The following is a 388316-nucleotide window of genomic DNA, read 5'->3' on the forward strand; positions in this document are numbered from 1 at the left end:
TGGCGTACAGCTGCGAGCCATTGACTGCGTCGGTGCACGTCCCGCTCAGGCGACCCGCGGCCACGTTCTTGATCGTCCGCTCGTTACCCACGCTGCCCACGCTCACCGTGCCAATCGGATTCGAACCCGCAAAGAAGTAGGTCGTGCCGCCGATGGACGTGCCGCTCGGACTCACCGCAGCCGACGTCGTCGAGCCTGCGCCCAGCGCCACGTCGTTCGCGTTGTTCGACACCGCACCCATACCGATTGCCACCGAGTCCTTGCCCCGCGCCGACGAATCCGCGCCCGTCGAGTTCGCGTGGAAGTACTTCGTGCCCTTCTCGTACACGTTCGTTACCTGGTCGCCCAGGTTGGTGATCGACTTGGTGTTCTGGTCCACCTGCAGGTTCGTCGCGTACAGCTGCGAGCCATTCACCGCGTCCTTGCTCGTCGACGACAGGTCACCTGCGGCCACGTTCTTGATCGTCGTGCCATTGCTGTCACCACCCAGCGTGACCGTGCCCTTCGCGGCATTGTCGTAATGCACTGCCAGCGCATCCGTCCCGCCGCCGGCGCCATTCTTTATGTCCTGGCTCAACTGGTCCACCTGCTGGTTCGTGGCGTACAGCTGCGAGCCATTGACTGCGTCGGTGCTCGTCCCGCTCAGGCGACCCGCGGCCACGTTCGTGATCGTGCGCTCGTTACCCACGCTGCCCACGCTCACCGTGCCAATCGGATTCGAACCGGCAAAGAAGTAGGTCGTGCCGCCGATGGACGTGCCGCTCGGACTCACCGCAGCCGACGTCGTCGAGCCTGCGCCCAGCGCCACGTCGTTCGCGTAGTTCGACACCGCACCCATACCGATTGCCACCGAGTCCTTGCCCCGCGCCGACGAATCCGCGCCCGTCGAGTTCGCGTGGAAGTACTTCGTGCCCTTCTCGTACACGTTCGTTACCTGGTCGCCCAGGTTGGTGATCGACTTGGTGTTCTGGTCCACCTGCAGGTTCGTCGCGTACAGCTGCGAACCATTCACCGCGTCCTTGCTCGTCGACGACAGGTCACCTGCGGCCACGTTCTTGATCTTCGTGCCATTGCTGTCACCGCCCAGCGTGATCGTGCCCTTCGCGGCATCGTCGTAATGCACCGCCAGCGCATCCGTCCCGCCGCCGGCGCCATCCTGGCTGATCTTCTCAATTGCCTGGTTGGTCGCATACAGTTGAGAACCATTGACCGCATCGGTGCTCGTCGCGCTCAGGCGACCCGCGGCCACGTTCGTGATCGTGCGCTCCTTGCCCACGCTGCCCACGCTCACCGTGCCAGTCGGATTCGAACCGGCAAAGAAGTAGTTCGTACCGCGGATGGACGTGCCGCTCGGACTCACCGCAGCCGACGTCATCGAGCCAGCGCCCAGCGCCACGTCGTTCGCGTTGTTCGACACCGCACCCATACCGATTGCCACCGAGTCCTTGCCCAGCGCCGACGAATCCGTACCCGTCGAGTTCGCGTGGAAGTACTTCGTGCCCTTCTCGTACACGTTCGTCACCCGGTCATCCAGGTCGGCGATCGACTGGTTCGTCGCGTACAGCTGCGAGCCATTTATCGCGTCCTTACTGGTCGCCGACACTGCGCCTTGGCGGACATTCGTTATTTTGTAATTGTCCATATCCATTTCGCTACGCACGTGGACGCCGTTGGTCCCCCCCAGCACCAGGGTGCCATCGGAGAATCCTGCGACATAGGCGGTCTGCGCTTCACCGTTGGCGGCGCCGCTGTCGTTGCCGGCATTGCCGAGCTGGAAAGACTGGGTGCCATCACCGAAGGGATTAGAGCCAGGACCACAACCGACTTGCTTGCTTGTGCCGCCCGGCCCCCAACTATAGCCCCCCCCTGAGTTTGCAGACTGGTTACACAGGACCAAACTCGAGCCATGGGTCAACGCCAGCGCCATCTGCGGCGCCATGAATGCGGCCACGCCCACAGCAGACGCGATCGCGGTGGCGACGACGCCCGACGACGGCTTCTTGCCTTTTGCCCGACTGGTCTCGGCCGCGGCAACGAAAGTGCCGGTCTTCTCGCACCAAATACTCCTGTACGACTTGTTCATCAATATTCTCCAGTTCAAAAAAATAGATTCATGTATGCGGCTATGTGGCGACCGCGTCACCCAAGTTGTCGACCGTCGTGCCGCTCGCGTTTTAGTTCGGCGCCAAGACGGCGCCGTCCGCGTTCACCGTCCGCACCTTTGACCACCACGATAAAAAAGTTAATTTCCTTCAGCACTGCAATTTGTCACGAATTTACGAATCGACTTTCCGATAAGCGCAGAGCGCTATTCAGACCTGCATCACGGGATCGATGCGCGCAAATGTGAAATTGACATACCGAAATCATCAAAAAAAAATTATCAATGACGCAGGAAAGAAACCGATTTGCTCCCCGCCGAAATTACCGATGATCTTATTTTTCTTGTGCAGCAAATATAATCAGCATCGTCCTAAAGTCGCCAAATTGAACATAGGACAAAGCCGCAACGAGATCTCTGTCGATAAATTGCTCACCCGCTGATCTCGATACTTTCCCGCAATGGAAAATTAATTAAAAAGGCACAAAAATTTCCACCAACAATTCGGGGAGCTCGATAGATGGAATTCCCCAGCTGTGAACCCCCGAGACAACGTCGGCATCAAGACCTGGAAGATGACAAAGAAGACCCGACGAACGCGCTTGCGGCATTCGAATCGAAACGGTCAAAGGGGAGCAGACACTGGTCGAACGGGCGTAGCAGCTTGATGTGCGTCAGAACCAGATCGCGAAATGGAGGCGGCAACTTTCAGGGCGTGCGGCGGACATCTTCGTCGCTGTCGGCGTTCTATTGTGTTAGCTACCGGTTGATCTGAACCTGCCGCGCACCGAGATCCGCGGTAGACGGTTGCGAACGATTGCCTTGAAGGACCCGCGCACCGGGTCAGGATTGCTGTGCGCAACGCGACGCGTAGGAGGAAAAGCTCTGGGAGCGTGTTCGACAGTACATATGCTTTGCCGGTTTCGCAGCGGGCCCAGCCCCTAGCGTCGCGAGACCCGGCGTGCGCTACCCATCGCTGCTCGTGAGCGAGACGAATTGACGATGGCCAACTATGCTGACTTCGCGCCAGTTACCTAAGACTCAGGCTCTTCGATCGGCGGCGTCTGTCCAGACGAGGCAGCAAGAATATCCAAGTGCGCCTGCTCCTGTGCGCCTTCGCGGTCTTGCGAGATCTGTTCTATCGAACGTGTTACGGCAGCAAGATCGCTCCGGCCCAGCGCCAAAGCGACGCCCCCCACGCGCCGGCACTGCAAGGCTGCAACGTCCTGTTCGCCGTGCTGCGCGCTGGTTCTATTCGGCCCCGGGGTCAGCGCATTTCGCTTGACGAACCACATCGGCGCACCTGCCTTTGGCCCGACTGTATCGAGAACAACCGCGAACAGCGTTTGCTAATCCCCGTTTTTTCCAACCAATCGCGAGTCCCCGCAGATGGACTGTCTTTCCCATTCAAGAAGCATCTGCTTTTTTGATTTTGGCGACTCGAACATGAAATCGGTTACGGTAGACAGAAAATCACTCTGCTGACGCCGGGAAAGTTTCGCGAACCTGATTAGCAATTCTCTTATGCTTGCGAATCTGTCTTGTTTCATCACTTTTTCTCACTCGTGGTTTTCCCCGGTTGCAAAAATCGTAACTTCATCGAGCCCAACGGAGGTTTATAACATTCGATTATCTATAAAACTTGAATCACGCCCACGTAAAAATAAATTTTCCTTTAATTTTCACTAAAAATCGGGAAATTCATGCATCGTCCCGATTAGACGCGCCGCAGCAAGACACAGGTTCCGGACGGAATGTTTTTTTATTCCGTAGCGCACCAAGTCGCCATCACATAGGTACCAAATTTGTAGGTCTACGCATTTTTCCGCGATTCGATTGTCTCTGTGCTCAGATGTAGACAATCGGCGATTTCGCTGACTCAATTTCGCCAGTTCGCGATGTTGCCATTCGCATGCCAGAGAAGGCGTTAGATTGCATCCCAAACATCCGTTCGCTGCGCCGCTGGCCCATCCGAGCGTGAAGCGATGACATCAACCAGAATTTTACGGATCCAATCCAACTGTAAAAACAGGGCACGTCTTAAAATATACAGAAACGAAATGGGCCGATTCCTATTAGCCGTCTTTCAATAGGGCGGTGTCTTAACCGAGGCCTCGGACAAGAGCGCGTCGTTACACCATGGATAAGTGAGCCTCGCTGGTCCGATCGGTTTTCGGACATTATTTGATTGGAACGTCAATGCGAGAGGGGCTACGCACCACGTTGTATCCCGGCTCCATCTGACAACGCGCTCGCCTCCAGTCAGTGGCGGATGACGCCGGCGGGCTCGTCGCTAGTCACAGACAGAACTTCTTCATTGCCGATCGAATTCAATGCTTCTGCGAGTGAAGGCGCCACCTGATTGCGAAAAGTTGCCGACTACTTCCCCGGCGACATGACAGCACTTGTATTCGCCTCAACAATGAGCTTGTCGTGGACCGAACCGTACATCTCATGATCTTCTTCTCGTTTCCATTGCCGACGCGCAGCGCACGAGGAGTGGGTTGTCTACATCATCAACTCAATGACCTATGCTTACCCGGCGAATCGTCGAGGCACATCCGTGATACGACGATGTTGCATTTTATCCATCCAGCCAGAGTCGTCCGTTCGCACCGCCCGTGACGAAATCGGCATGCCGTCGCTTGGGAGCAGGCGTACCCCGGTTGCGGCGGATGCATAGTGGTCGACCGCGGCCCATTTCGTCGAGGACGGTGAATGATGCCCTGCTGCTGATGTCGCAACGGGGCGAACTGCCGGGCGAGCCGCACCGCCGTTACCCCGACGAACGGTAACTGCACCAATACGCTGAGATACCGATTCTCTAGCGGAACTAATATTCCTGCTCGCGGCTTCGTTTCCGTAGTTGCGCGAAAGGGCGGCTGAGCTTCCTTTCACCGGCATCCACGCCTCCGTTTGCGCCGAACTGCGAGCCGACGGTACAGTCACCAAAGGGGTGACATCAGCCCTTGCAACGGTCTGCGCGGGAGGAACCGACATGGCCCTCAGCGCAATCCATGCCACGAGCACTATTCCGCCCGTTGCAACTACGCTCTCTGCGATTACACGTCGGCGTATTAAACGGGGCTGTCCGTGCGGCACCTCGATGCATCCGGACGCTGGTTTCGGTGCACTTGCCGCGGGAGTGACCAAGCCCGCTGGTAAGTCAACATCGGCATGGATGCGCGCGCTCGATTCAGGGCACAGCTGCTCCCACCGGCACATCGATCTGATTGCTACGGCACTTAGACAGAACGTTCGTGACAACGCGCCATAGAATCCGATGACCTCAGGACGCAAACTAAAGCGAGAAGGCAGTGGCATCCATTCGTGTCCAAAAGAAGCAGGCAGGCTTGCAAACGGTCGTGAACTTGGCAACGCCATTGTGCCCTCGACTGCAGTAAGGGGAATCGTCAACATCGGTTTTCTCGCAACGCCTCACGGCAAAATTTCATGAGCGCATGGGGGTGTGTCGAAACGGTGTTTCGCGAGACCCATCCACCAATGTGGTCTCAAATGCCTAGCAATGCGCGCTATATTTGATGATTCAAAGTGCGTTTTTGGAACGAATGTGTTAGTGGTAAGCCGTAGCTGGAGTTTTTACGCATCCATCGATTCCGGGTATCACCTCACGACGCCCCTGCCTGTGCGGATATCCTCTATGGATTCACCCTGCCCAGAATCTCGTGCACGCGGGACAACGAACTGCATAAGACCACTCGGCAAGAAGAGCCCACACCTCGGTTTGATTGGACAGACCTGACACTGGTCGGTTGCAAGTACTAGCGCATGCTCTATCGCCACTCGCATCCTTAATCTGCACCGTAGATAGATCCTAGACCTATTAACGCTGACGAAGGATCAGGCATCTTCTCAAAACACTCAGCAAAATAATAAGAAACGTCCTAAATACCTCGTGTTCGTGGTATCGGGTCCAGAGAATCACACCGCCCAATGATTTGGTCAGGTTGAGAACTTCATCCGGGCAACCGTACCGGGACAACGAAAGGTGATGGGGAGATCCGCACGCAGATGGCAAACCCGCGTTGACGAGCATTGGGTTAGGCGAAACGACTGTGAGCACGCGGCTACATATGAAGTCGCTGCAAATCAACGGTATCGTCGCTACGGTTGTACGACACCACTCTCAACGAGCTCTATCACATCGCCCTCCGCAAAATGATCTCCTAATCGATCGTCGCTTTGCGGATTGACCTTGTGCATGGCTCGACCACTATTCGCAATGAGCAAGAGCATCAAGGATCCGGAAGTCATAGAAAGACAGTTCTTCGAACCCGCCTATGTATTCGAAATTGCAAGGAAAAAAACCATCTCTCATTGACGGCTCGTTTCTATCGGCATGACTATGTTTCATATCGAGACCGAGACAATAGACGTTAAGCCGCTACACAACTTTCGACCGTTCCCACTTCGAGTGCGCTGACTAACACTCGCTCGATACAGTACACGAATCACCCAGACACCCGGAAGCAAGCATGAGGAGGAAGCCATCGAGCGCGGGCTCGCAAGATTGCTGCGGATCTATTTTGCGCCCGGCAAACCGGCTTCATTCTGCCTTTGCAGTGTATCGACCTGACGTTGCAGTTCGCGCAATTGCGCCTGCGCTTGCACCTTTTCCGCGCGCAGTACAGTTGCCTCGGCCTGCATTCGACGCTGACGATCGTCGACCTGCGCCTGCTGCGTGCGGGCAACATCCAGATCGGCCTGCAGACGCCGCGCGCGGTCCGCTGACTGTGCGAGCCCTCGATTGAGAAACGCGTTTTGCGCTTCCAATTGCGTGCGACGAATCTCGACTTCTGCTAATTGCGCAGTCTGCTGCACGAAGCCTGCATAGATTGCTTCGGCACGTGCCTCGTCCTGCGACTTGATAACACGCCAGAAGTGGCGATCCTGAAACAACGCAACGTAGTATGTCATTTCCTGGGGATAGAAGAAGAGCGTTGCGCCGTAACTACCGTTGTACGTCGTCCGCAACTCCGTCAGCTTCGCGTCGTGAATCATCTGGATCAGTTCGGCGACATAGCCTTGCACGTCGCTGTCGGCCGCTGCGCCAGATGATGCTCCAGATGCGGGTGTGGCCGGTTGCGCTGTCAGCGCGCTGATCGCGGGTCGCGTGCCGACGACTGGAGCCTCGCGCTCCTGCGCCAAGGCCAGCCCCACATGCAGGGACGACGACGCAAGGGCAAGCAAAGCAGTCAGCCGCAGAAAAAAAGAGTACCACATCGCAACTTCTCCTATGTGAGTTAATTCTCACCAGTGAAATGTCATGTTGGAAACAACGTCACGGGCTTCGGTCGGAACGTGTTACGAAATCTGCCAATTTGTGCGGCTTTTTGATGGTCTTATCGCGACACCAAACGCTCCATCAGCTCCGAATATTTCTTAGGGATTCGATATGTCATCAACGAATTGTTAGGCGAAGCGGTGGTGGACAAAGTCGACTTTCAATTGTCCTTCCCGAATTATATGTATCACTTCGTTGCCGAACAGCCTTACGCTAGTTTCGCCCTATTTCAATGCGAAGCGAAACGAGCGCGTTCGCCGCAATCGGGCCCTCGCGAAGTTTCAACTTTTTGTCTTGTCAAAACCTATCGCCCCATTCAGAGTAGTGCTTTCACCCATATCGCGAAGATCCGATATATGATTCGTTCCGTAGCGATGCATGTCGTGCACGTGATACCGCGTGCCGCTTATCGAACCACCTGAAACCATTCACATGACGCCCGATTTCGACGCGATCCACAAAGCGCTGGCCAACCCGGTCCGCCGGGAGATTCTCGGCTGGCTGCGTGAGCCGCAAGTGCATTTCGCGGATCAGGAACTGCCGCTCGACCACGGTGTGTGCGCGGGCAAGATCGACGCGCGCTGCGGCCTGTCGCAGTCCACCGTGTCGGCGCACCTCGCCGCGTTGCAGCGTGCGGGGCTCGTCACGTCGAAACGGGTCGGTCAATGGGTGTTTTTCAAACGCAACGAGCCCGTCATCCAGGCGTTCCTCGAATACATGAACACCACGCTCTGAGCACCGCACTCGCATCGCCGCGTTTCCTTTTTCACGCAGTTTTATGAGGCTCGGGCCCTGCCCGCCGCCAAAGGTGAACTCTCATGCCGACTCTTTTCGATCCGCTGCAAATTGGCGATATCACATTGCCGAACCGCATCATCATGGCGCCGCTCACGCGTCAGCGCGCCGAGGAAATTCGCGTGCCGAACGCGCTGATGGCGCGCTACTACGCCGAACGCGCGAGCGCCGGCCTTATCCTCAGCGAAGCGACGTCGGTCACGCCGCAGGGCGTCGGCTACGCGGACACGCCGGGCATCTGGTCGCAGGAGCAGGTCGAAGGCTGGAAACTCGTCACGCAGGCCGTGCACGACGCGGGCGGCAAGATCTTCCTGCAGTTGTGGCACGTGGGCCGTATTTCGGACCCGGTGTTCCTGAACGGTGAGCTGCCGGTCGCGCCAAGCGCGATTGCCGCCGGCGGTCACGTGAGCCTCGTGCGTCCCGAGCGTCCGTTCGTGACGCCGCGCGCGCTCGAGCTCGATGAAATCGCCGGTGTCGTCGAAGCATTCCGCAAGGGCGCGGAAAATGCCAAGGCCGCGGGCTTCGACGGCGTCGAAGTGCACGGCGCGAACGGCTATCTGCTCGACCAGTTCCTGCAGGACAGCACCAACAAGCGCACCGATGCCTACGGCGGCCCGATCGAGAACCGCGCGCGTCTGCTGCTCGAAGTCACCGACGCCTGCATCAGCGTGTGGGGCGCACACCGCGTCGGCGTGCATCTCGCGCCGCGCCGCGACGCGCATACGATGGGCGACTCCGATCCGGCAGCAACGTTCGGCTATGTCGCGCGCGAACTCGGCAAGCGCAAGATCGCGTTTATCGCGGCGCGTGAAGCGCTCGGCGACGACCGCCTCGGCCCGCAGCTGAAGGAAGCGTTCGGCGGCCCGTACATCGTGAACGAAAAGTTCACGAAGGAAACCGCGCAGCAGGTGCTCGACGCCGGTGAAGCGGATGCGGTGGCCTGGGGTCAGCTGTACATCGCGAATCCGGATCTGGTGCGCCGCTTCGCTGAAGATGCGCCGCTGAACAAGCCGGTTCCGGCGACGTTCTATGCGCGTGGTGAAATCGGCTACACCGATTATCCGGCGCTGGAAGCGGTGCAATCGGCAGTGATAGCGGGCTGATGTCCGCTGTATGAAATGGCAAAGCGGCGGGCGTGACTGAATTTCAGCCACGCCCGCCGCTTTTTTGCGCGCTAGACCAGATCGCGCTGCATGAAAACCCGTTTCGACTCATCGAGCCCGCGTGCGATATGCGCGTCGCGCCGCGCGAGCAACGACGCGTCGAGTTCAGCTGTGGTGAGGTCGCGAAAACCGAGCCGCCGGTAGTACGGCGCGTTCCACGGCACGTCGCGATACGTCGACAGCATGAGTTGCGTCAATTTTCGCGCGCGCGCGATTCGCGCGACCTCTTCGATCAATGCCGCGCCGATGCGTCTGCCCGCGTGCGAGGTCAGTACATCGAGCTCCTGAACGTAGATGCGCGTCGGCTGCGGCTCGAACATCAAGAAGCCTACGCAAATTTCCTGCTGATCTAGCGCGACGATGATCTCGCGCGCTTCGATCTTGCGCTCGACGACCTCGCGCGCCATCGGCTGTGCGTCGGCGATTCCGGTCATGCCGACGCCGACGAAACGCAGGCCCGCTTCGAATTCGATGGCGCGAATCGTTTCCGCTTCGTGCGGCGCGGCATAACGGAAGGTGATGGCGGGGTCGTGCGACATGGCGTTGCATCTGATAAAGATCACCCGAGTTTGACATCGGTGCGGCAACACCGACAAGCGGCAAACGACATAAACTCGCGTAAGCGCCCTGCACCTACGCTCGCGGGACTACACTCATCAGATCCGAACGCCACCTGAGGCTCATGCAACATGAACCTGATGAATGTGCTGCAGATCGCGCTCCACCTCGACCAGCACCTGAGTGCACTGATCGTGCAATTCGGCACGGCAATCTACGCACTGCTGTTCGTTGTCGTGTTCGTCGAATACGGCTTTCTGCCGCTGTTCTTTCTGCCCGGCGATCCACTGATATTCATCTGCGGCGCGCTCGCGGCCACCGGTGCATTGAACGTGTGGATCATCGCGCCCGTGCTGTTCGTCGCGACGGTGGCCGGCAGCATCGTCGGGTATGCGATCGGCCACGCGGTCGGCGACAAGGTCTACACCCGCAACTACTACTGGCTGAACCGCAATGCGCTGAGCCGCGCCCACGCGTTCAGCGAGGCGCGCGGCCGCCTGACCTTTCTGCTTTCACCCTATATCGCCGTGGTGCGCACGTTCGCGCCGTTCGCCGCGGGCGTGTCGCAAATGATGTTCTCGCGCTTCGTCACGTTCGTCACCGCCGGGGCGGCGCTGTGGATCGTGTCGCTGATCGCGGCCGGCTATCTGTTCGGCAACGTGCCGGTGGTGCGCGAGCATCTGAGTTCGCTGGTGTTGCTGGGCCTCGCGCTCGGCGGTGCGATGCTGGCCGGCGCCGCGGCATGGCGCTTTTTCAACCGGAGGATGCGGGCGCGTTGAGCGGTTCGTCGCGCCGCCCTCGCGTACGGCGTCCCGTCACATCAAATCTTGACCCGAGCGAAATAAGAAGGTAGCCTTAGCAGGATACCTTCACATCATGTCATCGCGCGAGCTAATCGCATGAGCAAGTCCCCTCTCCCCGTTACGCCGGAAGAACTCCATACGCTGGCCGAAGACCTGCGCGTGCTGGTGGGCAAGCTACGCCGGCGTCTGCGCGAGGAGTCGCATGTCGGCGACTTCACGCCGTCGCAGGTGCAGGTGCTGAATTTGCTGGAACGCGAAGGCCCGGCCACAGTCACCGCGCTCGCGCGTGCGCACGGCATGCGTCCGCAGTCGATGGGAGAAACGCTCGCGGCATTGAAAGCCGCGGGGCTCGTCAACGGCGCGCCCGATCCCAACGATGGACGGCAGACAGTCCTATCGCTGACTCCGTCCTTTCGCAAGAAGGTCAAGGCGAGCCGCGCGGCACGCGAAGACTGGCTGTATCGCACGATTCAAACGCGCTTCACGCAAGCCGAACAGCAACAGCTCGCGACGGGCGTCGATCTGCTGAAACGCCTCGTCGATCTGTAACTCGTCAATCGCAGGAGCACCTCATGGCACTCACTACTCTCGATGCCAAAACCGCACTGATCGTCGTCGATCTGCAGCGCGGCGTCGTCGCATTGCCCACCGCGCCCCATTCGGCCGGCGAGATCGTCGAACGCACGGTTACGCTGCTCGACGCGTTCCGCCGCCACGGCCTGCCGGTGGTGCTCGTGAACGTCACCGCCGGCGCACCGGGCCGCACCGAGCAGGGTCGCCACTCCGCCGACTTCCCGGCCGGTTTCGCCGATCTGCTGCCCGAACTGAAGCAGCAGCCGTCGGACCATCTGGTCACCAAGCGCACGTGGGGCGCCTTCACGAACACCGATCTGGCCTCGTATCTGCAACAGCAAGGCGTCACGCAAGTGGTGCTGGTCGGTATCGCGACCAGCATCGGCGTCGAATCGACCGCGCGTTTCGCGAGCGAGGCCGGCCTGAACGTCACCCTCGTCGTCGACGCGATGACCGATCTGAACGCCGACGCGCACCACAACAGCATCACGCGCATCTTCCCGCGCTTGGGCGAAACCGGCACGACGCAGGAAGTGCTCGAGCTGCTCGAACGCTCGCGTGCTTAAAGCCCGAACTAAAGCGAGTCACTACCCCCATGCAGCGCACCCCGCGTTGAGGACACCCCTGCCGTGAGCACCACGTTCCGTTCGCTGCGCATATTCAACTATCGTGTCTGGGCGAGCGGCGCGCTCGTCTCGAACATCGGCACGTGGATGCAGCGCACGGCGCAGGACTGGCTCGTGCTCACCGAGCTTACGCATCACAACGCGACGGCGGTGGGCATCGTGATGTCGCTGCAATTCGGCCCGCAGATGCTGTTGCTGCCGCTCACCGGCTACGCGGCCGATCACTTCGATCGCCGCAAGCTGCTGTTCGCGACGCAGACGGCGATGGGCACGCTGGCGCTTGCGCTCGGTCTGCTCACGGTCACAGGGCTCGTGCAGCTTTGGCAGGTCTACGTGTTCGCTGGGCTGCTCGGCTGCGTGACCGCGTTCGATTCCCCCGCGCGCCAGACCTTCGTATCCGACCTCGTCGGCGAGCGCGATCTCGCCAACGCGGTCGGGCTGAACTCCACGTCGTTCAACGCCGCCCGTATGCTCGGCCCAGCGGTCGCGGGTCTGCTGATCGCGTCGGTGGGCAGCGGCTGGGTGTTTCTGATCAATGCGCTGTCGTTCGTCGCGGTGCTCGGCGCGCTGCGCATGCTGCGGCTCGACCAGTTGCATATCAAGCCGCGCAATGTGCGCTCGCGCGGCAGCTTCGTCGAAGGCTTCAAATATGTGTGGACGCGTCCCGATCTGAAGGCGGCGCTCCTGATGCTATTCCTGATCGGCACCTTCGGCCTGAACTTCCCGATCTTCATCTCGACGATGTCCGTCACCGCGTTCCGTGCCGGCGCCAGCGAGTACGGCCTGCTCAGTTCGACGATGGCGATCGGCTCGGTCACCGGCGCACTGCTCGCCGCGCGCCGCGCGCGGCCCACGATCGGGCTGCTGCTCGGCGCGGGCGCGATATTCGGCATCGGCTGCACGACAGCCGCGCTGATGCCGAACTATGTGCTGTTCGGCATCGTGCTTGTCGTGATCGGCGTGTCGACGCAGACCTTCACCACCTCGACCAATAGCCTCGTGCAACTGACCACCGAGCCCGCGATGCGCGGCCGCGTCATCGCGATCCTGCTGGCAATCGCGCTCGGCACCACACCGCTCGGCGCGCCGGTGGTCGGCTGGGTCGCCGACCGTTTCGGCCCGCGCTGGGCGCTCGGCGTCGGCGCGGCATCGGGCTTCGGCGCGGCGCTCGTCGGTCTTGTCTATCTGATGCGATACCGGCAGTTGCGCTTCTATCGTGAAGGCTGGCGCCTGCGTTACAGCATCGAAGACCCGCGGCCCGGCACGGCCGCGACGGTGTTTCCCGACTCCGTCACGACGCTTCAGCGCAGCGAGCTCGACGCGGCGGAAGAGGATACGGCTTCGAGCGTGTAAACACCCAAGCGGTGAGCGCCGGACCCACGCAGGCGCTGTTCAGAATCCGCCCACGCCGCGCGTCACCAGTGCATACGGTCCGCGTGTCAACTGCTCCCTGAGAAACTCGATGCACACCTGAATGCGCGCCGACGACGACAAGCGCTCGGCCGTCACCGCCCACACATCGGCGGCTTGCTGATAGTCGGGCAGCACGCGCACCAGTTCGCCCGCGCGCAGGCTCTCGGCCACGTCCCAGACCGACACCATCACGATCCCGTAGCCCTGCTTCGCCCACTGCACGACGATGTCGCTCAGGTTCGACGCGACGGTGCCCGTCACCTTCACGCTCTTTTCGCCGTGCGGCCCACTGAGACGCCAGACCCCGAAGCGGTCGTCGCGGCCGCGAAACAGCAGGCAATCGTGGCCGGTCAGATCGTTGAGTTCGACCGGCGCACCATGCTGCTCGAGATAAGCCGGTGACGCGCACAGAATGCGCGCGCTCTCCACCATCTTGTGCGCGATCAGATGCGGCTCCTGCACTTCGCCCACGCGCACGTCGATATCGAAGTTCTCGCCGACCACATCCGCGCGCCGATCCAGCAGTTCGAGCCAGACTTCGAGGTTCGGGTGACGCTCGCGCAGCATCGCGAGAATCGGCGACACGTGCTTGCGGCCGAGCCGCAAACTCGTGCTGATGCGCAACAGGCCGCTCAGCTCGGTGCGGCGATCGGCGAACGCGTCGGCCATGCCCTGCACGTCATCGAGAATTTTTTGCGCCCATTGCAGCGCGGCTTCGCCGTCGCTCGTTACGCTGACGCGGCGCGTGGTGCGCTGAAACAGCTTCACGCCCAGACCGGCTTCGAGCATTGCGATGCGCTTGCTCACATGCGACGGCGACAGCCCCATCTCGGTCGAGGCCGCGACAAAACTGCCGCGCCGCGCGATATGACAGAACAGCTGCAGATCGCGCAGGAAGGATTCATTCGTGGCTGTGAGCGCATTCTGATTTTGCATCTGGACGCATTGTGTCGGCGCATAACGCTATTACCCTAGCTCCAACGGATTGGTTGGGCAAGGGCCGGTCGTTTGAATGCCGGTCTCAATCCAATGCCCCGCGCACTGAGACATGGTTAACCCGCAGTGCGCTGCGGCGGCGTATGACATGCGTCGACCATGCCGCGTTGTGCTGCACCGCGGCAACGAGATCAGGAAAATCCTGGCTTGCGCGGTGCCCGTTTAAAAGCGCCAATGATTCAGCCGTAGAAGCTGACAAAAACATTTCCCATTCAGGAGACGACATGCAAACGAACGCATCGGCAAGTAGCGGGCATAGCTCGCAGGCGCGCAAGGCAACCGCCAGCGGCTGGATCGGCTCGGCACTCGAGTACTACGACTTCTTCATCTATGCGCAGGCCGCCGCGCTCATCTTTCCTCAACTGTTCTTCCCTTCCGGCAACCCCAAGATCGCGATCGTCGCATCGCTCGCAACCTACGGGGTCGGCTACGTCGCGCGGCCGATCGGCGCAATCGTGCTCGGGCACTGGGGCGATACACACGGCCGCAAGAACGTACTGCTGCTCTGCATGTTCCTGATGGGCCTATCGACGATGGCGGTCGGTTTGCTGCCGACATATCACCAGATCGGCTTTCTTGCTCCGGTGCTGCTCGTCGTGCTGCGGCTGATCCAGGGCTTCGCGGTCGCTGGTGAAATCTCGGGCGCCAGCTCGATGATCCTCGAGCACGCGCCATTCGGACGACGCGGCTATTACGCGAGCTTCACGCTGCAAGGCGTGCAGGCCGGGCAGATTCTCGCCGCCGCGGTATTCCTGCCGCTCGCGTATTACATGGACGACGCCTCGTTCAACTCGTGGGGCTGGCGCGTTCCGTTCCTGCTCAGCGCGATCGTGCTGATCGCCGGCTACATCATCCGCCGCGAAGTCCACGAAACGCCCGCGTTCGAGAAGGAAGGCGCGAGCGGCGGCGTGCCGCGCTCGCCGATCGTCGAAGCGTTCAAGTACAACTGGCGCGACATGCTGCGCGTCGTGCTGTGCTCGCTGATGAACGTGATCCCGGTCGTCGCGACGATTTTCGGCGCGGCCTACGCGGTGCAGCCGTCGTACGGGATCGGCTTTTCGAAGAGCCTGTATCTGTGGATTCCGGTGATCGGCAACATCGTCGCGGTGCTGGTGATTCCGTACGTGGGCAATCTGTCCGACCGGATCGGGCGGCGTCTGCCGATCATCGTCGGCTCGCTCGGCGCCGGGCTGCTTTCCTTCGCGTATCTGTACGCGATCAGCATTCACAACGTGCCGCTCGCGATGGTGATGTCGATCCTGATGTGGGGCGTCATCTATCAAGGCTACAACGCGATCTTCCCGAGCTTCTACCCGGAACTGTTCCCGACGCGTTCGCGCGTCTCCGCGATGGCGATCGGCCAGAACATCGGCACGACGATCACCGCGCTGCTGCCGGCTCTGTTCGCGTACGTCGCGCCGCCGGGATCGCACAACGTGCCGCTGACGATCGGCGCGATCACGTTCGGCATTACGATCGTCTGCGCGATCGCCGCATGGAGCGCGCGCGAGAACTTCCGTGTGCGGCTCAGCGACCTCGGCGAAAAGAACGTCGTGCCGATGGACAAGCTCAGCTACGAAACGATGCGCGCGCAAAGCATGGCCGCGGGAAAAAAGGCCGTTGCTTGAGCCCGCTTGCCGGTTAGCGCGTCTAATCAGTACTTTCAGGGAACCCGCTCATGACCAGCACCCGGATCGCCGTCGCCGGCGCGGGCTACATCGGCCGCGCTCATATGGCGGTCGCGCAGCAAAGCGACGCGTGCACGCTGTCGGCGATCGTCGATCCGTCGCCCGCGGCCGCCGCGCTCGCGGCCGAGGCGGGCGTGCCGCTGTTCCGCACGCTCGACGAGCTGCTCGAACGCGATCGCCCCGACGGCGTGATTCTCGCAACGCCGAACCAGCTGCACGTCGAACACGCGTCGCGTTGCCTCGCGGCGCGCGTGCCGACGCTGCTCGAAAAGCCGATCGCGCCGAGCGTCGACGAAGCGGAAACGCTAGCCGCCGACGCCGAGCGCAGCGGCGTGCCGCTGCTGATCGGCCACCATCGCGCGCACAGTCCGATCATGGCGCGCGCGCGGCAGCTGATCGACGAGGGACGGCTCGGCAAGCTCGTCGCGGTGATGGGCAGCGCGGTGTTCTTCAAACCCGACGAGTACTTCGCCGACGCCGACTGGCGGCGCCAGCCCGGCGGCGGTCCGATTCTGCTGAACATGATTCACGAGGTGCACAACCTGCGCATGCTCTGCGGCGACATCGTCGCCGTGCAGGCCTTCTCGTCGCATGCCACGCGCGGCTTTCCGGTCGAGGATACGGTCGCGATCAACCTGCGCTTCGCGAACGGCGCGCTCGGCAGCTTCATGCTGTCCGATACCGCCGCGAGCGCGCGCAGCTGGGAGCAAACGTCGCAAGAGAACAAGGCCTATCCGTCGTATCCGGACGAAGACTGCTACGTGATCGCGGGCACCTTTGGCTCCCTCGCGGTACCGACGATGCGTCTGAAGACCTACGCCAAAGCCGCGGACCGCTCGTGGTGGAAGCCGTTCGACATCAGCGTCGCCGACATGACGCGCGACGATCCGCTAAAGCTGCAGCTCGAGCATTTCGTGCGGGTGATGCACGGCAAGGAGCCGCCGCTCGTCAGCGCGCAGGACGGTTTGCAGAATCTGCGTATCACCGAGGCGATCGTCGAAGCGGCGAGGACCGGCGCGGTCGTCGATACGACCCGCGCTGTCGCGGCGGCGGTCCACTAAAACGAGCTGAAGTCGCGTCGATATTATTCAGTTGTTCACTCAGGATGGCTCTATGAAAACATTCGTGATGCTGCACGGCATCAACCACAACATGTTCGGCAAGCGCGATCCCGCGCAATACGGCACCATCACGCTCGAAGAAATCGACGCACGGCTGCGCGCGCTCGGCGACGAGCTCGGCGTGCGAGTCGACAGCTTTCAGACCAATAGCGAAGCGGCGATGTGCGAGCGCATTCACCAGGCGTTCACCGACAACGCCGACGGCGTGCTGATCAATGCCGGCGCATGGACGCACTACAGCTATGGCATTCGCGATGCACTCGCGATCCTGACCGTTCCGGTGGTCGAGATCCACATGTCGAACATTCACGCGCGCGAGGCGTTCCGGCATCAGTCGGTGTTCGCGGAGATCGTCAAAGGGCAGATTTGCGGCTTCGGCGTGGACAGCTATCTGCTCGGACTGCGCGCGGCGGTGTCGGCGGCGGGCTAGCGCCACGTTTCGGTCAGCTCGTTGGCCAGCACCATTTTGTGGCGGACCACCTCGACGAAGGCCGGGTCGATACCCGGCTGCGTCTTCAGAAATTTCAGCGCGGCGGAGTGCACGGCGCGCAACGCGCCGCCGTCGATGCCCGTCATGCGCGCCGCGCTGCGCCGCGTTTCAACGACCAGATCGCGCGCGCTCGTGAAGTCGGGTGCCAAGCCGCATTGCGCGCCGAACGCGGCGCTCAGACCGGTCGCGTAGTCGCGCGACTCGCCGAGCCGCTCCATATCGATCAGCAGATCGACGCCCTCACCCATGCGCAGCGCGCAGAGAATCCACAACGCAATGAACGCGCGATACGCGCTGTCGCTGTCCACCGTGCGCGCGAACTGCTCGCACGCGAGCGCATACGCGTCATCGGGCATCGGCGGCAGTGGCGGCAGGCGCACGCCGCACGCGCCGATCGCCTCGCTCACCAGCGGATCGATCTGATTCAGACCGAGCACGCGAAACGGCGCGGCGACAAAAAACGCATTGCTCCATTGCTGCCGCAGCAGCCAACCCGACGCGAACTGAGACGCGGGATTGCGCAGCACACCCACGTGCAGCGCCTCGGCAAACGCGCGCTTCAGCCACGGCAGACGACCGCCCGTGCGGCAAAACTTGAACACGGGCACGCGGCCCTGCTCGATCGTGTGTGCGCCCAGCACGCGCAAATAGGCCTGCAGTGACGGGAATGTCGCATCGGGCTCGCGCGTAAAGCGATCGATGCTGAAGCGCCGGTCGTAACCCGCGACGCCGCGCGCGTCTTCGCGCAAAAACGGCCGGTATTCGTCGAAGTATGGCGCGGCGAGCGGCGGGTGCCCCGAGGTCAAGGTCGGCCGCGAGGCGGGCACGTCGGCGAGCTTGAGATCGGCGAGCACGTTGCTGAGCGGCTCGTAGAAACCGGCCGCGCCTTGGAGCTCGCGCAGCCGCGACCACACCCACGTGCCCGCGCTGCGCCAGCCGGTATGCAGAAAAACCGCCTGTTTCAGCGAAATATTGGGCGCTGCGTCGTTCGCGGACGACTCATGAGGCAACGACATGGGACTTCTCTTCCAATGATTGAATCGATAGACCGGAAGCGCCACTTTACCCTGTGATCGATCGGGACGCATTATGCTGCGAGATTCCACGCTCCGCCATTGCACCCACCTCCCCTGATGAACGATTCGGCCGATATCCGCTTCCTGCTCACACTGCGCGCGAGCGGCAGCCTGATCGCCGCCGCGCGGCGGCTCGCGCTGTCGCCGTCGGCGGTCACGCAGCGTCTGCAGCAACTCGAAAAGAAGCTCGGCGCGCAGCTCGTGAACCGCAGCGCGCGCCGCCTGCAATTCACCGACGAAGGCCTGCTGCTGTGCGAGCGCGGCGCCGAGCTGATCGCGCAGTTCGACGCGTTGTTCGACGATCTGCAAACTCGCCGCGGCGGCCTCGTCGGCACGCTGAAGATCAATGCGCCGCTCGGTTTCGGACGACGCCACCTGGCGCCGCTGATCGGCGAGTTCCAGCACCAGAACCCCGATATCGACGTCGCGCTGACGCTGTCCGACCGGCCGTTGACCGAAACGCTCGATCGCTTCGACATCGTCGTGCATATCGGCGAGCTGCCGCTGTCGAACCTGATCGGCTATACGATCGCGCCGAACGCGCGTTTCGTCTGCGCGGCGCCCGCGCTCGTCAAGCGAATCGGCCAAGCCGAATCGCCGGAAGCGTTGAGCCGGCTGCCCTGCATCGTGCTGCGCGAAAACAACGAGGACGTGTCGCTGTGGCAGTTCAGCAAGGGCCGCACGCGCCGCAGCGTGCGCGTGTCCGCGCATCTGAGCTGCAACGACGGTGACGTGATCCGCCAATGGGCCTGCGAGGGACGCGGCGTGATTCTGCGCTCCGAATGGGACGTCGCAGACGACCTTGCGAAGGGCAGACTCGTGCGTCTGCTGCCGGGCTGGAAAGCGCCGGATGCGAACGTGATCGCCCTCACGCATCAGCGCACGGGGCTGCCGGCGCGCACGCGCCATTTCATGCAGTATCTGCAAAGCCGCTTCAGGCCGCTGCCACCGTGGCGACGATGATTCAGTTGGTCTGAATCTAAGACTCATACCGTCTGAACGCTGACGACTTGTCGAAAACCTATAATCGACTCATCCTCAACAGCCGGCCCACATGCAATCATGACTGCTGCCGCCCACGCCACCGACACCCCCGCCTACCCCGACGCGGTCCTGTTCGACCTGCTCACCGCCCTGCTCGACTCGTGGACCTCGTGGAACCGCGCGGCACGCTCCGACGAAGCGGGCCGCGTATGGCGTGCCGCCTATCTGCGGCTGACGTACGGCTGCGGCCGCTACGTTCCCTACGAACAACTGGTGCGGGAGGCCGCCTCGCAAGTCGGTTTGTCCCAGGCGGCCGCGAACGCGCTCGAAACGGACTGGCTGAACCTGAAGCCGTGGCCTGGCGCGCTCGATGCATTGCGCGCGCTCGCGCCGCACTGCAAGCTCGCGGTCGTCACCAACTGCTCGACGCGGCTCGGCTTGCAGGCGGCCGCGCTGTTGCCTGTGCGGTGGGACGCGATCGTGACCGCCGAGGAAGCCGGCGTCTACAAGCCGGACCCGCTCCCGTACCGCCTCGCGCTCGACAAGCTCGGCGTCGAACCGCGGCGCGCCGCCTTCGTCGCCGGGTCGAGCTACGACATGTTCGGCACCGCGGCCGTGGGTCTGCGGACCTACTGGCACAACCAGGTCGGCCTGCCGCTCGTTGCGGGTGCGCAAGCGCCCGAGGTCGAAGCGGCATCGCTCGACGGGCTCGTGCCGTGGCTCGCAAGCTTTGGCCGCGATCGTCGTCATTGACCCTGGAACCTCACCTCGTTCCTCAGGTGCAAACATGAAACTCGAACAGATCGAAACCCCGGCCGCGTTGATCGACGTCGCGCGGATGCAGAAGAACATCGCGCGGATGCAAGGGCGGATGAATGCGCTCGGCGTCGCGTTCCGGCCGCATGTGAAGACCACCAAGTGCATCGACGTCGTGCGCGCGCAGATCGCCGCCGGCGCGCGCGGCATCACGGTATCGACGCTGAAGGAAGCGGAAGCGTTCTTCGCGGCCGGCGTCGACGACATCCTGTACGCCGTCAGCATGGTTCCGTCGAAGTTGCCGCGCGCGCTCGCGCTGCGTCGTCAGGGCTGCGATCTGAAGCTGGTGGTCGACAACCCGACCGCCGCCGCGGCGATTGCCGGATTCGGCGACCAGCACGGCGAAACGTTCGAGGTCTGGATCGAGGTCGATACGGACGGCCATCGCTCCGGAATCCAGCCTCAACAGCAGACGCTGCTCGACGTCGGGCGGATTCTGCACGAGAACGGTGTGAAAGTCGGCGGAGTGATGACCCACGCGGGTTCGAGCTATGAGTTGAATACGCCTGAAGCGCTCGCCGCGCTCGCGGAGCAGGAACGCGCCGGCTGCGTGCGCGCCGCCGAGCGGCTGCGCGAAGCGGGCATCGCGTGTCCGGCGGTCAGCGTCGGTTCGACGCCGACCGCGCTCGCCGCACGCAATCTCGAAGGCGTCACAGAGGTGCGGGCCGGCGTCTACGTGCTGTTCGATCTGGTCATGCACAACGTGGGCGTTTGCACGCTCGACGACATCGCGCTCAGCGTACTCACGACCGTGATCGGTCATCAGGAAGACAAAGGCTGGGCGATTCTCGACGCGGGCTGGATGGCGCTAAGCCGCGATCGCGGCACCTCGCGGCAGTCGCACGATTTCGGCTATGGGCAGCCGTGTTTGCTCAATGGCACGTTGCTGCCGGGCTATGTCGTGAGCGGCGCCAACCAGGAGCACGGGATTCTTGCGGCGGCTCAGGCCGATCCGCACGCCGATGCACAGAGCGACGACATCGCGCAGCGCTTTCCGATCGGTATGAAACTGCGCATCCTGCCGAACCACGCATGCGCGACCGGCGCACAGTTTCCCGAATATCACGCGGTCGCACCGGACGGCAGCAGCGTCGCGTGGCAGAGGTTTTACGGCTGGTAAGCCGCCGCGTCACCCATCCTCTTCCGACAACCCCGCCAGCAAATCGTCGACCGCGCGATACACGCGCTCGACGATCTCCGGTCCCACCTTGCGCTCGAGTTCGCGATAGTGCGCCTCGAGATCCTTCGAAATCACCCGCACCAGTTCGACGCTCGTATCGGTCAGCGACACGAGTACGCGTCGCTGATCCTCCGCGAAACGTTCCTTCGTCACGAGCTCCATGCTCTCCATGCGCGCGAGCACGCCGGCCATGCTCGGGCTCGAAATCGTGCAGATGTCGGAGATCTGGCGCGGCTCCATCGGGCCGTGCTCGTTGAGCGCGCGAATCACTCGCCATTGCTGTTCGGTGAGTCCGTGCGCGGTGATCAGCGGACGAAAACGCTCCATCATTTTTTCGCGAGCGCGTAATAACAGCATCGGCAGATTGCGGTGCAAAACCCGGGTGGACGCAGCGGACATGTTGGCAAGGAATCGGAAAGAAAAGCCGTCGAAGCTTACGGGAAAACCCGCGATCAACTGACAGCCTATTGACCGTCAATCATATCAAGCAGGATACTACTAACATCTTAGTGTTTTCGCCGAACTCTCGCCGAATTTTCGACACGAGGCCGCGCACTTATGTTTGCCCTTGCCGATCATCTATTGCATCCCGAAGGCGACGCGCTGCCTCGCGACGTGGACGCGCACACCGCGGCCGCGTTGCTCGCGCGGGGCGTCGCGTGTCGCGCGCCGGTCAGCGGCGCGGTGTATGGAGTCCTGCTTAACGATCGCGCCGCCTTGAACGCGCTGGGCGACGCAGTGCATGCGGCACCGTACAAGGCCCCGCCGAAAGCGCCGATTCTGTATCTGAAGCCGCGCAATACGCTGGCCGGGCATCGGGCGCGCGTGGTCGTGTCGGATGACGCGCTCGGCGTCGAGGTCGGCGCGTCGCTCGGCATCGTGATCGGCCGCACTGCGACGCGTGTCGGCGTCGAGTGCGCAGCGGACTATATCGCTGGCTACACGCTGGTCGGCGATCTGAGCGTGCCGCATACCAACGTGTATCGCCCGAACGTACGGCTGCGCGCACGCGACGGCTTCTGCGTGATCGGACCCGCGCTCGTCGCCGCGCGCCATGTCGCCGCGCCGGATCGGCTCGACATCGCCGTCTCGCTGAACGGTGGCGAACCGTTTATGGCGAGCACCGCATCGTCGGTGCGCAACGTCGCGCAATTACTCGCCGACGTCACCGACTTCATGACGCTGAACGCGGGCGACGTGCTCACGCTCGGCGTGCGGCACGGCTCGCCGGTCGCGCATGTCGGCGATACCGCCACGCTGTCGATCGGTACGCTGCCGCCCTTGACCGTCTCGTTCGTAGGCGCCGCTCAACACCACGGAGAACAATCATGATGCGCGGCCGCGTTGCCTATGCGGGAGCGATTCACGAAGCGTATCCGCACGCGCAGGGTGTCCGTCTCGCTGACGGCCGCGCGTGTCGCGAGGACGAAGTGGTCTGGCTCGCGCCGATCCAAGTCGGCACCATCTTCGCGCTCGGCCTGAACTACGCGGAGCACGCGAAGGAGTTGCAGTTCAGCAAGCAGGAAGAGCCGCTGGTATTTCTGAAGGGGCCGGGCACGGTACTCGGCCATCGCGGCGTTACGCGCCGCCCCGCCGACGTCACGTTCATGCACTACGAGTGCGAGCTCGCGGTCGTGATCGGGCGAACCGCGCAAAACGTCGCGCGTAAAGACGCGATGCAGCACGTGGCCGGCTACATGATCGCGAACGACTACGCGATTCGCGACTACCTCGAAAACTACTATCGCCCGAATCTGCGCGTGAAGAATCGCGACGGCGGCACGGTGCTCGGCCCCTGGTTCGTCGACGCCGCCGACATCGCCGACGTCACGCAGCTCGAGTTGCGCACGTTCGTCAACGGCACGCGTCAGCAGTGCGGCAATACGCGCGATCTCGTCACCGACATTCCCGCGCTAATCGAATACCTGAGCGGTTTCATGACGCTTGCGCCCGGCGACGTTATCCTCACCGGCACGCCCGAAGGCATCGTCAACGTCAACGCGGGCGATGAAGTCGTCTGCGAGATCGACGGCCTCGGCCGCCTGGTCAACACGATCGCATCGGACGCGGACTTCGGCCGCGCCTGATGGACAGCAAAAACCCAGCGAACAGCAAAAGGACAACGCAATGCCGATCGACCATCTGATCAACGGCGAGATGTGCACCTCGAGTGACTACTTCGAAACCGTCAATCCAGCCACGCAGGAAGTGCTCGCCGAAGTCGCGCGCGGCGGTGCGAAAGAAGTCGATGCGGCCGTGCAAGCGGCCAAAGGCGCGTTCCCCGCCTGGGCCGCGAAACCCGCTGCGGAACGCGCGAAGCTGATCCGCAGACTCGGCGAGCTGATCACGAAGCACGTACCGGAAATCTCGGAGACCGAAACGAAGGACACCGGTCAGACGATCTCGCAGACGCGCAAGCAACTGGTGCCGCGCGCGGCCGACAACTTCAGCTATTTCGCCGAGATGTGCACGCGCGTCGACGGCCACACGTACCCGACCGACTCGCATCTGAACTACACGCTGTTTCATCCGGTCGGGGTGTGCGCGCTGATCTCGCCGTGGAACGTGCCGTTCATGACGGCAACCTGGAAGGTCGCGCCCTGCCTCGCGTTCGGCAACACCGCCGTGCTGAAGATGAGCGAGCTGTCGCCGCTGACCGCGTCGATGCTCGGCAAGCTCGCGCTCGAAGCGGGCATTCCGGCGGGCGTGCTGAACCTCGTGCACGGCTACGGCAAGGAAGCGGGCGAACCGCTCGTCGCGCATCGCGACGTGCACGCGGTGTCGTTCACCGGGTCGACCGCGACCGGCAATCGCATCGTGCAAACCGCGGGCCTGAAGAAGTTCTCGATGGAGCTTGGCGGCAAGTCGCCGTTCGTGATTTTCGACGATGCCGACTTCGAACGCGCGCTCGATGCCGCGGTGTTCATGATCTTCTCGAACAACGGCGAGCGCTGCACCGCGGGCTCGCGCATTCTCGTGCAGCGCTCCATCTACGCGCACTTCGCGGAGCGCTTCATCGAGCGCGCCAAGCGTCTGACGGTCGGCGACCCGCTCGCGGACGGCACGATCGTCGGCCCGATGATCAGCCAAGGGCATCTCGCGAAAGTACGCAGCTATATCGAACTCGGCCCGAAGGAAGGCGCGACGCTCGCGTGCGGCGGCCTCGATACGCCCGAGTTGCCCGACGCCTTGCGTCACGGCAACTTCGTCACGCCGACCGTGTTCGTCGACGTCGACAACCGCATGCGCATCGCTCAGGAAGAGATCTTCGGACCGGTCGCATGCCTGATTCCGTTCGACGATGAAGCCGAGGCGATCCGTCTCGCCAACGATATTTCATATGGTCTGTCGAGCTATATCTGGACCGAGAACACGGGCCGCGCGTTGCGCGTGGCGGCAGCCGTCGAAGCGGGCGTGTGCTTCGTGAACAGCCAGAACGTGCGCGATCTGCGTCAGCCGTTCGGCGGCACGAAAGCGTCGGGCGTGGGTCGCGAAGGCGGCACGTGGAGCTATGAAGTATTCCTCGAACCGAAGAACGTCTGCGTGTCGCTCGGCTCGCATCATATTCCGCGCTGGGGCGTCTAACCGCGACCTCGAAAAAACTGGGAGACCGCGATGGGCAAACTCGCGCTGGCAGCAAAAGTCACACACGTGCCGTCGCTGTACTTATCCGAGCTGGACGGTCCACACAAGGGTTGCCGTCAGGCCGCGATCGACGGACACCACGAAATCGGCCGACGCTGTCGCGAACTCGGCGTCGATACGATCGTCGTGTTCGACGTGCACTGGCTCGTGAATAGCGAATACCACATCAATTGCGCGCCGAAATTCGAAGGCGTGTACACGAGCAACGAGCTGCCGCATTTCATCAGGAACATGCCGTACGCGTACCCGGGCAATGTCGGGCTCGGTGAGCTGATCGCGGAAGTCGCCAACGAAATGGGCGTGAAAAGCCGCGCGCACAGCGAGACCACGCTCGAACTCGAATACGGCACGCTGGTGCCGATGCGCTATATGAACGGCGATCAGCACTTCAAGACGGTGTCGGTTGCGGGCTGGTGCATGTGGCACGACCTCGCAACCAGCGCGCGCTTTGGCCTCGCGGTGCGCAAGGCCATCGAAGAACGCTACGACGGTACCGTGGCCATTCTCGCGAGCGGCTCGCTGTCGCATCACTTCGCGAACAACGGCACCGCCGATCAGTTCTTGCACAAAGTCTGGAGCCCGTTCCTCGAACAGATGGATCGCAGCGTGGTGCGCATGTGGGAAGCCGGCGACTGGAAGACCTTCTGCGACATGCTGCCGCTCTACAACGAGAAATGCTGGGGCGAAGGCGGCATGCACGATACCGCGATGCTGCTCGGTGCGCTCGGCTGGGATCGTTACGACGGCAAGGTCGAAGTCATCACGCCTTATTTCGGCAGTTCGGGCACCGGTCAGATGAACGCGATTTTCCCGGTCACACCGCTACCCGTCTGACTCTCGCGAGGAAATCGCCATGCCTCACTTGACACTCGAATACAGCGCCAACCTCGCGGATGCTCAACGGCTCAGCGAACTCTGCAAAGACCTCGCGCAGTGCCTCGACGCGCAGCGCGACAACGGCGAGCGCGTCTATCCGCTCGGCGGCATACGCGTGCGCGCGCTGCGCTGCGAACAGTACTGCATCGCCGATGGGCGTCCCGGCGCCGCGTTCCTGCACGCAAACCTGAAGATCGGCGCGGGTCGCTCGGAGGCCGTCAAGAAGGCGACCGGCGACGCGCTGTTCGCGCTGATCAAGCAGTGCTTCGCCGCTGAGTTCGAAAGGCAGGGGCTCGCGTTGTCGCTCGAAATCAACGAGTTCAGCGAAGCTGGCACCTGGAAGCACAACAATCTGCATGCGCGGCTCAAGGGCTGACACATCATGCTAGACGAACAAACCATCCGCGACCTCGCCGCACAACTCGATCACGCGGAAAAGACCCGCACGCAGCTGCGCCATTTTTCCGCGCAGTATCCGCAGATGACCGTACAGGACGGCTACGCGATTCAACGCGAGTGGGTCAAGCTGAAACTCGCCGAAGGCCATGTCATCAAGGGCAGGAAGATCGGCCTGACGTCGCGCGCGATGCAGCGCTCGTCGCAGATCGACGAACCCGACTACGCGCCGCTGCTCGACAGCATGTTCATCGACAGCGGCCAGGACATTCGCGCGGATCGTTTCATCGCGCCGCGCGTCGAAGTGGAAATCGCGTTCGTGCTGAACAAACCGTTGAAGGGGCCAGCCGTCACGCTGTTCGATGTGCTCGACGCGACCGCCTATGTAACGCCGGCCATCGAAATCATCGACGCCCGCATCGAGCAGTTCGATCGCGAAACGCGCGCGCCGCGCAAGGTGTACGACACGATCTCCGACTTCGCCGCGAACGCGGGCGTCGTGCTCGGCGGCAGGCCCGTGCGTCCGCTCGACGTCGACCTGCGCTGGGTCGGCGCGCTGCTGTACAAGAACGGCGCGGTCGAGGAAAGCGGGCTCGCGGCGGCGGTGCTCAACCATCCGGCCACCGGCGTCGCGTGGCTCGCCAACAAGATTGCTCCGTACGACGAATCATTGAACGCGGGCGACGTCATCCTGAGCGGCTCATTCACGAGCCCGATTCCGGCCCGCGCGGGCGACACGTTCCACGTCGACTATGGCCCGCTGGGCGGCATCGGTTTGAATTTCATCTGAGAGCAACGACATGTCCTTGCCGACCAACCCCTTCAAACGCGCACTCGCTGACGGCAGGCCGCAGTTCGGCTTGTGGGCCGCGCTCGCCGACGCCTATGTGACCGAACTGCTCGCCACCGCCGGTTTCGACTGGCTGCTGATCGACAACGAGCACGCGCCGAACGACGTACGCAGCACGCTGTCGCAGTTGCAGGCGGTCGCCGCGTATCCGTCGCATCCGGTCGTGCGGCCGGTGAAGAGCGACGCCGCGCTGATCAAGCAGTTGCTCGACATCGGCGCGCAAACGCTGCTGCTGCCGATGATCGACACGGCGGCGCAGGCGCTCGATGCGGTCGCGGCCACGCGCTATCCGCCGCTGGGCATTCGCGGCGTCGGCAGCGCGCTCGCGCGCGCGTCGCGCTGGAATCGTGTGCCCGACTATCTGAACACCGCCGCCGACGAACTGTGCGTGATCGTGCAGGCGGAAACCGTGCAGAGCCTCGACAGTCTCGCGGAGATCGCGCGTGTGGATGGCGTCGATGGCGTGTTTTTCGGGCCGTCGGATCTGAGCGCGTCGATGGGATTGCTCGGCAAACCGGGCGATGCGCGCGTGCGCGACGCGATTCGCCGCGGCATCGATACCGTGCGCGGCGCTGGCAAGGCCGCGGGCGTGCTCGCACCCGATCCCGCGCTGGCGGCCGAATATCTGGCAGCGGGCGCGAGCTTCGTCGCAGTCGGCACGGACACCGGCTTGCTGAGTCGCGCAGCCGCGGACCTCGCCGCGTCGTACAAAAACACGGCGGCGATGGCACCGCAGGTCAAAGGCGGGTATTAGCGCGAAACCGGACGCAAAAGCCGCGGGCCGCCCCCATCCGCGGACGCGGCCTTCCCCTACTCCCCCGCCGGCCAAGGCAAGCCTCGCGCCGACCAATCCAGCTCGACCCCCATCACACAGCGCCCGCGCGCTGATTGCACGGCGAGTGTCACCGCGATGCACGGCCGCCCGCTCGCGAGCGACAGATACGGATTACTGGTGATCGCCTCGCCGGGCAGCAGCACCGCATTGCGGAAGTACGGCCGATGATCCCAGCGCGCATCGCGCGGATTCGCGACCGGCTGCAGCGACGCGGCGTCCTTGCACCATGCCGGCCCGCGCACCTCGTGACCGATCTGGCGGCCGGTATCGTCGAGAAGGAAGCAGCTGATGCAACGCTTGAAGGTCGCGAGCAGCGCGAACGCGTCGTCCATCGTGACGCCGGCGCGCAAGCCGTCGGCCGCGCGCCGCAGTTCGACCCGGTACGGCTCCAGCTCGGATTCGAACAATGCATACTGATGCGCGCGGCCCTGCGCGATCACGTCGAATGCATCGTCGATCTGGCGATGCACCGACTCGGGCGGCGCGATCTCGACAGCGGGCCGCCCGAGCAGATAGCCCTGCGCGAAATCGACATTCGACTCGACCGCGAGAATCAGCTCGTCGGTCGTCTCGACCCCTTCGACGACCACCAGCATCCCCGCCTGATGCAGCAGCGACACGAGCTTCGGCAGGATCGGCTGCTGCGTGCCGTGCGTGGTCGCGCGAATCAGCTCGCCGTCGAGCTTCACGATGTCCGGCCGAATCCGCAGCAGCCGGTCGAGGTTCGACTGGCCCGCGCCGAAGTCGTCGACGGCGATCAGGAAGCCGTGCTGGCGATAGCGCGCCGCCGCGCGCGACATCTCGTCGACGCTGCCGCCATGCGATTCGAGGATCTCCAGAATCACGCGCTCGGGTTCGAGCCCCGCGGCGCGCACGATCTTCGTCAACTGGTCGGCATAGCCGTCGGCGACGAAGGTGGACGGCAGGATGTTCAGGAACAGCCACGCATCGCCGGGCAGCGCGCGGCGCGCGTTGCCGAGATGCACCGCGTGGCTCGCGCGGTCGAGCGCGCCTTCGTCGCTCGACGGCTTCGGCGCGAACATCACGACCGGCGGCACCAGCGTGCCGTCGTCGTGCTCGCCGCGCAGCAGCGCCTCGAAACCGACCTGCTTCTGATGCGACAGGCTGTAGAGCGGCTGGAAGTGCGAGATCAGATAGAAGTCTTCCCAGCGGTAACGCGGCGCAAGCACGTCGTCGAACGGCGGCTGCAGCGCGTCGAACGGTAGCGCGCGCTCCGCGCAGACACGGTTGCGGCCCGTCTGCTTCGCCCGCAGCAACGCTTCGTCCGCGCGATCGAGCAGCACCATGAAGCTTTCGCCGCGCCGGTGCTCGGCCACGCCGAAGCTCGCGGTGAGATTGCCGTCCGGCCGTTCGATCGCGGCGATGTCGAGGCGCAGCCGCTCGGCGAATTGCAGCGCGCCGGTGAGGTCGTCGTCGATCAGCAGCGCGAACTCTTCACCGCCGATGCGGCTCACGCTGTGGTAAAGCGCGACCGCGTCCTTCAGCACCTGCGCGACCTGAAACAGCGCATGGTCGCCGACCGCATGGCCGAAGCGGTCGTTGAGCGACTTGAAGCTGTCGATGTCGAGGAAGATCGCGCTGATCTGCGCGCCCGGTGCCAGCGTCTCGAGTCGTCCCTCCGCGTGCTTGACGAACGAGCGGCGGTTTTGCAGGCCTGTCAGCGAATCGGTTGCGGCGAGCTGGGCGAGCTGGCTTTCGAGCAGAAAGTGATTGCGCCGGAAATGGTAGAAGGCGAAATGGAACACCGCCGTCGTCGGCGCGCCGATCGCGATGACCCACGTCCACACGGCCACGTCGACCTCGGGCGCATGAGTTTTGCCGCGCAGCAGCGCGATGGCCACCGCGTAGAACAGCGCGCTGCCGGTCGCGAAATGCACGGGCGTGAGCCATATCGGCGCCGCGCAGATCGGTATCACGACGAACGCCGGCAAGAGCCACGGCAACGGCTGTGCCAGGCCTTGCGCGTTCAGCACGAGCCCGCCCATCAGCACCAGCTCATACGCGACACAGATTGCGCCGAACAGCGCCGTCGTTTTCGTGGATGGGATCGCCAGTACCAGCAGCGCAAGCACGAACGCGCACAGTAGCCGGTACCCGAGCGGCGCGGCCGGTGCGCCGACCAGTTCGCGCGCCGCCACCATCGACAGGAACGCAAGCACCGTGAAGCCCAGCTTCACGAGGGCAAGCGGCCGCTGATGCTCGAGCGAGCGCTGGTGAAAGCGCTCACGCATACTCGGCTGGGACAGGTGCTGCGTTGGGATGGCAGACATAGAGGCTGATCAGGCTGGGTTTCCGGTCACTCCGCCAATGGTTATCGGCAAACGTTCGATAAACATTTATGGCTAACGTTCGCCGCGTACCCATTACGAATCGTTTTGAATCGGAGATCGTTCTCGGCCATTGCCGGCAAGCGACGATAACTTTCATTACGGTTTCACGCAATTCCGCAATTCGATTCGCGCGAATTACCACTCGCCGAATGCATGATTTCTATGTTGCGCGAGCCTTTTTGCATGAAGCGAAGGCAAACGTTTCAATTTAGTTTGAATCAGCAAAAATTACGTAATTCATGTGTCTCGAATGCGCATCAATGGAAATTGGCTAAAAGTCACTGTCTTAAGTAGACTTCTGACGAGTGTGCCGGACACGCTAGACATTCCGGTAGAAATGACGTAAATGGCGCGCCGTGCGATTGCCGAACGACTCCGCTGCTCAATTGGGCAAACGTTTGCGAATGCGCAACGGGCAGCGACCACTTCCGAAAAACATGGTCCCAATCCTCGAATATCTGCTCGAACGCCAGATCTCACCGCAGTGGCGCGGCATGCTGAGCGCGCTGGCGAGCGAGTTCGAAGCGCAAATCGGCCGCGACGAATTGCGTCAGCTGATGCATCGCGTCGGCAATCGTTTCGCGCTCGCGCATCCACTGCCCGCCTGCTCATCGACGGCCGAGCTCGAGCAGGTGTTGAACGCTCACTGGGATCAGATGGATTGGGGTTATGTCGCACTCGCCGATGAGGCGGAGTCGCTGCGCATCATTCACTATTGCGCGCCGCTGCCGGCCTTCGGCGATTCGGCGCTCGCCTGGACGCCGGCGTTTCTCGAAGGCGCCTATCAGACGTGGTTGAGCGCGTTGGGCGCGCAGGGTTTGTCGGTCGTGCAGACGAGCGCATTCGGCGAGGACAGCTCGCTCGAATTCCGCCTCGGCCGTCATCCCGCCTGAGCATCAGCGGCTCTGCGGAACGACATACCAGGTTCAAGACAGTGCGGTAGTAATGCAAAAAATGTGCGACGTCGATACAGCCGACGCGTGGAAGCAGGAAAGGCAGTTCAAATAAAACAGCGCTCCGAGACATTGGCTCGGGGCAATGCACGGTATGTACCAGACGACGGCATCATGAGTTCATCGAGCGACATCGAAAAACTGTTCGAGCAATTCGGCGGCGACGCCAACGCGTACCAGGAGATCGGTCGCGAAAACGACGCGCGCGCCGCGCGCACTCGTTGGCCGCTGCTCGTCACGCTCGAACTGACGCAGCCGGCCATTCCGGCGATCGGCCAGCTTCGCGACCCGAAACAGCAGCCGCCGGCGAGCGTGGCGCCACGGCCCGTCGCCGTCCATGAAGACACGACGCCGAAAGACATGGCATCGGTGACGCGCGCGAAGGCGCCGCTGTTCACGCGCCCTCACCGGCGTGACATTCCACCGGTGCCGGCGACTTCCGCGCAGCCTGCGGCGCCGAGTGGCGCGTCGCGCTTCAGTACCCCTGATGAACCCGACGAGGCCGCCGCGCGCGCGGCGGCGGGCGTCGCGTCATCGGGCATCGCTGCCGCGCCGGGCGCGCCGGCTGCTGCCCCACCCGCGCCTATCGCGCCTATCGCGCCGATCCCGCCGATCTCGGCACCGGCTCTGGCAGCGTCGCAAGCTTCGGTTCCACCGACCGCGCCCGCATGGGTCGCACCCAGCGTCAGCGTCAGCGCCGCACCGGCAGCGCCGATGCAACCGTTACAGGCCACGCAACCTACCTACGCTGTCCCGCCCGCGCAACCGGCCCAGCCACCGTCGATCCTCGGCAAGATGTTTGCCGCGCAGAACCCATCCGCGCCGCCGCAAGCTGCGGTGCCCGCGCCCCAAACCACGTCGCTGAACTCGCTCTTCGACCGTCTGCGCGGCACGCCCGGGCAAGGCGCGCAGCCATCCGGCGGTCCCGCGCGCGGCGGCTTCCCGTCCTGGCTCACCAACGGTTCGCGTCGGCCATGAAAGTCATTGCCGTGGTATCGGCCAAAGGCGGGGTCGGCAAGACCACCCTCGCCGCCAATCTCGCCTCCGTGCTCGCCAACAGCGGCCGGCGCGTGATCGCGCTCGATCTCGATCCGCAGAACGCCTTGCGTCTGCACTTCGGCGTGCCGCTCGACAGCATCGACGGCGTGTCGCGCGCAACGCTCTCCGGCAACCCGTGGCAAACCGTGATGTTCGATGGCATCGACGGCGTGACGGTGCTGCCCTATGGCGCGCTGCTGGAAGATGATCGCCGCCGCCTCGAGGCGCATATCGACCAGCATCCGCAATGGCTCGCGCAGTCGCTGCAGAACCTGCGGCTCGATGCGTCCGACATCGTCATCATCGACACGCCGCCCGGCTCGTCGGTCTACGTGCGAACCGCGTTGAGCGCGGCCACCTTCGCGCTGAACATCGTGCTCGCCGACGCCGCGTCGTACGCGGCGATCCCGCACATGGAGCGGCTCATCGAAACCTACGCGGCGCCGCGCGCGGACTTCGGCGGCGTCGGCTACGTGGTCAACCAGATCGACCAGTCGCGCCAGCTGACCAAGGACGTGCTGAAGGTGTTGCGCCAGATGCTCGCCGGCAAGGTGTTCCCCGGCGTGATTCATCTCGATGAAGGCGTCAGCGAAGCGCTCGCCTGCGACACGACGCTGATCCACTACGATCCACTGAGCCAGGCCGCCGCCGATTTGCGCGCGTGCGGCGCGTGGCTCATGGCGGCGCTCGACGCGATCGCCGCCCAGCCGAGGAACGTCGCATGAGCAGACCAGCCTCCTCCCGCGAACCCGAGGGCGGCGAGCCTTCGCGGTTCGAACGCTTCATCGAAGCGAACTTCTGGAACAGCCGCATCGTCACCGGGCTCGTCACGCTGCTCGCGCTGTACATGCTGTACTTCGTGTTCACGGTGCCGCTCGAGTTCTATCAGCAGCTGACCTTCGCGACGCTGTGCTTCGTGCTCGCGCTGATGTTTCGGCGTCTGCCCGGCCGCTACGCGACGATGGTGATGATCATGCTGTCGATCGTCGCGTCGGGCCGCTACATGTACTGGCGTCTGACCGAAACGACCGGCTGGGAGCAGCCGCTCGACGCCGCCTGGGGTTTGCTGCTCGTCTCCGCCGAGGTTTACGCGACGCTCGTGCTGATGCTCGGCTACTTCCAGACCGCGTGGCCGCTCAAGCGCAAGCCGATGCCGCTGCCCGCCAATCGCGACGAATGGCCGACCGTCGACGTGTTCATCCCGACCTACAACGAGCCGCTCGCTGTCGTGAAGCCGACCGTCTACGCGGCGCTCGCGCTCGACTACCCGGCCGACAAGATGTCGATCCACGTGCTCGACGACGGCCGCCGCCCCGAGTTCAAGGCGTTCTGCGAGGAAGTCGGCGTGAACTGGACGATCCGCACGCACAACCGTCACGCGAAGGCCGGCAACATCAACGAGGCGATGAAGATCACGAGCGGCGAGTACCTCGCGATCTTCGACTGCGATCACATCCCGACCCGCTCGTTCCTGCAGATCGGCCTCGGCTGGTTCCTGCGCGACAAGCTGCTGTCGATGCTGCAAACGCCGCACCACTTCTTCTCCCCCGACCCGTTCGAGCGCAACCTCGGCACCTTCCGCAAGGTGCCGAACGAAGGCGAGCTGTTCTACGGCCTCGTGCAGGACGGCAACGATCTGTGGAACGCGACGTTCTTCTGCGGCTCGTGCGCGCTGTTGCGCCGGAGCATGGTCGAAGAGATCGGCGGCATCGCGGTGGAAACCGTGACCGAAGACGCGCACACCGCACTGAAGCTGCACCGCCTCGGCTACACCACCGCGTATCTGGCGATTCCGCAGGCCGCCGGCCTCGCGACCGAAAGCCTGTCGGGTCACATCGGCCAGCGCATCCGCTGGGCGCGCGGCATGACGCAGATCTTCCGGATCGACAATCCGCTCACCGGCAAGGGGCTGAAGATCGGCCAGCGGCTCTGTTATCTGAACGCGATGATGCACTTCTTCTACGGCGTGCCGCGTCTCGTGTTCCTGACCGCGCCGCTGTCGTACCTGTTCTTCGGCGCGCATGTGATCGAAGCGGCGGCCAGCACGATCGCGATCTACGCGCTGCCGCACATGATGCACGCGAGCATCACGAACTCGCGGATGCAGCGGATGTTCCGCCATTCGTTCTGGGCCGAGGTGTACGAGTCGGTGCTCGCGTCGTACATCACCGCGCCGACGCTGCTCGCGCTGATCAATCCGAAGCTCGGCAAGTTCAACGTGACGGCCAAGGGCGGCGTGATCGAGAAGAGCTACTTCGACTGGTCGATCTCGCGGCCGTATCTGTTCCTGCTGCTGCTGAACCTGCTCGGGTTCCTCGCGGGTCTCGTGCACATCTATCTGAACTGGCACGTGCGCAGCATCGTCGAGACCACGCTGCTCAATCTCGCGTGGACCAGCTACAACATGCTGATCCTCGGCGCGAGCGTGGCCGCCGCGAGCGAGCGTCGCCAGATCCGCGCGGTGCCCCGCGTCGCGATGAAGATGCCGGTGATGCTGAAGTTCTCGACCGGCCGCACGCTCGCATGCGAAACGATCGACTACTCGGAAGGCGGTGTCGGTGTCGCGCTGCCCAGCATGATCGAAGTGCCGATGCAGGAGCCCGTGACCGTGTCGCTATTCCGCGGCGACGAAGAGTACGCGTTTCCCGCCACCGTCAGTTTTACCGGGCCGGGCCGCGTGGGCCTGCGCTTTTCGTCGTTGTCGCCCGAACAGGAGTACGAGTTCGTGAAGACCACCTTCGCCCGCGCGGACGCGTGGACCGGCTGGGCCGAGGGACGCGAGACGGACACGCCGCTGCGCGGCCTGTCGCATGTGCTGAGGGTCGGCGTGCGCGGCATCGCGGGTCTGTTCGAGCATCTGTACGACGACTTGCGCAGTTCGATCAAAAGCCGTCCCGCGGACGTCAAGAAGCTAAAAACGAAAGACTGATCTATAGGCTACCGGATGCCGAACGACAAGATCGAACACCCGGCTCACGGGCGCAACAGCACGGAACCCCAAGCGCGTCTGTTCGCCCTCCACGGCTCGCGACACTCGCGGCGAATCATGCGCGGCGTCGCCTGCTGGCTTGCGCTGCAGACCGCGCTGACGTCGTTCGTACCGCTCGCTGAAGCGGCTGCTCCGGCTGCTGCGCCGGCAGCCGCCGCCGCGGCGCAAACCCCGCAAGTCGCGACCGGTGTCGGCAACGTGCCCGCGCCGAGCGCGGCGGTACCGTTCGATCCGAACGCCATCGCTCAGGACCAGCTCGCCGCGCCGACGCCCGCGCTCGCGGCGTCGTCGGTGAAGGCGCTCGGCATGCGCACGCCGACTACCGCCGAGCCCGGCACGCTGGTGCCCGGAGGCCGTCGGCAAACGCTAACGTTTGCCGACTTCGGCGCGCTCGACCCGCTTCAACTGCGCGGCGTCGACGGCCAGAACGGCATCGCGTTCTCGGTGCGCGGCGACGAGGTCGTGACCGGCGCGACGCTGCATCTGATCTACAGCTACTCGCCCGCGCTGCTGGCGAACCTGTCGCAACTGAAGGTGCTGATCAACGGTGAAGTCGCCGCGACACTGCCGCTGCCGCACGAGCAGGCCGGCATGCTGGTCGCGCGCGACATCACGATCGATCCGCGCTTCATCACCGAGTTCAACCACCTGAACCTGCAACTGATCGGCCATTACACGACCGCCTGCGAAGACCCCGCGAACTCGTCGCTGTGGGCGACGATCAGCAACGCGAGCTCGCTCGACCTGACCTACTCGTCGCTCGCGACGAAGGCGGAACTGGCCGCGCTGCCGCAGCCGTTCTTCGACCGCCGCGACGTGCGCCGCCTCGAACTGCCGTTCGTGTTCGCGCAGAAACCCGGCAACGGCACGCTCGAAGCGGCCGGCATCGTCGCGTCATGGTTCGGCTCGCTCGCCGGCTATCGCGGCGCGCTGTTTCCGACCCAGCTCGACAACCCGCCGCTGTCAGGCAACGCGGTCGTGTTCGCGACCAGCGACCAGCATCCGGCCGGCGTGACGATTCCCGAGATCACCGGGCCGACCATCGCGGTGGTCGAGCGCGATGCGAACGCACGCGGCAAGCTGCTGCTCGTGCTCGGCCGCGACGAGGCCGAGCTGAAGACCGCCGCGAAGTCGCTCGGCATCGGCCATAGCACGCTGTCCGGCGCGAGCGCGACGATCACGTCGCTGAACGCGATCACGCCGCGCGTGCCGTACGACGCGCCGAACTGGCTGGCGACCGACCGCGCGGTGCGCTTCGGCGAACTCGCCGATCCGAAGGACCTGACCGTGTTCGGCTACGACGCCGACGCGGTGCGCATCAACATGCGTGTGGCGCCCGATCTGTTCATGTGGCACACGCGCGGCGCGCCGATCGCTCTGCGCTATCGCTACACGGTGCGACCCAAGCGCGACCGCTCGTCGCTGAACATCAGCGTGAACAACGGCTTCGTGCAGGCGCTGCCGATTCCGGCACGCTCTACGTCGGTGTTCGAGCTGAGCCGCTACTTCAACCTGATCATGCCCGACGGCACCGCCGACGCGCGCCGCAACATCCGCATCCCGCCGCTCCTGATGACGCCGCGCACACAGCTGCGCCTGCACTTCTACTACGACATCCCGAACACCGGCGAATGCACGGGCCGCCTACTGCAGAACGTGGTCGGCGCGATCGATCCTAACTCGACGATCGATCTGTCGTCGTTCCCGCACTACATGGCGCTGCCCGACCTGGCCGCGTTCGCCAACAGCGGCTTCCCGTTCACGCGGATGGCGGATCTCTCCGAAACCGCCGTCGTGCTGCCGGACGACCCGGACGCGAGCGACTACAGCCTGTATCTGCTGACGATGGGCCGGATGGGCGAATCGACCGGCTTTCCGGTCGCCGGTGTGACCGTCACCCATGCGGCCGACGTCGACCACTTCGCCGACAAGGACCTGCTGGTATTCGGCGCGCCCGGCAAGCAGCCGCTGCTGCAGCGCTGGTCGAAGTCGATGCCGTTCTCCAGTAACGGCGACGCGCACACGTTCCAGCTCACCGACCTCGTGTTCAAGCTGCGCGACTGGTGGCACGGCGAGCGCGGCGTCGAGCGCACACCCGCGCGCGCCGATCTGACGATGGTCAGCTCGAACGGCGCGGCGCTCTTGACCGGCTTCGAGTCGCCGCTGCAGAGCGGCCGCAGCGCGGTTGCGCTGATCAGCGCGGCCGGTCCGTCGGACGCCGACCTGTCCGCCGCGCTGCTCGACGCCGACGTGCTGCCGAAGATTCAAGGCGCGATGGCCGTGATCCATGGCACCGACGTCACCATCACGTCGAACGGCTCCGCATACTATGTCGGCCATTTGTCGCCGCAGGAGTATCTGCGCTGGGCGCTGTCGTCGCATCCGCTGCTGCTGTTGTTCGGCGGCGTGCTCGCCGCGCTGATCATCGCGGGCCTGTGCTACCGGACGCTGCGCGCGCTTGCCGCGCGTCGACTGAAGGACTGATGGAAACGGATATGACTCGTATGCGGTTTTGGATCGACAGAAGAAGCTCTTTTGCGCTCGCGCTCGGGATCGGCATCGCGGCGTCGGCGAGTCTTGCGGCTTCGAGCGGCACCGCGCAGGCCGCGCAGAACGGCGCCGCCTGCGGCGACTGGAGCGCCTGGCGAACCTTCGTGCAACGTTTCGTGCAGGCCGACGGCCGCGTGATCGACTACTCGACGCCGACCCAGCAGACCACCTCGGAAGGCCAGTCCTACGCGCTCTTTTTCGCGCTGGTCGCCAACGACCGGGCGACCTTCGACAAGCTGCTCGGCTGGACCCGCGCGAATCTCGCGGGCGACCAGTTCGACCCGCAGAATCTGCGGCTGCCCGCGTGGCAATGGGGCAAAAAGCCAGACGGCTCGTACGGCGTGCTCGATCCGAATTCGGCATCGGATTCCGATCTCTGGATCGCCTACGATCTGTTGCAGGCGGGCCGTCTGTGGCACAACCCCGCCTACACGCAGCTCGGTCAGGCGCTGGCCGAGCGCATCGCGCACGACGAAGTCGCGAATCTGTCCGGCCTCGGGCCGATGCTGCTGCCGGGCGCGCAGGGTTTCAGGAACGGCAGCGTCACGCGTCTGAACCCGAGCTATCTGCCGCTGCCGGTACTGCGCGCGCTCGCGCACGAGGTGCCGGACGGCCCGTGGACCAAGCTTGCCGACAACGCCTACCAGTTCGTCAAAACCGTGTCGCCGCAAGGCTTCGCGCCCGACTGGGCGGCGTGGCAAAACGGCCGGTTCGTCGTCGATCCGAAGAATGGCGACGTCGGCAGTTACGACGCGATCCGCGTCTATCTGTGGGCCGGCCTCGCGTCGCCCGCCGATCCGCTCGCGAAGCCGTGGCTCGGCGCGCTCGGCGGCATGCGCGCGAAGGTCGCGCAGAACGGCTTCCCGCCGGAGAAGGTGTCGTCAACCACTGGCGCGTCGAGCGGCGAAGGCCCGCTCAGCTACTGGGGCGCGCTCGCGCCGTACTTCAAGACGCTGGGCGACGAGCACGGCCTCGGCCTCGCGCGCACGCGGCTCGCCGCGCTCGACGCGAGCGTGCCGGGCCGCGAACCGGTGTACTACGATCGTGTGCTGGGTCTGTTCGGCACGGGGTTCATCGATGGCCGCTTCCGCTTCGATGAAGCCGGCAGCCTCGTGCCCGCGTGGAGGGCCGCATGCGATTGAACGCTCTGGCCGCGTCGCTGCGCATCGCGCTGTCCGTCGGCGCGGTGCTCTGCGCGGCCGCGGCCGCGCCCGATGCGCTCGCGCAGGCGACCCAGGATCCGCTCACCGTGCTGATCGATCAGGGCAAGTACTGGCAGTCGCATCAGCGCGGCGATCTCGCCGAGCAGGCCTGGCAGAAGGTGCTCAGCATCGATCCGAAGCAGCCCGACGCGCTGTTCGGCATGGGCATGGTGCTGGCCGACCGCAAGGACGGCGCCGGCGCGCAGCAGTACCTCGCGCGGCTGAAGGCGGCCGCGCCGAACTATCCGAATCTCGATGAGCTCGGCCGCCGGCTGGGCCAGACCAGCCCGCGCGATCAGACGATCAACGAAGCGCGCCGGCTCGCGCAAGCCGGTCAGAGCGCGAGCGCGGTGCAGGAGTATCAGCGCGCGCTGACCGGCAAGCCCGCCACGCCGCAGTTGCAACTGGAGTACTACCAGGCGCTGTCGGCGACGCCGCAGGGCTGTGACGAAGCGCGCCGGGGCCTCGAACAGCTCGCGCACGACAACCCGAACGACCCGCGCTTCGCACTCGCGTACGCACAGCATCTGACCTATCGCGACGTCACGCGGCGCGACGGTATCGCGCGGCTGCAGAAGCTCGCAGGCGACACCTCGGTCGGCGCGGCGGCGAAAAAAAGCTGGCGCCAGGCGCTGCTGTGGCTCGATGCGCGGCCCTCCGACGCCGCGCTGTACGAGTCGTTTTTCCAGACCGCCGGGGAAGACGCCGCGGTGAAGGCGCGCTTCGACTCGATGGTGCAGCAGGACAGCGCGGCGCGCGCCCGCGCGCAGCAAAACGCCGCCGCCGCCGCCGACGCGCGCGGACGCGTGATCGCCGAGGGCTTCGCCGCGCTCGACCGCGACGATATCGTGACCGCGCGCGCCAGGTTCTCGTCGGTGCTCGCAAACAGTCCTAACGATACCGACGCGCTAGGCGGCATGGGCATCGCAGCGCTGAAGCAGGAGCATTTCGCCGACGCGCGCAACTACCTGGAGCGCGCCTCGCGCGGCCCCAATCCGGCGCGCTGGAAAACCGCACTCGACAGCGCGACCTACTGGACCTACACGAGCGAAGCGATCGGCGCGCGCAGCAACGGCGAGTTCGCGAAGGCGAAGGCGCTGTTCGAGCGCGCGATCGCGCTGAATCCTTCGGACGTGACCGCGCAGGTGCAACTGGGCGAAATGCTGCTTCAGACCGGCGACCCGGCCGGCGCCGAGCAGGCGTACCGGATGGCGCTGCGCCGGCAGGCCGACAACCCGGACGCGATTCGCGGCCTCGTCGGCGCGCTCGCCGCGCAGGGCCGCGCCGACGAGGCGCTGCAGTTCGCCAATGCGTTGAACGCGGAGCAACAGGCGAAGGTCGGCGGCATCGACCGTTTGCGCGGCGACGCGCAGGCGGCGCAGGCGCGCGCGGCCGAAGCGCGCGGCGATCTCGGCACCGCGCGCAGCCTGTTCGAGGACGCGCTGCTAAACAAGCCCGACGATCCGTGGCTGCGGCTCGACCTCGCGCGCATCTACGTGCGCCAGGGCGCGGTCGCGAATGCGCGCAGCATGATGGACGGCCTGCTCGCCACCCATCCGGACATGACCGATGCGCTGTACGCGAGCGCGCTGCTGTCGGCGGAAACCCAGGACTGGTCGACCGGTCTCGCGCAGCTCGACCGCATTGCGCCCGCGCAGCGCACCGACGCGATGACGACGCTGCAGCATCGGCTGTGGGTGCATCAGCAGGCCGACCTCGCGACGCGCATGGCGAAGAACGGCCAGACGCAGCAGGCCATCGCGACCTTGCGCGCCGCCGAGCCGGTGGCCGGCAGCAACCCCGAGCTGATCGGCGTGATCGCCGGCGCGTACCAGCAGGCCGGCGATCCGAGCCGTGCGCTGAGTCTGGTGCGCGCCGCGATGAGTGCGGCGCCGGGCAACACCGATCTGCTGCTGCAATACGCGGGCATTCTGTCCGCGGCCAACCAGCAGGCCGAGCTCGGCAACGTGATGCGCCAGTTGCAGAGCATGCAGCTGACGCCGCAGCAGCGCACCGACTTCGACAACCTGAATCTCGGCATCGTCGTCCGGCAGGCTGACGCGGTACGTCTGCGCGGCGATCTCGCGAGCGCCTACGAGGTGATCGCGCCGTGGCTCGCCGCGATGCCCGACAACCCCGACCTGCAGGCCGCGCTCGGCCGCATGTACGCGAGCGCGGGCGACGACCGCAACGCGCTCACGAGCTTCCGCGTCGCGCTGCAACGCCGCCCCGACGACCTAAGCCTGCTGCAGGCGGCGATCTCCGCCGCGGCCGGCTCGAAGCAGTTCAGCTACGCCGAAACGCTCGCGAACCAGGCGCTTGCCCTCGCACCGAACGATCCGGGCGTGCTCGCGACCGTGGGCCGCATGTATCGCGCCCAGGGCAAGCTGTCGCTCGCGTCGACCTATCTGCAACGCTCGCTGGTCGCGGCCAATACGCCGCTGGTCGCGAACGCGCCCCGTACCGCAGGCGGCAACGTGCCGCGCGGCTGGGAAGCGGCGATGAGCCAGATCGGCGCGACGCCGCTGCCGGGCACCAATCCCTTCGAAGGCAAGACGGCGATCGCGACTTCGAGCGACGCCGACCATGCCGCGCGTCCCGCGCTTCCGCTCCTGAATACGCAGTCTTCCTCGCCGACGCAGACCGTGCCGAACTATCCGCCGCCCCCTCCGCCCGCGCCGTATGTCGCGCCTTATACGGCGCCCGCCGCGGCGCCTTATAACGCGCCTGCCGCGCCGCCCGCACCCGTTGCTGCCCCGTATGGAGCGCCCCGCTCCGCCGCCGAAGTCGGCGGCTACGGCCAGGAAGCCTACGGCTCGAGCCAGTCGGGCGCGCCGTTGCAGCCTTATCCGGGCCAAGGCCCTGCGCCCATGCAGCCGATGCCGCAGCAGCAATACAACGCGGGTTATCCGCAGCCGCAGCCTTATGCGCAGCAGCCGGCGTATCCGCAGCAGCCCTACGGCGCGCAGGACGGCTATGCAGCCACACCTTGGCCGATGTCGCCGGCCGCGCGCGAAGCGCAGGCCAACGCCGCATCGACGACGCCGCTGCCGTACGGATCGACACGCACCAGCGCAAAGAACAACACGAAGAAGAGCACCGCGAAAACGAGCCAACCCGCGCCGGTCTACGCGCAGCAACCGCCGCCGTATCCGCAGCAGCAGGGCTACGCGCAGCCGTATCAGCCGTACCAGCCGTACCCGCAGCAGCAGCCCTATCAACCGCAGCCGCCATACCCGAATCAGGGCTACTACGCGCAGCAGCCGTACATTCCGCAACCGCCGGCCGGCTACGCGCAGCCGTACTACCCGCCCAGCGGCAACACACAGAACAACCCGCAGACGAACGCCGCGAACGCGCAGACGCTCGGCGTCGCGGAAGAGCTCGCGCAGATCAATCGCGAGCAGTCGAGCACCGTGTCGGGCGGCCTGATCTTCCGCAATCGCGTCGGGGAGGACGGCCTGTCGTCGCTCACCGACATCGAGGCGCCGATCCAGGGGCGCATCAAGGCGGGCAACGGCCACGTGATCGTGAGCGCGACCCCGGTCACGCTCGACGCCGGCACCGCGTCGAACAGCACCTCGACGCTCGCGCGCTTCGGCGCGGGGCTTTCGACCGACTCGTCAAAGAACGCCGCGCAAAACGGCACCAACAACTACGGCAGCCAGACCGCGAGCGGTGTGGGCCTGTCGGTCGGCTACGACAGCCGCAGCATCAGCGGCGATATCGGCGTGACGCCGATCGGCTTCCGCGAGACCAACATCGTCGGCGGCGCGCAATACAACGGCGGCATCACCGACAAGGTGTCGTACTCGATCGCGGTCGCGCGGCGCGCGGTGACGGACAGCCTGCTGTCGTACGCGGGCGCGCGCGATGCGGCCGCCGGCCTCGAATGGGGCGGCGTCACATCGACCGGCGCGCGCGCCAGCCTCACGTGGGACGACGACACGAGCGGCCTGTACGTGAACGCGTCGTATCAGCATTACATGGGCACCAATGTGCCGAGCAACAACGCGGTCAAGGGCGGCGGCGGCGTCTACACGCGTCTGCTGAAAGACGCCGACCAGACGCTGACGGTCGGCGTGAACACGACGATCATGGGCTACAACCGCAATCTGTCGTTCTTCACGTACGGCCAGGGCGGCTACTTCAGTCCGCAGCAGTACGTGATCCTGAATCTGCCGGTCGAATGGTCGGGCCGCACAGGCCTGTTTACGTACGACGTGAAAGGCTCGATCGGCGTGCAGCATTACCGCGAGGACGCGTCGAACTACTTCCCGCTAAACGACGGCTCGTCGCGCCAGGGCGACGCGGCCGCCGCCGCGCAATCCCTCGGCAACGGTCTGACCGCCGTCTACCCGGGGCAGAGCAAGACCGGTGTGTCGTATTCGATCAGCGGCGTCGGCGAATATCAGCTCGCGCCGCAGCTCGCGGTCGGCGCAACCGCGTCGTTCGGCAACGCTTATGAGTATCGCGAGTGGCTTGCGGCCGTGTACGTGCGCTATAGCTTCAACAAGCAGACCGGTTTGCAGCCGTTCCCGCCAGTGCCGTTGACTTCGCAGTATCTGTCGTTGTCCAACTGACGCCTCAGTTTCATTCGCATCCCCTCGCGTAGCGCGTACCGCGCGTATCGATCCACGCCGGAAATGCGGGCGCTTCTTCCGCTTTCGCTGTGCAGCAAACGCACTTCGCGGTAAATGTTGCCCGTGCATCGAACGACGTGCCGAATCGGTACGTTTTCGGACATGGCTGCTTACCCGGCAAAACCCCGAATAGCGTCCGCGAAGCATCAACGGTATGGCGATGTGCCATACAATAATTGCAGCTCGCGAGGCTGCGCGAAGCCTGCGAAGCTTCGGTCCCGAGCCGATCATTTTCGACGTGAATTCAGGTGGAGCGCTGCATGCCTTTTCCGGCAGAAGACTACGGCTGCGCCGGCTGGCGCGGCGAGATGGCGCGACGCATCAGCGAATTCGACTGGCGCGCGACCAGCCTCGGCGCGATCGAAAACTGGCAGCGCAGTCTGACCTCGACGGTCCTGACGATGCTCGCGTCGCCGATGCCGCTCGTGCTGTTGTGGGACGAGCCCGGCTACATGATCTACAACGACGCCTATGCGGTCTTCGCGGGCGGCCGGCATCCGTATCTGCTCGGCCGTCCGATCGAAGACGGCTGGCCCGAAGTCGCCGACTTCAATCGTCACGTAATGGCCACCTGTCTCGCCGGCGGCACGCTGTCGTATCGCGACAAGGCGCTCGTGCTGCTGCGCGACGGCAAGCCGGAAGACGTGTGGATGGACCTGTACTACAGCCCGGTCGCGGGCGATAGCGGCGCGCCGGCCGGTGTGCTCTCGATGGTCGTCGAAACCACCGGGCGCGTGCTCACCGAGCGCCTGCGCCAGCAAGCCGAAACCGAACTGCACGAGACCAACGAGCGCCTGCAACTTGCACTGAACACCGGCGCGGTGCTCGGCACCTGGGTGCTCGACGTGCGCACGGGCGAGGTCACCGGCGACGAACGCTTCGCGCGCACCTTTTCATTTGGGCGCGATACAGCGTCGAAAGGCGTCGCGCGCGATGCGGCCACGCAGATCATCCATCCCGACGACCAGGAGCTCAACGACCGCCTGACCGCCGAAGCGATCCGCAGCGGCGAGCCGTTTCGCGCCGAGTACCGGATCCGGCGTCCCGGCGGCGGCTATATGTGGGTGCAGGCGAACGGCCGCTGCCAGTTCGACGAACACGGCGAACCAACGCGCTTTCCGGGCGTGCTGATCGACATTCACGAGCGCAAGATCGCCGAACAGCAGCTTCTTCAGCTGACCGAAACACTCGAACAGCGCGTCGCCGATTCGATCGCGGCGCGCGCGCTCGCCGAGGAGCAGCTGCGCCAGGCGCAGAAGATGGAAGCGATCGGCGGCCTGACGGGCGGCGTCGCGCACGACTTCAACAACGTGCTGCAGGTGATCAACGGCAATCTGCAGATGCTCGCCGCTGACGCCGACGACAACCCGGTCACCCAGCGGCGTCTATCCGCCGCAACCGATGCCGTCAGACGCGGCGCGAAGCTCGCCGCGCATCTGCTCGCGTTCGCGCGGCGTCAGCCGCTGTCGCCGACCGTGCTGAATCCACGCCGCCTGCTGACCGGCATGAGCGAGATGCTGCACCGCGCGCTCGGCGAAACGGTGCGGATCGACACGGTGCTCAGCGACGATCTGTGGAACGTGCAGGTCGATCGCAATCAGCTCGAAAACGCGCTGCTCAATCTCGCGATCAATGCACGCGACGCGATGCGCACCGACGGCGTGCTCACCGTGCGCGCGACCAACCGCACGCTCGACGCCGCGTTCTGCCGCGGCAAACCCGACCTGTCGCCCGGCGAATACGTGGAGTTCTCGGTTGCCGACACCGGTTCGGGGATGCCGCCCGAAGTGCTGCAACACGTGTTCGAACCGTTCTTCACGACCAAGCCCGACGGCCACGGCACCGGCCTTGGCCTGTCCATGGTGTTCGGCTTCGCGCGACAAAGCGGCGGACAGGTGTCGATCGAAAGCGAAGTGGGACGCGGCACGACCGTGTCGCTGTTCTTTCCGCGCTGCTGCGAGGCGGAGACGCCGGAGACCGTCGACGGCACCGCGGCATCGGTCGGCGGCGGCGAAACGATACTCGTCGTCGAGGATGATGCCGACGTGCGGCTAACCGCGGTCGAAATGCTCGCGCAGCTCGGCTACAAGGTGCTGACCGCGTCGAATGGCGACGCGGCGCTCGAGTTCATCGACAGCGACGTGCCGATCGATCTGTTGTTCACCGACGTCGTGATGCCGGGCAAGCTGAAGAGCGTCGAGCTCGCGCAACGCGCGGCCGCGCGCACGCCGCCGCTGCCCACGCTGTTCACATCGGGCTATACGCGCGACGAAATCGTCCACCACGGCAAGCTCGACGCGGGCATCACGCTGCTGTCGAAGCCATACCGGCGCGACGACCTCGCCCGTATGGTGCGTCACGTTCTACGTGCGGGCGCCACCCGCGCGGACCGCGCGGCCGAGATGCGAGAAGCGCGTATCGCCGCATGTGTTCCGCCCGCGGCGTACGAAACCGTCGACACGTATGGCGCGACGAAGGCGCCGCAGAAAACGTCGAAAAAAGAGCCGAAGAAAAGGCCGCAAAAGGCGGCCCAGCCGCGCGCGGCCCAGGAAGCCGCACGGGTGCTGTTCGTCGAGGACGACACCGAATCGCGCGAGGCGCTTGGCGAACTGCTCGGCGCGCTAGGTCTCGCGTGCACCGCTGTCGCGAGCGCGGAAGCAGCGCTGCCGCTCGCGAACACGCAACACTACGACGTGCTGTTGACCGACCTCACGCTGCCCGGTATGTCCGGCGATGAACTCGCGCGCGCCGTGCGGCAAGTGCAGCCCGCGATCCGCGTGCTGCTGGTGTCGGGCTACGGTCGCAGCGCGGAGATCGGGGCGGCGATTCCGGGTGCGCGGCTCCTCGGCAAGCCGCTCGATATCGCGCAGTTGCGGCACGAGTTCGCGCAATGGCTCGATCACACTGAAGCGGCGTCCTAGTCCAAACACCGAACCTCCGCCGCCGTGGCGTAGGTGTCTTCATGATGCTTCAGACGTGCTACATCAGGTGGCTGCAATGGCGCTTCCCGCGAAGTCGCAAGCCGACGCCTGAAATCGCAGACTGGAATGGCATATATTGTCGGTAAGGATGAGTACCCGCAACGGCGCGGACAACCGCATCAGCCGTGCGCGCGCGGGTATGATGCCGGGCGCGATATCCACCGCGGCCGCTTCCGATGCCGCGTCTTTTGCCACGAGAACCATCATGCCTGCCCAACACGACGAAGCACCCGGCGCTCACGACACGAACGACAAGCCGAAGCGCAAGACGCTGTCCCTGTCCGTGCGCAATCTCCTGATGGTCGCCATTGGCGTGGTGATGTTCGCGATCGTGTCGGGCGTCGTGCTGTACAACCCGATCATGTACGGCGACGAGATCCCGAACTTCGGCATCATCCTGATGCTGACCGTGCCGGTGATCGCGGGCGTCGCGTTTCGAGTCGGGCTCGACGCGTGGCTCGATCGCGAGTGAGCGGCAACAACACCGCGCGCTGCTCCCGTTTCGCGGCTATGCCGCCTCGACCGGCAATACGACCCACACTTCAAGGCCGCCCCCTTCGCGCGGATGAAACTGCAGGCCGCCGCCGTGCAGCCGTGCGATCCGCTCGACGATCGACAGACCCAGCCCCGTGCCGCCGCTGTGCGCACGCGCATTGCGGCCACGCTGGAACGGCGCCTTCAGCTTTTCCAGCTCCTGCGCCGTCAAACCTTTGCCGCGATCGCAGACCGCGACCGTCACCGCTTCCCGCGTCGCCCACGTGCGCACCGCAAGCCCGCTGCCGCCGTAGACGATCGCGTTCTGCATCAGGTTCATCAGCAGCCGCATCATGCTGATCGGCCGATATGAAACGGCCGGCAAATTGCCCAACGAAAGTTCGAACTCATGCCCGAGCCCGGCGAAGTCGCCCGCGAGCCGTTCGATCAGCGCGTTCAGATCGCCGGGCTGCGCTTCCTCGCGCTCGCCGCTGCCCGCGTAGTCCATGAACTGCTGCAGGATCGTCTCGATCTGGTCCAGATACGATTCGGCGGCGATCACGAAGCTGCTGTCGGCCCCCTGCGGTATCGCCATCGCCATCGACAGGCGCAGCTTCGTCAACGGCGTGCGGATGTCGTGCGAGATGCCCGCGAGCATCAACGCACGCGTCGCTTCGGCGTCCTGTAACGCGCGCGTCATCTGATTAAATGCGCTGCCCACGGCGGCGATTTCGGCGGGGCCGTCGGTCGGCAGCGGCGCGGGCAGATCGCCGGCGCTTACGCGGCGCGCCGCTTGCGTGAGCTCGTGCAAGGGTTCGTTCAGATGCAGCTGGATCGCGTAGCCGGCGAGCGCGGCAAGCACGCCGAGACCCAACGACAGGAAGATCGCCACTTCGAGGCCGCTGCCCTGCGCGTCCTCGGGAACCGGCAGCGCAATCCAGTATGGCGCGCTCGCCAGGCCCGCCGCGTTGCCGGCGCCGGCAAGCGACCCATGCATGCGAATCCACAGCCGCTGTGCGCCCTCGGTCTGCCAGCGCGCGGGCATATCGGCGGGCAAATGCTTTTGCAGGCTGTCGATGAACACGCCGCGCTGATAGGTGCGATACGCGTGCAACAGATCGTGCGGCGGCGTGTCGGTCGCTTCGGGGGGCAATTGCTCGCGCGCGTCGAGTAGTGCGGTCAGCGCCGCGCGCGAGGCGGGCGGAGTGGCGGCGAGCAGGTTGTCGAGCGTCGTCACGTAGGTCGCGAACACGGCCGCCGCGCGCTCGACCCGTGGCCGCTGCACGTAATGCAGCAGCACGACGATCGAGCAGATCTGGCTCAGCATCACGAGCGCGATCAATAGCGCGATGTTGCGCGCGAGCAGCGTGCGCGGCAGCAGCCTGCGTGACAGCGAGCGCATCATGATTCGACATCGGCGACGAGCATGTAGCCGACGCCCCAGACGGTACGAATGAAACGCGGCTTCGACGGGTCGTCCTCGACGATCTGCCGCAGCCGCAGCACCTGCACGTCGATGCTGCGATCGAGCGCATCGTGGTCGCGCCCTCGCGCACGCGCGAGCAGGTTGTCGCGGCTCACCGCGCGATTCGGCGACGACGCGAGCGCGACCAGCAGCAGCATCTGCGCGGAATGAATCTCGAGCGGCTCGCCCGCGCGCGACAGTTCCTGCTTGCCGACGTCGAGCGTGAAGTTGCCGAAACGCACGCGCTGCGACGTCACCGTGACGTCGCCGGCGGCCATCTTCTGGCGGCGCAGCAGCGCATTGATTCGCGCCACCAGCTCGCGCGGCAGGAACGGCTTCGCGAGGTAGTCGTCGGCGCCGGTTTCGAGGCCGGTCACCCGATCGAGCGGATCGCCCTTCGCGGTCAGCATCAGGATCGGCAAGGTCTGCCCTTGCGCGCGCAGCTTCGCGCAAATCTCGAGGCCGTCCTCTTCGCCGATCATCAGATCGAGTATCAGCAGATCGAACGGCTCTCGCTCCAGGTAGCGGTTCAGACGCTTGCCGTCTTCGGCCGCGCGCACGTCGAAACCGTGGCCGCGCAGGAAGCGCAGCAGCATGTTGCGCAACTCGGCTTCGTCGTCGAGCACGATGATCCTGGCGGGGCGTTCCATCCGAAAGCTCCTCGATGTCCGAGCCGCTCAGTGTGCGGCGCCGCGTTCCTGCATGAACGCCTCGATCTGCGGCAGCGTGATGTAGCCGGCCTTCTGCGTGTCGATCTCATCGAAATGACGCGCGAGCATCGGCATGCCGGCCGCCGCCTGGTCACGGGTCAGCTTGCCGTCGTGCGTGGTGTTCGCGGTTGAAAAGCGCGTCTGCAACTGCTGCTCCATGCGCTCCATGCGCTGCTGGCTGATACCTTGCGGCGCGGCGGCCTGAGCGAACGTGACGGTGGACGCGCAGCATAGCAGCACGGTGGCGAGCAACTTCTTCATGACTGACTCCTTCGGTTGAACATCGACCGTCGCCTGGCTGGGTGCCGCGATCCGTTTCGATGACAGGCCGAATTCTTGGTCAGACGCCGCGCGACCGCAATTCAAGAATCATGTCGAATCATGTCACGGCGCCCAGTCCCGGTGCTGCGTGACATCGAATGAAATGAGTTTGCGGTTTCGCTTCGCGGACCTGCTGCGTATCGTTCCGTCTGCCCTCTGTCGGCTTTCACGCATCAGGAGTCCCAAATGAGTATCCGTCTCGCCTGTGCTTCGACTTTCACCGCCATCGGTCTCGCCTGTTCTTCCGCTGCCTACGCGAGAGTCGTCGTGTATCTGCCCGCCGCCGTGGTCTACGCGCCGCCGCCACGGCCGGTCTACTACCCGGTGCCGGTCGATCCCGTGTACGTGTCGGCGCCGCCTGTCGCCGTTCCAGTGGCGGCCGCGACCATCGTCGCGGCGCCGCCCGTACAGCCGGCGAACTCTTCCGCCACCGCCGCCGCGGTCGCGCCGCCCGCGCCCAACTATGCGGTGGTGCCCGCGCCGACCGTCAGCTATGCGCAACCGCTGGTGACCGTGCCGCATTGAAAGCGCGTTCCGGACCCTCGAGCGGGCGGCTTTCGATCGCACACGGCCGGGCCACGCCGTTGACTCAGCATAGGACACGCGCCTGGCGCGCACGCCTGGTGAATTCCCGTTGTCTGGTTGAAAGGTGGAGCGCCGCCGCGGCGCGCGGGGGCGCCGCCAGTAAAGCTTGCATGGACTTTGCCGCTTCTTGCCATCGCGCAGCGCGCCAGGCGCGCTCCCATGTGGCGCTTTGCGCCGTCACGGCTGATTTTGACTACATAAAGGCGGGATGGAACGGAGCTTGCTGTCCCTTTCAGGTTCGCGCGCCCCTATCCCCACATCTTTCCTGGACTTTTGTGATGAGTTACCAAGATATCGACAGGGAAATTGCCCACCTCGAAGTCGTTTTCAATGCACTTTCAGCGCGCGACCGTTTTCCGCTGTCGTACTGGCATCGCCGGCTGCATGCGTTGAACCGGTCGTCGATGGTGCCCGCGCAACGTCAGCGCGTCGCTCACCTTGAAGCGAGGCTGCGCTCGGTCGGCGCGCAACTGGACCAGCTCGCCGGCGCCGCACGTCGCGGGTCCCGCGCAAGCCCGCGGAGGAAGGACCGGTCAGCTGTCCGTTCAGCCCGTTAGAATCCGTGCCCCAAGCGCCAGCACGAGCGCGGGCACCATCACCAGCACACCGACCTTCAGGAATTTCATGAAGCCGACGTCTTCACCCTCGCGGCGAATCGCGTTGAGCCAAAGGATGGTCGCGAGGGAGCCGCTGATCGACAGGTTCGGCCCCAGGTCGACGCCGATCAGGAACGCGTCGATCACGCGCTCGGGGCTCTGCGCCTGCATCACGGTCGAACTCGCGATCAGTCCGGACGGCAGGTTGTTGATCAGATTGCTGAGCGCCGCGATGCTCGTGCCGGCCCACGCGGCCGCTTCCATTTCGTTGTGCTCGGTCGCGCGCCGCAGCGCACCCGCGAACGTGCTGATCACGCCGGTGTGATCGAGCATCTCGACCAGCACGAACAGCCCGGCGACGAGCGGCAATACATTCCACGAAATTTCGCGGATCATCGGCAGCGGTGATTTGCGTTCCTTGATCAGCACGACGAGCGCGGTCAGCGCGCCGAGGATCGCGGTCGGCATGCCGAGCTGGATGTCGTAAGCGGAGACCGTCAGCAGCGCGCCGGCCGTCACCGCGATGCCCGCGAGTGCGACCTTGCCGCTCGCCGACAGCTCGACCGCGTCGAGATTCGCCTCGCAGACGCCAGCGAGCGCGTCGCGTTGCGTCCAGCGCAGCATCACGAAGGTCGCGCCGATCGACAGCACCGACGGTAGCGCGAAGCGCAGCATCCACGGTCCCAGCGGCGGCGTGTGATTGCCGTACAGCACGATGTTGGCCGGATTCGAGATCGGCAGCACGAAGCTCGCCGCATTGGCGACGAACGCGCAGACGAACAGCAGCGGCAGCGGCGGCGTCTTCGCTTTCTTCGCCGCCGCGAACACGGCGGGCGTCAGCACGACCGCGGTGGCGTCGTTGGAAAGAAACGCGGTGATCACCACGCCGAACAGATACACGAGCACGAACAGCTTGCGCGGCGAACTGCGCGCGTGATTGACCGCGAGCACCGCGACCCAGTCGAACAGCCCTTCGCGGCGGCCGACTTCGGATAGCAGCATCATGCCGATCAGGAACAGATAGACGTCGGTGCCCTTGCCGATCGCTTCGATCGCCAGATGCAAGGGCAACAGACCGAGCACGACGAGCAGCACCGCGCCGGCGACGGCCCACACGGCTTCGGGCCATTTGAACGGCCGGGTGATCACACCGGCGGTCGCGAGCGCGGCGATGCCCCAGGAAAGAAAAACAGGATTCACAGCTTGAGCCCGGACAATGGGTTAGGTCGATGGCCGCGCAAAGCGCGCGCAACCTCGTTATTTCGGCGCAACAAGTTACCACAGCGGTTGTCGCAGCAACCGTTCCACGGCACCCGGCATGCGTTGCCACGCGCATGTCTTTCAACACAATTAACATCAACGAGGAAACAATCTGTTCCCGCGCACCCCCTATTCAGTTTCTATTGACCTCCCTACCATCCGCATTCCCACACGGCTACTCGCGAGCAACAGATAAAACCCGATGCGAACCCACGCTCACGCTCCCACGCGCTACCACGGCGCCGCAATCGCGCTGCACTGGCTGATCGCCGCGCTGATGATCGGCGGCTTCTACATCGGCTGGATCATGACCGATATCCCCGGCTTCACGCCGACCAAGCTCAAATACTTCTCGTGGCACAAATGGATCGGCGTGACCGTGTTCGCGCTCGCGCTGCTGCGCGTGCTGTGGCGCGCGACGCACCGCGCGCCCGCGCTCGATGCGGCGACGCCCGCATGGCAGAAGGCCGCCGCGCATCTGGTGCACGGCCTGCTGTATCTGCTGATGCTCGCGGTTCCGCTGTCCGGTTACTTCTACAGTTCGGCGGCCGGCATTCAGGTCGTGTATCTGGGCGTCGTGCCACTGCCGACCATCATCGGTCCCGATCAGGCGCTGAAGGCCACGCTGCGCACTGTGCACGTGCTGCTCAATTACACGCTGCTCGCACTGGTGCTGATGCACGTGCTCGCGGCGCTCAAGCATCAGTTCGTCGATCGTGACGGCCTGCTCGCGCGCATGGTGCCGTTTCTGAAGACCCATGCATAACGACATGACAGCTTGAAGAAAGGCACAACGCCTGTCGATTGGTTACGACTGGTTGGCAATCAAATTCCTCGCGGTGTGCAATCACGCCGCGAAGCTCGGATAGGATGCGTACCATCATGAAGACACCCTTTTATCTCTCCGCTCCTCGCGCGGCGCTCGCTTCTTTCGCGGCGTTTGCGCTCATCGGCGCGAACCTTGCGCACGCCGACGTCGACCTCGCGAAAAGCAGCGTAATCGCGACGACCAAACAGATGAACGTGCCCGTCGACGGCAAGTTCAGGAAGTTCTCCGCGCAGCTGAACTTCGATCCGGCGAAGCCTGCCGCGGGCAGCGCGAACGTGTCGATCGACACCGCGAGCTACGACCTCGGCGCCGACGACTACAACAAGCAGGCGCAAGGCAAGGAATGGTTCGACAGCGGCGCCTTCCCGAGCGCGACCTTCGTGTCGAGCTCGATCGCGCCGGCGGGCGGCAACCAGTACAAGGTGACCGGCAAGCTGACGATCAAGGGCAAATCGCAAACGGTCGTCGTGCCGGTCGTGATCGCGAGCCAGGGCGCCACGCAAACCTTCGACGGCTCGCTGCCGATCAAGCGCACGCAGTTCGACGTCGGCACCGGCGAATGGAAAGACACGTCGGTGGTCGCCGACGAAGTCGTCATCAAATTTCATCTGGTCGCGGCAAACAAATAACGTTCAACACAGCAGCACTGCATTACCTTTAGACCCCTGGAGTCCAACTTGAAGAAATCCTTCCTGCTCGCCGCCGGCGCGCTCGCCGCCGCATGCTCGTTCAACGCGATGGCTGCCGCCGAGACCTATCTGCTCGATCCGACGCACACATCGCCGAGCTTCGAGACCGACCACTTCGGCGGCCTGTCGATCTGGCGCGGCAAGTTCCAGAAAGCCAACGGCACCGTCGTGCTCGATCGCGCGGCGAAGACCGGCACGGTCGAGGCGACGATCGATCTGAGCTCGGTCGGCATCGGCAACGACAAGCTCAACGAGGAGCTCGTCGGCGAGAAGTTCTTCGACACCGCGAAGTTCCCGACCGCGACCTACAAGGGCACGCAGATCCGCTTCGACGGCGACAAGCCGGTCGAAGTGATCGGCACGCTGACGCTGCACGGCGTGACCAAGCCGGTCAACCTGAAGATCGAATCGTTCAAGTGCATCCAGCACCCGATGCTGAAGCGCGAAGTGTGCGGCACGGAATCGGTCGCGACGTTCAATCGCGACGATTTCGGCATCGACTTCGGCAAGGCGTACGGCTTCAACATGAAGACCACGCTGCATATCCAGGCCGAAGGCATCAAGCAGTAAGCGCATCGCGCCCGGCCAGGCCGGGCGCTGAACTACTGGATCGCGGGCTGCGCCGGCGCATGCGACGCTCGGCGCGCCTCGAGCCACGCGAGCAGTTCCTCGCGCCGCATCGCCTTCGCGAACAGCCAGCCCTGGCCATACTGAACGCCCCGGCGCACCAGATACTCGACCTGCTCGCTGCGCTCGATCCCCTCCGCGACGATTTCCACCCCCAATTCGTGCGCCATCTCGATGATATGCGGCGCGACGATGCTCGACGCCGCGTCCTGGGCGATCGTGTCCACGAACGATTTGTCGATCTTCAGCACGTCGATCATGAAGGTTTGCAAATAGGCGAGGCTCGAATAGCCGGTGCCGAAATCGTCGATATAGACCGGGTGGCCGGCGCTTCTGAAGGCCGCGATCGTCTGCCGGGTCACATCGGCGTTCAGGAAACTGCGCTCCGTCGCTTCGATTCTGATCTGCGCGGGACGCAGGCCGGTTCCGGCGAGCCTCGCGTTGATCAGGTTCAGAAAGCGCGGCGTGCGCAGATCCTCGCCGCTGACGTTGACCGACACGTAGAACGACGGCCGCGAACGCAATAGCTCTGCCAGATCTTGCAGCGCTTGATCGAACACAAGGTCGGTCAACGATTGGATCAGGCCATGCTGCTCGGCCAATGCGATGAAGATATTCGGCGAGATATCGCGTCCGTTCAGATTCCATCTGGCCAGCGCTTCGACGCCGACGCATTCGCTGGTCGCGAGATTCACGATCGGTTGATAGACGACGTCGATGGTTTTGTGGGAGATCGCCCATTCGAGCGAGGCCTGGAACGACACCTGCCGCGAGATCCGTTTGACCGCGAACCAGCCGAACGCGGCGCCCATCGCGACGCCGAACGATAGCCACGTCGCCAGCAGCCCGGGCCAGTCCCTGAGCAGGCTAGTGCGCCGGCCTTTGACGACGACACCGAGGGCGCGCGTCTCCGAGCGTGCCACCGCGTAGTTCCATTCATCGCTATCGACGCGCCCCGCCTGCTTCCATGCATGGAGCATCTCGTCGGGGTCCGCGCCGGACGACAGTGCAACGATCGAATTTATCTCCGTGTTGATCGTAGCGATCGCCCTTCCCGCTGGATCCATCACATCGACATATGACTGGGGATCGATCGACACGTATTCGCCGTTGCGCCCGATCTGGATATCCTCGCGCAAGTCGCTGAGCGGATTCTTTTGCTGAAACCAGACCAGGTAGCCGTCGTTGCTGCGCCAGCGCGGCGGCGGCAGTTCGACATCCTGGGTCCGAACGTCGCCCAGAAGCGGCGAGCAAAGATAGCGCCCGTCGCCGTACGCGCCCGCGTCCCGCACGTAGCGGTAGTTGAAGATCACGTGGGCAGCCCGTTTCAGGTATTCCGGCGAGCACGGCTCGGCGTGCTCGGCCTGCAGGTCCGCGATCGCGGCAAAGCCCTGATACGTGACCAGTTCCGTGCGCATCATGGCCTTCTCCGCGTAAAGGCTCAGATCTCGCTGCTCGCGGCGGGCGACGTCTTCGTTCGCGATATAGATGCTGATCAGGACCGGCAGCACCGTTGCGGCGCAGCCGAGTGCGATATACGCCGAAATCAGCGACATGCGCTTGATCATCTGTCGAGCCCGGTGGTGGACGGTCGCGGCGAATTCGGCTGCAGCGGTTGCGGCCCCGCCTGGACCCGCCACGCAACCTGCGGATTTCAGTGTGAAGAATAGTTACTGGAGCCGCTTTTTCAACATTGCGTTGAATGCCACACATGCGGCCAGCCGCGGCGACCCTGACCGGTGGCGCGCCCGGCAAGGTACCATTACGGCCTACCGGCGTCGCGACGCGCGCCGTCACCGCTTTCATTCATTCCCATCGCCCGCTTCAATTTCCATGAATTCGCCATCCCGCCGCATCGCGCACCTCGATATGGACGCGTTTTACGCGTCCGTCGAACTGCTGCGCTATCCGGAACTGCGCGGCCGCGCGGTGGTGATCGGCGGCGGCCGCAACAGCGCGCCGCAACTGCTCGAAGACGGCAGCAGGCGCTTCGCGAAGCTGCGCGATTACGCGGGCCGCGGCGTCGTCACCACCTCGACGTACGAGGCGCGCGCGCTCGGCGTGTTTTCGGCGATGGGCATGATGAAGGCCGCCGCGCTCGCGCCCGACGCGATCCTGCTGCCGACCGACTTCGATTCGTATCGCCACTACTCGCACCTCTTCAAGGCGGCCGTCAGGACGTTCACGGACCGCATCGAGGATCGCGGCATCGACGAGATCTATATCGACCTGACCGAGCTGCCGGGCGAACCGGCCGATATCGGGCGGCGCATCAAGTATGCCGTTCTTCAGGCCACCGGTCTCACATGTTCGATCTGCGTCGCGCCGAACAAGCTGCTCGCGAAGATCGGCTCCGAACTCGACAAGCCCGACGGCCTGACGATCCTCACGCCAGCCGACATACCGCTGCGCGTGTGGCCGCTGCCGGTGCGCAAGGTCAACGGCATCGGCCCGAAGGCGGCTGAGAAGCTGAGCGCGCTCGGCCTCGCGACGGTCGGCGATCTGGCCGCCGCCGACGCCGGGCTGTTGCAGGACAATTTCGGGCGCAGCTATTCCGCGTGGCTGATGGAAGTTGCGCAGGGTCACGACGAGCGGCCGGTGGTGGTCGAATCGGAGCCGAAATCGATCAGCCGCGAGACCACGTTCGAACGCGATCTGCATCCGCGTCACGATCGGCCTGCGTTATCTAGCGCGTTTACGGGGCTGTGCGTTCGGGTCGCCGACGATCTCTTGCGCAAAGGCTACGTGGGCCGCACGATCGGCATCAAGCTGCGTTACGACGATTTCCGCACCGTCACGCGCGATCTGACGCTCGACGAACCGACCGCCGACGCGACCGAAATCCGCCGCGCGGCGACCGAATGTTTGCGACGCGTGCAGTTGAACCGCAAGCTGCGGCTATTGGGCGTGCGCATCAGCACGCTGAGCTCGGCCAGCGAACAAGCGCTGAAGCCGCGCCTGCCGGTTCAGGCCGACTTGCCTTTCGCGAGCGACGAATAGGATGTATCGGCGGCGACGCCGGCCGCATTCGCATTGGCATTCGCGCTCGCACGCGCGGCCGGTATATCGCCCGAAGTGGACATCACTGACGCCGCCATCGAAAACGAAAACGTGTTGATGCCGTTCGCACTGTGCGCGGATACGGTGCCACGATGCATCTCGGCGATCGCCTTCACGATCGCGAGTCCGAGCCCGTGGTTTTCGCGGCTATTGGTACGCGAGACTTCCGCGCGATAGAAACGGTCGAACAGATGTTCGAGGACGTCCGGCGCGATCGGCTCGCCCGGATTCGCCACCGCGACGCGCACCTGGTCGCGCATCGCACCTTCCCCGCGCGCGATCGTCACGCTGATCGTCGCGCCCGGCTCGCAGTGCTGGATCGCGTTCATCAGCAGGTTCGTGCACGCGCGGCCGAACAGCGAGCGGTTCACGCGCGCGAACGCATCGCCCTGCAATTTCGCATGCACGCGCGCCTCTTCGAGCGGAATCTCCAGAAATTCCAGCGTATGCGCGACTTCGGCCGCGAGCGACACCGCGATCAACCCCGTCGCGCGTTCGCCCTGGTCGGCACGCGCGAGGAACAGCATGTCGTTGATGATCGCGCGCATCCGCTCGAATTCTTCGAGGTTCGATTGCAGCGTGTGACGCAGATCGTCGACCGAGCGGTTGCGCGTCAGTGCGACCTCCGTCTGGCCGATCAGGATCGTGACCGGCGTGCGCAGTTCATGCGCGACGTCCGCATTGAACGATTCGAGGCGGCCGTAGGCGCCGTCGAGCCGTTCGAGCGCACCATTGAACGAGTTGGCGAGATCGTTCAGTTCGAGCGGCAAGGACGCGGTATTGAGCCGCTGCGAGCGGTTGTTCGGGCTGACCGCGGAGGCGTCGCGCGTCAGACGCGTGAGCGGTGCGAGGCCGATGCGCGTGACCGAGTAGCTGAGCAGCAGCACCGCGAGACTGCCGAGCGCGGACAGCGCCGCGAGTGCCGAGCCGAACACGCGCATCGTGCGCAGGTTCGGCGAATAGCTCGCCGCGACCTGCAACTGCACCGCAGGCCGCGCGCCATTGGCCGGCAAGATGACCGTCGAGGTCAGCATGTCGGGGCCGCCGCCCTCCGGCGCGATGCGCGCGTAGCCGCCGGGCCAGCTCTTCGTGACGGTTCCCTGCACCGGCGTGCCGAAGTGGAAGTTCGGCTCCGCGCTCGTCACCGAGTACATGGTGCTGCGGTCGTGCGGCGTCATGTCGGTGAGTTTTTCGCGGGCCATCCGCCATTTTTCTGGCGTCACCGCGTGAGAGACGATGATGCGCGCGATTTGCGTGCGATCGTCGAGCGACTCGCGCAGATGATGTTCGAGCTGCGAGCGCAGCACCAGAAAGAGCCCGCTGCCGACGAGCGTAAACACGAACAGCGCCACCAGCGCGAACATCAACGCAAGGCGGCGGGCGATCGAGCGGTTCATGATGACTCGGCCTCTTCGCGCACTTCGAGCACGTAGCCCATGCCACGCACCGTGTGCAGCAGCTTCGACGGGAATGGGCCGTCGAGTTTCGCGCGCAGCCGCTTGATCGCGGTTTCGACGACGTTCGTGTGGCTGTCGAAATTGACGTCCCATACCAGCTCGGTGATCGCGGTCTTCGACAGAATATCGCCCTGGCGGCGCGCGAGCACGCTGAGCAGTTGAAACTCTTTCGCGGTCAGGTCGAGGCGCACGCCGTCGCGGGTCGCGCGGCGGCCGATCAGATCGACGAACAGATCGCCGACCGAAATCAGCGTGGACTCCTGCGAACGCGTGCGGCGCGCGAGCGCATGCAGACGCTCGACGAGTTCGAGGAACGAGAACGGTTTGGTCAGGTAGTCGTCGGCACCTTCGCGCAGGCCGCGCACGCGGTCGTTCACGTGATCGCGCGCGGTCAGCATGATGACCGGTGTCGACTTGCGCATGCGCAGCGCCTTCAGCACGCTGAAGCCGTCGCGCTTGGGCAGCATCACGTCGAGGACGATCACGTCGTAATCGAATTCGGTGGCCAGATGCGTGCCCTCTTCGCCGTCGAGCGCGACGTCGACGACCCAGCCCTGCTCTGTCAAACCGGAGCGCAGGTAGTCCACTACCTTGTGCTCGTCTTCAACAATCAGCAATTTCATCCGTGTCCCCGCCACTAGTGGCTGTCAACCTTGCATTATACGAACGCCCTCGATTCTTCGCGCCGATCCCACTGCGTCGGCATGGAAGCTCGGCCGCGGCGATCAGCGTGCAGGAGCCGGCATGTCTTTCTGCTGCGCGTCGCCGGCGGGCGCTTGCTGCGGCATCGTCGCAGCGTCGGTTGCATGTGCCTCGTTCGCGGCCATCGCACTGCCTTGCGCGCCGCCATCCCAACCGCCGCCCAGCGCCTTCACCAGCGCCACCGACAGCGTCAACTGCTGCCCATGAATCTGCACATCCGTGCGCTCGCTCGTCAGCAGCGATTCCTGCGCGTCGATCACGTTCAGATACGCGACGAGGCCGCCCGAATAGCGATCGTTCGCGAGCGACAGCAGCCGCTGCGCATCCTCGACCGCCTCGCGCGACTGCTTCGCCGCGCCATCGAGCACCGACAGTCCGGTGATGCCGTCCTGCACCTGCTGGAACGCGCTCAGCACCGTCTGCCGATAATTCGCCTCGGTCGCCTTGTAGCCCTCGCTCGCGAACTTGACGTTGGCCGCGCGCCGCCCGCCGTCGAAGATCACCTGGCCGACCGCCGCGCCGAGCGTCCACATCAGCGTCGGCGCGCTCAGCAGATTGGCGAACTCGGTGCTCTCCCAGCCGATGCCCGGCGTCAGCGTCAGGCTCGGGAAGAACGCGGCCTTGGCCACGCCGATCTGCGCGTTGGCGGCCGCCATCGCGCGTTCCGCCGATGCGACGTCGGGCCGCCGCTGCAGCACGTCGCTCGGCACGCCGAGCGGCACCGTCGGCGGCTTGATGTCGAGCACCTTCGGCTCGATCGCGAACTGCGGCGCCGGCACCCCGACCAGCGCGGCGATCGCATGCTCGAATTGCGCGCGCTGATTCAGCAGCAGTTGCGCCTGCACGCGCGTCGCATCGAGCTGCGATTTCTGCTGCAGCACGTCGAGGCCCGATACCGAACCGAGGTCGTGCTCGGTGTTCACATAATCGAGCGCCTTCTGCTGCAGCTTCACCGACTGGTTCAGCACGTCGATCTCGTTGTCGAGCTCACGCAGCGAGAAGTAGTCGGTGGCGAGATCGGTCGTCAGCACGAGGCGTGCATTCGCGAGATCGTCCGCCGACTGTTCGGCCGACGCCTGCGCGCCCTCCACCTCACGACGGATGCGGCCGAACAGATCGGTGTCGTAGCTGAGCGTCGGTCCGAGCTGGATGTTGTTCTGTACCGTGGATTGGGTCGGCGTCGCGTAGTTGGTCAGCGGCCGGTCGTGCGAAATGCGAAAGCGCGAGGCCTGGGCCGAGAAATTGACTTCCGGCACGCGCTGCGCGCTGGTGTTCGCGAGTGTCGCCTTGGCCTGCTCGTAGTGCGCGCTCGCCGCGGCGAGCGTCTGGTTCTGCGCGAGCGCCTGGGTTTCGAGCGTCGCGAGCGTCGGGTCGGCGAAGCCCGTCCACCAGTCCGGCGCAATCGGCGCATGCGACGGCGCGGCGACGCGCCAGAACGAATCGGTGTGCCATTCGGGCGGCACCTCGGCCTGCGGACGCTGATAGTCGGGACCCACCGTGCAGGCGGCGAGCAAGGCCGCGCCGGCGCAAGCGCTCAGCACGGTGAACGCGGTGCAGCGGAGGCGCGCCCGGCGGGAAGCCGCGAACCTCACGACGCCTCCTTGCCGTTCTTCGGCAGCGGCTGCACCTGAACGTGATCGCCGTCGGCAATCGAGTCGCTCGGATTGATGATGATGCGATCGGTCGGCGAGATACCGCTTTCGATTTCGAGCTGCTGTCCGAGGTCCACCGCGATCACGACCTTGTGCAGGCTCACGTTGCCCTTCGCATCGACGACCGCGAGGCGCGGACCCTCCGCGCGAAACAGCAATGCGTTGCCCGGTACCGTCAGGCGCTCGTGCGCGGCGGCCGGCACCTCGACCTGCACGTAGGCGCCGGGGCGCAGCCTGGCGTCGGGATTCGGCAGCGTCACTTCGATCTGCAACGAACGCGTGGGCACGTCGATCGCGCCGGACATATGTGTGATCGTGCCGTTGAACTGCTTGCCCGGCAGCTCAGCCTGCGTGACCACGACCTTCTGCCCGACCGCGACGTTCTGCGCATAGGCCTGCGGCAACTGCACATAGACGCGCAACGGGTCCGACTGCGCGAGCGCAAACAGGGCCCGGCTCGTGCCGCTGCCCGCGTCGATCAGATCGCCGACGTCGACGTTGCGCTGCGTGACCACGCCGGCAAACGGCGTGACGATCCGCTTGAACGATTCGAGCTGCTGCAGACGCTTGACGTTCGCATCGGCAGCGGCGAGATTCGCGAGGTCCTGCGTGTAGGTGCTTTGCCGTTCGTCGAGTTCCTGTTGCGACACCGCATCGCGCTGACGAAGCTGCTGCCAGCGCTCCAGCGAGCTCTTCGCGAGCGCGAGGCTCGAATTGATCTGCTGACGCTGCGCCAGCGCCTGCGCGAGTTCCTGGTCAATTTCCGGCGTATCGAGCTCGGCGAGCAATTGACCCTGCTTCACGCGGGCGCCGATATCGACGTACCAGTGCAGCAGATAGCCGGTCGCGCGCGCATAGATCGGCGATTCGACATAGCCGCGCAACGTGCCCGGCAGCAGCGTGTTGCCGCCGCCGTCGGTCTGCTGTGGCGTGACGACGTTCACGTACTGCGTGGCGTTCTGCTGCGCGGTCGCCGTGACTTCGCGGTTTTGCATCACGTTCGCGATCACCGTGCGCAGCGTGCCGATCGCGAGCAGCACGAACACGATCAGGATCGCGATCTTCGCGCGCTTCCATTCGCGTTGGCGCGGCGGCAGCAGGTGTTCCCCCTGTTCGGTTTCCCGCGTGGGGATCGCTAGCGATGCATGAGTTTTTTCGGTCATCTCAGTCAACCATCGTTTAACTTTTACGCGGGCGTCGCCGCACTGCTGTGTTCCGGCGCGGGGCTGTCGCTATGGCCGCTGCTTCGACCGCCATCACCGCCTGTTCCACCGCCATTGCCGCCTGTTCCACCGCCATCGCCGCCGTTGTCGCCGCCGCCGTTGCGATGACGGCGCGCAAGCCACGAGTGAATGCCAGCGAACACGAGCGGCACGAAAAACAGCGTCGATACCGTCGCGAACAGCAAGCCGCCGATCACCGCGCGGCCGAGCGGCGCATTCTGCTCGGCGCCCTCGCCGAGACCGAGCGCCATCGGAATCATGCCGATGATCATCGCGAACGCGGTCATCAGCACCGGACGGATCCGGCTCGCGCCGGCTTCGAGCGCGGCCGTGAGCGGCGGCGCGCCGGCCGACAGCCGCTGGCGCGCGAACGCGACCATCAGAATACTGTTCGCGGTCGCGACGCCCATCGTCATGATCGCGCCGGTCAGCGCCGGCACGCTCAAGTGGGTGCCGGTCAGGAACAGCATCCACATGATGCCCGCGAGCGCCGCCGGCAACGCGCTGACGATGATCAGCGGATCGACCCACGACTGGAAGTTCACGACGATCAGCAGATACACGAGCACGATCGCCATCGCGACGCCGATGCCTAGCCCAAAGAACGAACTGCGCATGGTCTGTACCTGGCCGCGCACGGTGATCGTGCTGCCGCGCGGCAGCGTACCGCGCACCTCGTTGACGATCCTGTCGACCTGATTCGCCACGCTGCCCAGATCGCGCTTTTCAACGCTCACAAAAAGATCGATCACCGGCCGGATGTTGTAATGCGTGACTTCCGCGAACTGGCTCTTCGGCGACACCTGCACGAGGTTGCCGAGCAGTTGCGTCGGCCCGTTCATCGTGGCCGACACCGGGGTGCGCAGCAGTTCGTCGATCGATGACACCTGGTACTGCGGCGTTTGCACCTGGACCCTGTATTCGACGCCGTTCCTGTTGTTGACCCAGAAGCCCGGCGACGTCTGCGAGCTGCCCGATAGCGAAACGAGCACGTTCTGCGCGACGTCGTTCGCGGTCAGGTTCAGTTGTTGCAGGCGGGTACGGTCCATGTTCAGACCGAGCACCGGTTCGTCGAGCTTCTGCTGGATATGCGTGTCGACGGTGCCGGGAATCAGGCGCACCTGCTTCAACAACTTGCGCGCGACATCGAGGTTGCCCTGCTGATTCGCGCCGGCAATCTGCACGTCCACCGCGGCGGGCAGGCCGAAGTTCAGGATCTGCGTGACGATATCGGCGGGCTGAAAGAAAAACTCGACGCCCGGGAAACGCTGCGGCAGGATCGTGCGCAGCTTGTCCATGTAGATCTGCGACGGCTCGTGGCCTTCGTTCAGCGCGATCTGGATCTCGCCGTCGAGCGTGCCCATCGTGCCGGCATTGCTATACGACAGGTTGATGCCGCTATACGGCACGCCGAGGTTGTCGAGAATCGTGCCCAACTCCTTCTGCGGCACGACTTCGCGGATCACCTTCTCGACCTCGTCGGCGAGCCGCGCGGTTTCCTCGATCCGCGTGCCGGTAGGCGCGCGCATGTGCAGACGGATGTCGCCCGCGTCGACGCTCGGGAAGAAGTCTTCGCCGAGCGCAAAGAACAGGCCCATCGACAGCACGCAGAAACCGAGGAACAGCGTGCCGAACATCCTGCGGCGCACGAGCAGGCTGCTCAGGATCATGATGTAGGCCGCGCGCATGCGCTCGAAGCCGGCGTCGAAGCGGTGATACAGACGCATGAACAGACCCGGCTTCGCGCCCGCCTTCGGCTTGTGCGCGTGGCCCATCAGCAGCATCGCGAGCGTCGGCACCAGCGTACGCGACAGGACGTACGACGCGAGCATCGCGAACACCACCGCTTCCGCGAGCGGCACGAACAGATAGCGTGCGACGCCGGTCAGGAAGAACATCGGCACGAACACGATACAGATACACAGCGTCGACACCAGCGCCGGCACCGCGATTTCGCCGGCGCCGTCGAGAATCGCGTCGTGCAGATTGGTGCCCATGTGCAGGTGCCGCTCGATGTTCTCGATCGTCACGGTCGCGTCGTCCACCAGGATACCGACCGCGAGCGCGAGGCCGCCCAGCGTCATGATGTTGATGGTCTGCCCGAGCGCGTGCAGCACGATCAGCGACGACAGGATGGACAGCGGAATCGAGATCGCGATGATGCAGGTGCTGCGCCAATTGCCGAGGAACAGCAGGATCATCGCGGCGGTCAGCGCGGCCGCGACCAGCGCCTCGCGCACCACGCCCTGCACCGCCGCCTTCACGAACACCGACTGGTCGAACAGCGCGGTGATCTGCAGATCCGGCGGCAGCGCGGCCCGCGCGGCCGGTAACAGGCCTTTCAACGTATCGACGATCGACAGCGTCGACGCGTTGCCGTTCTTCAGCACCGACATCAGCACGCCGCGATGGCCGTTCTGCCGCACGATGTTGGTCTGCGGCGAGTAGCCGTCGCGCACATGCGCGACTTCACGCAGATAGGTCGTCGCGCCGTTGACGGTACGCACCGGAATATCGTTGAGGCCTTCCAGCGTCGGCGGCGAACCGTTCATGTCGATCGTGTATTCCTTCGGCCCGATCTTGGCCGTGCCGGTGGGCAGAATCAGGTTTTGCGCGTTGAACGCGTTGACCACATCGGCCGGCGTCAGGCCCTTGGCCAGCATCGCGCGCGTATCGAGGTCGACCGAGATCAGCCGCGATTTGCCGCCATACGGGTACGGCACGGCCGCGCCCGGAATCGTCACGAGTTGCGGACGCAGGAAGTTCAGCGCGGTGTCGTTCAGGTCCTGCTCCGAGAGCTTCGGACTCGACAGACCGAGTTGGATCACCGGAATACTGGAAGCCGAGTAGCTGATGACGAGCGGCGCGGTGGCGCCCGGCGGCATCTGCTTCAACTGCGCCTGCTCGACGGCGACCGTCTGCGCGATGGCCGTCTGGATGTTCGCGTTCGGCTGCAAAAACACCTTCAGGATCGCGATGCCGGGCAGCGACTGCGATTCGATATGTTCGATGTCGTTGACCGTCGTGGTCAGACTGCGCTCGTTGACCGACGTGATGCGGGTGGCCATGTCCTCGGCCGACAGCCCGGTGTACGTCCAGATGATGCTGACGACCGGAATGTTGATTTCCGGCAGCACGTCGACGGGCGTGGTGAACAGCACGAAGGGCGTCGCCAGCACGATCAGAATCGCCATCACGATGAACGTGTATGGCCGCTTAAGCGCTACGTTGACGATCCACATTGAAACGGGCCAGAGAAAATGCGGGTGGAGGGAGGGATTGCATCTCCGCTTATGCTAGATCGGTAGCACCAACGCCTGCATGGCGCGAGAATGGCGAAATTGTCAGGAAGCTTGTTGAAAGCAAATGCGCCATTTTTGGAGGCGAAAAGCAATTGCCGGATTTGCAGCGAATTAGGCGCCAGGCAAACGTTTGTTGAGTAAATTTACGCGCAGTTAATGGAACGTTTGCTGATTCACAGCAGGGCCGTCGTTCGAAATATTGTGAAACATGCTTTCAGTTTTATTCGCGACACGAGTCGATTTTCGCGCGGTCATTCCCCTTCAACGAAAAAGGCCGGTCAACCTGAATGGTCGACCGGCCTTCTCATTTGCAGCTATCCGTGTGCCGGCGTCAACGCCAGCGACGCTTATTTGGCGAACAGTGACGACATATCGGCGAACGCCTTGAACTCGAGCGCATTACCCGACGGATCGAGGAAGAACATCGTCGCCTGCTCGCCGACCTCGCCCTTGAAGCGCACATGCGGTTCGATGATGAATTCGACGCCGGCCTTCTGCAGTTTATCCGCGGCGGCCTGCCATTGCTCCATCGACAGCACCGCGCCGAAGTGGCGCACCGGCACCGCGTCGCCATCCACGGCACTGGTATGACGGTGACCGACTTCATCCGGCGCCAGATGCGCGACGATCTGATGGCCGTAGAAATTGAAATCGACCCACGCGTCCGAGCTGCGCCCTTCCGGGCAGCCGAGCAATTCGCCGTAAAACTCGCGCGCGGCGGCGAGGCTATGAACAGGAAACGCCAGATGGAACGGCGGCAAAGCGGTTTCGGCAACGCTCATGATAGGAAGACTCGCTGGGTGGGTGTGAGGATTGGGTTACGACTGGCACGACTCGCACGGCAGGGAATCGGCTCAGATAAAGCCAAGTCTAACCATGAATAAAAATGTTGAGAAACGATATATATTTGACCTGACCATCACCAAAATCGATTAATCGATCATGCTCAGCGAGTTGAAAACCTTCATCGCCGTCAGTCAGTACGGCACGTTTTCCGGTGCGGGCGCGCGCATCGGTCTCACGCAATCGGCGGTCAGCGCGCAGATGCAGCGGCTCGAGCAGGAACTCGGCTTCCCGCTGTTCGACCGCACCGGCCGCTCGGCGACGCTCAACGAGGCGGGCCGCGAAACGCTCGCGCTCGCCGAGGAAATGATGACGCTCTACGCGCGGCTCTCCGAGCGCAGCGGCGCCGCCGCCGAAAGCGGCATGCTGCGGGTCGGCGCGATCGCGTCCGCGCAGGTGGCGCTGCTGGCCGACGCGCTCGCGCGCTTTCGCGTCGACCGTCCCGGCTGGCGGATTCGCGTGGTGCCGGGCGTGTCGCTGGGGCTGCTCGGCCAGGTCGACGCGGGCGAGCTCGATCTTGCCGTCATCATCAAGCCGCCGTTCGCGCTGCCGTCGGAGCTCGAATGGCGCACGCTGGTCGCCGAACCGTTCGTGCTGCTCGCGCCGAAAAAGCTCGCGCGCGGCGGCCGCTCGTGGCGCGAACTGCTGCGCAGCGAGCCGTTCATCCGCTACGACCGCGCGTCGTTCGGCGGCCGGCTCGTCGATCGTTTTCTGCGGCGCGTGCGTCTTGGCGTGCGCGATGCGGTCGAGCTCGACGAATTGCAGGCGATCGTGCAACTGGTCGCGCGCGGCATGGGCGTCGCGCTGATTCCCAACACGGCCAGTCTCGGCAAATGGCCGGCGAGCGTCGTGGCACTCGAACTCGGCGATGCGACTTTCGAGCGTGAGATCGGACTCGTGCTGCGGCCGCGGCATAGCCGGCCGGTGGTCGCCGATGCGTTGGCGGAGTGTATTGCGAGCGCGGCGCACGGTTGAGCGCTTGGCGCACCGCGTTCAACGCAGGTTCGATTCGGCTTCGAATCGAGTGTGCTGCCATACGTACGCGCAACTGTATCTGTGAGCGGCGCGCGACGGCGCGCAGAATCGTTGCTTCATTCAACCGGCCGGGTGGTGCGTTGCATCGCATTGCCGAACACGCACCCCGCCCTTACATTTGCCCGCCATGATCGCCAGCCCTGTGCTCACCGCCGATGTCCTGATCGCCTACAGCGCGTATTTCGTCGGCACCGCGAGTCCTGGTCCGAGCAATCTCGCGATCATGTCGCTCGCGATGAGCGCGGGCCGGCGCGCGGCGCTGGTGTTCGCGCTCGGGGTGGTATCGGGCTCGTTCTCATGGGCGCTGCTCGCGTCGCTCGGGCTGTCGGCGGTGCTCGCCAGCTACTCGGAATGCCTCGTGGCGATCCGGATCGCGGGCGGGCTGTATCTGCTGTGGCTCGGCTTCAAGTCCGCGCGCTCGGCGTTGAGCGCCGGCAAGCCGGCCGCGAGCGCGGCGCGCGTCGACGAACCCCTCGGGCGGCTCTATCTGCGTGGCCTTTTGCTGCATCTGACGAACCCGAAAGCGGTGCTCGTGTGGCTGTCGATCGTGTCGCTCGCGATGTCGCCGGTACACGGCGCCGCGCACGTGATGCCGGTCGTGCTGGGCTGCATGGTGATCGGCGCGACGGTGTTCAGCAGCTACGCGATGCTGTTTTCGACGGCATCCGCGCGGCGCGTTTATACGGCGATCCGGCGCTGGCTCGATGGCTCGCTCGCGGTGATGTTCGGGATTGCCGGGATCAAGTTACTGACGTCGAAGAGCTAGCGTTGGCCCGGCGCTCGCCGCTGCAAAAGCGGCTCTATCTCCGATTCAAAAACGGGTATTGATGAGCGTAATATCCGCCGCCCTGCCTCTACGCCATCAACAGCGCTTCATATTCCGCGCGGAACTGATCCATGGAACTCTCCACCACCGTCACCGCGCCATCGATCAAACCGCAACGCCCGCTGCCGGGAAGAACGCGGCACAGATTCTCCAGTGCATCCAGATCGGCACGCACGCCGCGGCCCGTGTCGAGCCGGTTCAGAAGCCGCATCATCTGAAACGTTCCGCCCTTGCAAGGCGGGCACTGCCCGCACGAACCCTGGGCGAAGAAGCTCACGTAGTCCGCGACCTTGCGCACGATGCTGGTGCCTTCCGACACTACGATCATCGCGCCCGTCCCCAGACGCGAACGGCGTTGACGCACCGAGTCGAAGTCCAGTGCTACGTCGAGATCGCGCTTCGCCAGCAGCGTGTTCGATGGGCCGCCCGTGAAGACCGCCTTGAACTCCTTGCCCTGCAGCATGCCGCCGCCGTGCTGGAACACCAGCGTCTCGAGGCTCGTGCCCATCGGCAGTTCGTACAGGCCGGGACGCAGCACGTCGCCGGAAAGAGAATAGAGCTTGGTTCCGGCCGCGCTCCCCGCTCCGAGGTCGCGATACCACTGCGCGCCGTGACCCAGAATCCCGGGCACGTGGGCCAGCGTCTCGACGTTGTTGACGATGGTCGGCGCGCCGTGCACGCCCTGCTCGGCCGGGAAAGGCGGTTTGCGCCGCGGAAACGGAAAGCCGCCTTCGACGCTGGCGATCACCGCAGTCTCCTCTCCGCCGATGTACAAGCCCGAGCTGGGCACGACTGCAAGCGACAGCGGCGCACCAATCCAACGCTCGGTAGCGGCGAATTGCGCGTGCCCCGACCACTGCTTGACCGCCTCGCGAGTCGCGGCGAGCGAGCCCGTCTGATGCGGATTCACGTACAAGACGACATGGTTGGCCCGCGTCGCCACCGCGGCGATCAGCGCGCCCTCGATCACCTGATGCGGCGTGTGTTCGAGCAGAAAGCGATCCTTGAAGGTGCCCGGTTCGTCTTCGTTGCCATTGCAAACGACGTACTTGTCGCCGTCAGGGGCGGCCGCAACCGGCGCCCATTTTCGATGCGTGGGGAAACCAGCGCCGCCCATACCACGCAACTCGGCCCGGGCGAGCTCGGCGATGATCGCCTCTGGGTCGTCCAGCGCTTTGGCGAGTCCCTCGCCGCCGCCGCGCGCGAACCATGCATCGAGGTCGGCGCCGACACGGAAATCCTCCCTCATCAAGCACTGATTCAGCGTTTGCATCGCGTGCTCCGTGGTTGCCGTCACCGGATGCCGCCGATCACGCGACTCCGCGCGCTCGCGCGCAATCCCGCATCCACTCGCAGATCGAAATGGGCATAGGCGGGAAAGAGCTGCGGCGCCTTCACGTGAAGCGGCAGTCCCGCCAGCGTGAGCTCTCTCTGCCACGCGTGCACATGACCGATTCCGGCGCGGTTCGTCATCACCCAATCCCTCGATTGCGCGGCCTTCGCGCCGGCACGGCGGCCGATGCTCAGAATGTCGAGCAGCGCGTTGCCCATCAGACGGTTGCGGCCGTGGATGCCGCCCGTCATCTCGCCGACGCAGAAAAGGCCGGGGACGTTGGTGGCGCCATTTTTGTCGATCGCGACGCCGCCGTTCTGGTAGTGGAGCGTGGGATAAACGAGGAAGGGCTCCTGCGCCGCATCGATGCCGCACTTGTCTGCAAGATGGCGAAGCGTGATGAGGCGTTTGGCCAGAATGCCCGGGTGCTCGATTTCGAGTGTCGGCGTATCGAGGAACACCCCGAGCTGGCCATCGCGCTCGATCCCGCGGCCTAATGCGCACTCACGCAGGATCGCCGACGCGACCACGTCGCGCGGCTTGAGTTCGTCGACGAAACGTTCGCCTGCGCCGTTCAGAAGTCTCGCTCCCGCGGAGCGCGCCGCCTCGGAAATCAGGCCGCCCGCCAGATGGTGCGGGTAGGCGATGCCGGTCGGATGGTACTGGAACGAGTCGAGCTCGCGCAGGCGCGCGCCGATCCGATAGGCGAGCACGAGGCCGTCGGCGGTGGCGCCGTAGTGGTTCGAGGTCGGAAACGAATTCAGGTGCAGTCGCCCCGCGCCGCCGGTGGCGAGGATCACCGCGCGCGCACGCACCAGCACGAAGCTACGCCATTCCAGGTTGTAGATCACCGCGCCGGCGCAGCCGCCGTGCTCGTCGGACAGCAGCTCTACCAGCGGACAGCGGTTCCACAACTCGATGCCCGGGTCGAGGTCCACCGCCTCGCGCAGCACGCGCATCATTTCGAGGCCCGTATAGTCCCGATACGACAGAATGCGCGCCGCCGACGCGCCCCCGGGTTTCTTGCGCAGCAGATTGCCGCCGATCGGCTGGTCCTCTTCCAGATCGAACATCATGCCGAGCTGGATCAGCCAGCGAATCACGTCGGGGCCGTCCATCACCATCTGGGCCACGAGTTCGGGCTCGCCGCAGAAGTGTCCAGCGCGAAGCGTGTCCTCGAAGTGCAGTTGGGGACTGTCGTCCTCGCCGATGGCCGCCTGGATTCCGCCTTCGGCCATCACGGTGTTGCTGTCGCCAAGACGCAGCTTGGTGGCGAGGATCACGCGCGCGCCCTGCTTCGCCGCAGTGAGCGCCGCGGCGCAGCCGCCACCACCGCCGCCGATTACCAGCACGTCGGTCGTCATCAGCTGCGCGCCGGCGATATCGACATCGTCGATCAGCGCGTTGGCCTGCAGATGCCGCGCGAGATCGGGCTGACACGGCTCGCCGCGATTGACCCCGACACTCAGCGCGACCCGCGCATGCGGCCCATGATCGGGGTGATAAGCCTTCAGCAGTTCATCGACCGGAACGTCGTCGCCGCGGAGCGTGGCCGCCATCCCGGGGCGGTAGCGCTGCCGCGCGGTTTCGTAGGGGATGCCGGCGGACATGACGATTCGCCCCGCTCAGCGCGGCGGTTGAGCGCCAGGCGCATCGAAGTCGATCTTCATCTCGCCGCTCTCGATCTGCTGCAGCCGTCGCATCAGATTGGCCGGACGCAGGGAAAGCGACGCGATCATCCGGCGCACGAACACACCCAGATGGTTGGGCCGGATATGCTCGGGGCATGCGAGCGTGCACAGGTTGCACATCACGCATTCGTCGAACACCTGGCTCGATGCGGGCAGATTGCCCTCGACCGCCAGGTTCACGCCGCGCTGCACGTCCAGCCCCTTCGGACAGGCGCGATCGCAGCCGCTGCAATGACGGCAATGCGCCGCTTCGGGGAAGATCTCGGCGATCTTGCCGAGCGCCTGCCAGCTGTCGCTGATCTCTTCCATTCGATACAGGTGACGTTCCGACTCGGTGAAGTAATCGAGGAAGGCGACCTGCATACCCTCTTCGACGAGGGTCTCGCAGGCGAGCGCGGTTTTGACTTCCTGCTCGCCGCTACGCCGCACCATCACACGGCACGAGCCGCACACGCCCTGGGACATGCAGCCGACACCCTCGACGAGAGTCTGCCCCGCATGCCCCATGGCCTGCAGAATCGAGCAATTGTCCGGCGCCTGAATCTCGCGCCCTTCGATACTCACGCGAACCATGGCCTCGTACTCTCCTTGCATGCCGCGAGTACTCCGCGGTATTTCTGCTGATTTGCGCGCCGATCCTGCTTTGAGGTTTGAGGCCTGTCTTCTAGATATCGAAGTACAGATAAAACTCCCACGGATGTGGGCGCAATTTGATCGTGTCGATCTCGCGGCTGCGCTTGTAGTCGATCCATGTCTGAATCACGTCGTCGGTAAAGACATCGCCTTTGCGCAGGAACGTGTTGTCGGTTTCGAGCGCCGCCAGCGCCGCTTCGAGGGAACCCGGCACCTGCCGTATGTTGCGCGCTTCTTCGGGCGGCAGATCATAGATGTTGCGATCGAGCGGCTCGCCAGGATCGGTCTTGTTTTCGATGCCGTCGAGGCCGGCCATCAGCATCGCCGCGAAAGCCAGGTACGCATTGGCCGACGGGTCCGGACAGCGGAACTCGACGCGCCGCGCGTTCGGCGAATCCGAATACATCGGAATGCGCGCCGCGGCCGAGCGGTTACGCTGCGACATCGCCAGATTGACGGGCGCCTCGTATCCCGGCACGAGGCGCTTGTACGAATTGGTCGTCGGCGCGCAAAAGGCCATCAGCGCGGGCGCGTGCTGGAGCAATCCGCCGATGTACCAGCGGCACATGTCGGAAGTCAGCGCCCAGCCGCCCGCGTCGTAGAAGAGGTTCTGCTCGTCTTTCCACAGGCTCTGGTGACAATGCATGCCGCTCGCGTTGTCGGCGAACAGCGGCTTCGGCATGAAGGTTGCAACCTTGCCGTGCCGACGCGCGACGTTCTTGCAGATGTACTTGTAGATCATCACGTTGTCGGCCATGCGGGTCAGCGTTGCAAAGCGCATGTCGATCTCGTTCTGTCCGGCGGTCGCGACTTCATGGTGATGCACCTCGATCTGCACGCCGGCCTGCTGCAGCGTCAGCGCGATTTCCGAGCGGATCTCCTGCAGCGTGTCATGAGGAGGCACCGGGAAATACCCCTCCTTATAGTGCTGCTTGTAGCCGAGGTTGCCGCCGCCGTAGGCGCCCTCGTCGCGGCCGGTGGTCCAGTCGCCCTCGGCCGACTCGACGTAGTAATAGCCGCAGTGCTGATCCTGGCCGAAGCGGATCGAGTCGAAGATGAAGAATTCGAGCTCCGGCCCGAAATAACACGTCGTCGCGATGCCCGTCTGGCGCAGATAGTTCTCGGCCTTTTTCGCCACGTAGCGCGGATCGCGCGAATACGGTAGTCGCAGCACTGGATCGACTACGTCGCAAATGATCGATAGCGTCGGCGTGCCGCAAGCCGGGTCCACGAAGGCCGTTGCCGGGTCGGGCCGCAGCAGCATGTCCGATTCGTGGATCTCCTGAAAGCCGCGGATCGATGAACCGTCGAAACCGATGCCGGCGCTGAACAGGTCGTCGTGAACTTCGGGGAGCGTGATCGAGAAATGCTGCCAGAGGCCGGGCAGATCGGTGAATTTCAGATCGACGATCTGAATATCGCGCTTTTGCAGCAGGTCGATCACATCGCTTGCGTTCTGCGGTCGCGTGACGCGATAGCTGCCCGCTTCGACGGACGCCGCAAACGGCGATCCGGTGCTTCCTTGGGTACTGGCCATGAGCTTTGCCCTCTTGCGCCCCCGTTACCGCCGGTTTACTTATAGACCAACGTTAGTACTTCCGTGGCCGAAAACAAGGCGGCGGTGAGTGGGCCTAGCGGTCTTGCTCCAAGCCCTTCAAATGGGCCTGCCCCGCATCTCTGGCAGCGGCGGCGGTCGCATATGTCTCGTCCGAAACGAGCGAGCGTCTGACCTCACGGGCCGCGAAGTCGACCAGCGTGATTACCCAGACATGCTCGCCACCCTGCTCCGCCGTTTGCACGAAAGCGCGCACGTCGCCCTTGTCGTCTGATTTCATCGTGACCTCCTTGTGGAAAAGTCGCGCGCGGGAAACGGCTACGCGACGATTAAGACGCTCGCGAGCCGCGGTGCATTCCTCGCGGAGCGCGTAACTTGATCTTAGGCAATCGAATCGGTCCTTTGACGGTTTTCTCGCTTCCGATGACGGGCACAGCCGCTGGGTCCGGCCGCAAAAGCGCGGTGCCAGCAGCCAGTTAAAGCCGATCGATCAGGAAATCTTGCAGGGAGTTCAACACCTCGTTCGGCGCGTCCTCGGGCAGCAGATGGCCACCGGGCAGACCCCTGCCGGTCACGTTTTCTGCCCACCTGAACCAGGTGTCTGTGGGTGAAGCCTTCCTCGCCCTCTGCTCTTTCTCGCTCCACAGCACCAGCACCGGACAGGCAAGCTTTCGGCCCGCCGCTGCGTCGCTCGCGTCGTGTTCCAGATCCTCTGAAGCAGCGGCACGATAGTCTTCGCAAATCGCGTGCCGCACGCCGGGATTCCGGAATGCGGCTCGATAGGCATCGAGCGCCCGAGGATCGATTCGCTCGAGTCCTCCGGCCATCTTCGCAAGCGCGGCGTCGATGAAAGCATCAGGATCGGCCGCCAGCATTCGCTCTGGAAGGTCCGCGGGCTGCGCCAGAAAAAACCAGTGCCAGGCGTCGAGCGCAAAGGTCTTATCAACAGTCGCGAAAGCATCGAGCGTGGGCACGACGCACAGCGATGCATAAGCAGTGACGCGCCGAGGGTGGTCGAGCGCAAGCCGGTATCCGGCGCGAGCGCCTCGATCGTGCCCGACTACGGCGAATCGTTCGTGCCCGAGCCGCGCCATCAACGCGACGAGCGCACTGGCCATACGGCGTTTGGTCCAGCGCCGCTGATCGTTGCGGCTCCGGCTGGCACCGTATCCCGGCAGGTCGGGCACGACGAGGGTGTGAGATTTCGCGAGCGTCGGAGCAATCAATCGCCATGCAACGTGGGTCTGCGGATAGCCGTGCAGCAGCAGCACCGGCGATCCGGTTCCGCCGATGACGCCTCGAAACGCGACGTCGTCAGTTTCGATGTCGAGCCTCGCAAAGCCAGCAAAGAAGTCCTCCACAGCAACTCTTTCGATTTCGGGTGCCATGACTCGTCCTCATGAAAGCGCGCGTCATTTCCCGGACACGGAACTGACGAACTCGGCCAGATAGCGATTGAAACGATCGGGCTCCTCGATGAACGACGCGTGACCCGCGTCGGCGTACACGTTGCTCTGGATGCGTGGATTCAGCGCGCTCGCGCGCGTCAGCGTCGCGGGCGTGTCGACGAGAGCGTCGCGGCCGCCATAGATAAACAGCAGCGGCCGCTCGAGTAACGCGGACCAGCGTTCGAATGGGCGAGCCCTATCCACTTTGCGGCGTGAAACGGCGTCCGCCAGTCCGTCTTGCGAACGACATAAGCGACGCTCGAGGTAATTCCTCGACCGAAAGCGCCCACAGCGAATACGCGACACTGCGCCGGAACAACAAGCTGACAGCAGCGCGAAGCTGACCCCGGCCCAGCGCGTACACCGAATCGGTCACGGCGATCGCGCCGTGCATCAGAATGCTGGCATGCCGGTAGCATCCCATCATGCAGGCATTGCAGGGCTCCCGTTGATCGGGCAGACGGTCGAGGTCGAACACGGAGCCCATCGGCTCAGGCCACGCCTCGCAACGCCAGACATCGAGGTTCCAGTCGATATAAAAGTACTTGCTGCCACCAATACATGGAACCAGTTGCGGTTCACCGCGCACGAAGCGCGCGACCTCGTCCAGCGCGGCGCTCGGGTCCATCACACGGAAGTGCTTCTTCAGGCGCGCGATCGCGCTCAACGCTTCGAGTAGTTCGTCGGTATTCAGGTCGACGAGTTTCGAGTCTTCGTCGTACACGAGCGATGTCGATCCGAACGCCTCGCGCCGCGGATAGGAAAAAACGGCCGCATCGAAGCCAAGCCGCTCGAGCGTCTCGGGAAGCAATTCGTAATTGACCAGACGGCTCACCGTAATCGATGCGCACACCTCGATGCCGAAGCGATGGGCCTGAGTGATGCCCTCGCGGATGCGGGCCTCGAGACCGCGCAGGCCGCGATTGCGCTCATGCTCGCGCATGTCTGCGCTATCGATGGAAATCAGCAGACGCTTGAGGCCGGCCTCCGCTAGTTGCTTGATGTGGCGCGGCAGAAACCAGCCGTTGGTGATCACACCGCACTGAATGCCGGCCCTGGTGGCCGAAGCCACCAGCGATGCGATCTGGGGATGAACCAGCGGTTCGCCGCCTTGCAGCGTCATGTAACGAATCCGGCGTCTGCGCATGATCGGCAGTGCGCGCTCGAATTCCTCAGGATCGAGATAGCGACGTGGCCCCGCCAGATTCTTCTCGCGAGAGAACCCGCAGAAGTCGCATGCGGCGTTGCAAACGTTCGTCACCGATACGTCGCACACCGCGGGCAGCGGGTTGCGCGGTTCGCTGACGGCGCCGTCTACATGCCGCAGATCGCGCCACTTGATGATTCGCTCTGTCGTATCCATGAGACCCTCACGACCTGCCGACGAATTCGTCACAAGGCTTCATAGAATACGCTCAACCTGCTGAGCGTGATGCATTGTTACGCCTGCCGTCGGGTTTCGGTGCGTGCCGTCAATGCGAGTCCGATCACGGCAATACCAGCGAACCGCGCTGGCAGCAGGAACACATTCGGCAGGCCCAGCATTTTTACCCCGAGACCGCCGGCGACCCCGCCTAGCGCCGACGCGAGAGCCGTCGAGCTCATGAAAATCGCCGATGCGGTCGCCACCGCGCTGGGAAGCAGGCGTTGAGCAACGAGGATGCCCAGCACCATAAAGATCCCCATACACCCCCCATCAGAACCTGTCCGGCGAACATGCCCGTTGCGGACGGCCACAGCGCAAAGCAAAGGTTGGCAAACACACTCCCAAGGCGGCCGCGATGCACATCAACCACACGTTGCCGAGTCGGCGGCCCAGTCCGATGCTGAAGGGCATGATGAGTAGCTCGATGAAGGGCTGCACACCGATGACCGCTCCCCGTACGGCCGGACTCAGCTTCAGGTGCTCTTCCATATAGATCAGCAGGAATCCGTACTTCACCGGCTCCCCAGCGTAGACCAGCACAAAGAGTCCAGTGAACGCAAGCAGAGGAAGCATGGCTCGCAGGCTGGCATGGTGATGCACGGGCTCGCTCGCCGACTCAGTCTTCAGCTTTGCGACGGCGAGCGCTTCTCGATTGCCATGGTCAAGTCGAAGTGGTCACTTCGTCGCTGCCGAAATCGCGAAGCCGATGCCTAAAACTGGACCCGCCGATCGCAGCGGACCGCACGAAACGCCTGACTGAATCCGTGCTTGCCAAGCGCGCTATGAATCATGCCGACCATAGGCCAATATCGGGGGGGGGGGGCGCAAGAACAGCGCTGTCGTCGAGCCGGGAGGAATCAATCAGTTGGCAGAAACACTCGAGCATCTGCATTGGCGATGCGCCACGGTCGATGACCGCATCGACACCCGGCCACTCTGCGAAAGGAGACAGCGTACTGGACAGAACCGCGACGCGGCATTGCGGGCAGTGCCTGTTGATCAACTCGATCGCTTTTAACTTCGATGCAAGATGGCAGTCGCCGTCAAGCACCGTCAGTTGCGCGTCGCTCACGATTTGCCCCCGTACCGCATCAGCGCACGTCTCAAGCGTGGAAACGAAGCCTCGCACCCGGGCGATCACGAAGATGGATTCGGCAATCGGCTCATGTCCTCTGCGGAGGACGAGCAGGCGCCGTCCCTTACCAACGTTTGGCATCATGGTTCGCGCTCCATTGGCAGCCAGCAACGCGTAAATTGACTTCCACCTGAGAATCGTAATGCGATACCGCTCGCACGCCTCGGTGTAAGCGAGTGAATCCTCCCCCGAGGTGGCACGGGCTAGTTCCAAGGCCTCGAACGCCGAATCGACTTCGCTGAGCGATATATCGAACGCATCTCGCGTATCCATGGCGAGTATTAGAGTCGAGTCATCTGGATTTCCAGCATACGTCGGCCCAGCCCCCTGCAGAAGGTCGGGAGTGGGAAAGTGATTTCTTTTCGTCCGTTGGGCTTTCGTGCAGGACTATTTTCTGCCCTCGGCGATTCGAGGGTTATTTCAACGGTTCGTCGGATTTGAAGCATTGCTCCCGTTTTGCGGCTCTGGGGCAGCCATCACGGTCGTGCGGCTTGAGCGGTAAGCAGATACTGGTGGCTGCACAGTCTGGGATCAATTCATAGCAAGTTCTGCCGGGCGGCCGCTACGGGCTTCCATGCGATCGGCGGCACGATACTTGCGCACGCTTACATCGCAGCCTGTTGCCAGATTTGCACGCTCCCAGCCAGGTCCCCCAATCTCCACGAGGCGACGGCGAGAACCGACGTTCGAACGTCCCTGAGAACCGCGAAGACAGATTTCAGCTTTTTCGGGACGTTTTCGGCACAAATGGCGTGGGTATGTGCTGGACCTTCTCGCTTCCGCACTTCGGGCAAGCGGGATGAGCGTTTTCATGTTCAGCAAGATGCTCGGCATGTTCGAACATCTCACCGCACTTCTCGCACCTGTACCGGTAAGTCGGCATGGCATTCCTCCAACGAGAATCCTGCACGTCGTGCCGACCAGATGCGTTTACGACGTCGGCAATAACCCATTCTAGTGCAGGAAAGTGCGGGCGCTGATTGCGGCACTGACCGTGATGATCAGTTTGGCCCGTCACCTACCAGCCGAAAAACCTGCACGGCATCCTCCAACGTGGACGCCTGTTCCTGCATGCTGGCCGCCGCGGCTGCCACCTGCTCCACCAGAGCAACGTTTTGCTGGGTCATCTCGTCCATGTGTCCGATCGCGCGATTGATTTCGCCGATGCCGGTACTTTGCTCGTTGCTCGCGTGGGTGATCTCACCCATCAAGGTGACCACACTATCGACCGCCGTAACGATTTCGGTCATGTCCCGGCCAGCCTGGTCGACCAGTTCTCCGCCTGCGTTGACGTTGCCGACCGAGTCGGTGATCAGCGCCTTGATTTCCTTGGCGGCCGTCGCGCTGCGTTGGGCCAGGCTGCGCACTTCGGCGGCGACGACCGCAAAGCCGCGCCCCTGGTCGCCGGCGCGCGCCGCCTCGACGGCCGCGTTCAAAGCCAGGATATTGGTTTGAAAGGCGATCGAATCGATCATGCTGATGATGTCGACGATCTTGTGTGAACTGCCGCGGATCAGCGACATGGTGGTAACCACATGGCCCACCACGGTGCCGCCTTTGACCGCGAGATCGGAGGCCGCCGCGATGTGCTGGTTGGCGTGCGAAGCGCGTTCGGCATTGGCGCGGACCATCGCAGTCAATTGCTCCATCGTCGAAGCGGTTTGCTCGAGCGAGCCGGCCTGCGCTTCGGTGCGGGACGACAGCTCCGCGTTGCCGGCGGCAATCACGCGCGCGCCCAGCGCGATCATATCGGACGCGCGTCGCACGTTGCCGACTACCGAGGCGAGGCCAACACTGATGCCGTTCATCGCCTGCATCAACTGGCCCAGTTCGTCGCGCCGGCTGACATGCACTTGCGCGGTCAGGTCGCCGGCCGCCAATTTTTCCGCGGCGGCCTTCGCTTCGAGCAGTTGCATGCCGAGACCGCGCCGGGTCGTCACGAAGACCAGCGCGCTGACCAGCAGCGCGCCGAGCAGCCCAAAGCCGATCACCGCGGTTGGCAGGAAAGGCGGCGACGCCCCGACGGGGCTCGCCTGGTCCGGGAGGATCACTGCCTGCAGCAGCCGACCATAGCCCAGCAGGAGTACGGTATTCGCGGCGAGGGTCAGCAGCGCGAGCCTGGCTCCGATCGACAGGTTCCACACCTCGCTGACATCGAGGCCGACGTATAGCGCGCCGATTACGTCGCCGGAACTGTCCCGGATCGGCTCGTACCGTGTCATGTATTGCTTGCCGAATAGCGTCGCGTAACCGGTGTAGGGCTGCCCGCTGCGCAGCATCCGATAGCCGGGGTGCGAGCGGTCGAGTACCGTGCCCACGGCCCGCTCGCCGGTTTGCCTTTTGACCGAAGTGGCGACGCGCACGAAGTCGTCGCCTATCGCGACGAACAAGGTGCCCGTCGCGCGGGTTTTGTCGGTGAAGCGGTCAACTTCGCCATAGTTGAGGTTCAGCAGCGTGGTCCCGTTCAGCAGCCTCGGCGTCATCACACCGAGGATCTCGACACCGCTTGATTCGTCGCGTGTAAATGGAGCTGGGAAATACCCGGCGAGCGTTCGCGCGTGACGACACACCTGGGCCTTGAGCGGCAGCAGAGAGTACATGAAGTGAACCCCCGTCGACTGTGTCAGCGATTCGAATGAATCGGACGTTTTATTCTGATTTCATTAGACAGAATATTGCATGAGATGGCAATAGAGGGTGCTCGCTAATCTCAGCTCACTGAAAGTGAGGCGCCGGGCGGGTCATAGATGCCTGAACACGCCGCTCGCCAGAGCACGCAACTCTTCGAACTGCGTGACGAGTTGAAGGCACAGAAGGAAGGCGAGTATTGCCGAAGGTCCCCGATAGCGTTCGATCCATCGCAGCACCGGGGTCGCGTAGCGCTTGCGAATCGCATCGCGCGTCAGGATCAACGTGATCCCGATCCCCAGCGCGGCGCCCACCAGCAAATCGGTCGGATAGTGAAAGCCGAGATAGGCGCGCGGAAGGCAAATGAACAGCGCGGTATAGAGAAGCGCCAGCACGCCGATGCCCCGCCACACGAGGAAGATGCCGGTGGCGATAGCCATCCATAGCATCGCGTGATCGCTCGGGAACGAACTCCAATCCGACAACTGCGCAGCCTTGGTCGAGCCGCTTGCGAACTGCAGATGAAGTTCGGGGTTATAGATGGGACGCACTCTAAATGGCAACCAGTGCGCCAGCAGCCTTCCAACGAAGAGCGCCACGACACCGCTGAGAAGCGTCGCGAGCACGATTTCGCGCCGCCATTCGGCGCGTTCGTCTCGTTGAAACCAGATCCACCAAAGCACGGGAATCAATACCAAGCCTTTAAAGGAGTACAGGTCGGCGATGGCTTGTATCGATTGGGTCGTGAAATGACCGAAGCGTATGCTGGACAGATATGTTTCGATGGTCGAGTCGAAGCTGTTCATGTTTTTGTAATTAATATCTGCTAATCGCAGCGAAAGATCAGCCTAATCCAGCCAGGCGACAAGAAATGAGGCGCAGACAACGTTTGCCACCAACTTTTTGCTCGTTCCGATACCGCACGCGCCCTCCCCGTTATGGCGCCCCCTTCACCTGCTCATGCGGCTTCTCCACCCCCGCCATGCTCAGCGCCTCATGCAGCGTGCCGAAAATGCAGCGCTCCTCGACGATCGGCGTGATGCCATGCCGATCCATATCCGAGCGCAAATAACGATTCACGCGCGCAAAGATCACTTCGATCCGATCGCGCTTGAGCGCAGAGCACAACTCGCCCACCGAGCGCGCCGCCGAATAATCGACATCCGTAATCGCGCTCGCATCGACGACGAACCAGCGCACGGCGTTCGGTGCGTGCTCGATCAGGCGGCGCGCATCGTCGACGAAAAAATGATCGTTCGCGTAGAACAGGTCGGCGCCGAAGCGATAGACGATCAGCCCCGGCGCGGTCTCGATGCCGGGCACCGCCGGCACCGGCACCCACAAGCCGTCGCCGTTGGGCGCGAGCATCATCGTGTGCGGGCGGTAGCTGTGTCGCACGTGACGCAGCAACGACAACGCGACCGCGACCAGAATGCCGTGCTCGACGCCGATCAGCACGACCGCAGCCGCCGTGAACAACGCTAGCGCGAATTCGCCGGGACTTTCGCGGCGAATCGAATAGAGCGACTGCACGTTGATCAGGCCGACCGCGATCGTAAACACGATGCTCGCGAGAATGCAGTGGGGCAAATACTGCAGATAGCGGCTGAAAAACAGCAGCACGATCACCACGACCGCAGCGAACACGAGCTGCGCGAACTGGCTGCGTGTGCCGGCTCGATCGGCCATCGCCGTCTGCGTCGGGCTGCCGTTGACGACGAACGCGCCGGAAAACGCCGCCGCCGCGTTGGCGGCCGCGATGCCGAGCAGGTCCGCGTTGGTATCGACCACCTCGTGATACCGCTCGGCGAACACCCGGCTCGCGGCGGCGCTTTGCGCGACGATCATCACGAAGCACGACGCCGCGACCGGCACGAGATCGAGCGTCTGCTGCCACGTCACCGACGGAACCCGCAGCGGCGGCAAGCCGCCCTCCACCGGACCGAGAATCGAAATGCCGTGCGCGGCGAATCCGAACAGGTCGCTCGCGGCAATGCCTCCGACGACCGCGATCAACGGCACCGGCAGGCGCGGCCAGAAACGCTTGCAGACGAGAATCGCAGCCACCACGAAGAGCGAGATCGCCAGCGTCGGCCGATTGATCTGCGTGGCCTTGCTCACGACGAGCAGCAGTTGGTCCACACTGCGCGTCGCATGTCCAGGCACGCCGAGCATGTCTCCGAGCATCGCGATGCCGACCTGCACGCCGACGCCGGCGAGAAAGCCGACCAGCACGGTGCGCGACAGGAAGTCGGCGAGAAAACCGAGCTTGAAGATGCGCGCGACGAGCAGCAACCCGGCCGTCAGCAGCGCGACCATCGCCGCGAGCGCCGCGTATTCGGCGCTCGACGCGGCTGCCATCGTCTCCAGACGGCTCGCGAAGATCGTCGCCGTGGCCGAATCGGCAGCGACGACCAGATGCCGCGACGCGCCGAAAAACGCGAACGCGACCAGCGGCAGGAATACCGTATAAAGCCCGGTGACGGCTGGCATGCCGGCAATGCGCGCATAGCCGAGCACCTGCGGTATATCCATCGACGCAAGCTGCACACCGGCCAGCGCATCACGCGCCGCCGCGATCCGGCTCAAAGGAAGAACGCCCTTCAGCACGCTCGCACGTGCCGCCATTTTCTGCAGAGAATCTCGCATATGCGATGCCGACCCAAAACGAAGGTAATCGCGCATCGTGCCGCGAACCCGCACGCCAAGGCAAGACTTGCTGAAAGGTAAAACGGGCTATTGACGAAAACGAAAACGAGAAAGCAAATCGAAAGGATGCAAACGGTTGCCCCTTTCAAATTGACGACGCACCAACGAATGCTAATCGCAATGCGAAAATTTCCACCGCACGGCCGCGGAAAAAACGCGCGAAAAAAATCTACCGTTTGAAACGTCCGATCTGCGGATCCACATGGCGCGCAAAGCTAAACAGCGCAGCGATGCCGATCGGACAGGCGATCAGAAAGATAGCCAGCATCACACTCACCCCGTAACAACTTGTTACAGCCGAGTTTAAAGAAATTTGACGCAAGTTTAATGAGGGAAAACCGCAAAGCAGTCTTGCGAAGAATTACGACGACCTTTAAAAAACCGTCACATCCGTAAGTGAAAACGCGAATAAGCGCGCGACGGCTCGCGTTAAAAAACTCGAAGAAAAATCCGTTGGACTATGAGAAAAGCCGCGCTGCGTATAGCTGGTAGCCGCGTACCCGTTTAGTTCGCAAGTTTGAACGGCGCCGGCATAAGACAGCCGGGGCGGCGCGCGTCCGCGCGCCACACATCACACCGCCACGATTAGGCAAATCCTTCTACCGGGTTGCGCCACGCGTGTGTTTCTTCTGTATCGGCGCTGGCCCGACCGATTCGCGCATCGTCACGCTGACCGGAAACTCGCGGAAGATCTCCCACGTGGTGCCGTAACACTGGTTGATCAGCCAGCGCACCGCATTTTGCGTCAGTTCTCCGGTCGGAATATGCACCGACGTGAGCCCGGGCGCCGCGTACGCGGCCGAGTAGTCGTCGTCGTAGCTGATCACGGAAATGTCGTTCGGCACCGAAATGCCCGCCTGGTGAAAACGCGCGAGCACGGCGACAGCCATCGTGTCGTTCGCGCAGAACAGGCCGGTCACGCTCCGCTGCGTCTCGAGCAGCTTCTGCGCGGCCGCGTAGCCGCCTTCGGGCGAGAAGTCGGATTCGATCAGCAGGACGTCGTCGCGCGCAATGCCTGCTCGCGCGAGTTCGGCGAAAAAGCCGTCGACCCGCATCACGTTGTCCGACGCGGTAGCGGGCCCAGAAATCACCGCGATGTCGCGATGCCCGTGATCGAGCAGCGTGCGCGCCGCGAGTTCGCCGCCGCGCCGATGATCCGCGCTGAACGACGCTTCCGGCAACTGCTCGAACGCGCGATTCAGGAACACCATCTTCGGATGCATGCCATGCAGCATGATCAGGTCTTCGTCGTGCAGATCGTGGCTGATCACGACCACGCCATCGCAATCGCGGCCGATTAGAAAGCGCACTGCCTCGATTGCCTGCTCGCGCGGCGACACCTCGCCGCAACCGGTCGCGACCACGACATGCCGGCCGACCGCGCGCAACTCGGTGTCGGTCTGCTTCAGGATCGTGCCGTAGTACGGACCAAAGAAGGTCGGCACGAAGATGCCGATGATGCCTAGCTGCTGCGTCGCCATTGCCCGGCCGATCGACGACGGGCGGAAGTTCAGCGCCTCGATCGCCGCCTTCACGCGCGCCGCGGCATCGGCGGAAATCGGTCCCTTGCCGGAAATCGCTCGTGAAGCGGTCGACATGCCCACGCCGGCCAGTTGCGCGACGTCCTTGAGTGTTGCCACGCGGTTCTCCATCAAACCTGTCTCGACGAGCCGCTTCGCGCGTGACGCGGCGCGGCGTTATAAGCGCGCGCCGCTCGCTTCGTCGAATAGCGAGACATGCGCGGCGTCGAACGAGAACGCCACGGTGTCATCCTCCGCAATCGGCGCTTTTGTCTGATCGATCGACGCGATCTGTTCGCCATGATAGTCGAGCCAGATCACGCGGTGGTTGCCCATCGGCTCCATCAGCGAAACTTTTCCGCGCTCGCTTCCGCCTGCCGTGATATGCACGTCTTCGGCGCGCACACCGAGTACGCACGGCAGACCGTGCGCGGGTGCCTGCGTGAATTCGTATGTCGACACGTCGATCTGCGCATTCGCGGAGCAGAAGTGGAGCACGCCGTCGCGCGTTTCGAGCATGCCCTTCAGCAGATTCATCGCCGGCGAGCCGAGGAAGGTCGCGACGAACAGGTTGTTCGGCCGCGCATAGACCTCGGCCGGCGTGCCGAACTGCTGGATCACGCCGCCGCGCATCACGGCCATCCGTGTCGCGAGCGTCATCGCCTCGACCTGGTCGTGCGTCACGTAGATCATCGTCGCGCCGAGGCTGTGGTGCAGTTGCTTCAGCTCACGGCGCAGCTCGGTGCGCAGCTTCGCGTCGAGGTTCGACAGCGGTTCGTCGAACAGGAACACATCGGCTTCGCGCACGATCGCGCGGCCGATCGCGACGCGCTGCCGCTGTCCGCCCGACAGCTGCGACGGCTTGCGCTTGAGCAGCGGCCCCAGTTGCAGCATCTCCGACGCGCGTGCGACACGCCTTGCGATTTCCGCCTTCGGCGTGCCGTTGATGCGCAGCGCGAACGACAGGTTGCGCTCGACGCTCATGGTCGGATAGAGCGCGTACGACTGGAACACCAGCGCGATGCGGCGATCTTTCGGATCGGCCCACGTCATGTCCTCGCCGGCGATCTCGATGCTGCCGTCGCTGACGTCGATCAATCCGGCGATGCTGTGCAGCAGCGTGGACTTGCCGCAGCCCGACGGCCCCAGCAGCACGACGAACTCGCCGGCGAGCACGTCGAGATCGAGGTTCTCGATCACCGTGTTCGCGCCGAGCCGAATCGTCAGATTGCGGACCGCCACATTGGCGGGGTGCGTGAGCGCCGCGGCGTCGGCGGCAGCGCCCGCGCTTGCACCCGGCACGGCGGCCGCATCGATCGTATTAGCCATGTCTGTCATGCCTTACCCCTTGACGGCGCCCGACGCAATGCCGCGCACGAACCAACGGCCCGAGATGAAATAAACCGCGAGCGGCACCATCGACGTCAGAATGGTCGCCGCCATATTGACGTTGTAGAGCCGCTCGCCGGTCGTCGTGTTGATGATGTTGTTCAGCTGCACCGTCATCGGCAGGTTCTTCGTGCCGGCGAACACGAGACCCAGAATGTAGTCGTTCCAGATGTTCGTGACCTGCATGATCAGCGCGACGACGATGATCGGCGTCGACATCGGCAGCATCAGCTGAAAGAAGATGCGCCAGAAACTGCCGCCGTCGATGCGCGCGGCCTTGAACAGCTCCAGCGGAATCGACGCGTAGTAGTTGCGGAACAGCAGCGTCATCACCGGCATGCCGAACATCGTGTGAATCAGCACGATGCCGGGCAGCGAGCTGAACAGATGCACGCTCGCGAGCACCCGCACGAGCGGATAGATCATCACCTGCACCGGAATGAACGCGCCGACCAGCAGCACGCCGAACAGCAGGCCCGCGCCGCGCGGCCGCCAGAACGACAGCGCGTAGCCGTTCACCGCGCCGACCATGATCGACAGCACTGTGCTCGGCGCGACGATGCGCACCGAGTTCCAGAAGCCGACGCGAATGCCGTTGCAATCGAGCCCGGTACAGGCCGACTGCCATGCGGCAACCCACGCGTCGAGCGTGAAATGCATCGGAAACCCAAGCAGATTGCCGAGGCGGATCTCGCTCATCGGTTTGACCGACGTGACCAGCATCACGTAGAGCGGCAACAGAAAGAACACCGCCGCGGTGAGCAGGAACGCGTAGATGCCTAGGCGCGCCGGCGAGAACACCGAACGGCGAGGCCGCGTGCGCGCGCGCTGCGGCAGGCCGCCTTTGAGCGTGGAATCGAGCGTGTTCATCCTCTCTCCCCGCGCAGCGCCGCACGGCTGCGTGCATAGAAGAATGGCGCGAGAACCGCGAGCACCGTCGCGAGCAGCACGATCGATGCTGCCGACGCAAGACCGATATTCGCGCGTCCGAACAGATAGTCCATGATGAATTTGGCCGGCACTTCGCTCGCGGTGCCGGGGCCGCCCTGGGTCATCGCGACGACAGCGTCGTACAGCTTCACGACCATCACGAACAGCAGAACGAACGCGGTCGAGATCGACGGTCCGAGCATCGGCACCACGATGCTCGCATACACGCGCCAGCGTGGAATGCCGTCGATGCGCGCGGCTTTCCACAACTCTTCGTCGATGCCGCGCAGGCCCGCGAGCAGCAGCGCCATCACGAGGCCCGAAGCCTGCCAGACGGTCGCGATCACGATCGTGTAGATGACCCAGTCCTGATCGACGATCCAGTCGAAGCGCGCATGCGGGAAGCCGAGGTTGCGCAGCACCTGCTGCGCACCGAGCGAGGGATTCAGAATCCACTGCCACACGAGCCCGGTCGCGACGAACGACATCGCGTACGGATACAGAAACACCGTGCGCAACGCGCCTTCCGCGACCACCCGTTGATCGATGAAGATCGCCAGCAGCAAACCGATCACCATGCACGCGACGATGAAGCACGCGCCATAGATCACGATGTTCTGCAGCGACATCAGCCAGCGGTCGTTGTGGAACAGCCGTACGTACTGCGTGAGACCCGCGAAGTCGTTCGACGGAAACGTGTGCGAATTGCTGAGCGACACGCGCGCGGTCCAGACCATCGTGCCCAGATACGTGAACACGACGGTCAGGAGCATCGGCAGCAAGGCCAGCCAGACCGCGATCGAAAACCGCCGGTTCAGCGGCTTGTTTCGCGGCCTGGGTTGCGACTTGCCCGGTGGGTTCGAACCCTCGGCTGGCAGCTTGAGCGCGTGCATGGCGAGGCCTAGCCCTTCAGCGCGCTGGCGAACGCTTTCTGCGCGTCGTCGACGGACTCGTTCTTGTTCCAGAAGTTCGTCACGACGTCAGTCAGCGCACCTTGCGTATCGGGCGACAGCAGCATTTCCGGGTTCGGCAACTGGCGCGACTTGTCCTTCATGATCGCGATGCCCTCCTTCGCGCAGATATCGAGGCTGCTTTCATCCACGTCACCCCGAATCGGAATCGAGCCCTTCTTCGCACTGAACGCAACCTGCGCGGACGGCGAGGTCATTACCGTGGCGAGCAGATTCTGCGCCTTGATCGCCGACGCGCTGTCGGTCTTCGGGAACACGAACACGTCGCCCGCAACCAGGTACGGCGAACGCGGACCGAAGCCCGGGAAGCAGCCGAAGTCCTTGCCCGCAGTCTGATTCGCAGCGAGGAACTCGCCCTTCGCCCAGTCGCCCATGATCTGAACGCCGGCCTTGCCCGAAGTCACGAGCGCGGTCGCGTCGTTCCAATTGCGGCCAGGCGAGCCCGGGTCGACGTAATCGTGCAGCTTCTTGAACGACACGAGCACCTTCTTGAACGCCTCGGAGTTCACCGCGTTCTGATCGTGATCGCGATAGACCTTCATATACAGGTCCGGGCCGCCCACATCGGCGAGCACCGCGTCGAACGTGATCTTCTCCTGCCACGGCTGACCGCCGAACGCGAGCGGAATCACGCCCGCGCTCTTCAGCTTGCCGAGATCGGCGATGAATTCGTCGTAGCTTTTGGGCTCGCTCGTGATGCCCGCTTTCTGGAACACCGGCTTCGAGTAGAAGAACCACGCCGGCATATGGATGTCGACCGGCGCCGCGTAGAAATGGCCCTTCACGCGGATGCTGTCGAGAATCGATTGCGGAAAAATGCCGTTCCAGTTTTCTTTCGCGGCGACGTCGTCGACGTTATTCAGGAGTCCCTGATCGATCAGATCGTGGAACTGCTTCGACGTATTGAACTGTGCTGCTGTGGGCGGATCGCCGCCGACGATGCGGTTGATCGCGGTGGCGCGCGCCTGGTCCCCGCCGGCGACCGCGTTGTCGACCCATTGGCCGCCGGCCTTGTCGTACGCGACGGCAAACTGACGAATCGCCGCCGATTCGCCACCCGAGGTCCACCAGTGAATCACGTTAGCCTTGAGCGGCTCCGCATGCGCGACGACGCCATACAGCGCCAGTGCCGCAACTACGCCTCGCAAGACCATTCTGTTGCTGTTCATTCCGTCTCCTCCAGGCTCCGCGCCCGTGTGTCAAGTCGAAATACCAACCAGCTCCACCCGGTTTTACATCGTTGCTGCGTCGTTTTGATTGTGTTTATTGCGCCTGCGCCTTGCGATCTTCGAGGAATTTCGACACCAGCTCCGCGCTGCGTTTAATCGTGCGCTTCTGCGTCTGGTAGTCGACGTGCACGATGCCGAAGCGCCGCTCATAGCCGAAAGCCCACTCGAAGTTGTCCATCAGCGACCACAGGAAATAGCCGCGCACGTCGACGCCCGCCTTGATCGCCTGATCGACCGCGGCGAGATGGCGCTTCAGGAACGAGATGCGCTGCGTGTCCTCGACGCGGCCGTCGATGACCTTGTCGTCCGATGCCATGCCGTTCTCGGTGATGTAGATCGGCGGCAGATTGGCATAGGTGTCCTTGAAGCCGGTCAGCAGATCGCGAAGACCGTCAGGGTAAACCTCCCATCCCATCTGCGTACGCTCGACATCTGCAAGCGGCACGTCCTTGAATCCATGCCCGTCGTCGCTCGCCACGTTGGTGCGGAAATAATAGTTGATGCCGAGGAAATCGAGCGGGGTATTGATCGTCTGCATATCACCTTCGAGCACCAGCGGCTCGCTGCCCGGCCGCAGCTCGAACAGGTCTTGCGGATACTCGCCCTTGAACAGCGGATCGAGAATCCACGCGTTGTGCTGAACTTCGAACAGTTCGGCCGCGCGACGGTCGGCGGCGCTGTCGCTATTCGGCGTGCCGCGCCCGACGTTCGCGACGATGCCCTTGTGCGAACGCGGATCGTTCGCGCGCAGCACCGGAATCGCGAGACCGTGCGCGAGCAGCAGATGATGCATGGCCTGCGCGGCGAAACGCAGGTTCGAGAGTCCCGGTGCGTGATGACCGTTGCCGTAGCCGAGATACGCCGAACACCACGGTTCGTTGAGCGTCGCCCACGCATCGACGAAGCCGTGCAGTTCGCGGCTCATCAGATCCGCGTAATCGACGAAACGGTACGCGGTTTCGCGATTGAGCCAGCCGCCGCGATCTTCCAGATGCTGAGGCAGATCCCAGTGATACAGCGTGACGAAAGTCGTGATGTTCTTCTCTTTGAGCCGTCCGAGCAGGCGCTTGTAAAAGTCGAGCCCCTTGTGGTTCGGCGCGCCGTTTTCGTCCATCACGCGCGGCCATGCGGTCGACAGCCGGTACGCTTCGAGGCCGAGGCCCGCGAGCAGCTCGACGTCCTGTTCCCAGCGATGATAGTGATCGCATGCGACGGCGCCGGTATCGCCCGCCAGCACCTTGCCCGGTGTGGCCGAGAACGTGTCCCAGATCGACGGCAGGCGGCCGTCTTCATTGACCGCGCCTTCGATCTGATACGACGCGGTGGCCGCGCCGAGCAGGAAATCCTGGCGCCATAGCGACGAATCGGCGGGCGGTGTGAATGGATCGGAATGTGGGTCGCCGTGAGCGCTTGGTTGTCCGGCGTCGACGACTGCGGATGCGTTGTTTACCACGGATTCTCTCCTGCGATGAGGTCGTTGAACCGGGTGTCGCGGAACTCGATGCGCTTTCGTTCGACCTTACTGTGAACGCTTAAGTGGAAGCGCTTCCACACTGTCGAGTGAACGATAACAGTGGCGAAATCGGAGCAGCAATCCGGGTTTGTCTGGAGAGGGTTTCTCGCATCCGTGCGAGGGTGATGCGGGGTGCATCGAGGGAGCCGCATTCAACGCTAAATCCCAGATCGCCGACAATCGGCTTATCTACTTAGGCATGGAAGACGATTGCGATGAGCGAATTCAATCTGTCGAAACTCTATCGCGGCTATATCGCCTGTCTGAACACGCAGGGCTGGTCAAAGCTGCGGGACTTCGTTGGCGAAGACGTGAAGTACAACGGACAACGAATCGGTTTGCCGGGCTATCGCGAGATGCTGGAAAGAGATTTCCGCAAAATTCCGGACCTGCACTTCGAGATTCAGATGCTGGTTTGCGAGCCGCCGCATATCGCAAGCCGATTGCATTTCGACTGCACGCCCATCGGCATGTTTCTCGGGCTTCCGGTGCAAGGCAAACGCGTCGAGTTCTGCGAGAACGTCTTCTACGAGTTCGGTGACGGCAAAATCCAGCAAGTCTGGTCGGTCATCGACAAAGCCGCGATCGAGAGTCAGTTGTAGCGGCGCAGGGACACGCCGCGCTCACGCGCTGCGCTGTGGCATCAGCCCGTCGCCACGATTGACGCTGCACCGAACCGCCCAGCGGCACATCTATTTTGTTTATCGAGCGAATGCGCTCGTCTACGGCTTGTCGTCTTCGCGATCGGGGTCGATGTCGGGATCGAGCGGCGGCGCGTCCGGGTCCTGCGATGGACCGATGTCGGGCAGATCCGTCTGCACGACGTCGGACTGATCCGGCCGGAGCGGGTTTTCGTCCTTGTTCGGTGTGGTGGCCATGGCCGGTCCTCCTTGGGTCGTTGCCATGCTGAAATGGCAGCAAGTTCCGCTCCCGATCAAGAGGCGGCCATGCCCTTTGCGCTCACAGATCGAAGCCCATTTGCGCATGGCCAAGCTCGGTGAGATCGTCCGCCGTCGCTCGGCCGACGAAATCGACTTCGAAGTTATCGGCCGGAAAATCCGGCGGGCTGCTGCCTTGGAGAAAGCTCGGCAGTTGCCGCTTCAGGTACGCATCGTTTTTCGCGCAGGCCGGCAGCGAAGCGATATACATCACGTTGCTATAACCGTTGCCGCGATGCGCGTCCTCGACCGCGTGAATGACGTCGCTATGCCAGAACACGGTGTCGCCCGCCTGCATCAACGGAATCGACGACAGCGCATGAAACAGCGGCGCGTGACACTCGGACTTGATCGACAGCGCGCGACCCGGCATCGCTCCGCACAGATCGTCTTCGGCGACATCATCCTGAAGCGCGCGCAACAGGATGTAGACCATCGAGTTCGCCATCGGCACCAATTGCAGAGTGCCGTCGCCGGGACCTTGCGGCGTCAGCGCGGTCCAGCCCTGGAACGTGCGGAACATCGAACAGACGGCCGGCGAAGCGATCTCCTCGACTTCGGTGCGCCACGCGGCATCGAACGGATCGTAGTCGCGCCAGTGGCCAGAGAACACATGGCGATAGACGTTGCGGAAATTCGGCTCGATCCAGCGCTCGACCGAACCGCCGTCGCAATGGGCCGACAATCCGAGCGATTCCGATCCGGGCGGCCGGCGACGCAGGCGGTCCGCATACACCGGCACATGGTTCGGATCGAAATGCACGCGCCCTTCGCTCTCGGTGCGCCACAGCCGGTTCAGGAACACGCGGGCCTGGGTGAGCGCGCTCGACTGGCGCGCGAGCACCTGCGGCTTCGACCAGTACACGCCGTAGATTTGCGGCTTGCTCGAAGCGAGTTGGCCGAAGTACTTGTCTTCCGCGCGATTCAGCAGCTTGGCGTCGAGGTCGTTACGCTCGACGTATTCCGCGATGTCCTGATCCCATTGCTCGACGAGCGACCGGTCGAACACCCTGCGGATCACGCAGGCGCCGCGAGCTTTGACGAGCGCGATCTGCTCGTCGGTGACGCGGTTCGCGACGATGTCGGCGAACTGGATTTCCGGAATCACCGGCTCGCCGCGCTCACGCAGCGTTGCGATTCGCTCGGCCTCCTTCGTCATCGCCGCTGCGACGTCGGCGAACACTTCACGGTAGTTCGGCCGCATTGCGCGCAGTTCGCGCTTCGCTTGACGGATGGCTGCCGGCAGGTCGTCGATTTGCAAGGCCATTGCATCGTCTCCATGGGGTTTCTGATGCTTGAAGCGTACGCGAACGAGCAGTGCGCGCGTGATACTATCCGGTCAATTATTTGACGATTTCGGACATGAAAGCCGCTTTCGAACATGTAGATTTTGGCCGGGACTGTTCGGTCAGGGTTTATCACCGCCGGCTGCCCCGCATCCCTTTCGAATGGCACCACCATCCCGAGTACGAACTGACGCTGACGATGAACAGTCAGGGCAAGCGGTACATCGGCGACTCGGTCGCGACCTACGGCGCGGACGATCTGGTGCTGGTGCCGCCGAATCTGCCGCACACCTGGGCCTCGAACCGCTCGATCGACGCGGCGCACCCGCAGGTCGCGATCGTCGTCTGGTTCGACGGCGCGTGGCTGCGGCGACTCGCCGATGTCTGCCCCGAGTACAACGGCCTCTGCGACCTGTTGCGCAGAGCGGCCTGCGGCCTCGCATTCGAAGAGGGTGCCGGCGCGCGCATGCGCGAGCACCTGGACCGCCTGCTGTCCGACAAACCGCGCGAACGCTTGCAGGCGGCGCTCGACGTGCTGGATCTGCTGTCGGCGCTTCCCGCCACGCCGCTCGCATCCCCAAGCGCATTCGATGCGCGGACCGGCGCCGCCACTGGCCACGAATCCGATCAGCTCAATCGCGCGCTCGCATTGATCGAGACACAGTTCGCGCATCCGCTGCGGCTTTCCGCGCTTGCCAAGGCGTCGGGGCTGTCCGAGCGCTCTTTGACGCGGCATTTCACGCAGCATCTTGGCGAGAGCGTCGGGCGCTACGTGACGCGCGTGCGAATCGGCCACGCGTGCCGGATGTTGACGGACACGCAAGCGCCGATTTCCGTCATTGCGACGCGCTCCGGGTTTGCAAACGTGGCGAATTTCAACCGGCAATTCAAAGCCGCCAAGGCCATGACACCGGTTGAATTCAGGCACCAGTTCGCAGGCGCGCGGTGGGCCGAGCAACAGATGTCGCCGCAGCTCACCGAGCGTTCGCCTTCTCTCCAAAGGCGGAAAAGCGCGCCGCCGCCGTGTAGGACTAAGGTCTGATTGATGACAAACGCGCGCGTGCGACTATGCTTCGGGGTGAAACCCGAACTTAGCGAGGTTCGCGATGCGGCAGGCCAAGATCGTTATCGTCGGCGCGGGGCTGGTTGGGGGATCGGCAGCCCTGTTCGTGGCGTTGGCCATTCCGAGCGCGAAAGTCGTCATCATCGACGTCGCGCGGGTGCGCGCTGAAGGGCAGGCTCTGGATCTCGCCCATGCCGCGGCATTCTGGGGGCACAGCCGGTTCCGCGCAGGGGACTACGAAGACGCGCGCGACGCCGACATCGTCGTGATCACGGCCGGCGCCGGCGTCAAACCCGGCGAGACGCGCCTGCACCTTGCCAGAACCAATGCGGAGATCGCGACCGAAATCGTCGGGCGCATTGCACCGCTCGCGCCCGAGGCCATCTACCTGATCGCGACCAACCCCTGCGACGTGCTGGCCGGCGCCGTTTACGACCAGTTGCGTGGCGAGCGCGAGCGCGTCATCAGCACCGGCACGTCGCTCGACACCGGGCGGCTGCGCTCCCTGTTGTCCGAACGGCTCGGCGTGGTGGCCTCCGCGATTCACGCCTATGTGCTCGGCGAGCATGGCGAATCGGCGGTGATCCAGTGGTCCGCCGCGACCGTCTGCGGCATGCCCCTCGAAACTTTCCTGACGAGGAACGGCAAGGAGCTGGGCCCCGCCAGCCGGGATCTGATCCTGCGCTCCGTCCACGAGGCGGCGAAGCTCATCAAGGAAGGCAAAGGCGCCACGCATTACGGCATCGCCAGCGCGATAGGCAGGATCTGCGAGGCCATCGTGCACGACATGGATCTGATCCTGACGGTCGGCATCGTCCAGCCCGAAGTGGAAGGCGTACCGGACGTGTGCGTGTCGCTGCCGATGGTCGTCAATGGCGCGGGCGCGCGCCTGATCGCCTATCCTGAACTTGACCCTATCGAGCGCGAGGCCTTGCTGGGCAGCGCGCGCATTGTCAAGGAGGCGACGCAAAGCGTGCTTCACGAGCGGTGACGCTTTCTCGCGCACTCCGAAAAGACCCAGCAACGCCGGCACGAGGTCCATCATGGCTCCCACACCTGCCAAGGTTTCACAGCCCACCAGCTCCCCGCCCGCCACGCCGAAGCCCTCGGTCGGACTGCCGGCGGGCATCTGGAAATATCTGGTACCGGTCGCGGTCGGCCTCGTGCTCTGGTTTTTGCCCGCGCCCGCCGGCCTGCAGCCGAAGGCCTGGCATATGTTCGCCGTGTTCGTCGCGACCATTGCGGGGATCATGACCGCCCCGCTGCCGATGTCGGTGGTGGCCATCATCGGCTCGACCATCGGTGTGCTGGTCGGCGTTCTGACGTTCGCCGACGTCACCCGATCCACCGGCACCGACCTAGTCTGGCTCGTGATGCTCGCGTTTTTCATTTCACGCGGCGTGATCAAGACCGGCCTTGGCCGCCGGATCGCGCTCCTGTTCATGCGATTGCTGGGAAAGCGCACGACGGGGCTCGGCTACGGGCTCGTGCTGACCGAACTCGTGATCTCCCCCGCGATGCCGAGCATCACCGCGCGCGCGGGCGGCGTGATGTTACCTATCACGCGAGCGATTTCCGAAGTGCTGGGCAGCCACGCCGACGATCCGGAATCACGCGCGAAGGTGGGACGCTATCTGATCCTCTGCGCCTTTCACGCGAACATCATCACGGCGGGTATGTTCATCACGGCGATGGCGGGCAACCCGCTGGCGGTCAAGCTGGCCGCGGACCAGGGCGTGTCGATCAGCTGGCTCGACTGGGCGCTGGCGGCGTCCATCCCCGGTCTGCTGTGCCTCGCCGTGATTCCGATTGCGATGCTGTGGATCGCCCCGCCGCACGTCAGACGCACCCCCGATGCGACCGACCTCGCGCAACGGGAGCTCGCGACGATGGGCTCCATCTCGGTCAAAGAAATCATCATGGCGTGCATCTTCGTCGGCTTGCTGGTGCTGTGGGTGTTTGGCGACGATCTCGGCATCGGCGCGACGCTCGCGGCGGCGATCGGCGTGTCGTTGCTGTTCATCAGCGGCGTGCTGACCTGGCAGGACGCGCTGAACGAGAAGTCCGCCTGGGACACGATGATCTGGATCGGCCTGCTCATCATGCTGGCCTCCAAGCTCAACGAATATGGGATGGTGGCCTGGTTCGGCAAGGAATTCGGCCAGCACCTCGCGGGCTTTCCGATGCTGGCCGTCTATATGCTGGTGGCGGCGATCTATGTTTACATTCACTACTTTTTCGCCAGCGCGACCGCGCATATCAGCGCGCTGTTTCCACTTTCGATGGCGCTGATGGTCGCCGCCGGCGTCCCGCCCTTCGTCGCCGCGGTCTCGCTCGGCATTCTCAGCAACGTGAACGGTTGCCTGACGCAATATGGCATCGGCTCCGGTCCGGTGATGTTCGGCGCGGGCTACGTGACCCAGGGTGAATGGTGGAAGGCGGGCTTTTTAATGAGCCTGTTTTACATGGTGGCCTGGCTGGTGGTTGGGCCGCTTTGGTGGAAGGTGCTGGGGCACGTATGAGACAACGCGACTTTCGACGCGCGGACCGGACGGCCCGCGCGCACGTGATCCTGCTGCGTTTCCCGCTTCGTCAATCGCGAGCGGGCCTGACTCGCGCAACTTCCCAGCTCGTCATCGAGCGGCGCCGATCACCGCGACGCCGTCAGCGGCGCTAACGCTCTCGCAGGCTGGCGAGACGAAGATCGTCTACTGGCCCGCGCCGCTCGCCTCGAAACTCCCCCGATCAAAAGCCTCGCAATAAGCCTTCCAATCCGCCGCGACCTGTGCCTCGCACTGCGTGGCCAGATCGATCAACGGCAGTTGCCAATCGCGCCGACTGCCAAACGCGATCAGATCGTCCGCGATCGCCGACTTCTGCCGTCCTCCGCTGCGCAGATGCGCCCACGCGCTCAACTCGGCCATGCTGTTGATCACCGCTTCGAGCCGTGGCAGCTTGCCGTCCCAGTCGGCAAGGGCGACGCGATCTTCCGATGGCTGCAAACCGCGCAGCACATAGGAGCGCTGATTGAATTCGACCGCGTGCAAAAAGGCCTGCGAGACCGCCTGATTGCGCCGCTGCACCTCGACGACGCGCTGCGCCTCGGTTTGCCAGTTCGGCTGCGTTGCCTTCACGTGCGCACTGACCGACGATGACAGCGCCTCTTTCAGATCGATCAGGTAGTTGCCATCGGGCGAGCCCTTGCCCTCGACCAGAATCACGTAGCGATCGACACCGAGGCTGCCCGTGCCCGCGATGCGTCGCGCGACATCGAGCGTGCGGTAGAAGTCGGGATTCGGCTCGGTCGCCGCGAACCGCTGCATGAACTGCACGACCGCCGCGCGCCGCTCATCGCTGACCGGCAGCGCTTTCTTGCCGTCGACCTTCAGCATGCGCGTCTTGCCCTTGAGCACCGTGCGCCGGTCCAGATGCGCGGCGCGAGCGCGACGAACAGATCGCGCACCATGCCGACCGCGGTCTCCGCTTCGATCCAGCGCGACTTGCCGTAGGCGAGCGCGGCGCCGTAGGCATCGAGCGCGGTGTGGCATAGCGCGAGCGCTTCGGCGCGGCTCAGCTTCAGGTCGGCCGCGCCGACCAGCACGCTCGTCAACAGACGCACCAGTTCGTACGGAGCCGGTGCGAGACAGGCTTCATCGAAGTCGTTGTTATCGAAGTAGACGAGGCGATTGTCGCCCTTGTAGCTGCCGAAATTTTCGAGGTGCATGTCGCCGCAGATCCACACGTGCGGCGCGTCGTCGAGCACGCTCGCGCGCGGCAGTCGCTGATAGAACAGATGACAGGTGCCGCGCAGAAACACGAACGGCGAACCGCGCATGGCTTTGTATTTCATCGCGAGCCGTTCGGGGTCGCGCCCGGCGTTGAAACTGGCGATGATCTTTGCGATGTCGGACATAGCGGGTTCCGTTGAATGAGCAAGCTCGACGTGAGCTGCGTGCCTGCTGCTGTGACCTCGGCGCGTGCCGCGAATTCAATGCCGGGTTCGGTGCGCATGCAGCGAACCCGGCGCGTTGAGCATCGTTGATCGCGGTCACGACGAGCTCCGCGCGGCGCTCACCCCTCTCCACCAAACCTGCGCCGATACGCCCCGGGACTCGTCAACGCGATCCGCCGAAAATGCCGCCGCAACGACTCCTCCGAGCCGAACCCCGCCAGCTCGGCGACACGCGCCATCGGCAGCGGCCTCGCCGCTTCGAGCAACTCACGGGCAAGCGCGACGCGCTCCCTGACGAGCCATTCATAAGGCGCCATGCCGGTCGCGTCGCGGAACTGCCGTTGCAGCGTGCGCGGGCTCATTGCCGCCCGCGTGGCCAGCGAGCTCAGCGTATGCGGCTCGGCCGCATGGCCGCGCATCCAGTCCATCAGCTTCGCGATCCGTCCGCTTTCGTCGTGCGGCATCGGACGCGGCACGAACTGCGCCTGGCCACCCTCGCGGTGCGGCGGCACCACGAGCCGTTGCGCGACCCGATTCGCGACCGCGCTGCCATGATCGCGCCGCACCAGATGCAGCAGCATGTCGAGCCCGGCCGCCGATCCCGCCGACGTGATCACCTGCCCTTCATCGACATACAGCGCGTCGGCCCGCACGCGCAGTTGCGGATAGCGCTGCTGCAACTTGTCCGCGTAGCGCCAGTGGGTCGTCACGGTCTTGCCGTCGAGCACGCCGGCCGCCGCGAGCACGAACACGCCCGAGCAGATCGAGCACAGCCGCGCGCCGCGCTCATAGGCCGCGCGGAGCCTGCGCAGCAGCGCGGCCGGCGGCACTTCGTCGGCATCGCGCCAACCCGGAATCACGATCGTGTCGGCGCTCGCGAGCAGCTTCAGCGTGTACGGCGCGGCCAGCGTGATGCCGCCCGCCGCACGGATCGGACCGGGCTCGCCTGCGCAGACTGCGAAGCGATACCACGGCACGCCGAGCTCGGGACGCTCGAGCGCGAACAGTTCGGTCACGCAGCCGAATTCGAAGGTGCAAAGCCGGTCGTAGGCCAGCGCGACGACGAGATGATTGTGCATGGCGAAATGTTACCGAAGATTGACGATCACGCCACTTACCAGCTGACCCGCCGCTCGTCACAATCGACTCGGCCACCAGACCGCCCGATCAACTCCTCGTTCCTTGCCATGACTCACGACAACCTCACCACCGCCCCGAACGCCGTCACCGCGATTCCCGCCGCCGACAGCGCCGCCGCGATCGCGCACTTCCACGCGTCGCTGCGCTTCGAAACCGATTGCGCCGACGTCCACGCCGCGCTCGCGAGCGGCGCGCCCGGCTTCGTGCTGCTCGACGTGCGCAGTCTCGCGCTGTTCGCGCAGGGCCACGTGCCAGGCGCGCTGAATCTGCCGCACGGCAAGATCGTCGCGTCGAAGCTCGCGGCCTATGCGCCGGACACGCTGTTCGTCACCTACTGCGCGGGCCCGCACTGCAACGGCGCGGCGCGCGGCGCACTACGGCTCGCCCGGCTTGGGCGGCCCGTCAAGCTGATGGCGGGCGGCGTCACCGGCTGGCTCGACGAGGGCTTCGCGCTCAGCCGTCAGGACGCCAATCCGTCGTCCGACCCGCGCTCCGCCGCATAGCGCGGCCCGCCCTCGGACAAGCCTTCCAGTGCGGCTCCGCCTTCGTCTGCGAGCCCGTTTTGGCCCCTGTTGGAAAGGCGCAAATAAGTTAAACAAAATGCTAAGAGTGCCGATAAGATGTCAAGCCGCATTCCTCGCGCGGCGGACCCAACATGCAGAGTTCTTACAATTTATGGCTCGTGGCGATTTCGTTCGCGGTCGCGACGCTCGCGTCGTACACCGCGCTCGATCTGACGGGCCGCATCTTCCTGCTCGCCTCGGCGCGCCGGCGGCATGCCTGGCGGCTCGGCGGCGCGTTCGCGCTCGGCGTCGGCATCTGGTCGATGCACTTCGTCGCAATGCTCGCGTTCTCGCTGCCGATCCCGCTCGGCTACGACATCGCGGTGACCGCCTGTTCGCTGGCGCTCGCGATCGGCGCTTCGTATCTGGCGCTCTTCCTGACGACCCAGCAACGCCTGACGCCGGCCCGGCTGCTGGCGGGCGGCGTGGTGATGGGAATCGGTATCGCCGGCATGCACTACACCGGAATGGCGGCGCTGCGCATGGCGCCCGCCATCCACTATCAGCCTGTATGGTTCGCGGCCTCGATCGGGATCGCGATCGGCGCATCGAGCGCCGCGCTGTGGATGGCGCGCGCGCTCAGCAATGAACACGAGCGTCATATCGCGCGCAAACGTCTGGCCGCGGCGCTGGTGATGGGCGTCGCGATCAGCGGCATGCACTATACGGCGATGGGCGCCGCGGATTTCGCGCCCGGTGCGATCTGCGGCGCGGCCAACGACATGGACGCGCAATGGCTCGCCACCGCGGTGATCCTGCTCACGTTCGCGGTGCTGATCGTCACGCTGATGCTGTCGCGCTTCGACGTGCGCACCACCTTCCTACTCGGCGCGGTGTCGAAGCTGAACGGCCAGATCGTGCGGCTCGCGACGCTCGACGTGCTGACGGGCCTGCCGAACCGCGCGACGCTGACCGAGCGGATCGAGCGCGCGATTAGCGTCGCGCGCCGCCAGCGCTCGTCGTTCGCGGTGCTGTTCATGGATCTCGACGGCTTCAAGACGATCAACGATTCGCTCGGTCACTCGGCCGGCGACGCGGTGCTGTCCGCCTTCGCGCAACGTCTGCAGCAATGCGTGCGTTCGAGCGACACCGTCGCGCGGCTCGGCGGCGACGAGTTCGTCGTGCTCGCGGAACATCTTACCTGCGGCGAGGACGCGGCCGCGCTCGCCGACGGCGTGCTCGAGCGGATGCGCCAGGGCACGTGGAGCGACGAACAACCGCTGCAGGTGATGCCGAGCATCGGCATTGCGCTCTATCCGCGCGATGGCGAAAGCGTCGAGACGCTGCTCCAGCACGCGGACGCCGCGATGTACGAAGCGAAGCGCGCCGGCCGCGGCACCTACCGCTTCTTCGAGCGCAGCATGAACGAGGCCGCCACGCGCACGCTGCAGATCCAGCAAGTGCTGCACGACGCCTTCGCGAACGAGCGTTTTTCGCTGCTGTTCCAGCCGAAGTTTCAGCACGGCGGCGACGCGCTCGCGGGCGCCGAGGCGCTGATCCGCCTGCACGATCCGGAGCTGGGGGCGCTTACGCCGGCCGAATTCATCCCGGTCGCCGAGCGCTCCGGGCAGATTGTGCAGATCGGCTACTGGGTCGTGCGCGAGACCTGCCGGCGCATTCGCGGCTGGATCGAACAGGGCCTGCCGGCGATGAAGGTGGCGATCAATCTGTCGCCGCGCCAGTTGCTGCAGCCGGACCTCGTCGAGACGATCCAGGAGATCGTCAGGAACGAGGGTGTCGCGTGCGAGCAGATCATGTTCGAGATCACCGAGAGCGTCGCGATGCAGGACGCCGCGCGCACCGTCGAAGTGATCCGAGCGTTTCAGGCGAGCGGCTTCGACATTTCGATCGACGACTTCGGCACCGGTTACTCGAGCCTCGCCTATCTGCAGCGCTTTCAGGTGAAGCAGCTGAAGATCGACCGCTTCTTCACCCACGGTCTCGACGCGAACGGCGCGGCGGGCAGCGCGATCGTGTCGGCGATCATCGCGCTCGCGCACTCACTCGAAATGGACGTAGTCGCCGAGGGCGTCGAGACTCAATCGCAGCTCGACAAGCTGCGCTCGATGATGTGCGACGAAATGCAGGGCTACCTGCTCGGCAAGCCAGTCAGCGCCGACGACTTCGGCGCCATGCTACGCAGCAGAACGATGGGCGCGAGCGGAGTGGCTATCTAGGCAGCGTCTCCCCCAACGCCGCGAGCCGTTCAGTCAACGCCGCGCTCGCGCGCGTCATCGGCAAGCGCAATTCATTGCGCACCCACCCCGTCGCCGCGAGCAGCGCCTTCATCGGCGCGGGATTTGGTTCCGCGAACGCGAGCTGGATCTGCGGCACGAGCGCGTGAAAAATGCGCCGTCCTTCGTCGAGCTTGCCCTCCGTCAACGCGCGGTACAGCGCGACGAAACGCTCGGGCCGCCAATGCGCGGACGCCGCGATCGCTCCACTGCCACCCGCGCACACCGTCGAGAAGACCTCGAGGTCGTTGCCCGCGAGCACCTGCAGACGGCCGTCGCGAATCAGCGCGAGCGTCGTGTCTAGCGAACCGGCGCAATCCTTGATCGCCTCAATTCGCGGATGCGCGGCGAGCGTCAGCAGCGTGTCGAGTTCGAGCCGCACGCCGGTGCGCTGCGGAATGTCGTAGAGCACGACCGGATGCGCGCTCGTGTCGGCTAGCGCGCTGAAGTGCGCGACGATGCCGGCCTGCGCGGGCCGCGTGTAATACGGCGCGGCGATCAGCACGCCGGCAATCGGCAACGAATTCAACTGCTCGATCCGTGCGAGCATGCTCGCCGTGTGATTGCCCGAGACGCCGACCAGCATAGGCAACGGACGCCGCTGCGCGTCGGTGGCCTCGGCGGCGTTGGCGTCGGCCTGCGCGGCGTCGAGAATCGTCGCGAGCACGGCGTCCTGTTCGGCGGCGTCGAGCGTGGCGGGCTCGCCGGTCGTGCCGAGCGCGACGAGCCCAGCCACGCCGGCGTCCGCATAGCGGCGCACCAGCGCGCGCAACGCGGCGTGATCGACGGCGCCGTCGGCGAACGGCGTAATCAGCGGAATCCAGATACCCGAGAAATCAGACATGTTTTCTACCTCGAAGACGACCGTATCGAATCCGGGTCAGCGGTGCGAGGCAGAACACAGGAGAAAGCCGCAGGCGGGCGGTCGACCGGTCGTTCCGTCGCACATCTGACGACGGAACTGCGCGCTCCGGTCAGATGAGCGGCTGTTTTTTGGCTTTGGCGCCGACGTTACGCGAAACGCCGTTCGCGCGTGCAACCGCCGCGCTCGCCAGAGCGGCGCGGGCGAAGGTCGACGAACGGAGCGGGAACATAGGGCCGGAGTGCATGAGCCGCAGTGTAACCGCGAAACCCGCGCGGCGGGGCCTTCGGCGCCTCACGAAGCAGCTCGCGGACGAAAACGCTTGACATCTACGCGCCGGAAACTAATATACGCACCGCGTACATCAACGCATTTTGCTGTCTGACTCCCGCCGATCCCTACACTTGCGACAGGTGCCCTCATGAGCGTTCCGCAACAAGCCTTCCTACGCGATGCGATGCGTCGCCTGAACATGACGCGCGATACGTTCGCTAACCGCATCGGCGTGTCGCGCCGGGCGCTGGATACGTGGCTGCTGCCGGACGACTCGCAGGAATCGCGGGCGATGCCGGAAATCGTCGAGCGCTTCGTGTCGGAGATCGTCGCCAATACGGAGCCGGGCGAAGGATATACGCAAAGCGTAGACTCGCAATCGCTTGCAAGCCAGATGCTGTTCGAGGGCAAGCCGCAGTTGCTGTCGGTCGATCAGTTTTCGCGCGACTCGGTCGAGGCGCTCTTTCGCGTCGCCGACATCATGCAGCCGATCGCGCGGCGCCGCAAAATCTCGCGTGTGCTCGAAGGCGCGGTACTCGGCAATCTGTTCTTCGAGGCGAGCACCCGTACCCGCGTGAGCTTCGGCGCGGCGTTCTGCCGGCTCGGCGGCTCGGTGTGCGACACCACCGGCTTCACGTTTTCCTCGATGGCGAAGGGCGAATCGATCTACGACACGAGCCGCGTGATGAGCGGCTATGTCGACGCGCTGGTGATCCGCCACCCGGAGCAAGGGTCCGTGGCCGAATTCGCGCGCGCGACCAACGTGCCGGTGATCAACGGCGGCGACGGTCCCGGCGAGCATCCGAGCCAGGCGCTGCTCGATCTGTACACGATCCAGCGTGAGTTCTCGCGCCTGGGCAAGATCGTCGACGGCGCGCACATCGCGCTGGTCGGCGACCTCAAGTACGGACGCACCGTGCATTCGCTCGTGAAGCTGCTGGCGCTGTATCGCGGCATCAAGTTCACGCTGATTTCGCCGCCGATGCTCGAAATGCCGGGCTATATCGTCGAGCAGATTTCGCGCAATGGTCACGTGATCGAACAGACGCATGACCTGCGCACCGGTCTGCGCGGCGCCGACGTCGTGTATGCGACGCGCATCCAGAAGGAGCGCTTCGCCGACGAATCGTTCGAAGGCTACACGCCCGACTTCCAGATCAACCAGGCGCTCGTCGATAGCATGTGCGGCGCCGACACGCTGATCATGCACCCGCTGCCGCGCGACAGCCGGCCCGGCGCGAACGATCTGAGCACCGACCTCAATCACGATTCACGGCTCGCGATTTTCCGGCAGACCGACAACGGCATTCCGGTGCGGATGGCGATTTTCGCGGTACTGCTCGGCGTTGACAAACAGGTCCAGCATTCGATGCGCGATGCCACGTGGCGCCCGCCTGTCTACCTGGGACCGGACGACGCGGTATTTCACGGAATCGATTGACGCGGACAGCCGCGTGCGCCGCTCAAGCCGCGGCCGCGGCCGCGGCGCGTGCGTCACGCATTTCGCGCGCCGCCTGTCTGAACGTGCCGGCAAAGAACAGCACCTGGTATTTGACCGCGTTCGACCAGTACTTCCATGTATGGCCGCCGGGCCGCTCGGCGTAATCGTGCGGCACGCCGAGTTCGACGAGCCGCTCGTGCAGCAGACGGTTCGACTGCACGAGCGAGTCGTTCACGCCGCAATCGATCGTCAGTGCGATATGGTCGCGGCCGAAATCCTCCGCGCTGGCGACGATCGCTTCGCTATCCCAGAAGTCCGCATGTTGGGACGGGTCGCCGAACACCCGTGCGATGCCGGGCTCGTCCTCGCTGCTGCGCGGGTCCACCGCACCGCTGATGCTGCCCGCCGCGCCGAACGCATCGGGCATGTCGAGCGCGATGCGTAGCGCGCCGAATCCACCCATGCTCAAGCCCGTGATCGCGCGCGCCTGCCTCGTCGCGATCGTGCGGAAATGGCTGTCGATATAGCGCACCACTTCGGTGCCCACGTAGGTTTCGTAACGACTGCGCGGATCGACGGGACTATCGATGTACCAGCTATCGCGGCCGCCGTCGGGCATCACGAGGATCACGTGATAGCGATCGGCGAGCTTGCCGATATGCGAATTCGCGGTCCAGTCCGTGTAGTCGCCGCCTGAGCCGTGCAGCACATAGACGACCGGAAAGCGCGCGGCCTGGTTGCCGCGCGCGTACTGATCGGGCAGCACGACGGTGGCGTCGAACGTACGATGCATCGCCGCGCTCGGGATCGTGACGACGCGCGACTGGAACGCCCACGCCGGCGATGCGATCAGCATCAAAATGAGCCAGAACCTACGAACTGGATTCATGGTGGGTCGCCCTTCCGCTCGATTCAGCTACGCTCCGGCTGCTTACCTTCGTCAGGCATCCAGAATAAAGCCGTCCTGGCATGCTTCGGCCTGTGTACGCCGACGACTCTAGCAATGGCGACTTACAACCAAATTTCAGCGAAACATACGATCCAGTCAGGCTTCCGCCGCTTCGTTCGCTTGCGTTGCGCTCGCCGCGCCGACATCTTCGACGTGCACGGCAAACCCGACCTGCCCCGGCGCCAGATCGTCCCGCAATGTGAGCGCCGGAATCTCATACGCACCGCCGTTCTGCGGCCGGAACGCGATCGGCGCGGTCGTCCATAGCGTGTCGAGCCGTCGCCCGAGCGCCGCGCTGACCTCGGCGTACTTCGCGTCGTCGACACGGCTCGTGCGATAGACGACGAACGGCGGCAATACGTCGAAGCCGGGGTAATACAGCACGCCGTGCTGGATCGGGAACAGCACGTCGTCGATCGGACCGTTGATGCCACGCGCGCTGTAGTGCGACTCCCAGCCGCCCGTCGTGACGACCAGCATCGCGCGCTTGCCCGCGAAACGGCCCTCGCCGTAACGCTCGCCCCAGCGCGCATCGGAATGTTCGCCGACGCCATACGCGAGACCGTACGCATAGACGCGCTCCACCCAGCCCTTCATGATCGCCGGCATCGAGAACCACCACAGCGGAAACTGCAGGATCACCGCATCGGCCCACTTCAGCTTGTCCTGCTCCCGCGCGATGTCCTCGCTCTGCAAACCGTTCTCGAACGCATGCTTCGATTCGAGCGACGCGAAAAAGCGCTCGGCGCTATGACGCTCGCGGGTGTCGTGCGCATCGAGCGACGCTTTCCACTTCATTGCGTAGAGATCGGACACCTGCACCGTATGGCCGGCGCGCTCAAGATGGCGGACCGCGAAATCTTTCAGCGAACCGTTCAACGATTTCGGTTCGGGATGCGCATAGATGATAAGAACGTTCATGACGAGACCTTCGTGGCTGAAAACAGTCACGATAGTCATCGCCGAGGTATATTGGAAATGAATTCCGAATATGTCAGGTATTGCCGTGGTTAATCTCAGAAGACTCGACCTGAACCTGCTGGTCACGCTCGATGTGCTGCTCGAAGAGCACAACGTGACTCGCGCCGCCGAACGGCTGAACTTCTCGCAGCCGTCAGTCAGCGTGCATCTGGCGAAACTGCGCGACGTATTCGGCGATCCGCTGCTATTGCCCGGACCGCGCGGCATGCGGCCCACCGCGAAAGCGCAGGCACTGCGCGAGCCGCTACGCGAAGCGCTCGAAACACTGCAGCGCGCGGTCGCGCCAACCAGCCCGTTCGATCCGGCCGCAGCGACGCAAACCTGGCGCATCGCCGCAACGGACTATGCGGAGTCGACGATCATCCTGCCGATGCTGGCGGGCTTGCGCGCGGCGGCACCCGGCACGCGTCTCGCGATCGTCGAGGCGGTGCCGCCGCGGCTCGCTCGCCAGGCCGAACAGGGCGACATCGATATCGGCTTTCATACCAGCGAAGGCGCGCCCGAAGGTTTGCGCCGTCGCGTGCTGTTTGCCGAGCGCTACGTGCTGGTCGGCCGCGCGGGTCATCCGAAGCTGAAGCGCCGGCCCACTCTGGCGCAGTTCTGCAAGCTCGAACACGTGATCGTATCGCCCGATGGCGGCGGCTTTTTCGGCGTCACCGACGAGACGCTCGCAAAGGTGGGGCTCGCGCGCAAGGTCGTGCTGTCGGTGCCGCACTTCCTGTTCATGCAGTCGGTGCTCGCGAGCACCGATCTCGTGGGGATGCTGCCCGCACGTCTCGTGCGCGGCTCGGACACGTTGCGGATGGTCGAGCCGCCGGTCGAGGTGCCGGGCTACGAGATGGCGATGCTTTGGCATGAGCGTGTGCACCGCGATCCTGCGCATCAATGGTTGCGGGAGTTTATTGCGGCGTCGGTTTGAACGGCGTGCAATCGCTCCGTGCGTCCGGCGCGCGCTTCACGATACGCGCCGCCCTTTGACCGGATAGCCCGGGTCCGTATAACCATGCGTGGATGCATGCCCCGGCGCAACCAGACTGTCGACGAGTTGTTCGTCGTCGGGACCGAGTTGCAATTGCAACGCTTCCATGTAGCTGTCCCAGTGCGCCTCGGTACGCGGCCCGGCAATCGTGCTGCTGACGAGGCGGTTATGCAGCACCCATGCCAGCGCAAACGCTATCGACGTCGTGCCGCGCCGTGCCGCATGTTCGGCGATGGTCCGCGCGATCTTCAGCGACTCGGGGCGCCACTCCGTTTGCTGGATGCGCTTGTCGCCGCGGCCGGCGCGCGAATCGGCGGGCGGCGGCACATCGAGCGAGTATTTGCCGCTCAGCACGCCGCGCGCGAGCGGGCTATACGACACGACGCCGAGCCCGTAGTGTTGCGCGGCCGGTAATTGCTCCACCTCGGCGCTGCGGTCGACCAGGTTGTACAGCGGCTCGCTCGCGACGGGCCTGTCGATCCCGCATTGATCGGCCAGATGCGCGATCTCGGCGATGCGCCAGCCGCGAAAATTCGACACGCCGAAATAACGGACCTTGCCCTCGCGGATCAAATCCGCGATCGCGCGCACGCCCTCTTCGAGCGGTGCATCATCGAGCGCGCGGTGAAAGTACAGGATGTCGAGATAGTCGGTGCCGAGCCGCTTCAGGCTCGCCTCGACCGACTGCATGATCCACTTGCGCGACTGCCCCTGCCGGTTCGGCCCAGACGCGGCCGGAAAGCCGAACTTGGTCGCGACGACCCAGTCGTCGCGACGTCCCGCGATCGCCCGGCCCACGATTTCCTCGGAGCGGCCCGCGTGATAGACGTCGGCCGTGTCGATGAAATTGACGCCCTGATCGTAGGCCTTGTCGATGATGCGCGCCGATGTCGCCTCGTCCGTCTCGCCGCCGAACATCATCGCGCCCAGACATAGCGGCGACACTTTGAGGGCGCTGCGGCCCAGATAGTGGTAATCCATCCGTCAGTCTCCTTTACGCACTCCGGCGTCGCGGCTTGCGAAAACCTGCCGTGCCACCGCAAGCGCGGTGCTCGCGGTCGGCCAGCCCGAATAAAATGCGAGGTGCGTGATCAGCTCGATCAGCTGGTCGCGCGTAACGCCGTTATCGAGCGCCTTGCCGATATGAAACGGCAGCTCGTTGCTGCGATAGAGCGCAACGAGGCTCGCCACCGTAATCAGGCTGCGCTCGCGTGGCGACAGCCCCGGACGCTGCCACACCTCGCCGAAGAGAATCCGGTCGGTGTAGTCCGCCAGTGCCGGTGCGACATCGCCGAATGCATTGCGAGCCGTGGTGGGCTGCGCTTTCGATTTCGTCTCTGAGTGATTCGTCATTGCCTGAGCTCCTGCTCGATCTACCTGCGTAGCTTCCAAATCTAATCGCTGCGCGCAGATGCGACTAGCCGGTAGAATCGGCAAACACCCATGAATGGGATTCATGAATGCCGCGCGAAAACCTCAACGACCTGCTCGCGTTCATCGCGGTCGCCCGCGAACGCAGCTTCACAAAAGCGGCCGCCAAACTCGGCGTGTCGCAATCGGCGCTGAGCCATACGATGCGCGGCCTCGAAGCGCGGCTCGGCATCCGTCTGCTCACGCGCACCACGCGCAGCGTCTCGCCGACTCCCGCCGGCGAGCGACTGTTGAACAGCGTCGCTCCGCGCTTCATTGAGATCGAGGAAGAACTCGCCGCGCTGGGCGAGCTGCGCGACAAACCCGCGGGCACGATCCGCATCACGACCGACGAGCATGCGGCGAACACGATCCTGCAGCCGAAGCTCGCGCAACTGCTGCCGGAGTACCCAGACATCAAGGTGGAAGTCGTCATCGATTTCGGGCTGACCGATATCGTCGCGCAACGCTACGACGTCGGCATCCGTCTCGGCGATCAGGTCGCGAAAGACATGATCGCGGTGCGCATCGCGCCGGACCTGCGCATGGCGGTGGTCGGCGCGCCCGGCTACTTCGCGAAGCACAAGCGCCCGCGAAAACCACAGGACCTGACCGAACACAACTGCATCAATCTGCGCCTGCCGACTTACGGCGGTCTGTTCGCGTGGGAGTTCGAGAAGGATGGACACGAACTGAAGGTGCGCGTCGAAGGTCAGCTCGTGTTCAATGGCACCGGACAGATGCTGAGCGCAGCGCTCGCCGGAGGCGGCCTCGCTTATGTGCCGGAAGATCTGGCGCGGCCGTATGTCGCCGCTGGGCAACTAAAGCAGGTCCTCAAGGATTGGTGCCCGACGTTTCAGGGCTATCACCTGTATTACCCGAGCCGCCGGCAATCGTCGAGAGCGCTCGTGGTGTTGATCGACGCGCTGCGGTATCGGCCGTAGGGCGCCGCCGTACCGTCAACGCAATTCGGGCGGGCGACGGCAGATCCCGACCGCCGTCGCCCGTTGCAAACAGCACATCGTGCAAAGCCGACCTTCAGCCCTTTTCAGCGCCGATCGCATCCAGTTGATCGAGCACCTCGTCGCTGAGCTTCAATTGCGCCGACTGCAGGTTTTCGCGCAGATGTGCCACCGAAGACGTGCCCGGAATCAGCAGAATGTTAGGCGCCCGATGCAATAGCCAGGCAAGCGCGACCTGCATCGGTGTCGCCTCGAGCTTGCGCGCAAGCTCCGACAGCTCCGACGATTGAATCGGCGTAAAGCCACCCAGCGGAAAAAACGGCACGTAGGCAATGCCCTGCTCCGCGAGCGCATCGATCAATGCATCGTCGTCGCGATGCACGAGGTTGTAATGGTTCTGCACGCACACGACCTTCGTGATGCGCTGCGCTTCGGCAATCTGCGCGGCCGTCACGTTGCTCAGGCCGATATGACGCACGAGCCCGCGCTGCTGCAGTTCGGCGAGCGCCGTGACCTGCTTTTCGATCGAGCCCTCGCTCGGCTCGTGCACGTTGCCCATCACGCGCATGTTGACCACGTCGAGCGCATCGAGCCCGAGGTTGCGAAGATTGTCGTGCACCGCGCGCTCGAGATCGGCGGGCTCCTGCGCCGGCAGCCAGGCACCGGCGCTATCGCGCACCGCACCGACCTTCGTGACGATCGTCAGATCGCGCGGGTATGGGTGCAGCGCCTCGCGGATCACCTGGTTGGTCACGTGCGGCCCGTAAAAATCGCTGGTATCGATGTGGTCGACGCCCGACGCGACCGCCTCGCGCAGCACCACGAGCGCTGCGTCGCGGTCTTTCGGCGGCCCGAACACGCCGGGGCCGGCCAGCTGCATCGCGCCATAGCCCATGCGCCGCACCGCACGGCCGGCTAGCACGAAAGTGTCGACGGAGCTGAAGTTCGGCATCACGATCTCCTTGTGAAGTGATGAGCGGCAGTATCGCCGGAATTGCGTTGTTGAACAAACGGGTCTAACTTGTACGGGTTGTTCAAAATTCTGCACAATCAATCGCCATGGAACTGAATGATCTGGCCGCCTTCGTGTCGGTTTCCCGCGCGGGCGGCTTTCGCGACGCGGCGCGTGTGAGCGGCGTGTCGGCGTCGAGTCTGAGCGTCGCGGTGCGGCGTCTGGAAACGAAACTCGGGCTGCGCCTGTTGAACCGCACCACGCGCAGCGTCGCGCCGACCGAAGCCGGGCTGCGTCTGATCGAGAAGCTGACGCCGCTGTTCGGCGAAATGGAAGCGGCGCTCGATGTGCTGAACGGCTTTCGCGACAAGCCGACCGGCACGCTGAAGCTCAACGTGCCGTCGAGCGTCGCGCGCATCGTGCTGCCCGACGTGCTCGCGCGCTTTTTGAAGCAGTACCCGGACATTCGCGTCGAGGTCGTCGTGGAGGATGGTTTCGTCGATGTGCTGTCGATCGGTTGCGATGCGGGCATTCGCTACGACGAGCGCCTCGAACAGGACATGATCGCGGTGCCGATCGGCGCACGCGTGCAGCGCTTCGCGACCGCCGCGTCGCCTGCGTATCTCGACGCGCACGGCCGTCCGGAGCATCCCAGCGAACTGCTCGCGCATGCCTGTCTGCGCGGCCAGTTCGCGAGCGGCGCGATGCCGACCTGGTACTTCGAGCGCGATGGCGAGCTGCTGCAATTGAATCCGACCGGACCGCTGCTGGTGCGGCCTGGCGCCGCGATCGACCTCGCGGTCAGCGGCGCGGTCGCGGGTCTCGGCATCATTCACCTGTTCGAAGACATGCTGCGCTTGCATCTGGACAGCGGCGCGCTCGAAGCGATTCTCGAACCGTGGTGGCAGCGGTTTTCAGGGCCCTTCCTGTACTATCCGGGCCATCGTCATGTGCCCGCGCCGCTGCGCGCGTTCGTCGATTTCCTGAAGGCCGACTCAACAGATGTGCTGAACGACGACGTGGCACGCGCTTGACTTGCTCACATTACGGTAATCGGGGCGAATCGTGCCGTATCAACACCGTGGCGCGCAGAGTTGCGCGATCGTGGTCAGAAAGAGATCCGCGCCGATCGGCTTCAGCAAACATGCGCTGCAGTACTGCGCTTCGCTGTCCGACGGCGGCACCGCGGTATGGACCAGAATCGGTACGTTGACGGATAGCGGCATCGATTTCAAACGACGGCACAACTCCGCGCCGTCCATGATCGGCATGATCCAGTCCGTAACGATCAGGTCGGGAACGTGAGCGACGACACAAGCGAGCGCTTCGGCGCCGTTGCTCGCGCAACTCACCTCATACCCTTCGCTTTCCAGAATCAGCCGCCATGCGGCTAGAATTTCCGGTTCGTCGTCCACCAGCAATATCGAATACATCATGGTTTGCTGACGAAACTTGCTTCTTGTCTGATGAGAGTCTCGCAAGAGGTGTTCCACACGCGGCAATTGCGCGGATAATGACCCGGGTTGCCGGCCCGCATCGGATACCTGGCCGATTGCCGGCGCAAACAGGCCTGCGGTGCCCGCGCCAAATCGAGGCGTTCGGAACTGTTCGCGAGTTTGTATGTTGTAGAAACTCCATTCCGGTATCCATCATGACCGACAGACGCGTGAGCCCGCTGCGCAACTTCGCCAACTTCATCCGTGCGGAACGGGGCCGTCTGACTCGGCAATGGATGGATGCCGTCGCCATCGACGCCGATCTCATCGAAGCGGACAAGCTCACGTATCAACAGCTGGCCGACCATTTGCCGGAAATCCTCGACCAACTGTGCATGGCGCTCGATGCGGAAGATCTCGAACGCGCCGAAACATCGATCGAGCGCGACGCGAAGAAGCACGGCTATGTCCGTTGGCAGCAAGGCTACCGGATCGAAGAGCTGGTGCGCGAACTGGACCTCTTTCAGCAGGTGCTCGTCGAAGCGCTCGAAGACTTCGTCGAACGCGACCGGACGTGCACGCGCCGTCACGAGAGCCGCGCGCGGCATCTGCTCGCCGAAGCGTTCAGCGTGGTCAGGTATGCGTCGATCAAGGAAGTGGTCGGCGAGCGCGATCGCAAGATCGACGAATACACAAGCCGGCTCGAACGCGCGAATGACGAATTGACGCTCAAGCAACGGCTGGTCGGCGATCTGTATGATTCACGCATGCAGATCACGCGCAGCGTTGCGCACGATCTGCGCAATTTCCTCAACGCGTTTTCGGTCGCGCTGCAACTGATCGAGCGAGCGCCGTCGCAAGCCGATGCCGCGCTGACACTCGCGAACCGCCAGGCCGCCGACATGAAGCAACTGGTCGACCAGATGGTCGAGTACTCGGTCGTACTCGGCGACACGGCGACGCTCGTGTTCGAAGACGTCGATTTGCGTGAACTATTCGACGAACTCATCGCTTCCACGCAGCCGTCGATCGACGCGAAAGGACTCGCGCTGCGCAGCGAGTTCGACGCGGCGCTGCCGGTCGTCACGTCGAATCGGCTGAAGCTCAAGCAGATCGCGGTCAATCTGTTGTCCAACGCGATCAAGTACACGAAGTCGGGACAAGTCGAATTCCGCTTCGCGATGCATGGCGCCGAACACTGGACGATTCGCGTGTCCGACACCGGCGTCGGCATTGCGCCCGCCGATGCCGAGCGCGTGTTCGACGAGTTTGAGCGCGCGGCCGGCGAGGAAATCCCGGGCGCGGGTCTTGGGCTCGCGATCGTCAAGGAGCTATGCCGCATGCTCGATGGACAGATCGAGTTTGCGTCGCGCGAGGGCGTGGGGACCACGTTCGAGATCCGATTTCCGCTCCATGTTCAATGACCCGACCCATCGCATGATCCATCTGCATACTGCCCGCTTCCCCGAGCAGATCGAGGCCGTACGCACGGTCTTCCGCGAGTACGCGGAGAGTCTCGGCTTCGATCTCTGCTTCCAGCAATTCGACGACGAACTCGCCAGCCTGCCGGGCAAATTCGTGGCGCCACGCGGCCGCGTGCTGCTCGCGAGCAACGGCACGGGCCACGATCCTGGCGATATCGTCGGCTGTGTCGCGATGCGTCCAATCGACGACACGATCTGCGAAATGAAGCGCCTGTATGTGCGTCCGGCGGGACGCGGTCTGCATGTGGGGCGGCAACTCGCCACGCGTATCCTGGCGGCCGCGAAAGAAGCGGGCTATAGCCGCATGCGTCTCGACACGCTGCCCACTATGCAAGCGGCACTCGGGCTCTATGCATCGCTGGGTTTCGAGCCGATCGACGCTTACGTGTTCAATCCGATCCCCGGCGCGATTTTTCTGGAATGCGATCTGACGCGGCCGCGTTCAATGTAATCGCGGTGCAGGCCTGACCCAGCCTGCGGGCAGGCACTCGCTCATCGCGCCGTTCTGCTGTCTCAATCCACGCACGACCACCTCGGACGATTTGCCGTCACGCCGCGCGAGTTCGGCCAGATCGAGCAACGCGGCGTAGCGCGCGGAACAGTCTCTCGTCACGCTGGCGGCGGGATTCGCGCGACGGTCGTCGTTGGCCTCGCTGGTGTCGATGACTGCGTGGATTGCCAACAACGTCGCCACGACGGTCGTCGCAAGGGCAGCCGTTTTGCGGAGCGCGCCCATCGTCAAGCCCAATGCGCCGGCACCCACACGCGCCCGACCCAATGGCCCGGCACCCACACCGCCGCCCGTGGCGCGACGTACACGGGACGCGGCGCGACATAGACGGCCGGCGGCGGCACGTACACCACCGGCGGCGGCACATAGGCCGGCGGCGGCGTCACCACGACTGGCTTCGGCGGCACGTACACGACCGGCGCGGGCACGACGACCGGCGGCGGGGGCGGCGGCGCGACCACCACCGGCTTCGGCGCGACGACCACGGTGGTACCGGTCGTCGTCGTGGTGCCGCCCGCGACCACCACGCCGCCTGTGACCACCGTACCGCTCGACGTCACCGTGTGACCCTGCGTGCCGGTCACGCTCGTCGATGTCGTCACGACGCCGGGCGCGACCCGCGTCGCGGTGCCGGAGTGGTAGACGCTGTTGTTGTCCGGCCCCGTCACCGTGCCCGAGCGCGCGCAAGTCGAACCCGCGCAATTGGCCGACGCCGAATGATTGACCGTATTGCCGTTCGACCCGGTGATCGAGCCCGACGACGAATACTGGCCCGGCGCGGTGCGCGTCACGTCGCCGGACGTCGTCGCCGTTTTGCCGTCGGGGCCCGTCATCGTGCCGGTATGCGAGCAGGTACCGCCTGCGCAGTTGGTGTCGCCCGAGTGCTGCACCGTGTTGCCGTAGCGGCCCGTTGCGGTACCCGAGTTCGAGAACTGGCCGGGCGCCGTGCGCGTGACCGTGCCGGTGTTGCTCGCAAAGCCGCCATAGGGGCCAGCCACCCTACCCGCATGCGAACAGCTACCGCCGCCGCACGAGCCGTAGTGCGCGCCGTTATAGACGCCGCGCGACGTGTATGCGGTGCCATGACCCGACCACGCGAACGCCGATGCGCTGCCAAGCGCGAACACAGTGGCGGCGGCGCCGAACACCGCCGCCTTGCGCAGCGCGCGTCGCGCCATGCTGCCGCAGAGCTTCTCGGAACCTGCGAATGAACGATTCTTCACGATATGTCCTTGCTGGATTCGGGCCACTTGCGTGATTGCCGCGTGGCGACGAACGGACTATAGAAGGACACACCGTGGAAATCATCAGGGAAGATATGTCGCGCTGTTTCACCGCGACTCAGGCCCGCCAGGCAAGGCTTTGCGGGCGTTCGTCGGACGGCGCGACATATTTCGACATAGTTTGCGAAACATTCCCGGCCGCTGGAATTGGCCGCGATCCCGGCCGCTCACTGGCCCACTGGCGTCACCTGCACGGCGGCGGCCGACACGAACACCGCATGCAAGGTATCGCCGACCTTCACGTCGCTCAGGTCGACGTTGGGCGCGGCCTGGAACGTCTGTGTCTGATAGGCGCCGCGCAGCGTCACGAGGCCCTGTTTATGATCGATCTTCAGTACGGTCGCGAGCACCTCGGTTTGTCGAGCCGATTCGTAACCGCCTGAGGCCGGCGCATAGCTCTGCTTGTCGGCTCGCTCGCGAATCCCCTTGCCCGCGCCGCTGACCTTTTCCGCCTTTGTGAGCAGCGCATTCTTGTAGAGCACGTCGACGCGATCGCCGATCTTCAGTTGATCGAAACCAGCGACCTGCTGACTGACGAGCACGATCGCGACGTTGCCGCCCGAGCCCTTCAGCGTCAGCGCGCGGTTGCCGGCATCGATGCCGACGATCTCGGCCGTCATATGAACCGGCTGCGCCGCGCTGAGCACCGCCTGGGCGGTGCTCGCCATGTCGTTCTGCGCGCGCGTCGGCTGGGTTGTGGCCGCGGCCGCCAGCATCAACGCTGCGCCTATCGTCGTTGTCTTCATTCGCGTTCTCCTCGACAGGGGTTTCGATCCGGCGTGACGGTCGTGATGAGCGCCGCGTATGACTTCGCGCTACGCAGTGTTCGTGCCCGCCGCCATGAACTCCACATCCTCAAGACAACTAGTGCAAACGATACGACGCGAACGATTGTACGCGCGAGGCCGCGCGGAAAAGCAAACAGCCCCATCGCAGGAACGATGGGGCTGTTACATGAACGGTCGCAAACCGCTTGCGATGTTCGTCGCGCTACACGTGCATCACACGCGCTCGATCGCGATCGCAATACCCTGGCCGACGCCGATACACATCGTGCACAGCGCGAAGCGGCCCTGCGTGCGTTGCAGCTGATACGTCGCGGTCGTGACCAGACGCGCGCCGCTCATGCCGAGCGGGTGGCCGAGCGCGATCGCGCCGCCGTTCGGGTTCACGCGGGGATCGTCGTCGGCGACGCCCAGCGCGCGCAGCACGGCGATGCCTTGCGAGGCGAACGCTTCGTTCAGCTCGATCACGTCGAACTGGTCGATCTTCATGCCCAGACGCGCGAGCAGCTTCTGCGTGGCCGGCGCCGGGCCGATGCCCATTACGCGCGGCTCCACGCCCGCCGTCGCCACGCCGAGCACGCGGGCGCGCGGCGTGAGGCCGAAGCGCTTCGCGGTTTCTTCGTTGGCGAGCAGCAACGCGGCCGCGCCGTCGTTCACGCCCGATGCGTTACCGGCCGTGACCGTGCCATCAGGACGCACGACGCCCTTCAGCTTCGCGAGCGTTTCGAGGCTCGTTTCGCGCGGATGCTCGTCCTGCGTGACGGTGATCGGATCGCCCTTCTTCTGCGCGATCGTCACGCCGACGATTTCCTGCGCGAGCGTGCCATCGCGTTGCGCGCGCGCGGCCTTCTGCTGGCTGCGCAGCGCGAACGCGTCCTGGTCGGCACGGCTGATGTTGTAGTCGGTCGCGACGTTTTCGCCGGTTTCCGGCATCGAGTCGACGCCGTACAGCTTCTTCATCAGCGGGTTCACGAAACGCCAGCCGATCGTCGTGTCGTAGACCTCGTTCTGACGCGAGAACGCGCTAGTTGCCTTGGGCATCACGAACGGCGCGCGGCTCATGCTTTCGACGCCGCCGGCGATCATCAGCGCGGCTTCGCCCGACTTGATCGCGCGCGCGGCGATGCCGATCGCATCCATGCCCGAGCCGCACAGACGGTTGACCGTCGAGCCCGGCACGTCCTTCGGCAGACCCGCGAGCAGCAGCGACATGCGCGCGACGTTGCGGTTGTCGTCACCGGCCTGGTTCGCGCAGCCGTAGATCACGTCGTCGATCACGGTCCAGTCGACGTTCTTGTTGCGCTCCATCAGCGCCTTGAGCGGCACCGCGCCCAAGTCGTCGGCGCGCACCGATGACAGCGAACCCGCATAGCGGCCAATGGGGGTGCGAATCGCGTCGCACAGGAATGCTTCGGTCATGGGATGTCTCCAGTTGAGATGCTGCGTGCGCTGCGCCGCGCCGCGGCCGGCCTTGCACCGATGACGCCGGTTCGATGCCCCGAGGCATCGGCCCGGGGACCGACGGCCGCGCGCGGGAAGCTGCAAAACGGCAGCGGTGTGGCGGCCGATACGTCAAGGCAGCTTAGCGCAGGATCGTAAAAGGTGGGCTTGGGAGTGACGACCGATGCGGCTGTTGCGCCTTCCTTGCCCGCCCTCATGTTCTATATACGAACACAAGGTCATATATCGAACAAAACAGGCTCGATAATAGGCGCCGGCGCGAAAGCGTGTCAAGCACGGCCGCAGCCGTGCCAAACGACACCAGGGAATACGCGGAGGGGTGATCTTCAGCGAACTTCGATTCCTTCATCGGCGATGTAGCCGCGAATCACATCCGCGAAGTTGTGCTCGGCGACAAGCCCGAGCCGTTCTGCGCGCGATGTATCCCACGCGCCGGGCCAGCTGCCGACGATCTTCTCGATGCGCTCGTCCGGCTGCCGCACGATGCGGCTCGCGACCGCGTCGCCCGCGACCTCGCGCAGTGCCGCGATCATTTCGTCGACGCTGACCGACAGGCCCGGCAGATTCAGCACGCGCTGCTTGCCAAGCGCGGCGCCATCGAGTTCGAGGCCGGCAATCAGGCTGTCGATCGCCTTGCGCGGCGACAGCAGCCACAGCCGCGTCGAACCGGCGACCGGGCACACGGCCTCCTCGCCATTCAACGGCTCGCGAATGATGCCGCTCGCGAACGACGACGCCGCCGCATTCGGCCGCCCCGGCCGCACGCTGATGGTCGGCAGCCGCAGCACGCGGCCGTCGACGAAGCCGCGCCGCGAATAATCGTTGAGCAGCAGCTCGGCGATTGCCTTCTGCGCGCCATACGACGACTGGGGATTCAGCGCGGTGTCGTCCTGTACGACCGCGGGCAGATCGCCACCGTAGACCGCGACCGAACTGGTGAACACGACGCGCGGCTGGTGCCCGCGCTGGCGGCAGACTTCGAGCAGCAGCCGCGACGCATCGAGATTGATGCGCATGCCGAGATCGAAGTCTGCCTCGGCCTGGCCGCTGACGATCGCAGCGAGATGAAAGATCGCCGAGGTCTGATCGTCGATCACGCGTTCGAGCACGCTGCGCTCCGCGATATCGCCGACATCGGCACGCACGCGCGCATCGCCGAAATCATGAGCGCGCACGACGTCGAGCAGCACCAGCCCGGTAATCGCTCGCGGTGTGCCGTGCGCATCTTTCAACTCGCCGCGTGCGAGCAGTTCGCGCGCGAGACGCTGGCCGAGAAAACCGGCGCCGCCGGTGATCAGTACTTTCATGGTTACGGGTCCGTCAGTGGTTGTCGGAGAGAGTCAGCGCCGGGCGTCGAGATAAGGCTTCAGCCAGCCAAGCCCCGCCGAGGTTCCCGCGCGCGGCCGGTATTCGCAGCCGATGTAGCCGTCGTAGCCGAGCGCATCGATCAGATCGAACAGGTACGGGTAGTTCAGCTCGCCGATGTCGGGCTCGTGCCGCTCGGGCACACCCGCAACCTGGATGTGACCGATGCCGGCCATATCGCGCTTGAGCTTCATCGCGAGATCGCCCTCGACGATCTGGCAGTGATAGCAATCGAACTGCACCTTCAGATTCGGCGCGCCGACTTCGGCGCAGATCGCTTGCGCGTCGTCCTGTCGATTGAGGAAATAGCCGGGCATGTCGCGCGTATTGATCGGCTCGATGACGACGGTGATCTGTTCCGCTTGCGCGGCCCGCGCCGCATAGGCGAGGTTGTTCAGATACACGTCGCGTTGTGTTTTGCGCTGCGTTTCGCCCGCCTGATCGCCGGCGATCAGCCCCGCCATCACATGCAGCTTGCGATTGCCGAGCACGCGCGCGTACTCGAGTGCCGTATCGATGCTGCGGCGGAACTCGTCCTCGCGCCCCGGCAGCGACGCAAGACCGCGCTCGCCGCCGCTCCAGTCGCCCGGAGGCGCATTGAACAGCGCCTGCGTAAGGCCGTGCGCGTCGAGCCGCGACTTCAGCTCGCCCGCGCGGAATTCGTAGGGAAACAGGTATTCGACCGCGTTGAAACCGTCGCGCGCGGCGGCGGCGAAGCGATCGAGGAACGCGTGCTCGTTGTACATCATCGACAGATTGGCGGCGAAGCGAGGCATGGCGACAGCTCCTTCAAGACAGTGCGATACGGTGCGTGGCGTACATCGGCAATGCGCGCTGCTACCAGCGCGCGCCGAACGCGGCACGGAGTTCTTCGATCGCGGCGGCGTCGAGCGGCGCGGGCCGCGGATTCGTCATCAGCCACAAGCGCGCGGTTTCCTCGAGTTCTTCGAGCGCATACGACGCGTGCGCGACCGAGCGCTCCCACACCACCGGCCCCAGACGTTCGAGCAGCACCGCCCGCACGCGGTCGGCCAGCGCGGCGATCCGCGCGGCCACTTGCGGATCGCCCGGGCGTTGATAGCGAATCAGCGGTACGTGGCCCACTTTCATCACGTAGTACGGCGTGATCGGCGGCAACACGTCCGCTTCGCTCCATACGCCCGCGAGCGTCAATGCGACCAGATGCGTCGAATGGGTATGGACGATGCCGCGCGCCTCGCCGTTGCGCGCATAGATACCGCGATGCAGCGCGAGCGTCTTCGACGGCTTGCCGCCCGACATCGCGTGGCCGTTTGCGTCGACCTTCGCGATATCGGCGGGATCGAGGCGGCCGAGACAGGCGTCGGTCGGTGTGATCAGCCAGCCATCGTCGAGCCGCGCGCTGATGTTGCCGGCGCTGCCGACCGTATAGCCGCGCTGATACAGACTCGCGCCGACCGCGCAGATTTCCTCGCGCACGCGCGCTTCGGCGGAGACCTGAAGTGCCGGTGCGCCGCTCATTGCGCGGCTCCGTCGAGATGACGCAGCGCCTTGTCGAAGAAGTCCGTAGCGCCGAAATTGCCGGACTTCAGCGCGAGTGCGAGCGGTTCCACTTCGGTCGTCGCGGTGGCCGGCACGCCCGGATCGATCTGCGCGCCGATGCGCAGCATGCGCACGTCGAGCGCTTGGACGACCGCGCCCGAGGTCTCCCCGCCCGCGACGACGAACTTGCGCACGCCGCGCTCGCGCAGGCCGCGCGCGATCGCTGCCAACGTCTTCTCGACCAGATGCCCGGCTTCGTTGACGCCGAGTTCGCGCTGCACCGCCTGCACTTCGTCGGGCGACGCGGTCGCATAGATCAGCACCGGCTGGGCGTGCACGAAGCGCTGTTGCGCGAACTCGAGCGCTTCGGCGACGACGTCCTCGCCGCGCGCCGCCGCGAGCGGATCGATGCGGAACGCGGGCCGCGTGGCGCACCAGGCAGCGACCTGCGCGTTGGTCGCTTTCGACGCACTGCCCGCGAGCACCGCCGACAAACCTTCCACGCGCGGCAATTGCGCGGCATGGATTTGCTCGCCGAGCAGACCCGCGCGCCGGAAGTTGGCCGGCAAGCCGAGCGCGACGCCGGAGCCGCCGGTGATCAGCGCGAGGTCCGCGCAGGCCGCGCCGAGCGTGTGCAGATCGGCGTCGGACACCGCATCGGCAATCGCGATGCTCACGCCGTCGGCGCGCAGCGCTTCGAATGCGGCGCGCACGGCCGTGTCGCCTTGCGCGACCCGGTCGTAACGCACGAGCCCGACCTTCGACTGCGTTTGCCGCTGCAGCACGCGCACGAGATTCGCGTCGCGCATCGGCGTCAGCGGATGGTTCTCCATGCCCGACTCATCGAGCAGCGCATCGCCGACGAACAGATGGCCGCGGAAAATCGTGCGGCCGTTCTCGGGAAACGCGGGACACGCGATCGTGAACGATGCTCGCTCGGCGAACTCGGCGGACAGCGCGTTCAGCAACGCATCGGTCACCGGGCCGATGTTGCCCGCATCGGTCGAATCGAAGGTCGAGCAGTACTTGAAGAAGAATTGCCGGCAGCCTTGCGCGCGCAGCCAGGCGAGCGCGGCCAGCGATTGCGCGACCGCGTCGGCGGCGGGGATCGTGCGCGACTTCAGCGCGACGACGAGCGCATCGGCGTCCAGCGCAGCGGCGCCCGGCGCATCGGCGCCCGGCGCTTCGTTGGAGGTGGGCACGCCGATCGTCTGCACCGTGCGCATGCCGCCGCGCACGAGCATGTTGGCGAGATCGGTGGCGCCGGTGAAGTCGTCGGCGATGCAGCCGAGCAGCGCGGGTTTCGTTCGAGCCGTCATGAGCACTGTCCTCGCTTATCGCTTTGCCGGCAATTCGATGCCGGGAAAAATCTTCACGACCGCCGAGTCGTCCTCTCCGCCGTGGCCCGCCGTCGACGCCATCATGAACATCTGATGCGCGGCCGCCGACAGCGGCAACGGAAACTTCGTGCGACGCGCGGTATCGAGCACGAGGCCCAGATCCTTCACGAAGATATCGACCGCCGACAGCGGGGTGTAGTCGCCCGCGAGAATATGCGGCACGCGGTTCTCGAACATCCACGAATTGCCCGCGCTGTGCGTTATCACGTCGTACAGCGCGTCCGGATCGACGCCTTCGCGCAGGCCGAGCGCCATTGCCTCGGCGGCCACCGCGATATGCACGCCGGCCAGCAGCTGGTTGATGATCTTCACCTTCGAGCCCGCGCCATGCGCGGCGCCGAGCCGATACACGTTGCCGGCGATCGCGGCGAGCACGTCCTCGCATGCGGCGTAAGCGGCTGCGGGACCGGACGTCATCATCGTCATCTGGCCCGACGCGGCGCGCGCCGCGCCGCCCGACACCGGCGCGTCGAGCATCTGCAGACCAGCCGCCTCGACGCGCTTGCCGAGATCGCTGGCGAATTCCGGCGCGACCGTGGCACTCGCGATCACGACGCCGCCTGGTTTCATCGCCGTGAGCGCGCCGTGCTCACCGAACAGCACGGCCTCGGTTTGCGCGGCATTGACGACCAGCGTAATCACGACCTCGCACTGCGCGCCGAGCTCCACGGGCGCCGCACAGCCGACGCCGCCTTCAGCGACGAACGCCTGCAACACGTCGCGCCGCAAGTCGCACGCGTGGACCTTGAAGCCCGCGCGCAATAGCGAACGCGCGACGCCAAGCCCCATCGCTCCCAGACCGATGACACCGACATTTCTCGACATGCGTGACCTCTATGGATTGGTGCTGCATTGGTGCGTTCGCGCGCAGCGGGATCGCCGCGCGCCTTCCGCGCGTCAGGCGATGCCCGCCTCGGCAAGCCGCCGCGCCGCGTTGTACAGATGCGTCTGCGCGGCATTGCGCGCCGCCATCGGATCGCCGGCGCGAATCGCGGCAGCGATCGCCGCGTGCTCCTCGCGCACCTGCCGCGAGAAGTCCTCGCGCAGCGCCTCGTTGCGGCGCGTGACGACCGTGCCCGCTTCGAGATACTGATTGAGGAACGTCAGCGTCTTCAGGAAATACGGATTGCCCGTCGCAGCCGCGATCGCGCGATGAAACGCGACGTCTTCGGCGACGCCGTCTTCGCCATTGGCGACCGCGCGCTCGATCTGAGCGAGCGCGGCGTCGATCGCGGCCATGTCGGCATCGCTGCGACGCATCGCGGCTTCGGACGCGACCTCCGCCTCGATCGCGCGGCGCAGCGCGAGGATCTGCACGACCGAGCCCGGCTCGACGGCTTCCGCGTAGTCGATCCGCAGCGGGCGGATCGTGCCGTGCCCGGCGACGAACACGCCACTGCCCTGGCGCGGTTCGACCACCCCCTCGTTCTTTAGCCGCGACAACGCCTCGCGAATCACCGTGCGGCTCACGCCGAACTGTTCCGCGAGCACGGCTTCGGTCGGCAGCTTGGCGCCGCGCGCAAAAGTGCCCTTGTCGATCTGCTTCAGCAGTTGCTGCGCGACGGTGTCGCTCAAAGCGCGCGAGGGAATCTTGTCGAACATGGCGGATGGGTGGGGTTGGGTCGGGTCGGGTGCCGCGAACTGGACAGGTTATCGGGTCATAATACAAATTTTGAGACGCGAATCGCATCCACGCAAACCCTGGATTTTTTGCGCAAAATCGGCGCTATTTGGCGAAATAGAAGGCTTAAGCTATCGTCTCGCCTTTGCGCCGCAACGCAAAACGCGGGCGCCGCATCGAAACGAAGGCGCGTCGCTTGCCTTGCGCGCGCACTCTTTTGCAACCACGATCAAGGTCCATGAGCAAAGCCCTGCCGCCGTCTTCCGTCGCGCCCGCCAACGTCGAACCGGCCCGGGAGAAACCGGGCGACTCGTACGTGCAGTCGTTCGCGCGCGGCCTCGCGGTCATCCGCGCATTCGACGCGACGCGCCCCGAACAGACGCTCACCGACGTCGCCGCGGCGACCGGCCTCACGCGCGCCGGCGCGCGCCGGATTCTGCTGACGCTGCAAACGCTGGGCTACGTGGAAGCCGAGGGACGCCTGTTTCGTCTGACGCCGAAGATTCTCGACCTCGGCTTCGCGTACCTGACCTCGATGCCGTTCTGGAACCTCGCCGAACCGGTGATGGAAAGCCTGTCGGCGCAGGTGCACGAAAGCTGCTCGGCAGCGGTGCTCGATCGCACCGAGATCGTCTACGTGCTGCGCGTGCCGACTCACAAGATCATGACGATCAATCTGTCGATCGGCAGCCGCCTGCCCGCGTACTGCACGTCGATGGGCCGCGTGCTGCTCGCCTCGCTCGACGAGGAAACGCTCGACGCGACGCTGAACTCGTCGCCGCTCTACGCGCACACGCCGCGCACCGTCACCGACAAGGAAGAACTGAAGAAGGTGATCGAGCAGGTGCGTCGCCAGGGGTGGGCGATCGTCGATCAGGAACTCGAAGGCGGTTTGATTTCGCTGTCCGCGCCGATTCGCAATCGCCAGGGCCGTGTGATCGCCGCGATGAACATCAGCGGCAACGCGCAGCGCAATTCGGCGAAACAGATGGTGAAGGCGTTTCTGGAACCGCTGCAGCAAGCCGCGCAGACGGTCTCCGAGATGGTCGCGCGGCGCGGCTGACGCACGCGGCTATCGGGTAGCGAGTTTGCTGCGCGCTACCGCATTGACTCTTATCGCTCACTGCGCGAGATAGCGCTCCACCAGCCGCGCCCAGAACGCCGCGCCGATCGGCAGACTGCGGTCGTTGAAGTCGTAATGCGGGTTGTGCACCATGCAACCATCCTCGCCGACGCCGTTGCCGATGCGCAGAAACGTGCCCGGCCGCTTCTGCAGCATGAACGCGAAGTCCTCGCTGCCCATCAGGATGTCGGTCTGCTCGACTACCTTGTCGTCGCCGACCAGCTCGCGCGCGACCTGCGCCGCGAACTCCGTTTCGGCGTCCGTATTGATGACGACCGGATAACCTTCGATGTACTCGACGTGCGCCTTGCCGCCATAGCTCGCCGCCTGCGACTCGGCCAGCTCGGTGATGCGCTTCTTCAGCAACTCACGCACCTCAGGGCTGAATGAGCGCACGCTCAGTTCGAGCCGCGCGCTGCTCGAAATCACGTTGTTCGCGGTGCCCGCGTGCATCGAGCCCACCGTCACCACGGCCGGCTGCGACGGATCGACGTTGCGCGCGACGATCGTCTGCAGCGCCATCACGATGCTCGCGGCGACCACGACCGGATCGACGGTCAGATGCGGACGCGCCGCATGGCCGCCGACGCCTTCGATCGTGATGGTCGCCTTGTCCCCCGCCGACATGAACGGCCCCTTGCGGAACAGCAGCGTGCCCGGCTCCGCGCCAGGATGATTGTGCAGGCCGAACACGGCGTCGCACGGGAAGCGCTCGAACAGGCCGTCGTTGATCATCTTCAAGGCGCCGCTGTCGATGCCGCTTTCCTCGGCCGGCTGGAAGTACAGATGCACGGTGCCCGAGAAATTACGCGTGGCCGCGAGACGTTGCGCAGCGCCGAGCAGGATCGTCGTGTGACCATCGTGGCCGCACGCGTGCATCTTGCCGTGGGTCCCGCTCGCGTACGGCAGGCCGGTCTGTTCGATGATCGGCAGCGCGTCCATGTCCGCGCGAATGCCGATGCTGCGCTTGCCGTCGCCTACCTTCATTGTGCCGACCACGCCGGTCTTGCCGACCCCGCGTGTGACCTGCCAGCCCCACTGTTCGAGTTTTTCCGCGACGAGCGCGGCGGTCCGCACTTCCTCGTACGCGAGTTCAGGATGGTGATGAATGTGATGGCGAATCTCGCGCAGGCTCGCGGCGGCGGGTTCCAGATCGGATACTTCGGTCAAACGCGGGGTCTGGTTCATCGTTTGCATGGCTCCAGTGAGTAGCCTCGCACTATATCCATGCCGTTTCGTTCGAATAAGATGCTATTTTTTTCACTCTGATTAACAGCTCTTATATACGGGGTTACCCTGATGAAACTGCAGCAGTTGCAGGCCTTCGTCGCCGCTGCGCATCACCGCAGCCTGCGCGCCGCCGCGCGTGAGCTCGGCGTCACGCAGCCGGCCGTCACGCATACGATTCGCGAGCTGGAAAGCGCGCTCAATGCGGAGCTGATGGTGCGCAGCGTGCGCGGCATCGAGCTGACCGCGTGCGGGCTCGCGCTGTTGCCGCGCGCCGAGCAGTTGCTGGGCGACATGCGCCGCACCGTCGAGGCCGTCGAGCAGGTGAAAGGAGAACTCGCCGGCAAGGTCGGCGTCGGCACGATGCCATCGCTCGCGTTGACGGTGCTGCCGCATGCGGTGTCGAGCTTTCGCGAGAAGATGCCGCTCGTGAGTCTGCATCTGGAGGAAGTGACGGTGCCCGATGCGCTCGCGCGTCTGCGCAACGGCACACTCGATCTCGCGGCGATCCATCACGTTCAGGCATTAGATAACGATCTGGTGCAGGTGCCGCTGTACTCGACGCAGTTCGTCGTCACGATGCGCGCCGGGCATCCGCTCGCGAACGTCACGCGTCTGTCCGAGCTGCTCGACGCCGAGTGGATCGTCACGGTCGGCGCCGATCACTTCCCGCACAGCGTGATGATGGCGATGTTCAGCGCGCATGGCCTGCCGCTGCCGAAGCGGCTGCTGCGCGCGCCGTCGTCGTTTGCGGTGACGCTCGGGCTCGTATCGCAGACCGACGTGATCAGCTGCTTCACGCGGCCGCTCGCGCAGCGGGTCGCGCCGCTCGGCATTCGCGTCGCGCAGATCGAAGACGCGCTGCCGAACTACGATCTGAGCATCATCTCGCGACGCGATCTGCTGCCGACGCCGGCCGTACAGCAATTCGTCGCGTGTTTGCGGCAGGTCACGCGGGAGCGGATGGGGGCCGTGCAATAAGGCCGCGTGACTGCGTTACGCGCTCACCTGCTCCTTGAGCACCGTGATCAACGCGTGCCCCGCTTCTTCGAGCGTGCCGGAGTTGTCGATCGTCGTGCAGCGCACGCCGGCCGGCAACGCAAACGGCGCACGCCGCGCGAGCCGCGCCGCGACCTGCTCCGACGATTCGCGCGCCCGCGCGCCGAGCCGCGCTTCCAAAATATGCGGCGCGGCGCTCACGTGCACCACTTCCGCGCGTGGATAGCGCGCGAGCGCATGCTGCAGGTACTGCCGCGAGCCATTGACGACCACCGTGCAGCCACGCGCGAGCCACGCATCGAGTTCGATGCCGATGCCATAGCGCAGCGAATGGCTCGACCATTCGAGCGCGAACAGGCCCAGCACCGAGCGCGCGGCGAACTCCTCGACGCTCAGTGCGACATGCACTTCCCCATTGCCACTCGGCCGCGTGATGTAACGATGCGCGAACACGACCGGCTCGCCGGCGAGCCGCGTGCGCGCGAATTGCAGCAGCGAATCCTTGCCCGCGCCAGACGGCCCCATCACATAGACCAAACGCCCGTTCATTGGCTGCTCAGCTCGTCTTGCTGCTCGTCCTTGCGATCGCCGTGTCTCGCGCCGTCGCTGAACGGCAGTGGCTGCCACAGCACGAACGGCTCGCCCGGCGCCGGCTCGACGAACAACGCGGCCTGATCGACCGCGAGCGGCCCCAGCGCGGGCGTGCGCTCACGCCACCATGCGAGCAGCGTCGCGCGCTCGTCGGTATCGGCGAGCGAACTGGACAGCGTCATATGAAAACGGAACTCGTCGAACACGTACGGATAGCCCCATTGCAGCAGCAACGCACGTTGGCGTTCGGTGAGCGGTGCGGCGAGCCGGCGCTCGAGATCGGCCGCAGACGGCCGCGCGCGCAGCCCGTCTAGCGACTCCAGCGCGTTCGACGCAAGCTCGCGAATGCGCGTCTCGCCATTTGCATCGGCCGGTCGCAATGCGACGAAGTCGCCCAACGTGGCCGCTTCCACCGGCAACGCGAACGGCTGCCGCCCTAGCGCCCACGCCCGCGCAGCCGCAAGCACGTCGTGCTGCGTGACACCGGCGCCGAGCCGGAACGGGGCGACCAGCGTGCCATGCCAGCCATAGCGGCGCGGCGAGTCGGTCAACGCGGCGAGCGGCCGCGTCAGGCCAGGCGGCTGCGGTTGCGCGCAGCGCTCGCCGCTTTGCGCATCGCGGCCGAGCCACGTCGAGCCGGCCTGCCACCACGCCGATTCACACGACGGCGCGTAGTACAGCGCAAAGCGCGCTTCGGCACTCCATGCGGGGCCGCTCACAGGTCATGCTCCACGAGCAGTTGCACACGGTCGGCCGCGAAATGCGTGAAGCCGTATTTGACCGGCGTGCCGTGCAAATCGACGTCGACGTTCTCGACCCACAGCACCGGCTGCTGACGGTTGATGTTGAGCCGCCGCGCGACCTCCGGCTCGGGCAGCACGCTGCCGATGCGGCTCCACTTGCGCAGATAATCGTCCACGCCGAATTCGGCCAGCGCCTTCGTCGTGCCGCCGAGGCGTTGCACGACCTCCGGCAGCTCCGGAAAACGCGCGGCCGGATACCAGCTGCGCGCGAACGTAAGCGGCACGCCGTCGGACTCGTTCAGCGATTCGATCCGATAGACCGCCGCGCCCGCGCGCAGACCCAACGCCTTCGCGACGCTCGGCTCGGCTTTCACGCGCGCGCCCGACAGCATCGTGCCGCCGGGCGAGTGATGTTGTTGACGCAGGTTCTCGGTGAAACGCGTACGGCGGCCGATCGAATAGTCGATCGCGCCGGGCTGCACGAACGTGCCGCGCCCCTGCTCGACGCTGACGAGGCCGAGCGCTGCGAGGCCGAGCATCGCGCGACGCACCGTGTGACGGTTGACGTCGAAGCGCTTCGCCAGCTCACCCTCGCTCGGCAACCGCCCTTCTTCCCCAAACCCGCTTGCCGCGATCTCGGCGGCGAGAATCTGTTCGATCTGTCTCCAGACGGCCACGCCCGCGCCGCGTTCGAGCATCGTGGCCGGCGCCGCGCTGTCGTTCGATGTCATGGTGCTGTCATTCCCTTCGGTTCAAATGATCGCCATGACGTGCATTGTAGTGCGCAAGCCGTGATGGAAATATGAAACGTCCGCCGCGCATCACAGTCCAGACAACTACGCCTGTAAACGTCTAGACGTTTAGATGAATAGATGCTCCAATGTCCACTCGCTGGATCAACAGGAAATCCGATGAGCCCGAGTTCCGTTCCGCCCTCTGCGCCGTTGCCCGCCGTGTCTTCGGCGGCGCGGCGCGCCTGGATGGCCGTGCTGGCCCGCACGCCGCGCGCCGACCTCGAAGCCTCGCTGCAGCGCGCGTTGCAAGATCAACCTATCCCCGCCTATGACTGGCTGCGCCCCCCTGAAATCGGCCTCGCGATGGTGCGCGGGCGCATCGGCGGCAGCGGCGATCCTTTCAATCTCGGCGAAGCAACGGTCACGCGCGCCACGCTGCGTCTGCATGCCAGCGGCGACGCCGAGGCCACCGTCGGCGTCGCCTGTCATCTGGGACGTGACCGCCGTCGCGCCGAACTTGCGGCGCTCGCCGACGCTTTGCTACAGATGCCCGAGCATCACGACAGCCTGCATCGTCAATTGATCGAGCCGTTCGCCGCCCAACAGACGGCACGGCGCGCACAACAGCAGCAGGACGCCGCGGCGACGCGCGTCGAATTCTTCACGATGGTGCGAGGCGACTGATGGAACATTCACCGATTGCGTTGTCCACGCTGACGCCGGGTTTCGCGGACCCGGTCCACGCTACCCAGGCCGTGTTTCGCACGCTGCTCGACGCGTTGTCGCGCCCCGGCACGATCGGCGTGATTCGTGACGTGCTGCCCGAGTTGCGCAACACGCCGGTCGAACCCGCCGCCTTCGCTGCGCTGCTGACGCTCTGCGACTACGCGACACCGGTCTGGCTCGCGCAGCCTGATACCGCGCTCGCGTCGGCGCTGCGTTTTCACACCGGCGCGCCGCTCGTCGATGCGCCCGGCGACGCCGCATTCGTCTATCTGCACGACGCCGACGCGTTGCCGTCGCTCGAAAGCTTCGCACCCGGCAGCGCCGAGTCGCCCGAGCAATCGGCCACGCTGCTGATCCGCGTCGACGCGCTGATTGGCGGCGCACCGGTCACGCTTAGCGGCCCCGGCATTCTGGAGACCCAAACGATTTCGCCGGTTGGTCTTCCCCCACGGTTCTGGCAAGAGCGCGCGATGCTCGCGCCGCTGTTTCCGTGCGGCATCGACTGTTATCTGCTTTGCGGCCCGCGCGTGATCGGCCTGCCGCGCACAACTGAAGCGAAGGTGAACTGATGTACGTTGCCGTCAAAGGTGGAGAACGCGCGATCGAAGCGTCGTGGCGCCTGCTCGACAAAGCGCGCCGCGGCGATACGCAGATCGCCGAACTGAGCGTCGCGCAGATTCGCGAGCAGTTGCGGCTCGCGGTCGCGCGCGTGATGACCGAAGGCTCGGTCTACGACGAGGAGCTTGCCGCGCTCGCAATCAAGCAGGCGGCCGGCGATCTGGTCGAAGCGATCTTCCTGCTGCGCGCATATCGCACCACGTTGCCGCGCTTCGGCTATACGCGCGCCATCGATACCGAATCGATGCGGGTCGAGCGGCGTATCTCGGCGACCTTCAAGGACTTGCCCGGTGGCCAGTTGCTCGGCGCGACCTACGACTACACGCAGCGCCTGCTCGATTTCGCGTTGCTCGCCGATGGCGACGACGCGCGGCAGCACGTGACGCAAGGCGATGCGCCGGTTTCGCAAGAACCGCCCGCGCCGGAAGCGATGCCGCGTGTCGTGTCGCTACTCGACAAGGAAGGCCTGATCGAACAGGAGCGCCCGACACCGGATGGCGCGGAACCCGGCGATCTGTCGCGCGAACCGCTCGCGTTTCCAGCGAGCCGCGCGACGCGTCTGCAGAACCTCGCGCGCGGCGACGAAGGCTTTCTGCTCGCAATGGGCTATGCGACACAACGCGGCTACGCGCACTCGCATCCGTTCGCGGGCGAGATCCGTTTCGGCACGATCGCGGTCGAAATGGACCTCGACGAACTCGGCGAAGCGGTCGACATCGGCGATATCGACATCACCGAATGCCAGATGATCAACCAGTTCGCGGGCAGCAGCGCGGTGCCGCCCACCTTCACGCAGGGCTACGGTCTCGCGTTCGGCCACTCGGAGCGCAAGGCGATGGCGATGGCGCTGGTCGATCGCGCGCTGCGCGCCGAAGAACTCGGCGAGACGCTCTCGTCGCCGACGCAGGACATCGAATTCATGCTGTCGCATAGCGATAACGTCGAGGCGTCGGGCTTCGTGCAGCACCTGAAGCTGCCGCATTACGTCGACTTCCAGGCGGAGCTGGAACTGGTGCGGCGCTTGCGCGCGCAGCATCACGGCAACGATGAATCAGGCCACGCCACCGACAAGGAGCAAGCAGCATGAACGCGCCCGACACCGCTGTTGCAAGCACCTCGTACGACAGCGCCGCGCACGGCTACAACTTCGCGTATCTCGACGAGCAGACCAAACGCATGCTGCGCCGCGCGTTGCTGAAGGCAGTCGCCGTGCCGGGCTACCAGGTGCCGTTTGCATCACGAGAAATGCCTCTGCCGTATGGCTGGGGCACCGGCGGCATCCAGGTTACCGCCGCGATCATCGGCAAGACGGACACGCTGAAGGTCATCGATCAGGGTTCCGACGAAACCACCAACGCCGTCAACATTCGCCGCTTCTTCGCGCGGACCACGGGTGTGGCGACCACCCGGCACACGAGCGAGGCGACGATCATCCAGACGCGGCACCGGATTCCCGAAACGCCGCTAACCGAGCAGCAGATCCTCGTCTATCAGGTGCCGATGCCCGAGCCGCTGTTCCGGCTCGAACCGCGCGTCGCCGAATGCAAGAAGCTGCATGCACTCGCCGATTACGGGCTGATCAGCGTGAAGCTGTACGAGGACATCGTGCATCACGGCAGCATCGCGACCACGTACGACTACCCGGTGATCGTCAATCATCGCTATCTGACGTCGCCTTCGCCGATCCCGAAGTTCGACAATCCGAAGATGCATATGAACGCCGCGCTGCAACTGTTCGGCGCGGGCCGCGAGCGCCGCATTCACGCGATCCCGCCTTATACGCCGGTGCGCAGCCTCGACTTCGACGATCATCCGTTCGAGGTGCAGAAGTGGCAGCACGCGTGCGCGTTGTGCGGATCGAAGGAAAGCTTTCTCGACGAGATGATCGTCGACGACGCCGGCACGCGCATGTTCGTGTGCTCGGATAGCGACTACTGTCACGAGCGGCGCGGCGACGGAGAGATCACGCGCGAAGGAGAATCCGCATGACGCCGCTTCTGAGCGCCCGCGCGCTGACCAAACAATACGGCGGCCGCAACGGTTGCCGCAACGTGAGCTTCGATCTGTATCCGGGCGAGGTACTGTGCATCGTCGGTGAATCGGGTTCGGGCAAGACCACGCTGCTCAATACGCTGGCGCTGAAGGCCGAGGCCGATAGCGGCTCGCTGCACTACGCCGCGTCGCACGGCGACCTGCTCGATCTGCGCGCGCTGTCGGAGCCGCGCCGCCGTCTGCTGATGCGCACCGAATGGGGCTTCGTGCAGCAGAATCCGCGCGACGGCCTGCGCAGCGGCGTCTCGGCCGGCGCCAACATCGGCGAGCCATTGATGGCTGTCGGCGCGCGACACTACGGCGAGATTCGCCGCACGGCCACGCAATGGATGGAGCGCGTCGAACTCGACCCAGCGCGCATCGACGAATTCCCCGCCGCCTTTTCGGGCGGTATGCAGCAACGTCTGCAGATTGCGCGCAATCTCGTCACCGGTCCGCGTCTGGTGTTCATGGACGAACCGACCGCCGGTCTCGACGTGTCCGTGCAGGCGCGCCTGCTCGATTTGCTGCGCACGCTGACCTCGACGCTGCATCTGTCGGTGCTGATCGTCACGCACGATATCGGCGTCGCGCGTCTGCTCGCACATAGGCTGATGGTGATGCAGGCAGGCGAAGTCGTCGAAGCGGGTCTAACCGATCAGGTGCTCGACGATCCGCAGCACCCTTATACGCAAACGCTGGTTTCCTCGGTTCTGCCTGTTTGAGGCTCACAATGCGATCCACTGAGGTAGTAATTGACGCAGGCAGCGCGGCACGTCACGGCGAGCGCGCTTTCGCCGACAACGCGGCGCTGATGCTGCGCGCCACCGGCATCGGCAAGACTTTCACGCTGCACGGCCAGGGCGGTGTGCGAATCGACGCGCTCGCGAACGTATCGCTCGAAGTCGAGTGCGGTGAATGCGTGGTGCTGGTCGGGCCGTCGGGCGCGGGCAAAAGCACATTGCTGCGCTGTCTGTACGGCAACTATCTGGCGAGCACCGGCTCGATCGCGATTCGCGACACCAGCGATCAGGGCAGGCCCGTCACGATCACCGGTGCCGAACCGCGTGACGTGCTGCGTCTGCGCCGTAGCGTGGTCGGCTATGTGAGCCAGTTTTTGCGCGTGATTCCGCGCGTGCCGACGCTCGCGCTCGTCGCCGAGCCGCTCATGCTGCACGGCGTCGCAGAACCCGAAGCAAACGCGCGCGCCGCTGAATTGCTCGCGCGGCTCAACGTGCCGGAACGTCTGTGGTCGCTCGCGCCCGCGACGTTTTCGGGTGGCGAGCAGCAGCGCGTGAACATCGCGCGAGGTTTGATTGCCGAACATCCGCTGTTGCTGCTCGACGAACCGACCGCTTCGCTCGATGCCGAAAACCGCGACGTTGTGGCCGATCTGATCGTCGAGGCGCGCGAGCGCGGCGCGGCGATCGTTGGTATCTTTCACGACGAAGAGACTCGCAACAAGGTCGCGACGCGCCGCCTGGAACTGCGGCCGCCGCTGCGGCATTAAATTGACACCAGTCCCGACTGACTACGGAGCAAGTCGATGTTGATCAGCAACGCTCGCATCGTGACGCGAGACGAAGAATTCATTGGCACCGTGCGCGTGGAAGACGGCGTGATTCGCGACGTCGAACGCGGCGCGAGTTCGGCGCGCAACGCCGAAGACTGGGACGGCGATTATCTGCTGCCCGGTCTGATCGAACTGCATACGGACAATCTCGAGAAGCACCTCGTGCCGCGTCCCGGCGTCGAATGGAATACCGACGCGGCTTTCGTGATCCACGACGCGCAGGTCGCCGCGGCCGGCATCACGACGGTGTTCGACGCGCTCGCGATCGGCTCGCGCTCGAGCGTTGGGCTGCGTAACCGCCACGTGCAAACGCAATGCGCCGAATCGCTGCTGCGGCTGTCCACGCGTCGGCTGCTGCGCGCCGAGCACTTTCTGCATCTGCGCTGCGAGATTGCGACCGCCGACGTGCTCGAAGTATTCGATTCGCTGTGCGCGCATCCGCTGTTGCGGCTCGCGTCGGTGATGGACCATACGCCGGGACAGCGCCAATGGCACGATCGCGAGCAATGGCGCCGCTTCCAGGAGCGCAACGGCAAGATGAGCGACGAGCGTGTCGCGAGCACGCTCGCCGAACTCGCGGTCGAACAGGAGCGTTACGCGGATGAGCATCGCCGCGAGATCGTCGCGCGGTGCCGGCGGCTCGGCATTCCGGTCGCGAGCCACGACGACACGCTGATCGAGCACGTCGAACAGGCGAAGGCCGAGGGCATCGTGCTGGCCGAATTCCCGACCACGCGCATCGCCGCGCAAGCCGCGCGCGAGCACGGCATCGCAACGATCATGGGCGCGCCGAACATCGTGCGCGGCGGCTCGCATTCGGGCAACGTGTCGGCGCTCGAACTCGCGCGCGCGGATCTGCTCGATATTCTGTCGTCGGATTACGTGCCGTCGAGCTTGCTGACCGCGGTGTTCGATCTGGTCGAAAAAGCGGGCTGGTCGCTGCCGCGCGCGATGGCAACGGTCTCGGCCGAACCGGCGCGCACCGCCGGTCTCACGGACCGCGGCGCGATCGAGCCGGGCTTGCGCGCGGATCTCGTGCGCGTGACGATGCTCGACAAGCTGCCAGTGCCGCGCGCGACTTATCGCGGCGGGGTGCGGATCGTTTGAGTGGCGAACTGAAGGCGCGTCTGCGTCTCAGGTCGACAGCTCAACGGCGCGGACAACACCGCGTCACGCGGTAGGCTCCTCCTCGCACCCCTCGGTCGCATCGCGCGCGGCGTGCGCCTGGGCGAGCTGCGCGTGGGCAAGCCGCGCCTGCTCGGCCTGTTCGTGGAGCCGCATGGCGAGCAGATCCTGATAGCGCAGATACGCGCAGCGGCCACCCGATTTCGCCGCATACATCGCCGCATCGGCGTTCAGCAGCAGTTCCTCGGCATTGCCGCTGTCGTGCGGAAACTCGCTGATGCCGATGCTCGCGCCGACCGTCATGCTGTTGCCGTCGACGCTCAGCGTTTCGTTCAGCGCATCCATGATGCGCTCGGCGATTTCGGGCGTGACCTCGGCCGCGCGCTGCCCTTCGATCAGCACGATGAATTCGTCGCCGCCGAGCCGCGCGACCACGTCCCCGGCGCACAGCACCTCCTTCAGACGGCGCGCGACCGCGACCAGCACCTTGTCGCCAACGGAGTGACCGAACTGATCGTTGATCTGCTTGAAGCGGTCGAGATCGACGAACAGCACCGCGAGGCCTTCGCGGCGGAAGCTTGCCTCCTCGATCGCGTTCTCGAGCTTCTGCATGAACAGCATGCGGTTCGGCAAGCCGGTCAGCACGTCGTGCGAGGCCAGATGCACGAGCTCGCTCTGCTTGCTGTGCAGCGCATCCATCTGCGCGCGGATTTCGCGGCGCAAACGCTCGAAGCAGCGCGCGAGCACGCCGATTTCGTCGGTGCGTTTGAGCGGCAAGGTGTGCATCGCGTGCTCGGCGAACAGATGCGTCGCCGCATGCGCGAGCTGATGAAGCGGCTTGGTCAGCGCTCGCGCGAACAGAATTGCCAGCAGTACCGACAAAGCGCTGAACACCAGCACCATGCGAATGATCCGCGTGCCGAGCTGATTTGCGCCGCTCAACACGTCCTCGAGCGGCTTCGCGAGACCGAGCACGATGAAGCGATTGCCTTCCGAATCGCCGAACGGCCGCCGCACGAACGCGAGCACCCGCCCGTGCGCCTCATAGGGCCGCGCGAGACCGTTGACGAGCACTTCGCTGCGCCGCTGCTCGAACAGCTGCTTCGTGACCGGGAAGCTGTCCTGCATCAGCACGCGCCGGCCGCGGTCGAAACCGAAGGTCTTCGACGCGTCGGGATGAACCAGGAAATCGCCCCACTCGTTCGCCAGATAGACCTGGTAGTCGCTCGGCAGATCGCTCTGCAAACGCCGCAGCATGCCGGCCAGATCGACGTCGATCACGACGACGCCGACCACCGTGCCGCGCGCATCCGCGATCGGCGTGCCGAGACGCAGCGTCGGCCTGCCTTGCGCCGCATGCGTGCCGTATTCGTGATTGATCGAAATCGGCGAGGTGTAGATGCGTCCGGGTGAAAACGCGAGCGTTTCGAATACGTAGGGAAACTGAGCTTTTTCCTGCAGATCGTCACCCTGTACACGCACGAGGCCGTCGCTGTCGCGATCGAAACGGATCAGCTCGAGCCCGTGATGCTGCCGCGTGATCAGCCGCACCTGCAGATACTCCGGGTGGTGCAGCATGAAGCTCGAATACACCTGCGCGAGCCGCTCGCGGCCGAGGTTCGGGCCGATGCCGTCGTCGGTCTGCGTGACGCTCACCGATGACGGCATCGTCGCCAGCACCAGCGCGTCTGCGGCGACGTCGTCGATCGATACGGCGATGCGCTGGCCGAGCAGCTCCGTCGAAGTCTGCAGGCTGCGCTCCGCTTCGTTGACCAGCATCGTGCGATTCGCGCGATACGCGTAATAGCCGGTCGCGCCCGACGCCAGCACGCCGATGCACGCGAGCAGCACGGATAGCTTGAAGGTCAGGCCGCGATGCAGCATCAGAAGCGCTCCGAACGGTCGCCCGACACGATGCGCGTCCACAATTGCTCGCGGCGGTCGATATCCTCGACCGGACCGATCCAGACGATGTGCGCGTTGGGGTTGCCTTCGGCCGGCTCGGTCAGCGTATTCGCGAGCCCCTGGCGCTGCGTCAGCAGCGCGCTCACGCTCGGCTCGAGCATGTAGTTGATCCACGCGAGCGCGAGCGGCTGGTCGCTCGCCGCGCGCGTCATCGACCAGCAGTCGAGCCACGCGAGCGCGCCTTCGTCCGGAATCACATAGCCGACGTCGGCGCCCGCGCGCCGCAGCAACTGCACCTGCTGCGTGCCGTAATTGCCGAACATCAGTGCGACCTTGTGCTGGATGAAGAACGCGGTCGCCTCCTCGGGCAGAGCGTGTAGTAGGTCAGCAGATTGCGGCGCAGCTCGACGAGCTTGTGCGCGATCGTGCGCATCTGCGCGGGGTCGAGTTGAAACGGATGCGGATAGCCGAGCGCGAGCGCGGTGAACGAGAAGTTGTGCTGCGCGCTATTGAAGTCGAGCACCTTGCCACGATAGCGCGGGTTCCACAGTTCGAGCATCGAATGCGGCGCCACCGGAATCTGCTTGCGATCGTAGATGAGGCCCATCGACGAATAGGTGAACGGAATCGCGTAGACCTTGCCCGCCGACGTCAGGCCGCCGATCGAGCCGAGCGCCTGGAAACGCGGCAACTGCTTCTTCGTATTGGGCAGACTCGCGAGATCGAGCGGCGCAAGCAGATTAGCCTGCGCATAACGGCGAATTTCGGCGGTGTTGGCGGCGAATACGTCGAAAGGCGGCTCGCCCTTGCTATGCATCTGCGCCCACAGCGCCTCGTCGGAATCGACCAGCGTAACCTCGACCTTCGCGCCATAGCGCGCTTCGAACGCCTTGACGACGTCCGGGTCCGCGTAGCCGGGCCATGCGAGTACGTGCAGCACCTTGTCGGCAGCCGCGGCTGGCGTTGCCACGGCGAAACTCGCGCACAGCAGTGCGCCGGTCAGAACGCGCAACGCGCGGGGCAAAACGTCGCACCGAAATCCCGATACGCCAATCGCTATAAATCCCGATGTAATTCTCGACAAAAAGCCGATAAAAAAATGGCGCTGCAATAATGCCGCGCGAACCCGCGCGCCGACGCTCGCGATTTGTCGCTTGAAAGTCTGTTTACAACAGCCTGTTTGATCCGCCATGAACGACATCGTGCGCATGAATAAACACCGTTGAGCAGAAAGGTCTTTTGATCTAGCGCAAATGCGCGGCATTTGAATCTTGACGGCTGTCCGACGATTTGCTTCGGTGCGATCCGCGCCTGCGCGGGCGGTCGGCGTCCTACGCATGGAGCATCGATGATAGCGCCAAAAGCCGTGGTTTTCGCACAGGTTCGAAACGGCTGCGCAAAAATATCGGCGCTGGTAATACCGTGTAAGCCAATGGTCTCGAGGCCGCTGTTAAATAACGGCAAATTCGGCCACGAGCTTTAACGATATCCACGTTTCAAACCCGCGTTTCGAACCGCTTTTCGGCGAATTCGCAAAGAATGCCGCCGTATATTCCGGTCGATCACGCTCGCCGGCTCACCGTATTACCCCTCGTGCATTACACCCGTGTTACGCAAACACCACCGACAGTGTACGATCCGGTCACATCGGCTTGGGCGCACGCGTCGCTCTAGAGGGCCTCCTCCTGCGCCATCCGGTGTTTTACTAGCTTCCCAATATTTTTGAACTGATAAGCTTGGCGCGCGTTGCAGGCCACCCCGGCTTGCATCCTGACCAGAAGCCCGTTTGCGAGTCGCGCCGGGCGTCCCGAGGCGGCACAACCGTCGAGGGCGAAATTGAACTACACCGAGGAGTAAAAATAGTGAAAAAACTGCTAGCGGCTTTGACGGTTGCCTTGATTGCCACCGTCTCCATTGGCGCACACGCTAAAGATTGGTCGACGATCCGTTTTGGCGTTGATGCCAGCTATCCCCCGTTCGAGTCGAAAGGCGCAGACGGCAAGCTCGTTGGCTTCGATATCGACCTCGGCAACGAAATCTGCAAGCGCGTCGGCGCGAAGTGCGTGTGGGTGGAAAACGACTTCGACGGCATGATCCCGGCACTGAAGGCGAAGAAGTTCGACGGCGTGCTGTCGTCGATGTCGATGACGCCGCAACGCGCCGAACAGATCGCCTTCTCGTCGAAGCTGTTCAACACACCGACGCGCCTCGTCGCGAAGCAGGGCTCGGGCATCCTGCCGACCGCTGAATCGCTGAAGGGCAAGACGGTGGGCGTCGAACAGGGCACGATCCAGGAAACCTACGCGAAGACGTACTGGGAACCGGCGGGCGCGAAAGTCGTGCCGTATCAGAACCAGGACCAGGTCTACGCCGACCTGATCTCGGGCCGTCTGGACGCAGCGCTGCAGGACGCGGTGCAGGCTGACCAGGGCTTCCTGAAGACGCCGCGCGGCAAGGGCTTCGCGTTCGTCGGCCAGGACCTCAACGATCCGAAGATCCTCGGTAGCGGCGCCGGCATCGGCATGCGCAAGGAAGACACCGATCTGAAGGCGAAGGTCGACAAGGCGATCGCCGACATGATCAAGGACGGCACCTACAAGAAGATCGAGAAGAAGTACTTCGACTTCGACGTGTACGGCAGCTAAATCGCCGACGCGCGCCGCACGGCGCGCCGGCAGCTTGTCCGAAACGGGCTCCGCGATGCGGAGCCCGTTTTGTTTTGCGGCTCCACATCCAGCCACATGAAGCCACACCGTGGGGCATATCGGCTAAGATCGTGCAACGCGCGGTCGCCGGGAGACAGGTGGCCGCAGTCCGCGCACGCGGACCTCGCGCGCAGCCGGCGCGCACCTTTCCCCTTGCAATCTACAACCTAGCGCGGCCGCTACGAACGGGCCGCGAAGTGAATACCATGCAAACCCAGACCCATCCGCTGATTGCCCCGTCGCTTGGCACCGCCCGTGAACTGACGAGTTTCCACTACGGTCCCGGTGGCGGACAGAAAATCTATATCCAGTCGTCGCTGCACGCGGACGAACTGCCCGGCATGCTGGTGTCGTGGTCGCTGCGCCGCAAGCTGGCCGCGCTCGAGGCCGCGGACAAGCTGCGCGGCGAAGTCGTGGTGGTGCCGGTGCCGAATCCGATCGGCCTGAACCAGCATCTGCTCGGCCAAATGCTCGGGCGCTTCGAAACCGGCAGCGCGCAGAACTTCAACCGCAACTTCTACGACCTCGCGGAACTCGTGCTGCCGACCATCGAGTCGCGTCTGACCGGCGACATAGATGAGAACCGCGCCGCCATTCGCGCGGCGATGCGCGAAGCGCTCAACGCGCAGAAGCCGACCACCGAACTCGGCTCGCAACGCCTCGCGCTGCAAAAACTCTCGTACGACGCCGACGTCGTGCTCGACCTGCATTGCGACTGGGAAGCCGCGATGCACCTGTATACCAATCCGGACTTGTGGCCCGAAGTCGAACCGCTAGCGCGCTACATCGATGCGAAGGCGTCGCTGCTCGCGCTGAACTCGGTCGGCAATCCGTTCGACGAGATCCACAGCTTCTGCTGGTCGGATCTGCGCGGCCGTTTCGGCGAGCGCTTCCCGATCCCGAACGGCGGCATCTCGGTCACGATCGAACTGCGCGGCCAGCGCGACGTGTCATACGAGTACGCGGAAAAAGACGCGCAGGCGATCATCGAGTATCTGACCCTGCGCGGCGTGGTGGACGGCGAACCGGCGCCGCTGCCGCCGCTCGAATTCGCGGCGACGCCGCTCGCGGGCGCCGAGCCGCTCGTCGCGCCGATCAGCGGCGTGCTCGTGTATCGCTGCGAGGTCGGCACGTGGGTGGACGTGGGCCAGGAAATCGCCGACATCGTCGATCCGTTGACGGACCACGTCGTCACGATCAAGAACACCGTGGCCGGCCTGCTGTACGCGCGGCATCTGGCGCGTTTCGCGACGGCCGGCCTCGAGTTCGCGCGCATCGCCGGCGCGACGCCGTTCCGCAGCGGCTCGTTGCTGAGCAACTGACGCCAACGCCGCTGCGACTGGCGATGCCGTCGCAACCGGCCATGTAACTGAATTTTCATGCTGCAGCCGAAGTAACCGATCGCCCGCCGCCTGGCGGGCGATCCGCTGCCACACGCCCCGCTTCGCTCCAGGGTCGATCGACCCCGCCCCGCCACCGACACACCCGCCCCTGTGCCCACGCAAAGTGTCGCGCCGACACGACACCGTGGAAAAAATTTTTTCCTGTCACATACCTTACTCAGCGTTCCCTTAAATTGCCGGCCATCGCGCGACGTTGCCGCAGAGCAGCGCGTCGCGATCGCCAAAATTCGCTAACTCGGAGAAGTATGTTGAACAAGAAATCCTGACCGCCGCTACGTTTGCCGTCTTCGCCTCCGCCGCTCACGCACAAAGCAGCGTCACGCTGTACGGCCTGATCGATGCGGGTATCAGCTACGTGAACAACTCGAAAACGTCCACCGGCCATAGCAGCCTGACCAAGTACGACGACGGCGTCGCGCAAGGCAGCCGTTGGGGTCTGCGTGGCACGGAAGACCTCGGCAACGGCCTGAAGGCGCTGTTCGTATTGGAAAACGGCTTCAACAGCGGTAACGGCACCGCCGGCCAGGGCGGCGCGATGTTCGGTCGCCAGGCCTATGTCGGTGTGTCGCAGAACGACATCGGCTCGCTGACGTTCGGCCGCCAGTACTCGTTCTCGACCGACTACCTCGGCTCGAACTACTCGACCGGCGGCCTGACCGTCGCGGGCAACTACGCTTACCACATCAACGACGTCGACCAGCTCACCTCGAGCCGTATCAACAACTCGGTCAAGTTCAGCAGCGCGAACTTCTCGGGCCTGACCTTCGGCGCGATGTACGGCTTCTCGAACACGGCAGGCGGCTTTGCCGGCACGCCGGGTACGGGCACGTCGGCTGCACCGGTTGCGGGTTCGTCGCGCGCTTACAGCTTCGGCGCGAACTATGCGAACGGCCCGTTCGGTATCGGCGCAGCGTACACGGATATCCGTTACCCGGGCCAGGCATCGCCGGCCTTCTCGACTTCACTGGCTAACGTGAGCTTCCCGACGCTCGGCACCGGTCAGATCCAGGATCTGCGCTCGTTCGGCGTTGGCGGCCGCTACGCATTCGGTCCGGCGACGCTGTGGGCCCTGTACACGAACACCCGCCTCGCCCCGATCTCGGGCGGCTCGACCACGTTCGCAGCCTACGAAGCGGGCGCGAAGTACGCGGTCACGCCGGCTATCACGGCAGGCGCGGGCTACACGTACATGCACCTGAGCGGCGCGAACGTCGGTCACTGGAACCAGGTTAACCTGAGCGGCGACTACGCGCTGTCGAAGCGCACGGACGTCTACGTGCTGGGCATCTATCAGATCGCATCGGGCCACAACGCCGCAACTGGCGACCTGCAGGCACAGATCGGTTCGAGCACGAGCTACTTCAACACGTCGGGCGTCGGCGCCGACAACCAGCTCGCGTTCCGCGTCGGTATGCGTCACAAGTTCTAAGCAGACGGTTCGCGGTGGGGAACACTCGTGTTCCCTGCTGGCTGGATCGATGGAAAGCGCCCTACGGGGCGCTTTTTCTTTTTTGCGGCGCGAAATCGCTCAAGGCAACGCCGGATTCCGATCACGCCCGTCAGCAATTCGACGCAGGCTGCGCTTTGCCGTTTCGGCAACGATATCTGCCAAATATTGTAATTGTCTATAAATATCGGCCACCCCAACATCGAGTCACACGCTTCAATCCCGCGCCCGCGCCGCTCACGCGACCCTGCCGGCGCACCTCCCAATGCCGCCCGAGGACTTCGACATGAGCATGGACTCCGCAACCACCGCCGACGCGCTCGCGCGGCACACCTCGCGCTCGAGCGTATCGCGGCTGATTCTCGCGACCTCGATCGGCAACGCGCTGGAGTTCTACGATCTGGTCGTCTACGGCTACTTCGCGGCCGTGCTGTCGCGTACGTTTTTTCCGGTGCACGACCGCACCGTGTCGCTGCTGCTCACGCTCGGCACCTTCGCGCTGTCGTATCTCGCGCGACCGATCGGCGCGCTCGCACTCGGCTCGTTCAGCGACCGCAAAGGCCGCAAGGCATCGCTGACGCTATCGATTGCAATGATGACGCTCGGCACCGGCATGATCGCGCTGATGCCGTCGTATGCGGCGATCGGCGTGCTCGCGCCGATCGGCGTATTCGCGTCGCGGCTGTTGCAGGGCTTCTCGGCGGGCGGCGAGTTCGGCAGCTCGACCGCGTTTCTGATCGAACATGCGCCCGAGCGCAAGGGCTTCATGGCGAGCTGGCAGTTCTCGAGCCAAGGCGCGAGCACGCTGCTCGCGTCGCTGTTCGGCGCGGTGTTGACGAGCACGCTGAGCACCGCGCAACTCGAAGGCTGGGGCTGGCGCATTCCATTCCTGTTCGGCCTGCTGATCGGTCCGGTCGGGCTGTACATTCGCCGCCGCATCGACGAAACGCCGGAATTCGAGCGCGCGGAGAAATCCGCCGCGCCGGTGCGAGAACTGCTCGCGACGCAAAAGGAACAGGTGCTCGTGTCGATCGGCGCGCTCGTGCTGACCACCACGGCCAACTACATGCTGCTCTACATGCCGACCTACGCGGCGCGGCAACTCGGGCTCGCGCCGTCGTCGGGCTTCATCGCGACGCTCGCGGCCGGTCTGATCATGATGGTGCTCACGCCGATCGTCGGTCATCTGTCCGACAAGGTGGGCCGCGTGCGCATCATGCTCTGCGCCGGTGCGCTGTTCTTCGCGACCGTCTATCCGGCCTTCATGCTGATGAACGCGCATCCTTCGCTCGGCTCGTTGCTGGCCGCGGTCACGTGGGTCGCGATGCTGAAGGCGACCTACTTCGCGCCGATTCCGGCCATGATGTCCGAGCTGTTTCCGACCCGCACGCGAACGACCGGCATGGCGTTCGGCTACAACATCGGCACCACCGTGTTCGGCGGCTTCACGCCGCTCGCGGTCGCCGCGCTGATCGCGGCAACCGGCAATAACCTCGCACCCGGCCTCTATCTGATGCTCGCGGCCGTGCTCAGCCTTTTCACCGTGATGTGGGCACGCGTGCGACTGCACGCACGCTGAGTCCCTGCCTAGCGAGCTTCGTCGAACCGACAGGAACTTTTCCATGCAAGACCGTTTGCAACAAGCCGTGCAGTTCGCGGTGGATCATGAATCGCTTTGGGACCGCCACGTGGGTGGCGCGTGGGGTGTGCACGTGAACGACCCGCCGCCGTGGAACAAGCTGCTCGGTCCCGTGCATGATCGCGGGCCGGTATCGGGTGCGATCGCCGTCGACGGCCGCGTGCTGACGAGCTGGGGCGAGCCGGATCGCGCGGATCTGACCTTCAGCGTCGCAAAGATGTACCTCGCGCTGCTCGCCGGCGTCGCGCACGATCGCGGCCTGTTGCCCGACGTCGATGAGCCGGTGCGCGTGCGCGTGCCCAACATCGGCTTCGACGACGAACACAACGCGCCGATCAGCTGGGCGCATCTGCTACAGCAAACCAGCGAATGGCGCGGCACGTACTTCGGTTTGTCGGATCAGGCGGATCACTACCGCGCGGTCAATTTCGCCGCGCCGCCCGATGGCAAAAAAGGCGACCCGCGTCCGCTGCAACGGCCGGGCAGCTACTGGGAATACAACGACGTCCGCATCAACCAGTTCTCGCTCGCACTGCTGCATCTGTTCCGTCAGCCGCTGCCCGAGGTGTTTCGCGAAGCGATCATGCGGCCAACTGGTGCGAGCGAAAATTGGCAATGGGTCGGCTACGACGACGCGTGGGTCGAAATCGACGGGCGACGCATGCAGCCGGTGCCGGGCGGCACGCACTGGGGCGGCGGCATGTCGGTGAGCGCGAACGATCAGTTGAAGGTCGCGCAGATGCTGCTCGATGACGGCGTCGCGAACGGCCAGCGCGTGCTGTCGTCCGAATGGATCGCGCGCATGCGTACGCCGTGCGCGATCGCGCCTTTCTATGGCTACCTCGTGTGGCTCAACACCGGGCGCAAGGTGTTCCCGAGCGTGCCGGAATCGAGCTATTTCGGCATCGGCGCGGGAAGTTCGTTCACGTGGGTCGAACCGGAGCGGCGCATGACGGTGGTCGTGCGCTGGCTGAACCCGGCCGCGGCGAACGAGTTCTTCGGGCTTGTGCTCGACGCGGTCGATAACCTCGGCTGATAGCCGCCAATCAAGAAAATGCGGGCGATGCACGAATGCATCGCCCGCATGGTCATGGGTCGAGCCGTTATCGTTGCAACGGCGCGTCAGTGCGAATGCCGCGGCACCGCGGAGCCTCGACACCCAACGAGGAAGTCGAGGTCGCAGCCCTCATCGGCCTGCAACACGTGATCGATATAGAGGCGCCGGTAGCCGCCACCTTCCGGCGGCTCGGGCGGCACATGCTTCGCGAGACGGCGCTCGAGCTCCGCGTCGCTGATATCGAGGTGCAGCGTGCCCGCGTCACAGTCGAGCTCGATCCAGTCGCCGTCCTGCACCGCGGCGAGCGGGCCGCCGGCCGCCGCTTCCGGCGTCACGTGCAGCACCACGGTACCGTACGCGGTGCCGCTCATGCGCGCATCGGAAATCCGCACCATGTCCTTCACGCCCTGCTTCAGCAGCTTCGGCGGCAGGCCCATGTTGCCGACTTCAGCCATGCCCGGATAACCCTTCGGCCCGCAGTTCTTCATCACCAGCACCGAGTTCGCATCGACCTCGAGCGTTTCGTCGACGATGCGCGACTTGTAGTGCTCGAAGTTCTCGAACACGACCGCGCGTCCGCGATGCTTGAGCAACTCGGGCGTCGCCGCCGACGGCTTCAGCACCGCGCCGCGCGGCGCGAGATTGCCGCGCAGCACGCGAATGCCGCCATCGGCGACGAGCGGCTTGTCGAGCGGACGGATCACTTCGTCGTTGGTGTTGGGCGCATCCTTCACGTTGTCCCACAGCGTCTTGCCGTTGACCGTCAAAGCCTCCGGATGCGGCAGCAGGTTCGCTTCGCCGAGCCGGCGCAGCACGGCCGGCAGACCGCCCGCGTAATAAAACTCTTCCATCAGGAAACGGCCCGACGGCATCAGGTCGACGATCGTCGGCGTGTCGCGGCCGATGCGCACCCAGTCGTCGAGTTCGAGATCGACACCGATGCGCCCCGCGATCGCCTTCAGATGAATCACCGCATTGGTCGAGCCGCCGATTGCCGCATTGACGCGAATCGCGTTGGTGAACGCCTCGCGCGTGAGGATCTTCGACAGCTTCAGGTCTTCGAGCGCCATCTCGACGATGCGGATGCCCGACATATGCGCGAGCACATAGCGGCGCGAATCGACCGCGGGAATCGCCGCGTTGTGCGGCAGCGACGTGCCGAGCGCCTCGGCCATGCAGGCCATCGTCGACGCGGTGCCCATCGTGTTGCAGGTGCCCGCCGAGCGCGACATGCCCGCCTCGGCCGACAGAAACTGATGCAGATCGATCTCGCCGGCTTTCAGCGATTCGTGCAGCTGCCACACCGCGGTGCCCGAGCCGATGTTCTTGCCGTCGAGCTTGCCGTTCAGCATCGGGCCGCCGGTCACGACGATCGCCGGCACGTCGCAGCTCGCCGCGCCCATCAGGAGCGCGGGGGTCGTCTTGTCGCAGCCGGTCAGCAGCACCACCGCGTCGATCGGATTGCCGCGGATCGCCTCCTCGACGTCCATCGCCGCGAGATTGCGCGTGAGCATCGCGGTCGGACGCAGATTCGATTCGCCGTTCGAAAACACCGGGAACTCGACCGGGAAGCCGCCCGCTTCGTAGATGCCGCGCTTCACATGCTCGGCGAGCTTGCGAAAGTGCGCGTTGCACGGTGTCAGCTCGGACCACGTGTTGCAAATACCGATCACAGGGCGCCCGTCGAACTCATGATCCGGGATGCCCTGATTCTTCATCCAGCTTCGATACATGAAGCCGTTCTTGTCAGCCGTGCCGAACCATTCGGCCGAGCGCAATTTCCGCTTTTTTTCCGACATGCTAGGTCCTTGATGCATGCGCCGGGACCCTCACCGGCATATTTGACTGAAGCGGCCCACCCGGCGCCACGGCGCAAGGCTTGCCGCTCAATGTCCAGGGATGGTGAAGTGTACGGAGCGGGGTGATATCTTTCCAATTATATTTTCGGCGATATCGATATCAGTTCTGGTATCCATACACCGCGACCGGCGGCGCGGCGGGGCCGGCGAACAGACCGTGCTGGCTTCAGGCGTCGCCGGGCGTCGGCTCACGGCTGGTTTTCGGTACTGCGCCGCGCGTATTCTTCTTCAGATGACTCTGGTTATAGTCGATCGCGGCGCGGATCAGCGCTTTAAGTGCGCGCTCGTCGACCTCGTCGCGCTCGAAGAAGTCGATCGCGCGCCGCGCGTTGCCTTCGAGGCCCGCGTTGAACAAACCGTCCGGGTCGGCCAGGCCCGCCCCGTGCGCGAAGGTCAGCTTGACCTTACCCTTGTGCGCGTTGGCGACCGCGATCATGCCGTCGCGCGACCAGACCGGACTACCCATCCACTTGAATTCCTCGACGATCGCCGGGTCCGCCGCCAGCACGCATTGACGGATGCGAGCGAAGGTCGCGCCGCGCCAGTCGGTGAGTCCTGCGATCAGTTCGTCGATACGTTCGGATGCGTTCATCGGAATGCGGCCCTCGCAAACGGAAAAAACGAAGTGGTTGAATCGTCAGGATGCGGTAACGATCCAGTCATTGCTAATCTTCGCCTGGATTCGCGGTGGGCGCACGGCCGATCCACGTAGTTTCACAGCTTGCCCGCAGGCTGCAGCATCGGATACGTGAAGAAGAAAAAGTGGACCACGTTCAGCCCGAAATGTGTGAGCACCGCCGCAGATAAGCCGCCGAAGCGATACGCCAGCCCATAGCCGATGCCCGCCACACTCCCGAGCACGATCCACTGCCATCCGCCCGCGCCATGTGCGAGGCCGAACAGCGCGGCCGCCACGCATAGCGCGAGCAGGTCCGCCCTTTTCCAGCGCGCGAACAGTCGCGTCAGACCGCCTTGCAGATAGCCGCGAAACAACGCCTCTTCGGTAAGCGTGACGAGAAAGAGATTGTTCACCAACCACAGCACGCTGTCCGCGGGCCGCTTCGGCGCCCATCCGACGATCGCCAGCGACAACGCAACGGCCATGCAGGCCGCGACCGTGATCAGCCAACCGGCGACGCCGGCGACTAACCACGTGCGCAGCGCGTGCGGCGGCCGAATCCACGGCAAGGCGAGCAGCAGCCAGAAGCCGATCAGCGGCTTGTCGAAATTGAGGTACATCGTGAAGGGCACGGCATCCGGCGTGAGATGCACGGGGCCGATCACGCGTGGGTTATGAAAGCCGGGTAGCCAATGCAGGCTGAGCCCGATCGCGAGCGCGACGAACAGCAGATGACCAGCGTATCGAACGTAACGCTGGCGAGCCGGCGACACCGCGTACGCGGCCACGCCGAGCAGCGCAATGGCGACGCTCGCGAAAGGGCCGAGCTGCCCGGTCGCCAACGCCGTGCCGTATCCGATCACGAGCAGGCCGACGCCCAGCCAGCGAAACGTGCTGGCCCACGTCGCCGGCGCGGCGAGGAAAATCGCGATCCACGGTAGTGCGAACATAGATAGGTTCGAAGTCAGGCTGCGTGCGAGCGTGACTCTAGCATTCCAATACCGCTGGACCGCGAGAACGGCCGTCCCGTACGTTGGCGAACGTCGTTTCTCCGAGTGACGATTCGTCAGGCGCTACTCGTCGTGCTTCCGAAATGCGGCCTCGCCGGCATCCGACACCTCGACCCACTTCGGATCGGGAGCCGCGCCGGGGACGTAAGTGTCGTGCCAGTTCCACCACTTGTACGGCCGGCTCTGTGGGTAGCCCTCCGGCGAATCCTCCCACGTCTCCTGCCGCCCGAGCGCCGTCATGTCGAGGTAGCTCCAGACCGTGCCCATCGCCTCGTCGCCACGCCCGTTAATGAAGTACGTTCGGAACACTCGCTCGCCGTCGCGGATGAACGCGTTGTGGCCGTGCCATTCGTCCACGCCGAAGTCGGCGTCGAAGCTGTCGGTGATCGTGTACCAGGGAATCATCTCCCAGCCCATCCGGGCCTTCAGCCGCGCAATATCGGCTTGCGGTGCGCGGGACGCGTACACGAGGGTCGTGTCGCGAGCGTGCAAATGCGCAAGGTGGGAGACCTGATCGGCCCCCAGGGAACAGCCAATGCACGCGTGCTCTGGCCATCCGTGCACGCCGGGCTCGAAAAAGGCGCGATAGATGACCAGCTGACGGCGGCCTTCGAAGAGATCGAGCAGGTTCACTCTGCCTTGCGGCCCGTCGAACGCATACGCTTTTTCCACGGCAAGCCATGGCATCCGACGCCGCTCGGCGGCCAGCGCGTCGCGGGCACGTGTCAAGGCTTTTTCCTTGACGAGCAACTGCTCGCGCGCGGCCTCCCACTCTTGCCGCGACACGGCCGGCGGTGTCTTCATCGCAGGCTGTCCATCTTTCCCACTCTTCTCAGGTGACTTGTTCGTCGTCATCGCAACCTCCGGGTTAGAGCGATGTCCTGTGCGTTCGGGTCGGAAGGCGATTCGCTCGCCTTGCATCGCTCGCTGTTGATGAAGGTTCAGTTTACGCCGCCGGTCATCGAGTGATGGGAGTGACAAATGTGACGCGATTCCGGATTCACGGAGGGCCAAACCCGGCTGTCTACTTCTAATGTAATCTGCCGCAACGACCATGACGTCCCATCAATCATTCGCCCACCACCTGGAGGTGACGATGAGCGCGATCCATGAGGTCTACCCCTATCTGCGCGTGCGCAATGCCGCGCAGGCGATTGAGTTCTACGCACAGGCATTCGGCGGCATCGAACAGTTTCGCCTGACCGAGCCAGGCGGCCGCATCGGTCATGCCGAAGTGAAGATCGGTCCCGCGATCGTGATGCTGTCCGATGAATATCCCGAGCACGACATGCTCGGCCCGAGCGGCGACAGCCGGCCGGGCGTGCTGCTGCATATCCACTGCGACGACGTCGACCAGCTATTCGCACAAGCGGTCAAAGCGGGCGCAACCGTGGTCCTCCCGCTAACCGATCATTTTTATGGCGAGCGCTCGGCGACCGTGCGCGATCCGTTCGGCCACGAATGGCAGCTCGGCGCGCAGATCGAAGCGCTCACGCCTGAAGAGATGCAGCGCCGTTACACGGCGCTGTTCGACGGCTAGTGGGTTATTGTAGTGAGCTCCTCGCGCTTTGATTCCCCCGATGCGTGAGCTCTTTTTACTGCCCGCCGAACGGCTTTTGCACGGTAAGCTTGTTGGTCACCGAAGTCACGCCCGGAACGCCCTTCGCGATCTCCGCGACCTGATTGATCTGGGAAGCGTCGGTGACCGTGCCGCTCAGCGTCACCGCGCCGCCTTTTGCGACGACGCTGATATTGCCGGCGCTGATCTCCTTGTGCTTGCCGATCGCGGCATACACCTGCCGACGCAGTGCGCGATTCGCTTGCCTCGGGCTGGCGGGAGCGGCCGCGCTACCTGACATCGCGGGCGCGCCCGAAGCTGCGCTGGCCGTCTGCCCCGACTGCGACCATGCGCTGCTCGACGCGGCCAGAATCAATGCGGCAATCGCCAGCGCGCGTGCCTGAATGCTTTTCATCGAATACTCCAGTTGTTATAGGTGACGTAATCAGAAGGTATGGCGGATGCCGACCATGGCCGCCGTCGTGGACACGCCAGGCGCAACCGGGGCGCCATAGATGATGGTCTGGTTCATGGTCCCCTTGTTGGCCACATAACCCACCTGCGCGTAAGCCTTGGTGCGCTGGGACAGGTTGTATTCCGCACCCACCGCGAATTCGCTCGAATGGTTCGCCGAGTTGTTCTTGTCTTTCAGGTAGTAGTACCCGGACGTGACCTTGAAACGCGGATTGAACTGGTAGCCAAGGCCCCCCGAAATCATTTCGAAGTCGGCGGTGCTGCTATGCGCCGGGTTCTTGCCGGCGCCATACGAGGCCGACACCGAAAATCCGGCGATCGTGTACATCGCACCGAAATAGTAGAAACGGTTGTTCGCCAGCCCGGTCGCAGGGATGGCGGGTGCCGCCGGGTACGTGATCGGGAACGGGTTGGTATCGTGGCCGTTGTAATACACCGCGGACAGATTTAAACCGTAGTTCGAATACCTGGCCACGGCCGACTCGCGCGTGCCGCCCTGGAAATGACCGGCGACGCCGCCCGGCGCGTACTCGAGCGCAAGCGATGCGCCGTAAAATTTCGGCGAGTTATAGACGAGCGCATTGCTGTCGTACAGCGCGCCGATCGGCGCGTTCGTGCTCGTACCCGGCCAGCCGGCCGCCTGATTGATGCCCAGCCACGCGGTCAGAATACTGCCGAAATACTGCGCGCCGCGCACGTCGGTTTCCGCCATCGCGTAGATCATCGGAATGATCTGCCGGCCGGCGTCGAAGGTACCGAAGGGTCCGGACACGCCGATCGTCGCGAACTGGTTGAAGATCGCGGTGGTGCCCGGCGTATCGGACAGGCCGAACTTGCCGTTCGTGGAGTTGAATACGCCCTGCAGCTTGAAATTGACCTTATAGCCGCCGCCGATGTCTTCGCTGCCTTTCAAACCCCAGAAGCTCGCATAGATACCGCCGTCCTTCAGCTGATAAATCTTGCCCGTGTTCGGCGCGTGCGGCAGGAAGGTGGCCGCCGAAGTGCTCTGATACAGGAAACCCGTATCGATCACGCCATAGAGCGTCACTGACGACTGCGCATGAGCTGCGGTGGCGAAAATGGCCAACACGATAGCGCTGCTTGACTTCAACTTCATTGCGTCTCCTTCGCGTACCGGCGGTGGCGCAAAAGCCCATGCTGCGGTCGCTTCAAATGATTGGTGATTTTGTGTGCGCCCGGGCGTGACCGGCCGCGTTGTTGCGTGAATCGAACCGCGTCGCTGCGCAAGCCGTGCGTCAGGGCAAGTAGTAATTCCCGTATTGATCGCGTAACTGGTTCTTCAGCACCTTGCCGGTTGCGCCGATAGGCACCGTGTCGACGAACACCACGGCATCGGGGGTCCACCAGCGCGCGACCCGGCCGTTGAAGAAGGACAGCAGTTCGTCGCCGGCCAGCTCGCTGCCCGGCTTTTTCACGACCAGCAGCAGCGGCCGTTCGTCCCACTTCGGATGCCGCGCGGCGATACACACTGCAGTCGAGACTTCCGGATGCAGATACGCGACGTTTTCGATGGCCGCCGAACTGATCCATTCGCCGCCCGACTTGATCACATCCTTGCTGCGATCGGTGATCTGCATGAAGCCGAGCCGATCGATCGTCGCGATGTCGCCGGTCGGAAACCAGCCGTCGCACAGCGGCGACTCGACGTCGGCGCCGAAGTACTGTTGCGTGACCCAGTGGCCGCGCACCTGCAGATCGCCAGCGCTCTCGCCGTCCCACGGCAATTCATTGCCGTGCGAGCCGACGATCCGCATGTCGATGCCGAACAGCGCACGTCCCTGCTTCGCCTGCACCCGGTATTGCTCGTCCATCGGCAGCGACTGCTGATGCGCCTTGAAGCTGCAGACCGTGCCGATCGGGCTCAATTCGGTCATGCCCCAGGCGTGCAGCACCTCGACCCGATGGCGCTTCTGGAACGCCTCGGTCATCGCGGTCGGACACGGCGCGCCGCCGATCACCGTGCGCCGCATCGACGAAAAGGTGCCGCCCATCGCATCGACATGCGTGAGCAGTCCCTGCCACACGGTCGGCACGCCGGCCGACAGCGTCACGCGTTCCGTCTCGATCAGTTCATAGAGCGACTTGCCGTCGAGCGCGGGCCCCGGAAACACCAGCTTCGCGCCGACCATGCAGGCGATGTAGGGCAGTCCCCACGCGTTCACATGGAACATCGGTACGACCGGCAGAATCACGTCGCGCGCGGAACAGTTCAGCGCATCGGGCAACGCCGCCGCGTAGGTGTGCAGCACGGTAGAGCGATGGCTGTACAGCACGCCCTTCGGATTGCCGGTGGTGCCCGACGTGTAGCACAGCGACGACGCGCTGTTTTCGTCGAGCAGCGGCCATTCGAAGACGTCGTCGTGCAGCTCCAGCAGATCTTCGTAGCACATCAGCATGCCGTCCAGCTCGTTCGCTTTCGGCATGTGCGCGCGATCGGTCAACGCCACGAATACCTTCGGGCTCTTCACCCGGGGCGCGACGCTCTCGATCAGCGGCAGAAACGTCAGGTCGAAGAACACCACACGATCTTGCGCATGCTCGATGATGTATTCGAGCTGGTCGACGTGCAGTCGCGGGTTCAGCGTATGCAGCACGGACCCGGAGCCCGATACCGCGAAATACAGCTCCATGTGGCGATAGCCGTTCCACGCGAGCGTCGCGACGCGCTCGCCCTGGCCGACGCCGAGCGTTGCCAGTGCGTTGGCCATGCGGCGCGCGCGCTGCGCGAGGTGCCGATACGAATAACGATGGACGTCTCCTTCCACGCGTCGCGACACGATTTCCTGTTCGCCGTGATGGCGCTCCGCGTGCGTGAGCAGCGCCGACACCAGCAGCGACTGCTGCATCATCAAGCCTTGCATCTTTCCGTCTCCTGATGGGTTGTGGCGTCTCGCTCATGCGAGGGCGTCGCATTCGGCTCGTCGAGACTCACCACCACCTTTGAATTCATTATTTCGACCGGGAAGGTCGTCACACTCAATCCGCCTGTTCCCGCCATGCAGCCCGTGCGCACGTCGAAGCGCAGACCGTGCGCCGGACAGCGCAACATGCAACCTTCCAGCTGGCCGCTAGAAAGCGCGGCCCCGTTGTGCGGACAGGTGTTGTCGATGGCGTGAAGCGTGCCTGCGATGTTGAACAGCACGATGCTGCGGCCATCGATGAAGGCCAGCTTGCGCTGGCCCGGCGCGAGTTCGCCGGCGACCCCCACCACGATCCGACGCGACATTTCAGGCTCCTGCTGATCCGACGCTAGCCGCGTCACATCAGCACCAGGCGGCGAATCAACGTCTCCGCCATCGGCCATTCGCCAAAGCCCGAAGCGGGATTGAGGTGCCCGACTTCGCCGAGATCGACGAGGCGGCTGCCCCAGTCCTGCGCCATGTCCTGCACCCGCTCGAACCGTGCGAGCGGATCGTTGCGGCTCGCGCCGACGATGCTCGGAAACGGCAGACGCTTGCGCGGAATCGGCAGCCAGCCGTTCTGCTGAAGCGTATCCAGCTCCGGATAGCCCGCCGGCATCGGCGTCTCGAGGTCCGCGGGCGCCGCGAGCAGCGCGCCGTGAATCTCGCGCTTGTGCTGCGCCGCCCACTGCACGGCGATCATCACGCCCGCGCTATGCGCGACCAGAATGACCGGTCCGTCGATTCTCGCGAGTGCGGCATCGAGCGCCGCAACCCGTGCCTCGCAACTGAGCTTGTCGTGCTCGAGCGGCGGCACCGACAGCGCTTTCGGCAGCCGTTGCTGCAACAGGGTTTGCCAATGCTCGGCGACGTGGTCGCGCAAGCCCGGAACCATCAGAATGGTCGGTTTCAATTCGTAATTCATGGGAAGCTACTTGCTGATTCAGTACGGCTTGTCGCCGATGATGCCGGCGCGTTCCATCTTGCGATGACACGGCGGGTAGTCCATCACCGCATAGTGCTGCGTGCTGCGGTTGTCCCAGATCGCGATGCTGTTCTTCTGCCAGCGCCAGCGCACCTGGTACTCGGGGATGTACGCCTGGCTGATCAGATAGCGCAGCAGATCGCCCGCGCCGGGATTCGCGTCCTGACCGAAGCGCACCCGCTCCGGCGTATGAAAGTTCGTGAAATGGCTCGTGAAAGCGCTCACGAACAGCACCTTCTCTTCCGTTTCCGGATGCGTGCGCACGACCGGATGCTCCGCGTCCGGAAACTGCGCCTTCAGCGCCAGACGCTTTTCGATCGGCATCGCGGCACCGAAGCTCGCCTCGATGCTGTGGCGCGCGCGGAGGTCCGCGATCTGCGCCTTCACGTACGCCGGCAGATTTTCGTAGGCGAGGACCATGTTCGCCCACATCGTGTCGCCGCCGACGGGCGGACATTCCACGCAACGCAGCACCGCTCCGAACTGCGGCTTTTCGCGCCACGTGGCATCGGCATGCCAAGCGTTTTCGTAACGGTCGTTGGGCTGGTCCGGGGTCTTGTAGATACGCACGAGGCCCGGATTTTCCGGATCGCTGCCCGCGACCGGATGGTCTTCCAGTTCGCCGAAGCGGCGCGCGAACGCCACGTGTTCGGCGCGCGTGATGTCCTGGTCGCGCAGGAACAGCACCCGATGCTTCAGCAGCGCGGAGCGGATCTGGGCAAACAGGCCATCGTCGTAGATGGCGTGGGCAAGATTCACCCCGGTCAGCTCGGCGCCGATCGAGCACGTCAGTTGTTCGACACGCATGGCTAGCTCCTTAGATAACGAAGACCGACGAACCCGTCGTCTTGCGCGATTCCAGATCACGATGCGCTTGCGCCGCGTCCTCGAGCGCATAGCGCTGATTCAACTCGATCTTGATGCGGCCCGAGGCGATGAGCTCGAAGATGTCCCGAGCAAGCTCGTCCTTCTCGGCCGGATCGGCGATGTAGTCAGCCAGAGCCGGGCGGGTCAGATACAGCGAGCCTTTCATTGCCAGCAACTGCGGATTGAACGGCGGGATCGGGCCGGAGGCCGTGCCGACGCAAACCAGCAGACCGCGACGCTTCAGCGAGTCGAGCGAAGCCTCGAAGGTGTCCTTGCCGACGCTGTCGAACACGACGTTCACGCCGACGCCATCGGTCAGTTCGCGTACGCGCTTCGCGACATCTTCGCGGCTGTAGTTGATGATGTGATCGCAGCCGTGCGCACCGGCCACCTCGCCCTTCGCATCGCTCGACACCGTGCCGATCACGGTGAGACCCAGCAGCTTCGCCCACTGCGAAACGATCAGGCCGACACCGCCGGCGGCGGCATGCAGAAGGATCGTGTCGCCCACTTTGAAGGCGTGAATGCGGCGCATCAGGTACGCGGCGGTCAGGCCGCGCATGGTCATGCCGGCAGCCGTTTCGCAGTCGATCGCATCGGGCAGCCGGATCAGCGGCGCGGCGGGAATCAGGCGTTCGGTGCTGTACGCGCCGAGCGTGTTGATGAAACCCGTGTAGGTCACACGATCACCCACCGCGACGTTCGTGACGTCGGGGCCCACGGCCTCGACCACGCCCGCGGCCTCCACGCCCATTCCCGCGGGCAGCGGCACCGGATACAGGCCGCTGCGAAAGTAGGTATCGGCGAAATTGAGTCCCACGGCCTGATGGCGCAGGCGAACCTGACCGGGACCCGGGTTGCCCACTTCGACGTCCTCGTAGCGCAGGACCTCGGGACCACCGGTTTCATGAAAGCGCACTGCCTTTGCCATGTTGACTCTCCAATTCTTTACTTGATCTGCACTTCGCAGAGTTCGTTGCGCCCGACGCGCATTACAGGTTCTGTTGTCCGCGCCGTCCGCGCGGCACCATCCGATGTCAGCGTGCGGCTTGCTCGCGCAGCGTGTTGAGCCGATCGAGATCGCCGGAGTAGTTCCGTTTGCCGATCATGAATGCGGCGGCTGCGACGAGCGGTGCGAACGGCACCAGTTGCAACGCGCCCAGCAGTCCGATCCGATCGGCGATGATCCCCGTCAGAACAGCCGCCGGTGCGAGGCCCAGCAGGTTGTTCGCGAGCGTCAGCGTCGCAAACGCCGAGGCGTGAATGGTCGGCGGCGTGAGGTTCGCCACCATCGCACCCGACGGGCCGCTCGCTCCGGCGCAGAAGAACATGCCGACGCCGATCACGACCAGTTGCCACGGCCCCGCCGTCATCTGGAAGCCGATCGCGAGCAGGACGAAACAGGCGAGGCAGTAGGCGATCGCGGCACTCCACTTGCGTTGCCGCACGTTCTTGCTGAGCCGGTCTGCGAGGTTTCCGCACACCACCATGCCCACCCCGGTCACCAGCACGAACACCGCCGCGCACATCGCAGCCTTGCCGGTGGCCATGCCGTAGTAGCGATTCAGGAAGCTCGGCATCCACGCCCATACAGCGGCGGGAACCATCAGATGCAGACCGCTGCCCACATAGGCGCACACCACGGACTTCGTCGAAAACAAGCCCTTCATCAGCTCGCGCAGGCTCATGCGCATGCCGCGCGTTTGCGTCTGCTTCGTCACGCTCGCCGGCTGCAGCGGCGCAAGACGCTTTTCGGTGACGACGAGGCGGTAGATCACGACCAGCACGATCCCCATCGCGGCCATCGCGCCGAATGCCGAACGCCAGCCGAGGTGAGCCGCCACCGCGCCGCCGAGCGCCATGCCCAGCACCGAGCCGAACGCGCCGCCGGCCATGAAGGTGCCGGTCAGCGTGGAGCGCAGTCGCACCGGGAAGATGCTCAGGACAACTGCGATACCGACACTGCCATACGCCGCTTCGCCGATCCCGACGAAGGCACGCGCCAGCAGCAACTGCCCATAGTTGGCCGAGATCGCGCAGCCCACCGTCGCGAGACTCCACATCGCCGCCATCAGCACGATGCTCTTCACGCGGCCCCAGCGGTCGGCCAGCACCGACAGCGGGAACGTGAGCACACCGACCATCAGCGCGACCACGCTGCTGAGCGAACCCAGCTGCGCATCGGACAAATTCCATGCCGCTTTGAGCGGCGGAAACACGGCATTCAACACCTGCCGCGACATATAGTCGGAAAGCAGCAATCCGACCGTCAACGCGAACACCACCCACGCATAAGCGCGCACATCCGTCTGAGCTGCCGAAACTTCGCCCGTCGTGGGCGCTGCATGCTGAACGAGCATGTTTAGTCTCCTTCCACGCTGACTCCGTGGCGGCCGCCTTGCCCGCCTGGGCCGACGACCTGTTATGGATTCAGCTATCTGCTCCCGCGATGCAGCGGGAGCGTTACCCATGAAGCCCGGCCTCGGCCAACGCGTCGGCCCGGACTTCCGGCATTCACGCCGCGCGAAGCGGCAGGTTCTTGACGCCGGCCTGGCGGTTCGGCGCCATCCCGTTGGCGCTGAGCGTTTCTTCGACCGTCTCGTACTGCACACCAATACGATAGATCTCGCGGGCTTCTTTACCAGTGGCGATTTCGCGGCCCAGTTCGCGCGCGACGCGCACGCACTGCTCGATCTGCTGCACCGACGTGAAGCGCTTACCGTGCTGATCGATGATCGTGTCCTCGATGCCGCAGCGCGGATGCAGGCCCATCGACATCGCCATCATGTTGAACGGCAGCACGTTCTTCAGCAGCGACTCGGCGGTGACCGTGCAGCCATCCGGCGCGCGATGCACGAAGTTGAAGAAGTTGAACGGATTCGGGCCGTCGAAGCCGCCACCGATGCCGATCCACGTCAGGTTCAGCGGGCCCTTGTAGACGCCCTTGCGCACGAGGCGCTCGAGCGTTTCGAGCGCGTGAATGCCGGTGAGCTGAAAGTGCGGCTGGATGCCCGAAGCCTGCAGGCGGCGCAGATGCTCCTCGACCCATGCGGGACCGGCCGGAACAGTCATTTCGCTGTAGGCGGCCATGAACGCGGGGTGGGAAAGCGAGGTGCCCGCCAGATACTCGGGATAGAGCAACTCCATGATGTTCATCTGCGTGGTATTGATCGCGACCGTCACCTGATCGGGCTTCGGATCGAGCTCGGCCAGCATATGGCGCGTATCGTCGGACAGCCACTTCGCGGCCTGTCCGTCGTCTTCCGGTGCGAACGAGATCGAGCCGCCGACCTGAATGATCATGTCGGGCACAGCGGTACGCACACCCGCGATCAGTTCATTGAACTTCGACAGCCGTTTCGAGCCCTTGCCGTCCAGTTCGCGCACGTGCAGGTGCAGTACCGTGGCGCCGGCGTTGTAGCAATCGACGGCCTTCTGGATCTGCTGGTCCATCGTCACGGGGATGTCTTCCGGGAAGTCCGCGGGCATCCATTCCGGGCCGTAAGGGGCAGTGGTGATGACTACCTTGTCCTGATTCTCGGGGTGCAGCGAATCGTCGAGAAATTGCATTTGATTGCCTCCATCCAGTTGTGAGTGACGGTGTTCCGCTATCGCGAGGTCGCATGAAAATTTGCTGGAACACATCGAACGACATGTGCACACGATACGGGAATCAAGCGCTACACTTTTATGATTGGACGCCATCCTTTTAGCGATTCGTGCCACTGCGCGTTAACACCAATAATTGCGCGAAGCAAGCGTTTAATGACTAGAAAAAGACTCAGCGTTTGAATCGTCCGGAGAAACTACGATGGAAACGATGGTGACGTCGGTAGCCATGAGCGGTTATTTCGAAGTGGCGCGACGGCTCGGACTTAATCCGGTCGAGCTCGCGAAACAGGCCGGCATCGATGCCGGCGCGCTCGCGAATCCGGACGATCGCGTATCGGCCACCGCCTGTTGCCGGCTGCTCGAAATGACGGCCGAGAAGGCGTCGTGCCCGACCGTCGCGCTGCAAATGGCGGAAACCCGGCAGACCTTCGGCAGCGGCGTGATCAATGTCCTGCTCGCGCACAAGCGCACGCTGCGCGAAGTGTTGCTGGCCGCGGCCGAATACCGTCACCTGCTCAACGAAGCGCTGGCGGTGTACGTCGAGGACGCGGATAAAACGGTCACCATTCGGGAGGAACTCGTCGTCGAACCGGGTACCCCAACGAAGCAGGCGATCGAACTGGCACTCGGCGTCCTCGCGCGGCACTCCAGCGCTCTGCTCGGCAAGTTCTGGAAACCGCGAGAGGTCCATTTCACACACGCCGCACCCGCGGACCTGACGTTTCATCGGCGCTTCTTCGGTTGTCCGCTGCAGTTCGGCAGCGACTTCAACGGCTTCGTCTGCGCGAGCGCCGATCTCGACTACCCGAATCCGCTGGCCGATCCTGAACTCGTGCGCTATGCGGAAAGCCTCGCCTCGCCCAAGAACGCGAGCGCAGCGGAATCGGCCGCGCTGGAAGTGCGCAAGGCGATCTACCTGCTGCTGCCGCTCGAGCAGGCGAACGCGGAGCTGGTTGCACGTTATTTGCACCTGAGCGTGCGCACCATGCAACGGCAGCTGAGTTCGGCCGGTACCAGCTTTTCGGATCAGGTCGAGGAAGTCCGCGGCGAACTCGCGGTGCGCTACATGAGCAATCCCACCTACCCGATCGGACGGGTCTCGGCGCTGCTCGGCTACGCGCAACAGGGATCGTTCACGAACTGGTTCGTGTCGCGCTTCCACATGACGCCGCGCGACTGGCGCGCGAGCCATGCGAAGTGACGACGAAAAAAAACGGAGTGCGATGCACTGAACATCACACTCCGTCGTTGCGGCACACGCTATCACCGTCGGCTCATGCGGCGCGAAGCTTCACGTAGCGGCCCGGTGCGCTCTCGATAGCCTTGTACTTCCTATTGCCGAGCTTGGTGCGCGCTTCGACCTGCTCTCCGGAATGCTGCTTGACCCATTCGATCCAGTGATTCCACCAGCTGCCGCGCTGTTGAACCGACGTCGCGAGCCACTCGTCGGCGTTCTCCTTGCAGGTATCGTTGGTCCGGTAACTGCGCTTGTTCTTCGACGCCGGATTGATCACCCCCGCGATATGGCCGCTCGCCCCGAGCACGAACTCGGTTTGACCACCCAGTAGCTGCGTCGACTGATAGGCGGATCGCCACGGCACGATGTGATCTTCCTCGGCCGCCATCAGATAGCTTGGGATATCGACGTTGCCGAGATCCACCGGCGTGTTGCAGAACGTCAGTTTGTTCGGCACGCGCAGACTGTTTTCGAGGTACATGTTGCGCAGATAGAAGCTGTACATCGGACCGGGCAAATTGGTCGTGTCCGCGTTCCAGTACAGCAGATCGAACGCGGCTGGGGTTTTGCCTTTCAGGTAGTTGTTCACGACGTACGGCCAGATCAGATCGTTGGCACGCAGCGCCTGAAATACGAAGCCGAGTTCGCGGCCCGGATAAAGGCCGCCGCGGCCGATCGTATGCTCGCGCATCGCCACGCCCTGCTCGTCGATGAACACGCCGAGATCGCCCGGATCGGTGAAGTCGAGCAGTGCCGTCAACAGTGTCAGGCTCGCCACCGAGTCGTCGCCGTTCGCACGCATGATCGCCAGCGCCGACGACAGCATCGTGCCGCCCACGCACCAGCCCAATGCATTGACCTGGTCGGCCCGGCTAATCTCACGCGCCACCTTGAGCGCCTGCATCACGCCGTCCTCGAGGTAGGCGTCCCACGTGGTCTGCGCCATGTCCTGCTGCGGGTTGCGCCACGACACGACGAACACCGTCAGGCCCTGCTCGCAGGCGAAGCGCACAAACGAATTCTCGGGCTGCAGATCCAGAATGTAGAACTTGTTGATGCACGGCGGAACGATCACGAGCGGCCGCGCGGCGACTTTCGAAGTCAGCGGATCGTACTGGATCAGCTGAAACAGATCGTTTTCATAAACCACCGCACCACTGGACGTGGCGACGCTACGGCCCACTTCGAACGCGCTTCGGTCGGTGATCGAAATCGAGCCGCTGCCCAGATCGTCGAGCAGATGCGTGACGCCCGACAGCAGGCTCGAGCCGCCCGATTCCACTGCCTCCCGGAGCACCTCGGGATTCGTCGCGAGGAAATTCGCGGGGCTGGCGAGGTCGATGAACTGGCGCATGAAAAAGCGCAGCTTGTGCTTGCCCTTTTCGTCGAGCGCGCTTGCCTCGACGAAGTCCGCGAGCGTCCTGGCGTTGATCAGATAGCTCTGTTTCAGAAGGCTGTACCAGCCGTTGCTGGACCAGTCGTCGGCGTGAAAGCGCCGGTCTCCCGGCTCGGGCTCGGCGACCGCCTTCAATTCCGTGCGCCCGCCGATCAATCCGGCGACGGCATCGCTCCACAGTTGAGCCTGCTGTTGCAGGTAGTGGGCGCTCGTGTGGGTCACGGAGCCTGGCGCGAACGGCCCGTCGAAATCGAAGTCCGAGCCGTCGGTGTCATGCACCGACGCATCGAATTCATCCTTGAGCGGCGAAAACCGCCAGAAATCGAAGCCGGCCTTGACCCAGCCCGTAGAAAACTCTTGTGGCATGCTGAATGGCATTCTCATGGCGGGGCTCGCTATCATGCGTCGCTGACGGCGCAAGCGGCGTCCTCGACGACACGGTCGCGGCAGCTTGTCGGCATCACCGTGGCGTCGCCTTCGACCACCACCTTGCCGCCGACCGTGCAAACGGTGGACAGCACCACGCGGCGCTTGTCGTGAATCAGTTCCTTGACGGTCACTTCGGCCTGCACGGTGTCGCCGGGCCGGACCGGCGCCTTGAAGCGCAGGTTCTGACCGAGGTAGATCGTGCCCGGGCCGGGCAGTTGCCCCGCGAGCGCCGCGGAGATGATGCTGGCAGTCAGCATGCCGTGAGCGATGCGCCCCTTGAAGGGTGTGGTTTGCGCAAACTGCTCGTTGATGTGAACCGCGTTCATGTCTCCCGATGCGCTCGCGAAGAAGAGAATGTCCGCCTCCGTGATGGTCTTGGCGAACCGGGCACTCATACCCGGTTGCAGGTCTTCGAAATCGTATCCGTTAAGCTCGTTCATGATTATTCCGCTTGCTGGGGGCGGTTAGCCGAGCGCCTGCTCGAATTCCGGCACGATGGTGAACAGATCGCCGACGAGGCCGTAGTCGGCGACGCCGAAGATCGGCGCTTCTTCGTCCTTGTTGATCGCGACGATGACCTTCGAGTCCTTCATGCCGGCCAGATGCTGGATCGCACCCGAGATGCCGACCGCGACATACAGTTGCGGCGCGACGATCTTGCCGGTCTGGCCGACCTGATAGTCGTTCGGCACGAAGCCCGCGTCGACGGCTGCGCGCGATGCGCCCAGCGCCGCGCCGAGCTTGTCGGCCAACGGCTCGAGCACCTTCGTGTAGTTCTCGCCATTGCCGAGGCCCCGGCCACCGGACACGATGATCTTCGCGCTCGTCAGTTCCGGACGATCGAGCTTCGTCACTTCGCGGCTCACGAATTGCGAGATGCCTGCGTCGGCTGCGGCTTCGATCTTTTCGACCGCTGCGCTGCCGCCTTCGGCTGCGACGGCGTCGAAACCGGTCGAGCGCACGGTGATGACCTTGATCGGATCAGCCGATTGCACGATCGCAATGGCGTTGCCCGCGTAAATCGGACGCTCGAACGTGTCGGCGCTATCCACCGCGGTGATGTCGCTGATCTGCGCGACGTCGAGCTTCGCGGCGATACGCGGGGCGATGTTCTTGCCGTACGCGGTAGCCGGCGCGAGGATGTGCGTGTAGTTCCTGGCCGCATCTTGCACAAGCGTCAGCACCGTCGCTTCGACGTTTTCCGCGAGACCCGCTTCGAGTTGCGGCGCGTCGGCCAGCAGTACCTTGGCGACGCCGGCGATCTTCGCTGCGGCATCGGCCGCAGCCTGCGCGTTATGCCCCGCGACCAGCACGTGAATCTCACCACCGATCTTCTGTGCCGCTGCGATCGTATTCAGCGTCGCGGCCTTGATCGACGCGTTATCGTGTTCTGCAATTACCAGATTCGTCATTTCTTGCGTCTCCTCACAGCACCTTGGCTTCGGTCTTCAGCTTCTCGACCAGCGTCTTCACGTCCGGCACCTTCACACCGGCGGAGCGCTTCGGAGGCTCGGCGACCTTCAGCGTCTTCAGACGCGGCGTGACATCGACGCCGAGGTCTTCGGGCTTCACCGTTTCCAGCGGCTTTTTCTTGGCCTTCATGATGTTCGGCAGCGTCACGTAGCGCGGCTCGTTCAGGCGCAGATCGGTCGTGACCACGGCCGGCAGCGTCAGCGACAGCGTTTCCGCGCCGCCATCCACTTCACGCGACACCGTCGCCTTGCCATCCGCCACGACCACCTTCGACGCGAACGTCGCCTGCGGCAGGTTCGCCAGCGCGGCGAGCATCTGGCCGGTCTGGTTCGAATCGTCGTCGATCGCCTGCTTGCCGAGGATCACCAGTTGCGGCTGCTCCTTGTCGACCAGCGCCTTGAGCAGCTTCGCGACTGCGAGCGGCTGCAGATCTTCGTTCGATTCGATCAGGATCGCGCGGTCCGCGCCGATCGCGAGCGCGGTGCGCAGCGTTTCCTGCGACTGCGTCACACCGGCCGACACGGCGATTACTTCGGTCGCGATACCCGCTTCCTTCAGCCGCACGGCTTCTTCAACCGCGATTTCGTCGAACGGATTCATCGACATTTTCACGTTCGCGATGTCGACGCCCGTGCCGTCCGACTTCGCGCGGACCTTCACGTTGTAGTCGACCACTCGTTTGACTGCTACGAGAACTCTCACAACTCCCTCCTTTCCACACCGATAGGGCCGGGCCCTATCGTTTTGAATGACATTACGTCCGTTGATCGGTCAGAACTGGTCTTCGCGCAGCGCCAGAGCGCCTTCGCCATCGCGAGCGCCGCGGATCGTCGCTTCGAGCGCGATCGCACGGGGCAATATCTGCGTCGCGTAGGTGTGCGCGGTCGCGATCTTCGCGTCGTAGAAGCCCGGGTCTTCATCGCGCTTGTCGGCAGCGAGCACCAGCGAGCGGGCGACTTGCCAACCCGCGAGCACGACGCCCGCAAGCATCAGATAAGAGACACTGCCCGCGAACACCGCATTCGGATCGCTCTTGACGTTCTCCACCACGTAACGCACCGCGCTGTGCAACGCGTCGCGGCCGGCGGACAGATGACGGTGCATCGCCTGGAAAGCCGCGTTCGAACCATACGAGGGGTGCTCTTGCACCGCGTCCAGCGTCGCGTCGATCTGCGCGAGCAGCATCCCGGCCACCTCGCCGTTGTCGCGCATGGTCTTGCGGCCGACGAGGTCGTTCGCCTGGATCGCCGTCGTGCCTTCGTAGATCGGCAGAATGCGCGCGTCACGGTAGTACTGCGCGGCGCCGGTTTCCTCGATGAAGCCCATGCCGCCATGCACCTGCACGCCGAGGCTCGTCACCTCCAGCGACATCTCCGTGCTCCAGCCCTTCACGATCGGCACCAGGTATTCATAGATCGCCTGATGCTTGGCACGCGTCGCGCCGTCCGGATGACGATGCGCGAGATCGCAGTGCGACGCCGACACATAGGCCAGCGCGCGTGCGCCTTCGGTCAGTGCGCGCATCGTCGACAGCATGCGGCGCACGTCCGGGTGCTGGATGATCGCGACCGACTGCTTCGCGGAGCCATCCACCGGACGGCTCTGCACGCGCTCCTTCGCATACGCGACGGCCTGCTGGTACGCGCGATCCGAGATCGCCACGCCCTGCACGCCCACCGCGAAGCGCGCGGCATTCATCATGATGAACATGTACTCCAGACCGCGGTTCTCCTCGCCGACAAGCTGCCCGATCGCGCCGCCGTGATCGCCGAACTGCAGCACTGCCGTCGGGCTTGCCTTGATGCCGAGCTTGTGTTCGATCGACACGCAATGCACGTCGTTGCGCTCGCCGAGCGAGCCGTCCTCGTTGACGAGAAACTTCGGCACGACGAACAGCGAAATGCCTTTCACGCCTTCCGGTGCGTTCGGCGTACGTGCGAGCACCAGATGCACGATGTTTTCCGTCATATCGTGCTCGCCCCATGTGATGAAAATCTTCGTGCCGAAGATCCGGTACGAGCCGTCGCCCTGCGGCTCGGCGCGGGTGCGCACCAGCGACAGGTCGGAGCCCGCCTGCGGCTCGGTCAGGTTCATCGTGCCGGTCCACTCGCCGGAAATCATCTTCGGCACGTAGCGCTGCTTCAGTTCTTCGCTACCCGCCGTCAGCAGCGCTTCGATGGCGCCGTCGGTCAAGAGCGGGCACAGCCCCAGCGACAGGTTGGCGGCGTTGAGCATTTCGATGCAGGGCGTCGACAGCAGCTTGGGCAAGTCCTGACCGCCGTATTCAGACGGATGTTGCAAACCCTGCCAGCCGCCTTCGGTGAATTGACGAAACGCGTCCTTGAAACCGGCCGTGGCGCTCACCGCGCCGTCCTTCCACGTGCTCGGGTTGCGGTCGCCGTCCACGTTCAGCGGCGCGAGCACGCCTTCGTGCAGGCGCGCGGCCTCTTCGAGCACCGCGCGAGCCGTATCGGCGCTCGCGTCCTCGCAGCCGGGCAAGGCCGCCAGTTGGTCGATTCCGGCCAGTTCCGTGATTGCAAACAGCATGTCTTTGAGAGGCGCGACGTAGCTCATTACCATTCTTCCGATCAGATAGTCCGTAGGGAAAGTCACCCGTCTGGCACCGATGCGGCCCGGGTAACGTATGGCTGAATCGTAGCGTCGGACAGGCCCTGCCCGGTTGTCCAAACCGGACGATCTATTGACATCTCTGGCCACGTCGGAGGAAGTAAGCGCCCCGTGGGAAGTGCGTCGGCAGGGGTTACCGACGCTTTGATGTGACGAGATCAGCCACCCCGGCGATAGGCCGCCGGGGTGCTGCCGGTCCAGTGACGGAACGCTCGATGGAATGCGGTGGGGTCGCCGAAGCCGACGTCGCCGGCGATGATGGCGATGGGCTCGTGCGTGCCGGTCAGGCGCTGGATCGCGATGTCGCGGCGCAGTTCGTCCTTGAGCACCTGGAACGCCGTGCCCTCGGCGGCAAGATGACGGCACAGCGTTCTGACCGAACAGTGCAGGCCTTCCGCCGCCTCTTCGATGGACGGGACGTCGGGCAGCCGGGACGCGAGATGTTCCCGCACGCGATGACTGAACAGCTGCTCGTTGAACGACACGAAGATCCAGTCTTCCGGCGCACGAGCGAGAAACCTGCGCAGATTCGCCTTGCGCTGGCGCACGGGCAGATCGAAATAGCTACTGCTGAACTGCATCGAGGTCTGATCGCAGTCGAACTTCGCCGGTCCGGGAAACAGATAGAGATACTCGAGCGCGTGAGCAGGACGAGGAAAGGCGAACTGCACCTGGAGCAACGCAATGCGCTGGCCGATCAGCCAGGACGCGATCCCATGCGCGAGCTTCAGCATCAGCTCCTGGCCCAGCATGCTCGGTTGCGCTCCCGTGCTTCCCGGATGCAAGGCCAGCGTCGCAACGAGGTCGCCGCGGCGCGACTCGAAACGGAAGTCGTCGAGCACCAGATGGAAGAACTGGCCGAACCGATGCATCGCGGTTTCGAGATTCGGCGCATCCAGCAGGCTCAGACACAGAAACTTGAGCGCGCCGCTGCGCAGCGGGCGCGAGAAAATGCCGGGCATCTCATCGTCGAGTTCGATCGCGAGCGAGCGGTAGAGCGTCGAGAACTGTTCCTCGGTGACGCGCGCGCCAGGCTGGTCCAGCAGCGCGCGCGGGATGTTCGCGCCGGACAGGTGCCGGTCGACGATATCCGGCCGCGTCCCGACGCTGCCGAGGAACCCATTGACGAGCGAAATCGGTACGGTGGCGCCAGGAGCTTGCATGACGGGGTTCCGCGAGGCGAAGACGCATCAGCATAGCGCCTCCCGCCGCATCGTGGCGAGGGTTCGGCGAATCGCTGCGCGAGTGCCGGGTTGGCGGCCCCGCGCTTTCCGTAGCGGCTCCCCTATTGCGCCGATGCGTGCGAGCGCAGATACGGCACGTAGCCGTTCTGAGTCTTCAGGATCTTCTCGGCGCACTCGTCATAGTCGTCGCCCTTCGCGCTGTCGGGCCCATACATGCCGCGGCACTGCGCAAACAGCGACAACGTCGCGCCGCCCGTGCTCTTGTTCGCGCGGGTCGCTGAAAAAGCGGCCTTGCCCGAATCGTCGGGCACATCGGTATCGATCGCGACCGCGTCCGCGCGGATCACGTGCGTGTCGGAATGCTGCTCGATATAGCGTTTCGTCGCCGCCCACGCGGCATCGCAATTCGACGGCGTGCAGTCGATCACCGCGTCGCGTTGCGCGGCGCGGAGGTTCGGCTCGCTATGAAGGATTTCCTGCTGGGCGCGCTGCGCCTGCTTTTCCGGGGACGACGAGCAGGCGGCGAGTGCGCATGCGACGAGTGCGAAGGCTGCGATCTTTTTCATGAGTAGACTTCGAAGGCCATGTTCGAGCGCGATTATAGCCGCGTGAGGACCGCGATCGCGCATTCAACCCACCGCAACGGCCGCTAAGTATTCGCCACCAGCAGTTCCTCCGCATTGGCCGGCGGGCGCAGTCCATCCGTGCGAGCCGCGAAGTAGCGCTGCGTCAGATCGGCCGCGGACACATGCCGCGCGTCGTCAAAGCCCGCTTCGCGCGCCATGGCGATCATCTGCTGCGGCATGAAGAAGCTGATGAACGGTGTACCGCTCGCACGCGCGCCCTTCTCCGCCATTTCGAGTCCGGGGCGCACGTCCGGGTCCGCCATTTCCAGCGGCAACAGGAACGTCATCGCGAACGTCGAACCGCGCGCGAGCCCGGCCACTTCGCGCAGCGTCGCCGCATTCGCCTCTGTGGTCAGATACATGCTGACACCGGTCGACACGACGACGGCCGGCCTGCTTTCGTCGAAGCCTTCGGCGACGAGACGCTGCCGCCAGCTATCGCCCGCTTCGAAGTCGACCGGCACGAAACGCAGCCAGTCCGGCAGGCCGTAACCCAATTCGCTGAGCCGCTCACGCTTCCACGTTTGCGGTCCCGGCGGATCGACCTCGAACACGGTGAGCCGCGACGCGATGTCGGGCCGGCGTTGCGCGAAGCTGTCGAGACCGGCGCCCAGGATCACGTATTGATCCACACCCCGGCCGGCCTGCTCGACGACCAGATCCTCGATAAAGCGTGCGCGCGCGACGATCGACGCACGAAACGGCCGCGTGAACCGCGGGTCCATGTCGCCGCGGCTGCGCCAATCCTCGGCGGGAGCCAGCAATTGCAAGCCGACTTCGTCTTCGAGCACGTGCGGCGGCGCGTCGGCCTGCACGTGCAGCGCACGCCATAGCGCGACGCGCGCGGCGGTGCTGTCGGGTGCGATGTGTGGTTGGTTGCTCATGGTATTCGCCTGGGCTCAGTGGAAAAACGGCAGCGTGAGAAACAGTTTGATCACGATCGCGTTGACGATGTCCATGAAAAACGCGCCCGTCATCGGCACGATCAGGAACGCGATATGAGAATGGCCGAAGCGGTTCGTGATCGCCTGCATGTTCGCGATCGCGGTCGGCGTCGCGCCAAGTCCGAGCCCGCATTGCGCCGCGCACAACACGACCGCGTCGTAGTTGCGGCCCATCGCGGGAAACGTGATGAAGATCGCATAGAGCGCCATCAGCAGCGTCTGCGCCGCGAGGATCGAGATGATCGGCAACGCGAGCGCGGCAAGCTCCCATAGGTCGAGGCGCATCAGCGCCATCGCGAGAAAGAGCGCGAGCGCGACGTTGCCGACCAGCGCCACCGCGTGCTGGTCGATCCGCACACGCATGAGCGCGAGCACGTTGTTCAGGATCACGCCGATGAACAGCGTGCAGACGAACGTCGGCAATTCGAACACGGTGTCCGCGATCCAGTCGGCAAACACTTCGCCACCCGCGAGGCAGATCGAGATCAGCGCGAGCGTCGTGATGATCGCGGCGGGCGTAGTGGCCTGCTCCGCCTTCGGTTCTTCGAAGACCAGCGTTTCGTCCGCTAGCTGCTGGCCGCGCAGCAATTCGTCGGCGCTGATCCGCCGCATCAGCACACGTGCGACCGGACCGCCGAGCACGCCGCCCATCACGAGTCCAAAGGTCGCACAGCCGATCGCGATTTCGGTCGCCGACTCCAGCCCGTGACGTTCGGTGAAGACCTGGCTCCACGCGGCGCCGGTGCCGTGCCCGCCCGACATCGTGACGGAGCCGCCGAGAATACCGAGCAGCGGATCGACGCCGAGCGCGAACGCTAGCAGGATGCCGATCACGTTCTGCAGGATCAGCAGCCCGCTGACCAGCGCGAGAAAGCGGATCAACACCGGCCCGCCCGCCTTCAGATTCGACAGATGCGCATTCAGGCCGATCGTCGAGAAGAACGCGAGCATCAGCGGCGCCTGCAGCGTCGAATCGAACCTGACCTGCACGTGGATGGTGATGCGTGTGATCAGCACGCAGATCGCGACGATGAGCCCGCCTGCCACCGGCGCCGGAATCGAATAGGTTCGGAGCACGCCGATCCATTGCACGAGCTTTTCGCCGAGGAGCAGCACGAGCGACGTCGCGACCAGCGTGGCATATACGCCGACAGTCATGAATGGCCTCCGAGCGCGAACCTGCGACATCTTAGCCAATCCGTCCAGGCCAAGTATGATTTTCCTTGCCGCAATGCAGTCGGCCGATGACGTCGCGCCACAACGGAGAAATGAACCGAACCTCTATCCGCGCTATCTACGCTCCCGGATCCGGCGAGGTCTGAGAGTGGGTTTTGGCACCGGGAACCGAACGTGGCAAAACCTCCAGAACACCCGCATACGGGGGCTCCGCCGGCTGCGTGCATGGCATAAGTGCCGATCGGCACTACGAGTAAACCCCCTACGCACAGACGCGGTCGGCAATCCCGCAATGAGATGGTCCTCTTCGCGAACCGCCTCCTGCAGGCGCCTGCTCGCACGTGCGCGCAACGTTGGTCTGCAGACCTCTAGCCTGTTGCAACCCTTCCCGCCTGCTTTGGGCAAGCCCTGGCAACTCGTGTCAGGCGTGCAGGAACGCGGCATGCGCAGACGGATTCGCGCCGTCCAGCCGCGACGGCGCTCCGCATGCGTGGCACGGCGGAGGGAAGACCCAACTACCAACTCCAATGGAGGTCCGGATGTTCATGCACAACAAAAGGCTGCAATACACGGTTCGCGTCGGCACGACCAATCCCGGGCTCGCGAATCTGATGCTGGAGCAGTTCGGCGGGCCGCAAGGCGAACTGGCCGAAATGGCGAAGTGGCTGCTTGAGCACCTGCCGGAGACGGTCACGCAATTCCTTGGCCGCTCTGCTGCGGACCGCGACGAGGCGAAAAGGTGACACACATGGGATTCGAGACGCGGAATCGCGTCGCCAAGTAAGCACTTTGGCCTTTGCGACGCGATCCTCATCGGACAGCGGAGTGGCTTCGCCGTCAGCGTTATCGACAAGGCGATCGCGACAAACAACCTGGAGCATTGCGAATGGCAAGCCAGCCCCGAACAAACGACGATCACCCGGCAGGACATGCGTCGCCCCACCTCGATGACGAGGAGCGCGACCAGGCTTCCGCGCACAGTTCACCTCGCGCGCTGGTGATTCACGAGATCATCCGGGAGGAAGGCGAGACGGCGCTTGGCCGAAAGCCGCTCGCGTTGCTGTGGTCCGCGTTGGCGGCCGGGCTATCAATGGGTTTTTCGTTTCTGACCCAGGCGGTGCTCGAAAGCAAGACGTCGTCTTCCGGTCACGGCGGCATCTCGCTGACTGGCGCCGCAGGCTATTGCGTCGGCTTCATCATCGTCGTGCTCGGGCGCCAGCAACTATTCACCGAAAGCACGTTGACCGTGCTGCTGCCGGTCCTGACGAGGCGCAGTCTGCCGGTTGCCGCTATCGCGCTGCGGCTATGGGTGATCGTACTGGCCGCGAATCTGGCCGGAACATGGATCTTCGCCGGAATCCTTACGATGCCGACGTCGTTCGGGCAGAAGCTTGCGCCGGTTCTCGATCAGTTGTCGCAAGCCCCGTACGGCTCGACCTTTGCTTCCACGACCATGAAGGCGGTTCTCGCGGGCTGGCTGATCGCGCTGATGGTCTGGCTGCTGCCGAGCGCGAGATCCGCCGCCGTGCTGATCGTCGCGGTCCTCACGTATGTTGTTGCAGTGTGTGATCTGGCGCACGTGATTGCTGGCTCAGTGGAAGCGGCGTACGCGGTGCTGCGCAGCCATGCCGCCGTGCAGGACTATCTACTGCGATTTTTCGCGCCGACGCTGCTAGGTAACGTGGTCGGTGGCGTCGCGCTCGTCGGGCTGCTGAACCATGCGTCGATCGCACCCGAGATGACAGGCCGCGACGGCTGATCTCGGCCACGCGCGGCGCATCACGACCCGAGCCGACATGATCCAGGCCCCGCCAACGATGCTCCTTGACGGCACGAGCCGTGCTACGCGGATGGGTACGTAGTTCCGCAGCGCTTCCCAAACTGGAGATCGTCATGAAGCTGATAGTGGCAGGAGTGAGCGTAATTGCATTGATTGCCAGCGCTTACGCGTTTGCGCAAACCAATACCGGCGGCGTGCAGCCGAAGCCGGATGCTCACAGCGCGCAGCCGGGTACCGCTGGGCAGAGCATGAGCCGTGCTGCGGACGCCGGTACCGGCAAGCCGGCGAGTGGCACATTGATGCAAAAACGCGAAAGTGGCATGTCGCCCCAAGGCGCGTCCGGCTCTAACGCGACCGGCGAGATGAAGCAGTGACGACAACGCGAGGCACAGCTCCTTCGTGAGTGGGACCGTTTGTGCGACAGCCAACGTTCCGCTTTCCCGTGGCAGGGTCGGCGCCACGAGAGGACTATCAGGTCTTGCCCGCCGGACCGGTACTGCGGGTTGCGACGGTGCGGCAGCACTGACGGCATCAGGAAGTAGAAACATGACACCAACGGACACCTACAGGTTTCTGGACTCGCTCGGCGACGAAGCGCGAATCCTCGCGTTGAAGCGCTTCAGAACGAGGTTCGACGTTGCAACAAAGTCCGACGAGACTCCTGTAACAATCGCGGACCGCGAGATAGAACGACGGCTTCGTGAACTCATCTTGTCGCGGCACCCGTCACACCACCTTGTGGGCGAAGAGGAAGGCGGAGAGATTGGAGACGGCACAACCTGGGTGATTGACCCCATCGACGGCACGAAGAGCTTCGTATCGGGTCTCCGGCTGTTCGGGACGCTCGTCGCGGTACTCGAAAGTCGACTTCCTGCCTACGGCATGGTTGAAGTCCCAGCACTGCGTGAGCGCTGGATAGGCTACGGCAACCAATCTGTTCTCAATGGCACTCCGTGCAAGGTCAGTCCATGTACGCGATTGTGTGAGGCCCGACTGTGCACAACGGACCCACAGATTTTCACTGGCGAAGCGGCACAAGCCTTTTCAACGCTGTCGCGCTCCGTCGCAATCTCCCGGTTCGGAACCGACTGTTACGGTTATGCCTTATTAGCCTCTGGTTACGTTGACCTCGTCGTGGAAGCAGACCTGGAAATTTACGATGTGATGGCGCTAGTGCCTGTCGTTCGAGGCGCGGGCGGCATCGTTACTACCTGGTCGGGTCATCCAATCACCGAACGTTTCGATGGTACGGTCGTCGCGGCTGCGACTCCCGGGTTGCACACCGAGGCGCTTAGAGTCCTCGGAAAACCGTAATCGCGTCACCGGCGCTACTCAACGGAGATCAGGTCAGCTGCAAGGTGTCCACGTCGGACACCTGCACACTGACACTGATAACAGAGAGCAAGGGCCTCAAGAGCTGTCTGTCAATTGAGCGTCGTTCGACTCCGCGAAACCGCCTCGACGCCTGGCGTGGCCGACCCCACTTCGCGGGCCGAAGCAGGTTTGTACGCGTCGTTTAGCTTACATGCTGCGAAGTAGCTAGCGCTGATTAGCGAGACAGGCACGCGGGATGCGCGACGTAAAAATCGCCCATTCCATCCTGGAGAGAGATCATGGCCGCAAGCACACAGTCCAGCGTCTACAAGGTTACAGAAATTGTCGGCACGAGTCCGACTTCCTGGGAGGAGGCTGCGAAAAATGCTGTAGAAACTGCTGCTAACTCGCTTCGTGCTTTGCGAATCGCCGAAGTCTGTAAGCTCGACATGAAGATCGACAACGGCAAGGTGGTTGAATATCGGACCCGGGTATCCGTGTCGTTCAAGTACGAGACTTGAGAGTTCGGCAAAGATCCTGTTGCTCAACGAACTGATCGCAAGACCTGACGAACTCGAACGTGGCGCGCCGGGCTGCTCAAAAACCGCGCACAAATGAAGCCGAAACTGCAGCCCACGCCAAACACCGCAAGATTGGCTAGGACACTGTTAACCCGCCCTTTGTAAATCTGGGGTTCTGATAATGCACATAGCAGACAACTAAGACGGCGAGCAATCCAGCGATGAACGACATGGCCGCAATCATTTGACCTTCCTCTCCTGCAGTACCCGCGAATCCGGATTGCTAATCGCTAGCGTGGAGCATTCCCGCTCGCGATTCCCGACTAACGCCTTCAGGCCGGAGCCCCTCAAATAAAGACGCTCAGATGGAATGCTGTCATTACCGAGCGCCGCGCATCGACGCCGTAGATCATTTCAACGCATATTTTCCCGTCGCGCTCTCTCCAAACCGGGTTTTTAATCAGAAAATCGCCTAACTCGTTTTTTTGTCCCCAAAATCACCCCTTGCAGCACGGGCCTGAGAGAGAACGAAAAACTCCCTAACTTTAGAAATTTGAACGAAGTCTGCTACGCTGCGCGCTTCACTACCCTTGCATTGAAACGATGGAAATCCCATTCAACGATCGCGGCGTGTCGGTCACGCGCAACGCCCTCTCGGCCGCGGGTCAGGTCTTCCCGCTGCGCGATATCGTCGACGTGCGGGTCGTGACCGTGCAGAAGAACAAGGTCGTGCCGCTCGTGATCTCGGCGGCGGGGCTGGTCGGCGCGATCGTCGGCGGTGTGCTGCATTCGGCGTCGGGACTCGTATCCGGGGCGATGCTGGTCGTGGTCGGCTGGCTGACCTGGGCGAGTCAGGACGTCACGCATCGGTTGATGGTCAAGACGGCCGACGGTGAGCGCGAGGCGCTGATGAGCACGGATCGCGAGTTCGTCGAACGCGTCGGCGAGGCCGTGCATCGGGCGAAGGCCGCGGCCGCCGCGCCGAAGACATGACGCGGCGCGTCGATCGAACATGAAAGAGCCGTGAGCGACTGATCGACGCCAGCGCCGCACGGCTTCTCCGGCTCAGTCCAGACTGAGCGGATTCACGCGCCAGATATTGCGCGCATACTCGCCGATCGTGCGATCCGACGAGAACAGCCCCATCCCCGCGACGTTCTCGATCGCGCTTTCGGCCCACGCGTGCTTGTCGACGAAACGCGCATCCACTGCGTTCTGCGCCTTCGCGAACGCATCGAAATCGGCGAGCACCATGTAGTGATCGCCCCAATCGACCAGCGTGTGAAAGATATCGGAGAAGCGCAGCGGATCGTCCGGCGAGAAGAAGCCCGTGCGAATCTGATCGAGCGCGGTGCGTAATGCTTCGTTTTCCTCGTAAATCCGCCGCGGCCGATAGCCGCTTGCGCGCAGATCGTCCACCTCGTCGGCGCTGTGGCCGAAGATGAAGATGTTCTCGCGCCCCACCGCGTCGCAGATTTCGATGTTCGCGCCGTCCATCGTGCCGATCGTCAATGCGCCATTGAGCGCGAGCTTCATGTTGCCGGTGCCCGACGCCTCGGTGCCGGCCATCGAAATCTGCTCCGACAGATCGGCCGCCGGAATGATCAGCTCGGCCACGCTCACGCCGTAGTTCGGCACGAACACGACCTTCAGCCTGTCGCCGATCAGCGGATCGTGATTGACCTTCTCGCTGACGTCGCCGATCAGCTTGATGATCGTCTTGGCCATCCGGTACGCGGACGCGGCCTTGCCCGCGAACAGCACGACGCGCGGCACCCAGTCGCGCTCCGGATTCGCGCGAATCTCGTTGTAGCGCACGATCACGTGCAGCACGTTGAGCAACTGGCGCTTGTATTCGTGAATGCGCTTGACCTGCAGATCGAACAGCGCGTTCGGATCGAAGTGCAGCTTGGTGTGCTGCGCGAGCCGGTGCACGAGCCGCAGCTTGGCCTGTCGTTTGGCCTCGCGGAACGCGTCGACGAACTCGTCGTCCTTGCGCAGATTGCGCAGCTGCTCGAGCTCGAACAGATTGCTGCGCCAATGTGTACCGATGCGCGCGTCGATCAGCGACGACAGCGACGGACTCGCCTGCGCGAGCCAGCGGCGCGGGGTGATGCCGTTGGTCACGTTGGTGAAGCGGTCGGGATAGAGGCGCGCGAAGTCGGAGAAGATGTCGCGCGTCATCAGCTGCGAATGCAGCTTCGACACGCCGTTGACCTTGTGGCTCGCGACGATCGCCAGATACGCCATGCGCACGCGCCGCTGCCCGTATTCGTCGACGAGCGAAATGCGGCGGATCATATCGACGTCGTGACCCGACTGTTCGCTGACATGCTTCAGAAACTGCGCATTGATTTCGAAGATGATCTCGAGATGGCGCGGCAGCAGGCGCGACAGCATTTCGACATCCCATGTTTCGAGCGCCTCGGGCATCAGCGTGTGATTCGTGTACGAGAAGATCTGCGTCACGTGTTTCCACGCCTTGTCCCAAGGCAGGTTATGCACGTCGACGAGCAGGCGCATCAGCTCGGGAATCGCGAGCACCGGGTGCGTGTCGTTCAGATGCACCGCGACCTTCTCCGAGAAGCGTCCGAACGTGCTGTGCGTGCGCTGATAGCGGCGGATCAGATCCTGCATCGTCGCCGATACGAAGAAGTACTCCTGGCGCAGCCGCAACTCGCGGCCGGCAGGCGTCGAGTCGTCCGGATAGAGCAGCCGCGACACGTTCTCCGACATGTTCTTGGTGTCGACCGCGTTGCGGTAGTCGCCGCGATTGAATGCGCCGAGGTCGAGCTCCTCGGTCGCGCGCGCGGACCACAGGCGCAGCGTGTTGGTCGCGTCGGTCGCATAGCCGGGGATCACGGTGTCGTACGCGGTCGCGTTCACGTGCTCGGTGTCGATCCATTCGGTCTTCTCGCCGCGCTGCACGGTACGGCCGCCGAAGTGCACCATGTACTTGATTTCGGGCCGCGGAAATTCCCAGGGGTTACCGGCGCGCAGCCAATAGTCGGGCGCCTCGACCTGCTCGCCGTTGACGATTTCCTGACGGAACATGCCGTACTGGTAACGGATGCCGTAGCCGAAGCCCGGAATGCCGAGCGTCGCCATCGAGTCGAGAAAGCACGCGGCGAGCCGGCCGAGGCCGCCGTTGCCGAGCGCGGCGTCGGGTTCGATATCGATCAGCGCGTCCATGTCGACGCCGAGGCTCGCGAGCGCCTCCTTCATCTGATCGTGAATGCCGAGCGCGAGCAGCGCGTTGGTAAAGGTCCTGCCGATCAGAAACTCCATCGACAGGTAGTAGACCCGCTTCACGTCCTGCTCGTATTGCAGGCGCGTGGTCTTCATCCAGCGCGCGACGAGCCGGTCGCGCACGGCCAGCGCGGCCGCATGCAGCCAATCGTGCGGGTGAGCGGTGATGGCGTCCTTGCCGACGCCGTACATCATGCGATTCGAAATTGAGCGCCGTAGCGCGTCGACGGTACTGTGGAGCTGGTCGAATTCCAGATCGACGGTCGTCATCGAAGCCTCCGGGAAGTTCGACATGGCAGACGCGAACCGCACGGAAGACGGACGGGAGGCGCGTGCCTGTCGGAACGGTTAAAAAAACAGAGTAGGACATTTTGGGGATCTCGCACATCGCTGCGCGAGCGGACGATGACGCATATGCCGTGCCCAGTGAACCCGCCAGTTGCAGTGCAATGGCGCGCGGCCGATGCACGGATGCAGTGCAAAACCGCACATCGATTATTTTTTCGATGCATGACGGGCGAATGAAGCCGCGAATTCCCTAACTGGGTGATCGTATCGGGCCGCCCGTTCTGCCGGACGGTTCGAGCGTACGCGTGTGGGATTCGATGTGGGGCCTTGGCCGATTTGCAGATGCTGGGCGGGTTGACGGTTAGTTGCGTTACTATCAGATCCCAGCGCCTCTTCTTCGGCCGCCTGCCCGCCTCCCTGCACGATCGTGCCGTCTCTGCAACAATCGCGACGTTGCGCCGCACCAGCCGCCACGCTCATCCGCCGTGGTCCGGACAGCGCGCCAACTCGCCCACAACAAAACCGCCGTGCGCGCGTCGCCTCTCTGGAAGCGGCCGACAGCGGCATGCCCAACCCGACGAGCCACGCCTTGTCCGATAAGCTCAGCTCTACCGTCGGCGTCTCCACGCCGGCACTCCCCGCCGACGGCCCGATGTCGGCCGCCAATCGCCGCGCGATGGCCGCGATCATGCTCGCCGTCGCGCTCGCCACGCTCGATACCGCGATCGCCAACACCGCGCTGCCCGCGATCGCCGGCGACCTGCACGCGGCGCCGGCCGCGTCGGTCTGGATCATCAACGCGTATCAGCTCGCGATGGTCGCGACGCTGCTGCCGCTCGCCGCGCTCGGCGATATCGTCGGGCATCGGCGTATCTATATCGGCGGCATCGCGCTGTTCACGCTGAGTTCGCTCGGCTGCGCTCTGGCGCCGACGCTGCCGCTGCTCGCCGCCGCGCGGATCGTGCAGGGCCTGGGCGCCAGCGCGATCATGAGCGTCAACACCGCGCTGATCCGCTATCTGTACCCGCCGCATCGGCTCGGTCGCGGGCTCGGCACCAATGCGCTGATCGTCGGCGTGTCGTTCGCGGTCGGGCCGACGGTGGCGTCGCTGATTCTGTCGGTCGCAACGTGGCCGTGGCTATTCGCGGTCAACGTGCCGCTCGGCGTCCTCGCGCTGAGCTTTGCGATGCCGGCGCTGCCGCATACCGCGCAGGGCCGGCATCAGTTCGATCCGCTGGCGGCGCTGCTCAACGTGGTCACGTTCGCCGCGCTGATCTTCGCGCTCGGCGAGGCGGCGCAACGCGCGTCGATGCAGATCGTGCTCAGCGCCGCGGCGGTCGCCGTCGTGTTCGGGCTGCTGCTGATTCGCCGCGAGGCGGGTCACTCCGCGCCGATGCTGCCCGTCGATCTGTTCAAGCGGCCAGTGTTCGCGCTGTCGGCGGTGACGGCCGTCTGCTCGTTCGCCGCGCAGAGCCTCGCATTCGTGTCGCTGCCGTTCTATTTCGAGGACGTGCTGCTGCGCAGCCAGGTCGAAACCGGCTTCCTGATGACGCCGTGGCCCGTCGTGGTCGCGCTTGCCGCGCCGCTCGCGGGCGGCCTGTCGGACCGCTATCCGCCGGGGCTGCTCGGCGCGGTCGGGCTCGCGGTGCTGTCGGCGGGGATGGCTTCGCTGGCGATGCTGCCCGCCCATCCGCACGTGCTCGACATCGGCATCCGCATGGCGATCTGCGGCGCGGGCTTCGGCTTTTTCCAGTCGCCGAACCTGAAGGCGCTGATGGCGAGCGCGCCGCCGGAGCGCAGCGGCGGCGCCAGCGGCATCGTCGCGACCGCGCGGCTAATCGGCCAGGCGACCGGTGCCGCGCTGGTCGCGCTGTGCTTCGGCATCGCCGGACGCCAGCATGGACCGACGCTCGCGCTCGGCCTCGGCGCATTCTTTGCCGGCGCGGCGAGCCTCGCGAGCGGCTTGCGGCTCTTCGCGCCATCGCATCGCGCGGGCGTGCAGGCGAAGGCGGCGGTCAAGTGAGATGTGCGCCGGACGGCACGCGAGACGAGGATAAAGCTTGCAGGAAGCGCGGCTCGAACGAACCGCGCATGAGTTGAAGCCGGTGCGGGAAGACGAGGCGGCAACTACGCGAGCCGCCTCGCTTCCGACCAATGCAGCGCGATCAACGTGCCGCGAAATACCCCTTCACCGCGTCGATGAACGAGTCGATATCGTCGCTCGACACATCCATGTGCGTGACGAAGCGCGATGCATACAGCATCTGCGTGAGGATGCCGCGCTCCTTGAGCCATGCCTCGAGCGGCGCGCAATGCTGCTGCGGAAACTGCGCGAACACCATGTTCGTTGCGAGCGACTGCACCTTCACCTGCTCGATGGTCTCCAGCCCCGCCGCCAGATGCGCGGCGTTCGCGTGATCGTCGGCAAGACGCTCGACGTTGTGATCGAGCGCATACAGGCAGGCGGCCGCGAGCACCCCAGCCTGGCGCATGCCGCCGCCGAGCACCTTGCGCCAGCGATGCGCGACGTCGATCAGCGCGCGGCTGCCGACCAGCACCGAGCCGACCGGCGCGCCCAGTCCCTTCGAAAAGCAGATCGACACCGAATCGAACGGCTCGGCGAGCGCCGCGACCGGCTTGCCCGACGCGACCGCCGCGTTGAACACGCGCGCGCCGTCGAGGTGGGTCGCGAGGCCGCGCTCGCGCGCGAGCTGCGTCGCGTCGGCGACGTACTGAGCCGGCAGCACCTTGCCGCCGATCGTATTTTCCAGCGCGAGCAGCCGCGTGCGCGCGAAGTGATCGTCGATCGGCTTGATCGCGGCGGCGATCTTGTCGAGCGGGATCGAGCCGTCGGCGGCGTTTTCGAGCGGCTGCGGTTGGATGCTGCCGAGCACGGCCGCGCCACCACCCTCGTATTTGTAGGTGTGCGCAAGCTGGCCGACGATGTATTCGTCGCCGCGCGCGCAGTGCGCCATCAACGCGGCGAGGTTGCTTTGCGTGCCGCTCGGGAAGAACAGCCCCGCTTCTTTGCCGGTGCGCTCGGCCAGCGTGGCCTGCAGACGCAGTACGGTGGGGTCGTCGCCCCAGACGTCGTCGCCGACTTCGGCCGCCGACATCGCCGCGAGCATCGGCGGAGTCGGGCGGGTAACGGTATCGCTGCGCAAATCGATCATTGTGTGTCCCTGTGCGTCCATGGATGACAACCTACGGCAGCCGGCCGCGCGTGCGCTCCGGGGGGAACGCGTACGCGCCGGCAAACGAGCCATACAGTGTATTCAATTCAGGCGACGCTGAAAATCGGCGCGTCCCCGCAAGGCGCGCCGATCCGACTGCGAGGAGTCGATAGACACTGAATCAATAGACGCGACGGGGGCGCTCATCCGCCCGGCTTGGGCAGCCACTGCAGCGGATCGACCGGCTGGCCGTTCTGGCGCACTTCGAACTGGATCGACGCGGCACCGCGGCTATCGACCCCGACCTCGCCGATCGTCTGCCCCTGCGCGACCGCGTCGCCTTCCTTGACGAGCAATTGGCTGTTCTGGCCGTACGCGGTGATCAGCGAGTCGTTGTGCTTGATGATGATGAGCGGGCCGTAGGCTTCGATGCCGGTGCCTGCGTAGACCACGCGGCCGGTCGCCGCGGCCTTGACCGGATCGCCGGGTTGCCCGCCGATCACGATGCCGTTGTATTTGCCCGGCGCGAACGCGCGCAGGATCGGCCCGCGCAACGGCCATTGCAGCACGCCCTGCTGGGGCCCGGCCGCGGGGGCTGGCGCACCGGGGACGGCGCCCGGCGGCACGTTCGCCGCCGCGCCCGGCGCGGCCGGCGCAGCCGGCGCACTCGGCGTCACTGCAACGGGCGGCGTGACCACGCTGCCCGAGGCCATCGGCGGAGAAACGCGCAGCACCTGACCGGGCGCGACCGCCGCGTTGACCGGCAAGCCGTTCCAGGCCGCGATTTCCTGCGGCTTGCGTCCGTACGCCGAGGCGATGCCGGCCAGCGTGTCGCCCGGATTGACGCGGTAGAAGCCGGCGGGCACCGGGACGGTCGCGAGACTGGTCGCGCTCGACGGCGCGTTGTTGTAGAACGGCGTGCTTTCCCACGGCATCGTCGTGCAGCCGGCGATCGCCACGCCGAGCGCCGCCGCGATCAGCAGGCGGATGGCCGTCGGTTGCCATTGTTGTGTCATCTGATTTTCCTCGACGTGTGTCTCGTTCCGATTCAATCGACGCCGCTGCAATTGCCGTGCCGCCACGCTTGCGTAAGGTCGCGGCTGTCTGTTGACGCGTGGATATTATGCGCGAGCCCCACACGCGCGCCGCGCTGGCGCGCGCCGTCAAACTGCCGTGTTCTTCAGACGCTTCCTTGCGTCTCGACGACCAGCACCCGTGCCGCGCCGAGCGGATGCGCAACATGCTCGGTGCCGACCGTCGCGTAGAACACGTCGCCCGTTTCGAGCACCGTCGAACGTTCGACGCCGTCTTCGCGATAGCGCATCTCGACGCGCCCGTCGAGCACGGCGAACACTTCCTCGCCGTCGTTCACGTGCCACTTGTACGGCTGGTCGGTCCAATGCAGACGCGTGGTGATGCCGTTCATGTTCGCGATGTCGAGCGCACCCCAGGCACGCGGCGCGGTAAAGCTTTTGCTGCGGATGATCTTCATGGTCGATGAGCAATTGGCAAGCGCGCAAACCCCGCGGGCGGCGCCGTCCGCCCACGGCGACGGCGCTTGCGCGGCTGGCCTATTATAGGTCGCATGGCCCGCGCGTCTCGGCGGGCAAGCCGCCACGGCCGATTCGTCCGATTGTTGCGGGCAATCGGCCATCGCCTATACTCAGTCAAGCCGCGCGGAGCAGTTCACGACAACGTTGGGATTCTGGGAGGAATCGAGGATGAACAAAGCCACCTTTCTGGCCGTGCAACTCAACGTCGACGATGTGGCGGCGTCTGCCGGCCTCGTCGAGCTGCTGAACACCCACCTGATTTTCGCCGCCGACGTCGCCGAGGCCGCCGATGCGCTCGTGCAACTGGCGAGCGTCGCGAGGCTGTCGAGCGGGGTCGAGGCGAGCGTCGAGCTGCCCGCGGTGGCGATCGAGCGTCTGCGCGAGGCGCTCGACAATCTGAGCGGCTACGACGAATCGTGGCTTCTCGCGCTGGAGCCGAGCCGCGCGCTGTTCGATGACATCGGCCGGCGGCAGCGAACCCTGCATTGACGCGAACCCGCCGCAGCACGGCGCCGTAAACGACAAAACGCCATCCGATCGAACTGGATGGCGTTTTTTCTTGCCCGCCGCGCTCGTGCTATTCCACGAAGCGAGGTCTACAACGGACTACGACTACCCACTACACCTGCACACTGCTACTGCGATCAGCTGCCGAAGTACACCGAGTTACGGTTGGCCTTCGCCGGAACGACGGCGTGGCCTGCTTGCGACGTGCCGGCAGCCGGAGCGCCGTAGCCGCTGGTGTCCGCGCGGTTGGCTGCGACGGCCGTGCCGCGCTGCGCATCGACGCGTGCTTGCGCTGCCTGGATGTCGGCCGGGTAGTTGACGTCGTTGGCGGACGGGTTGTAGCCGGCCTGTTCGAGTTGGATCAGTTGAGCGCGAACCTGAGCGCGCGTCACCGGCTGGCTGGCTTGAGCGAACGAAGCGACCGGAACAACGAGGGCGGCGGCGATTGCAACTGCGGAAATCAGGGTCTTCATGATTAAACCTCCAAAGGACTTGTTGTGGTGCGCTTCGGGGTTTCTGCTTTTCCCTCAGCGATTGAAAACAAGTTTAGAGGCGTCACGATCTAGGGTAAACCCTTAAACCGGCGAAATTCTATTTCTACCAACGCAATAATCATTTCGCATTTGCTAGGCTTACAGCTAACCCTCGATATATTTGGCAATAATGCGGCGCCTGCTTGCCGATCCAAACGCAACAATGGCCCGGCGCGCTGTCACCATCGCGCGCCGGGCCATTTTTTCAACCCCTTAGCTCCACTGGGCGTGGAAGCTGCCTGGCTTATCGATGCGTTCGAACGTATGCGCGCCGAAGAAGTCGCGCTGCGCCTGCACGAGGTTCGCGGGCAGACGCTCAGAGCGGTAAGCGTCGAAATACGCGATCGCCGACGCGAACGCCGGTACCGGCACGCCCGCATTGACTGCGGCCACCACGACTTCGCGCAGCGCCGCCTGGTAGTTCTTCGCGATGTCGCGGAAGTACGGATCGAGCAGCAGGTTCGCGAGCGCCTTGTCCTTCGTGTAGGCGTCGGTGATTTTCTGCAGGAAGCGCGCGCGGATGATGCAGCCCGCGCGGAAGATCTTCGCGATCGTGCCGTAGTCGAGATCCCACTTGTACTCTTCCGACGCTGCGCGCAACTGCGCGAAGCCCTGCGCGTACGAGATCACCTTGCTGAAGTACAGCGCGCGGCGCACCGATTCGATGAACGCCTCTTTCGCGCCTTCGAGCGGCTTGGCCCGCGGCCCTTCGAGCACCTTGCTCGCGGCCACGCGCTGCGTCTTCAGCGACGACAGCACGCGCGCGAACACCGCCTCGGTGATCAGCGGCAGCGGTGCGCCGAGGTCGAGCGCGTTCTGGCTGGTCCACTTGCCGGTGCCCTTCTGCGCGGCACGGTCGAGGATCACGTCGACGAGGTCCTTGCCCGTTTCGTCGTCCTTCTTGCTGAAGATCTTCGAGGTGATTTCGATCAGATAGCTGTCGAGCTCGCCCTGGTTCCACTCGGTATAGACCTTGCCGAGTTCCTCGTTCGACAAGCCGACGACCTGCTTCAACACCGCATAACTCTCGGCGATCAGCTGCATGTCGCCGTACTCGATGCCGTTGTGCACCATCTTCACGAAGTGGCCCGCGCCGTCCGGTCCCATGTACGCGACGCAGGGCTCGCCGTCCGGCGCCTTCGCGGCGATCTCGGTGAGGATCGGCGCGACCAGGTCGTACGCGTCGCGCTGGCCGCCTGGCATGATCGACGGGCCTTTCAGCGCGCCTTCCTCGCCGCCCGACACGCCGGTGCCGATGAAATGCAGACCGGCCTTCGCGAGTTCCTGGTTGCGGCGGATCGTGTCGGTGAAGGGTGTGTTGCCGCCATCGATCAGGATGTCGCCTTTTTCGAGCAGCGGCTTGAGCGAGGCAATGGTTGCGTCGGTCGGCTCGCCCGCCTTGACCATCATCAGAATGCGGCGCGGCTTTTCGAGCGAGTCGACGAATTCTTCCAGCGTGAAAGCCGGCACCAGTTTGCGGTCCGGAAATTCGGCGATGAGTTCGTCGGTTTTCGCGCGGCTACGGTTGTAGACCGACACCGCGTGGCCGCGGCTCTCGATGTTGAGCGCCAGATTGCGGCCCATCACCGCCAGCCCCACCACGCCGATTGCCTGTTTGCTCATTTGAATTCTCCAGAGTCCAATAAATGTCGTGGCGCCGCGCTGCAAAAACACCGGCGCGGCGTCGAGGGTGAAAGGATAAAAGAAACGCGCGCCTGCCGCTTGAGGGCGGGCAAGCACGCCGGTTGCTCGTGCTGCTGCGGTGCTCCTGCCGTGCTCCAACTTGCGCGTAACGCCGGGTAGACAGCTATTGTGCGCGCGTCGGCGCTTGCGCGGAGGGTTCGGCCTGGAATCGGACTGAGGTTTGGCGGACGACACGAACGAATGCACGCCCCGTCGATCTTCCCGCTACCCTGCCCGCTTCCTGAACACCAGACTGAAGTTGTTCGCAGGCATCGCGACCACCCGTTCGCACGTGAGCCCCGCCGCGTCGCCGAGCGCAACGATCGCTTCCATATCGCGCACTCCCCATTCGGGATTGCGACTCTTCAGCCACTGCTCGAACGCTTCGTTGCTCGGTGCCGTATGCGCGCCGCCGCGCCGGTAAGGACCATATAGATAGAGCACGCCGCCGTCGACGAGCCGCCGCCCCGCGCCGTCGATGAGTGCCTGCGCCGCGCTCCACGGCGAGATGTGGATCATGTTGATGCAGACCATCGCGTCGAGCGCATCGACGCCCCAGTCCGGCTGATGCACGTCGAGCGCGAGCGGCTCGCGCACGTTCGCGAGCCCCGCGTGCGCGGTCCACGCGGCAATCGACTCGCGTGCTTCTTCGTCTGCGTCGCTCGGCTGCCAGTCGAGACCGGGCAGCGCGCCGGCGAACCAGATCGCGTGCTCACCAGTGCCGCTCGCGATTTCGAGCACGCGGCCGCGCGCCGGCAGCGCATCGCGCAGCACGGCGAGGATCGGTTCGCGATTGCGTTCGGCGGATGGCGAATGTTGCCGGGCATCGGTCATGGTCGGCCTTGCGTTTCGGTTTTGCGATTTACGTTAGTACAGCGTGGCGCGCACGCGTTCGGGAAGCTCGCGATCGTAGGCGGCCGCGTCGAATTTTTCGCCATCGTTCGCGGCGAAGATGTGTTGCAGGATCTCGCCCGTGCTCGGCAGTTGCGAGCGCTCGATATGCCGCGCCGGGTCCCACAGCCGCGAGCGCACGATCGCCTTCGAGCAATGAAAGTACACGGACTCGACGTCGATCAGCAGCACGGTGCGCGGCAGTTTACCGTCGACGGCGAAACTGTCCAGCAGCGCCGCGTCGTTCGAGATTCGGCCGCGGCCGTTCACGCGCAAGGTCTCGCCGACACCGGGGATCACGAACAGCAGCGCGAGGCGCGGATCGGCGATGACGTTGCGCAAGCTGTCGAGCCGGTTGTTGCCGGGGCGGTCCGGCAGCGCGAGCGTGCGTGCGTCGACGACCCGCACGAAGCCCGGCGCATCGCCGCGCGGCGAGCAGTCGAGACCGGCGGGGCCGCTCGTCGCGAGCACCGCGAACGGCGCGGCCGCGATGAACGCCCGGTAGTCGTCGTTGACATAGGGGATCTCTTTGCGCAGCGAGCGCTCGGCTGGCTGTGCGTAGAGGGCTTCGAGTTGTTCGATCGTCGTCAGCATGCAGTTTCCTCGGGTTTTAATTGTGATTCGCGGAAGGTACTCGTTTTCAAGCGCCCGCCAGCAGCCCAGCGAGCGCGCTCAAGGTATCGCCGCACGGCGCGGCCACCTTCAGCGACAACAGCGGATCGGCGCGCGTGCGGCCCAGATTGATCGCCGCGATCGGCTTGCCCTGGCGCTGCGCCCACACGCAGAAGCGGTAGCCGGAATACACCATCAGCGACGAGCCCGCCACCAGCACCGCGTCGGCCGCATCGAGCGCATGCGACGCCGCAACGACCCGCGCCTTCGGCACGTTCTCGCCGAAGAACACCACCGACGGCTTCAGCAGCCCGCCGCAGTTCGAGCATGCCGGCACGCGAAAACCGCCGAGATCGTGCCACTCGAGATGCGCGTCGCCATCGGCGGCGGCTTCGGCCGTGACGTCGAGCAGCGCGGGGTTATCGGCTTCGAGCGTCTGCTGGATCGCCGCGCGCGAATGCTGCATGCCGCAGTCGAGACAACTGACGCCGTCGATGCCGCCATGCAGCTCGATCACGTCGCGGCTGCCCGCGCGCTGATGCAAGCCGTCGACGTTCTGCGTGACCAGCGTCGGCACGTGACCGGCCGCTTCGAGCCGCGCAAGCGCGACATGCGCGGCATTCGGTTGCGCGCGCGCGACCAGCGGCCAGCCGACCATGCTGCGCGCCCAGTAGCGCTGACGCATCGCCAACGTGCCGAGGAACTCCTGCAGCGTGATCGGCGGCGAGCGCTTCCATGCGCCGTTGTCGTCGCGATAGCCGGGAATGCCGGAGTCGGTGCTGATGCCGGCGCCGGTCAGCACGAACAGGCGCGGATGACGCTGCACGAAGCGATGCAGATCGTCGAGCGTGTGCGGGTCGGCGAGGGATTCGGTCGGCGTGAGCTGAAGGTCGGTCATGACGGGGACGTGGAGTTGCTTGCGCGCATCAGCGGTGTGGGTTCGGTTTGCCGCGCCGGGCTGTCGAGCGACGCGCGTCCGCCTGCGGCTTCGACTTCGCGCCTTGCGTGTCCAGCCGCCGCGCTGGCCGCGCTTTCTGCGCCTGCCGCTTCTGCCACGCAGCCAGCGCGATCTCGTAGCGCTCCAGTGCTTCGTCGTAGAGATCGAACACGCACTGCGAGCAGCCGCTGTGACAGCAGTCGTCGAGATCGGGCCGCACGGGCGGCTGCGGCGGCGGGTCGTCGCTGGGTTTGGCGCGGGGCACGGCGCTTGGTTTGCCTGGAGAGACGGCGGAGCGCCCAGTATAAGTTGAACCCGCGCGCGCCGCTCCCGCTTGCGAGACGGTGCTGCGCGCCGCTCAGCCGCGCCCGACGAACGGCATCTTGCTCGCCATGATCGTCATGAACTGCACGTTCGCCGACAGCGGCAGGCTCGCCATATGCAGCACCGCGTCGGCGACATGCTGCACGTCCATCAGCGGCTCGACCGCGATCTCGCCGTTCGCTTGCGGCACGCCGCGCGCCATCCGCGCGGCCATCTCGGTTCCCGCGTTGCCGATGTCGATCTGCCCGCACACGATGTCGTATTTGCGGCCGTCGAGCGACACCGCTTTCGTGAGCCCGGTGATCGCGTGTTTGGTCGCCGTGTAGGCGGCGCTGTTCGGACGCGGCGCGTGCGCGGAAATCGAGCCATTGTTGATGATGCGGCCACCGCGCGGGTCTTGCGTCTTCATCAGCCCGAACGCCGCGCGCGTGCACAGGAATACGCCGTTCAGGTTGGTGTCGACGATCGAGCGCCATTCGTCGATGCTCACTTCGTCGAGATCGACGGGCGAGCCGTTGCGTCCCGCGTTGTTGAACAGCACGTCGAGCCGGCCGAAGCGCGCGCGGATCGTGTCGAATAGCGCGGCGACGCTGTCGGCGTCGGTCACGTCGCACGACACCGCGAGCGCTTCGCCGTGCTGCGCTTGCGCTTCCTGCGCGACCGCATCGAGCGCGGCCTGGCGGCGTCCGGCGAGCACCACGCTATAGCCGTGCTTCGCAAGCGTCAGCGCGCACGCGCGGCCGATGCCGCTGCCCGCGCCTGTCACCAGCGCCACTTTGCCGTTTCCTGTTTGCCACATCGCGCATCTCCTGTCGTATTGGGTCGCGACGCGCGCGTTTTCCGGCAATCGGTCCGATCGCCATCGACACGCGCGCCGCTTTTCGCTCCGCACCATACAACAGCGAATCGGCGATCGCAAACCGCGGGAGTCTTTCAGCGCGCTTTCGCCGGGTACGTGGCCGCCGAGCGCGGCACGTCGACGCGCGCAACAGTGGTATCGTTCGCGGTTGCGCATCGCGCGCAAGATTCACAGCCTTCCCTGGACGGACGAAGGCGTACTGGAAGCACGTTTCGATGAATGAATGCCCGAACCCGTCGCGCCGCTGGCCGCGTAGCCGCAACTCCGCACTGCTGAACGGCACGATCGGCTGGCACGTGATCGTGCTGATCGGCGTGGCTGTTGCACCAGCCGCGTGGCCATGGTGGCTCGCCTCGATCATCGCGAATCACGCGCTGTTTACGATCACCGGACTGTTGCCGCGCACGACGCTGCTCGGACCGAACTGGACCCGACTGCCCGCGAGCCCGCGCAACGCGGATGCGATCGCGCTGACCATCGACGACGGCCCCGATCCCGTCGTCACGCCGAAAGTGCTCGATCTGCTCGACGCGTTCGACGTGCGGGCGACGTTCTTCTGCATCGGCTCGAAGGTCGAGCGCTATCCGCAGCTCGCGCGTGAGATCGTCGCGCGTGGACATGCGCTCGAAAATCATTCGCAGGTGCACGTGCATACGTTTTCGGTCACGTTTCCGCACGCGTTGACGCGCGAGATCGCCGCGGCGCAACGCACGCTCGAATCCGTCAGCGGCGCGCGGCCGATGTTCTTCCGTGCGCCCGCCGGACTGCGCAACCTCTTTCTGGAGCCGGTGCTGCGCAAGCTCGATCTGCGTCTCGCCGCGTGGACACGGCGCGGCTACGATACGCGCGAGCGCAACCCGCACGTGGTCGCTCGGCGGCTGCTCGATGGCCTCGCCGCGCGCGACATCCTGTTGCTGCACGATGGCAACGCCGCGCTGACGATCGAAGGCCAGCCGCTGATTCTCGCGGTGCTGCCGAGCGTGATCGAAGCAGCGCGCGAGCGGCATCTGCGGTTCGTCACGCTGCGCGAAGCGCGCGTCGATGCGTGACGACACGCGTGAAGTGACACTCGGCGCGAACAGCGCTACACGCGAAATTCCGCCGCCATCTCCTCATCGGTACGCGCTTCGAGCTTGCCGGCGCGACACGCTTTGATGAACACCTCGTAGTCGCGCTCGACCTGATCCGCGTAGGCACTCGCGTAGCCGCTCAGCGCTTCGGCGAACTGATCGCCGCGGCCGATGTACGCGCTGATCTCGATCGCCTGCCCGCTCGCCTTCGCATGCGCGCGCGCCATGATCCAGCCGCATAGCCGCGCGTAGCCGTCGAGCAGATCGCTGTCGAACAACTCGATATTCGCGGACAGCTTCATGTCGCGCAGTTGGCGGAAATAGAACTGCCGCCCGCGCGGCCCCGTCCCCCAGCCGAGGAACACGTCGCTCGCGGTTTGCAGCAGCCGCTGACCTTGCACGACGCGCTCGCCCTGATGCTTGACCGTCGGCGACTTGTAGAACTGCGCGATGACCGATGGCCGCGCCTCCTTCAGCTGCAGGAACAACGGCTCGCCCATGTGATCGACGAGCAGCACGACCAGACAACGCGTGCCGACGCTGCCGACGCCAGCCACCTTGAACACGACGTCGTGCCTCGTGAACTGATCGAGCAGATCGCGCCTATCGTGCGACATCGACTTGCGGTACTCGTCCCACACCAGCTCGATCATCTTTTCGATGTTGCCGGTCCGGTAGGTTTCGGTTTCCTCGGCCGTAAACAGCGCGTTCGCACCGAGCACATGAAACAGCGCGGGCGGGGTGTCGTGGATGGTCCAACGAGTGCCGTCGAACGACGCCATTTTTCCCAGCAGGCTTTGATGCGTGCGGCTCGCGGCCTTTTCCATGGCACGCCGCACCGCGCGCCGGCGCTCGGGCGTCAGTGCGATCTCGGCCATGCGGTCGAACGTGATGCGGTCGTACCACAGGTCGAGCGCGCCGAACTGCGCGTATTGCGCGACGCGATCGCGATACGAACCGACCGCGGTCATCACGAGACTCTCGGCGGTCCCGCGGCTCAGGCGCATCTGCCGCGCGGCCACGACGAGGCTCGCGCACAGGCGTTTCAGGTCCCATTCGAACGGGCCGATCGAGACTTCATCGAAATCGTTCAGGTCGAAGACCAGTTGCCGCTCGGGTGTCGCGAATCCGCCGAAATTCATCAGATGGCCGTCGCCGCAGATCGGCATGCTAAGACCGCTGTCGTGCACCTTGCTCAGATCGTGCGCTTGCAGAATCGCACTGCCGCGAAGAAACGCAAGCGGCGAGGCTGCCATGCGCCCATAGCGCAGCGGCACCAGATTCTCGACGCGCTCCGCGCTGCTTCGTTTCAGCAGCTCGATCGGATCGCGGTGCAACTCGCCGACCGCCCGATGGCTCGAGCGTTTCGAATGCTCGCGTGCGGCGCGGCCGCGCGCTTCCCGTTCGGCAATGGTGCTGGCTCTCATGCTTTCTCTCCGCTTCTTTGCGATTCTTCGACCGGCGACGATAGAGACTGCTTGCCGCGCGTGGCGCCGTTAATAGCGAGGGCTGCAGTCGCGATCATAACGGGTCGGAACACAACAGGGTTAAGCGCGTTCGTCGTCAGCAATCCGACCTCCGTAGTACCCCGTAGCATTTTCGCAACCGCCGGCTCGTATGCGCGAGAAAGCACATGCGAGCGAGCGCGCACCGCGCGTAGAATCGAGCGCATGCGCCCTACCCTCGTTCCGCAGCGCGAGTCCGAGCTGCCGCTGCATACGCCCAGTGTGTCGTCGCTGACGTTGGCGACGGTGATTGCGCTGATCGCGTGGATGGCGATCCTCGCGCAAGCCGACCTGACCATCGATCGCACGCTCGCGCGCGGTCTCACCGTGTTCGACGCGCTCGCGCGCATGAGCAGCTACCTCACCAATCTGACGGTGCTCGCCAGCGCCTTCTGCTTCACCTGCGTTGCGCTGTGGAAGCAGCGCTCGCCGCTCGTGCGCTTTTTCCGGCAGCCGACCGTCGTGACCGCGGTGGTCGCGTACATGGTGTTCGTCGGCATCGCGTACAACGTGCTGTTGCGCGGACTGTGGCCGCTGTCGCCCTACCGGCGCATGCTCAATGAGTCGCTGCACAGCGCGCTGCCATTGCTCGCCGCGCTCTACTGGGTGCTGTTCGTGCCACGCTTCCATCTGCGCTTGCGTCACTGCCTGCTATGGCTCGTCTATCCGCTCGCCTATCTCGGCATCACGTTCTGGCGCGGCAGCCTGTCGGATTTCTATCCGTATCCGTTCATCGACGTCGAATCGCTCGGGCTGCGCCAGGTGCTGGTCAATTCCGCGCTGCTGTTCGGCGGCTTTCTGATGCTGCTGGCCGTGTTCGTCGGCATCAATTCCAGGCGCCGACGATGATGCTCCAGCACATTCCATCTGGCCGGATGCATTGCGCCCCGTTGCCGGGCGCATTTCTTGCACCCGTTTCGTCACTGACGCAGGCTGACGCCGCACCGGCGCGGCTTGCGCGGCGCCCTTGTGCGGGCGCGTTGCAATTGCAGCGCGCCCGCACGTAAATATGACAACAGGAGCGATGCATATGGACACGAATTCAGCGGCAGGCGCGGTAAAGGAAGTCGCCGGCAAGGTGCAGAGCGCAGTCGGCGACGCAGTCGGCGACACCAGCGCGCAGGTAGCGGGCAAGGCGCGCGAATTGAGCGGCAAGGCGCAGCAGTTATGCGCGAACACGACGAGCCTCTTGCGCGACACGACGGCCGAAAGCCCGTTCACGACGCTGGCCGTCGTCGCACTCGCCGGCTTCGTGATGGGCGCGCTGTGGTCGCGCGGCGGTCGCGACTACGACTGATGCAGGCGCGGTGCCGGATCGTAGGCGCCGAACGACAGTGCGAAGCAGTCGCACCAAAGCGGGCGATCCGCGGCAAGCGGTTCGCCCGCTGCTTTACTAGCCGCTCTGCTTTACTAGCCGCTCTTCTTCTTGCGGCCGGCGCCCATCTCCAGTTCGATCCATGCGGGCGCATGATCGCTCGCATGCGGTTCGCCGCGCACCCAGCGGTCGACGCCCGCGTCTCGCAGACGCGGCGCGAGATCGGCGCTCAGCAGCAGATGATCGATGCGCAACCCCGAATTCGTGTCCCAATGACGGCGGAAATAATCCCAGAACGTGTACACACGTTCGTCGCCGAAATGCGTGCGCAGCGCGTCGGTCCAGCCTTGCGCGAGCAGCTTTCGATAGCGCTCGCGGCTCTCCGGCTGCAACAGCGCATCCTTTAGCCACGAGCGCGGGTTGTAGATGTCTTCGTCGGTCGGCACGACGTTGAAGTCGCCGGCGATCACGACCGGGTGGCCGCTCTCGTAGAGCTGCGCCGCATGCGCGATCAGATGATCGAACCACGCGAGCTTGTAGTCGAACTTGGGGCCCGGCTGCGGATTGCCGTTCGGCAGGTACAGACACACGATCAGCACGCCGCCGACCGCGGCCTCGATGTAGCGGCTATGCGTGTCGTCTTCGAAACCGGGCAGACCGCGCCGCCGCTCGAGCGGCGCTTCGCCTTTGGCCAGAATCGCCACGCCATTCCATGCGCTCTGGCCTTGCCAGACGGCGCCATAACCGGCTTCGCGCAAGGCGTCGACGGGAAACGCGCTATCCACTGCCTTCAGTTCCTGCAGACACACGACGTCCGGCGCCTCGCGCTCGAGCCATTGAAAAAGCGCCGCCTGGCGCGAGCGGATTCCGTTGATGTTGAACGTCGCAATGCGCAGCTTCGCCATGATCGTCCCTCCGTCGCCTGTGGCACCGCGAGCACCGACCCCATTTTGGCCCGGTTGGCCCGTTCCAAATTTATCACCCGCAACTTTCCGTCCAGCTCGAAGCTGTCGACATCCGCAGCGAAGCTACCCGCAAGTCTGATGAATGGCACCGGAAGCAGATGCTAATTGGAAGGTAAGAGGATGTGTATTGCATTATAATTTTGTGCGCCCATGAGCCGCCGGCACGATGCCGACTACGGCGAGGCGGGTTGCCCGCCTGTTTTTTACTGACTGTCTTCAAGTCGTTTCAATGGAAGCTGCAATGAACGCTGCCCCCGCCTGCCCGCAATGCGCGATGGAAAACACCTACCTTGACGGCACGCTGTACGTGTGTGCGGACTGCGGTCACGAATGGTCGGCAAACGCTGGCGCCGATGCGAACGATGAACCCGCCGGTAGCGTCGTCAAGGATGCGAACGGCAACGTGCTGGCCGACGGGGATTCGGTCGTGCTGATCAAGGATTTGCGCGTCAAGGGTTCGTCGATCACGCTGAAGATGGGCACCAAGGTGAAGAGCATCCGGATCGTCGGCGGCGATCACGAAATCGACTGCAAGACCGACGCCGGCAGCTTCATGCTCAAGGCCTGCTTTCTGAAGAAGGTCTGACGGGCCGTTCGCCGTTGGCGGCCCCGCTCCGAAGCGCGGTTCGCACTGCATGATTCAATCGACTGGTTGGCTACCCGAGCATACCGAGAATGGCTGAGGATCGAACCTCGTACGACGCGTTCGTCAAATTCCTGTCCACGCCAATCAGTGATGGGCAACCGTTCGTGCTGGAGACGCAGCACGCGGTGTCGCTACACTTCGATCACTTCTCCACTCAGAGCTTCATGTCGCTCAGCAACCCGGAGAAGCTCACGCTCGGCTATACGCGCGCGATGATGGGATTTCTGTTGCTGCAGCCCGCCCCCACGCACATCTGCATGATCGGACTAGGTGGGGGTTCGCTGGCGAAATATTGCTATCGGCATCTGCCCGAGGTCGCGATCGAAGCGGTCGAGATCAGCCCCGAGGTGATCGCGCTGCGTGACGTATTCAGGATTCCGGCGGACGACGCGCGGTTCAAGGTGGTTTGCGCCGATGGCGCGGACTACCTGATGCAGGATGACATCCGCACGGACGTGATCCTGCTCGATGCGTTCGTCGCGGAAGGGATCGCGAGCCGCTGTGCGAACCTCGCATTCTTCGCCGCCTGTCGCGAACGACTAACCGAGACGGGCGTTCTAGTCATCAACTTCACGGACGATGATCCGGCCATACCGCAGCACCTCGAGTGGCTGAGATCCGCATTTGGCGTTTGCTATGCGCTCGTTCGGTGCGGCGACGACAGCAACTTTGTCGCGTTTGCCTGGAAAAGCGGGCATCGTTTGCCGCCCAGACAAGTGCTACTCGAGCGTGCCCTCTCGTTTGCCTTTGCAGACGAACTCAAACTGTCCGTCACTGCGCGCCGCCTGAAAGAAGGAGAGCGCCTCGATCCGAAGCGGCTGATCTGGCGTGAGCAAGGACAGGGGCACTGGGAAATCGGCGGTTGACCGGCGCGAGGCGTCAGCCCGGACGTTACTTTCCGCGCTTGGCTAGCGGGCTCTTGGTCTTGTAGGTCACGCCGTGACGCTCGAGATACTCGCGGATCAGTTGGCGGACGACTTGTGACGGCGTCAGATCCTGCGCCGAGCAGAGCATTTCGAATGCCTCTTTCTTGGCGGGGTCGATCAGGACGGTCAGGCGTGCGGTTTTCGTTTCCATTGCGAGGACGAGTCGGCAAATATGCTAACCAAATTATAATGCATTTGCTTTCGGCGGCACGATCAGAACCGGCATTTCACGCCAGCATTCTTCCGTCCTCGTGTGAGCTCAGTGCCTGCGCTCGAACCGGCTGAAACAGGTCAACAGATCATCGACGACCGGCACGATCGCCCGCGTGACGAGTGCGCCAGCGAGCGGCACGGTCGACACGTAGCCCACATGCTTGAAACCGATCGCGCCGATCAGGCCGCCCACGAAAAACGACGCGAGCATCGTGCCGTGGATCCTCAGCTTCGCGCGGTTTGCGATGACCGCGTGCTCGTCGTCGACGAGCGCCGACCGATTCCAGTAAAAAAGCTTACCCAACTCGATACCGAGGTCCGTGACGATGCCGGTCATGTGTGTGGTCCGGATCTCCGCACCCGACAGCTTGGTGATCATCGCATTCTGCAGCCCCATGATGAAGCACAGCAGGATTACGGTCAGGGGGACGAAGAACGCTTCGCGTAGCGCGAGGTGGCTGCCGAGCAGACCGAACAGCAGCAGCAGCGCGGCCTCGACCACCAACGGCAGCACGTACTGGCTTTGCAGGCTGCGGCGGCGCCCCCAGTTGACGAGCACGGCCGAGCACCCCGCTCCGATCAGAAACGACGCCAGCGAACCGATGCCAGCCAGCACGAGCCGGAGGTCGCCGAGCGCCGCCTGGTCCGCGATCGCGGACACGATGCCGCTCATGTGCGACGTGTATTGCCTGACCGCGAGAAAGCCGCCCGCATTGGTGGCGCCGGCGACGAAGGCAAGAGAAAACCCGAGCTGACGGTTCGCGCTCGTGCTGCGGTGTTTTCCCGTCAGGCTTCGAAAGTACTGCGCAGGCATAGGATCACTCAATCCCTCGGAGCAACGGCAAAGACGTGGCGAATATGTGGTTCACATGATAATGGCATTATCATATCCTGTTATCCAGATTGGTTTCTGATGTCATAATGCGATTCGAGTGAGGCCGGCAAGCCGGAGCTCATTCCATGCTCCTCGTCCAAACCGAGCGTACTGGAGACATTCCGGATGGCACCTTTCCCGGTCGTCCATTTCGTCCTGCTGGTCGCAGCCGCCTGGCTCGCGATCGGCACGCTGGGTCTCGGAGTTCTGCATCGCACGCGATTCGTCGCTCACGGGCTGTTTCCGCTCGGCGCGCTGGGAGGGCTGCTGCTGGGTGCGGCGGGACTCGCCGCCATCTTCACCGAACCGACCACCGCGGTGCTGCCCATCGGCCTGCCCGGGTTGCCGTTTCATCTGCGCGTCGATGCGCTATCGGGCTATTTCCTGTTCGTGCTGGGTGTCGTCAGCGCGGGGATCGGCGCGTTTTCCGCCGGTTATTTCCGCAAGGGTGAAGGGTCGGCGCCAGGACTCATCTGCTTCGAGTACCACGTTTGCATCGCGAGCATCGCGCTCGTGCTGATCGCCGACGACGCCTATGTGTTCATGGTCGCCTGGGAAACGCTGACGCTGTCCGCGACGTTCCTCGTGATGACCAATCATCGGCTCGGCGAAATCCGCCGCGCAGGCTACCTGTATTTCCTGATCTCCCACGTCGGCGCGCTCGCGCTGCTGCTTTGCTTCGGCATCCTGCAGGCGCGCACCGGCGACTACACGTTTGCCAACCTGCGCGCGCAGTCGCCCGACGCGTTCTGGGCCTCGCTCGCCTTCCTGTTCGCGCTGGTCGGATTCGGTGCCAAGGCGGGCGTGTTCCCGTTGCACGTGTGGCTGCCGGACGCCCATCCCGCGGCGCCATCCCCTGTATCGGCGCTGCTCAGCGGGTTCGTGCTGAAGGTCGGTCTGTATGGCCTGATCCGCACCGTGTTCGACCTGCTGCACGTGCAGATCGCCTGGTGGGGCGCGCTGCTGCTCGTGCTGGGCATCGGCACCGCGCTGCTCGGCGTGGTGTTCAGTACGATCCAGGTCGACATGAAGCGTCTGCTCGCGTATTCGTCGATCGACAACGTCGGCCTGATGATCGTCGCGCTCGGGCTCGCGCTGCTGTTTCGCGCGTACGGGATGACGGAGCTGTCCGCGCTTGCGCTGACCGCGATGCTCTACCAGATCGTCGCGCATGCAGCGTTCAAGAGCCTGCTGTTCCTCGGCACCGGGGCCGTGCTGCATGCCACCGGGGAGCGCAATCTCGGCAAGCTCGGCGGCCTGCTCCGTGTTATGCCGTGGACCGCCTGGGCCGTGCTCACGGGCGTCGCGGCCAGCGCTGGCTTGCCTCCGATGAGCGGCTTCGTGGCGGAGTGGCTGCTGCTGCAAAGCTTTCTGTTCACGCCCGGTCTGCAGAATTCCGTGCTGGCGATGACGGTGCCGATCGCGGCCGCGCTCGTCGCGATGACGGCAGCGCTGGCCGGTTACACGATGGTCAAGTTCTTCGGCATCGTCTTCCTCGGGCAGCCGAGAGAAGCGAAACTGAGTCGCGCACACGACGCGAACAGATGGGAACGGCTCGCGTTCTGCTGGTTCGCGGTGGCCGGTGTGCTGCTCGGACTGATGCCCACGCAGTTCGTCAAGGTGCTGGACCGGGTCACGCGCGTGCTCGTCGGCGCCGGAATCGGCGCGGAGAATCATGGCTGGCTGATCTTCGTGCCGGTATCGACCGCGCGGGCGAGCTACATGCCCGTCGTGTTCATGCTGTTTTTCGTCGCCTGCTGCGGCCTTGCGTGGGTGCTGGTGCGGCGCTTCTACCACGGTCGGCTGCGACGGGCCGCGCCGTGGAGTTGCGGCTTCCCGTTCACGACCGCGCGGATGCAGGACACGGCGGAAGGCTTCGGGCAACCGATCCGCGAGATTTTCGCACCGCTGCTGCGCATCGAGCGGCAATTGCCGTCGCCATTCGACGCGCAGCCGGCCTACCGGGTCTCGGTCGTCGACCGCACGTGGTCGATTCTGTACGAGCGTATCGCGGCACTCACGCAACGCGCGGCGGAATGGGCGGGTCGGCTGCAGACGGGCCGGATCGCCGTGTACCTGACCTACAGCTTCGCCGTGCTGATCCTCCTGCTGATGCTGGTGAGACGATGGTGACTGTATCCGGCGTGCTGTCGCAAAGCCTCGAGATCATCGTGGCGCTTGCCGCGGCGCCACTGCTCACGGGCTGGGTCAACCAGTGCCGCGCGTGGCTGCAGAACCGGCGCGCACCCAGCATCTGGCAGCCTTACCGGATGCTCCACAAGCTGTTCAACAAGGAGTCGGTCGTCGCTCATGGCGCAAGTCCGGTGTTCCGTGGCGCGCCCTATGTCGTGTGGGCCGCGATGACGCTCGCCTGCGCAGTCGTGCCGACGCTGTCGACCGAATTGCCGCTGTCTCCCGCCGCGGATGCGATCGCGCTCGTCGGCCTGTTCGCGTTCGCGCGCGTCGCGCTGTCGCTAGCGGCAATGGATGTCGGCACGGCATTCGGCACGCTCGGCGCGCGCCGCGAGATGCTGGTCGGTTTCCTCGCGGAACCGGCCCTGCTGATGGTGCTGCTGTCGGCCTCGCTGATCACGCAGTCGACCCTGCTCACGAGCATCGTCGCGACGCTCGGCCACAGCGAGCTGACCATCTACCCGAGCCTGGCATTCGCCGGCATCGCGTTCACGCTGGTGTCGCTCGCCGAGAATGCGCGGCTGCCCGTCGACAATCCGACCACCCACCTCGAGCTGACGATGATCCACGAGGCGCTGATCCTCGAATATTCGGGGCGGCATCTCGCGCTGATGGAATGGGCGGCCAGCCTCAAACTGTTCGCCTACTCGTGCATCGGTATTGCGCTGTTCATGCCGTGGGGGATCGCCGCGGCGGGTAATCCGCTTGCGCTGCTGTTCGCGGTGCCGGCACTGTTCGTCAAGCTGATAGTGGGCGGCGCCGCGCTGGCGGTGGTCGAGACCGCCAACGCGAAGATGCGGATTTTCCGGGTCCCGGAGTTCCTTGCGACCGCCTTCCTGCTCGCCGTGATCGGCATGCTCGTCCATCTGCTGCTGGGAGCCTGAATGCACGCGTACGCGACGCAACTGATCAATTTCCTCGCGGCCGTGCTGCTGATGCTGTCGTTCGCGATGCTGAGCCAGCGCCGCATCCTGTCGCTGATCCATCTCTATACGTTGCAGGGTGTGGCGCTGGTGCTGGCAATCCTGATCCTCGGTTTCGTGACGGATGATGCGCATCTGTACGTGTCGGCCGGACTGACGCTCGTGCTGAAGGTCGGCGTGATTCCGTGGATTCTGTATCGGCTCGTGCGCAGGCTCGACATTCAGGCCGACGTCGAACCGCTGATCAACATTCCGACCACGCTGCTGATCGGCATCGTGCTCGTGATCGTCGCGTTCAACGTCGCGTCGCCGATCAGCCAGCTCGCGACGTCGGCCGCGCGCGGCACGCTCGGGATCGCGCTTGCGTGCGTGCTGTTGTCGTTCATGGCGATGATCACGCGCGCGAAGGCGGTTCCCCAGGTGATCGGCTTCCTGTCGATGGAAAACGGGCTGTTCTTTGCCGCCACGGCCGCGACCAACGGCATGCCGATGATCGTGGAACTCGGCATCGGACTCGACGTGCTGGTCGGGATTCTGATTCTGGGCGTCTTCATGTTCCAGATTCGCGAGCAGTTCGACAGCCTGGACATCCATCACCTCGAGAAACTCAAAGATGAATGACGCCCACGTCGTGCTCGCCGTGCTCGGCATTCCGCTCGTGGCGGCCGCATGTCTCGCGGGCGTGCGCCCCGCTCCTGTCGCGCGCAACCTGAACGCCGGCTTCAGCTTCGTGACGTTCGCGGCCACGTTGGTGCTCGCCGCGCGCATCGTCGAACGCGGACCGTCGTTCGCGTTCGATCGTGCATTCTTCGTCGATCCCCTGAACGTGTACCTCGTCGCGCTGACTGCATTCGTCGGCTGGACGACGTCGCTGTTCTCGCGGCCGTACATGCAGATCGAAGAGGCGCGAGGACGGATGACGGCGACGCGGATGCGCCTCTATCACAGCATGTACCAGTTGTTCATGTTCGCGATGCTGCTCGCGCTGCTGACCAATAACCTCGGCGTGCTATGGGTCGCGATGGAGGGCGCCACGCTCGCGACCGTGCTGCTCGTCAGCGTCTATCGGACCGCCGCGAGCCTCGAGGCCGCCTGGAAGTACTTCATCCTGTGCGGTGTCGGCATCGCGCAGGCCTTGTTCGGCACGATCCTGCTGTACCTCGCCGCGAGCCGGCAACTGAGCGACGGCGATGCGCTGCTGTGGACGAGCCTTGCAGCCGCCAAGACGCACCTGGACCCGTCCATCGTGTCGATCGCCTTCGTGTTCCTGCTGGTCGGCTACGGCACGAAGGTCGGACTCGTGCCGATGCACAACTGGCTGCCAGACGCGCATGCCGAAGGCCCGACACCTATCTCAGCGGTGCTGTCCGGGCTGCTGCTGAACGTCGCGCTGTACGCGGTGCTGCGCTGCAAGGTGCTGGCGGACGGCGCGCTCGGCAATGGCCTGCCGGGACGATTGCTGGTCGGGTTCGGGCTCGTCTCGGTGCTGATCGCGTCGTTCTCGCTGTTTCGGCAGAAGGACGTCAAGCGGCTGTTTTCGTATTCGTCGATCGAGCACATGGGACTGATGACGTTCGCGTTCGGCCTCGGCGGCCCGGTTGCGACGTTCGCCGGTCTGCTGCATATGACCGTCCATTCCCTCGTCAAGTCGGCGATCTTCTTTGCGGTCGGCCACGCGACGCAAAAGGCGGGTACCCAGGCGATCGATGGCATTCGCGGGCTGCTGCAGGTCAACCCGACGGTCGGCTGGGGCATGATGCTCGGCGTGCTCGCGATTCTCGGACTGCCGCCGTTCGGCGTGTTTGCAAGCGAATTCCTGATCCTGACGACCGCGATGAACACGCTACCGTGGACAGCGCCGCTGTTGCTGCTGGGCCTCGCCGTTGCGTTCGCGGCGATCTTCGCGCGCGTGCAGCGAATGGTGTTCGGCGAAACGACGACGGCCAAGCCGCTCGAGCATCGCCCCGCACCGCTGCCGGTATTCGTGCATCTCGGCTTGGGGCTGATGCTTGGGCTCTATGTGCCACCGTATCTGGCAACATGGTATCGCCAGGCCGCAACGATGTTGGCGGGGTGACGGATGCGACTCGAATCGATGCAACTTGCCGCCACCCGCCTCACACATCGTGCGGGCCAGATTCCAGCAGCAGTGGTGAGCGCCGATGAATCAGCGTGGCTCGAGCTTGCGCGCACCGCGCGAGCGGAGCAGCGGCGCCTCGTTGCAATGTGGGGCAGCGAAGCAGTCGCAGACGGTTTCTCGGTGAACGCCGCGTACGAATGCGATGACGGCATAGCGTGGGTGCACCTGCCGATCGGGCGTCAGCAGAATGCCGGTGGAGACTATCCCGATCTCGCCACCGTTTTCCCGTGCGCGACTCGCATGCAACGAGCGATCTTCGATCTGATCGGCCTGCGCGCGCGTGGCGCCCAGGACACGCGCGCGTGGCTCAATCACGGCAACTGGCCCGATGATTATTTCCCGCTGCAAAGGCAGGCGACCGGTGTCGAAGCCTTCGAATCGAGCGAGGCGGACTACCCGTTCGTGCAGGTTGTGGGCGATGGCGTACACGAGATCGCTGTCGGGCCGATTCATGCCGGCACCATCGAGCCGGGGCATTTCCGCTTCTCGGTCGTCGGCGAGAAGGTGCTGCGCCTCGAAGAACGTCTCGGCTATGCGCACCGCGGCGTCGAGCGGCTGTTTGAACGTACTCCCGCATCGCACGGTCATCGGGCTGCCGCGAGGATTGCGGGCGACTCGACCGTCGCGTTCTCGTGGGCCTTTTGCATGGCGCTCGAGCAAGCCAGCGGCACGCAACTGTCGAAGCGCGCACTGTATCTGCGTGCGCTTCTGCTCGAACGCGAACGCGTGGCCAACCACCTCGGTGACCTCGGCGCGCTCGGGAACGACGCCGGGTTCGGCTTCGCACTCGCGCAATTCTCGCGGCTCAAGGAGGACTGGATACGCACGAACGCCCGCCTATTCGGACATCGGTACCTGATGGATCGGATCGTACCGGGCGGTGTATCGGTCGATGTTCGCCCCGACGACGCGGCGGTGCTGACGGAGCAATGCGATCGCATCGAACGCGAGGTTCACGTGATGCGCAAAGTCTACGAAGACCAGTCCGGGCTGCAGGATCGGTTCCTCGGCACGGGACGATTGACGCCCGCTGTCGTCGAGCATTTCGGCGTGCGTGGCATGGCCGCCCGCGCCAGCGGCCGAACCTTCGACGTTCGCGCGAACTTGCGCGCTGCTCCGTACGACGACATCGCGGTCAATGCGGTCAGCGATGCGCGCGGCGACGTTGCCGCACGCGTCGCCGTGCGCTTCGCCGAGATCGATGAATCCCTGCGCCTGATCCGCAGGCTGCTGACCAATCTTCCCGATGACGGTCCCGCGGTCGTCGCCATGACGCCTGCAACGGCGCACGCGCAAGGCGTAGGCTGGGTGGAAGGCTGGCGAGGGGACGCATTCGTCGCCCTCGATCTCGCCCCGGGCGACGTCATCGGCCGATGCCATTGCCACGATCCGTCATGGCAGAACTGGCCGGCGCTCGAGCACGCGATCATCGGCAACATCGTTCCCGATTTCCCGCTGATCAACAAGTCGTTCAACCTGAACTACGCGGGGCACGATCTCTGATGTGGCAACTGATCCGGCAATTCGCGCGCACCGATTTCCCCGACGAACCCGCGCCGGCGGCGGAAGACGCATGGCTTCACGAGGAGCGACGCATTCGCGGGGACATACTCGGTCTGCTCGGGCGGGCGCTGTGCATCCGGCAGATCGATGCGGGTTCATGCAACGGTTGCGAGCTGGAGATTCACGCGCTGAACAACCCGTACTACAACATCGAAGGGCTTGGCATCAAATTCGTCGCGAGTCCGCGGCATGCGGACCTGCTGCTCGTGACCGGGCCGGTGACGCTGAATATGCGCGCGGCCCTGCTCGCCGCGTATGACGCGACCCCCGCTCCGAAACTCGTCGTTGCCGCCGGCGAGTGCGCATGCACGGGCGGCATTTTTGCCAATAGTTACGCGGTGTGCGGTCCGGTTTCGTCGATCTTGCCGGTCGACGTGACGATCCCCGGATGTCCGCCGCCGCCGATCGATTTGCTGCGAGGCATCCTCACAGCCTGCCGGGCGCGTTGAGCCGCAGGTCGTTTTCCCCAGGGCAAAACGTGCAACTTTGCCCGTTTTGCGCGACTCCACACGGGCTCCATCCTGATCATTGCGCATATTGGCCTGCCTTTATTGCGCGGATCGGCTTTGCGTTTGCAGCGAGTCTTTAATACCGTTGTAGCTGCACCTGCAACGGCACTTAAATTGCTGCTCAATGGTTTGTGTCAACGCGATGCGTTGGACATCGACGCGTCGTCAGCCTGCATTGACCTTTCAATGGAGTCAACAGATCGTCATGACCACGCCTACAGAATGTCAGCATTGCGGGGACACCCCCGCTTCAGAGTCGGCCGCCGAGCAAACCATCACACCTTCCCAACCGTCACGCCGCCGCTTCCTGCAATCGGCGGCGGCCGCCGCGACGATCGGCGCGGCGCCGAATCTGCGCGCGCAAGCGCAGGCACCCGCCGCACCCGCGCCGCAAAGCAACCCCGTGGTGCCGCCGCGCCCCATTACATTGACCGTCAACGGCCGCGCATACGCGCTACAGCTCGAACCGCGCGTGACGCTGCTCGACGCGTTGCGCGAATACGCCGGTCTGATGGGCACGAAGAAAGGCTGCGACCGTGGTCAATGCGGCGCCTGCACGGTGCTCGCCGACGGCCGCCGCATCAACTCGTGCCTAACGCTCGCGGTCATGCATGAAGGCGAGAACATCACGACCGTCGAAGGACTCGCGAGCAACGGCACCTTGAGTCCTGTGCAGGCCGCGTTCATCGAACACGACGCGTTCCAGTGCGGCTACTGTACGCCCGGGCAGTTGTGCTCGGCGACCGCCCTGCTCGGCGAATTCCGCAGCGGCACGGCGAGCACGGTGACCGCCGACGTGCGCGCGCGTCCCGCCGCGCTCACCGACGACGAAATCCGCGAACGCATGAGCGGCAACATCTGCCGCTGCGGCGCGTACGTGAACATCGTCGCCGCGGTGCGCGCCGCGCACGAGCACGCCTGACGGAGACCGACATGGATGCGATCTCCTACGAACGCGCCAGCGACGTCGCCAGCGCGGTACGCGCCGCGCAACAGCCCGGCGCGGTGTTCATCGGCGGCGGCACGAATCTGCTCGATCTGATGAAGGGCGGCGTCGCGCGGCCGGTGCGGCTCATCGATATCACGCACATCGGCGGCCTCGACTCGGTGACGACGCTGCCCGGCGGCGGCCTGCGCATCGGCGCGCTGGTGCGCAATAGCGACGCGGCCAATCACGCGCTGGTGCGCGAGCAGTACCCGCTGCTGTCGCAAGCGCTGCTCGCGGGCGCGTCGCCGCAATTGCGCAACATGGCGACGGTCGGCGGCAATCTGCTGCAACGCACCCGCTGCGGCTACTTCTACGACACCGCTTTTACGCATTGCAACAAGCGCATCCCCGGCAGCGGCTGCGCGGCGCTCGACGGCCATAACCGCGCGCACGCGATCCTCGGCGCGAGCCCGCAATGCATCGCAGTCAACCCATCGGACATGAGCGTCGCGCTGGCCGCGCTCGATGCGCTGGTGCGCGTGAGCGGCCCCAGCGGAGAGCGCACCATCGCGTTCGCCGACTTCCATCGGCTGCCGGGCGACCGGCCCGACGTCGATACCACGTTGCAGCCCGGCGAGCTGATCACCGCGGTCGATCTGCCGCCGCCGCTGTTCAGCGCGCATTCGCACTATCTGAAGGTGCGTGACCGCGCGAGCTATGCATTCGCGCTCGTATCGGTCGCGGCCGCGTTGCAGATGGACGGCGAGCGCGTGCAGAGCGCGCGCATCGCGCTCGGCGGCGTCGCGCACAAACCGTGGCGCGCGAACGTGGCCGAACACATGCTGAGCGGCCAGCCGCTCGACCAGGCCACGCTGAAGAACGCCGCCGCGGCCGCGTTGAGCGGCGCGCAGCCGCGTCACGACAATGCCTTCAAGGTCCAGCTCGCGCAGCGCGCGATCGTGCGCGCGGTCAACCAGGCCGCCGGCAACGCGGGAGGTGTCGCATGAATCTGATCGGACAACCGCTCGATCGTGTCGACGGTCTGCTGAAGGTGACCGGCGACGCGCGTTATGCAGCCGAATTCCCCGGGGCGCGCCTCGCGCATGGGGTGCTCGTGACGAGCACGATCCCGGCCGGCACGATTTCGTCGATCGATGCGAGTCGCGCCGAGGCCGTGCCCGGCGTGCTGCTCGTGATGACCTACCAGAACGCGCCGCGTCTGCCGAACGGAGGCAAGTCCGCGTTCTCGCCTCCGGCCGGCCGGCACCTGTCGCTGCTGCAAGACAACCAGGTGCACTACAGCAACGAGCCGGTCGCGGTGGTCGTCGCCGATACGCTCGAACATGCGACCGATGCCGCGCGCCAGCTGCGCATCGTCTATCAGCCGGGCACCGCGGCGCTCGACTTCGAGCAGGCGAAAGCGCACGCGCATGCGCCGGACAAGCCGCAGGGCCGGCAGACCGATACGCAGCGCGGCAGCTTCGAAGACGGCATGCAAAACGGCGACGTGCATATCGAGGCCACCTACACGACGCCGATCGAGCATCACAACCCGATGGAGCCGCACGCGACGATGGCGCACTGGGACGGCCCGCAGTTGACGGTCTACGACTCGACCCAGGGCGTGAGCGGCACCGCGCAGGTGCTCGCGAAGACGTTCGCGATCCCCGTGTCCGACGTGCGCGTGATTTCGCCGCTGATCGGCGGCGGCTTCGGCTGCAAGGGCTCGTCGTGGTCGCACGTGTCGCTGTGCGCGATGGCCGCGCGGCAAACCGGGCGGCCCGTGCGGCTCGCGCTCGAACGGCCGCAGATGTTCGGCCCGGTCGGCGCGCGGCCGCGCACCGAGCAGCACTTCGTGATCGCCGCGCGGCATGACGGCACGCTGACCGCGATGCGCCACGACAGCATCTCGAACACGTCGATGATCGAAGACTGGACCGAGACCTGCTGCATGGTCACGCGCATGCTGTACGCGGTGCCCAACCAGGTGACGACGCACCGGCTCGTGCAGCTCAATGTCGGCACGCCGACCTTCATGCGCGCGCCGGGCGAGACCACCGGCTCGTTCGCGCTCGAATCGGCGATGGACGAACTCGCGGTCGCGCTGAAGATGGACCCGCTCGCGCTGCGCCTGAAGAACTACGCGGACAGCGATCCGCAGGAGCACAAGCCGTGGTCGGGCAAGTCGCTGCGCGAGTGCTATCAGATCGGCGCCGAGAAGTTCGGCTGGTCGCGCCGCTCGCACACGCCACGTTCGACGCGCAACGGCAATACGCTGATCGGCATGGGCATGGCGACTGCGACCTATCCGGCCAACCGCAGCGAGGCGTCGGCGCTCGCGCAGATTCTGCCGGACGGCACCGCGGTGGTCGCCTCGGGCACGCAGGACATCGGCACCGGCACCTACACGGTGATGACCCAGGTCGCCGCCGATGCGCTCGGCTTCACGCCCGAGCAGATCCACTTCGCGCTCGGTGATTCGTCGCTGCCGCGCGCGCCGGTGTCGGGCGGCTCGCAGTCGGCGGCCAGCGTGTCGCCCGCGGTGCGCGACGCGGCGAGCCAGGCGCGCAGCCAACTGATCGCGCTGGCGCTCGCCGATGCGGCCTCGCCCGTGCATGGCTTGCCGCTCGACGACGTCACCGTCGCAAGCGGCTGGGTCGTGAGCCGCTCGCAACCCGACAAGCGTGATCCGGCCGCGGCGATCATCGCGCGCGCGGGCGGCAAGCCGATCGAGGCGACCGCCACCGTGAAGCCAGGCGACGAGAAGCAGAAGTACTCGTTTCACTCGTTCGGCGCGGTGTTCGTCGAAGTCCACGTCGATGCCGAGTTGGGCACGATCCGCGTGCCGCGCGTGGTCGCGGTGTACGACGTCGGCCGCGTGCTGAATCAGAAGACCGCGCGCAGCCAGATGATGGGCGGCATCGTGTGGGGCATCGGCGCGGCGATGCAGGAAGAAAGCACGCTCGATGAGCGCTTCGGACGCTTCACCAACGCGAACCTCGCCGAGTATCACGTGCCGGTAAACGCCGATATCGGCACGATCGACATTGCGTTCATCGACCGGCCCGATCCGTACATCAACTCGCTCGGCGTGCGCGGGATCGGCGAGATCGGCATCACGGCCGTGGTGGCCGCGATCGCGAACGCGGTGTACAACGCGACCGGCGTGCGGGTGCGCGATCTGCCGATCACGCTGGACAAGGTGGTGCGGACCTGAACTGGCGGCAGCGACGGAAACGATGCAACTGCGAAAGCCGGAGCGGCGCGCGGCTGGCATCGGGCTTGTCCTGCCGCGCTTGCCTCCCGCCCCGTTGCATCGCACAATCGGGGCACTCCTCTCTACCGGTATCCGCCGATGGCCTATGCCTCGCTCGCCACTGGCGTGTTGCTCGCCGCCGGTTCCGGCTCGCGCTTCGATCCGCGCGGGCTGCACAACAAACTGCTCGCACGCATGCCCGACGGCACCCTGGTCGCGCATGAAGCCGCGCATCGGCTGCTGCAGGTCGTCACGCGGGTGCTCGCCGTGGTGCGGCCGGGCTCCGATGCGCTCGCCCGCGTGCTGAACGATGCCGGCTGTGATGTCGTGTTCGCGGCCAACGCCGAGCGCGGCATGGGCGCGAGCCTCGCCGCCGGCATCGAAGCGTGCGACGACGCCGAAGGCTGGATCGTCGCACTCGCCGATATGCCGCGCATCGCAATTCCGACGATCGAAGCGGTAGCCCGCGCACTCGACAACGGCGCGCCGCTCGTCGCGCCGTTCTACGACGGCCAGCGCGGCCATCCGGTCGGCTTCGGCAGCGAGTGCCGCGACGCGCTGCTCGCGCTGGACGGCGACACCGGCGCGAAGGCGCTGCTCAGGTCACGAGCGCTGACGCGCATCGACGTCGACGATCCCGGCATTCTGCGCGACGTGGATACGCCGGACGATTTGCGCACGCTCTAGCAGGCGGCCAATCTCAGCCTGGCCGCGACTGGCTGCTGAGGCGTTTTGTTCTGCGTACTGCTTTTGCTGATCTGGCGGACAGTGTTCGGAGAATTCGCGAACTACACCAAACACGTGCGCTCCCAGGGCCACGACAGCGACGCGCGACGAGCCGAAAAGCCGCGACCGTCGCTGGATGGACAGATTGAGCGCTCGATCCGCGGCCTTCCAGGCACGCGATTTGCGCGCTGCAAGTTTCGCGCGCAAGCCGTGCCGATTACGCCTAAGCTGAGGTGACGCCATGTTTTTTTCACATGCGGCGCCTTGACGACCGACGGCCTTGACGCCTCATCCGCCCCGCCTCGAACCCCCAGACGCAAGCCCATGAGCGAAACCACTCCACGCCTTTTCATCGTCTCGCCCCATTTCGACGACGCCGTGTTCAGTTGCGGCGCCTTGCTCGCCGCCCATCCCGACGCCGCCGTCTGCACCGTGTTCGCAGCGCCGCCCGAACACGACATGCACACGGAGTGGGACCAGAAAGCGGGCTTCGCGAACGCTCATGAAGCGGTCCGCGAACGCACGGTCGAAGACAACCGCGCGCTCGAAGTGCTCGATGCCATTCCGCTGCGCATGCCGTTTCGCGACAGCCAGTACGCCGACTCGCCGTCGATCAGCCAGATGGCGGCGGCGCTGGAGGAAACGATTTACCGCACGACCGCGAACACGCTGCTGATGCCGCTCGGCCTGCATCACGAGGATCATGCGCGGGTATTCGAAGCGTGCTGCGAAATTCTGCCGCGCCTCACGCATCTGGACTGGTTCGGTTACGAGGAAGCGATTCACCGGCTCACGCCGGGCGCGGTGCAGGCGCGGCTCGCCGATCTCGCGCAGCGCGGCATCGTCGCGACGCCGGCAACGCCGAGCGCGGGCCACACGATCGACATGCAGCGCCGCGCGCATCTGAAGCGCGAAGCGGTCAACGCGTACGCGAGCCAGTTGCGGGCGTTCGGCCCCGGCAATTACGAAGACGTGTTCGCGACCGAGCGCTACTGGCAGCTCAGCGTCGGCCGCAAACGCGCGAGAAAATAGGAAAAATGGAGCGAGCAGGAAGCGCGGCGAGCGCCTACGCTTGAAGACAGATAACCAACGCGGCGGCGGGCATCGACGGTAACAACCGCCCACGCCGACCCGCGCATTTCAACCGCAAGGGTGACGCAATGAGCTACGACATGCACACCAGCCCGATTCCCGACCCGAACGCCGATCCGAACCGCGACCCGGAAGCCGACCCGCTGGTGCCGCCGTCGCCGGGGCATCATGTCGAGGAGCCGCAGCGGCCTGACGGGCCGCCGGACAAGGACCCGGTGTAAAGGGAGCCGCGCTCGACGCAGCGTCAGCCTGTCAAGTCGCTGAAGCCCTGCAGCAGGCGGTCGATATCGGCCGCGTGAATGTTGCCCATCGTCGAGATGCGGAACAGCTCCGCCGACAGGCCGCCCTGCCCCGCATAGATCACGAAGCCGCGCGCCTTCAACGCGTCGTGCAGTTGCGGATACGCGATACCGTTGGGCAAGCGGTACGCGCGCAACACCACCGACGACTCCTGAGCCGGCAACACACTGCCGATGCCGCGCGCGGCCAGGCCCGCGCGCACCTGCTCGGCAAGCGCCGCATAGCGCGCATGACGCGCGCGCCAGCCGCCTTCGTCGGCGAGTTCACGCAGCGCCTCGACCAGCGCGTAGTACGCGTGTACCGACGGCGTAAACGGCGTGTTGCGCTGATCCTGCAAACGCGCGAGCCGCGCCAGATCGAGGTAGTACGTGCGGCTCGCCGCGCGTGCGAGCGCCGCACGCCGCACCAGTACGAACGACGCGCCCGGCACGCCATGCAGGCACTTGTTGGCGGTCGCCGCGAGCGCGTCGAGGCTCGCGTCCGCAAAATCGATCGCTTCGGCGCCGAAGCTGCTGACACCGTCCACCAGCAGACGCAGGCCGCGCTCGCGGCACAATGCGCCGAGCGCCGCGATGTCGTTCAGACGGCCCGTGGTCGTTTCGTGATGAATCACCGCGACGTGCGTGAACGACTTGTCGGCGTCGAGCCGTTCGGCGATCTTCGCGAGATCGGGCGCGGCCATCCAGTCGTGCTTCAGCGCTTCGTGCGCGATGCCGTATTGCGCGGCGATCTGCGCGATGCGCTCGCCATACACGCCGTTTTCGACGACGAGCAGCTTGCCGTTTTGCGGCACCAGCGCGGCCGTCATGCTTTCGACGGCGGCCGTGCCGGAACCGGTCATCAGCACTGCCTGCCATTGGTTCGGATCGAGCCCGTACACGTCGACGAGACGCGTGCGCGCCTCTTCCTGCAGGTCGAAAAATTCGCTCTCGCGATGGCACAAGTCCGTCTGCAACAGGCTGTTGCGGACACGTTCGGTGAGCGTCACCGGGCCGGGATTGAGCAGCAGCATTAGCGCTCCTGTTGGCATAGGGTTCAGATCGCGCCGATGTGGCGCATCAGGCGTGTCTTCACATCGGGCGGCGTAATGGTCGGGCGCGGCAGGCCGTCGGGCGTGCCGCGGCGGATCGTCAGGCGTGCGAAGCGCGGCCCGTCAAGCGGCGGCGCGGCGAACAGTTCGTCGATGACTGCCGGATCGTCGCTCTCGACCGCCGACGCGTAACCGCACGCGGCCGCGACACCCGCGAACGACACTTGCCGCGACACTGTCGCCTGGCCGCCGGTCGAATCGTGCGCGCCGTTATCGAGCAGTACGTGCGTGAGGTTCGACGGTCCGTACGCGCCGAGCGTCGCGAACACGCCCATGCGCATCAGCGCGGCGCCGTCGCCGTCGAGCGCGACCACGCGCAGGTCCGGGCGCGCGAGCGCGAGGCCGAGCGCGAACGGCGTCACGCAGCCCATCGAGCCGACCATGTATAGCTGGTTCGCGCGATCGTCGATCGCATAGAGTTCGCGGCCGCAAAAACCGGTCGACGCGAGTACCACCGTCGAGTCGAGCGGCGTATGCGCGATGACCTTTTGCAGCGCGTCGTGGCGCGTTGCGAGTTCGTTCGCGGCGATATCGCGGAACTGCGCGCGGAACTGCGCGCGGAACTGCGCACGAGGCTCGACCGGCGTGCGCCGCGCGAGCGCGCCGCCGTCCTTCAGTTCATACGGTGCGACGCTGCCCTTCTGCATCACGAGCGCGTACGGACGGCCGGTGGCGTCCATATGCGCGATCGCGCGATCGAGCGCCGGGCCGATCGCGGCGGCCTCGGTCGGGAACGTCTCCCACGGAATTTCCATTGTGTCGAGGATCGCCGGCGTGATCGGGCCCATCAGCGCGTGTTGCGGCTCGTCGGCAACCCCCGGCTGGCCGCGCCACGTGACGATCAGCAGTTGCGGCAGGCGGAAAGTCCAGGTCAGCGAGGTCAGCGGGCTGACCGCATTGCCGAGCCCGGAGTTCTGCATCATCGTGATGCCACGCCGGCCGTTCTTCGCGCCGAGCGCGACGCCCGCGATCAACGCGACCGCGTCGCCCTCGTTGGCCGCCGACACGTAGTGCAGCGATTCGTCCTGCAGCACGTAGTTGATGAACGGCGTCAGATACGAGCACGGCACGCCCGCATACCAGTCGAAACCGCGCTCGCGCGCCGCCTCGACGAACTGTGCTGCTTCGATCATTGCGCGCCTCCGTGTGCATCGTTCGCCGTTGCGCCGCCGACGGCCGTCGCGAACGGAGCCTGCGCGTGCGCGAAGTCGCCCGCGCGGCGGAAATCGTCGAGATCGTTGACGCCGCGCCAGTGGCCGTGCACGTATTGCACCTCGATCGACTCGCCCGCTTCGATCAGCGCGTTCAGCAGCGCGGGCATGTCGAGCGACGCGAAATCGTCGCGCGTCCGCAACTCGCGCATCACCGCTTGCAGGCGTTCAAGACCCGCGCCGCGCACGTTCAGCAACCCCACCCAGCGGCCATGCGGCACTTGCGCGGCGCTCGCCGCCGACGGCTGCTCCCGCCCGCTCGCGACATGCCGCAGCACGACCTTGTTGCCGAACAGACCGCGATCGTCGGCGGCCGAGCACCACGCGAAATCGCGCACGCTCGCGTTCTCCGTATCGGTCAGCGACGAATCGACGACCACGCTGAAGGCGGCCTCGCTTTCCACCAGATCGCGCAGGATGTAGCTGCGAAACAGCAGGTCGCCGTACGAAATGACGGTGTCGCCGCTCAGTTTATCGAGTGCGCATGCGAGCGACGCGAGCTCGCCGGTCTGCGCGTGCTGCTCGTTCACGACGAGGCGAATGCCCGCGGTATCGATCGCGTCGGCGCGATAGCCGCCGACCACGGTGATGTCGTTGACGCCCTGCTTCTTGAACGCGTCGACGAGCCAGCGCAGCAGCGGTTTGCCGGCGATCGGCAGCATCACCTTCGGACGCTCCCCGGTCAACGCTTCAAGGCCCTTGCCGCGGCTCGCGGCGAGCACGACGGCCGAGCCGGCCGCGCGGCCGCCCGACAGATAGCGGTCTTCGGCCTCCGAATATTCGTCGGCGTCCTGCAAACGAAAGATTTCGTTGACCGCCGCGATGCCGTCCTCGACATTGACGAGCGTCTCGCTCGCATGGATTTCCTTCGCGACCGCCTGCATCGCCGAGGTCGCCGCGCGGATCAGATGGTTCGCCCAGATCACGGTGCTGATGCCCGCTTCGCGGAACACCTCGGTCGGCGTGCTGTAGTACTTGGTCGGCACGATCACGAGCGGCGCGCGACCGGCCCATTCGCGCGCGAATTCGAGAATCTCGTCGGGGCGCGACAGCTTGCTGTGAATCAGGATCGCATCGGCGCCTGCCCGTCGATACGCTTCCGCGCGGCGCAGCGCTTCGTCCATGCCCCAGCCCGCGATCAGCGCCTCGACGCGCGCGACGATCGAGAAATGCTCGTCGTTCTGCGAGTCCTTGCCGGCCTTGATCTTGCCGCAGAATTCGTCGATATCGGCAAGTGGCTGCGCCTCGCCATTAATGAAGCTGTTGGTCTTCGGAAACTGCTTGTCCTCGATGCACACGCCGGCGATGCCGCGCTGTTCGAGCTTGCGCACGAGGCGGCGCACGTTGTTGAAGTTGCCGTAGCCGGTGTCGCCGTCGAGCAGGATCGGCAGATCGCTCGCGTCGGCCATGAATTCCAGCGTATCGACCACCTGCGTCCAGCTCGCCTCGTTGTTGTCGCGCACGCCGAACTGCGCGGAGATCGCGAGGCCCGAGCCCCAGATCGCCTTGAACCCGGCTTCGCGAACGATGCGCGCGGACAGGCCGTTATGCGCCTCCATCATGAATTCGAGTTCACTGCTGACGAGCATCTGGCGCAGGCGCGCACTGCGGGACTGGGAAACGAAAGCGGGTTCGCGTGCATTCATTCTTCGGGACTCCTGGTGGCGGGCGGATTGCCGTTCTTCTATGCCCGGCTGGCAATCGGAAAAGGGCGACTATAGCGGAATTTTTTATGGCGAGTCTTTTGGAATGCCGCAGCGATTTTTCGTGGTTGCACTTAAGTGGAAAAATGTGTCGTTTTTTGCATACGCCGTCATTTAATGGGATTTTTGCAATTGGATTGGCGTTTTGTGGAATGTTGATGCGAACCTTGCTGGGTTTGGCTCGGCAGGTTGTCCGGCACTTCGTGCTGCCCGTTTTATGTCGATTTTCGTGCGCATTTTTCAATCGCTTCGCTTTACCAAAAAACGCCGGTTAATTCAGATTCCCGGATATTGCGCAATTGTCTTTTTCAAAATGAGCGCGCACGAGCGCCACTAAAAGTGTTAATAAAATCCGCTTATTAATCAGATGAATGGCGATGCAAAACAGCGGGTTTCCCCTGCCTCGACCAACTCGATTTCCCGCCGTTAACACAGCGAGCGGCATCCGACCGCGAACCACTAGACCCTAAGGCCAGAAATCCCATTCCCCTCGCTATGACTCTGAACCGAAAACTGACGTCGATGATCGCCGTGCTGTGGATTGGCCTGATCCTGATCGGCGCGTTCGGCGCGTGGCAGAACCGCGCGTCGATGATCTCGGACCGACGCGAGCAATTGCGCTCGCTGATCGAAGAGGCCAACCACGTCACCGCCCATTACTACGCGCTCGCGCAGCAGCATGCGCTGTCCGAGGACGACGCGAAAAAACAGGCGCTCGCGACGCTCGGCGCGATGCGCTACGGCAAGGACGGCTACCTGTCCATCAACGACTCTCAGCCGGTCATGCTGATGCATCCGTTCAAGCCCGAACTGATCGGCAAGAACCTCGCACAGTTCGCCGATCCGGCCGGCAATCATCTGTTCGTGGATATCGTCAACGCAGGCAATCACGACGGCGGCGGCTTCGTCGACTATCTGTGGGCCAAACCGGGCAGCGAACAGCCCGTTGCGAAGACCAGCTACTCGATGCACTTCGCGCCTTGGGACTGGTACCTCGTGACCGGCATGTATATGGACGACGTGCAAAGCGCGTTCTACCGCAACCTGCTGCGCTGGCTGGCGATCACGGTCGCACTCGGCGCGCTCTCCACGGTCGTGATGCTCATCGTGCTGCGCAGCATCCGCCGCTCGCTCGGCGGCGAACTCGAAGCGGCGGTCAAGCATGCGCGGCTGATGGCGCAAGGCAATCTCGCGACGCCGGTGCCGATCGCGCCGCACGACAACAGCAGCCTGCTGCATGCGCTGCGCACGATGCAGGCGGGACTCGTCGACACGGTCTCGCGCGTGCGCCAGGGCACCGAGAACATCAACGTCGGCGCGAACGAAATCGCCGCGGGCAACACCGACCTGTCGCAGCGCACCGAGGAGCAGGCGGCCGCGCTCGTGCAAACTGCGTCGAGCATGGATCAGATGACGGTCAACGTGAAGCAGAACGCGGACAGCGCGAGCCAGGCCGCGCAACTCGCGAGCGACGCCGCGAACGTCGCGACGCGCGGCAGCCGCGTCGTCGACGACGTGGTGCGCACGATGGGCGAGATTACCGCAAGCTCGCGGCAGATCGGCGACATCATCGGCGTGATCGACGGCATTGCGTTCCAGACCAATATCCTCGCGCTGAACGCGGCCGTCGAGGCGGCCCGCGCCGGCGAACAGGGCCGCGGCTTCGCGGTGGTCGCGGCCGAAGTGCGCAGCCTCGCGCAGCGCTCGGCGACGGCCGCCAAGGAGATCAAGGCGCTGATCGAAACCTCGACCGATACCGTCGAGACCGGCGCGTCGCTGGTCGCCAACGCGGGCGCGACGATGGGCGAGATCGTGCAGTCGGTGCGGCGCGTCAACGAGATTCTCGAAGAGATCAGCCACGCGTCGCGCGAGCAGAGCGCGGGCATCGAGCAGGTCAATCGCGCGGTCGGCGAGATGGACCAGGTCACGCAGCAGAATGCGGCACTGGTCGAAGAGGCCGCGGCCGCCGCGCATTCGCTCAAGGACCAGGTCGGCGTGTTGCGCGACGCGATTGCGAGTTTCGCGTTGCCGGCTTGACGCTTCTGCGCCGCGCCCGCGACGGGCGCCGCATAAAAAGAAGGCGCTCCACAGGCAGGGAGCGCCTCATCAACACGCCGCGTCGGAGTCGACGCATCAATCGAACGAATCAGCCGCGCGGATTTTGCAAGTCCGCGCGGCTTTTCGTTTTTGAGCTTCGGCTCGGCTAGCGGTTGCTCGAAGACAAACACTTCGTCTTTCACATTCCTCGCATTTTAATTACGTTCTGTTTACACTCGGCCCAGCGAAAGTCCTTACCGCCAGGCCACGTGGTTTTGGCGGCCCTGTTCAATCGAAGGTACGTAACGTCCGCTGCCCGCCGCCATGATCCGCCAGAAAAAACCTCCGTCACCCGATCCCTATGCGTTAGCCGCGAAGAACCCGCTGCTCGATGCGCGGCTGCCGGCGTGGCGCTCGAAGTTCATCGTGCTGCTCGTGTTCGCCGCGTTCGCGACGCTCGCCGCCCGTGCGTTCTGGGTGCAGGTCGTGAATCAGGACTTCTACGTCGACCAGGGGCAGAAGCGCTATCAGCGCCTGCTCGAACTCGACGCGACGCGCGGCCGGATCGTCGATCGCAATGGTTCGATGCTCGCGGTCAGTCTCGCGACGTACGAAATCTGGGCCACGCCGAAGCTCGTCGACGAAAGCGCGTTCGCGCCGCTCGCCAGGCTGCTCGATCTGCCGCCCGAGGAACTGCGCAGGCGTCTGAACGGCGAGCGCAGCTTCGTCCTGCTCAAGCGCCAGCTCGATGCCGACACCGCCGAGCATCTGTCCCGACTCGGGCTCGCCGGCATCACGAAGGTCGCCGACACCAAACGCTTTTATCCCGAGGGCGAGTCGGCCGCGCACGTGGTCGGCTTTACCGACATCGAGGACAACGGCCAGGAAGGCGTCGAGCTCGCCGCCAACGCGCAGTTGCAAGGTGTGCCGGGCCAGCGCGAGGTGATTCGCGACCGGCTCGGCCGCGTGATCTCGGAGACGCGGCCGCTCGTGCCCGCACGCAACGGCGCGACGATCCAGCTGACGATCGACCGGCGCATCCAGCAACTCGCGTATACGCAACTCAAAGCCGCGATCGCGGAGCACCGCGCCGAAGCGGGCAGCGTGGTCGTGCTCGATGCACGCAACGGCGAGATCCTCGCGCTCGCCAACTACCCGAGCTTCGATCCGAACGACCGCACGCACCTGTCCGGCCGGCAACTGCGCAACCGCGCGGTGATCGACACGTTCGAGCCGGGCTCGACGATCAAGCCGCTCGTCGTCGCGCTATCGATCGACGAAGGCAAGGTGCGGCCGCAAAGCATCATCGATACCGCGCCAGGCTGGTATCGGATCGGCCCGGCCGTGATTCACGACACGTCGAATCACGGCGCGATGACGGTCGCCGAGGCGGTGCAGAAGTCGAGCAATATCGCGCTCGCGAAACTCGCGCTGAACCTGCCGGCCGAAACGATCTGGACCAAGTACCAGCAATACGGGCTCGGCATGAAGCCCGAGCTGCCATTCCCCGGCGTGGCCGCCGGCAAGCTGCGGCCATATGGCCGCTGGCGCCCGATCGAGCAGGCCACGATGGCGTATGGCTACGGGCTGTCCGTATCGCTGCTGCAAATCGCGCAGGTCTACACCGCCTATGCCGGCGACGGCACGCTGCGGCGCGTGAGCCTGCTGCGCGAGCCGCGAGATGCGGACGAGCCGACGCCGTTCGCCGCTCGCAGCCAACCGGTCACGACGCCCGGCACCGCGCGCGCGATCCGCAACATGCTCGAAATGGCAACGGGCGATGGCGGCACCGGACGCGCCGCGAGCGTGGCGGGTTATCGCGTCGGCGGCAAGACCGGCACCGCGCGCAAGCAGATCGGCGCGGGCTACGCGCCGAATCGCTATCGCGCGCTGTTCGTCGGTATGGCGCCGATGAGCGATCCGCACCTGATCGTCGCCGTGATGATCGACGACCCGGCCGGCAAGGCGTTCTATGGCGGTACGGTCGCCGGACCGGTGTTCAGCGGTGTGATGGGCGGCGCATTGCAGCTGCTCGGGGTGCCGCCGGATGCGGCCGGAGTGTGATGCGCAGTTAGCGTTGTTGTCGGTGTTAATGCCGCTCGATCAGCCCTGTTCATCGAGCGCATCGGCGTGCGCCTCGATGCGATTGCGGCCGTTGCGCTTGGCCTGATACATCGCGCGATCGGCCTCGTCCATCATCGCCTGACCGAGCGACATCGCGTCGGCCGGGCTGCCCGCGACCACGCGCGCGGCCACGCCGATCGACACCGACAACGCAATGCGCTCGCCGCGCTCGTCGCGCACGTCGAGATTCTCGACTGCCCGCCGCACGCGCTCGGCGACGGTCAGCGCGTCGCTGCGATCGCCTTGCAGCAGCGCGGCGAACTCCTCGCCGCCATAGCGCGCGACGGTGTCGCCAAGCCGCACCTGCTGTCGCACGCAGGCCGCCACCGCCGCGAGCGCGCGGTCGCCGATCTGATGGCCGTGGCTATCGTTGATGCGTTTGAAACCGTCGATATCGATGAACAGACACGCGACCGGCGCGCGATAACGGACCGCGCGCATCAACTCCTCGCGCAGCCGCTCGTCGAAATAGCGGCGATTCGCGAGGCCGGTCAGCGCATCGGTCATGCCGAGTTGCTTGAGCCGCTCGCGATGCGCGACGTTGTCGAGACTCGCGGTGACGATGCTTGCGAAGCGCTCCAGGATGTCGGTGGCCATGCCCGCGCCGAAGCGCGCGGGGTCGTCGCTGCCGAGGCATAGATAGCCGCTGACGTTCTTGCCCGCGGCGAGCGGCAGCAGGATCGCGCTGGCCGGCACTTGGGCCGGCACGGCGCCGAAGAACGCGCGGCGCGCGTCGCCGTCGAGCTCGCCAGGGCGGCCGAGCCACGGCCGATCGTGCTCGCACAAAGACCGCGCGATGAGACCACCCTCGCGCGAGGTCTTCAGCTGCGCATGACCGAGCGCTTGCAGGTTGCCCGGCTCGAGCAGTTCGAGCAGCATCGGCGCGCGGTCGTCGAGCCACAGCACCACGTTCGCGAGAGCGAACTCGCGCGGCAGATGGCTGAACAAGGTATCGAGAAACGACGCGAAATCCTGCGCGCCGATCAAATGCAACTCGACGTTCTGGAAGCGCCGCAACGTGCGCTCGTTGTGCTGCACGGTGTCGACGAGCGAGCGAAGGCGCTCGGAAAGCGGCGTTTGGGCGGGTTTCGTCACGATATCGGCAAGGCGGCCCTGAAGGCGAACGGGGTCGACGCCCCAACTCTACTGATAACGGCCGATCCGCCGGGGTCTTGAGGGCAGGCTCGCGACGCGTCGGCCGGCATGCCGGCGTGCGCGCCCACCGTTGTCAACGCTCGCTTGCATTCGTTTGCACTCGCTTACACGCTGCGAGATCCGTTTGCGTAATGATTGCGGTTCTTAAGTTTCGCTTAATTGTTCGCTGCAAGTATGTACTTCATCCCCTGTTGAGCCGCCAGAACATCGGCGGCGTTTTTTCTTGAAGGGTGCCGAAAACGCGGCCGAGAATGGTCCCGCGCACAAGAAGGAGGTAAATCATGGTTGAAGAGATGGTAGTCGAACACCTGCGTGCTATGCCCGGCCATCAATGGACTCGCCAGATTCATTCCTGCAAGGTCTCCGATCCGCTGCAACAGCCCTGGGGCCGTTCATACCGGCTCGTCGAATGGACGATGAAGCACGAGCCCGAATCGAGCCGCCGCGTCGTTCCCGCCGAAAGTACTCCACTCGAAATCGCCCAGGCTGTGGTCTCTCATGTACCGGGCCGGCGCTTCTGTCAGCAGGCTGATTGAGCGCTCCGCTCGACGTTCATTGGCGCGCCGCGATCGTGTCGCAGTAGTCCAACGCGTCCTCCAGCCTGTCGTTTCCCCAGAACATCTCGCCGCCGACAAAAAACGTCGGCGCCCCGAAGATGCCCTTGCTGATGGCCCGTTCGGTCTGCTCGCGCAAACGGAGCTTGTTCGCGTCGCTTTGCGCGGCGTCGATCATGCTCTGCACGGGTAAGCCAAGTGAGTCGAGCGCTTCGCTGACGACGTCGATCGAGCCGATGTCGCGGTCGCCGACGAAATTCAACTGCATGATCTGGCGGCACCAGGCGCCGATCCACGGCTCGTTCGCACCCAGCAGCGCGATGCGCATCGCGAGAAGCGCCGCGCGCGGAAACGTGCTGGGACGCGTGAGCGCAAGGCCGTATTTGCGGCATTGACGCTCCATGTCTTTCCACACGTATGCGCCTTTTTCTTTCTGCAATACGAAGGGCGAGTTCTCGAACCCAAGCTGGCGAAATACCGGGCCGAGCAGAAACGGCCGCCAGACGATCGTCACGTTGCGCGCGGCCGCCAACGCTTCGACCCGCATCATGCTCAGATAGCTGTAGTTGCTGCCGAAGTCGAACCAGAACTCGATCGCGCGCGCCGTCGAGGTTGAGCCTTCATTCATCGCGGTCTCCTGAATCGCGCGTGCCAGTCGCGCATCGACACTCAGCGTGTTTGCACCGCCACGCGCAGGCCGAGCGAAATGAACAGTACGCCGATGAGCTTGTTCTGCCAGCGCGTCAACCACGTCAAACGCTTCACGAGTTTGCCCAATGGCCGCATCGTCAGGACGATCAGCGTCGTGTAAAGCGCGCTCATGGCAACGAAAATCAGCCCGAGCGTCGCGAACTGCAGGAACGTCGAGCCATGCTCGGGGCGTACGAATTGCGGCAGAAACGCGAGAAAAAACAGCGCGGTCTTCGGGTTCAGCACTTCGGCGGGAATCGCCTGCAAGAACGCCTTCGAACCCGACACCGGCGCGACGACCGGCAGATGCGCACTCGCCTGCTTTTCGCGCAACGCGCGAATGCCCAGATAGACGAGATACGCGGCACCGACGAATTTCACCGCATTGAACGCGAGCGCGGACGTCATCAGCAGCGCGGACAGGCCAACGGCGGCGCCCAGCGTGTGCACGAAATCGCCGGCTGCGATGCCGAGACCGGTCAGAATGCCGGCCTTGCGTCCACCGTGCATGGTGCGCGTCAAAACTAGCAGCACGGCCGGGCCAGGAATCAGAAAGAGCCCGAGCACGACGGCAACGAAAGTCCCCAACGTGGATAGGTCGAGCATGTCGTCTCCTCGCGATGCGCAGCATCGAACTGATGGGCGCGCGTTCAGCGGACCATTGTAGTCGAACCCGCTAACCTGCCCTCGGCGCCTCGCTCGCGTGGACGATCCGTTACCATGTTGGACATCGCGGCGCGTACCGCGTGCTTTCTTTCATCCACCGACGTTTCCGCCTTGCCCACCTATACCCTGCCCGCGCCGCTGAGCGCGGAACTCGAGATTCGCAAGAGCCGCTTCATCGCGTATGCGCTCCCGGTCGCCGATCGCGATGCCGCGATGGCCGAATTGCAGCGTCTGCGCGACGAACATCCGGCCGCGACGCATGTGTGCTGGGCGCTGCTCGCGGGCGGCCAATCCGGCATGTCCGACGACGGCGAACCGTCCGGCACCGCCGGTCGGCCGATTCTCGAAGTGCTGCGGCATCACGATCTGGATGGCGTGCTCGCGGCCGTCGTGCGCTATTACGGCGGTGTGAAGCTCGGCGCGGGCGGTCTGGTGCGCGCGTACACCGATGCGATCGCGTCCGCGCTGCTCGACGCGCCGCGCGTCGAGAGGATTGCCCAGGTTTCGCTGGGCGTCGAAGTCAGTTATGCCGACGAAGCCAAAGTCCGTCGTTGGATGGACGCCGAAGGCTATGCACTGGTGGACAGCACCTACGGCATGCTGGTGAAGATGACGATGCGCGTGCCCGCCAATGCGCTCGACGGCGCCAAGACAACGTTGACCGATATCACGCAGGGAAAGGCGGGCTTTTTCTGAGCGGCTGCGGTCGAACGCCCTTCGGGCGTTGTCCCGATGTCCATCGCTATTGCGGCCCGTTATGATGGCCGGGCTAGCCAGCCAGACGCAAGGTTCGCTGCTACCATGCTGTTCTTCACCGGGCTGACTCCACTTAAAAGGGCAACTCCTCTGACTTCGACCGCCGCTTTCTCCCGCATGGCTGCTGCGCGTTCGCCGTTGAGATCCGTCGTGCTCAAGGGCTGCGGCGCCGTCCTGCTGCCCACGCTGTTGTCCGCGTGCTCGTGGTCATGGTTCGGCCTGAACAGCAGCGCCAGCGCGACGCACCCGAAGACCCACGGCACGGGCTCGCTCAGCGTCGCCCCTGCAAGCGACTTCGCGTATCTGCCCGCGCGCGACGGTCATGTCTCCCCGAACCGCATCGAAAACACCGGGATGACCGGGCTCGTCTTGAAGGACGAGGTCAGCCTAGTCGTGCGCAATGGCGTCGCGAACAGTCTGCGAGTGGCCGGTTTCCGTATCGACGACAACAAGCGCGTGCTCAGCGGCAGCATCGAAGCCTTCACGGTGGACGATAAGCGCTCGCCGGCGCTGTGGACGCTGAAGATGCACTACGTGGTCGTCGATGCGGCGACCCAGAAAGTCATGTACACGACCACGCGCACCGTGAAGCAGAAGTCGCCGAAATTCACCAGCAACACGATCGCGATCGAAGACACGGTCAAGCTCAGCGTCGATACATTGATCGGCGACCCTGGCTTTATCAAGGCGGTGAACTGAACACGCGGCCGGCGGAAGCGCGGCGCGGTTTCGCTACAATCCCGGTAACGCATCGCGCGCGATCCTCCGCGCGATGCATCGTGATCTCCCGTTCGGAATGCAGCCGTCATGTCCCTTACCGCCTGGCTATTCTTCTTGCCCGCCTGCTTTGCCATCAACCTCGCACCCGGGCCCAATAATCTGCTTTCGATCAACGTCGCCGCACGGCATGGCTTCATCAAGGCATTCGTCGGCGGCAGCGGCCGGCTGCTCGCCTTCGCGATGATGCTGGCGCTCGCCGCGACCGGTCTCGCCGTCGTGCTGCATGCGTCCGAGTGGATCTTTCTGACGATCAAACTCGCGGGCGCCGCTTATCTGATCTGGCTCGCGGTCCAGCTGTGGCGCAGCGACGCGCCCGCCATCGATACATCGCAACCCCAGGAAGCCGCGCTCACGCGCATTGCGCGGCACGAGTTCTTCGTCGCGGCCGGCAATCCGAAGGCAATTCTGGTTTTTACCGCGTTTCTGCCGCAATTCGTCGACGTCGCGCAACCGATACTGCCGCAATTCGCCGCGCTCGGCGCGAGCTTCCTGGTACTCGAATGGGTCGCGATCGCCCTGTATTCGTGGGCCGGTATGTATCTCGGCAAGTGGCTGATGCGCGCGAAGATCCGCCGCTGGTTCAATCGCTGCTGCGGCGGCTTTCTCGCGGCGATAGGCGTGAGTTTTCTGCTGGTTCGGCGTGCCTGAGGTGAGGCCTTTTCATAACGAATAGCTAATACATCGGCGGAGAAACTTTAACTATCAGCTTTCGTTGCTCCACCTTATGCTCGAACCGTGACCGGCCGCGAAGTGATGCAATGCGGCATTGGGCGAACGGCTTTTTCATCGTCACGGAGCGACATCATGAAGATCTGCATCTTCGGAGCGGGAGCGATTGGCGGTTTAATGGGCGTGCAAGTGGCGCGCGCCGGCGCGGACGTCAGCTTCATTGCGCGCGGCCCGCATCTGGCGGCCATGCGTGAGCACGGCGCGCGCCTCATCATGGATGGCGAAACATTCAGCGCGCCGGTGCGCTGTACTTCAGACCCAAGCGAACTCGGCGTTCAGGACGTCGTCATCGTCACGCTGAAGGCGCATTCGCTGCCCGGCGTGGTCGATTCGATGCAGCCACTGCTCGGCAAGCACACGGCGATCGTTACCGGCGTCAACGGCATTCCCTATTGGTACTTCTATCAGCATGGCGGACGCTTTGCCGGTACTCGGCTTGCAAGCGTCGACCCCGACGGTTCGCAGTGGACCAAGCTCGGCCCCGAGCGCGCGATTGGCTGCGTACTCTATCCGGCGGCGGAAATCGTCGAACCGGGGGTAATCAAACACGTGTACGGCAAGAAGTTTCCGATCGGCGAACCGAGTGGCGAACGCACCCCGCGCATTCAGCAATTGCACGAGATAATGCAGGCGGCCGGCTTCGAAGCGCCGATTCGCGACAACATTCGCGACGAGATCTGGCTCAAGCTGTGGGGCAATCTGTGCTTCAACCCGATTAGCGCATTGACGCATGCAACGCTCGATGTCCTCACGAGCGATCCGGGCACGCGGGCGGTTTCACGCACGATGATGCTCGAAGCGAAGCGAATCGCGGAACAGTTCGGCGTGCACTTTCGTGTGGACGTGGAAAGGCGTATCGATGGCGCGGGCGCGGTCGGTGCGCACAAGACGTCGACGCTCGTCGATCTCGAGAACCGCAGGCCGATGGAAATCGATCCTTTGCTGACCGTCGTGCAGGAAATGGGCCGACTCGTTGCCGAACCGACACCCACCATCGACGTCGTACTCGCACTGATCAAATTGCGCGAGAAGATGGCTTTACAGGGTAATTGACCAGATACTCCTTTTCGCCTTGCACCACGACCGAAAGGATCGGATGCCATGCATCCGATCCTTTTTCACATTCGCCACTATTGATCGATCGCCACCCACACCGCTTTCGGTTCAGTGAAATTCTCGATCGCGACATCGCCGTGCTCGCGACCGAAGCCCGAATCGCCAGCACCGCCCCACGGCAAACGCACATCCGTATAGCCGTAAGTATTGATCCACACCGTGCCCGCCTTCAGGTCGCGCGCCACGCGATGCACGCGGCTCAGGTCAGCGCTCCATACGCCGGCCGCGAGACTATACGATGTGCCATTGGCGATGCGGACCGCGTCCGCTTCGTCGTCGAACCGAATCACGCTTGCCACGGGCCCGAAGATTTCTTCCTGCGAAATGCGCATCTCGTGCTCGACATTCGCGAACACGGTGGGCTCGACGAAAAAGCCGCGATTGCCGACGCGCGCACCACCCGTCACGAGCGACGCGCCTTCCGAGCGACCTGTGTCGACATAGCTCAATACGGTTTTCATCTGCGCGGCTGAAATCAGCGGTCCCATCGACGTTTCGCGCAGCGACGGATCACCGACCTTGATCGACTTCGCGCGAGTAGCCAGACGCTCGACCACTTCGTCATACACGTCACGATGCGCGAGTATCCGCGACCCAGCGGAGCACACTTGCCCCGTATTGAAGAACACGCCCGACGCCGCGGCGCGCACCGCATTGTCGAGATTCGCATCGGCAAAGATCAGGTTGGCCGACTTGCCGCCGAGCTCCAGCGTCACGCGTTTGAAGTTGCCCGCCGCGCCCTGCAGGATGCCTCGTCCGACCGAAGGCGAACCGGTGAACGTGACCTTGTCGATACCGGGATGCGACACCAGCGCGTCGCCCACCACACTGCCCTTGCCGGTGACGATATTGAGCACGCCCGGCGGCACGCCCGCTTCGAGCGCCAGCTCGCCGATGCGCAACGCGGTGAGCGGCGTGATCTCGGCAGGCTTGACGATCAGCGTGCAACCGCATGCGAGCGCGGGCGCGATCTTCCACATGCCGATCATCAGCGGAAAATTCCATGGCACGATTGCAGCGACCACGCCGACCGGTTCGCGCAGCGTATAGGTCAATGCATCGGGACGCGTCGGCACCACCTGGCCGTTGATCTTGTCGCACCAGCCTGCGTAGTATTCGACGGTATCGATCGCGGCGGGCACGTCCTGACGCATCACCGCGGCAATCGGCTTGCCGCAGTCGAGACTTTCGAGCGCGCTGAGTTCTTCCATGTTCTCGCGCATCAGGCCCGCGAGCCGTTGCAGGATACGACCGCGTTCGGCGGCGCGAATCGAGTTCCATACCTTCAAAGCGCTGCGCGCCGCGCGCACCGCGGCATCGACGTCGGCGGCGCTGCCTTGCGCGACCAGCGCGATCGGGTCTTCGGTCGCGGGGTTGATATCGACGGAATATTCGCCGGTGCCTGGCGGCATGCGCTTGCCGTCGATCAACAGATCATGTTGCCTGAGGTCGGACTGGATATCCATCATGAAGCTCCTTGAGTAGGACGTTATGTGGCTGACTGGCGGCGCATCGATCGAATGCCGCGGCAGGCACTTCCTCCGCATGACTCGTCGTCGGTGCGACGAACTGCGCCCACGCAGCGGCCGCATTGGGACGAAGCGAGCGGTTTCTGCGGTGCACGAGTACCGTCGTCAATGTCGTTTCGGGAACCAGCGGACGAGTCACCAACGAAGCACCCGGCGAAGGCCAATGCGCATCCACAGGCAATACGCCGACACCCAGTCCCAATTCGACCATGCGCGCTACCGCCGCGACGTGTCCGAGTTCCTGCATCGGCCGGCGCTTCAATTCGTTCGCGGCGAGTACGGGTTCGAGCGCGGCACGCACGCCGGTATCGGCATTCAGCGTGATCAGCGGACAATCGCGCAACGCGTGCCATTCGATGCTGTCGTTCTGGGCTAGCGGATGTACGGATGGAAGCACCGCATGCAGTGGCGTAGTGAAAAGTACCTGAGCATGTAAGAGAGGACTATCGACGGGTGCGGTCACGCAGACCGCGCCGAAATCCACTTCACCCTGCTCGACACTGGCCACTACGCTGCATTGAGGCAGATCCTTGACCGACACGACCAGTTCGGGATAAACCGACGCGCACTGCGCCAAAGCACGCGGCACCCAGCCCGACGACAACACCGGATTACTCGCGAATAACACGACGCCCGTGTGTCCGTCGTAAGCAGCGCGCTCTTCGAACAGCGTCAATTCGATTTCGTCGAGCAGCCGGCCGATTCTTCTCTCGAGACTCGCACCCGCATTCGTCAGCTCGACCTGGCGTGTCGTGCGATCGAATAGCTTCAATTCAACCGCGTCTTCCAGTTCACGCACACAACGGCTGATGGCCGACTGCGTCAGATCGAACTCGCGCGCCGCGCGCGTGAAACTGCGCTCGCGCGCGACCGCGACGAATACCTTGAGCTGCTGCAACGAAACATTCATGGCGTCGGTTCCGGGCGCGCGACGCTCACGTTATTCGCCGGACTGTTCCGGCCAGTGACTCATTCTCGACGCATTGCCATTGCCATGACCCGCGACGGCCAGCGCGCCCTGAGGTTCATCGTGCGATTCGATCCAGCGCGTGCGCATCGGCTCGAGGATGAACTTCGCGGAAATGCCCGCTGCGATCGTGATGACGGCCGAAACGATGAAGACGAGGTTCCAGCCGCCCGTCGCCGCGAGTACCGACGCGATCGGCACCAGCAACGAGGCCGTACCCTTCGCGGTGTACAACGTGCCTGCATTGGCGGCCGCATACTTGCTGCCGAACGTATCCGCGCACGTCGCCGGGAAGATCGAGAAGATCTCGCCCCAGAACAGGAAGATCAGCGCGGCAAAGACCATGAACGCATACGGATTGCTGCCGAACTGCATCATGCCGAGCAACGCGAGCCCCTCGCCGATGAAGATCACGAACATCGTGTTTTCACGGCCGATCTTGTCGGAAATGAAGCCGCACAGCGGACGCGTCAAGCCGTTGAAGATATTGTCGATCGACAGCGTGAGAGTCAGCAGCGGCAACGTCGCGCCGAAGACCGACATCGGGATGCGCGCGATGCCCCAGTCTTTCGCGATCGGGCCGATCTGTGCGGTCGCCATCAAACCACCCGCCGCGACCGCGACGAAGGACGCGTAGATCACCCAGAACACTGGCGTTTTGATCATCTGGCGCGACGTGAAATCGACTTTCGACACCGCGAAGCGAGTCTTGCGTACCCCTGCCTGACGCAAGATCGGCCGCGTCAGAAGCATCGCGAGCAGCAGAATGCTGACGCCTTGCACGATGCCGAAGAACAGGAACGTCTCTTCATAGCCGCGGCGCGTAATCATGTTTGCGATCGGAATCACCGTCAGCGCCGCACCCGCGCCAAAGCCCGCGGCCGTCAAACCAGCGGCGAGACCGCGCCGGTCGGGAAACCATTTGAGCGCATTGCCGACACATGTTCCGTACACGCCTCCCGCGCCTATGCCGCCAATCACCGCGGCGAAATACAACATGCCGAGCGTCGTTGCATACGAATTGAGAATCCAGGACAAACCCGCGCATAGCGCGCCGCCTGCCACCACCGGGCGCGGCCCGAATCGATCGACGAGCCAGCCCTCGAACGGCACGAGCCACGTCTCGGTCAGAATGAAGATCGAGAACGCGAGCTGGATCGACGCCTCGCTCCAGTTATGCCGCGCATGCATCGGAGCCACGAATAACGTCCACGCATATTGCAGATTCGCCACCAGCGCCATGCATATCATGCCGATGACCAATTGCGACCATCGGTTACGCCATGAAATACCGGTCGTCGATTGCTGGGTGATATTGTCCATGAGCCTTGTCTCCACTATTTATTTAGTGCAGCCGGCTTACGCGCCGCGCTGGATGTGTCCCGCCTTATCGTTATGGCCCGAGAACTTCTCTATTCGGGAAATCTCGAAGTCGATGCTTTTATGCTTTTCCGCAAATCCCCGAACCCGCTTTTCGATGATAGTTCTTGCTTTATTCCGACCATAACCACGCTTCAGCCGGTAAGCATTGCAGCTTATTCCCCGCTATTGAGTCCGCCGCACCACATATCTATGCGTTAACCCGCGTATAACAGTGGCTATTCGGCTTGTTATAGGTTTCATGCTAGGGTCATTGCTGAATTACTCATAATTAAAGTTTGTTATTATGTCGATTCACGTTTCCTTATACATCGACCATGACGATGCGCAATGCAACGCTGCGGCAACTGAAGGTCTTTGAAACGGTCGCGCGCCACCTGAGCTTTTCGCGCGCCGCGGAAGAATTGCATCTGACCCAGCCTGCCGTTTCCACCCAGGTTCGGCAACTCGAAGAACATGCGGGGCTGCCTCTGTTCGAGCAACTCGGCAAAAAGATCTATTTGACGCCGGCCGGCACCGAAATGCTCCACTACAGCCGCGCGATCATGCAGCAGTTCCATGAAGTCGACGAAGCGATGAGCCAGTTGAAGGGCGTCTCCGGCGGCAAGCTGAATGTCGCCGTGATCAGCGCCGGCGACTATTTCTTTCCGCGCCTTCTCGCCGAATTCACGCGTCGCTATTCGGGCGTCGATCTGAATCTCGCGGTGCACAACCGCGAAGAACTGCTGCATCAACTGGCGACCAATCAGACCGACCTCGCGGTGATGGTGCGTCCGCCGCACGAAACCGAAGCGACCAATGAACCGTTCGCGCCGCATCCGTATGTGATCGTCGCGGCGCCCACTCATCCGCTTGCGCACAAGCGCAATATCCGCTTCAGTCAACTCGCGAACGAAGCGTTCATCGTGCGCGAACGCGGCTCCGATACATGGAATTCGATGGAAGAGGGTTTTGCCGGCCGACTGTCCAATCTGAAGATCGCGATGGAGATCAAGAGCACCGAGACGATCAAGCAGGCGGTCATTGCCGGAATGGGCATCGCGTTTCTGTCCGCCCATACGATCAGCCTCGAATTGCAATTGGGTCATCTGGTCGTGCTCGACGTCGAGAGCTTTCCGGTCATGCTCAATTGGTACGTCGTGCATCGGAAGAACAAACGTCTGCCGCCGGTCGCCGTCGCCTTCAAACGCTTCCTGATGGAGGAGGGCGCCAATCTGATCGAAAAGATCACGCGCGTGAAGGAACTGAGCGTGCATAAGCCTTAAGCTATGGTAAGCCAATAAAACTTTAACTATTGCAAATCGATCGCCACTTCTATGCTGCAAGCGAGTTCTCTCACTTGCGAGCCGAGGAGGCCGATCATGAACCACACTCCGGTTGAATCCCGTATTAGTACGCGCAACGCTCGCACAGCGGCGGCGGATCACCAGGACCATCCCGACGATGCGCATCTGAGCGCCTACAATGCCGCGTTCAGCGATCTCGGGCTGCGGTTTCGCTGGGACCGCGCGACACTCGACATGCTGAAAGAGTTCAATGGCGAGTTGGCGCGAATCACCGCTTATATCGAGCGCTATCACGGCCATCTGCATCGCGCGTACGATGCCGACTTTCTCGCGCAACTCATTCTGCACAGGAAGACGCAGTACTACAGCGAATTCGCCGCGGCAGTTGGTGACTAGAAGCATTGAACAAGACTCGGGCGGCGGGATCATCATCCCGCCGTCTTCGCTATTGGCAACCAGGTTTGTCAGGGGCGTATGCATCGTCGATTAGCGGCGCGTAGTGAAATGAACCGGCCGCTTGTGCGTACATTTGCGTGAACCGTCGCGCTGGCGCCCATTGCTTCGTCTACCGTCACGCGCATTCCGACGATCTGCCCAGGCGCTCAAGCGCATCATCGCCGGCGCGACATCGCGAAGCGCCCACGTCTGCTCTTCTCCACCATGCCACTCGAGGTTCGCGAGCAGGCCCGGCTTGCCGATCGCCAGGCCCTCGCTGCGCGCGGCGACCGCACGCATGCGCGGTGCGCAACCGTCGTGATGCACGGCGTGAGCGGGGTCGGCCGAGTACTCGCGGCTCAGCATCAGATGCACGCCCATCGCCATTGCCAGCGCGCCCGTCGCGAGCAATGCCGCGAGTCCGAATGGCTGTGCCTGTTCGGTGACGAAGCTGTAACCGAGCCAGCCGCATAACAGCAGCGCAAACAGATTGACGACGCGATGGCCCGGCAGCGCGGCCGCCTCGAGTTGCAATACGCCGCGCAGTTTGCAGAACGCGATCGCACAGGTCGCGAAGATCAGCGCGCCGATCAATACGGCTGAAAATAGTTCGATGCGTTCGGTGTTCTCGCGCGCCGCGGCCAGCAGGTAACCCATCAAGCCTATCGACGCGACCGCCAAACCAATGCCGCTGCCGAGCAATGCAAGCATCCGGGCCCTGTGTGTCGGATCTCGTTCGCGCACGCATGTGTGCCGATGCGCCGAACGCCCGCCGAACTGTCGTCGCGTGAGCGCGGTCACTGCCACCGTCAGCACGGCGACCAACGCCATCGCGACGGCCACCGCAAGCAGCAGCAACAGGTCCATCAACACGGCACTCCCACAGGCTTGTGGCATGCGTGATCCTCCGTGATGCGATGAATAGGCAAGAGCCCGAGGTCCCTGCCCTCGTCAACCGGCGTTCGCGGTATCGCCCAATCGCCGTGGCTCGTCGCGCGGCGCCGCGCTCAAGGTATTGCTCAGCGTGCCGATCCCATCGATCGTGATCGACACCGTTGCACCGTCCTTGATCGAACCCACGCCCACCGAAGTGCCGCACGCGATCACGTCGCCGGGTTCGAGCGTCAGATCCTGTGAAATCAGACTCACCTGCTCGGCCGGCGAGAAGACCATATCGGCGAGCGGATAGTTCTGACGCTCGACGCCGTCGAGCGTCGTCAGCAGGCGTGCGGCCCGCCAGTCGAAACCGGAGACGATGGCCGGACCCAGACAACAGAACGTATCGAAGCTTTTCGCGCGGCACCACTGCGGAAAATGCGGATTCTCGTTGAGCAGATCGGCGGCGGTGACGTCGTTGACGAGCGTGAAGCCGAAAATCGCCGCCTCCGCCTGCTGCACATCCAGATCGCGGCAACGCTGGCCGATCACGATACCGAGCTCGCCCTCGTAGACGATCTTGCCCGCGTAATGCCGTGGCCGGCGGATCGGCTCGCCCGTGCCGATTACCGACGCCGCCGGCTTCATCAGAAACAGCGGATGGGTAGGCACGGGTTTGTCGAGCTTCGCCGCGAGCGCGTGATAGTTATTCCACAGTGCGACGATCTTGCCCGGCGCGCACGGCGCCAGCGGCGTCAGTGCGCGCAGCGACAGAACCGCGCCGGTCGGCACCGGCTGCGCGAGACTTTCGTACTCGTGCAGGTAGGAACCTTCGACGCGACCGAACACGATGCCGCCGTCGCCCGACATGAACCGCATCCACGTCTGCATGCCTCGCTCCTAGATCGCGCCAGCCGTGCGCAGCGCCATGATCTGCTCGGCCGAATAACCGAGCTCGGCCATCACTTCATCGGTATGTTCGCCAAGCAGCGGCGAGCGTTTGACGTCGGTCGGGCTGTCGGACAGCTTGATCGGATTGCCGACGGTCAGATACTTGCCGCGCTGCGGATGATCGACTTCGACGATCGTGCCGGTTTTGCGCAGCGACGGCTCCTCGGCAATTTCCTTCATCGACAGGATCGGCCCGCACGGAATGTCGTATTTGTTCAGGATCTGCATCGCCTCGAACTTGGTCTTCGTCATCGTCCAGCGTTCGATTTCGGCGAAGATCTCCTTCAGTCGCGGCAGGCGCGCGGGCGCTGTCGCGTAGTCGGGGTCCGTGGCCCACTCTTCCTTGCCGATCACGTTGCAGATCTTCGCCCACACGGGCGCCTGCGTGATGAAGTAGATATACGCGTTGGGGTCCGTCTCCCACCCCTTGCACTTCAGAATCCAGCCCGGCTGCCCGCCGCCCGACGCATTGCCCGCGCGCGGCACCGCGTCGCCGAACGTGCCGTTCGGATATTGCGGATACTCTTTCATCACGCCGGTGCGGTCGAGCCGCTGCTGATCGCGCAGTTTGACGCGGCACAGATTGAGCACGCCGTCCTGCATCGCGGCGAGCACGCGCTGGCCGCGTCCGGTATGCGTGCGTTGATAGAGCGCGGTGACGATGCCGAGCGCGAGATGAAGCCCCGTGCCGCTATCGCCGATCTGCGCGCCGGTCACGACCGGCGGGCCGTCGTCGAAGCCGGTGGTCGACGCCGCGCCGCCCGCGCATTGCGCGACGTTCTCATAGACTTTGCAGTCCTCGTAAGGACCGGGACCGAAGCCCTTCACCGATGCGACGATCATGCGCGGATTCAATTCCTGAATCCGCTCCCACGTGAAGCCCATCCTGTCGAGTGCGCCCGGTGCGAAGTTTTCGACCAGTACGTCGCATTTCTGGATCAGCGCTTCGAGCACCTGCTTGCCTTCCGGATGCTTGGTGTCGATCGTGACCGAGCGCTTGTTGTGATTGAGCATCGTGAAGTACAGGCTATCCACGTCGGGAATATCACGCAGTTGCTCGCGCGTGATGTCGCCCGCGCCTGCCCGTTCCACCTTGATCACGTCCGCGCCGAACCATGCGAGCAATTGCGTGCAGGTCGGTCCCGATTGCACATGCGTGAAATCGAGGACGCGCACACCGTCGAGTGCCTTGGCCATGTCGTATCTCCTGAACGATGAAGGTTATTTGTACATGGTCTGGTTCTTCGTGCCCGGTGCGTATTCACGCGGGTCGACCCAGATGTTGACCACCGCCGAGCGGCCGGTGCGATGAATCGCTTCGCGCGCACGCTGTAGCGCGCTCGCGATCTGCGCGGGATCGCGCACTTCCTCGCCATAGCCGCCGAGCATTTCGGCGAATTTGCTGAACGGCACGTCGCCGAGCAGATTGCCGACGTTGCCGCGTTCCTCGCCATATTTGGCAAGCTGGCCGTAGCGGATCTGGTTCATCGCCGAGTTGTTGCCCACCACCGCGAGATACGGCGCGCCGAAGCGATTCGCGGTTTCCATGTCGAACGCGGTCATGCCGAACGAGCCGTCGCCGTAATAGCAGAGCACTTCCTTGGGCGGATGCGCGAGCTTCGCCGCGAGCGCGAAGCCGGTGCCGACGCCGAGCGAGCCGAGCGCGCCGGGGTCCATCCACTGCCCCGGTCGGCGCGGCCGCACCGCTTGCGCGGAGATCGTCACCACGTCGCCGCCGTCGCCGATATACACGGTGTCGTCGGACAGGAATTCGTTGAGTTCGTACGCGACGCGGTACGGATGAATCGGCGTGCTATTCGAGCGGAACAGCGGCAGCAGTTTTTCGGTCGCGGTCGCTTCGGCGTCGCGCAACTGCGCCATCCATTTGCGGCGCGCCTGACGCCTGTCGTCCTTGATACGACCGCTCGCGGCTTGCAGCACGGCAGCGAGAATCGCGCCCGGATCGCCGACGAGGCCCAGATCGATATCGCGATTCTTGCCGACGGTTCGGTAGTCCATATCGATCTGCACCAGCGTCAATTCCTTGCTGATGCGTCGGCCGTAGCCCATGCGGAAATCGAACGGCGTGCCGACCACGATCAGCACGTCGGCATTCGCAAACGCCTGCGAACGCGTGCGATCGAAGTGATGCGGATCGCCGGGCGGCAGCAGTCCGCGGCTCGCGCCGTTGAAGTAGCCGGGAATCTCGATGCCGCGCAGCAGCGAGATCGCTTCCTCGTGACCGCGCGCGGTCCACACCTGCTGACCGTACAGGATCGCGGGGCGTTCGGCGTTGACGAGGATATCCGCGAGTTTTTCGATGTCGCGCGGATCGCCGATCGACTTCGTCGACGCGCGATAGCGGCCCGGCCGCGGCACGATCGCGCGCGTCGCGTCGACTTCGCGGTCGAGCACGTCGCGCGGAATTTCCAGGTAGGCGGGACCGGGCGCGCCGTTGAAGCATTCGCGAGCGGCCATCGAGATCATGTCGGCGACGCGCTCGGTGCTCGATACGCTCGCGGCGAACTTCGTGATCGGCGCCATGATGTCGACGTGCGGCAGGTCCTGCAGCGAGCCCATCTTGTGCTGGGTCAGCGCGCCCTGCCCGCCGATGTGCAGGATCGGGCTTTCCGAGCGGAACGCGGTGGCGATGCCGGTCACCGCGTTCGTGCAGCCGGGGCCGGCGGTGGTCACCACGCAGCCGAGCTTGCCGGTCTGGCGCGCGTAGCCATCGGCCGCGTGCGCGGCGACCTGCTCATGGCGCACGTCGATGATGCGGATGCCTTCGTCGACGCAGCCGTCGTAGATATCGATGATGTGGCCGCCGCACAGCGTGAAGATCGTGTCGATCCCCTCGTTTTTCAGCGCCTTCGCAACCAGATGGCCGCCCGACACGATGCCCGCGTCGCGGGTCTTCTGCTTGAGCGTGTCGTCGGCGGTCGTGGTGGCCGTGGCCGGACTCAGGGATGAAACAACTGCAGACATGGTCATCTCCTCATCTATCGGATGTGCAACGGTTATCGACGGACGCGTCCGCTTCGATATACGTCCGGCTGCACCGACGTCTCACGGCTTCGAAGATACCGTATGTGATATATCACATTGGTTCAAGCCAAATTTCGAGACAGAAACGGCGCGAGGTTCGTGCTGCTCAAGCTTGCCAGCCGTAGCTTTGCGCTGAATCTGCAAGGCTTTGCGGCGGTTGTTTCAAGGGAAAACACTGAGTCGCGAATGGCGGCTGTCGTTGTTGATATATCACATACCATATTTTTAAGACCGTCAAGCACGGTTTATCCCGCAGCGGGGTTGTCGCTCGAAGCGCGCGAACGCAAAAAGCCCGTGGTGCTTGCACACCGCGGGCTTTCGACATCACCAGGCAATCAGGCGTTTACGCCGCCATCAATCGAGAAAATCGCAATTGGCTTCGACGAACGCCGCGAGATCGAGCGAATGCTGACGCGTGAGCCGCTCGGCCAGTTCGGTATCACGCTTCTCCAGCGCCTCGATGATGCGCAGATGATCGACGATCGAGCGCGCGGCCCGGTCGCTCTGCGAGATGGTCATGCGCCGGATCGCGCGCACGTGGATGAAGATGTTTTTGATGGTGTCGAGAATGATCTGCGACTTCGACAACTCGACGATCGCCTGGTGAAACGCGATGTTCGCGTCCGAATATTCGGCGATATGCTCGGCCGGCGTCGTGTCGCGGAAATTGTCGAACATATGACGCAGGCGGCCGATTTCCTCGTCGGTCGCATGCAGCGTGGCAAGGCGCGCGGCCATGCTTTCGAGCGCGGCCCACATCTGGATCATCTCGACGATTTCGCGCTTGCTCTTGCGCACGATGTAGATGCCGCGCCGCGGCACCATGCGCAGAAAGCCCTCCTGCTCGAGCAGTGTCATCGCCTCGCGCACCGGCGTGCGGCTCACGCCGAGCGATTCGCTGAGCACGCGCTCGTCGAGACGGATTTCTTCGCGATTCTGGTAGATATCCGCGTCGGCGATCGCCTGACGCAGCATCGCATACGCCTGATCGCGCAAGCTCGCGCTCGCGCCGATGGGCTGCAACGACAGGGTCAACGGGGTGGCCACTGTTTCAGTTGGAAGTTCTGACGACATTCATCGCCTCTGCTTGAACACGCGCGCGATTCGGCGCCGCCGCTTTGCCGCGCTGCTCGCCGAGCCCCACGAAGCGGCCATGCTGCGATGCACGCGCTCCGATCGAGTCGGGAATCCAGTCGCTCAGCAAAACGGTGGCGGCACAGCCCAACCCTACGACAGCGACGGCGAACAGCGTGAGAGGTACGAATTCCACGTGCAACTCCGAAGATTGAGAAAGATGATTCCTCAATCATATGCTGCAACGCCGCATTTTTCAATATTCGGTATGTAGTATATCAACACCTGTTGTTTTTAAGATGCCTCACGTTAGCACGCCATAGGGCTCCGTGGCTCGCCCAATCATTGCCCGCGATGGGCTCATCGTCGCTTGCCCCGAGAAAAAGAAGGCCTTCTACAGCAGCGGCGTGCAGGTCGGCTACGGCGTCGGGCCCGTGCTGTCGACGGGTCTCGTCGCGCTGATCAGCCGCTCGATGGACAACGCCGCGTTCCTCAGCTGGGGCTGGCGTCTGCCGTTCCTGTTCAGCGTCGTGCTGGCGCTGATCGCGTTGTGGATCCGCTCGAGCATGGAGGAGTCGCAGGAGTTCGTCGAGAAAGTCGGCCAGCATGGCGAGCGCCGCGTGCGCCTGCCGATCGTCGAAGCGCTGCTGCGCCATCCGAAGGCCTTTCTGCTGATCATCGCGCTGCGGCTCGCCGAGCTGCTCACGATGTACATCGTCACCGCGTTCGCGCTCAGCTACTCGACCTCGAACCTGCACATGCCGCGCGAATTGTTCCTGACGATCGGCTTCGTCGTCGGCGCGCTCAGCTGTGTGACGATTCCGTGCTTCGCGTGGCTCGCGGATCGCTTCGGCCGCCGTCGCATCTATATGATCGGCGCGCTGGTCGGCGTGTTCAGCGCGGTGCCGTTCTTCCTCGCGCTCGAAGCGCGTTCGACCGTATGGATCGTCGTGTTCGCGGTGACGCTTGCCAATATCGCGCACGATATGGTCGTCAGCGTGCAGCAGCCGATGTTCACCGAGCTGTTCGGCACCAAGTACCGCTATAGCGGCGCGGGTGTCGGCTATCAGGTGGCGAGCGTGGTCGGCGGCGACTTCACGCCGTTCATCGCGGTCGCGCTGGTCAGCTCCGCGGGCGGCTCGTGGCATCCAGTGGTCGCATATCTGGCGATCGGCTGTCTGATTTCGGTACTCGTTGCAGCGCGCATGAAGACCGGCCGCAGGGTCGATCGATACCGGCGAAACTCGCCGCCGATACACGACGGGCCGACGTGGCAAAGAAGCCGCGCCGGCCCGTTTCTTTTTCGTGCCGGGCGACCTGCGCGGCTCGCTTATCGCGCACTTTGCATAGTGCCTCTAGTCGAAAGTTCGGGGCGACCCGTTCGGCGCGTCCCACGATTTGCAGAATCGCGTGAAGAGTCGTCGCATTTGACCAGGATCACACCTTATGTCCGCGCGCTTCATATTGCGAAGCCATCGTCCACGTCCTATTGTCGATCCAGGCACGATTTTCGGGTGTGCTGGACCGGTCATATGAAATAAAAGTACATATAGCGAGGACGGGACCGCCCGCGCAAGTTACACTCCGCCGCCTCAGGTAATTGCACGAAACGCCGATAAACAGAACAACTGTAAGGAGACCCACTTATGAGTAGCATCAGCGAGCCGGGCAGCCAACAAGGTTCAGCCCCATTCTTTTCGAAACAGGCCACCATCGCGCAGCCCGGTTTCTCGCGCTGGATGGTGCCTCCCGCCGCTCTTGCCGTGCATCTGTGCATCGGCCAGGCCTACGCGTTCTCGGTCTTCAACGGACCGCTGACCAAGGTGATCGGCATCACGCAGTCCGCGCCCGATGACTGGTCGCTGACCGCGCTCGGCTGGATCTTTTCGCTTGCGATCGTGTTCCTCGGTTTGTCGGCGGCGTTCGCCGGCAAATGGCTCGAACACGTCGGTCCGCGCCGCACGATGTTCACGGCCGCTTGCTGTTTCGGCGGCGGCTTCCTCGTGTCCGCGCTCGGCGTGTACCTGCATCAGATCGCGCTGCTGTATCTCGGCTACGGCGTGATCGGCGGGATCGGCCTAGGGCTCGGTTATGTGTCGCCGGTGTCGACGCTGATCCGCTGGTTTCCGGACCGCCGCGGCATGGCGACCGGCATGGCGATCATGGGCTTCGGCGGCGGCGCGATGATCGCGGCGCCGTTGTCGGTCGCGCTGATGAAGCACTTTCAAAGCGCGACGAGCATCGGCGTCGCGGAGACCTTCATCGTGCTCGGCATCGTCTATTTCATCTCGATGACGATCGGCGCGCTCGCGATCCGCGTGCCGCCGGCGGACTGGAAGCCGGCCGGCTGGACGCCGCCCGCAGCGACGCAGCACCGGCTGATCACGAGCAATCACGTGCATATCGACCAGGCGCTGAAGACACCGCAGTTCTATCTGATCTGGCTCGTGCTGTTCCTGAACGTGACGGCTGGCATCGGCATTCTCGGCCAGGCCTCGGTGATGATCCAGGAGAGCTTCAAGAACACGGTGACGGCTGCCGCGGCGGCCGGCTTCGTCGGGCTCCTGTCGCTGTTCAACATGGGTGGGCGTTTCGTGTGGGCGTCGGCGTCGGACTGGATCGGCCGCAAGAACACCTACTACATCTTCTTCGCGCTCGGCGCGGTGCTCTACTACCTCGTGCCGAGCTTCGCCGCGAACGGACAGATCGCGCTGTTCGTGCTGACGTACTGCATCATCCTGTCGATGTACGGCGGCGGCTTCGCGACGGTGCCGGCCTATCTCGCCGACATGTTCGGCACGACGTTCGTCGGCGGCATTCATGGACGTCTGTTGACCGCGTGGGCCGCGGCCGGCGTCGCGGGTCCGGTGCTCGTCAACTACATCCGCGCGTATGAAGTCGCGAACGGCGTAGCGAAAGCGGACGCGTACACGATGACCGTACACATCATGGCCGTGCTGCTCGTGATCGGCTTTATCTGCAACCTGCTGGTCAAGCGTGTGGATGAGAAGCACCACATGACCGATGCTCAAGTCGCCAAGGGCGCGTGAGGAGATCCGTATGTCGACCGTTCAAACCGTACATCCGACCAACAAGGTGATGCTCGCGGTGTTCTGGCTGTATGTGATGATTCCGCTTGTGTGGGGAGTCATCAATACGCTGACGCAGGCGACGAAGTTGTTCAAGTAAGGATGTGATGTCGTGCGCACCCCGGCCTGGTTGAAGGACGGGGTGCCGAAAAGAGGCCACGCCGCGGTGCACCTCTCACCGCCCCAACCCGCTATGCGCGATCTGCTGCTCGACGAACTGCGCAAACAATGCGTGCATATGCGTGGTCGGATGCAGATCATCGGCGAACATGTAAGTCTTATCCGCATTGGCGCTCACATAGGTCGCCGGCGAGCATAGCAGCGAGGTGTCATCGGGCGTTTTCTTCGGGTCGCAGGCCTGCCCCGTATTCGACACGGTAAAGCCGTTCGCCTGAAAGCTTCCGATCACCTGATTCGTCCACGTGTACGAATCGATCTGGATCACCTTCGATTGCAGCCCATCGGTTTGCAGCGCGCTATTCAACGTAGCGTTGAATAGCTGCGACAACTGCGTGAGGTTCGCGCCACCATCGGCCGAAGCGAGCCCCTTCGGCGACAGCCCGATATTCGGCACATTGATCACCACCACATGCACGCCGCCGTTCTGCAGGATCTGCCCGACGAGCTGGGCGAGCGTGGTGGCCGCCGCCTGCACGACCGGCGCAGCGGCGGGCAGGTTGCCGGCGCGCAGCACATCGTTCGAGCCCACCCACACGAGCACGAGCTGATTGGCGTTGAAGCTGCCGTGAGCGCCCAGATAGCTCGACAGTTGCTGATTGACAGGCATTTCGATGTTGCCGATGACGTCGCTCAGGTAGTCGTACTGGTTCGCCGGTGTCGCCACGGTCGAGCCGCCTTCCGCATAACCGAGGCCGCTCTGCGCACTCAGCCTGTGCGTGAGATCGATCGTGAACGCGGCGCTCAGCGTATCCCCGTAGTATTGCGCGACGTTCTGGGCCCATACCTGGCCGGGGTTGGTGGTGAAACGCCCGCCGCCCACCGCACTCGCGAGGGGCGCATAGGTCCCGACGTCCGACAGGCTGTCGCCGAACGACACCACCTGCAGCTTGACGCCGCCGGCCGGCTCGGTCGCCGTGCCGCCGCCGTTACTCGACCCGCCGCTGCCGCTGCCGCCCCCGCCGCAAGCCGACAGCAGCAAGATCGACATGGCAAAAACTACAGCGCGGACTTTGTCATTTATGCCTCGCATTTGCTCCTCCTCGCCGGGCGGGCCAGACGGTGCCGCGTGCCTGACGTGCGCGGCCGGTACCCGACCGCACGCGGCTCTTCAACCAAGCATCGCGTATGCCCAGCAAGGAAGTGCGGCCCGCTCAAAGCCTCTCGAACACCACCTCCTGCGCACCCTCCCACAGCACCTTCGTGCCGAGTTCGCGCAGTTTCTCCTTGCCTTCGACGACCGTCAGAAAATGATTGCCCGCGAGTTGCCCCATCTTGCTCGCGAAGCAGCACGAGCCATAGGCGAGGATGATCTCGGTCTCGCTATAGCCGCCCGGATAGAACAGGATGTCGCCGACCGACGGATGGCTCGTGTGATTCTCGAAGCCGACCGCGACCCCGTCGTTCTCGAGCCTGAATTCGCCGAGCGGCACCCAGCAGCCCTCGCCGCTCCAGCGCACGTGGATCAGCTTCTGCCGGTACGGCAGCAGCTTCAGGAACGCGGCCACGGTCTGCGGCGCATCGGGATGCGTTTCGGCGATGAAGGTGTGGCCGCAGGCGGTCATCTTGAGTCGGGTCATGGCGCGTTGTCCGATGTATGAAATTGAAAGGCGCTTCGATTCTGTCGTCCGATGCAAGGTTTCGACAGGTACACTTGTCCGCGTCACGGTCAGTCCAGTTAGACCAGATACGATCGCGGGTGGCGGGCCGAGCCGCAAAGCCTTGCGCGACGCGCGATGCCAGTTTGCAGCGCGCGCCGCCACGAATGTTCGTAGTTTGCAAGCCGCGCAATGCAACGCACACTGCGCAGGTGCGTGATTCCGACTGGAGAAAAGACAAGCCGTTGCGGCTCGTCCATCTCAACCGCGCAGCCGGTAGGCGAGCGGCGTCGCGCCATAGCCACGCTTGAATTGCACGGAGAAGTGACCGGCATTCTCGAAGCCGACTTCGAGCGCGATTTGCAGCACGGTTCGATCCGTGGCGCGCAGCAGCCTCGCCGCTTCCTCGAGCCGTAAGCGCGTGACGAACTGGTGTGGCGTCTCCCCGGTCTCGCGGCGAAACACCCGGGCAAAATGAAAACTGCTTAGGCCGGCCTGCTCGGCCAGTTCGGCGATCGCCAGATCTTCGGCAAGATTCGCTCGGATGTAGTCGGTCACCCGGCGGACGCGGCGCGGCACCAGCCGTTCGGGCCTCGTCGCGCTGCCGCGGCGCGCGCCGTTGCCGCTCGAATAGTGCTGCAGCAGGTGCGCGGCGAGCGCGTGAACCAGCGTATCGACATACAGACGCGAATCGGCGGGATCGCGGGCGGCGCGATGCAGTGCGGCAAGCATCGCGGCGATCAGCGGATCGTTGAAGCGCATCGCGTCGCCGAGCGACAGTTCACGCGACGCGTCGAGCCCCATCTGCTGCGCGACGCTGTCGATCAAAGCGCGCTCGATGTGCACGTGCAAGGTAGACAACGGCTCGTCGCTGATCGAATGCCAGCGCCACGAGATCGGCGTGGGCGGCACGAACCACAGGTCGTTCACGCGCATATCGGCGCTTTCCCAAGCTCCGCCGAGGTTGCGTTCGAGATGCTCGGCGCCGCTCGCGAGCGTCATCAGCGTGAAGTCGCGCAAACCGGGCGCTTCGAGCAAGTCTTGCCGCACCGGTTCGAGATACGAGCGCAGCACCAGATGCCGCCACTCGCGATCCACGCTCGACACGAGTCGCTGGCCGGCCATATAGCGGTCGTAGGCGAGCGTCGTCGTGAGCTTGGGAATTCGTGCCATCACATCCCTTCGAAGGAGGTGCCGTATGGAAGGAGAAGCGCCGCCGTACCCGTATTGCCGGTCCACTGTCAGCGCAAGATCACAAAAATGATAGCAAGGAACCGGCTACCGACATTTCACGAAATCGCTAATCATTGAGGTTGTCGTATTTCACGCGTTTAGAACGCCGGAGCTACCGTTTCATGGAACATGAATGCGATACGCTGCCGCAATGGCTGAACGGCTCGCCGCAAGGCGAAGCCGGGCACGCGTCGGCAGCACACCCGAGAGCGGCATCCGCCCAACCGGCTTATCCGGCCGGCGCGCGGCACGCCGCGAAATCAGCCCACGCGGCTGAAGCAGTGAAGATGTCTCCCCGTACCGTGAATGGCGCGGGGCGCAGTGGCTTTCTGACTCTGTTTACCGAGGAGGAGATCGGCACGCCGTCGCCCGCGGCGCGCCGCGCCGCCCCGCTGATCAGTCCGCTCGGACGGTTCGGCAGCGCGCAGGACCGCATGGAGTTCGTGCGCCAGCGCATCAGGCAGCTGGGCTTCGACTCGTTCAGCTATACCGCCACGCGCACGTCGTCGCATCACAAGACGATGTTCGTATTGACGAGTTACGAGTCGCAGGCATGGCTCACGCACTATTTCCGCGAGCGCTATTTCGAGCTCGATCCGCGCGTCGCGCACGCGTCGCCGACCGGCATGCCGTTTCTGTGGAATACCGCCGATCTGCGCGCCGATCTGCCGCGCGCGCAGTTGCGCAGCGAGCGGCTCGGCGCTTTGATCGACATGCTGGAAGCGGCCGGGCGCAAGAGCGGCATTCTCACGCAGATGCCGCTGCCGGAGCCGGAGCTGAGCGCGATCCTGTGCTTCAACTCGGCGATCGGCAACCCGCGCTGGATGACCGAATCGATCGTCGCGGAAACGCTGATGTTCGCGCACTCGATTCACGAGTTCATCTGGACGCACGCGAAAAGCGTGATCGGCATCGCGCCCGCGCAGCAGCAGCGCATCGCGCTGAGCAAGCTGCAGCATGCGGTGCTGAAGGCGGTCGTGCAGGGGCAGCGGGACAAGGAGATCGCGTATTTCCTCGGGCTGTCGCCGCATAACGTCGACTATCATCTGCGGCGCTTGCGGCAGTTGTTCAACGTGCGCAACCGCGTGCAGTTGATCAATGTCGCGCAGGCGTATCTGTCGTAGTCGGCGTCACCGCGTATCGATGAAGAGGGCGCGACGGCTTTTCGCCGTCGCGCCCTCTCCTCAATTCAGTGTCGCATGTCTATCAACTTTTCAACCGATAGCCGGTTCTGAAGATCCAGCCGACGATCACGAGGAACACCGCGAGAAACAGCAGCGTCATGCCGAGACTCAGGCCGACGCCGACGTCGCCCAACTCGAAGAAACTCCAGCGAAACCCGCTGACCAGATAGACGATCGGATTGAACAGCGTGACGGCATGCCAGAACGGCGGCAGCATGTCCACCGAATAAAAGGCGCCGCCTAAGAACGTGAGCGGCGTGACGATCAACAGCGGCACCAGTTGCAGCTTCTCGAAGCTGTCTGCCCAGATGCCGATGATGAAGCCGAGCAGACTGAACGTGACCGCCGTCAGAACCAGAAACAGCACCATCCAGAACGGATGCATGATCTGCAACGGCACGAACAGCGCGGCGGTCGCGAGAATGATGAGTCCGAGCAGGATCGACTTGGTGGCCGCCGCGCCCACATAGCTGACGACGATCTCCAGATACGATACGGGCGCCGACAGCAGCTCGTAGATCGTGCCGGTGAAACGTGGAAAGTAAATTCCGAACGACGCGTTCGCGATGCTTTGCGACAGCAGCGACAGCATGATCAGCCCCGGCACGATGAACGCGCCATAGCTGATGCCCTCCACTTCCTTGATGCGCGACCCGATCGCCGAGCCGAACACGACGAAGTACAGCGAAGTGGAAATGACTGGCGCGATGATGCTTTGCATCAGCGTGCGCCACGTGCGCGCCATTTCGAACTTGTAGATCGCGCGCATTGCGTAGATGTTCATGGGTTCCCCCGCAGCAGGCTGACGAAAATGTCTTCGAGCGAACTCTGCGTAGTGTGCAGGTCCTTGAAGCGGATGCCGGCATCGTCGAGCGACTTCAGCAGCGCGATGATGTCGGTGCGGCCGCCCTCGCCTTCATAGGTATAGATCAGCTCGTTGCCGCCGTTCGCGACCGCCAGCCCGTAGCCGGCGAGCGCAGCCGGCACATCGTCGAGCGGGTACTCCAGTTGCAGCGTCAACTGCTTGGTGCCGAGCTTGCGCATCAGCTCGGTCTTCTCTTCGACCAGCATGATCTCGCCCGCATTGATCACGCCGATGCGATCGGCCATCTCTTCGGCTTCGTCGATGTAATGCGTGGTCAGGATGATCGTCACGCCGCTCGCCGCGAGCGAGCGCACGAGCTTCCACATGTCGCGCCGCAGCTCGACGTCGACGCCGGCGGTCGGTTCGTCGAGAAACAGCACGCGCGGCTCGTGCGACAGCGCCTTGGCGATCAGCACGCGCCGCTTCATGCCGCCCGACAGCGTGATGATCTTGTTGTTGCGCTTCTCCCAGAGCGACAGGTCGCGCAGCACTTTTTCGATGTAAGCGGGGTTCTTCGGCTTGCCGAACAGGCCGCGGCTGAACGACACGGTGGCCCAGACGGTTTCGAACGCGTCGGTGGTCAGCTCCTGCGGCACGAGGCCGATCAGCGAGCGGGCCGCACGATAGTTGGCGCCGATGTCGTGACCGTCCACCGTCACGCTGCCTTCGCTCGCGTTGACGATACCGCAGACGATGCTGATCAGCGTGGTCTTGCCCGCGCCGTTCGGCCCGAGCAGCGCGAAGATTTCTCCACGGTGGATTGCCAGATTGATGTTCTTCAGTGCCCGAAAACCGCTGGCATAGGTTTTCGACAGATTCGTGACCGAAACGATAGGCTGCATGGACTCGATAATGGCGACACCGCTGTTGAATGAGGGAAACCGGCGTGAACGGACGCGCCGCATCCGCAATGTAATGGAAAGTGGGAAAGCCTGCAGAGCACGGAACCACGCGTCCGCGGATTCGCCGCGGCGCGAGATAGTTCGGCTTACTGATGGGTTTGGATGCAGACCGACGCCCGGCGCGGCCATCCGGGCACGCGCGACGCGCGCCGGCAGCCTTTTACGCCGACGTGCTGTGTTGCGCGCCCGGAAAGCGGCTTGCGATCACCCTCTGGATTTCCTCGACCGACACCGGCTTCACCAGATGATGATTGAAGCCGGCCTCGTGCGAGCGCTGCCGGTCGGTGGCCTGGCCATAGCCGGTCACCGCGATCAGCAGCGCGCCCGCGGTGGCCGGACGGCGGCGCATCTCCCGCGCGAGCTCGAAGCCGTCCATGCCGGGCAAGCCGAGGTCGAGCAGCACGATCTGCGGCTGGAGGTGCGCGGCCAGTTCGAGCGCGGTGTTGGCTTCATGCGCGACGCGCACCTCGTACCCGTCCGCCTGCAGCACCAGCGACAACGCGAGCGCGGCATCGACGCTGTCGTCGACGAGCAGCACGCGCAGCGCCTCGCCGCCGTGATCCGGCACGGCTTCGGGCGCCGTCGTCGACGCTTGCGCGGCGTCGGCAAGCCGCGTCAGCGGCAAACGCACGACGAACTTGCTGCCGCGCCCCAATCCCGCCGAGAACGCCTCGATCCGGCCGCCGTGCAACTCGACCAGCGTACGCGCGAGCGGCAGGCCGATGCCGAGGCCGCCTTCGGAGCGTTCGATCGAGATTTCCGATTGCACGAACAGATCGAAGATGTGGGGGAGCGTTTCGGCGCCGATGCCCACGCCGTTGTCGCGTACGCTGATCAGCACGTCATCGCCCGCTTCGCGGACTTCGATGCGGATGTCGCCGCGCTGCGGCGTGTACTTCGCCGCGTTCGACAGGACATTGCCGAGCACCTGCGCGATCCGCACGCCGTCGCCGACGACGAACAGCGGCTCGCCGGGCAGATCGGTGGTGAGCGTATGGCCCTTGCGATTCAACGCGGGCCGCACGGTTTCGATCGCGGCTTCGAGCGCGGCGGCCAGCTCGACGATCTCGTGGCGCAGCGTAATCTTGCCCTGCGTGATGCGCGCGACGTCCAGCAGATCGTCGACGAGCCGGCTCAGATGCTTGACCTGGCGCCCGATCACCGCGCGCATTGCCTCGAAGCTGTGCTGCGACGGCGCACGGCTCGGGTCGAGCAGTTCGATCGCGTTGCGAATCGGCGCGAGCGGATTGCGCAGTTCGTGCGCGAGCATCGCAAGGAACTCGTCCTTGCGGCGATCGGCGTCGCGCAACGCCATCTCGTTGGCCTTGCGATCCGAAATGTCGTTGACGATGCCGGCGAGCCGGTAGATGCGCCCGCGCGCGTCGCGCACCGGAAAGCCGCGCTCGACGGCCCAGCGCGTCTCGCCGTCGGGCCGCACGATACGGTATTCGATCTCGTACGCGACACCGGTCGCGAGCGCGCGATACGCGGCCTCGACCGCGGCCTCGTCCTGCGGATGAATGTGGTTGGCCCAGTGGCGCCCGCTCGGCGTCGGCTCGTGCGCCGCGTCGCCCCACAGACGTCGATACGCGGGGCTCACATACAGCAGTTGCGCGCTCGACGGGTCGAGCATCCAGAACACGTCGTCGATGTTCTCGGCCATCTGCCGGAAGCGTTCTTCGCTCTCGCGCAACGCGCCCTCCGCGCGGCGCACGCGCAGCAGCGCGCGCACCTGCGCGATCAGTTCGGCCGGCTCGACCGGCTCGGTCAAATAGCTATCCGCGCCGCCTTCGAGGCCGCGCACCCGGTCCATGCTCTGCACCGCCGCCGCCGACGTGTGGATCACGAGCACGCCCGAGGTCTCGGGCGCGCCCTTGATGCGGCGGCACACTTCGAAGCCGTTCAGATCGGGCAGATTGACGTCGAGCAGCACAAGGTCTGGCTGCGAAATGCGCGCGCGCTCGATCGCTTGCGCGCCGTTGCCGGCCTCGATCACGACGAAGCCCGCGCGCGACAGGATGCGCGTCTTCGCGTAACGAGCGCCTTCGTTATCGTCGACGTTGAGGATCAGATTCGCGTTTGCATCGGTCATGAAAAGGCGTGTCCGTAGGAGAATGCTCGCGCGCCGCCCAGACCCACGCCCAATCCGTTGCGGCTCGTGAAACCGTCGGTCAACGCCTCCTGAAGATCAGCAATTCCCGGACCCCGTTCGATGAAGGCGAGCCGCGAACCGATGCGGCCATTGCGTTGCACCGTGCAGGAGTAGACGTCGCCGCCGCGGCCATACGTCGGCGTGTTGCGCGCGAGTTCGCTCGCCGTGCTCACCGTTTCAGCGTCGAGCACGCGCGCCATCGCGGCGGTCCCGTCGATCATCGGCCGATGAACCCCGAGGCACATCCCTTGCGAGGTTCACATGACACCAACCCTTTTCGTGGAGGTAAATCATGAAACGCATGACCAGGACGATCTTTGCTTCCGCGCTCGTGATGGCGTTGTCGGGTGGCATATACGCGCAGGCGGGCGGTGCTGGCGGCGCGGGCGCCGGCGGTAGTGCAGGAGGCGCGGGCGGCGGTGCTGCCGGCGGCACGAGCGGCGGTGGCGGTGGCGCGGGTGGCACCGGCATCGGCGCCGGTGGCGGCACGACCGGCGGCGCGGGCGGTACGGCCACTCCGGGCGTTGGCCCGGGCTCGGTCCGCACGCCGGGCAACACCGGCTCCGGCTATGGTTCGCCGGGTGTGACCGGCACCGGCGGCGGGATGGGCACCGGTACCGGCGCGAGCCCGAATAGCCCGGCGACCGGTGGTTCGACAGGCGGCATGGGCAACGACATGCGCAGCGGAACCGGCAACAACATGAACAACGACATGAACAACGGCAGGATGCAGAACGGGCAGTAACGGCCGTTGAGGTTCACCGGGCGACGCGGCATCGAGTTGCCGCGTCGCCGTTTTTTGTGCGGCCCGCCCGTCCACACAGGCGCGCTGCGACGACTCATACCTCAAGGCTGCGCACAGACAAAACTACTCGCCAGATTTACATTGCCTTTGCCGATATAACGCGGAAACCCGGGATAGCGGCACAGCGGCCGCGAACGTCCATTCGTCGCCGCGGCGAGATCGGTGGCCGTCAGCGTTTCGGGCGCGACGCCGCGCGTGACCCACGCGTCGAGCGCGCCGAGCAGATCGACCGAGGGAATGAACACGCCGTTGCCATGCTGGAACCCCGGCACCATGTAGAGCCGCATGAAACGATCGACCTCGTCCTTGCCGAAACGCGCGATCAGCGTGTCGTGATACGCGATCGTCTGGTTCGGGCTGATCACTTCGTCGGCGAGGCCTTGCAGCGTGATCAGCTTGCCGCCGTGCGCGATATAGCGCGACAGGTCCGGGTTCATCGAGCCGATCGTGGCCGACAGCAGGATCAGTTGCGAGCGATATTTGCCGGGCCGTTGCGGATCGAACGTCAACGAATCGAACTGCGCATCGCGCGTGACGAAGTAGCGCAGATAGCCGTCGCCTTGCGCGAACAGATAACCGTTCGCACCGAACGTCGGCACCGGCTGACGCCGCGGTTGATGCGCGAGCCCGAGCGCGCCGGTCAGTTGCGTGCCCTGGAACACGTTGTAGCCGCGATAGCCGCTCACGCCCCACGCGAGCCGATACGGCAGCGACAGTCCATCTCGCATCACCAGCAAGGTGGCCAATTGCGCGTCGGTCAGACACGCATCGTGCGATGAAGGGTGCAGCGCGCAGCGCAGCGAATCGATAATCTGCGCCTGGTGCGCGCGGCACGCTTCGACATCACTGACGATGCCGTCCTCCGTGCCGTCGAGCCGGTCGCATACCTCGAGCGTGCGTTGATGGACGGCTTCGAGCAGCGCCGCTGGCACGAAGCCACCCGGCGTGCCAAATTCGGCGTGGCCGAGCTTCACGCCGAGCAGCCGCACGCCGGAAAAATTCAGCGCGGGCGAATTGGCGATCACGCCGTCATAGTCGTCGGGAAAGCGCTGCATCACCGTGTAGCCTTCGCGGCCACCCGTCGAGCCGCCGGCAAAATACATGCGCTGCGGCGGCCTGCCGTACGCGTTCGCGATCAGCGCGAGCGCGACGTCGTGGGTCTTCTTCAGATGCGCGTAGCCGAAGTTCGTCACCGCTTCATCGACGAGACCGAACTGCGCGAGCGCCGAATCGCCGACATGCCCCGAGTCGTCGCCGAACGTCGCATAGCCTTGCGCGAGCGGCGCGCGATCCGGCGAGAACGGCATCACGCCAATGCCGCTGACGACCACGCCGTTGTACCCGCCACCGCCGATCTGCAACGCGCGGCCATTCCAGCGGCGCGGCAGATTCAGATCGAAGCGGATGTCGGGTGTGGTCGGATTCAGTGCCTTGATGCGGCCCGTGATGCGGCAATACTCGCCGCCTTGCTGATTGCCCTGCGCGGTCGCGCCGATCATCGACGCACTTTCGATCAGCGCGCCGGCCGTTGGCATCTCGATCAGTTCGGGCGACAGCACCGCGCCCGCGAACTCCGCGCAGTGCATCGCGAACGGTGTTTCTTTGGCCTGCGCGGCCGTGCGATGTATCGCAAGCCACGCGAGCACCACGACGCTCATCACGGTTGCGAGTCCAACGAGCTTGTGCGTGGTGCGCATCGTAGTCGTGACGCGCCCACGGCGCTCGCGTCGTGTCATCCGCAACCCGCGCCTTTCGCGTGCGCGCGCGGCTGCTGCCCCTTCCAGCCGCTCCACCCGCGCGCGATCATCAGCAGCGCGCCGATCGCCGCGAGGTCGCCGCCGAGCCCGACCAGCACCGCGCGAAAACCATGAAAGGTGTGCGGTGTCGCCGTGTCGATCATCAACGACACCAGCGTGCCGGTGACGAAGCACACGAGCCCGGCGCGCCCGACCGTCACCACGACGGGCAGCCGCCTCGCGAGCCACGCGATGCTGCCCATCCGCACGAACTGGGCGGCGAGCCAGGCGATGACGATGAAATTGATCACACGTTCCACTGAAAGATTCTGTTTGTGCGTGCCGGGCAAAGGCTGCGTCAGCACGAAAAGTTTGACGATCGCGAAGGCAAGCACCGCAACGACCGCGACGCGCGTGAGCCACCGGGCGGCGCAGCTCGCATGAAAACGTTCGCTGATCGGCTGCATACGACACAGCATGCCGAGCACGAACATCAGTTGCCACGCAAATGGATTAAAAGCCCAGCCGGCAACATCGTCAATGCTGAATAACGCGGCAAGCGGCCGCGCGACGGCCCACAGCGCGAGGCTCACGGCAAGCGCAAGCGATACCGAGCGGCGCGCGAGCGGCACCATCACCGGCACACATAGCGCGAACAGCACATACATCGGCAGCACGCTCGACAGATACGGCTGCCGTCGTAACAGCGCGATATCGAATGCCTCACGCCACGGCTGCAACGCAAAAGGTGGCCAGCCGGTCATTTCTACCATCGCCCGATTCAGATCGAGCCGCGCGAGAACCGCGCCGGACACGAGCATCAGCATCGCCGTCAGTAGATACGCGCGATAGATTTCCCAGCAGCGTTTGACGAAACGCAGCTGCGCCGCGTGTTCGCCGCGATGCGCAAGCACCGCCGTATACGCCGCCGCCGATGCATAGCCGCCGAGAAACACGAACACCTCGGCTGAATCGCACAATGCGTACGCGTGCAGCATCAGATGCGATAGCGTGCTGCCGGGAATGTGATCGAGCACGATGACGATCAGCACGATACCGCGAAAGAAATCGACTTCGACCGATCGTCCACGACCACGGCCAGATGTTTCCATTCGTCTTCTCGAAGAATGCGCGCGCCGACGGCACGCAAGAACGTGAATGGCCACGGGTCAGCGGCCAATGCCGTGCGAACTGCAAAAGGCTAATTCGTTCCCCGCATCGCCTATCTGAAATCGAGTCGTTGGCGACTGGTAATACTCGGTGCGTCTTTAACGAACGCGCGGAAAGTTTTGCGGCTTTTGATGCACGAAACAGGGACGCCCGCATTGATGCGGCGGACACAAGCCTCGAAAAAAAATCATCGAACGCGCGCGGCGATTTTTTTCGCATTTTTTCCCCGTACGATGTTTTCGTGCTTTTCAGCCGCTTTGCGAATAGAGGTTTATGAAAAACAGAATTGCCGGATTCGATGGGTTGCGCGCGATCGCCGTGCTCATGGTGTTTCTGCAGCATCGACTATCCGGCCACATCGGCGAGATCGGGCATCTCGGCCGGCTTTCTGATCATCGGCATCCTGTCGTCGCAACGCGCGCGCATCGAATCGGGCGACAGCCGTTTCGGCGTCGAACTCGCACGCTTTCTGTTTCGTCGTACGGTGCGCATCTTTCCGATCTATTACCTGATGCTCGTCGTGATGTGCGGGTTGATGGCGTTCGGCCTCGCGAATCCGGAACTCGCGAGCGGCATGCCGTTTCACTTTGCGTATCTGTCCAACTTCTGGATCGGCTCGGTGCTGCGCTACTGGCCGGGCCGCTATTCGCACTTGTGGAGCCTCGCGATCGAGGAGCAGTTCTATCTCGTAGTTGCGCCGCTTTTGCTGCTGCTTGCCGCGCGGCGACATCGAGCGGCATGTTGGGCGATCGTGGCCCTCGGCCTTGCTGGGTTATTCGCGATGCGTGCCGCGCATTGGGATGAGATCGCGATCTATACGCACCCGTTGAGCAATGTCTGGCTGCTCGCGTTAGGTGGTATCGGTGGCTTGATGATCGCGGACGATCGCGGCCGCGTGCATGCCTGGCTCGGTCATGGCCTGACGCTGTTCGCGCTGAGTCTCGTCGTGATCGGTTTGTGCGCGGCCGAATCGGGATGGAGCACGCTCGACGATCCGTTGCTGTTTACCGCGATCAGCGCAATGTACGGGATCGGTATCGCGGCGCTAGTGGCTTCGATTGCGTGCTGCCGCAATGCTGCCGTGATGGGTCTGCTGCAGACGCGTTGGCTCGCCGGTCTTGGGCGCATCAGTTACGGCTTCTATCTGTATCACAACCTGATCCCCGATCTGACACGCAACCGTCACGCCGAAGCGTTGTTCGGCGGCACCGTGCCGATGTGGGCACATATGCTTGGCATCGTCGCATCGTTTGCGATTTCGCTAGGCATCGCGTTGCTGTCGTGGCGGCTGATCGAGGCGCCGATTTTGCGGCTACGCGGATCACGCCATCGTTCGGCCTCACCGTCCGGCCGCCCCTCACCTGAGGCACTGCGCGGGACCGAACCGGCCAAACGATAGAAGCGCGCCTGCTTCAAACATCCGCCACGGCACCGTGGCACGCGCCTTGCTGCCCGAGGGCTTATCTTCAGCAACTGGAGAGCATTGTGTCGAACACCGCGAACTCCCCGAACGAGCCTGATCGCCCAGCGGACGACGATACCGGCAGTCCACCCGCCGAAGTCTCGAAGCCCATCGGCGATGCAATCCCTTCTCCGGTCGAACCGGGCCTCGACCAGCCTCTGCCGAAGAAAGGCGAAACCCCCGAACCCGACCCGAACAAATCCGGCCAAGGGGGCGGCGACCCGTTAGGTGATACCGATGCGCCGCCGGGCGTGCCCGATGCGGGACCGTCCGACTTCGCGTAGCGCTTCGAAGCGACCGTCAAGCCGCCGCGGGCTCATGCACGATCTTCAACGTGCTCTTGTGCTCGGCAATCAGCCGATAGACGGTATCGCCGGGCACGGTCTCATGCTCGAGCAACTGCTCTGAAGTGTCGCGCAGTACCGGCTCGTACGCGTGCAACAGCCCGTAGCAAAGTTCGTTGAGCTCCTTGAGCAGCACGTTCGCATGCTCGATTGCGCTCTTCATTTGCAGGCCCGCGTACTGCGACGGCAGCGCCGCGAGACTGAACAGATCGCCGTCGCTGTTGAAGCCGAACTTCGACACCATGTCGAGGCTGATACGCGAGGCCTCCTGCAAGTCCGATGCGGCGCCGCTCGATGCTTCGGAGAACATCAGAATCTCCGCGTTGCGTCCGCCGAGCAGAACCTGGATTTCATTGCGGATCTCCGTTTCGCGGTACAGGTGCTTGTCCTGCGCTTTCGTGATCAGCGCGACGCCGAGCGCGCCGCCGCGCGGCAGGATCGTCACCTCCTCGAGCACGCCGGTGCCCAGCAGCGCGGCGACCAGACCGTGACCCGCCTCATGCACCGCGATGCGCTTGCGCTCGTCCTCGGTGAGCGCGCGCTCGGCGCCGCTCACGTCGCCGATGCGCGCGATCTTGATCGCTTCCATGAAGTGCTTCGCGGCGATTTCGTTATCGCCCGCCTTGCGCGCGATCAGCCCCGCCTGATTCACGACCATCGCGACGGTGGCCGGCGACAGTCCAGTCGTCAAACGCGCGAGCTGGTCGTAGTCGATATCCGCCGCTTTCGACTTCAGCCGCTGCGCGTAGAAACGGAAAATCTTCGCGCGGTCTTCGCGGTCCGGCAGACGCACCTGCACCGTGCGATCGAAACGGCCGGGGCGGCGCAACGCTTCGTCGAGATTGTCGGGATGGTTGGTCGCGGCCACCACGATCACGCCCTCGTTCGATTCGAAGCCGTCCATCTCCGCGAGCAACTGGTTGATGATCCGGTTGCTTTCCGCCTCGACCGGGCCACCGCCGGTGTCGGTGCGTTTCGCGAGACCGTCCGCTTCGTCGATGAAGATGACCGTCGGCGCGTTCTTGCGCGCGAGTTCGAACAGGTGCCGCACCTTCTGAATACCGACGCCGTAGTACTTCGCGCTGAAATAGCTGCCGGTGATCGAAATGAAGTTCGCGCCGCATTCGCCGGCCAGCGCCTGAGCGAGCCGCGTCTTGCCGACGCCGGGCGCGCCGACCATCAGGATGCCGCACGGCGCGCGCACGCCCAGCGACGAGAACTGCTTCGGATCGGACAGGTAACCGCGAATGTCGGCGAGCGCGGCCTTCGCTTCGTTCGCGCCGATCACGTCGTCGAAACGCAGCGTTGGCGTTTCGCTGAGCAGCGTCGCGCCGCCCTTCATCTCGCGCCGCATGAACCACGCCATGCCGCCGATCAGCGCGAGCGGCAGCAATACGCTCAGCACGTCGCGCAACTGCTCGAACAGTTGCGTCCAGCGCGCGCCATCGCTGTGGATGTCGACGTCGGGCAGCCACACGAGCTGATACGCGGCGGCGTCGGAGCGCTCGCCGAGCAGCAGCGCGTGCGAGAAGGTGGCGTTGTGATCGGTGACGAAGTACTTCGAGCCGTCGCGCAGCGACACCAGAATCGCGTCGGGACTCACGCCGATCGCCGCGACGTTCGCGTCGTGAATGTCGCGCAGCATCGTCGACGCGTCCTTCTCCTGATGCGTCCACGCGGATGCATCGTGACGCATCTGGCTCGCAATGCCGTTCAGCGCCGGGGCCTGCGGCACGGCGCGATGCTGGACACACCAGCCGCCCCAACCGACCAGCACCGCGATCAGCACCGCCACAGCGCCCAACGCAATTTTGCGTGCGCGCTTTTTCCTAAGCGAATTATTTCCCGGCTTCATGAGTCATTTCCAAAATGAGGACTTGAACAAGCCCTTACTGAATCAAGCTGTCTGTCAAAATTACCTGTCGAAAGCGCAAGGTGGAGTCTGCGGAAAATCGGCTGAGGCGAAGCGCCACACGGGCGCGTGGCTTAAAGGACAATCCAGAAGGACGACGAGAAGTGCGTCCCGGTGAGCCGCGGTTGCCGAAGGCAGAATGCCCAGGTTACGCGTCTGTCAAATTCGCGGAAAAGGCCTATTTGTACCGTCTATCCGGCCGTCGACACGCCGGAAGGGGAATGCGGTGAGGGCGCGAAAGGCGTCGCCGCATTGGCTCCGGCGCACAGTTTATCAGTGTAAAAAGCGGCGCGTGTTTTCAATGTCTATATCTAACCGCACCCCAATTAAGATCAGTCAGAATTACTGGGAAAAGCGAGATTTTAGAAAGACATCATTGATCTGAAAAACAGCTCGCAATTAAGTCAGGATTTTGGAATCCGGCGGCCCTATCGGGCGGATGCGCGACGGGCCTCTGCGGGCCCGTTCGCGTCATCGCCGCTTTTCTCTCAGGTTCTGCTTTTTTGACGTCGGCGCCGAGCGGCGTCGACGGTACTCTCCTCCACTGCACTACTTCGGTCCTCGCGGACCACCCCGACATCTCAGGCCGCCGTGCGCCGCGCGACGCTGGCCTGCGCCTGCGCCTGCTAGCGCAACATGCCGCGCAGCTTCGCAATGCGCGAGCGCTGGCTCTCGACAAGATGATGCGTATCCTCGAGCGCGCGGATGCGCCGCTCCCAATAGACGTGATCGAGTTCACCGGATTGCGTCGCGCGCTTGCGCGTCGCGTAGCCGAGCACACTCTCGAGATGCTGCAAATGGCTATCCGCGAATCTCGCCGGTAGCCGCCCGCCGCGTTGCGCGGCTGTTTGCCCGCTCGTAAGGCTCATCTTCGCTCCCCCCGCGTCCTGCCTGTTGGCCCGATGACCTCGCCGCATCGATCGCTCAAACCGAAAGCGATCTGCAATCTACGCGTGTGACGTTAGCGCAGTTTTGGGGCACGGCTTGACCGTGCGTCTCAAAATTGGGCGCTTGCGTCAGAAATGCCGACTGGTATGGCCGTCTTTGCAGGCGCAAACAGCTCGGCGCACGAGGTTGCCCGGCTTGGCGAAGCGGCGGACGAGCTGGTGCGCTGCCCGCTGCTTCAGATCGCGGAACTCGCGAATGGATTCGGATGGGCGGCGCTCAAGCCGCGCGCGGCCGCCCCTTGCGCTTCGGCTCGACCGGCCGCACGACCGCCACTGGCGGCGCGACGCGCGGCGTTCGCTTGAAATACGGCGAACTGAGGGTGGCCGCGCTCATGTCCGACGCGGCTTCGAGCAGCGCCGGCGCGAGTTCTTTCAGCCGCGCGTCCGGCAGGCGGCTCGTCGGCCCCGCGAGGCTGACGGTGCCGACCACCAGCCCGGTCACCGGATGGCGGATCGCGGCCGCCATCGACGTCATGCCCGCCTCGTAGGTTTCGCTCGCGATGCCGTAGCCGCGCTTGCGCGCGCCGGCCAGGTCCTGCAGAAACTGCTGGATCGTCTTCGGCGCCTTCGGCCCGCGCGGGCCCGCCTTGCCGATGCCGCCCTGGCGCGACACGAGTTCGAGCGCTTCTTCGTCGCTCATGGTCGCGAGCCACGCCTGGCCGCTCGCGGTGCAATGCAGCGGCGGACTGCTGCCCATGTCCGGGTCGTAGCGCAGCCCGGAGCGCGCGCCCTGCGCCTTGCCGACGAACGTAATGTGATCGTCCTCGATCACGCCCAGGCGCGCGAGTTCGCCCGACGCGCTCGCGAGCCGATCCAGCACGGGCTGCGAAATATCGAGCACGCCGGCCGTGGACAGCCACATCAGCCCGAGCGACACCAGCTTCAGCGCAAGCACGTACTCGCCGTGCTCATCCTGACGCACGTAACCTTCGTCGCTCAGCTCCGCGAGCAGCCGATGCGTGCCGCTGCGCGGGATGTTCAGCGTGTCGGCGATCGCGGCCAGCTGCATGCTGCCGCCCTGCTTCGCCAGCAATTCGATGATGGCCAGCGCCCGCTCGAGATTCCCTGCCATGATCCACTCTCATTCGATTCGAATCCCACATGAGAACATGATTCCACATTGGAATTCAAGGGCACGGCGGGCGCCGGTTCCGGCGCGCCCAATGCCTGATGCCCGCGCTCACGCACAGCAGCGGCCCGCCATGCCGCGGCGCCTTGCTCGAAGGTTCCATGCCTGCTGTCTCCAGATCTTTTATCGTGATCGATTGGCCGAGCCGGTCACTCGCGCCTCTTTGGCGCGCGCTTTCGTGAAGGACCAGCCGGGGGTGAACTGCGGTTTGCGGTTACATCATGACGTGATCGATGACGGCGTCGCCGCATAAGTCCGTTCGAGCAGAGCGAGTGTCGCCTCGCGCAGCCTGCGTGCGCGTTCGAGCGCGGAGGCGGCTTTCGCCCATTGCTGCATCGGCACTTCGAGGCTGATCGGCAGATCGTCGGGCAGCGCGCGCAGAATGCCGGCGAGATCGAGGCCGCCCTCGCCCGGAATCATGCGCTCGCAACGTGCCTGATGCAGCAACGTGTCGAGATCGGCCGGCCGTTCGGCCGGCGCGTCGCAGAACTGCACGTAGCCGAAGTACTCGCGCGGCAACGCGCGCAACGTATCCGTCGGCGTCCCCGCGCGATCGAAGTGAATCGGATCGACGATCAGCCCGGTATTGGATCGCGCGGCCGCCTTCACGATGCGCGCACCTTGCGTGACGTCCTTCACGTCGGTCCACGGCATCGGTTCGAGCGACGGCGCGAGGCCGCGCGGTTCGGCCAGCTCGCACAGTCGTGCAAGCCGCTCGGCGGTGCGCGCTTCGTCGGGATCGTTGCCCGCGACCAGCACGTAGCGTGCGCCGAGTTCGGCGGCGGTGTCGAGCATCGGCAGAAACGCGTTTACGTCGGTGTCGGGCTTCAGGCGCAGAATTTCGACGTCGAGCACCTTGACGCCGGTGTCGCGTACACGCGCGAGCGTTTCGCGCTTCAATGCGCCCGGGCTAATGATGTCGTGGCGCACTTCGTGATCGGTGGCGGGCACGAGGCGCAGGCCGACGCAGTCGTAGCCGGCCTGCGCGGCGCACTCGACCATCTGCGGCGGGCTCAGTTCGAGCACGGTCAACGCGGACAGCGACAGCTCGCGCGAGTTGGGCGGGGTCATGTCGTTTCCTCGAGTTCAGCGCAGCGGCGAGAACGGCGCCGGCACGCAGATCGTCGACTCCATCGTCGTCAGATGGGCCGGGCCGCCCTTCGGCGGCCAGATGCCGTCTTTCACCGCTTCGGCGCGAATCCGCGAACGTTCGTCGACGCTCGCATACGGCCAGATGTTCAGGAAGCGCGGCACGGCGCCATCGAGCGCATACATCGCGCCGACGAGCGGCGAGCGCCGCGCTCGCTCGGGCACTGCCTTTTCCCATGCGTCGATCGTGTGCTGCAAGCTCGCGAGCTTGATGCCGTACACGCGCATCTCGTAGATGCCGCCATGCACAGCCGGCTCGATCGGCGGCAGAAAGGGGAACAGCGCATAGCTGTCGATCTTCACGTCGGTGATGAATTCGCCGCAGCCGAACGGATCGCCTTCGAGCAGCATACGCTTGCGCCCGGCGATCAGCGACGCTTCGGAATCGAAGCCGCGCAGCACCAGCACCTGCCCGAGCGTGCCGATATCGGAGTACCAGCAGCCGAGCAGCTTCGAGCCCGGTGCGTCGCCGTGGGCCTGGATGTTTTCGAACACCTGTGCGTTGGTGCCGATCTTGACTGTGAGCGTAACGAGGTCGTAGAGAGTCATCAGATGCGTCCTTGTGACGGGATGGAGGAATTCGGAGTGGGTTCGGTGCGCGCGGCACGGGCCGATCCATCGGCCTGCGCCGCGCCGGCGAGCGACAGCCCCGCCAGATACCCGAAAGTCATCGCGGGTCCGAGCGTGATGCCGCCGCTTGGATAGCAGCCGCCCATCATGCTCGCGCTGTCGTTGCCGACCGCGTACAGACCCGGCACCGGCCGGCCTGCGTCGTCGAGCACGCGCGCGGCGGCATCGGTCGCGAGACCGGCGAACGTGCCGAGGCTGCCGGGCAGCAGCTTCACCGCATAGAACGGACCGTGTTCGAGCGGCGCGTTGCAGGGGTTCGGCTTGTGGCGTACATCGCCCTGGACGCGGTTGTATGGCGTCGAGCCTTTGTGAAACTGCGGATCGAAGCCGTCTTTCGCGTAGACGTTGTAGGCGGCGACCGTCGTTTGAAGTCCTTGGGGATCGATGCCGCACTGGCTTGCGAGTTCGGCGAGGCTGTGCGCGCGCCGCAGATAACCGGAACGGCGATACGGTGCGGTCGGGAACGGCAACGGCTTCGAAAAGCCGAGCCCGTAACGGCGCTGGAAGCGGTGATCGCAGATCAGCCATGCGCAGACTTCCTCGCCCTTCGGCGACGCGCCGATCAGCGCATTAATGAAGTCGTGATACGACGACGCCTCGTTGACGAAGCGCCGACCTGCGCGCGTGACCGCGATCACGCCCGGCTTCGCGCGCTCGATCAGATGCGGAAACGCGACGGCCTCGCCGCTCTTGCGCGGCACCAGCGACACCGGTGCCCACGCCGCCGGCGTTTCCAGCGACGCGTCGAAATGCGCGCCGACCGCTTCGCCGAGACGAATGCCGTCGCCGGTATTGGTCAGTGGTGCGGCGGACCAGTGCTCGCGACCCGACGGCGTGTAAGCGAAGGTTTGCGCGCGCCGCGCGACGTCATGCGGATAACCACCGCATGCGAGCACGACGCCGCGCGCGGCGCGCACCTCGTGAGCGACACCGTCGATCTCGACGCGCGCCCCCGTGACGCGCCCGCCCCCGGCCCCGGCTTCGCGCAGCAAAGCAACCGCATTCGCGTTGGTACGCAAATCGACCGCGCGGTCATGCGCCGATTTCAGCAGACGCGCGACCAGCGCATTGCCGTTGACCAGATGCATCGAGCGGCCATAGCGCAACTTGTCTCTCGCGAACGCGGCGAGCCGGCGCAGCACATGCAAGGCAGAACGCGGCGAGCGCGTCGCATTGAAGAAATGCGCGAGGTCCTGGCCCGACGCGATCGCCATGCCCTTCAGCGTCACCACGTCGAGCGCGGGACGCAAGCGCTCGATCAGCGCACCAAGCTCGCGGCCATCGAACGGCATTGCGCAGACAGATCGGCCACCTGTCATTGCACCCGGCGTCGTATGAAAGTCGGGAATACGATTGCCGTCGATAAAACGCACCGCCGTCTCGCGCTCGAAAAACTCGATCATTTCCGGACCGCGATCGAGCAGCGCGTCGACCTTGTCGGGATCGTAGTGGGCGCCGAGCTCGTTGCGCAGATAGGTGCGCGATGCTTCGGATCCTTCGACGATGCCCGCGCGCGTCGCGAGCGGATTGCGCGGAATCCACATCCAGCCGCCCGACCATGCGCTCGTGCCGCCGAACACGTCGGCCTTCTCGGCCACCATCACGCGCAGACCTTGCGTGGCTGTCGTCACCGCGGCAGACAGTCCCGCCGCGCCGGAACCCAGCACCAGTACATCGCATTCGAGGATCGGTTCGCGCTTCATCGCCATTCGCTTCGTCGGTTGGGAAAACCCTTGATGCTGCATTTATTGAATACTATTCCGCTTCTTAACCCGGTTCGAACCAGGCATGCCCCCGGTTCGTCAGACGATCTTTTCGTTGGCGGTCTCAGTCGTGCCGCGCGCAACGAACGACGCCGCATCGCCCCGCGCGGCTTTGGCGCGCATCGCCGCATCGCGCGCCGCCAGATACGCGAACGCGAGCCCCGGTCCAAGCGTGATGCCAGGTGCCGGGTAGACTCCGCCCATCACCGATTGCAGGTCGTTGCCGCATGCGTACAGGCCGCCGATCGGCTGATCGTCGCGATTCAGCACGCGAGCCTTGTCGTCGCTGACGAGGCCGGTCGCGGCGCCGATATCGCCGGGATAAAGCCGCACCGCGTAAAACGGCGCGCGCGCGATCGGGCCGAGGCATGGATTCGGGCCGGGCCAGTTCGCGTCGCCGTTGGCGCGCTGATAGTCGGTCGTGCCGCGCTGGAATTCCGGGTCGACGCCGGTTTTCGCGTAGTCGTTGATCCGCGCGACGCTGTCGGCGAGACCGGCCGCGTCGATGCCGAGCTTGGCAGCGAGTTCGTCGAGCGTCGCGGCTTGCGTCAGATAGCCGTCCGCAAGAAACGGCGCGAGGCCCTTGCCGCCCGGCCGCACCATGCCGAGACCGTATTTGCACAGGCCGTCCGCGTCGGTGACGAGGTAGGCAGGCACCGATGGGGTCTTGCGATGTGCTTCCTGCATCGCGATGCCGAACAGGTGATACGACGTGTTTTCGTTCAGGAAGCGCCGCCCCTGCTGATTGACGACGATCATGCCGGGCTTGCCGCGATCCATGATGAAGTGCGGGAACGCCGCGGTCGTGCCGTCCGCGCGCTGGCGTATCGACACCGGCGCCCAGAACGCGTTGCTGAGCGCGCCCTCGCCGTAGCGCGCGCCCGCCGCGAGCGCGAGATCCTGCGCGCTGCCGGTATGGCCCGGCGCGCCCGGGCACCACGTGAGGTCCGCATCCGGCAGCATCGCGCGGCGCCGTTGCGGATGCCGGTTGAAACCGCCGCTCGCGAGAATCACGCCACCTGCGACCGAGATTTGCCGGCGCTGCCCGTTCTGACTCAGCGTGATGCCGTCGATCGCGCCGCTCGCGTTCGTGCGCAACGCTTCGAGCTTCGTGCTCACGAGCACTGTGACGTCGCGCGCGAGCAGCGAAGAGAGCAGCCGGCCGATCAGTGCATTGCCCATCACGAGACGCGTGCCGCGCGGCCAGCTGATGCGGTCGCGCGCATGCCGTACAAGCAGTTTCACCGCGTGGCGCAGCGACCGGACCGACTTCGTCATATTCAGCAAATGCCCGACGTCGTCGCGATCGACCATCATGCCGCCGAGCACCGTGAACTCGGGGATCGGCGGACGGATCAGCGCGAAGTGACGGCCGAGCTTGCGGCCGTCGAACGCGAGCGGTTCGAGCGCGCGGCCGCGCAGCGTCGAGCCTTCGAGCTCCGACAGATAGTCCGGATGGAACGGCCGCGCCCGATACTTGACGTCCGAATTCGCCTCGATATGCGCGACCGCCTGCGGCCCCGCCTGTAGGAACGCACGACGCAACGCTTCGCTGCTGCGCTCGCCGACCGCGCGGCGTAAAAAGCCCTCGGCGTTGGCGCTGCTGTCGTCGGGATTGATCGACGGGCCGTGTGGCGAGTTCGGTATCCAGGTGGTGCCGGCCGAGTACGCGGTCGTGCCGCCCACGTATTCGGTGCTTTCGACCAGCAGCACGCGCGCGCCGTCGATCGCCGCGAATAGCGCCGCCGACATGCCCGCCCCTCCCGCGCCGATCACCACCACGTCGAAGGCTTCGTTCTGCTGCAAATCGCTCAATGTCTCCGCCATCTGCTGCTCCTTGTGTGCTCGTCGTTGCATCAGCCGCAGCGGCGGTTCCGTATTCTTCGCAATATCTAGAATTTGCTTTGTTATTGGAATACTATTCCAGTATTGAGAAAAAGCAAAGTTTTCTGAACCCACTCGACAACAGCAACACATCGAACCCCGCATCGGGCACGATGCGAACGGGCACCCATCTCAGGAGATTCGACTATGCAGCAGGCTGGAAACTCTTCGTTCGCGGCGTCGCTCGACGCGGGTCTGAGCGGCGCGACGCGCGTGTATTTCATCGTCGGCGATCCGATTGCGCAGGTGCGTTCGCCGTCCGGTGTGACCGCCGCGTTGCGTTCGGCCGGCCGGGATGCGCTGGTGGTGCCCGCGCACGTCGCGCCCGCCGATCTGCCCGCGTTTTTCGCGGGCATCGCACCGATGCACAACGTCGACGGCGTGATCATCACGGTGCCGCACAAATTCAGCGCCGCCAGCTATTGCGCGACGCTCGCCGAAGAAGCCGCGTTCCTCGGCGCGGTCAACACGCTGCGCCGCAACGCCGACGGCGGCTGGCATGGCGGCATGTTCGACGGCACCGGCTTCGTCGCGGCGCTCGTCGCCGCGGGCTCCGAGTTGCAGGGCAAACGCGCGCTGCTGGTCGGCGCGGGCGGCGCGGGCTCGGCGATCGGCCATGCGTTGATTCAGAGCGGCGTCGGCTCGCTCGACGTGCGCGACAACGACGTCGAACGCACCGGGTCGCTGACCGCGCGGCTCAATGCGCTCGGCCGCGGCACGGCGCGTGGCGCGGCGGCCGAGCTGGAATTGACCACGTACGACGTGGTCGTCAACGCGTCGCCGCTCGGCATGCGCGCGGGCGATCCGTTACCGATCGACGTCGCGCGCTTGCCGGCCACGACTTTCGTCGGCGATGTCGTCACGAAACCGCCGCTCACGCCGCTGATCGAAGCGGCACGCGTGCGCGGCTGTCCGACCGTGACGGGAACGCAGATGTTCGAACGCGTATGCGATCGGATGGTGGAGTTCTTGCTGGAGACGTCGCTATCTGCGTAACGGCGCAAAAGAAGCAGGTGCACGCTGCTACACTGGCGCGAAATTACCCGCACGAAATGCGGCGCAATCCTGCGCCGCGTTCACATCGCCCTTTGGGCGCCGACCCATGCTTCGATTCGACAACCTCAGCAAGCGCTACAGCGACCGAGTCCTGTTCGCAGGACTGCACTTCGACACGACGTCCGGCTGCGTCGCGTTAAACGATGAATCCGGCAGCGGCAAATCGACGTTGCTCGCCATCCTCGCCGGCGCGCTCGAAGCCGATAGCGGCGACGTATGGCTCGGCGGCCGTTCGCTGGGTACCGCGCAGCATGCCGCGCAAGCGCTGATCACGTACGTGCCGGAAGACAGCATGAATTGGCCCGATCAGACCGGCCGCGATTATCTGCGGCAGATCGCGTCGGCGCGGCACACCGTGCTGACCGACGACGTGCTCGCGCTCGCCGAACGCTTCGGCCTCGCGCCGCATCTGGACAAACGCTTCGAGCAGATGTCGTATGGCAGCCGCAAAAAAGTGTTTCTGACGGCGGCCGCGCTCGGCGACACCCGAGTGCTGATCGCCGACGAACCTGCCGGCGGACTCGACGCGTCCGCGCGCACGGTGCTCGCGGAGCTGTTCAGAACGCTCGGCACGACGCGCACGGTGTTTTTCACGAGTTACGACGAAGGGTTCACGCAGGCCTGCGAGGCGACGCGAGTCTGTTTCGCGGACCTCGCGAGGCACTCCTGAGCTAGAACGGTCGCGCGCGCCATGCCGGGCCGCGCGCGAGCATCCTCAGATCGCCACGCAAATCTTGCCGAAGTGCGCGCCCGATGCCTCGTGCCGGAACGCGTCGGCGAGCTTGTTCAGCTCGAACGTGCTGTCGATCACCGGTTTGATGCCGGTCGTCTCAAGCGCGCGCACCATGTCGATCTGATCCTGTCGGCTGCCGACGATCAGCCCTTGCAGACGCTGTTGCCGCGCCATCAGATGCGCGGTCGGCACCGGGCCCGAGCGGCCGGTCAGCACGCCGATCAATGCGATATGCCCGCCGATGCGGCATGCGGTGATCGACTGCGGCAGCGTGCCTGGACCGCCCACTTCGATCACGTGATCGACGCCGCGCCCGTTGGTGATGTGACGCACTTCTTTGCCCCACTCGGGATTGTCGCGATAGTTGATCGTATGGTCGGCACCGAGTTCGCGCAGCTTCGCGAGCTTCGCATTCGACGACGACGTCGCGATCACCGACGCCCCCATCGCCTTCGCCATCTGCAAGCCGAAGATCGACACGCCGCCGGTGCCGAGCACCAGCACGCTGCTGCCCGCCTTCAACTGACCATCGACGACCAGCGCGCGCCACGCGGTCAGCCCCGCCGTCGTCAGCGTCGCCGCTTCGGCGTGACTATAGCCGGCCGGCGCGTGCGGGAAGTAGTGGCTCGGCAGCACGACGGCTTCGCGCGCGTAACCGTCGATGCCGTCGCCAGGGGTGGTCGAAAAATCGCCGACTGCGGGCGAGCCGTTTTCCCAGTGCGGGAAGAAACACGACACGACATGATCGCCGGCCTTGAATTCGCGCACGCCCGCGCCGACCGCTTCGACGACGCCCGCGCCATCGGCCATCGGAATGCGGCCCGCTTCGGCCGGCAGATTGCCGCTGACGACGCCGTAGTCGTGGTAGTTCAACGAGCTCGCGCGAACGCGCACGCGAATCTGCCCGGCCCCGGGCTGACCGGGATCGGGCAGATCGACGACCTGCAGGCTATCGACGGTGGCGGGGGAACCGATTCTGACGGCTTTCATGTTTTTCGTTCCTCGATGAGTGATGCGTGATAGGTGTCGGACGCGCATGCGCCATGCCCGCGAGCGCTGCGCTATTTGACGGTCTGGATGACCTCGAAGCCTTCGAATTCCGGGTGGCCGAGATACAGTACGCGGCTTTCGTTACCGGCACTGCGATGCGCGGCGCGAAACGCGTCGGACCTGGTCCATGCCTCGAACGACGCGTGGTCGCGCCAGATCGTATGGCTCGAATAGAGCACGTGATCGTCCTTGCGCGGTCCCCTCAGCAAATGGAATTCCACGAAGCCCGGCACCTCTTTCAGATGGGTGTCGCGCGTGGTCCACAGATGCTCGAAGGCGTCCTCGGAGCCCGGCGCCACTTTGAAGCGGTTCATCGCGATGTACATACGGTCAGCCTCGTCGAGTGAGTGATGCTGCCAATGATGCTGGATTGGTGATCCGGTAGCATTTCATTATAGGCGTGCATTGCTTTGCCTTCGCTTGACCTTACCGCGGTGGGAAGCCCCACGATGTCCGACGTGACCGTTAGAATCGCGCGGATCACGTCGCCACTCTCTTCAACAACGGAAATCGAACATGAAAAACCTTCGCGCGGTACGCGCTCTCTGTGTGTTCGGCGGTTTGGCATTCGCGGCGGCGGCTCTGCCCGCTCACGCGCAACATCAGGGCATGCCCGGCATGAATATGCAGGATTCGGCGCATGCGGACGCGGGCGCATCGACGCAAGCCTTCAAGGCCGCCGATGATCGCATGATGCATGACATGAGCGCCCCCGAATACACAGGCGACGCGGATCGGGATTTCGTCGCGCACATGATCCCGCATCACCAGGGCGCGATCGAGATGGCGCAGGCGGAGTTGAAATACGGCAAGGACCCCGAGATCAAGAAACTCGCACGCGACATCATCAAGGCGCAGCATGACGAGATCGCGTTCATGCGGCGCTGGCAGGAAAAGCACGGCGGCAAGTAACGCGCCGCGAGCGTCACCAGCGTGGGTGCTTGCGCAGCAGCGGCGACATCGCGATCAGACCGATGATCGGCCCCGGCAGCAGCAGCCACGCGACGCGCACGTCGAGCGCGTGAAACACGCTCGTCGACCACAGGATCGAGCATGCGGACAGGAAAAAGCCGAAGCTGTTCTGCAGCGTCAGCGCGCCGCCGATCTTGTCGGGGGGACAGGCCTTCACGGACAGCGCAGAAAACTGCGGCGAATCGGCGATCACGCTGATGCCCCACACGAGTAGCAGCGCAAGCTGCGCGGCGGTGCCGAGCCCGGTGGTCAGCGGATAAATCGCGCACAGCGCGCCCGATATCGATAGTGCAAGCGCGGCGGTGCGCGCGCTGCCGACCGCCTGGCTAAGTCTGCCCCCGAACAGGCAGCCGAGCGCGCCGATCGCGATGATCAGGAACGACCACAACGCGACGGTGCCCGGCGTCGCCGGCGCGCCGCTCGCGAACGCGCGCTGCACGAGCAGAGGTGTCAGCGTCCAGAACGCGTACAACTCCCACATGTGACCGAAATAGCCGAGCGCGGCCGAGCGAAACTCGCTGATGCGCACGACCTGTCCGACGCCCGCCGACAGACCGAAGCGCCGGTCGCCCGCGCGCCGCGCGTGCGGTCCCTCGCCGAGCACGAACACCAGCAGCGCGCCGATCACCGCGAGCCCCGACGAGGTGAGCACCACGGTTTGCCACGGCACGCCCGAGAGCAACGCGCGAATCGCATGCACCGACGCCGTGCCGAGCGTCAGCATCGCGACGAGCAACGCAAGCGTCTGCGCGGCGCGGCGCGGGTCCCACGTCACGAGCAGTTTCATGCCGAGCGGATAGATGCCCGCGAGCGCGACGCCCACGCCGAAGCGAAACACGAGCGCCGACGCGAGCCCGCTGCTGCACAGCGCGAATAGCGCATTCAGGGTCGCGCCGAGCACGCCGCAGACGGCGAACACCTTGCTCGCCGACAAGCGATCCGCGAGTCCGGTGGTCGCCGACAGCAAGGTCCCGACGATAAAGCCGGCCTGCACCGCATTCGTCAGCCAGCCGATCCCGGACGCGCTCAATTGCCACGCGATCTGCAGATCGCGCATCGCGCCGTTCGCGCTGAACCACAAGGAGGTGCCGAGCAATTGGGCAATCGCGATCACGAGCACCGCGCGTTTGGCACGCGCGTTATCGCGCGCCGCGCCGGCGGAATTCGTTGCGTCGGCGTCCAGCCTGTTCTGCATCGTGCCTCCTCTGCGTCGGGTCTGAGCCGGCCGCTGGGAGTCGTTATGGGAGCGGCCGTCTCGAGCGGCCATTGTAGATGACGCGTCGGTTCACAGTGGCGGATGCGACGGCTGCGGCACCCGCACCCAACCCTCCATCAACACGCGCGCGCTGCGGCTCATCATCGCCTTCGTGACGACCCACTCGCCGTCCTTCAGGCTCGCCTGCGCGCCGACGCGCAACGTGCCCGATGGATGCCCGAAGCGCACCGACTCGCGCTCGCCGCCGCCCGCCGCCTGATTGACGAGCGTGCCGGCGATCGCCGCCGCAGTGCCGATCGCGACCGCCGCCGTGCCCATCATCGCGTGATGCAGCTTGCCCATCGACATCGCGCGCACCAGCAGATCGACGTCGCCCGCGCGCACCGGCTTGCCGCTTGACGCCACGTAGTCGACCGGCTTAGCGACGAACGCGATCTTCGGCGTGTGCTGGCGCGTCGCGATCTCGTCGAGATTCTTGATGAGCCCCATGCGCAGCGCGCCGTGCGCGCGGATCGTCTCGAACATCGCGAGCGCCTTCGCATCGCTATTGATCGCGTCCTGCAACTCGGTGCCCTTGTAGCCGATCGCTTCGGCGTCGACGAAAATCGTCGGGATGCCCGCGTTGATCATCGTCGCCTTCAACGTGCCGACACCGGGCACTTCGAGGTCGTCGACGAGGTTGCCGGTCGGGAACATCGAGCCGCCCGCGCCTTCTTCGTCGGCGGCCGGGTCCATGAATTCGAGCGGCACTTCGGCGGCCGGGAAGGTCACGCCGTCGAGCTCGAAGTCACCGGTTTCCTGCACCGCGCCATCGGTCATCGGCACATGCGCGATGATCGTCTTGCCGATATTGGCCTGCCAGATCCGCACGATCGCGACGCCGTCACGCGGCACGCGGCTCGCATCGACGAGGCCCGCGCTGATCGCGAACGGTCCCACCGCGGCCGACAGGTTGCCGCAATTGCCGCTCCAGTCGACGAACGCCTTGTCGATCGACACCTGACCGAACAGATAGTCGACGTCGTGATCGGGCCGGCTGCTGCGCGAGATGATCACGGTCTTGCTGGTGCTCGACGTCGCGCCGCCCATGCCGTCGATCTGCTTGCCGTACGGATCGGGACTGCCGATCACGCGCATCAGCAGCGCGTCGCGCGCGGCGCCCGGCCGTTGCGCGGCCTCGGGCAGATCCTGCAGACGAAAAAACACGCCCTTGCTGGTGCCGCCGCGCATGTAGGTGGCCGGAATCCTGATCTGGGGTGAGTGCATGAAAGTGTCCTGATGTGACCTGTTCTTTGATGAGGAAGGGCGATGCGGCGTATCGAGCCGCATCGCCCTCTTCTGCTGTGACGTTCAGTGCAAAACTCGCTTCAAACCATCAAGCCGCCGCCCTGGCCGACTCGAGAAAGTCCTGCGCGAAACGCTGCAGCACGCCGCCGGCCTCGTAGATCGACACTTCTTCGGCCGTATCGAGCCGGCACGTCACCGGCACTTCGACGCGCTCGCCGTTGCGGCGATGAATCACCAGCGTCAAATCGGCGCGTGGCTTGCGCTCGCCGATCACGTCGAAGGTCTCGGTGCCGTCGATGCCGAGCGTCAGGCGATTCACGCCCGGCTTGAATTCGAGCGGCAACACGCCCATGCCGACGAGGTTCGTGCGGTGAATCCGCTCGAAGCCTTCCGCGACGATCGCTTCGGTGCCCGCCAGCCGCACGCCCTTCGCGGCCCAGTCGCGCGACGAACCCTGGCCGTAGTCGGCGCCCGCGATCACAATCAGCGGCTGCTTGCGCTCCATATACGTTTCGATCGCTTCCCACATGCGCGTGACCCTGCCCTCGGGCTCGATGCGCGCGAGCGAGCCGGCCTTCACCTGGCCGTTCTCGATCACCATCTCGTTCTTCAGCGTCGGGTTCGCGAAGGTCGCGCGCTGAGCGGTCAAGTGATCGCCGCGGTGCGTCGCGTACGAGTTGAAGTCCTCTTCGGGCAGGCCCATCTTCGTCAGGTACTCGCCGGCCGCACTGTCGGGCAGAATCGCGTTCGACGGCGACAGGTGGTCCGTCGTGATGTTGTCGCCGAGCACGGCCAACGCGCGCATGCCCTTGAGCGTGCGCTCGACGGCGAGCGCGCCTTCCCAGTACGGCGGACGTCGAATATAGGTGCTTTGCGCGCGCCAGTCGTACAGCGGGTCGGCTTTCGCGCCGGTGTCGGCGGACAGCGCGAACATCGGTTCATACACCTTGCGGAACTGCTCCGGCTTCACGCTCGCCGCGACGATCGCATCGATCTCCGCATCCGACGGCCACAAATCTTTCAGCGTGACCGCATGACCGTCGGCATCGACGCCGAGCACGTCCTTTTCGATGTCGAAGCGGATCGTGCCCGCGATCGCATAAGCGACCACCAGCGGCGGCGACGCGAGAAACGCCTGCTTCGCATACGGGTGAATGCGGCCGTCGAAATTGCGGTTGCCCGACAGCACGGCGGTCGCATACAGGTCGCGCTCGATCACTTCCTTCTGGATCACCGGGTCCAACGCGCCGGACATGCCGTTGCACGACGTGCACGCATACGCGACCACGCCGAAGCCGAGCCGTTCGAGTTCCGGCAGCAGCCCTGCCTCTTCCAGATACAGCGTGACCGCCTTCGAGCCAGGCGCGAGCGAGCTCTTGACCCACGGCTTACGCACGAGTCCGCGCCGGTTCGCATTGCGTGCGACGAGGCCCGCGGCGATCATGTTGCGCGGATTGTTCGTGTTGGTGCAGCTGGTGATCGCGGCGATGATGACCGCGCCGTCCGGCATCAGACCGGGCTCGTTCTCGACCTTGCCGCTGACGCCGCGCGCGGCCAGCTCCGACACCGGCAAGCGGCGATGCGGATTCGACGGCCCCGCGAGCGTGCGCACCACGGTCGACAGATCGAACTTCAGCACGCGCTCGTACTCGGCATGCTTCAGCGTATCGGCCCACAAGCCGGTGTGTTTCGCGTACGTTTCGACGAGTTTGACGAGTTCGTCGTCGCGGCCGGTCAGCTTCAGATAGCGAATGGTCTGCTCGTCGATGTAGAACATCGCGGCGGTCGCGCCGAACTCGGGCGCCATGTTCGCGATCGTCGCGCGATCGCCCAGCGTCAGGTTCGCCGCGCCTTCGCCATAGAACTCCAGGTACGCGCCGACCACCTTCTGCTTGCGCAGGAATTCGGTCAACGAGAGCACCACGTCGGTCGCGGTGATGCCCTCGCCCGGCTTGCCGCTCAGCTCCACGCCGACGATATCGGGCAGCCGCATGTACGACGCACGGCCGAGCATCACGCTCTCCGCTTCGAGGCCGCCGACGCCGATCGCGATCACGCCGAGCGCATCGACCATCGGCGTATGCGAGTCGGTGCCGACCAGCGTGTCGGGAAACGCGACGCCGTCCTTCACCTGCACGACCGGGCTCATCCGTTCGAGGTTGATCTGATGCAGGATGCCGTTGCCGGGCGGAATCACATCGACGTTGCGGAACGCGCGCTTGGTCCAGTTGATGAAGTCGAAGCGGTCTTCGTTGCGGCGGTCTTCGATCGCGCGATTCTTCGCGAACGCGTCCGGATCGAAACCGCCGCACTCGACGGCGAGCGAGTGATCGACGACCAACTGCGTCGGCACCACCGGATTCACGAGCGACGGATCACCGCCTTGCGCGGCGATCGCATCGCGCAGGCCCGCCAGGTCGACGAGCGCGGTCTGGCCCAGAATGTCGTGGCACACGACGCGCGCCGGGAACCACGGAAAATCGAGCTCGCGTTTGCGCTCGATGATCTGTTTCAGCGAAGCGGTCAGCGTCACCGGATCGCAGCGGCGCACCAGGTTTTCGGCGAGCACACGCGACGTGTAGGGCAGCTTGTCGTAGGCGCCGGGTTCGATCGCGTCGACCGCGGCACGCGTATCGAAGAAGTCGAGTTCGGTGCCCGGAAGGCGTTTGCGGTTGGCAGTATTCATGACGTAGGGACAGGACGGACGGGCAGTGCAGGTAGTTTAGCTCGCTGCTGACGGGTTGCTGATTTGCGATTGTTCGATGCTTCCAGCGGAGCGGCCGCGCGATGCGTGCTGCTCCCAGGCTCACGTCAAACGCGCTTCGCCAGCGGCACGAACGGCAGGTCGTCCGGACCGGTGTAATTCGCGCTCGGCCGGATGATCTTGTTGTCGACGCGCTGCTCGATGATGTGCGCGCTCCAGCCGGCCGTACGCGAGATCACGAACAGCGGCGTGAACATCGCGGTCGGCACGCCCATCATGTGATAAGACACCGCGCTGAACCAGTCGAGGTTCGGGAACATCTTCTTCGCTTCCCACATCACCGATTCGAGGCGCTCGGCGATCGAGAACAGCTTCATGTTGCCCGCTTCCTTCGACAGCTTCTTCGCGACTTCCTTGATGACCTTGTTGCGCGGGTCCGAGATCGTGTACACCGGATGGCCGAAGCCGATCACGACTTCCTTGTTCTCGACGCGGCGGCGGATGTCGGCTTCGGCTTCGTCGGGTGTCTGGTAGCGCGACTGGATGTCGAACGCGGCTTCGTTGGCGCCGCCGTGCTTCGGGCCGCGCAGCGCGCCGATCGCGCCGGTGATCGCCGAATACATGTCCGAGCCCGTGCCCGCGATCACGCGGCCCGTGAACGTCGACGCATTGAACTCGTGCTCCGCGTACAGGTTCAGCGACACGTGCATCGCATCGACCCACGCCTTCGACGGCTCGACGCCATGCAGCAGATGCAGGAAATGGCCGCCGATCGAATCGTCGTCGGTTTCGACCTCGATGCGCTTGCCGTTGTGCGAGTAGTGATACCAGTACAGCAGCATCGAGCCGAGCGAGGCCATCAGCTTGTCGGCGATGTCGCGCGCGCCGGGCAGGTTGTGATCGTCCTTTTCGGGCAGCACCGTGCCGAGCACCGACACGCCGGTGCGCATCACGTCCATCGGATGCGCGGCGGCCGGAATCCATTCGAGCGCGGCCTTCACGTTGGCGGGCAGGCCGCGCATCGACTTCAGCTTCGTCTTGTAGGCGGTCAGTTCGGCCTGCGTGGGCAGCTTGCCGTGGACCAGCAGGTAAGCGATCTCCTCGAATTCGCACGCGCCTGCGATGTCGAGAATGTCGTAGCCGCGATAGTGCAGATCGTTGCCGGTCTTGCCGACCGTGCACAGCGCGGTGTTGCCCGCGGTCACGCCCGACAGCGCGACGGATTTTTTCGGCTTGAAAGCGCCCGTGTTCGGCGTGCTGTTGTCTGCTTCGCTCATTTGGATTGTCTCCGGGAAAGGATTGGGATTTGGCGCATTGCGTTTACTGGGCTGCCTAAAACGCAAGGAACGGGCCAGGCCGCATGCCGTCTGCTAAGTGCCTGATTTGACGCAAGTGTGGCGAACCAACCACGCGGGCTCGCCACACACTCGATTTCATTAATGAAACTGCGAATTTCAAATTGGGAACGAATGCTCGCATAATGGAGCCTCCGAACCAACCCGCCGTCGCGAGCCGCCCACCTTGAGCACCTCTCTTTACGAACCGCCGCAGCGTCCGCGCGTCTGGGCGCTGAGCATCAGCCGCCTGCGCGATCTGTTCTTCGACATCGCCGGCGAATACGTGGATCGCGCGGATGTTCGCATCGTGTCGCACGCGTTCGAAGACGCGGTTCGGGAAATCGAAGGCGCGGGCGCCGCGCGGCCCGATGTCGTGCTAGCGGGCGGCTCGAATGGCGCGTATCTGAAGACGCGCGTGTCGGTGCCGGTCGTGCGCATCAGCCCGACCGGCTACGACGTGATGCATGCGCTCGCGCGCGCGCGTCGCGAAGGGGCGCGCGTCGCGCTCGTCACGCACGGCGACACCCCCGACGAAGTGCGCCGTTTCACCGCCGCGTACGCGCTCGACGTCACGTTCGCGTCGTATCAGTCCGCGCAGGACGCCGAGAGCGTCGTGCTCGATCTCAGCGATCGCGGCATCGACGTCGTGGTCGGCCCGGGCATGGTCACCGATCTCGCCGCCAACGCGGGCATGGACGCGGTGTTTCTGTATTCGCGCGCGTCGGTGCGGGCCGGCTTCGACACCGCGCTCGAAGTCGCGCAGGCGACGCGCCGCGAAACCGTGCGACGTCAGCGGCTCGACACGTTGCTGCAGCATCTGCGCGACGGCGTGGTCGCGCTCGATGCGCAAGGCCGCGTCGAACTGATGAACCAGCGGCTCGCGAGCGTGCTCGGCATCGATCCCGCGAAGGCCGTCGGCCGCGCGCTGCTCGAACTCGCGCCCGACCTCGCGGGCAGTCTGCCCGACGCGGAGGGCGACAGCTTCTGCACGGTACGCGGCGCGAGCTATGTCGTGCATCGCGGGCCGCTCGCGAGCAGCGGCGCGGCGCCGGGCACCGTGCTGACGTTTCAGGAATCGCGCGCGGTCGAGCGGCTCGATCGCACGTTGCGCGCGCGGCAACGTGTGCAGCAGTTCACCGCGCGCTACCGGCTCGACGATATCGTCGGCGCGTCGGAATCGATCGAACGGGTGCGCGCGCTGGTCGCGCGTTATGCGAGGTCGGACGCGACCGTGCTAATTCTCGGCGAGAGCGGCACCGGCAAGGAGATGGTCGCGCAGAGCATGCATCAGTTGAGCGCGCGGCGCGACTTCGCGTTCGTCGCGATCAATTGCGGCGCGTTTCCGGAGGCGCTGCTCGAAAGCGAGCTGTTCGGCTACGAGGAAGGCGCGTTCACCGGCGCGCGCAGGGGCGGCAAGGCGGGTCTGATCGAGGTCGCGCATCGCGGCACGCTGTTTCTCGACGAGATCGGCGAGATGCCGTTGCCGTTGCAGAGCCGCCTGTTGCGCGTGTTGCAGGAGCGCGAGGTCGTGCGGCTCGGATCGACGGAGCCGATGCGCGTCGATATCCGCGTGGTCGCGGCGACGCATCGCGCGCTGACCGACGCCGTCGCGGCCGGCAGTTTCCGCGCTGATCTGTACTACCGGCTCAACATTCTCAGCATCGCGCTACCGCCGCTGCGCGAGCGGCCGAACGACTTGCTGCCGCTCGCCGCCGAACTGTTGCGCCAGGCGGCCGCGCGCGAGCCGAGGCTGGCCGCGCGCGTGCCCGACGCGCAGACCGCCGCGCGCATGCTCGAGGGGTTGGGCGCGGCGCTGCGGCGCTATGCGTGGCCGGGTAATGTGCGCGAGTTGCAGAACGTGATCGAGCGGATCGTGGTTGAACTCGCCGATAGCGACGCGGGCACGGATGCCAGCGCGGCGCTCGTCACGCGCGACATGCTGCGCGTGATCGCGCCGGAAGTCGTCGAGCCCATCGCGCGCGCGAAGCCGGCCGCGCTGACGCTGCGCGAGCGCAGCCGTCATGTCGAGGCCGATGAAATCCGCGCGGTGCTCGCGGCTCACGAAGGCGATCGCGATGCGGCTTGCGCCGCGTTGGGCATCAGCAAGACGACGTTGTGGCGCAAGTTGAATGGGGGGCGGTAGGTGTTTGCGGCGAAGTTTGGAACGGCGGACGTCATGCTGGGCCGAGACCCCTTTGGGTCGCGAATTGAAAACGTCGCACCGAGGCCGTTGGCAGCCCGAAAAGATGGTATTGCTTTTTGGTGCGCAGTCAATACAAGGACCCGGGATCGACCTTGCCGCCTTCGATCACAAAGTGCTTCGCATCGGGATTCGAGGAGAATAGGCGCCAGTCCTCATCGTCAGGTATTGCATCCGCAAGAATTACTAGACGCATACCTCCCGCCTGCCAAATGACGGCATTACCGCCCTCGCCCGCCTCGATATCCAAAACAGCCGTTGGGCCTTGAGTCACAAGGAGATCGCGAATTCGTTGTGTTGTTATTCTCGTACTCTCTTCAGATGCTGCAAAGTCCGAGTAAGACGCAACGATCGCGCTTCCTTGCTCGATGCGCCAGTCACACTGGATATGTAGCGCCCAATCGCCCAGATGCTTGATGGTGCCTCTATTGGTCTTTACTTCCCGAAGCGGTCCGAACTGTAGCGTGAGCATGTCAGCCGCATGCGCCACTCCGCTAACGTCAAGCCCGATCAAAGTGGAAAGGTGACGAGCTACCTGCTCTTTCGTATCGATCATTCCGATGTGTCTCGAAACAAGTCTAGGGCGCGCTCCATCATGCCGTGTTACTCAAGATCGTCCTTCTGGATATCGCAACGAAGGCGGCGAGTCTGATCCTTGTTCAGTCCAAGTGAGGGCAAGTGAAGTCATCGTGCCTCACAGCCAATGAAGAAGGCCCAATTGTGCAACAAGACACCATCCCAAAAAATCCGCCTCAAAGGAGGCGGCAATGGCCATAGCACTAGCTAGAACAGCCAGTCATCGAAGCAACTGGCCGATCAACATACGGACCGGCGCCGCATTGTGCATCGGATCGTTCTGATTTGCGTTTGCGTTGGTAGCACTAGTCTGCAGATGGCTTCTGCTTATCCCAATTGATTGGCTCTGCGGTCGTGATTTGGAGTCGCTCACGAAGTTCTACATGCACCCCTGCCTGCATGAGTATTGCCATCGCACCGAGCTTACGGGCGTCTTCATCCCCGATTGGCTTCGTCCCATACTCCTCTGCCCCGGGCGGAATGGTCATACCGCCGCTTCTGGCTATTTCACGGTCAATGACGGTCTGCACTTCTCTCCTGAATACCGTACACATTTTCAATTGCTGTGTTTGTTCGTCGTAGAAAATGATAGTTGCGCGTGGGGGCTTCGGCATCTCAGTATGCTCGACAGCTTTGATAATTGAAAAAAGCGCGCTGGGTGCATAGGGCGTATGTGCGCGGATCCTGATATATCGCCCGCGCGACATTGCATTGCTCGATGTCCCGATCATAGAGTGCATAACATTCAGCCTCGTGGGCCTCACTGACGCCGCGCGCCGCAATGGTCTGCACATCGTCGCTTAACGCGTCCGGTGTGTACTCAAACGGCTTTGCGTTGCCAAGATTCTGCGGCACGCGCGGGCGGTTCCCGTAGATCGACCTTAGCATGTCCACGTCGCTCGATTGCTGCTCGCGCACGGGGCCCGCCCGCGAAGCCATCTCCCGCTGCTCCCGTATCGCCTGTACGCAGTTGCGCATCTCGTCCCGCTCAGGGACAAAGATCAGACTACCGCCCTTCACCTCGTTGTACAGGGCTTTGGCAACCTCATCGTCTCTCATCCTGTACATATGAAAGCGGTTGTGACTCCGGCCGAGCATATCGCGCAACTCGTACGACTGTTGCGACAGCAGCATGGATGGGCTATATCGCAGCCACGCTGCGCGCGCTTCCTCCATGCCCTGCACGATGTCATCGTGCGACTCGCGGGGTACGCTCGCCGGCAATGCAAAATGGAACCACCGGTCAACGTCAAACAACCAGTTAGATTCGATGTGAAGGTTGAACGATCTGTAAAGACTGATCGAGAAGAAATGTCCGTGCCGCCTTTCACGGACCTCATGGAAAGAACCGACGGAAAGTGAAGTCATCGTGCCTCACAGCCAATGAAGGAGGCCCGATTGTGCAACAAGACACCATCCCAAAAAACCCCTCGTTCAGCCTCGCGTGAGATGCGTGCCGCGCCTTCCTCGTCGCGGATTTTCCAGTCATCGGATCAATATGCACATCCATCCCCGCCTCCGCCGTAACGACAAACCGCACGAACGAACGCGCCACGAATAAAATATCCGTCACCGAATCCCTAACCCATTCCCCAAGGAGGAGACCAGCATGTCGAACAAATACCGGATTGCCGTCATCCCCGGCGACGGCATCGGCGTCGAGGTGATGCCCGAAGCGCTGCGCGTACTCGAGGTCGCGACGCACCGCTTCGGTATCGAACTCGAGTATCAGCACATCGAGTGGGCGAGCTGCGACTACTACGCGAAGCACGGCAAGATGATGCCGGACGATTGGAAAGCGCAACTTCAATCGGCCGATGCGATCCTCTTCGGCGCGGTCGGTTGGCCCGACACCGTGCCCGATCACATCTCGCTGTGGGGGTCGCTGCTGAAGTTTCGCCGAGAGTTCGACCAATACGTGAATCTGCGTCCGGCGCGCCTATTTGCAGGCGTGCCGTCGCCGCTCGCGGGACGCAAGGCCGGCGACATCGACTTCTGGATCGTGCGCGAGAACACCGAGGGCGAGTATTCGTCGGTGGGCGGCGTGATGTTCGAAGGCACCGAGCGCGAGTTCGTGCTGCAGGAGTCGGTGTTCACACGGCACGGCAGCGAGCGCGTGCTGAAGTTCGCGTTCGATCTCGCGCAGCGCCGCGCGCGCAAGAAAATCACCGTCGCGACGAAGAGCAACGGCATCGCGATCAGCATGCCCTGGTGGGACAAATGCGCGGCCGGCATCGCCGCGCAGTATCCGGACGTCACGTGGGACAAGCAGCACATCGACATCCTGTGCGCGCGCTTCGTGCTGAACCCGGACCGTTTCGACGTGGTCGTCGCGACCAATCTGTTCGGCGACATCCTGTCCGATCTCGGCCCCGCGTGCACGGGTACGATCGGCCTCGCGCCATCGGGCAACCTGAATCCGGACCGCAAGTTTCCGTCGCTGTTCGAGCCGGTGCACGGGTCGGCACCCGACATCGCCGGCAAGCACATCGCAAATCCGATCGCGATGATCTGGTCGGCCGCGATGATGCTCGACTTCCTCGGTCATTCCAGCGGCAAGGAACGCGAGGCGCACGACGCGATCCTGAAAGCGATCGAGGCGACGCTGATCGAGGGTCCGCACACCGGCGATCTCGGCGGCAACGCAAGCACGAGCGAAGTCGGCAAGGCGATTGCTGCGAAACTCGCGTGATATGAAGCAAAGACGGCGCAGCGCGCGGATGCGCCGTCATCGACAGTTGCGCCGCTCGCAGAGCGACCATTCGCCATTGTGCGTCACCAAGGCGCCGCGAATCAGCGCGACGAGCGGCGGCAAATACACGGCCGCGCTTTTGTTCAAGCCCCACACGTAGACGGGCAGCGACAGCACCCGCTGCAAGTCGAAGCCCCATTTGAATAAGTCTGCGCCGAACGGCGCGAGCGCGAGGACCTTGCGGACGAAGGTCTTCTGTTTGAACAGCACGAAGCCGACGCCTACCGCCATCGCGAGCAGAAACACGAGCCCGTGACAAGCCGGCCGGAGCGCGCAAACAGCGCGTCTGCCGAGTTCGCATCGGCGTCGGAACTCGTAGGCGCCGGACGATCGACGGGAGAATTCATAACTCGCGACGATGGTTTCAGAGTTGCATTTCACGCACGCCCCTACCTCGCGCAACTGTGCGGCATTCCCATCTACGTGATCGCGGGCTTTCTCGGCAACCGGTATTGCGCGATGCGCGAACGCGCACGCTGAAAATGCGCATCGTATCCCCACCTCATGGATATCTGTTCACGATTTTGTCGATGTCGCGCGATACGGTGAGCACATATCGGAAGAACATTTACTGTCTTTTGCGCAAGGCGCCGAACATAGCGACGTCTTACGGAAAGATTACCCATGCCATTCACCAGGGACGCCGCTATGAGCCGAGAAGCCTATCCGATCGAAGTCGAATTCCCCGATATTGCGCAGCACGAGCAGTCGTCGTCGGGCATCGCATACGTTCACACGTTCGATTCGGGCGTGCCCGGCCCGCACGTGATGATCAACGCGCTCACACATGGCAACGAAGTGTGCGGCGCGATCGTCGTCGATGAGTTGCTGCGCCGCGCGCTGCGGCCGCGACGCGGGCAGCTCACGCTGTCGTTCGCGAACGTCGCCGCGTACCGGCGTTTCGATCCCGCGAATCCGGACGCCGCGCGCTTCGTCGATCAGGACTTGAACCGCGTGTGGACGGCAGCGGTGCTCGACGACAGGTCGCGCACCTCGAGCGAACTGAAGCGCGCGCGTGCGATGCGCCCGGTGATCGACACGGTCGACGCGCTGCTCGATCTGCATTCGATGCACGAGCGGTGCAAGCCGCTGATCGTCGCGGGACCGCTGCAAAAAGGCATCGACCTCGCGGTGCGGCTCGGTACGCCCGCCACGGTGATCTGCGACGAAGGGCATCCCGAAGGCCGCCGCATGCGCGACTACGAAGGGTTCGGCGATGCCGCGAGCCCGAAGAACGCGCTGCTGATCGAATGCGGCCAGCATTGGGAGCGCGGTGCGGTGGCGGTCGCACGCGACACGACCGCGCGTTTCCTGTTGCTGGCCGGCGTGGTGGACGAGACGGATCTGCCGCCGGGGTGGCTCGCGCCGTTGCCGCCCGAGCAGAGCATCGTGCGCGTGACACAGCCGGTCGTCGCGACCAGCATGGACTTCAGCTTCGCGGCGGCGTACACCGGCCTCGAGGTTTTCGCCAAGGCAGGCGCCGTGATCGGCTGGTCCAACGGCGCAGAGGTGCGCACCCCCTACGACAACTGCATGCTCGTGATGCCGTCGCTGCGGCAGTTGCGCCCCGGTGTGACCGTCGTGCGGCTGGGACGAATCGAGCGGACGGTAGCTCATCCCGCGGTGACGAGCTGACCGGCGGGTGTCTCGAAGCCGTTTGCCGCTTGTTTCGGCGCGCTGAGCTTGGCGCGCCTGGCCCTTTCTCCGGCCCGTTTGCAGCGCGCCGCCCTGCCACGCATCGACAGCGCGAAAATTCGGGTATTCCCCCGTTGACCGGATTGATTTCATTCCTTACAGTGGCGCGCGTTCGCGTAGAGAATCACCGTTCTGTATGCGAACAACATTCCTCGCCCGGCGCGATTCCGTCAAGCCGATCCGTCCGGGTATGATTCATTGCCGATGCATGGCCAATTCGGCCGCTGCAGGCATCGTGCGCCGTTGCTAGACGGCGTACAGTTTGAGAAGAATCGCTCGTCGTGTCGGGCCTTTCGCTGTCAGGAGACCATCATGAACCGCAGCCCCGCTGTGAACGTTCAAACCTTCATTAACGAGCATCCGTTTTCGCCGTTCCAGTGGCTGATCTTTTTCATGTGCTTCGTCATCGTCCTGCTGGACGGTTTTGACACTGCTGCGATCGGCTTCATCGCGCCTTCGCTGGTCACCGAATGGGGCATCGCGAAGCCCGCGCTCGCGCCGGTGCTGAGCGCCGCGCTGTTTGGCCTCGCGTGTGGCGCGCTCGGCTCGGGCCCGCTGTCCGACCGCCTCGGGCGTCGCTCGATGCTGGTCGGCTCGGTGCTGCTGTTCGGCCTTGCCTGTCTCGCGTCGGCGTTTTCGACCAGCATCGACCAGTTGACCGTGCTGCGCTTCATCACCGGCGTCGGCCTCGGCGCCGCGATGCCGAACGCGGTCACGATGATGGGCGAATACTGTCCGGACAACCGCCGCGCCACCGTGATCAACCTGATGTTCTGCGGCTTCCCGCTCGGCGCCGCGTTCGGCGGTTTCCTGGCCGCGTGGATGATTCCGCACCTGGGTTGGCGCAGCGTGCTGATCCTCGGCGGCGTCACGCCGCTGCTCCTGTTGGTGCTGCTGCTCGCCAAGATGCCGGAGTCGGTCCGCTACATGGTCGCGAACAACAAGCCGGCCGACCGGATTCGCGCGGCGCTTGCTCGCATTTCCGGCGACGCGGTGCAGGCCGTCGGCTTCACGATGACCGAAACCGCGCCGCAAACCGGCGGCAAGGGTCTCGGCGTCGTGCTGTCGCGCTCGTACATCGTCGGCTCGGTGATGCTGTGGCTCGCGTACTTCATGGGCCTCGTGATCTTCTACGCGTCGATCAACTGGATGCCGATCCTGCTGAAGGACGCCGGCCTCACGCCGCAACGCGCGACGCTGATCTCCGCGCTGTTCCCGCTCGGCGGCGTCGGTGCGGTGCTGGCCGGGGTGCTGATGGATCGCTTCAACGCGAACCGCGTCATCGCGGTCTGCTATGCGCTGACCGCCATTAGCGTGTACTTCATCGGTCAGGCGGCCGGCAACGTCGGCGCGCTCGTGCTGATCGTGTTCATCGCCGGCGTGCTGATGAACACCGCGCAATCGTCGATGCCGGCGCTCGCCGCCGCGTTCTACCCGACCGCGGGCCGCGGCACGGGCGTCGCGTGGATGCTCGGCGTCGGCCGCTTCGGCGGCATCGCGGGCTCGTTCCTCGTGGCCGAGCTGACGCGCCGCCACTTCTCGTTCGGCGGCATCTTCACGACGATCGCGGCCGCGGGTGCGCTGTCGTGCGTCGCGCTGCTGATCAAGCAGGCGGCACGCCCGCATACGTCGGAAGCGGGTGCGTCGAAGACGCAATCGTTCGGCCATTGAGCGTGCAATGAAATGTGTCCGCTAGCGGACCGGTAACGGTTCGATCGAGTGGTGACCCAGAAGCCGCCCTGCGATTCGCAGGGCGGCTTTTTATTTGGCTGAACGCATGGAATCTCGCGCCTATTTGAACGCGAGGAGCTGCTCGACACACAGCAGCACGGCAATCAGAACCATCGCCGCGCCCGAAACCTGGCTAACCCTGCGCGCGACGCTCGGACGCGTGCGCAAAACCACCTTCGAGCCGAGTCCGACGACCGAATAAACCACCGCGCAATTGGCCATGTGCAGCAGGCCCAACGCGCCGATCTGCACCGGAATCGACCACGCGTCGGTCGCACGCGTGAATTGCGGCAGCAGCGCGAGAAACAGCAGCAGCGCTTTCGGATTGAGGCCGCTCACCGCGAAGCCGCGGATGGACCAGTCCAACGCCGCGCCGGGTGCGCGCTCGGCCGCTACCGTCGGCACCGCGGGGCGAGCAAGAATATTGCCGCCGACCCACAACAGATAGCCCGCCCCGACGAACGTCAACACGGCCAGCACCGCTGGCGCCTTGGCGACCAGCGCGCCGACACCGGCCGCCACCACTGCAGTGATCGCCAGATAGCCGGACAACATGCCGGCGATGGCGGGCCCAATCGCCCGCTCGCGCAATCCAGCCGAGATCGCGTACGCCCAGTCCGCGCCGGGTACCAGCACCGGACATCCCGGAGATCACCCGGGCGGAGCGCCTGTTTGGCGATCCGGATTACATGCTGCACGTCGTCACCCGCGATCTGAAGGCGTTCCAGGTGCTTTACGACCGCTATCTGTTGACGCTGCCCTGCGTGCTGCGACTGTCGTCGACGCTGGTCATGAAGAGCATTTTCGAGGATCGGCCGCTGCCGTTGTGACGCAACGACGTCACGCCCGTTTGCCTGCGGCGTTGTGATCCACCGCGGCAAAAAGCGCCCCGGCCCACTTCCCGATACACTACGCAACAATTTTTCCGCGCGCGGCCCGGCGCGGCGACCACCGCCGCTTCCGCGCCGCCGCCGTCTCATCTCAGGATTCCGGTAATGAAATGCGTTGTCGTATCCGCGCTCGTCGCGCTGTGCGTCGCGCAGCCGGCCACTCAGGCCGTTGCGCAGACCGTCAGCAATCAATGTTTCGCGCTCGGCGATATCGCCGGCCAGGTCGCGTCGTGGCGCGCCCACAAGAAGACCAAAGCTCAGGCGCTCGACCAGGCCGCCCGCTACTACAAGGACCCGTCCGACCGCGCGGCCGTCGATGCGATCATCGAAAAGATCTACCGCCCCGACGCGCCCCACATGACGCCCGATCAGGCGAGCATGGCGATCACGTCGGAGTGCGTGAACCAGCACAAGGGGCAGGCAGCGCCGGCACAGTAATGCCGGTGTGTCGCCCGCGATGCGCTAACGCCGCCGGAGCGCCTCCAGCGACGACAACGCATTGCCGTGGAAATCGAACAGCGTGTTGTTGTCCCACTGATCACCGGCGCCGACTTTCCAGCCGACTTTCGGCGTCGGAATCCACTCCGGCTCCCACCAGAACACGCCTGCAGATCGCCGAACGAGCCCTGCCACCGCGGATAGTACGACAGGCCGATCACGTCGAACGTGACGCCGCGCTGCGTCATGCTGCACCACGTCACGCGTCTTTCCACACGCAAACGTCGCAGGTATTCAGACGCGGCTCGCCGAGCACGAACGTCGCATGGCGCGGCACCGGCACCTGCACCGGCTGCGCGCCGAAATTGAATGCGAAGGTCAGGCCGCCACGGCGGCGCAGCCGCAGTCCGTCAGCGAGCAGCTGCGTATCGAGCCCCGCGTCGCGCGCCGCCTGCCGCAACACCGTGCGATGCAGTTCATGCGACAGCCAGCCGGCCACGTAGCGCACGTTGCCGTGCATCAGCAGCGCGGGCCATGCATCGTCGAAGCGCGCGGCAATGCGTGTCTCGCCATTGGAGCGCACATGCTCGCGCCAGTGCAGCGCGCGACCCGTCGTGCCGTCGAGCGACAGCGCGGGCGCGAGCGTCGAGCGCAGTGTTTCGACTTCGAGCACCTGGATCGGCAGCACGCGCTGCAATGCGCCGGGCGGCAGATTGCCCGGAATCGCGAACGCGTCGGTTTTCGAGCCGCTGCGCGGGCCGAACACCCATTGCGCGTTCGAACGCGCGATCTGCTCGACGAGTGCGGCGTCGACCACCGCGAGACTCGGCACCACGACTAGCTGGTAGCCTGAAAGATCTGCCCGGCCCGACACGATATCGACATCGAGCCCGAGTTCGCGCAGCGACTCGTAGTAGTCGAAAGCGAGCGTCTGATAGTCGAAGCCGTTGCCGTGACGCTGGATTTCGAACATCCACTGCGTCTCGTAGTCGAATACCAGCGCGGTGGCCGCTCGTGCGGGCGCGGCGAGCGTCGACAGCGCCGTACTGCCCGCGATTTCACGCGCGGCCCGTTGCACCTCGAGACCGCCCGGCGACAGTTCGTTGTTCGGCAGGTTGAGCCCGGAATGCATCTGCTCCTGCGCATATGGGCACTGGCGCCAACGGAAATACGACACCAGCTCCGCGCCATGCGCGAACGCCTCGTAAGCCCACAGCCGCACCATGCCCGACGCCGGCACCGGATTCCACGACGCCCAGTTCACCGGACCGGCCTGCTGCTCCATCACCCAGAAGCGCCCGCCGCCAATGCCGCGGTAGCGGTCGTGATCGAACGCGGACACGTCGGGATGTCCGGTACGCGCGAAGCGCGCCTTCTGCTCCTCCGGCAATGCGATCGATTCGGTGCGCGCGATCGGATAGCTATCCCATGCGGCGATGTCGATCGCGTTGTCGGCGGCGAAGCGATAGTGATCGAAGGTCGTGAAAAAGCCCATGAAGTTGTGCAGCAGATCCGCGTTCGGCGCATGCTCGCGCAACACGTCGATCTGTTCGCGATGGAAGCTCGCGACCTCGTCGGACATGAAGCGGCGGAAGTCGAGCAGATGGATCGGATTGGCGTCGGTAGGCGTCAGCGTCGGCAGACCCATCGCGTCGAACGACGGGTACTCCATGCTCCAGAACACGTTGCCCCACGCGTCGTTCAACGCGCCGATCGTTGCATAGCGCCGTTGCAGCCACGCGTGAAAGCGCTGCAAAGCCGCGGCCGAATAGCTCGGCACCGTGTCGTGGCAGCCGAGTTCATTATCGGTCTGCCACGCGACGATCGACGGATGCCGTCCGTAGCGCTGCGCCATCGCGGTGACGATGCGTACGCATTCGCGCCGGTACGTGTCGCTCGAAATATCGTAGTGACGCCGCGAGCCGAAATTCCAGCGCGTGCCGTCCGCGCGCACCGGCAGCACGTCCGGATGCGCGTCGACGAGCCATTTCGGCGGCGAAGCGGTCGGTGTGCCGAGCACGAGTTTCAGGCCCGCTTTGGCCAGCGTGTCGACGGCTTCGTCGAGCCATTGCCAGTCGTATTCGCCCGCGCGCGGCTCCATGCGGCTCCACGCGAATTCGGCGATCCGCACATGCGTGATGCCGAGTTCGACCATACGTTGCGCGTCGTCGGCCCACACCGCGCGCGGCCATTGTTCCGGGTAGTAGCAGACACCAAGTTGCATGTGAAAGTCTCGTGGTGAGGTGACGTCGAGCCGCCGTTTCAATCGTGTTTCAGGCGCCGGTTAGCCCTTGCTCGCGCCGAACGTGAGTCCGGCGACGAAATGCCTTTGCATCCCGAAGAACATCAGCACCGAAGGCAATGCGGCCAGCACCGAGCCCGCCGCGACCAGGTTCCACGCGGTCGTCCATTGCCCTTTCAGCGCGGCGACGCCGACTGTGATCGGCGCGGCGTCGTCGCCTTGCGTGAGACACAGCGCCCAGAAGTAGTCGTTCCACACGAACGTGAACACGAGGATCGCCAGCGCGGCGAGCGCGGGGCGGATCAAAGGCAGCACGATGCGCAGATAGATCGTCCACTCGCTCGCCCCTTCGACGCGCGCGGCCTCGATCATCTCGAACGGCAGCTGCTTGATGAAATTGCGCAGAAACAAGGTGCAAAAGCCGGTCTGGAACGACACATGAAAGATCACCAGCGCCCACACGGTGTTGAACAGGCCGAACTTCAGCGCCATGTCGCGCACGGGAATCATCAGGATCTGGATCGGCACGAAATTGCCGGCGACGAACGCCAACAGCACGGCCGTGTTGCCCGGAAAGCGATACGTCGCCAACGCGAAACCCGCCATCGACGCGAGGACGATCGCGCCGATCACCGAAGGCACCGTGATCAGCACGCTATTGGCGAAGTAATGCAGCATCGGCGTTTGCGTGAGCGCGGTGCCATAGTTCTCCAGCAGCGCGAAGTGTTTCGGCCACGTCCAGTAGTCGCCCTGCGACAACTCGTCCGTCGAACGGATCGAGGTCAGCAAAACGGCGAGCATCGGCAGCAGCCAGATAAACAGCGCAAGCGGCAGCGAGGCCTTGTAGAGCGTGCGATTCAGCGGTTTCCAGCGTTCGACGGGAAGCGGATACATGAGCTGGTACTCCGTTCAGAGAATCAGCGTTCCTCGCGCAGCATGCGGCGCAAATGGAACACGATATAGACGAGCATGATCGCGAACAGCACGACCGCAATCGCGGCGGAATAGCCTTCGCGGTAATACTTGATCGCCTCGTCGTACATGAAATAGGCGAGCACGGTGGAACTGTCGAACGGGCCGCCGCCGCTCATCACCGCGATCAGATCGAAGCTGCGCAGTGCGCCGATCACGGTCAGTACCACCGCCATGAAGGTGGCGGGCCGCAGTTGCGGCAGGATCACGTGCCACAGCAGTCGCAGCCCTTTCGCGCCTTCCATGCGCGCCGCCTCCACCACCTCGGGATTGATGCCGGTGAGTCCGGTCAGATACAGGATCATGCAGAACGGTGCCTGCGGCCACAGCGCGGCGAAGATGATGCCGAACGTGACCGTGTGCGGATCGCCGAGCACCGGAATGCCGCGACCGACGATCAAGCGCAGCAGCCCGAACGTCGGATCGTAGAACCAGCTGAACACAAGGCCAACTACGACGCCCGACAGCACGAACGGCGCGAAAAACAGCGATTTCACGACGCGCATGCCGCGCACGTGCTGGTTCAGATACAGCGCGAACAGCAGACCGAGAGGCGGCGCGAGCAGAAACAGCGCAAGCCAGATCAGGTTGTTCTTCAGCGCCGTATAGAACGTATCGGACTGGAACAGCTCGACGTAATTGGCGAGACCCGCGAAGGTCTTCGGCGTCATGCCATCCCAGTTGTAGAAGCTCAGCGAAATGCTGCTGATGATCGGATAGATCACGCACAGCGTGAACAACGCACAGCCGGGCAGCAGAAAGAAAAACGCTGCGCGATGCTGATGACGGCGCGTCGTCGAGACGCGACGGTGCCGCGCCGCGGGCAGGCGGCGCGCTGCGGTATGAGACATGGAACGGCCTCGTCGGAAATCGAAGGCGGAGTTGATCCGGAAGCAGGACCCAGAAGCAGGACCCGCAAGCCGGCCACACTCACGCGGCCGGTGCCGTGGGACTTACTTCTGGTAGATGCGCTTGCGGGTCGCTTCGAGATGAGCGAGCACGCTGTCGAGTTGCGACGGATCGCTGTAGAACTGCTGCATGGCCTTCATGCCTTCGTCGGCCATTTCCTTCTGCATGTCGCGATCGTAGAACTGCGCGATGCCGCCCTTCGTGTTCGCGAGCGTCTGGAAGCCGACCTTCGAAATCGCATCTTCAGGCGGAGAGGCCTGGCTGTTCGACGGCAACTGTCCCCAGCCCTTTGCGAGTTCCGCGTTGATCTTCGGCGTCTCCATGAACGCGAGCAGCTTGCGCGCGTCGGCCTTGTTCTTTGCCTTCGCCGGAATCAGCAGCACGTTGACGGGACCGTCTTCCGCCATCGGCACGTTTGCGTCGATCACCGGAAAGCGGAAGAAGCCGATCTGATCCTTGATCGACGGCGGGAAGCTCGCCGAGAAGAACGTGCCCATCAGCATCATCGCGGCCTTGCCGTTGTTCAGGATCGGGCCGATCGAATCGACGTCGTACGACAGCGCGTTGTCGATGAAGTCTTTGTTGTCGAGCAGCGTCTTCCACGTCGTGTAGACCTTCTTCACGCGCGGATCGGTGTACGGAATTTCGCCGGCCATCAGCTTCTGATGGAACTCGTTGCCGTTGATGCGCAGATCCAGATAGTCGAACCACGCGGCCAGCGTCCAGCTATCACGTGCGGCCACCGCGATCGGCGCGACACCGATCGCCTTCAACTTCTTGTTGGCTTCGAGCAGTTCGTCCCACGTTTTCGGCTCGCTCTTGATGCCGGCCTTCTCGAACAGATCCTTGCGATAGAAGAAGCCGTACGCGTCATAGCCGAGCGGCGCCGCATACTGCTTGCCCTTGTACGTCGATGCGTCCTTGACCGACGCATACTGCTGCGACCAGCCGTTCTTCGCCCAGTCCGAGCTCAGATCTTCGAGCAGACCACGTTGCGCGTAATAGGCCATCCGCTCGCCGTCGTGCCACGACACGACATCGGGCGGATCGGTGGCGAGCCAACCGCCCATCTGCACCTTGTACGCTTCCTCGGTCACGTAGGTGATTTTCAGGTCGATGTCGGGATTGGCTTTCTTGAACTGATCGAATGCGTCCTGCCAGGTCGAGCGCTGATTACCGCGCGCCGATACGTTGACGTTCAGCGTAGCCGCGTCGACCACGGCGCTGCCGAGCGCGCCGGCTACCACGGCGGCGGCGATCGACACCTGGGCAAGACGGCGAAGGCGAAGAGCAATCATCTGTGTCTCCTTGTCTACCTTGTTGACCGGCTACGCAGCGTGGCCGGCGATGTAACCCGCTCTATGGCGGAATTCGGTCAGGCGGCCGCGCGTTCGGGTTCGAACGTGCTACGCCGCAGCGCGAGCCCCTGTTCGTCGAACAGATGGCAAGCAGCGGGCGGCACGTGAACGCGGATGCGTTCGCCCGCGCCGAGCGGCGTATCGCCGGGCGCTTTCGCGATCAGCGTGCCGCCTGCATGGTCCGCGTGGATGTAGCTGTGCTCGCCGAGCCGCTCCGACAGCACGGTCGCGCACTGAATGAAGTGTTCATCGCCGTCGAGCCGCAGATGCTCCGGGCGCACGCCGAGCGTGACGCGCTGGCCGCGTTGCAGCCGTTGTCCATCGACGTCCGCGACGAGCTTTTGCGCGCCCGCCGCCAGCGCCACCGTCACGCGGCCCGGCTCGATCGATTCGACCGCTGCATCGATGAAGTTCATGCGCGGCGAGCCGATAAAGCCCGCGACGAAGCGCGACTTCGGCTGGTGATACAGCTCGAGCGGCGCACCGCTCTGCGCGATGCTGCCGAAGCGCTCGGCATCCGCGCCCGCATGCAGCAGCACGATGCGATCGGCGAGCGTCATCGCTTCGATCTGATCGTGCGTGACGTACACCACGCTCGCGTTCGCGAACCTCTGATGCAAACGCGCAATCTCGACGCGCGTCTGACCGCGCAGCGCGGCATCGAGATTCGACAGCGGCTCGTCGAACAGAAACACGCCCGGCTCGCGCACGATCGCGCGACCGATCGCGACGCGCTGCCGCTGGCCGCCCGACAGCGCTTTCGGATGCCGGTCGAGCAGGCTGTCCAGTTGCAGAATCCGCGCGGCTTCGCGCACCTTGCGCTCGATCACGTCCTTCCGCTGCTTCGCGAGCTTCAATCCGAACGCCATGTTGTCGAACACGGTCATGTGCGGAAACAGCGCATAGCTTTGGAACACCATCGCGACGCCGCGCTCGGCGGCCGGCACGTCGTTGACGAGCCGGCCGCCGATATGTAGCTCGCCTTCGCTGAGGTCCTCGAGACCGGCGATCATCCGTAGTAAGGTTGACTTGCCGCAGCCCGACGGGCCCAGGAACACGCAGAACTCATGCTGCGCGATCTCCAGATTCACGCGCCGGATCACCGGCGGATGCTCGCCGTAGGCCTTTTGCACATCGCTCAAACGAATCGTCGCCATGCTGTTTCCGCCTCCATTTAACCGCTTAAATTTTCGCCGAAATAAAACGCCCGGGCCTTGTGCGGGCGGCATTTAATCGCTTAAATTCGAGTTCAACGGAAAAAGTCATGGCAGGTGTCTCCGTTACGTTTTTGAGAAAGTTAGCAATGTCGCCGTTCGTTTGCAAGATTTGAATTGACCTCCCTCAATCTGGGATGACCCAACATGGTCACGTTGTCCGAAGTCGCGAAACGCGCGCAGGTTACCGCCGCCACCGTCTCCAACGTGCTGCGCAATCGCGAGAAAGTCCGCCCTGAAACGGCTGAGCGCGTGCTGCAGGCGATCGCCGAGCTCGGCTATCGGCCGAACCTGAATGCGCGAGCGCTCGCCGAAGGCCGGTCGTCGACGCTCGCACTGATGCTGTCGAACATCTCGAACCCGTTCTATCCGGAGTTCGTGCTCGCCGCCGAGCGCGCGGCGCGCAAGACCGGCCATTTCCTGATGGTTTGCAATACCGACGACGACGCCGAAATCGGCCGCGCGTATCTGAATCAGATCGCCGGCACGCTCGCCGACGGCGTGCTCGTGATGAACACGGACATCACGATCAACGACCTGTGCGCATCGGCGACACATAGCGCGCCGATTCTGCTTGCGATGTGGGAGCACCCCGAGTCGCCGCCCGCGCTACCGTGCATCGCGGTCGACTTCGCGCGCGCGGGCGAATTGGCCGCGCGGCATCTGCTCGGACTCGGCCATCGCGAGATCGGCTTGCTGATCGGCGACGGCTGCGGCGGCTTGCAGGACGCGCGCTCGAACGGTTTTCGGGCGGCGATGCGCGCGGCCGGCATCGAAGCCGACGCGGCCGCGGTGCTGCAAATTCGCGACTCGATCGACGCCGGCTTCGCCGCCTGCATGGAGCTGATGGCGAATCGCCCGCAACTGAGCGCGATCTTCGCGACCAACGACCTGCTCGCGATCGGCGCGATCCAGGCGTTGATCACGCTCGGCCGTTCGGTTCCCGGCGACGTGTCGGTGATCGGCATCACCGACATTCAGCTCGCGCATCAGGTGCATCCGGCGCTGACCACGGTCGCGATTCAAACCGCGGCTGTCGCGGAGTTGTCGATCCAGAGTCTGATCCGTTTGATCCAGACGCCGGAGCGGCAGCCGTCGATGGTGCTCGGGCCGCCGCCCGAGCTGGTGGTGCGTGCTTCGACCGGGCCGCGCAGGAAACGCTGACGCGCCTTAGCTAGCTCGCTCCATCGCCGTCAGCGTGACGATACTTTCCTCGGATCTGTCGATTCATTCGACGATGTTGAAATCGGCAAGATACTTGTCGCTCAACTGGATGCCCAGGCCCGGCAGGTCGTCCGACAGTTGCAGATAGCCATTTTCCGGTTGCGGCTCGCCTTCGAAGATGTAGTAGAACAATTCGTTGCCCACTTCGACGTCGAACACAGGGAAGAACTCCGACATCGGACTCGCGGTGCTCGACATCGTCAGGTGATAGTTGTGCATCTGCCCCGCGTGAGGGATAACCGGCACTGACCACGCTTCGGCCATCGCATTGATCTTGCGCGCCGCCGTGATGCCGCCCACGCGATTCGTGTCGTACTGGATCACGTCGATCGCGCGGCGTTCGAGCAGATCCTTGAAGCCGTAGCTCGTGAACTCGTGCTCGCCGCCCGACACCGGCATCAGGTTCATCTTCTTCAGTTCCTGATAGCCTTCGATGTCGTCGCCGATCACCGGCTCCTCGATCCAGCGCGGATTGAATTCGGCGAGGCGCGGCAGCATTCTCCGCGCGTATTCGAGCGTCCAGCCCATATAGCATTCGAGCATGATGTCGACTTCGTCGCCGGCCAGTTCACGCAACAGACGCACCTGTTCGATGTTTTTCGCCATGCCTTTCGGGCCGTCTTTCGGGCCGTAGCCGAAGCGCATCTTCATCGCGGTGAAGCCGCTGTCCAGGTAGCCTTGTGCTTCGCCGAGGAACGCATCGCGGTCGTCGTTGTTATAGAGCTTCGACGCGTAACACCAGATCTTTTCTTTCGTGCGGCCGCCGAGCAGCTTGAACACCGGCTTTTTCACGGCCTTGCCCATGATGTCCCACAGCGCGATATCGATCGCGGAGATCGCCGCCATGCCGATGCCTTTGCGGCCCCAGGCGAGCGTGCGGCGATACATCTTCTGCCAGATGTACTCGTTGTCGAACGGATCTTCGCCGATCGCGATCGGCGCAAGGTATTCGTCGATGATCTGCTTCGCGATGCGCGGCGCGAGCGCGCAATTGCCGATGCCCACCGTGCCGTCGTCGCATTCGACTTCGACGACGAGCCAGCCGTGAAAGCGGAATGAACCCATCGCGTCGCCGCGCTCGTACAGAATATCGACCGCGTTCGTGCAGAAATGCGCTTGCGGCGGGACGACTTTGCCTTTCCACTCGAAAACACGCGTACGGATATGCTTGATCTTCATGTTCGACGATTTCCTTCTGAGAGTCGGTGAGTCAGTGGCCCGTGCGTTCGCCGAGCGGGCCATTGCGATGAGAGATGGAACTGGAAGCGGCAGCGGACGTGAAGCGGAACGTCAGCAGCAGCAATGCGCCGATCAGGCCGACCACCGCGAGCGAGAACATCCCCGCCTGCGACGAGCCGATCGCGCGCTCGGCCAGTCCCTTCAGGTTCGGTGCGACGAAGCCGCCGAGATTGCCGATCGAATTGATCAACGCGATGCCGCCCGCGGCCGCGGCGCCGCCCAGATAACCGGTGGGTAGCGTCCAGAACAGCGGTTGCACGCAGACGAAACCGATCGCGGCGAAACAGAACGCGGCAATCGCCAGCGTCACCGAAGACGTCATCGCCGAAGCGGCAATGCCGAACGCCGCGAGCGCGAGCATCGCCGCGGCCCAGATACGGTGATGACCGTGACGGTCGGCGTAGCGCGTCACGCAGAACGTGCCGATGATCGCGGCGATCCACGGAATCGCGGTCAGCAGTCCGACCTCGACGCCGACGTGGCCACCGCTCGCAAGCCCGGCGATGCGCGTCGGCAGATAGAACACGACACCGTACACGCTCATCTGCACCGCGAAGTAGATCAGGCCGCAGAACAGCACGCGCGAATCGCGCAGCGCCGCCAGCACCGAAGCCGGACCATGCGCGAGCTTCTGGCGGTCTTCCTCGCGCAATGCGTGATCGAGCGCATCACGCTCATCGGCATCCAGCCACCGCGCCTCGACGGGCCGGTCGGTCAGATAGAAGTAAGCGACGACACCCACCGCCGACGCCGCGAGCCCCTCGACGACAAAGAGCCACTGCCACGGATGCATGCCAAAGGGATTGCCCGCGTCTAGCAGCAGACCCGATATCGGGCTGCCGAGCAACAGCGCAAGGGGGAAGCCGAAATAGAACATCCCCATCGTCTGCGAGCGCGTTTTCGCGGGAAACCAGTTCGACAGGAACAGGATGATGCCGGGGAAGAAACCGGCTTCGGCGATGCCGAGCAGCGTGCGCAGCACATAGAAGCTCGTGGCGCTGTCGACGATGGCGGTGCACGCGGACACGATGCCCCACGTGACCATGATGCGGCTCATCCAGACGCGCGCGCCGAAGCGGTACATCAGCAGATTGCTCGGCACTTCGAACACCGCATAGCCAACGAAGAAAATGCCGGCGCCGAAGGCGAACGCCGCGTCGCTCAAGCCGGTGTCGGCCTGTAGCACGTTCTTTGCGAAGCCGACGTTCGCGCGGTCGATGAACGCCAGTACGTACATCAGGATCAGAAAAGGCAGCAGCCTCGTGCGCGCTTTGGTAATCGCGCTGTCGAGCGCGGGGCTCGCGGTCATCGTCATGCGTCGTCTCCAGTTTGGTCTTGTCAACGCGAACGGCGTCGCGATCGCCGTTCTGCGATAAGCGGCTAGTGTGCGAAACTATCCGATAACTGACCACTGAATAATTCGTATCGGCCGATTCCTTAAAGTTATCGCTCATGATCCCGCCCGCCTCTACCATCCGCAAGCGTCTGCGCCTACGTCATCTGCAACTGATGGTCGCGCTGTCGGAAACCGAATCGCTGCGGCGCGCCGCGGACGATCTCGCGATGACCCAGCCCGCAGCGACCAAGGCCTTGCAGGAACTCGAAGACACGCTCGGTGTATCGCTGTTCGTGCGACATGCGCGCGGCATGGAGCCGACGATCTTCGGCGAGGCCGTGATGCGCTATGCGCGTGTCGTGTTCGAGGATCTCGACGAACTGCGCGAGGAGTTGGCCGGCATCGAGGCCGGCGACATCGGCAAGGTACGCATCGGCGCGGTGATGGCGCCGTCGCCCGAACTGCTGACGCACACGATCGTCAAGCTGAAGGAGGCGCATCCGCGCCTGCAGATGGCGGTCACGATCGACACCAGCGACGTGCTGGTGCAGTCGCTGCAACAGGATCAGCTCGATATAGTGATCGGTCGGATTCCCGATGGTTTTCCGGCACTCGACCTGAGCTTCGAGACGTTGGCGGAAGAGGCGCTGTCGATCGTCGTGCGGCCCGATCATCCCGCCGTGAAAACAGGCAAACAAACTCGGACGCCGCCGAAGCTCGCGGACCTTGCGCGCTATGCGTGGATCGTCCAGCCGCATCCGAGCCCGATGCGCCAGGTCATCGACCAAACGTTTCGCGAGTCGCGGGTCGCGCCGCCGGTCAGCACGGTCGAGACGTCGTCGATCCTGACCACGCTTTCGTTGCTGCGCGATTCGGACATGCTCGCCGTGCTGCCGAGTTCGGTCGCGCAGTACTACGTCGCGCTCGATGCGATCGCCGCGGTCGCGACGCCGTTGCGCGGCCGGCTCGCACCATATGGGCTGATTCTGCGCAGAAACCGGCGCGTCACACCGGCGATGCAACTGGTCATCGATTCGATTCGCGCGGGGTGAGGGCTTCTGTGAAACGCTGCTATTCGACGTCTCGGAGGAGAAGAACTATTTCATCGTCGGTGTTCACGGTCGGCACAAATTCATCGCGTCACTCTCGCAATCATTGTTACCGACCTCTTCGAAGTAACCGATTGACTGCAGCACATTTTGGAATTTTTGACGTTTCCATATCTTCGGGACAAGACAGCCACTTATAGAACTCCAGTTCCTGCGAAGCGATATTTAAGCGGCATTCCGCAACCTGAAAACCCGTATCGGGAGCATAGCGATCACTCCACTCGTTAAACGAATAAGCAATCAATGTGCAGTCCGATGACATTCTTTCATTCCAGATTCCAAAATTCTTGTCGAGAGCAATCTGTTTATTTCCAGTCGTACCTTTCCTGATGCCTCGATACAGCTTCTCTGCGTTCGCGAGAATTTTTTCTGTGTCGGCGTTGGTGCAGGCAAGAAAATCGTTTCGCGTTTTTGCCTTCTCTTCACATGCCGTATCCGCCAACGCTGAAATAGACGCCGATATCATCAGTACCGCCCCGATGGTTTTAATGGCTGTGGTCATAATTTCCTTCTTTGAAAAGACTGCCTTCTGAGCGACGACGCTTGATCAGTCCACGCGGCCGCACACCGCCAGCCATCGTATATTCCAAAAATTTGGCCGGCACGCGGTCATAGTGACCCGAGTTAACAAGACTCAACAAGCCAGCGTTACCACTTGGAAGGTTATATACAAAGCAAACGAGCGCATCGTACTCGTACTGATATAGTGGAACGCGAATCTTTCTATTTAGAATGTGCTCTGGGTAATCAAGGTCAAGCAGCAACAATTCTCGGGCCTCGGCAATTGTTATGCCATTGCGAAATTGCGCTTCAGACACCGCTCCTGATATTGGCCCCATATGAACCAGATGTCCATACCCAATAGTTGCATTACCTCCTTTACCTGCACCGTCGTTGTCGTAAATATGTGGCTTGAAAGCTTCCCAGCCTGCAATGAAAGTTATCCCTTGCTGCGATATCTTCCATGGCTTGCAGAGTCTGCCCGAATGGACAGTCACGCATGAATTCGGATTGGTATTCGTTATCGCTGTTCCAAGTGCGTCGGGCATTACGCGTCCTCTCGGTGACCAAGATAAATAGATATGGATTGAGTGCCGTTCATTTTGTAGCGTTTAGTGCGCCCCAAACCATCTGTAACGCCGTGTACGAGCGAACCAGACGGCAGACGAACCGTGTAATACGTGTCGCGGATAATCCGGCCGCCAGCATCTTTGAGTGTGTATTGCTCGTCGTGAGTCCGATCGTTCGACGTTAGCGCTGACTCTGCCTTGCGTTCGCGACAATTGCACGTCCATGCATATCCCAGGGCCTCGGCCATGGCGTAACCGGTTGGAAGCGAGCGGAGCTTATCGAATGGAAAGAACTCCCCAGTTTCGGCGTTCAAGGCCATTGCGGATGGCATTGGGGGAAAATTGGAATATATCGAATAGGTAATGCGGCAAACCCCGCATACTTCCTCCTCAACGCTCCAAGTGTTTTGCTGTCTCTGTTGCTCCATTGAAGTCCTCATCAGGTTTCGGGGTGATGCCCCGAGAATTGACACCTGAAACGGACCACGGTCAACCGTTTTAAATTGGGATAAGCCGTTTTTGACAACTATTTACAATGATGTCGCGTATCTTATTTTTATTGCATATCCTGCCTAGGCGGCGTGACTAGAAAAAGGCGGCATTGAGCCGCCCCTTGATCGTCGGGAATTGACGGCCCCGGCACCACATTGACGACCCATACACGCCCCGGCGACAATCCCGCGATTCATCGCGCGTTCGAATTCTGCCGCCCCGGCGACCTGCTCGTGATCGACGGTGCGATTCGCGACGCAGCGCGACCGGATGATGAAAGGCTCATGAACCCCTTGCTACTAGCTACATGGCGCACTACCTGAACACTGCAACCCTTCTCGACCTCGCGCGCGCGGCGCAGCAGCGCCTGGAAAAACAACCCGCCGCCGCGCCTTGCGAATGCACGCGCACTCCCCTCGACGGCTGGCAATCGCAACCGCTTTCACTCGACGAAACCTTGCTGGAGGAGATCGGCACGCTGACGCTGGAAGACGATCCCGAGCCGACCTTCAGCGAAAATCTGCCCAATAAAACGAGCTACTGGTCGGCCGATGCGCCGATCGCGCCGCGCTATTTCCCGTACAACCGCTGCGGCGTATGGCAATGCTCGACGTGCGGGCGACTGTACTTGCGCTACGTCGAAGGCGGCGGTTACTTTGTCGACCGCAGGATTCGCGCGGTGAATGCGGATCTGATCGAGGACGTGCCGCTGCCCGCATAACGCGGTTTGCCATCGGCACGCTTCAGGCATCGTCCCTGTCTGCGCGCGCGACGCCCAGCAGTTCCTTGACGCGCCGTGCGAGATTCGACAGCACGCCGTCGGGGTGCGCCGCAGCCTGCTGCCTATGCGGCATACGCTGCAGATCGTGCCAGTCGGTATCGAGCGCTCTGGCGTGACCGTCGGCGCTGAACGGCCACTCGACCACCACCGCGCGCAAACGCGCGGCACGCGAGCTTCTGTCGGCGCGATCGATATACGCATTGATCTCTGACGCCTCGTGCCGCGCCGATTCCTCCGAATCGACGGCGATGAAGTCGTTCAGCCCTTCGATGTGGACGCACCATAACTGTTCGCTCACGTCGCGTCTCCCGCTGCGTTTATTGTCCTGCCCGGTCAGACCGGTGGCAGCCGTCCAAAGTCAGGTTCGGCCCTGAGCCGTTCCCAGTTCAGATCCGCGAAGCACGGGCCTTGCGTCGCCTCGCTGAATTTGACGTCGTTGTGCTTGCCGTTCCACTCCATCAACTTGACCTGGTCGTTCGCGTCGACCGTTAGATCCCAGCCGATGCAGCGCGCAAACGGAATCTTCCTGTGCAGGCGCAGCACGGTCGCTATGCATTTGTCGAAACACGGAATCTTCACGCCCGCAAAGTGCACGCCCGAGTCCGGATGCGCGTCCACCGCGCCCCAGTCGCTCATATACCCAAAGTCGCACAGTTCGCCCGTCTCGAGATTGACCGACACGCATATTTCGCGATTCGCCAGCACATGCGTATCTTCGGCTCTGCCGAGGCGCAAGTAGCAGGCTCGAACGGAAATGCGGCCGGTGTCGTCCACCACGGTCGTGAAGCGCAACGTCGCCACCGGTTTCGAAGCAAACGCAGTGAACAAACTGTGCTGGTCGATGAAAGTCTGAATCACGCCATTGCCGAGCGACCTGATGACCGCGGGGTCGAAGTTGGCACGGTCGAAGAAGTAGACACCATTGCCCTGTCCGGAACCGTCGAGCTTGAAGGCGACGCGCTCGGTATGCTCGAACACGACGTCCTTCAGGTCGCGCTCGGGTACCACCACGCTTTTGTCCGTAAAGAACAGCCCGTTGGCAAAGTACGCCAGGTCCGGCAATTCGTCGCCGTCGAAGATCAGCCGTGAAATCGGCTTAAGGCTCGAAATCTTGCCGTACCAGCCTTTCAGATGCGGCACGACGACGATCCCATAGTAGTTGTCCGGAATCCAGCCTTCCTTGAATGTGCCGCAAAACGCGGTATAAACGCGCAGCCAGGGCGCGTAGACCGGGTCGCCGAACACGTCCCGCGCATAGGCGTCCGCGAGCCGCAGGTTGTTCGGGTCGGCCTTGCCATATCTGCTTTCCAGTCGCTCCAATATCCTTCTCGCCTGCATGCCGTGATCGTGGTGAAAGCGGTAAAGCGAGACCCGCTTTGCTGATCGTCTCACTACGTTTTCAACTCCGGATAGCATCATGCTTAGTACGCGTTTGGATGATGAAGCCCCTTGAAAATCGTGGCCAGAATGATCTTCATGTCGAGCCAGAATGACCAGTTGCGCAGGTAGTACAGATCGTGTGCAACACGGCCTTCCATTTTTTCGAGGCGATCGGTCTCGCCGCGATATCCGTTGATCTGCGCCCAGCCGGTAATGCCGGGTTTGATCCGATAACGTTGAATATAGCCCGACACGATGTTCTGATAGAGATCGTCATGTTCGAGCGCATGCGGACGCGGCCCTACCACCGACATATCGCCGCGCAGCACGTTGAAGAACTGCGGCAGTTCGTCGAGACTCGTGCGGCGCAGGAACGCACCGACGCTGGTGATGCGTGGATCGCCGCGCGTCGCCTGTTCGAGAATGCCCGGCTTCTGCTCGTGCAAGCGCATCGTGCGGAACTTGTAGATCGTAAATACTCGGCCGTCGGCGCCTTTGCGGCGCTGCTTGAAGAACACCGGCCCGCGCGAACTCAGTTTGACGGCTATCGCGCAGCCCAGCAGGATCGGCGAGATCGCGATCAAAGCGACGAGCGCGAACAGACGGTCGAACAGGTCTTTCTGCACCAACGCGTTGGGCGGCAGCGGCGACGCGGCGAGATTGATCGTCGGCAAGCCGAGCAACTCGGTCATGCTGCCTTCGAACAGCGCAAGCGAGCGTACGTCGGGCATGAAGCGCACATTGATCAGGTCGTTGCGAAACTCCGCCACCAGCTTGAGAATCGCGCGCTCCTCGGAGAGCGGCAGTGCCAGCCACACTTCGCCGATCTGCTGCTCGCGCACGTAGCGAGCGAACGCGGACTGTTCTTCGAACACCTGCACTGACGGGTGCGGCGGCACGCAACAGTCGGGGTGCAGGTTATACAACGCATTCGCGCGAAAGCCGGCAGCGGGCGAGGTCTCGATCTTGCGAATGATCTCGTCGCAATGATCGCCGCACGCCGCCACCGCGACCTGCTGCAAGTTCATCCCCGCATGGCGCATGCGGCCGAGCAGCGCATGCGTGACCAGCCGGCCGGACATCATCGCGGCGCCCGAAATGCCGGTCCAGTACACGAACCAGAGCCGCGACACGATGTCGATCCGGTGCAGCGAGAACATCAGCGCCATCGCGCACGCCTGCACGACGAGCCAGCCGAGTGCCACCTGGCTCGCCAGCACTCTTTTCGAGCGGCCCCGCCAGGACTGGTATACGCCGAGCGCCGGAAAGACCGCGAGAGCAAACGCCGCGGCAAAAGCGACGAACGCGAAATAGAAGCTCCGTTGCGAGCCGCCGTCGAAGCGCACCTGTGAGGCCGCGAAGGCCCCAGCCACGATCATCGCGACGTCGAACGCTCTAGCCAGCAGACCAGTCAGCAATCGCATCACAGCCCCCTCATAGGACGTATCAGGTCGACTTCGTCGCATCAGCCACAACGCCCGTACTTGTCGTCGAAACGCACGATGTCGTCTTCGCCGAGATAAGTGCCGGACTGTACTTCGATGATCTGCAGCGGTACGCGGCCCGGATTTTCGAGCCGATGGCGAACACCTAGCGGGATGTACGTCGATTCGTTTTCGCCGAGGAGAAACTGCTCTTCTCCACGCGTGACGAGCGCGGTGCCGCACACCACCACCCAATGCTCGGCGCGATGATGATGCATCTGCAACGACAGACGGCCGCCCGGCATCACGACGATGCGCTTCACCTGAAAGCGCTCGCCATGATCGATCGAGTCATAGAAACCCCATGGGCGACGGACTTTTCTGTGAGCATCGGCTTCCGGTGACTTCTCGGCCCTGATCCGCGACACGAGTCCCTTGATGTCCTGCACATGCGAGCGATCCGCGACGAGCACCGCGTCGTCGGTTTCGATCACGATCATGTTGTCGGTGCCGACGCAAGCGAGAAGCCTGCCTCCTTGCGAGCGTGCGTAGGTCGCGGTGGCCCCTTCGAACAGCACGCGGCCGCTGGCCGCGTTACCGCACTCGTCCTTCTCCATCGCTTGCCACACGGCATCCCACGAGCCGAGATCGGACCACCCCGCTTCGAGCGGCACCACCACGCCCGAAAACGCCGACTCAGGTTTGCCTAGCTGTTCCATCACCGCATAGTCGATCGAGTCGGACGGCGAACCGAGAAACCCGTCGGCGTCCGGCATGATGCATTCTTCAGTCTTCTTCGCGTCGCGATACGCCTGAATGCAGGCCGTGTGCATGTCCGGCTGAAACTGCTGGATGACCGAAAGCCACACCGACGCCCGCACGACGAAGATGCCGCTATTCCACCAGTAATTGCCCGACGCGACGTACTGGGCCGCGAGTTCCGCCGCGGGCTTCTCCACGAAGCGCTCGATGCGACGCGCGCCGTCGGGCAATGCATCGCCGAGCCGGATATAACCGAAGCCCGTATCGGCCCGTTCGGGCGGCACGCCTAGCGTGACGATCGCGCCGTTGCGCGCATGCGTTGCGGCGATGTGGAGCGAGTGATGCAGCGCTTCCAGATTCGCGATCGCATGGTCGGCTGGCATCGCGACGAGGATCGCGTCTTCGTCTTCCGTGCATGCCGTCAGCGCGGCAAGCGTCAGTGCCGGCGCCGTATCGCGACGCGCGGGCTCGACCACGATCCGCGCGTTCACGCCGATCTCGCGCGCCTGTTCGTAAGTGGCGAAATAATGCTCGGTGCCGCAGACGATCACCGGATCGGCCGCGACGTTCCATGCGGCATCGAAGCCCGCCATGCGCCCCATGGTCGCTTGCAGCAAAGTCTGCTTACCAATCACGTCGATCAGTTGCTTGGGAAACTGTTCGCGCGACACCGGCCACAACCGGGTGCCGGAACCACCGGCGAGAATCACCTGCACGAGCGTCGGGAAATCCGACCCGGCGGCATCCTGTCGTATCGTTTCGACATCCACTGCGGCGGCTGCCGCGGTAACCTTACCCATCGCAAACTCCTTCGCATTGAAACCGGCTCGGGAACGCGTCTTCCTGGACGACACCGAACGACGCGGTGTGCCGCGATCCACGCAAATACCGTCTGATGTGATTTATCGACAGGGCGTCCGCGTCAAACGGACCAGACCAGTAGTTCAGTTCACAGTGATAGAGGCACGCGCCGACGGCAAATCCGGCGCGAGCTGGAAGTACAGAAACTGACTGGCCGAATCGCAGTGGTCTGCTCGACAACGACGACCGGAAAACGATTTGAAAACGAAAGAACGAATGTGGCAACGACGTACATCGGATCTGATCGACGTCGTGCCCCGATGGATTCATCATAGTGAGAGCGCCTTGCGACACAGGTCATCTGGCGCGAAGCGCGGAAGTTTTGGCGGCGCTCGCGGACCGGATTTCGCAAGCTTGCGAACGAGCTTGCACTTCTATTGCAGTGCGCACGATGGAAATAAGCAGCGACACGTGCTACCGTTTAATGAACGTCCCGTGGCATTCCTGTCAAAGACAAACAGCGGTGTGATCCCGCACGGCCACGCTGTAAGTCTTTCGCTGTTCCCAATCTCGCCATCATCCAGCGCATGGGCACAACCCCAACCGGCGCGCCATCCGTTTTTCTGGAGCTGCAATGGCCTATCTTTCGCTACTCGCACTGTTCATGACGGTCACGAACTTCGTGCCCCTCAGTGCGATCGGCTTCGTCCCGCTGCTATTGCTGGCATGGCGCTTTTACGGCCGCACCTATCCCGCGTTCATCACGCCGCTTACCGCTTTCACGGTGCTCGCGATCATCTCGACGTTGCTCTATGATCCGCAGTCGTTCCTCGAATTCGAGTTCTATCGGCGCGACGGCAATTTCTTCATCTCCTATCTGCCCATTTTTGCCGGTTGCGTGTATGCGCACCGCTGGGATATGAACAAGGTGCTGCGTTCGTTGTTCATCTTCGCAGTCGTCATCAATCTGCCGATGTACGCGTACTACATCGCCACGAACGGGCTGTTCAGCATCTTCATTCACCCTAACGACACCTTCGGCAGCTACTTCATTGCCCGTAATGCGGCCGGCGGCTTCCTCGCGATGCTGTTCTGTCTGGGTGTGGCGTGCTACCTGCAAAAGCGCAGCAAGCTGATAATCGCGCTGCTGTTCTGCACTACGCTGATGCTGTTTTCGACCTACAGCCGCGGCTCGCTGCTCGGCGCGGTGGCCGTTCTCCCCTACCTGTACTTTGGCCGCAAGCGCTGGATTCTCGGTACGCTGATCGCCGTGCTGCTGCTCGCCTCGGCCGCCATCGCGATCTACCATACGCAGCCGAACGTCGACTACATGGGCTATACGTTCGCGATTCACGCCAACGACGCAAAGGTCAACAACCTCAACATCCGCTACGAGTGGCTATGGCCACGAGCGCTCGCGTATTTCGTGCAAAGCCCGCTCGTCGGTCTCGGCTTCGGCTCGTTCGACGACCATATCGGCAGCCTCACCTCGTACTTCCATCTGTTCGCGGTACCGTCCGACATCGTGATCGAGCACAGCGACTCGCACGCTCACAACTCGTACCTGAATATCCTCGCCGAGCTCGGCGTCGTGGGCTTGACGCTGATCCTCGCGTTCTTCTGGAAACTGGTGGAATGGAGCAAGCAGGGGGCGGCGTATGCCGCGTTGGTCGAGGGGGGCCGCCACTTCGCGGCGTTCCGCTTCGTCGAGATTTCGTCGGTATGCCTGCTGGTGATGTCGGCAACCGAACATCGGCTGGTCACGCCGTCGAATGTATTGATTCTTTCTCTTGTAATCTCGCTGCTGCTAGCCGCGCGTCCGCTGGCGGCCACTGCATTCAGGCCCGGCCCGCGCGGTGCGCGCAAGGCGGGCGTCGTGGGTGCGCGAGCTACCCAGCCCGTGCCCCGGCGCCCGACTCACGGCGCAACGTCGGCAAGATGACGTTCTTCGGCCGGCAGCGACTGACTCGGCGCATAGGGAAGGAACTGCTCGACGCACGCATAGGGAAGCCGGGCATCGACGAAGCCCATCAGCGCCTTCTTGAAGTTCTCAGACGAAAAACGCTCGGCATTCTTGCGGCACACACGTGCATCGAATAAGGCGGCGTTGCTCTCGAAACGGGTAACGGCTTCGAGCAAGGACGCGGTGCTTTGCTCGCCGAAGAAGACCCCGGTGGGCCGCTCGAGCGGCAATCCCACCACCGATTCAAGCGCGCCGCCGCGGCCGAAGGCAATCACCGGTGTACCGCATGCCTGCGCTTCGACCACGGAAATGCCGAAATCCTCTTCCGCCGCGAACACGAATGCACGCGCGCGCCGCAAATGATCGACCAGCACGTCGGACGGCTGATGCCCCAGGATCTTGACGTTGTCGCCGGCCACCGCTTTGATTTTCTTCATATCGGGACCGTCGCCGATCACGACCAGCTTGCGCTCGGGCGTTTGCGAAAAAGCCTGAACGATCAGATCAATACGCTTATAAGGCACCATCCGAGACGCCGTTACGTAGAAATCCTCTTTCTCCGTACCAATGGACATATTCGCCAGATCGACAGGCGGATAGATCACGGTCGCTTCACGCTGATAGGCCTTTCTGATTCGCCGTGCGATGAACTGGGAATTAGCAACCAGATGATCGACGCCGTTCGCAGAACGCGAATCCCAGCCGCGAATGTAATGAAGCAGCACTCGCGCCAACGCGGAGCGCAGTCCCCTGTCGAGATGGGATTCGCGCAGGTACTGATGTTGCAGATCCCATGCATAGCGGATCGGCGAATGAATGTAGCTGATGTGCACCTGGTTCGGCCCGGTCAACACGCCTTTGGCAACCGCGTGGGAGCTCGAAATGACGAGATCGTAGCCGGACAGATCCACCTGCTCGATAGCAATCGGCATCAACGGCAAATAGGCGCGGTATCGTCTTCGCGCAAATGGCATCTTCTGGATGAAGGACGTATTGACGGACTTCCCCTTCACGCAATCGCGGTCTTCGAGAAAATCGACAATCGAAAAGACGTCCGCATCCGGGAAGCACTCGATGATGTTCTTCAATACTTTCTCGGCGCCGCCGGACACTACCAGCCAATCGTGAACAATAGCGACTTTCACTTCGACCTCCTGTGACAATCCAACCAAACTCCCGCACACCCACGCGCCACTTCAATCGTCTTTTGCGCCGCCCGCCTGGGTACGAAGCCCACACACCACCCGCACCCGCGCGAGCGCCCGCTCGGCGCCGGGTAATAGCCCGATCAGTTCGAGACGAATCAGCACGCTGAGCAGCGTCACCGACTGCGCGGCTTCGCCGATCACCCGAGCAGAGGCCATGCCAATCGCGCCGAAACGCGGCGCGAGAATGAGCGCCGCCGCGAGATTGACCAACGCCGAGGCGACGCCGGCAATTGCGAGTACCCGGTCTTTCCTGCGCGGTACGAATACATAGAACGCGACGAACTCATTGAAGGCCGCGAACGGGAACATCCATGCAAATACCTGCAATACGTGCACACTCGGCTCGAACGCGGCGCCGAGAATCAGCGGCAACACGAAAGGCGAAAGCGTCAACGCGCCGCACAGCACTAGCACGCCATAGCCGAGCAGCAATAGGGCGCCGCGCCGTGTCGTTACATGCGCGCCCGCCTTGTCGCCCTGCGCGAGTTGCCGGGTTATCGTCGGAATAAAGACCTGCGCCGCGGGGGCCATCAGGCTCAGACCGATCGTCGCGAAACGCTCGGCCGCGCCGAAATAGCCGACCTCAGCGGGGGTGGAGAACAAGGTCAGCAAATACGTCGACGACGCCGTCAGCACGACGGACCCGGACGAATAGCAGAACAGCATCGTCGACCTGCGTATGAGCGGCAGGACGCCGGAAAACGCCAGACGTGGCCAACCGAGCTGCCACGTCGTCAAACCGTAGGCAATGGCCAAGGACACGGCGCCCGCAATCAGCAGGCTCGCCAACACCCAGACGGCGTCGTTCGGTCCTCTGACGAGCGCCAGCACCAACACGAGACTCAGCGCAAAGCCGAACACTTCGATTATGATCGGCGTGCGAATCTGCTGCCGCCCCTGAAATAGCCAGCCCAGATTGCACGCCGACACGATGCCTAGCAGGGTTGCGAGCATGCCGATCAGAGGCTGCTCCGCCAACAACGGTGAGCAGAACGTCGCAACGATGCCTATGCCCGCGCCAATCACGGCGAGTGCCAGCCGCGCGCTGACATGCAGCGAATAGATCGCATTGCATTCCTGGGTCGACTGCGCTTTCGCCACCTCGCGCATGCCGACGAAGGTGAAGCCGAAGCCGACGAACATCCATATCACGTTCATCAGCGACATCGACGCGAGTACCCGCCCGTATTCGGCCACGCCAAGCACCCTGCCATAGAACGGCACCACGATCATGAGGTACACGTACCTCATGAAATAGCCGGCGTACACAAATACGATCAGGTTGGTGCTCGTTCGTCTATCCATGCCGTCCTCCTTCGCCTAGCGTCCTGCGACGCGACGGCGCGCAAGCGGGTTCGCGATATAACGCACCGCGAAATCGGACAGCGGCGAGTACGGCACGAGACACAGGCTCGACAGTACGAGGGTGCCGAGCTTCTTCTTCAGGCTCCAAAACGGGTTTGCAATGATCGTGTGCAGATAGCTGCGCGAATCGCGGAGCATCCAGTGCCAACGCCTGAAAAACGTCGCGCGATAAACGGAAGAGCAGAATGTCGCTTTCTCGTGTGAAAAGTCGAGAAATGTGGCCGGCAATTCAATGTCGAGGCGGTCTTTTGCAATATTGCGCAGAATGGCCCAGCGCATGTTGAACGCCCGCGGCGCTTTCGTCAGTTGTTCCGAGTTTGCGAACGACACCGTTTCACTGCCCGCGTTATGCACACGGTAGCCGCCTAGCGACTTCGACAAGGTCGCGATCGGTCCAGTCAGCGCGACGCCATAGATCGCGTAAAAGTCCGCGCCATAGCGATTCACGCCCTCTTCGGGGACGGGGAAGATCTGCTTGAGCGCACTCACCCGGTAAGCGTTGCCAGACGCGGGCGGCGACGGATAGAGCCAACCGCCGCGCAGCAGACCGCTGCAGTCGGGGGGCGGCTCGCTATTCGGCACGTAGGCACCCGTCAATTCTCCATTGCTGTCCATCACGTCGAGGCGGAATTGCACCTTCGCCCACTCGCCGCTCTCGAAAAAGCGCATGACCTCGGTGACTGCGGATGGGTACAGCACGTCATCCGAATCGAGAAAGATCACAAACTCGGTGGTGAGCGACGCGATTGCATAGTTGTAGGCGGACACCTGTCCGCCATTTTTCTTGCACACCGACACGACGCGGTCTCCGTAGCCTTCGATGATCGCGCGTGACCCGTCGGTCGATCCATCGTCGACGATCATGACCGTGGTCGCCGGATAGTCCTGCGCGAGCGCCGAGTCGATCGCCGCCGCCAGATAGTGCTCGTAGTTGTAATTGCAAATCGCAATGGTGACCTGTTTCATGATGTGTCAACGCTATCCATCAGGTTCGGTCCGCCGGCTCCCGGCGGCCGTAAAGTTCGCGAATTCTCGCTATGCCACTGCCTGCGCCGCACTCCGAACCACCAGATAAGCCAGATGTTTGGGCGGATTGTTACCAGCACCATTCACCTTGTCGGGTACCTTGAATCGCACGTTCATCAAATCGTTGTCCCAACTCAATGCAACATTGTCCGGTACGCTCGCCTCGCCACTCACCGCGTCGATGAAATCGGCCTTTATCGCATGCGAGCGCAGCGCCTGCAGCCCGCCGATGGAAATGTTCTGCCAGCCCGCGCTGCTGCTCACCTGCATCACCAGGTCGTTGCCGGAAACCAAAGCATTTGCAGCAACACCCGGACCGCATTGCAGCGGCTTCGTAAAACTCGCCAGATGCCCACCCACGGTTTGTCGCAACACGACCAAGCTTCGACCGGAAACGTTGTAGGTTCGTTCAGGCGGACCGGGGTGCGTGAGACGATAGGGTTCATAGCCCTCCCAGTGATAGATCATCGAGACGTACTTGTTCGGATCGTCCCAATTCCTGCCGAGCGCCCACACCGCGAAGTCGAAGAAATAGCGCGGCAAATAGTGCGGGTCTTTGATGTACTCGTTGCCGATCTCGGTTTGCCAGATGCCGCGCGCGGGACCGTTCTTCACGTACCTCTGGTACAGCGGTTCCATGTCGGCGACCGGCAAATAGTGCGTGTCTATGTAGTCGACCCAATCGAGCATGCGCTCTTTCAATTCCGGACTGCGATATTCGAGCCAGCGGTAGAAGTTATCGAGGCCGCCCTGGTCGGGCCAGCCGCCATACACCACGTACGCGCGATAACTGCGAATGATGCGGGCGGCCGGAATATGAACCCGCTCGACGTAATCCTGCATCGCGCGTTCATACGGTTTCGAGCGTTTTTCGTCCTTGCTGAACCCCGGGCCGCGCCAGAACACCGACTGCTGCAAGCCGCCGGACAATTTTCCAGCCGCCTCGTTCCAGATCTGGAAATAGCGCAGGTTATAAGGCGGCGCCGAATACTTGCGGACCACCGCGTCGACGTACTGCTTCCATGCATCCACGTCGACGGGTGCCGAATTGTTTTCGCCCGGCACGCTCGCATTCCATCTCGGCGTAAAGCCGAGCATCAGCAGCGAACCGATTCCATTGCGTTCATTTCGCAACAGTCTGGACGGCAGGTCGACATCGTACGCCGAGCTGGTCTTGTCGATGCGCATCGGCTCGCCGCGCCGATCAGGTTGGCCCGGGCCGACCGTGTCGCGCCCCCAGCTGATGCCCATCGCTCGCCACATCTCGATGTCGGCAACCGATCCGGCCCAGCCGTTCACGCCGATCAGATCGCTCATCATGCGGCCGCGCGCGTGCGCAGGGTCCTGTACCAACGCGAGAGCGGGCCTGATATCCGACAATGGCGCGGCCGCGCCCGCCGCCAACGCGGCGAGTGTGCGCAACGCACGTCTTCTGCCAGCACGGGTCTTCATGCGATCCATGTTCGTGCCCATCGATCGCTAGCTCGCTGACGCGCGCGGTGCCAGTTCAGGCAGCCGCTCGCCGGTCTTTACATCGAGGATTTCGAGCACCTGTTGCGCCGCGCGCTCCCAGCGAAACTCGCGCGCATGCAGCAGCCCAGCGCTGCGGTATTGCTGGCGAAGATCGGCGTCGCTCATCATCTGCTCGATCTTTGCGGCGATGTCGTCCGCGGAGGCCGCGTCGCAGTACATCGCGGCATTCCCGCACGCTTCCGGTATCGACGTACGCGCCGACGCGATCACCGGACAGCCGCAATACATCGCTTCCAGAGGCGGCAGGCCGAAGCCTTCGTACAACGACGGAAACACGAGGCATCCAGCGTTCTCGTAGAGCCCCTTCAGCTCCTCGTCGGACACGAATCCGGCCCACACCACCTGCCGCGACTGCAGCGGATGCTCGACGCCCGCACTGCTGAAGATGCGCGGATACTGTTTTCCCACGATGACGAATTTCACGTCGCGCAGATGCCCGAGCCGCGCGATTGCGTCCAGCACGCCGCGCAGATTCTTGCGCGGGTCGAGACTGCCGACGATCACGCAATACGCGTCCTTGTTCAATTCGAGCCGTTTCAGCACCGACGGGTCGGCCACGATCCGGTCGAGATGATCCGCGCCGGGCGCCACCACTTTCACACGCGATTCGTCGATCTTCAGGTGATGGCAGATCCGCATTTTCGAATACGTCGACACCGTCAGAACGATCGGATGCGTGCGCGGCAATAGCGTGAAGACGATGCGATACCAGAGCCGGAATTTCCTCGAAAAGCCTTGCGGCACGTCGAAGACGGCCATGTCGTGAACCATCACGACCTGACTGTGCTTGAACAGCGGATTCGTATTGCACAGACTGAGCAGCGTGATCCCGCGAGCAGCGATCGGCAGCGTGATCTGCTCCCACAACGTGCCACGCAGCCACGGAAAGCGCCGCTGCGGTCTGAGCAGCGCCCCGGGCTCGACTGCGTTTTGTGGCACGAACAATTCCGGTTCGTCACCGGGCGCGGCGCGCATCTGCATGGCCCTCGTCAGCTCATACGCCACGCGTTGAACCCCCGTGATGGACTGCGAAGTAAACTTTCCGTTGATTGCAAAGGCCATCTGGTTCTCCGTTTTACGCCATCGCGAACGCGCGTTACCGCGTTGAGGTCCCCACACGCTCAGGCGCCTCGCGGCGCTTGCTGCCCGGCGTCGTTTTCGCCGAAATCGCTGGCATAGTTCGTTTCGTAGCCGTAATTCTTCGTGCTTCGACGCAGCGGTATGCCGTTGAACACCGCGCCCGCGATGCGCCCTTCCGCGCGTTCCACCTTTCTGATCGTGTCGGCGATCTCCTCCTCGCTCTGCATACCAGAGCGCAGCACGAGCAGGGATGCGCCCGCCTCGTTCGCGACGATCGAGGCGTCGGTAACCGCGAGGAAAGGCGGCGTATCGATGATCACCAGATCGAACTGGCTCGACAGCCGCTCAAGAACATCCTTCAGGCGCGGCTTCATCAGCAGCGCGGCGGGATTCTCCGGGCGCACGCCGCACGACAGGAACGTCAATCCGTCGATGCGGGTTGAGCGCAACGCATTACGCAACGGCAAGCGTTCGGACAGCACTTCGGATAGGCCTCCACGATTGCTCTCGTTGAACAGCGAGGCGAGATGGCCGCGCCGCATATCGGCATCGATCAGCACCACACGCTGACCGACTTCCGCGTGCAGGATCGCCAGATTCGCGGCGACGAAGCTCTTGCCGGCGGACGGTGTGGGGCCGATGACCATGACGATGTTGTTGCGTGCGTGCGCGAGATCGCGCGTGACGGCGGTCCGTACGCTGCGCAGCGCTTCGACCGACGCGTCGTGTGGAAAGCGCGCGGCGAGAATCCTGTTCGGAATGCCCTTATCGAGCTGAATCTCGTGCAGACTCTTCTGCAGCGGCGGATGGGCACGCCCGGTCGCTGGCGGCAGAGATTTTCGGCCTGCGGTCGCATCGCGATCGAGCAGCACTTGCTGATGGCTGAACAGAATCTCGCCAAACACCGGCACGCTCATCTGGCGCTCGACGTAGCGCGGGTCAGTCACGCCGATCATCACGTGGCGGCGCATGAAGACCAACACGACGCCGGACACGAGACCGAGCACCAATCCGCCGCCGAGCACGAGAATCGGCTGCGGCATGACCGGCATATGCGGTCTCATCGCCGGATCGAGAATATGCGCACCGCCCGTCGTGCTGGCGCGGCGCACCTGCAATTGCTCAGCCTTCTGGACCATGCCGAGATACACCGTTTCGGCCACCTTCTGCGCGCGGATCAGATCGACGCTCTCGCGCTCCGACGCCGGCATGCCGTTGAAATGGTCGGAGAATTTCGCTTTCGCTTCTTTCAATTGCGCCAGTTGCTCGTCGATGTTCTGCACCCAGCGGCTTTGCGGCGTATAGCGCTCGAGCATTTGCGTGCGCTGCAATTGCAACGTCGCGATCTGCTTGTCGAGATCGAGGCCGCCCTGCAAATAGGCTTGCGCCTCGTTGGTCGGCTGCATCGATTGCGAGTTCGAGCGGAAGCTCTTCAGCGCTTCCTCGGCTTTTCGCAGATCGGCGAGTAGACGCGGGAGTTCGCCGTTAATGAACGCGAGCGTCTGCGTGTCGTTCGATTGTCGGCTCGCCACCGCGGAGGCGAGGTATTGCTGTCCCAATGCATTGGCGACGGCAGCGGCTTTGTCCGGACTCTTGTCGCGGTACTGGATTTGCAGCAACCCCGAGTCTTTCACCTTGTCGCCGATCTTGATCAGACTCTCGAAGCGCTTGATCGCATCGAGCTCATTCCAGCGGATCACTTCGAATTTCGTGCCGGGCCGTGCAGCGAGTTCCTTCACGAGCATCGACACGCCGTTCTGCTTGACCGGCATGCCGACCGTGCCACTCGCCAGCAATTCGCCGGACGGGCCGTGCAATTCGAAGCCGCCATTGTCGAGCGCGGTCAAGGTCAGCTTCTCTTCCTCGAGTTCGCGCGGCACGTCGAGCGCCGCGATCTGCACGCGCTCACCGCCCCATGCATACGATTTCAGGCCGAGCCACGGCGCCGAAGGCTGTCCCGGTGTAGCAAATTTTTCGGCGATGTCGCCGAGCACCGGAAGCTTGTGCGGCTTTACCGAAATGTCGAAACGGAACTGGTCGATCACCGGCTGCAAAACCGACCGGCTTTCCATCACCGCCATTTCCGTTACCGACGACGGCGTCGGAGGCGGCAACAGTTCCTGGTTCTGCAACGCAAGTCCGAGCGCATTCGGCTCGGGCGGGTCCACACGAACGATTACGTCAGCGGAATAGATGGGGGTGGCAATCAGAAGATACGCGACCGCGAGCGTGAGGACGACGACCGTCGTCACCACGATCTCCCAGATGTGGTCACGCATTAGCGTAAGCATCCCGCTGGCACTGAGTTGTCTGCGCTCGGTATCAACAGCGGGATAGAGCGAGTTTTGCGGATAGTAATCCACCGGTCTGATCCTTGCAGGTTGATGAAACAAAGCGATTGGCGATCGCTTTGCGTCGCCACGTCGCTATTTATGCCGCCGGCCGGATGGACCCTGGATTGGCTGGCAGCACGGCGAAGCGACGTGCTGTGTCGGGTTAGGTCGGGGAGCCGTGTTCGGGACCTCTCGAACCACGGAAGGCTACACACCTATTGCTTATCCACCGCGGCATTGCCGATTGTTCTTCTCACGAATCAGCGAATGCGGTGCCCGCCATTCACGTAATCCGCGATTGACAATTTCTCTCTCGATGTTGCGGTGAAGCATAGTCCGCAAAGGATCGGGGCATTCGCCGGCGGCCCAAAGTAAGGTGCTATTGGCCGATAATGCGGAGCCTTTTACAAATGAAACAGAAGCCGGAAAGCCTTGTTGCGATCTGCAATTGCTGTAACAGAGTTATACGATAGCCGCCGAACATCGCGACAGAACGCCAAATGGGCGGTTGGTGTGCAAAGAATGCCGTTGATATCCCGCAAATCGTGCCGAATCCACGCTGCTCGGCGCATTCCGCCGATGCCCTGGCTTCTCGCCTGCAAAAATCGCGCTAATCGTGCTGGAAAAAAATTCCGCCCAACGTTAATTAGTAGCACGCAATTTAGCGAATAGTGAGGTAATAATTTCTCGAATCCTGACGATTACGCCAAAACACCCGCGCATGCCGGCCAAGCTCGTCTGACAGAATTCGATGCGCTAATCTCAATGCGTAGATTTTCCTGTCTGGAGAAGCTGGCGTGATGAAGCACATTGGTCTATTCGTCTTTCAGGATTGTTCGATGGCAAGTACCGGCGCGATCGGCGACGCGTTCCGGCTTGCCAATGAGTTCAAGAGAACGGCTGGCGAAGAGGCGCCATACCGGTTTACCGTGGTATCCGATGGCGGTGGTCTGGTGACCAGTTCTTCCGGCATATCGATCTGGACGCAAGGCCTCGAACGCTATTGCCTCGCGGATTTCCACGCGTTCTTCGTGGCCTGCCGCGACGTCAGCGAAGTGGCGGAATCCAACGATCGGTTTCTGTCGTGGATCTCACTGCAAGGATCGATCGCATCTTTCGGCATGCAACAGGGTGCGAATCTCGCGGTCGTCTGCAACGATCCGCTGCAATCGATCGTGCCGATTTTTTTGTTCGACGACAGCGGTGATGCCGCGCGCACGCAAAGCAATGTGACGCCGACCGATCTCGCGCTCGCGCAGATCGAACGCGACATCAATACCGACACGGCCCGCAAAATCGGCCGCATCCTGCAGACCGGCTACGCCGAGAATAGACGTTCGGAGCTCGACGACGTCAACATCACGACGACGACCGAGAAGATTCGCGAATCGGCGCGCTGGATCAAGGAGAACTACAGCAAGGCTATTTCGGTTGCCCAGGCGGCCGAGTCGGTGGCGATGAGCAAGCGCAACTTTCAGCGCCGTTTCAAATGCGAGTTCGGCATGACGCCACTCGAATATCTGCTGCGCACACGCTTCGAGATCGTTCGCTCGATGCTGAAGAACACCGATTTGCCGGTCGATAAGATCGCGCGTCGCTGCGGAATGGGCGACGGTAATCGGCTCGGGCGGCTATTCAAGGAGCGCTATGGCATGTCGCCGACGCAATTCCGCGCGCAACAGCATGTGGACGCGGAAGAACGCTGGCTGACACCGGAGGAAAGCTGGAGTGCCGCGACCGAGATGTTGCGGCAAGCGCCGCTGACGCTTTGATTTCAATTCCCTGTTACTCCGAGCACGACTCGTCGGCTCGACCGCAAAAGGGATAAGAACATGACGATCATCAAAACCGCCGAACTGGCCGCGGAGGACGCGGCCGTCGCGCCGGAAAACATGGCCTCCCTACAATCCGTTGACAGTGCCGTGGCTGCGCGCTGCGAGATGCCGGGCCTGCGCGCAGGTGCGCATTTCGCGCAAGGGCAAGCGCCATCTACCGTGAGAAAGATCAAGGAAGCGGCGAAGACCTTATTGCCGGATGCCCTTTTCCTAAGCCTGTTACATCACAAATGCACTGGCCGTTATCCGAATCTGATTCGTCCAGTGACGTTCAATGAGAAGATCCTGCAGCGCAATCTTCACCCTGATCCTCGCTATATCGAGCTGACCGACAAGCTGCTGGTGCGGGACTATATTGCCCGGAAGATCGGTGACAAGCATTTGATACCGCTGATCGCAGCGCCCGATGTATTCACGCCCGAAGTGTTCGACGCGCTGCCCGATGCTTTCGTAATGAAAGCCAATCACGGCAGCAGCTTCGTCGAAGTGGTGAGAAACAAATCGGAGACCTCGTTCGACAAGCTGAAGAAGCTTGCCGACCAGTGGCTGCGCACCGAATTCTATTACGTTGGGCGCGAGCGGCACTATCGGTCGATCGAGCCTCGCGTCTTCTTCGAGAAGCTGCTGCTCGATCAGCGCGGCCAGATTCCGGCGGATCTCAAGATGCACTGCTTCGGCGGTCGGCCTGGGGGGCCGATCATCTATATCCTCGTGATCTCCGACCGGTTCGGCACCGCGACGCACGGCGACGTTTACGACGTCGACTGGAATCACCTCGATATCGCAATCGGCGACTACAAGCGCAGTGCGGCACCAGGTCCGCGCCCGCCGAATCTGGATGCCGTGCTCGATATCGCGGTCCGTCTGTGCGAAGACTTCGACTATGTGCGAGTGGACCTGTACGCGCCGGACGAGCGCGTTTATTTCGGCGAACTGACATTTACGCCCGGTGCAGGGGTGCTGCCCTTCACGCCGGACAGTATCGATTACGAGTGGGGCAAGCTGATGGCTTGAATCCGCTTTCATTCGCGGCGTTTGGATTCCACCATCGAGCCGGGGCGGCGAGCGCCGCTCCCCCATCAAGCCGGCGACATGCCGTTTTGCAGCTTTGCGCCGTCGGCCTCGCGCGAGACCAGAAACGCCAGCAACGCCTGCGCCGCTTCGCGGTGGCGCGCCGCCGTGCAGATCGCGGCGGTGAAAGTCGTGGTGGACTGGATGGCGGCAGGAAGCTCGCCGAGCACGTCGATACCGGGTACGTGAATCAATTCGCTCATCTGCTGAAAGCCGAGCGCGACTTCTCCGCGCGCGACGAGCGTGCCGACCGGCACACCCGGCGGCGCCTTCACGATACGCGAAGCGATCTGCCCGGCAATGCCCCAGCGTTCGAACAGCTTCAGCAGATGCGTGCCGCTCGGCCCCGTCGAGTAACCGATGCTGCGCGCACCGAGAATCGCGTCGCGCAGCGCCGCTTCGGTCGCGATGTCCGGGTGTGTCGCTCCGGCCGCGACCGCGACCGCGATGCCCGAGCGCGCGAGCCCGACGCGGCTCGCCGCTTCAACGCAACCCGTCACCACGAGCCGCTCGATCGCGTCTGCTGCGAGCACGACGATATCGAAGACTTCGTCATCCTCGACCCGGCGCGCCGCATCGACACCGCCGACCGATTCGATCGTGACGCCCTGCCCGGTGCGCCGCTCGTACGACGCGGCGAGTTCGGCGAGCACCTGGCGCGTGGCCATCGACGAAATACCGGTGATCGGCGCGCGCACGGCTTGACCGTTGATCTCTGCGACCACGCCTGTCAGTCCTTGTAACGCAGTCCGGCCTGCTCGAGCGGCCCGCGCATGTTGTACATATCGAGACCCAGCACACCGGAGGCGAGTTTCGCGCGCTTCTCGGCTTCGTTCGCCTCGCGCGCCGCGGCCTTGTCGAGCACCGCTTGCGCGGCGGCCGCCGGCACCACGACCACGCCGTCGTCATCGGCAACGACGACGTCGCCCGGCGTGACCAGTGCGCCCGCACACACGACCGGAATGTTCACCGAGCCGAGCGTCGCCTTGACCGTGCCCTTCGCGGAAATCGCCTTGCTCCAGACCGGGAAGTTCATTTCGGTCAGCACGCCTACGTCGCGCACACCGGCGTCGATGATCAGCGCATGCGCGCCGCGCGCCTGGAAGCTGGTTGCGAGCAGATCGCCGAAGTAGCCGTCGGTGCTCTCCGCGGTGACACCCGCGACGACGACGTCGCCCGGCCGGATCTGTTCGGCCGCGACGTGCAGCATCCAGTTGTCGCCCGGTTGCAGCAGCACCGTGACGGCCGTGCCGCTCGCGCGCGCACCGGTATAGATCGGACGCATATACGGCTGGAGCAAGCCCGTGCGGCCCATGGCTTCATGCACGGTGGCCGAACCGAGCGCGCCGAGTTTCGCGGCCACGTCCGCATCCGCGCGCTGGATGTTGCGATACACGACTCCGATTTCATACATGATTACAGCCCCTTCGTTTTCAGCAAGGCATCGAGACGCGGATAGACGCGCCGCGCGTTGCCTTCGTAGATCTTGTAGCGCTGCTCCGGGTTCATATCCGCGGCTTCAACGTAGCGCTTCGTGTCATCGAAATAGTGGCCGGTTTCCGGATCGATGCCGCGCACCGCGCCGATCATCTCGCTCGCGAACAGGATGTTGTCCACGGGAATCACGCGCGTGAGCAGATCGATACCCGGCTGATGATAGACACAGGTGTCGAAAAACACGTTGTTCAACAGATGGTCCTTCAGCAACGGCTTCTTCATTTCCTGCGCGAGGCCGCGGAAACGCCCCCAGTGATACGGCACCGCGCCGCCGCCGTGCGGAATCACGAACCGCAGCGTCGGGAAATCGCGGAACAGGTCCGAGGTCAGGCATTGCATGAACGCGGTGGTATCCGCGTTCAGGTAGTGCGAACCGGTGGTGTGGAAGCACGCATTGCAGCTCGTGCTCACGTGAATCATCGCGGGAATGTCGTACTCGACCATCTTCTCGTAGATCGGGTACCACGAGCGGTCCGACAGCGGCGGGCTGGTCCAGTGGCCGCCCGACGGATCGGGATTCAGGTTGATCGCGACATTGCCGTACTGCTCGACGCATTTGACGAGTTCAGGAATACAGGTGGCCGGATCGACACCCGGACTTTGCGGCAGCATCGCGGCCGGCACGAAGTTCGCGGGAAACAGCTGGCTCACGCGATAGCACAGTTCATTGCAGATCGCGGTCCACGTGCTGGAGACTTCGAAGTCACCGATGTGATGCGCCATGAAGCTCGCACGCGGACTGAAGATCGTCAGATCGAGGCCACGCTCGCGCATCAGTTTCAACTGGTTGTTTTCGATCGACTCGCGCAGCTCGTCGTCGCTGATCTGCAATTCCGACACCGCCGGCATCTCGGACGGACTCTTGATGCCTGCGATCTGGCGGTTACGCCACGCCTCCAACGCTTTGGGCGCGGTGGTGTAGTGGCCGTGAATGTCGATGATCACCGTGATTCCTCAGTAGATGAATTTAACCAGCGGCGCGCGCGAACCGCACGCGCGCCACGTACCTGCGTGCGTCAATGCGCGGTATTCGGCTGCGCCGCCGTACCGGTGCCGCCCGCGCGCTGGCTCACCAGGATGGCGATCGCGGCGAGCGTAGCGGGGATCGCAAGCATGGCGAGGATCGCGCCGAACTGCCAGCCGAAGCCGAGCAGCGCGCCGCCGATCGCCGAGCCGAAGATGCTGCCGAAGCGGCCCATGCCGAGCATCCAGCTCACACCGGTCGCACGCGCAACGGTCGGGTAGCGGCCGGGCGCAAATGCGTTCAGACCGGTTTGCGCGCCGCTCATGCAGAAGCCCGCGGCAAACACCAGCAATGCGAGCGACGACGACATCGCGCCGATGTAGCCGAGCCCGAGCACGCACACTGCGCCGCCGATATACGCGGCGCTGATGACCGGCGCCGGACGCGCCTTGTCCATGACCCAGCCGACCAGCACCGCGCCGATCGTGCCGCCGATCTGGAACATCGCCGTGATGTTGGCCGCGGTGGTGACCGAAAGACCCGCATCCTTCATCAGCGTCGGCAGCCAGCCGGTCAGCAGATAGATCACGAGCAGGCCCATGAAATACGTGACCCACAGCGCGATCGTCATCGAGCCATAGCCTTGCGAGAACAGCACGCCGATTGGCTTGCGCGTCGGCAGCGGCGGTTCGTTCGACACGAACACTTCATTGCCGGCGAAATGCACGCCGCACACCCGGCCGAGCACCTTGCCGATACGCGGCGCAGGCGCGCCGCGCACCGCGAGCAGACGGGCCGACTCGGGCAGCAGCCAGATCTGGAACGGGATCAGCACGAGCGGCAGCGCGCCGCCGAAAATCAGCACCGAGCGCCAGCCGTGAACCGGAATCAGCCAGCCGGCCGCGAAGCCGATCAATGCCGAGCCGAGATTGAAGCCCGTGAACATCACGGTGATCAGCAGCGCGCGCTTGCGTTGCGGTGCGTACTCGGACAGCAGCGTCGTCGAGTTCGGCATCGCCGCGCCGAGGCCGACACCGCTCAACAGACGCAGTGCCGCCATCGAAAACGGCGATTGCGTGAACGCAGTCGCGATCGTAAACACGCCGAACAGAAACACCGACGTAATCAGCACCCACTTGCGGCCGATGCGGTCCGATGCCGGACCCGCGAACAATGCGCCAATCACGAGACCGATCGGCGCCGCGCTCATCACGAGACCGAATTCGGGACGCGAAATACCCCAATCATGGATGATGGACGGTGCGACGAAACCCATGATCGCGACGTCCATGCCATCGGCGGTCACGATCAGAAAACACAGCACTACCAGCAGCCACTGGTAGGGCGAGATCGGCCGTTCATCGATGAACTTCTTGATATCAATTCTGTTACCGCTGGTAGTACTCATCAAAACTCTCCTGTCTCCTTCAATGGCCTCATCGCGCGCTCGACGTGGGTTGCTTCGCAAAGTGCGTCGTAACCATCGTGGCGATGGGGCCCCTACACGCCCTACTCAAACAACTGGCGTGACGGTACGTTTCGTCCTTCGCGGGCCAAAGCGCGGGTTAACCATATGGTCGAAGCGAGTATCCGCATTTTCAGCGTTCCGCATAGCATCGTCGAAGTCTGTCCGATTCGAGCAAAGCGGCGCTGGAGCGGCGTTCGACCTAGGCCCACCGCCCTTCGAAGCGGCCTTGCCGAACGCCAGTTGGTACACCAACTGATAAACAAAACAGATGACGCGGGAACGAACTCGCATAGAACGGCAGCGAGACGCCCCGCTTTTGCGATCGACGTGAATGCGCCGCGCTGGCAGCGGATTTTCCCCACGAAAAAGGGGCTCAAAAGAAAAAGCGGATGACCGTGTCACAGCCATGCAGCTTCGGGATGAGCCGGCGTCGCGGACCGGCTCGTACTCAGTTAGCGCTGCGCGAGACCCGGTTCAGGGCGCCGCGACACCGCGCGTCGCCGGCGTATAAGGCGTGTAGAAGCTCGAACCCGCCCACGTACGCGAGGCTGCCGTGTAGAGCGGTGCGCCTTGCGTGTAGTTCGCGCCGTCGTGCCAGTCGCCCGAACCGGTGTACTTCGCGACCGCCGGGTACGGATAGACCGGACGCGAGGCCGTTACGTTGTTCGACGAATCGGTCCGATACGTCATCACTGAAGTCGGCACCCTGGATTCTTCGACCCAGTTGGTGATCTTCGACACGAGGTCGATATTCGGGTTGCCTTCGCCGCCACCGCAGTGGCCGACGCCCGGCACCAGATATAGCCGCGCGAACTGATCGACGCTCGACGTGCCCATCGTGTTCTGCATCGCCTCGTAGTACTGGATCGTGAACAGCGGCGAGATGTGCTGATCCGCCCAGCCGTGCCACAGGATCAGCTTGCCGCCGGCAGCATTGAACGCGGACAGGTCCGGGCTCGTCGCGTCGATGAACGGATGGTTCGCCTTCAGATAAGTCGGGTAGAAGCTGACGTCCTGGTAGCCGAAGGTGTCGATGGTCGGCATCGTCGGCGAGCCCGTGAAGATCAGGTTGTACGCGCCCGTCACGATCGAATAGCTGAACAGCTTCGTCACGGAATCCGGTGCATCCGTCGAGTTCGACGTCGGCACTTCGACGCCAACCCAGTTCGCTTCCGAACCGTACTGCGGCGAACCCGCCAGCATGTACTCGCCGGTCGTCGCATCGGTCGGACCGCTGTAAATGGCCTTCGCTGTCGTGACTTCAGCCGCGGTCAGGCAGTTGCTGGTGCTCGTCGCGTCGCTCGCGCACTGGATCGTCGCGGGATCGAAATGGCAGGTACGCGGATCGGCGATCAGGCCATCGGCCGCGCCGCTGCCGCCGGCGCACGCCGCCGCGACAGCTTTGTGCAGCAGCGTCGCCTTGTCGGCATACAGAATCGCATTGCCGGCGCTGGTGCCGGTCGTGCTTTGCGACTTCACGCTCCAGCCGTGATACAGCGAGTTCTGGATCTGGAAGTGCGCAGCCGGCGCGCCCGCGACGATACCGTTGTAGTCGGTCGGGTAACGTTGCGCGGCCATCAGCGCTTCGCGGCCGCCGTCCGAGCAGCCGATGAAGTACGAATACTTCTGCGTCTGTCCGTAGTAAGCCTTGATCAGTTTTTTCGCGGCGAGCGTCGTGATGTGCTGACCGCGATACGCGAAGTCAGCCTGCTTTTGCGGGTCCGTGGTCCAGCTCGAATCCTGGCCCGAGTGACCCATGTCGGTCGCCGCCGTCACAAAGCCGCCCTGCTGCACGAGCGGGCACTGGTACGAGAAGCTGAACGAGCTTTGCTGGGTCGGGTCGCTCAGGTTGCCGCACAGACCGCCGCAACCGAGTTCCGCGAAGCGCTGCGTCCATGTGCTGACCGGCAGAGCGACTTCGAAGGTGTTCGACGGAGCGAGCGTGCCCTTCACCGTACAGAACGCGACCGTCGCGCCGTTGACCGTTGCGTTGGTCACGGTCGCCGAGGTAATCGTACTACCGGCGCCGCCGATGTCGGTGATATCGATTGAAGCGAGCTTCGAGCAATCGACGACCGGTTGCACGGCTGCCAATGGCGTGTACGTGAGCGTGCCGCCACCGCTACCGCCACCGCATGCGGCGACGATCGCGGCCGTCGCGCAAACGCCGACGAACGTCAGCAGTGAAATGCCGCGCGCCTTGATGCGCGACAGCAACTTCAGGGGTTGCAGTGTTCTCATACTTGTTCTCCTGCGTGGTTGTCACGGTCCACTATTGGGCCCGTGCATGTGCTCGCGTTGCGCATCACGCATTCACGATGCGTGACGCATGTCTTCTTCACCTTCATCGATTCAAATCTCCTCTTTTATTACTTCGGCTTTTAGAAACGTCTTCGTTCTTCTGGTCGCGGCGGTGCGCTCGCACAGGCTCGCCGGGTTTTGACGCGACGTTAGCCAGACGGTGAATGACAGGAAATCGCGGGTTAACCACAAGGATCAGCGATATCGGCGGCTCTCCGATGCGCTCGCACGTCCAACTCGATGACGCTCGACACCGCGCTCGAACCGATGGCACAAGGAATGACGGGCGGCGCCGCAAACCGATTCGACCGTGTGCCGCTATCTCCCACGGTCGCACGCAATAATTTTTTTAGATGCGAAAAGAAACAAATTGAAATCGGTAGTCAATAGCACTATGAGTCGCCAACGACTTCCGCGAAGTGATGACGCGGGAAAGCGGAAAAGTACTGCTTCTATGCGTATTGCAACGACAACGACAGCCTCCGCGCGCGTGATCTCATAGAGAAGAACAAGACGTCAATCTCGGCTATTGCCAGGTTGTGGCATGAACCCAACGCCATTTCCACTCGCGTTGCGAATCAACGCGAAGAGCTTTCTGTTTTGTTTATTGACGCGTTGTCGTGACATTTGCGCTTCTTACACCTTCCATTCTCCTGCTTTACGACAAACAAACATCACGTTGCCGCGACGCAAACGCAAAGCTTTTATTTTTCAATGAGCTATCACGCATAGTCGGAACGAGATAGTCAGAGCGCCGCCTCGCGACTTCGCGTAAACCCCGCTATGTCGGACAGCCCGCATTTCGATCAGCTGCTTTTTTCGGTCCGGCTGCGCTACTTCCTCCGCAACATCGCGCCGACTATATTGAGCGCCGTTCACACCACCCCTTCACCAATACGGCAATAGCCATACGGCTTCGCTTGGCATGACGAAATATAAAAAGGAGATCATTTCAATGAAGAAGACGCAGCTCGCGCTCGCCATTTTCGCGGGTGCCTTGATGTCGACGGCAGCACACGCGCAAAGCAGCGTTACGCTATTCGGCCTCATGGATACCGGTGTTACGTATTTGAGTAACCAGGGCGGCAAACACAACGTGAAGATGGATGACGGCGTCAATGGCCCGAACCTGTGGGGCATGAGAGGCACAGAAGATCTCGGTGGCGGCACCAGGGCCATCTTCGAGCTCGTGAACCAGTACCAGCTGAACAACGGGCAATTCATGCCCAATTCGAGCCTGTTCAGCCGTCTTTCGTACGTGGGGCTCGTCGACGATCGCCTCGGCAAGTTCACGCTCGGTAATCAGTATGACTTCATGACGGACTCGCTATTCGCAGGCGGCAACGATCCTGCCAACGTCTCCGGCCACTTCTACGCATTCCGCGCGGGTCCGTTCCAGAAACTCGCTCTGCCGCAGAATCCGACCGGCGCGTTCGACTGGGATCGCATGGCCGGCGTCAGCCTCAATAACTCAGTCAAGTACGTGTCGCCGGTGTTCGGTGGATTCAGCGCGGGCGCGATGTATGGCTTCGGCAACGTGGCGGGCTCTATCGGCGCGGGCAATTCGACCAGCTTCGCGCTCAACTACGCGGCGAATTCCTTCGGCGTCAACGCCGCCTACACGAACGTGAAGTACTACACGGCCGGTTCCCCGCAGGTCAGCGTGCGCAACTGGGGGCTCGGCGCGCACTACGGATTCGGCTCATGGTTCACCAACGCGCTGTTCACGACCGTGCACAACTCGGCGAACGGCGGCTCGGTCTATGAAGGCTCGGTCGGGGTGCAGTATCAGTTCACACCGGCACTCGCCACCGGCGCGTCGTATTTGTACATGAAGGGCAATTCGGTCGTCGACAACAATCACGCGCATCAGGTCGCGGTGATCGTCGACTACTCGCTGTCGAAGCGCACGAGCGTCTACGTGATGGGTCTGTATCAGCGCGCAAGCTCCGGCGGCTTCGCGCAGATCAACGGCATGAATAGCGCGGACGGCGCATCGAGCGGCCAGACCCAGGCTATCGCACGGGTCGGCTTGCATACGCACTTCTGACACCGGAAACCGTCGAGGAGTTGGAGACGATCGCACGCACGTTCGATACGCCGCTGCTCGTGAACATCGTCGAAGGCGGGCGCACGCCGCAACTGACGCCGGCTGAATTGCGGAAGCTCGGTTTTTCGATTGCGATTTATCCGGCATCGGGCTTTCTGGCGGTCGCGAAAGCGCTGCAGGATGTCTACGGCCAGATCAAGGCGCAGCGCGGCACCAGGCACGTGGAAAACACCATGTACCCATTCTCCGAAATGTGCAAGTTGATGGGCTTCCCAGCGGTACGGCAGTTCGACCGTGAGCACGCCGAATGACGACGGGCTGACAAAATATTACGTTTTTTGCCGTGCTAGACGCGTAGCATATCGGGGGCATGTCCCGCGAGCGCCCCCACTCGCATTCGTCATTCAACCGCGGAGATTTCGGAAATGAGTATTTTTGGTGACATCGTGCACAAGCTGTTCGGCAAAGCGAAGCCGGACCAACCTCCCCCCGCGACGGAAGCCACCCCCGACCCGGCCGCCGCGCAAGCCGCGACGCCCAACGCGCCCGCCGCACCCGCACCGCTGACCGACGTCGACGTGGCCGCCGTGATGGATCAACTCGTCAGCGAAAGCGGACAGACGTTGAACTGGCGTACGTCGATTGTCGACACGATGAAGGCGCTCGGCGTCGACAGCAGTCTCGAACACCGCAAGCAGCTTGCGCAGGAATTGAAGTACAGCGGGGATATGAACGATTCAGCGAGCATGAACATCTGGCTGCACAAGCAGGTGATGCAGGCGCTCGCTGCAAACGGCGGCAAGCTGCCGCCCGATCTGGCAAGCTAGGCACGACAAAGCAGGCGTCTCGCAGAAAGCGAAGCGCAGCGCAGCGGAAGTCCCGCAGTAAAAATCAATCGCTCAAACGAAGTTGCCCGGTCGAATCACTGAACCGGGCAACTCGAACCTTCTCGGCGCGGCAATCAATGCTCGCGCAATCGGCTGGCAAAAAACGCGCATTGCACGCGCCCTGGACAGCACGATTGCCGTCAGCCCACGTATTCAAACGCGGCTGACCGAACAGATTGAGTTGGAATATCCGCGGCTATTGCGCCGCGGTGAGCTTGAGTCCCGGCCGCAGTGGCTGGGGGGGCTCCAGAGGAGCCTTGCGTTCGTCCGATACCTGTTCGATTCCCTTTCTCGTGACTTCTTCGAGGAAGGTCAGGCGAGCCCGATAGTAATCGGCACGCAACTGTGCGTCGAGCACCAGCTGTTCGGCCTGAAACAGTTCCATGCGCAAGTTGTTCAGCGCACGTTCGGCCTGTTTCTCGGGAGTAGGAGCATGTTGTGAAGCCCAGTTAGCAAGCCACCTTATCATGGTGAATCCCTCCTTGAGTTCAATGCTCTGCTGCGACAAAGGCTATCAAATAATGGACGCGGCGTGTGTTAAATCGTTACAGGCGTTGCAAGCTTCACTACTGATACCACAACCCGCGCGACAAGAAAAAAGCCCGCACAGCAAAGGCGGGCAATCCCACTCTCTTTGAAAGCGTGTCACGAGGATGACACGCCACAAGTTTAACCGTCATGCAACCCGCACCTACGTGTGCTGGCGATCAGTTCCGCACGAATATATCGATCGCCATTGAATCTATTGAAGCGCCGCCACGTTTTTCGCAATGGCCCGCGCAAACTGCGCGATCTGCCGGCCCTGCTCGATCAGATCCATCGCCAGCCGGAACGTGACGACGTCCGTCTTGTCGGCCAACTGAAGCTTCGCGAGCACGACCTGACGCGCGGTCGCGGCGAGTTTCTCGATGCCGGCTTTCGCGTCGATGACCTTCGCGACCTCCGCCGGGTCTGGCGCCTCGATCGTGCGGACCGCCTGCTCGAGATTGCGGATCACCGCCTCGGAAAACTGCGTGGTCGCCGCATCGCGCAGGCGCAACAGGTCGATCTGCTGCGTCATTCGCTGCTGCGCGACGCTCAGCAGCGTCGTGCCGACGATGCCGCTGATGCTCTCGAGGTGGCTCGTGACCTGCGTATAGCCGACCATCTGCTGACCTTCCTCCTCCGAGTGCTCCCCCTTCGACAGGCGACCGATATATTGAAGAATCTCGAAGGAGAGCCGATCGCTCTCCTTGTCCTTATCGAGCATCTGATTAATCTCTTCCATCGTGCCCGTCGACACCATCTGGGAGCCGCGTTGCACGACTTCGAGCACCTGCATGCCGAGCCGGGTCAGCTCGATGCGCACGCGCTGCAATCCAAGCGCCGGCACCGTCAATACCGACTCGTCGAGATACTGCGGATCGCCCGCGGGTTTGGCGGGCTTCGCGCGCTGCGGCACGACCAGTTGCGCGAACCGCGCGATGGGACCGGTAAACCAGATCAGCAGCAGCGTATTTGCGACGCTGAACAAAGTATGCACATTGGCTACCTGGCGCGGCGCCTCGGCCGCGAGGCGCTCGAGGCCCTGCAGGTCCGGATGCGACGGCGATATCCAGCGCACGAATTCCGCCATCTGAGGAATCAGGAAGAGCGCGATCACGACGCCGAGCACATTGAACACCAGATGCACGACGCCCACCTGCACCGCTTCCGGTGGCTTGCCGATCGATGCCAGCAAGGCCGTGCCGCAGGTGCCGACATTCGCGCCGAGAATCAGCGTGATGGCGGCTTCGAGCGGCATCAGGCCCTGCCCGCTCAGCGCAATCACGACCGCGAGCGTCGCCGCCGAGCTTTGCACGATCGCGGTGAAGACCGCCCCCACGATGACGCCGACGAGCGGATTGCGCATGTCCTGCATCGCGTCGATGAACGGCTGGTACGTGCGCAACGGATGCGTGGACTCGCCCATCAGTTGGATGCCCATGAACAGCAGGCCTAGCCCCATCACGACGCGGCCGATCTGCCGCAGCAGTTCGCGCGGGGCAAACGCGTGCAGCACGAAGCCGATCGAGAGCATGTAGGGCGTCAGACGCGAAACGTCGAAGGCGATGATCTGCGCGGTGATGGTCGAGCCGATGTTCGCGCCCATGATCATCGGCACCGACTGGGCAAGTGTCATCAGCCCGGCGGACACGAAGCCGACCATCAGCACCGTCGTGATGGTCGACGAGTTCAGCAGCGCGGTCACGATGGCACCCGCCAACACGCCGCGAAACCGGTTCGCGGTCAGCACGCCGATCAACGACTGCAACTTCGATCCCGCGATCGCCTTAAGCCCGCCGGTCAAGAACTCCAGCCCGAGAAGAAACAGCGCGAGGCCGCCGATCAACAGCCCGAAGATCCCAAGGATGTTCAACTTGTCGGGATCGATGTCAGCAAGATAATCAGCCATCCTGATGTGCCTCTGATGATCACACGAATAGATGCGGGAGCAAGGGACGGCTTCGCTCCCCGGGATCGACGATCCGTGCCGGCGGTCTGCCGCGCTGTGTCCGGGGCAGCTACTTAAGGCTAACGCTAAGGGTATGAGGAAGACGGCGCGCAGGCAAGGACAGGAAAGCGGCCGGCGGCATCGGGACCGCGGAGTTCGCAAAGCATTCAACCGTCAATCAAGATAAATTCATTGCCTCGTCAAACAACGATTCCGGCATCCGATTTGGCAGTTAACCCGTAGGTGAAAATGCCCATCGTCCCGGCCGTTTGCCGCTGCCAATAATAGGTTCATCCTCCAATCAAACTTGCTCAACTCACCCTAAACAAGAAGGAGGACTTATGGCAAATCGTGTTGCATACGTAACCGGCGGCATGGGTGGTATCGGAACCGCCATCTGCCAGCGCTTGCACAAAGAGAACTACACCGTCATTGCGGGCTGCGGACCGAACTCGACGCGCAAAGCCCGATGGCTGGAAGATCAGAAAGCGCTCGGCTTTAACTTCATCGCCTCGGAAGGTAACGTCGCGGATTGGGAGTCCACCGCCAAAGCGTTCGAGAAGGTCAGGACGGAAGTGGGCGAAGTCGACGTGCTCGTCAACAACGCGGGCATCACGCGCGACGGCATGTTCCGCAAGATGACCTACGAAGACTGGCAAGCGGTGATCGACACCAATCTCACGAGTCTGTTCAACGTGACCAAACAGGTCATCGAGAGCATGGTCGGCCGGGGCTTTGGGCGCATCATCAACATCTCGTCGGTCAACGGCCAGAAAGGCCAATTCGGGCAGACCAACTACTCCACCGCCAAGGCCGGCATTCACGGCTTCACGATGGCGCTCGCGCAGGAAGTGGCCACCAAGAACGTGACGGTCAACACCGTGTCGCCCGGCTATATCGGCACCGACATGGTCAAGGCCATCCGTCCGGAGGTGCTGGAAAAAATCGTCGCGACGATTCCGGTACGGCGTCTCGGTACGCCGGAAGAGATTGCGTCGATCGTCGCGTGGATCGCGTCGGATGAAGCGGGCTTTGCGACCGGAGCGGATTTCTCGCTGAACGGCGGTCTGCATATGGGCTAACGGGAACGGCGCCGCGTGTGACGCGGCGCAGCCGTGTTCCGTTATCGACGTTGTCAGGTTCCGTGATGGTTTAGCGGCCCGGCGCAAGCCGGCCGCCTCAGTGAGCATATGACCAGAAAAGCGAGCCCTACTCGCGCCGCACCCGCGAAGTCGCCGCGCACCCGCCCGAAGGCGATGCTGCGCCCGATCGTGCCTGCCAAAGCAGGCGAAATCTCGCTCGACTATCACATGACGCTCGAAGCATTACGCAGCGGCGTCGCCAATCAATATCACGTCGGCAGCATGGCGCAGGCCATTTACATGGCGATGCTGCTGAATCAGCGCGGCTATGGTTCGGCCGTACCCGAGCTGTTTCGCGACGCGGAGGGCGTGATTCTGCGCTGCCGCCAGGCGGGACTCGAAACCGGCATCTGTGTGGTCGATCACGACGCCTACGCGCTGCTCGGTCAGGTCCTCACGCTCTTCGATCAGCAACTCGCGGTGACGCCAGTGGGAGAGTTGATCGCGGTCAACGCGAAGCTGAAGACCCTGTTCAGCGCCGCCAACGGCCACTGCGACGTCGACGGCGACGAGAACACCGCGTAACGACGCGGGTTGGCATTTACTTGTGCAATGCGCCGCGCACATTAGATACATCGTTTCGCGTGACCGGTCCGGCCGCATTTCCCCATGTGGTTCGAACAAAGGTGAGCACACGGGCCATTTCCGTGTCCGTGAGCTTGCCGGCGAAAGACGGCATCTTGTGCGGCTCCGGTCCCGACTCGGTATGCGGACTGCCGCCGCCCTCGACCAGCAACCGCACCAGTGACGCGCTCGATGCCGACAGCACCGCGGGGTTGCCCGCGAGGCGCGGGTACTTATGCGGCACCCCGGCCCCGTCCATCTGATGACAGCGCGCGCAATACGACGCATAGATGCCCGCGCCGGGTCTTTCCACATCGCCGGTTTGCAGCGCCTGCACGGTTTGCTGCGCGGCGCTGGAGCGTGCGTTGAAATTGCCGCTCGGCGCGTGCGGCGGCAGGCTCTTCAGATACGCGGCGATCGCCGCGAGATCGTCGTCGTTCAGATACTGCGTGCTGTCTTCGACGACCTGCACCATGCTGCCGAACGTGATGAGTCCGCCGCCGTGACCGTGTCGCAGAAAGTCGACAATGTCGGCTGCGGAACTTCGGCCGAGCCCCGAGCCTGGGTCGGCGCTCAGGTTCGGCGCAAACCAGTGGTCGTTGGTGCCACCCGTCAGATAGGCCGATGCCGACTCGTCATAGCCGCGCTCTTCGTAGGCGGGTCCGCGCGGCGTGTGGCAGGCGCCGCAATGGCCAAGCGATTGCACCAGATACGCACCGCGATTCCACTGCGCGTCATGTTTCGCATCGGCCTTGAACTGGCCTTTCGGTGCGAACACCCAGTCCCAGAACATCAACACCCAGCGCTGATTGAATGGAAACGGCAAGCGCGTTTGCGGGGCCGGCACCGCGACCGGTTGCACGCCGTGCATGAAGTAGGCGTAGAGCGCGTGCATGTCGTCGTCGGTGATCTTCGCGAACGACGGGTACGGCATCGCCGGATAAAGCCGCTTGCCCCCGGGCGCGACGCCCTCGCGCAACGCGCGCGCGAAGTCGTCATAGCTATAACGGCCGATGCCGTATTGCGGGTCCGGCGTGATGTTCGACGTATAGATCGTGCCGAACGGCGACCCCATGCCGAGCCCGCCGGCAAACGGAGGCGTAGCTTCAGGCGCCGCGCCCGGATGCGGGACGCGCGGCGCGGCGGTGTGGCAACCGGCGCAATCGGCGGCTTTGGCGAGATATGCGCCGCGGGCGATCTGCGCGGCGTCGGTGGCGGTGCTGGCGGCGTTTGCCGTCGCGTCGGCCGCGCTGGCGGCGTGAACCGCCGCTGCTATCGTCAGCGCGCATGCGGCCACGATGCCGTATCTAACCGTGTCGAGAACGTCGCGCTTCATCACCACCACCTGCACGGCGACACGATCGCGACCGCGACATCCGTCGCGATCAATGCGAACAGAAATAGCATGCTGGTCATCACCGCGACATGCGTCAGAAACCAGTCGAGTTCGGCGCGCGTGCGACGCTCGCCGTTCAGCCCACCGAGTTTCAGCGGCGCGACGCGGCGCAGATTGCGCCATGCGACCCACGTGCCGAACGCGCCCGCGACCAGACACATCGTGCCGAGCGCGACGATCGCCGGACGCATCCACGACACGAGCGGCGCGCCGAGCGGATGGTTGTGCGGATAGCAGGCCTGCGCGGCGAGCGTTTCCGCGAGCATCATCTGCAACAGCCATGCGAACGGTGCCGCGAGCAGACCGATCAGCACGTAGCGCATCGAGATGTGCGAGTCTCGGGGCACCGTCGTCATGACCACTCCCGGAACAGATACGGCGTCAGATACAGCGTGCTGAAAATGAACAGCCACACGACATCGACGAAGTGCCAATACAGCCCGCCGATCGACAGTGCCGCGCAGCGCTTGTCGTCGAAATAGCCGAGCGCGGTCCAGATCGCCAGCAAGGTCAGCACGACGATTCCGACCAGCACGTGCGCCATGTGAAAGCCGGTAATCGTGAAGTACAGCGAGCCATACAGGTGCGAGGTCAGGCCATAGGGGTGGTTATGCCATTCGCGCAACTGAATGCCCATGAAGATGCAGCCCAGCACGATGCCCACCGCCATCGACGCGACCCCCAGCCGCAACCGCCGCCGGCGCACACAGCGCTCGCAGAACCAGACGAACACGCTGCTCGACAGCAGAATGACCGTATTCGCGCCGCCGAGCCCGAGCTCCGGCAAGCCCTCGGGCGGCCAACGCTGCTGGCTCTGCGACGCCAGATACAGATACGAGAAGATCAGATAGCCGAACAGCGCGCCTTCGGTCGCGATCAGCGTGAAGCAGCCCCACCAGCCGCTCGACCGCTCGCCCGCGCTGCCAACCGGCAATGCTCGCGCGGTCTGGTCCCGTTCGCTCGACGCGCGATTGAAATTCAGTGCATCGCTCATGTCAGCCTCCCGCGTCCTCGACCGCGACCGGCTCGCGCTGGATCAGCGCGCGCTCGGGCCACAGCCACGCGATGATCGACACCGCGCAACCGGCCAGCATCGCGCCCACGAAAACCCACGCGGTCAACGCGAGCCCCGCGAACAGTAGCGCGGCGAAGACCGCGAGCCAGAACGGCGCGTATGAATCTTCGGGCATCTTCAGGATCACGTCGGGACTCGCCTCCAGTGCGGTCGTGCCCAACGCTTCGCGACCTTGCGCGAGCAGATAGCCTTCGTCGAGTTGCGAGCGCGCTTGAACCGCCTCCCCCGGCTCTTCGACGCGTCCTTCCCACAATGGATGCCGGCTCGCGAGCGTCGGCACAACCGCGAAGTTGTACGGCGGCGGTGGCGAGCTGACCGACCATTCGAGCGTCGGCGCATCCCACGGATTGTTGCCGGCGAGCTTGCCGCGCTTCAGGCTCACCGCGATATCGATCAGAAACAGCAGCACGCCGGCCGCAAACAGGAACGAACCGAGCGACGTGACGAGGTTCACCGTATTCCAGCCCATGTCGGCGGGATACGTGTACATGCGGCGCGGCATGCCGAGCAGTCCCGCGATATGCATCGGAAAGAACGCGACGTTGAAGCCGATGAACAGCACCCAGAACGCGACCTTGCCGAGACGCTCGTTCGTCATCCTGCCTGTGAACTTCGGAAACCAGAAGTAGATGCCGCCGATCACCGGAAACACGTTGATGCCGAGCAGCACGTAGTGCAGATGCGCGACGACGAAGTAGGTGTCGGTGAGTTGCCAGTCGAACGGCACTGCGGCCGTCATCACGCCGGACACACCGCCGATCACGAACAGCAGCACGAAGCCCGCGAAAAACAGGAACGGCACGCGATACACGGGGCGGCCGGTCCAGATCGTCGCGACCCACGCGAACGTCGCGACCGCGCTCGGCACCGCGATGACCATGCTGGCCGAGCCGAAGAACGACAGCGCGAGCGCGGGGATGCCGGTCGCGAACATATGGTGAATCCACACGGCAAAGCCGAGCACCATCGTCGCGACCGTCGCCAACGCGACCGGCCCATAGCCGACCAGCGGCCGGCGGCAAAACACCGGCAGCGCATCCGAGACGATGCCCATCGCCGGCAGCACGACCACATAGACCCACGGGTGCGCGAAAATCCAGAACAGGTGCTGCCATAGCAACGGACGCCCGCTATTGAGCACGTCGAAGAAATGCGTGCCGATGCGGCGGTCCATCCACAGCATCAGAAACGCGAGGCTCACCGAAGGCACCGCCAACAGATTGCCGCCCGACGCGGTCAGCGTGCCCCACACGAGCACCGGCACGCGGTCGAGCGACATGCCCGGCGCGCGCATCCTCAGCAACGTGACGACGAAGTTCATCGAGCCGACCGTCGTCGAAATACCGAGCAGCACCATGCCGAGCGCATACACGTCGATGTTCGGGCCGTTGCTGTATTCGAGCCCGGACAGCGGCACGTAGTTGAACCAGCCCGCGTCGGGGGCCTGGCCGGTTGGAAAACTCGCATACAGGAAGATGCCGGCGAACAGGAACACCCAATACGACAGCGCGTTCAGGCGCGGAAAGGCCATGTCGCGCGCGCCGAGCACGAGCGGCCAGATATAGTTCGAAAAGCCGGACAGAACGGGCAGCGCGTACAGAAAGATCATCGTCAGTCCGTGCATCGTGAACAGCTGGTTGTACTGTTCGGGCGTGAGCACCGTTGCGTTGGGACGCGCCAGTTGAACGCGCATGATCAGCGCTTCGACACCGCCCATCAGCAGGAAGACGAATGCGGTCACCAGGTAGCGCAGGCCGATGGTCTTGTGATCGACCGTCGAGAACCAGCCCCGCCAGCCGGGCCGCGACTCCCAGATTTCGCGCAGCCGCTTTTCCTGCTCGCTGCCGGGTTCGACGCGGCCGCGCTGCGGCGTGCGGGTCAGTGCGGGCAGTGAAGCGGAAGCGGGATGATCGGACATTGAACGGGCTCCTCGCGTGCGATGCGCTTCAATGCAGCGTCGCCAGATACGCCGACATCGCGGCGGCCTCGCTGGTGGTCAGCGCGATACTGGGCATCAATCCGTCGGGCTTGATTCGCTGCGCGTGCTCGATCCAGTCGAGCAGATGGTCGGGCGTGTTGCTGAGCGCGCCTGCCGCAATCATCCGGCGCGAGCCGACATGCGTCAGATCGGGCGCCTGCACGCCGGTGGCCTTGGTGCCGCGAATCGTGTGGCAGCCCGCGCAGCGCTCTTCGAACAGATGCCGGCCGGCCGCGACCGCAGCGTCGCCCGTTGGCACGCTGGCCGCGCGTCCCTGCGCGTCGCGCCACGCGTTGAAGGCGGCGGCGTCCTGCGCGATCACTTCGAACGCCATATGCGCGTGCTGCGCGCCGCAGAACTGCGAGCACTGCCCACGATAAATGCCGGGACGGTCCGCCTGAATCCACTGCTCGTTGGTTTGCCCCGGAATCGTCTGCGTCTTGCCCGCGAGTTGCGGTACCCAGAACGCGTGCACGACGTCCGCGCTTTTGAGCTGGATCTTCACGGGTTCACCGACCGGGATGTGAATCTCGTTCGCGGTACTGAAGTTGCGGGCCGGGTTCGGATCGTCGCTGTAATCGGCCTTCCACCACCAGTCGTAAGCGGTCACGGTGATCGTCAATTGCGGATACGACGCGGGCGACGCCACCGATTCGAGCGTGATCAGGGCATAGACCAGCATCGCCAGCAGCACGACTGACGACACCGCGGTACCGATGAACACCCAGCGGATGCCACCGGGCTCGGCGCTCAGCGCATCCGGTCGCGCCGCGGGACGCTTGCGGACCATCGCGCCAATCAACAGACCGGCGACGATCAGCGTGACCAGCGTCACGATCGCGGTGAAAACCCAGCCGAGGTAAAGCGTCGGACGGGCCGCCGGGCCTGCCGCGTGCAGGAAGTAGTTCAGCGGTGCCACCGGGTTTGCTTGCGCGGAGTTTGCGGACGCGCTAGCCAGCGCCGCTAACGACGTGACGCTGGCGCGCCTGATGCGCCGTCCTGACGTTCCGGATGCTTGCGCTGCTGCCACTGGGGACCCCGCTGGTGATGAGCTTTCAACACGCGTCGCCCCCTGCGAACGAGACGACGCCCAATCAGGTCAGCAAAAATCAGGCCGCGTGCGCCGAGCTGTTGCCGTGAATAATTTAGTTTAATAGTTTCCTTCTCAAAAAAAATCGCCTTTAGAATGCCGCCCTGCATAACTTAATTATTTACGGGTTCACTGTTATCGGACACTCTGGAGGACAGGTGTTTCAATGCACGTTCGAATTGAATGGTAAGCCAATGAGCGAATTTAGGATTGGCGCTCTATCGTTTCCTGCATACTCTGGGCAGGGGAGTTATATCAATAAGGCGGCTGGAATGTGCACGCCGAGGATCGGCGCCATTCCCGTCGGCAGATACTATATTTTTGACCGTAGATCCGGCGGCATTCTTGGACCATGGAAAGATCGGCTTAACCTGAATGGCAATAACAAGAGCGAATGGTTCGCGCTCTACGCTATCGACGCTAATATCGACGACGATAAAGTCTTATGCGACGGCATTATTCGTGGCCAGTTCCGATTGCATCCGAAGGGCCGATTGGGGAGAAGCGAGGGCTGCATAACTATCGACCGACTCGCAGACTGGCATCATATTCGTTCGATATTTACCAACACGCCAAAAGTGTCAGTACCTGGATTGGAACTTAAAGCGTACGGTGAGGTGATTGTGAGATGAAAAAAGTCCTAATTTGTCTCGCGGTCGGTTTCGCCTTACTGCTCGCAATCTTTGCCAATGCGCTGTGGTGGATGATGAATCCAGAAGCGCCCTTGAACTTTTCGAATCCGATATGGAAATTGGCGGTTCGTGTGTACGGGGTCAAGACGGCATATCAGGAATCCGACCTCGCCTTCCTCATGTCATCGGCCGCAATCGTGCTAGGTTTCGCCGCAGCAGTTCTGCTTGTTTGGCGAAGCAAGAAGCGTGGTCAGCGAAAGCTCGACGACTAGCCATCTCGCGGTGGAAATAATCGCTAACTCCGCATCAAAAGTTGCGCCCGAAGCCCGCCGACCAGCGGGCTTTGTCGTTTTTGGGCTTCACCACGGTGACCCACCGTCAACTACCCGCTAAGCTCGCGAGAGCGCCACGCGCATCACCAATCAACGTCCGCCCGACCGGAAAGGCCATGCGTTCGAACGTCTCGCTGCTCCGCCGCCTCGCCGGCCTGCTGGTCGCTCTGCCCCTCGCCGCCGCTCTGCAAGGCTGCGCGAGTCCGGACACCGACGAGGTCGCGCGTACCGGCCCCTATCGCGCCGATATCCGCCGCACCGCGCTCGGCATTCCGCACATCAAAGCCGACGACTGGGGCAGCCTCGGCTACGGGTACGGCTACGCGCAAGCCCAGGACAATCTGTGCACGATGACCGAAAGCTTCGTCACCTATCGTGGCGAACGTTCGCGCTTCTTCGGCGCCGACGCGCGCCCCGCGTTAGGCGCGACGTTCGGCCAGCCCGACAACCTCGACTCGGATTTCTTCTTCCGTTTCATCGTCGACGATGCGACCGTCGCGCGCTACCGCAAAAGCCAGACCGAGGACATGCGCGCGCTGATCGACGGCTTCGTCGCCGGCTATAACCGCTACGTGGCCGATCTCGCGCACGGCGACTTTCCGGGCGCGCATGCGGCCTGCCGCGCGGCGCCGTGGCTCGGCAAGATCAGCGACGCGGACGTCTACCGGCGTCAGATCGCGGCGAATCTGGCCGGTGGCGAGGCCCGCTTCATCAATGCGATCGCGACCGCGCAACCGCCACAGGCGATGCCGAGCCCGCCGCAAAGCGGGTTGCAGGGTGACGCCGCCGTCGCTGCACCGCTCGCCGACTTCGGCGGCCATGCTGGCATCGGCAGCAACGCCCTCGCGTTCGGCGCGGACGCGACGCACACCGGCAGCGCGCTGCTGCTCGGCAATCCGCACTGGTTCTGGACCGGCCCCGATCGCTTCTACCAGGCTCAACTCACTATTCCCGGTAAGCTGAACGTCAGCGGCGTGTCGTTTCTCGGCGTGCCGCTGATCGTGATCGGCTTCAACGACAACGTCGCGTGGACGCATACCGTGTCCACCGCGAAGCGCTTCGGCCTGTTCAAGCTGACGCTCGAAGCTGGCGCGCCCACCCGGTATCAGGTCGACGGCAACAGCGTAGCGATGACGCCGACGCGCGTGAACGTCGCAGTGCGCGCCGCCGACGGTTCGCAGCATACCGTGTCGCGCACGCTGTATCGCTCGCGCTTCGGGCCGCTCGTCAACCTCCGCGCGATGTCGCCCGCGCTAGCGTGGAATGCGCAGCAGGCCTTCGCGCTGCGCGATATCAATACCGACAATTTCCGCACGTTCGAAAACTTCCTCGAATGGAATCAGGCGGCCTCGCTCGACGATTTCATCCGCATCCAGAAGAAGAACGCGGCGGTGCCGTGGGTCAACACGCTCGCGATCGGCCGCGACGATCCGCGCGTGTGGTACGCGGACATCGGCGCGATCCCGGACGTGCCCGACGAGTTGGCGCAACGTTGCACGCCGCCGGTCGGCCGGGCACTGGCGCAGATCATGCCCGCCGTGCCGGTCCTCGACGGTTCGCGCAGCGACTGCGACTGGCGCGACGAGCCTGGCGCGGTACAGCACCGGGCGTTGCCGGTCGCGCGGATGCCGTCGCTGCTTCGGCGCGACTATGTCGGTAACTTCAACGACAGCTACTGGCTCACCAACCCGGCCGCACCAATGACGGGCTACGCGAAGATCATCGGCGCGACCGACACGCCGCAGACGCTGCGCACACGGCTCGGCCATACGATCGCTGCGCAATTGCAGAACGATCCGCATGGCGTTTCCGCCGATGCACTCGGCCGCGCGGCGCTCGACAGTCGCTCGATGTCGGCGTTGCTGTTCAAGCAGCCCGTGCTCGACCGTCTGTGCAACAGCGGCGCGCTCGCGGACCTGCCGGCCGACCCGAACCCGGAGCAACAGCGCGCGGCGTGCAAAGTGCTGGCCGCATGGGACGATACGGCCGCGGCTGGCGCAGCGGGTGCAACCTTGTGGGACGAACTGTGGCGACGTCTGCTGACGATTCCGCCCGCGCAGTTATACGCGGTGCCGTTCGATCCCGCGAAGCCGTTGACCACACCCGCGGGCATCGCCGCCGATCCGGCGAAGCTCGCCGCCGCGCTGCATGACGCGCTCGCGGCACTGCAACGCGCTGGCATCGCGATCGATGCGCCGCGTAGCGCCGCCCTCTACGTGCAACGCAATGACGAGCGCATTCCGCTATTCGGCGGTTGCGACGCCGGTGGCTATTTCACCTCCGCGTGTGGCGCGCATCCATTCGACGCGAGCGGCTATTCGATGAACGTCAAGCCGATGGGCGACACGTATCTGCAGATCGTGTGGTTCTCGGACGGTCGGGTGATCGCCCGCACGCTGCTCGCGCCGTCTGAATCCGACGATCCGGCGTCGCCGCACTATGCCGACGGCACGCGCGATTACGCGGCCCAGCGCTGGACGATTTTTCCGTTCTCCGAAGAAGCGATTGCGCACGACCCGGCGTTGAATGTCCGCACGGTTAGTTCGTCGGACTCCGAGGGGAAAGGGCAATAAGCGGTATGACGGGCGACCCGCCCGTCGTCCGCAGAAGATCACAGATCGAGCACCAGCAGCGGCGACCTGGCACGCGAGCAGCACGGCAGGAACTGGTCGTTCGCCGCGCGTTCCTCGTCGGTCAGATAGGAATCCTGGTGATCCGGCTCGCCGGAGAGCACTCGCGTCAAACAGGTACCGCACACACCCATCTCGCACGACGTGATCACTTCGACGCCATGCGCGGCCAGCGCCTGCACGACCGTGCATTCGGGCGGCACGTCGATCGTCGCGCCGCTGCTCGCGATGCGCACCTGGAAGCTGCCGCCCGTCGCTGGCTGATTCGCGGCCGCGCCGAAAAACTCGTAGTGCAGCCTGTTTTCCGGCCAGCCCTTTGCGCGCGCGGTCTCGAGCACGAAATCCATGAAGCCGCGCGGACCGCACACATACAGATGCGTGCCGGGCGGTGCATCGCTTAGCGTCTGTTCGATATCGAACGTCGAGCCGCCAGGATGGTCATCGTGATGAAGCTGGACCGACTTCGCGAAGCCAGCTTGTGCAAGACGCTCGACGAACGCCGTGCGTTCCTTCGAGCGCGTGCAATAGTGCATGTCGAACGAAGCGCCCGTGGCGGCAAGCCGCTCGGCCATGCAAAGAATCGGCGTGACACCGATGCCGCCCGCGAGCAGCAGATGATGTGCCGCATCGTCAGCGAGCGCGAAATGATTGCGCGGCGCGCTGATCTGCAGGCGATCGCCCTCCCGAAGCAAATCGTGCACCGCTTTCGATCCGCCGCGTCCCGCTTCGTCGCGCAGCACCGCGATCAGATAGCGATGCGTTTCGCGCGGATCGTTGCACAACGAGTACTGACGCACGACGCCGTTGGGCAAATGCACGTCGATGTGCGAGCCGGCGTCGAAAGCGGGCAACGCCTGACCGTTTTCGCTCGCGAATTCGAAGCTGGCGATACCGGGCGCTTCGTCGCGCCGGCGCGCGACCACCACATTCAGCACGGGATGATTCATGTCGCCGTCTGCACCGGAATGACGCGCGTCGCTTCAACCCGGGGCCCGCTAGCCTGCGGTGCGCCCGTCTCCGCGCGCTCCAGCGCGACGAGCCGATCGATCACGCGACGCGACATCACACCGCCCGCATCGATATTGAGTTTCAGCAGATTGCGCTCGGGCCAGCGCAGCAGGTTCTGCTGCTGACGTTCGAGCATCTCCAGATCTTCGCTGAAGATCTTGCCCTGCCCTTCGCGGATGCTGGCGGTCAGCGCGGCATCGTCGGGACGGAAATTGCGCGCCATGCCCCAGAAATACCAGATCGACGTTTCGGTTTCCGGCGTAATGAAATCCACCACGATCGACGACGCCTTCTTGTCAGCGGGCGCGTGATAGCCGCCATGCCCGGCATGAGCGACGCCCACCTCGATCAGCACGTGACTCGGCGGCGTGAAGTGGCAGATCTGCCAGCGGTCGACGGGCACGTCGTCGGCGAGACCATTGCCGCGCAACGCCATCTTCCAGAACGGCGGCGCCGCGACGTTTTCCATGAAACGGCTCGTGCGCACGGTATCGCCTTCGGCCACGGTTTTCGGCGCGGCTTCGTCGATTTCCTTTTGCCCGATGCTGTTCGCGTGCACATAGGTCTCGTGCGTCAGATCCATCAGGTTGTCGATCATCAGCCGGTAATCGCAGCGAATGTGATAAAGACCACCGCCATATGCCCATTCGGCACTCTCGGCCCATTCCAGATGATGCAGTTTGGCGGCATCGGCCTGCGCCGCATCGCCGGGCCATACCCAGACGAAGCCATAGCGCTCGATCACGGGATAGCTGCGAATCGACGGAAAGCCGTTGACGCGTTGGCCCGGCATGCCGGTCGCCTTGCCCTGACAGCCCATTTCGAGTCCGTGATAGCCGCACACGAGCGTGCCGTCGCGCACGAAACCGAGCGACAGCGGCGCGCCGCGATGCGGACAGAAGTCTTCGAGCGCCACTACGGCGCCTTCCGCGTTGCGATAGAAAACCATCGGCTCACCGCAGATCTGCCGGCCGAGCGGCTTATCCGCGACTTCATCGGGCATACATGCGACGTACCACGCGTTTTTGGGAAACATGTCAGTCTCACTCCTTGTTGTCAGTTCGCGCACTTCATTCAGTCCACTCATTGAGATTCAGTGTACTCAATGTGCCTTTAATGATTAAATGAAGGTTTTCCCCTAGACCAACTTTCAATCAGGTAACACGAAGATCAATTTGCCATTTCCATTCGCGACGAAAAGGCACGAGGTTTTCAGAACTAATATGGTCACTTCAACCGATACCAGCACTTCCGCGATCAGCATCGATCTATACGACCAGCCCGGCCATCTGATCCGACGCGCGCATCAGATTTCCGTGTCCATGTTTCATGATCTGATCGGGCGCGAGGTGACGCCCGTGCAATATGCGGTGCTCAGAATGCTGCAGGAATTGCCCGGACTCGATCAGGTCACGCTCGCGCAGCGAGTCGGTCTCGACACGTCGACCACCGCCGATATCGCGGTGCGGCTCGAAGCGAAAGGCTGGATCGTGCGCGAAGTTCTGCCGCGCCGCCAGCGTCGTCTGTTACTGACGCCGGCAGGAGAGCAGTTGCTCGATGAATTGATCCCCGGCGTCAACGCGCTCAATCACGGCCTGCTCGACGGCATGGGCGACGAGGATGCGCGAGAGCTATTGAGGCTATTGAGAAAGTTCGTGCATCTGAATAACGACCAGAGCCGCGCGCCGCTGCGCAGTGCGAGCGACGACGCGACTCCGGACTAGCCCGCTGGCATCCGGCGCGCGGTCCGTGCTACGGCGCGATGTCCACCACGATCTTGCCGCGCACGTGGCCTTTCGCGAGCCGTTCCAGCGCCCTGGCCGTGGCATCGAACGAAAACCGTTCGGCGACCACGACACGCACGCTGCCGTTATTGATCAACGACGCGATCTCAGTCAATTGCCGCCCATCGGGCCGCGCGGTATAACGCGCGGCCCGCGCGCCATGACTCGAGGCCTCGGTCTGCGACGGCTCGTTGAGCGTCGAGATCAGCGCGCCGCCGGTCGCGACCGCCGACCAAGAGCGGCGCTGCGTATCGCCGCCGACCAGATCGAACACGAGGTCCATATCTCGCGCGACGTCTTCGAAACGCTGCGCGTGATAGTCGATCACGCGATCCGCGCCGAGCGAGCGCACGAACTCGATGCCGTCGCCGGACGCCGTCGCGTACACTTGCGCGCCCTTCTGCCTCGCGAACTGCACGGCGAAATGTCCAACGCCGCCCGCGCCCGCGTGAATCAGCACCCGGCAGCCCGCTTCGAGGCAGCCGTGCTCGAACAGGCCCTGCCACGCGGTCAACGCGGCGAGCGGCACGGCGCCCGCGGTCCCCGCGTCCAGTTTTTCCGGCGCATGCGCTAGCGCACTCGCGGGCACGACGACGAATTCCGCGTACGCACCCTGCCCCTGGCCAACGAAGCCATACACCTGCTCGCCCGCGCGCCATTGCGCGGCGCCCTCGCCGACCCGTTCGACCACACCGGAAAAATCGCGCCCCAGCGTATAGGGCATCTGTTCTTCGCGGATCAACGGGTACTGGCCCGCGCGTGTCTTCAGGTCGACCGGATTGACGCCGGCCGCGCGCACGCGCACCAGCACCTGGCCGGCGCCTGGCTCGGGGATCTCGATCTCCTCGGCCTTGAACACCTCGGGACCGCCGAAGCTGTGAATGCGATAAGCGAGCATCGTGCTCATGATGAGCCTTCTCCTTGAAAGGTCGTGTGTCAGCGGCGCTGCGTTTTCCGGCTGACCGCAAGCCGCGTTCCTCAACGAGCCCCCGAGCCGCGGCACGACATATGCGACACCTAACGATAGGCGCGCAGTCGTGATGTACTCATTCAAGGAGGAACCATGTCACAGCACCCCGCTCATTCCCAGGATCATCGTCATCCCGGCCAGCCGAATCCCGCTGACATCGAAAAGGCACTCAGTGGCGTGAATTACCCGACCACGCGCGAAAAGCTGGTCGCGCAGGCGCGCAAGAACCACGCGAATACCGACATCGTCGATCTGGTCGACCGTCTGCCCGATCACAATTTCGACAGCCCGGCCTCGGTCGCGAAGGAAATCGCGCGTATTCAATGACGCACGCCACACTCGACGCCCGAACGAAGAAGGCCGGCGATGCGCGCATCGGCATTTCCGGCTGGCGCTATCAAGGTTGGCGCGGCAGCTTTTATCCCGAGGATCTGAAACATGCAGCGGAATTGCAGTACGCGTCGGCGCGATTCGGCACGATAGAAATCAACGGCACGCATTACAGCCTCCAATCGCTCGATAGCTGGCAGCGTTGGTATGCGCAAACGCCTGACGGCTTCGTGTTTGGCATCAAAGGCGCGCGCTATCTGACTCATATGCTGCGGTTTCGCGATGCGAGCGCGCGCGTCGGCATCGCGAACTTCTTCGCGCAGGGCATGCTCGCGTTGAACGAAAAGCTCGGTCCGATCCTGTGGCAATTTCCGCCGTCCTTCCGATTCGAGCCCGACGCAATGGAACGCTTTCTGCAGGTGTTGCCGCCCGACACCGCGAGCGCAGCGGCGCTCGCCAGTCAACACGATAAGCGCGTCAAGACGCCCTACGTCGACATCGATCGCAAGCGGGTGTTGCGTCACGCGGTCGAAGTGCGCCACGCGAGCTTCGTCGATCCGGCGTTCGTGGCCTTGCTGCGGCAATACGGCGTCGGGCTCGTCGTTTCCGATTCCACCGAACCGTGGCCCGTCGCCGAAGATCTGACGGCGGACTTTGTCTACATCCGCCTGCACGGCAGCGAAGCCAAATACTCGGGTTCATATGGGGACGAAGCTCTGCAACGATGGGCCGAGCGAATCGATGCATGGCGCGGCGGCTCACAACCGGCCGACGCGCGATTGATCGCGCCGCAACTCGCGCCGCGCCGCCGGGCCACGCGAGACGTCTACTGCTACTTCGACAATGACGTAAAAGCGCGGGCGCCGTTCGACGCGCAACGATTGATGAAAGACCTCGGAGTGCAAGCGACGCAAGCGCCAGCATTACCCTGATCGCTTGCCGCCGTGGGCCAGCTTCTGCGCGGTGCGCAGCGCCGCGACGATGCGCTCGTACACCTCGCGACGGGTTTCAGGGTCCGGCGCGCGCAGCGCATACGATGGATGGTACGTCGCGACCACACGCTTCTCGCCGCGTTCGAGCGTTTTGTCGAACGCGTCCTGCAAACGCGCGTGCGGATCGTCGACAACCGCTTTCAGCGCGGTCGCCCCGAGTGCGACGACCACGCGCACATCCGGCATGTCGAGTTCCTGTTCGAGCCAGTAGCTGCATGCTTCGACTTCGCGCTGAGCGGGCGTTTTATGCAAACGACGCTTGCCGCGAGCAATCCACTTGAAATGCTTGACCGCGTTCGTCACGTATACGTCGTTACGCTTGACGCCGGCTTCTTCGAGCGCTCGGTCCAGCAACGCGCCGGCCGGCCCGACGAAGGGCTTGCCCTGCAGGTCTTCCATGTCACCGGGCTGCTCGCCGACCAGCACGATCGACGCATGCCGCTGCCCTTCGCCGGGCACGGCCTGAGTCGCATTGCGCCAGAGCGCGCAGCGGCGGCAATCGCCGAGCTTCGCCGGATGCTGATCGGGTTCGACATCCGCTGGCTCGGATTGCGCGTCGCCATGCGCGCGCTTTTTCTGCGGTTTGTCGGTCATGGGTACGACCGCGCGTGCCGAAGCAGCTTATTTCTCGTTCTTCTTCGGAATCTTCGCGCCCGACTTGCGCGCCTGGTTCAATGCGATCGCGACAGCCTGCTTGTGCGGCTTGCCATGCTTCGACTCGGTCTTGATGTTGTGCGACACCGTCTCTTTCGATGTACCTTTCTTCAGCGGCATGATCTTCTCCGGGTGTAGATGACGAAAGGAAAAATCAGGACCCGCACGCAATGGCGTTCCTGCACCGAAACTGCGCAGCATACGCTGTGCCCGCGAGTTCGTCGAAATCACCCGGAAACACCCGTCGCCGACGCATTCAACGCCAGCGACACACCCCCCACCAGAATCAGACTCGACGCCCACACCGCATCGAGATTGAACCAGCTGCGCGACACGAACCTGAGTCCGAGATAGCGATAAACGAGCCACGCGAGCACGCCGCCGGCGATCGTCATCGTCGCCGCATGCACCGCGGAGACCGACAGCGCCATGCGCAGACTCGTTTCGATCAGAGCCTGGGCGGCTTGGTGCGCGCTGTCCATGGCGTCGGCGCGGCACAGGCCGAGATAGATCGGCACCAGCATCAAGCCGGCCCCGTGCGCGATCGCCACCGCGAACGACCATAGCGCGAGCCGAGACGGCGGAATTCTCGCCAGCACGCGCGGATGACGGCGGCGCATCAGCAACACCAGACCGAAGCCGATCACCAGCAAACTCGCGCCGATCTGCATCTGACGCTGCCACGCAAGCAAGCTCACTAGCATCGCGAACGGCAGCATCATCAGCAGTATCGCGAGCGCGTGCCCGGCCGCGAGGTAAAGAAGCGCGACGACCAGCGCTTGCGAGCGCCGCTGCATCAGCGCGTTCGACACCGCGAGCGGCCACCCCATTGCCGGATTGAGCCCGTGGTACACGCCGCTCGCGACGACGGCGAGCCACAGTGCCGCTTGCGGCGACACCGAGCCGCTCAAACGCCCACCGACGGATAGCAGAAAGAATCGGTAGAACAGTCGCCGCCTTCGAGACGGATCTGGTGCGCGCGATAGCCAGCGGGAAATTCGACGAAGTAATCTTCGACGAGTTTGAGACCGCCATTCGGATCGGCATGCGCCATCACTTGCACGCCGGGCACACCGTCCGGATAGAACTGGTCGTCCCACGTCGAATAGAGCGAGTTGGTCCAGTAGACGCGCTTGCCATCGCGACTGATCTCGACCATCTGCGGACCGCCGGCGAAAGCCTTGCCGTTCGGATGCGGCGTACAGCGTTCGATGCCGCCAATGCGCACCGAGCCCGTCAATTTCGGCTTGCGCGGTTCGGTCACGTCGTATTGGCGCATCTCGCCGGTGCCCCAGCACGAGACGTAGAGGAATTTGTCGTCGATCGAAAGATCGATATCGGTGACGAGCGGCGGCACCGCGCCGAAACCTTGCAGCAACGGCGGCAACTCGTCGGCGTGGGCGGGCTCCGGCGGAATGGTCGCGGTCTTTTCGATGTGGAAGTGGCCGCCTTCGCGCCACCAGGTCCAGATCGACCCTTCCAGATTCGTGGTATCGACCACGACGCCGATAAATCCGTACTCGCGGCTCGGATCGTGCGCGGGCCGCACTTCGAGCGCCATCTGATGGTTCGCGCCGAGATCGAGCGTCTGCACGTTGCGCCTTGCGCGCAGATCCCAGAAGTGCACGCGGTGGCCATATTTGTTCGAAAGCAGGTCTTCAGGCACGATGCCGTTTTCGAATTGCGGCGGCAGCGCCCATTCGGTCGACACCATGTAATCGCGCGGCAGATTCCACCAGAAGTCGTAATGCTTTTCTTGCGCGCCGCGCTCGATTTCCCAGCGTCCCAACACCTCGAACGTTTGGCAATCCATGATGAAGATTCCGGGCGGCCCGTCGGTGCCGTCCTTGCCGCCACCGCCGAGCGTGCTCACGTAGATGCCCTCCGGTCCGCAATGCACGGTGTGCGGACGCGAATAGCCGGTCTTGCGGAAGATTTCCTCTGGCTCGATGATCTTGTGAATCTTCGCCTGGGTCGGATGCGGCTTCGTATCGACGATATAGATGCGCGACGAGCGCATGCCCGGAATGATCAGATAGCGTCGCTCGAGAAATGCGTGGCCCGTCAATGGCGACAACGCGGACGAACACGCGTTCCAGCCGAAGTGATGAAATTCGTCGCCCTTGTTCGGCACCGGCACCGTGTGGACCACCTGGCTATAGGTCGGCGAACCGGGCTTCACGTCGATCACGGCGAGCGCGTCGGGCTGCGAGGAATCCGGACTTAGCAGCACCGTGTACGCGTATTCTTCCGCAGGCGCATCCATCGCGAGCTTCGGCGATGCATGAAAGGTAGGATCGGGGCGCATTCCCATGACGGCACTCTCCCTGTCGTTCTGAACGAAAGTCCGGCCCGCCAAAAATCGAGCCAGCGCGTAGCCTTACATTTGTAGTTCACGACAGCGACGGACGCAACCGGATATTTGCACCCGAACGCAGGATGCGATCCGACAGCTAAGCGCGCCGCGCCGCAAGCGCCCGCGCCGACGCCGCGAAGCGCGCATTCGAGCCGACGCAACGCGCTACTGCTGCACGCCCCAGCGCCGCACGGTCACGCGTTCGAGCGTATCGAACACGAGATGCTCGACCAGCAGACCGATCACGATCACGGCCGCGAGCCCCGCGAAAACGCGATCCGTATACAGCTCGTTGCGATTCTGAAAGATGTACCAGCCCAGCCCGCCGCTGCCCGAACTCGCGCCGAATACGAGTTCCGCGGCGATCAGCGTGCGCCATGCAAACGCCCAGCCCACGCGCAGGCCGGCCAGGATCGACGGCAGCGCCGCCGGCACGAGGATCAGCAACACATGCCGCAGACCCGTCAGACCGTAATTGCGTCCGGTCATCTTCAGCGTCGCGGGAACCGACTGAAAGCCGGAATAGGTATTGAGCGCGAGCGGCCACAGCACCGCATGCACGAGCACGAACAGCAGGCTGCCAGTGCCTAGCCCGAACCACAGCAACGCGAGCGGCAGCAACGCGATGGACGGCAGCGGGTTGAACATCGCTGTCAGCATCGACAGCAGATCGCGGCCCACGCGCGTCGACACCGCGAGCGATGTCAGCACGAACGCAAACGCGGCGCCGAGCAGATAGCCGCGCAGCAGCACGGACATCGATACCGCCGTCTTCGCGAGCAGTTCGCCAGACCACACGCCTTGCACGAACGCGCTCAGGGTCGCGCCGAAGGTCGGCAGCAGCAGGTCGTTGTTGATCCCGCGCGCGGCGATTTCCCACGCGGCGATTAGCACGAGTGCGATCAGTGTCTTGCGCAGCCAACCGTGCGCGAAGATCTGCCTAGCCGCTGGCAACGGCGCTTCGATCGCGAGGTCGCCGGGTGCTTCGAGCGGACGTTCGTATTCGTCGCGCACGGGCGGCAGCAACGTGACAGGGGTACTCATTGCACTGTCTCCGTCTGTTCGAACAGCAGGTGATGAATCCGCGCGACGCTGCGCTGAAAATCGGCGCGGCCGAAGCTGTCCTGCGAATATTGATGGCTGTTCAGTTCCGCGCGCACGCGGCCCGGATGCGGCGACAGCAGCAGAATCCGGTTGCCGACCACCAGCGCCTCTTCGATCGAATGCGTGACGAACAGCAGCGTGAAGTTCACCTCTTCCCATAGCCGCAGCAGTTCTTCCTGCATCTTGCGGCGCGTCAGCGCGTCGAGCGCGGCGAACGGTTCGTCCATCAGCAGCACGCGCGGCTGCATCGCGAGCGCACGCGCGATCGCGACGCGCTGTTTCATGCCGCCCGACAACGTGTGCGGATACGCGTGCGCGAACGCTGCGAGCCCGACCTTGTCGAGGTAATGCAGCGCGCGTTCACGAGCTTCGGCCTTCGACAGTTTCTTCGCGACTCGGAGCGGAAACGCGACGTTCTGCACGACCGTCTTCCACGGCGGCAACTGGTCGAACTCCTGAAACACGACGATGCGATCGGCGCCCGGTCCGCGCACCCGCTGACCGTCGAGCGAAATGCTGCCCGCGCTCGGCTCGATGAAACCGGCCACCGCCTTCAGCAGCGTCGACTTGCCGCAACCGGACGGCCCGAGCAGCACGAAGCGGTCGCCGCCGTAGACGTCGAAGCTGACGTCGTGCGTCGCGCGCACGATCCGCTCGCGTGTGCGGTACTCGAGGTTGACGTTCTCGACCGCGAGCAGTTTGCCGCTGGTTGCCGCGGCTTTCCGTGCGGCGTCGTCGGGAAACAGAAGCGTGGGATTGGCCACCATCAAAGCGCTCCCTGCGAGTGAACCGGATCGACCGGCGAGTGTTGCCGCGTACCGCGCAGCGCCACGAAAACGCTCAACGTCATGCTCAGCTCCCCGCCGCCGTCGCCGGATCGTCGAAGAAATAGTCCTTCCACGACGACGGCTCGTTCCTGATCGCGCCGACGCGATACATGAACTGCGCGAGCCCGAAGGTGTTCTGCGGCACGATCTTGAACTGCACCTGCGGGTTCGTGATGACTTTCACGAGCAGGTCGCGATCGATCTTCGACTGATTGGTGCGGATATAGATATCGGCCGCGCCCTGCGGATTCGCATTGATGTACTTCGCCGCATCGGCGAGCGCATCGACGAACGCGCGATACGTCTTCGGGTTGTCATGGCGGAATTTTTCGGTCGCATAGAGGACCGTCGCCGAGCTCGGGCCGCCGAGTACATCGTACGAATTGAGCACGATATGCGCCTTCGGATTGCCGGCCAGTTCCTGCTCCTGGAACGGCGGATTGCCGAAATGCCCGGTGATTTCAGTGCCACCCGCGATGATCGCCGCGGCCGCGTCCGGATGCGGCAACGCCTGCGTGTACTTGTCGAGCCGGTTGTATTCCTTGTCGCCCCAGCGCTTCGCCGCCGCGTATTGCAGCACGCGCGATTGCACCGACACGTTGACCGCCGGCAGCGCGATGCGGTCCTTCTGCGTGAAGTCAGCGATCGTCTTCACGTCGGGATTGTTGCTGACCAGGTAGTACGGCAGATTGCCGAGCGACGCGACGCCCTTCACGTTCTGCTTGCCGTGCGTGCGATCCCAGATCGTCAGCAGCGGGCCGACGCCCGCGCCGGCGATATCGACCGCGCCCGACAGCAACGCATCGTTGACCGCCGCGCCGCCCGACAGCTTGACCCAATCGACCTTGATGTCGAGGCCCTGCTTGCGTCCTTCGCTTTCGATGAAATGCTGATCGCGCGCCACGTTCAGCAGCAGATACACGATGCCGAACTGCTCGGCCACGCGAATCTCGCCCTCGGCATGCGCGGGAGCGCTGACGACGGCGCCCATCGACAGACTCAGCAGTAGTGCCGTCAAACGGCGGACAAACGACGGCCGTGCGGCGGTCGGGTGAAATCGGCTCAGCATTGAAACTCCAGTCGGCGTGCGGTGTGACGGTGTCGTTGTGATGGAAAGCGTCGCTCAGCGTGGCACGTCGCCCTCGATCGTCGTGCGATACAGCGTGCGGCGCAGGTGGTCGGGCGTGCCGGCGGCGAGGTGCATCAACGAGCGGTTGTCCCAGAACACCATGTCGTGCTCGGCCCATCGATGCCGGTACAGATGCTCGGGCCGCACGCTGTGCGCGAACAGCTCGTCGAGCAAGGCGCGGCTCTCGTCTTCCGGCAAACCGATCACGCGCGTCGTGAAGTGCTCGCTGACGAACAGCGCCTTGCGTGCCGTCTCCGGATGCGTACGCACGATCGGATGCACCACCGGCTTCACCTGCGCGATCTGCTCGGCCGACAGATTCGGCCGCCACGGGCTGCGCTTCTGCAACTCCGCGTATTTGGCCAGGTACGTGTGCTCCGCGCTGCGTCCTTCCACCGCGCTGCGCAGATGCGCGGGCAACGTATCCCACGCCAGGTGCATGTTCGCGAACAGCGTATCGCCGCCTTCGGCCGGCAACTCCTGCGCGTGCAGCAACGAGCCGAGGCTCGGCTTTTCCTTGTACGACAGGTCGGAGTGCCAGTAGTGGCCGGCATCGCCGAGACCGATCGGCTTGCCGTTCTCGATCACGTTCGATACGACCAGCACCTCGGGATAACCTGCCAGGCCAAACTGATGCAGCACGTGAATCTGCAGCGGGCCAAAGCGGCGGCTGAACGCGATCTGCTGCTCCGGCGTGATGCGCTGGTCGCGAAACACGAGAACGTGGTGGTCCAGATGCGCGCGGTGGATGCGCGCGAAATCGTCGTCGCCGAGCGGCTGGCCGAGATCGAGGCCGAGCACTTCGGCGCCGAGCGGCGCATCGAACGCGCGAATCTCGAAGGATTGCGTCGCAGTAGCGGGAGCGGTAAAAGCAGCGGCGGTAGTCGTCACAGGCGTCTCTTCGTCGAAACTGTTCAGCGGGCGCCTAACGGCGCGGTCAGTGCGACGAATGTACCGGCCCGCGCGCGCGATGCCAACGAAGCAAATCCGATACGGTTATCTGCTGGAGTGATAAACCCGATGCTGCAATGTCTTTCGGCGCATCAGAACTTCGGCAGACCCGGTGGATTGCTTTCGGAGCGCGCCAACGCTTCCGACTCGATGCCCCAGTGCGCAAGCGAGCGCCGATAGGCGCCATTCGCGATCAGTCCGTTCGTCGCGACCGTCAGCGCATCCATCAAGCCGCTGCCCTTGCGGGTGGCGATCGCCACATCCGCGCGCGCCGGCCAGCCGGCGTTCAGCGTACCCACCTCGCGGATCGCGCCGGTAGTGGCCGCATCGTAGGCAAGCGGCGCGTTCGGATTGAATACGACGTCGGCGCGGCCCGATAGCAACGCAATGCGGCTCGCGGCGTCATCGTCGAAGTACTGGAACTCGACCGGCTTCAAACCCTTCGCGACGTTCTGCCGGTTCCATTCGAGGATGATCTTTTCCTGGTTCGTGCCCGAGGTCGTAATAAGGCGGAGGCCCGCAATATCCGGCGGCTGAGCGATCTTCCTGATCGGACTCGCGGTTTTCACGTAGAAGCCGTGCAGTCCTTGCCGGTACGTCGTGAAATCGAACTTCTCCTTGCGCTGCTCCGTGACGCCGACGTTCGAGATCACCGCGTCGTACTTGCCCGAGGTGAGGCCGAGCGGCCAGTCGGCCCATGCGATCGGCACGAGGTTCAGCTTCAATCCGAGCGAATCGGCGATCAGTTGGGCGTAGTCGGCATCGGAACCGACGACGGTATGCGCATCGGTCGCATAGGTCGCGGTCGGCGGCAGATGCGGCGAAATCGCGACCGTGAGGTTGCCGTCGTTCGCAAAGCGGTAGTGATTGCCGATAGCCGCGATCGCTGCCGGATTCTTCGGCACGCGAATGCGTCCCGGCTGCTCGGGACTCAGGTCCACCGTGCCGTGCGGCGCCTGCGCCGCATGTGCTACGTCGAGCGCATTGCGCACGAGCAGCGCGCCGAGCGCCGTACCGGCCAGAATGAATTGACGTCGATTGGTCATTGATAGGGATCAGTCTGCAATCATAGGACACGCGACAGAAACTCGCGCGTGCGCGCATGGCGCGGTTCGTTCAATACTTGCGCGGGCGGGCCCGACTCGATCACGCGTCCGCGATCCATGAACACGATCGTGTCGGCCACTTCGCGCGCAAAGCCGATCTCGTGCGTGACGATCACCATCGTCGTGCCGGAACGCGCGAGCGCCTTGATCACGTCGAGCACTTCGTTGACGAGTTCGGGATCGAGCGCCGAAGTCGGCTCGTCGAACAGCAGCACCTTCGGTTTCAGCGCCAGCGCGCGCGCAATCGCCACGCGCTGCTGCTGCCCGCCCGACAACTGACGCGGCCACGCATGCGCCTTCGCTTCGAGACCGACACGCGCGAGCAGACTCAGCGCAAGACTCTCCGCTTCCGCGCGCGACAGACGTCCCAACGCGACCGGCGCCTCGATGATGTTTTCCAGCACGGTCAGATGCGGGAACAGATTGAAGCTCTGAAACACCATGCCGACCTCGACGCGGCGTCGCAGGATCTCTGTCTCCTTGAGCTCATACAACGTATCCCCATCGCGTCGATAGCCGATCAGTTCGCCGTCGATGTCGATCAGTCCACCGTCCACGCGCTCCAGATGATTGATCGTGCGCAGCAGTGTCGATTTGCCCGAGCCCGATTGGCCGAGAATCACGGTGACACTGCCGGGGCGCAGCGTCAGCGACACGTTGTCGAGCACCTTCAGCGTGCCGAAACTCTTCGATACCTGCTGGATCGTGATGCGCGCGCCGTCGCGTTGATCGGCCCAGCGTTGATCCAGGGAGGCGCCTGCACGTGCATTGTCTTTTGCTTCTCCAAGCGGCTCGGCGGGCGCAACGCCGCCACCGCGCGCAATACCCACGCTTTTCAGCAGCGCGCCGAAAGCGGACGGCACCGCGCTACGCCTGACGCCGCGCGAGAAATATCGCTCCACATAAACCTGTATCGCCGACAACACGATCAGAATGATCAGATACCAGACCGTCGCGACCATCAGCAGCGGAATCACTTCCAGATTGCGTCGATAGATGATCTGCACGGTGTAGAACAACTCCGGCATCGCGAGCACATAGACCATCGACGAGCCCTTCGCGAGCGCGATCAGATCGTTGAACGCGGTGGGTAGGATCGCGCGCATCGCCTGCGGCAGCACGATGCGCCGGGCCTGGCGCTCGCGCGGCAAGCCGAGCGCGGCGGCCGCTTCGAGCTGACCGTGGTCGACCGACTGAATGCCGCCGCGAATCACTTCCGCCGAAAACGCCGCGTGATTGAGCGTCAGGCCGAGCACCGCGGCGAGAAACGGGCTGATCAGCTCGGTGGTCGGCACATCGAGAACGACGAGGCTCGTGAACGGCACACCGAGGTGCACCGTCTCGTACAGATAACCGAGATTGTTCAGGATCAACAGCAGCACGATCAGCGGAATCGAGCGGAACAGCCACACGAACGCCCACGCGCAGCCCGCGAGCAGCGGCGAACGCGATACGCGCGCGAGCGCAATCGGAATGCCGAGCGCGAAGCCGAACGCCGCGCCGAGCGCGGTCAACAGCAGCGTGCGGCCGAGCCCGGACAATACTGGCTCGGACAGAAACCATTCCGCGAAGACATTCCACCCCCAGCGCGGATTGCCCAAGACCGATTCGAGCACGATGCCGATCAGCGCCACGGCCGCCACGGTGCCGGCGAGGCGTGCGCGGTTTTTCGCGGGCACGATGCGATAGTCGGCGCGCTCGCGCAACGTGTCGGCGTGCGCGGCGGCGAGTTGCGGATTCGCGAGTTCAGCGGTGTCGTTCATCGTCGTCTGCTCCGCGCTTTCAGGCCACGGCAGCCGCGTTGGCCGTGTCTGCCGGGTTTGCCAACCCTGCCGCCACCGCATAGCGGCTCGCCTTGCGCGGCAAGCCGAGATGATCGCGCAGCGTCGATCCCGTCAACGTGCGCTCATAGCGCCCGCGTCGTTCGAGTTCAGGGACCACGTAGCGCACGAAATCGTCCAGGCCCTGCGCCTGCACCGCGAAGCCGAGGATGAAACCGTCGGCTGCGCCGGCGTCGAGCCAGCGGATCAGTTCGTCCGCGATCTGCGCGGGCGTGCCGAGAAAATGCGTGCGCGGCGTGGCGACTTCGAGCGCGACCTCACGCAATGTCGAACCCTTGCTGCGCGCTTCGGCCTTGATGCGGTCGGTGGTCGAACGGAAACTGTTGCGGCCGATCTCTCCTAGCTCGGGGAACGGTTGGTCGAGCGGATACTGCGTGAAGTCGTGGTGATCGAAATAACGGCCGAGATACGCGAGCGCTTCGTCGATCGTCAATAGCTCGCGAATCGCGCGGTATTTCGCTTCCGCTTCCTCGTGTGTCGCGCCGACGATCGGGCTGATGCCGGGGAAGATCTTCACGTCGTCGCGGCTTCTGCCGTGTTCGACCGCGCTGTCTTTCACGCGCTGCGCGAACGCGCGGGTTTCTTCGATCGACACCGAATGCGTGAACACCGCGTCCGCGTATTTGCCGGCGAGCGCGATGCCGGCATCCGACGAGCCCGCCTGGAAAATCACCGGCTGACCCTGCGCCGAGCGCTGAATATTGAGCGGCCCCGCCACATGGAAGAACTTGCCCTCGTGATCGAGCGTGTGCAGACGGTCGCGTTCGAAGAACACGCCGCGCTCGCGGTCGCGCACGAACGCGTCGTCGTCCCAGCTATCCCACAGGCCTTGCGCGACGCTCAGGTATTCGTCGGCGATCTCGTAGCGCAGCGCATGCTCGGGGTGCGAGCCGCCGTAGTTCTTCGCGGTGCCTTCGAGCGGCGTCGTGACGACGTTCCAGCCCGCGCGCCCGCCGCTGATCAGATCGAGCGACGCGAACTGGCGCGCGACGGTGAACGGATCGCTATACGACGTCGATACGGTGCCCGCAAGCCCGATCTTCGACGTGACCGTCGCGAGCGCCGACAGGATCGAGATCGGTTCGAAGCGGTTCAGAAAGTGCGGAATCGATTTCTCGTTGATGTACAGACCATCGGCGACGAACGCGAACGCGATGCCGTGTGCCTCGGCCTTGCGCACCGTATCGACGAAGAAGTTGAGGTTCACGCTCGCATCGGCGGGCCCGGCCGGGTGCTTCCACGAATTCATATGGCTGCCGGCGCCCTGCAGCATGATGCCGAAATTGAGTTTGCGATGGCTCATCGGATAGTCCGCCAATCGTTGAGTGTTCGTTGGAGAGATCACGCGTAGGCCGGCTCGATCGTGCTGCCGAGCATCTCGACCGAGCGCAGGCGCGCCGGATAGTGTTGCAACGGCGAATCGATGACGAATTCGTCGATGCCGTAGCGGCGGCTCAAGGCGTCGAGCTGGTCGCGGACATCGTCGGCCGTGCCCTTGACGACGTGCGGATGGCGCTCTTCGATCGTGTAGCCGCTCGCGCCCGCCTGGCGCGCGTATTCTTCCGCGGCTTCGGGCGTCGCCAGATTCAGGCTTTGGCCGCTAGCCAGTTGCAGCCTGAAGATGCGCAGCGGCCCGGTGAGCCGCTCGGCTTCGTCGCGCGTCGCCGCGGCGACCGCGTACAGTGCGAGCAACGGCGCACGGCCGCTCACATCGCGGTACGTCTGCACGGTGCGCTCGATGTTCGCCTCGTCGCCGTTGAAGTGTCCGGCGTAGCAGAACTGCCAGCCCTGCTTTGCCGCGAGCGCCGCGCTATCCGGACTGCCTCCGAGCAGAATGCGCTCAGGCAGCGTCGGCGGAGCCGGAAACGCGAGCGCGCCGGCGAGCGCATGGTCCGGTTCGACGCCGGCGCCGAGAAACGCATCGAGTTGCGCGAACTGCGTGTTGAAGCCGGGCTTGCTCTTCTTGTCGTGCAGCCATTGCAGCGCGCGGGTGGTCTGCGGCAGTCCGCCGGGCGCCTTGCCGATGCCGAGATCGACGCGCCCGGGTGCGAGCGCCGCGAGCAGCCTGAAGGTCTCCGCGACCTTGAACGGGCTGTAGTGCTGCAACATCACACCGCCCGAGCCGACGCGAATCCGCGACGTATGTGCGAGCACATGCGAGACGACGATCTCCGGCGCCGAACTCGCGAGGTTGGGCGCGCCGTGATGCTCGGCGATCCAGAAGCGCTTGAACCCGAGCGCTTCGGCGCGCTTCGCGAGCGACACCGTGAAGCGCAACGCCTCGGCCGCGCTCGCACCCGCGGCAATCGGGCTTTTATCCAGCAGCGATAGCGAAAAGGTCATGGGATGGCAGATCGACGAAGAAAGAGAAAAAGCGCTGACGCACTCAGGATTTCGGCAATCCCGGAGGATTGGTCGCGGCCTTGTCGATCGCTTCGGAGCCGAGATTCCAGCGCTCGAGCACCGCGCGATACTGGCCTTTGCCGATCAGATCGTTCAGCGCGATCGTTACCGGCGCGGCGAGACCGCTGCCGCGGCGCGTCGTCACCGCGACTTCGGCGGTACGCGGCCAACCGCCGCTGACGGTGCCCACCTGGCGCGTCTTGCCATGCGTGGCCGAGTCGTACAGCAGCGCCGCGTTGACGCTGAAGATCGCGTCGGCACGCCCCGATTGCAGCGCCACCGATTTGACCGCATCGTCGTCGTAGTACTGCACCTGGATCGGCTTCAATCCATGCGCGACGTTCTGCTTGTCCCATTCGAGCAGGATCTTTTCCTGGTTCGTGCCGGCGTCGGTAATCACGCGCAGGCCCGCGACATCCTTGGGTTCGCGGATCGATCTGATCGGGCTGTCGGTCTTCACGAAGAAGCCGACCTCGTCGCGCCGGTAGGTCGAGAAGTCGAACTTGGCCTTGCGCTCCTCGGTCACGGTCACGTTCGAAATCACCGCGTCGACCTTGCCGGAAGCGAGCGCGAGCGGCCAGTCCGGCCACGCGAGGATCACGACATTGAGCTTGCGGCCGAGGCTGTCCGCGACGAGTTGCGCGAGATCGGGATCGAAGCCCACCACGGTCTTCGCATCGGTGGCATAGGTGCTGATCGGCGGATGCGCGACGACGATGCCGACGGTCAGTTCGTCTTTCGCGACGAACGGGAAGTTGGCGGGTACCGCCTTGGCCGCGGCTGCATCCTGTTCGGCGCGCACGCGGCCGTGCTGGTCGGGGCTCAGATCGAAGCCCGTCGCGGCAAACGCGTTGCCGCTGACATAGAACATGGCCGCCAATACGAGCGACGACAACTGCAGACCTGTTTTCATGAGATATCCGTCGAAGTGTGAGGAGATAGGAGTGCGGCGTTTAGCGGACAACCAGATCGGCGTCTTTCGCGCGCAGGTCGTCGAGCGTGTCGATGCGTTGCGGCGCGAGCAGGTTCTTGCCGAAGCGAAGATGCACGTGCGCTTCGGGAGGCAACGCGGTATCGAACAACTTCGTATAGCCGGTGCGTTCGTAAAGCGCCCATGCTTCGGGCTGCTTGAAACCGGTAGTCAGATAGATGCGCGAGTAGCCCTGCGCGAGCGCACGCGCTTCCAGTTCCCGCACGACCTGTCGCGCGAGTCCCTGGCGGCGCAGATCGTCGCGCGTCCAGATGCGTTTGAGTTCCGCGGTACGCGCGTCGTAGCGCTTGAACGCGCCGCCGCCGATCGTCTCGCCGTCGCGAATCAGCAGAATGAATGCGCCGTGCGGCGGTGCGAACAGGTCGGCCGGATAGCGCGCCATCTCCTGCGCGGCGGCCGCGCCGCCGTCCTTTCGATAATCTTCGTAGCGGGTCGCGTATTCGTGCAGCAGCGCGTCGAGCAGCGGTTGCGCGCGGGGATCGAGTGGCGTGGTGTCAACGACGAGAGTGCTCATGAACGATCGACACGAGGTCGTCGGATAGTCAGGAGCTCATACGATAGCGTGCAGCCGCGTTGCCGCTAACCAAGCAATTTCTCTATCTTTATCTGGTCTCGCGATTGGCTGCGATCGCGGCAAACGCGCTGCAATTGCGTAGCGCAACGCCCATGTCACGTCGCGATGCTCCGGTCGAAACACGATGACAACAGCTTGCCGAAAAACATTACAAGCTGCTGTCAAATACTTTTCATGTCATTCCATAAAGCAACGCGTCAATCCGGCGCGCCAGGGTCATCCCGATCCTGAGTCCCCGGTGCACCCCACAACAAGGCCGGAACTGACCGTGCACCCTGATGGCACGGGTACGGTAAAGAAGCATTACTGCCTCGGCCGCATTTCGCATGAGCTGATTCAGGTGCCACGCTCGATCCGCTCGTACGCGCGAACTACCGGAACCGCTTCGGCTCGGCGGTCGGCTATCTGACCGCCGACCCGACATCGATCAAGCTGGAGAAGGGCACGCATTGCACGCGGTTCATCGTCCCCTCTTCGGAGGGGCTTTTTTTTGGTTTGGGGTAAAGAAGCTTCCGTGAAGTAGCTTCATCTAATTCGTGCGATACCACCGCCATATCTTGATAATTGCCAGATAGGCCAGCGCCGCGACGATCAGTTCGATCGTCACCCACACCACGTAATAGAGGTCATCAGGGTCACGGATGCCAAGTGATTGCGAGCAATACAGCCATGCGCCCGCCTCGCTATCTGTCCACTCGTAGGGATACGGGCGGACATAAAGAACTGATAGAACGAACAGTGCCAGAAACAACGTGAACTTAAACAGTCTACGGGCAAGTGCTGCCATATGTGATGACCTCAATTGTTCCGTATGCGTCAAGCCCGGAGTTACCGGCGCGGATTGTTTTCGTGTGCAGCAACCTCGAGCGGATTCTCAGGAAGTCAACACGGCTCGGCAGGGTAATGCAGCCTAGCGAAACACCCCGACCACCTGCCGGATGCAACCGGAACTGTCACCGTAAGCGCGCGTGCCGCTGGCGCGATACAGGTTGATTCCGGATTGGCCACTGCTTTCGCCGGGGCAAAAAAGATGCGCCACAGGGGCGCGCAAAACATTTGCATCTCAGATAGAAGAGCCAGCAGAACTGCCCCCTCAGCGGGAACGACATACCGCGAGGCGACAGTTCAATACTAGGTGTATGTGCCGGGTGCAGGTTTCAGACGACTCCGAAAAGCCCGGGGCGTGGGTGATGGTCGTCTACTCTCCTGGGCGAATAAAGGTTCGTCGCAGGAAAATCGTGAAGCTCTGGGGAGCAATTGCGACGGTCTGGAGGCAGACGATCGAACTGATCGTGGCGGCGCTGTCTTATGCGGCGATCATGAAGCTATCGCAGTGGTATCGCGCGAGACAGTAAATGCAAGGACCCATTGCCGCCGTTTCTTTAGCGTGTGTGAGCGCCAATGATCGCGGAATACAGACGTTAAACCCGACTCCGACAACGCAGAGCGCGGAAGGGCCGTGCGAAATCCGGAATCGCGCACATGCGCACCTCCGCTCAGGCGCTCAACACCGTGAAGTTACGGGTGGTTGTACATCGCGTTCCAGTCGGTCTTCGACACCGCCGGGCGACCTTCGTCCGACGAACCACTTGCGGCACCGCCGTAACCACCGTTTGTTGCAACTTGCTGCGCGGCAACCTTCGCTTCTGCGGCTTGGATCGCGTCTGGATAGTGCGCTTGATCGCCATCACCACCGCGATAACCCGCCTTCTGAAGCTGAACGAGCTCCGCGCGCACCTGGGCGCGGGTAATCGGGCCATTCGACTGGGCGAACGAGGCAACCGGCACTACGACTGCAACGGCAACTGCAACGGCTTGGATAAGGGACTTCATGATGCTCCATCGACTTTCGTTAGCGGTGCGACGACGTGTCTGCACCGACAGCGAAAGTCTAGGAGCCTTCCGTTCGAGGGTTAACCCCTAGTATTCGAAGGCATTGTTCCAATTGGCAGCAGAATACTGGCATCTTCGCGCGAATGCCCTTCCGGCGACACGAAGCAGCCTAAGTGAGGGCAACGGGCTATCGCACGGCCGCCGAGCGCGTGCCGCGCTGGCAGGTGCCGGCGTCTCGCGGACGTCGGTCGAGATAGCGTCGAGCGATCCAAATGCGCCCCCACCCGCTTCAGCGGACCACTTCTTCAGCGAGATGAAATAGGCAATCCCCTCGCCTGACAAGCGCGGGCACCCGCTTGCATACGACTTCGCCATCGCTCGCGAAATGACAGGTCACCGGCTCTTTGAGCGGCGTGTCCGGGAAATGAATGCGCGCCGCGGGCTGCCCTGCGACCACCCGCTCGCCGAGTTCAACCAGCGGCTCGAACAGACCGTTGTCGTATGCGTACACATAGTGACGCGCGCCCGCGACGCGCAGGAAGCGCGTGTCGGCAGGCGGCGCATCGGGCACGAGCGGACCGCTCAATGCGCCGGTCGCGCCGAGAAAGTGCAGCAGGCCGTGGCGCGCTTCGCGAAGCAGCGCGGCATCGAGTGTCCCGCCACCGCCCAGCTCAGCCGTGATCGACAGCGCCCCTTGCCGGCGCGCGGCAGTCGCCGCATGCACCGGGTTCTCCGCATGCAAAAACGCGTTCGGCAACCCGAAAGCGCGTAATGCGCGTTGCAGCCGCTCATTCTCTGCGTCGTCGCGCGGATCGATCGCGAGCATGTTGTTGCCGCGATAAAGCAGCGAGCTGCCGCCGGAATGAAGATCGATCAGATAGTCCGCGCGCGCGAGCAGAACATGCTCGATGTAATGCGCGATCACCTGCGTCGGAGAACCTTGCGGATCGCCCGGAAACGTGCGGTTGAGATTGCCGTCGTCGAGCGGTGACGTGCGAAGGCCCGCCTCGGCCGCTGGCGCATTCGCTTGCGGCAACAGGATCAGTTGACCGGCAATCTGGGCCGCGTCGATTTCGCGGATCAGCGTCGACACGAGGATCTGTCCTTCGTACTCGTCGCCATGATTGCCGGCCATGATCAGCACGACCGGACCCGTGCCATTGCGTATCGAAGCGATCGGAATCGGCAGCCAGCCATACGCGGACCGATGCACGGAATGCGGCAGCCGCAGATAGCCCGCATGCTTGCCCTGAGCATCCAGATCGAGTTCACTGCGAATCGGATTGCTCGGCGTAAGGGTTGAACTCATTGCTTCGCTCGCGCAAGTAACGGCCTTCTAGCCATTGCAGCTAGACGCCGAATGGAAACTGCCATTTGAACTTCGTTTCGCCGTTCGCCGCCGCAAGACCCGAACGAAAGCGGCGCTTCAGCAGCCACGTCGCACCGTACTGCAGCGTCGAACACAGCAGCAGATAAACGATGCCGACGAACAGAAAGATCTGCACCGGATACACCATCAGCCGATTATTGACCTGATTGGCGAGAAACGTAAACTCGGGCACGCCGACGATATAAGCGAGCGACGTGTCCTTGATCAGCGTGACCCACTGATTGACGAACGACGGCATCATGATCCGTATCGCCTGCGGCAGTTGCACGTACCGCAGCGCCTGCCAGCGCGTCATGCCGAGCGACGCGGCCGCTTGCGCCTGCCCCGCGCCGACCGCGGCGATGCCTGCCTGCACCGAATGCGACAGATACGCGCCGCCGATCAGCGCGAGCGCGCAAACCACGGTGGCGAGGCCGGGCACGTCGATGTGCAGCAGTATCGGCATCAGGAAGAAGGTCCAGAAGATCAGCATCAGCACCGGGATCGCGCGAAAGAAGCCGACCAGGGCAGTGAGCGCCAGATGCGCGGCGCCGCGCGTCATCGACAATGCAATGCCGCCGGCGAGACCGACCAAAGCCGACAGCAACGCCGAGACGATCGACATCACGACCGTCAGCGCCGCGCCGCCGAGCGGCCCATCGGGGAACGTGCCGAGCAGCAGATAACGCAGCGACGGCAGCCATTCGAGAGCGCTCATCAATGCCCTCCTTGCCAGAGCCGCAGGGCGCCACGTTTCCACACTAGCAACACCGCTTCGATAACCGCGATGATCGCGATATAGAGCACCGTCGCCGCGCCGAATGCCTGAAACGTCTTGAAGGTTTCCGTATCGACCTGCCGCGATACATACGACAGTTCCGCGAGCCCGATCGTCATCGCAAGCGACGAGTTCTTCACGAGGTTCATGTACTGCCCAGCAAGAGGCGGCGTCGAGATCCGGATCGCCTGGGGCAGGATCACGTAACGGAACGCCGCGAGCGGCGTGAGCCCCAGCGCCGCGGCGGCCTGATGCTGCGCGTCCTTGACGCCACGCATACCCGCGCGAAATTCCTCGCCGACAAACGCGGTCGTATAGCACGTAAGCCCGACCCAACCCGCGACGAATTCGAACGAAGGCCACACAATCGTCCAGCCAAATAGCGAGACCGTGTGCGACGCATTGAGCCATTCCATCCACGGCTGCGGCAACAGCGTCGCAGCCCCGAAATACCAGAACAGCAATTGCACGAGCAACGGCGAATTGCGAAACGCCAGTACGTATAGCGCGGCCGCGCGCGCGAGCATGCCGTTGCGCGCATTACGCGCGAGCGCGAGCCCGAAACCGGCGAACGTCGCCGCCGCGCCCGCGCAGGCCGACAACACCAGCGTCATCATAAAGCCATGCGCGATCCACCCGAGGTACTTCGGTTCCAGCCAGCCGTTCATTCTGCTCTTCTACTCAAGCGCTTTCGTTGCGCAATGAAAAGCGGCCCGCCGTTTTCACACGGCAGGCCGGCTCCAAAACTTCCGTCGGATCAGCTCTTCTGCGGATCGCCGATCTTGAACAGACGCGGCAACGGCGCGCGGCTCTGCGGTCCGAACCAGTGGTCGTAGATTTTCGCGGCGCTGCCGTCCGCTTCGAGGCCCTTCAGCGTATCGTCGACGACGTTCAACAGACGCGTCTCGCCCTTCGGCACGCCGACACCTTCATAGTCGTTCGAGATCGTAAACGGCGGGATCTCATAGTTCGCCTTATCGGGCACGTTCGCGAGCAGCGCGACGAGCTTCGGGCCGTCCTGCGTGATCGCCTGCACGTTGCCGGCGCGCAGCGCGGCGAACGCGAACGGCGTGTCGTCGTAGGCGACGATCGTCGCGTTGGGGAATTGCGCGCGCACCTGCTGTTCGTTGGTCGTGCCCTTGTCGGCACCCACGCGCAGGCCGTTCACCTGCTGCGGCGACGTCAGTACGCCCTTCTTCGCGATGAACTGCGTACCCGAGGCGAAGTACGGCGTGCTGAAATCGACTTCCTTCTTGCGCTCGTCGGTAATCGTGAAGTTCGCGAACACGAGGTCGACCTTGCCCGACTTCAGGAAAGCGATGCGGTTCGCCGGATTGGTCGGCTGGATTTCGAGCTTCACGCCGAGCTTGTTCGCGACCGCACGCGCATAGTCGACGTCGAGCCCGACGATCTGATTGGTCTTCGGATCGACGAAACCGAAAGGAGCGTTGCTGTCGAAGGTGGCGACGCGCAGCACGCCCGCCTTCCTGATGTCGTCGAGACGATCGGCGTGCGCTGCGCCGGAAATCGCGAGCAGCAACCCCATCACTGCTGCGCCAACGAATTTGATTTTCATGGTTAGGCCTTTGTATTGGATGTTTTATGTACGACGTGATTCACGACTGCCTCACGACAACGACGCACAGACTGTAACAACGCGCATCGCAATGGCGAACCAACTAATCGTCACGAGCTAAGCGGCGATTCAGATATGCGGCAGGTGCCTATTGCTTGCCTTTCCACGGCACCAGCCTGCGTTCGAGCGCGCGCATGCCGAGATCGAACAGCCACGCGATCAGGCCGATCAGCACTATCCCCATCACGACCACGTCGGTGCGCAGGAAGCTCGACGCGTTGAGCACCATCTGACCGAGCCCGGCAGTGGCGGCGACCATTTCGGCCGCGACCAGCGTGGTCCAGCCGAAGCCGATCGCGATCCGCAGGCCGGTCAGGATTTCGGGCAACGCCGCAGGCAACACCACGTGCAATACCACCTGGCGGAAATTCGCGCCCAGCGACCACGCCGCGTTGATCTGCTCGACGCTCGCGCTGCGCACGCCGGCACGCGCGGCCATCGCGATCGGCGCGAAACACGCGAGCCAGATCACGACGATCTTCGCAGTCTCGTCGATGCCGAACCAGATCACGACGAGCGGCAGATACGCGAGCGGCGGCAGCGGCCGGTAGAACTCCAACGGCGGATCGAGCAGTCCACGCGCGACGCGGCTCACGCCCATCAGAATGCCGACCGGTATCGCGGTGATGCTCGCGAGCGCGAACGCGCCGAACACGCGGATCGCGCTCCACAGCAGATGCTCGGACAACGGCAAGCCGCCCTGAATGCGGCCGTGCCATGCATCGACGAACGCATGCCAGACCGCGTCCGGTGCGGGTAGGAACAGCGGTGGTATCCAGTGCAGATGAGTCGCGGTCCACCACAGCAGCGCAAACACCGCGACGCAGATCACACTGAGCCACGCGGTCGGGCCTTCACCCGGCATGCCGCGATAAGGTCTGCGGCCGTGCGCCGCGCTGCGTAGCCGGGTCGGGTTGCGCGCTGTGTCCGGACGTGTCGGTGCGTGTTGTTGCGACGAATCGATCACGCTCATCAGGCGGCCTCACGCAATGTATCGTGCAGCCGCCGCGTCAGGCGCTCGCGCCACTCGATGAAAGCCGGCGACGACTTGACCGCGCGCGCATCGCGAGTCGCCAGATATTCGCGCGCGAATGGCAGTGCGTGGACTTCGGCGATGCGTCCGGGCCCCGGTGTCATCAGTACCAGACGCGTCGCGAGAAACAGCGCTTCCTCGACGCTGTGCGTGATGAAGAACACGGTCTTGTGCGTGCGCGTCCACACGTCGAGCACGAGTTCCTGCACCGTCTCGCGCGTCAACGCATCGAGCGCACCCATCGGCTCGTCCATCAGCAATATCTGCGGATCGCTCGCCAACGCGCGCGCAATACCCACGCGCTGCTGCATGCCGCCCGACAGTGCATGGATCTTCGCGTTCGCATGCCGTTCGAGCCCGACGAGCGCCAGGGTATGCCGCGCGATCTCGTGTCGCTGCGCACGCGCGATGCCGCGAAACCGCAAGCCGAGCGCGACGTTGTCGAGCACGTCGAGCCACGGCATCAGCGCATGCTTCTGGAACACGACGCCGCGCTCGGCACCGGGTCCGTCGATGGGCGTGCCGTTGAGCCGCACCTCGCCTTCGCTCGGATCGACGAAGCCGGCGATGCAGTTCAGCAACGTGGTTTTGCCGCACCCCGATGCCCCGAGCGCGACCACGAACTCGCCGCGCTCGATGCGCAGATCGACACCCGCGAGCGCGGGCTCGCTCGCACCGGCGTAGGTCACGCGCAGTCCGCGGATGTCGAGCATGCTCATCGCGCGGCCTGCTGCGCGAAGCGCGGATTCACGGCCGCGGAGTAGTCGGGCAACACGTTCTGGATCGTGCCCTGCGTCTTCAGGAACGCCGCTGTGGCCGCGAGCGATTGCGCCGCGCCCGACTGCTTGCCGCCGCCGAGCCAGGTCGGCGACGCCTGCTCCGCGGCGCTCGGGAACGCGTACAGCGCGAGGCTCGCGGGCACGTCGGCCGGTGCCGCGCCCGACTCCTGCGCAACCGCCTGCACCTGCTGCGAAGCCGCGGTCCAGTCGGCCTTGTGATCGCGGTACAGCGCGTCCGTATCGGCGAGCACCTTGACGAGACCCGCCATGAAGGCCGCGTTGTCGCGCTCGAACTGCCGCGACGCGACAAAGCCGTCGAAGGTTGCCTTGCCGCTTCCCTTCGCGACTTCGCCCGACGTAATCAGCACCTTGCCGTTCTGCTTGACCTTCGCGAGCACGGGGTCCCAGATGTAGGTCGCATCGATATTGCCGCGCTGCCAGGCGGCGGCGACCTCTGGCGGACGCAGGTTCAGGATCTTCACCGACGACGGATCGACACCCGCCTGCTGCAACGCGACCAGCGCATGAAAATGCGACGTCGAAACATACGGCACGCCGATCGTCTTGCCCTTCAGGTCAGCGATCTTCGTCACGCCCGAACCGTCGCGCGCGACCAACGCTTCAGCGTCGTTGATGTTGTCGAGAATCCAGAACAGCGACAGGTCGACGCCTTGCGACAGGCCCGCCGCGATCGGGCTCGATCCCGCCTCACCCAGCTGGATCGAACCTGACGCCAGTGCGCGAACCACATCCGCGCCGCTGCCGAGCTTGCGATACGTGACCTTGTAGCCGGTCGCTTTTTCGACGGCGCCGGTGGCTTGCGCGTAACGCCACGGCACGACCATGTCCTGATAGCCGATCACGACTTCTCGGCTTTGCGCGCGCGCGGATGAAGCGAACGGCGAAAACGCGGCAATGCCGGCCGACGCCGCGACGAAGGCAGCGGCGCGCAACGCACGCCGCAGCTGACGGAGAGAGTGATTCATCGGAAGCCTTCGGGTTGGTCTGGATACGAAGAAGGTTCCGACTATAGGCACTTTCGACCGGCGCGGTTCCAACGAATCATGCATAGCTAATCACTGGAACGCAGCATTGCTTTTGCGTCGCGACTATCCGCCATAGCGCCAAAACTGCTTTGATTCTGAGCATTTGTTGGTTCGCTCGCGCAACCGCCCTGGTTACATTGGGGCGACCACCACACGCGACCATAAGGACAATCGATGACACCGACCCGGGGATTTTCATTCTTCACGACAGCGCGCAACGCAATCGCGACCGGCGGCGAGCGCAACCGCAGCCGACGCGGTTGGCTGAAGACCGCCGCGGCCGCGCTCGCCCTCGGCGTCTTCGGCGCAGTCCACACCGCCCACGCCGCGCCGCTCGACGAGCTGAAACTCGACTATGCGTACTATTCGCCGGAAAGCCTCGTGATCAAGCGCAACGGCTGGCTCGAACAGGAGTTCGCCGCCGACCACACGCAAGTGAAGTGGGTGCTGAGCCTCGGCAGCAACCGCGCGCTCGAATACCTGAACAGCGGCGCGATCGACATCGGCTCGACGGCGGGCCTCGCCGCCGTGCTCGGCAAGGCGAACGGCAATCCGATTCGCGCGGTGTACATCTATTCGCGGCCCGAGTGGACCGCCCTCGTCGTGCGCAAGGACTCGCCGATTAAAACCGTCGCCGATCTGAAAGGCAAGAAGATCGCGGCCACCAAGGGCACCGATCCGTTCCTGTTCACGTTGCGTGCGCTGCATACGGCGGGGCTGTCGCGCGACGATGTCGAGATCGTCAACCTGCAGCATCCCGATGGCCGCACCGCGCTCGCCAATGGCCAGGTGGACGCGTGGGCCGGGCTCGATCCGCACATGGCGGCCGCGCAGATCGACGATGGCGCGCGGCTGCTGTATCGCAACGTCGACTTCAACACCTGGGGTTTCCTGAATGCGCGCGAAGACTTCATCCGCGACCATCAGGACGCGCTCGCGCGCGTGCTGAAGGTCTATGAAAAAGCCCGGGTCTGGATCGCCGCACACCCTGATGACACCGCCAGGATCGTCGCGGAGGAATCCAAGGTTTCGCTGCCGGTCGCGAAACTGCAGTTGAGCCGCAACGACTTCAGCCAGCCTCAGCCTGGCGCCCGGCAGATTGCCGCGCTCAAAGCCGCTGCGCCGATCCTGGTCGACGAGCAACTCGTGAAGGGCGGCACCGATCTGAACGCGATCATCGATGCACTGGTCGACCCTAAAGTCGCGCAGCCGGTGATTGCGACGGCGAGCACCGGCTCCAAATGAAGCACACGCACCAGATCCGAGCCTGCCGATGAGCACCGCGAAGAACTTTTTCACGCTCGCACGGAGGGATTCGTCCTGTCCGTCGTGTAGCGAACTCGCGCATCCGCCGCGCGCGATCGACCCGCTACGACTGTGGCGCTATGCCGGTCTCGCGCTGCCGGTCGTGTTCCTGGCGGTCATCGAGCTGCTGGTGCGCGCGTCGATCCTGCCGATGCATCTGGTCCCCGCGCCCAGCGCGATTGCGCAGACGCTATGGGATCTCGGCGCGGCGCGGCTCGCGCGCCATATCGGCGCGAGCGTGATTCGCGTGTACGGCGGCTTCGCGATCGGCGCCGTGCTCGCGCTGCTGATCGGCGCGGCGATGGGCCTCAGCCGGCGCGTCGATGCCTTGCTCGACCCCGCGTTTCAGGCCTTGCGCGCGATTCCGTCGCTTGCGTGGGTGCCGATCCTGCTGCTATGGATGGGCATCGACGAAGCGCCGAAGATCACGCTGATCGCGATCGGCGCGTTTTTCCCGGTGCAGTTGAGCGTGGTGGCGGGCATTCGCGGCGTCGACCGCAAGCTGATCGAATTCGGCGAGTTGAACCGGCTGAGCCGGCGCGCGCTGTTCACGCGCATACTGCTGCCCGCGTCGATGCCGCAGATTTTCACCGGACTGCGCACGGGACTGAGCCTCGCGTGGATGTTCATGGTGGCCGCCGAACTGATCGCGGCGACGCGCGGGCTCGGCTATCTGCTCAGCGATGGCCGCGAAACCGGCCGCCCGGATCTGGTGTTCGGCGCGATCCTGTTGCTCGCGCTGCTCGGCAAACTGAGCGACGGCATGCTGAAAGCGATCGAGATACGCGCGCTGTCGTGGCGCGATGCGCACCGGGTGTCGGAGGCCGCGCGATGACTCGAGCACCTGCTTCGTTACTCGAAGTACGTGGACTGACGCGGCGCTTTGGCGAGCGCAATGTGTTCGAGAAGGTATCGTTCGCGCTGTCGCGCGGCGAGATCGTCAGTCTGGTCGGTCCTAGCGGCTGCGGTAAAAGCACACTGCTGCGCGCGGTGGCGGGACTCGATCGCGCAGCCACGGGTGCCGTGCTGATCGACGGCGTACCCTTACTCGCGCCGTCGCCGCGCGTCGGCATGATCTTTCAGGAACCGCGCCTGCTGCCGTGGCTCAGCGTGGCCGACAACATCGCGTTTGCCGCGGGGCCGCACGCGGGAGACGATCCGCGCGTCGATGCGCTGCTCGCCGAGGTGGGTCTCGCTGGCGTGCGCGACGCGCTGCCGAAGCAACTATCCGGCGGTATGGCGCAGCGCGTCGCGCTCGCGCGCGGGCTGTTCAACGAGCCGGAACTGCTGCTGCTCGACGAACCGTTCAGCGCCGTCGATGCGATCACGCGCGCGCGACTGCAGCAGTTGCTGCTCGCGTTGAAACACGCGCGCGGCACAACGGTGCTGCTCGTCACGCACGATCTCGACGAAGCACTGAGTCTGTCCGATCGCGTGCTGCTGTTGTCCCCGGCGGGCGTTGGCAGCCCGAGCCGCATCGCGCGCGAACTGCCGATTGCGCTACAGCGGCCGAGGAATCCGCGCGATGCGTCGTTGCATGCGCTGCGCGAGGTTTTGCTGGAGATGTAGCGGGGCTGCGGAAAATCGCGCTATCTGGTACGCCGGGCTTCGACAAACGCCTCGACATAATGCAGCGCCTGTTCGCACTGCTCGGGCGTGAACGCGTGAATGCTCGCAGGAACCGGATCGAAGCCAAGCTCGGTCGCGACCCACCGGATCGCTTTCGCGCGGGCTTCGAATGCGTTCACGCCATCGCGGCGCACCTTCGCGGCGACGAGCGGTTCGAGCGCGTCGTGCAGCTTGCTCTTCGACTCGCGCAACGTCGCGTCGGCTAGGCGGCCGAGCGGCAGGTTGTGCTTGCTGCGCGAATACACGCCGATCCACGCCTGACAGGCGGTGCAGATCCACAGCGGGCCTTGATCGCTGCGATACGGGTAGGACTCGTCGCCGTAACGCGCGAGCAAAGCGCGGTTGCCGCAGTAGTCGCATGACGGCTGCGGCAGTGCCTTGACGGGCTTGCCTACACGCATGGGGAGTGCCCCCGGGAGAATTCGCGGTACTTCATCGCATCGATCCGACTGGCGGAAAACGGGTGGAGCCTCACAGTTTAATGGAAGGCCCGCACCCGCAAGCAAGACCTAGCTTCTCTCTGCGATCTCCATCACGACGCGACGCCGCGCCGCCAAACCTTCCGCCGACCTCTGCCGGACCAGTTCCACCACCGCTTGCGGCGCCAGCGCCGGATCGCCCGCGTCGAACGGCGGCGCTGGCGCGTATTCGAGTTCGAGCTGGATCGCCTGCGCCTCTTCGACGCCCGCTAGTTCGGCAGCCACGGTCAGCCCGAAATCGATGCCCGCCGTGACGCCGCCGCCGGTAATCAGATTGCCGTCGCGGACCACACGCGCATGCGTCGGAATCGCGCCGAGCGGTTCCAGCAACGAGTGAAACGCCCAGTGAGTCGTCGCGCGCCGCCCGTGTAGCAGACCGGCCGCACCCAGCAGCAACGCGCCGGTGCAGACCGACGTCACATAGCGCGCGCTCGCGGCCTGCCGACGAACGAAGTCGATCGTCTGCTCGTCTTGCAACAGCGCGGTCACGCCGCTTCCGCCCGGCACACAGATCGCGTCGAGCGGCGGGCAGCTTTCGTACGTCGCGCTCGGCGTCAGCACGAGGCCGTTGCTCGACACCACCGGCTCCCGCGTCTTCCAGACCAGATGCATCGTGGCGCCCGGCACCGATGCGAGCACGTCATGCGGGCCGGTCAGATCGAGTTGCTGTACTTTCGGAAACACCAGAAAACCGATTTGGAGGCTCATAGGGATACCTTGTCGAAGGAGAAATCGAAACGCGCCATCTGTCATTTCTTCCAGTTGGACGGATCGATTCTATGCGCGTAGCCTTTGGCAGGGCTGCCATTGTTCCCTTGGTTTCTGCCACGCCTTGTCGCAGTGCAGCGCTCCGCGTTCTATTGTGCTGCTCGCCTGCCGAAAAGCAACGCATATAGATATCCACGCTTGACTAGCTGGCCCCAGTAAGCCTCGATCCGTCCAGAGCGCCGCTTAACGGAAGCCTTTCCCATTTTCGACCGAAGCGATAAGGCTACGGATGCCCTTGCCGCAGCGCCTACGCCTTTTCGCAGAACGACGGTCGCCACATGGAGTTAACGGCAGTCCTGATCCGTTAACCGGTGGCAGTCGCGGACAAAGGTCGCGACAAGGTTGTCGAGCAGGGAAAGCATTTCGTGTCAGTCAAATGATTCCGGAGCGACTGTGCCACCTTTGATCACCAAGTGCGCTGCATCCACGCCAGGCGCGAAGAAACGCCAGTCTTCCTCGTCCACTCTCCCGTCCGGTATGACCGTAAGGCAAAAACCAAGCGACAGGGAGAGCCTCACTCCGCCGGCCTCGTCCGCTGTCACTGCCTCAACTGCCGCAAGGCCATTCGCAAGCAAGACCCCCTGGAGACGATGGGTGCTCGCGTGCGCCTTCTCATCCGGCCCGCGAAGATCATCCTCTGTTGCCAGGACGCAGCCAACTTTCTCAAGTCGCCACGCACATTGGATGTGGAGCGCCCACGCACCCACATATTTCACCGTCCCTTTAAAGTTGGTAACTTGCCGCAACGGACCAAAGCTCAGCGTCAGCATGTCAGCGCCATGGTTCACTCCGCTCAGTTCCAAGCCTCGTAGCACTGACAGACGCCGCTCAATTTCGCTTCGAGTATCAATCATCGAATCATCCCTTCCTATACGGCGTGCGTTACCACAGGTTGAACATGTCTTTTGCCCGCTCCATGATTTCATGGAAGCCGAGGCCTTGGCCTGAAATTTCATCGTGGAGCTGCCGGGATTGACCGGGAGTTAAGCGCAAGATTCTGGCGACATCATCGGTCTGTCTATTTTGCGCCTGATTGTTGCGTGGCGTTCCCTGGCTGCCCGCCAGTTCTACCACGTCACCATTTTTGGCATGCGGTGTGTACTCGAACGCTTGCGCATTATCCAGTTTTTGCGGCGGGGTTTGTGAGCGTCCGCGACATTCGCACGCCCATGCGTAACCCAGAGCTTCGGCCATGGCGTAGCCGGATTTCATCTCACGAACCCTGTCAAACGGAAAAAATTCGCCGGTTTCGGCGTTCAGGGCCTGTGCGTGAGGCATCGGCGGAAAGTTTGAGTAGATTGAATAGGTGATACGGCAAAGGTCGCATTCTTCCTCGATTGTCCAATCCGTCCCACTGCTTTGCTGATTCATTTTCTCCATTGGACTCCTCATGATTGTTCAGGCGACACGACACGCTGCCCAAATGAAAGCCCCGCCGAAGCGGAGGTAGTTCTCTACTTGATAATCTTTGTAGTCGGTGTCACGCGCGGATCGTCACATAGTCGTTCGCACCCGCCTTCACATATGGGGACAAGCGTTACTGATATCTGATCGAGCGTCGCGTTGCCTTTGTCATCAATATCGGGGTCCTTGATGAGTCTCGTATCAACCCAAATATTTCCTTCTTTTATGCCAAGTTGAACCAGATAGCTTTTAAGGATCGCTGCTCGCTTTTCTGCCATATCCTTCGGGCTGCTCTCCTTCACATACCCGCCCGCGTAGACAATTCCTCTAATTTCGACGTTCGGCCATCGCCTCGCAGCAAGCACCAAATTCGCAATCCTAATACGGTCTATATTTGAGATTTCCGTCGAATTGAGAGGCAAGCTACTTGTCATATCCTCTGAAATGGTGCAGGCATTTGCGCTACCTGCGGTGGAAACAAGGTAAAACGCCAGGAGATAGCAGACTCTCAGGAAGTGAAAATTCTTTTGTAGCACAAAATGCCCTTAGTCGTTGAATCCTACGTAACACGCCAGACTGTCTGCATTTCGGATTGCTTTGGCTGGATTATCTTGCGCCCAAAATGAAAGTCCAATGGTGACCCCGTACATATCATCGGTTGAATCGAACACATCAGTGAAATGGGTGCATTCGTGAATCAGCGTCAAGACTTGGCAACCGTGCCAACCGCGCACGATCTGCTGCGCCGACGCGCCGAAGTTAAAACCCCCGCCGAAGCGGGGGCGAATTTCTATTTGACGGCCTTGCTCGTCGGCGTTATGCGCGGATCGTCGCATAGTCGTTCGCAGCCGCCCTTGCAAAGCGGCATGAGACCAACGCTTAGCTGTAGGTATCCATTGAATCCGCTGTTGTCTTGCGGATAGGGCGCCCCTTCCAGATGGGTGTCGACATATATATATTGCGACTTTACTCCAAGTTGAATTAGAAACTCTTTTAGCTGTTGACCCCTCGACTTTGCTAATTCTTCTGCGTTCTTTTCGCCGACGTAAGCGTTTGTGACGATTTGAGCCTGAATTTCAACATCGGGCCACCGGCGCGCATTTGATACCAAGTCCACCATTTTAAGACGATAGGAATTAGGAATTCCTTGATAGTTAAGTGGAACACTTTCTGTCAAATCTTCCGAAATAGTACATGCAGCCGCCTGCTGAGAAGCTGCGAACCAAAAAGCCGAAAGGACGGCGAAAGCGAATTTCTTCATGGGATCACCAGATCTTCTTTTGATTGAACTCGATTTGCGTATCGAAGTGCGCGATGTAACATGCGATGCTATCTGCGTTCCTGCAAGCCCCCTCAGGATCGTTCTGAGCCCAGTAACCGACGCCCGGACCAAAACCATACATCACATCGTCTGAATCGAATGTATCGACATAGTGCGTGCACTCATGGATGATTACCTTTAATTGGCAATTTGTTGAGACTGCAACGGGTGGCAGCGTGCAAAAATGGGGATAAATTGCAATATATCGCCTTTTCGAATCGGGCTTGCATACAGCAGCATCGTTCGTGCCCCTATCGGGAACTATCGCACAGGAAAGCTGTACAACCTTCTGTTCGTCCCAACGAATTATTTTCTCAGGTTGCAGTTCTGCATCGCGGCTGCAAGCCTTGGCAGACCAATATTCAATCTATCGCGGATATATTGATCGCTCCGGCCAAACCAGAATTTTGCACGATCCTGTGCTGACATATCCCAACGTGCAACATCTGCAATGCGCTCATTTATGAGAGTTAACGCTGCATCTCGTAAGCGCATTATTAACCCTCTAAATTCTTTATTGCTCATATTTGGACAGATAGGCGTCGTATTGATTACGACATTGGATATTGACCCAGGAGTGATATTGGTAATGGCTGTGCCGACCTCCGTCCATTCTTCATTCTCGTCGGTCTTGAAGTATTGGCTATTCTTGGTCAGAAATTCATTTGTCATGTGTTCACCAGAGATAGAAGACTTATCTGAGTCCATTGCTATTGCCCGGCAACTCGATGGAAATCTGGTTTGCGTTATCTGTCGAAACACGCTGGGTCCGCCCTTGGGAATCGGTGATACCTTTCGCGATGCCCCTCGAACCGACGCGAATCCTGTAACGCACCCCCGCCTGTCGCTTGCCAGTGGAGTCTCTTAGCTCGAACTGCTCATTGAACCGTTTGGGGGCACGCCCGCGACAATTGCACGCCCATGCGTAACCCAGCGCTTCGGCCATCGCGTAGCCGGATTTCATCTTACTGACCCTGTCAAACGGAAAGAACTCGCCGGTTTCGGCGTTCAGGGCCTGAGCGTGCGGCATCGGCGGGAAGTTTGAGTAGATCGAATAGGTGATACGGCAAAGGTCGCCTTCTTCCTCGACTGTCCAATCCGTTCCACTGCTTTGCTGTTTCAGTAGCTCCATTACACTCCTCAAGAGTTTTCAGGCGATACCTCGGGAATTAACCATCGAAACGGACCACGGTCAACCGCGTTAATTCGGGATAAGCCCGTTTTGACAACTATTTACGATTGTTTCGGACATCTCGATTTCTATTGCATATTCCTGCTGGCGCGGGACAAAAAAAGGCGGCACTGAGCCGCCTTATCGTCAGGGATCGAAACTGGTTAGTGTTGCCTCCATGAAGCACCCATAGCCGCCAGTTTCGCGTTTGCGCCTTCCATAGCGTCAGCGAGAATCGCTGCCGCGTCTTCCGGTGACAGTTGGCGCTGGCGTAGCCCCTTGCGTCGAGCGCAAGCACCGCGAACAGTTCCTGATCGCAGCGGTTGCTAGAACTTGCGACTCCCGACCCGTGGGTCGTTGTCGATTGCGATCAGACGCAGGAATTCCAGCGACATCGGCAAGCCAGTTGTCAAAGATTAACCGACCTGTACAACGCTGGTAATACCGTCTGGTAAAGTCAAAGTACGACGCCGGATACCTTATCGAAGAAGAAATCGAACTACGTCGTCTGCCATTTCTTCGAGCTGGACGGATCGATTCTATACGCGTAGTCTTTGGCAAGATTTCTTTTGTCCCCTTGGTTTCTGCCACCCCGTTCCCACATGTCCAGCGCTCCCCGCTCCATCGTGCTGCTCGCCTTCCCCAACATGCAACTGCTCGACATCAGCGGTCCGCTGCAGGTATTTGCGTCGGCCAATGAACTCGTCGCGCAGCGCGGGCTCGGCAAGCTCTACGCACCCCGCGTCGTGGCGGCCGAAGCCGGGCCCGTCACATCGTCGTCGGGACTCGCGGTGCTTGCCGCCTCACTGCGCTCGCTGAAGACGCCGCTCGATACACTGATCGTTCCCGGCGGCCGGGGCATTCGCGAGGCATCGGCCGATCAACGCCTGATCCGCTGGACGCAACGCCACGCGCCGCATTGCAGACGCGTCGCGTCGGTCTGCTCGGGCGCGTTCCTGCTCGCCGAGGCGGGCTTGCTCGACGGCCGGCGCGTCGCCACGCATTGGGCGCGTTGCGACGAACTCGCGCAGGCCTATCCGCAACTGCAAGTCGAAGCGGATCCGATCTTCATTCGCGACGGCGATATCTGGACCTCGGCGGGTGTCACCGCCGGCATCGACCTCGCGCTAGCGATGCTCGAAGACGATCACGGGCGCTCGTTGGCGCTCGACGTCGCGCGCGAACTCGTCGTGTTTCTGAAGCGCCCGGGTGGTCAGTCGCAATTCAGCGCGACGCTGTCGCTGCAACATGCCGACGACCGTTTCGGCGAATTGCATGCATGGATGACGTCGCACCTCGCAGCCGACCTGTCAGTGCCCGCGCTCGCGCAACGGCTGCATATGAGCGAGCGGAGCTTCATGCGCCACTACAAGGCGCAAACCGGTCGCACGCCCGCGCGCGCGGTCGAGCAGCTACGCATCGAAGCGGCGCAACGCTTGCTGAGTGAAACATCCTGGTCGATCAAACGGATCGCGGCGCGATGCGGATTCGGCAGCGAGGAAACGATGCGCTGCAGCTTCGTGCGTCAGCTGCGCGTGGCGCCGCAGGTGTATCGCGAGCGCTTTTCGTCGACGTGACATGCGCGGGCGGCGCAGCCGCTCGACATCACTCAGTAGCGGCGTTTGACGATCAGCGTCGCGCCCGTATCGTGAGAATGCAGAACCGCGACGCGCGCGGTGCCGGAGAACACCCAGTTGTCGACCGTCAATGACAAGCGTCGCTGCGGTGACTGGCCAATCGACAACACTGAACTGTTCATCTGAACGATGGATATTTGCGGTGCGGTAGATGGACCCATGCGTAGAGCATTCGAAGCACTCTGCGCGGCGGCATTTGCGCCCGGTTCGGACACCGGTGCGAACTCCGGTCCGGACGACACCAAGGCCTTCGCGGTGCCGAGCTGGGTATCGCGCGCAAGGTCCACGCTATAGTAATTCTCCATTTGCGCGTAGAACGGCTTGCCCCGATCCCCCTGATACTCCATCGCATAGCGCTGCTGCTCGAAGTAGCGCCGAGGCTCGGGAATGGGCGGCACGACTTCGACGGGCGACGCGACGATGTTGGCGACCATCATCGCTTGCGGCACATCGCCGAAGGGGCCTCCCGCAAACGCGTAGCCGCTCATCAAGACGAGTACCACTCCGACAATCCTCTCGTTTTGGCACGTCATCGGCATGCCTCCATGAAGGAATTGAAACGTCACATGACACGGCGCGTCACTCGAACCGCGCGCCTCGCAGCGTCGCTTGCATTCAGACATTGTAGTCAGTGATTTGCGTACCGGTAGGTCAATGTGTGAGGTATCTCGCGAGTGTGGCGAAGACCGGCAAAAGCTTCTGGTCCAAGCGTCGCGAATCGAACGATCCCCGGCAACTCTTGCGAGGTTTCCCAGGCAACTGCGCGGTCAGATCGGATACCTGCATCTTCAACCGTTGCAGCGTCAACGGTCCGCTCGCGGTAGTCAGTCGGCGCGTGTTGGCCGGCCATTGAATGCCGGCGCGATGCGCAAAGCGATCGTTTGAAAGCGCTTTCGCCAGGCGCGCGGCCATGCGAGAACGGCGTCGGGCATGAAGCGCGCGACGAGCAGCAGCAACGCGAGCAGCGCGGGACACCAGCGCAGATCGGTCGGCACGGGTTCGCGGCGGGCGAAGCGCGCTTCGAGCAGCGCATCGCCGAACGACGTCACGTTCAGCAGACGCCGGTAGTCGAGGCCCGTCTGCCGAGCCACCGAAGCGAGGTACTCACCGCGCAATTCGGACAATTCCTCGTGCGTTTGCGCCGCTACACCGGAGCCGGGCGTAGGCGGCACCTGGATCACGTCGTCGGCCTGCCAGACGCCGATCCGGTTGCCATTCGCATCGGTCTTCGGAATGGCCGCGGGCTGGTCGCCGCCGACGCCGATCAGCCAGCCCCTGATTCGCGCCGCATTGATGCCTTCCATCAGCGGGCGTGACGCCAACAGCGGCGGTGCCTCCTGCCCATCGGTGACGAACGCGATGGCCGCGCCGCCGCCGACATCCTTCGCGACGCGCACGGCCGAATACACACCGCCTTCGGCAATGCGGCTCCAGTTGGTCCAGCGCATGCGCCCGTCGATGCCGTCGAGCGACACCAGCAGCGCGTCGTAGTTGCCGCAGACTTCGACCGGCGCCATCAGCAGCAACACCCGCTGCCCGGTGAACACGCTCCAGCCGACCTTCGAGCCGCACGGCAAACGCTCGAGCGCGTCGCGCATCGCGGCCTGCGCGAACTTGAGCCGGCTGACCGGGGCGCCGCCGAGCACCACATCCTCGACGTCCATGCTTTGCGTGATGTCGAATGTGACGATGTAGTCAAACGAGTTGCGCGGCAACGTGACGTCCGGCATCGCGACCGCCGCGATCAACGCGACGAGCGCGAGCGGCGTCAATGCGTGTCGCCATTTTGCGAAGCCACGCTCGCGCCGAACGCCGCTCATGGCAGGTCCTGGCTGCGCGCGTCGCGCACTGTGACGTTGTGCTGCTCTTTCACGTCGGGTCCGGCAAGCGCGGACGGCGTTTCCGGCGCGAGCCACAGCGCGCGCTCGAGGTTGTAGCGCGCGTCCCAATCGTCGGGCGCCGCGCGCAGCGCGAGCCGGTAGCGCGCCTTGGCCTCGCCGATCATCGCCAGAGACCTGACTGTTTGCGCGTCGTCGCCGCTGCCTTCGCGCAGGTACAGATTGCCGAGATCGAACAGCGCCGCGCGGCCGACTTCATCAGGCGGGCTGCCCTCGGCGAGCAGACCGTTATAGAGCCGCGCCGCCGCGTCGTAGGAGCCCGCTTTCGATAGCGCTATCGCACGGGCCAGCTGAACCTCGCGCGCGTCGCCGCCGACTTGCTGGTCACGCGCAGCGGCGTTCGTCGCGACGATGGCCTGATTGACCCGCTCCGCGTGCTGCAGACGAACGAAGCCATACCCGGCCCACGCGGCGCAACAGATCGCCACGGTGCCGAACAGCGTGTGGATCAGCGCGCGCTTCATGCCCAGCTCCTGACCTGCAACTGGTGCAACAGCACCAGCAGCGCCGCACAGAACAGCGCGAGCACGAAACAGTACGGACTCAGATCCTGGCGAGGCAGATGCTCGACGAACGTCGTCGTTGCGTTCTGCTGCCGGTTGATCTCCGCGATCGCCGCCATCATCGCCTTCGGGTCTTCGGCCTGAAACAGCCTGTAAGGCGTCTTCAGCGTCAGAAAGAAGCGATGCAGCTGCGCTTCCGCCGAGCTTCCGCTGGCGGGCTGCGTCGCGTTCAGATCGGGACTGAAGACGCTGCTGCGCAGGTAGATGAAGTACAGCGCGATCCGGTTGCGTCGCAGTCCCTCCTCGATGCGCCGTCGCATCGTTTCCTCGAGCAACGCGCCGCCATCGGAGACGAGCACGATCGCGCGGCGGCCCGACGACAAGCGCTCGTCGAACTGCGCGATCGCCGCCAGCATGCCGCGATCGAGCTCGGTGTCCGGCATGCCGCGGCCAATCGCCGTGGCCGCGACCGCGGCCTCGATCACGCGATGGTTGTAGGTGAACGGCATCGCCAGCACCGGGTTGGTGCCGAACATCATGAACGCGAGGCGGTCGTTCGGCCGCTGCTCGACGAAGCGTGTCAGCGCCGCGCGCGCCACGTGGTTCTTGGAGTCGCCGCGCGGCGCCTCGACGCCCTTGCTGCCTATCGGCTCGTCCATGCTCTGGCTGCGGTCCATCAGAATCAGGATCTGTGCGCCGCTGCCGGTGCGCAGCACCTGCAACTGCGAGCGCCCCGGCCCCGCCAGCCCGACGACGATCGCCGCGATCGCCAGCGCCGCGCCGCCGCGGACGAGCCAGCCCGCCACGCGCCCGAGGTCGTCAGCGGGCAGCCATGCGACGCTCGAAAACACCAGCGTGTCGCTGCGCCGCCGCAGCAGCGGCAGCGCGGCGAGCGCCAGCAGCACCAGCATCCACGGAAGGGCGAAATCGAAGCTCATGGTCATCGCTGATGGCGCCTCTCCGCTCGATACAACGCACGGCACAGCGCGTGCAGCGAAAGCTCGCCGGCATTCTCGACGGCATGCGGCGCCGGCCCGAAAAAGCGCTCGGCCGAGGCCAGATAGAAACGTTCGAGCTGCGCGCGCAGCGGTTGCAGATAGGGCGCGCGCGCCAGCAACGCGGATAGCGAAGCCGCGTGCACGACCTGGCCGGCGGTTTCGTTCAGCGCGCGATGCAGGCAGACCCACGCATCGTTCGATGAAGCGGCGGGCGCCTCCGGCAGCCGTTGCATCTGCCGCCACGCCCGCGCGAACGGCAGCCGCGCCGCCTCGCGCCGATTGCGCGCCCACCACCAGCTGGCCCACACGAGCAGCGTCGCGAGCAACAGGCCGAGCGACCACGCGATCTGCCGGCGCCAGCCGGCCGTGCCCAGCATCGGCGCCTGCCGGTCGGGCCGCAGCGGCTGCAAGTCCCCGGCGGCGAACGCGGTTTGCGGCGTCAGCGGTCCGATGCTCGCCGGCCATTCGGCGACCTGCAACTGCGTGCCCGCCGCCGACGTCAGCGTCAACGCGGGCAACGTGATCTGCGTGAGCGTCTGCGGCGCATTGACGACCTGATAGCCGATCACCATCCACTTGCGGCCGTTCGCATCGGTTTCTAGCGTCACGGGCCGGCGTTCGAGCCAGACGCCCGCGCGTCCGACCGAAGGCGGCGTGACCGTACCGAGGTCGCGACCGTTGGCCTCCAGCAGCACGCGCTGCGTCAGCACATCGCCGAGCACATAGCCGAATGCGCGCGGCTCCTGAACGAGCGCGGCCACCTCGGCGGCACTGGCCATCGCGCAGGCGCCGCCGCCGCATAGCGACGCGATCAGCACGCGCAGCGCCGCCCGACGCGCGCAGCCGCCGCTCACCCCGCGCGCGCTCATACCGTCAGCTCCAGAAAGTAGCGCGACATCGCTTCCGGATCGAACGCGCCTTCGACAAAGAACGGCTGGATGCCGCGTGCGCCGAACACTGCGGCGAGTTCGTCGCGACGGCGCGCGACGCCTTCGCGCCAGCGCTCGCGCAGGCCGCGCGAGAGCCACACGCGACGCTCCTCGCCCGACTCCGCATCGTTGACGGCCAGCAGCGACGCGTGCTGCGGCGGCGTGGTCTCGGCCGCGTCCCATACGACCATCGGCACCACGCACGCATGCACCAGCATGTCGAGCACCGGCGACAGTCGCGCGAGCGGCCAGTGGAAATCGGATACCACGAACACGAGCGCCTGGCGTCCGGCGATACGGATCGCGCAACGCCGCAATCCTTCGACGGCCCCGCGTTCAGCGTGACGTTCGGCGTGACCATTCGCCTGCCGATCAGCGATATCAGTGACGCCTTCGCGCAGCATGCTCGCGAGCAGCGAGCCGGTGCCCCGTCCCGTGCGCGCCGGCATGAACAGATCGTCGCGTTCGCCGCTATCGAAGGCCAGCATGCCGAGCCGGTCGCCGACCCGGAACGCGCTATGGCCGAGCGCTTCGACAAAATCAGCGACGACCTGCAGCTTCGTTTTACGGGTGCCGAATTGCATCGACGCCGACACGTCGACGATCACGTACACGGAAACCGCGACGCGCTGCAAATGCACGCGCACGAGCCACTCGTCGCGCGCCGCGCGCAAGCTCGCGCGAAGATCGAGCCGGCGCGGGTCCGGATAGTCGAATAGCCGGCCGTGCATCGCGAACTGCTGGCCCGAGCCGAAACTCGAGCCCGGATGCGAGCCGGGCCGCGCACCGGCCGCGCGCATCGGCAGACGATAGTGGAATTCAGCGATGCCGTTCATCGTGTAAGCGCGCCGGCGGTCAGCGAGGCACGGCGACGTTCGCGACGATCCGCGCGATCAGCGCCTCGGCCAGTTCCTGGCGGCGCAGCTCGTAGATCGGCGTGAAGAACACGCGATGACCCAGCGCGGGCAGCAGCACCTCGTGGATGTCCTCCGGCAGCAGATGCGTGCGTCCCGCGAGCCACGCGACCACGCGCGCGGCCCGCACCAGTGCGCTCATGCCGCGCGGACTCGCGCCTGCGAGAATCAGCTGCTCCATGTCGACGCCGTCGAGCGCGATGCCGAAGCGCGCCGGCGATTCCGTCGCCTGCCAGATGTCGTGCACATAGCGCTCGATCGTCTCGCTCGCCTGCACGCCGTGCTGGATCGCCGCGCCGATCCGGTTCAACTGTTCCCACGCCACGATCGACGGCGTCAGTTGCGCGAGCAGGCCGTCGACATCATGGAACCTCGTGTCGAACACGAGGCTGCGCCGCGCCTCCTCGTCGGTCGGGGTCGGCATGTTCAGCTCGAACAGGAAACGGTCGCGCGCCGCCGACGCGAGCTCGAAGGTCTCTTCCTTCTCGACCTTGTTGCGGTCGGCGTACACGGTCATGTGCGGAAAGCGATGCTCGCGGCCGAACGCCCACACGGAACGCTCGGCCATCGCGCGCAGCAGCAGCGATTGCACCTGCGGGCGGGCGCGATTGATCTCATTGAAGAAGAAGGTGGTCAGCTGGTCGCCGTGGCGCAGCAGCGGGCCGGGCTCGATGCGCGGCTTGCCGTCGGCGTCGACATAGGTGTGATAGACGAGGTCGCCCGGCATCAGATCGATCGTGCCTTCGACGCGCTCGAAATCGCCGCCGACCACGCGCGCGAACGCCCGCAACACGGTCGTCTTGCCGACCCCGACGCCGCCTTCGAGCAGCACGTGGCCGCGTGCGAACAGCGCGACGTTGATGAGCCTCAGCGTTTGCTGCTGACCGACGACGACTCTCGCCACTTCGTTTTCGATCTGCTGGGCGTGAGAACGCCAGTCCTGAAGCTGCTCGCCAGAAACCATCGCTGCGATCCCCTTCCGTGGTGGCTGGCGTTTATTTGCGCGACGCCCGAACGTCGACGCGCTTCAAGACTCGCCAGCCTTCCGTTCAAGCATGGTTTATGCCGATCGCACGCGCGGGACGCAAGAGTTAAATCGAATGCGAAAAGTTGGCAGCCTGTCACGACAGACGGGTACAGACTGTGCCATCGATGCCGTCTATCACGCACCGGTCATCTGCAAGCCGACGAGCGCGCTCGCGCCGCGCCGCACGCAACGCACGCATCGCGCTACCGCTGCGCCCCGACCTGCCGTTTCGCAAACACCCCCGCAAACTGCGCATATTCCTGCTCCAGATGCACCGCCGCATGTTCGAGCAGGAACTGCCGGAACATCACGCTGGTCGGCGAAAGCTGCTTGGTGCGCAGATGCACGATCTGCCACGTTCGTACGATCGGCGTGCCGTTCACGTCGAGCAGCGCGATCTCGCCGGTGCGCAACTCCAGCTGCAGCGTATGAAGCGAGATCAGGCTCACGCCCATGCCCGCCATCACCGCCTGCTTGATCGTTTCGTTGCTGCCGAGCGTGACGGTTTTCGCGGGAGTGAACAGATGCTGACGGAACATCGCCTCGGCGGCCATGCGCGTCCCTGAGCCCGGCTCGCGCAGCAGAAAGGTGTCGTTGCTCAACTCCTGCAAATCGAAGCGGCGCGCGCCGCACAACGGATGTTGCACCGGCGCGATCACCACCTGAGGATGGCTCGCGAGCGGCTCGGCCGTCGTATCGAGTTCGGGCGGCGGGCGGCCCATGATCGCGAGATCGATCGCGTTGTCCTGCAACATGCGCAGCAGCGCGTCGCGATTGCCGACCGAGAAATGCACGTCGACCTTCGGGTACAGATGCGAGTACATCGCCAGCAGTTTCGGCGCGAAGTAGGTCGCCGAACTGACGATGCCGACGTTGATCGAGCCGCTGTCGGCCTGCTTCAGCGACATCATCGCGTCTTCGGTGTCCTTGATTTCGCCGAGGATGCGGCTCGCGTGATGGGTCAGCACCTCGCCCGCTTCGGTCAGCGTGAGCTTGCGCGCGACGCGCTCGAACAGCCGCAGGCCGACCGCCTCCTCGAGCTGATGAATCTGCATCGACACGGCCGGCTGCGTCAGATGCAGCTCCTCGGCCGCGCGCGCGAAACTCGTATAGCGGCTCGCCACGACGAAGATCTGCAACTGCCGCAGGGTCAGCGTGCGAACGAAGTTCAGCTTGACCCGGTTCGTCGCGAAACCCGCGTTCTGCATCGAAGACTCAACGGCTCGCCCGCGGCGCATTCGACGGCTTCGCCGGCACCTTGCGCGATGGCAACTTGTTCAGTGCGGATTGAAAACTCAACGACTCCGAATGCGCCGGATGCGCAAAGTCGTTGTTGGGGCCCGGCACGTCGGTGCGAATCTGCAGGACCTGGCCCGGCACCCCGTCGGCGAGCACGAACGTGTAGCGCTTGCCCGTGTATTGCGCGAAGCGCGCCCCGTTCGGATCGTTCAGATAAGGCTGCACGACGATGCGCCGCGCGCTGACCGGCTTGCCGCCGAGCTCTCCCGGCACGCTCTCGATCTGCGGCCCCGCGGCGAGCGCGAGACGCAAACGCTGCTGGAAATAGCGGCGCTGCCCGCCGGTGAGACCCTGCATCTCCGCGATGTCGCGTTCGAGGAAATAAATGATCGCCGGATTGCACTGCAGGCCGCCGATCGGCAGGTTCACGCTGCCGGTATGGTCGGTCACCTGTGCGTCGCCCTTCGCGTTGTTCTCGCTGACCACCAGCACCTTGACGACATCGGTGCTGCGCGACGGCTGCTCCGAATCGATCAGCGCGTAGTCGAGCTCGGTCTGCGCGGCGACGCCGTGCAGATGATCGGTCAGAAAAATCAGCCGCTCCGCCGGCGTGATATCGTCGCCGCCCGGCGCCGACGCGGCGCTCGCAGGGCTTGCCCCACGGCTTGCGGCCGGCGCGAGGCACAGCACGCACAGCGTCCCCATCAGCGCAGCGCGTGCCGCGCGCAGCCAGGCGCCGCGCGCGCGCGTCATTGCGATGCGTCGCCGGGCTTGCCCGACGGCGCGTCGACCGGTTTGAGCATCGGCACCTGGTAGGTCGCGAGGATGCTGTCGATCTTGTCGTGATTCGCGCCGATCCATTGATCCACCTTGTCCTTCCAGTCTTTCTCGCCGTAGCGCACACCCATCGATATCGTGTAGTCGAAGCGGATGCCGGGCTGCGGCGGGAACGGCACGAGCCTGACCGAATCACCGGCGCGCTTGGCGAAGTAGCCGGCGATCGGCCCCCACAGGAACACCACGTCGACGTTGCCCGCGGCCAGGTCGTGTTCGATCATCTGGCCAGGGTATACGCTCGGATCGCCGCTTTGCACCTGGTATGACACCGCCTGGTCGATCAGGTTGTGGCCGAGCAGCCAGTCCACCGCCGGAGTTTGCGAAAAGATCCCGAAGCGCAGCTTGTGCAGCTGATCGGGCGGCAGTTTCAGCAGGTCGTCGGGCGTCTTGATGCTCGCGAACTCGGGGCGGTTCGGCAGCACCATCGCGTAGGTCGAGCGCAGATACGGCTGCGTCGTCGACGTCATGTCATAGCCCTTCGGCACGCCGATGATCAGGTCGCAGCGATAGCGGTCGCTGCCCTCCGCCTTCTCGCGCAACGTGTGGCGCACGAAGCCCATGCGCTGCGGAAAATACGTGTATTCGAGTTTGTAGCCGAAGTCACTCGCCATCTGGGCCGCGATGCGGTTCTCATAGCCCTCGCCCTTGTCGTTCGACAACGGCATGTTGTTCGGGTCCGCGCATACCCTGAGCACGCCGTCCGCGCCGTCGTTGTTCGGCAGCGCGGGGCCATCCGCCCGGACCGCGGCGCTCGCGAGCGCCGCCCCACACAACGCGGCCGCGAGCACGCTGACATGCACGGACATGCTTCTCTTATCACGCATCGTGAGCCTCCGGAAGAATGACGGCGCGGCGTTAATTCGAGTCGATGGCATGCAGATCGCCCGGCTTGATCTGTCCATCGGAGCGTCCTTTCAGATACGCATAGAGATTTTCCCAGTTCTTCTGCATCATCTGGCTCGCGCTGAAATCGGGCATACCCTTATCTACCCGGCCGCCGAACACGGTGCGATGAAACTCGTTCTTGTCCAGCGTCTTGAACGCGTCGATCAGCGACGGCCCAACCATGCCCTGCTGCTGCGCGCCGTGACAGCGTTCGCAAGCGAGCGCGCGCCACGTCTTCCAGCCCTGCAGCGTATTACTGTCGACCTTGTTACCGTCGACTACCTTGTACGCGACCTGCGCAATCGAAGGATTGTTCTGCGCGTATCCGACGGGCAGCATGACGAGCGCTATGGGCAACGCGGTGAGCAACAGGATAGATCGGCCTTTCATGCACATGTCTCCATCTGGGAAAAAGCCGCGCCCCGATGCGTGTCAGCGACGCATCCACCAACGGGCGCGATCTGGGGGTAATTCAATGCTTTGCGCGGCTGACGGGGCGGCCGTGCCTGTTCAAGCCGCCCTGCTCGTTCAGCCTTTCATTTCAGCCGTTCGTTCAGCTCTTTTCGTTAGGAATAGCGAACACGAACAGCGTGCCGCCGAGCGCGGTGTACTTCGCGAGATCCTTGTAGCCGCCGACCGCGCCCAGACCTTCGGTCGGCTTCTCAAGACCCGCCGCCATGCCGATGCCGGCCCAGCCGCCGATGCCCGAGTACACGCCGACGTACTGCTTGCCCTGATACTCATACGTGAAGACGTTGCCGATGATTCCCGACGGCGTCTTGAAGCGCCACAGTTCCTTGCCGTCCGAGATGCGAACCGCCTTCAGGTAGCCTTCCAGCGTGCCGTAGAACGCGATGCCGCCGCCGGTCGCCAGCACACCCGACCACACCGAGAACCGCTCCGGCTTCGAGTAGATGATCTTGCCCTTGCTCGCATCCCATGCGATGAAGTTGCCCATCGCGTTGCCCTCGTTCGGGCCCGGATACATCGACAGCGTGGCGCCGACATACGGCTGCCCCGACACGTAGTCGACATCGAACGGCTCATAGTCCATACAGACGTGGTTGGTCGGCACGAGGAACAAACTCGTCTTCGGATCGAACGCCGCCGGTTGCTGGTCCTTTGAACCGAGTGCCGCCGGGCAGATGCCCTTCACGTTGTGGTCGGACCCGGCCGCCTGCGTCGAGTACGCCGCGTTGCGAATCGGCAGGCCGCTTTGCAGATCGACACGATCGGCCCAGTTCACCGCCGGGTCGTACTTCTGCGCGACCAGCAGCTGTCCGGTTTCGCGGTTCAGCGTGTAGCCGAAGCCGTTACGGTCGAAGTGCACGATCGCGGGCACCTTCTTGCCGTTGATCGTCAGGTCGGACAGGATCATTTCGTTGACGCCGTCATAGTCCCATTCGTCGTGGGGCGTCATCTGGTAGACCCATTTGGCCGTGCCGGTATTCAGGTCGCGCGCGAAGATCGACATCGACCATTTGTTGTCGCCCGGACGTTGCGTCGGGTTCCATGTGCCCGGATTGCCAGTACCGTAGTAAACAAGGTTGAGTTTCGGGTCCCACGCATACCAGCCCCACGTGGTGCCGCCGCCGAGCTTCCACTGATCGCCCTTCCAGGACTTCACCGACGAATCCGCGCCCACCGGCACCATCTGGCCGTTCGAGTACGTCATCGTCTTTTCCGGGTCGAGCAGCATTTCGTTGTCAGGGCCCGTGCTGTACGCAGTCCAGACCGGTTTGCCGGTCTTGATGTCGTACGCGATCAGACGCCCGCGCACGCCGAACTCGCCGCCCGAAATACCGGTCAGCACCTTGTCGCCGAATACGTGCGGCGCGTTGGTGTTGGTTTCACCGGCTTTCGGATTGCCGTTCTGCGCGGTCCACACCACCTCGCCCGTCTTTGCATTCAGCGCGACGAGCTTGGTGTCGGCCTGCTGCAGGAAGATCTTGCTGTCGCCATATGCGAGACCGCGATTGACGGTGTCGCAGCACATCACGGAGACGACCTGTTCATCCTGCTTCGGCTGATACTGCCAGAGGAACGTCTGATCCTTCAGGTTGACTGCAATGACTTTGTTCGGAAACGGGGAGTGGATATACATCGTGTCGCCGATCACGAGCGGCGCGCCTTCATGGCCGCGTAGCACGCCGGTCGACATGGTCCATGCGACCTGCAGTTTGCCGACGTTGTTCTCGTTGATCTGTTTGAGCGGGCTGTAGCGGTGATTCGCATAATCGCCCGCCTGGGCCGCCCAGTTGGACGGGTTTTTCATCAGTCCGTCGAGCTGCGAATCGGCCTGCGCAGCCAGAGAGCTAAAGGCTGCGGATGCGAGGATCGCGAGCCCAAGAACTACAGTGCGTAAGTTCATGTCTCCTCCAGAATTGTCCTGCTGTTCAACTCACGAATGACCCACGCTACCTCATCGCATCGTGCGCGCCTTCTCGATTGCAGGTAACGATTAACGCGCTATCCCGATTCGATGTCGGGCTTCGCGACGCATGAACGGCCAACGCATATTCCATGCCGGAATAGCGGCAACGCTGCCGCTCTTGCGCGCGGTGGGCCGCCGACCCGGCACGCGCGACCTGTCGCGGCACACGGGCGTTGCACGCCGATGCTTGCACGGCGGTAAGCTGAAGGGGTTGCGTCACGCGATGCGGCACATACTGTGTCACTTGCGTGATACGAATCGTGTCCTTTGCGAATCATGCGCCGCAGCACGGGCCTGTCACTGCAACGAAGCTTCGTTCGGCGAACGATTCGCGCACTCGAGGAGCTAACCGCCATGGCAAACACCGAGCATGTCTATACCGACGAAGAGATCCAGCAACGCCTCGTCGGTCCGCTGCAGCACTGGTATCTGGAAGATGGCTGGCTGCGGCGCAAATACCGCACCGAGGGCTGGAAGGGAACGCTGATGGTGGTCAACGCCGTCGGGCATCTCGCGGAAGCCGCGTGGCATCACCCCGATCTGACGGTCTCGTATGCGTTCGTGATCGTGAAGCTCAAAACGCACACCGCCAAGGGCATCACCGACAAGGACTTCGCGCTCGCGACGAAGATCGAATCGGTGGTCCACTGGCAGCCCGGCCACGAGGAGGGCCCGTTAGAAGGCACGCCGTCCGACGATCAGCGCTTCCGCTATATCAAGTACGACGCGCCGAAAACCGCGCAAGGCAGTTGACGCGCGCGCCTGCCGCCGGATGAAACAGCGCGTGACACAGTGCGCCTTCGGCGTCACACAGCGTCCATGCAGCGGCGAAACCGGGTGGCGCGCGGCGCGCCCGTTCAGAGGTTGCAGTGGGCCAGATCCGCTGCAGTGGCCGTTGCGCGCGCCTGGTACGGCTTTCGCTTGACGTCGCCGGACGCACTGTCGCTGGAACCCGCGACGCGATACGACGCGTTGCGCGCACCCCGCGGCCGAACCCGGTTTCGCGCACCCGCAAGGACACCTGAGGACCCTCGAGATGCCGCTTCAGCTCCGCCGCCTGCCGCCACGCGCCCCCATCACGATCGATGCGCCCGCTCGGCTGCATCTGGGCTTTCTCGATCCGAACGCGTCGCTCGGGCGCGCGTTCGGCAGCCTGGGGCTAGTCATCGATACGCACGGCACGCAGATCCAGGCGCGGCTCGCCGAGCGCGAGCAGATCGGCGGGGTGGCGAGCGAGGCCGAGCGCGAACGGATCGCCCTGAGTCTCGCGCGGCTGCAGGCTGCCTACGGGCCGGCGACCCTCGCGATCGACGTGCTGGAGGCGCCGCGTGCCCATACCGGCCTCGGCTCCGGCACGCAGCTGGCGCTCGCCGTGGGCACCGCGTTCACGCGGCTCGTCGGCCAGCCGGCGACGAGCGCCGAGCTCGCCAGTCTGCTCGGACGCGGCGCGCGCTCGGGCATCGGCATACTCGGCTTCGAGTGCGGCGGCCTGCTGCTCGATGGCGGCCCGCCCGGCGATCTGCGCCAGAGCATGCCGCCGCTGCTGTCGCGCCAGCCGTTTCCGCAGCCGTGGCGCGTGCTGCTCGTCAGCGACAACAGCCGCGAGGGCTTGCACGGCGCCGAGGAACGCAGCGCGCTCGCATCGCTCGCACCGTTTCCGCAGCGGCTCGCCGCGCATCTGTGCCATCTGGTGCTGATGCAGATCCTGCCCGGCGCCGCCGAACATAACTTCGCGCCGTTCGCGCACGGCCTCACCGAACTGCAGCAGACCATCGGCGAATACTTCGCGAGCGCGCAAGGCGGCGTGTTCGCGAGTCCCGACGTCGAGCGCGTGCTGCGCGCGGTCGCCGCCGAGCGCACCGCCGGCATCGGCCAGACCTCGTGGGGCCCGACGGGCTTCGCGGTGCTCGCGAACGCGCGCGAGGCAGAGCGCGCGCTCGCGACCGCGCGCGCCGTCGCGGGCGCGCTGCCGCATATCGAATGCAGCGTCGTCGCGGGCCGCAATAGCGGCGCGGCGATCAGCGGCGCCGAGGTGCGCGCGCCGCACATCGACGCCGCATGATGCGCGGCCCCGCTCAGGTCGCCGCTCAGGTCGCCGGTCAGGCCGCCGCTCACCTGACGCGCTGCCACGCGCAGCGCGGCGTTGCCCCGCGCCTTCCCGAGACTGCCACTACAACGAGCCCCTGCCATGTCAGAAACCATTGAAAGGCCCTACATCCTGCACATGTTCACGGCCACGCCGCAGATGAGTCCGTTCGACGTCAATATGGCCGCCGACGCCGGCTACCAGGTCATCGTGCCGTATTGCAACGTCGAAGCCGGCATGGTCGCGAACCTCACGCAGGACGCGATCTTCTCGCGCGGCCCGAAGGGGGTGTCGCGCACCGGCATCTTCATCGGCGGGCGCGACGTGATGCAGGCCGTCGCCATGCTCGACACCGCTCGCCGCGCGATGGTCCCGCCGTTCGAGGTCTCCGTGTTCGCCGATCCGAGCGGTTCGTACACGACCGCGGCCGCGCTCGTCGCGCTGGTCGAGCGGCACCTGGGCAAGCAGCACGGCGTGGAACTCGGCGGCAAGTCCATCGGCCCGATCGAGCCCGCATGCACGAAGCGCAGATCGCCGATAGCGCAGGTGAGTTGCTCGGCGAAACCGATCAGATGCGCGCGGCCGTGCGCGCCGATGAACAGC

General features: G+C 63.9%; 359 protein-coding genes and 10 pseudogenes. 141 read left to right on the forward strand and 228 right to left on the reverse strand.

What is annotated here, in order from left to right:
* The 4 genes and pseudogenes from AB4Y34_RS09305 to AB4Y34_RS09320 form a co-directional block, all read right to left on the reverse strand.
* Positions 1-1642, reverse strand: a pseudogene (locus tag AB4Y34_RS09305) (adhesin); the annotation flags it as partial.
* A 357-nt stretch (positions 1643-1999) separates the two neighbouring features.
* Positions 2000-2083, reverse strand: a pseudogene (locus AB4Y34_RS09310) (ESPR domain-containing protein); the annotation flags it as partial.
* 1052 nt (positions 2084-3135) lie between these two features.
* Positions 3136-3396 (reverse strand): hypothetical protein, encoded by a 261-nt coding sequence (locus AB4Y34_RS09315; RefSeq protein ID WP_368715846.1) that lies wholly within the window; start codon positions 3394-3396, stop codon positions 3136-3138.
* 3247 nt (positions 3397-6643) lie between these two features.
* Positions 6644-7345, reverse strand: coding sequence for a DUF2968 domain-containing protein (locus tag AB4Y34_RS09320; RefSeq protein WP_368715847.1), 702 nt, complete (start codon positions 7343-7345; stop codon positions 6644-6646).
* Between the two features lie 493 nt (positions 7346-7838).
* On the opposite strand from AB4Y34_RS09320, the gene AB4Y34_RS09325 reads away from it, so the two are divergent.
* Together AB4Y34_RS09325 and AB4Y34_RS09330 are read left to right on the forward strand one after the other, a co-directional pair.
* A complete protein-coding gene (locus tag AB4Y34_RS09325; RefSeq protein ID WP_176380967.1) occupies positions 7839-8141 on the forward strand; it encodes a helix-turn-helix transcriptional regulator in 303 nt (100 codons plus the stop codon).
* Between the two features lie 83 nt (positions 8142-8224).
* A complete protein-coding gene (locus tag AB4Y34_RS09330; protein WP_368715848.1) occupies positions 8225-9304 on the forward strand; it encodes an alkene reductase in 1080 nt (359 codons plus the stop codon).
* A gap of 71 nt (positions 9305-9375) precedes the next feature.
* Here the strand turns inward: AB4Y34_RS09330 and AB4Y34_RS09335 are convergent, their stop codons facing one another.
* Positions 9376-9903, reverse strand: coding sequence for a GNAT family N-acetyltransferase (locus AB4Y34_RS09335; RefSeq protein WP_368715849.1), 528 nt, complete (start codon positions 9901-9903; stop codon positions 9376-9378).
* Positions 9904-10053: 150 nt separating this feature from the next.
* Between AB4Y34_RS09335 and AB4Y34_RS09340 the strand changes: the two genes are divergently transcribed.
* From AB4Y34_RS09340 to AB4Y34_RS09355, 4 genes are all read left to right on the forward strand, one after another.
* On the forward strand, positions 10054-10701 hold the full coding sequence (locus tag AB4Y34_RS09340; RefSeq protein WP_176380970.1) for a VTT domain-containing protein: 648 nt from the start codon (positions 10054-10056) through the stop codon (positions 10699-10701).
* A gap of 120 nt (positions 10702-10821) precedes the next feature.
* Positions 10822-11274 carry a MarR family winged helix-turn-helix transcriptional regulator gene (locus AB4Y34_RS09345; RefSeq protein WP_176380971.1) on the forward strand — a complete coding sequence of 151 codons (453 nt, stop codon included), beginning with the start codon at positions 10822-10824 and terminating at the stop codon, positions 11272-11274.
* 23 nt (positions 11275-11297) lie between these two features.
* Positions 11298-11864 carry an isochorismatase family protein gene (locus AB4Y34_RS09350; protein WP_368715850.1) on the forward strand — a complete coding sequence of 189 codons (567 nt, stop codon included), beginning with the start codon at positions 11298-11300 and terminating at the stop codon, positions 11862-11864.
* A 63-nt stretch (positions 11865-11927) separates the two neighbouring features.
* Complete coding sequence (locus AB4Y34_RS09355; protein WP_176380973.1) at positions 11928-13277, forward strand: MFS transporter; 1350 nt, start codon at positions 11928-11930, stop codon at positions 13275-13277.
* 39 nt (positions 13278-13316) lie between these two features.
* Here the strand turns inward: AB4Y34_RS09355 and AB4Y34_RS09360 are convergent, their stop codons facing one another.
* Entirely contained in the window at positions 13317-14273 is a 957-nt protein-coding gene (locus AB4Y34_RS09360; protein ID WP_368715851.1) for a LysR family transcriptional regulator, read from the reverse strand.
* A gap of 284 nt (positions 14274-14557) precedes the next feature.
* On the opposite strand from AB4Y34_RS09360, the gene AB4Y34_RS09365 reads away from it, so the two are divergent.
* Genes AB4Y34_RS09365 through aroQ form a run of 3 tightly spaced genes read left to right on the forward strand, consistent with a single transcriptional unit; the run spans position 14558 to position 17572 of the window.
* Complete coding sequence (locus AB4Y34_RS09365) at positions 14558-15961, forward strand: MFS transporter (RefSeq protein WP_368715852.1); 1404 nt, start codon at positions 14558-14560, stop codon at positions 15959-15961.
* Positions 15962-16011: 50 nt separating this feature from the next.
* Complete coding sequence (locus tag AB4Y34_RS09370; protein WP_368715853.1) at positions 16012-17082, forward strand: Gfo/Idh/MocA family protein; 1071 nt, start codon at positions 16012-16014, stop codon at positions 17080-17082.
* A 52-nt stretch (positions 17083-17134) separates the two neighbouring features.
* The gene (gene aroQ / locus AB4Y34_RS09375) at positions 17135-17572 is read left to right on the forward strand and encodes a type II 3-dehydroquinate dehydratase (RefSeq protein ID WP_013091411.1); all 438 of its coding nucleotides are present in this window, start codon (positions 17135-17137) and stop codon (positions 17570-17572) included.
* Here the strand turns inward: aroQ and AB4Y34_RS09380 are convergent.
* Complete coding sequence (locus AB4Y34_RS09380; protein WP_368715854.1) at positions 17569-18648, reverse strand: hypothetical protein; 1080 nt, start codon at positions 18646-18648, stop codon at positions 17569-17571. The two genes, aroQ and AB4Y34_RS09380, sit on opposite strands and share 4 nt — an antisense overlap.
* 117 nt (positions 18649-18765) lie before the next feature.
* Between AB4Y34_RS09380 and AB4Y34_RS09385 the strand changes: the two genes are divergently transcribed.
* The 3 genes from AB4Y34_RS09385 to AB4Y34_RS09395 all read left to right on the forward strand — a co-directional run bounded on the left by AB4Y34_RS09385 (position 18766) and on the right by AB4Y34_RS09395 (position 21628).
* Positions 18766-19671 (forward strand): LysR substrate-binding domain-containing protein, encoded by a 906-nt coding sequence (locus AB4Y34_RS09385; protein ID WP_176380976.1) that lies wholly within the window; start codon positions 18766-18768, stop codon positions 19669-19671.
* A 99-nt stretch (positions 19672-19770) separates the two neighbouring features.
* Positions 19771-20445, forward strand: a complete 675-nt coding sequence (locus tag AB4Y34_RS09390; protein ID WP_368715855.1) for an HAD-IA family hydrolase — start codon at positions 19771-19773, stop codon at positions 20443-20445.
* 34 nt (positions 20446-20479) lie between these two features.
* Positions 20480-21628, forward strand: a complete 1149-nt coding sequence (locus AB4Y34_RS09395) for a DSD1 family PLP-dependent enzyme (protein ID WP_368715856.1) — start codon at positions 20480-20482, stop codon at positions 21626-21628.
* Positions 21629-21637: 9 nt separating this feature from the next.
* Here the strand turns inward: AB4Y34_RS09395 and hpaR are convergent, their stop codons facing one another.
* The gene (gene hpaR / locus AB4Y34_RS09400) at positions 21638-22045 is read right to left on the reverse strand and encodes a homoprotocatechuate degradation operon regulator HpaR (RefSeq protein WP_176380979.1); all 408 of its coding nucleotides are present in this window, start codon (positions 22043-22045) and stop codon (positions 21638-21640) included.
* Positions 22046-22246: 201 nt separating this feature from the next.
* Between hpaR and AB4Y34_RS09405 the strand changes: the two genes are divergently transcribed.
* The 7 genes from AB4Y34_RS09405 to hpaI are packed head-to-tail and all read left to right on the forward strand — an operon-like array spanning position 22247 to position 28209.
* On the forward strand, positions 22247-23020 hold the full coding sequence (locus AB4Y34_RS09405) for a fumarylacetoacetate hydrolase family protein (protein WP_176380980.1): 774 nt from the start codon (positions 22247-22249) through the stop codon (positions 23018-23020).
* On the forward strand, positions 23017-23775 hold the full coding sequence (locus tag AB4Y34_RS09410; protein WP_368715857.1) for a fumarylacetoacetate hydrolase family protein: 759 nt from the start codon (positions 23017-23019) through the stop codon (positions 23773-23775). The genes AB4Y34_RS09405 and AB4Y34_RS09410 overlap by 4 nt, the downstream gene beginning before the upstream one ends.
* A gap of 40 nt (positions 23776-23815) precedes the next feature.
* Positions 23816-25273 (forward strand): 5-carboxymethyl-2-hydroxymuconate semialdehyde dehydrogenase, encoded by a 1458-nt coding sequence (gene hpaE / locus AB4Y34_RS09415; protein ID WP_368715858.1) that lies wholly within the window; start codon positions 23816-23818, stop codon positions 25271-25273.
* Between the two features lie 30 nt (positions 25274-25303).
* Entirely contained in the window at positions 25304-26167 is an 864-nt protein-coding gene (gene hpaD, locus AB4Y34_RS09420; RefSeq protein WP_368715859.1) for a 3,4-dihydroxyphenylacetate 2,3-dioxygenase, read from the forward strand.
* 19 nt (positions 26168-26186) lie between these two features.
* The gene (locus AB4Y34_RS09425) at positions 26187-26585 is read left to right on the forward strand and encodes a 5-carboxymethyl-2-hydroxymuconate Delta-isomerase (protein ID WP_176380983.1); all 399 of its coding nucleotides are present in this window, start codon (positions 26187-26189) and stop codon (positions 26583-26585) included.
* 6 nt (positions 26586-26591) lie between these two features.
* Complete coding sequence (gene hpaH, locus AB4Y34_RS09430) at positions 26592-27395, forward strand: 2-oxo-hept-4-ene-1,7-dioate hydratase (RefSeq protein ID WP_368715860.1); 804 nt, start codon at positions 26592-26594, stop codon at positions 27393-27395.
* Between the two features lie 10 nt (positions 27396-27405).
* Positions 27406-28209, forward strand: a complete 804-nt coding sequence (hpaI, locus tag AB4Y34_RS09435) for a 4-hydroxy-2-oxoheptanedioate aldolase (protein WP_176107832.1) — start codon at positions 27406-27408, stop codon at positions 28207-28209.
* Between the two features lie 56 nt (positions 28210-28265).
* Here the strand turns inward: hpaI and AB4Y34_RS09440 are convergent, their stop codons facing one another.
* Positions 28266-30581 carry an EAL domain-containing protein gene (locus tag AB4Y34_RS09440; RefSeq protein ID WP_368715861.1) on the reverse strand — a complete coding sequence of 772 codons (2316 nt, stop codon included), beginning with the start codon at positions 30579-30581 and terminating at the stop codon, positions 28266-28268.
* A gap of 497 nt (positions 30582-31078) precedes the next feature.
* Between AB4Y34_RS09440 and bcsD the strand changes: the two genes are divergently transcribed.
* The 8 genes from bcsD (at position 31079) to AB4Y34_RS09480 (ending at position 46937) form a co-directional block, all read left to right on the forward strand.
* Positions 31079-31534: a cellulose biosynthesis protein BcsD gene (gene bcsD / locus AB4Y34_RS09445; protein ID WP_176366713.1), complete on the forward strand. Its 456-nt coding sequence runs from the start codon at positions 31079-31081 to the stop codon at positions 31532-31534.
* A 174-nt stretch (positions 31535-31708) separates the two neighbouring features.
* On the forward strand, positions 31709-32572 hold the full coding sequence (gene bcsP / locus AB4Y34_RS09450; protein WP_368715862.1) for a cellulose biosynthesis protein BcsP: 864 nt from the start codon (positions 31709-31711) through the stop codon (positions 32570-32572).
* On the forward strand, positions 32569-33357 hold the full coding sequence (gene bcsQ, locus AB4Y34_RS09455; protein WP_176380988.1) for a cellulose biosynthesis protein BcsQ: 789 nt from the start codon (positions 32569-32571) through the stop codon (positions 33355-33357). Before bcsP ends, bcsQ begins: the two co-directional genes overlap by 4 nt.
* On the forward strand, positions 33354-35561 hold the full coding sequence (bcsA, locus tag AB4Y34_RS09460; protein WP_176380989.1) for a UDP-forming cellulose synthase catalytic subunit: 2208 nt from the start codon (positions 33354-33356) through the stop codon (positions 35559-35561). Before bcsQ ends, bcsA begins: the two co-directional genes overlap by 4 nt.
* Before the next feature lie 15 nt (positions 35562-35576).
* Positions 35577-38105, forward strand: coding sequence for a cellulose biosynthesis cyclic di-GMP-binding regulatory protein BcsB (gene bcsB / locus AB4Y34_RS09465; RefSeq protein WP_176380990.1), 2529 nt, complete (start codon positions 35577-35579; stop codon positions 38103-38105).
* A gap of 20 nt (positions 38106-38125) precedes the next feature.
* Entirely contained in the window at positions 38126-39313 is a 1188-nt protein-coding gene (gene bcsZ, locus AB4Y34_RS09470) for a cellulose synthase complex periplasmic endoglucanase BcsZ (protein ID WP_368715863.1), read from the forward strand.
* Positions 39304-43956, forward strand: a complete 4653-nt coding sequence (locus tag AB4Y34_RS09475) for a cellulose synthase subunit BcsC-related outer membrane protein (RefSeq protein WP_368715864.1) — start codon at positions 39304-39306, stop codon at positions 43954-43956. The genes bcsZ and AB4Y34_RS09475 overlap by 10 nt, the downstream gene beginning before the upstream one ends.
* Positions 43957-44276: 320 nt before the next feature.
* The gene (locus AB4Y34_RS09480; protein ID WP_368715865.1) at positions 44277-46937 is read left to right on the forward strand and encodes a response regulator; all 2661 of its coding nucleotides are present in this window, start codon (positions 44277-44279) and stop codon (positions 46935-46937) included.
* Between the two features lie 63 nt (positions 46938-47000).
* Here AB4Y34_RS09480 and AB4Y34_RS09485 read toward each other — a convergent pair whose 3' ends face one another.
* Positions 47001-47204, reverse strand: a complete 204-nt coding sequence (locus tag AB4Y34_RS09485) for a hypothetical protein (protein ID WP_368715866.1) — start codon at positions 47202-47204, stop codon at positions 47001-47003.
* Here AB4Y34_RS09485 and AB4Y34_RS09490 point away from each other — a divergent pair.
* Positions 47203-47469, forward strand: a complete 267-nt coding sequence (locus tag AB4Y34_RS09490; RefSeq protein ID WP_176107821.1) for a hypothetical protein — start codon at positions 47203-47205, stop codon at positions 47467-47469. The two genes, AB4Y34_RS09485 and AB4Y34_RS09490, sit on opposite strands and share 2 nt — an antisense overlap.
* A 36-nt stretch (positions 47470-47505) precedes the next feature.
* On the opposite strand, the gene AB4Y34_RS09495 is transcribed toward AB4Y34_RS09490, so the two are convergent.
* The 3 genes from AB4Y34_RS09495 to AB4Y34_RS09505 are packed head-to-tail and all read right to left on the reverse strand — an operon-like array spanning position 47506 to position 49907.
* The gene (locus AB4Y34_RS09495; RefSeq protein WP_368715867.1) at positions 47506-48876 is read right to left on the reverse strand and encodes an ATP-binding protein; all 1371 of its coding nucleotides are present in this window, start codon (positions 48874-48876) and stop codon (positions 47506-47508) included.
* A complete protein-coding gene (locus AB4Y34_RS09500) occupies positions 48873-49586 on the reverse strand; it encodes a response regulator (protein ID WP_176124814.1) in 714 nt (237 codons plus the stop codon). The genes AB4Y34_RS09495 and AB4Y34_RS09500 overlap by 4 nt, the downstream gene beginning before the upstream one ends.
* A 27-nt stretch (positions 49587-49613) precedes the next feature.
* Positions 49614-49907, reverse strand: coding sequence for an EF-hand domain-containing protein (locus AB4Y34_RS09505; RefSeq protein ID WP_176107818.1), 294 nt, complete (start codon positions 49905-49907; stop codon positions 49614-49616).
* A gap of 246 nt (positions 49908-50153) precedes the next feature.
* Between AB4Y34_RS09505 and AB4Y34_RS09510 the strand changes: the two genes are divergently transcribed.
* A complete protein-coding gene (locus tag AB4Y34_RS09510) occupies positions 50154-50492 on the forward strand; it encodes a hypothetical protein (RefSeq protein WP_368715868.1) in 339 nt (112 codons plus the stop codon).
* A gap of 605 nt (positions 50493-51097) precedes the next feature.
* On the opposite strand, the gene AB4Y34_RS09515 is transcribed toward AB4Y34_RS09510, so the two are convergent.
* The gene (locus AB4Y34_RS09515; RefSeq protein ID WP_176380996.1) at positions 51098-52348 is read right to left on the reverse strand and encodes an arsenic transporter; all 1251 of its coding nucleotides are present in this window, start codon (positions 52346-52348) and stop codon (positions 51098-51100) included.
* Between the two features lie 262 nt (positions 52349-52610).
* On the opposite strand from AB4Y34_RS09515, the gene AB4Y34_RS09520 reads away from it, so the two are divergent.
* From AB4Y34_RS09520 to AB4Y34_RS09530, 3 genes are all read left to right on the forward strand, one after another.
* Positions 52611-53174: a cytochrome b gene (locus AB4Y34_RS09520; RefSeq protein ID WP_368715869.1), complete on the forward strand. Its 564-nt coding sequence runs from the start codon at positions 52611-52613 to the stop codon at positions 53172-53174.
* A gap of 116 nt (positions 53175-53290) precedes the next feature.
* Entirely contained in the window at positions 53291-53866 is a 576-nt protein-coding gene (locus AB4Y34_RS09525) for a YceI family protein (RefSeq protein ID WP_368715870.1), read from the forward strand.
* Between the two features lie 48 nt (positions 53867-53914).
* Positions 53915-54496: a YceI family protein gene (locus tag AB4Y34_RS09530; RefSeq protein ID WP_176380999.1), complete on the forward strand. Its 582-nt coding sequence runs from the start codon at positions 53915-53917 to the stop codon at positions 54494-54496.
* A 32-nt stretch (positions 54497-54528) separates the two neighbouring features.
* On the opposite strand, the gene AB4Y34_RS09535 is transcribed toward AB4Y34_RS09530, so the two are convergent.
* Positions 54529-56109, reverse strand: coding sequence for an EAL domain-containing protein (locus tag AB4Y34_RS09535; RefSeq protein WP_368715871.1), 1581 nt, complete (start codon positions 56107-56109; stop codon positions 54529-54531).
* Positions 56110-56386: 277 nt separating this feature from the next.
* Here AB4Y34_RS09535 and dinB point away from each other — a divergent pair, with 277 nt between their 5' ends.
* Complete coding sequence (dinB, locus tag AB4Y34_RS09540) at positions 56387-57553, forward strand: DNA polymerase IV (protein WP_176381001.1); 1167 nt, start codon at positions 56387-56389, stop codon at positions 57551-57553.
* Here the strand turns inward: dinB and AB4Y34_RS09545 are convergent.
* The 6 genes from AB4Y34_RS09545 to AB4Y34_RS09570 all read right to left on the reverse strand — a co-directional run bounded on the left by AB4Y34_RS09545 (position 57520) and on the right by AB4Y34_RS09570 (position 66731).
* Complete coding sequence (locus AB4Y34_RS09545) at positions 57520-59010, reverse strand: heavy metal sensor histidine kinase (protein ID WP_368715872.1); 1491 nt, start codon at positions 59008-59010, stop codon at positions 57520-57522. The genes dinB and AB4Y34_RS09545 overlap by 34 nt on opposite strands.
* Positions 59007-59693: a heavy metal response regulator transcription factor gene (locus tag AB4Y34_RS09550; protein ID WP_013091374.1), complete on the reverse strand. Its 687-nt coding sequence runs from the start codon at positions 59691-59693 to the stop codon at positions 59007-59009. The genes AB4Y34_RS09545 and AB4Y34_RS09550 overlap by 4 nt, the downstream gene beginning before the upstream one ends.
* A gap of 102 nt (positions 59694-59795) precedes the next feature.
* Complete coding sequence (locus tag AB4Y34_RS09555; protein WP_176381003.1) at positions 59796-61313, reverse strand: efflux transporter outer membrane subunit; 1518 nt, start codon at positions 61311-61313, stop codon at positions 59796-59798.
* A gap of 47 nt (positions 61314-61360) precedes the next feature.
* Positions 61361-62587, reverse strand: a complete 1227-nt coding sequence (locus tag AB4Y34_RS09560) for an efflux RND transporter periplasmic adaptor subunit (RefSeq protein WP_368715873.1) — start codon at positions 62585-62587, stop codon at positions 61361-61363.
* Positions 62588-62610: 23 nt separating this feature from the next.
* Complete coding sequence (locus AB4Y34_RS09565; RefSeq protein ID WP_176381005.1) at positions 62611-65889, reverse strand: efflux RND transporter permease subunit; 3279 nt, start codon at positions 65887-65889, stop codon at positions 62611-62613.
* Between the two features lie 407 nt (positions 65890-66296).
* On the reverse strand, positions 66297-66731 hold the full coding sequence (locus tag AB4Y34_RS09570) for a VOC family protein (protein ID WP_176107805.1): 435 nt from the start codon (positions 66729-66731) through the stop codon (positions 66297-66299).
* A gap of 160 nt (positions 66732-66891) precedes the next feature.
* Between AB4Y34_RS09570 and AB4Y34_RS09575 the strand changes: the two genes are divergently transcribed.
* Both AB4Y34_RS09575 and AB4Y34_RS09580 read left to right on the forward strand, forming a co-directional pair.
* Positions 66892-67767, forward strand: a complete 876-nt coding sequence (locus AB4Y34_RS09575; RefSeq protein ID WP_368715874.1) for a LysR family transcriptional regulator — start codon at positions 66892-66894, stop codon at positions 67765-67767.
* Positions 67768-67954: 187 nt separating this feature from the next.
* Complete coding sequence (locus AB4Y34_RS09580; protein WP_368715875.1) at positions 67955-68593, forward strand: LysE family translocator; 639 nt, start codon at positions 67955-67957, stop codon at positions 68591-68593.
* Positions 68594-68681: 88 nt separating this feature from the next.
* Here the strand turns inward: AB4Y34_RS09580 and AB4Y34_RS09585 are convergent, their stop codons facing one another.
* From AB4Y34_RS09585 to AB4Y34_RS09685, 21 genes and pseudogenes are all read right to left on the reverse strand, one after another.
* The gene (locus tag AB4Y34_RS09585) at positions 68682-69926 is read right to left on the reverse strand and encodes an NADH-quinone oxidoreductase subunit F (protein ID WP_368715876.1); all 1245 of its coding nucleotides are present in this window, start codon (positions 69924-69926) and stop codon (positions 68682-68684) included.
* A 20-nt stretch (positions 69927-69946) separates the two neighbouring features.
* Positions 69947-71596: an FAD-binding protein gene (locus AB4Y34_RS09590; protein WP_368715877.1), complete on the reverse strand. Its 1650-nt coding sequence runs from the start codon at positions 71594-71596 to the stop codon at positions 69947-69949.
* 15 nt (positions 71597-71611) lie between these two features.
* Positions 71612-72250: a 2Fe-2S iron-sulfur cluster-binding protein gene (locus AB4Y34_RS09595; RefSeq protein WP_368715878.1), complete on the reverse strand. Its 639-nt coding sequence runs from the start codon at positions 72248-72250 to the stop codon at positions 71612-71614.
* Positions 72251-72341: 91 nt separating this feature from the next.
* The gene (gene glnA, locus AB4Y34_RS09600; RefSeq protein WP_176107795.1) at positions 72342-73847 is read right to left on the reverse strand and encodes a type I glutamate--ammonia ligase; all 1506 of its coding nucleotides are present in this window, start codon (positions 73845-73847) and stop codon (positions 72342-72344) included.
* A gap of 94 nt (positions 73848-73941) precedes the next feature.
* Entirely contained in the window at positions 73942-74145 is a 204-nt protein-coding gene (locus AB4Y34_RS09605; protein ID WP_013091358.1) for a hypothetical protein, read from the reverse strand.
* Positions 74146-74341: 196 nt separating this feature from the next.
* The gene (locus AB4Y34_RS09610; protein ID WP_368715879.1) at positions 74342-75253 is read right to left on the reverse strand and encodes an alpha/beta fold hydrolase; all 912 of its coding nucleotides are present in this window, start codon (positions 75251-75253) and stop codon (positions 74342-74344) included.
* A 24-nt stretch (positions 75254-75277) separates the two neighbouring features.
* A pseudogene (locus tag AB4Y34_RS09615) lies at positions 75278-75472 on the reverse strand (alpha/beta fold hydrolase); the annotation flags it as partial.
* Between the two features lie 37 nt (positions 75473-75509).
* Positions 75510-76676 (reverse strand): radical SAM protein, encoded by a 1167-nt coding sequence (locus tag AB4Y34_RS09620; protein WP_176381013.1) that lies wholly within the window; start codon positions 76674-76676, stop codon positions 75510-75512.
* 77 nt (positions 76677-76753) lie between these two features.
* Entirely contained in the window at positions 76754-76999 is a 246-nt protein-coding gene (locus AB4Y34_RS09625) for a hypothetical protein (protein ID WP_368715880.1), read from the reverse strand.
* Between the two features lie 10 nt (positions 77000-77009).
* Entirely contained in the window at positions 77010-77339 is a 330-nt protein-coding gene (locus AB4Y34_RS09630; RefSeq protein WP_368715881.1) for a hypothetical protein, read from the reverse strand.
* A gap of 187 nt (positions 77340-77526) precedes the next feature.
* Positions 77527-78147 carry a hypothetical protein gene (locus AB4Y34_RS09635; protein WP_368715882.1) on the reverse strand — a complete coding sequence of 207 codons (621 nt, stop codon included), beginning with the start codon at positions 78145-78147 and terminating at the stop codon, positions 77527-77529.
* 445 nt (positions 78148-78592) lie between these two features.
* Positions 78593-78757, reverse strand: a complete 165-nt coding sequence (locus AB4Y34_RS09640; protein WP_018433560.1) for an FmdB family zinc ribbon protein — start codon at positions 78755-78757, stop codon at positions 78593-78595.
* 118 nt (positions 78758-78875) lie between these two features.
* Positions 78876-80474, reverse strand: a complete 1599-nt coding sequence (locus AB4Y34_RS09645; RefSeq protein ID WP_368715883.1) for a methyl-accepting chemotaxis protein — start codon at positions 80472-80474, stop codon at positions 78876-78878.
* A 141-nt stretch (positions 80475-80615) separates the two neighbouring features.
* Positions 80616-81308, reverse strand: coding sequence for a phosphatase PAP2 family protein (locus tag AB4Y34_RS09650; protein WP_176381018.1), 693 nt, complete (start codon positions 81306-81308; stop codon positions 80616-80618).
* A 130-nt stretch (positions 81309-81438) separates the two neighbouring features.
* The gene (locus AB4Y34_RS09655) at positions 81439-83151 is read right to left on the reverse strand and encodes a SulP family inorganic anion transporter (RefSeq protein WP_368715884.1); all 1713 of its coding nucleotides are present in this window, start codon (positions 83149-83151) and stop codon (positions 81439-81441) included.
* Positions 83152-83810: 659 nt separating this feature from the next.
* A complete protein-coding gene (locus AB4Y34_RS09660) occupies positions 83811-84863 on the reverse strand; it encodes a substrate-binding domain-containing protein (RefSeq protein ID WP_368715885.1) in 1053 nt (350 codons plus the stop codon).
* A 45-nt stretch (positions 84864-84908) separates the two neighbouring features.
* Positions 84909-86069 carry an ABC transporter ATP-binding protein gene (locus tag AB4Y34_RS09665; RefSeq protein WP_368715886.1) on the reverse strand — a complete coding sequence of 387 codons (1161 nt, stop codon included), beginning with the start codon at positions 86067-86069 and terminating at the stop codon, positions 84909-84911.
* A 3-nt stretch (positions 86070-86072) separates the two neighbouring features.
* The gene (locus AB4Y34_RS09670) at positions 86073-86990 is read right to left on the reverse strand and encodes a carbohydrate ABC transporter permease (protein WP_176381022.1); all 918 of its coding nucleotides are present in this window, start codon (positions 86988-86990) and stop codon (positions 86073-86075) included.
* Complete coding sequence (locus AB4Y34_RS09675) at positions 86987-87943, reverse strand: carbohydrate ABC transporter permease (protein WP_176124737.1); 957 nt, start codon at positions 87941-87943, stop codon at positions 86987-86989. Before AB4Y34_RS09675 ends, AB4Y34_RS09670 begins: the two co-directional genes overlap by 4 nt.
* A gap of 8 nt (positions 87944-87951) precedes the next feature.
* Positions 87952-89190 carry an ABC transporter substrate-binding protein gene (locus AB4Y34_RS09680; RefSeq protein ID WP_176124735.1) on the reverse strand — a complete coding sequence of 413 codons (1239 nt, stop codon included), beginning with the start codon at positions 89188-89190 and terminating at the stop codon, positions 87952-87954.
* Between the two features lie 94 nt (positions 89191-89284).
* A complete protein-coding gene (locus AB4Y34_RS09685; RefSeq protein ID WP_368715887.1) occupies positions 89285-90703 on the reverse strand; it encodes a GH1 family beta-glucosidase in 1419 nt (472 codons plus the stop codon).
* Between the two features lie 275 nt (positions 90704-90978).
* Between AB4Y34_RS09685 and AB4Y34_RS09690 the strand changes: the two genes are divergently transcribed.
* Positions 90979-91365 carry an ester cyclase gene (locus AB4Y34_RS09690; RefSeq protein WP_368715888.1) on the forward strand — a complete coding sequence of 129 codons (387 nt, stop codon included), beginning with the start codon at positions 90979-90981 and terminating at the stop codon, positions 91363-91365.
* A gap of 120 nt (positions 91366-91485) precedes the next feature.
* On the opposite strand, the gene AB4Y34_RS09695 is transcribed toward AB4Y34_RS09690, so the two are convergent.
* On the reverse strand, positions 91486-91641 hold the full coding sequence (locus AB4Y34_RS09695) for a hypothetical protein (RefSeq protein WP_368613291.1): 156 nt from the start codon (positions 91639-91641) through the stop codon (positions 91486-91488).
* A gap of 82 nt (positions 91642-91723) precedes the next feature.
* Positions 91724-92968 (reverse strand): DUF1479 domain-containing protein, encoded by a 1245-nt coding sequence (locus tag AB4Y34_RS09700; RefSeq protein WP_368715889.1) that lies wholly within the window; start codon positions 92966-92968, stop codon positions 91724-91726.
* A 95-nt stretch (positions 92969-93063) separates the two neighbouring features.
* Here AB4Y34_RS09700 and AB4Y34_RS09705 point away from each other — a divergent pair, with 95 nt between their 5' ends.
* The 3 genes from AB4Y34_RS09705 to AB4Y34_RS09715 all read left to right on the forward strand — a co-directional run bounded on the left by AB4Y34_RS09705 (position 93064) and on the right by AB4Y34_RS09715 (position 96572).
* Positions 93064-94029 (forward strand): helix-turn-helix domain-containing protein, encoded by a 966-nt coding sequence (locus tag AB4Y34_RS09705; protein ID WP_368715890.1) that lies wholly within the window; start codon positions 93064-93066, stop codon positions 94027-94029.
* A 64-nt stretch (positions 94030-94093) separates the two neighbouring features.
* The gene (locus AB4Y34_RS09710) at positions 94094-95041 is read left to right on the forward strand and encodes a lactate dehydrogenase (protein ID WP_368715891.1); all 948 of its coding nucleotides are present in this window, start codon (positions 94094-94096) and stop codon (positions 95039-95041) included.
* Positions 95042-95093: 52 nt separating this feature from the next.
* Positions 95094-96572, forward strand: a complete 1479-nt coding sequence (locus tag AB4Y34_RS09715) for a DASS family sodium-coupled anion symporter (protein ID WP_368589382.1) — start codon at positions 95094-95096, stop codon at positions 96570-96572.
* Between the two features lie 186 nt (positions 96573-96758).
* Here AB4Y34_RS09715 and AB4Y34_RS09720 read toward each other — a convergent pair.
* A pseudogene (locus AB4Y34_RS09720) lies at positions 96759-97963 on the reverse strand (DUF2252 domain-containing protein).
* A 158-nt stretch (positions 97964-98121) separates the two neighbouring features.
* Positions 98122-99081: a transcriptional regulator FtrA gene (ftrA, locus tag AB4Y34_RS09725; protein ID WP_176381031.1), complete on the reverse strand. Its 960-nt coding sequence runs from the start codon at positions 99079-99081 to the stop codon at positions 98122-98124.
* 108 nt (positions 99082-99189) lie between these two features.
* On the opposite strand from ftrA, the gene AB4Y34_RS09730 reads away from it, so the two are divergent.
* Positions 99190-99645 (forward strand): rhodanese-like domain-containing protein, encoded by a 456-nt coding sequence (locus AB4Y34_RS09730; protein ID WP_368715892.1) that lies wholly within the window; start codon positions 99190-99192, stop codon positions 99643-99645.
* 152 nt (positions 99646-99797) lie between these two features.
* Positions 99798-101882 (forward strand): putative bifunctional diguanylate cyclase/phosphodiesterase, encoded by a 2085-nt coding sequence (locus AB4Y34_RS09735; RefSeq protein WP_368715893.1) that lies wholly within the window; start codon positions 99798-99800, stop codon positions 101880-101882.
* Here the strand turns inward: AB4Y34_RS09735 and dapA are convergent.
* Positions 101875-102783, reverse strand: a complete 909-nt coding sequence (gene dapA, locus AB4Y34_RS09740; RefSeq protein ID WP_368715894.1) for a 4-hydroxy-tetrahydrodipicolinate synthase — start codon at positions 102781-102783, stop codon at positions 101875-101877. The two genes, AB4Y34_RS09735 and dapA, sit on opposite strands and share 8 nt — an antisense overlap.
* Positions 102784-103222: 439 nt before the next feature.
* Here dapA and AB4Y34_RS09745 point away from each other — a divergent pair, with 439 nt between their 5' ends.
* On the forward strand, positions 103223-104515 hold the full coding sequence (locus AB4Y34_RS09745; protein WP_176381033.1) for an aspartate carbamoyltransferase: 1293 nt from the start codon (positions 103223-103225) through the stop codon (positions 104513-104515).
* 22 nt (positions 104516-104537) lie between these two features.
* On the opposite strand, the gene AB4Y34_RS09750 is transcribed toward AB4Y34_RS09745, so the two are convergent.
* Both AB4Y34_RS09750 and AB4Y34_RS09755 read right to left on the reverse strand, forming a co-directional pair.
* On the reverse strand, positions 104538-105404 hold the full coding sequence (locus AB4Y34_RS09750) for an alpha/beta hydrolase (RefSeq protein WP_368715895.1): 867 nt from the start codon (positions 105402-105404) through the stop codon (positions 104538-104540).
* A 156-nt stretch (positions 105405-105560) separates the two neighbouring features.
* Positions 105561-106385 carry an NAD(P)H-dependent oxidoreductase gene (locus AB4Y34_RS09755; protein WP_368715896.1) on the reverse strand — a complete coding sequence of 275 codons (825 nt, stop codon included), beginning with the start codon at positions 106383-106385 and terminating at the stop codon, positions 105561-105563.
* 70 nt (positions 106386-106455) lie between these two features.
* Here AB4Y34_RS09755 and AB4Y34_RS09760 point away from each other — a divergent pair, with 70 nt between their 5' ends.
* Complete coding sequence (locus AB4Y34_RS09760) at positions 106456-107364, forward strand: LysR family transcriptional regulator (protein WP_368622056.1); 909 nt, start codon at positions 106456-106458, stop codon at positions 107362-107364.
* Positions 107365-107400: 36 nt separating this feature from the next.
* Here AB4Y34_RS09760 and AB4Y34_RS09765 read toward each other — a convergent pair whose 3' ends face one another.
* A complete protein-coding gene (locus tag AB4Y34_RS09765) occupies positions 107401-108405 on the reverse strand; it encodes an aldo/keto reductase (protein ID WP_368715897.1) in 1005 nt (334 codons plus the stop codon).
* Positions 108406-108408: 3 nt separating this feature from the next.
* The gene (locus AB4Y34_RS09770) at positions 108409-108777 is read right to left on the reverse strand and encodes a carboxymuconolactone decarboxylase family protein (protein WP_176381038.1); all 369 of its coding nucleotides are present in this window, start codon (positions 108775-108777) and stop codon (positions 108409-108411) included.
* A gap of 107 nt (positions 108778-108884) precedes the next feature.
* Here AB4Y34_RS09770 and AB4Y34_RS09775 point away from each other — a divergent pair, with 107 nt between their 5' ends.
* On the forward strand, positions 108885-109778 hold the full coding sequence (locus tag AB4Y34_RS09775) for a LysR family transcriptional regulator (RefSeq protein ID WP_176381039.1): 894 nt from the start codon (positions 108885-108887) through the stop codon (positions 109776-109778).
* A 94-nt stretch (positions 109779-109872) separates the two neighbouring features.
* On the opposite strand, the gene AB4Y34_RS09780 is transcribed toward AB4Y34_RS09775, so the two are convergent.
* Positions 109873-110748, reverse strand: a complete 876-nt coding sequence (locus AB4Y34_RS09780; protein WP_368715898.1) for an aldo/keto reductase family oxidoreductase — start codon at positions 110746-110748, stop codon at positions 109873-109875.
* 107 nt (positions 110749-110855) lie between these two features.
* Here AB4Y34_RS09780 and AB4Y34_RS09785 point away from each other — a divergent pair, with 107 nt between their 5' ends.
* Positions 110856-111782, forward strand: coding sequence for a LysR family transcriptional regulator (locus tag AB4Y34_RS09785; RefSeq protein WP_176381041.1), 927 nt, complete (start codon positions 110856-110858; stop codon positions 111780-111782).
* A gap of 39 nt (positions 111783-111821) precedes the next feature.
* On the opposite strand, the gene AB4Y34_RS09790 is transcribed toward AB4Y34_RS09785, so the two are convergent.
* The gene (locus tag AB4Y34_RS09790) at positions 111822-112184 is read right to left on the reverse strand and encodes a response regulator (RefSeq protein WP_176381042.1); all 363 of its coding nucleotides are present in this window, start codon (positions 112182-112184) and stop codon (positions 111822-111824) included.
* Positions 112185-112399: 215 nt separating this feature from the next.
* Here AB4Y34_RS09790 and AB4Y34_RS09795 point away from each other — a divergent pair, with 215 nt between their 5' ends.
* Both AB4Y34_RS09795 and AB4Y34_RS09800 read left to right on the forward strand, forming a co-directional pair.
* Positions 112400-113608: a sensor histidine kinase gene (locus tag AB4Y34_RS09795; protein WP_368715899.1), complete on the forward strand. Its 1209-nt coding sequence runs from the start codon at positions 112400-112402 to the stop codon at positions 113606-113608.
* Positions 113609-113621: 13 nt separating this feature from the next.
* Positions 113622-114119 (forward strand): GNAT family N-acetyltransferase, encoded by a 498-nt coding sequence (locus AB4Y34_RS09800; RefSeq protein WP_368715900.1) that lies wholly within the window; start codon positions 113622-113624, stop codon positions 114117-114119.
* Here AB4Y34_RS09800 and AB4Y34_RS09805 read toward each other — a convergent pair.
* From AB4Y34_RS09805 to AB4Y34_RS09850, 10 genes are all read right to left on the reverse strand, one after another.
* Complete coding sequence (locus tag AB4Y34_RS09805) at positions 114111-114404, reverse strand: hypothetical protein (protein ID WP_176381045.1); 294 nt, start codon at positions 114402-114404, stop codon at positions 114111-114113. The two genes, AB4Y34_RS09800 and AB4Y34_RS09805, sit on opposite strands and share 9 nt — an antisense overlap.
* Positions 114405-114406: 2 nt before the next feature.
* Positions 114407-115357 carry a hypothetical protein gene (locus AB4Y34_RS09810; protein ID WP_368716049.1) on the reverse strand — a complete coding sequence of 317 codons (951 nt, stop codon included), beginning with the start codon at positions 115355-115357 and terminating at the stop codon, positions 114407-114409.
* A 272-nt stretch (positions 115358-115629) separates the two neighbouring features.
* Complete coding sequence (locus tag AB4Y34_RS09815; RefSeq protein ID WP_368715901.1) at positions 115630-116208, reverse strand: hypothetical protein; 579 nt, start codon at positions 116206-116208, stop codon at positions 115630-115632.
* A 255-nt stretch (positions 116209-116463) separates the two neighbouring features.
* Positions 116464-117666, reverse strand: coding sequence for a 3-oxoadipyl-CoA thiolase (pcaF, locus tag AB4Y34_RS09820; protein ID WP_176381047.1), 1203 nt, complete (start codon positions 117664-117666; stop codon positions 116464-116466).
* A 368-nt stretch (positions 117667-118034) separates the two neighbouring features.
* Positions 118035-119015 (reverse strand): D-erythronate dehydrogenase, encoded by a 981-nt coding sequence (denD, locus tag AB4Y34_RS09825; RefSeq protein WP_368715902.1) that lies wholly within the window; start codon positions 119013-119015, stop codon positions 118035-118037.
* A gap of 33 nt (positions 119016-119048) precedes the next feature.
* Positions 119049-119849, reverse strand: coding sequence for a 2-oxo-tetronate isomerase (otnI, locus tag AB4Y34_RS09830; RefSeq protein WP_184227330.1), 801 nt, complete (start codon positions 119847-119849; stop codon positions 119049-119051).
* A gap of 61 nt (positions 119850-119910) precedes the next feature.
* Positions 119911-120573: an aldolase gene (locus AB4Y34_RS09835; protein ID WP_368622047.1), complete on the reverse strand. Its 663-nt coding sequence runs from the start codon at positions 120571-120573 to the stop codon at positions 119911-119913.
* Positions 120570-121913: a 3-oxo-tetronate kinase gene (gene otnK, locus AB4Y34_RS09840; protein ID WP_368715903.1), complete on the reverse strand. Its 1344-nt coding sequence runs from the start codon at positions 121911-121913 to the stop codon at positions 120570-120572. Before otnK ends, AB4Y34_RS09835 begins: the two co-directional genes overlap by 4 nt.
* 15 nt (positions 121914-121928) lie before the next feature.
* A complete protein-coding gene (ltnD, locus tag AB4Y34_RS09845; RefSeq protein ID WP_368715904.1) occupies positions 121929-122819 on the reverse strand; it encodes an L-threonate dehydrogenase in 891 nt (296 codons plus the stop codon).
* Positions 122820-122891: 72 nt separating this feature from the next.
* Positions 122892-123596, reverse strand: coding sequence for a FadR/GntR family transcriptional regulator (locus tag AB4Y34_RS09850; protein WP_176366655.1), 705 nt, complete (start codon positions 123594-123596; stop codon positions 122892-122894).
* 257 nt (positions 123597-123853) lie between these two features.
* On the opposite strand from AB4Y34_RS09850, the gene AB4Y34_RS09855 reads away from it, so the two are divergent.
* Positions 123854-124678, forward strand: coding sequence for an IclR family transcriptional regulator (locus AB4Y34_RS09855; protein WP_176381052.1), 825 nt, complete (start codon positions 123854-123856; stop codon positions 124676-124678).
* Positions 124679-124735: 57 nt separating this feature from the next.
* On the opposite strand, the gene AB4Y34_RS09860 is transcribed toward AB4Y34_RS09855, so the two are convergent.
* Positions 124736-125926: a M20 aminoacylase family protein gene (locus AB4Y34_RS09860; RefSeq protein ID WP_368715905.1), complete on the reverse strand. Its 1191-nt coding sequence runs from the start codon at positions 125924-125926 to the stop codon at positions 124736-124738.
* 111 nt (positions 125927-126037) lie between these two features.
* Here AB4Y34_RS09860 and AB4Y34_RS09865 point away from each other — a divergent pair, with 111 nt between their 5' ends.
* Entirely contained in the window at positions 126038-126946 is a 909-nt protein-coding gene (locus AB4Y34_RS09865) for a LysR family transcriptional regulator (RefSeq protein ID WP_176381054.1), read from the forward strand.
* Between the two features lie 15 nt (positions 126947-126961).
* Here the strand turns inward: AB4Y34_RS09865 and phnN are convergent, their stop codons facing one another.
* Genes phnN through phnF form a run of 3 tightly spaced genes read right to left on the reverse strand, consistent with a single transcriptional unit; the run spans position 126962 to position 129029 of the window.
* Complete coding sequence (gene phnN / locus AB4Y34_RS09870; protein ID WP_368715906.1) at positions 126962-127513, reverse strand: phosphonate metabolism protein/1,5-bisphosphokinase (PRPP-forming) PhnN; 552 nt, start codon at positions 127511-127513, stop codon at positions 126962-126964.
* Positions 127510-128274: a DUF1045 domain-containing protein gene (locus AB4Y34_RS09875; protein ID WP_368715907.1), complete on the reverse strand. Its 765-nt coding sequence runs from the start codon at positions 128272-128274 to the stop codon at positions 127510-127512. Before AB4Y34_RS09875 ends, phnN begins: the two co-directional genes overlap by 4 nt.
* Positions 128271-129029 carry a phosphonate metabolism transcriptional regulator PhnF gene (gene phnF / locus AB4Y34_RS09880; RefSeq protein ID WP_176124661.1) on the reverse strand — a complete coding sequence of 253 codons (759 nt, stop codon included), beginning with the start codon at positions 129027-129029 and terminating at the stop codon, positions 128271-128273. Before phnF ends, AB4Y34_RS09875 begins: the two co-directional genes overlap by 4 nt.
* Positions 129030-129209: 180 nt before the next feature.
* Here phnF and phnG point away from each other — a divergent pair, with 180 nt between their 5' ends.
* From phnG to AB4Y34_RS09915, 7 genes are read left to right on the forward strand one after another with little or no spacing between them, the layout of a single operon-like run.
* Positions 129210-129716: a phosphonate C-P lyase system protein PhnG gene (gene phnG, locus AB4Y34_RS09885; protein ID WP_368715908.1), complete on the forward strand. Its 507-nt coding sequence runs from the start codon at positions 129210-129212 to the stop codon at positions 129714-129716.
* Entirely contained in the window at positions 129716-130327 is a 612-nt protein-coding gene (gene phnH / locus AB4Y34_RS09890; RefSeq protein ID WP_368715909.1) for a phosphonate C-P lyase system protein PhnH, read from the forward strand. The genes phnG and phnH overlap by 1 nt, the downstream gene beginning before the upstream one ends.
* Positions 130327-131463 carry a carbon-phosphorus lyase complex subunit PhnI gene (locus tag AB4Y34_RS09895; RefSeq protein ID WP_368715910.1) on the forward strand — a complete coding sequence of 379 codons (1137 nt, stop codon included), beginning with the start codon at positions 130327-130329 and terminating at the stop codon, positions 131461-131463. Before phnH ends, AB4Y34_RS09895 begins: the two co-directional genes overlap by 1 nt.
* Complete coding sequence (locus tag AB4Y34_RS09900) at positions 131460-132365, forward strand: alpha-D-ribose 1-methylphosphonate 5-phosphate C-P-lyase PhnJ (RefSeq protein ID WP_176381060.1); 906 nt, start codon at positions 131460-131462, stop codon at positions 132363-132365. Before AB4Y34_RS09895 ends, AB4Y34_RS09900 begins: the two co-directional genes overlap by 4 nt.
* Entirely contained in the window at positions 132362-133132 is a 771-nt protein-coding gene (gene phnK / locus AB4Y34_RS09905) for a phosphonate C-P lyase system protein PhnK (RefSeq protein ID WP_176366647.1), read from the forward strand. Before AB4Y34_RS09900 ends, phnK begins: the two co-directional genes overlap by 4 nt.
* An 8-nt stretch (positions 133133-133140) precedes the next feature.
* Complete coding sequence (phnL, locus tag AB4Y34_RS09910) at positions 133141-133917, forward strand: phosphonate C-P lyase system protein PhnL (RefSeq protein ID WP_176381061.1); 777 nt, start codon at positions 133141-133143, stop codon at positions 133915-133917.
* Between the two features lie 36 nt (positions 133918-133953).
* Positions 133954-135087, forward strand: a complete 1134-nt coding sequence (locus AB4Y34_RS09915; protein ID WP_176124648.1) for an alpha-D-ribose 1-methylphosphonate 5-triphosphate diphosphatase — start codon at positions 133954-133956, stop codon at positions 135085-135087.
* Positions 135088-135150: 63 nt separating this feature from the next.
* Here AB4Y34_RS09915 and AB4Y34_RS09920 read toward each other — a convergent pair whose 3' ends face one another.
* A complete protein-coding gene (locus AB4Y34_RS09920) occupies positions 135151-136989 on the reverse strand; it encodes a diguanylate cyclase (protein ID WP_368715911.1) in 1839 nt (612 codons plus the stop codon).
* Positions 136989-138034, reverse strand: a pseudogene (locus AB4Y34_RS09925) (extracellular solute-binding protein). The gene AB4Y34_RS09920 and the pseudogene AB4Y34_RS09925 overlap by 1 nt, the downstream one beginning before the upstream one ends.
* An 838-nt stretch (positions 138035-138872) precedes the next feature.
* On the opposite strand from AB4Y34_RS09925, the gene AB4Y34_RS09930 reads away from it, so the two are divergent.
* The 5 genes from AB4Y34_RS09930 (at position 138873) to AB4Y34_RS09950 (ending at position 145240) form a co-directional block, all read left to right on the forward strand.
* Complete coding sequence (locus tag AB4Y34_RS09930) at positions 138873-139655, forward strand: ABC transporter substrate-binding protein (protein ID WP_176381064.1); 783 nt, start codon at positions 138873-138875, stop codon at positions 139653-139655.
* Between the two features lie 266 nt (positions 139656-139921).
* Positions 139922-141037, forward strand: a complete 1116-nt coding sequence (locus AB4Y34_RS09935; RefSeq protein WP_368715912.1) for a succinylglutamate desuccinylase/aspartoacylase family protein — start codon at positions 139922-139924, stop codon at positions 141035-141037.
* Positions 141038-141377: 340 nt separating this feature from the next.
* Entirely contained in the window at positions 141378-142547 is a 1170-nt protein-coding gene (locus tag AB4Y34_RS09940; RefSeq protein WP_368716050.1) for a porin, read from the forward strand.
* A 304-nt stretch (positions 142548-142851) separates the two neighbouring features.
* Positions 142852-144144 (forward strand): MFS transporter, encoded by a 1293-nt coding sequence (locus tag AB4Y34_RS09945; RefSeq protein ID WP_368715913.1) that lies wholly within the window; start codon positions 142852-142854, stop codon positions 144142-144144.
* A 43-nt stretch (positions 144145-144187) separates the two neighbouring features.
* Positions 144188-145240 (forward strand): serine hydrolase, encoded by a 1053-nt coding sequence (locus AB4Y34_RS09950; RefSeq protein ID WP_176381067.1) that lies wholly within the window; start codon positions 144188-144190, stop codon positions 145238-145240.
* A gap of 86 nt (positions 145241-145326) precedes the next feature.
* Here the strand turns inward: AB4Y34_RS09950 and AB4Y34_RS09955 are convergent, their stop codons facing one another.
* From AB4Y34_RS09955 to AB4Y34_RS09970, 4 genes are all read right to left on the reverse strand, one after another.
* The gene (locus AB4Y34_RS09955) at positions 145327-147060 is read right to left on the reverse strand and encodes an IlvD/Edd family dehydratase (protein WP_176381068.1); all 1734 of its coding nucleotides are present in this window, start codon (positions 147058-147060) and stop codon (positions 145327-145329) included.
* Positions 147061-147286: 226 nt separating this feature from the next.
* Entirely contained in the window at positions 147287-147712 is a 426-nt protein-coding gene (locus AB4Y34_RS09960; protein WP_368715914.1) for a DUF1801 domain-containing protein, read from the reverse strand.
* Between the two features lie 122 nt (positions 147713-147834).
* Positions 147835-148689, reverse strand: a complete 855-nt coding sequence (locus tag AB4Y34_RS09965) for a lysostaphin resistance A-like protein (RefSeq protein ID WP_368715915.1) — start codon at positions 148687-148689, stop codon at positions 147835-147837.
* 123 nt (positions 148690-148812) lie between these two features.
* Entirely contained in the window at positions 148813-149604 is a 792-nt protein-coding gene (locus AB4Y34_RS09970; RefSeq protein WP_368715916.1) for a DUF899 domain-containing protein, read from the reverse strand.
* Between the two features lie 241 nt (positions 149605-149845).
* On the opposite strand from AB4Y34_RS09970, the gene AB4Y34_RS09975 reads away from it, so the two are divergent.
* Complete coding sequence (locus AB4Y34_RS09975) at positions 149846-150289, forward strand: glyoxalase/bleomycin resistance/extradiol dioxygenase family protein (protein ID WP_176381071.1); 444 nt, start codon at positions 149846-149848, stop codon at positions 150287-150289.
* Positions 150290-150344: 55 nt separating this feature from the next.
* Here the strand turns inward: AB4Y34_RS09975 and AB4Y34_RS09980 are convergent, their stop codons facing one another.
* The 9 genes from AB4Y34_RS09980 to AB4Y34_RS10020 form a co-directional block, all read right to left on the reverse strand.
* A complete protein-coding gene (locus tag AB4Y34_RS09980; protein WP_176381072.1) occupies positions 150345-150722 on the reverse strand; it encodes a BON domain-containing protein in 378 nt (125 codons plus the stop codon).
* Between the two features lie 30 nt (positions 150723-150752).
* Positions 150753-151898 carry a porin gene (locus AB4Y34_RS09985; protein ID WP_368715917.1) on the reverse strand — a complete coding sequence of 382 codons (1146 nt, stop codon included), beginning with the start codon at positions 151896-151898 and terminating at the stop codon, positions 150753-150755.
* 139 nt (positions 151899-152037) lie between these two features.
* Complete coding sequence (locus AB4Y34_RS09990; RefSeq protein WP_368715918.1) at positions 152038-153663, reverse strand: 3-(methylthio)propionyl-CoA ligase; 1626 nt, start codon at positions 153661-153663, stop codon at positions 152038-152040.
* Entirely contained in the window at positions 153651-154028 is a 378-nt protein-coding gene (locus AB4Y34_RS09995) for a Rieske (2Fe-2S) protein (protein WP_368715919.1), read from the reverse strand. The genes AB4Y34_RS09990 and AB4Y34_RS09995 overlap by 13 nt, the downstream gene beginning before the upstream one ends.
* A 32-nt stretch (positions 154029-154060) precedes the next feature.
* A complete protein-coding gene (locus tag AB4Y34_RS10000; RefSeq protein WP_368715920.1) occupies positions 154061-154627 on the reverse strand; it encodes an RBBP9/YdeN family alpha/beta hydrolase in 567 nt (188 codons plus the stop codon).
* Between the two features lie 18 nt (positions 154628-154645).
* The gene (locus AB4Y34_RS10005) at positions 154646-155494 is read right to left on the reverse strand and encodes a TauD/TfdA dioxygenase family protein (protein WP_368715921.1); all 849 of its coding nucleotides are present in this window, start codon (positions 155492-155494) and stop codon (positions 154646-154648) included.
* Between the two features lie 10 nt (positions 155495-155504).
* A complete protein-coding gene (locus AB4Y34_RS10010; RefSeq protein ID WP_176381077.1) occupies positions 155505-156485 on the reverse strand; it encodes a quinone oxidoreductase in 981 nt (326 codons plus the stop codon).
* A gap of 106 nt (positions 156486-156591) precedes the next feature.
* Positions 156592-157914 carry an MFS transporter gene (locus AB4Y34_RS10015; RefSeq protein WP_368715922.1) on the reverse strand — a complete coding sequence of 441 codons (1323 nt, stop codon included), beginning with the start codon at positions 157912-157914 and terminating at the stop codon, positions 156592-156594.
* Positions 157915-158068: 154 nt separating this feature from the next.
* Complete coding sequence (locus AB4Y34_RS10020) at positions 158069-159124, reverse strand: 3-keto-5-aminohexanoate cleavage protein (RefSeq protein WP_176381079.1); 1056 nt, start codon at positions 159122-159124, stop codon at positions 158069-158071.
* A 241-nt stretch (positions 159125-159365) separates the two neighbouring features.
* Here AB4Y34_RS10020 and AB4Y34_RS10025 point away from each other — a divergent pair, with 241 nt between their 5' ends.
* The gene (locus AB4Y34_RS10025; protein WP_176381080.1) at positions 159366-160367 is read left to right on the forward strand and encodes an AraC family transcriptional regulator; all 1002 of its coding nucleotides are present in this window, start codon (positions 159366-159368) and stop codon (positions 160365-160367) included.
* A 73-nt stretch (positions 160368-160440) separates the two neighbouring features.
* On the opposite strand, the gene phaC is transcribed toward AB4Y34_RS10025, so the two are convergent.
* From phaC to gltS, 9 genes are all read right to left on the reverse strand, one after another.
* Positions 160441-162183, reverse strand: a complete 1743-nt coding sequence (gene phaC / locus AB4Y34_RS10030) for a class I poly(R)-hydroxyalkanoic acid synthase (protein ID WP_368715923.1) — start codon at positions 162181-162183, stop codon at positions 160441-160443.
* A 14-nt stretch (positions 162184-162197) separates the two neighbouring features.
* Complete coding sequence (locus AB4Y34_RS10035; protein ID WP_176120759.1) at positions 162198-162668, reverse strand: MaoC family dehydratase; 471 nt, start codon at positions 162666-162668, stop codon at positions 162198-162200.
* 24 nt (positions 162669-162692) lie between these two features.
* On the reverse strand, positions 162693-163640 hold the full coding sequence (locus tag AB4Y34_RS10040) for an electron transfer flavoprotein subunit alpha/FixB family protein (RefSeq protein ID WP_368715924.1): 948 nt from the start codon (positions 163638-163640) through the stop codon (positions 162693-162695).
* 13 nt (positions 163641-163653) lie between these two features.
* Positions 163654-164403 (reverse strand): electron transfer flavoprotein subunit beta/FixA family protein, encoded by a 750-nt coding sequence (locus AB4Y34_RS10045; protein WP_368715925.1) that lies wholly within the window; start codon positions 164401-164403, stop codon positions 163654-163656.
* Between the two features lie 69 nt (positions 164404-164472).
* The gene (locus AB4Y34_RS10050; protein WP_368715926.1) at positions 164473-166275 is read right to left on the reverse strand and encodes an acyl-CoA dehydrogenase; all 1803 of its coding nucleotides are present in this window, start codon (positions 166273-166275) and stop codon (positions 164473-164475) included.
* A gap of 212 nt (positions 166276-166487) precedes the next feature.
* Positions 166488-167492 (reverse strand): AraC family transcriptional regulator, encoded by a 1005-nt coding sequence (locus AB4Y34_RS10055; RefSeq protein ID WP_368715927.1) that lies wholly within the window; start codon positions 167490-167492, stop codon positions 166488-166490.
* 122 nt (positions 167493-167614) lie between these two features.
* Positions 167615-168079, reverse strand: coding sequence for a hypothetical protein (locus AB4Y34_RS10060; protein ID WP_176384227.1), 465 nt, complete (start codon positions 168077-168079; stop codon positions 167615-167617).
* Between the two features lie 83 nt (positions 168080-168162).
* Entirely contained in the window at positions 168163-169023 is an 861-nt protein-coding gene (locus tag AB4Y34_RS10065) for a class I SAM-dependent methyltransferase (RefSeq protein ID WP_176107706.1), read from the reverse strand.
* A 15-nt stretch (positions 169024-169038) separates the two neighbouring features.
* On the reverse strand, positions 169039-170241 hold the full coding sequence (gltS, locus tag AB4Y34_RS10070; protein WP_368715928.1) for a sodium/glutamate symporter: 1203 nt from the start codon (positions 170239-170241) through the stop codon (positions 169039-169041).
* Positions 170242-170798: 557 nt separating this feature from the next.
* On the opposite strand from gltS, the gene AB4Y34_RS10075 reads away from it, so the two are divergent.
* From AB4Y34_RS10075 to AB4Y34_RS10100, 6 genes are all read left to right on the forward strand, one after another.
* The gene (locus tag AB4Y34_RS10075) at positions 170799-171002 is read left to right on the forward strand and encodes a manganese catalase family protein (protein WP_368715929.1); all 204 of its coding nucleotides are present in this window, start codon (positions 170799-170801) and stop codon (positions 171000-171002) included.
* A gap of 143 nt (positions 171003-171145) precedes the next feature.
* Entirely contained in the window at positions 171146-172018 is an 873-nt protein-coding gene (locus tag AB4Y34_RS10080; protein WP_368715930.1) for a formate/nitrite transporter family protein, read from the forward strand.
* Positions 172019-172152: 134 nt separating this feature from the next.
* On the forward strand, positions 172153-172413 hold the full coding sequence (locus AB4Y34_RS10085) for a hypothetical protein (protein WP_368715931.1): 261 nt from the start codon (positions 172153-172155) through the stop codon (positions 172411-172413).
* A 172-nt stretch (positions 172414-172585) separates the two neighbouring features.
* Complete coding sequence (locus tag AB4Y34_RS10090) at positions 172586-173353, forward strand: inositol monophosphatase family protein (protein ID WP_368715932.1); 768 nt, start codon at positions 172586-172588, stop codon at positions 173351-173353.
* Positions 173354-173652: 299 nt separating this feature from the next.
* Entirely contained in the window at positions 173653-173874 is a 222-nt protein-coding gene (locus tag AB4Y34_RS10095) for a dodecin family protein (RefSeq protein ID WP_368715933.1), read from the forward strand.
* Positions 173875-174477: 603 nt separating this feature from the next.
* Positions 174478-174867 (forward strand): DUF6232 family protein, encoded by a 390-nt coding sequence (locus AB4Y34_RS10100; protein WP_368715934.1) that lies wholly within the window; start codon positions 174478-174480, stop codon positions 174865-174867.
* A 72-nt stretch (positions 174868-174939) separates the two neighbouring features.
* On the opposite strand, the gene AB4Y34_RS10105 is transcribed toward AB4Y34_RS10100, so the two are convergent.
* Positions 174940-177393 carry a glycogen/starch/alpha-glucan phosphorylase gene (locus AB4Y34_RS10105; protein ID WP_368715935.1) on the reverse strand — a complete coding sequence of 818 codons (2454 nt, stop codon included), beginning with the start codon at positions 177391-177393 and terminating at the stop codon, positions 174940-174942.
* Between the two features lie 670 nt (positions 177394-178063).
* On the opposite strand from AB4Y34_RS10105, the gene AB4Y34_RS10110 reads away from it, so the two are divergent.
* Positions 178064-179434: an MFS transporter gene (locus AB4Y34_RS10110; RefSeq protein ID WP_368589487.1), complete on the forward strand. Its 1371-nt coding sequence runs from the start codon at positions 178064-178066 to the stop codon at positions 179432-179434.
* Between the two features lie 142 nt (positions 179435-179576).
* Here AB4Y34_RS10110 and ltaE read toward each other — a convergent pair whose 3' ends face one another.
* The 3 genes from ltaE to AB4Y34_RS10125 all read right to left on the reverse strand — a co-directional run bounded on the left by ltaE (position 179577) and on the right by AB4Y34_RS10125 (position 182076).
* The gene (ltaE, locus tag AB4Y34_RS10115; RefSeq protein ID WP_368715936.1) at positions 179577-180584 is read right to left on the reverse strand and encodes a low-specificity L-threonine aldolase; all 1008 of its coding nucleotides are present in this window, start codon (positions 180582-180584) and stop codon (positions 179577-179579) included.
* A gap of 203 nt (positions 180585-180787) precedes the next feature.
* A complete protein-coding gene (locus AB4Y34_RS10120; protein WP_368715937.1) occupies positions 180788-181600 on the reverse strand; it encodes a peptidoglycan DD-metalloendopeptidase family protein in 813 nt (270 codons plus the stop codon).
* A 164-nt stretch (positions 181601-181764) separates the two neighbouring features.
* On the reverse strand, positions 181765-182076 hold the full coding sequence (locus AB4Y34_RS10125; RefSeq protein WP_176120746.1) for a cupin domain-containing protein: 312 nt from the start codon (positions 182074-182076) through the stop codon (positions 181765-181767).
* 229 nt (positions 182077-182305) lie between these two features.
* Between AB4Y34_RS10125 and AB4Y34_RS10130 the strand changes: the two genes are divergently transcribed.
* A complete protein-coding gene (locus tag AB4Y34_RS10130) occupies positions 182306-182626 on the forward strand; it encodes a hypothetical protein (RefSeq protein ID WP_013091261.1) in 321 nt (106 codons plus the stop codon).
* 155 nt (positions 182627-182781) lie between these two features.
* Here AB4Y34_RS10130 and AB4Y34_RS10135 read toward each other — a convergent pair whose 3' ends face one another.
* From AB4Y34_RS10135 to AB4Y34_RS10165, 7 genes are all read right to left on the reverse strand, one after another.
* Positions 182782-183117, reverse strand: a complete 336-nt coding sequence (locus AB4Y34_RS10135; protein ID WP_176368394.1) for a DUF4148 domain-containing protein — start codon at positions 183115-183117, stop codon at positions 182782-182784.
* A gap of 273 nt (positions 183118-183390) precedes the next feature.
* Positions 183391-184800: an NADP-dependent phosphogluconate dehydrogenase gene (gndA, locus tag AB4Y34_RS10140; protein ID WP_176368393.1), complete on the reverse strand. Its 1410-nt coding sequence runs from the start codon at positions 184798-184800 to the stop codon at positions 183391-183393.
* Positions 184801-185085: 285 nt separating this feature from the next.
* Positions 185086-185694: a DUF938 domain-containing protein gene (locus AB4Y34_RS10145; RefSeq protein ID WP_368715938.1), complete on the reverse strand. Its 609-nt coding sequence runs from the start codon at positions 185692-185694 to the stop codon at positions 185086-185088.
* 33 nt (positions 185695-185727) lie between these two features.
* Entirely contained in the window at positions 185728-186345 is a 618-nt protein-coding gene (locus AB4Y34_RS10150) for a pyridoxamine 5'-phosphate oxidase family protein (RefSeq protein WP_176384247.1), read from the reverse strand.
* A 46-nt stretch (positions 186346-186391) separates the two neighbouring features.
* Positions 186392-187261, reverse strand: coding sequence for an NAD-dependent protein deacetylase (locus AB4Y34_RS10155; protein WP_176384249.1), 870 nt, complete (start codon positions 187259-187261; stop codon positions 186392-186394).
* A gap of 28 nt (positions 187262-187289) precedes the next feature.
* A complete protein-coding gene (locus AB4Y34_RS10160) occupies positions 187290-187565 on the reverse strand; it encodes an oxidoreductase-like domain-containing protein (RefSeq protein WP_368715939.1) in 276 nt (91 codons plus the stop codon).
* Between the two features lie 93 nt (positions 187566-187658).
* Positions 187659-188423, reverse strand: coding sequence for an SDR family oxidoreductase (locus AB4Y34_RS10165; RefSeq protein WP_368715940.1), 765 nt, complete (start codon positions 188421-188423; stop codon positions 187659-187661).
* Positions 188424-188698: 275 nt separating this feature from the next.
* On the opposite strand from AB4Y34_RS10165, the gene AB4Y34_RS10170 reads away from it, so the two are divergent.
* Positions 188699-189532 carry a polysaccharide deacetylase family protein gene (locus AB4Y34_RS10170; RefSeq protein ID WP_368715941.1) on the forward strand — a complete coding sequence of 278 codons (834 nt, stop codon included), beginning with the start codon at positions 188699-188701 and terminating at the stop codon, positions 189530-189532.
* A gap of 35 nt (positions 189533-189567) precedes the next feature.
* On the opposite strand, the gene AB4Y34_RS10175 is transcribed toward AB4Y34_RS10170, so the two are convergent.
* Positions 189568-190980 (reverse strand): DUF2252 domain-containing protein, encoded by a 1413-nt coding sequence (locus AB4Y34_RS10175; RefSeq protein ID WP_368715942.1) that lies wholly within the window; start codon positions 190978-190980, stop codon positions 189568-189570.
* 243 nt (positions 190981-191223) lie between these two features.
* On the opposite strand from AB4Y34_RS10175, the gene AB4Y34_RS10180 reads away from it, so the two are divergent.
* Together AB4Y34_RS10180 and AB4Y34_RS10185 are read left to right on the forward strand one after the other, a co-directional pair.
* Entirely contained in the window at positions 191224-191907 is a 684-nt protein-coding gene (locus tag AB4Y34_RS10180) for a Pr6Pr family membrane protein (RefSeq protein WP_368715943.1), read from the forward strand.
* 181 nt (positions 191908-192088) lie between these two features.
* Positions 192089-192355, forward strand: a complete 267-nt coding sequence (locus AB4Y34_RS10185; RefSeq protein ID WP_176107689.1) for a CsbD family protein — start codon at positions 192089-192091, stop codon at positions 192353-192355.
* A 113-nt stretch (positions 192356-192468) separates the two neighbouring features.
* Here AB4Y34_RS10185 and xth read toward each other — a convergent pair whose 3' ends face one another.
* Positions 192469-193278, reverse strand: coding sequence for an exodeoxyribonuclease III (gene xth, locus AB4Y34_RS10190; RefSeq protein WP_176107688.1), 810 nt, complete (start codon positions 193276-193278; stop codon positions 192469-192471).
* A gap of 301 nt (positions 193279-193579) precedes the next feature.
* On the opposite strand from xth, the gene AB4Y34_RS10195 reads away from it, so the two are divergent.
* Together AB4Y34_RS10195 and AB4Y34_RS10200 are read left to right on the forward strand one after the other, a co-directional pair.
* Complete coding sequence (locus tag AB4Y34_RS10195; protein WP_176384260.1) at positions 193580-193924, forward strand: zinc ribbon domain-containing protein YjdM; 345 nt, start codon at positions 193580-193582, stop codon at positions 193922-193924.
* A gap of 89 nt (positions 193925-194013) precedes the next feature.
* Positions 194014-194850: a spermidine synthase gene (locus AB4Y34_RS10200; protein WP_176384262.1), complete on the forward strand. Its 837-nt coding sequence runs from the start codon at positions 194014-194016 to the stop codon at positions 194848-194850.
* Between the two features lie 25 nt (positions 194851-194875).
* On the opposite strand, the gene AB4Y34_RS10205 is transcribed toward AB4Y34_RS10200, so the two are convergent.
* Both AB4Y34_RS10205 and AB4Y34_RS10210 read right to left on the reverse strand, forming a co-directional pair.
* Positions 194876-195061, reverse strand: a complete 186-nt coding sequence (locus AB4Y34_RS10205) for a CopG family transcriptional regulator (RefSeq protein ID WP_090809355.1) — start codon at positions 195059-195061, stop codon at positions 194876-194878.
* Between the two features lie 108 nt (positions 195062-195169).
* A complete protein-coding gene (locus AB4Y34_RS10210) occupies positions 195170-195937 on the reverse strand; it encodes a YoaK family protein (RefSeq protein WP_368715944.1) in 768 nt (255 codons plus the stop codon).
* 186 nt (positions 195938-196123) lie between these two features.
* On the opposite strand from AB4Y34_RS10210, the gene hyfB reads away from it, so the two are divergent.
* The 12 genes from hyfB to AB4Y34_RS10270 all read left to right on the forward strand — a co-directional run bounded on the left by hyfB (position 196124) and on the right by AB4Y34_RS10270 (position 209548).
* Entirely contained in the window at positions 196124-198130 is a 2007-nt protein-coding gene (gene hyfB, locus AB4Y34_RS10215) for a hydrogenase 4 subunit B (protein ID WP_368715945.1), read from the forward strand.
* Complete coding sequence (locus tag AB4Y34_RS10220; protein WP_176384268.1) at positions 198124-199074, forward strand: respiratory chain complex I subunit 1 family protein; 951 nt, start codon at positions 198124-198126, stop codon at positions 199072-199074. Before hyfB ends, AB4Y34_RS10220 begins: the two co-directional genes overlap by 7 nt.
* Positions 199075-199734 carry a formate hydrogenlyase gene (locus AB4Y34_RS10225; protein WP_176384270.1) on the forward strand — a complete coding sequence of 220 codons (660 nt, stop codon included), beginning with the start codon at positions 199075-199077 and terminating at the stop codon, positions 199732-199734.
* Positions 199727-201190: a hydrogenase 4 subunit F gene (locus tag AB4Y34_RS10230; RefSeq protein WP_368715946.1), complete on the forward strand. Its 1464-nt coding sequence runs from the start codon at positions 199727-199729 to the stop codon at positions 201188-201190. Before AB4Y34_RS10225 ends, AB4Y34_RS10230 begins: the two co-directional genes overlap by 8 nt.
* Positions 201191-201193: 3 nt before the next feature.
* The gene (locus tag AB4Y34_RS10235) at positions 201194-202756 is read left to right on the forward strand and encodes an NADH-quinone oxidoreductase subunit C (RefSeq protein WP_368715947.1); all 1563 of its coding nucleotides are present in this window, start codon (positions 201194-201196) and stop codon (positions 202754-202756) included.
* Positions 202756-203265 (forward strand): NADH-quinone oxidoreductase subunit B family protein, encoded by a 510-nt coding sequence (locus AB4Y34_RS10240; protein WP_368715948.1) that lies wholly within the window; start codon positions 202756-202758, stop codon positions 203263-203265. Before AB4Y34_RS10235 ends, AB4Y34_RS10240 begins: the two co-directional genes overlap by 1 nt.
* Before the next feature lie 265 nt (positions 203266-203530).
* On the forward strand, positions 203531-204247 hold the full coding sequence (locus AB4Y34_RS10245) for a (2Fe-2S)-binding protein (protein WP_368715949.1): 717 nt from the start codon (positions 203531-203533) through the stop codon (positions 204245-204247).
* An 11-nt stretch (positions 204248-204258) separates the two neighbouring features.
* Positions 204259-205260 (forward strand): xanthine dehydrogenase family protein subunit M, encoded by a 1002-nt coding sequence (locus AB4Y34_RS10250; protein WP_368715950.1) that lies wholly within the window; start codon positions 204259-204261, stop codon positions 205258-205260.
* Positions 205257-207470 (forward strand): xanthine dehydrogenase family protein molybdopterin-binding subunit, encoded by a 2214-nt coding sequence (locus AB4Y34_RS10255; protein WP_368715951.1) that lies wholly within the window; start codon positions 205257-205259, stop codon positions 207468-207470. The genes AB4Y34_RS10250 and AB4Y34_RS10255 overlap by 4 nt, the downstream gene beginning before the upstream one ends.
* A gap of 138 nt (positions 207471-207608) precedes the next feature.
* Positions 207609-208196: an NTP transferase domain-containing protein gene (locus tag AB4Y34_RS10260; RefSeq protein ID WP_368715952.1), complete on the forward strand. Its 588-nt coding sequence runs from the start codon at positions 207609-207611 to the stop codon at positions 208194-208196.
* 363 nt (positions 208197-208559) lie between these two features.
* On the forward strand, positions 208560-209267 hold the full coding sequence (locus AB4Y34_RS10265) for a PIG-L family deacetylase (protein WP_176384288.1): 708 nt from the start codon (positions 208560-208562) through the stop codon (positions 209265-209267).
* Between the two features lie 128 nt (positions 209268-209395).
* Positions 209396-209548 (forward strand): hypothetical protein, encoded by a 153-nt coding sequence (locus tag AB4Y34_RS10270; protein ID WP_008921009.1) that lies wholly within the window; start codon positions 209396-209398, stop codon positions 209546-209548.
* Positions 209549-209571: 23 nt separating this feature from the next.
* Here AB4Y34_RS10270 and AB4Y34_RS10275 read toward each other — a convergent pair whose 3' ends face one another.
* The 3 genes from AB4Y34_RS10275 to aepX are packed head-to-tail and all read right to left on the reverse strand — an operon-like array spanning position 209572 to position 213574.
* The gene (locus tag AB4Y34_RS10275) at positions 209572-210639 is read right to left on the reverse strand and encodes a 2-aminoethylphosphonate aminotransferase (protein ID WP_368715953.1); all 1068 of its coding nucleotides are present in this window, start codon (positions 210637-210639) and stop codon (positions 209572-209574) included.
* A gap of 23 nt (positions 210640-210662) precedes the next feature.
* Complete coding sequence (aepY, locus tag AB4Y34_RS10280; protein WP_368715954.1) at positions 210663-211850, reverse strand: phosphonopyruvate decarboxylase; 1188 nt, start codon at positions 211848-211850, stop codon at positions 210663-210665.
* A complete protein-coding gene (gene aepX, locus AB4Y34_RS10285; RefSeq protein ID WP_368715955.1) occupies positions 211847-213574 on the reverse strand; it encodes a phosphoenolpyruvate mutase in 1728 nt (575 codons plus the stop codon). The genes aepY and aepX overlap by 4 nt, the downstream gene beginning before the upstream one ends.
* A 552-nt stretch (positions 213575-214126) precedes the next feature.
* Between aepX and AB4Y34_RS10290 the strand changes: the two genes are divergently transcribed.
* A complete protein-coding gene (locus AB4Y34_RS10290; RefSeq protein WP_176384300.1) occupies positions 214127-215668 on the forward strand; it encodes a methyl-accepting chemotaxis protein in 1542 nt (513 codons plus the stop codon).
* Positions 215669-215992: 324 nt separating this feature from the next.
* Complete coding sequence (locus tag AB4Y34_RS10295; RefSeq protein WP_368715956.1) at positions 215993-217732, forward strand: peptidoglycan D,D-transpeptidase FtsI family protein; 1740 nt, start codon at positions 215993-215995, stop codon at positions 217730-217732.
* 39 nt (positions 217733-217771) lie between these two features.
* Here AB4Y34_RS10295 and AB4Y34_RS10300 read toward each other — a convergent pair whose 3' ends face one another.
* Positions 217772-218887: a DUF484 family protein gene (locus AB4Y34_RS10300; RefSeq protein WP_368715957.1), complete on the reverse strand. Its 1116-nt coding sequence runs from the start codon at positions 218885-218887 to the stop codon at positions 217772-217774.
* A gap of 341 nt (positions 218888-219228) precedes the next feature.
* Here AB4Y34_RS10300 and AB4Y34_RS10305 point away from each other — a divergent pair, with 341 nt between their 5' ends.
* A complete protein-coding gene (locus tag AB4Y34_RS10305) occupies positions 219229-219483 on the forward strand; it encodes a DUF2866 domain-containing protein (RefSeq protein ID WP_013091226.1) in 255 nt (84 codons plus the stop codon).
* 16 nt (positions 219484-219499) lie between these two features.
* Here the strand turns inward: AB4Y34_RS10305 and AB4Y34_RS10310 are convergent, their stop codons facing one another.
* Together AB4Y34_RS10310 and AB4Y34_RS10315 are read right to left on the reverse strand one after the other, a co-directional pair.
* On the reverse strand, positions 219500-220129 hold the full coding sequence (locus AB4Y34_RS10310) for a 2-hydroxychromene-2-carboxylate isomerase (protein ID WP_176384306.1): 630 nt from the start codon (positions 220127-220129) through the stop codon (positions 219500-219502).
* Between the two features lie 41 nt (positions 220130-220170).
* Positions 220171-220797, reverse strand: coding sequence for a LysE family translocator (locus AB4Y34_RS10315; protein WP_013091224.1), 627 nt, complete (start codon positions 220795-220797; stop codon positions 220171-220173).
* A 114-nt stretch (positions 220798-220911) separates the two neighbouring features.
* On the opposite strand from AB4Y34_RS10315, the gene AB4Y34_RS10320 reads away from it, so the two are divergent.
* From AB4Y34_RS10320 to AB4Y34_RS10335, 4 genes are all read left to right on the forward strand, one after another.
* Positions 220912-221553, forward strand: coding sequence for a YigZ family protein (locus AB4Y34_RS10320; RefSeq protein ID WP_368715958.1), 642 nt, complete (start codon positions 220912-220914; stop codon positions 221551-221553).
* A 177-nt stretch (positions 221554-221730) separates the two neighbouring features.
* On the forward strand, positions 221731-222312 hold the full coding sequence (locus tag AB4Y34_RS10325; RefSeq protein ID WP_176120709.1) for a hypothetical protein: 582 nt from the start codon (positions 221731-221733) through the stop codon (positions 222310-222312).
* Positions 222313-222420: 108 nt separating this feature from the next.
* Positions 222421-223041, forward strand: coding sequence for a LysE family translocator (locus AB4Y34_RS10330; protein WP_176107662.1), 621 nt, complete (start codon positions 222421-222423; stop codon positions 223039-223041).
* 156 nt (positions 223042-223197) lie between these two features.
* Positions 223198-224175, forward strand: coding sequence for a 2-dehydropantoate 2-reductase (locus tag AB4Y34_RS10335; protein ID WP_368715959.1), 978 nt, complete (start codon positions 223198-223200; stop codon positions 224173-224175).
* Positions 224176-224252: 77 nt separating this feature from the next.
* Here AB4Y34_RS10335 and AB4Y34_RS10340 read toward each other — a convergent pair whose 3' ends face one another.
* Genes AB4Y34_RS10340 through oxlT form a run of 3 tightly spaced genes read right to left on the reverse strand, consistent with a single transcriptional unit; the run spans position 224253 to position 228057 of the window.
* Positions 224253-225704, reverse strand: a complete 1452-nt coding sequence (locus AB4Y34_RS10340) for an aldehyde dehydrogenase family protein (RefSeq protein ID WP_368716051.1) — start codon at positions 225702-225704, stop codon at positions 224253-224255.
* On the reverse strand, positions 225673-226677 hold the full coding sequence (locus AB4Y34_RS10345) for a LysR family transcriptional regulator (RefSeq protein ID WP_368715960.1): 1005 nt from the start codon (positions 226675-226677) through the stop codon (positions 225673-225675). The genes AB4Y34_RS10340 and AB4Y34_RS10345 overlap by 32 nt, the downstream gene beginning before the upstream one ends.
* Before the next feature lie 30 nt (positions 226678-226707).
* Complete coding sequence (gene oxlT, locus AB4Y34_RS10350) at positions 226708-228057, reverse strand: oxalate/formate MFS antiporter (protein WP_368715961.1); 1350 nt, start codon at positions 228055-228057, stop codon at positions 226708-226710.
* Positions 228058-228431: 374 nt separating this feature from the next.
* Here oxlT and AB4Y34_RS10355 point away from each other — a divergent pair, with 374 nt between their 5' ends.
* Entirely contained in the window at positions 228432-229379 is a 948-nt protein-coding gene (locus AB4Y34_RS10355; protein ID WP_176384317.1) for a LysR family transcriptional regulator, read from the forward strand.
* 96 nt (positions 229380-229475) lie between these two features.
* Positions 229476-229796 carry a hypothetical protein gene (locus AB4Y34_RS10360; protein ID WP_176384319.1) on the forward strand — a complete coding sequence of 107 codons (321 nt, stop codon included), beginning with the start codon at positions 229476-229478 and terminating at the stop codon, positions 229794-229796.
* Between the two features lie 90 nt (positions 229797-229886).
* Here AB4Y34_RS10360 and AB4Y34_RS10365 read toward each other — a convergent pair whose 3' ends face one another.
* The 6 genes from AB4Y34_RS10365 to AB4Y34_RS10390 all read right to left on the reverse strand — a co-directional run bounded on the left by AB4Y34_RS10365 (position 229887) and on the right by AB4Y34_RS10390 (position 235977).
* Positions 229887-230732 (reverse strand): NAD(P)(+) transhydrogenase (Re/Si-specific) subunit beta, encoded by an 846-nt coding sequence (locus tag AB4Y34_RS10365; protein WP_368715962.1) that lies wholly within the window; start codon positions 230730-230732, stop codon positions 229887-229889.
* Between the two features lie 54 nt (positions 230733-230786).
* On the reverse strand, positions 230787-231602 hold the full coding sequence (locus AB4Y34_RS10370; protein ID WP_176384324.1) for a fumarylacetoacetate hydrolase family protein: 816 nt from the start codon (positions 231600-231602) through the stop codon (positions 230787-230789).
* A 9-nt stretch (positions 231603-231611) separates the two neighbouring features.
* A complete protein-coding gene (gene frc, locus AB4Y34_RS10375; protein WP_176384326.1) occupies positions 231612-232859 on the reverse strand; it encodes a formyl-CoA transferase in 1248 nt (415 codons plus the stop codon).
* A 24-nt stretch (positions 232860-232883) separates the two neighbouring features.
* Entirely contained in the window at positions 232884-234647 is a 1764-nt protein-coding gene (locus AB4Y34_RS10380; protein WP_368715963.1) for a thiamine pyrophosphate-binding protein, read from the reverse strand.
* A 414-nt stretch (positions 234648-235061) separates the two neighbouring features.
* Positions 235062-235781 carry a GntR family transcriptional regulator gene (locus tag AB4Y34_RS10385; RefSeq protein WP_013091210.1) on the reverse strand — a complete coding sequence of 240 codons (720 nt, stop codon included), beginning with the start codon at positions 235779-235781 and terminating at the stop codon, positions 235062-235064.
* Complete coding sequence (locus AB4Y34_RS10390; protein ID WP_176384330.1) at positions 235759-235977, reverse strand: hypothetical protein; 219 nt, start codon at positions 235975-235977, stop codon at positions 235759-235761. The genes AB4Y34_RS10385 and AB4Y34_RS10390 overlap by 23 nt, the downstream gene beginning before the upstream one ends.
* Before the next feature lie 178 nt (positions 235978-236155).
* Here AB4Y34_RS10390 and AB4Y34_RS10395 point away from each other — a divergent pair.
* From AB4Y34_RS10395 to AB4Y34_RS10405, 3 genes and pseudogenes are all read left to right on the forward strand, one after another.
* A pseudogene (locus AB4Y34_RS10395) lies at positions 236156-237001 on the forward strand (MFS transporter); the annotation flags it as partial.
* Positions 237002-237427: 426 nt separating this feature from the next.
* Complete coding sequence (locus tag AB4Y34_RS10400) at positions 237428-238831, forward strand: OFA family MFS transporter (protein WP_013091208.1); 1404 nt, start codon at positions 237428-237430, stop codon at positions 238829-238831.
* 10 nt (positions 238832-238841) lie between these two features.
* Complete coding sequence (locus AB4Y34_RS10405; RefSeq protein ID WP_176384334.1) at positions 238842-238970, forward strand: oxalate:formate antiporter; 129 nt, start codon at positions 238842-238844, stop codon at positions 238968-238970.
* Positions 238971-239045: 75 nt separating this feature from the next.
* On the opposite strand, the gene AB4Y34_RS10410 is transcribed toward AB4Y34_RS10405, so the two are convergent.
* From AB4Y34_RS10410 to AB4Y34_RS10420, 3 genes are all read right to left on the reverse strand, one after another.
* Entirely contained in the window at positions 239046-240080 is a 1035-nt protein-coding gene (locus AB4Y34_RS10410) for an SGNH/GDSL hydrolase family protein (RefSeq protein ID WP_368715964.1), read from the reverse strand.
* Between the two features lie 121 nt (positions 240081-240201).
* The gene (locus AB4Y34_RS10415) at positions 240202-240627 is read right to left on the reverse strand and encodes a DUF3830 family protein (protein ID WP_368715965.1); all 426 of its coding nucleotides are present in this window, start codon (positions 240625-240627) and stop codon (positions 240202-240204) included.
* Between the two features lie 279 nt (positions 240628-240906).
* The gene (locus AB4Y34_RS10420) at positions 240907-241818 is read right to left on the reverse strand and encodes a helix-turn-helix domain-containing protein (protein WP_368715966.1); all 912 of its coding nucleotides are present in this window, start codon (positions 241816-241818) and stop codon (positions 240907-240909) included.
* Positions 241819-242000: 182 nt separating this feature from the next.
* On the opposite strand from AB4Y34_RS10420, the gene AB4Y34_RS10425 reads away from it, so the two are divergent.
* The gene (locus AB4Y34_RS10425; RefSeq protein WP_368715967.1) at positions 242001-243002 is read left to right on the forward strand and encodes an autoinducer binding domain-containing protein; all 1002 of its coding nucleotides are present in this window, start codon (positions 242001-242003) and stop codon (positions 243000-243002) included.
* A gap of 82 nt (positions 243003-243084) precedes the next feature.
* Here AB4Y34_RS10425 and AB4Y34_RS10430 read toward each other — a convergent pair whose 3' ends face one another.
* From AB4Y34_RS10430 to AB4Y34_RS10445, 4 genes are all read right to left on the reverse strand, one after another.
* Entirely contained in the window at positions 243085-243846 is a 762-nt protein-coding gene (locus AB4Y34_RS10430; protein ID WP_176107643.1) for an ABC transporter permease, read from the reverse strand.
* Positions 243843-244769 (reverse strand): ABC transporter ATP-binding protein, encoded by a 927-nt coding sequence (locus AB4Y34_RS10435; RefSeq protein WP_018437181.1) that lies wholly within the window; start codon positions 244767-244769, stop codon positions 243843-243845. The genes AB4Y34_RS10430 and AB4Y34_RS10435 overlap by 4 nt, the downstream gene beginning before the upstream one ends.
* Positions 244770-244989: 220 nt before the next feature.
* Complete coding sequence (locus AB4Y34_RS10440; protein ID WP_176379584.1) at positions 244990-246921, reverse strand: response regulator; 1932 nt, start codon at positions 246919-246921, stop codon at positions 244990-244992.
* Complete coding sequence (locus tag AB4Y34_RS10445; RefSeq protein WP_368715968.1) at positions 246918-247181, reverse strand: hypothetical protein; 264 nt, start codon at positions 247179-247181, stop codon at positions 246918-246920. The genes AB4Y34_RS10440 and AB4Y34_RS10445 overlap by 4 nt, the downstream gene beginning before the upstream one ends.
* Positions 247182-247273: 92 nt before the next feature.
* Here AB4Y34_RS10445 and AB4Y34_RS10450 point away from each other — a divergent pair, with 92 nt between their 5' ends.
* Positions 247274-247726 (forward strand): hypothetical protein, encoded by a 453-nt coding sequence (locus tag AB4Y34_RS10450; RefSeq protein ID WP_368715969.1) that lies wholly within the window; start codon positions 247274-247276, stop codon positions 247724-247726.
* A gap of 101 nt (positions 247727-247827) precedes the next feature.
* On the opposite strand, the gene AB4Y34_RS10455 is transcribed toward AB4Y34_RS10450, so the two are convergent.
* Both AB4Y34_RS10455 and AB4Y34_RS10460 read right to left on the reverse strand, forming a co-directional pair.
* The gene (locus AB4Y34_RS10455) at positions 247828-249522 is read right to left on the reverse strand and encodes a tannase/feruloyl esterase family alpha/beta hydrolase (RefSeq protein WP_368715970.1); all 1695 of its coding nucleotides are present in this window, start codon (positions 249520-249522) and stop codon (positions 247828-247830) included.
* Positions 249519-250634 (reverse strand): OpgC domain-containing protein, encoded by a 1116-nt coding sequence (locus AB4Y34_RS10460; protein WP_176379588.1) that lies wholly within the window; start codon positions 250632-250634, stop codon positions 249519-249521. The genes AB4Y34_RS10455 and AB4Y34_RS10460 overlap by 4 nt, the downstream gene beginning before the upstream one ends.
* On the opposite strand from AB4Y34_RS10460, the gene AB4Y34_RS10465 reads away from it, so the two are divergent.
* The 3 genes and pseudogenes from AB4Y34_RS10465 to AB4Y34_RS10475 all read left to right on the forward strand — a co-directional run bounded on the left by AB4Y34_RS10465 (position 250625) and on the right by AB4Y34_RS10475 (position 252438).
* On the forward strand, positions 250625-250969 hold the full coding sequence (locus AB4Y34_RS10465) for a hypothetical protein (RefSeq protein WP_368715971.1): 345 nt from the start codon (positions 250625-250627) through the stop codon (positions 250967-250969). The two genes, AB4Y34_RS10460 and AB4Y34_RS10465, sit on opposite strands and share 10 nt — an antisense overlap.
* Positions 250966-252091 (forward strand): annotated as a pseudogene (locus tag AB4Y34_RS10470) (acyltransferase family protein). The gene AB4Y34_RS10465 and the pseudogene AB4Y34_RS10470 overlap by 4 nt, the downstream one beginning before the upstream one ends.
* 86 nt (positions 252092-252177) lie before the next feature.
* Entirely contained in the window at positions 252178-252438 is a 261-nt protein-coding gene (locus AB4Y34_RS10475) for a hypothetical protein (protein WP_368715972.1), read from the forward strand.
* Between the two features lie 16 nt (positions 252439-252454).
* Here AB4Y34_RS10475 and AB4Y34_RS10480 read toward each other — a convergent pair whose 3' ends face one another.
* The 7 genes from AB4Y34_RS10480 to AB4Y34_RS10510 form a co-directional block, all read right to left on the reverse strand.
* Complete coding sequence (locus AB4Y34_RS10480) at positions 252455-254353, reverse strand: ATP-dependent metallopeptidase FtsH/Yme1/Tma family protein (RefSeq protein ID WP_368715973.1); 1899 nt, start codon at positions 254351-254353, stop codon at positions 252455-252457.
* A gap of 683 nt (positions 254354-255036) precedes the next feature.
* Complete coding sequence (locus tag AB4Y34_RS10485) at positions 255037-255279, reverse strand: hypothetical protein (RefSeq protein WP_255208768.1); 243 nt, start codon at positions 255277-255279, stop codon at positions 255037-255039.
* 295 nt (positions 255280-255574) lie between these two features.
* A complete protein-coding gene (locus tag AB4Y34_RS10490; protein ID WP_176379594.1) occupies positions 255575-256429 on the reverse strand; it encodes an IclR family transcriptional regulator in 855 nt (284 codons plus the stop codon).
* 276 nt (positions 256430-256705) lie between these two features.
* Positions 256706-257557, reverse strand: coding sequence for a sugar phosphate isomerase/epimerase (locus tag AB4Y34_RS10495; RefSeq protein ID WP_176379595.1), 852 nt, complete (start codon positions 257555-257557; stop codon positions 256706-256708).
* A 15-nt stretch (positions 257558-257572) separates the two neighbouring features.
* Positions 257573-258184, reverse strand: coding sequence for an NIPSNAP family protein (locus AB4Y34_RS10500; RefSeq protein WP_368715974.1), 612 nt, complete (start codon positions 258182-258184; stop codon positions 257573-257575).
* On the reverse strand, positions 258184-259968 hold the full coding sequence (locus AB4Y34_RS10505; protein ID WP_368715975.1) for an FAD-dependent oxidoreductase: 1785 nt from the start codon (positions 259966-259968) through the stop codon (positions 258184-258186). Before AB4Y34_RS10505 ends, AB4Y34_RS10500 begins: the two co-directional genes overlap by 1 nt.
* Before the next feature lie 99 nt (positions 259969-260067).
* Positions 260068-261855, reverse strand: a complete 1788-nt coding sequence (locus AB4Y34_RS10510; protein WP_368715976.1) for an FAD-dependent oxidoreductase — start codon at positions 261853-261855, stop codon at positions 260068-260070.
* Between the two features lie 204 nt (positions 261856-262059).
* On the opposite strand from AB4Y34_RS10510, the gene AB4Y34_RS10515 reads away from it, so the two are divergent.
* Positions 262060-262908, forward strand: coding sequence for a shikimate dehydrogenase (locus AB4Y34_RS10515; RefSeq protein WP_368715977.1), 849 nt, complete (start codon positions 262060-262062; stop codon positions 262906-262908).
* 106 nt (positions 262909-263014) lie between these two features.
* Positions 263015-263638 (forward strand): ATP-binding cassette domain-containing protein, encoded by a 624-nt coding sequence (locus tag AB4Y34_RS10520; RefSeq protein ID WP_368715978.1) that lies wholly within the window; start codon positions 263015-263017, stop codon positions 263636-263638.
* 45 nt (positions 263639-263683) lie between these two features.
* Here AB4Y34_RS10520 and AB4Y34_RS10525 read toward each other — a convergent pair whose 3' ends face one another.
* The gene (locus AB4Y34_RS10525; RefSeq protein ID WP_368715979.1) at positions 263684-264691 is read right to left on the reverse strand and encodes an NAD(P)-dependent alcohol dehydrogenase; all 1008 of its coding nucleotides are present in this window, start codon (positions 264689-264691) and stop codon (positions 263684-263686) included.
* Between the two features lie 71 nt (positions 264692-264762).
* Positions 264763-265077 (reverse strand): antibiotic biosynthesis monooxygenase, encoded by a 315-nt coding sequence (locus tag AB4Y34_RS10530; RefSeq protein ID WP_176379602.1) that lies wholly within the window; start codon positions 265075-265077, stop codon positions 264763-264765.
* 190 nt (positions 265078-265267) lie between these two features.
* Here AB4Y34_RS10530 and AB4Y34_RS10535 point away from each other — a divergent pair, with 190 nt between their 5' ends.
* Positions 265268-265663 carry a DUF305 domain-containing protein gene (locus AB4Y34_RS10535; RefSeq protein WP_176368353.1) on the forward strand — a complete coding sequence of 132 codons (396 nt, stop codon included), beginning with the start codon at positions 265268-265270 and terminating at the stop codon, positions 265661-265663.
* A 13-nt stretch (positions 265664-265676) separates the two neighbouring features.
* Here AB4Y34_RS10535 and AB4Y34_RS10540 read toward each other — a convergent pair whose 3' ends face one another.
* The 4 genes from AB4Y34_RS10540 to prpC all read right to left on the reverse strand — a co-directional run bounded on the left by AB4Y34_RS10540 (position 265677) and on the right by prpC (position 272207).
* Entirely contained in the window at positions 265677-266918 is a 1242-nt protein-coding gene (locus AB4Y34_RS10540) for an MFS transporter (protein WP_368715980.1), read from the reverse strand.
* Between the two features lie 90 nt (positions 266919-267008).
* Positions 267009-268205, reverse strand: a complete 1197-nt coding sequence (gene prpF, locus AB4Y34_RS10545) for a 2-methylaconitate cis-trans isomerase PrpF (protein ID WP_368715981.1) — start codon at positions 268203-268205, stop codon at positions 267009-267011.
* 109 nt (positions 268206-268314) lie between these two features.
* Entirely contained in the window at positions 268315-270912 is a 2598-nt protein-coding gene (acnD, locus tag AB4Y34_RS10550) for a Fe/S-dependent 2-methylisocitrate dehydratase AcnD (protein ID WP_368715982.1), read from the reverse strand.
* Positions 270913-271037: 125 nt separating this feature from the next.
* Positions 271038-272207, reverse strand: coding sequence for a 2-methylcitrate synthase (prpC, locus tag AB4Y34_RS10555; RefSeq protein ID WP_368715983.1), 1170 nt, complete (start codon positions 272205-272207; stop codon positions 271038-271040).
* 244 nt (positions 272208-272451) lie between these two features.
* Between prpC and prpR the strand changes: the two genes are divergently transcribed.
* The gene (gene prpR, locus AB4Y34_RS10560; protein ID WP_176379607.1) at positions 272452-274410 is read left to right on the forward strand and encodes a propionate catabolism operon regulatory protein PrpR; all 1959 of its coding nucleotides are present in this window, start codon (positions 272452-272454) and stop codon (positions 274408-274410) included.
* A gap of 127 nt (positions 274411-274537) precedes the next feature.
* Here prpR and AB4Y34_RS10565 read toward each other — a convergent pair whose 3' ends face one another.
* The 3 genes from AB4Y34_RS10565 to AB4Y34_RS10575 form a co-directional block, all read right to left on the reverse strand.
* The gene (locus AB4Y34_RS10565) at positions 274538-275023 is read right to left on the reverse strand and encodes a hypothetical protein (RefSeq protein WP_176379608.1); all 486 of its coding nucleotides are present in this window, start codon (positions 275021-275023) and stop codon (positions 274538-274540) included.
* Between the two features lie 325 nt (positions 275024-275348).
* Positions 275349-275657, reverse strand: coding sequence for a hypothetical protein (locus tag AB4Y34_RS10570; RefSeq protein WP_176379609.1), 309 nt, complete (start codon positions 275655-275657; stop codon positions 275349-275351).
* 1 nt (position 275658) lies between these two features.
* Positions 275659-276411, reverse strand: coding sequence for a hypothetical protein (locus tag AB4Y34_RS10575; protein ID WP_368715984.1), 753 nt, complete (start codon positions 276409-276411; stop codon positions 275659-275661).
* Between the two features lie 241 nt (positions 276412-276652).
* On the opposite strand from AB4Y34_RS10575, the gene AB4Y34_RS10580 reads away from it, so the two are divergent.
* The gene (locus AB4Y34_RS10580; protein ID WP_368715985.1) at positions 276653-277735 is read left to right on the forward strand and encodes a tartrate dehydrogenase; all 1083 of its coding nucleotides are present in this window, start codon (positions 276653-276655) and stop codon (positions 277733-277735) included.
* A gap of 36 nt (positions 277736-277771) precedes the next feature.
* Here AB4Y34_RS10580 and AB4Y34_RS10585 read toward each other — a convergent pair whose 3' ends face one another.
* A complete protein-coding gene (locus tag AB4Y34_RS10585) occupies positions 277772-278041 on the reverse strand; it encodes a hypothetical protein (protein WP_176379611.1) in 270 nt (89 codons plus the stop codon).
* 402 nt (positions 278042-278443) lie between these two features.
* On the opposite strand from AB4Y34_RS10585, the gene AB4Y34_RS10590 reads away from it, so the two are divergent.
* Entirely contained in the window at positions 278444-279430 is a 987-nt protein-coding gene (locus AB4Y34_RS10590) for a M14 family metallopeptidase (protein ID WP_176379612.1), read from the forward strand.
* A gap of 372 nt (positions 279431-279802) precedes the next feature.
* The gene (locus AB4Y34_RS10595) at positions 279803-281161 is read left to right on the forward strand and encodes an MFS transporter (RefSeq protein ID WP_176379613.1); all 1359 of its coding nucleotides are present in this window, start codon (positions 279803-279805) and stop codon (positions 281159-281161) included.
* Positions 281162-281281: 120 nt separating this feature from the next.
* On the opposite strand, the gene AB4Y34_RS10600 is transcribed toward AB4Y34_RS10595, so the two are convergent.
* Positions 281282-281857: a LysE family translocator gene (locus AB4Y34_RS10600; RefSeq protein WP_368715986.1), complete on the reverse strand. Its 576-nt coding sequence runs from the start codon at positions 281855-281857 to the stop codon at positions 281282-281284.
* 53 nt (positions 281858-281910) lie between these two features.
* On the opposite strand from AB4Y34_RS10600, the gene AB4Y34_RS10605 reads away from it, so the two are divergent.
* Both AB4Y34_RS10605 and AB4Y34_RS10610 read left to right on the forward strand, forming a co-directional pair.
* Positions 281911-282051 carry an Lrp/AsnC ligand binding domain-containing protein gene (locus AB4Y34_RS10605; protein WP_368715987.1) on the forward strand — a complete coding sequence of 47 codons (141 nt, stop codon included), beginning with the start codon at positions 281911-281913 and terminating at the stop codon, positions 282049-282051.
* A gap of 165 nt (positions 282052-282216) precedes the next feature.
* The gene (locus AB4Y34_RS10610) at positions 282217-282549 is read left to right on the forward strand and encodes a hypothetical protein (protein ID WP_368715988.1); all 333 of its coding nucleotides are present in this window, start codon (positions 282217-282219) and stop codon (positions 282547-282549) included.
* A gap of 24 nt (positions 282550-282573) precedes the next feature.
* On the opposite strand, the pseudogene AB4Y34_RS10615 reads toward AB4Y34_RS10610, so the two are convergent.
* The 6 genes and pseudogenes from AB4Y34_RS10615 to AB4Y34_RS10640 all read right to left on the reverse strand — a co-directional run.
* Positions 282574-282791: pseudogene (locus AB4Y34_RS10615) on the reverse strand (glycosyl hydrolase 53 family protein); the annotation flags it as partial.
* Between the two features lie 17 nt (positions 282792-282808).
* Positions 282809-284773: a beta-galactosidase gene (locus AB4Y34_RS10620; protein ID WP_368715989.1), complete on the reverse strand. Its 1965-nt coding sequence runs from the start codon at positions 284771-284773 to the stop codon at positions 282809-282811.
* Positions 284774-284833: 60 nt separating this feature from the next.
* Positions 284834-285685, reverse strand: coding sequence for a carbohydrate ABC transporter permease (locus AB4Y34_RS10625; protein ID WP_176107607.1), 852 nt, complete (start codon positions 285683-285685; stop codon positions 284834-284836).
* Between the two features lie 23 nt (positions 285686-285708).
* A complete protein-coding gene (locus tag AB4Y34_RS10630) occupies positions 285709-286614 on the reverse strand; it encodes a carbohydrate ABC transporter permease (RefSeq protein ID WP_176367545.1) in 906 nt (301 codons plus the stop codon).
* 102 nt (positions 286615-286716) lie between these two features.
* The gene (locus AB4Y34_RS10635) at positions 286717-287970 is read right to left on the reverse strand and encodes an ABC transporter substrate-binding protein (RefSeq protein ID WP_176379618.1); all 1254 of its coding nucleotides are present in this window, start codon (positions 287968-287970) and stop codon (positions 286717-286719) included.
* A gap of 77 nt (positions 287971-288047) precedes the next feature.
* Positions 288048-289187 (reverse strand): ABC transporter ATP-binding protein, encoded by a 1140-nt coding sequence (locus AB4Y34_RS10640; protein WP_368715990.1) that lies wholly within the window; start codon positions 289185-289187, stop codon positions 288048-288050.
* Positions 289188-289391: 204 nt separating this feature from the next.
* Here AB4Y34_RS10640 and AB4Y34_RS10645 point away from each other — a divergent pair, with 204 nt between their 5' ends.
* Positions 289392-290408, forward strand: coding sequence for a LacI family DNA-binding transcriptional regulator (locus tag AB4Y34_RS10645; protein ID WP_176107603.1), 1017 nt, complete (start codon positions 289392-289394; stop codon positions 290406-290408).
* A 63-nt stretch (positions 290409-290471) separates the two neighbouring features.
* Here AB4Y34_RS10645 and AB4Y34_RS10650 read toward each other — a convergent pair whose 3' ends face one another.
* Both AB4Y34_RS10650 and AB4Y34_RS10655 read right to left on the reverse strand, forming a co-directional pair.
* Positions 290472-291647 carry an L-rhamnonate dehydratase gene (locus AB4Y34_RS10650; protein WP_368715991.1) on the reverse strand — a complete coding sequence of 392 codons (1176 nt, stop codon included), beginning with the start codon at positions 291645-291647 and terminating at the stop codon, positions 290472-290474.
* Positions 291648-291678: 31 nt separating this feature from the next.
* Positions 291679-293022, reverse strand: coding sequence for an MFS transporter (locus tag AB4Y34_RS10655; protein ID WP_368715992.1), 1344 nt, complete (start codon positions 293020-293022; stop codon positions 291679-291681).
* 137 nt (positions 293023-293159) lie between these two features.
* Between AB4Y34_RS10655 and AB4Y34_RS10660 the strand changes: the two genes are divergently transcribed.
* Positions 293160-294095, forward strand: a complete 936-nt coding sequence (locus AB4Y34_RS10660) for a LysR family transcriptional regulator (protein ID WP_368715993.1) — start codon at positions 293160-293162, stop codon at positions 294093-294095.
* A 106-nt stretch (positions 294096-294201) separates the two neighbouring features.
* Here the strand turns inward: AB4Y34_RS10660 and AB4Y34_RS10665 are convergent, their stop codons facing one another.
* Together AB4Y34_RS10665 and AB4Y34_RS10670 are read right to left on the reverse strand one after the other, a co-directional pair.
* On the reverse strand, positions 294202-294654 hold the full coding sequence (locus AB4Y34_RS10665; protein WP_368715994.1) for a hypothetical protein: 453 nt from the start codon (positions 294652-294654) through the stop codon (positions 294202-294204).
* Positions 294638-295201 carry a lysozyme gene (locus tag AB4Y34_RS10670; RefSeq protein ID WP_176367539.1) on the reverse strand — a complete coding sequence of 188 codons (564 nt, stop codon included), beginning with the start codon at positions 295199-295201 and terminating at the stop codon, positions 294638-294640. The genes AB4Y34_RS10665 and AB4Y34_RS10670 overlap by 17 nt, the downstream gene beginning before the upstream one ends.
* Before the next feature lie 659 nt (positions 295202-295860).
* Here AB4Y34_RS10670 and AB4Y34_RS10675 point away from each other — a divergent pair.
* Together AB4Y34_RS10675 and AB4Y34_RS10680 are read left to right on the forward strand one after the other, a co-directional pair.
* Positions 295861-295962 (forward strand): annotated as a pseudogene (locus tag AB4Y34_RS10675) (RraA family protein); the annotation flags it as partial.
* A 59-nt stretch (positions 295963-296021) separates the two neighbouring features.
* A complete protein-coding gene (locus AB4Y34_RS10680) occupies positions 296022-296435 on the forward strand; it encodes a hypothetical protein (protein WP_368715995.1) in 414 nt (137 codons plus the stop codon).
* Between the two features lie 22 nt (positions 296436-296457).
* On the opposite strand, the gene AB4Y34_RS10685 is transcribed toward AB4Y34_RS10680, so the two are convergent.
* The 4 genes from AB4Y34_RS10685 to AB4Y34_RS10700 are packed head-to-tail and all read right to left on the reverse strand — an operon-like array spanning position 296458 to position 300861.
* Positions 296458-296793 carry a hypothetical protein gene (locus AB4Y34_RS10685; RefSeq protein ID WP_176379625.1) on the reverse strand — a complete coding sequence of 112 codons (336 nt, stop codon included), beginning with the start codon at positions 296791-296793 and terminating at the stop codon, positions 296458-296460.
* Positions 296794-296828: 35 nt separating this feature from the next.
* Positions 296829-297914, reverse strand: coding sequence for a sugar-transfer associated ATP-grasp domain-containing protein (locus AB4Y34_RS10690; protein ID WP_176379626.1), 1086 nt, complete (start codon positions 297912-297914; stop codon positions 296829-296831).
* Positions 297915-297916: 2 nt separating this feature from the next.
* Positions 297917-299299 carry an undecaprenyl-phosphate glucose phosphotransferase gene (locus tag AB4Y34_RS10695; protein ID WP_176379627.1) on the reverse strand — a complete coding sequence of 461 codons (1383 nt, stop codon included), beginning with the start codon at positions 299297-299299 and terminating at the stop codon, positions 297917-297919.
* 41 nt (positions 299300-299340) lie between these two features.
* Entirely contained in the window at positions 299341-300861 is a 1521-nt protein-coding gene (locus AB4Y34_RS10700) for a mannose-1-phosphate guanylyltransferase/mannose-6-phosphate isomerase (RefSeq protein ID WP_368715996.1), read from the reverse strand.
* Between the two features lie 635 nt (positions 300862-301496).
* Between AB4Y34_RS10700 and AB4Y34_RS10705 the strand changes: the two genes are divergently transcribed.
* The gene (locus AB4Y34_RS10705) at positions 301497-302804 is read left to right on the forward strand and encodes an O-antigen ligase (protein ID WP_176107591.1); all 1308 of its coding nucleotides are present in this window, start codon (positions 301497-301499) and stop codon (positions 302802-302804) included.
* Here AB4Y34_RS10705 and AB4Y34_RS10710 read toward each other — a convergent pair.
* The 6 genes from AB4Y34_RS10710 to AB4Y34_RS10735 all read right to left on the reverse strand — a co-directional run bounded on the left by AB4Y34_RS10710 (position 302780) and on the right by AB4Y34_RS10735 (position 311328).
* Positions 302780-303970, reverse strand: coding sequence for a glycosyltransferase family 4 protein (locus AB4Y34_RS10710; protein ID WP_176379629.1), 1191 nt, complete (start codon positions 303968-303970; stop codon positions 302780-302782). The genes AB4Y34_RS10705 and AB4Y34_RS10710 overlap by 25 nt on opposite strands.
* 51 nt (positions 303971-304021) lie before the next feature.
* A complete protein-coding gene (locus AB4Y34_RS10715) occupies positions 304022-305338 on the reverse strand; it encodes a lipopolysaccharide biosynthesis protein (RefSeq protein WP_176379630.1) in 1317 nt (438 codons plus the stop codon).
* Between the two features lie 15 nt (positions 305339-305353).
* Complete coding sequence (locus tag AB4Y34_RS10720; protein WP_176379631.1) at positions 305354-306364, reverse strand: glycosyltransferase family A protein; 1011 nt, start codon at positions 306362-306364, stop codon at positions 305354-305356.
* Between the two features lie 69 nt (positions 306365-306433).
* Positions 306434-307897: a hypothetical protein gene (locus AB4Y34_RS10725; RefSeq protein ID WP_368715997.1), complete on the reverse strand. Its 1464-nt coding sequence runs from the start codon at positions 307895-307897 to the stop codon at positions 306434-306436.
* A gap of 6 nt (positions 307898-307903) precedes the next feature.
* The gene (locus AB4Y34_RS10730; RefSeq protein WP_368715998.1) at positions 307904-309019 is read right to left on the reverse strand and encodes a glycosyltransferase family 4 protein; all 1116 of its coding nucleotides are present in this window, start codon (positions 309017-309019) and stop codon (positions 307904-307906) included.
* Between the two features lie 59 nt (positions 309020-309078).
* Complete coding sequence (locus AB4Y34_RS10735; protein ID WP_217910327.1) at positions 309079-311328, reverse strand: polysaccharide biosynthesis tyrosine autokinase; 2250 nt, start codon at positions 311326-311328, stop codon at positions 309079-309081.
* Between the two features lie 881 nt (positions 311329-312209).
* Between AB4Y34_RS10735 and AB4Y34_RS10740 the strand changes: the two genes are divergently transcribed.
* A complete protein-coding gene (locus tag AB4Y34_RS10740; RefSeq protein ID WP_176379635.1) occupies positions 312210-313142 on the forward strand; it encodes a helix-turn-helix domain-containing protein in 933 nt (310 codons plus the stop codon).
* 60 nt (positions 313143-313202) lie between these two features.
* Complete coding sequence (locus tag AB4Y34_RS10745; protein ID WP_176379636.1) at positions 313203-314219, forward strand: ATP-grasp fold amidoligase family protein; 1017 nt, start codon at positions 313203-313205, stop codon at positions 314217-314219.
* Between the two features lie 65 nt (positions 314220-314284).
* Here AB4Y34_RS10745 and AB4Y34_RS10750 read toward each other — a convergent pair whose 3' ends face one another.
* From AB4Y34_RS10750 to AB4Y34_RS10770, 5 genes are all read right to left on the reverse strand, one after another.
* Entirely contained in the window at positions 314285-315001 is a 717-nt protein-coding gene (locus AB4Y34_RS10750; RefSeq protein WP_368715999.1) for a substrate-binding domain-containing protein, read from the reverse strand.
* Between the two features lie 5 nt (positions 315002-315006).
* Entirely contained in the window at positions 315007-315690 is a 684-nt protein-coding gene (gene ligK / locus AB4Y34_RS10755) for a 4-carboxy-4-hydroxy-2-oxoadipate aldolase/oxaloacetate decarboxylase (RefSeq protein ID WP_176120638.1), read from the reverse strand.
* Between the two features lie 2 nt (positions 315691-315692).
* Positions 315693-316718: an amidohydrolase family protein gene (locus AB4Y34_RS10760; protein WP_184226896.1), complete on the reverse strand. Its 1026-nt coding sequence runs from the start codon at positions 316716-316718 to the stop codon at positions 315693-315695.
* Positions 316719-316789: 71 nt separating this feature from the next.
* Positions 316790-318145, reverse strand: a complete 1356-nt coding sequence (locus AB4Y34_RS10765) for an MFS transporter (protein ID WP_368716000.1) — start codon at positions 318143-318145, stop codon at positions 316790-316792.
* A gap of 534 nt (positions 318146-318679) precedes the next feature.
* Positions 318680-320446 carry a tannase/feruloyl esterase family alpha/beta hydrolase gene (locus AB4Y34_RS10770; RefSeq protein WP_368716001.1) on the reverse strand — a complete coding sequence of 589 codons (1767 nt, stop codon included), beginning with the start codon at positions 320444-320446 and terminating at the stop codon, positions 318680-318682.
* A 300-nt stretch (positions 320447-320746) separates the two neighbouring features.
* On the opposite strand from AB4Y34_RS10770, the gene AB4Y34_RS10775 reads away from it, so the two are divergent.
* The 5 genes from AB4Y34_RS10775 (at position 320747) to AB4Y34_RS10795 (ending at position 323885) form a co-directional block, all read left to right on the forward strand.
* Positions 320747-320896 carry a hypothetical protein gene (locus AB4Y34_RS10775; RefSeq protein ID WP_368716002.1) on the forward strand — a complete coding sequence of 50 codons (150 nt, stop codon included), beginning with the start codon at positions 320747-320749 and terminating at the stop codon, positions 320894-320896.
* Positions 320897-321461: 565 nt separating this feature from the next.
* Positions 321462-322556: a porin gene (locus AB4Y34_RS10780; RefSeq protein WP_368716003.1), complete on the forward strand. Its 1095-nt coding sequence runs from the start codon at positions 321462-321464 to the stop codon at positions 322554-322556.
* Between the two features lie 20 nt (positions 322557-322576).
* On the forward strand, positions 322577-322867 hold the full coding sequence (locus tag AB4Y34_RS10785) for a hypothetical protein (protein WP_368716004.1): 291 nt from the start codon (positions 322577-322579) through the stop codon (positions 322865-322867).
* Between the two features lie 114 nt (positions 322868-322981).
* Entirely contained in the window at positions 322982-323383 is a 402-nt protein-coding gene (locus AB4Y34_RS10790; protein ID WP_176379642.1) for a DUF3597 domain-containing protein, read from the forward strand.
* An 82-nt stretch (positions 323384-323465) separates the two neighbouring features.
* On the forward strand, positions 323466-323885 hold the full coding sequence (locus AB4Y34_RS10795; protein WP_176379643.1) for a hypothetical protein: 420 nt from the start codon (positions 323466-323468) through the stop codon (positions 323883-323885).
* A gap of 300 nt (positions 323886-324185) precedes the next feature.
* On the opposite strand, the gene AB4Y34_RS10800 is transcribed toward AB4Y34_RS10795, so the two are convergent.
* Positions 324186-325877, reverse strand: a complete 1692-nt coding sequence (locus AB4Y34_RS10800) for a Na/Pi cotransporter family protein (RefSeq protein WP_368716005.1) — start codon at positions 325875-325877, stop codon at positions 324186-324188.
* A 380-nt stretch (positions 325878-326257) separates the two neighbouring features.
* On the opposite strand from AB4Y34_RS10800, the gene AB4Y34_RS10805 reads away from it, so the two are divergent.
* Positions 326258-326998: a 3-ketoacyl-ACP reductase gene (locus AB4Y34_RS10805; protein WP_176107575.1), complete on the forward strand. Its 741-nt coding sequence runs from the start codon at positions 326258-326260 to the stop codon at positions 326996-326998.
* A 108-nt stretch (positions 326999-327106) separates the two neighbouring features.
* Complete coding sequence (locus AB4Y34_RS10810) at positions 327107-327583, forward strand: Fis family transcriptional regulator (RefSeq protein WP_368716006.1); 477 nt, start codon at positions 327107-327109, stop codon at positions 327581-327583.
* Positions 327584-327599: 16 nt separating this feature from the next.
* On the opposite strand, the gene AB4Y34_RS10815 is transcribed toward AB4Y34_RS10810, so the two are convergent.
* Genes AB4Y34_RS10815 through coxB form a run of 5 tightly spaced genes read right to left on the reverse strand, consistent with a single transcriptional unit; the run spans position 327600 to position 333029 of the window.
* Complete coding sequence (locus tag AB4Y34_RS10815; RefSeq protein WP_368716007.1) at positions 327600-328958, reverse strand: cytochrome c; 1359 nt, start codon at positions 328956-328958, stop codon at positions 327600-327602.
* The gene (locus AB4Y34_RS10820; protein WP_176379647.1) at positions 328958-329374 is read right to left on the reverse strand and encodes a hypothetical protein; all 417 of its coding nucleotides are present in this window, start codon (positions 329372-329374) and stop codon (positions 328958-328960) included. The genes AB4Y34_RS10815 and AB4Y34_RS10820 overlap by 1 nt, the downstream gene beginning before the upstream one ends.
* Positions 329371-330012, reverse strand: coding sequence for a heme-copper oxidase subunit III (locus tag AB4Y34_RS10825; protein WP_368716008.1), 642 nt, complete (start codon positions 330010-330012; stop codon positions 329371-329373). The genes AB4Y34_RS10820 and AB4Y34_RS10825 overlap by 4 nt, the downstream gene beginning before the upstream one ends.
* A gap of 1 nt (position 330013) precedes the next feature.
* Positions 330014-332011, reverse strand: coding sequence for a cytochrome c oxidase subunit I (ctaD, locus tag AB4Y34_RS10830; protein WP_368716009.1), 1998 nt, complete (start codon positions 332009-332011; stop codon positions 330014-330016).
* Between the two features lie 28 nt (positions 332012-332039).
* Entirely contained in the window at positions 332040-333029 is a 990-nt protein-coding gene (gene coxB, locus AB4Y34_RS10835; protein WP_368716052.1) for a cytochrome c oxidase subunit II, read from the reverse strand.
* A gap of 290 nt (positions 333030-333319) precedes the next feature.
* On the opposite strand from coxB, the gene AB4Y34_RS10840 reads away from it, so the two are divergent.
* From AB4Y34_RS10840 to AB4Y34_RS10850, 3 genes are all read left to right on the forward strand, one after another.
* The gene (locus AB4Y34_RS10840; protein WP_368716010.1) at positions 333320-333793 is read left to right on the forward strand and encodes a DUF2778 domain-containing protein; all 474 of its coding nucleotides are present in this window, start codon (positions 333320-333322) and stop codon (positions 333791-333793) included.
* Positions 333790-334065, forward strand: a complete 276-nt coding sequence (locus tag AB4Y34_RS10845; RefSeq protein ID WP_368716011.1) for a hypothetical protein — start codon at positions 333790-333792, stop codon at positions 334063-334065. Before AB4Y34_RS10840 ends, AB4Y34_RS10845 begins: the two co-directional genes overlap by 4 nt.
* Before the next feature lie 176 nt (positions 334066-334241).
* Positions 334242-336698 carry a penicillin acylase family protein gene (locus AB4Y34_RS10850; RefSeq protein WP_368716012.1) on the forward strand — a complete coding sequence of 819 codons (2457 nt, stop codon included), beginning with the start codon at positions 334242-334244 and terminating at the stop codon, positions 336696-336698.
* 38 nt (positions 336699-336736) lie between these two features.
* Here AB4Y34_RS10850 and AB4Y34_RS10855 read toward each other — a convergent pair whose 3' ends face one another.
* Both AB4Y34_RS10855 and AB4Y34_RS10860 read right to left on the reverse strand, forming a co-directional pair.
* On the reverse strand, positions 336737-337702 hold the full coding sequence (locus AB4Y34_RS10855) for a 2Fe-2S iron-sulfur cluster-binding protein (RefSeq protein WP_368716013.1): 966 nt from the start codon (positions 337700-337702) through the stop codon (positions 336737-336739).
* The gene (locus tag AB4Y34_RS10860; RefSeq protein ID WP_368716014.1) at positions 337699-338799 is read right to left on the reverse strand and encodes a Rieske 2Fe-2S domain-containing protein; all 1101 of its coding nucleotides are present in this window, start codon (positions 338797-338799) and stop codon (positions 337699-337701) included. Before AB4Y34_RS10860 ends, AB4Y34_RS10855 begins: the two co-directional genes overlap by 4 nt.
* 187 nt (positions 338800-338986) lie before the next feature.
* Here AB4Y34_RS10860 and AB4Y34_RS10865 point away from each other — a divergent pair, with 187 nt between their 5' ends.
* Positions 338987-339487: a MarR family winged helix-turn-helix transcriptional regulator gene (locus AB4Y34_RS10865; RefSeq protein ID WP_176107565.1), complete on the forward strand. Its 501-nt coding sequence runs from the start codon at positions 338987-338989 to the stop codon at positions 339485-339487.
* 28 nt (positions 339488-339515) lie between these two features.
* On the opposite strand, the gene AB4Y34_RS10870 is transcribed toward AB4Y34_RS10865, so the two are convergent.
* The gene (locus AB4Y34_RS10870) at positions 339516-340454 is read right to left on the reverse strand and encodes an NADP-dependent oxidoreductase (RefSeq protein ID WP_368716015.1); all 939 of its coding nucleotides are present in this window, start codon (positions 340452-340454) and stop codon (positions 339516-339518) included.
* A 156-nt stretch (positions 340455-340610) separates the two neighbouring features.
* On the opposite strand from AB4Y34_RS10870, the gene AB4Y34_RS10875 reads away from it, so the two are divergent.
* Together AB4Y34_RS10875 and AB4Y34_RS10880 are read left to right on the forward strand one after the other, a co-directional pair.
* The gene (locus AB4Y34_RS10875) at positions 340611-340844 is read left to right on the forward strand and encodes a DUF2795 domain-containing protein (RefSeq protein ID WP_176107563.1); all 234 of its coding nucleotides are present in this window, start codon (positions 340611-340613) and stop codon (positions 340842-340844) included.
* The gene (locus AB4Y34_RS10880) at positions 340841-341779 is read left to right on the forward strand and encodes a DUF72 domain-containing protein (protein ID WP_176379656.1); all 939 of its coding nucleotides are present in this window, start codon (positions 340841-340843) and stop codon (positions 341777-341779) included. Before AB4Y34_RS10875 ends, AB4Y34_RS10880 begins: the two co-directional genes overlap by 4 nt.
* Here AB4Y34_RS10880 and AB4Y34_RS10885 read toward each other — a convergent pair.
* The 24 genes and pseudogenes from AB4Y34_RS10885 to tauA all read right to left on the reverse strand — a co-directional run bounded on the left by AB4Y34_RS10885 (position 341771) and on the right by tauA (position 364189).
* Entirely contained in the window at positions 341771-342433 is a 663-nt protein-coding gene (locus AB4Y34_RS10885) for a UdgX family uracil-DNA binding protein (RefSeq protein WP_176107561.1), read from the reverse strand. The two genes, AB4Y34_RS10880 and AB4Y34_RS10885, sit on opposite strands and share 9 nt — an antisense overlap.
* Positions 342434-342460: 27 nt before the next feature.
* Positions 342461-342613 (reverse strand): DUF6496 domain-containing protein, encoded by a 153-nt coding sequence (locus AB4Y34_RS10890; protein WP_368716016.1) that lies wholly within the window; start codon positions 342611-342613, stop codon positions 342461-342463.
* Between the two features lie 107 nt (positions 342614-342720).
* Positions 342721-343404, reverse strand: a complete 684-nt coding sequence (locus tag AB4Y34_RS10895; protein ID WP_368716017.1) for a hypothetical protein — start codon at positions 343402-343404, stop codon at positions 342721-342723.
* Positions 343401-344807 (reverse strand): selenium-binding protein SBP56-related protein, encoded by a 1407-nt coding sequence (locus tag AB4Y34_RS10900; RefSeq protein WP_368716018.1) that lies wholly within the window; start codon positions 344805-344807, stop codon positions 343401-343403. Before AB4Y34_RS10900 ends, AB4Y34_RS10895 begins: the two co-directional genes overlap by 4 nt.
* Positions 344808-345014: 207 nt before the next feature.
* Positions 345015-345893, reverse strand: a complete 879-nt coding sequence (locus AB4Y34_RS10905; protein WP_368716019.1) for an ABC transporter permease — start codon at positions 345891-345893, stop codon at positions 345015-345017.
* On the reverse strand, positions 345890-346720 hold the full coding sequence (locus tag AB4Y34_RS10910; protein WP_368612363.1) for an ABC transporter ATP-binding protein: 831 nt from the start codon (positions 346718-346720) through the stop codon (positions 345890-345892). The genes AB4Y34_RS10905 and AB4Y34_RS10910 overlap by 4 nt, the downstream gene beginning before the upstream one ends.
* Positions 346721-346805: 85 nt before the next feature.
* On the reverse strand, positions 346806-347849 hold the full coding sequence (locus tag AB4Y34_RS10915; protein ID WP_368589200.1) for an ABC transporter substrate-binding protein: 1044 nt from the start codon (positions 347847-347849) through the stop codon (positions 346806-346808).
* Positions 347850-347903: 54 nt separating this feature from the next.
* Positions 347904-348800, reverse strand: a complete 897-nt coding sequence (locus AB4Y34_RS10920) for a TauD/TfdA dioxygenase family protein (protein WP_368716020.1) — start codon at positions 348798-348800, stop codon at positions 347904-347906.
* 152 nt (positions 348801-348952) lie between these two features.
* On the reverse strand, positions 348953-349906 hold the full coding sequence (locus tag AB4Y34_RS10925; protein ID WP_368716021.1) for an ABC transporter substrate-binding protein: 954 nt from the start codon (positions 349904-349906) through the stop codon (positions 348953-348955).
* Positions 349907-349926: 20 nt separating this feature from the next.
* On the reverse strand, positions 349927-351729 hold the full coding sequence (locus AB4Y34_RS10930) for an amino acid ABC transporter permease/ATP-binding protein (protein ID WP_368716022.1): 1803 nt from the start codon (positions 351727-351729) through the stop codon (positions 349927-349929).
* A 19-nt stretch (positions 351730-351748) separates the two neighbouring features.
* Positions 351749-353110: an LLM class flavin-dependent oxidoreductase gene (locus tag AB4Y34_RS10935; protein WP_368716023.1), complete on the reverse strand. Its 1362-nt coding sequence runs from the start codon at positions 353108-353110 to the stop codon at positions 351749-351751.
* Positions 353111-353148: 38 nt separating this feature from the next.
* Positions 353149-354150 (reverse strand): LLM class flavin-dependent oxidoreductase, encoded by a 1002-nt coding sequence (locus AB4Y34_RS10940; RefSeq protein ID WP_368716024.1) that lies wholly within the window; start codon positions 354148-354150, stop codon positions 353149-353151.
* A gap of 43 nt (positions 354151-354193) precedes the next feature.
* Positions 354194-355081 (reverse strand): ABC transporter substrate-binding protein, encoded by an 888-nt coding sequence (locus AB4Y34_RS10945; protein WP_246392170.1) that lies wholly within the window; start codon positions 355079-355081, stop codon positions 354194-354196.
* 82 nt (positions 355082-355163) lie between these two features.
* Positions 355164-355715 carry a GNAT family N-acetyltransferase gene (locus tag AB4Y34_RS10950; protein WP_368716025.1) on the reverse strand — a complete coding sequence of 184 codons (552 nt, stop codon included), beginning with the start codon at positions 355713-355715 and terminating at the stop codon, positions 355164-355166.
* A 589-nt stretch (positions 355716-356304) separates the two neighbouring features.
* The gene (locus tag AB4Y34_RS10955; RefSeq protein WP_176379668.1) at positions 356305-356562 is read right to left on the reverse strand and encodes a hypothetical protein; all 258 of its coding nucleotides are present in this window, start codon (positions 356560-356562) and stop codon (positions 356305-356307) included.
* Positions 356543-356725, reverse strand: a pseudogene (locus AB4Y34_RS10960) (DUF2778 domain-containing protein); the annotation flags it as partial. The gene AB4Y34_RS10955 and the pseudogene AB4Y34_RS10960, both read right to left, overlap by 20 nt.
* Before the next feature lie 568 nt (positions 356726-357293).
* Positions 357294-357608, reverse strand: a complete 315-nt coding sequence (locus AB4Y34_RS10965; protein WP_176379669.1) for a DUF4148 domain-containing protein — start codon at positions 357606-357608, stop codon at positions 357294-357296.
* Between the two features lie 289 nt (positions 357609-357897).
* The gene (locus AB4Y34_RS10970; RefSeq protein ID WP_368716026.1) at positions 357898-358917 is read right to left on the reverse strand and encodes a succinylglutamate desuccinylase/aspartoacylase family protein; all 1020 of its coding nucleotides are present in this window, start codon (positions 358915-358917) and stop codon (positions 357898-357900) included.
* Positions 358918-358957: 40 nt separating this feature from the next.
* Positions 358958-359695 (reverse strand): amino acid ABC transporter permease, encoded by a 738-nt coding sequence (locus AB4Y34_RS10975; RefSeq protein WP_368716027.1) that lies wholly within the window; start codon positions 359693-359695, stop codon positions 358958-358960.
* On the reverse strand, positions 359695-360423 hold the full coding sequence (locus tag AB4Y34_RS10980) for an amino acid ABC transporter permease (protein ID WP_368716028.1): 729 nt from the start codon (positions 360421-360423) through the stop codon (positions 359695-359697). The genes AB4Y34_RS10975 and AB4Y34_RS10980 overlap by 1 nt, the downstream gene beginning before the upstream one ends.
* A gap of 89 nt (positions 360424-360512) precedes the next feature.
* Positions 360513-361331 (reverse strand): ABC transporter substrate-binding protein, encoded by an 819-nt coding sequence (locus tag AB4Y34_RS10985; RefSeq protein ID WP_176379673.1) that lies wholly within the window; start codon positions 361329-361331, stop codon positions 360513-360515.
* Between the two features lie 148 nt (positions 361332-361479).
* Entirely contained in the window at positions 361480-362364 is an 885-nt protein-coding gene (locus AB4Y34_RS10990; RefSeq protein WP_176379674.1) for an ABC transporter permease subunit, read from the reverse strand.
* On the reverse strand, positions 362364-363143 hold the full coding sequence (locus tag AB4Y34_RS10995) for a taurine ABC transporter ATP-binding protein (protein WP_176107539.1): 780 nt from the start codon (positions 363141-363143) through the stop codon (positions 362364-362366). Before AB4Y34_RS10995 ends, AB4Y34_RS10990 begins: the two co-directional genes overlap by 1 nt.
* On the reverse strand, positions 363140-364189 hold the full coding sequence (gene tauA, locus AB4Y34_RS11000; protein WP_176379675.1) for a taurine ABC transporter substrate-binding protein: 1050 nt from the start codon (positions 364187-364189) through the stop codon (positions 363140-363142). Before tauA ends, AB4Y34_RS10995 begins: the two co-directional genes overlap by 4 nt.
* A 234-nt stretch (positions 364190-364423) precedes the next feature.
* On the opposite strand from tauA, the gene AB4Y34_RS11005 reads away from it, so the two are divergent.
* The 3 genes from AB4Y34_RS11005 to AB4Y34_RS11015 are packed head-to-tail and all read left to right on the forward strand — an operon-like array spanning position 364424 to position 367123.
* Positions 364424-365494 (forward strand): aliphatic sulfonate ABC transporter substrate-binding protein, encoded by a 1071-nt coding sequence (locus tag AB4Y34_RS11005; protein ID WP_368716029.1) that lies wholly within the window; start codon positions 364424-364426, stop codon positions 365492-365494.
* A 28-nt stretch (positions 365495-365522) separates the two neighbouring features.
* Positions 365523-366389: an ABC transporter permease gene (locus tag AB4Y34_RS11010; RefSeq protein WP_176379677.1), complete on the forward strand. Its 867-nt coding sequence runs from the start codon at positions 365523-365525 to the stop codon at positions 366387-366389.
* On the forward strand, positions 366386-367123 hold the full coding sequence (locus AB4Y34_RS11015; RefSeq protein ID WP_176379678.1) for an ABC transporter ATP-binding protein: 738 nt from the start codon (positions 366386-366388) through the stop codon (positions 367121-367123). Before AB4Y34_RS11010 ends, AB4Y34_RS11015 begins: the two co-directional genes overlap by 4 nt.
* 20 nt (positions 367124-367143) lie before the next feature.
* Here AB4Y34_RS11015 and AB4Y34_RS11020 read toward each other — a convergent pair whose 3' ends face one another.
* The 10 genes from AB4Y34_RS11020 to AB4Y34_RS11065 form a co-directional block, all read right to left on the reverse strand.
* Positions 367144-367584 (reverse strand): zinc-finger-containing protein, encoded by a 441-nt coding sequence (locus AB4Y34_RS11020; protein ID WP_176107534.1) that lies wholly within the window; start codon positions 367582-367584, stop codon positions 367144-367146.
* A gap of 108 nt (positions 367585-367692) precedes the next feature.
* Positions 367693-368370, reverse strand: coding sequence for a DJ-1/PfpI family protein (locus AB4Y34_RS11025; RefSeq protein ID WP_368716030.1), 678 nt, complete (start codon positions 368368-368370; stop codon positions 367693-367695).
* A 428-nt stretch (positions 368371-368798) separates the two neighbouring features.
* On the reverse strand, positions 368799-369284 hold the full coding sequence (locus AB4Y34_RS11030; RefSeq protein ID WP_176379680.1) for a hypothetical protein: 486 nt from the start codon (positions 369282-369284) through the stop codon (positions 368799-368801).
* A 28-nt stretch (positions 369285-369312) separates the two neighbouring features.
* On the reverse strand, positions 369313-369810 hold the full coding sequence (locus AB4Y34_RS11035; protein ID WP_368716031.1) for a hypothetical protein: 498 nt from the start codon (positions 369808-369810) through the stop codon (positions 369313-369315).
* A 74-nt stretch (positions 369811-369884) separates the two neighbouring features.
* Positions 369885-370370 carry a hypothetical protein gene (locus AB4Y34_RS11040; protein WP_368716032.1) on the reverse strand — a complete coding sequence of 162 codons (486 nt, stop codon included), beginning with the start codon at positions 370368-370370 and terminating at the stop codon, positions 369885-369887.
* Between the two features lie 9 nt (positions 370371-370379).
* Positions 370380-370670, reverse strand: a complete 291-nt coding sequence (locus AB4Y34_RS11045) for a M35 family metallo-endopeptidase (RefSeq protein ID WP_368716033.1) — start codon at positions 370668-370670, stop codon at positions 370380-370382.
* On the reverse strand, positions 370625-371095 hold the full coding sequence (locus tag AB4Y34_RS11050; RefSeq protein WP_368716034.1) for a hypothetical protein: 471 nt from the start codon (positions 371093-371095) through the stop codon (positions 370625-370627). Before AB4Y34_RS11050 ends, AB4Y34_RS11045 begins: the two co-directional genes overlap by 46 nt.
* A gap of 4 nt (positions 371096-371099) precedes the next feature.
* On the reverse strand, positions 371100-371522 hold the full coding sequence (locus AB4Y34_RS11055; protein ID WP_368716053.1) for a M35 family metallo-endopeptidase: 423 nt from the start codon (positions 371520-371522) through the stop codon (positions 371100-371102).
* Positions 371462-371827, reverse strand: a complete 366-nt coding sequence (locus AB4Y34_RS11060) for a hypothetical protein (RefSeq protein WP_368716035.1) — start codon at positions 371825-371827, stop codon at positions 371462-371464. The genes AB4Y34_RS11055 and AB4Y34_RS11060 overlap by 61 nt, the downstream gene beginning before the upstream one ends.
* Positions 371828-371849: 22 nt before the next feature.
* Positions 371850-372287: a hypothetical protein gene (locus AB4Y34_RS11065; protein ID WP_368596949.1), complete on the reverse strand. Its 438-nt coding sequence runs from the start codon at positions 372285-372287 to the stop codon at positions 371850-371852.
* Positions 372288-372928: 641 nt separating this feature from the next.
* Between AB4Y34_RS11065 and AB4Y34_RS11070 the strand changes: the two genes are divergently transcribed.
* Complete coding sequence (locus AB4Y34_RS11070; RefSeq protein ID WP_368716036.1) at positions 372929-373903, forward strand: GlxA family transcriptional regulator; 975 nt, start codon at positions 372929-372931, stop codon at positions 373901-373903.
* Positions 373904-373935: 32 nt separating this feature from the next.
* Here the strand turns inward: AB4Y34_RS11070 and AB4Y34_RS11075 are convergent, their stop codons facing one another.
* The 12 genes from AB4Y34_RS11075 to AB4Y34_RS11130 form a co-directional block, all read right to left on the reverse strand.
* Positions 373936-374466, reverse strand: a complete 531-nt coding sequence (locus AB4Y34_RS11075; protein ID WP_368716037.1) for a hypothetical protein — start codon at positions 374464-374466, stop codon at positions 373936-373938.
* 321 nt (positions 374467-374787) lie between these two features.
* Entirely contained in the window at positions 374788-375783 is a 996-nt protein-coding gene (locus AB4Y34_RS11080) for an MxaL protein (protein ID WP_368716038.1), read from the reverse strand.
* Complete coding sequence (locus AB4Y34_RS11085; RefSeq protein ID WP_368716039.1) at positions 375780-376325, reverse strand: tetratricopeptide repeat protein; 546 nt, start codon at positions 376323-376325, stop codon at positions 375780-375782. Before AB4Y34_RS11085 ends, AB4Y34_RS11080 begins: the two co-directional genes overlap by 4 nt.
* Positions 376322-377308: a vWA domain-containing protein gene (locus AB4Y34_RS11090; protein ID WP_368716040.1), complete on the reverse strand. Its 987-nt coding sequence runs from the start codon at positions 377306-377308 to the stop codon at positions 376322-376324. Before AB4Y34_RS11090 ends, AB4Y34_RS11085 begins: the two co-directional genes overlap by 4 nt.
* Positions 377305-378231, reverse strand: coding sequence for a calcium incorporation protein MxaA (locus tag AB4Y34_RS11095; RefSeq protein ID WP_368716041.1), 927 nt, complete (start codon positions 378229-378231; stop codon positions 377305-377307). The genes AB4Y34_RS11090 and AB4Y34_RS11095 overlap by 4 nt, the downstream gene beginning before the upstream one ends.
* The gene (locus tag AB4Y34_RS11100; protein ID WP_368716042.1) at positions 378228-379127 is read right to left on the reverse strand and encodes a DUF58 domain-containing protein; all 900 of its coding nucleotides are present in this window, start codon (positions 379125-379127) and stop codon (positions 378228-378230) included. Before AB4Y34_RS11100 ends, AB4Y34_RS11095 begins: the two co-directional genes overlap by 4 nt.
* A 19-nt stretch (positions 379128-379146) precedes the next feature.
* Positions 379147-380169 (reverse strand): AAA family ATPase, encoded by a 1023-nt coding sequence (locus AB4Y34_RS11105; RefSeq protein ID WP_368716043.1) that lies wholly within the window; start codon positions 380167-380169, stop codon positions 379147-379149.
* A 266-nt stretch (positions 380170-380435) separates the two neighbouring features.
* Positions 380436-381440, reverse strand: a complete 1005-nt coding sequence (locus tag AB4Y34_RS11110) for a LysR family transcriptional regulator (protein WP_368716044.1) — start codon at positions 381438-381440, stop codon at positions 380436-380438.
* Between the two features lie 7 nt (positions 381441-381447).
* The gene (locus tag AB4Y34_RS11115) at positions 381448-382224 is read right to left on the reverse strand and encodes a hypothetical protein (protein ID WP_368716045.1); all 777 of its coding nucleotides are present in this window, start codon (positions 382222-382224) and stop codon (positions 381448-381450) included.
* Entirely contained in the window at positions 382221-383132 is a 912-nt protein-coding gene (locus AB4Y34_RS11120; RefSeq protein WP_368716046.1) for a substrate-binding domain-containing protein, read from the reverse strand. Before AB4Y34_RS11120 ends, AB4Y34_RS11115 begins: the two co-directional genes overlap by 4 nt.
* Positions 383133-383163: 31 nt before the next feature.
* Complete coding sequence (locus AB4Y34_RS11125) at positions 383164-383583, reverse strand: c-type cytochrome (RefSeq protein WP_176379694.1); 420 nt, start codon at positions 383581-383583, stop codon at positions 383164-383166.
* Positions 383584-383746: 163 nt separating this feature from the next.
* Positions 383747-385564 (reverse strand): methanol/ethanol family PQQ-dependent dehydrogenase, encoded by a 1818-nt coding sequence (locus AB4Y34_RS11130; protein ID WP_368716047.1) that lies wholly within the window; start codon positions 385562-385564, stop codon positions 383747-383749.
* Positions 385565-385981: 417 nt separating this feature from the next.
* Between AB4Y34_RS11130 and AB4Y34_RS11135 the strand changes: the two genes are divergently transcribed.
* The 3 genes from AB4Y34_RS11135 to AB4Y34_RS11145 all read left to right on the forward strand — a co-directional run.
* The gene (locus AB4Y34_RS11135; protein WP_176107517.1) at positions 385982-386380 is read left to right on the forward strand and encodes a 4a-hydroxytetrahydrobiopterin dehydratase; all 399 of its coding nucleotides are present in this window, start codon (positions 385982-385984) and stop codon (positions 386378-386380) included.
* A gap of 283 nt (positions 386381-386663) precedes the next feature.
* On the forward strand, positions 386664-387689 hold the full coding sequence (locus tag AB4Y34_RS11140; protein WP_176379695.1) for a beta-ribofuranosylaminobenzene 5'-phosphate synthase family protein: 1026 nt from the start codon (positions 386664-386666) through the stop codon (positions 387687-387689).
* A 126-nt stretch (positions 387690-387815) separates the two neighbouring features.
* A partial coding sequence (locus tag AB4Y34_RS11145; protein WP_368716048.1) for a methylene-tetrahydromethanopterin dehydrogenase N-terminal domain-containing protein occupies positions 387816-388316 on the forward strand: 501 nt, incomplete at its 3' end.

It is taken from the genome of Paraburkholderia sp. BR10954, from assembly GCF_040965775.1.
Classification (GTDB): domain Bacteria; phylum Pseudomonadota; class Gammaproteobacteria; order Burkholderiales; family Burkholderiaceae; genus Paraburkholderia; species Paraburkholderia youngii.

Excerpts from the sequence above, each read along its gene's own strand:
- frc (WP_176384326.1), bottom strand. The coding sequence starts at position 232,859 with ATGGCCAAGGCACTCGACGGTGTGCGCGTCCTCGATTTCACGCATGTG.
- ligK (WP_176120638.1), bottom strand. The coding sequence starts at position 315,690 with ATGTATGAAATCGGAGTCGTGTATCGCAACATCCAGCGCGCGGATGCG.
- AB4Y34_RS09535 (WP_368715871.1), bottom strand. The coding sequence starts at position 56,109 with ATGTCGCTGATTTCGGCGTATATCGCACTCGGCTGCGCCGCAACGGTG.
- AB4Y34_RS09970 (WP_368715916.1), bottom strand. The coding sequence starts at position 149,604 with ATGACGACGAACAAGTCACCTGAGAAGAGTGGGAAAGATGGACAGCCT.
- prpF (WP_368715981.1), bottom strand. The coding sequence starts at position 268,205 with ATGCACTCACCCCAGATCAGGATTCCGGCCACCTACATGCGCGGCGGC.
- AB4Y34_RS09550 (WP_013091374.1), bottom strand. The coding sequence starts at position 59,693 with ATGAAATTGCTGATTGTTGAAGACGAGCACAAGGTAGTGGACTACCTG.
- AB4Y34_RS10850 (WP_368716012.1), top strand. The coding sequence starts at position 334,242 with ATGCGTTCGAACGTCTCGCTGCTCCGCCGCCTCGCCGGCCTGCTGGTC.
- AB4Y34_RS09690 (WP_368715888.1), top strand. The coding sequence starts at position 90,979 with ATGAGCGAATTCAATCTGTCGAAACTCTATCGCGGCTATATCGCCTGT.
- AB4Y34_RS09790 (WP_176381042.1), bottom strand. The coding sequence starts at position 112,184 with ATGATGTATTCGATATTGCTGGTGGACGACGAACCGGAAATTCTAGCC.
- AB4Y34_RS10420 (WP_368715966.1), bottom strand. The coding sequence starts at position 241,818 with ATGGCACGAATTCCCAAGCTCACGACGACGCTCGCCTACGACCGCTAT.
- AB4Y34_RS09730 (WP_368715892.1), top strand. The coding sequence starts at position 99,190 with ATGACTCACGACAACCTCACCACCGCCCCGAACGCCGTCACCGCGATT.
- AB4Y34_RS09865 (WP_176381054.1), top strand. The coding sequence starts at position 126,038 with ATGAAACTGCAGCAGTTGCAGGCCTTCGTCGCCGCTGCGCATCACCGC.
- otnK (WP_368715903.1), bottom strand. The coding sequence starts at position 121,913 with ATGACGGCTCGAACGAAACCCGCGCTGCTCGGCTGCATCGCCGACGAC.
- AB4Y34_RS09485 (WP_368715866.1), bottom strand. The coding sequence starts at position 47,204 with ATGATGGTTCTCGTGGCAAAAGACGCGGCATCGGAAGCGGCCGCGGTG.
- glnA (WP_176107795.1), bottom strand. The coding sequence starts at position 73,847 with ATGGCCAGTACCCAAGGAAGCACCGGATCGCCGTTTGCGGCGTCCGTC.
- AB4Y34_RS10510 (WP_368715976.1), bottom strand. The coding sequence starts at position 261,855 with ATGGCGGAGACATTGAGCGATTTGCAGCAGAACGAAGCCTTCGACGTG.
- AB4Y34_RS10205 (WP_090809355.1), bottom strand. The coding sequence starts at position 195,061 with ATGGAAACGAAAACCGCACGCCTGACCGTCCTGATCGACCCCGCCAAG.
- bcsB (WP_176380990.1), top strand. The coding sequence starts at position 35,577 with ATGCCGAACGACAAGATCGAACACCCGGCTCACGGGCGCAACAGCACG.
- AB4Y34_RS10155 (WP_176384249.1), bottom strand. The coding sequence starts at position 187,261 with ATGACCGACCTTCAGCTCACGCCGACCGAATCCCTCGCCGACCCGCAC.
- AB4Y34_RS10125 (WP_176120746.1), bottom strand. The coding sequence starts at position 182,076 with ATGAAGATCATCCGCAGCAAAAGCTTTACCGCGCCGCGTGCCTGGGGT.
- AB4Y34_RS10780 (WP_368716003.1), top strand. The coding sequence starts at position 321,462 with ATGAAGAAGACGCAGCTCGCGCTCGCCATTTTCGCGGGTGCCTTGATG.
- AB4Y34_RS10335 (WP_368715959.1), top strand. The coding sequence starts at position 223,198 with ATGAAGATCTGCATCTTCGGAGCGGGAGCGATTGGCGGTTTAATGGGC.
- AB4Y34_RS10910 (WP_368612363.1), bottom strand. The coding sequence starts at position 346,720 with ATGGTGGCCAATCCCACGCTTCTGTTTCCCGACGACGCCGCACGGAAA.
- AB4Y34_RS09505 (WP_176107818.1), bottom strand. The coding sequence starts at position 49,907 with ATGAAGAAGTTGCTCGCCACCGTGCTGCTATGCTGCGCGTCCACCGTC.
- AB4Y34_RS10425 (WP_368715967.1), top strand. The coding sequence starts at position 242,001 with ATGGAACATGAATGCGATACGCTGCCGCAATGGCTGAACGGCTCGCCG.
- AB4Y34_RS10820 (WP_176379647.1), bottom strand. The coding sequence starts at position 329,374 with ATGACGACGGTGCCCCGAGACTCGCACATCTCGATGCGCTACGTGCTG.
- prpC (WP_368715983.1), bottom strand. The coding sequence starts at position 272,207 with ATGAGCGAAGCAGACAACAGCACGCCGAACACGGGCGCTTTCAAGCCG.
- AB4Y34_RS09575 (WP_368715874.1), top strand. The coding sequence starts at position 66,892 with ATGCTCAGCGAGTTGAAAACCTTCATCGCCGTCAGTCAGTACGGCACG.
- AB4Y34_RS09585 (WP_368715876.1), bottom strand. The coding sequence starts at position 69,926 with ATGCAAACGCTGAATCAGTGCTTGATGAGGGAGGATTTCCGTGTCGGC.
- AB4Y34_RS10650 (WP_368715991.1), bottom strand. The coding sequence starts at position 291,647 with ATGAAGATCAAGCATATCCGTACGCGTGTTTTCGAGTGGAAAGGCAAA.
- AB4Y34_RS09795 (WP_368715899.1), top strand. The coding sequence starts at position 112,400 with ATGACCGACAGACGCGTGAGCCCGCTGCGCAACTTCGCCAACTTCATC.
- phnF (WP_176124661.1), bottom strand. The coding sequence starts at position 129,029 with ATGACATCGAACGACAGCGCGGCGCCGGCCACGATGCTCGAACGCGGC.
- AB4Y34_RS10480 (WP_368715973.1), bottom strand. The coding sequence starts at position 254,353 with ATGAAGCCGGGAAATAATTCGCTTAGGAAAAAGCGCGCACGCAAAATT.
- AB4Y34_RS10990 (WP_176379674.1), bottom strand. The coding sequence starts at position 362,364 with ATGAGCGTGATCGATTCGTCGCAACAACACGCACCGACACGTCCGGAC.
- AB4Y34_RS10595 (WP_176379613.1), top strand. The coding sequence starts at position 279,803 with ATGAACCGCAGCCCCGCTGTGAACGTTCAAACCTTCATTAACGAGCAT.
- AB4Y34_RS09665 (WP_368715886.1), bottom strand. The coding sequence starts at position 86,069 with ATGACAGACATGGCTAATACGATCGATGCGGCCGCCGTGCCGGGTGCA.
- AB4Y34_RS10945 (WP_246392170.1), bottom strand. The coding sequence starts at position 355,081 with ATGTTCTATGTCAGCGGCAACGCGTTTGCCGCGACGGGCTTCGATCTG.
- AB4Y34_RS10340 (WP_368716051.1), bottom strand. The coding sequence starts at position 225,704 with ATGGATATCCAGTCCGACCTCAGGCAACATGATCTGTTGATCGACGGC.
- AB4Y34_RS10720 (WP_176379631.1), bottom strand. The coding sequence starts at position 306,364 with ATGAAACAGGTCACCATTGCGATTTGCAATTACAACTACGAGCACTAT.
- AB4Y34_RS11110 (WP_368716044.1), bottom strand. The coding sequence starts at position 381,440 with ATGCAGAACGCGGGTTTCGCGACGAACCGGGTCAAGCTGAACTTCGTT.
- AB4Y34_RS09480 (WP_368715865.1), top strand. The coding sequence starts at position 44,277 with ATGCCTTTTCCGGCAGAAGACTACGGCTGCGCCGGCTGGCGCGGCGAG.
- AB4Y34_RS10975 (WP_368716027.1), bottom strand. The coding sequence starts at position 359,695 with ATGAGCGCTCTCGAATGGCTGCCGTCGCTGCGTTATCTGCTGCTCGGC.
- AB4Y34_RS10095 (WP_368715933.1), top strand. The coding sequence starts at position 173,653 with ATGGCCGCAAGCACACAGTCCAGCGTCTACAAGGTTACAGAAATTGTC.
- AB4Y34_RS10655 (WP_368715992.1), bottom strand. The coding sequence starts at position 293,022 with ATGACGATGACCGCGAGCCCCGCGCTCGACAGCGCGATTACCAAAGCG.
- AB4Y34_RS10995 (WP_176107539.1), bottom strand. The coding sequence starts at position 363,143 with ATGAGCATGCTCGACATCCGCGGACTGCGCGTGACCTACGCCGGTGCG.
- AB4Y34_RS10360 (WP_176384319.1), top strand. The coding sequence starts at position 229,476 with ATGAACCACACTCCGGTTGAATCCCGTATTAGTACGCGCAACGCTCGC.
- AB4Y34_RS10305 (WP_013091226.1), top strand. The coding sequence starts at position 219,229 with ATGGTTGAAGAGATGGTAGTCGAACACCTGCGTGCTATGCCCGGCCAT.
- phnH (WP_368715909.1), top strand. The coding sequence starts at position 129,716 with ATGGAACATTCACCGATTGCGTTGTCCACGCTGACGCCGGGTTTCGCG.
- AB4Y34_RS10135 (WP_176368394.1), bottom strand. The coding sequence starts at position 183,117 with ATGAAGACCCTGATTTCCGCAGTTGCAATCGCCGCCGCCCTCGTTGTT.
- AB4Y34_RS09645 (WP_368715883.1), bottom strand. The coding sequence starts at position 80,474 with ATGTACTCTCTGCTGCCGCTCAAGGCCCAGGTGTGTCGTCACGCGCGA.
- AB4Y34_RS09695 (WP_368613291.1), bottom strand. The coding sequence starts at position 91,641 with ATGGCCACCACACCGAACAAGGACGAAAACCCGCTCCGGCCGGATCAG.
- AB4Y34_RS10065 (WP_176107706.1), bottom strand. The coding sequence starts at position 169,023 with ATGAGCAACCAACCACACATCGCACCCGACAGCACCGCCGCGCGCGTC.
- AB4Y34_RS10790 (WP_176379642.1), top strand. The coding sequence starts at position 322,982 with ATGAGTATTTTTGGTGACATCGTGCACAAGCTGTTCGGCAAAGCGAAG.
- hpaE (WP_368715858.1), top strand. The coding sequence starts at position 23,816 with ATGCCGATCGACCATCTGATCAACGGCGAGATGTGCACCTCGAGTGAC.
- AB4Y34_RS10195 (WP_176384260.1), top strand. The coding sequence starts at position 193,580 with ATGAACGCTGCCCCCGCCTGCCCGCAATGCGCGATGGAAAACACCTAC.
- AB4Y34_RS11095 (WP_368716041.1), bottom strand. The coding sequence starts at position 378,231 with ATGAGCGCGCGCGGGGTGAGCGGCGGCTGCGCGCGTCGGGCGGCGCTG.
- AB4Y34_RS09980 (WP_176381072.1), bottom strand. The coding sequence starts at position 150,722 with ATGAAAAGCATTCAGGCACGCGCGCTGGCGATTGCCGCATTGATTCTG.
- AB4Y34_RS09520 (WP_368715869.1), top strand. The coding sequence starts at position 52,611 with ATGCGAACCCACGCTCACGCTCCCACGCGCTACCACGGCGCCGCAATC.
- AB4Y34_RS10075 (WP_368715929.1), top strand. The coding sequence starts at position 170,799 with ATGTTCATGCACAACAAAAGGCTGCAATACACGGTTCGCGTCGGCACG.
- AB4Y34_RS09655 (WP_368715884.1), bottom strand. The coding sequence starts at position 83,151 with ATGCGAGATTCTCTGCAGAAAATGGCGGCACGTGCGAGCGTGCTGAAG.
- AB4Y34_RS10035 (WP_176120759.1), bottom strand. The coding sequence starts at position 162,668 with ATGAACGAGCTTAACGGATACGATTTCGAAGACCTGCAACCGGGTATG.
- AB4Y34_RS10805 (WP_176107575.1), top strand. The coding sequence starts at position 326,258 with ATGGCAAATCGTGTTGCATACGTAACCGGCGGCATGGGTGGTATCGGA.
- AB4Y34_RS09760 (WP_368622056.1), top strand. The coding sequence starts at position 106,456 with ATGTCAGGTATTGCCGTGGTTAATCTCAGAAGACTCGACCTGAACCTG.
- AB4Y34_RS10055 (WP_368715927.1), bottom strand. The coding sequence starts at position 167,492 with ATGCAAGCTCCTGGCGCCACCGTACCGATTTCGCTCGTCAATGGGTTC.
- AB4Y34_RS09675 (WP_176124737.1), bottom strand. The coding sequence starts at position 87,943 with ATGCACGCGCTCAAGCTGCCAGCCGAGGGTTCGAACCCACCGGGCAAG.
- AB4Y34_RS09650 (WP_176381018.1), bottom strand. The coding sequence starts at position 81,308 with ATGAACAGCTTCGACTCGACCATCGAAACATATCTGTCCAGCATACGC.
- phnK (WP_176366647.1), top strand. The coding sequence starts at position 132,362 with ATGACGCCGCTTCTGAGCGCCCGCGCGCTGACCAAACAATACGGCGGC.
- AB4Y34_RS11050 (WP_368716034.1), bottom strand. The coding sequence starts at position 371,095 with ATGAAGAAATTCGCTTTCGCCGTCCTTTCGGCTTTTTGGTTCGCAGCT.
- AB4Y34_RS10815 (WP_368716007.1), bottom strand. The coding sequence starts at position 328,958 with ATGAAGCGCGACGTTCTCGACACGGTTAGATACGGCATCGTGGCCGCA.
- AB4Y34_RS09960 (WP_368715914.1), bottom strand. The coding sequence starts at position 147,712 with ATGAACGCATCCGAACGTATCGACGAACTGATCGCAGGACTCACCGAC.
- AB4Y34_RS10525 (WP_368715979.1), bottom strand. The coding sequence starts at position 264,691 with ATGAAAGCCGTCAGAATCGGTTCCCCCGCCACCGTCGATAGCCTGCAG.
- AB4Y34_RS11015 (WP_176379678.1), top strand. The coding sequence starts at position 366,386 with ATGACTCGAGCACCTGCTTCGTTACTCGAAGTACGTGGACTGACGCGG.
- AB4Y34_RS10245 (WP_368715949.1), top strand. The coding sequence starts at position 203,531 with ATGACCACGCCTACAGAATGTCAGCATTGCGGGGACACCCCCGCTTCA.
- AB4Y34_RS10865 (WP_176107565.1), top strand. The coding sequence starts at position 338,987 with ATGGTCACTTCAACCGATACCAGCACTTCCGCGATCAGCATCGATCTA.
- AB4Y34_RS10110 (WP_368589487.1), top strand. The coding sequence starts at position 178,064 with ATGTCGGCCGCCAATCGCCGCGCGATGGCCGCGATCATGCTCGCCGTC.
- AB4Y34_RS10225 (WP_176384270.1), top strand. The coding sequence starts at position 199,075 with ATGCACGCGTACGCGACGCAACTGATCAATTTCCTCGCGGCCGTGCTG.
- AB4Y34_RS10200 (WP_176384262.1), top strand. The coding sequence starts at position 194,014 with ATGGCTGAGGATCGAACCTCGTACGACGCGTTCGTCAAATTCCTGTCC.
- AB4Y34_RS10060 (WP_176384227.1), bottom strand. The coding sequence starts at position 168,079 with ATGAAAAAGATCGCAGCCTTCGCACTCGTCGCATGCGCACTCGCCGCC.
- AB4Y34_RS10670 (WP_176367539.1), bottom strand. The coding sequence starts at position 295,201 with ATGCCCGACGCACTTGGAACAGCGATAACGAATACCAATCCGAATTCA.
- AB4Y34_RS09390 (WP_368715855.1), top strand. The coding sequence starts at position 19,771 with ATGACTGCTGCCGCCCACGCCACCGACACCCCCGCCTACCCCGACGCG.
- AB4Y34_RS10860 (WP_368716014.1), bottom strand. The coding sequence starts at position 338,799 with ATGTTTCCCAAAAACGCGTGGTACGTCGCATGTATGCCCGATGAAGTC.
- AB4Y34_RS09360 (WP_368715851.1), bottom strand. The coding sequence starts at position 14,273 with ATGCAAAATCAGAATGCGCTCACAGCCACGAATGAATCCTTCCTGCGC.
- AB4Y34_RS10270 (WP_008921009.1), top strand. The coding sequence starts at position 209,396 with ATGAGCTACGACATGCACACCAGCCCGATTCCCGACCCGAACGCCGAT.
- AB4Y34_RS10330 (WP_176107662.1), top strand. The coding sequence starts at position 222,421 with ATGTCCCTTACCGCCTGGCTATTCTTCTTGCCCGCCTGCTTTGCCATC.
- AB4Y34_RS10485 (WP_255208768.1), bottom strand. The coding sequence starts at position 255,279 with ATGAGCCTTACGAGCGGGCAAACAGCCGCGCAACGCGGCGGGCGGCTA.
- AB4Y34_RS09715 (WP_368589382.1), top strand. The coding sequence starts at position 95,094 with ATGGCTCCCACACCTGCCAAGGTTTCACAGCCCACCAGCTCCCCGCCC.
- AB4Y34_RS10260 (WP_368715952.1), top strand. The coding sequence starts at position 207,609 with ATGGCCTATGCCTCGCTCGCCACTGGCGTGTTGCTCGCCGCCGGTTCC.
- AB4Y34_RS09545 (WP_368715872.1), bottom strand. The coding sequence starts at position 59,010 with ATGAACCGCTCGATCGCCCGCCGCCTTGCGTTGATGTTCGCGCTGGTG.
- dinB (WP_176381001.1), top strand. The coding sequence starts at position 56,387 with ATGAATTCGCCATCCCGCCGCATCGCGCACCTCGATATGGACGCGTTT.
- AB4Y34_RS10620 (WP_368715989.1), bottom strand. The coding sequence starts at position 284,773 with ATGCAACTTGGTGTCTGCTACTACCCGGAACAATGGCCGCGCGCGGTG.
- AB4Y34_RS11120 (WP_368716046.1), bottom strand. The coding sequence starts at position 383,132 with ATGCGTGATAAGAGAAGCATGTCCGTGCATGTCAGCGTGCTCGCGGCC.
- acnD (WP_368715982.1), bottom strand. The coding sequence starts at position 270,912 with ATGAATACTGCCAACCGCAAACGCCTTCCGGGCACCGAACTCGACTTC.
- AB4Y34_RS10010 (WP_176381077.1), bottom strand. The coding sequence starts at position 156,485 with ATGGCAAAGGCAGTGCGCTTTCATGAAACCGGTGGTCCCGAGGTCCTG.
- AB4Y34_RS10970 (WP_368716026.1), bottom strand. The coding sequence starts at position 358,917 with ATGAGTTCAACCCTTACGCCGAGCAATCCGATTCGCAGTGAACTCGAT.
- AB4Y34_RS10365 (WP_368715962.1), bottom strand. The coding sequence starts at position 230,732 with ATGCCACAAGCCTGTGGGAGTGCCGTGTTGATGGACCTGTTGCTGCTG.
- hpaR (WP_176380979.1), bottom strand. The coding sequence starts at position 22,045 with ATGCTGTTATTACGCGCTCGCGAAAAAATGATGGAGCGTTTTCGTCCG.
- AB4Y34_RS10255 (WP_368715951.1), top strand. The coding sequence starts at position 205,257 with ATGAATCTGATCGGACAACCGCTCGATCGTGTCGACGGTCTGCTGAAG.
- hpaH (WP_368715860.1), top strand. The coding sequence starts at position 26,592 with ATGCTAGACGAACAAACCATCCGCGACCTCGCCGCACAACTCGATCAC.
- AB4Y34_RS09570 (WP_176107805.1), bottom strand. The coding sequence starts at position 66,731 with ATGAGCGTTGCCGAAACCGCTTTGCCGCCGTTCCATCTGGCGTTTCCT.
- AB4Y34_RS09605 (WP_013091358.1), bottom strand. The coding sequence starts at position 74,145 with ATGAAATCAGACGACAAGGGCGACGTGCGCGCTTTCGTGCAAACGGCG.
- aroQ (WP_013091411.1), top strand. The coding sequence starts at position 17,135 with ATGAAAACATTCGTGATGCTGCACGGCATCAACCACAACATGTTCGGC.
- AB4Y34_RS11045 (WP_368716033.1), bottom strand. The coding sequence starts at position 370,670 with ATGCGACGATCCGCGCATAACGCCGACGAGCAAGGCCGTCAAATAGAA.
- AB4Y34_RS09990 (WP_368715918.1), bottom strand. The coding sequence starts at position 153,663 with ATGCAAGGCTTGATGATGCAGCAGTCGCTGCTGGTGTCGGCGCTGCTC.
- hpaD (WP_368715859.1), top strand. The coding sequence starts at position 25,304 with ATGGGCAAACTCGCGCTGGCAGCAAAAGTCACACACGTGCCGTCGCTG.
- AB4Y34_RS10605 (WP_368715987.1), top strand. The coding sequence starts at position 281,911 with ATGCTGCACGTCGTCACCCGCGATCTGAAGGCGTTCCAGGTGCTTTAC.
- AB4Y34_RS10325 (WP_176120709.1), top strand. The coding sequence starts at position 221,731 with ATGGCTGCTGCGCGTTCGCCGTTGAGATCCGTCGTGCTCAAGGGCTGC.
- AB4Y34_RS09385 (WP_176380976.1), top strand. The coding sequence starts at position 18,766 with ATGAACGATTCGGCCGATATCCGCTTCCTGCTCACACTGCGCGCGAGC.
- AB4Y34_RS10500 (WP_368715974.1), bottom strand. The coding sequence starts at position 258,184 with ATGACTCTCTACGACCTCGTTACGCTCACAGTCAAGATCGGCACCAAC.
- ltaE (WP_368715936.1), bottom strand. The coding sequence starts at position 180,584 with ATGATCGATTTGCGCAGCGATACCGTTACCCGCCCGACTCCGCCGATG.
- AB4Y34_RS10880 (WP_176379656.1), top strand. The coding sequence starts at position 340,841 with ATGACGCACGCCACACTCGACGCCCGAACGAAGAAGGCCGGCGATGCG.
- AB4Y34_RS09440 (WP_368715861.1), bottom strand. The coding sequence starts at position 30,581 with ATGTCTGCCATCCCAACGCAGCACCTGTCCCAGCCGAGTATGCGTGAG.
- AB4Y34_RS09900 (WP_176381060.1), top strand. The coding sequence starts at position 131,460 with ATGAACGCGCCCGACACCGCTGTTGCAAGCACCTCGTACGACAGCGCC.
- AB4Y34_RS10455 (WP_368715970.1), bottom strand. The coding sequence starts at position 249,522 with ATGACACGACGCGAGCGCCGTGGGCGCGTCACGACTACGATGCGCACC.
- AB4Y34_RS10715 (WP_176379630.1), bottom strand. The coding sequence starts at position 305,338 with ATGGATAGACGAACGAGCACCAACCTGATCGTATTTGTGTACGCCGGC.
- AB4Y34_RS10265 (WP_176384288.1), top strand. The coding sequence starts at position 208,560 with ATGAGCGAAACCACTCCACGCCTTTTCATCGTCTCGCCCCATTTCGAC.
- AB4Y34_RS09325 (WP_176380967.1), top strand. The coding sequence starts at position 7,839 with ATGACGCCCGATTTCGACGCGATCCACAAAGCGCTGGCCAACCCGGTC.
- AB4Y34_RS10535 (WP_176368353.1), top strand. The coding sequence starts at position 265,268 with ATGAAAAACCTTCGCGCGGTACGCGCTCTCTGTGTGTTCGGCGGTTTG.
- AB4Y34_RS11020 (WP_176107534.1), bottom strand. The coding sequence starts at position 367,584 with ATGCGTGTAGGCAAGCCCGTCAAGGCACTGCCGCAGCCGTCATGCGAC.
- AB4Y34_RS10490 (WP_176379594.1), bottom strand. The coding sequence starts at position 256,429 with ATGGCAGGGAATCTCGAGCGGGCGCTGGCCATCATCGAATTGCTGGCG.
- AB4Y34_RS10445 (WP_368715968.1), bottom strand. The coding sequence starts at position 247,181 with ATGGCGCGCGTGCTCGACGCTGAAACGGTGAGCACGGCGAGCGAACTC.
- AB4Y34_RS09395 (WP_368715856.1), top strand. The coding sequence starts at position 20,480 with ATGAAACTCGAACAGATCGAAACCCCGGCCGCGTTGATCGACGTCGCG.
- AB4Y34_RS09770 (WP_176381038.1), bottom strand. The coding sequence starts at position 108,777 with ATGACGAATCACTCAGAGACGAAATCGAAAGCGCAGCCCACCACGGCT.
- AB4Y34_RS09610 (WP_368715879.1), bottom strand. The coding sequence starts at position 75,253 with ATGGCACCCGAAATCGAAAGAGTTGCTGTGGAGGACTTCTTTGCTGGC.
- AB4Y34_RS10370 (WP_176384324.1), bottom strand. The coding sequence starts at position 231,602 with ATGCAGACGTGGATGCGGTTCATGTCGGGCGACGGCGGCATCGTGTTC.
- gltS (WP_368715928.1), bottom strand. The coding sequence starts at position 170,241 with ATGACTGTCGGCGTATATGCCACGCTGGTCGCGACGTCGCTCGTGCTG.
- AB4Y34_RS10405 (WP_176384334.1), top strand. The coding sequence starts at position 238,842 with ATGTCGACCGTTCAAACCGTACATCCGACCAACAAGGTGATGCTCGCG.
- AB4Y34_RS10530 (WP_176379602.1), bottom strand. The coding sequence starts at position 265,077 with ATGTACATCGCGATGAACCGCTTCAAAGTGGCGCCGGGCTCCGAGGAC.
- AB4Y34_RS09425 (WP_176380983.1), top strand. The coding sequence starts at position 26,187 with ATGCCTCACTTGACACTCGAATACAGCGCCAACCTCGCGGATGCTCAA.
- AB4Y34_RS10645 (WP_176107603.1), top strand. The coding sequence starts at position 289,392 with ATGGTCACGTTGTCCGAAGTCGCGAAACGCGCGCAGGTTACCGCCGCC.
- AB4Y34_RS11025 (WP_368716030.1), bottom strand. The coding sequence starts at position 368,370 with ATGAGCCTCCAAATCGGTTTTCTGGTGTTTCCGAAAGTACAGCAACTC.
- AB4Y34_RS09755 (WP_368715896.1), bottom strand. The coding sequence starts at position 106,385 with ATGAACGTTCTTATCATCTATGCGCATCCCGAACCGAAATCGTTGAAC.
- AB4Y34_RS11130 (WP_368716047.1), bottom strand. The coding sequence starts at position 385,564 with ATGAACTTACGCACTGTAGTTCTTGGGCTCGCGATCCTCGCATCCGCA.
- phaC (WP_368715923.1), bottom strand. The coding sequence starts at position 162,183 with ATGAGAATGCCATTCAGCATGCCACAAGAGTTTTCTACGGGCTGGGTC.
- AB4Y34_RS10430 (WP_176107643.1), bottom strand. The coding sequence starts at position 243,846 with ATGAACATCTACGCAATGCGCGCGATCTACAAGTTCGAAATGGCGCGC.
- AB4Y34_RS10690 (WP_176379626.1), bottom strand. The coding sequence starts at position 297,914 with ATGATGCTATCCGGAGTTGAAAACGTAGTGAGACGATCAGCAAAGCGG.
- AB4Y34_RS09365 (WP_368715852.1), top strand. The coding sequence starts at position 14,558 with ATGCAAACGAACGCATCGGCAAGTAGCGGGCATAGCTCGCAGGCGCGC.
- AB4Y34_RS10965 (WP_176379669.1), bottom strand. The coding sequence starts at position 357,608 with ATGAAGTCCCTTATCCAAGCCGTTGCAGTTGCCGTTGCAGTCGTAGTG.
- AB4Y34_RS10575 (WP_368715984.1), bottom strand. The coding sequence starts at position 276,411 with ATGACTTCACTTTCCGTCGGTTCTTTCCATGAGGTCCGTGAAAGGCGG.
- AB4Y34_RS10630 (WP_176367545.1), bottom strand. The coding sequence starts at position 286,614 with ATGTCTCATACCGCAGCGCGCCGCCTGCCCGCGGCGCGGCACCGTCGC.
- AB4Y34_RS10385 (WP_013091210.1), bottom strand. The coding sequence starts at position 235,781 with ATGTCGTCAGAACTTCCAACTGAAACAGTGGCCACCCCGTTGACCCTG.
- AB4Y34_RS09495 (WP_368715867.1), bottom strand. The coding sequence starts at position 48,876 with ATGATGCGCTCGCTGTCACGCAGGCTGCTGCCGCGCACGCTGCTCGCG.
- AB4Y34_RS11035 (WP_368716031.1), bottom strand. The coding sequence starts at position 369,810 with ATGGAGAAAATGAATCAGCAAAGCAGTGGGACGGATTGGACAATCGAG.
- AB4Y34_RS10025 (WP_176381080.1), top strand. The coding sequence starts at position 159,366 with ATGGAAACGATGGTGACGTCGGTAGCCATGAGCGGTTATTTCGAAGTG.
- AB4Y34_RS09915 (WP_176124648.1), top strand. The coding sequence starts at position 133,954 with ATGTTGATCAGCAACGCTCGCATCGTGACGCGAGACGAAGAATTCATT.
- AB4Y34_RS09835 (WP_368622047.1), bottom strand. The coding sequence starts at position 120,573 with ATGAGCGGCGCACCGGCACTTCAGGTCTCCGCCGAAGCGCGCGTGCGC.
- AB4Y34_RS10695 (WP_176379627.1), bottom strand. The coding sequence starts at position 299,299 with ATGCGATTGCTGACTGGTCTGCTGGCTAGAGCGTTCGACGTCGCGATG.
- AB4Y34_RS10765 (WP_368716000.1), bottom strand. The coding sequence starts at position 318,145 with ATGAGTACTACCAGCGGTAACAGAATTGATATCAAGAAGTTCATCGAT.
- AB4Y34_RS10900 (WP_368716018.1), bottom strand. The coding sequence starts at position 344,807 with ATGGGAATGCGCCCCGATCCTACCTTTCATGCATCGCCGAAGCTCGCG.
- AB4Y34_RS09935 (WP_368715912.1), top strand. The coding sequence starts at position 139,922 with ATGCAAACCCAGACCCATCCGCTGATTGCCCCGTCGCTTGGCACCGCC.
- gndA (WP_176368393.1), bottom strand. The coding sequence starts at position 184,800 with ATGAGCAAACAGGCAATCGGCGTGGTGGGGCTGGCGGTGATGGGCCGC.
- AB4Y34_RS10400 (WP_013091208.1), top strand. The coding sequence starts at position 237,428 with ATGAGTAGCATCAGCGAGCCGGGCAGCCAACAAGGTTCAGCCCCATTC.
- AB4Y34_RS10725 (WP_368715997.1), bottom strand. The coding sequence starts at position 307,897 with ATGGGCACGAACATGGATCGCATGAAGACCCGTGCTGGCAGAAGACGT.
- AB4Y34_RS10580 (WP_368715985.1), top strand. The coding sequence starts at position 276,653 with ATGTCGAACAAATACCGGATTGCCGTCATCCCCGGCGACGGCATCGGC.
- AB4Y34_RS10170 (WP_368715941.1), top strand. The coding sequence starts at position 188,699 with ATGAATGAATGCCCGAACCCGTCGCGCCGCTGGCCGCGTAGCCGCAAC.
- AB4Y34_RS10885 (WP_176107561.1), bottom strand. The coding sequence starts at position 342,433 with ATGACCGACAAACCGCAGAAAAAGCGCGCGCATGGCGACGCGCAATCC.
- AB4Y34_RS11030 (WP_176379680.1), bottom strand. The coding sequence starts at position 369,284 with ATGATTGATACTCGAAGCGAAATTGAGCGGCGTCTGTCAGTGCTACGA.
- AB4Y34_RS10085 (WP_368715931.1), top strand. The coding sequence starts at position 172,153 with ATGAAGCTGATAGTGGCAGGAGTGAGCGTAATTGCATTGATTGCCAGC.
- AB4Y34_RS10020 (WP_176381079.1), bottom strand. The coding sequence starts at position 159,124 with ATGCAATTTCTCGACGATTCGCTGCACCCCGAGAATCAGGACAAGGTA.
- AB4Y34_RS09710 (WP_368715891.1), top strand. The coding sequence starts at position 94,094 with ATGCGGCAGGCCAAGATCGTTATCGTCGGCGCGGGGCTGGTTGGGGGA.
- AB4Y34_RS09330 (WP_368715848.1), top strand. The coding sequence starts at position 8,225 with ATGCCGACTCTTTTCGATCCGCTGCAAATTGGCGATATCACATTGCCG.
- AB4Y34_RS10505 (WP_368715975.1), bottom strand. The coding sequence starts at position 259,968 with ATGAAGCGCGAACCGATCCTCGAATGCGATGTACTGGTGCTGGGTTCC.
- AB4Y34_RS10915 (WP_368589200.1), bottom strand. The coding sequence starts at position 347,849 with ATGCTGAGCCGATTTCACCCGACCGCCGCACGGCCGTCGTTTGTCCGC.
- AB4Y34_RS09815 (WP_368715901.1), bottom strand. The coding sequence starts at position 116,208 with ATGAAGACAACGACGATAGGCGCAGCGTTGATGCTGGCGGCCGCGGCC.
- AB4Y34_RS09370 (WP_368715853.1), top strand. The coding sequence starts at position 16,012 with ATGACCAGCACCCGGATCGCCGTCGCCGGCGCGGGCTACATCGGCCGC.
- AB4Y34_RS10855 (WP_368716013.1), bottom strand. The coding sequence starts at position 337,702 with ATGAATCATCCCGTGCTGAATGTGGTGGTCGCGCGCCGGCGCGACGAA.
- AB4Y34_RS10175 (WP_368715942.1), bottom strand. The coding sequence starts at position 190,980 with ATGAGAGCCAGCACCATTGCCGAACGGGAAGCGCGCGGCCGCGCCGCA.
- AB4Y34_RS10950 (WP_368716025.1), bottom strand. The coding sequence starts at position 355,715 with ATGAGCACTCTCGTCGTTGACACCACGCCACTCGATCCCCGCGCGCAA.
- aepY (WP_368715954.1), bottom strand. The coding sequence starts at position 211,850 with ATGATCGAAGCAGCACAGTTCGTCGAGGCGGCGCGCGAGCGCGGTTTC.
- AB4Y34_RS10210 (WP_368715944.1), bottom strand. The coding sequence starts at position 195,937 with ATGCCTGCGCAGTACTTTCGAAGCCTGACGGGAAAACACCGCAGCACG.
- AB4Y34_RS10940 (WP_368716024.1), bottom strand. The coding sequence starts at position 354,150 with ATGACCTTTTCGCTATCGCTGCTGGATAAAAGCCCGATTGCCGCGGGT.
- AB4Y34_RS09735 (WP_368715893.1), top strand. The coding sequence starts at position 99,798 with ATGCAGAGTTCTTACAATTTATGGCTCGTGGCGATTTCGTTCGCGGTC.
- AB4Y34_RS09580 (WP_368715875.1), top strand. The coding sequence starts at position 67,955 with ATGATCGCCAGCCCTGTGCTCACCGCCGATGTCCTGATCGCCTACAGC.
- AB4Y34_RS10495 (WP_176379595.1), bottom strand. The coding sequence starts at position 257,557 with ATGACCCCGCCCAACTCGCGCGAGCTGTCGCTGTCCGCGTTGACCGTG.
- AB4Y34_RS09860 (WP_368715905.1), bottom strand. The coding sequence starts at position 125,926 with ATGAACCAGACCCCGCGTTTGACCGAAGTATCCGATCTGGAACCCGCC.
- AB4Y34_RS09950 (WP_176381067.1), top strand. The coding sequence starts at position 144,188 with ATGCAAGACCGTTTGCAACAAGCCGTGCAGTTCGCGGTGGATCATGAA.
- AB4Y34_RS09705 (WP_368715890.1), top strand. The coding sequence starts at position 93,064 with ATGAAAGCCGCTTTCGAACATGTAGATTTTGGCCGGGACTGTTCGGTC.
- AB4Y34_RS11065 (WP_368596949.1), bottom strand. The coding sequence starts at position 372,287 with ATGGAGCTACTGAAACAGCAAAGCAGTGGAACGGATTGGACAGTCGAG.
- AB4Y34_RS09700 (WP_368715889.1), bottom strand. The coding sequence starts at position 92,968 with ATGGCCTTGCAAATCGACGACCTGCCGGCAGCCATCCGTCAAGCGAAG.
- AB4Y34_RS11090 (WP_368716040.1), bottom strand. The coding sequence starts at position 377,308 with ATGACCATGAGCTTCGATTTCGCCCTTCCGTGGATGCTGGTGCTGCTG.
- AB4Y34_RS10005 (WP_368715921.1), bottom strand. The coding sequence starts at position 155,494 with ATGCGTGTCGAACAACTGACGTGCTCGATCGGCGCCGAGCTGACCGGG.
- AB4Y34_RS11105 (WP_368716043.1), bottom strand. The coding sequence starts at position 380,169 with ATGGTTTCTGGCGAGCAGCTTCAGGACTGGCGTTCTCACGCCCAGCAG.
- AB4Y34_RS10100 (WP_368715934.1), top strand. The coding sequence starts at position 174,478 with ATGGAAATCCCATTCAACGATCGCGGCGTGTCGGTCACGCGCAACGCC.
- AB4Y34_RS10220 (WP_176384268.1), top strand. The coding sequence starts at position 198,124 with ATGGTGACTGTATCCGGCGTGCTGTCGCAAAGCCTCGAGATCATCGTG.
- AB4Y34_RS10235 (WP_368715947.1), top strand. The coding sequence starts at position 201,194 with ATGCGACTCGAATCGATGCAACTTGCCGCCACCCGCCTCACACATCGT.
- phnG (WP_368715908.1), top strand. The coding sequence starts at position 129,210 with ATGAGCCCGAGTTCCGTTCCGCCCTCTGCGCCGTTGCCCGCCGTGTCT.
- AB4Y34_RS09975 (WP_176381071.1), top strand. The coding sequence starts at position 149,846 with ATGAGCGCGATCCATGAGGTCTACCCCTATCTGCGCGTGCGCAATGCC.
- AB4Y34_RS09985 (WP_368715917.1), bottom strand. The coding sequence starts at position 151,898 with ATGAAGTTGAAGTCAAGCAGCGCTATCGTGTTGGCCATTTTCGCCACC.
- AB4Y34_RS10775 (WP_368716002.1), top strand. The coding sequence starts at position 320,747 with ATGACGCTCGACACCGCGCTCGAACCGATGGCACAAGGAATGACGGGC.
- AB4Y34_RS10635 (WP_176379618.1), bottom strand. The coding sequence starts at position 287,970 with ATGATTGCTCTTCGCCTTCGCCGTCTTGCCCAGGTGTCGATCGCCGCC.
- AB4Y34_RS10565 (WP_176379608.1), bottom strand. The coding sequence starts at position 275,023 with ATGATCGATACGAAAGAGCAGGTAGCTCGTCACCTTTCCACTTTGATC.
- AB4Y34_RS10665 (WP_368715994.1), bottom strand. The coding sequence starts at position 294,654 with ATGACCACAGCCATTAAAACCATCGGGGCGGTACTGATGATATCGGCG.
- AB4Y34_RS09405 (WP_176380980.1), top strand. The coding sequence starts at position 22,247 with ATGTTTGCCCTTGCCGATCATCTATTGCATCCCGAAGGCGACGCGCTG.
- dapA (WP_368715894.1), bottom strand. The coding sequence starts at position 102,783 with ATGTCTGATTTCTCGGGTATCTGGATTCCGCTGATTACGCCGTTCGCC.
- AB4Y34_RS09850 (WP_176366655.1), bottom strand. The coding sequence starts at position 123,596 with ATGTTCGACAAGATTCCCTCGCGCGCTTTGAGCGACACCGTCGCGCAG.
- AB4Y34_RS09380 (WP_368715854.1), bottom strand. The coding sequence starts at position 18,648 with ATGTCGTTGCCTCATGAGTCGTCCGCGAACGACGCAGCGCCCAATATT.
- AB4Y34_RS10890 (WP_368716016.1), bottom strand. The coding sequence starts at position 342,613 with ATGCCGCTGAAGAAAGGTACATCGAAAGAGACGGTGTCGCACAACATC.
- AB4Y34_RS11100 (WP_368716042.1), bottom strand. The coding sequence starts at position 379,127 with ATGAACGGCATCGCTGAATTCCACTATCGTCTGCCGATGCGCGCGGCC.
- AB4Y34_RS10230 (WP_368715946.1), top strand. The coding sequence starts at position 199,727 with ATGAATGACGCCCACGTCGTGCTCGCCGTGCTCGGCATTCCGCTCGTG.
- AB4Y34_RS10640 (WP_368715990.1), bottom strand. The coding sequence starts at position 289,187 with ATGGCGACGATTCGTTTGAGCGATGTGCAAAAGGCCTACGGCGAGCAT.
- AB4Y34_RS10410 (WP_368715964.1), bottom strand. The coding sequence starts at position 240,080 with ATGCGAGGCATAAATGACAAAGTCCGCGCTGTAGTTTTTGCCATGTCG.
- AB4Y34_RS10610 (WP_368715988.1), top strand. The coding sequence starts at position 282,217 with ATGAAATGCGTTGTCGTATCCGCGCTCGTCGCGCTGTGCGTCGCGCAG.
- AB4Y34_RS10450 (WP_368715969.1), top strand. The coding sequence starts at position 247,274 with ATGAAACGCATGACCAGGACGATCTTTGCTTCCGCGCTCGTGATGGCG.
- AB4Y34_RS11010 (WP_176379677.1), top strand. The coding sequence starts at position 365,523 with ATGAGCACCGCGAAGAACTTTTTCACGCTCGCACGGAGGGATTCGTCC.
- AB4Y34_RS09750 (WP_368715895.1), bottom strand. The coding sequence starts at position 105,404 with ATGAATCCAGTTCGTAGGTTCTGGCTCATTTTGATGCTGATCGCATCG.
- AB4Y34_RS10955 (WP_176379668.1), bottom strand. The coding sequence starts at position 356,562 with ATGGCAGCACTTGCCCGTAGACTGTTTAAGTTCACGTTGTTTCTGGCA.
- AB4Y34_RS11080 (WP_368716038.1), bottom strand. The coding sequence starts at position 375,783 with ATGAGCGGCGTTCGGCGCGAGCGTGGCTTCGCAAAATGGCGACACGCA.
- AB4Y34_RS11070 (WP_368716036.1), top strand. The coding sequence starts at position 372,929 with ATGTCCAGCGCTCCCCGCTCCATCGTGCTGCTCGCCTTCCCCAACATG.
- AB4Y34_RS09625 (WP_368715880.1), bottom strand. The coding sequence starts at position 76,999 with ATGGGGATCTTTATGGTGCTGGGCATCCTCGTTGCTCAACGCCTGCTT.
- AB4Y34_RS09490 (WP_176107821.1), top strand. The coding sequence starts at position 47,203 with ATGCCTGCCCAACACGACGAAGCACCCGGCGCTCACGACACGAACGAC.
- AB4Y34_RS10130 (WP_013091261.1), top strand. The coding sequence starts at position 182,306 with ATGAACAAAGCCACCTTTCTGGCCGTGCAACTCAACGTCGACGATGTG.
- bcsP (WP_368715862.1), top strand. The coding sequence starts at position 31,709 with ATGAGTTCATCGAGCGACATCGAAAAACTGTTCGAGCAATTCGGCGGC.
- bcsZ (WP_368715863.1), top strand. The coding sequence starts at position 38,126 with ATGCGGTTTTGGATCGACAGAAGAAGCTCTTTTGCGCTCGCGCTCGGG.
- AB4Y34_RS09965 (WP_368715915.1), bottom strand. The coding sequence starts at position 148,689 with ATGTTCGCACTACCGTGGATCGCGATTTTCCTCGCCGCGCCGGCGACG.
- AB4Y34_RS09565 (WP_176381005.1), bottom strand. The coding sequence starts at position 65,889 with ATGTGGATCGTCAACGTAGCGCTTAAGCGGCCATACACGTTCATCGTG.
- AB4Y34_RS10180 (WP_368715943.1), top strand. The coding sequence starts at position 191,224 with ATGCGCCCTACCCTCGTTCCGCAGCGCGAGTCCGAGCTGCCGCTGCAT.
- AB4Y34_RS10625 (WP_176107607.1), bottom strand. The coding sequence starts at position 285,685 with ATGTATCCGCTTCCCGTCGAACGCTGGAAACCGCTGAATCGCACGCTC.
- bcsD (WP_176366713.1), top strand. The coding sequence starts at position 31,079 with ATGGTCCCAATCCTCGAATATCTGCTCGAACGCCAGATCTCACCGCAG.
- AB4Y34_RS09780 (WP_368715898.1), bottom strand. The coding sequence starts at position 110,748 with ATGCCGAACTTCAGCTCCGTCGACACTTTCGTGCTAGCCGGCCGTGCG.
- AB4Y34_RS10460 (WP_176379588.1), bottom strand. The coding sequence starts at position 250,634 with ATGGAAACATCTGGCCGTGGTCGTGGACGATCGGTCGAAGTCGATTTC.
- AB4Y34_RS09995 (WP_368715919.1), bottom strand. The coding sequence starts at position 154,028 with ATGTCGCGTCGGATCGTGGTGGGGGTCGCCGGCGAACTCGCGCCGGGC.
- AB4Y34_RS11060 (WP_368716035.1), bottom strand. The coding sequence starts at position 371,827 with ATGACAAATGAATTTCTGACCAAGAATAGCCAATACTTCAAGACCGAC.
- pcaF (WP_176381047.1), bottom strand. The coding sequence starts at position 117,666 with ATGACCGAAGCATTCCTGTGCGACGCGATTCGCACCCCCATTGGCCGC.
- AB4Y34_RS10015 (WP_368715922.1), bottom strand. The coding sequence starts at position 157,914 with ATGCTCGTTCAGCATGCAGCGCCCACGACGGGCGAAGTTTCGGCAGCT.
- AB4Y34_RS09595 (WP_368715878.1), bottom strand. The coding sequence starts at position 72,250 with ATGGTTCGCGTGAGTATCGAAGGGCGCGAGATTCAGGCGCCGGACAAT.
- AB4Y34_RS10705 (WP_176107591.1), top strand. The coding sequence starts at position 301,497 with ATGGCCTATCTTTCGCTACTCGCACTGTTCATGACGGTCACGAACTTC.
- AB4Y34_RS10540 (WP_368715980.1), bottom strand. The coding sequence starts at position 266,918 with ATGCAGAACAGGCTGGACGCCGACGCAACGAATTCCGCCGGCGCGGCG.
- AB4Y34_RS09640 (WP_018433560.1), bottom strand. The coding sequence starts at position 78,757 with ATGCCGACTTACCGGTACAGGTGCGAGAAGTGCGGTGAGATGTTCGAA.
- AB4Y34_RS10845 (WP_368716011.1), top strand. The coding sequence starts at position 333,790 with ATGAAAAAAGTCCTAATTTGTCTCGCGGTCGGTTTCGCCTTACTGCTC.
- hpaI (WP_176107832.1), top strand. The coding sequence starts at position 27,406 with ATGTCCTTGCCGACCAACCCCTTCAAACGCGCACTCGCTGACGGCAGG.
- AB4Y34_RS09410 (WP_368715857.1), top strand. The coding sequence starts at position 23,017 with ATGATGCGCGGCCGCGTTGCCTATGCGGGAGCGATTCACGAAGCGTAT.
- AB4Y34_RS10050 (WP_368715926.1), bottom strand. The coding sequence starts at position 166,275 with ATGAGCTACGTCGCGCCTCTCAAAGACATGCTGTTTGCAATCACGGAA.
- AB4Y34_RS09670 (WP_176381022.1), bottom strand. The coding sequence starts at position 86,990 with ATGAACACGCTCGATTCCACGCTCAAAGGCGGCCTGCCGCAGCGCGCG.
- AB4Y34_RS10810 (WP_368716006.1), top strand. The coding sequence starts at position 327,107 with ATGACCAGAAAAGCGAGCCCTACTCGCGCCGCACCCGCGAAGTCGCCG.
- AB4Y34_RS10730 (WP_368715998.1), bottom strand. The coding sequence starts at position 309,019 with ATGGCCTTTGCAATCAACGGAAAGTTTACTTCGCAGTCCATCACGGGG.
- AB4Y34_RS09500 (WP_176124814.1), bottom strand. The coding sequence starts at position 49,586 with ATGGAACGCCCCGCCAGGATCATCGTGCTCGACGACGAAGCCGAGTTG.
- AB4Y34_RS09920 (WP_368715911.1), bottom strand. The coding sequence starts at position 136,989 with ATGCTGCATCGCGGCCTGACCTTCAAGCTATCCGTGCTGCTCGCGTGC.
- AB4Y34_RS10185 (WP_176107689.1), top strand. The coding sequence starts at position 192,089 with ATGGACACGAATTCAGCGGCAGGCGCGGTAAAGGAAGTCGCCGGCAAG.
- AB4Y34_RS10925 (WP_368716021.1), bottom strand. The coding sequence starts at position 349,906 with ATGACCAATCGACGTCAATTCATTCTGGCCGGTACGGCGCTCGGCGCG.
- AB4Y34_RS09335 (WP_368715849.1), bottom strand. The coding sequence starts at position 9,903 with ATGTCGCACGACCCCGCCATCACCTTCCGTTATGCCGCGCCGCACGAA.
- AB4Y34_RS09660 (WP_368715885.1), bottom strand. The coding sequence starts at position 84,863 with ATGGAGAACCGCGTGGCAACACTCAAGGACGTCGCGCAACTGGCCGGC.
- AB4Y34_RS09805 (WP_176381045.1), bottom strand. The coding sequence starts at position 114,404 with ATGGGCGCGCTCCGCAAAACGGCTGCCCTTGCGACGACCGTCGTGGCG.
- AB4Y34_RS10090 (WP_368715932.1), top strand. The coding sequence starts at position 172,586 with ATGACACCAACGGACACCTACAGGTTTCTGGACTCGCTCGGCGACGAA.
- AB4Y34_RS09475 (WP_368715864.1), top strand. The coding sequence starts at position 39,304 with ATGCGATTGAACGCTCTGGCCGCGTCGCTGCGCATCGCGCTGTCCGTC.
- AB4Y34_RS09560 (WP_368715873.1), bottom strand. The coding sequence starts at position 62,587 with ATGACCGAAAAAACTCATGCATCGCTAGCGATCCCCACGCGGGAAACC.
- AB4Y34_RS11135 (WP_176107517.1), top strand. The coding sequence starts at position 385,982 with ATGGCAAACACCGAGCATGTCTATACCGACGAAGAGATCCAGCAACGC.
- AB4Y34_RS09775 (WP_176381039.1), top strand. The coding sequence starts at position 108,885 with ATGCCGCGCGAAAACCTCAACGACCTGCTCGCGTTCATCGCGGTCGCC.
- AB4Y34_RS10250 (WP_368715950.1), top strand. The coding sequence starts at position 204,259 with ATGGATGCGATCTCCTACGAACGCGCCAGCGACGTCGCCAGCGCGGTA.
- AB4Y34_RS09345 (WP_176380971.1), top strand. The coding sequence starts at position 10,822 with ATGAGCAAGTCCCCTCTCCCCGTTACGCCGGAAGAACTCCATACGCTG.
- ltnD (WP_368715904.1), bottom strand. The coding sequence starts at position 122,819 with ATGTCGAGAAATGTCGGTGTCATCGGTCTGGGAGCGATGGGGCTTGGC.
- AB4Y34_RS09945 (WP_368715913.1), top strand. The coding sequence starts at position 142,852 with ATGAGCATGGACTCCGCAACCACCGCCGACGCGCTCGCGCGGCACACC.
- AB4Y34_RS09510 (WP_368715868.1), top strand. The coding sequence starts at position 50,154 with ATGAGTATCCGTCTCGCCTGTGCTTCGACTTTCACCGCCATCGGTCTC.
- AB4Y34_RS09680 (WP_176124735.1), bottom strand. The coding sequence starts at position 89,190 with ATGAACAGCAACAGAATGGTCTTGCGAGGCGTAGTTGCGGCACTGGCG.
- AB4Y34_RS09745 (WP_176381033.1), top strand. The coding sequence starts at position 103,223 with ATGAGCGTTCCGCAACAAGCCTTCCTACGCGATGCGATGCGTCGCCTG.
- aepX (WP_368715955.1), bottom strand. The coding sequence starts at position 213,574 with ATGAATGCACGCGAACCCGCTTTCGTTTCCCAGTCCCGCAGTGCGCGC.
- AB4Y34_RS10120 (WP_368715937.1), bottom strand. The coding sequence starts at position 181,600 with ATGACACAACAATGGCAACCGACGGCCATCCGCCTGCTGATCGCGGCG.
- phnN (WP_368715906.1), bottom strand. The coding sequence starts at position 127,513 with ATGAACGGGCGTTTGGTCTATGTGATGGGGCCGTCTGGCGCGGGCAAG.
- AB4Y34_RS10680 (WP_368715995.1), top strand. The coding sequence starts at position 296,022 with ATGGCGCACTACCTGAACACTGCAACCCTTCTCGACCTCGCGCGCGCG.
- AB4Y34_RS10515 (WP_368715977.1), top strand. The coding sequence starts at position 262,060 with ATGCAGCAGGCTGGAAACTCTTCGTTCGCGGCGTCGCTCGACGCGGGT.
- AB4Y34_RS10310 (WP_176384306.1), bottom strand. The coding sequence starts at position 220,129 with ATGAATGAAGGCTCAACCTCGACGGCGCGCGCGATCGAGTTCTGGTTC.
- hyfB (WP_368715945.1), top strand. The coding sequence starts at position 196,124 with ATGGCACCTTTCCCGGTCGTCCATTTCGTCCTGCTGGTCGCAGCCGCC.
- AB4Y34_RS10240 (WP_368715948.1), top strand. The coding sequence starts at position 202,756 with ATGTGGCAACTGATCCGGCAATTCGCGCGCACCGATTTCCCCGACGAA.
- AB4Y34_RS09340 (WP_176380970.1), top strand. The coding sequence starts at position 10,054 with ATGAACCTGATGAATGTGCTGCAGATCGCGCTCCACCTCGACCAGCAC.
- oxlT (WP_368715961.1), bottom strand. The coding sequence starts at position 228,057 with ATGGACAATATCACCCAGCAATCGACGACCGGTATTTCATGGCGTAAC.
- AB4Y34_RS10465 (WP_368715971.1), top strand. The coding sequence starts at position 250,625 with ATGTTTCCATTCGTCTTCTCGAAGAATGCGCGCGCCGACGGCACGCAA.
- AB4Y34_RS10320 (WP_368715958.1), top strand. The coding sequence starts at position 220,912 with ATGTTGGACATCGCGGCGCGTACCGCGTGCTTTCTTTCATCCACCGAC.
- AB4Y34_RS10660 (WP_368715993.1), top strand. The coding sequence starts at position 293,160 with ATGATCCCGCCCGCCTCTACCATCCGCAAGCGTCTGCGCCTACGTCAT.
- AB4Y34_RS10800 (WP_368716005.1), bottom strand. The coding sequence starts at position 325,877 with ATGGCTGATTATCTTGCTGACATCGATCCCGACAAGTTGAACATCCTT.
- AB4Y34_RS10000 (WP_368715920.1), bottom strand. The coding sequence starts at position 154,627 with ATGAATTACGAATTGAAACCGACCATTCTGATGGTTCCGGGCTTGCGC.
- AB4Y34_RS09800 (WP_368715900.1), top strand. The coding sequence starts at position 113,622 with ATGATCCATCTGCATACTGCCCGCTTCCCCGAGCAGATCGAGGCCGTA.
- phnL (WP_176381061.1), top strand. The coding sequence starts at position 133,141 with ATGCGATCCACTGAGGTAGTAATTGACGCAGGCAGCGCGGCACGTCAC.
- AB4Y34_RS10520 (WP_368715978.1), top strand. The coding sequence starts at position 263,015 with ATGCTTCGATTCGACAACCTCAGCAAGCGCTACAGCGACCGAGTCCTG.
- AB4Y34_RS10165 (WP_368715940.1), bottom strand. The coding sequence starts at position 188,423 with ATGTGGCAAACAGGAAACGGCAAAGTGGCGCTGGTGACAGGCGCGGGC.
- bcsQ (WP_176380988.1), top strand. The coding sequence starts at position 32,569 with ATGAAAGTCATTGCCGTGGTATCGGCCAAAGGCGGGGTCGGCAAGACC.
- xth (WP_176107688.1), bottom strand. The coding sequence starts at position 193,278 with ATGGCGAAGCTGCGCATTGCGACGTTCAACATCAACGGAATCCGCTCG.
- AB4Y34_RS09895 (WP_368715910.1), top strand. The coding sequence starts at position 130,327 with ATGTACGTTGCCGTCAAAGGTGGAGAACGCGCGATCGAAGCGTCGTGG.
- AB4Y34_RS11005 (WP_368716029.1), top strand. The coding sequence starts at position 364,424 with ATGACACCGACCCGGGGATTTTCATTCTTCACGACAGCGCGCAACGCA.
- AB4Y34_RS10380 (WP_368715963.1), bottom strand. The coding sequence starts at position 234,647 with ATGTCTGCAGTTGTTTCATCCCTGAGTCCGGCCACGGCCACCACGACC.
- AB4Y34_RS11140 (WP_176379695.1), top strand. The coding sequence starts at position 386,664 with ATGCCGCTTCAGCTCCGCCGCCTGCCGCCACGCGCCCCCATCACGATC.
- AB4Y34_RS10415 (WP_368715965.1), bottom strand. The coding sequence starts at position 240,627 with ATGACCCGACTCAAGATGACCGCCTGCGGCCACACCTTCATCGCCGAA.
- AB4Y34_RS10435 (WP_018437181.1), bottom strand. The coding sequence starts at position 244,769 with ATGCAGCCTATCGTTTCGGTCACGAATCTGTCGAAAACCTATGCCAGC.
- AB4Y34_RS09525 (WP_368715870.1), top strand. The coding sequence starts at position 53,291 with ATGAAGACACCCTTTTATCTCTCCGCTCCTCGCGCGGCGCTCGCTTCT.
- AB4Y34_RS10275 (WP_368715953.1), bottom strand. The coding sequence starts at position 210,639 with ATGCTGCTGCTCAATCCCGGCCCGGTGACGCTCACCGAACGTGTCCGC.
- AB4Y34_RS09810 (WP_368716049.1), bottom strand. The coding sequence starts at position 115,357 with ATGGCGCGACGCGCGCTGCGCAAGGCGGCGGTGTTCGGCGCCGCCGCC.
- AB4Y34_RS10315 (WP_013091224.1), bottom strand. The coding sequence starts at position 220,797 with ATGCTCGACCTATCCACGTTGGGGACTTTCGTTGCCGTCGTGCTCGGG.
- AB4Y34_RS10345 (WP_368715960.1), bottom strand. The coding sequence starts at position 226,677 with ATGAATGTTTCGTTGCAGCAGCTCAAGGTATTCGTCGCGGTCGCGCGC.
- AB4Y34_RS09955 (WP_176381068.1), bottom strand. The coding sequence starts at position 147,060 with ATGTCGGAAAAAAAGCGGAAATTGCGCTCGGCCGAATGGTTCGGCACG.
- AB4Y34_RS10745 (WP_176379636.1), top strand. The coding sequence starts at position 313,203 with ATGACGATCATCAAAACCGCCGAACTGGCCGCGGAGGACGCGGCCGTC.
- AB4Y34_RS10145 (WP_368715938.1), bottom strand. The coding sequence starts at position 185,694 with ATGACCGATGCCCGGCAACATTCGCCATCCGCCGAACGCAATCGCGAA.
- AB4Y34_RS11125 (WP_176379694.1), bottom strand. The coding sequence starts at position 383,583 with ATGAAAGGCCGATCTATCCTGTTGCTCACCGCGTTGCCCATAGCGCTC.
- AB4Y34_RS10355 (WP_176384317.1), top strand. The coding sequence starts at position 228,432 with ATGACGATGCGCAATGCAACGCTGCGGCAACTGAAGGTCTTTGAAACG.
- AB4Y34_RS10870 (WP_368716015.1), bottom strand. The coding sequence starts at position 340,454 with ATGAGCACGATGCTCGCTTATCGCATTCACAGCTTCGGCGGTCCCGAG.
- AB4Y34_RS10980 (WP_368716028.1), bottom strand. The coding sequence starts at position 360,423 with ATGAACGGCTGGCTGGAACCGAAGTACCTCGGGTGGATCGCGCATGGC.
- AB4Y34_RS09635 (WP_368715882.1), bottom strand. The coding sequence starts at position 78,147 with ATGGATACGCGAGATGCGTTCGATATATCGCTCAGCGAAGTCGATTCG.
- AB4Y34_RS10930 (WP_368716022.1), bottom strand. The coding sequence starts at position 351,729 with ATGAACGACACCGCTGAACTCGCGAATCCGCAACTCGCCGCCGCGCAC.
- AB4Y34_RS09765 (WP_368715897.1), bottom strand. The coding sequence starts at position 108,405 with ATGGATTACCACTATCTGGGCCGCAGCGCCCTCAAAGTGTCGCCGCTA.
- AB4Y34_RS10080 (WP_368715930.1), top strand. The coding sequence starts at position 171,146 with ATGGCAAGCCAGCCCCGAACAAACGACGATCACCCGGCAGGACATGCG.
- AB4Y34_RS10040 (WP_368715924.1), bottom strand. The coding sequence starts at position 163,640 with ATGACGAATCTGGTAATTGCAGAACACGATAACGCGTCGATCAAGGCC.
- otnI (WP_184227330.1), bottom strand. The coding sequence starts at position 119,849 with ATGCCTCGCTTCGCCGCCAATCTGTCGATGATGTACAACGAGCACGCG.
- AB4Y34_RS10740 (WP_176379635.1), top strand. The coding sequence starts at position 312,210 with ATGGCAAGTACCGGCGCGATCGGCGACGCGTTCCGGCTTGCCAATGAG.
- AB4Y34_RS09785 (WP_176381041.1), top strand. The coding sequence starts at position 110,856 with ATGGAACTGAATGATCTGGCCGCCTTCGTGTCGGTTTCCCGCGCGGGC.
- AB4Y34_RS10875 (WP_176107563.1), top strand. The coding sequence starts at position 340,611 with ATGTCACAGCACCCCGCTCATTCCCAGGATCATCGTCATCCCGGCCAG.
- AB4Y34_RS11085 (WP_368716039.1), bottom strand. The coding sequence starts at position 376,325 with ATGAAGCGCGCGCTGATCCACACGCTGTTCGGCACCGTGGCGATCTGT.
- AB4Y34_RS10150 (WP_176384247.1), bottom strand. The coding sequence starts at position 186,345 with ATGCTGACGACGATCGAACAACTCGAAGCCCTCTACGCACAGCCAGCC.
- AB4Y34_RS09350 (WP_368715850.1), top strand. The coding sequence starts at position 11,298 with ATGGCACTCACTACTCTCGATGCCAAAACCGCACTGATCGTCGTCGAT.
- AB4Y34_RS10985 (WP_176379673.1), bottom strand. The coding sequence starts at position 361,331 with ATGAAAATCAAATTCGTTGGCGCAGCAGTGATGGGGTTGCTGCTCGCG.
- AB4Y34_RS10295 (WP_368715956.1), top strand. The coding sequence starts at position 215,993 with ATGATCCGCCAGAAAAAACCTCCGTCACCCGATCCCTATGCGTTAGCC.
- AB4Y34_RS11115 (WP_368716045.1), bottom strand. The coding sequence starts at position 382,224 with ATGACGCGCGCGCGCGGCGCCTGGCTGCGCGCGGCACGCGCTGCGCTG.
- AB4Y34_RS10935 (WP_368716023.1), bottom strand. The coding sequence starts at position 353,110 with ATGAGCCATCGCAAACTCAATTTCGGCATCATGCTGCAGGGCGCCGGC.
- AB4Y34_RS10735 (WP_217910327.1), bottom strand. The coding sequence starts at position 311,328 with ATGCTTACGCTAATGCGTGACCACATCTGGGAGATCGTGGTGACGACG.
- AB4Y34_RS10905 (WP_368716019.1), bottom strand. The coding sequence starts at position 345,893 with ATGAGTACCCCTGTCACGTTGCTGCCGCCCGTGCGCGACGAATACGAA.
- ctaD (WP_368716009.1), bottom strand. The coding sequence starts at position 332,011 with ATGTCCGATCATCCCGCTTCCGCTTCACTGCCCGCACTGACCCGCACG.
- AB4Y34_RS09315 (WP_368715846.1), bottom strand. The coding sequence starts at position 3,396 with ATGTGGTTCGTCAAGCGAAATGCGCTGACCCCGGGGCCGAATAGAACC.
- AB4Y34_RS09855 (WP_176381052.1), top strand. The coding sequence starts at position 123,854 with ATGAGCAAAGCCCTGCCGCCGTCTTCCGTCGCGCCCGCCAACGTCGAA.
- AB4Y34_RS10825 (WP_368716008.1), bottom strand. The coding sequence starts at position 330,012 with ATGAGCGATGCACTGAATTTCAATCGCGCGTCGAGCGAACGGGACCAG.
- AB4Y34_RS10105 (WP_368715935.1), bottom strand. The coding sequence starts at position 177,393 with ATGACGACCGTCGATCTGGAATTCGACCAGCTCCACAGTACCGTCGAC.
- AB4Y34_RS10440 (WP_176379584.1), bottom strand. The coding sequence starts at position 246,921 with ATGACCGATGCAAACGCGAATCTGATCCTCAACGTCGACGATAACGAA.
- AB4Y34_RS09590 (WP_368715877.1), bottom strand. The coding sequence starts at position 71,596 with ATGTCCGCCGGCATCCCCTACGAAACCGCGCGGCAGCGCTACCGCCCC.
- AB4Y34_RS10700 (WP_368715996.1), bottom strand. The coding sequence starts at position 300,861 with ATGGGTAAGGTTACCGCGGCAGCCGCCGCAGTGGATGTCGAAACGATA.
- denD (WP_368715902.1), bottom strand. The coding sequence starts at position 119,015 with ATGAAAGTACTGATCACCGGCGGCGCCGGTTTTCTCGGCCAGCGTCTC.
- bcsA (WP_176380989.1), top strand. The coding sequence starts at position 33,354 with ATGAGCAGACCAGCCTCCTCCCGCGAACCCGAGGGCGGCGAGCCTTCG.
- ftrA (WP_176381031.1), bottom strand. The coding sequence starts at position 99,081 with ATGCACAATCATCTCGTCGTCGCGCTGGCCTACGACCGGCTTTGCACC.
- AB4Y34_RS10590 (WP_176379612.1), top strand. The coding sequence starts at position 278,444 with ATGAGCCGAGAAGCCTATCCGATCGAAGTCGAATTCCCCGATATTGCG.
- AB4Y34_RS09320 (WP_368715847.1), bottom strand. The coding sequence starts at position 7,345 with ATGTGGTACTCTTTTTTTCTGCGGCTGACTGCTTTGCTTGCCCTTGCG.
- tauA (WP_176379675.1), bottom strand. The coding sequence starts at position 364,189 with ATGAATCACTCTCTCCGTCAGCTGCGGCGTGCGTTGCGCGCCGCTGCC.
- AB4Y34_RS09620 (WP_176381013.1), bottom strand. The coding sequence starts at position 76,676 with ATGGATACGACAGAGCGAATCATCAAGTGGCGCGATCTGCGGCATGTA.
- AB4Y34_RS10770 (WP_368716001.1), bottom strand. The coding sequence starts at position 320,446 with ATGAGAACACTGCAACCCCTGAAGTTGCTGTCGCGCATCAAGGCGCGC.
- AB4Y34_RS10570 (WP_176379609.1), bottom strand. The coding sequence starts at position 275,657 with ATGCCGAAGCCCCCACGCGCAACTATCATTTTCTACGACGAACAAACA.
- AB4Y34_RS10290 (WP_176384300.1), top strand. The coding sequence starts at position 214,127 with ATGACTCTGAACCGAAAACTGACGTCGATGATCGCCGTGCTGTGGATT.